The sequence below is a fragment of the Luteibacter flocculans genome, assembly GCF_023612255.1.
Classification (GTDB): Bacteria; Pseudomonadota; Gammaproteobacteria; order Xanthomonadales; family Rhodanobacteraceae; genus Luteibacter; species Luteibacter flocculans.
On sequence record NZ_CP063231.1, the window covers coordinates 1,365,075 to 1,826,447 of the forward strand.

A 461,373-nucleotide genomic window follows, 5' to 3' on the forward strand; every position below is an offset into this window, starting at 1 on the left:
CGCGACCTTCACATTACCGCGTGTCTTTCGTCACGGCTGATTGGGAAGGCTTGCGCCTCACCGGTCAGGAAAACCACACGGAGAAGGGTGGAAGATCACTATGCTGCAACTTAATCCGCCGCTGCCACTCAACACCCCGAAGGGTGAGGGCTTCGCACACTTTCTGATCGACTATGGTCCCGAGTCGGATCTGTACTGGACGGTCTTCATTACAGAGACGGGCGAGATTTGGACGTTCGCGAATCGAGAGGTGCGCGCGTCGAAGAACATTACGCTTGGCCGCACGTCACCGTCGCAACCGCGCCCTCCGGTCCGCCGCGTCGATACCGCGGAAAAGAGGGGAGAGCGCGCAGTAGTGCCCTTGGGTTCGAAAGACGCGTAAGCGTGCGCTCGATCGAGCCACCATTCGCAATATGAGAGTCGCCTGCCCTAGGCTACCTGGCGGATGCATATTAATCGTCCCCAGCAGGGCCTTATGGGATCGCTTACCAGCAGGCGTAGCGTGGATTGCACCACTCGTCTGCTAGTCCGATCCGCTGATGTGGCGGATACATCGTCGTCTATAAGCGCCCTCAGGGCTTACTCGAGTCCCGACTACTTCTTTGACGGTCTGACGACAGGCTCATCGAAGTCGTCGTGCCGTGTCACAGAGCAAGCGACTCAATCGTCTAGGCATTAGCGACCGACACGTTGTCGGTCATCGTCTGGACGACCAAAGGGCTCTCGACATGAATCGCGCTAACTGGTTTACCGCCTCACCCGACGGCGCCAAGGCATTGACCGGCTTGCACCACTTCGTAACGACAGGCACTGCGCTGTCGCCGAAGCTGATCCATCTGGTGTTCCTGCGTGTCTCGCAGATCAACGGGTGCGCTCACTGTATCGACATCCACACGCGGGATCTCATCAAGACCGGTATGTCAGTGGACACCGTCGTGCTCGTACCCGTCTGGCACGAGGTCACCTACCTGTTCACGGAACAGGAGCGAGCGGCCCTCGCGTGGGCCGAAGAGGTTACTGAAGTCGGTGAGACGCACGCTTCCGACGAGGCCTACGCGAAAGCGTCCGCGATATTCAGTGAGAAGGATCTGGTAGACCTCACGCTCACGATTGCCGCCATGAACGCCATCAATCGGATGGGCATCAGTTTTCGTTTGAAGCCTCGCGCCAGAGCAGATGTCTGAGGGTCCATCGTCTCCTAAGCGGAATCGGCTTTCAGAACCTGCACGCGTTTCACGGTAAATCTTGACCCGCGCTCCACGCATTTCGGTCCAGGCTGAACGTCCAACCGAGGAGAGGCTTATGAGCGACGACAAAAGCAAGCGCGGGCCTGCCGACGCGCAGCGCATCAACGTGCATGAGACTTATGAAGTCCGCTATTGGACCGAAGCACTCGGCGTGTCGGAGGCGAGACTACGTGAGGTGGTCGCGGAAGTTGGGGTGATGGCAGACGATGTTCGCCGTGCGCTCCGCAAGCACTGAACCAAAGGGTCCTGCTGTTCACACGCCGCCGCTCGACGTTGAATCGGGTCGGCCAGATGAGACGGTGAGCTCGGCCGGCGTGTCGATCCTGGCGCGCTTGGCCTGGGTCGCCGTGCTTGGCCTGATCGCGGCTGCGCTAGTGGCAGCGGCGATTGTGTGGCGATAGCAGCAGTAGAGCCTCGCGTTCGCGAGCGCCGCGTTACGTATGCCGCTGGTTTGCTCTACCGTCGGTGGAGTCTTGGTTACCGCGCGGTGCGCCCGTTTTTGCGGCGCACGCAGCACGAGTGAGCGCACGGTCGGCGTCAGTGTCGCCGCTGCGAGCTAGCCGGGTGAGGCAGGTCTCGTAGGTTTCCGGTTGCGGCCGCGTCGCGTAGTACGCCACACCTACCGCAACTGCCAAGGCGAGTGCTATCCAGGGAAGGCTATCGTAGAGAGTCTTGGGCATGATGATGTCGCGGTCGCAGCACGGTCATTATAGTCCGGCGGCCATGTGCAGACGATCTAGCTGAGGACTTCACGCCGTTCCGATGCGACAGCGAAGAGCCTTGGCGAATCGCGGAGTTTTGGGGAGGACGTTATGGCTACGACTTCATCGAGTTCACATACGAGCACCATAGGCGCGCTGGCAGCTGGGCAGCTTCTCGCCAAGGCGGCCGGTGGGCGATGGGGCCCGGCGATCCTGATACTCGCCGGCATCGTGTTGCTCCGGAAGGGCGCCGCCGCGAGGGCGGCGCGACGAGTCAGAGCGGGCTTGCCGCGATAAATCACTTCTTCTGGTGATTGTCCTCGCCGGTATCGTCCAGCGGATCGCCGGACGCATCGGTCGGTGGCTGTTCCGTCGGACCGCGGCGATCTTTCGGCGGATCGTTCTGACCTGGATGCTGCGGCGGGCGGTTTTTCTCATTGGCCATGCGATATCTCCTCTCAGTGGAGGATCTACGATGGCGGTCATCGACTGACGATGACGTCGTCGCGATGTGAGAAGAGCGTAGCCTCAGTGAGCCGTGTTCTTTCGACCGACGCCAGCAACAGACGGGGGCGGAAGGCCAATACGTACAGGCGTTTCCGCCTGAGTTGCCTGATCCGTCAACAGCGGTGTCACGATCGCCATCCATCCTTCAGCAAACGATCGAATGTCGCGAGGACGGCGTTCCGGCATATAGCTCGCCATGGCCTTCGAAAGCGCGGCCGCCAGGATGGCGGGTTCGGGATGCGTCGAAATGGCGGCCTCGAGTGCCGATTCGAGCGCCGCGAGCTTTCCGAGAAGATAGGTGCGGTCATCCATGATGTGTCCTTGCATGGTCCTTGACTGGGGTCGCCTGAACGGCGGCCGTGATTCCTGTGCGCGGCGGCGATGCATCGCGACGCGCGTTCGAACCGCTAGGACATCGCCTACGCGGGATTGCGGCCGACGATGACATGATCATCCGGCCTTGTCACCTCGCGCGCCACGGAAATACCGCTACATAACGAGGCGCCGGGCCACGATGATACCCGCACGCTGGTTGTCTCGCCTGCACATCTGGCATTGTATGCATTCGCAGGCGGCGCCGGTTTACCGTGCGCCTAGAACAGTCGGCCCAGGGAGGGCACTTGATGATTAATGTCGTATTGGTCGACGACCATGAACTGGTCAGGACCGGCTTTCGGATGATCCTGCAACAGCAGGCCGATATCCGGATCAGGGGAGAGGCGAGCTCAGCGGAGGAGGGCCTGCGCCTGATTCGCTCGCATTCACCGGACATCGCGCTCGTCGATGTCCACATGCCCGGAATGAGCGGCGTGGAGCTTACCGAGCGCATCATTCGTGCGAAATTGCGCACGAATATCGTCATTCTCACCGTTGTCGACGACGCGCGGTTTCCGAAGCGTCTGCTTGATGCCGGTGCGCTGGGATACCTCACGAAGGGGTGTTCGGCAGACGAATTGCTCAGTGCGGTGCGTCAGGTGGCATCGGGACGCCGTTATCTGGCGCCGACGGTGGCGCAGCAGTTGGCGCTCGCCACGCTCGATGGCTCGGATTCCCCGTTCGATACGTTGTCTACTCGCGAGATGGAAGTTTCGATGATGTTGGTCCGCGGCATGCCGCTGACTTCGATTGGCGAGCGGCTCAATCTCAGCCCGAAAACCGTCTCGACCTACAAGCAGCGGCTGATGGAGAAGCTTCACGTCGAGCACGTGGTGGGCCTTGCTCATCTCATGACGGTCCACGGCCTGCTGGACACGCATAACCATCAGGTCGGCAATTGACGGATCAATAACGCGAGAAGAAGAACAAAAAAACGCCGGGCTAGCCCGGCGTTTTTTTGTGACTCGTTTGTGTGCCGCGGCCTGCTGACTTGAGAAGAGCCTGAAACTCTTCTCAAATCGATGCCTCGGTCCGGCCTTACTGCTCGCCGTGCGGCTCTTGGCGAGGGCGGGTGAGCAAGTCGCCCTGGGCGGGGGTAGATGCTGGCTTGGCCGCCTCGACGTGCGAGACCGCCGAGACGTTGGACGCGTCCGGCGACTTCGGCGTGACCGGCGCCGATGCAGGCGTCGACTTGGGTGCGGACGTGGCAGATGCCGCCGTCTCGTCGGCATCCTCGCCCGTTGCCGTCGAAGTCTCGGCAGACGAGGACGCAGGGGCCGACGCCGGGAGGGCTTCGGACGCAGTGGTCTGCGCTACGGACGAGCTCACCGGTGAAGTCACCGTCGACGGGGTGACGACAGGCTCGGCCTGCTGACGCGCCGCCTTGGCACTATCGTCGCTGCTCGGGCTATCGGTGGCTTCCGGCAACAGACCGCGCGCGGGCGTGTCGAGCGAGGACACCACTTCCGTCGTGGCCTCCACAGGCGCCTGTTCAGCCTCGGCTGCCGCTGGCGCAACCGCCGACGTGGTCGCGGCGATCACGACGGGCTCGTGCTTCGCCTCGACGATCGGTTCGGCGGCGGATGCCTCGGGTGCCGTTACTTCCGCGTGGGCGACGCCGGTCGGCGTCGCGGCCGGCACGGGTGCCGAGCCACTGACCGGTGCGCTCTTCAACGGCGCATCGGATTCCGTCTGGCGGCGTTCCGTGGTGCGGCTATCGGCCGAATCCGCGGGCGTGGTTGCTTCCGCTGTCGCCGCATGCGACGTCGTGGAGGTGCTGGTACCGGGAATCGGCGGGAGCTTGGGCAAGGATGGCAGCGTCAGTGCCGAGGGTACGGCCTCGTCGTCGGCAGGCTCGCCGGGCTGGGTTGCCATGACGCCGACCGGCGCCTCGACCGCGAAGGCGTTCTCGGCAGCGGCGGCGGTGTCCAGCATCGGCGGGACGCTCGGGCTGTCGCGGCCGGTGTCGACGGATGCATCGTCGTCACCGTCTTCGTCGTCCAGATCGTCGGCAGCGTTGCTACCTTCCGCCATGGTGCCAGCTGCGGCACCGTCTTCCTGGCGACGGCGGCGGCGGCCGCCACGACGACCGCGGCGGCGACGCTGGCCGCCTTCCGTGTCCTTGTCCTTCGCGCCGTCCGTACCCGGGGCGGCGCTCGCGTCCGCAGCGATCATGGCCTCGGCATCGGCCAACGATGCCTCGGTGACTGCCAACGTGGCGTCCTCGGGCTTCACGGCGGGGGTGGCAGGCTTCTCGGACGGGGCGCGGGGTGCCGGTGCAACGATTGGCGCGGCGCCGGCTGCGACGGCGGCCGTATTCGCTACGGCCTTGTCGGCCTTCTCGCCCTGCGGCTGGCGCTCGCCACGTGGCTGCTGCTGGCGACGGTTCTCACCCTGCGCGGCCTGCTCCTGGCGCGGCTGGCGACCGCCCTGTGCCTGCGGATCCTTCTGCCGACCCTGCTGCTTTTCGTCGTTCTGGCGGCCCTGACCCTGCTCGCCGCGGCCCTGCTGCTTGTTGCCGCCCTTCGGCTGCTGGCCGCGGGCCTGCTGCTGCGTGCTGTCCTTGCGCTGGCCCTGCGGCGCGCGCTGCTCGCCGCCCTTGCCGCGGCCTTCGTTGCCACGACGCTCGTCGCGGCGACCATTGCGCTCGTTGCGGTCGTTACGACCACCCTGGCGGTTTTCATCACGGCGGGTCGGAGCGGCAGGCTGGGCGACCGGTGCGGCAGGCGTGCCGCCGCCAAACAGGCTGCCGAACAGGCGGGAGAAGAATCCACCGCTGGACGGAGCTGCTGCCGGAGCGGGAGCCGCCGTGCGAGCCGGTGCCGGGGCAACCACGGTTTCGTTGTCGTCGTCGCGCAGCGGCGCGGGCGTGGACGGAACCACGCCGGTCACCAACGGCTGCTCGCCGCTGCCCAGGGCCTGGCCCATCTTCGGCAGCACCGTGGCGATGGCCGGGGTGGTGCGCTCATAGCTGGGCTTGCTGTGCTCGCCCATGTCCGCTTCGCGGATACGGGTGATCTCCAGGTGCGGCGTTTCCAGTTTGTCGTCGGCCACGACCACGACGTGGACGCTGTGGCGAAGCTCGATCTCGACGATGCTGGCGCGCTTTTCGTTGAGCATGAAGTTGGCGACCGAAGGCGGCGCCTGCACCAGGACCTGCCCGGTGTTTTCCTTCATCGCGTGCTCTTCGATCAGGCGCAGGGTCGACAGCGCCAGCGATTCCACGCTGCGGATGTGGCCGTGACCTTCGCAACGCGGGCACACGATCTGCGTGGCCTCACCCAGGCTCGGGCGCAGGCGTTGACGCGACATTTCGAGCAGGCCGAAGCGGGAGATGCGGCCGATCTGGACGCGCGCACGGTCGGCCTTGAGCGCCTCCTTGAGGCGCTCTTCCACTTCGCGCTGGTGGCGCGGGCTGTCCATGTCGATGAAATCGATGACGATCAGGCCGCCGGCGTCGCGGATGCGCAGCTGGCGGGCGATTTCCGTCGCCGCTTCGAGGTTGGTGTTGAACGCCGTTTCCTCGATGTCGCTGCCCTTGGTGGCCTTCGACGAGTTGATGTCGATGGCGGTCAGCGCTTCGGTCTGGTCGATGACGATCGAGCCACCGGACGGCAGGCGGACGTTCCGCTCGAAGATGCTCTCGATCTGCGTTTCGATCTGGTAGCGCGAGAACAGCGGGGTGGGGTCCTGGTACAGCTTGAGCTTGCGCAGGTTGTTCGGCATCACCTGCTGCACGAAATCGCGGGCGTCGTTGAACAGCGACTCCTCGTCGATCAGGATTTCGCCGATGTCGTTGCGCAGGTAATCACGCAGGGCGCGGATGAACAGCTTCGACTCCTGATAGATCAGGAAGGGCGCCTTCTGCGAATTAGCGGCAGAGGAAATCGACTTCCACAGCTGCAGCAGGTAATCGAGATCCCACTGGAGTTCCTCGGCGTCGCGGCCCATGCCGGCAGTACGCACGATAAGGCCCATCTCGTCGGGCACCTGAAGGTGCTCCATCGCTTCCTTGAGCGCCTGCCGATCCTCGCCCTCGATGCGGCGCGAGACGCCGCCGGCACGGGGGTTGTTCGGCATCAGCACCATGTAGCGGCCGGCCAGGCTGATGAACGTGGTGAGGGCGGCGCCCTTGTTGCCGCGTTCTTCCTTCTCGACCTGGACGATGATTTCCTGGCCTTCCTTCAACAGCTCACGGATGTTGGATTTGCCTTCCGCGTTCGGGTTGAAGTACTCGCGGGCCACTTCCTTCAGGGGGAGGAAGCCGTGGCGTTCGGCGCCGTAGTCGACGAAACAGGCTTCGAGGGAGGGCTCGACGCGGGTGATGCGGCCCTTGTAGATGTTGGCTTTCTTCTGTTCCCGGGACGGGATTTCGATATCGAGGTCGTACAGGTTCTGGCCATCGACGATGGCCACACGCAACTCTTCGCGCTGAGTCGCGTTGATCAACATACGCTTCATTGTGGGTTCCTCGGCCTTGCCGCGCGGCCGCGCGCCGCGGTGGCGCCAAGTGGCGGCCTGCCGGGGATCGCGCCGCAGCGGTGAGGCTTCAAGCGGCATGGGATCCGGGACCGATACCTGGACCCGGCGTGATTCGTGAATAAGCGCCTTGCAACCGGTCCGCGTCCCTACGGATTAGCCGGACAACCGCAACCTGAACCGCTACGATGTGGGGTGTCTTCGCCTTTCGCCCCCTCGGACGAAATGGCGCGACACTCGCCTTACGTGGCGGCACCGGCACCCCGCGAGAGATGAGTCTTCAGCGGAGCCTGGCGCTCGGCGAGTATCCTATCAAATTCGAGTTTTATCAATGCAGACGGCAACTTCCCTCGACAGCGGCCAAGGTGTGCGGCTGGTCGACATCGGTCCCGAGAGGGATGGTCAGCGCGTGGACAACGCCCTCATGACCCTCTTGAAGGGGGTGCCGCGCAGCCTGGTCTACCGCCTGCTGAGAACGGGGCAGGTGCGCATCAACGGCAAGCGCGCCAAGCCGGAAACCCGGCTGGCGGATGGCGATATCTTGCGCATCCCGCCGGTCCGCGTCGCGGAGCGGGAAGAGGGTGTGGCGCCCTCGGGCATGGTCAAGGCCGTCGCCGACGCCGTGATCTTCGAGGACAAGCACTTCCTCGTGATCGACAAACCGGTTGGCATCGCGGCCCACGGCGGCAGCGGCGTCAGCCACGGCGCCATCGAGCTGCTTCGGGCGGCCCGTCCCAACGAGCACCTCGAGCTGGTCCATCGGCTGGATCGCGACACCAGTGGCGTCCTCGTCCTGGCGCGTTCGCGGCCGGGACTGACGGGGCTGCAGGCTCTCATCCGTGAGAACCAGGTCACCAAGCAGTACCTGTGCCTGATGACCGGCACCCCGCGCAAGGCGAAGTTCGACGTGAATGCGCCGCTGCTCAAGTCGGTGCTTCACGGTGGCGAACGCATCGTCCGAGTGGACGATGCCGGCAAGCCCTCGCTCACCTTCTTTCAGGAACTGGAGCAATACCCCGGAGCCCGCCTCATGCAGGCCACCCTGGGTACCGGTCGCACCCACCAGATCCGTGTGCATGCGCAATACATCGGGCATCCGCTCGCTGGCGATCCGAAATACGGCGACGAGGAAGCCAATAAGCGCCTCCGGGCCAAGGGCTTGAAGCGCATGTTCCTTCACGCGTCGAGGATGAGCTTCGACCTCGGTGGTCGGAATTATGATTTTTCGGTGCCGTTGCCCGACGATCTGAAGGTTTTTCTCGACAATCTGCGCGGTTGATCGTTCACGTCAGGAACCGGGCGCTGACTTCGAGCGATCGCAGTAGTCCTCCGGCCAGGCCAGCTTGCAGCACGACCGCGCTTGCGGCGTGCGCGACGGCGACGGGCAGCAGCGACCGATGGTGGAGATACCACCAGGCCCAGCCGAGTTCCGCGACGAAGCAAAGTTGCATGAGCAGTCCATTGGGCGTGTGCAGGAGCGCGAAGGCAAAGGCCGTCAGGAGCACGGCCCAGGGCCGTGATAGCGCCCGCGCCAGCAGGCCGCCCACCACCGCCAGCAGCAGCCATTGCTGGAACGTGGCCCAGGCGACGTACGCGGCCAGGTGTCCGAACGACGGCCAGCCTGGCTTGTGCCCGGCAAACAAGGCCAGCCCCAGCGCAACGGCCACGGCGGCGAACGGCCAGGCGCTTGCATTTCCGCGAGCGAGCCAGCCCCACGGCGGCAGTCGCCGGGAAAGCGCAAGAAAGATCGCGTAACCCACGCCACCCGCGAACAAGGCAACCCGTTCCGGTGCGACCCGCGCGCCGAAGTCGAGGCTGGCGATGAACCACACAGGCCCAGCCACGACGAGGCTGGCGTGCAGCACGTCCCTCAGTCGGGGGCCAAGACCGAAAAGACCCGTGGTCGGAACGGGCTTCGCCGCATCGGGGCGTCGGTTTCGTAGCGTGGCGAGAGCGACCACGACGAGCAGCAGCAGATAGGCCGCCGAGGGCAGCCAGGCTCGCCACGGCGGTTGCGTCGGCGAGGGGGACGCATTCCCGAAGGTCACGAGCGGGTCCGCGGCGCGGAGGTTGTCGCGCCAGGCGAGCAGACCTTCGGCGGACAGCCCAGCCGGCAAGGCGTCCGTGGGCGGTTCGATGGCCCCGGACGGTGGGCGAAGTTCGGCGTGGTCGAGCACCAGCGTGGCGCCAGCGGGAAGGGTGACGTCAATCCGCAGCATGGCCGCCCGCATGGGGGAGACGGCGGCGTGGCCGAGGGCATCGGTCCAGGCCAGCTCGCTCAGTCGCTCTGGCGCGGCGAGGCGGTCAGGCGTCAGCACGCCGAGGGGCGCCTTGATCAACGGGCCCTCCAGGGTTTCCCTGACACTCACGCCATAGGCGCCCACGGCGCTCGCACGGGCCCCCAGCACGAGCGTGTCGAGGCGACCGAGATCCGTGGGGCGGGTCAAAGGCAGGCCGATCTGGAACGGCGAGCCGTCCACGGCCCTGACCACCAGGCCGTCGTCACGGGATTCAAGAACACCTTGACCGAAAACCCGGCCAGCGACGATGTCGTCGGGTTCGCGAAACCGCCACGACCAAGGCGATCCGCCAGACGCATACGCGGCGCGCTCCGCCGCGCTGCGGGTCGCGATGCCGTCCCTAACGACCAGGGCCGCCCATCGGGGCAGGGCGAGCAGCATCGCAAGACCCACGAGGGTCGCCGCCAGGAACGTCCAGCGGGAACCCCGCGACGTCACCTCAGCGATCCAGCAAGGCCTCGACGCGTGCGGCGCAGATGAAATCGTTCAGCGAAAGTCCCCCCACGTCGTGAGTCGACCACAGCACCTGGCAATGGCCATATCCGGCTTCGAGGTCCGGGTGGTGGTCTTCCTGATTGGCCATGAAGCCCACGGCGTTGATGAAGCCGAGGGTGTGGTGAAAGTCGGGGAAGCGGAAGTCCTTCACGATGGCCTTGCCGTCGGCGCTCACCGTCCAGCCGGGCAGGTGGGCGAGATGGCCGTCGATGGCGGCGCGATCGAGCGCGTGATCCGAGCCCTTGCGCGGTTGGCAGTGCTGGGTGGCGAGCGGGGAGAGGGTCATCGTCGGGTGTCCGTCCGGATAAAGCGCGAAGCGTCGCCCGCCCGCGGTTGAATTGTCAAAAGGCGGCGCCCGCGTCGAAAGCGTACTAAAATGGTGCTGTTTCCGGCATTCCCCGGCCGGACCTGTTTCGGAGCCCACATGATCGATATCTCGGAGCGCGCACAGGCGCATTTCCTGCGTCTGCTGTCGCAGCAAGGCGACGACGACCTCGGCATCCGCCTGCGCGTCGTGGACGCGGGCACGCCTTCCGCTCAGTGCGAACTCGAGTTCTGCTCGCGCGCCGAACTTTCCGGCGACGAATGGACCGTGGAATGCGAGGGCTTCAACCTCTACGTCGATGGCGAGAGCATGCGCTGGCTCGATCCCGCGAACATCGACTACGAAACCACGCCCACCGGCAGCCAGCTCAATATCCGCGCACCGCGGATCAAGGGCGAGGCGCCCGGCGAAGGTGCGGGCCTGGTCGAGCGCGTGCAGTTCGTGCTCGCGTCGGAAATTGCACCGCAGATCGCTTCGCACGGCGGTCGCATTTCGTTGGTGGAAGTCACGTCCGATGGCGTGGTGGTGCTGCGTTTCGGCGGCGGGTGCCACGGGTGCGGCATGGTCGACGTCACCCTGAAGAACGGTGTCGAGAAGACCTTGCGCGAGCGCATTCCGGAAGTCACCGAGGTGCGCGATGCCACCGACCACGACACTGGCGACAAGCCGTACTTCGCCCGCGCGGCGGGTTAGTCGCCTGCGCGGTGGATTAGTCGTTCCTGTGGACCATGCCCCGTTGTAGGAGCCGCTACAGCGGCGAGGGCAGGTTGCGTTGCGGTTCGATGATCTCGGCGATGGGAACCTGATGGTGGGAGCCAGCCTGCTGGCGATGGATCTGCCTCACGGCTACACCGCTTTGTTGGCTTCTCGCCGCTATAGCGGCTCCCACACGCGCTTCGTTGGCTTTTCGCCGCCATGGCGGCTCCCATAGGCTCAGTCGCCCTGGATGTGATGCTCCAGGCCCTGCAGCTTCGTCGGCAGCGAACCGAAGTACGCCGAGATGTCGTCGATGTCCTGATCGGACAGCGTGGCGGCGAAGCCCTTCATGATGGCGTTGTCGCGGCGGCCGTCCTTGTATTCGTGCAGGGCCTGCGCGAGATAGTCGCTGTACTGGCCGGCCAGACGCGGGTACTGCGGGTCGACGGCGTTGCCGTCCTGCCCGTGGCACGCGACGCAGGTGGCGACCTTGGTCTTGCCGCGTGCGGGATCGCCGGCAGCGAAGGACGGGGTGGCGGTCAGCGCGAAGAGCGCGCCGATGGCAATCAGGGAAAACCCACGGGTCATCGTTCGTCCTCGGCGACTTACTTGGCGAGACTGGAAAGGTAGGCGGCGATATCCGCGATTTCCTGGTCGGACATGCTTTGCGCCTGGGCGCCCATCGTCGGGTGCTTGCGCTCGCCACTCTTGTAGGCCTTCAGCGCGTTGACGATGTACTGCTCGTTCTGACCCGCGATGTGCGGCACGTGGTAATCGGGGTACGCATTGGCGTAACCCGGCACGCCATGGCACCCATTGCAGGTATAGACCAGCGTCCGGCCCCTGGCTTTGTCCCCTTCGGCATGCGCGGCGGATGCGGCGCACAGAGCTACAGCGATCAGTCCAACCAGATGCAGACGCTTCATTAAGTGTTCCCTGGGTGCCGGGCGGGGCCGGGGTTGAATAGCCGTCGAAGTATAGAGGCGGGTCGCGACAGCGGACAACCGCAGTGGATCGGCGCCGGCCCGGGGGTCAGAAGAGGCTGCGGATGATGTGGACGCCCGCGATGTACTCGCCGGCAATGGTGCCCATGCTGACCAGGAAGAAGTTGAGCAGGGTGCGCGCGACGCGGTTCTTCCACCAGCCGGTCCAGTGGGTGATGTCGTCGCGCAGGCGCTCGAAGTCGAGCACGCGCGGGCGACGGACCCAGGCTTCGGCCATGGCACTCACGGCGCCGGAAGGAATGCCCGGCCGGAACGGCTTCAAGGGCCCAGCGACGAACGCGCCCGCAATCGACAGTGGGTGCGCACCGGCGATCAGTGCGCCGAGCGCGGAAAGCCCGCCGGTGAGCAAGATCCAGTTCTTCAGTGCGTCGATGCCGAGGCTGGGGCTGCGGTAGAAGGCGTAGCCGATAGCCGCGAAGATCGCCAGCACCACGGTGACCGCGAGCACCTTCGGCCACTTCGCGGGAGGTGGCGTCGTTGCGAGTTCGTCGGTGAGGGCGCGGGCATCGCCGTGCTGCTCGGCCAGCTCCGCGCTCATGCCTTTGAGGTGTCCCGCGCCAATCACGACGAGCACCTTGCGGCTCGGCGCCGCGGGGTCCATCGCGGCGCCGTGCTCGCGAAGCTTCGCCGCCATGAAGCTGTCGCGCTCGGCGATCAGCGCGTGATAAAGCGGGGCGGAACCGCTGGCGAATTCACTGAAAGCGCCTTCAAGCAGGTCGGACTGCTTCAGCTTTTCGATGTCTTCCTCGGCGATGTCCTCGCGCTCGAACACGCTACCGAGCATGCCGGCCATGAGGCCGAAGCGCTGGAAGAAGCCCACGCTGCGCCACGCGCGCTTGAGCGTCGTGCCCACCTCGCGATCCACCAGCCACACGGGAACGTCGCGCGCATCCGCGCCGTCCATGGCCGCTTTCATTTCTGCGCCGGGCTCGATGCCGTACTGCGCGGCGAGGCGTTTCTGGAACGAGCCCAGCACGAGGCTGGCGGCCACCATGCCTGCCTTGCCCTGGCGGATGACCTGGAAGAGGTCCATCTGCTTGAACGCTTCGGGATCGCGGATGCCGTGCGCGCGGCTGGGGCACAGCTCCACCGCCACGGCGTCGAAGTGTTCGCTCGCCAGCAAGGCATTCACGGCCTGGACGCTGGCGCGCGAGACATGCGCGGTGCCGAGGATGACGTACTGGACGCCATCGCGCTCCATGCGTTGGATCGGTTGGCCTTCCAGGGCCGTCACGTCGGGTGTGGTCATCTCGTCCGGGAGCATGCAGGGTTTCCAGCGCAGGGGAATGAAACAAGGCGTACGGGCGACAGGGCCTGCACGCCGCGATGCCGCGACGTGTCAGTCACGAAAGCGCTTGGTGAGGTCGCCATAGGCGTCAATGCGGCGATCGCGCAGGAACGGCCAGATGCGGCGGACGTGTTCGCTGCGCTCCATGTCCACCTCGCACAGCAGCAGTTCGCGGCCTTCGGTGCCGGCCTGCGCGAGAAATTCGCCCTGCGGCCCCGCGACGAAGCTCGAACCCCAGAACTGGATGCCGCCACCGACCTTCGACGGATCGGCCTCGTAGCCCGTGCGATTGCACGCGAGCAGGGGCAGGCCGTTGGCGACGGCGTGGCCGCGCTGCACGGTGATCCATGCCTCGCGCTGGCGCGCCTTTTCATCGTCGCTATCGCTCGGATCCCAACCGATCGCGGTGGGGTAGAACAGCAGGTCCGCGCCGGCCAATGCCATCAAGCGCGCAGCTTCCGGGTACCACTGGTCCCAGCACACGAGCACGCCGAGCTTGCCCACGGAGGTGCTGATGGGCTCGAAGCCGAGGTCGCCCGGTGTGAAGTAGAACTTCTCGTAGAAGCCCGGGTCGTCGGGGATGTGCATCTTCCGGTACTTGCCGGCGATGGCGCGCGAGCGATCGAAGACCACGGCGGTGTTGTGGTACAGGCCGGTGGCGCGCTTCTCGAAGATCGATGCGACGACCACCAGTTTCAGTTCCTCGGCGAGCGCGCCGATGCGATCGGTGCCCGGGCCGGGAATGGTCTCGGCCAACTCGAACACGTCCACGCTTTCGTGCTGGCAGAAATACGGGCCGTTGTGCAGTTCCTGCAACAGGACGAGTTCGGCACCGGCCTTGGCCGCCTCGCGCAGGCCGGCCTCGATCGCGTCGAGGTTGGCGTCGCGGCTGCCGCGGTCGGTTTCCTGGAGGAGGGCGACCTTGAGGGTCTTACGGGTCATGGACGTTCCTCGCGCGGCACCCGCCGCGCTTGCAAGTGAGTCAGGCGGCAACCGCCGCGGGCAACTGCATGGTGATGCAATGCAGGCTGCCGTTCTGCCAGATCAGTGGACGACACGGTATCTGGACCACCTCGCGGCCCGGATGGGCCAACCCGATGATCCGGGCGGCTTCCGCGTCCACGCGGTCGCCGTAGGCAGGCACCAGCACGGCGCCATTGACGATCAGGTAATTCGCGTAAGACGCCGCGAGCCGCCTGCCTTCGTCGAGGATCGGTTGCGCCCAAGGCAGCGGATGCAGCACGTAGCGCGCGCCTTCCGGCGTACGCAGTTCCGCCAGTTCCGAGGCCATCTGGGCCAGTTCCTCGAAATGCGGATCGCTGGCGTCGTCGCACGCCTGGTAAACGATGCCGCCGTCCTCGGAAAAGCGCGCCAGCGTATCGATGTGGGCGTCGGTGTCGTCGCCTTCAAGGTAGCCGTGCTCGAGCCACAGTACGCGGTCGGCATGCAGCGTGCTCGCCAGCGTGTCGGTCATCGTCTCGCGGGAAAGCTCCGGATGACGCTGGTGCAGGCACTTCCACGTGGTGAGGATCGTGCCGCGGCCGTCGCTCTCGATGCCGCCGCCTTCCAGCGCCCAGTCGATACGCTTGTGCGGCAGGCCGCTCAGCACGCCGCGCTGGAGCAGTCCGGTGATGATCGCGTCGTCCCGTTCCGCGCCGAACTTGCCGCCCCAGCCGGTGAAACGGTAGTCGTTGAGCAGCACGCCCGCAGGACCGGTGAGGGTGATCGGCCCGGAATCGCGCAGCCAGGTGTCGTCGTACGGCAGTTCGATGAAGTGCAGTCGTGACATGTCCGCGCCGGCCTGCTCGATCGCCAGTCGGGCGCGCTCGCGCAGCGCGCCATCGGCAACGATGACATGCAGCGGCTCGAAGCGCGTGACAGCCGCCGCCAGGGCCACATAGGTGGTCTCCACCTCATCGAGGCGGTCGGCCCAGTCGGTATCGGCATGGGGCCAGGCGATCAGCACGCCCGCCTGCGGTTCCCATTCGGCGGGCAGACGGTAAGAGGTCGGTTCGGTCATGGCGGCGGGGCGACAGAGGGGAAGCCCGCCATTCTAGCCGACTGCGGGGAACCGCTTCAGCGAAGAAAGCCCCACGGAGCGAAAGAACAATGTGGGAGCCCAAAGGAGCAAAGGTGCGAGGAGCAAAGGTGGGAGCCACCCTGGTGGCGATAAGCCAACGAAGCGGTGTAGCAGCAATGCAAGCCCCCATCGCCAGCAGGCTGGCTCCCACCGGCAAGATCCTGTCGCCTCCAGGGCGACTCCCACAGGGCAGGCAGTAACCCGGATGCCTACCTTGGATTCGCGGGGCTGGTGTTGTTACCGGCAGGAGTGTTCAGCACCGTGTGGATCACGTGGCTGCGTTCGAAATAGACGATGTAGCCCGGGTACATCCAGCGGTTGATCACCGGCTGGTTGCGGCTGCCGCCGCCGCGGGCATCGAGTTTCGCCGTGGGCTGGCCGAAGCGCCGCTCCACCTCGGCCATGCTCATGCCCTTGCGGGGCAGGTTCATGGACTGCTCCTGCTGCACGCGCTGCATGAGCAGCGTGTCTCCGGCAACGGCGGACGAGGCCACGGTGGCCGTCACGAGCGCCAGCGCGATCGCGGTAAGAACAGGCTTGAAGGTCTTCATGATGACTCCGTCGCGCTCCCCATGCGGCGCAGGACGCCGTTGTAACAGATCGCCCCAGGGCACGCCATGGGCGGCGCGCGACGGATCGCGCACCTGTGGCCTGCGTCGCGTTTCGCGGACGGCAGCGGCCGGGGCGGCTATCATGCGCAGTCGCCTCCCGCTGTTGTCGCCCAACTCATGATCTCGTTCCGCAATCTCGCCCTCCGTCGGGGCAGCCGCACCTTGCTGTCGCGGATGGACCTCACGATCCAGACCGGCTGGAGCCTGGGCGTCATCGGCCGTAACGGCTGCGGCAAGTCCACCTTGTTCGCTGCACTCAAGGGCGAACTGGAGCCCGAGGTGGGCGATCTGGACATGCCGTCGCGGATTCGTCTCGCGTCCGTGGCGCAGGAGACGCCGGCCTTGCCCGATCCCGCCATCGAGTACGTGCTCGGCGGCGACGTCGAGGTAGCGGCCGCGCTCAAGGCGGAAGCCGATGCCTTCGCCGCCGACGATCACGAAGCCGTCGCCGCCGCGCACATGCGCATCGAGGAAGTGGGCGGGTACGACGCGCGTGCTCGTGCCGGGCGGCTCATGCATGGCCTGGGCTTCGCGCCGGAAACGCACGAACGGCCGGTGTCATCGTTCTCGGGCGGTTGGCGCGTGCGCCTCAATCTCGCCCGCGCGCTGATGGCCCCGTCGGACCTGCTGCTGCTCGACGAGCCCACCAACCATCTGGATCTCGATGCGGTGCTGTGGCTCGAAGAATGGCTGCGCCGCTACCAGGGCACGTTGCTCATCATCTCGCACGATCGCGAATTCCTCGACGGCGTGATCTCGCACACGATGCACCTGCACGACGGCACGGCGAAGCTGTACACCGGTAACTACAGCGCGTTCGAACGGCAACGCGCCGAGCACCTGCGCCAGCAACAGATTGCGCACGAGCGCGAACAGGCGGAACGCGCGCACCTGCAGTCCTTCATCGACCGCTTCAAGGCCAAGGCCAGCAAGGCCAAGCAGGCGCAGTCGCGCATGAAGCGCCTGGAGAAGATGGCCGGCACCGAAGCCGTCCGCGCCGAGCGTTCTTTCAGCTTTTCGTTTCCCGAGCCCGATCGCTTGCCGACCTCGATGCTGCAGCTCGATCACATCGACGCCGGTTACGGCGATCATGTGGTGTTGCGCGACGTGGCCTTCGGCCTCGAATCGGGTGATCGCATCGGTTTGCTCGGCCCCAACGGCGCCGGTAAATCCACGATGGTGAAATCGCTGGTCGGCGAACTCGTGCCGCTGCGTGGCGAACGCGGCTTCCACAAGGACACGCGCATCGGCTACTTCGCGCAGCACACCGTGGAAAGCCTGCGAGAAGGCGCCAGCCCGTTCGATCATCTGCAGGAGAAGGCGCCGAACGCGGGCGCGCAGGTACTGCGCGATTACCTCGGTACGTGGAACTTCCCCGCCGACCGTGCCTTCGAGCCGGTGGATGCGTTCTCCGGCGGCGAACGCGCGCGTCTCGCGCTGGCGCTGATCGCCTGGGACAAACCGAATCTGCTGCTGCTCGACGAACCGACCAACCACCTCGATCTCGACATGCGCGAAGCGCTGGCGGATGCACTGGCGGCGTTCGATGGCGCGCTGGTGCTCGTCTCGCACGATCGCCACCTGCTGGGCATGGTCTGCGACGAATTCTGGCGCGTGGCGGACGGCACGGTCGAGCCGTTCGACGGCGACCTCGACGACTACGCCCGCTGGCTGCGCAGCCGCGCTACCACGCGCAAGACGGCTGCGGTCGCTTCGGCTCCGGCCGCTGCGCCGGTGCAGGCGTCGGCGAAGGAGCGGCGCAAGCTCACGGCAGAGGAGCGCGAAAAGGAAAAACCGCTGCGTGCTCGCGTGAAAAAAATCGAGTCGTTGATCGAAGGCATGGATCGCGAACTGGTCGCCATCGAAGCCAAGCTCGCCGATCCCGCCGTCTATGAAGGTTCCACGGCCGACCTCATGGCGCTCGGGCAGCGTCAGGCGGCATTGCGTGGCGAGAAGGAAACGCTCGAGCTGGAATGGCTCGGCATCCTCGAACAGATCGAGGCGTGACGGTGGCGCCCATGCTTCATGTGCTGCTGCCCGGGCGCGAGAAGCTTGCCTCGGTGCCGTCGTTCGCCGCCTGGGTCGCGCGTGGCACTGCCTTGCCCGCCGCTGTGCCCGGTTACCTCGGTGCGTTGGCCGAACATTTTCGCTGGCCCGAGGGACCCTTGCCGGTCGCTGCGCTGATTCGCCAGTCGGTGGCCGGCGATGCGGAAGGCGCGCTCTGGCTTTGCGCAGACCCCGCCTGGATACAGGCGGAACTGAATGGTGCGCGCCTCCTGGCCTGCGGCAATCTTGTGCTCGATGGCAACGATGCGAAGGCACTCGTCGATGCGCTGGCGGAGACGTTCGACGCCGAAGGCATGCAGCTGCACATCGGTGATGCGGCGCACTGGCAAGTTCGCTTGCCGAGCTATGCCGAAGTGCCCGCATTCCCCGAGCCCGAAGACGCCCTGGGTGCCGACTTCTTTACGCAGTTGCCGCAAGGCGACGCCGGCCGCCGATGGCGTGCCTTGCTCAACGAAGCGCAGGTCGTATTGCACAACCATCCGGTCAATCGTCATCGCACGCGGCAGGGTCTACCGCCGGTGAACAGCGTCTGGCTATGGGGTGCGGGCACGCTGCCCGCGTGGGTGGAGACGGGCCTCAACCGCGTCTACAGCGATGACCTCGTGGCCTGGGCGCTCGCCCATCGTGCCAACGTGGACGTGCAGGCGCGTTCGCAATTCGCGAGCCTCGATTCGGCCAACGCCGCCTGCGAACTGCTCGATCTTCAGGACATCCAGCCGGATGCTTTCGAACGTACGTGGTGGCCCGCCATCGAAGCGCGCCTGCTGGCCGGTGCGGATATCCGCCTGGCCTTCGCCGATGGGCAGCGCGTGAGCCTGCACCGCCGCCACCGTCTTCGCTTCTGGCGCAAGGCATGACGGCGAAGGTGTGGCGCCAGCGCATCGTGACAACGGCGCCGAGCGGCTGGCCTGCGCACGTGCATCCGGTCATCCAACGCATCTACGCCGCGCGTGGCGTCTGCACGCCTGAAGACGCGGAACACCGTCTCGCACGCCTGTTGCCGCCACACCTGCTCGGCGGCATGGAGCGGGCTGTCGCGCTGCTCATGCGCGCGATCGAAGCGGACCAGCGCATCGTCATCGCAGGCGACTACGACTGCGACGGTGCCACGGGCACGGCGGTGGCGGAGCGCGGTCTGCGTCTGCTCGGCGCACGCCATGTCAGCCACGTGGTGCCAAACCGTTTCGTGCACGGCTATGGGCTCAGCGAGGCATTAGTGGCGTCGCTGGAGCCCACGCCCGATCTCATCGTTACCGTCGATAACGGGGTGGCGAGCGTGGCCGGTGTCGCGGCGGCGCGTGCACGTGGCATCGCAGTGCTCGTCACGGACCATCATCTGCCGGGCGACACGCTGCCGGATGCCGACGCGATCGTGAATCCGAACCTTGCCGACGACGGCTTCCCGAGCAAGGCGCTGGCCGGTGTCGGCGTGATGTTCTATCTGTTGCTCGGCCTGCGCGCGGCATTGCGCAGCGCGGGGCGTTTTCCACAGGGCGAACCGGATCTCGGCGCGCTGCTGGATCTCGTCGCGCTCGGTACGGTCGCCGATCTGGTGCCGCTCGATTTCAACAACCGAGTGCTGGTGGAAGCGGGCCTGAAGCGCATGCGCGCAGGCAAGGCCTGCGCGGGCATCACCGCGCTCATCGAGGCGAGTGGTCGCTCGCTGGCGACCGTCGGTGCCACGGATCTCGCTTTTGCCGTCGGCCCGCGCCTCAACGCAGCGGGGCGTCTCGAAGACATGTCGCTCGGCGTGGCGTGCCTGCTTACCGACGACCAAGGCATCGCACGGCGTTATGCGGAGCAGTTGTCGGCGATCAACCAGGAACGCCGCGACATGCAGGCGGGCATGGTGGAGGAAGCCGAGACCATGGTGGCGCGTGCCGCGCATGTGGATGCCGTCGGCGTTGCCTTGTTCGATCCGGGCTGGCATGCGGGTGTCGTTGGCCTCGTCGCCTCCAAGCTCAAGGAAAAATTGCATCGGCCGGTCGTGGCGTTCGCGCCTGCGGGAGACGACAGCGACGAGCTGCGCGGCTCGGCGCGTTCGATCTCGGGCTTCCACATCCGCGATGCGTTCGCGGAGATCGACGCGAAGCATCCGGGCCTGATCCTGCGCTTCGGCGGTCATGCCATGGCAGCGGGGCTCAGCCTTCGTGCCAGTGACATCGAGCGTTTCGCGGCGGCGTTCGACGCGGTGGCGCGGCGACATCTCGATGAGGAACGCCTGCAGGCGCTCGTCCATACCGATGGCGAACTCGACTACCGCGACCACACGCTCGATCTCGCGCGACAGTTACGTCATGCGGGACCGTGGGGGCAGGCGTTTCCGCCTCCGCTGTTCGAGGCGCGGGTCGAGTGCGCCTCATGGAAGCCGATGGGCAGTCGTCATCTGCGCTTGCAACTGCGCCATACGCAAGGCGGTGCGCCGCTGGATGCCGTGATGTTCAACTGCTACGACGGTACGCCGCCGCCGACGCGCATGCGCGTGGCGTATGAACTCTCCGTCAACGACTGGCAAGGCCGGGAGAGCCTGCGACTGTTGCTCACGCACATGGAAGCGAGCGCGTGATCGCTCGTGCCGGCCGCGCGACGTCCCTCGGGGCGATCCTCATCGCGCTGCTTTCCGCGCTGTTCTTCACCCTGACCTACGTGCTCAATCGCGCCGTCGTGAGTGGCGGCGGTCATTGGCAGTGGGCAGTGATTCTGCGTTACCTCATCACCTTGCCCTTGCTGGCCGCGGTACTGCCATTTCAGGGCGGTACGGGCGCCTTGCCGCGGGAGTTGCGTGCATATCCGCGCACCTGGCTGCTGTGGAGCAGCGTGGGTTTCGTGCTGTTCGGCGTGCCGCTGACCTGGGCGGCGAGCAGCGGACCGTCATGGCTGGTCGCCGGCAGCTTCCAGATGACCGTGCTCGCGGGGCCGTTGATGGCGCCCTTCATCTACCGCGACGAGCGGGCACGCTGGCACGTGGCGCCGCTGGCTATCGGCACGCTGATCGTCATGGGCGTGATGATGTTGCAGTTCGGCCACGCACACGGCGCACTCGATGCGTCGGCCTGGCTGGCCGTGGGCGCCGTCGTGTTCGCCGCCTTCGCCTATCCGCTCGGCAACCGAAAGATTCTCCTGCATCTGGAGCGCACCGGCACCCAGCTCGGGGCCGTGCAACGGGTGTTCGGCATGACGCTGGCGAGTTGGCCGCTGTGGTGGATCCTCGCCGCCATCACGTGGTTCACGGTGGGCGCGCCGACCTTGACCGAGGTGCTGCTAGCTGGCGGCGTGGCTCTCTCATCCGGCGTGATCGCCACGGTGCTGTTCTTCCATGCGACGGAGCGGGTAGGGCGCCGGCCCACGGCGCTGGCCGCCGTGGAGGCGATGCAGGCAGCCGAACTGCTATTCGCCACCGTCATTGGCGCCGTGTTCCTGCACGAGGCGGTCCCCGGGCCCCTGGACTCCACAGGTGCCGTCGTCATTGTCATGGGCATCGTGCTGTTTGCCCGGGCCAGCGGGCGCGAAGCCGTGGTCGACGATGCGTCCGCCGATCGAGGTGCTTGACGCGCCGGGGCGCCGACTGGCGTAGGCTGGCCGAAGTCTCGCTGGAGGTGTCATGAAAACCCTCGTTCTCGCCCTGCTGTTCGGACTGCCCCTCGCCGCATCCGCGACACCGCCGCCCGGCACGCACCGGGAGCCCGCTCCCGCGCCCGATCCGATGCAGCACTTTTCGTGGCGCGACGACGCGGCCGGCTACACCTTCGTCGCTCCGCCGCGCTGGGCGGGCAAGGTGCGCGCCATACCGCTGGCATCGGCCGACCTGGCCGCGTCCGGCGCGCTCAGCGGTGTGCGCTTCGTCGCCGGCAATCGCACGCTGCTGGTGCTGCTCACCACCGACGAGACGCGGGCCAAGGCGTTGACCGCCACCGGCGCCACCGAGCTGTCGCGACACGATGGACATGTCGTGGCGTTCAAGGCGGCGTCGCAGACCGGCAGCCTCGCGCTCACCGCTGTCGAGCTGGCTGCAGCGGTGCAATGGGACGGTGGTGCGGCAGGCAGCGTTGCCAGGTAGCGGCACCGGGCCGCCACGTGGCGCAACACTCGGGCGTTAGCCCTCGCGGACGCGGATGAGCCCTTCCTGCGCCGTGGAGGCCACGAGGACGCCGTCGCGGGTGTAGATCATGCCGCGCGCCAGGCCGCGCGCGCCCTGCGAGGTGGGGCTGTCGAAGGAGTAGAGCAGCCACTCGTCGATACGGAACGGGCGATGGAACCACAGCGCATGGTCGAGGCTCGCCATCTGCATGTTGCGGGTCAGATAGGAAATGCCATGCGGCAGTGTGGCCGTGCCGATCAGGTGGAAGTCGGAGGCATACGCCAACAGCGCCTGATGCAACGACAGCGTGTCGGCGATCGGTGCGGTGAGGCGGAACCAGATGTGCTGGTACGGCGGTCGCTTTGCCGGGCGCAGTTCGTCGCGCGGCCACACGTGGCGGAATTCGAACGGGCCGTCGATGCCGAGCCAGCGCTGCGTCTTCTCCGGCAACCGACCGAGCTGTTCGGCTGACATCGCGGGCATGGGCTCCACGTCTTCCGGTGCCGGCACCTCGGGCATCGACATCTGGTGTTCGTAGCCCGCTTCGGGTTCCTGGAACGAGATGGAGCCGTTGAGGATCGGCTGCCCGTGCTGGATCGCGACCACGCGGCGAGACGAGAACGAACCACCGTCGCGCGTGCGCTCCACGCTGTAGACAATCGGTGCGTTGATGTCGCCGGCACGCAGGAAATACGCATGCAGCGAGTGCGCCTCGCGGCTCGGGTCGACGGTGCGCTGCGCAGCAGAAAGGGCCTGGCCGAGCACCTGGCCGCCGAAGACGAAACGGGTGCCGATATCGCGACTCTGGCCTCGGAACAGGTTGTCTTCGAGGCGTTCGAGTTCGAGCAGTTCGACGAGTTCGCCGACGTGGTTGTCCGACATGGGTGTCCCTGGCATGAGAGGTGCGCGAAGCTGCCAGTATAACGGGGCTAGGTGCCGAGCCTGCCGAGCCGAGACGGGTCGTAGGCGCGCGCCCAAGGGAATTGCGGACCCGGATCGCGCTTTCGCGGCACCTCGTTTTCCGGATCGTCGCTGGCCGGCACGGTGGCGGTGTCCAGGTCTTCGTGCCCGGCGATGTGGCGCAGCGACGGAAAGCGTTCGACGAGATGATCGAGCAGCGCTCGCAGCGCATCGATCTGTTTCTCGGGATAGGGCTCGGTCATCGTCTGCCGTGCCGAATGGAACCAGTCCGGGTAGCGGCCCGTATTCACCAGTTCGATGCCGATCGAGCGAGGGTTGTAGCCGCGGGTATGGTGGGCGACGCGCAGCGGGTCCACGTAGCAGAGGACCGAGCCGTCGCGATCGATGTAGTAATGGCCGCTGTTACCCGCACCGGAGTCGTAGAGCACGCGCTCGCCGTACTCGCGTGCCATGGCGAGGTCGGGCAGCTCGGTGCAGTGGATCACCACGAGGTCGATGTTGCCGGGCTGCCGTTCCGGCAGCAGGGTCTCGTACGGCAGGGGGGCATGAAGGATGTCGATCATGCCGCTTTGATAACATAGCCGGTCATTCCGCGTACGGAGACCGCCATGCGCGGCCACATCATCCTTTCCCATGGGTCCGATTCCGGCCCCGACGCCACCAAGGTGAGCGCGCTGGCGGCCGTGGCCGAATCGCTTGGCTGGCGCACCTCCCGTCCGGACTATCGCGAGGACGACGCGCACGGCCATGCCGGCTGCATCGATCCGCGGCTGGTGCGGCTGGCCGCCGAGATCGCCGCATCGCCGGCACCGCCGGTGCTGGTCGGGTCCAGCATGGGCGCGTTCGTGTCCGGGCTCGCATCGCTCGATGCGCCGGTCGCCGGTCTGTTCCTGTTGGCCTTGCCGGCGCGCATTCCCGGCTATCCCCGTGCCTTCGCCGCACGCCCCGGGGTGCCGTCGTTCCTCGTCCATGGCTATGCCGACGACGTGTGCCCCCTGGACGAGGCGCTGAACGTCGCTCGCCATCACGCGATGCCGGCCCTGCTGGTCGAGGACGACCACCGTCTGTCGGCCAGTCTTCCCGACATCGAAGCCGAGTTCCGTCGTTTCCTGGGCCGATTCGCATGACCGCTTTCTTCGCCACCTGTCCCAAAGGCCTGGAATACCTGCTCAAGGACGAACTGATCGCGATCGGCGCGGAAGACGTACGCGAGGCGCTGGCCGGCGTGTCGTTCGCGGGCACGATCGAAACCGCCTATCGCGCCTGCCTTTGGTCGCGCATGGCCAGCCGCGTGCTGCTGCCGCTCGCCGAGTTCGACGCCGCCGACCCGGAGGCTCTGTATGCGGGCGTGCAGGACATCGACTGGGCCGAGCATCTTGCGCCGCACGGCACGCTCGCAGTGGACGCCAACACCGCGCTGAGCAAGCTCACCCACAGCCAGTTCATCGCGCTCAAGACCAAGGACGCGATCGTGGACCAGTTCCGCGCGGCGAGCGGCGCGCGTCCCGATGTCGATCCCGAGGAGCCGGACGTTCGCGTGAACGTGCGCGTCCGGCGCGATCGCGCCACGCTGTCGATCGATCTGTCCGGTTCGCCGCTGCACCGCCGTGGCTGGCGCGAGCAGCAGGGCGAGGCGCCGCTCAAGGAAAACCTCGCGGCGGCCATGCTGGTGCGCGCGCAGTGGCCGCGTATCTACGCGGAGGGTGGGGCGCTGGTGGACCCGATGTGCGGCTCGGGCACGCTGTTGATCGAAGGCGCGCTCATGGCGGCCGACGTCGCGCCCGGCCTGCGCCGCGATTACTACGGGTTTCTCGGATGGTTGAAGCACGACTACGCGCTGTGGCGCAGCATCTACGACGAGGCGAAGGCACGGGCCGATGAAGGCTTGCGTGCGCTCCGCCCCGTGTTCTTCGGCAGCGACTCGGACCCGCACATGGTGCAGACGGCCAAGCGCAACGCGCAGAGCGCGGGCGTAGCCGGTTTCATGCATCTGGACCGCCGCGATGCGGTGCATGCGGAGCCGCCGCCGGAGACGCCGCTCGGCCTCGTCATCACCAACCCGCCGTACGGCGAACGTCTGGGCGACCGCGCCGAGTTGCCGCAGCTCTATCGCGATCTGGGCCAGGCGCTGAAGGATCGTTTCGCAGGATGGCGTGCCGCCGTGTTGGCGGGCGACGAGGAACTCGGGCGGGCGCTTCGCCTCAGCCCCGACAAGCGTTACGCGCTCTACAACGGCGCTCTGGAAACGCCGTTGCTGACCTTCGCCCTGCGCGCACGGGACGAGGCGCCACGCGAAGCCAAGCCGCTCTCCGCGGGCGCGCAGATGCTGAAGAACCGGCTGGAGAAAAACATCCGCCATCTGCGCAAGCGTCTGGTGCGCGAAGGGATCACCTGCTGGCGCGCCTACGACCAGGATCTGCCCGAGTACGCCGCGGCGATCGACGTCTACGAAGACTGGCTGCACGTGCAGGAATACAAGGCGCCGCAGGACGTACCGGTCGACGTGGCGCGGTCGCGCATGCGGGAGATCGTGCGCGTTGCGGGCGAGGTGCTGGGCGTGCCGCGCGAGCGCATCGCCGTCAAGACGCGCGAGCGCGGCAAGGGCGGCTCCAAGTACGGCCAGTTCGACCAGAAGGGGGAGTTCGTCGAGGTGCATGAGGGTGGCCTGACCTTCCTCATCAACCCCACCGATTACCTCGATACCGGTTTGTTCCTCGATCACCGGCTGGTACGCGCGCGCATTCGCGAGCTGGCCGCCGGCAAGCATTTCCTGAACCTGTTCGCTTACACCGGAACGGCCAGCGTCTATGCCGCCGCGGGTGACGCGCGGGATACGACCACCGTCGATCTGTCAGGTACCTATCTCGATTGGGCGTCGCGGAACCTGGCCCTGAACGGCTTTACGGGTAACCGCCATCGCCTGGTTCAGGAAGACGCCTTCACCTTCCTGCGCAGCCGATCGATGCAGTACGGGCTCATCTACGTCGATCCGCCGACTTTCTCGAACTCCAAGAAGGCGGACGACTTCGACGTCCAGCGCGATCACGCGGCGTTGCTGCTCCTGTGTGCCGAGCGTTTGCTACCGGACGGCGTGATCGTGTTCTCCAACAACTACCGCCGTTTCCAGCTTGATCGCGAGGCGCTGGAACCCCACTTTGCCATCGAAGACTGGAGCGCTGCGAGCATCCCGTTCGACTTCGCCAGGCGCCACGATATCCACGGCTGCTGGCTGCTTCGGAAGCCGTTCGTGAATCCGTGGAAAACGTGAAAGCGGGGTGCAGAAAACTTCAGTTCGGATTCAGTGCCGGAGCGCGAATCTGCGCTCAACACCCGGAGGTAACTGTCATGAAAGGTAAGTTCGTCAAGTCGTCTCTCGCCCTCGCTGCTGCGGGTCTGATGGCTTTCGCGCCGAGCGCCTTCGCCCACGGACCGGGATACTGGGGCGGCGGCTATCGCGGCGGTTACGGGTACCACGGCGGCTACTACGGCGGTTATCGCGGCGGTTACTACCACGGTGGCGGCCACTACGATCATGCAGGCCGTTGGATCGCTGGCGCGATCGTCGCTGGCGCGGTGGTCGGCCTCGTTGCCAATGCCACAGCGCCCCGCACGGTGGTGTACGACGACCGTCCGGTGTACTACAGCCGTCCGGCCACGGTGGTCTACGAAGACGCCCCGGTCGTCACGCGCCGCGTCACCACGACGACCACCTACGTGGACGATGGCTACGGCACGCGTTACGTCCGCGACGACGGTTATTGATCCATCCGTCGGCTCCCTGACAAAAAAGCCCGGCTCACGAGTCGGGCTTTTTTTCGTTGCGTACTACCGGGAAGATCGCGGTTTTTTCCGGTAACGGAGCGCAGCGCTGCGGTCTGAGCCTGTTCGGCTCTCCCGACACGCGACCTCAGTCATCGCGGGAGTCTTCGGTGTCTCCCCTCGAGGCGAGTTCCGCACAAGAGAGCGGCCGAAGGCCATTAGATGCACCGGCCGCGCCAGCGGCCTTCCTTGTCGAACGCGGAGGACCTGTCTGAAGCAGCGAGGGGGGACACCGAAGGCTCTGGCCTCACCGTCCAAATATGTCTGGCGTTTGTTCTTGTGAACCGATCCGGCAGGCGCGTCACGCCTGCCGTGGGTACGACGAAGATCAGTGCACCATGCCGTTGGGCTCGGCGCCCGATCCGCTGCGCTTGGCCTTCTTCTTGAGGTGGTCGAACGTTTTCTCGTCGATCTTTTCCACCGACTGGATCTGGCACGGCGGATCGTCTCGGCGAACGATCTGCTCGTTGATGCCGCCGCAAATGCGCATGCCTCCGACAGCCTTGTCGCTTTCCGAGGCGCGGAAGTGGACGCCGCCGCCCAGGTCCATGCGTGGGCAGGCGACCGTGGTCTTCACGAGGAAGCGGTTGGGTCCGTTGCGCACCGTAAGCGTCCGGTCGTCGATGACGTTCCATTCGTTGATCTGGTCCGTACGCAGGCAGTCGGCATACGGGAGTTCCTGGCGCGCCTGGGGGCGTGCGTCCTGCGCCTGCACGGCGCAGGTGACCAGCAGAGAGGCGGCAAGCAGGTAGCGGACGTTCATGGCGCGATCCTCCTAAAGGGGAGCTCAACGTTAAGCCCGAACGGGCCGGCAGGCGAGAGTGCATGCGGCCCGGGTGCACTGGCCGTTAAGGTGGCGGCAGGCTCCGCTCACGTCGGTTGAACGCTTTCTCGGGCATCGTTTCGCACTGACGGCGGCATCCGCCAGCCTCTTCGGAACTCGCGCATGACCGTCCGCCCGCTCGGCATTCCCGACCCATCGCCTGCCGGCGCCGGCCCCATCCAACGTTTCCTGCACGTACGCCACCGTACGGCCGAGCTGGCTTCGCGCCTGCGCCCGGAAGATGCCCTGGTGCAGTCGATGCCGGATGCGAGCCCCACCAAGTGGCATCTCGCGCACACGACATGGTTCTTCGAGCGTTTCGTGCTGATGCGCGACGAGGCCTATGTGCCCGCGAACCCGGAATGGCATTACCTGTTCAATTCGTATTACCAGTCGCTTGGCGAGATGCATGCCCGTCCGCGGCGCGGCATGCTCACGCGACCGAGTCTGGACGAGGTGCTGACCTACCGGCGCCGGGTCGACGACGCGGTGGCCGAACGTCTCGCACAGGGCGACGACGACGCCTTGCCGTCACTGGTCGAGCTGGGTATCCAGCACGAGCAGCAACACCAGGAACTCATTCTCACCGACATCAAGCACGCGTTTGCGCAGAACCCGCTGGAACCGGTCTATGCGGTCGATGCACCGCGCGCATTGTCGGTGGCAGCGCCACCGCTCGCGTACGTGCCGTTCGACGAAGGTGTGGTCGAGATCGGTCATGTCGGTGGCGAATTCGCATTCGACAACGAGGGGCCTCGTCATCGTACCTATCGACAGGCGGGTTCCCTCGCCAATCGTCCGGTGACGAATGCGGAATACATGGCGTTCGTTCGCGATGGCGGTTACCGCGATCCCATGCTGTGGCTTTCCGACGGATGGGCCACCGTGCAGGCCGAACGATGGCAACGGCCCTTGTATTGGGACGAAGCCCTCGAAACCGAATTCACCTTGCAAGGCCGCCGCGCGATCGATCCGCATGCGCCGGTCTGCCATATCAGCTATTTCGAAGCCGATGCGTTCGCGCGCTGGGCCGGTGCGCGTCTTCCCACCGAAACGGAATGGGAAAACGATGGCGGTCGACTTGCCCGTGCGCGGGAACCTTCAGGACGCGGGCATGTTCCAACCGCGTGCCACGTCGTTCGAGACGTTGTTCGGACAGATGTATGGCGACGTTTGGGAATGGACGATGAGTCCCTATGTCAGTTATCCGGGCTTTCGTCCGTTGGACGGAGCACTTGGCGAATACAACGGCAAATTCATGAACGGACAGTGGGTGCTTCGCGGCGGCTCTTGTGCCACGCCCGACGACCACATCCGTGCGACCTACCGCAACTTCTTTCCTCCCCATGCCCGCTGGCAGTTCACGGGGATACGACTGGGAAACGATCGATGAGCGCTCAACCGAAAGACATCCGTGTCGACGACCGTCATCCGGATATCGAAGACACCCTCGACACCGTGCGTCGCGGCCTCGCTGCCAAGCCGAAGAAGCTGCCCTCGCGGCTGTTCTACGACGAGCGCGGCTCGGCCCTGTTCGAAGCGATCTGCGAGCAGCCGGAGTATTACCTGACGCGTGTCGAGATCGCGCTCATGCAGGAGCATGCCGCGGATATGGCACGCACCCTCGGACCGGACGTGCGCTTGGTGGAATACGGCAGCGGCAGCGGCATCAAGACCGGCGTATTGCTGGAACATCTGGAAACGCCCGCAGCCTATGTGCCCGTCGAGATCTCGCGCACGGCGCTATTGGACAGCGTGGCCGAACTCGCCTCGCGTTTTCCAAACATTCCCATGCAGCCGGTGTGTGCGGACTTTACCCAGCCGCTGCGGCTGCCTGTCGCCATGCGTCCGCCGCGTCGCACGGTGATCTATTTCCCGGGTTCGACCATCGGCAACTTCGAGGCGAAGGAAGCGATCCGGATCCTTCGCCAGATGCGCACGGAAATGAGCGACGGCGGCGGCATTCTCGTGGGCGTGGATTTGAAGAAAGATTCCGCGATCATCGAGGCCGCTTACAACGATGCAGCGGGCGTCACCCGCGATTTTACGCTGAACATGTTGGTACGGCTCAACCGCGAACTGGGTGCGGACTTCGACCTCGACGCGTTCCAGCATCGTGCTCGTTACAACGCCATGGCGGGTCGCATCGAGACGGACCTGGTGAGTACCAAGCGGCAGGACGTGCACGTGGGCAGCGATACCTTCGCGTTCCGCGAAGGCGAAGCCATGCATGTCGAATACAGCTGCAAGTATTCGCTGGACGACTTCGCGCAGATGGCCGCCAAGGCGGGTCTGTCGGTCGCCAAGGTGTGGATGGACGACGAACGCCGCTTCAGCGTGCAGTATCTGGTGCGCTCGAGCCCGGTGGCCTGAGCGCCACCACGGGCGCGCCGTCAGCCGGGTCGTGGCGCGCCCAGAGCTACCAGTAGATCCTGCGCCGTGCGGATCCGTTCCGTGGCACCCGGCAGTTCCATGATCACGCGCAACTTGTCTTGGCCGTCCATCTTGAACACACGTGGCTGCTGCTGAATCAGCTTGATCAGCGCCATGGGATCGATGTCCGGCTTGTCGCGGAACGTGATGCGGCCACCGTTGGCACCGAAGTCCACCTTGCGAATGCCGAGCGGCGTGGCCATGAGCTTCAACTGGGCCACAGCGAACAGGCACTTGGTCTGGTCGGGAAGCAGGCCGAAACGGTCGATCATTTCCACCTGCAGTTCGCGCAGCCCATCGTCGTTGCGTGCGCTGGCGATGCGCTTGTACAGCGTCAGTCGCGTGTGGACGTCCGGCAGGTAATCCTCGGGGATCAGTGCCGGTACGTGCAGTTCGACCTCGGTCTCGTGTTCGGAGGTGAGGTCGAAATCCGGCACCTTGCCTGATTTCAATGCCCGCACCGCGCGGTCCAGCAGCTCGGTGTAGAGGCCGAAACCGATCTCCTGGATCTGGCCCGACTGCTCCTCGCCCAGCATCTCGCCCGCGCCACGGATTTCCAGGTCATGCGTGGCGAGCGTGAAGCCGGCACCGAGTTCTTCCAGTGAGGCGAGGGCTTCGAGGCGCTTCTCTGCATCAGCCGTCATCGCCTTGCGGTCAGGCACGATGAGGTAGGCGTAGGCGCGGTGATGCGAACGACCCACGCGTCCGCGCAGCTGGTGAAGCTGAGCGAGGCCGAAACGGTCTGCGCGATTCACGACGATGGTGTTGGCGGTGGGAATGTCGATGCCCGACTCGATGATGGTTGTCGATACGAGCACGTTGAAGCGTTGGCGATGGAAGTCGGCCATCACCTGTTCCAGCTCGCGTTCCGGCATCTGTCCATGCGCCACGCGGATGCGCGCTTCGGGTACCAACTCGCCCAGCTCGCGCGCGGTGCGCTCGATCGATTCGACTTCGTTGTGCAGGAAATACACCTGGCCGCCGCGCGCGAGCTCGCGCTGAATGGCCTCGCGGATCAGCGCCGGCTGGTAAGTGGAAATGAGCGTGCGGACGGCGCTGCGATGGGCCGGCGGCGTCGCGATGATCGAAAGATCGCGCAGTCCGCTCATCGCCATGTTTAGCGTACGCGGGATGGGCGTGGCGGTGAGGGTCAGCAGATCGACCTCGGCACGCAGGCGCTTCAACTGTTCCTTCTGGCGCACGCCGAAACGTTGTTCCTCGTCGACGATGACGAGGCCCAGGTTCTTGAAGCGAATGTCCGGCTGAAGCAGCTTGTGCGTGCCGACGATGACGTCGATCTGTCCGTCGGCCAGTCGTTCGAGCGCGGCGTCCACTTCCTTCTTCGACTTGAAGCGCGAAAGCACGTCGACGCGTACCGGCCAGTCCGCGAAGCGGTCGGCGAAGTTGCGGTAATGCTGTTGCGCGAGCAGGGTGGTGGGCACCAGCACAGCCACCTGCTTGCCCGCCGTGGCGGCGGCGAAGGCGGCACGCAGCGCCACCTCGGTCTTGCCGAAGCCCACGTCGCCGCAGACCACGCGATCCATCGCGCGCGGCGCGGCGAGATCGACGATGACGGCATCGATGGCGGCCTGTTGGTCCGCGGTTTCCTCGAACGGGAACGTCGCGGCGAATTCCTCGATCATCTGCCGATCCACCGGCAGCGATTCACCCTGGCGGGCTTCACGCTGGGCGTAGATCGCCAGCAGTTCGGCGGCCACGTCGCGCACCTTCTCGGCAGCCTTCTTGCGCGCGCGTTCCCATGCGTCGCCGCCCAGCGAATGCAGCGGCGCCAGCTCGGGCGCGGTGCCGGTGTAGCGGCTGACCAGTCCGAGCTGCGCCACCGGCACGTAGAGCTTGTCGCCCTTGGCGTATTCGATGGTGAGGAATTCGCCCGGCATGTCGCCGACGTCGAGCGACACCAGGCCCTGGTAACGACCCACACCGTGATCGATGTGCACGATCGGCGAGCCGATGGACAGCTCGGTGAGGTCCTTGATGATGCTTTCCGGATCGCGTGCCGCGCCGACGCGGCGCTTGCGGTCCGTGCGCACGCGTTCGCCGAACAGTTCGCGTTCGGTCAGTACCGTGAGCGCGGGCTCGGTCAGCGCAAAACCCTGTTCGAGCGACGCCGCGGTGATCGTGAGCGGTTCGCTGCGTGCCAGGAAATCCTTCCAGTCGTCGACGTTCACCGGCTTCAAGCCGGCCCCTGCCAGTTGCTCGATCAAGGCTTCGCGGCGGCCTGCGGAATCGGCCGCGATGAGCACGCGTCCGGGATAGCTGGCAAGGAAGTGACGCAGTGCCGTGCCGGGCTCTTCGCCCTTCCGATTGAGCGGAACATCCGGTGCCGGCTGCGTCCCCAGATCCACCGCGTGCTCGTGACCCTTCGCCACCACGTCCACGCGCGCCTGGCGGTTCAGCCGCTCGCGCAACTGCTCGGGCGGGAGGTAGATTTCCGCGGGCGGCAGGACGGGCCGCTCGATGTCGTGCGCGCGTTGCTCGTAGCGTTCGGCGGTCTGCGTCCAGAACTGTTCCGACGATTCCAGCGTGCCCTCGCCGAGTACGAACAGTGCATCGCCTGCCATGTAGTCGAACAGGGTTTCGGTGGCGGGGAAGAACATCGGCAGGTAGTACTCGATGCCGCCGGGCGTCACGCCTTCCTTCATGTCCTGGTAGAGCGGGCAGCGGCGAATGTCGATCGGAAAGCGTTCGCGCAGGTTGGTGCGGAAGGTCTTCGCGGCGTCTTCGGTCAGCGGGAATTCGCGCGCCGGCAGCAGGTCCACGGCGTCCACCTGGTGCTGCGAACGCTGGGTCTCGGTGTCGAAGGTACGGATCGACTCGACTTCGTCGTCGAACAGTTCCACGCGATAGGGCTCGCTGGCGCCCATGGCATAGATGTCGATGAGCGCGCCACGGACGGCGAAGTCACCGGGCTCGGTGACCTGCGGCACATTCCGGTAGCCAGCGGCTTCCAGGCGGCGCTGCTCGCCGAGCAGATCCAGCTTCTGCCCCTTGCGCAGCACGAGCCCTGAGCCGGTGATGTGCGTGCGCGGCGCGATGCGCTGCATCAGCGTCGCCACGGGCACCACGAGCACGCCGCGCCGCGTGGTCGGCAGGCGGTAAAGCGTCGCGATGCGTTGCGATACCACTTCCGGGTGCGGGCTGAAGACGTCGTAGGGCAGGGTTTCCCAGTCCGGGAAATGCAGCACCGGCAAATCGCCCGCAAACACCGCAAGTTCGCTTTCGAGGTTGTCCGCGCTGCGCGTGTCACGGACCACCACGACGAGCAGGCCGTCGTGGGCCCGGGCGGCCTCGGCGATTTCCAGGGCCCAGGACGAGCCGTGCGGCACGGTCCAGTAGCGACGGGTCTTGGCGTTGACGGGAAGCGGGGGGCGGGGAAGCGCGACAGGCATGGGTCGAGGGCAGACCTTTGCGGACAAGCCGTCGATTGTACTACCCGGGAGCCGCGAGGCCCCCGGCGAGGTCCCGGGCGGGGTCAATCGGCGTAGTCGGGCTCGAAGAAACTCCAGCGCACGTCACGGAATCGGGCCTTGAAGTCGGCCTCCACGATGTTGATCGCCTCGACCATGGCGCGCGCCGTGGGCGCGGGCGCCATCCGGGCTTTCACGGCCACCATCACGTCGGTGCCCATCTGCAGGGTCAGCACGTTGTAGACGACCTCGATTTCCTCGCGACCTTCGAGGAAGGCGACCATGGCAGCGCGCTGCTTCGGCTCCACGCCCTGGCCGATCAGAAGCGCCTTCACCTCGCGGGCTACCGCCACAGCGACCACGATCAGCAGCACGCCGATGGCGATGGTGCCGAGAGCGTCGAAGATCAGGTTGCCGGTGATCATCGTCAGCACTACGGCGATGAGGGCCAGGCAGAGACCGACCAGCGCAGCGAGATCCTCGCCGAAGATCACCAGCAGTTCGCTGGCGCGCGTTTCGCGGAACCACTGCCACAGGGTTCGACCGTCGCGAGCCTTGTTCACCTCCTGCAGGCAGCCATGCATGGAGATGCCTTCGGTCACGATCGAGAAGGCCAGCACGCCGATGGCCAGCCAAGCCCAGCGCAGCGGTTCCGGGTGGGTGAGCTTGTGGATGCCCTCGTAGACCGAGAACATGCCGCCCACGCTGAAGAGCAGGATGGCGACGAGGAACGACCAGAAATACAGGGCGCGCCCCCAGCCGAGCGGATAGTCGGCCGAAGGCGGCCGCTTGGCCTGGCGCATGCCGAGCAGGAGCAGGCCCTGGTTGCCGCAGTCCGCGAGCGAGTGCACCGCTTCGGCGAGCATGGCGCCCGAGCCCGTGAAGATGGCCGCGACGAGCTTGGCGACGAAGATGGCGAAGTTGGCTCCGAGCGCGAGGAAGATCGCGCGCTTCGAATCGGCGTGTCCCGACATGGTTTTCCCTGATGGAGGCCCGCGGCGCGAGCGGCCGCGGGGCAATCGCAGGATCTTACCGTATGACGCCGACGCCCACGCCAAAGCTGACGTTCGGATGGCCGCCCGACATCTCCTTGGCCGTCCAGACGTGCGACTGGTTCACGGACACCAGCGGGAACGTGTACTGCGCCTGCCCGACGTTGCCGGTGCGCGTGCCGTTGAGTCGGCCTGCGATCGTGACGAGGCCGCCAGACGGGTAGTCGAGGCTTTCGACGTAACCCGGCATGGCGGCGATGAAGCGGCCGTTGCCGGTGTCGTTGGCCTTGGGCCGCTGCGACCCGTCGAGGGGGTAGGCGAGGACTTCGATTTCGCTGTGGTCGGCGAAGTTGCGCACGTTGACGATGCGCCCGCCCCAGATCACGTCAGCGTTGCCGTAGCGCTCAGGCTCGCGCGCCACTTGGGCCGGCGGCACGGCAGCGTTGTTCGGCGTGGGCTTGTAGATCGGGGCGGGCGCGCAGCCACTGAGGGCGGCGGCAAGGACAACGGCAGGGACGGCGAGACGGACGATGGAAGTACGCATGGGTCGACTCCTGGCTGATGCCTGCGACTTTAGCGCCTTCGCACTGAACGCGGTGCCTGCGAAACGTGGGCGGGGGTTTCATCCCCGCCTTCCTCGACCAGCCAGGTCAGCCGGTATTCGGATTCGCCCGGGGTGCCCAGCAGTTTGGGCAGCAGACGCAGCGAATCGCGCAGTACCTCATCGAACTTCCACGGTGCGTTCACGATGGCGATGCCTGTGCCGTTGAGGCGCAGCGGCGAGTCGTCCGGACGCAGCAGCACTTCGGCAGCGAGCACGCGCTTCGCGCCGCTCTTGCTCAGCCAGCGATGGAACGGCTGCACATGGCTGCGCAGCTTGACCGGATACCAGATGGCATAGATGCCGCCCGGCCACTTTTCCATGGCAGCCTTCAGCGACTTCTCGATCAGCCGGAACTCGGCGTCCTGCGCCTCGAATGGAGGATCGATCAGCACCAGCCCGCGCTTTTCCTTCGGCGGCACCAGGGCTCGCATGGCTTCATAGCCATCGCGCTGGTGGACGTGTACGCGGCTGTCGTGGTGGAAGAGCTGGCGCAACGCCGCGGCTTCCTCGCCGTGCAGTTCGCACAGCTGCGCGGAGTCGCCCGGCCGCATGAGGTGCGCGGCGATCCAAGGCGACCCCGGGTAATGGCGCATCGACTCGTCGCCTTCGTTGCAGGCGCGAACGATCTCCAGCCATTTCCACAGCAGCGGCGGCAGGCCGGTGGCGGTACGAAGCACGCCGAAACCGGCATCGGCCTCGGCGGTCTTGCGCGCCTCGGAGCCTCGCAGGTCATAGCGACCGCGCCCGGCGTGCGTGTCGATGTAGCAGAACGGCGCCGCTTTCTTCTGCAGCGATTCGATCAGGGCCACGAGCACCATGTGCTTGAGGACATCGGCAAAATTGCCGGCGTGGTAGGCGTGGCGATAATTCATCCGCGCAGTATAGCGGTCGCTGCCCACGCACGCCGGAACGCCTCAATAGGCGAAGGTCACCCGCTTCTTCGGCGCATCGCCCCGTTCGATCCGGTCCAGCACGCCGATCGCGAAGTCCGCGATGGAGATCCGGCTGTGGCCCTCTGCGTCCACCAGCAGGCGGTCATCGCCGAGACGGTAGGCGCCGGTCCGCTCGCCCGGGGCGAGTTCGGCGGCGGGGCTGATGTAGGTCCAATCGACCTTCGCATCGCTGGCGCGGAATACGTCGAGCGCCGCGATCTGCGCGTTGGCCGAGGGCTTCCATGCGTCGGGGAAGTGCGGATCGTCGATCACGCGCACGCCAGGGCTCACCTCGAGGCTGCCTGCGCCGCCCACCCAGGCGAAGCGCGGGACGCCCGCTTCGGTCAGGGCACCGAGCAGCAGCCCTGCCTGTTTCGGCACGTTGGCCGGATCGGCGTGGTCGTTGAGGCTGGCAATGGCCGCATCGGCGCCGCGTAGCACCTGGGCGTACGACTCGGGGTGGCCCACGTCGCCCGTGACGACGGAGAGGCTGGCGTGGGTAGAGGCGACGCGGGTCGGGTCGCGGACCACGGCGGTCACCTGATGGCCGCGGGCGAGCGCTTCGTCGAGGATCACCTTGCCGATGTTTCCGGTGGCGCCGAACAACACGATTTTCATGAGCGAGTCCTTTGAGTGGCGGGATGGCTAGTGTGAACAGGTGCCAGCATGCGCCTTCGGTCGTTCACGAGAAACGCCACGTGGCGCAATTCATCGTAAAGTGCGGCTTTACGATCGGGAGCACTCATGGCCGAAGTCAATCTCAATCGTCTCGCCATTTTCGTCACCCTCGTGCGCGCGGGCTCGTTCACCGCAGCAGCCGAGCAACTGGGCACGACCAAGGCCATGGTGAGCCAGCATCTGGCTCGGCTGGAAGACGAACTCGGCGTGCAATTGCTTGTGCGCAGCACGCGGAGGATGTCGTTGACCGATGCGGGCGAGCGTTTCCACGAGGATTGCGTGCGCATCGTCGCCGATGCCGAAGCCGCCATCGCCCAGGTGGGCGAATGCCGGGACAGCCCGATGGGCGTGTTGCGGGTCGCCGCGGCCGAAGATCACGGCCCGTCGATTGTCGCGCCCGCCCTGGCCGAATTCGCCCGGCACTACCCGCGGGTGCGCGTGGACCTGGTGATCGGCGACCGCCTGGTCGATCTCATCGCGGAGCGCATCGATCTTTCGATCCGCATTGGCTGGTTGCGCGATTCGAGCCTGCGGGCGGCGAAGCTCGCCGGCTTCCGCCAGTGCCTGGTCGCCGCCCCGGATTACCTCGCGCGGCATGGGGCGCCTCGCGTGCCTGCCGATCTGGCAGAGCACGCCTGGATCGCCCTTACGGTGCTGTCCTCGCCCACGCGCTGGACCTTCACCGACGAGAGCGGGGCGGATCACTCGGTCCAGACGCGCCCGGTAGCCAGCGCGAATGGCACCCTTGCCGCGCATGCGTTCGTATTGGCCGGCCTGGGAGTCTCCGTGCTGCCGGATTACGTGGTGGAAGACGACCTCGCCAATGGCCGGCTCGTGGCCCTGTTGCCGGGCCACGAACTGCCTGATGGGGGCGTCTATGCGGTCTATCCGGGCAAGCACCCGCCGGTGAAGGTCCGCGCGTTCATCGACCTGCTCAAGCAGCGGCTGGGCAGGTCCTGACGCGGCGCGATCAGCCGACCTGGCTGCCCAGCCGCAGGTTGATGCCGAGCTGCGTGGCAATGAGTCGCATGGCCTCGTCGTCGTCCGAGCGCGTGATCCAGCCCGCGTAGACGTCATCGTCCTCGGCTTCGCGAGCCCACAAGGTATAGCCGTGTTCGCGAAGCCTGTCGAACGCGCGGGAAAAGATCTCGACGCCGTCGATATCTTCGTGGAACTCGTCGTCGGCGGGGTCGCCATCCCAATCGAGCACGAGATTCCAGCGCGCCACCAGTTCGTTGATGACCTCCACCAGCGCACGCGTGTCGTCCGCGTCCACCTCGAATCCCGAACGCCAGTCGGTCACCTGGGCCACCAGACGGACAGGATCTTCGTCGCCTTCCTCTTCGGTCAGCTCCTGGTAGGCCTTGAACTGCACCTCCGCACCGTCCTCGTCGCCCGGATTGATCAGCAGGAGCAACTGCCACACCTGGGTTTCGGTGGAGTCCTCGCCATCCTCGTCCTCATCGTAGTCGCGGTCCTCGTAATCGTCGTCGTAAGCCATGGATCGATATCGCTTCGGGGTAGGGGGCAACAGTATCGCCGATCCCGGCGAATGCGGGATTGGACGTCCAAATCGGCGTGCCAAGGCCTGCGCATGCCCAAATTTCTTATTGACGGCCCTCGGCAAACGCGGTGTCCTTCGATTTAGCCGTCCAATCGGCGCGGCCCCTCGTGGGCCGGTACCAAAGGGGGAAAGCCTATGAACAGCATCGCGTTCGTCCGGGCGACGGGTGTCGCCCTCATCCTGGCGCTGGTTGCCGGCGCCGCCGTGGCCCGTTCCGACGATCCACCGCCGGACACTCTGTGCACCGTGCTGGGCACGGCGCAGCGTTATGTCGGCACGACCGTGACGGTACGCGGCACGGCCAGCACGGAGGGCAAGACCACGTTGCTTTCCGACGCGCAGTGCAAGGCCGCCATCGGCCTCACCATGGACGACGCCTCGAGCCGCAAGCGCGACATTGCGTCCTTCCGTCGCACCGTGGCGGGCAAAGGCGTTCGTGCGGACGCGACCGTTTTCGGCCGCTTCAAGGCCACCGGGGACGCGCAGACGCCCTACGCCATCGACGTCTACAGCGTGCGCGACGTGAGCGAGCGGCCGGCCGAGGGCGGCTGAAGGCGCAGCACGGCGGCGGGTGCTGGCGCCCGCCGTGGCCGATCCGCTAGGCTTCCTCGCTTGATGGCCGCGCCGGCCGGCCGGCCGCCGCACCTCCTTCGACGGAAGCCCGATGCAGCAGTTGGACAAGGTAAAGATCGGAGTGATCGGGCTGGGCTATGTGGGATTGCCCCTGGCCGTCGAGTTCGGCAAGCGTTTCCCGACCCTCGGTTTCGATATCGACCTGTCGCGCGTGCGCGAGCTGCGCGAGGGCGACGACCGCACGCTCGAGGTGGATCGCGAGGCTCTGGGGCAGGCCACGCTCCTGGCCTACAGCAGCGAGCTCGACGACCTGCGCGAGTGCAACGTTTTCATCGTGACCGTGCCGACGCCCATCGACAGCGCCAAACGCCCGGATCTCACGCCGCTGACGCGTGCGAGCGAGGCGCTGGGCAAGGTGCTCAAGCGTGGCGACGTCGTGGTCTATGAGTCCACCGTGTACCCCGGATGCACCGAAGAAGTCTGCGTACCGATCCTGGAAAAGATGTCCGGCCTGGTGTTCAACCAGGACTTCTTCGCAGGCTATAGCCCCGAACGGATCAACCCGGGCGACAAGACGCACCGGGTCAACAACATTCGCAAGGTCACGTCCGGCTCCACGCCCGAGGCCGCGGATTTCGTCGACGCGCTGTACGCCAGCATCATCGATGCCGGCACTTACAAGGTCAGCCGGATCAAAGTGGCCGAGGCCGCCAAGGTCATCGAGAACACGCAGCGCGACCTCAACATCGCGCTGGTCAACGATCTGGCGATTCTCTTCAACAAGCTCGGCATCGATACGCTCGAAGTGCTCGAAGCCGCGGGCACCAAGTGGAATTTCCTTCCGTTCCGCCCGGGCCTTGTCGGCGGCCATTGCATCGGCGTCGATCCGTATTACCTGACTCATAAGGCACAGGAAGTTGGCCACCACCCGGACGTGATTCTGGCCGGCCGCCGCACCAACGACGGCATGGGCCCGTACATTGCCGGCGAGGTGATCCGCCTCATGGTCTGCAAAGGCCTCAATCCCGTCGGCGCGCGCGTGCTGATGCTGGGCCTGGCGTTCAAGGAAAACTGCCCCGACCTGCGCAACACGCGCGTCGTGGACATCATCGCTTCGCTGAAGACCTACAACGCCACGATCGACGTCTACGATCCGTGGGTCGATGCTGCCGAAGCCGAGCATATCTACGGCCTGCGTCCCGTGGCCCAGCCCGAGGCGGGTGCGTACGACGCCATCGTCGTCGCGGTGGCACATCATCAGTTCCACGAGCTTGGCGCCGTCGGCATTCGCGCATTCGGCAAGCCCGATGCGGTGATCTACGACGTGAAATACGTGCTGCCGCGCGACGCGGTGGACGGTCGTCTATGAGGCATCGGTCATGAAGATCCTGGTCACGGGTACGGCCGGTTTCATCGGTTCCCACGTTGCCATGCGACTCCTGGCGCGCGGCGACGAGGTGATCGGTCTCGACAACCTCAACGATTATTACGACGTGACGCTCAAGCAGGCGCGGCTGGAACGTTTCCGCCACGACCCGCGCTACGTCCACGTGCACGCTGACCTGGCAGATCGCGATGCGATAGCGGACGTCTTTGCGCGTCATCGCCCGCAGCGCGTCGTGCACCTGGCTGCGCAGGCCGGCGTGCGTTACGCGGCGGAGAACCCGCACGTCTACGTATCGAGCAACGTCACAGGTTTCCTGCACGTCATCGAAGGATGTCGCACGCATGCGGTCGAACACCTGGTCTTCGCGTCGACCAGCTCGGTCTATGGCGCGAATCGCGCCATGCCGTTCTCCGAACACCAGTCGGCCGAGCATCCGCTGACGCTGTACGCCGCCACGAAGAAGGCCAACGAACAGATGGCGCATAGCTACGCCCACCTGTATGGCACGCCATCCACCGGCCTCCGCTTCTTCACCGTATACGGTCCATGGGGCCGGCCGGACATGGCGCTGTTCCTGTTCACCCGGGCGATCCTCCAGGGCGAGCCGATCAAGGTGTTCAACCACGGTCGGCACCGGCGCAGCTTCACTTACATCGACGATATCGTCGAAGGGGTGATCCGCTGCCTGGACCGTCCGCCGACGATCGATTCGACGTGGGACGGCAAGGCACCCGATCCCTCGTCCAGCGGCGTCGCCCCGTTCCGGCTGTTCAACATCGGCAACGAACGGCCGGTCGAACTGCTCGCCTACATCCGTCGCCTTGAGCAATGTCTCGGTCGCGAGGCAATCATGGACATGCTGCCGCTGCAGCCGGGCGATGTACCCGACACCGAAGCCGACGTGAGCGAACTGCGTCATGCCGTTGGCTATGCACCGCAGGTGGGTGTGGAAGAGGGTGTCGAACGCTTCGTGCGCTGGTATCGCGACTACCACGGCGTCTGAGCCGGCACGATCGTCCTTGCTGCTGCGCAGCAAGATAGGAAACCTATCGTTTGAACATCCGCGCTTCGCTCGATTGGCGGGCGGGCGATGGCGCAGAATCCCGGGTCATCGTGGCGCCGACGTCGGCGGGGGATCCATGCGCAGCAAGTTGTTCGTGCCCGGCGGGCGCCCGGAACTGTTCGTCAAGGCGTTGGCCAGCGCGGCCGATGCCGTGTCGTTCGACCTTGAGGATGCCGTCCCGCCGGAGGCGAAGAGCTCGGCTCGCGATGCCGTGGCGGCGTTCGTCGGTTCGGCTGCCATGCGCGACGCCGCCAAGCTCTGCATCGTGCGGATCAACGCACCGGACAGCCCGTACTTCGAGGACGATCTGCGCGCCGTTGTGCAGCCCGGACTCAGCCTGCTCAACATCCCGAAGCTGGAATCCGCAGACGCCGTGCGTGCCGTCGTCGCTGCACTGGAACGCGCGGAAGCATTGCAGCGCATGGCGCAGCCGGTGGGCCTGTTGGTCAACGTGGAGACCCCGCGCGCGCTGGCGCAGGCCGCGGCCATGGCTTCCGCTCATACGCGCGTGGCCGGCCTGCAACTCGGCCTTGCCGATCTGTTCGAGCCGTATCACGTCGATCGCACCGATGGCGCGGCGGTCCACGCGGCCATGTTCGCGGTCAAGATGGCCGCCGCGTCGGCCGACGTGTTCGCGGTGGATGCGGCTTTCGCGGCCGTCGACGACGCCGATGGCTACCGCGCGGAGGCGATCATGGCACGCCGTCTCGGTTTCATCGGCAAGACCTGCATCCATCCGCGCCAGGTAGCGCTGGCAAATGCCGTGTTCGCGCCGTCACCCGAAGAACTGGCGGTCGCGCGACGCGTGGTCGCTGCGGCGGCAGATGCTGCGCGCGACGGGCGTGGTGCGTTTCTGCTCGACGGTCGCATGATCGATCTGCCGTTCGTCAAGCGCGCCCAAGCCTTGCTGGCGTCGCACGAATGAACGAAGCGCGCATGCTCGCCACCTTTCGCCGCGCCTGTTTCGTCGTGCTGTTGCTAACTCTGTCGCTGGTCGGCGTGGCGCATGGTGCCGCACTTACGCCGCTCAAGGCGACGGAGCTTCCGGCCATTCCTTCCCAAGGCGAGATGCACGGCCTCGCACAACTCGACGGACGCACCGTTGCCCTCATTGGGGATGGCGCATGGGCGCTGGATGCGGGGGCATCGGCATGGGTGCCGCTGGCGTGGTCCGGAGGGCATCCGCCCGCGGGGTTGGATCGCAGCTTTGGCGACGGTAAGCGCGCTTACGTGATGCTGCGCAATGGTGGGAAAGTGACCGCCGTCGCGCGTCTGATTGCCAGCACGGCCGGCCTGGAAGCACGTGTGCTTCCCGCTTTGCCACAACCGCTGGACGATGCGCAGGCGACCGTCTCGGGCAGTGACCTGTTTGTCGTGGGTCGTGACGGTGAGGGCTCGACGCTATGGCGCCTCGATGTCGATGCCCCGGGCGCCACGTGGACATCGCTCGGCGGATGGCCGAGCCATGCTGCACCGACGACCGTCGTGGCGCAGGGCATGGGCGTGTTCGTCACCACCGACGACGCCATCTGGCGCTGGACGGCGGAAGAAGGCTGGAGCCGTCGCTCGGATCTCCCCGCGATGGTGCTCCCCGGCATGGCTCGCGCGGTAGGTCAGGCGAACATCCTCTATCTCGTGGCCGACGGGGCAGGGCCGGCCCGTGCGATGACCTGGCAGATCGTCACGCGTTCATGGGCGACGCTTCCCGGCGCGACCTTCGCGCAGCCGCAGGCGATGACGCCGTGGGGCGATGGACTGCTCTGGGCGAGATCGGCGGACGAACGAACGCAGGTGGGTTCGGCCGAGATCCAGTCAGGCAAGTTGCTGCTGCGCTGGCTCGACTGGCTCGTGATCGTGGTCTACCTCGCCGGCATGATCGGCATCGGCCTGTACTTCTACCTGCGCGAGAAACGCAACTCGACGTCCAACTTTTTCGTGGGCGGACGCAGCATTCCCTTCTGGGCGGCAGGCATCAGCCTGTATGCCGCGAACACCAGCTCGATCAGCTTCATCGCCATTCCCGCCAAGGCGTTCGAGAGCAACTGGCAGTACATGACGAACAACCTCATCGCGGTATTCGGCCTGATGTTCGTGGCGGTATGGATTGTGCCACTGCTACGCCGGCTCGACCTGATGTCCGTGTTCTCGTACCTCGAAACCCGTTTCCATCCGACGATCCGCATGCTCGCCAGTGCCTTGTGCATCCTCACCCAGCTCGGCAGCCGCATGAGCGTGATCCTGTTCCTGCCGGCGCTCGCCATCGCCACCATCACGGGGATCAGCACCACCTGGAGCGTGATCCTCATGGGTGGGTTCACGATCGTCTACACCGCCATGGGCGGCATGAAAGCCGTGATCTGGACGGATGTCGTGCAGGTGATCGTCAAGATGGGCGGCGCGATCTTCGCCATCGGTTTCATCATCTGGCATCTGCATGGCGGTATGGGCGAGTTCGTCCATACCGCGATGGCCGACCACAAGCTGCGCCTGCTCGATTTCAGCTTCGACCTGACCAAGGCCACTGTGTGGGGTTTCATCTTTCTCGTGCTGTTCGACGTGGTGCTGACCTTTCCGAAAGATCAGGTCTTGATGCAGCGGACCTTGTCGACGCCTTCCGACAAAGAGGCCGGCCGATCGATCTGGGCGTTCGCGGCAATCATGATTCCAGGCGGCTTCGTGTTCTACATGATCGGCACCGCGCTGTTCGTGTACTACAAGGCGCATCCGGAGCGGATGAACCCCTTGCTGCCCATCGATGCCACGTTTCCGCTGTTCATCGCCGCGGAGCTGCCCATGGGGGTGACCGGCCTGATCGTGGCGGGCATCTTCGCCGCCGCGATGGCGACGCTCTCGGGCATCATGAACAGCGTCGCCACGCTGGTCTCCGTGGACTTCTACGAGCGGCTGGTGAAGAACCCCACGCCGAAGCACAGCGTGGTCTTCGCCGAGATCACCACCATCGTCGTCGGGCTGGTGGGCATAGGACTCGCACTGCTGCTGTCACGCTTCGACGTGCATTCCCTGTTCGACGTGTCGATCGAACTGGCGGGACTCCTCGGCGGTGGCTTCGCAGGGGCCTACACTCTGGGCATGTTCACCCGCCGCGCCAACGCGCCGGGCGTGGCCATCGGCATCGCCGCCAGCACCGTGCTCACGCTGGTGGCGTGGATGTTCAAGCTGGTGCATCCGTATTTCTACCTCGCGATCTCCATTTTCCTCTGCATCGTGATCGGCTACATAGCCAGCCTGTTCTTCCCGCCGCCGACCGGCTCGCTGAAAGGCCTGACGATCCATCGCGACAACGCACGGCGATGACCTACCATGGCCTACCTCTGACGAGCGCCGGCGAGCCAACGTGGAAACCCAGTTCCTGCATACCTTCATCACCGTGGCCGACCATGGCTCCATGGCGGCCGCGGCGCGCCTGCTGAACATCACGCCCGCGGCCGTGGCCCAGCAGATACGCACGCTGGAGCGCGAGATCGGCGCCACGCTCATCGCTCGCGTGGGGCGCACCGTCAGCGTCACGGAAGAAGGTTCGCGGATACTGCAGCGCTCGCGCGACCTCCTGCGCAACGTGGCCGACCTGCGCAGCGTCGCCAACGAGAGCGGCGTATCGGGCGAACTGCGCCTCGGCGCGTGCCCCACGGCCCTCGCAGGCATGCTTCCCGACGTGCTCGCGCGCATGGTGGAGACCTTTCCGCGCATCAACGTCTTCATCAAGCCCGGCTATTCAGTGGACCTCTACCGCGACGTCGAGACCGGCGATCTCGATGCAGCCGTCGTGCTCCAGGCACCGTTTCCGCTGCCGAAGACCCGCGAATGGCAATTGCTGCGCGAGGAGCCGCTGGTCGTGTTGGCGCCACGCAGCATGGCTGCACGCGATCCGCATGAGTTGCTCGCCAGCGAGCCGTTGATCCGCTACGACCGTAACCAGTGGGGCGGCCGACAGGCGGACGATTACCTTCGCGCGAATGGCATCGTGCCGCGCGAGCGCTTCGAACTGAACGCGCTCAATGCCATCGCGGTGATGGTCGATCGTGGCCTCGGCGTGTCGTTGGTGCCGGACTGGGCACAACCGTGGCCCGAAGGACTCGATCTCGTGCGCTTGCCGCTGCCCAAGCCTTCGGAGCCGCGTCGCATCGGCATCGTATGGTCGCGTTCGAGCGTGCGTGTCCGGCTCGTCACGGTGTTGTTGCAGGAGAGCCGCAAGGCCATGGAGCAGACGCGTGCGTCTGCACGTTGAACATGTCGATCATGTTGCGTCGCCGCATAGTTTTGCTTGGTTCGTAAGCAACAAAAACTAGTCTCTGAACATACCCGGCATCGGTTTCTCGGCACGCGCGAACCGCATAGATTCGCCGTCAACGAAAACACCAGCCGAAGGGCGCGCCGGGGAGGGCGCCGCCAATCGCGAAAGCCGAGCTTCATCCGTCAGGCGCGCCGCCCAGAGCGATCGCGCCGCCTTCGCCCACGCGGGCGATCCGCTCCAACGGCACCTACGGACCCGACATGATCAAACCACTTTCCGCCGCCATCGGCAGCATCCTGCTGGCATCCCTTTTCGTCACCGCGGCGCATGCGCAGGAGACGCCCGCATCGGCGGCGTCCGACACGCAGGACACGGCGAAGAAAAAGAACGACAAGAAGAGCGAGCCGACCGACCTCGACCAGGTGATCGTCACGGGCACGCGCATGCCGAAGGCGGTGGACGAAATCCCCGGTGCGATCACCATCGTCAACAAGGAAGAGATCGCACACACGCTGCTGGTGACGGAAGACGCGACGGCCGTGCTGGCGCGTTCCGTGCCCGGCTATGCGGAATCGTCGCAGGCGATGAGCAACACGGGCGAAACCTTGCGTGGTCGCATTCCGCTGCGCCTGTTCGACGGCGTGCCCCAGGGCTCGCCGCTGCGCGAGGGTTCGCGTAACGGCACCTTTACCGACATGGGCATCGTCGGTCGCGTCGAGGTGATCAACGGCCCGTCGGCATCCGAAGGCATCGGTGCGGCGGGCGGCATCATCAACTACATCTCGAAGACGCCGACGAAGGAAGGCAACGAGACCACCATCACCACGCGTTACCAGACCCAGGGCAAGTCCGATAGCGGCGGTTGGAAGACGGGCGTGACGTTCAGCCGCAAGGAGGGTAGCTACGACGTGCTGCTCTCGGGCTCGTACATCGACCGCGGCATCACCTACGACGGCAACGGTCGTCGCATCGGCCTCAATACGTCCGGCTCGCTCGCCGATTCGACGTCGAGGAACCTGTTCGCGAAGGTGGGCTACAACTTCGGCGAGAACGACGATCAGCGCATCCAGGCCTCCGTCAGCAGGTTCAAGATCCAGGGCAAGGGCGAGTACGTGCAGGTGCTGGGTTGCCGCGGCCCTACCGACAATCCGCCCTGCGCCGTACCGCGTACGAATACCTCGGAGAAGGGGCACATCTTCGGTTCCAAGGATGCGTTCAACGACTTCAAACAGTATTCGGTGGAATACAGCCACAAGAACGTGCTCGGCGGCTCGCTCGACATCAACGCTTACAAGGCCGACCAGGCCATGCGCTACCTGCCGGAAAACACCGAGGACAAGCAGGACCCGTTGATCGCGCCGCTCAACACACTCTTCGATCAGTCCGAGATCACCGCAAAGAAGCGCGGTATCCGTACCTCGTGGACGCGTCCCGATTTCCTCGTCACCGGGTTGGAACTGCACACCGGCGTGGACGTGGCGCGCGACGAGGCCCAGCAGCGGCTGGCCTTGACGGGTCGCTTGTGGGTGCCGCCGATGATCTACAACAGCGTGGCGCCGTATCTGCAGCTCTCCTACGACATCGGTCCGTTCACCATCAGCGGTGGCTATCGCCGTGAGAGTGATCGCCTCACGGTCAACAGCTACACCACCACGTATTACCGCAACCGGGTGTTCGTGCAGGGCGGCAAGCTCTCGTACAAGGAAAATCTGCGCAACATCGGCGGCATCTGGCGCGTCAACGACCAGTGGTCGATCTTTGCCTCGTACAGCGAAGGCTTCACGCTGCCCAACATCGGCATCCCGCTGCGCAACATCAGCACGCCGGGCCAGTCGGTCAGCCGGATCCGCGATCTCGAAGCCATCATCTACAAGAACAACGAGTTCGGCTTCAACTGGCGCGGTGACAACGGCGCGTTCGGTGCCACGCACTACATCTCCAAGTCGCCCTTTGGGTCGTCGCTCGCGGTCGATCCGCACACCACCGACTTCATTCTCTCGCGTGCACCGGTGCGCATCGAGGGCACCGAAGTCACCGGCGAGTGGCGCTTCAACGACCAGTGGAAAGTGAACGGGATTTACTCGCACATCAGCGGACGCACCTCGTTCTGGTCGAGCGATCCGGCGGGTCGCTACGGCAACGGCGGGCTGAACAAGCCGCTCGGCGTGCTCGACATCAACCCCGACAAGCTGGCGTACTCGGTTACCTGGACCTATTCGTCGCGCCTGGACGCCACGCTCGGTGCGACTTCGTTGTTTGGCCGGCATATCTCGGGCCACGACGTCCGGAGCTACGATGGCGCCACCTTCAGCTACGACGAGCGCACGCATGGCTACACGCTGTGGGATCTCGGCGTGAACTACGGGCTCGAACGCTACGGCAAGCTCTCGCTCGGTGTGGAGAACCTGCTCGACAAGCAGTACATCCTGAGCTGGTCGCAGTTGGCGGGCTACCAGAACTACTGGGCGGGTCGCGGGCGAGTCACGTCGCTCACCTACACGATCACCCTGTGATCGGACGGTTCCTCCGCCGTACCGGATTTCTGGGCGCGGTGCTCGTCGGCCTCGCGCTGGCCTGCGCTTCGGCGCAGGCCGCGCAACCATGGGCGCCCGCGCGGCTGGAAACTCTGCACACCTTTCTGCGCGGCGCCACGAACGATGAGGGCTACCTCGGTGCCGTGAGCCTCATCGTCCACGAGGGGCGCGTGGTCGACGTGGGCGTTTACGGTTACGAAGATCTCGCGCGTCGCCGACCCATGCGGCGCGACGCGATCTTTCGAATCTACTCGATGACCAAGACGGTCACCTCCGTCGCGCTGATGATGCTGGTGGAGGAGGGCAAGGTCACGCTCGACCAGCCGCTGGCGGATGTTCTGCCGGGCTTCGATGCGCCCCGCGTTCTCACCCAGGGGCCCGACGGTGCGTCCGTCAGCCGCGCCGCGTCGCGTCGCGTCACGCTGCGCGACCTGCTCACGCACACGGCGGGTTATCCGGCGGGATTGCCTGGCGACGAAGCCGCATTGGCTGCGATGGAGCGCGCCGATCCTCACGCCGCGAACGACCTCGCGGGTTTCACCGAGCGCATGCGCAACGTGCCGCTGGCGGCCGATCCCGGTACCCGGTTCGGCTACGACGGCGCCGCCATCGAACTGATCGCACGCGTGGTGGAAGTAGTCTCGAAGAAACCGTTTCCCGTGTTCCTGCACGAGCGCATCTTCGTTCCGCTCGATATGCGCGACACCGGCTTTTCCGTGCCTGCCAACGAGCGGCATCGCGTCGTGGACCTCACTCGTATGGGGAACGACGGTCGCCTCGTTCTCGACGGCAGCCCGAGCGCGAAGCATCCGGGCGATGCTTTGAACCGCTACGCCAGCGGTGCGGGCGGTCTCTACGCCACCGTCGACGACTATGCACACTTCGCGCAGATGCTCCTGGATGGCGGACGTTATCGCGACCACGTACTGCTCGGACGCAAGACGGTGGCGTTCATGCTCAGCAACCAGCTCGGCATGCTCGACCCGCCCGTGGACCAGTTCAGCGCGGGCGAGGGCTTCGGCATTGGCGGCTACGTGGTGCTCGATCCGGCGCTGCGCGGGCAACTCGGGTCCGTGGGCCAGTACGGTTGGTCCGGCGCGGCGTCCACCACGTACACCATCGACCCCAGCGAGCGACTGATCGCGATCCTCATGCTGCAACATCTTCCTCGCGACGATGGCGGCCATGACCTGCCACGGCTTGCGCGCCCCTTCTATGACCTCGTCTACCATGCCCTCCCATGACCTCCCTGTGTCCGCTGCCATGACCGATCCGAACGACGACCGCGACGATCCGCCGCGTGTGATCCACGAGTTCAAGTTCTCGCACGTCACCACCGGTCGCTACCTGCCCACGCCGGGCAAGGCGCCCGGGTGGCCGTTCGCCGAGATCGGGCACTGGACCATGGACGTCGATGGCAGCGTGGACGACTGGGTCCGCGAGCTCGCCGACTGGCGGCGCGAACATCTCGTGCGTATCGGCTATGACGACGCGAACTACCGCCGGCCCGAACTGCAATGGGCGCAGCGAAACTTCGTGCATGCGCAGATGATGGTCGAGGATCGCTATTTCTACGATCCCGTGGCGCGTCGTTATACGGTCGATCGGTATCTGGACGATCTCGAACGTCGCTTCGGCGGCATCGACAGCGTGCTCATCTGGTTCGTCTATCCCAACATCGGTATCGACGACCGCAACAAGACCGACCTCGCGCACGACCTGCCTGGCGGGCTCGAAGGCCTGCGCAGCGCCGTGGACGATTTTCACCGCCGCGGCGTGCGCGTGTTCCTGCCTACCATGCCCTGGGACCACGGGACGCGTCCGAGCGAGGCCAGCGACTGGCAGAGTATGGCGACGCTGGTCGAGTCGGTCGGTGCAGACGGCATCAATGGCGATACCTACAACGGCGTACCGCGTGCGTTCTTCGACGCCTGCGATGCCGTCGGGCGTCCCGTGGTGCTGCAACCGGAATCGACCATCAGTGCGGAAGAGCAACTGATCTGGAACGTGCAGAGCTGGGGCAAGAAGGCGCCGAACGAGCCCGTGCCGCCGGTCGCCAAGTTCAAGTGGCTCGAACCGCGGCACATGATCAATTACGAGAATCGTTGGGGCCGCGACCGCCAGCACGATCTCCAATACATCTTCTTCAACGGCATCGGCTACAACGCCTGGGAGAACGTCTGGGGCATCTGGAACGCCTTCACGCCGCGCGATGCGGAAACGCTTCGCCGCATCGCGTCGATCGAGCGGCAGTTCGCGCCGGCCTTGGTGAGCATGGCCTGGCGTCCGTACGAGCGCACGCGGCAGGCCGGCGTGTTCGCCAGCCGCTTTCCGCTGGAAGCCTATACGCTCTGGACCGTCATCAATCGCAACGAATACGTTGTCGACGGCGAGCAACTGGCGATTCCCCATGTCGAAGGCACCCGCTATGTGGATGTGTGGAACGGCGTGACGCTGACCCCGCGCCTGGACGACGAGCAGGCTGTCCTCAGCTTCGCGTTGGAAGGGAAGGGTTTCGGCGCTGTGCTGGCACTGCGCGAGGGTGCATCCATCGACGGGCTCGACGATTTCCTTGCCACGATGCGACGCCTGGCAGAGACGCCGCTCTCGTCGCTGTCCGCCACTTGGCACAGCCTGCCGCAGCGCCAGGTGCCTATCGCGCCCACCTTGCCGCAGGCGCAAGCGCCCGAGGGCATGGTCAGCATCCCTGCCGGTGAGTTCGACTTCGTGGTCGGTGGCGTCGAGATCGAGGGGCAGACCTGGGAAGGCAACGACGTGCAATACCCCTGGGAACCGAGTGCGCGGCGTCACCACCGCCAGCGCATGCAGGTGGCCGCGTTCCACATCGACCGCACACCGGTGACCAATGCGCAGTTTGCGGCCTTCCTGGCCGACAGCGGTTGGTGGCCGGCGGACGATCACCACTTCCTGCACCACTGGCAGGGCGGCGAGCCGCCAGCAGGATGGGAGAACAAGCCGGTGACGTGGGTGGCCCTGGAGGATGCGCGTGCCTACGCGGCCTGGGCCGGCAAGCGTCTCCCTCACGAATGGGAGTGGCAGTACGCGGCGCAGGGAACCGACGGTCGTCGGTATCCCTGGGGCGATGCATGGCGCGACGACCTCGTACCTTCGCCGAACCGCGGGCGCATCCTGCGTGCGCCTGCCGACGTCGAAGCCTTCCCCGAGGCAGCGAGCCCGTTCGGCGTGCTCGACCTGGTCGGCAACGTGTGGCAATGGACCGACGAATACGAAGACGAGCACACGCGCAGTGCCATTCTCCGCGGCGGCAGTGCCTATCAGCCGCAGACGTCACACTGGTATTTTCCGCAGGCTTATCGTCTGGACCACCATGGCAAGTATCTGCTGATGGCGCCTTGCAAGGACCGCTCCGGGTGTGTCGGCTTCCGCTGCGTGGTGGATGCCGCATGACGTCGCGCACGCGCTTCCACGGCTTGCTGGGCGACGCGCTCGCGGCCAATCTGCGCGGACGGCTTTCGCATTTCATTGAGGACGAGACGAGTCCGGCGATCGCGCTGTTCTCGCCGGAGCGGCGCGCGACGAACGAGGAAGGCGACTGGTACGGCGAGCACGCCGGCAAGTGGCTGGTCGCAGCCTCGCGCGCCGCAGCGCGCAGCGGCGACGCGGCATTGCGTGCGAACGTGCTTCGCGTGGCCGATTATCTGCTTTCGGTGCAGGAGCCCGACGGCTACCTCGGCACTTACGCGCCCGCACGCCGTTTCATGCATCCCCGGCCGCCGAAACCGGTGACCTGGGACGGTGCCCCCAGCGTGCGCACCTGGGACATCTGGACGCACGCCTATCTCGTCCTGGGTCTGATCGAGGTGCATCGTCAGCTCGGCGGCGATCGGTATCTCGACGCAGCGCGGCGCATCGGCGATCTGTGTCTACGGACCCTGAGCGATAGCGGCATCGACATCACCGACCTGGGCAATCATTTCGGCATGTCGGCCACGGTGTTGCTCGATCCCGCGGTGGAGCTGCACGTGGCGACGGGGGACGCCCGTTATCTCGACCTTGCGCGTCTCGTACTCGCGCAAGCCGACGCGAACCCGCACCTCGCCTTGTTACGCCAGACGCTGGCCGGAACGGATGCGGCATTCATCGGTACAGGCAAGGCGTATCAGCTCGCCTGGAACATGGTCGGTGTAGCGAAACTCCATCGGGTCACCGGCGATCCGGCGCTATTGAGCGCGGCGCGCAACGTATGGGCCAGCATCCGCGAACATCACCTCACGCTGGGCGGCGGTCCTTGGGGCGGCGTGGCGCACCGGTCGCGCGAGGTGTTCAACGCACCGGGCGCCTTCAGTCCCGAGGCATACGTCGAGACCTGCTCCACGCTGGCCTGGATCCAGCTCAATCGCGAATTGCTCGCTGCGACCGGCGAGGCATGTTTCGCGGAAGAGATCGAGCGTTCCGCCTATAACGACCTGCTCGCCGCACAGGCCCCGGACGGCGAAGACTGGTGCTACTACGTGTTCCCCAACGGGCGGCGCGTGCACACGACCTACTGGCGTTGCTGCAAATCCAGTGGTGCGATGGCGATCGAGGAATTGCCGGCGCTGGCGACGAGCGTGCGCGATGGCGCCACGCTCGACGTGAACCTCTATGGCCCGGGCGAGACCGTGGTCGTGCTAGAAGGCGTTGGTCTCGTCACGCTCCGCCAGGACACCGCATGGCCTTACCCCGACGACGTACGGCTGCACGTCGCGCTCGAGCGGGAAGGTCGGTTCGCCCTGCGTCTTCGCATCCCGTCCTGGGCCGATGGCGCGGTCCTTCTGGTGAATGGCGAGGCCGCAGGTGTCGCGATCACGCCAGGCGAATACGCATCCATCGAGCGGGTTTGGCGTGACGGCGATCAGGTGACGGCGGTGTTCCCCTTCGTCCCGGTGGCCCATCGTGCGTCGAACCGGAACGTGCAGGAATCGCGGGCACCCGATGGCAGCGAGGTACGCCAGGAAGTGCTGCGCTTCGACTACGTCGGCTTCACCTGCGGTCCGCTGGTGTATGCCACCGAGCGGATCGACGGCTTCAAGACCGCCGAGACGGTGAGGCTGCCCGAGGGCCCGGCGAAGCTGTGGCTGAAGCTCGACCTGGAGGAGGGCGGCGCACCCGCGTTGTCGTTCTACCCGGGCTATCGCCTGCCGCTGCGCTTCACGCCTTACTTCGCCGCGGGCGGTCGCCGCGACGGTGCCTGGCGCCTGACCTGGCTGCAGGTCGCAGCCGCGGATTGATTGCGCGTTCAAGCAATATTTTCTGCTGCCAGAACATATCCAAAGCGGGCTGATCGCGCACCGCGCCTGCTGCAAAGTGATCCGCGCAAACGGGACATGGAACCTGTGGATACCGAGACAAGCATGGAAAACCCGACATCGTCCCCACGCGTCGCGTCAGGGCCGCTCGCTGGCGTGAAGGTGCTCGACCTGAGCGCTTATATCGCCGGACCTTACGGCTGCACGCTGCTGGCCGACCAGGGCGCGGACGTGATCAAGATCGAGCCTCCGGGCGGCGACAACCTGCGCCAGTATCCGTCCACACTCGCCGCGGAGAGCCGCGCCTTTCTCGGCGTGAACCGCAGCAAGCGCGGCATCGTGCTCGATCTCAAGAATCCATCCGACCACGCGGCGCTGTTGCGCCTCGTGCGCGATACGGACGTGCTCGTGCACAACTTTCGTCCGGGCGTACCCGCGCGACTCGGCATCGACCACGACCGGCTCAACCCCATCAATCCACGGCTCATCTACTGTGCGGTTACCGGCTATGGCGAGACGGGGCCGATGAAAGACAAGGCCGGCTACGACCAGGTGCTGCAGACCATGACCGGCATGTGCACCCTGCAAGGCAAGCGCAACGGTCCGCCCGAGGTGATCTACGGCTCCGTGGTCGACTACTACGCTGCGGCCTTGCTCGCGGCGGGCGTGTCCTCGGCGCTCTACGAGCGCGAACGCAGCGGACTGGGCCAGTACGTGGGCGTTTCCCTGCTGCGCAGCGCATTGACGATGCAGTCGGCGCGGATGATCTGGGCAGAAGGCGAATCGCTGGATATCGGTCGCGACATGCGCTCAGGCGGCGTGACCGGCATCCACCCCGCGCGCGAAGGCTACATCTACATCTCGGCGAATACACCGCGCTTCTGGAAAGCGCTGTGCGAACGCACCGGCCTGATGGCGCTGCACGACGATGAGCGCTTCGATACCGTGCGCAAGCGCGCCGAGCACCACGCCGAGATCGTGCCGCGACTGCATGCTGCGCTCAGGGCGCATACGGCACTGGAGTGGGAAGCCATCTTCGGGGACGCCGTGCCGAGCGCCGCCGCACGCCGCATCGAGGACATGTTCGATCATCCGCAGGTAGCCGCCGAGGGGCTTGTCGCTACCTTCGAGCATCCTGTCGTGGGGCAGTATCGTGGCGTGAATCATCCGATCCACTTCGGCCGTACGCCCGCGCCGGAACCCTTCGCAGCGCCGTCGCTGAATCAGCACGAGGATCTGCTCGATCGCTGATCAGCGGATCGCGCCACGCAGATGGGCGGCCGCGCGCGTGGCGCTGGCCACGGGGCATCCGTCGTCGCTGCGGAAGCCCGTGTTGCGGGGTCCGTAGGGCGCGTAGCGCTCCGGGTCCGTCGCCCCGAAGATGCCGATGGTGATGGCGCTTGTGGCGGCGGCGAGATGCATCACGCCGCAGTCTGCGCTCACGTAGATGCCGGCGGCATCGATGAAGGCGGCCAGCTTGCGCGGGTCGCTCGTGAAATAGGTGGGGTACGCGTTGCCGATGCGCGATTGACCGTCCGCTGCTACCAGTTCCACGATGCGCAGCGGCCCCACGCGCGCGAGCAACTCGCTGACGAAGGTTTGCCACCATGTCGCATCGAGACACTTGCGGCCTGTGGCGTTGGGAAAGATCGCCAGCGTCGGTCCGCTCGGATCGGGAACGCGCAGCACGCGTGCCAAGGCTGCTGCGCCGGCAACGCGCTCGGCCGCACTGAGACGCAGATCGAGGTTAGGGACCGGCGTCGCATCCGCCACGCCGAGTGCACGCCGCAGTGCCCGCACCGGGCGCGCAGCGAAATGCGTGGGTACGTCCGAACCGAGCGCATCCACGCTCAACTGAAAGCGCGCGCGAGCCAGACTGGCCGCGATACGACCGGACGACGAACCCGCCGCCGCATCGACGACGAGGTCATAGCGCTTGGCGCGCAGCTTGCGCAGCGTGCCTATCGTGGCGAACGGCCGGCGGAGCGCGCGACGATCCAACAGGAACAGTTCGCCGAGGCAGTCGAACCCGGCGTACACGCTTCGCGTGGCGCCACCCGAGCCGAGCACGTCGACCTCCGCGCCGGGGAACCGGCTTTCGATCTCGCTCATCAGCGCCGTAAGCATCACCGTATTGCCTAGACGATGATTCGGGCGGCAGATGAGTACACGTTGGATACCAGCGACGGGAAGTTCGCCCTCGCGCACCAGGTTTCGCGCGGGTGGCATCACCCGGCGGAGCAACCAGGTGATCGTGCGCCGCCGCCATGCATGCATGCGCCCATGCAACGGTACGCGGGTCGGGTTGGCGCGCGTGGCCTCGTCGATCGAAACGGCCGTGGACATGAAAGCTCCGGAGCGGGGGCGTTCGATCTACGATGCCAAAGTCAGCTTAGAACAAGCTGTCGGTTTCATGACGATCTGCTTACAACGCCGCCCGGAGCGCTTGTTTGGCGGCAATCGAAAAATCTTGCGCCGCGTGCAATGGTGCGGCACATCGCGGAAGCCGCATCATGCGCCATGTCCAGGCGCACAACGGCATTGCATGTGTAACGAAACACCGCTCCTGTCGGTCGACGACCTGCTTGGCCCCGGTGTGGGGCCTGTCTCATTGACGCTGGCTATCGGGGAGCGCGTAGCCATCATGGGCGCGTCTGGCGCTGGGAAATCGCTGTTCCTTCGCCAACTCGCCGATCTCGATCCCGGCGAGGGGCACCTTAGCTTGCGCGGCGAACGACGCGAAGCGCTGGCGGGGCCAGCGTGGCGGCGACGCGTGATGCTGGTGCCTGCGCAATCCGGTTGGTGGGCCCCCACGGTCGACATGCATGTCGATCCTTCCGAAAAAGCGCATGCCGCCACCCTCGCGCATCGCCTGCGTCTTCCCGACGACATCCTCACGCGAGAGGTACGTGTGCTGTCGACGGGCGAGCGCCAGCGCCTCGCGCTGATTCGCGCACTGACCAGATCGCCGGATGTCCTGTTGCTCGACGAACCGACGAGCGGACTCGATCCCGATGCCATGGCAGCGGTGGAGAACCTGCTGATCGAGTACAGCCGTGAGGGCACCGGTATCGTCATGGTCACGCACGACGCCGGGCAGGCGCGGCGCGTGGCGAACCGTTCGTTCGTGATGGAGAAGGGGAGGCTTGCGCCGGCATGGGCGTGATCGCGCTGCATCCTTCGGACCTTGCGGTAGCGTCGCTGCTGATTCTCGGCGATGCGCTTATCTCGCTGGTTTTTCGTCTGCGTTTTCACCGCAGCCTGATCGTCGCTGCGGCGCGCATGGTCGTGCAGTTGGTGGCGATCGGTTTTGTGCTGCGTTTTGTCTTCGCCGTGGGGCAGACCTGGCTTACGCTCACATTGATCGTCGCGATGGTGCTGGTGGCGGCACGCGAGGCCGCGGCGCGACCGTCCCGACGCCTCCGTCGCGGCGGCTTTCTCATCAGCCTTGCCAGTGTGGCGACGCCTGCGCTGCTCACCTGCCTGTTCGCTCTTCTGACAGCGATCCGTCCCCATCCCTTGCTCTCGCCGCAGTATGCGATTCCGCTGGCTGGCATCATTCTCGGCAATGTGCTGAACGCGGCGAGCATCGCCTTCAGCGGGGTCTTCGACGGGTTAGGCGCCAACGCTGCGGCCATCGAGGCACGTCTCATGCTCGGCGACAGCTATCGGACCGCCATCGCAGACCTGTCACGCGACGCCATACGACGAAGCATGATTCCCATCGTGAACCAGATGAGCGCCGCGGGTGTCGTGACCCTGCCGGGCATCATGACCGGGCAGATTCTCGCTGGACTGGACCCTATGGAAGCGGTGAAGTATCAGATCCTGCTCATGTTCCTGCTCGCCGGTGGAAGCTGCCTTGCGTCGGTGGCCGCGGTGTCGCTTGCCACGGCGCGGCTCACCGATCCACGTGGTCGACTCCGGCTCGATCGACTCGCGGATCGCTGAGGGCGGCCGCGTAACGCCGTTCTGCGTCAGCGCGTCGCCGCGAGTTCGCGAGCGCACCGCCCGGCCGGTTGCCAGTCGCTGATCCGAGTCGTCGCTGGCTGGGTCGCATCGTGAAGGATGAGCGCGAATGCTCGTCGCGGCGTCTTGCCGATCGCCATCAACAGCATCGGTTCGCCGCCGGGCATGACTTGCGCGTTACCGGGGCCGAAGCCGGTCTGTGCGCCGTCCGGCATCTCCAGGCAGGTGTCTCCGTCCACGGCGTAGAACCCTTCGGGACCGGAATGCTTGTGTAGCGGTGCGCTCATGCCTGGCGCGAAATACGAGTGCACATAGTCCGCGCTGAAGGACTTTGCCTTGATGACGGGAAATGGGCCGATCGTCGCGACATGCATGCCGCCGCTTGCGTGCCAGTGCTTTCCCGCCACAGTGAACAACCAGACCTTGCCGAAGTCGACGACAACGGTGCTGGTCGGACTCTTCGCTGCGCGCGTGCCAGACTCATCGGGGAAGGTGTCGATGTGCCAGTACACCGGTTCGTCGGGAAGTGCACCGATGTCCTGATGAGCCAGCAGACAGGCGGGCCCGGGCGTAAGAGACGCCCCAGGTTGGCAAGGCTTGGACGTGACCACCGATCCAGGGTCTTGCGTCTGCGCTATGGACGGTAAGCACAACAGCGCCGCTACCGACGCAACACACAGACAGGACAACAACCTCGCGGAGCTGGATTGCTTTGCGTGCATGCACCTCTCCCATCGTCGAGTGAGCAATCTACGCGTCGTGTATCGCTGCTGCCATCGACCGTAAGAGGGATGCCATTTTTGCAGCGCAGCGTGACAGCTCGCGCCTTTAGCGCCTTAATGCATGCCCAGGGGATTTAGATCGATCCAAGTTGGAATCCATGACGAGCTCAGCGATGGGACGCGAAGCTATCTGGTTCGGCTTGGTTGGGGTGGGGAGGGCTTCCGCGGCGTGCGCCATCGTGCATCCCGTGTCGTAGGTGTAGCTGCTTTCCCCGGGGCCTGATGAGCGGTATGGGAAGCCATCGCATGAAACCAAGCATCGCCTGTCGTTTCACCACCACGCGTTCGCGCGTCGCATTCGAACGCTTACCCCCTGGCTCCCTGGCCAGCGGTGTCCCGCGACAACATCGCGCACCCTCTACTCGACATTAGCAATGCATCGGTTCGCCACCCTGGCGGTTCCCACAAGAGCGCCTGGCGTCTGTGGGAGCCGCTATAGCGGCGAGAAGCCAACAAAGCGCTGAAGCCGGAAGGCATCAGCGCCCAAGCCGGCTGTGCAAGGGCTGAGCCGCAGCCCTTCCGGAGACTATCGAAGCATCCATCGACGATGGGTCGAGGGGCCTTCTTTTGCCAAAAAATTTGGATCGATCCAACAGGAGGGTGCGTGTCGTCATAGATGCAGCAGTGATCGAACGGGGGATCACCGCGCCGGCTTCTTCGGGGCGCTTATCAACGAGGGGAAAGAAAAAGATGACTTGTTTGCCACGTATGTTTACGCACAAGCCGCTGTACGCCGCGCTCGTCTCGGCCAGCCTGTCGCTTGGCGCTATCGCCTTGCCGACCGCGGCCTTCGCGCAGGAGGCAACTCCAACCGCGTCGAGTCCCACACAGGACGACGCCACGACGACAAAAAACCCGCCGAAGCCGAAGGCCAAGGAAAAGAATGGTTCCAACGACACGACCGACCTGCAGACGGTCGTCGTGACGAGCTATCGCCAGTCCATCGATCAGAACGTGCTGGACAAGCGTGACGCCAACTCCATTGTCGAGGTCATCAACGCGCAGAACATCGCGCAGTTCCCCGCCAAGAACATTGCCGACGCGCTGGCGCATGTGCCTGGCGTCGTGATCAGCCGTGAGTCCGGCGAAGGCAAGACGGTCAGCATCCGCGGCCTCGCCCCCGAACTGACCTATACCGAATTGAACGGCAACTATGTCGCGTCGGCCGATACGTCGGCGGGTCTGACGCGCTCGTTCAACTACACACTGTTCCCGGCGAACATGTTCTCCGACATCAAGCTCTACAAGAGCCTCGAAGCGCGCCTGGACGAAGGCGGCATCGGCGGCAACGTCGACCTGCGCACGCGCCGCCCGCTCGAGATGGGCGTGAACGAGGGCTTCGTCACCGGCACCGCGGCCAGCTCCGATACAAGTTCGAAGACGGAGCCGCAGGGTGCTGCGCTGTGGTCTTGGAAGAACAAGGACGAAACGTTCGGCGTCCTCGTTGCCGGTGCGTACCAGAAGCGCCAGGCAACCACTTACTCGGCGGATGCGTCGAGTTGGCACTGGTGGTCGGACAACTGCACGGATCACGCGACGTGTACCCAGCCACCGGTGAACGTCCACGGCAATCCGTACAACTCGGCGGTCAACAACAACATCGACCTCTGGGGTAACGGCGTGGTCGATCAGGCAGGCAACGTCTCCAACGGGTTCTGGATGCCGCAGCAGTTCGCCACGAGTCAAAACGACCTGACCCTGAAGACCAAGGGCGCCCAGGCCACGATGCAGTTCAAGCCGAGCGACCATTTCCTGCTGACGGGCAACTATTTCCGCTTCGAGCGCGAGCAGACCCAGATCACCAACACGCTCGAAATTCCCGAGTGGGGTTTGCCGAACAACACCAACTTCGCTGACCAGAACGGTCGCCTGCTGGCACCGAACGGACTCACCTTCGACAAGTCCGGCACGATCGTCACCGGGGCCAACTATGTGCTGCCGCGCCCGGGTGTCGGCTGTAATTCCTCCGTGAATCCGGTCACCGGCGCGCCGCGCCAGGCAGTCGACGTTTGTTCCACGGAAATCCCGTGGCTCAACGGCAATTACTCCGTCGAGAAGGCCACGTCGCAAACGCTCAACCTGGAAGGCGAGTGGGACAACGGTGGTGCCCTCAGCGGCTCGTTCAACGTCGGTCGTACCTGGGCTAAGGGCGGTCCGTCGATCGAACTCGGCATGGCTGCCAAGCCGCGCAACTTCGTGAATGGCCAGTGGGTCGACGGCAGCACGGGCGCTGCATGGAACTTGAGCGGCAAGCCGGGCATCACCGCCGATCAGGCAGTGCTGCAGAACATGCAGGCGGGTGCCGGTCAGGTGGACCTGGGCTCGACGGGTTCGAACATGGTGAACACGCGTACCTCGCAAAACTTCGCGCAAGCGGATTTCACCTGGGCCTTCGACGGCTCATGGTTGCAGTCGTTGCAATTCGGCGCCAAGTACAGCGACGCCAATGCGGAGCAGCAGAGTAACGAAGTGCGCTGGTACTGCAAGGGCACGACATTGCAGTTCCAGACCTGCGATCCCAATGCGGGGCAGTTGCCCGCGGGTTTCCTGTTGCCGAATTATCTCGACGGCGTGAACCATGCCTACGGCGACAGCATCTTCCCCGCCATCAACTTCCCGGCCTACTACAACCATCTCAACGACACCTATGACCGGGTGATCTACAACAAGCCGCAGAACAAGTCGTCGATCGGCGAGAAGATCGCAGCGGCCTATGTGCAAGCCAATTTCGATACCGGCACGGTTCGCGGCAACGTCGGCTTGCGCTTCGTCACCACGAAGCAGGACCTCACGGTGGCCAATCAGGTCACCACCAACAACGCGGTGTACTACCACGACCCCGCGGGAAACATCCTGATCTGTCCGGCGTCGGGCGTGAACGCGGGGGGTGGTGCATGCGCCCCGGGCGACTTCCAGTACCTGCCGCGCGAAGTGGCGGTGGTCGAGAACTTCAACAATTCCACGACCAACAAGCGGTACAACAAGCTGCTGCCGAGCTTCAACATCGCGTGGACGATTGCCGACGACTTCGTTCTTCGTGCTGCCGGTTCGCAGGCCATGGCCCGTGCCAATTACACCGACCTTGCCCAGCTCGGTCAGCTCACCAACAACACGCAGGATTACTACAACGACCGCAAGCAGTTCGGCGCCCCGCTGCCGGGCTGGTACGGGTCCGGCGCCAATGCCGACCTTAAGCCGTTCACCGCCACTCAGTTCGACCTTGCCGGCGAGTGGTATTACGCGGAACACGGCGTCGTCGGTATCGATCTGTTCCAGAAGAAGGTGAAGAACTTCGTCGTTCCCGTGACCGTCAACAACATCGACGTGAACGTGGGTGGCACGCAGACCAATTTCCGGCAGTACAGCACCAACGCCAACGGTCGTTCCGGCACGTCGAAGGGTATCGAGGTGTACGCCCAGCACACCTGGGACACGGGTTTCGGCTACATCGCCAACTACACGCTCAATCACACCAGCGAGACCGCGGTGTCGCTGGGCGATACGCAGGTGGGCAAGGCCGAGCTGATCGGCAGTGCGAAGTACGCGGCCAACGTGTCGCTGTTCTATGAGAAGAACGGCCTGCTGCTGCGCGCCAGCGACAACTGGACCGGTCGCACGATGCAGGGGCTGGCAGCGGGCCTGCCAATCTACGCGCAGCCGTATCACCAGATCGATCTGAACGGCGATTACGAGTTCAACAAGCACTTCATGGTCACCGCCTCGATCATCAACTTCAACAAGGCGCGGCCGCATACCTACCTGGGCGGCGACACGCGTTCGCGCCTCGTCCAGTTGCTGTATCCGGGCCGGCAGTACTACGTCGGCGTGACCTACAAGTTCGGTGGTGACAGCAACAAGTAAACCCGCGACGGGGCCAGGTGAATGCCTGGTCCCGTCTTCGTTTCGAGCGAAGGAAGCCCCCATGATCATTCCTCTGGCGCGTTTTCCCCAACGTGCCTTCGCGTTCGCGCTTTCCCTGTTTGTCGTGACTTCCGCGACAGTGGTGCTGGCAAAGGACAACAAGCCGGCCACCTCCTCGGAGCCTGTCGACCTCGCCAATCCCCTTGTTGGCACGGCACCGCTCGACAAGCCGGCGCTGATTGGCAATGCACCGCCACCTGGCGAGCCGCTCTATACCGGCATGACCACGCCCGGCGCGAGCCTGCCGCAGAGCGCCACCGAGGCTGCGCCAGCCAACATCAATGCGGACCTCGGCTTCACGACGGGCGTGGCCGTGGCATACGACTATCGCCGCCCTGCGATGGTAGGTTTCACCGGCGGCGGTTCGACGTATGGCGCACGCGGCGAGCCGATGGTCATGCCGGTGGTCGGCGACTGGACCGTGCCGCCCGACTACATGACCTCGTACTACGACAAGGCCACCGAAAAGGCATCGCCGGGTTATTACGCCGTGGACCTCGCCACGTTCCGCAACAAGGTAGAGCTGACCGCGACCCAGTGGACAAGCCTCATGCGCTTCACTTTTCCCGAAAGCCCTCGCTCGAACGTGGTTGTGAACCTGCGTCGCGAGGGTGGCGACGTGGAGGTGGTCGGCGATCGCACGATCCGCGGTGTGGGCCACGCCAATCGGCCCGACAGGGATGCCGACGGTCCGTATTTCGTTGCCGAGTTCTCGCGACCATTCAAGGCATTCGGTACGTTTCGCGCCGAGATCACCCACAAGGGCGAAGGGCTTGGGCGTGAGGACGTGCAGGCCAGCCGTCGCCAGGTGTCCGGCGATTACGCTGGCGCCTATGTCACCTTCGACACGAAAGCAGGCGAGCAAGTGGTGCTGCGCATTGCCCACGGTCACAGTACCGCCGAAGCCGAGCAGCGACTCCACGCACAGGACAGCGACGCCGACTTCGATCGTGTGCATGCGAAGGCACGAGACCGGTGGGCAGACCTGTTCGAGAAGGTGCAGGTGACCGGCGGCACGCCGAAACAGCGCATGCTGTTCTATTCGACGCTGTATCACTCGTTCGCGAGCCCGCGCATGATCGCCCGGAAGGGCGAGCACTACACCGATGCGGACGGTCGCGATCACGTCGCCGACTACGATCACTATGGACCGGTACCGTTCTGGGACACGGGCCGGAACCAGATCGCGCTGCTCATGCTGCTCGAACCGACCGTCGTGCAGGACATCATGCGTTCCGAACTGGATCGCGCGCGCGAACGCGGCTACATGAATACGTCGTTTCATGGCGATCATGCCGTACTCCTCTACGACGGCGCCTGGCGACGCGGTATCGACTTCGACTATGCCGCGGTCTATGAGTACCTGCGCAAGAACGCGACCGATCCGAAGGGGCCGCGCGGCTATCTCGACGAGTACATGAAGCGCGGCTGGATTTCGGACATCGTTCCCGCCGGCAACCCGAGCCCGCCGTACGCTGGCGGAAAGGCGGGTGTCGCCACGACGCTGGAATACGCCTGGGACGACGACGCGCTTGCCGACGTCGCTCGCCGCCTTGGCAAGAACGACGACGCGGCCCTGTTCCAGCGTCGCGCTGGGAACTACCGCAATGTGTTCGATCCGAGTACCGGCTTCTTTCGGGGGCGTACCGAGGATGGCCAGTGGATCTCGCCGTTCGACCCGGGCGAGCCTTACTACAACTTCATGATGAAGGAGGGCTCGGGCTGGTCCACGCTATGGCTCGTGCCGCACGACGTGCAAGGTCTGATGAACCTGCTGGGCGGACGCGATCGTTTCAACGCCAAGCTGGACGCCTTCTTCTCCACGCCCTACGAGGCCAAGGGCGTGTGCCGCGATTGCACCGGCCTCATCGGGCAATACGTCCAGGGCAACCAGCCCGATCAGCAGGCCGCCTATCTCTATGCATGGAGCGGCCAGCCGTGGAAGACGCAGGCGTTGGTCCGCCGCATCCTCGCTGATCTCTACGGCAGCGATGCCACCGGCTACGGCTACCCGGGCATGGATGATCAAGGCTCGACGTCGTCGTGGTACGTGTTGAGCGCGATGGGCTTCTATCCGGTCGATCCCTCGATGCCCGATTACATCATCGGCAGTCCGATCTTCGATCGGGTGCGCATGCGCCTGGGCAACGGGAAGACCTTCGAAGTCGTGGCACGCAATAACTCTGCGCGGAACATGTACATCCAGTCCGCCACGCTCAACGGCAAGGCTTGGAACAAACCATGGTTCAGCCACGCAGACATCGCCGATGGCGCCACGCTCGTGCTCACGATGGGTCCCGAGCCCAGCACCACCTGGGGCACCGACCCGCAGGATGCACCGCCGTCCATGTCGGGCGCTCAACCGTAAGGAACAACGCATGAAGATCAGTCTCACGACGCGGCCTGCGTTCGTCTCGGCCGGCATGGCCCTGGCGATCGGCGTCGCGACGACAGCGACGGCGGCGCCGGACCAGGCAAAGGTCTGGAACGGCAAGGTCGCGCCGTTGGCAACGCCCTGGACGAGCAAGGTCACGCCACGCGATGTCTTGCCCGAGTATCCGAGGCCGCGCCTGGCGCGTCCGTCGTTGGACGCGCCGCGCTGGATGAGCCTCAACGGGCTCTGGCAGTACGCGGCCAGCGCGCAACAGATTGCGCCGCCATTCGGTCGCACGCTGAAGGACACCGTGCTCGTCCCGTTTCCCGTCGAGTCTGCATTGTCGGGGGTGGGCACGCATGCGGACTTCATGGTGTACCGGCGGCTCGTGGATATCCCTAAGGATTTCACGGCCGGTGGGCAGCATGTGCGCCTGAACTTCGGCGCGGTCGCCCAGGACGCCACGGTGTACGTCAACGGCACGCAGGTGGCGACGCATTCGGGTGGTTACACGTCATTCGGTGCGGACATCACGCCAGCACTACGAGCGCAGGGTCCACAGGAAATCGTGGTGACCGTGCATGCGCCCGTCGATGCCGAGAACGTCATGGTCGGCAAGCAGCGTCTCAAGCCGGAAGGCATCTTCTACACCGCGGCATCCGGTATCTGGCAATCGGTCTGGCTGGAACCCGTACCGGCGCTAAGTCTTGCGCAACTCGATTTCACGGCGGTCCCGAGCCTGGACGCGTTCACTGTCGCGGCCAAGGTCGACGGCCAGGGCGACGCCAATCTCCATGTCACCGCCTATTGGGATGGCAAACCGGTCGGTGAGGCGAGCGGCCCGGCGAGTCGGCCATTGCGCCTTGCGATCGCGCATCCGCGTCCGTGGACCCCGCGCGATCCGTTCCTCTATACGTTCAAGGCGACGCTCACGCGGGGCGATCAGCACGACGACGTCACCAGCTATGCGGGGCTGCGCACCATCGGCATCGCCAAGGCAGGGGGACACAACCGCATTGTGCTCAACGGCAAACCCACTTTCCTTCTGGCGACCCTGGACCAGGGCTACTGGCCCGACGGCATCTATACCGCGCCGACCGACGAAGCGCTCAAGTTCGACATCCAGAAGACCAGGGATCTCGGCTTCAACACCATCCGCAAGCACATCAAGGTCGAACCGGCGCGCTGGTACTACTGGGCCGACCGCATGGGCATCATGGTCTGGCAGGACATGCCCTCGCTGCCGAACGGACACAACGAAGCGCTCAGCGACGCCGACAAGGCCCGCTTCCGTGCCGATGTCTCGTCTATCGTGGAGCAACTGCGCGGCGAGACATCGGTCGTCGGCTGGATTCCCTTCAACGAGGGATGGGGTCAGTGGAGCATTCCCGCCGCTGCCGAACTGGCCGCGCAGATAAAACGGCTCGATCCGTCACGTCTGGTCGATGCGCGCAGTGGATTGAACTGCTGCGATACCAAGGGCGATCCACACGCGGGCGACGTCTACGACGTGCACGACTACCAGGGACCAGGCCTGCCGGAGCCCGACGCCACGCGCGCGACCATGGATGGCGAACATGGAGGACTGACCTTGAGCGTTGCAGGTCACGTCTGGCCGAACACGGCCATCAACCCTTACGGGGCGGTGAAGGACCGCGATGCGCTGATCGATGGCTATGTCGCCAATACCGCTGTATTGCGCGACAAGGGCACGGCCAAGGGCATGTCCGGCAGCGTCTATACCCAGATCACCGATGTGGAAGGCGAACACAACGGTTTGTTCACCTACGACCGTCAAGTGGAAAAGGTGGACGAGGCCAAAGTACGCGCGATCAACGAGGCGACGATCCGGGCGGGGGAGGGGCACTGACGCAGGCGACGGTGCCCGATATGGCCCTGCATGCCGGGCGACGCCGCGAGGTCCGCCGTCGCTGGACGACCTGCCGCTTATAGGGCAGCATGCGCGAGGGGACGAAGGCCGGCTGGCCTCGACGACATCGCTAAGGGGCGGGGGACGATGACAGGATTGTCTGGATGGCGTCGCGTCGCTGCCGCGCTGCGTGCCTTTACGGGTAGCTCGGGCGAACGCGTCGACGGAACGCAGGGCCCGCTCGGTGGTGCGGTACGCAAGCTTGCCTGGCCGATGGCCATGGAGATGGTTGCGGAGTCCATTTTCGCGATCGTGGATGTCTTCTGGGTCGCCCGGATCGGTATCGCCGCGGTGGCCGTCGTCGGTCTCGGCGAAGCGGCCATGAGCTTCGTCTACGCGTTTGCGCTCGGTCTCGCCATCGCGACCTCTGCGTTGGTCGCAAGGCAGGTCGGGCAGAGCGGCCGGCTCGACGCCGCTGCGCTGCCGACGGGGCAGGCGATGTCGCTGGCGATCCTGCTTTCCTTCCTCCTCGGGGTGCCTGCCTGCCTGTTGGCGGAGCACGTGCTTTCCGCGATGGGTGCCGACGCGGAGACAGCGATCGCTGGTGCGCCCTACGTGCGCGTGCTGTTTGCCGGCAATCTGTCCGTGACCCTCATGTTCATTTGCGGTGCGTCGCTTCGCGCCGCCGGTCACGCAGGCGTGCCCATGCGTGCGCTGTGGATGGCGAACGGGCTGAACATCGTGCTCGCACCGTTGTTCATCTTCGGCATCGGCTCCTGGCACGGTATGGGCGTTGCGGGAGCGGCCGCAGCTACGGTATGCAGCCGCGGCCTCGGCGTCGTCTATCAACTTCGCTATCTCGCTCGCGGTCGCGATGGGATCGGCCTGCGTTGGCATCACCTACGCCCCGTGCCAGCGATCCTCAAGCGGGTGATTCGCATCGCCTGGACCGGCGCCTTGCAGATGCTCGTCGCTTCCACCAGCGCGATCGGGCTGTACGCCATCGCGGCGCGCTCGGGCAACGTCGCGCTTGCCGGTTGCACGATCGCCCTGCGCGCGTCGCAATTCGTTCTCGTGCCTTCGCTGGGCGTGGCGCGTGCGGCTGCGGTGCTCGTCGGGCAGAACCTGGGCGCCGGACAACCGGACCGCGCAGCCAGCGCCGTGCGCTTCACTGTCGCCGTCAACGTGGGTGTCTTCGGGACCATGGGCGTGATCCTCTTCGTCGCCGCTCGTGCCGTCGCGAGCGCCTTGACCCACGATCCGCTCGTGATCGAAGAAGCGACCCGTGCGATGCGCGTGGTGGCCTGCGCGTTTCCTTTCTATGCGGCGGGCATGTGTCTGCAAGGTGCTTTCAACGGTGCGGGCGATACGAGCACGCCGGCATGGACCAATTTCACGTGTTTCTGGTTGTTGCAGGTGCCGCTGGCCTGGGTCCTCGCGGTGCCGGCCGGTCTTGGCACGTTCGGCCTGTACGTGGGCGTGACGATCGGCTTTGCGGTGCTGGCGTTCTGCAGTGGCGCGTTGTTCTTGCGCGGGCGCTGGAAAGTACACGCGATCTAAAGGAGTGCGCAGCATGGATTCAATGACGATGGCGCTTGACGTGAACGATGTCGTGCCGGAGGTCGCACGCCCCTTCCTGGCGCGGGCGGGCGGCATGCTCATTGGTTCGCGCTGGGTACGCGATACGTCCGCAGGCGAGCTTGCAGTTGAACATCCGGGCGACGGCAGCGTGCTGACGAGCGTGGCACTCGCGGGCCCAGCGGAGGTGGACCAGGCAGTCGAGGTGGCGCAACAGGCGTTCCGCCGCTGGTCGGGTGTGTCGCCCACACAGAGGGCTGCCGTGCTGTTCCGGTTGGCGGACCTCATGGAGCGGCATGCGCTGGAATTGGCGACGCTCGAATCGCTGGACGTCGGCAAGCCCATTCTCACCACGCGCATGATCGACGTGCCTTTTACGATCGACACATTGCGCTACAACGCCGGCTGGGCGACCAAGCTCACGGGTGAAGCCTATGAATTGGCTGGCCACGGTGGTCTGGTCAGTGCGCAGACCGTGCGCCAGCCCCTCGGCATCGTTGCTGCGATCGTGCCGTGGAACTTCCCGTTGCTCCAGGCGGTGATGAAGGTTTCGGCCGCGCTCGCCGCGGGGTGCGTGGTAATCCTGAAACCCTCGGAACTCACGCCGCTGACGGCATTGCGCCTTGGCGAACTTGGCATCGAGGCGGGGCTACCCCCGGGCGTGTTCCAGGTATTGCCAGGCCGCGGCGACGTGGCAGGGGAAGCGCTTGTCACGCATCCTGGCGTGCACAAGGTCTCGTTCACCGGGTCGGGCACCGTGGGACGACATGTGGCGCATCGTTGCGTGGAAACCTTCAAGCGCGTCACGCTCGAACTGGGCGGCAAGTCGCCCAACATCGTCTTCGCGGACGCGGACCTGCCGCGTGCCATCGCCGGTTCGGCGCAAGCCATCTTCTTCAACGCCGGGCAGGTCTGCTACGCGGGCTCGCGCCTGTACGTGGAGGACGCCGTCTACGACGAGGTGGTGGAAGGCATCGTCGCGATCGCCGGCCGAATGACTCCCGGCATGCCGTTGGAGGAGGGCACGGACATCGGCCCGCTGGTCTCCGCGCGCCAGCGCGAGCGCGTGCTCGCGTATGTGCAGACCGCGGCGGACGAAGGCGCGCGCGTGCTCTGCGGCGGTCATGCGCTCGACCGGCCGGGGTACCACGTTGCGCCCACGATCATCGCGGACGTGCGCGAGGACATGACCGTCATGCGCGAGGAGGTATTCGGCCCGGTGCTGTGCGTATCGCGCTTCGCGCGGCAGAACGACGTGATCGCCTCTGCCAACGCGTCCCGATACGGGCTGGCCGCAGGCGTCTGGACGCGCGACGGTCGCAAGGCCCAGACGGTCGCGCGCGCCCTGCGTGCCGGCACCGTGTGGATCAATCAGTACCACACGATCGATCCGCACATGCCCTTTGGTGGCTGGGGCGAATCCGGCTGGGGGCGGGAGTTCGGGCGAGCCGGCGTGGAGGCGTACACCGAAACCAAATCCATCGCGATGAGGCTATGAGCGAGCACACCCGCGACGCAGACGACGTGACGTTTGTCTTCGCCGGGCAGGGCAGCCAGCACGGCATGATGGCCCATGCCCTGTTCGCGGCGAATCCTGTCTTTCGCGACACGCTGCTCGCTCTGGACGAGGTGGCTGGCGACCTGGCCGGAGCATCGGTGCTTGCCGCCATGCACGATCCGGCGCGCACGCGCGATGCATCGTGGGACGACTTGTCGATGACGCACCCGGCGATCTTCATGGTCGAGTTCGCGCTGGCACGTGCGGTCATGGCCGAGGGCATCGTGCCGCGCCGTGTGCTCGGCACCAGTCTCGGTGCCTTTGCGGCGGCGGCCGTTGCGGGCGTGCTTACACCCGAAGCCGCGCTCGGCGCGACGATCCAGCAGGCGGCCGCCATCGAAGCCTGCTGTGAGCCCGGGGGGATGCTGGCCGTGCTCGCTTCGCACCAGACATGGCTGCCGCAGCTCGGTCGTTTCGGGGAGGTCGCTGCCATCAATTTCGACGGGCATTTCGTCATGGCGGCGCCGGACGATGGCCTTCGGCAGATGGAAGCCGTGTTGCGTGCCGCCAACGTGGGCTACCAACGCCTGCCGGTTCGCTATGCGTTTCACTCGCATTGGATCGATCCCGCGCAGGACGTGTTCCTCGCGCATTGCCGGTCTCTGCGCCTGGCGCCACCGCGCATTTCCATCGTGTGTTGTGAGCGCGGTTCGCCGTTGGAGGCGGTCGATGCCGAGCACTTCTGGCGTGTGGTGCGCCAGCCGATACGGCTCGCCGAGGCGGTGGCTCACATCAGTCCGCACTCCGCGTACCTCGACCTCGGACCCTCCGGCACGCTCGCCACCTTCCTCCGCTACATCCTCCCGCCGCCGCACCGCGTACAGGCCGTGCTGGCGCGGTTGGGGCGTGACGTCGTCGATCTGGGCAGTCTGCGGGCCGAGGCAGCGTGTTGACCGCGCAGCGCTGATATATTCGACGCCAGGGACCCGTAGCAAAGGCAAGTGAATGACCATCCTGATCGTGGACGACGACAGCAGCATCGTCGGCGCACTGCGACTCCTGCTGACGAGCGAAGGCCTCGCGAGCCACGCGTGCGCCTCGCCCCGCGAAGCCATCGAAGCGGTGGGCAGGGAGTCCTTCGACGTGGCCCTCGTCGATCTCAACTATCTCGACGACACGACATCCGGAAAGGAAGGCCTGGCGCTGGTTCGTGAACTGAAGGCGATCGCGCCGCACCTGCCGGTCATCGCGATGACGGGTTGGGGCACGATCGGTGTCGCCGTGGAAGCCATGCGCGAAGGCGCCGTGGATTTCCTCGAAAAGCCCTGGGACAACCATCGCCTGCTCAACGTGATTCGTACGCAGATGCGTCTGCAGGCCACGGATCGCCGAGCGCGCCGTCTCGAAGCCGAGAACGAGGCATTGCGCGAGGAGGGCGGTCAGGCGGGCATCGTCTGGCGCTCGCCGGCCATGGGCCAGTTGCTGGATATCGCCACCCGCGTGGCGCGCAGCGACATGCCCGTGCTCATCACGGGCGAGAACGGCACCGGAAAAAGCCTCCTCGCGCATTTCATCCACGAACGTTCTTCACGTGCGGAGGGACCGTTCGTCGCGGTCAATATGGGGGCGCTCGCCGAGACGACCTTCGAGAGCGAAATGTTCGGTCACACGAAGGGCGCATATACGGATGCGAAAGCCGACCGCGTCGGCCGGGTCGAGCTCGCCGAAGGCGGCACGCTGTTCCTCGACGAGATTGCCAATCTCGCCATGCCGCAGCAAGCGAAGATCCTGCGCCTGTTGGAAGAACGAGTTTACGAACGGCTGGGCAGTTCGAACGCACGACATGCCGACGTCCGCTTCATCTCCGCGACCAATGCGGATCTCGACGCGCTCATCGCCGAGAGGAGTTTTCGCCAGGATCTGCTCTATCGTTTGAATGGCGTGACGCTGCACATGCCTGCCTTGCGCGAACGGCGCGAGGATATTCCGCTTCTCGCGGACGCCTTCCTGAAGCGCGCGCGGACGCGCTATGCATCGCCCGCAACCCGCTTCTCCGCGGCCGCGGAACGTGCCCTGCTGGCCTATGCATGGCCCGGGAACATCCGTGAGATGCAACACGTGATCGAGCGCTCCGTGCTGCTCGCGCAGGGCGAGGCGATCGGCGATGGCGACTTGCAACTGGGCGGCTCCCTGTCCTCCGGCGCGCATGACGACATTGATGGGCTGACCCTGGAAGAAGTCGAAGACTGGTTCATCCGGCGAACACTGGCGCAGCACAGCGGCAACGCCAATCTGGCTGCGAAGGCGCTCGGCATCAGTCGTTCCGCGTTGTACCGCCGACTGGGACGGCAGGAACCCACATGATCCCCGGTCTGTCGTCGTCGGCGCCGCCACGACGTCGCGCGTGGTCGCGTCCGGTTTCGCTCGTCGCAGGCATGCTGTTGGCCGTGGCGCCGGGATGTCTGGTGTTGTTCACCGCCTCGTACCGTGCGGTGCCGCGGCAGGTCGAGATCGCCGTGGCGTCACTCTCGATCGTGTGGGCGGTGGCGATCGGCTGGAGCATGGTGCGTGCGATGGAGCGCCATCTGCGCACGCTGGCGAGCCTCGTCGAATCGGCGCGAAATCATGACTTTGGGGTTCGCTCCGTCCATGCGCGCGAAGCAGGCCCGTTGGGCGATCTGTACCGGCAGATCAATGCGCTCATCGACGATCTGGAAAACGAGCGGACCGCGAGCCAGGAACTGCTTGGCGTATTGCGCCGGGTGGTGGACCAGATCGATGTGGCCATCCTCGTCTTCGGGGCGTCGGGTCGGCTGCGTCTGGCGAACCCCGTCGCGGCGCGACTGCTAGGCATGCCTGCGGGTGACACGGTCGCCGACCTTGCCTACGACGACACGCCGTTTGCCGGCATGACCCTCGGCGGCGATCCGCGCATCGTCGATTATCGGTTCCCAGGTGGCGACGGCCGCTGGCGGATTACCGAGCAGACCTACCGGCAGCAGGGGCGGCCGGCGCGCATCGTTTTCGTCGCCGACGTGCAGCAGGTGCTGGCGACAGAAGAGATCCGCGTGTGGCAGCGCCTCATTCGCGTGATCGGGCACGAGGTCAACAACTCGCTTGCTCCCATCGCGTCGCTCTGCCAGACACTGGACAGCATCCTCTCTCGTTCTCCCGACATCGTGGAGAAGGGCATGCTGCACGATGGACTGTCGCTGATTGCCGAGCGTGCGCAGGGCCTGAAGTCGTTCATCTCCGTGTACGCCCAGGTGGCGCGCTTGCCCGAGCCGCGCAAGGTCATGTTCCCGGTACGGCGGCTCGTCGAGCGTACCGCGGGCATGTTCGCCGCCGACGGCGTGCGCATCGACGGCGAGGTGCCCGACCTGACGTTGTTCGGCGATCAGGTTCACCTCGAACAGGCCCTCATCAACCTGGTGCGAAACGCGGTGCAATCCCAGGCCGCCGCCGCAGCGACTGGCGCTGAACCCGTGCGTCTCGGCGTGTCCGTACAAGCGGGACGCTGCGTCTTCGAGATCGTCGACAGTGGCACGGGCATCGCCAACCCCGAAAATCTATTCGTACCCTTCTACACCACGCGCGCCGAAGGTGCAGGCATTGGTCTCGTGCTGTGCCGGAGTATCGTCGCGCAGCACGCCGGCACCGTGACGCTGCACAACCGGGACGATGCACGCGGTGCCGTCGCGCGCATGGTGTTGCCCCTGCCGCGTCCTTAGCCTGGCTTGTACCCGACGCCTCCGCAGGGCATGCTTCACCGGCGCATGCGCGGGGGACTAGGGATGGATGCGAGCAAACCATGGGTAACCGGGCTCGGTGTCATGTCGACACAGGGCACGGGTAAGGCAGCGTTTCTGCAAGGGCTGCTGGAAGGGCGAACATCGTTCGATGTGATGGCCCGTGAAGGACGCCAACACGATACGTCGCGCTTTCTGGGCGCCGAACTCGCCATGCCGGCCGCATCGGGTGCGGAGCGCACGCTTTCTCTTTCCGCGCGAGCCGCCCTTGCGGTCGTTGCCGAGGCTTGGGACGAAGCGGGCCTTGACCAGCTCGATCCCACCCGTGTCGGGCTAGTGATCGGCGGCAACAACGTACAACAGCGCGAACAGGTGTTGGTGCACGACGCCTTTCGCGAACGGCGTGCGTTCGTTCGGCCGACGTATGGTCTGGGTTTCATGGACACCGATCTCGCCGGTGCCTGTTCGGCGCGTTTCGGTATTCGCGGTGCCGCTTTCACCGCCGGTGGCGCCTCCGCCAGCGGACAGCTGGCCATCATCCAGGCGCGCCACATGGTGGCATCCGGCCAGCTCGACGCGTGCGTGGCGGTAGGCGCCTTGATGGACCTTTCTTACTGGGAATGCTCGGGCTTCCGGGCGCTCGGTGCGATGGGTTCGACGCAGTTTGCCGATGCGCCCATGCACGCATGCAGGCCATTCGATGTGCGGCACGACGGATTCATCTTCGGTGAGTGTTCCGCTGCCATCGTGCTCGAATCACCGGGGTCGGCGACGCGCCGCGGCCGACACGTCTACGCCAGCCTGGATGGATGGGGTCTCGCCATGGATGCGAATCGTCAACCCGATCCATCCGTCGAAGGCGAGACGCGCGCGATGACCGAAGCGCTGGCGCGCGCGGGCTGGCAACCGCACGAGGTGGGCTATGTGAACCCCCACGGCACTGGCTCGGTGATCGGCGACGAGACGGAGTTGGCCGCCTTGCGTGCGGCCGGTCTTTCCGGTGTCGCGCTCAACGCCACCAAGTCGCTGACGGGACACGGTCTGACGGCGGCGGGGGCGGTAGAGGTGGTGGCGACGCTGCTGCAGCTTCGCGCCGGCCGGCTTCACCCCACCGCCAACCTCGACGAGCCCATCGCGCAGGATTTTCAATGGGTAAGGGAAGGGGCCGTCGCGACCGACGCGCGTCGCGCCCTCAGCCTCAGTATGGGTTTTGGCGGCATCAACACCGCCTTGTGCTGGGAGATGCATGCATGACGTTGGAATCCACGACCGCTATCACGCCACGTCACGCCGTCGACGTGCGTATCGAAGGCGCGGTATGTCATCTCGTGTTCGATCGTCCCGACGCCAACAACGCCATCAATGCGCAACTGGTCGCCGAGTGCCACACGGCGTTGGATCGCTACGCGCAGGACGTGTCGATCGTCGTGCTCTCCGGTTCCGCGGAAACCTTCTGTTTCGGCGCCGATTTCGCTGAACTCTCGCAAGGCGTCGATCCTCAGTTTGCAGCACATGCGGGCCCGGGCCCGATGTTCGACCTTTGGCAGCGACTCGCGACGGGTCCGTTCGTGACCGTTTCCTACGTGCGCGGCAAGGTGAATGCCGGCGGCATGGGTTTTCTCGGCGCAAGCGACATCGTGCTCGCGGACACGACTGCGCGGTTCAGTCTCTCGGAGATGCTGTTCGGTCTGTATCCCGCATGCGTGCTGCCATTCCTCGTGCGCCGTATCGGCTTCCAGCGCACCCACTATCTCACCTTGTCCACGCAGCCGATCGACGCGGCCACGGCACAGGCGTGGGGTCTGGCGGATGCGGTGGACGAGCAGGGCGACATGCTTTTGCGACGTCACCTGCGTCAGTTGGGACGCCTGTCGAAGACGGCTATCGAGCGCTACAAGACCTACGCGCGGGGCGTTACACCCGATTGGGGCGCACATCGCGAGCGCGCCATCCAGGGCAACCTCGAAGTTTTCGAGGACCCGCACAATCGCGCCGCCATCGCCCGGTACGTCACTGAGGGTCTGTTCCCCTGGGAGTGACTTGCTAGAGATCCCTAGGCCCCCGCGAAGCGCAGTGGCAAGGTTTTCAGCCCGCCGACGAACACGGCCTTCGAGTGCTGTGGCGCACCGGCCAGCTCCAGTCCGGTGAGACGGGGCAGCAACTCTTCGAAGAACACGCGCATCTCCATGCGGGCCAGATGCTGCCCCAGGCACATGTGTCCGCCGAAGCCGAGCGCGACGTGCTTGTTCGGCGTGCGGTCCACGCGGAAAGCACGCGGATCGTCGAACACGGCCTCGTCCTGGTTGCCTGACATGTAGCAGAGCATCAACCAGTCGCCCTTGCGGATGAGCTGGTCGTTCAGTTCGTAGTCTTCCGTCGCGGTACGCATGAAATGACGCACCGGCGATGTCCAACGCATGGCTTCCTCGCCCAGGCCGGCAATCAGCGACGGGTCCGTGCGGAGTTTCTCGAACTCGGCCGGATGCGAAGCCAGGCCTAGCATGGCGCCCGCCGTCGACGCACTTACCGTGTCGTGGCCGGCCGTGGACACGAGCGAGTAATACGACATCGCTTCGAAGGCGCCGATCGGCTCGCCGTCGATCAAACCCTGCGCGATAACCGTGGCGAGATCGTCGCGCGGATTGGCGCGGCGGTCCTGCGTGATCGCGTCGAAGTAGCCGAAAAGTTCGTCCACAGCTGCCTGCAACCCCATCAGGCCCTGTTCCGCGGTGACCACCGTTTCGCCGGAGCGATTGAGATCCTCGTCGAGGTTGCCGAAAACCTGCTTGGTCAGACGCAGCATCATGGGTTCGTCCTCGATAGGGACGCCGAGGATCTGCATGATGACGTGCAGCGGATAGTGCACGGCGACCTCCGTTACGAAGTCGCATTCGTTGCCCTTTGCGAACATGCGGTCGACAAACCCGCGGGCGATGCCACGAATGGCGTCTTCGCGTCGCGACAGGTTCGACGCCGTGAACCAGTTGCTCGTCAGTGCACGGTACTTCCGATGATCCGGATCATCCATGTGCGCGAGCGTGCGCGCGAGGTGCGGGCTTCCGTCGCGCAGGTAACGAACGAGCAGATCGGTGTAACGGTCGGTCAGGATGGTGGCGCGATCGCCGTTGTGGAAGACCTTGTTGTTCTTGCTGACTTCGAGAATGTCCGCGTGACGCGTCACCACCCAGAACGGGTCGAAGTTGCGCGAGCGTGCGACACCGAGCGGCAGGTTCGCGCGAAGCCAGGCGTAAGTCGACGAGAGGCGTTCGATGTCCGCGTAGGTATGGGAATCGAGCAACGTCTGCGTGACGTCGGCCGGTAGTACAGGCGCTTCCACGGAACTATCCATTCCCCACCATCCCTGCGTTGAAGATCGCGCGAGTGTCGTGCGCGTTTGGGTTGCGCGCAATCAGACAAATTCCTAAGGGATCTGTCATGAGGCGTGCATATGCTTATTATTTCCTTTGTCTTCACAAGGCAATGCTGAGTTGCATATTGACGCAATTCTTGGCCTCGTGGTACATCGTTGGACTGGGGATTCAAGCGACTTTTCGTTTTTCGTCGGCTGACGTCACGTCAGTACGGGCGGAACTGTACGTTCGAGCGCTACACAGGGGATCAGGATGATAGTGGACAACCAACAGTTGCAGGCCTCGACCGAGGCATACCTCGAGTCCGTCGTACTCGAGGCGTTTGAAGAGGCCGATCCGCCGCTGGATCCCGCCGATCATCCGTTCGATGCGGATACGCCATTCCGCGACTTCGGCATCGATTCCTTCCTCGTGCTGAAGATCCTTATCCGCCTTGAGAGGGACTTTGGCACGTTGCCCAAGACCTTGATGTTCGAGCACACGAATATCCAGGAGCTTGCCGCCTACCTGGTGGGCAGCCATCCGGAAACGGCGGCGGCTGTGGCATTCGACGGACGGGTGTCGCCAGCAGTCTGACCCGGCGCATGAACAACGTAAGGACCGAGCTGTGAGCGAGATTCGCGCCGCATCCGGGGTTTCACGTTCCGCCACCACTTCAACGCAAGACAAGGGGACGAAAGCTCCCTTGCTGGTGCGCGCGTGCGACCTCGACAACGATCCCCGGTGGTCCGCCTGGGCTACTGCTTTGTTCGAGACCTACCGCAACGAAGGAGCGGCGTCGCGCGGTATTGCGCACATCGCTCCCAACCTGTTTATCGATGCCGCACGTTCCGGCTACTTCCGGTACGCGCGCCGCGGGCGCGTACTGCTTGTGTACGCATTCATCGGGCCGGACGCATCGTTCGGGACGGCGGCGCGCGAACTGCTCGCGCATTGCGATGCCAAGGGTTACCAGCTCAACTTCCTGTCGCCCCGGCCCATCGATGCGATCGGCGACCGCGTCTTCAGCGCGACGCCCTTCGGTGTCGTGCAGCGATTGGAAGACATCGATGCCTTCACGCTTGCGGGCGGTGCGATGCACCGGCTCCGCTACCAGGTCACCGGCTTTCAAAAGGCCGGGCGATGTACGGTCGAGGAATATGTCTGCGGCACGGACTCCGCCGTTGCCGCCGACATCGCACGAGTGATCGACGCCTGGTGTAGCAAGAAAACGAAGATCAATCCTCTCGTACACACGGCACGTGAAGAAATCCTTGCCGGCACGCTTCACCCACGCCACCGCCTCTTCCTGACCCGCCTCGACGGGGTACTGCAGAACGTGGTGCTGATCTCGCCGCTGTCCGATCGCGACAATGGCTATCTGATGGACCTCGAGTTCTACGGCGACGATATGCCGCGGGGCGGCCTCGAATTCGCCATCGTTCACATCATCAAGGTGCTTGCCGACGAAGGCCGCAAGGTCTTCAGCATGGGCGGCACCTACGGTTGCCGCATCGAGACCTCGCCGACGGCGGACCCCGCGGTCGATGCGCTCCTCGACGATCTGCACAAGCAGGGCATCTTCAACGACCAGGGCAATTTCCAGTTCAAGAACAAGTTCCGCCCGCTCAATAGAACCATCTACCTGTGCCGACCGATGGATGCGGGACGGGCAGACAGCGTCATCGACATCATCATGATGATTGCCGACCCCTCTCGTTCGCCGACGGTTGCCGACGACCACACGCCACTCGAGCCTTTCGACACCACTGACGCAACGGGCGTCGGCGAGACGACGGAGGCGATCCTCGCAGTGCATGACATGCCGGACTCGCCGCGGTTGCGCGCGCTCTCGGAGGCGGGCTTCAATCCGCTCGGCATAGCGGCCGCCGACGTGCCGTTCGACGTGAAGTCCGACTCGTGGGCACAGGTGCCGAGCGACACGAAGGCGTCGCGGATGGCGGTACTGCACGAAGCGTTGCAACAACCCGTCGACGTGGATGGCGTGTTGCGCAAGGTCTTTCCCTACGACGCCTTCGTGCTGACCGAATCCGGGCGCAGCGCCGAGGAAGCGTTCTATCGAGCGTTCCAGCGGCGCGGACGAGTGTTGCAGAACATCGTGTTCCCCACGAATCTCGCGCATCAGATCGCCGCGGGGTTCACCCCGAAAGAGCTGCCGGTCACGGGTTTCGCGGGTTTCCAGTGCGTGGCGAACGGGCGAGGCGATATCGATCTCGAACGTTTGCCAGCCATGCTGGCCTCGATGCCGCAGGACATCGCCATGGTGTTCGTCGAACTCGCGAACAATGCCGCTGGCGGCGTGTCCGTCTCGCTCGATCACCTGCGTGCCGTGCGCGACCTCGTGCGCCCTCATGGCATTCCACTGGTCATCGATGCAACGCGCATCTTGGAAAACGTGCGCCTCGCGCAGCGCCAGGATGGACGCGAAGACGCCGACGTCTGGGGCGACGTCAGGGCATGGATGGAATGTGCCGACGCAGCCATCGTAAGTCTTGCCAAGGATTTCTGCGTGGATCGCGGCGGCCTCGTGTGTCTGCGCGATCAGGCACAGGCACGCGCTGTACGTGACGAGGCGCAACGCCAGGGCACCGCGCTTCACGCGATGGATCGGAAGCTGGTGGCACTCGCGCTTCGCGAGCGCGGCGAGCTCGTTGCGCGCGTCGACGAACGCATGGCGACGGTACGTGCCTTGGCCGCGCTCTGCGCCGAGTTCGGCGTGCCCGTGGCAGACCCCGCGGGCGGTCATTGCGTGGTGATCGACGCGGGCCAGTGCGAGGCATTTCGTGGTGCGGACGATCCTGCGGCGGCGTTCTGCGCGTGGCTCTACCTCGCCAGCGGTATACGCGCCGGTCGCCACAGTACCGGCATGCAGCGAGGCGAAGGTGTTCGTTCCCTGGTACGTCTTGCCGTGCCGCTTGGCTGGTCGGCCGAGACGGCCGAGCGCTTTCTCGCCGCCGCGCGTGCCGCGTTCGCCCGCGTAGTGAACGTCCCCGTGCTGCGCGTGATCGACGGCAAGCAGGGTTTTGGCGACGCCATGGTCCGTTATGCGGCAGAAGGCTTCCGCCGCGTCGAACTCGCCGCTCTCCACAAGGGACAGGACACCGTGACCGCAGTGCAGGGACGTTCGGAACACGTTGCAGATGCGGCGGCGTCCGATGAACGCCGCGACGAGGATGGTCCGCGACCGGATGACATTGCCATCGTTGGCATGGCCGGGCGCTATCCCGGCGCGAAGCACGTGGGGCAGCTCTGGGAGAATCTGCGTGCAGGTGTGGACGGCATCACGCTGCTTCCCGAAGACCGCTGGGAGCGTCGCCTCCGTTATGGCGAGGCCGCCCGCTACCGGGGCGGATTCATCGACGAGGTGGATCGGTTCGATTCGCTGTTCTTCAACATTCCTCCGAAGGACGCGGAGCGCCTGGACCCCCAGGAGCGCCTTTTCGTGGAGGTGGCATGGGAAGCGTTGGAAGACGCCGGATACTACCCCGAGGCGATCGCTCGTTCCCCCGAAGGCAACCGCGTGGGCGTATTCGTCGGTGCGGTGTGGGCGATGTACCAGAGCGTCGGTGTCGAGGAGCGCCATGTCGGCCACTCGGCCGCTCCGAATTCTTTCCTCTGGAGCATTGCCAATCGCGTTTCGTACGCGATGAATTTTTCCGGGCCGAGCCTCACGGTGGACACGGCCTGCTCATCCAGCCTGACGGCGCTGTATCTTGCGTGTGAGGCCATTCGCCATGGCGAATGCACCTCGGCACTGGTCGGTGGCGTGAACCTCGACCTGCATCGCTCGAAGTGGGACATCAATTGGTCGGGCGGCGCGTTGTCGCCGGACGGCGTCTGCCGGAGCTTCGGTCAGGGCGCGAACGGTTACGTCGCTGGCGAGGGCGTGGGCGCCCTATACGTCAAGCCGCTTGCGCAGGCTCTCGCCGACGGCGATCAGGTGCATGGCGTCATTCGTGGCATCGCCGTCAACCACGGCGGACGCACGAGCGGTTTCATCGTGCCCAATCCGAAGGCACAAGCGCAGCTGGTGCAGGCGGCCATGGAGCGTGCAGGCGTGGCGCCGGGCACGATCGGATACATCGAGGCCCACGGTACAGGTACCGAGTTGGGCGACCCGCTGGAGATGTCTGCGCTGAACACGGCCTTTCGCGATGCCGGCATGCGCGAGGCCAGTTGCTCGGTCGGCTCACTGAAGTCGAACATCGGTCATCTCGAAGCCGCCGCTGGTGTGGCCGGTGTGACCAAGGTGTTGCTGCAGATGCGTCATCGCGAGTTGGTGCCGTCCCTGCATTCGAGCGTGCTCAACGAGCACATCGATTTCCGTGGGTCACCCTTCCGTATTCAACAACGGGCCGAGTCATGGGAGCCGATGGTGCCGGGTGCACCCCTGCGTGCCGGTATCAGTTCGTTCGGTGCCGGTGGCGCAAATGCGCACGTGATCCTCGAACGCTACGAGCCGGCATCCTCGGCACAGGAAGAGGGCGTGCCATCCGCGCTCGTCTTCCCGCTCTCGGCGCGCACCGAGGCACAGCTGTCGGACATGGCGGCGCGCCTGCAGGGCTTTCTCGACGCGGACGCCGGCAAGACGGCGCTGGTGGACATCGCCTTTACCCTGCAGGTCGGGCGCAAGCCGTTCGAACATCGACTGGCGATCGCCGCGTCGAGCGCGACCGAGCTGTCTACACGACTCGGCATGTTCCTGGCCGGGCGCAAACACGCTGCGGTGGCGGCAGGCAGCGGGAAGACTGCCGATCCGGTGCTGCGGCTGCTCTCGCGCAGTGAGCGGCAGGCCATGTCGGCGATGCTGGCTTCCGGCGCCGATGCGAACAAGCTTGCGCGGCTGTGGGCCGATGGCTTGCTTGCCGACTGGCAGCACGCAGCGATCGCGGCGAAAGGGCGGCGTGTCTCGCTGCCTACCTATCCCTTCGCGGACAAGCGGCATTGGGTGCCGGACGAACCGCCCGCGCATGGCACTGCGGGCGGGCTGCCTGCCTTGCATCCGCTGATCGACGGAAATGAATCGACCTTCGATCGACAGGTTTTCAGGAAATCGTTTCACGATCGCGACTTCTTCATCTACGACCACAAGGTCATGGATGTGCCCACGCTCCCTGGTGTCGCCTACCTGGAGCTGGCGCGCAAGGCGGGCGAGCTGGCCGCGGGGATGCCTGTTCGCCGCCTCAGGAACATTCTCTGGGTGAGCCCCATCGCGGTGCGCGGAAACGTGCACGAGGCGCGCGTCGAATTGTTGCCGGGTGCCGACGGTGTCGCCTTCGAGGTCTACAGCGAAGGCACGGGCGGCAACCGCATTCTGCATTCGCAGGGCAAGCTCGGCTACGCCGCGTCGGCAGGCGATGAGGCTTCGTCCGTCGATCTGGACGCCATTCGTGCGCGCTGCCGCAAGGTCGCCGAGAGCGACGCCGTCTATCCGCGCTTCCGTGACCTCGGCCTCGATCTCGGTCCTTCGTTCCAGTCGCTGCGCGAGGTCTACAAGGGCGACGGCGAAGCACTCGGGCTGCTGCGCCTCCCGGCGTCGCGCCGCGGCGATCTGGCGTCGCTGCTGCTGCATCCGTCGCTCATCGATGGCGCGCTGCAGGCAGGCGTGGCCGCCGAACTCGTAGCCGGCGACGCACGCATGCTCGTGCCATTCTCGATCGGCGAGGTCGAAATTCTCGGCGCGCCCGGCGAGACCTGCTGGACTTGGGTCACCGAAGTGCGTGACGAACGCGCGGCCACCTCGGCCGTGTCGCGCAAGAATGTGACGATTCTCGATCCGGATGGCCATGTTCTGGTGCGCATCCGCGAAGCCACCGGCGTTCCCATCGGTGAGGTGCACAAACCTTCGGCGGCGGCGAGCGACGACGTCTCGACGCACGTCTACCTGCCCACCTGGGACGAAAGCCCGGCAGTCGCGACGGCTACCCCGGACGGTGCGATTCTCGTACTGGACGATGCCGCCGAGACGAGCGAGGCCCTTGCTCGCCTGCATACCGGGATGGTGGCGCGGGTGAGTCTCGGCGAGCGCTTCGCGCAGACCGGCGATCGCCTGTTCCAGGTACGTCCGGGCAATGCCGACGACATGGATCGGGTCATGGAGGTGACGGGCGTTCCCGCTCTCGCGATCACGACCGGCGCGCATGACGACGAAGGCCTCATCGACCGCGTATTCGGGCTCTATCAGTCGCTGGCGCGTCGGCGTCTCGAACGCCCCGTGCGTGTGCTGCACGGCATCGCGGCAGTCGGTGCGGGGCGTCCGCGCCAGCAGGCGCTCGTCGGCCTGCTTCGCTCGCTGCGCCTGGAAAACCCGCGGATCGATGGATCGGTCGTGGAGTGGGATGGCGACCCCGCGGACGCGATGGGTCTGGCTCGCGTGCTGATGGCCGAGAGCCTATGGAGCGACAGTGCCTGGATCCGCCACGTCGGTGGCTCACGCCAGACACCGAAGCTGGCGCGTCGGGACGAGGTGACCGCGCCGACGGAGCAGGGTGCGGCGCTCGCGCGCGGCGGCACCTGGTTCATCACGGGCGGCGCAGGCGGCCTGGGCATGATCTTCGCCGATTGGCTGGCGTCCACGCTGGACGCGCGGGTCGTGCTGATGGGGCGATCCGAGCCATCCGCGGAGCTGACCGCACGTTTTGCCGCATGGCGCGACGCAGGCGCCGATGCCATCTACGTCCGTGGCGACGTGTCGTGTCGCGATGACGTGGCACGCTGCGTCGCCGAGGCACGCGCTCGTTTCGGGCCGCTGCACGGCATCATTCACTCTGCTGGCGTGTTGCGTGACGGCTATCTCCGACAGGCCACACGCGAAGACTTCGACGCGGTGCTCGCACCGAAGGTCGATGGCACACGGTTTCTGGACGAAGCCACGCAGGACGACCCCCTTGCCTGTTTCGTGCTCTGCTCGTCCATGGCGGCGCTGGGCGGCAATGCCGGACAGACGGCCTACGCCTATGCGAACCACTACATGGACGACTTTGCAGCCGCACGCGAGGTAGCGCGCAGCGCTGGGGAACGCCAGGGGCATACCCTGTCGGTGAACTGGTCCCTCTGGGCAGACGGCGGCATGCGTCTGGACGCTGCGACGCAACGCATGTTTCTCGACAGCCTGGGCGTTGCCCCCTTGCCGAAGGACCGCGCGCTGGCGTGCTTCGAATCCGTGCTCTCGGCTGGCCATTCTCAGGTCGCGATCGTGGAAGGCATGCGCGATCGCATCGAGCGCGCCTGGGGCATCCGGAAGGAGAAGCCACGTACGTCGCAGCCGGCGGCATCTGCGACGGCAGCCGCCACGACCGGCAACGACCTCGCGGTGGCGGTGCGCGGCAGACTGCGCCAGATCGCGATGGACATGTTGAAGCTCGACGCAGAAGACATCGCGACCGACAGCGTGCTTCTCGATCTCGGTTTCGACTCGATCGGGCTCACGACCTACGCCAACGCGATCAATCAGGCGTATGGCGTCGAGGTGACGCCGGTACTGTTCTTCGATTACCCGTGCATTGCCGACGTAGCCGGCTATCTGTGCAGCGACTGCGCGACACAGGTCGCTGCCGTGCATGCCGCTTCATCGACGGAAACATCGTCGAGCGCCGCAACGCCAGCGACGTTGATGCCAGCGATCGGCAGCGGCGAACCGGTATTCGGCCGCAAGGCGTCCGCGGTCGTGGCCGGCGAGGCACCGGTCATGGCTTCCCGCTCCAGTGGCAACCGGTTCCGCGACATGCCGATCGCCATCGTGGGCATGGCCGGTGTCATGCCCGGCTCCGACGACCTGGACGCGTTCTGGCAGCATCTGGACGCGGGCGACGATCTCATCAGTGTGATTCCGCGCGACCGCTGGAATTGGGAAGACTACTTCGGCGATCCGTTCAAGGAAGCCAATCGCTCCAATTCCAAGTGGGGCGGCTTCATGAACGAGGTCGACAAGTTCGACCCGCTGTTCTTCGGTATCTCGCGCCGGGAAGCGCAGATGATGGATCCGCAGCAGCGGATTTTCCTGGAAACGGTCTGGAAGGCGGTCGAGGACTCGGGCCATAAGGTCTCCGACCTCTCGGGCACGCGCACCGGCCTGTTCGTCGGCGTGGCGACCAATGACTACGTCGACGTGATGAACCGGCACGATATCGATCTGGACGGTTATTCCGCGTCCGGCAACTCGCATTCGGTGCTCGCCAACCGCATTTCGTTCCTGCTGAATCTGCGTGGGCCAAGCGCGCCGATCGACACGGCGTGTTCCAGTTCGCTGGTGGCATTGCATCGTGCCATCGAGTCGATCCACACCGGTAGCTGCGACATGGCGCTGGTCGGTGGCGTGCAGGTCATGCTGAGCCCCGGCGCGTACATTTCCTTCGGCATGGCCGGGATGCTGAGCAACGACGGTCGCTGCAAGACCTTCGACAAGCGTGCCGACGGTTACGTGCGGGGTGAAGGTTCCGGCGCCATCTTCATCAAGCCGCTGGATCGCGCCGAACGGGATGGCGATCACATCTACGCGGTGATCCGGGCGACCGCCGAAAACCACGGGGGCCGGGTGACCACGCTCACCGCCCCCAACTCGAATGCCCAGGCCGAGCTTCTTGTCGATGCCTATACCAAGGCCGAGGTGCCGATCTCCGACGTGGGCTACATCGAATGCCACGGTACCGGTACGAGCCTGGGCGATCCCATCGAGATCCAGGCCCTGAAAAAGGCGTTCGCCGAACTTCACGCGCGACAGGGCACGACGCCGGCGGAGGCGTACTGCGGCCTCAGCTCGGCCAAGACCAATATCGGTCATCTTGAAACCGCCGCGGGCATCGCAGGCATCCTGCGAGCGGTGCTCGCACTGCGCGCGCGGCGCATTCCGGCCAACGTGCATTTCGAGGAAGTGAATCCATACATCGATCTCAAGGCGTCACCGTTCTACATCGCCAGCGGCACGCGGGACTGGTCGGCGCCGTGCCGTGCAGGGGTCGATCGACCGCGCGTGGCCGGCATCAGCTCGTTCGGTTTCGGCGGTGCCAATGCGCACGTCGTGATCGAGGAATACGTGCCTGCACCGATGCCGGTATCGCCGCCACGCGAGCGCGTCTACCCGCTCTCGGCACGCGACGAAGTCAGGCTCAGGGAGTACGTGACGCGGATGCTGGATCACGTTGCGCGCGATCCAGACATCGATCTCGGACGCCTTGCCTGGACGTTGCAGGTGGGTCGCGATCCGATGCAGGCGCGTGTCGCCGTGGTGGCGACCGACAGGGCGTCGCTGCTGGATGCGTGGCGTGGCGTACTGGCGGGAGCGCCGAGCCGGGCCGCGTGGGCCGGTACGGTCAAGGGTGAAGTGGACATGGCGGAGCTGCCGTCCACCGTGGACGCATCGTCCCTCGCCGCCGCCTGGGTGGCCGGCGCGCGGATCGATTGGTCCGCGCGCTGGGACGGACCCACACCGCGTCGCCTCGCGCTACCGCCGTACCCGTTCGCTCGCGAGCGTTGCTGGCTACCTGGCGTGGAGGGCTTCCGAAGAGATGCGTCCGCGGCGAAGGCGGCCGACGTGACCGACGTCCCGCTCGCGGTGACGCCGGTCGACGCATCGGTCACGCTGCTTGCCGTACCGGCGTGGGTGCCCGTCCAACTCGCGGGCACGGCACGCGAGCGCCCTCGTCATGTATGGGTGCTCGGCCTCGACACGGCTGGGCTCGCGGCAGCGATGCCGACGGCGGACATCCATGCGTTACCCCTGGTCAGCACGGCGGAAGACGCGTTCGGTGCCTGGGTGCTCGCCTGTTTCGAGCGGCTGTCCGCACTGCGTGCGCCTGCGCTGTTGCAATGCGTCGTCGCGGGCGATGCAGCCGATCTCGCCATCGGCCTGGAAGGCATGTTGCGCACCGTAAGCCACGAACGTCCGGGGCTCGACACCCAATGGGTCGTCGTCCCTGCCGGATCGGACGACGCCAGCGTGGCCGCGTGGCTCGATCGAGCCGCCTGCGATCCGCCGAAGCCGGTGCTCAAGGTATCGGCCGATGGGACATGGATGGCATGGCAGCGCAGCGCTGTCGAAGTGGACGCTTCCCCCGCGCCGTGCGCGTATCGCGAACACGGAGTGTTCCTCATCACCGGAGGACTTGGCGGTTTGGGTACCCTGTTTGCGCGCGACATTCTCACGCGAACCCGGCACGCCAAGGTCGTGCTCAGCGGACGCGCGATGCCGGAAGGTGAGCGTCGTACGCGCATCGATGCGCTCAGGCGCGAAGGCGGCGATCGGGTAAGGTTCGCGGCGCTCGATCTCGACGACGCGGCCTCGGTGCGCAAGGCCATCGACGCGATCGTGCAGGCGGAAGGGCGGCTCGATGGCGTCATTCACGCCGCCGGCATGACAGATGACGGGCGCACGGAAAGCAAGAGCCGCGCGTCGATCCACGCGGTGCTCGCGCCCAAGTGGCGTGGCACGGTCCATCTCGATCACGCCACACGGCATCTGGGTATGGATTTCTTCGTGCTGTTTTCCTCGGTGGTGGGCACCTTGGGCAACCCGGGACAATTCGACTACGCCGCGGCAAACGGCTTCATGGACGCCTATGCGGCGCGTCGCTGCGCGGAGGGCGCCACCGGCTGGTCCTCGATCGGGTGGCCGCTGTGGGCGGACGGCGGCATGCATGTGGCGCAGGACGTCCAGGCGGCCGTCCGCGCGCATACGGGCATGGAGCCGCTGCCGACGTCCATCGGCATCCACGCCTTCCATCACTGCCTCGCGAGCCGGTACGCCCAGCCGCTGGTGATGTTCGGCAGGCCCGATGCGCTGCGCACCACGCTTGAAGGCAAGGCACGCGTCGCGGCGCCAGCGATGGTGGGTGCCCTGGACGAGGCGCATGTCGCAGCAGTGCGCGAACGCATCCTCGCCGTTGTGGTGGACACCCTGCTGGTGCCGGCCGGGGACATGGACCCGCAGGCGCCGCTGAGCGACTACGGCCTGGACTCGATCGGTATCGCGAACCTGTTCCGCGGCGTGAACCGTTCGCTCGGTATCGAACTGGCGCCGTCCACGCTGTTCGAGCACCCGTCACTGGATGCGCTGGCGCGTCACGTCGCCAGCCTGGTAGCGCCGGTGCCCGTCGCAACGGGCGCCACGCAGCACGCCGACGACGATGAGGTGGAAATCGTGTTCGACATCGACGATGCCGAGCCGATCACGGAGGGTGAGCCGGATGCGATGGCCTTGCTCGACGCGGTGCTGTGGCGTGAGGGGGATGAAGAGGAAGGCTACGAGCGCGTGACGTTCTGATGGAGCTCGGCGTACGACCGGGCGAGTAGTGGGTAGGGGTGGCGTTTTTGCATGGGCACGAAGCGTGTCCTGGTTGGGGGAAAAGGATGTTGGATCCAGCACGCTGTATCGTCGCGTTTCTCGCGGCGCCGCTCCGGGATGCCCTGCAGGCCGGACGAGCGCCGGATGGCGCCCGCCCCGTCCTCGACGGCCTGGGCCTGGGCGCGTGGATCGACGATGGGACGGCCCCGGTAACATCGTTTTACGGTGCGGACGCGACAACGCGTGCCGATCTCGTGGCGCGCTGGCATGCGATCACGTCGTCGGATGCTCCATGCACCCATGCCCTCGCCGTGCTGGCGGCGGCAACGTTGCACGAGACGGGTGCGAGCACGGTTGAGACGTCACTCGCCGCCTTGCCGCCGGACGTCGCGAATGCGCTTCGCCACGTCATGGCGGTGGTGGGTTGGGACGTCGCCGACGCGTCGTCGCTGATCTTCTCGTCGAGGATGACCGCAGCGGTGGCCTGCCGAGGGGGCCTGCTCGCCTGCGCTACGGGCGATGTCGCAACGGCAGCGGCAAGCCTCGATGCCTATGCACTGCGCTTGGCAGCGACGGGAATGGTGCCACCGGAAGCGACGGAAACCGCAGAGACGGACGCTCCGCCTGCCGCGCATGCACACGCTGCACCGGCGACACCACTGGGGGCGCTGGTGGCGATGCTCGATGCTGCGGCGGGACGGCAGCCATCCACTGCAGCCGAGGTGCTGGAATCGGCGGGTGCGCGCGGGTTCTACGACGAAGGCGACCGGTTGCCGTACGCCGAGGGAGCGCCGCTCTTCGGTGCCTATCGCTGGGCGCGGCATCCCTCACGTGTGCGCCGCGCGACGCTGGCGGATTTGCCCCGTCTTCTCGAGCTGGAACACCTCTGCTGGGATCACACACGCAGCGACGAGACGGTGCTGCGTCGTCGCATCGATACGTATCCTGCAGGCCAGTTCGTCATCGAGATCGATGGTGCCGTGGCGGGATGCGTGTACAGCCAACGCGTCGTCACGACGGACGCACTCACCACGGTCACTGCGTACGACGTACATACCTTGCACCGGGCCGATGGTGGCCTGGTGCAGCTGCTTGCGATCAACATCGATCCACGTTGGCAGGATCAGCGGCTCGGCGATCGCCTGCTCGAATTCCTGCTGCGCCTGGCAACGGTCACCGAAGGCGTGGAGGGCGTGGTCGGCGTCACCTTGTGCAAGCGCTTCGACGGCGCAAGCCAAGATGACTTCGATACGTATGTCCAGCGCGATGGCACGGGGCAGGACCCGGTGCTCGCTTTTCATCAGGCACACGGCGCGTCCATCGTGCGCGCAGTACCGGGGTATCGCCCCGACGATGCAGTCAATCGGACCAACGGCGTACTGGTCGCCTACGATCTCGTCGATCGCCTTGCACGCATCCGCGCCGCGTGTCCTTCGGGCAGCGCGCCGCTTGCGGGTGCATCGGAGCGCGATCTTGCGCGTTGGGTGGGGCAACGCGTGAAAGCCTTGCTCGGAAACGACAGCGCGGCTTACGCCGCGGAACGGCCGCTCATGGAAATGGGGGTGGATTCCGCAGGCCTTCTGGCCCTGCAGCGCGACCTGGAAGGCGCTCTGGGCCGCGCCTTGCCCGGTGCCTTCTTCTTCGAACACAACACCGTCGCGCGCATCGCCGCGGCACTCGGCATCCGCGACGTCGCGCCCGCGCCCGCGCCGATGGTCACCGCGCCGGCGCGCACGGCGGCGCCAATGGATGTGCGTGCCGGCGATATCGCCATCGTCGGCGTGGCCTGTCGGCTACCCGGAGGCGTCGCGTCGCCCGACGCCTTGTGGAAGGCGTTGGACGAGGGAACGAACCTGATCGGCAGCTATCCGGCGTCGCGTGGACGCTGGGCGTCGCCGTCCCGGTATCCGGGCATCGACCGGGGCGGTTTCGTCACGGATATCGAAGCGTTCGATGCGGCGTTTTTCCGCATCTCGCCGGCCGAGGCGCGCCTCATGGACCCCCAGCAGCGGCTCGTGCTGGAACTGGCATGGCAAAGCCTCGAGGATGCAGGCGTCGTACCGGCATCGCTCGCCGGCAGGGACGTCGGTGTATTCGTGGGTGCGAGCAACGCCGACTACAGCCGCCTGTTGCAGGAACAGGGCGAGGACGCCGAGGCGCATCTGGGCGTCGCCAGTTCGCTCGCTGTCATCGCCAATCGCGTGTCGTACTTCTTCGATCTCGGCGGCCCGAGCCTGCTGCTCGATACGGCGTGCTCGTCATCGCTCGTGGCGCTGCATACCGCGGTGCAATCGCTACGCCGTGGCGAATGCTCCAGCGCGCTCGTGGCGGGCGTGAACGTGATCTGCCACCCCGATCTGTCCGTGGCCTATCACAAGGCCGGCATGCTCTCGCCGGACGGGTTGTGCAAGGTGTTCGATGCACGGGCGGACGGCTACGTGCGCGCCGAGGGAGCCGTGGCGATGTACCTGAAGCCACTGGCCGATGCATTGGCCGATGGCGACCCGGTGCAGGGCGTGGTGCGTGGTACGGCCATCAACCACGGTGGTCTCGCCAGCGGGCTTACCGTACCCAATCCGCGCAAGCAGCGCGATCTTCTGCTCGCGGCTTGGCGGGACGCCGACATCGACGCGTCGGCCATCGGTTACCTCGAAGCCCACGGTACGGGGACATCGCTGGGCGATCCGATCGAAGTCGAGGCGATCCGCGGTGCGCGTGCCGCTGCCGGGCTGGCTGGAAGTACCGCGCCCTGCGGCATCGGTTCGTTGAAGAGCCAGCTCGGCCACTTGGAATCCGCCGCCGGCTTGGCCGGGGTGCTCAAGGTCGTGCTTACCCTTCGCCACGATCATGTGCCTGCGACGCTGCATTTCAATCATCTCAATCCGAAGATCCAGCTGACGGACGGGCTGCGGGTGCAGTCGCCTGCCGCACCCTGGCCCGACGGGCCACGTATCGCTGGCGTCAGCAGTTTCGGATCGGGCGGCGCGAACGCGCACGCAGTCGTTGCTGCGTATCCAGAGACGATGGCGGCCGAACCTTCCGAGGGGCCGCACCTGTTCGTGCTGTCCGCTCATGATCCGGAGCGCCTGCGGGTTGCGGTGGCACGTGCGGTGGACTGGCTGGAGGGTGACGGACGCCACGCGCCGTTTGCAGCAGCGATCCGTACGTGGCAATGCGGTCGCACCGCGTTGCCGCACCGTATCGCGTTGCGTGTCGAGCGCCGCGAGCAACTGGTGGAGCGCCTGCGCGCATGGCTTGCTGGCGCGACGCAGGTCGATGATCTTTGGTCGGGTGACACCTCCGGCGCAATCGACGGCCTGGACATGTGGCGCACGCCTGCTGCGCAGGCGTTGATTGCCCATGCCGCTCGCGAGGGCGATCTCACCCAACTGGCGACGCTGTGGGCGCGGGGTGTACCGGTGGACTGGTCGACGCTGCATGCATCACGGCAACGGATCGCCGGGCTTCCGTCGTATCCGTTCGCGCGCGACCGTCACTGGATCGATGCCGCTTCCGACGGGCTGGTATCCGCCGCGGGCCTCCACCCGATGTTGCACGTCAACGTTTCCGGTCTCTCGGGCGCGGCGTATACGTCGTCGTTCCGCGGAAGCGAACCGTTCCTTGCCGACCATCGTGTCCGGATCGGCGATCGCGTCGATCCGGTGCTGCCGGCTGTTGCGTACGTCGAAATGATGTGCGCCGCCTTCGAACGCGCCACGCCTGTGGCAGAGCGCGGCAGTGGCATCGCCTTGACCCATGTGGCCTGGATGGCGCCGCTCATCGTGCGCAGCCCGGCGCAGGTGCACGTTGTCCTCAGCGTCGACGACGCGGGTAGCGTGCGTTGCGATATCGCGAGTGGCGACGAGGCACGCGTACCGCACGGTGTAGGCCACCTTGCATGGGCGTCCGACGACACGCCGGAGGCGGTCGATCTCGCCTCGCTGCGAGCGCGCCTTGACGACGCGTCGGACGCAGGCTCGCTCTATGCACGGCTGGAAGAGCTGGGTTTGATCTACGGCCCGGCGCACCGCGCCTTGGCTCGGTTGCGCCAGGGCCGCGACGAAGTACTTGCTGAACTGGTGTTGCCGCCATCGTTGCTCGCGACGGCTGGCGCGTATCGCTTGCATCCGTCGCTGGCGGATGCCGCCTTGCAGGCCTGTCTCGGTCTTCAAGGCGGATCGGACGCCGAGCCTCGGCTGCCATTTTCGGTCGAGCATGCCTGGATACGCTGCGACGGCTCCCGCTTGCCGAGCGTCGCCTGGATACGTCGCGCGGGCGAAGGCGACGAGCGAATCGATATCGATCTATGCGCGGAGGACGGCACGGTCGTCGCCGCGTGGCGCGGTTTCAGCACGCGCCGCATCGTCGCGACTGCCGCACCGCGCGTGCAGATCGGTGCCTCGACGTGGCAGGCCATCGTTGACGAGGCACCCGCACTGCCATGGCAGCGCCGAGTGCGTCTCACTCTCGGGACTCGCGCCTGGCCTTCGGCGACGCGGCTTGCGGTCGAGCCCACGGACGTCGTGGCGGTGGTCACAGCGTGTCTTGCCCATATCCAGGCGTCGTTCGCGACGCGTGACGCCGAACCCTGCCTGTTTCAGATCGGCATCGACGAAGGCTCCGCCCTGGGTGACGGTCTTGCCGCGATGTTCCGCACGATCGCACGCGAGGAACCTCGTTGGCACGGGCAGGTGCTGGTCGCACCGGCCTCGGTCGATGGCGATGCGTTCTCTGCCTGGGCCGATGCGATGGCGGCACGGCCAGGGCTGAAGCTGGTGCGCTGGAAGACGCACGGTCTGGGAGAAACGCCGGCATGGAACTTCATGCCGGGCGTGCCCGATGGCGTGCCTTACCGAGAGCATGGCGTCTATCTCGTCACCGGCGGACTTGGGGGCATCGGGTCGCTGGTCGCCACAGACATTCTGTCCAGGGCCGCGCATGCACGTGTTGTCGTCGGTGGGCGCGGTGCTCTGGAGGGCGAACGTGCCGTGCGCTTCGAACGACTTCGTCGGCGCTTTGGCGAACGCATCGACTATCGTTCGATGGATCTCGCCGACGATACGAACGTCGCTGCCGCCATAGCGGGCATCGTCGCTTCGCATGGCGCACTTCACGGGGTATTTCATGCTGCGGGAACCACACGCGATGCGTTCGTCAGGGGCAAGGCGCTCGATGACGTAGCCGCGGTGCTGGCACCGAAGGTGGCCGGTACGCTGTCGCTGGACGCTGCGACCGTCCGGCTCGCATTGGACACGTTCGTCTGCTTCTCGTCGACGACGGCTGCGCTCGGTCAGGTCGGTCAGGCCGACTATGCGGCGGCGAACGGATTCATGGATGGCTTCGCGCGGCTGCGCAACATGCGCGTGGCTGCGGGAGAGCGACACGGGCGGACGCTCTCCATCGCATGGCCGCTGTGGAAGGACGGTGGCATGCGCATGGACGATGTCGCCCGGCGCGAGTGGCAAAAGGCGACCGGCATGCTGCCCCTTGGGACGGACGACGGTCTGCGCGCCCTGCGTGCAGTGCTGCTATCGGGTATCGAGCACGGCATCGTCATGTCGGGACGCGTCGACGCCTTGCAGCGCACGCTGGACGCGACCCGTAAGGCCGCCCCGGCGACGTTGCCGCGTGATGCACAAATGATCGCCGCGCCCGCGTCGGCAGGTGACGACCTTCGCGCCGCCGTGGAGACGTGGTTGCGCGGCGAGCTGGCACGGGTACTGAAGACACCGGCGGACCGCGTGCAGGCCAGTGCTGCGTTCGAGACCTTCGGCATGGACTCGATCCTGGCGATGGCGTTGACCGGTGCATTGGAGAAGACCACCGGCCCGTTGCCCAAGACGCTCCTGTTCGAGTATCGGAACCTGAGCGAACTTGCCGGCTATCTCATGACGTCGCACGCGGACTCGCTCACGGCACGCTTTGCGGTAACGCCTGCGCAGCGTGCGGTGGCATCGGTGGCGGCGCGTACGCTGCCCGCGCCCACGGCGAAACTTCCCGCGCTTGCCCGTCGCGGTCAAGCGCGAGGCGCCGAGCCGATCGCCATCGTCGGCATCAGCGGTCGCTATCCGGGGGCGCCTGATCTGGCGACGTTCTGGACGAACCTGCGCGACGGGGTGGACAGCATTGTCGAGGTGCCGGCGGATCGTTGGGACTGGCGGCAGTATTACAGTGACGATCGCACGGCGGCGGGCCGGCACTACAGCCGCTGGGGCGGTTTCATCGAAGGCGTGGACGAATTCGATCCGCAGTTCTTCTCGATTGCACCGCGTGAAGCGCGCTTCATCGATCCGCAGGAGCGCATGTTCCTGCAACACGCGTGGATGGCAGTCGAGGACGCCGGTTATACGCGCGCGACGCTGCGCGGAGGCGATGAAGAGGCTGGGCGCGTCGGCGTCTACGTCGGTGTGATGTACAGCGAATACCAGTTGTTCGGCGTGCGTGCGCAGCCGGAATCGTTGCGCATGGGCTTTGCCGGCAACGTGGCGAGCATCGCGAATCGCGTGTCCTACGTGCTGGACCTGCATGGTCCGAGCATGACGGTCGACACGATGTGCTCGTCATCGCTGACGGCGATTCACCTTGCCTGTCAGGATCTGCGTTCGGGCGCGACCCGGATGGCGATTGCCGGTGGCGTCAATCTGACCGTGCATCCGCACAAGTACCTCATGTTGTCCGCGGGCCAGTTCATCTCCAGCGACGGCCATTGCCAGAGCTTCGGCGAAGGCGGCGACGGATACATTCCGGGCGAAGGCGTCGGCGCGGTGGTGTTGAAGCGTCTGGCCGATGCCGAGCGCGACGGCGACGTGATTCACGGGGTGATCCGTGGCAGTGCGTTGAATCACGGTGGCCGGACCAACGGCTATACCGTGCCGAACCCGCAGGCGCAGGCAGCTGCGATCGAGCGCGCCTTGAGCGAAGCGGGTGTGGACGTGCGCCGGATCGGCTATGTCGAAGCCCACGGCACCGGTACGCGATTGGGCGATCCCATCGAAATCGCCGCCTTGTCGCGGGCGTTTGGTCCCGCGGCGGAGAAAGGTGGCTGCCTGATCGGTTCGGCCAAATCGAACATTGGCCATTGCGAAGCGGCGGCCGGCATCGCCGGGTTGACCAAGGTGCTGTTGCAGATGCGCCATGGTCAGGTGGTGCCCTCGCTGCACTCGGCACGGCTTAATCCGCATATCGACTTTGCATCGAGTCCGTTCACGGTGAACCAGACGCTGCGGGCGTGGGAGGCGCCGGTCGTCGAGGGGCGTCGGGCGCCGCGGATGGCGGGCCTGTCGTCGTTCGGCGCGGGCGGCTCGAATGCGCACATGGTGGTGGAGGCGTACGAAGCGACCGCGATGGCGTTGCCGGACGGTCCGGTGGTGCTGGTGTTGTCCGGCCGTACCGCGGAGGCCCTGCGCGGTCGCGTGGCCGATCTTCTGACCTATCTGGAAGACCGCCCCGCGCCGCTGGCTTCGGTGGCGTGGACGCTACAGATCGGCCGCGAGGCGATGAACGAGCGGCTGGCCTGCGTGGCCGCGGACGTGCCGGGTGCGATCGGGCAGTTGCGTGCGTACCTGGAAGGCGAAGAGAGCGAAGGCCTGTTCGCCGGTCAGGCGCAGCAGCATCGTGACGCGGTGGCGTGGTTTGCCGAAGACGCGGAGCTGCGTGAAGCGGTGGCGCGCTGGGCGAGTGCGGGACGGTTGGAACGTGTGGCGCAGGCCTGGGTACGCGGCGTGGAAATCCCCTGGTCCGCACTGCATGGCGGGCGGACGCTGCCGAAGACGAGCCTGCCGACGTATCCGTTTGCCCGCGAGCGCTATTGGCTGGATCTGCCAAAGGCCGATATCGCACCAGGCGCATCGCGGCTGCATCCGCTGCTGCACGAGAACGTGTCGGATCTGCGTGGGCAGCGTTTCCGCTCGCGCTTTGGCGAGGCGATCGGTGCGTGGGACGTGCTGGAAATGGCACGTGCCGCAGCCGTACGTGCGCTGGGTGTGGACGATGCCACGCCGTTGGGTCTGTACGACGTGGCGTGGTTCGATACGCCGCGTCACGACGACGTGCTCGACGTGCAGGTGTGGCAGGACGACGACGGCATGTTGGGTTTCGCCGTCACCCGCGACGATGCCGACGAGACTTTGCTGGCCGAGGGCGGCGTGGACATCGCCGCGACCATGCCATCCGCCGATGCGAGCCTGGAATCGCTGCGCCAACAGCTACCGCTATTTGAAGCGGACCATCACGAAGGCGCAGACGACTACCTGCTGCTCGCGAACGGCGAATGGTCAGGTATCGCTTCGGTGCTCGATCGCGTGGCATCGCCGACGTCGCTTGCGGCCATGCTGTGTGGATCGGCATGGCCGCAACAGGCATGGCTTCGCATACGCAGGCAGACCGGGAGCGTGCGCGTCGATATGTATGCTGGTGACGGTACGTATTGTGCGCGTCTCGATGACGTGCGCATCGATGCGCCGATGGCTCGCGTCGATGCTCAGGACGAGGCCGAGAAAGCAAAGACGATCGAGCAACCGTGGTGCGCCGGCCCCGCCTGGGTGCGGACCATCGGCGGCGCGCGCGCGGACGACGCGATCACGGCTCGCGAGGCTTCCGTGATTGCCAAGCCGCGTATTGCGCTGGACGCCTTGGACGCGTCGGGCAGCGGCTTCGGGGGATGGATCGCCTCCCGGCCACGCATTGCCTTGCCTGCCACCGTTCACGGCGACGACACGGTGGCGACGAGCGAAGTCCGCGTGGATGACGTGGCGAAAGGCGTGGCACGCCTTGGGATTTCAGCGGCAGGCGGCATGATCTCGGCCGCGGTGCACGACGCAGTGCTCGCTGCGCTCGCCCATGTCGCGACGCGTACGGATCTGCGCGTCCTGCTCGTTGCCTTGGATGCCGAGAGTGGAGCTTTCGAGACGATGGGCTTCGCGCGCGACGTCGCCGCCCAGCTTTCCGCGCTGCCATGCGCTGCGGTGGGGTTGTGTCGCGGCGACGCGATCGGCGCGTCGTGGTGGTTGGCGTTGTCGTGCGATGCATTGGTGGTGTCGTCGGGGGGCCATTACGGTCTGGATGAAGGTTCATGGAGTCTGGCGGGTGCGGTGCGTCGGCGGACGGGTGTGGTCGATGTCGCGGTGCGCCCCGGTGCCGCCTGGCAGGCGGCGGGTTGGAGCGGTCGCGTCGTGCCCGCGGCGCAGGTGGACGAGGAAGCGCTGTCGCTGGCTCGTGCGCTGGCCGAGAAGCCGGCCGACGCGCTGCGTCTGCTCAAGGCGCACCTGTGGCGTGGCGAGATGGACGCGCCTTTCGAGGTGTCCGCAGCCGTGGCCGATGCGCCGGCACTGGTCCGCGTGGATGCCCGCGAGGTGTCGGCGGTGCGCCGACAGCTAGACGAAGCGATCGCGCGTGGCGCGTCGTCGGTGGTGCTGTGGAGCGAGGTGGCGCCGTTCGAGGACGGCGTGGAAGCCAACGCCATCGCCTCGCTGTGCGCATGGCTGGCTGAGGCGCCGGTGCCCGTCGTGGCGGCATTGGGCGGCGATGCGCAGGGCGCGGCGTGGTTGGGCCTGCTTGCATGCGACGAGGTCGTGCACGCCGCCGAAGGCTGGTACGGCGCCCAAGGCGTGCTCGATGCCACGCCGTTGTCGGGGTGGGCGGGTGTGTGCCTGCCGTTGCATCTGGGGCATGAGGGCCGTCGGGCATTGCTGGACGGCGAGAGTCGCCAGGGTCGCGCGTGGCGTGGTGCGCAGGTGGCGAACGCGGGCGACGTATTGTCGCGAGCCCAAGCCCTCGCCCGTCGCTGGGCCGGTCAACCGGCCGCGGTACTTTCGGCCTGGCGCCAGGCACGTCGGGTTCCCTCGGTGGTCTGGGAATCGACGAGCGAAGCGCTGCCAGCGGCCGGTCCGATCACGTTGTCGAACGCGGTGGTGAAGGCCACGGCGCAGGCCGATGGCGTGCTGCTGATCGAGCTGTGCGATCGCGACGCTCGCAACATGTTCTCCGAGGCGCTGGTCCGTGGCGTGGAGGAAGCCTTCGCGCATGCGGCGAGCCAGCCGTACCGCGCGGTGGTGGTGACCGGTTACGACACGTATTTCGCTTCGGGCGGTACGCGCGAGAGCCTGCTGGCGATCCAGTCGGGGCAGGCCCGGTTTACCGACTTCACGATCTTCCGTCTGCCGATGAGCTGTCCGGTGCCGGTGATCGCGGCGATGCAAGGCCACGGCATCGGAGCAGGCTGGTCGCTGGGTCTGTTTGCGGACCTGGGGTTCTACGCGGAAGAAGCGCGTTACGTCAGCCCGTACATGGATTACGGCTTCACGCCAGGCGCGGGCGCGACCTTGATGGCGCCGGCACGACTGGGTCAGGCGCTGGGTCGGGAAAGCCTGCTGAGCGCCCGCGAATACACGGGTCGTGCGCTGGGCGAGCGTGGCGTGGGCGAGGCGGTGCTGCCGCGCGCCGAGGTGTTGCCGGCGGCACTGGCGTTGGCGTCGCGGATGGCGCGGCATCCACGCCATCGATTGGTCGGGCTCAAGGCGTTGTGGAACGTGGGGCTGGCCGAACGGGTGGACGAGACCTTCGCGCGCGAGCTGGACATGCACGACAAGACCTTCGTCGGCGACGCGGCAACGCTCGCGCGTATCGAGGGTCGATTTGGCTCAGGCAGCGCAACGACGCCCGTCGTCGCCCCCAAGTCGACGCCGTCGAGAGCGGCGGCCTCTGCGACGGGGCGCGAGACACCGGCCCTGGACGTCAAGACTACCTTGCGGCGCCTGCTTGCACAGGAACTGCAGATGCCCGAAGACGACATCGACGAACAGGCGCAGTTCGTGGATCTCGGCCTGGATTCGATCGTCGGCGTGACCTGGGTGCGCCGGATCAACGAGACCTACGGTCTCGCGATCGAAGCGACGCGGGTCTACAGCCATCCGACGCTGGCACTCATGGCTCGACACGTGGGTGAGCAGGTCAAGTCCATGGCACCGGTCGAAGCCGTTGATGTTGCCGCACCGGCCAACGCACCGACGACCTTTGCCGATGCGCCGCGGCGTCCGTCGATCCGGCGTCGCCGCCCACATGCCACCGCGGCGACGCGGCGCACGGCGGAGCCGGAAGCGATCGCGGTCATTGGCATGGCAGGGCGCTTCCCGCAAGCGAACGATCTCGATGCGTTCTGGCGCAACCTGGCGGAGGGGCGCGACTGCATCGACGAAGTGCCGGCCTCGCGCTGGTCGGTGGATCGTTACTACCGTGCCGGCGCGGCGGAGCCGGGTCATACCAACAGCCGCTGGATGGGCGCGCTGGACGGTCACGATCAGTTCGATCCGCTGTTCTTCAGCATCTCGCCGAAGGAAGCGGAGCACATGGACCCGCAGCAGCGTCTGTTCCTGCAGACCTGCTGGCATGCGTTCGAAGACGCGGCCTATGGTCCGCGCAGCCTCGCCGGTACGCGTTGCGGTGTATTCGTCGGCGTCACCAACACCGATTACCAGCAGCTTTCGGCCGAACAAAGGCGCACGGCGCAAGGTTTTACCGGCAATGCCACGTCGATTCTTGCCGGACGCGTGGCTTACCTGCTCGACCTGCAAGGCCCCTGTCTGTCGATCGACACGGCGTGTTCGTCCTCGCTGGTGGCGATGTCGCATGCGTGCGAGAGCCTGGTCAACGGTACGGCAGACATGGCGCTGGCTGGCGGTGTGTACGTGATGGTCGGGCCGGACATGCACATCAAGACGGCGCAGGCCGGCATGCTGTCCACCGACGGACGCTGCTTTGCCTTCGACGCCCGTGCCAACGGTTTCGTGCCGGGCGAGGGTGTCGGTGCCGTGGTGCTCAAGCGCCTGGCCGACGCCGAACGCGATGGCGATCGCATTCACGGCGTGATCCGCGGTTGGGGCGTGAACCAGGACGGGCGTACCAATGGCATCACCGCACCGAACCCGGTCGCGCAACAGCGCTTGCAACGGGGCGTGTACGAACGCTTTGCGATCGACCCGGCACAGATCCAGTTGATCGAAGCGCACGGCACGGGGACCAAGCTGGGCGATCCGATCGAGGTGCAGGCGCTCAAGGACAGCTTTGCCGCGTACACGCGGCGGGAAGGCTACTGCGCCTTGGGCTCGGTCAAGAGCAACATCGGGCACACGCTGACGGCGGCGGGTGTGGCCGGATTCCTGAAGCTGCTGCTGGCCCTGCGACATCGTCAGTTGCCCCCGACCGCCCAGTTCGAGCGCTTGAACGAGCACATTGCCCTGGAAGGCAGCCCGTTCTTCGTCAACGCGCAGCTGACGCCGTGGATGGTGGGGGAGGGCGAGCGTCGCCGTGCGGCGCTGAACTCGTTCGGCTTCAGCGGCACGAATGCGCATCTGGTGGTGGAGGAATACGACGCACCGGTGGTGGCCTCGCCCAAGGGCGAGGCCCTGTGTGTGCTCTCGGCACGCACGCCCGAGGCGCTGCGCACGTTGGCCACGGCGCTTGCCGAGCGGCTGGAGCGCGACGGTTCGGACTGGCTGGACCTTGCGTACACCTTGCAGGTTGGCCGTGAGGCCATGGAAGAACGGTTGGCGTTCGTGGCGGACGATGCGGCCACGGCCGCAGCACGACTGCGTGGCTGGTTGGCTGGTGAGCGCGGTGGCGTGCACGTGGGCCAGGCGGGTCGGCAGCGCGAAGCGGTGGCGATGTTCGCTGGCGACGAGGATCTGCGGCGCACGGCGGACGGCTGGTTGCGCGAGGGGCGTCTGGAGAAGCTGGGCGAATGGTGGGTGCGCGGTCTGGACCACGACTGGGCGCAACTGCATCGCGAGCGCACGCCTCGCCGTGTCGATGTGCCGTTGTACCCGTTCGCCAAGGAGCGCTATTGGCACGACGCGCCGGAAGAAGAGTCGGCGACGCTGCCGTCCACACAGGCGCATGCGCATCTGCATCCGCTGATCCATCGCAACGTCTCGCTCATTGGTATGCACGCCTATCGCTCGCGTTTCGATGGCGGCGAGTCTTTCCTGGCCGACCACCGCGTGCGTATCGGCGACAGCGGCGTGCAGCGCGTGCTGCCTGGCGTCGCTTCGCTCGAGATGGCGCGTGCTGCCATTTGCCTTGCCTCGGGAGCGGCGCTCGAACAGCCGGTGGCGCTGTCGCAGCTTGTCTGGCTCGCGCCCTTCGTAGTCGCTGCGCCGCGCGACGCCGTGGTGGATGTGACGATGGCCGAAGGCGGCATGCTCGATATCGCCATCGAGGATGAAGAGGGCGTGTCGCTCTGTCGCGTGAGCGGGCAGGTGGTGCAGGCCCTGCCTCCCGCACGGCTCGATCTTGCCCACGTCGCGGGCGGCATGGCGGAGCATGTCGATGCGTCGACGCTGTATGGCGCTTTGACCGCCATGGGTCTGCACTACGGTCCCGCGCATCGCGCCGTGACCGAGGTGCAGCGCGGTGATCGCCAAGCGCTGGCAACGCTGCATCTTCCCGCCGACCTGTCGCTCGACGAGCGCTGCCTGCTGCATCCCTCGCTGCTGGATGGCGCGGTACAGGTCGTGGCCGCCCTCATGCTTGCCGATGGTCCGCTACCGACACAGCCACCGGTACCTTCGGCGCTGGCAAGCGTGCGCGTGCACGCGGCATGCGGCGAGACAACCCATGTGTGGATGCGTGCAGCGCGGGGACACGCCCCCGAGCACGGGCAGTGGGTGGTGGATATCGACCTCTGCGACGACGACGGCCTGGTGAGCGTCGAGCTGCGCGGCTTCGTCTTGCGCCTGCTTGGTGCTGAACGCGCCGACGCATCGCGAGGCGTCGGCGAATCCGCCACGCCCGTTCCGGACGCCACGCCCGAAGCCGTGGACGACCTCATGTTCTACCGGCAATTGATCGACGCCGTCGCGAACCGCGACATGTCGGTCGACGAAGCGCTCGACCTTGGATAATCGCATGCAAGATCGCAATGGAAGTTTTCCTACGACGTCGCTGAGCCGCCAGGCACTGGCGCCGATCTATGCCGACCTCGCTGCCGGCCGGATCAGCCGCGCCGAGGCGCTGGATAGGATCGTGGCGCTAAGGCGTGCGCCCGCTGCCATCCGCGCACCGTTGGTGGTGGCCTCGCCAATGTGGAGCGCCAGCTCGCGCGGTGCGCTGGTAAGCCGGCGTTGGACCGAGCGTCGCGTCCTGCTGTTGGACATCGGTTCGGCGACAGCATTGACGACGCTTCTGCCGGCCGGTCAGGTCGAGACGCTGGAACTCCCATCGGCAGGCGATCCGCCCGCGCGCTATGCGGCGCTGGCCGCCGAATGCCTGCAGCGCGTGCAGGCGATGCTCGCCTCGCGTCCCTCCGGCGACGTGTTGTTCCAGGTCGTGGTGGCCGAAGGCGATACGGAAGCCCTGCAAGCTGGCGTGGCGGGTTTGCTGCGCACGGCGACACGGGAAAACCCGCGTTTCAAGGGGCAGGTCGTGTTCGTTCGCGGCGACGCCACCGCCGCGGCCATCGCACAGCAGCTTGAGCAGGCCCAGGCTCACGGTGACGAGGCGGTCATGCGTTTCGAGCGCGGAACGCAGCCGATGGGACTGCGTTGGCGCCCGGCCCCGGTCTCGATCTCCGTCGCACCCTTTCCCTATCGCGAGCATGGCAGCTACCTCATCACGGGTGGCCTCGGCGGACTGGGGCGTCTGTTCGCGCGGGACATTCTTTCAAACACGCAGCATGCGCGGGTCATCCTCACAGGTCGCCAGGCGAGTTCGGGCGACAGCGAGCCCCGCCTGGCAGCGCTGCAGGCCATCGGCGGCCAGCGCGTGAGCTACGTCTCGCTCGACCTCGACGATGCAGCGCAGGTGCAACGCCTGATCGACACGCAAACGCGTGACGGCCACCGGCTGCACGGCATCTTGCATGCGGCCGGCATGACGGCCGACAGCTTCATTCTCAAGAAGAGTGCGGACGAACTTGCCAATGTACTCGCGCCAAAGGTGCGCGGTACCTGGTTGCTGGACCGCGCCACCCGCGACCTCGATCTGGATTTCTTCGCGTTGTTTTCGTCCGTGGCGTCGGTCTTTGGGAATGTCGGTCAAGCCGACTACGCCGCCGCCAACGGATTTCTGGATGAATTCGCGACCTGGCGGCAGAAGCAGGTAGCGCTTGGCAATCGCCGTGGTCGTACGGTGTCGATCGCATGGCCATTGTGGGCCGAGGGCGGCATGCGTCTGCCGGAAGCGCACGATTCGGCCATCGCTGCACTCACCGGCGATCCGCTTTCGACGGAAGACGGCTTGCATGCGTTCCGCATCGCCCTCGCGTCGCCGTCACCACGCTGCATGGTGCTTGCAGGCGACGGCGCTGCTGCCGGATTGACCGATGGCACTGCGACCGCCGCTCGCAGCGCGGATGGCACGCGCCAGGATGCGGAAGGCGATCCCGCGCAATGGCTCGACAAGGCGCGGGACGTGCTGCGACGTGTATTCGCCTCCGTGCTGAAGATCGAGGCGACGCGCCTTGGCTGGGACACGCCGCTCGATCGGTTCGGCATCGATTCGATCGTTGCCATGCGCCTGACCGCCGAGATCGAGAAGGAGTTCGGGCCGCAGTCGAAGACGCTGCTCTTCGAATACCGGTCCATCGACGATCTTGCGCATTATCTCGTCGCATCGTATCCGGCGCGTTTGCAGGCGCTGGTTTCTGCAGGGCGACAGACGCGTTCGCGTGCCGCCGCACCGATCGTGCCGGCACGGCCGGTGCGGACGGCCGCTCCGGTTGCCGTGGGCGCTGCACCATCTCGCTTCGAGCCCATCGCCATCGTGGGTCTGAGTGGCCGCTACCCGGGTGCGCGCGATCTCGAAACCTTCTGGGCCAACCTGCGCGATGGCGTGGATTGCGTCGTCGAGGTGCCGGCGGATCGTTGGGACTGGCGGGACTACTACAGTGACGATCGCACGGCGGCAGGCCGGCACTACAGCCGCTGGGGCGGTTTCATCGAAGGTGTGGACGAATTCGACCCGCAGTTCTTCAACATCGCCCCGCGCGAGGCGCGTCAGATCGACCCACAGGAACGCCTGTTCCTGCAGCACGCCTGGATGGCGATCGAGGACGCGGGTTATACGCGCGCGGCGCTGTCTGCGGGCGGCGACGTCGGCGTGTACGTGGGCATGATGTACAGCGAGTACCAGCTGTTCGCGGCCGAAGCGAGCGTGCGCGGCCAACGCCTGGGCGTCGCCGGCAGCTTCGCCAGCACGGCCAACCGTGTGTCGTTCGCGCTGGACCTGCACGGTCCGAGCATGACGCTGGACACGATGTGCTCCTCGTCGCTGACCGCGATTCATCTCGCCTGCCAGGACCTGCGCCTGGGCCGCACGGCGATGGCGATCGCCGGTGGCGTCAACGTAACGATCCACCCGAACAAGTACCTGGCCTTGTCGGCCGGCCAGTTCATTTCCAGCGAGGGCCATTGCCAGAGCTTCGGCGAAGGTGGTGACGGGTATATTCCGGGCGAAGGCGTCGGCGCGGTGGTGCTGAAGCGCCTGGCCGATGCCGAGCGCGACGGCGACGTGATCCACGGGGTGATCCGTGGCAGTGCGTTGAACCATGGCGGTCGCACGAACGGCTACACCGTACCGAACCCCCAGGCGCAGGCGGCTGCGATCGAGCGCGCCTTGAGCGAAGCGGGTGTGGACGTGCGCCGGATCGGCTATGTCGAAGCCCACGGCACCGGTACGCGATTGGGCGATCCCATCGAAATCGCCGCCTTGTCGCGGGCGTTTGGTCCCGCGGCGGAGAAAGGTGGCTGCCTGATCGGTTCGGCCAAATCGAACATTGGCCATTGCGAAGCGGCGGCCGGCATCGCCGGGTTGACCAAGGTGCTGTTGCAGATGCGCCATGGTCAGGTGGTGCCCTCGCTGCACTCGGCACGGCTTAATCCGCATATCGACTTTGCATCGAGTCCGTTCACGGTGAACCAGACGCTGCGGGCGTGGGAGGCGCCGGTCGTCGAGGGGCGTCGGGCGCCGCGGATGGCGGGCCTGTCGTCGTTCGGCGCGGGTGGCTCGAATGCGCACATGGTGGTGGAGGCGTACGAAGCGACCGCGATGGCGTTGCCGGACGGTCCGGTGGTGCTGGTGTTGTCCGGCCGTACCGCGGAGGCCCTGCGTGGTCGGGTGAGCGACCTGCTGACCTACCTGGAAGACCGCCCGGCGGCCCTGGCCTCGGTGGCGTGGACGCTGCAGATCGGTCGTGAGGCGATGAACGAGCGGCTGGCCTGCGTGGCCGCAGACGTGCCGGGTGCGATCGCGCAGTTGCGCGCGTACCTGGAAGGCGAAGAGATCGAAGGCCTGTTCGCCGGTCAGGCGCAGCAGCATCGGGAATCGGTGGCATGGTTTGCCGAAGACGCGGAGCTGCGTGAAGCGGTGGCGCGCTGGGCGAGTGCGGGACGGTTGGAACGTGTGGCGCAGGCCTGGGTGCGTGGGGTGGAGATTCCCTGGTCAGCGCTGCATGGCGGCCGGACACTGCCGAAGACCAGCCTGCCGACATACCCGTTTGCCCGCGAGCGCTATTGGTTGGACCTGCCAAAGGCCGATATCGCACCGGGGGCATCGCGGCTGCATCCGTTGTTGCACGAGAACGTATCGGATCTGCGTGGGCAGCGTTTCCGCTCGCGCTTTGGCGAGGCGATCGGTGCGTGGGACGTGCTGGAAATGGCACGTGCCGCAGCCGTACGTGCGCTGGGTGTGGACGATGCCACACCGTTGGGTCTGTACGACGTGGCGTGGTTCGATACGCCGCGTCACGACGACGTGCTCGACGTGCAGGTGTGGCAGGACGACGACGGTGATGTCGTGCTTCAGGTGGTTCGCGCGGATGCCGATGCGTTGCTGATGCAGGGCGCGGTGCGCCTCGCGAACGACGACGTGGTGGCGAATGAGCCATCGCCAGACGACGTCCGCGTGTCCCTTGCACCTTTGCCAAACGCTGCTTCGTCCAATGCAGGCATCGTGCTGGGCGAGGCGCTGCTCGACGCCCTATTGGGTGCCGATGGCGAAACACATGCTGTGCTTACGCTCGACACGGTACACATTCGTGCAAATGTGTCCGCGGGCGGAGTGGTGCACATACACCGTCGCGTTGGCGAGGGTGGCCTGATTGAATTCGATGCCGACGTTCGCGATGCGCGAGGCCACGTCGCGATCGTGTTGCGCGGTTTGGTGGCAGAGCGCAAGCAGGATGGCGGCACCGCGTCCCGTGACTTGCCGACGATCGATGGCTGCATCTTCGATGAACCGACGTCCGGCGTGATCCGTATTGCATTGGCGTCGGCGCAGTCATGGGACGCCGCGCTGGCCGCACTGGACGGCGTCGAGGACGTGAAGGCGGTGGTGCTGACAACGACGGCCCACGACAGCGACACCTCGCTGCCCGCCGATGCGTTTGCTGCCACGACGACCCGTTTGCGCAACGCGGCGTATCCCGTTATCGCAGCATGCCTGGGCGACGCGATCGGCGCGTCATGGTGGCTGGCGTTGTCGTGCGATGCATTGGTGGTGTCGTCGGAGGGCCATTACGGTCTGGACGAGGCGTCGTGGAGTCTGGCGGGTGCGGTGCGTCGGCGGACGGGTGTGGTCGATGTCGCGGTGCGCCCCGGTGCCGCCTGGCAGGCGGCGGGTTGGAGCGGTCGCGTCGTGCCCGCGGCGCAGGTGGACGAGGAAGCGCTGTCGCTGGCTCGTGCGCTGGCCGAGAAGCCGGCCGACGCGCTGCGTCTGCTCAAGGCGCACCTGTGGCGTGGCGAGATGGACGCGCCTTTCGAGGTGTCCGCAGCCGTGGCCGATGCGCCGGCACTGGTCCGCGTGGATGCCCGCGAGGTGTCGGCGGTGCGCCGACAGCTAGACGAAGCGATCGCGCGTGGCGCGTCGTCGGTGGTGCTGTGGAGCGAGGTGGCGCCGTTCGAGGACGGCGTGGAAGCCAACGCCATCGCCTCGCTGTGCGCATGGCTGGCTGAGGCGCCGGTGCCCGTCGTGGCGGCATTGGGCGGCGATGCGCAGGGCGCGGCGTGGTTGGGCCTGCTTGCATGCGACGAGGTCGTGCACGCCGCCGAAGGCTGGTACGGCGCCCAAGGCGTGCTCGATGCCACGCCGTTGTCGGGGTGGGCGGGTGTGTGCCTGCCGTTGCATCTGGGGCATGAGGGCCGTCGGGCATTGCTGGACGGCGAGAGTCGCCAGGGTCGCGCGTGGCGTGGTGCGCAGGTGGCGAACGCGGGCGACGTATTGTCGCGAGCCCAAGCCCTCGCCCGTCGCTGGGCCGGTCAACCGGCCGCGGTACTTTCGGCCTGGCGCCAGGCACGTCGGGTTCCCTCGGTGGTCTGGGAATCGACGAGCGAAGCGCTGCCAGCGGCCGGTCCGATCACGTTGTCGAACGCGGTGGTGAAGGCCACGGCGCAGGCCGATGGCGTGCTGCTGATCGAGCTGTGCGATCGCGACGCTCGCAACATGTTCTCCGAGGCGCTGGTCCGTGGCGTGGAGGAAGCCTTCGCGCATGCGGCGAGCCAGCCGTACCGCGCGGTGGTGGTGACCGGTTACGACACGTATTTCGCTTCGGGCGGTACGCGCGAGAGCCTGCTGGCGATCCAGTCGGGGCAGGCCCGGTTTACCGACTTCACGATCTTCCGTCTGCCGATGAGCTGTCCGGTGCCGGTGATCGCGGCGATGCAAGGCCACGGCATCGGAGCAGGCTGGTCGCTGGGTCTGTTTGCGGACCTGGGGTTCTACGCGGAAGAAGCGCGTTACGTCAGCCCGTACATGGATTACGGCTTCACGCCGGGCGCGGGCGCGACCTTGATGGCGCCGGCACGACTGGGTCAGGCGCTGGGTCGGGAAAGCCTGCTGAGCGCGCGCGAATACACGGGTCGTGCGCTGGGCGAGCGTGGCGTGGGCGAGGCGGTGCTGCCGCGCGCCGAGGTGTTGCCGGCGGCACTGGCGTTGGCGTCGCGGATGGCGCGGCACCCGCGGCATCGACTGGTCGGGCTCAAGCAACTGTGGAACGTTGGCCTGGCAAACCGCGTCGACGACGTCATCGCGCGCGAACTGGAAATGCATGCGCGCACGTTTGTCGGCAATGCGGCGACCTCGCGGCGTATCGAAGGACGGTTTGGTCAGGCCGGAAGCGACAAGGTGCAGGCCACCGTCACGCCGACGCAGCGACCCTCGCCGCAGTCCGTCAAGGACACCCTGCGGCGCCTGCTTGCCACCGAGTTGCAGCTCGACGCCGATCGCATCGCTGACGATGCACCTTTCATCGATCTTGGCCTCGACTCCATCAGTGGCGTGAACTGGGTGCGCCGGATCAACGAGGCTTACGGGCTGGCTGTCGAAGCCACTCGCGTCTACAGCCATCCCACCATCGGTCAGCTGGCCGCTCACGTCAGCGCCAGTCTTCCCGAACCCGTGGCGTTGCAGGCACCGGTCACGCCCGATCCCGCGGAAACCACGCCCGCACCCGCCGTCACGACGCGCCGCTTGCCGGCGCCGCGCCGTCGTCCGCAAGGCGCGCCGGTCGTGCGTCGCACGGCGGAGCCGGAAGCAATCGCGGTCATCGGCATGGCGGGGCGCTTCCCGCAAGCGAACGATCTCGATGCGTTCTGGCGCAACCTGGCGGAAGGGCGCGACTGCATCGACGAAGTGCCGGCCTCGCGCTGGTCGGTGGATCGTTACTACCGTGCCGGCGCGGCGGAGCCGGGTCATACCAACAGCCGCTGGATGGGCGCGCTGGACGGTCACGATCAGTTCGATCCGCTGTTCTTCAGCATCTCGCCGAAGGAAGCGGAGCACATGGACCCGCAGCAGCGTCTGTTCCTGCAGACCTGCTGGCATGCGTTCGAAGACGCGGCCTATGGTCCGCGCAGTCTTGCGGGCACACGCTGCGGCGTGTTTGTCGGTTGTGCGGGTGGCGACTATCAACACCTGACGTCGGACCAGCGCCTGACGGCGACGGGCTTCACGGGTAACGCGAATTCGATTCTTGCCGGTCGCGTGGCCTACCTGCTCGACCTGCAAGGCCCCTGTCTATCGATCGACACGGCATGTTCGTCCTCGCTGGTGGCGATGTCGCATGCGTGCGAGAGCCTGGTCAACGGTACGGCGGACATGGCCCTGGCTGGCGGTGTGTACGTGATGGTCGGGCCGGACATGCACATCAAGACGGCGCAGGCCGGCATGCTGTCCACCGACGGGCGCTGCTTCGCCTTCGACGCCCGTGCCAACGGCTTCGTGCCGGGCGAGGGTGTCGGTGCCGTGGTGCTCAAGCGCCTGGCCGACGCCGAGCGCGATGGCGATCGCATCCACGGCGTGATCCGCGGTTGGGGCGTGAACCAGGACGGGCGTACCAATGGCATCACCGCACCGAACCCGGTCGCGCAGCAGCGCTTGCAACGGGGCGTGTACGAACGCTTTGCGATCGACCCGGCACAGATCCAGTTGATCGAAGCGCACGGCACGGGGACCAAGCTGGGCGATCCGATCGAGGTGCAGGCGCTCAAGGACAGCTTTGCCGCGTACACGCGGCGGGAAGGCTACTGCGCCTTGGGCTCGGTCAAGAGCAACATCGGGCACACGCTGACGGCGGCGGGTGTGGCCGGATTCCTGAAGCTGCTGCTGGCCCTGCGACATCGTCAGTTGCCCCCGACCGCCCAGTTCGAGCGCTTGAACGAGCACATTGCCCTGGAAGGCAGCCCGTTCTTCGTCAACGCGCAGCTGACGCCGTGGATGGTGGGGGAGGGCGAGCGTCGCCGTGCGGCGCTGAACTCGTTCGGCTTCAGCGGCACGAATGCGCATCTGGTGGTGGAGGAATACGACGCACCGGTGGTGGCCTCGCCCAAGGGCGAGGCCCTGTGTGTGCTCTCGGCACGCACGCCCGAGGCGCTGCGCACGTTGGCCACGGCGCTTGCCGAGCGGCTGGAGCGCGACGGTTCGGACTGGCTGGACCTTGCGTACACCTTGCAGGTTGGCCGTGAGGCCATGGAAGAACGGTTGGCGTTCGTGGCGGACGATGCGGCCACGGCCGCAGCACGACTGCGTGGCTGGTTGGCTGGTGAGCGCGGTGGCGTGCACGTGGGCCAGGCGGGTCGGCAGCGCGAAGCGGTGGCGATGTTCGCTGGCGACGAGGATCTGCGGCGCACGGCGGACGGCTGGTTGCGCGAGGGGCGTCTGGAGAAGCTGGGCGAATGGTGGGTGCGCGGTCTGGACCACGACTGGGCGCAACTGCATCGCGAGCGCACGCCTCGCCGTGTCGATGTGCCGTTGTATCCGTTCGCCAAGGAAACCTATTGGGTCGATGGTGCGAACAGCGCGGTTCCGGCGCATTTCGGCACGGCGCATCCGCTCGTGCACGAGAACGTCTCCAATCTGGATGTCGCCCGCTATCGCTGCCACGTGGCCGCGGTGAAGGGCGGCGTCGATGCCGCGACGGTGCTGGCATTCGTGCGTGCCGCCGTCGCCCGTGCACAGGAACGAGCGGACGAGGCATCGGTGGTGCTGGAAGACGTGGCCTGGGAACGCAACCCGGATGCCGCGGTTTCCTACACTGTCAGCCTGTGGCCGGACGAAGCCGGCGTCGCCTTTGAAGTGACGGCGGACGACGACGAGGCCATCATCGTGCATGGCCTTGCCGTTATGGATGAGAGCGCAGGCGAAGACCAGGCAAGCCGCGTCGTGTCGGAGATCGTGTCGAATGAGGCGCCCAGTACGCTGTGGAAGAGCGGCGTCGTATGGTCCCGCGACATCGGTGGGGCACGCGTGTCTCGTCTTGATACGCGCCAGAAGCCTCGTTTCGCGCTGGCGGCCGCGGCCGATATGGCGAGCGGTGAGAGTGCGTCGTTGGCACGCCCGCGCTTCACGCTCGGCGCACCGGATGCTTTCCAACCTGGCAGCGTCAACGCTGTCGCGGGCAGCTTGCGTATCACTGACATCGCACCTGCGGTGTGGACGCTGCACGTCACGATGGACGACGTGGGCTCGGTCGCGGCCTGGGCGTCTGCCGTGAGCGACGCGTGCGAGGTTATCGCCAAGGGCGACCTGCGCGCGCTGATCGTGATGGTCGACGGCGCGTCGGCAGCGGACGTCTCCGCGGCGTCCGTCTGGATGGCGTTCGTGAGGAACCTTCGTGACATGCCCGTGCCTGTGGTCGCTGCCGTGCGCGACGCGATCGGCGCGTCGTGGTGGCTGGCGTTGTCGTGCGATGCATTGGTGGTGTCGTCGGGGGGCCATTACGGTCTGGATGAAGGTTCATGGAGTCTGGCCGGTGCGGTGCGTCGGCGGACGGGTGTGGTCGATGTCGCGGTGCGCCCCGGTGCCGCCTGGCAGGCGGCGGGTTGGAGCGGTCGCGTCGTGCCCGCGGCGCAGGTGGACGAGGAAGCGCTGTCGCTGGCTCGTGCGCTGGCCGAGAAGCCGGCCGACGCGCTGCGTCTGCTCAAGGCGCACCTGTGGCGTGGCGAGATGGACGCGCCTTTCGAGGTGTCCGCAGCCGTGGCCGATGCGCCGGCACTGGTCCGCGTGGATGCCCGCGAGGTGTCGGCGGTGCGCCGACAGCTAGACGAAGCGATCGCGCGTGGCGCGTCGTCGGTGGTGCTGTGGAGCGAGGTGGCGCCGTTCGAGGACGGCGTGGAAGCCAACGCCATCGCCTCGCTGTGCGCATGGCTGGCTGAGGCGCCGGTGCCCGTCGTGGCGGCATTGGGCGGCGATGCGCAGGGCGCGGCGTGGTTGGGCCTGCTTGCATGCGACGAGGTCGTGCACGCCGCCGAAGGCTGGTACGGCGCCCAAGGCGTGCTCGATGCCACGCCGTTGTCGGGGTGGGCGGGTGTGTGCCTGCCGTTGCATCTGGGGCATGAGGGCCGTCGGGCATTGCTGGACGGCGAGAGTCGCCAGGGTCGCGCGTGGCGTGGTGCGCAGGTGGCGAACGCGGGCGACGTATTGTCGCGAGCCCAAGCCCTCGCCCGTCGCTGGGCCGGTCAACCGGCCGCGGTACTTTCGGCCTGGCGCCAGGCACGTCGGGTTCCCTCGGTGGTCTGGGAATCGACGAGCGAAGCGCTGCCAGCGGCCGGTCCGATCACGTTGTCGAACGCGGTGGTGAAGGCCACGGCGCAGGCCGATGGCGTGCTGCTGATCGAGCTGTGCGATCGCGACGCTCGCAACATGTTCTCCGAGGCGCTGGTCCGTGGCGTGGAGGAAGCCTTCGCGCATGCGGCGAGCCAGCCGTACCGCGCGGTGGTGGTGACCGGTTACGACACGTATTTCGCTTCGGGCGGTACGCGCGAGAGCCTGCTGGCGATCCAGTCGGGGCAGGCCCGGTTTACCGACTTCACGATCTTCCGTCTGCCGATGAGCTGTCCGGTGCCGGTGATCGCGGCGATGCAAGGCCACGGCATCGGAGCAGGCTGGTCGCTGGGTCTGTTTGCGGACCTGGGGTTCTACGCGGAAGAAGCGCGTTACGTCAGCCCGTACATGGATTACGGCTTCACGCCGGGCGCGGGCGCGACCTTGATGGCGCCGGCACGACTGGGTCAGGCGCTGGGTCGGGAAAGCCTGCTGAGCGCGCGCGAATACACGGGTCGTGCGCTGGGCGAGCGTGGCGTGGGCGAGGCGGTGCTGCCGCGCGCCGAGGTGTTGCCGGCGGCACTGGCGTTGGCGTCGCGGATGGCGCGGCACCCGCGGCATCGACTGGTCGGGCTCAAGGCGTTGTGGAACGTGGGGCTGGCCGAACGGGTGGACGAGACCTTCGCGTGCGAGCTGGACATGCACGACAAGACCTTCGTGGGTCGCGACGATACGTCCCGTTTCATCCAGGCGCGTTTCGAAGCCCTGGCGAAGACGCCAGCACCGAAACCTGCCGCGTCGAAACCCCTGCCCGCCGCCGCACCCATGGCCTCACCGACGAAGGTGGCGGTGCGTTCGCCCGATGCGGTCGCTGCAAAGCTTCGCCAGGGGCTCGATATCGAGCTGCATCTGCAAGGCCGGCCGATCGACGACGACATGGAGTTCATCCAGCTCGGCCTGGACTCGATCAGCGGTGTGACCTGGGTGCGGCGGATCAACGAGGACTTCGGCACCGCGATCGAAGCGACGGCGATCTACAGCTACCCGACGATCCGGCAACTCGCGGCCTATATCGCGTCGCTGTTGCCGTCCGAGTCGGTCATGGAGGAAACCGCACGGAGCGAGGCACCCGCCGCCACGCCCGCGCCATCGCGACCCGCGCTGCGCCGACGCGTGACGTCGCGTCAACGGCAGGCTTCGCCAGCGCAGGCGATGGACCGCATTGCCATCATTGGCATGTCAGGCCGCTATGCCGGTGCGGACGATCTCGACGCGTTCTGGCAACAGATCGTTGAAGGTCGCGATGCGATCCGTGAGATACCCGCGTCGCGCTGGGCTATCGACGATTTCTACGACCCGAACCCCGAGGCGCCCGATCGCATGATGTCGCGCTGGCTGGGCGCGATGGACGACGTCGATTGTTTCGACACGTTGTTCTTCCGCATCTCGCCCGACGAAGCGGAGCAGATGGACCCGCAGCACCGTCTGTTCCTGCAAGAGGCGTATCACGCCTTCGAAGACGCCGGCTATACGAGTCGTGCGTTGAGCCGTTCGCGCTGTGGCGTGTACCTTGGCATCTCGACGAACGACTACGCCTTGCTGCTCGCACGCAGTGGCGTGGTCTCCGCACCGGTCACGGCCAACAGCTACTCGATCGCCGCGGCCCGCATCGCCTACCACCTCAATCTCAACGGTCCGGCGATCTCGGTCGATACCGCCTGTTCGTCGTCATTGGTGTCATTGCATCTCGCCTGCCAGGCGCTGCGTACCGGGGAGGTGGACATGGCCCTTGCGGGCGGAGTGAGCCTCTGGCTGGCTCCGGAATCGTATCTCGCACTCAGCCAGGCGGGTATGTTGTCGCCGAGCGGTCGCTGCAAGGCGTTCGATGACAGCGCGGACGGCATCGTCATGGGCGACGGCGTCGGTGCGCTCGTGCTCAAGCGACTGGCGGATGCGGAGCGCGATGGCGACCGTATTCTTGGCGTCGTAGCGGGTTCCGGGATCAACCAGGACGGCCGAACGAACGGCATCACGGCGCCGAGCGCCGTGAGCCAGGCCGAACTGGAGCGCGACGTGCATCGCCGCTTCGGCATCGATGCGGATGGCATCGACTACGTGGAGACGCACGGCACGGGTACGCCGCTGGGCGATCCGATCGAACTGGAAGCGCTGGCGTCCGTGTTCCGTGAAAGCACGTCCCGGCGCAACTACTGCGCGCTGGGTTCAGTGAAGAGCAACATCGGCCACACCTCGTCTGCCGCTGGTGTCGCTAGCGTGCAGAAGGTGCTGCTCTCGCTGCGCCACGCCACGATCGCACCGACCCTGCACGTCACGCGCGAGAACCATCACTTCGATTTCGCTGGATCGCCGTTCTTTGTCAATCGCGAAGCCACGCCGTGGCCCACGCGTGAGGATCGCGTGCGCCGCGCGTGCGTCAACTCGTTTGGCTACAGCGGGACGAACGCCCACGTGGTGATCGAGGAATACCGCGCGTCACGACCTGCCGTTACATCGAGTCGTCCCGCGTCGCCGGGCGGTCAGGTGGTCACGCTCTCGGCGCGCGATGCAGAGGCGTTGGTCCGTCGCGTGACTGACTTCGCCGCGTGGCTGGAGGTGCATCCTCACGCCGACGTCGCAGCCATCGCTTTCACGACCCAATGCCGGCGCGACGCGATGGATGCCCGCGTGGCACTCGTCGCGACCGATGCGCGTGGACTGGCCCAGGCCGCCAGGACGTGGCTCGAACGTGGCGTGCGGAAACACGTACGACCTGACGACGCGGCCCTGGCTTTGTGGCTCGCCACGCGCGACATGACGCGTCTTGCCGAGGCGTGGGAAGCGGGGATGGACGTGCCGTGGGATACGTTGCATGAGGGAGCGCGGATGGTGACGTCGCTGCCGCTCTATCCGTTCGCCCGCGAGCGCTACTGGGTGGGTGGCGCGTCAGTCGCGGCACCGGCAGCAGCACCCGCGGTGGGCGATGCCGCGTGGATCGAGGAGGTACTCGGGCGCGTAGAGAACGACGAGCTCGATACGGCACAGGCGGTGGCACTGCTGGGCGCACTGCAATGAACGAACGAAAGGGAACGGGTATGGTGAGCTTCATCGAGTTCGTGGTCTCGGAATGGAAGGGGCGCCGTCTCTCGCGGGCCGATGCCGCGGAGCTCATCCGGCAATTTTCCAGCCGCAGGCAGGGCGAGCGCTCGCTGCATCCACTGCTGCATGAAAACGTCTCGGACCTTGCGCGACAGGCGTTTCGCTCGACCTGGCGAGGCAACGAGCCGTTCCTTCTCGACCACCAGGTTCTGCTTGGTGGTTCGCCCACGCCAGTGCTTCCCGCCGCAGCCTATCTCGAACTGGCGTATGCCGCTTTGCTCCGTGCGACCCCGGAAGACGCACGACGCCCGGTGATCGAGTTGCGGCATGCGGCGTGGATCGCGCCATTCGTTGCCAAGGGCGTGTCGTCGCTTCTGGTGACGGTATCGCCGGACGATCACGGCGCTTTCGACGTCGACATGCTGAGCGGCGAAGGCGATGCAGTACAGGTGCATGGCGAACTGAGCGCGGCATGGGTGGAACGCGAGCTACCCGAGGCGATCGATGTCGACGCCCTGTCCGCGACCATGCCTACGGCGATCGATGTGAGCCGGCTCTACGCGCGCTTTGCCGCTATGGGCCTGCTCTATGGGCCGAGCCACCGTACGATCGCGACGCTTTCGCGAGGCGATTCAGATGCGCTGGCCCGACTGATCCGTTGCGACGACATGGGCGGCGGCGGTGCGTTCGCCATGCCCCCGGGCATGCTGGATGGCGCTCTGCAGGCGTGTTTCGCACTCATCGATGACGTGAGTGAGCCGCATCTCCCCTTTGCGGTCGAGCAGGTCAGTGTGCTTGCGCCGTTGCCGCCCGAAGTGTGGGCCTGGGTGCGGCCGGGAAGGACCAGCAGCGATGCCGGTGTGCGTCACTTCGACGTCGATCTGCTGGACGACGAAGGTCGCAGCCTGGTACTGCTTCGCGGCCTGTCGGCACGTGCGCTGCATGGGGCCAGCAAGGGACGCCGGGCGCCACCACGGCTGGCCGTGGCCGATGCTGGCGGCACGTGGCGAGCACTGGACGAAGCGGCCAGGGCCGGCGAATGCCTGTGGCGCGAACATGCGTCCTACCTCGTGTTCGATGTGATCGAAGGGCCAGGTCGTGCCATCGCGGACGACATTTTGTCCCGCACGCGTCATGCACGCGTCATCGGGTTTGGGTCGGGCGAAGCGAACAGCGAACGCACCGCCGAATTCATCACAAGGGCGCAGGGACGCGCATCCTGGCATCAGGACATCCCGGATCGTGCTGCCATGTCGTCGCTCACGACGTCGCTCCATCCGTTGCGTGGCGTCGTGGCCTGCGATGGGAGTCTCGCGGAGAGCGTGCTCGCCGACATCGATGCCGCCACGGCAACGGCAGACCTCGACTTCTTCGTCGCAGGTGCTTCCGAAGATGCGGCGAACGGTTCGTTCACCGGCTTCGTGACGCAACGCCGTGCTCAGGTCGAAGGAGGCGATCGGCGTGGTGCGACGATCGCACTCTCCTGGACCGTCCTCGATCCGGCAGAGCTACCCGCCGCACTGGTCGCCGCGCTCGTCAGCGGTGCCGCACAGGTCAGGTTGCTCCCGCGCGTCGCCGCCGAACCGGCACCGGTCGTGACCGACGGCGCGGACGTACTCGCGCGTCTTCGCGACCATCTGCGCCGCGAGTTCGCCCAGACGTTGAAGCTGCGCGTGGAACGCATCGATCCGCGCGCGTCGCTCGAAGACTATGGCGTCGATTCGATCGTCGCGATGAAGCTGACGCGGCGCATCGAGGCGTCGTTCGGCCCGCAACCGAAAACGCTGCTTTTCGAATACCGTGACCTCGATGCCTTGGCGACGCATCTTGCCGCAGCCCATCCGGAGGCGCTGGCTCGACTGTTCGGGGGCGCCAAGGCCGCGACGCCCGTGATCACCCAGGTGGCAGCGGCAAGAGCACAACCGCGTGCCGCACGTGCACGCCAGCGCTTCGGCGCGCCGCGAACGACGGCGCGTGAGACGGCCGACGCGCAACCCATTGCCATTGTCGGCATCAGCGGCCGTTATCCGGGTGCGCGTGATTTGAACGCCTTCTGGGCCAACTTGCGCGATGGCATAGACAGCGTCGTGGAAGTACCGGCCGACCGTTGGGATTGGCGGGAGTACTACAGCGAGGACCGCACAGCTGCGGGACGGCACTTCAGTCGCTGGGGCGGTTTCATCGAAGGCGTCGACGAGTTCGATCCGCTCTTCTTCCGCATGTCGCCGACGGAGGCGCAACGCATCGACCCACAGGAACGCCTGTTCCTGCAGCACGCCTGGATGGCGATCGAGGACGCGGGTTATACGCGCGCGGCGCTGTCTGCGGGCGGCGACGTCGGCGTGTACGTGGGCATGATGTACAGCGAGTACCAGCTGTTCGCGGCCGAAGCGAGCGTGCGCGGCCAACGCCTGGGCGTCGCCGGCAGCTTCGCCAGCACGGCCAACCGTGTGTCGTTCGCGCTGGACCTGCACGGTCCGAGCATGACGCTGGACACGATGTGCTCCTCGTCGCTGACCGCGATTCATCTCGCCTGCCAGGACCTGCGCCTGGGCCGCACGGCGATGGCGATCGCCGGTGGCGTCAACGTAACGATCCACCCGAACAAGTACCTGGCCTTGTCGGCCGGCCAGTTCATTTCCAGCGAGGGCCATTGCCAGAGCTTCGGCGAAGGTGGTGACGGGTATATTCCGGGCGAAGGCGTCGGCGCGGTGGTGCTGAAGCGCCTGGCCGATGCCGAGCGCGACGGCGACGTGATCCACGGGGTGATCCGTGGCAGTGCGTTGAACCATGGCGGTCGCACGAACGGCTACACCGTACCGAACCCCCAGGCGCAGGCGGCTGCGATCGAGCGCGCCTTGAGCGAAGCGGGTGTGGACGTGCGCCGGATCGGCTATGTCGAAGCCCACGGCACCGGTACGCGATTGGGCGATCCCATCGAAATCGCCGCCTTGTCGCGGGCGTTTGGTCCCGCGGCGGAGAAAGGTGGCTGCCTGATCGGTTCGGCCAAATCGAACATCGGCCATTGCGAAGCCGCGGCGGGCATCGCCGGGCTGACCAAGGTGCTGTTGCAGATGCGCCATGGTCAGGTGGTGCCCTCGCTGCACTCGGCACGGCTTAATCCGCATATCGACTTTGCGTCGAGTCCGTTCACGGTGAACCAGACGCTGCGCGCGTGGGAGGCGCCGGTGGTCGAGGGACGTCGGGCGCCGCGGATGGCGGGCCTGTCGTCGTTCGGCGCGGGCGGCTCGAACGCGCACATGGTGGTGGAGGCGTACGAAGCGACCGCGATGGCGCTGCCGGAAGGCCCGGTGGTGCTGGTGTTGTCCGGTCGCACCGCGGAGGCCCTGCGTGGTCGGGTGACCGACCTGCTGACCTACCTGGAAGACCGCCCGGCGGCCCTGGCCTCGGTGGCGTGGACGCTGCAGATTGGCCGTGAGGCGATGAACGAGCGGCTGGCGTGCGTGGCCGCGGACGTGCCGGGTGCGATCGCACAGTTGCGTGCGTACCTGGAAGGCGAGGAGACCGAAGGCCTGTTCGCCGGTCAGGCGCAGCAGCATCGTGACGCGGTGGCGTGGTTTGCCGAAGACGCAGAGCTGCGTGACGCGGTGGCACGCTGGGCGAGTGCGGGACGGTTGGAGCGCGTGGCGCAGGCCTGGGTACGCGGCGTGGAAATCCCCTGGTCCGCACTGCATGGCGGACGGACGCTGCCGAAGACGAGCCTGCCGACGTATCCGTTTGCCCGCGAGCGCTATTGGCTGGATCTGCCAAAGGCCGATATCGCACCGGGGGCATCGCGGCTGCATCCGTTGTTGCACGAGAATGTGTCGGACCTTGGACGGCAGGCGTTCCGCTCGACGTTCCGTGGCGACGAATCGTTCCTGCGGGCGCATCGCTACAAGCGTGGGGGCGTTACGCGCCCGCTGATGCCCGCCGCGGCGTGGATCGGCATGGCGCATGCCGCCATCGAGCGCGCGATGCCGGCCGAGGCGCGCGTGGGTGCGCAACTCGTCGCACTCGAAGACATGGTGTGGGCTGAACCGCTGTTCGTCGATGGCGAGGTGGACGTCGATATCGGCCTGTCGCTGGGTGATGCTGGTGAGGTGGACGTTGCCATCGCAAGCGTCGACGGCGACGCGATACGCAGCCATGCGAGGTTGCGCGCCCGCTTGGCGAACGGTGCGCTCGATGGGCTGGATCTGCCGGCTCTCAAGGCGCGGATGACCGATAGCGACGCCGACGTCGAGACCTTGTACGCGCGTTTCGAAGCGATGGGCCTGATCTACGGGCCGGAACATCGCACGCTCCGCCACGTTGCGCGCGGTGCGGACGAGTTGCTTGTGCAACTCGATAGCGGGCATGGGCTGCCGGGCGAACATAGCCTGGCACCGGAACTCATCGACGGCGCGCTGCAATCGTGTATCGCGCTGCTGGACAGCGCAGAGGGCGCATGGCTGCCCTTTGCCGCCCGTCGTATCGTGGTGGCTGCGCCTTGTGCTGGCGAGATGGTCGCCTGGGTGCGTCGGCTCGCCGAGGACGACGCAACGCAACAGCGCTTCGACATCGACATCGTGGATCGCCACGGCCGTCCATGCGTTCGTATCGAGGGTCTTGCAGTACGGCGCGTACCCGACGACGCTTCGGTGGACAGCGTCGTTGCCTTCGTGCCCTCGTGGTCCGCTCCGCTCGCCGATACTTCCGAGGTCACGAACGGAAGAGAGCACTGGTGCGTTATCGCTCCGTCCGACCTTGCGGAAACCTTTGCGGAGTCGCTGGGTGCAACGAGCGTCGAACGACTGGACGTTCCTGCATCGGACGATGCCGAAGGTCTGCTCGCCCATATCCTCGTGACTGTCCAGCGGCTTGCCGCCATGGATTCGCCGCCGGCCTTGCGCGTCGCATGTCTGGCCGGCGTCGACGACGCGTGCGTCGCGGCGCTGGCGGGCTTGCTTGCCACCGCAGGGATGGAACATCCGGAGCTTTCCCCGTGCGTGATCGACGTTCGTACCGCAGGGCGTGTGTTCGCGGCGGCGGCAGTGGCCGCTCGCGCCGGGCATGTGCATGTGCGCATCGACGCCGACGGAAGCTGGCGGCATCGCACGTGGACCGAGCAGGCGGTTGAGACGAAGGCATCGGTGAACATCCGTCGCGGCGGCGTCTACCTCGTGACCGGTGGACTGGGCGGCATCGGTCGGCTGGTCGCGCGCGATCTCGCCAGCGCAGGTGCGCAGGTCGTTGTCACCGGGCGTGCTGCGCCCGATGCGGTGCACGCTGAGGCGACGGCGGCACTTTCCGTTGCGCCGGGGGACGTTCTCTACCGTCAGCTCGATCTCGAAAATGCGCACGACGTACGGCGTCTGGTGGCGTCCATCTTGGCGGAGCAGGGTCGGTTGGACGGTGTGCTGCATCTGGCCGGCGCTACGGATGACGGCCCGTTGGCAGGCAAGACCCGCGACGAATTCAAGGCGTTGCTCCGGCCCAAGGTGAGCGGCACGCGCCATCTCGACGACGCGACGCGCGACGTGGCGCTGGATATGTTCGTCCTCTTTTCTTCCGTTGCCGGTGCCTTCGGCAACGTGGGGCAGGCCGACTACGCCGCGGCCAATGGCTATATGGACGGGTTCGCCGCTGAGCGTGCACGTCGCGTCGTAGCGGGCGAGCGGCATGGACGCAGCGTATCGATCGGCTGGCCGCTGTGGGCCGAAGGCGGGATGCGTCCAGATGCGCACCGTCTCGACATGCTTGCACGGACCACGGGTATGCGTGCGCTGGATAGCGAACGCGCACTGGCCGTACTGCACGCCGTGATCGCGAGCGACGCGCCGCATGTCGCGGTACTGGGCGGCGACGTGGCACGGCTGCGCCGGACTGTGGCTGCGCTGACGCGCGAGGCAGCGCCAAAGGCGGCGCCGCTTCCTGCGTCGACCACTGCTTCCGAAATTTCGGCCACGGCACAGGGGCGCGCCGAGGATGTCCTGCGGGTCCGACTGGCTGCCACCCTGAAGATGCCGGCATCGTCGATCGATCCCGCCACGCCGTTCGAGGACTATGGCCTGGATTCCATCCTGGCGGTTCGTCTGGTTTCCGAACTGGAAAAGACCTTCGGCGAACTGTCGAAGACGCTTTTCTACGAGCACCGCACGTTGCGCAGCCTGGCGAGTTTCCTGCTTGCTGCGAAGCCTTCGGCATTTCCGTCTGCCGAAGCAGGTGCCGCACGACCCGTCGCTGCGCCGAGTCCCATGGTGGCTACGGCTCTCAGCGGGCGTCGCTTCGCAGGCATCGCGAGCCCCGCGGCGCCGCGCGAACGCGACGTTGCTATCGTCGGCCTTGCGGGGCGCTATCCCATGGCCCCCGACCTGGTGACGTTCTGGAACAACCTGCGCGAGGGCCGCGACTGCATCACCGACGTGCCCCCGGATCGCTGGGACGTCGCCCGTTACTTCGACGCCGAACCGGGCAAGCCCGGCACCACGTATACGCGCTGGGGTGGCTTCCTCGACGAGATCGACCGTTTCGATCCACTGTTCTTCGGTATATCGCCCAAGGAAGCCGCATTGTTGGATCCGCAGGAACGGCTGTTCCTCGAGACAGCGTGGCAGGCCGTGGAGGACGCCGGTTACGCGCGCTCCGCCATCGCGGGCAGCCGTACCGGCGTGTTCGTCGGCGTGATGTGGGGTCAGTACGAACTCTACGGCGCCGAGGCGCTCGCCGCGGGGCAGGGCGTGCCGAGTTCGTCGTATGCGTCGATTGCCAATCGTGTGTCCTGGCTGCTCGATCTGCGTGGGCCGAGCATGGCGGTGGACACCATGTGCTCGTCGTCGCTCACGGCGCTGCACCTCGCCTGCGAGGAGATCCGGCGCGGCAAGATCGATGCCGCCATTGCAGGTGGCGTCAATGCCAATGTGCATCCGCACAAGTACCTCACCCTGAGCCAGGGGCGGTTCGCGGCCACGGACGGTCGTTGCCGCAGCTTTGGTGCAGGGGGCGACGGTTATGTGCCCGGCGAGGGCGTGGGCGCCGTGTTCCTGAAACCACTGGATCACGCGCTGCGCGACGGCGATCACGTCTACGGCATCGTGCGCGCCAGTGCGCTCAACCACGGCGGCAAGAGCAGCGGCTACACCGTGCCGAACCCGGTGGCGCAGGCGGAGGTGATCGAAGCGGCCTTCACGAGCGCAGGCGTGGCAGCCGACACGGTGTCCTACATCGAGGCGCATGGTACCGGCACCGCACTGGGCGATCCGATCGAGATCACCGGTCTCGCACGCGCGTTTGCCGCGCGCGGCGGATCGTCGAAGGGCTGCGCCGTCGGCTCGGTGAAGTCGAACATAGGTCACCTCGAAGCGGCGGCGGGCATCGCAGCGGTCACGAAGGTGCTGTTGCAACTGCGCCATGGCGAACTCGTGCCGACGCTGCATGCCGATGTACTCAATCCCAACATCGCGTTCGCGAGCACGCCGTTCCAGGTTCAGCGGCGCGCCGAGGTGTGGCATGCCGATGCGCAGCAGCCTCGTCGGGCAGGCGTCAGCTCGTTCGGCGCGGGCGGCGGCAATGCGCACGTGGTGATCGAGGAATGGCGCGACACGGTATCGCCGGCTACAGCGGAGGGCCCCGTCGCCCTTGTGTTGTCCGCGCGGGACCCGGTGGCGTTGGCCCAGCAGGCGCGTCGCCTTGCCACGTTCCTCGATGACGCGGCCGATGGCGAGATGCACGATATCGCGTACACGCTGCAGGTAGGGCGCACGGCGATGGACGCGCGCCTGGGGCTCGTGGCCGCCGACCGCCGCGACGCCGCCATGCGTCTGCACGCATGGGCCGACGCGCGTTTTGCCACGCCGGACGCACCGCTTTCGAGCGGCGACGACGGGCTGATCGCAGGTCATGCGAGCCAGATCCCTCCTTATGCGCAGCGACTGGTGGAAGGCGAGGTCGGGCGACGTTTCGTCGGTGAACTCGTCGCGCGCCGCGATCTGGCTCGACTGGTTCATCTGTGGGTGCTTGGCATCGCGCTGGACTGGACGCCGCTGCACAGCGATCGGCGTCCACGGCGGCTTTCGCTTCCCACCTATCCGTTCCAGCGGCAGCGTTGCTGGATCGGACCTGAGAAGGCCGACGACGGCGCCGGCCTTCCGGCGGCCTCGGGGCGTCTGCTGCGGCATTGGGCCGAGACGTCGCGGCTTGCGTCCGCGTCGGTCTCCTCAGTATTGGTGGCCGACACGGACGCTGCCATCGCTGCGGTGGCGAACATGCAGCCCGCACCGGGCCGTATCGTGCGCCTGCAGGATCGACACGCGGATATCGATGCCATGCGCGTCTTCGTGCAGCGTCTCGCCACCAGTGGTGGCGTGCCGACCCACGTGCTCTGGCGGGCCACGGACGAACGAGACGACGCGCTGGCTCTGATGCTTCTCGTGCGCGCCATGCTGGAGGCAGGACAGGCCGCTACGCTGGTCGCGATCGTCGACGAAGGTGCACCGTTGCAGGAAGCGCTTGCCGGGTTGCTCCGTACGCTCGCGCTGGAGCAGCCCTCGTGGCGCACCGTCACGCTGACGATGGCCGCTGGCGTTTCCGCCACGGCCGACGAACGGACGCGTCTGGCCCTCGACGAGGCGGCCGCGGCGACGGCGCCGACGGCCGAAGTCCGCTATACGCGTCACGGCAGCGATGGTTCCTGGCAACGCGCGCTACGCGTTGCTCGCGTGGAACCCGGCGTTGGTGAGGCCTCGTTGCTCTCGCCTATCCGGCACGGCGGCACCTACCTGGTGACGGGCGGTCTCGGCGGGCTCGGGCGGATCGTCGCCAGCGATCTGATGCGCCGCTGCCAGGCACGCGTGATGCTGGTCGGGCGCTCGTCGCTCGGCCAAGAGGGCGAGCGTGAGCTGGCCCGTATGGCTGCCGAAGGGGGCGAGGTGGCGTACGCCAGCATCGACGTCAGCGATCCCGCCGCTGTCGAAGCGTTGCTCGATCAGGTGCGGCAGCGCTTCGGCGCCCTGCATGGCGTGATTCACGCTGCAGGAACGCGCCGCGACGGTGCGCTCCTGCAAAAGGACGCCGATGCGTTCCGCGACGTCACGCGCGCAAAGATCGACGGGACGCTCGCACTCGATGCCGCGACCCGTCATCTCGATCTGGATCTGTTCGTGCTGTTCTCGTCCATGGCCGGCGTCAACGGTAACCCTGGGCAGGCCGACTACGCTTATGCCAATCGGTTCCTCGATGCCTTTGCCGCGCAGCGCGAGGCGTGGCGCGACCAGGGGCTATGTAACGGTCGCACGATCAGCATCGCGTGGCCGTTGTGGGAACACGGTGGCATGCGGGTGGACGCGGCGCAGGCGCAGCGGCTGCTTCGTCGCAACGGCATTGCCGCGCTGTCGACCACCGAAGGCCTGCGCCATTTCCACGCGGCCTTGCGTGCGGGAGAGCACGTGGTCGTGCCTCTTCATGGCGATCTCGCTCGCCTGGCCCATGCGACTGCTACGCCTCACGCTCCTTCGGCTGCGGTGACGCCGCAGGCGCACGTGCCCCTGGCACCGGTAGCGTCGTTCGACATGCTTGCGCGCGTTCGCGAACTGGTCGCGGAGGAAACCGGCGTGCCGATGGCGGCGATCACCGAGAGCGATCGTTTCGATGCCCTGGGTCTCGACTCCGTGGCGATCGGCCGACTGACCGCTCGCCTGCGGGGCATTGCCGGCGACGTACCGCAGACACTGTTCTACGAACAGGAAACGGTGGGTGCCGCGGCAGCGTATCTTGTGCGCCACGCGCCACAGCACACCATGGCCACTGCAGTCGCCGCGCCATCACATGTCGTGATGCTGCCCGCGGCGCGCAACGACGACGCCCAGGAGAAGATTGCCATCGTGGGCATCCACGGGCGTTTCCCGGGCGGCGCGGACCTGGATGCGTTCTGGCAGACACTGGAGTCCGGTCGCGAGGCGATCGTTCCCGTTCCCGCATCGCGCTGGGACGCGGAGGCGTGGTACGACGCATCGCCCGACGCGGCGGCGCGCGGGCGCATCGGTTGTCGCCATGGCGGATTCATCCCCGACGTCGACCATTTCGACGCCGCGTTCTTCCGCATTCCCGCCGATGAGGCGGCGGTGATGGACCCGCAGGAACGCCTGTTCGTCGAGTCGGTATGGCATGCGTTGGAAGACGCCGGCTACACCCGTCAGGGACTTCGGCAGGCGTACCCGCGAGACAAGGGTGCGAACGTCGGCGTGTTCGTGGGCACCACGACGCAGTCGTATGCCTTGCTTGCGGAGAGTGCCCGACGCGACGGCGTCATGCAGACACCCACGTCCCTGCCTTGGTCGATTGCCAATCGGGTGTCCTATCTGTTCGACTTCCGTGGCCCGAGCATGCCGGTCGATACGGCGTGCTCGTCCGCGCTGGTCGGCTTGCATCTGGCTAGCGAAAGCCTGCGCCGCGGGGAGTGCGCGGTAGCGGTCGCCGGTGCAGTTAACCTGTATCTGCATCCGTTGAAATACCTCTCGCTGAGCCAGCGTGGCATGCTCGCCAGGCATGGCGCTACGCGTAGCTTCGGTGCGGGCGACGACGGATTCGTGCCTGGCGAGGGGGTGGCGACCGTAATCCTGAAGCGCCTCTCGGACGCGCTCGCCGATGGCGACCGGATCCATGGCGTGCTGGCGGCGACGGGCTTCGAACATGCGGGGCGGGGCAACGGCTATGCCGCACCGAACCCGAATGCCCAGGCGTCGCTCATCCGCCGTGTGCTGGCCGCAGGCCAGATCGATCCCGACTCGATCGACTGCGTCGAAGGTCACGGCACCGGCACACCGCTGGGTGACGAGATCGAGCTGCGCGCGCTGGAGCAGGTGCTGGGCGGGTCCGCCACGCGTACCGCTCCTGCGTCCCTCGGCTGCGTCAAGAGCAACATCGGTCACCTCGAAGCAGCAGCCGGCATGTCGTCCCTCGCGAAGGTGCTGTTGCAGATGCGTCATGGTCGCTTCGTGCCGACCTTGCACGCACGCACGGATGCCCCAGCGGCCGCGGTGGTCTTGCAGCATGCGGGCAGCCACTGGCCTGCACCGGCTCAACGTCCGCGTAGAGCACTGATCAATGCGTTCGGCGCGGGCGGCGTCAATGCCTGCATCGTGCTGGAAGACCCGCCACCGTCGCCTGCGTCTAAGGCCTTCGACGAGAGGCGGACGCACGCATTCCTGCTGTCGGCGGTGGACGAGGATCGTCTCCGCGCATACGCAGCAGCGTTTGCGCACTGGATGACGAATGCGTCGGAACCCCTGGGCGCGATCTGCGAAGCCGTGTCCCGACGCGAAGCCATGTCTGTTCGGCTCGCCGTCAGTGGAGTGGCCGCCGCCGACGTAGCGCGCGAACTCGCGGCGTGGGTGGAGGGCTCCCCATCGCGCGTACAGGTCGCATCCGTGAACGCACGCGCTGCCACCGCTGCGCCTGCGGAAGGTGCCGTGCCGGATCAGGCAGAGGCCGTGATCGCTGCTTGGCTTGCGGGCGCATGGGTGCCCCGCGTACGCGGACGGGCCGCGCTGCCCGTCGGTATGCCGGGGTATCCGTTTGCGCCGACATCGCATTGGATCGCGCGTTCCGCGCCGCTGCCCGATGTCGCCACGGTCCCGTCGGTCGAGGAGCGCTTGCATCCGTGGGTGTCTTACAACGCCTCGACGCTACGCCAGACCGCGTTCGATTCCTGGCTCAGGGCGGACGAGGTAGCGCCGTTGACGACGCTGCGCGACGACGTGCCCGTTCTGTCGATGCCTGCGCTGCTGGAAATCGCCGCCGCATGCGGCACCCTGGCCGGCGAACGCCGCGTCGCCACGCTGCGCGACGTCGCCTTCCCGGACATGCTGACGCTGGAGCGGGACCTGCATCTCGTGCGGACGGTGCTCGAGTACGAAGGCGACGGCATCCGCTTCCGCATTGGCGACGGTCCCGGCGATACGTCTCGCTGCTTTGCGTCCGGCATGCTGTTGCCGACCACGGTCGAGCCAGCCGATACCTTGCCGCGTTACGACCTGCGCTCGTTGCGCAGCCGTGCACATCCCCTGTCGCGTGCGGCCATGGATGCGAGTCTCGGATGCCACGGCATGGCACCTGCGCATGCAGGCATCGATGCGTTGTGGATGAGCGGCGCTTTCGCCCTGGCACGCATCGTCATGTCGGCCGACGACCGCGGGGCCGACGAACGTTTCGTTATGCAGCCGTCGTTGTTTGGCGCGATTGCGGACACGGTGACCGCGTGGGTGGATCGCGACGATCCTTCCGCCGACGTGGAGATCGCCGGCATCCGTGAACTTGGCCTCTATCGCGGCCTGCCGCGGCAGTGCCACGTGCTGGTCGAACGCGCCGAGGGTGAGCCGGCATCGATCCATGCGAGCGTGCTGGATGAGCAAGGCGGCGTCATCGCAACGCTACGCGGTATCACATTGAAACTCCGGTCGCGCACGCCGCCAAGCGGCAGTTCGCAATCCAACCAACGCCTGGCAAAGGAGACGCAGGATGTGCGGTATCGCGGGATGGCTTGATTTCAGCCAGGACATAAGAGACCGGCGGCACATCGTCGAGGCCATGACGGTGACGCTGGCCGCGCGTGGACCTGACGGGCAGGGCGTCTGGATGGATAAGCACGTCGGCCTGGGCCATCGTCGCCTGGCCGTGATCGATCTCGCTGGCGGCGTGCAGCCCATGGTGCACGATGGCGGCACGGACACCACCGTGGCGCTCAGCTACAACGGGGAGATCTACAATTTCGCCGCTCTGCGCGCGGAGCTGGAGGCCCTTGGCCATCGCTTCACGACGCGCTGCGATACGGAGGTCGTACTCCGCGGTTATCTCCAATGGGAGGAGGGCGTGGTCCGCCGACTGGAGGGCATGTTTGCCTTTGCAGTGTGGGACGCGCGACGCCAGCAGCTGCTGCTGGCGAGAGACTTTCTGGGCGTCAAGCCGCTCTATTACCAGCGCATCGGCAACGGGGTCGTGTTCGGCTCTGAACCGAAGGCGTTGTTGGCTCATCCGGACGTACGCGCGCGCACCAACGAGGATGGCCTGCGCGAGATTTTCGTGCTGGCTCGCACGCCGGGGCGGACGCCCTATGCGGATATCCACGAGGTAAAACCCGGGGAGATGCTGCGCTTCGACCGCGAAGGGATGCGGGCCGATCGCTTCTGGCGTTTCGAGGCACGGCCGCACGAAGACGACCTCCCCGCGACCATTGCACGGGTTGGGGAGCTGCTGGAGAGCGCGGTCCGCCAGCAGATAGTCAGCGACGTACCGTTGTGTACGCTTCTTTCGGGCGGCCTGGATTCGTCCGCCATCACAGCCATTGCGCATGCGGCGACGGCTGCACAAGGGCAGCCGATGCGAACGTTCTCGGTCGACTTCGTCGGTCAGTCCGACGACTTTGCGGACGATGGTCCGCACAAGTCGCATGATGCGCCTTTCGTGCGTGACTTCGTTCGTCATGTCGGCTGCGACCATACGGACATCGTGCTGGACAGCAGCGAGTTGGCCGAAGGCTCGCTGAATCGCACGGTGCTCCACGCAAGCGACTTGCCGCTGAATCTTTCGGGCGACATGTGCTCCTCGCTCTATCGGCTGTTCCGGGAGGTCAGGAAGGAATCGACGGTGGCCCTGTCCGGCGAGTCGGCCGACGAGATCTTCGGAGGCTATGCGTGGTTCCATCAGCCCGCCGTGCATCAAGCCCGCATGTTCCCGTGGCTCACCATGACCGGCAGCGTGTTTCACGGTGGCGACATCCTGGATCGCGGTCTGCGCGAGCGGCTGCGGCTGAAGGAGTTCCAGGCAGACAGCTACGCGACTGCGATGGCCGAGGTGCCACGGCTGGATGGGGAGCCGGCACACGATGCCCGCATGCGCGAGTTCTCCTATCTGCACATGTCGCGCTTCCTCCAGTTCATGCTCGATCGGAAGGATCGGATGAGCATGGCGGTAGGCCTCGAAGTGCGTGTGCCATTCTGCGACAGCGCCCTGGTCGATTACGTGTTCAACATTCCCTGGGATATGAAAGCGTTCGATGGAAGGGAAAAGAGCGTATTGCGTGCGGCGGTGGAGCAGCGCCTGCCACGATCGATCGTGGAGCGCACAAAGAGTCCTTACCCGTCGACACAAGACCCTGCGTACGAACGTGCGCTACGCGCCAGAGTGGCTGCGTTTCTCGATACGCCAAATCATCCGGCGCGTCCCTTGTTCGACGAGCGCACGGTGCGGCGGATGACCACTCGGCCGATGAACGGCGATCGTTCATTGCACTATCAGCGCGCGGACATGGAGCGGGTGCTCTCGGTCGCCGAGTGGATCGAGGCCTATGACGTCGAACTGGCATGTTGATGCCATGCAGCATGCGTCGGTATCGGCAAAAATTCGTATTGACGCCGCATCGCGAATTGATTCTACTTCGAAGGTCAACGGTTGCCGGTTCCATGAACCGGTGGTGCCCACAGTGGCTAGGGGGAATGCCGCTGCGAAGGAGTCTCGGTACGGCATGCGCCGTGGCGAAGGGGGGATGGATATGAGCGGAGACTCGCCCTGTGCGGTCGCGGCGCCTGTCGCGACCAGCCGGACGCGTGTCGTGGTGCTTCGTACCACGCGTGGCAGCATGACCAACTACAACTACGTCGTCGTCGATGTGGCGACCCGTCAGGCTGTGCTTGTCGATCCGTCCTGGCAGGCGGACGTGGTCGTCGGCGCGGTGGTCGACGCCGGAGCGCGCGTTGCCGGTATCCTGCTTACCCACTCGCATCCCGATCACATCGACCTCGCAGCGTCGCTGGGCGAACGCTTCGGCTGTCCGTTGTGGATGTCGAAGGAAGAGATCGCCTGGTCCGGCTACCATGCCCCCGGACTCGTCGCCATCGACGAGACGCCGTTTCATGTCGGTTCGATGACGATCCGCCCCATGCTTACGCCTGGGCACACACCCGGATGCATGTGCTACCGCGTGGACGATGATCTGTTCACCGGCGACGTATTGTTTGCGGAGGGCTGCGGCATCTGCCCCGATGTGGGTGCTGCGCTGCGCATGTACGACAGTCTGGGTCGCATCCGCCGGGAGATCGGCGAAACGACGCGCATCTATCCGGGTCACTCGTTTGGACTGGCCCCCGGCCAGTCGTTTGCGACCGTGCAGCGCGAAAACATCTATCTGCAATTCAGCAACAGGGACGACTTCGCCGCCTTCCGCACGCGGAAGGGGCAGAGTCGCGCGAAGCTCTTCACGTTTCACTAAAGCGCGTGCGTCAGGAGCCGGCCGCATGGCCGGTGGCGTCGCCGGTAAGGCAACGGGGGAATCATGCGAGCGGTTGGTATCGAAGCAATGAACGTCTACGCGGGCACCGCGTGCGTCGACGTGGAAGCGTTGGCGGGTCATCGGGGACTGGACATGACCCGGTTCGCCAATCTCCTGATGAAGGAGAAGACAGTGGCGCTGCCGTATGAAGACCCCATCACCTACGGCGTCAACGCCGCGCGTCCGCTCATCGATGCGATGACGCCGGAAGAGAAGGACCGGATCGAGGTGGTCATCACGTGTACCGAGTCGGCTTTCGATTTCGGCAAGTCGATGAGTACCTATTTTCACAAGCTGCTTGGCCTGAACCGCAACTGCCGGCTCTTCGAACTGAAGAACGCGTGCTATTCGGGCATCGCAGGCCTGCAGACGGCAGCGAACTTCGTGTTGTCCAGCGTTTCGCCCGGTGCGAAGGTGCTGCTTATCGCAACCGACATTTCCCGTTTCATGACGGAAGCGGGCGGTGAAGGGCTGACCGACGACTGGTCTTTCTTCGAGCCGAGCAGTGGCGCGGGTGCGGTAGCCGCCATCGTGAGCGACCAACCGCACGTGTTCCGCATCGACGTCGGCGCGAGCGGCTACTACGGCTATGAGGTCATGGACACCTGCCGCCCGGCACCGGACAAGGAAGCGGGGGACGCCGATCTTTCGCTGCTCTCGTACCTGGACTGCTGCGAGAAGGCTTTCATGGAATACCAGTCGCGCGTGGAAGGTGCGGACCTGGCGAAGACCTTCACCTACCTCGCTATGCACACGCCCTTTGGCGGCATGGTGAAGGGCGCTCATCGCAACATCATGCGCAAGGTTGCCAAGGCGAAGCCCGCGGACATCGAGGAAGATTTCCAGCGTCGCGTGTCACCCAGCCTGCACTTCAATCAGCGCGTCGGCAACACCATGGGAGCGAGCACGCTCATGGCGATCGCGAGCACCATCGAGCACGGCAACTTCGACGAGCCGCGCCGCATCGGCTGCTTCTCGTACGGTTCCGGGTGCTGTTCCGAGTTCTTCAGTGGCGTGGTGACCCGCGAAGGGCAGGAGCGGGTGCGTGCCCAGGGTATCGGCAGCCAGCTCGGTCGACGCCATACACTGAAAATGGACGAGTACGACGAATTGCTGGCCACCAGCCACCTGGTGAAGTTCGGCACGCGCAACGCATCGCTCGACCCCTCCTTCGTGGCCACGGCCCGCGGCGTTCATGGCCGCGAGACGCTGTTCCTGAAGGAGATCAAGGAATTTCACCGCGAATACGAATGGGTGTGACGCCCGCAGAGGATAGTGCCGTGAATCAAGAAGATATCTTGCAGCTCATCATCCAGCACGCCCGCGACGTGCTGCCCTCTCTGGAAGGTCGCGAACTGTCGCCAACCGACTCGTTGCGCGAGCTGGGCGCAAATTCCATGGATCGATCAGAGATCGTCATGATGACGCTCGAGGCCATAGATATGGACATGCCACTGGCGGAAACGATCAAGGCGAACAACATCGGTGAACTCGCCCAGTTGCTGGCCGACCGTAAAGCGGGCCTCACGGCCTGATCGGAACTCGCAGGGGAAATCCAATGAAGACATGCATGTTCCCGGGCCAGGGTTCCCAGGCCAAGGGCATGGGCGGCGCCGCGCTGTTCGACGCCTTTCCCGACGAGGTGGCGGCGGCTGACGGCATCCTCGGCTATTCGATCCGCGAGTTGTGCCTGGACGATCCGCGCGGCCAGCTCGACAGTACGCAATTCACGCAGCCAGCCTTGTTCGTGGTCGGGGCGTTGTCGTACATGGCACGGCAGAAGGCCTGCGAGCCCGAACCCGACTATTTCGCCGGTCACAGCCTCGGCGAGTTCAATGCCCTGCATGCGGCAGGCGCGTTCGACTTCGCTACGGGTGTAAGGCTGGTGCAGAAGCGCGGCGAGCTGATGAGCCGAGCCTCCGGTGGCGGCATGGCCGCCGTCATCAACGCGGATCCTGCGGCCATCGAGGCCACGCTGCGCGAGCACGGCCTCGATCGCGTCTACCTCGCGAACTTCAACACGCCTGTGCAGGTCGTCATCTCGGGTGACCGTGAACAGGTGGCGGCAGCACAACCGCATCTGCAGAAGGGCCGTGTTCTGGTCTTTCCGTTGAAGACGAGCGGTGCCTTCCACACACCGTTCATGGCGGAAGCGCAGAAGGAGTTCGCCGCGTTTCTTGCCACCGTAAAGCTGGACGATCCACGCGTCCCCGTCATTGCCAACACGACGGCACGCCCGTACGAGCAAGGTGCGGTCGCGGCGACCCTCGCCAGCCAGATCGCCAGCCCGGTGCGCTGGGCTGACGCCATGGCGTACCTCATGGGCTTGGATGGCGACATGGCTTTCGAGGAAGTCGGCCATGGCGACGTGCTGACGAAGATGCTTCGCGCCAACCGCGTCCCTGCCAAGCCTGCAGTGGCTTCGTCCTCGCCACCGGCGCCAGCATCGGCTCCGACGCCGACGCCGACGCCGACGCCGACGCCCGCACCAGTCGTCCACGGAGACGCCGCTCCGCGGACAGGCGACGCGAACGCGAAGGTGGAGGCGTGGAACCAACGCTATCCCGTCGGAACGCGCGTGGTTTCGGTCCAGACGTCGAAGGAGCCGTTGACGACGCGCACCCAGGCGCTGGTGCTGTTTGGCCATCGTGCCGCGGTGTACCTCGAAGGGTATGAGGGCTACTTCGACCTCGACGAGTTGAACGTCGCCTGACAATGCGACCGGAAACGAGACACGCGATCCCGAAAGCGGGACGGCCGAGGGCTCGCGTGACTGCGCAGAGCGCGCCATGGTGCGCTTTCGCGCATGGCACGGAGCTTGCTGTACGTCCTCGCCACCTGTGGGTGTTCGCATGGCCATCCGGCGCGGGTGCGCCGTCTCATACCGTTCGTGCAAAGGGAGCTTCACGGTGCTGAAAAACATCCGATTCGATCTGGCCCATGCCTGGCGATTGTTCGTCCGCACACCGGGCAACTCCTTGCTCTGCATCCTCGTGGTCGCGCTGAGCGTTGGGCTATCGCTCTTCGTTTACGTGATCGACTACAACATTGGCCTGAAGCCGTTGCCGTTCGAGGGTTCATCGCAGTGGTTGAGCATACAGATGGCGGACAATCCGTCGGCATCGCTGCGACCGCGTACCGACGTCTTCACCTATAACGAACTGCGCAAGCGCACCAGATCGGTCAATTATCTGGGCGCCTTCTCGCCGCGTTCGCCCATCATGAGCGAGGGCGAAGCGAGCATGCGCCTGCGTGGTGCCGCTATCGAACCGTCTTTGCTTGCGGCGCTCGGGCGCAAGCCGATGCTCGGCAGGCTGTTCGACGACCGCGATGGCGCGGCGGATGCCTCCACCTCGGTGATTCTGAGCTACGACACGTGGCGCAACTATTTCTCCGGCGATCCGCAGATCGTTGGCAAGAACATCCGTGTGGACGGCAAGATGGTCCCTGTGGCGGGTGTGATGCCCGCCGATTTCTTTGCCTTTCAGGATTTCGAAGTCTGGACCCCGCTGCAAAAAGCGGTACTTGCAGCGCCAGACGCGTCGCTGCCGAAGGTTACGATCCTGGCGGTGCCGGCCGCGGGTGCGTCGGTCGATGCCGTCAACGCGGACCTGTCGCAGGCCATCGCGTCCATCAATGCCGATTATCCTCAGGCATACGGCGCCAAGCGGCGGGTATCGGTATTTCCCGCGCACCGCATGTACACGCATGACAACATCCCGGTCATTGCCATGGCGACGTTCATCGCCGTGGCAGTGCTTCTGCTGGGTGGTCTGAACATCAGCATGATCTTCTTCGCCATGCTGATGGAGCGTAGCCGAGAACTTGCGTTGCGCACCGCGCTGGGGTCCACGCGTTGGCGCGTGCTCCGGCAGTGCCTGCTGCAATCGTTCTTTGTGATCGCCTTCGGGCTGGTAGTGGGTGCGGTGCTTGCCGTACTGGCAGTCAAATGGGCCCACGGGCTGCTCGATTTCACGTCGCGATTGCAGGCATCTGGCCGCGACCCGAACGAACTGCTGGTGCGGCCATTGGACTTCGTTGTGGCCATCGTGGCCGCAGCGGTGCTATGGCTGCTGAGTACGCTCATTCCCGCCTGGCGAATCTCGCGTCTCGACCCCGCGACTACGCTCGCCGGTACCGGCAAGGGTACGGCTGCCAAGGGCAGTCAGCGGACGACGTCGATTCTGGTTGGCGTGCAGGTTCTCGTGTCCTCGGTTCTGCTGGTGATCTGCGCCAACATCGCCACGGCGGTCAGCAGCGAATTGCGCCGACCGGTCGGCGTTGCCGAAGCGGATCGATTCCTTTCCACCTATGCCTCTACGCTGGGATCTCGCTACGCCACGCCTGACGATCGGCTGCGCTACTGGGATCAGCTGGACGCTTCGATCCGTCAGCGTGTCCCCGGTGCCGAAGTGGCGTACATGACGGCCAGCCCGACCGCTCCGTCCATGCAGCGCGCGGACATCGAAGACCGCGTCGGTGCGGCAGACAGCAAGAACAAGCTGGAGCTTCCGTTCACGACCGTCTCGAGCAACTATTTCGACGTGTTGGGTATTTCGATCCGCAGTGGACGAGGCTTCGACGCTACCGACGTAGCGACCAATCAGCAGGTCGCGATCGTGGACGAGCGCACGGCGGCTCAGTATTGGCCGAACCGCAGTCCGCTCGGTCAGCGTGTCCAGCTCGACCCCGAGAACAACGGTCCCTGGTTGACCATCGTCGGTATCGCGTCGGCGGTATCGGGGCCGTACAGCGACGTACCCGGGGTGATCTACCGCCCGCTGAAGCAGGCGACGCCCACCGCGTTCCAGTTGCTGGTGAAGGTGCCTGCACCGCGCAGCGATACGCGTGAGCAGCTGCGGACGGCGGCGTTCGAAGTCGACCCGGACGTGCCGCTGCACAACCTGCAGCGCCTCGACGAATATCTCGTCGCCATCAACTCGTACAAATCCATGGTGCCTGGTTTTACCGGCATTGCTCTGATCACCGTGATTCTGGCCGCAAGCGGTCTGTTTGGGCTCATCAGTCGATCCGTGGCGCAGCGCACGCAGGAGATCGGGATCATGCGCGCGCTGGGCAGCACCAGCGGCCGGATTATCCGTGGCTTCATGCGGCAGGCCATGTGGTATCTGATCGTGGGCCTGATCGGCGGCGTGCTTGGCATCGTGATGACCACCGGCATGACGAGCGTGGTACCGAATGCACTGGATGGCGTGGTGATGGTGACGTTAGCCGTTCTGATCGTGATGGTGGCGGTGATCTTTGGCTCGTCGTACCTGCCGGCGCGACGCGCCGTCGTGATGGAACCCGGGGATGCGCTTCGTTACGAGTGATCACGGGGGAGCACGACGCACATAGGGATTCGGAGCCCCGATGCATGGTCGGGGCTTCTCTTCAAGGGGAGTGACAATGCAGAAGCGTAGGAATCTTGCCCGGCGTATCGGGAAGGGACTGTTGATTCTCGTGGGCGTGCTGTTCGTGGGCGCGGCATGCGCCCACCTGGCGTGGAAATACTCGGGCGACGACACACCCAAGCTGGTCATCGACAAACAGGGTATCCAGGTTTACACCATCAAGACGCCCGGGCAGTCGTTGCTAAAGATCAAGGCGGTGCGTGTCGTCAAGAGCACCCTGGACCGCGCCGCCGCAGCGCACCTCGATGGGAGCCTCGAGAATTGCCACGACTGGATTCCCGATTGCTACGAATCGTTGGCAGTCAAGCACTGGGATCCGCAGGCAAGAAACTACGTTCAGTTGTGGAAAGAGAAATTTCCGGAGCCTTTCTCGCCGCGCGAGTTCCTGCTCAATACGCAGTTCACGCAGGCTGCTCCCGGTCAGCCGATCACGGTCGAGTTCACGGCTGCTCCCGATGCGGCGCCCAAGAGCGATTGCTGCTATCGGTTGACCCATATGCATGCGGTTTGGACGCTCGATCCGATCGACCAGGATGACGTCCGTGTCACCCTCATGCAGGACATCGACGTGGGGCTTCCGTACTTCCTGTTCAACGACGAAGCGCCTCGCGCGGTGTACGGCGCCTTCGAGGATCTTCCGCGGCTTTACGCGAAGACGAAGTACGACACCGTGTCCCTGCAGACGATTTATGGCGGCCAGCCGATCGTCGCCGAGTAACCGGTCTTACGACGCCAAGGGAAGTGGGCAATGGACGACATCAAGGCACTGCTGGCCGATCTTGCTGCCAAGGGCATCGAGATCCGGCTCGACGGGGAGAAACTCGCGGTTCGCGGACCGCGAGAGGCCATGACCGAGGAGGTGCGCGGCGCGGTGGCACGGCACAAGCGAGCGCTGCTGAGCCTGCTCGATGCACGTGCTCGGCCGGATGGATCCGCTGTGGAAGAACGGGACGTTTTTCCACTATCCGCGGGGCAGCGCGCGCACTACCTGATGCATACGCTGCATGCGTCGCGTAGCAACGCCATCACGGCCTGCACGCGCCTACGGGGCGATCTGGATCCTGCACTGCTGTCCGCAGCATGGGAGCAAGTGCTTCACCGGTATCCGATTCTGATGGCGCGGATCGAGGAGCGCGAGGGGGAGCCGATCCATCGCGTCGAACGTGCCGCACTGCCCGCTTTGACGATCGTGCCTGATCCCGTCGCCGAGCCGGTGCTGGTGGAGCGCCTTCGGGCGATCGCCCATCGGCGCTTCGAGATCGATCGCGAGCCGCTGGTTCGTGCCAGTCTGCATCGGCTGGAAGGGGGCGACTTCTGCCTGTTCGTCGCCGTGCACCATATCGTTTTCGATGGGCAGTCCGTCGGTATCCTGCTCCGCGGGTTGTTCGAAGCAGTTGACGCGTTGGCGTCAGGCAGCAAGGCACCTATCGGCGGCGACGTCGCACAGGGCCGCTTTGCAGCGTGGGAACAGACGATGCTCGCTTCGAACGAGGGCGCGCGAAGTCGCGAGTTCTGGCGCGAGCGTCTCGCCGTCGAACGTCCGATTTTCAGGCTGCTTCCCGAACACGCCGAGGCGTTCGATGGCGATCGCCCATCGACGATCCATGCGCGTACCCTCGACGCCGGGCTAGCCGGCCGCCTCAAAGCCGTCTGTGGGACGTTGGGCGTGCAGCCGACCGCGTGGTTCCACGCGGTATACCTCGCGTTGCTGCACAAGCACAGCATGCAGGACGACATCACGTGCCTGATGCCCGTGATGGTCAGGCCGGATGCGAGCTATCGGGACGAAATCGGTTTCTATTTCAACGTCGTGCCGATCAGGGCGACCGTGGATGGAGCAGAGTCGACCGCCGCGCTGAGCAGGCGGCTGCAGATGGTCATCATGGACGCCGTCTACCATTCTGCCTTCCCGTTCCCCTTGATGGTGGACCGTACGCGCCCCGATGCCAGCGTGCCGTTTGGCCTCTATTTCGGCTACCACGAGTTCAGCAGTCTTTCCGATCCCACCTTTGCGGATTATCGGCAGCGCTTCGGCATGGCACCGTTCGATGCGTTCGGCCAGCAGGGCGAGGGTGATTACGAGTGGGCGCTGGAAGTGTTTCGCGAGGACGACACCTGGCGCGTCACCTTACAGGCCGACCCCACGCTTCATCCCGATGCGGTGGTCTCTCGCGTGCTGGATCGTTTCATGGGCCTGCTGCAGCAGGCGTGCGTCGATCCGGATCGGACGGTTGCACAACTGGCGCTCGCCACACCAATCGAGCGCGAGCTCGTGGTGCGTGCATGGAACGACACAGACGCGCCGTTCGACGACGGGCGCTGCATTCACGATTTCTTCGTTCAGCAGACGCGGGAACGACCGTCGGCACCCGCGGTTCGCCATGGCGGCGAGATAATGGATTACGCGACGCTCGGCGCGCGTACCGAGACGCTGGCGATCTGGTTGCAGCAGCACGGCGTAGGGCGCGACAGCATCGTGGCCCTGTGTATGGATCGGTCCATCGATATGGAAGTGGCGATTCTTGCGGTGCTGCGTGCCGGTGGTGCTTACATGCCCATGGACCCGGAATATCCAACCGACCGTCTCGGCTACATGCTGGAGGACTCGGCGAGTGTCGTGGTGCTGACCCAGGCCGACAAGCGCGAGCGCATGGCGAACCTCCCTCAGGCATCCGGCGCGAAGGTCGTGGCGCTCGACACCGAATGGGCCGACATCGAGGCGAAGGTGACGGGGTGGCGTTCGGAAGGCATGCAACTTCAAGATATCGCGACGGCGGGCGACGTGGCCTACGTGATCTTTACGTCGGGTTCGACCGGACGGCCCAAGGGTGTGCTGGTCGAGCACCGCGCGCTGGTGAATCGCCTGCAATGGATGCAGAAGCAGTATCCCATCGGTCCCGGGGACGTCGTGGCGCAGAAGACGCCCTACTGTTTCGATGTATCCGTATGGGAGCTGCTGTGGACCCCCATGATGGGCGCGCAACTGGCCTTTGTGCAGCCGGGCGGACACATGGATGCGCATTACATGCGTCGTTTCGTCGTGTCTCAGAGCGTGACGGTTCTGCACTTCGTGCCGTCCATGTTGCACACATTCCTGGATCACGCCGGTGGGGCCTGCCCGAGCGTGCGCTACGTGTTCTGCAGCGGCGAAGCGCTGGACGCCGAGTCGGCCAGGCGCTATCGCGATACGTTCCCTGCCGCTGCCCTGCATAACCTTTACGGCCCGACCGAGGCGGCCATCGACGTCACCGCTTACGACTGTACGAACCTGGAATACAGCTTCGTGCCGATCGGTCGTCCGATCGACAATACGCAGATCCTGATTCTTGACGCGCATGGTCAGCCGCAACCGCCCGGTGTACCCGGAGAGCTGCACATCGGCGGGGTCAACCTGGCACGCGGTTATCTCAAGCGTCCCGACCTCACCGCCGAACGGTTCATCCGTCATCCGTTCGAACCGTCGGCGCGGCTGTATCGGACGGGTGATCTGGCGCGCTGGCTCGACGACGGCAACATCCAGTATCTCGGTCGCATCGATCACCAAGTGAAGGTCGGCGGCGTACGTATCGAACTGGGAGAAATCGAAGCGCGCCTCAATACGTATCCGGGCATGGCAGCGAGTGCCGTCATACCCCGTGGCCAGACAGGCGAAACGCAGCTCATCGCCTTCTATCGCATGCGCGAATCCATGCCTGGCGACCTCGTCACCGTCGATTCCATGGATCTGCGGAAACACCTGCTCGAGGTGTTGCCCGAGTACATGGTGCCTGCGGCGTTCGTGAGCCTCGCTGCCATCCCGGTGACATCCAACGGGAAGGTGGATCGGCGCGCATTGCAGGCGGTAGAGGTCGGCATCGATACACGGCAGGCCTACGAGCCGCCAGCGACCGAGACCGAGCGGGGCCTCATCGCACTGTGGGACACGGTATTCAAGGAGCGCGGATTCGTCGCGAGTGCGGCCACGATCGGTGCGCACGACAATTTCTTCGACCTGGGCGGCAATTCGCTGCTGGCGACCCGACTTATCTACACCGTGCGCGATCGATTCGGCGTGGACCTGCCGGTCAAGGCCCTCTTCGAGCAGGCGACGATCCGAAATCTGGCGAGCCAGATCGATGCGTTGAGCGCTTCCCGGTAGTGGGACGCGGCGGTCCCGGGCACGCGACCGTCGCAGGGGCGAGGCGCCGTAACACAAGGCGAAACCTCGGTTATTTCATTGGCATGATCGTTGCGTAGCAGGGCCCATGGACCATATCAGAACCCAGCCCAAGCGAACCTTTAACAAGCGCACCGTGATCGTGGTAGCGGCCGTCGCCATGGTGGTCGCGTGCGGTGTTGGATTGGCGAGCGTCGATTTCAGCACGCAGCGTGTCGACCGCGACAAGGTTTCCGTTGACACCGTGCGGCGCGGGCTCATGGAAGTGAAGGTGCACGCGAACGGACAACTGGTGCCGCGGAGCGTGGAATACCTCGCCTCGCAGGTGAACGCGCGTGTGCTGAAGAAGTACGTGCGACCGGGCGCCACGGTGAAGGCAGGCGATCTGCTGGCGGAGTTGAGCAATCCGCAGTTGACCGCGAGTGCCGCGGAAGCGGAGTCGGCCTGGAAGGGTTCGGTCAATACCCTGAACGCATCGCGCGCGGATCTCCGCGCCATGATGATCAATCAGGAGGCGGCACTCATGCAGGCGAAGTTCGCGCTGGAGCGCGCGCAGCGCCGCCTTGATGCCGAGCAGAGCCTCATGCCCGGCGTGATTCCGCGCGTGGAGCACGATGCCACGGTGCTGACGGCAGCGCAGGGCCGCGAGCAGGTGGACATGGAAACGCGGCGCACCGCCGCGGTGCGCATCAACGTGCAGGAAAAGCTCAATGCCGACCAGGCGCGTTCGGACGAACTGAAGAAGGCGATGGAGCGTGCCAACGACCAGGTGGCCAACCTGCGCATCGTGGCCGGCATCGACGGCGTGGTGCAGGAGATGAACATCGACGTCGGACAGCAGTTGCAGCCCGGGTCGCCGGTGGGACGCATCGCGCGTCCCGACGACCTTTATGCCGAGTTGCGCGTGTCGGCACGCGAAGCCAACGACGTTCTTGCTGGCCAGAAGGTTTCGGTGGACACGCGAAACGGTGTGGTCGGTGGCACGGTGACGCGCGTCGATCCGTCGGTCATCAATGGCACCGTGGTCGTGGACGTCACGCTCGACGGCAAGCTGCCCGCCGGTGCGCGTCCGCAGCTTCCGGTGGAAGGCACCATCTTCCTGACTCGCATACCCGAGGCTACCTTCGTGGGCAGGCCTTCCTATGTGAAGCCCGACGCCACCGTGTCCGTCTACAAGCTCGACACGAGCGGTCACTACGCCACGCGCGTTCCCATCGCGGTCGGCAAGGTCTCGATGGATCTGATGCAGGTAAAGGGCGGTCTTGCCGAGGGAGACCGGATCATCACCTCGGAAACAGGCGAATGGCAGGGGCAGGACAAGATCCTGCTCAAGTAACTAACGGGCCGCCTGCCGGCGGTCTCACATGGAACGACCGGACCACTCAGCGCATCCGGTGACGAGGAGAGAGACATGAGCAAGCAGCACCTGATCGAGTTGCAGGCGGTCAAGAAAATCTTCTACACCGAAGACCTGGAGACCTGGGCGCTCAACAACATCCACCTCACCATCGACCAGGGCGAATACGTATCGATCACCGGACCGTCGGGCTGTGGCAAGTCCACGTTGCTCTCGGTGCTCGGACTGCTCAACTCGTTCACCGAAGGGTCGTATCGTCTCAACGGTACGGAAGTGTCGCAGCTTCCCGAGTCCAAGCGGGCCGAAGTTCGCAATCAGGAGATCGGTTTCATCTTCCAGGCCTTCAACCTCATCGGCGAGATGAACGTGTTCCAGAACGTCGAGCTTCCCCTGACGTTTCGTGACGACCTCACGAAGAAGCAACGTCATGCGATGGTGACCGAGGCGCTGGAACAGGTGGAAATGGGCCATCGTCACAAACACCACCCGGCGGCCCTGTCCGGTGGTCAGCAGCAGCGCGTAGCCATTGCGCGTGCGCTGGTCGGTCAACCCAAGATGCTGCTGGCGGACGAACCGACCGGCAATCTCGATTCGAAGAACGCGCAGATGGTCATGGACCTGCTCGACACGCTGCATCGCCGCGGCAGCACGATCGTCATGGTGACGCACGATCCACGCTCGGCCGCACAGGCTGGTCGGCAGATATCGCTCTTCGACGGCAAGCTCGTGGATGACTGTGCCGTGGCGCAGCCGGCGCTGGCCGTGATCTGACGTGATGGTCCCGCCGTCATAGGCGGGCAGGGGGTGGCGGTTCTATCGGAATCAGGGGCGGCAGGAAGCGCATGACGACGGTGCACGCGTTATTGAAGAACCTCGCCGATCGCGGCGTGCGAGTGCGGCTGGATGGTGAGCGCCTTGTCTGCCTGGCGTTGCCGGGTTCGTTCACGACGGATATCGGGTCCGCCGTAAACACCCATCGCGACGAAATTGTGGCGATCATGAAGCGCGTGAGGGCGCGCGGCGGGCGCATTCCGCGCGCCGATCGGCACGGCGTGATTCCCCTGAGCCATGCGCAGGAGCGACTCTGGTTCATCGATCAGCTCGATCCGGATTCGGCCGGCTATAGCATCGCCGGTGCCGTACGGATCGCCGCATCGCTCGATGCGGAAGTCTTCGCTGTGGCGCTCGCCAAGCTGGTTCAGCGCCACGAGATCCTGCGTACGGTATTCGCGAGCGACGAGGGCACGCCACGGCAGTGCATCATGCCGCGCATGGACGTGCCATTGGCTGTGCACGACCTGACCGACGTGCCCCCCTCGTCACGCGTGGAGGCGTGCCGCCGTCTCTGCGCCGCCGAAGCCGGCGTGCCGTTCGATCTCACCTGCGGACCGTTGTTCCGCGCCACGATTTTCCGGCTCGGTGAGAGCGATCACGTCGTTCTGCTGAACATGCATCACATTGTGGGCGATGGGTGGTCGATCCCGATTCTCGTCGACGAACTTGCGGCTCTCATGACACGTGGGGACGACGCGCTTTCGCCGTTGCCCATCCAGTACGCCGACTATGCAGCGTGGCAGCGCAACCAGCATGGGGGCGGCACGCATTTCAATCCTAATCTGGACTACTGGCGCGACACACTACGCGGTGTTCCAGAGACCCTCGCGCTGCCAACGGACGGCACCGTGCCCACGACCGCAACGGCACCCGGCGGCACCCATCGCTTCCGGCTCGATGCGCTGGTCACCGCGGGTTTGAGCCGCCTGGCGCGCGACGCCGACGCGACGCCTTTCATGGCCTGGATCGCCACAGTGGCGGTGTTGCTGCATCGTTACGCGGGACAGCACGATTTCTGTATTGGCACGCCCGTCGCCAACCGCGGCCATGCAGACACGGCCGGGCTGATCGGTTTGTTCGTCAACACGCTGCCATTACGCATGCGCTTGCAGAGCGGCGTCACGTTCCACGACCTCCTGCGTCAGGTGCGCGAGACCTGTCTCGAGGCTTATGCGCGACAGGACACGCCATTCGAGCAGATCGTCGCCGCCGTCGCGACGCAGCGAAATCTCGCGGCTACACCGCTGTTCCGGGTGATGGTGGCGATGCAGGAGGAAACGCCGTCGCTTGCGGCATGGGGCTCCGAGCCGTTGACTTTCGAGACGGGCATTGCCAAGTTCGACCTGAGCTTCGACTTGACCACGGTCAACGGCGGCACGGATGTCGTCGTGGAATTCAATGCGGCCATGTTCGCGCGGTCGCGTATCGAGCGCATGGCGAAGCATCTTGCCGCGCTGGTCGCGGCGCTGGTAGCACGGCCGGACGTTCCTGTTGCCGAGCAGGATTACCTGGGCCGAGAGCGGCATCGGCTGCTGACGGAATTCAATGAGACGGACGCGCCGATCGACCCGGCCGAGCGCGCACACGACGCCATTGTGGCGCAGGCCGTACGCACGCCTGCGGTCGTGGCGTTGCGCAGCGCGTTCGGCGACCTGACCTACGACGGGCTACTGCGCGCAGCGGCAATCACGGCGCGCCAGATCCGCGAGGGCGGCGCCCTGCCGGGGCAGATCGTCGGGCTGTGCGTAGATCGCACGCCCGCCATGGTCTCCGGTCTGCTGGGTATCTTGCTTGCCGGATGCGCTTTCCTGCCACTCGATCCGCGGCACCCACCCGGGCGTCTGGCACAGACGCTGACCGATGCGGGCGCGTCGCTTGTGGTCGCCGACCCGCACGGCCTGGCTTGGCTCGAAGGCGAAGCGCTGCCGCCAGTGATCGCTCTGGGCGCCTGGGAAGACATGGTCGAACAAGTGGCCGTAGCCGATGGTCTCGACGCGCTGCTCGCCGCACTCGGTGCCGGCCCGGCGCCGGACGATCTGGCCTATGTGATCTTCACGTCGGGGTCGACAGGCCGGCCCAAGGGCGTGGCCGTCGAACACCGCTCGCTGGTCAACCACAATCGCTTTGCCTGCCGTTACTACGGCTTTGCGAACGACGACGTGCAGCTCATGGTCTCCAGCATGGGTTTCGACCTGTACCTGGAAGAAGTGCTCGTCGTTCTCCGCGCCGGCGGTACGCTCGTGCTCACCGATCGCGAGCAGGTCCTTACTCCTGGCGGCATCGGCGTCCTCGCGCAGCAGCACGGCCTTACGGCACTGAATCTACCGACCGCGCTGTTCCACGAACTGGTGTCGAGCGGCAGCCCCTTGCCGACGTTGCGCCGCGTGATCGTCGGTGGCGAACGGCTCGATCCGGCCAAGGTGGATGCGTTCTTCAAGGCCATGCCTTCGGCGACGCTGTTCAATACCTATGGTCCGACCGAGACGACCATCATCAGTACCGCGGCGCGTCTCACCGCCGAAGCCTGGAACGTGGAAGCCGGTGCACCCATCGGTCGACCGATCGATAACACGCATGCCTACGTCCTTGATGCGGGGCAGCGACTTGTGCCCATCGGCGTGGCCGGCGAACTGTATATCGGTGGCCACGGCGTAGCGCGTGGCTACCTCGGCCAGGACGAGCTTACGCGCGAGCGCTTCGTGTCGGACCCGTTCGGTAGCGGAGGACGGTTGTATCGCACCGGCGACCTTGTGCGCTGGCGTGAGGACGGCCAGATCGACTATCTCGGGCGCGTGGATCACCAGGTCAAGGTGCGCGGCTTCCGGGTGGAGCCCGGAGAAATCGAAGCGTGTATCGCGTCCCATCCCGACGTCAGTGACGCCATGGTGATCGCGCAAACCCAGGTGGGTGGCGGACGCCTGCTTGCCTTCTTCAGGCGCGTCGGTACGGCCACGGCCACGGCCGCGGATGTTGCGACGGATCTCAAGGCCTATCTTCGTCAGCGTCTGCCCGACTACATGCTGCCTGCAGCGTGCGTCGAAGTCACCGCATGGCCGCTGACACCCAACGGCAAGGTCGACGCGCAGGCTTTGTTTGCGGTGGTAGATCGCGTGGATGCGGCGCGCGACGATGCCTCGCCGATGACCGACACCGAGCGAGCGATAGCAGAAGTCTGGGCGGAACTCCTCGGGCTGCCCGTCACGTCCCTGAGCCGCGAATCGCACTTCTTCGAGGTTGGCGGCCACTCGCTGCTCGCCACGCGCTTGCTGGCCCGTATTCGTCAGCAGTTCGACGCAGACATCGGCGTAAGGGCTGTGTTCTCGCACTCGTTGCTTAGGGAGATGGCATGGCTTGTCGACCAGGCGTCGCGCACGATGCCGGTGGAGTCGATCCCGCCCATGCCGCGCGAGGGCAGTTTGCCACTCGGACCGGCGCAGGAGCGCCTGTGGTTTCTGCAGCAACTGGAACAGGACAGCGCCGCCTATAACGTAGCCGGTGCAGCGCGCCTCCGCGCGCCACTTGACGCGCAGCGGTTGCATGCTGCGTTGCTCAGCATTGCGCAGCGTCACGAAGCATTGCGGACGGTGTTCGTCTCGGTCGATGGCGAGCCGCGGCAGGTCATACGTCCTGAGGCGAGGGTGCCGCTGGATGTCGTGGACCTCTCGGTCATCCCCGCCGCCGAGCGCATCGGTGAGGCGCAGCGGTTGTGTCTCGCGGAAGCATCGACCCCGTTCGATCTGGTGGACGGTCCGCTGCTCCGCTGTGTTTTGATTCGGCTCGCCAGCGACGATCACGTCTTGATGCTCAACATGCATCACATCGTCAGCGATGGCTGGTCAACAGGCATTTTGTTATCCGAACTGGGCGCGCTGCTGGCCGATCCGGACGCGTCGCTGCCGGCTTTGCCCATCCAGTACGCCGACTATGCGATCTGGCAGCGGCGCTGGCTGGAAGAGGGCGGCGGGCTGTCTCGCCAGCTCGACTACTGGACCAGACAACTGGCCGGGATGCCCGAATCGCTGGCCCTGCCGACGGACTATCCACGCCCCGCCGAACGCGGCAGCGACGCGGCATCGGTCGCCTTCACGCTCGATGCGGCCCTGGTGCGCGGCTTGCGTACCCAGGCGGACGCCCAGGGCGCCACGCTGTACATGGCCTTGCTCGCGCTGGTGCAGGCGCTGCTGTATCGCTACACCGGGCAGGACGACATCTGCATCGGCACGCCGATCGCCAATCGCCGCCACGCGGAGACGGAAGGCCTGATCGGCATGTTCGTCAACACGCTGCCGCTGCGTACCCGAGTCGATGGCGCGGCGGGCTTCGAGGCGCTGCTGACCGAGACCATGCGCACCTGCCTGGACGCCTACGAGCATCAGGACACGCCGTTCGAGCGGATCGTGGAGGCGGTCAGTCCGCAGCGTAACCGGGCGATCAGCCCGCTGTTCCAGGTGATGGTGATCCTGCAGAACACCGCGGCGGTGGCGATGCCCGAAGGGGTGACGCCGTTCGAACTGGCACACGACGTCGCGAAGTTCGACTTGAGTCTGGAGTTCGTGGAAGAGGGAGACGGCATAAGCGCCACGATCACCTATGCCACCGACCTGTTCCAGCGGGCGCGAATCGAGCGCATGGTGGGGCATCTGTCGTGCCTGGGCGAAGCGGCACTGGCGGCACCGACGCAGGCGATCGGCAGGCTGGATTATCTGCCGGCGGTCGAACGCGCGCAGGTGCTGGGCGTTTTCAATGCCACGCAGCGGGCCTACCCGCGCGAGGCGCGCATCCACGATTTCGTGGTGGCGCAGATGGCGCGCACGCCGGAGCGGATCGCGGTGGTGGCCGAGGAAGGCTCGCTGACCTACGCCGAGCTGGATGTGCGCAGTCAGGTGCTGGCGCGCAGTCTGCAGGCGCGCGGCGTCGGTCCGGACCGCATCGTGGGCCTGTGTGCGGAACGGTCGCTGGCGATGGTGGTGGCGATCGTGGGCATCGTGCGTGCCGGTGCGGCGTATCTGCCCCTGGACCCGGACTACCCGAGCGAGCGGCTGGCGTACATGCTGGCCGATAGCGAAGCGCCGGTGGTGTTGACGCAGGCGCATCTGCGCGAGCGGATCGCGCCGTTGCTGGAAGGCCGCGACGTGCATCTGCGCTGTCTGGACAGCGAGTGGGCCGCCATCGAAGCGGACGCCAAAGACGTGGCACTGGCCGATCCGGCCGCAGCGACCGATCTTTGCTATGTGCTCTATACGTCGGGCTCGACCGGCCTGCCGAAGGGCGTACTGACTGAGCACCGCGCCCTGGTGAACCAGATGCACTGGCGCCTGCATCGGTATGGGCTATCGCCGGACGATGTCGTTCTGCAGAAGACCCCGTACAGCTTCGACGTGTCGGTATGGGAGTTCTTCTGGCCGTTGATGGTCGGCGCGCATCTGGTGCTTGCGGTCCCGGGTGGTCACCGCGACGTGGCGTACCTGGATGCGCTCATCGATCGCCATGGCATCACGACGCTGCACTTCGTCCCATCCATGGTCAGCATGTTCCTGGAACATGCGCGCGGTGAGCATCCTTCGGTCAAGCATCTGTTCTGCGGCGGCGAGGCCATGCCCGCAGCGGTCGCTCGCGGCTACAAGGCCGTGTTCCCGCATGCACATTTGTACAACCTGTACGGGCCGACCGAAGCCGCCATCGACGTAACAGCCTACGAATGCGATGGCGACGTACCGGTGGTTGTGCCGATCGGACGTCCGCTGGATAACACCCGCATCTATATTCTCGATCGGCATGACCAGCCGCAGCCGCTCGGTGTGGCGGGAGAGCTTTTCATCGCGGGCGACCAGCTGGCGCGAGGCTATCTCAATCGACCGGACCTGACGGCCGAGCGTTTCGTCGCCGACCCGTTCGTGGCCGGCGAGCGCATGTATCGCTCGGGCGATCTGGCCCGCTGGAACGACGACGGCACCATCGACTATCTCGGCCGTATCGATACGCAGGTAAAACTTCGCGGTCAGCGGATCGAATTGGGCGAGATCGAGGCGTGCCTGGAAACGCACGAAAGCGTCGAAAAAGCCGCGGTCATCGTGCAAGGGCAGGGTACTGGCCAACGCCTCGTCGCGTTTTACCGCTTGGCTGCGGGTGCCGAGTCCGCCGACGAGGCGCTGCGCGAACATGCCATGCGGGCGCTGCCGGCGTACATGGTCCCTTCGCTGTTCATGGCGCTTGCGACATGGCCGGCGACGACGAGCGGCAAGACCGATCGGCGTGCTCTCGCCGCCATCGAGGTCGCGGTGGCGTCGCGCGCCTTGCGTGTCGCACCCACCACCGACGACGAACAGCACATGGTGGAGGTGTGGGCAGCGGTTCTCGGAGTGGCGTCCGACCAGATCGGCATCGAAGACGACTTCTTCGACCTCGGCGGCCATTCGTTGCTCGCGACACGACTGGTGGCGCGCATTCGACACGTGTTTGGCGTCGAGCTTCCCCTGCGCGATATCTTCACCTATCCCTTGCTCAAGGATCTGACCGCGTGTGTGCAAAAGGCCACGCCATCCGATCTGCTGCCACTGAGAGCAGAGCGGGGCGTGGGCGACGTGGTACTCGGTTACGCGCAGGAACGCCTGTGGTTCCTGCAACAGCTCGAACCGGCCAGCACGGCTTACAACATGCCGTTGGCGGCGCGCCTATTGCGTCGCGTGGATGCTGCTTCGGTAGCAGATGCGATACATCGTCTGACCGTGCGCCACGAGTCGCTGCGTACCGTGTTCCCGTTGGTGAATGGCGAGCCGAAGCAGCGCGTTCTGCCGGATGTCGCGATACCGTTCGTCGCGGTCGATCTCTCTGCCCGTGCGCCGGGGGACGCCTTGGCTGAAGCGCAACGGCTATGCCTTACGGAAGCATCGACGCCGTTCGATCTCGCTGCGGGCCCGCTGCTGCGCGGTTTGCTGGTGACGGTGTCCGAAGGCGACCACGTGCTCATGCTCACCATGCATCACATCGTGGGCGACGGTTGGTCAACAGGCATTTTGTTATCCGAACTGGGCGCGCTGCTGGCCGATCCGGACGCGTCGCTGCCGGCTTTGCCCATCCAGTACGCCGACTATGCGATCTGGCAGCGGCGCTGGCTGGAAGAGGGCGGCGGGCTGTCTCGCCAGCTCGACTACTGGACCAGACAACTGGCCGGGATGCCCGAATCGCTGGCCCTGCCGACGGACTATCCACGCCCCGCCGAACGCGGCAGCGACGCGGCATCGGTCGCCTTCACGCTCGATGCGGCCCTGGTGCGCGGCTTGCGTACCCAGGCGGACGCCCAGGGCGCCACGCTGTACATGGCCTTGCTCGCGCTGGTGCAGGCGCTGCTGTATCGCTACACCGGGCAGGACGACATCTGCATCGGCACGCCGATCGCCAATCGCCGCCACGCGGAGACGGAAGGCCTGATCGGCATGTTCGTCAACACGCTGCCGCTGCGTACCCGAGTCGATGGCGCGGCGGGCTTCGAGGCGCTGCTGACCGAGACCATGCGCACCTGCCTGGACGCCTACGAGCATCAGGACACGCCGTTCGAGCGGATCGTGGAGGCGGTCAGTCCGCAGCGTAACCGGGCGATCAGCCCGCTGTTCCAGGTGATGGTGATCCTGCAGAACACCGCGGCGGTGGCGATGCCCGAAGGGGTGACGCCGTTCGAACTGGCACACGACGTCGCGAAGTTCGACTTGAGTCTGGAGTTCGTGGAAGAGGGAGACGGCATAAGCGCCACGATCACCTATGCCACCGACCTGTTCCAGCGGGCGCGAATCGAGCGCATGGTGGGGCATCTGTCGTGCCTGGGCGAAGCGGCACTGGCGGCACCGACGCAGGCGATCGGCAGGCTGGATTATCTGCCGGCGGTCGAACGCGCGCAGGTGCTGGGCGTTTTCAATGCCACGCAGCGGGCCTACCCGCGCGAGGCGCGCATCCACGATTTCGTGGTGGCGCAGATGGCGCGCACGCCGGAGCGGATCGCGGTGGTGGCCGAGGAAGGCTCGCTGACCTACGCCGAGCTGGATGTGCGCAGTCAGGTGCTGGCGCGCAGTCTGCAGGCGCGCGGCGTCGGTCCGGACCGCATCGTGGGCCTGTGTGCGGAACGGTCGCTGGCGATGGTGGTGGCGATCGTGGGCATCGTGCGTGCCGGTGCGGCGTATCTGCCCCTGGACCCGGACTACCCGAGCGAGCGGCTGGCGTACATGCTGGCCGATAGCGAAGCGCCGGTGGTGTTGACGCAGGCGCATCTGCGCGAGCGGATCGCGCCGTTGCTGGAAGGCCGCGACGTGCATCTGCGCTGTCTGGACAGCGAGTGGGCCGCCATCGAAGCGGACGCCAAAGACGTGGCACTGGCCGATCCGGCCGCAGCGACCGATCTTTGCTATGTGCTCTATACGTCGGGCTCGACGGGTCGTCCCAAGGGTGTGCTCAACGAACACCGCGGGCTGGTCAATCGCCTCGTCTGGATGCAGCGGGCCTATGCGCTGACCGACGCGGATGTGGTGTTGCAGAAGACGCCCTACAGCTTCGACGTGTCGGTCTGGGAATTCTTCTGGCCGCTGATGACAGGCGCCTGCATCGCCGTCGCCGAGCCTGGCGGTCATCGCGACGTGGCGTATCTACGCCGGGCGATCGACCACTTCGGCGTGACGACCTTGCATTTCGTGCCGTCCATGCTCACGGTCTTCCTGGAAAACGGGCACTCGGTTCACGACCGCGTGACGCGGCTCATCTGCAGCGGCGAGGCACTCGGACGCCGTGCGGTGATGACCTACCGCGAACGCTTTCCGCAGGCCGGCCTGTACAACCTGTATGGTCCGACCGAGGCGGCCATTGACGTCACCGCGCACGATTGCGCCGCGGTACCGACCACGCACGTTCCCATCGGCGCGCCGATCGACAATCTGCGTATCTACATCCTTGACGCTTTGAACCAGCCCCAACCTGTCGGCGTTGCCGGTGAGCTATACATCGCGGGCGACGGTCTCGCGCGTGGCTACCTCAAACGTCCGGAACTGACGGCCGAGCGTTTCGTCGCCGACCCGTTCGTATCGGGCGAGCGGATGTATCGCTCGGGTGACCTCGCCCGCTGGAACGACGACGGCACGATCGACTACCTCGGCCGTATCGATACACAAGTGAAGCTGCGTGGTCAACGCATCGAGCTGGGCGAGATCGAGGCCTGCCTTGAGGCGTACGAAGGCGTGGAGAACGCAGCGGTCGTGGTGCAAGGGGAGGGCGGCGCACAGCGATTGATTGCCGCGTACCATCCGGCGACCGATGCGGTGGTGGACGAGGACGCCTTGCGCGCGCATGTCGCTGGCATGTTGCCGGCGTACATGCTGCCGTCGGCGTTCGTTCCCGTTGCCGACTGGCCCACCACGACCAGCGGCAAGACCGATCGTCGTGCCTTGGCGGACATCGACGTGACGATTGCGGCACGCACGGATCGCATGCCTCCGGCCACCGACGACGAGCGACATATGGCTGCGCTGTGGGCCGAGGTACTCGACCTGCCGGTAGATGCCATCGCCAGAGATGACGACTTCTTCGAGTTGGGCGGTCATTCGTTGCTCGCGGTCCGTTTGATGGCGCGCATCGAGCAGTCGTGGGCGCGCGCATTGCCGATCGCCACCTTGTTCCATGCGCCAACCCTCGCCGAACTGGTGCAGCGACTGCATGCGGCGCCAGCCCAGGGTGTGTTGGTACCCATCAAGCCGGCCTCGGGACGGCTCCCCTTGTTCGTCATGCCCGGTGTGGGCGGCAACGTGCTGTCGTTTCGGGCGCTGGCGCAGAGCCTGGGCACGGAGCAAGCGGTCTTCGGCCTTCAGGCTGCCGGACTGGATGCCATCTCGGCACCGGCTACGGCGGTCCAGCAGGCAGCAGCCATCAACGCCGAAGCGATACGTTCCGTGCAGCCGCATGGCCCTTACCGACTGCTCGGTCATTCGTTCGGAGGTGTGGTGGCTTTCGAAACGGCACGGCTGCTGCTCGCGCAGGGCGAGCAGGTGGAAAGCCTGGCCTTGCTGGACGCGTTTCCCACGGTGCAGACCGCCGACATGCCGCGTGGCGAGGCAGAAGCGTTTCGTGCGCTGTGCCAGCAGATCGGCAGTCTCATGGGCAGGGACGTCGATGTGCCCGCCGATGAACTCGCCGCGATGCCGACGAGCGAATGGCCGTCAGTACTTCGAGCGAGAGGCATCGAGGTTGGCACGCAGCAGCTCGACACGCTGCGTGCCGTGCACGATGCCAACCGTCAGGCCTACGAGCGATACGTGCCTTCGCCCATGGGTGCGGCGATACCCGTCACGCTCTATCGCGCCACAAACGAGGTCCGCCCTGACATGCCGGCCGACCATGGCTGGAAAGCCTGGCTGCCTGGCCCGTTGCGCATCGTTGAGGTGGCCGCAGGACATTTCTCGATGTTGGACGAGCCCGCTGCCACCGCGATCGCCATGGACTGGCGACAGACCACGAACCCTTCTTCCTACGACCAGGACTGAACCATGCGACTGAAATGGCACCAGACGATCGCCCGTTACCTGCTTGGTATCCTCTACGTCTTTGGCGCCGTCGATGGCGTGCTGGAGATGGGCTTCCACATCTACCTCACGGGCGAATCCGAACTGGCATCGTTCCACGGCATGCTGCAACACACCGCGTATTTCTGGGTGTTCCTGAAAGGCGTGGAGGCGATCGGCGGCCTGAGCCTCGTGCTCAATCTCAAGCCGGCGTTCGGCACGGCCATCCTGGCGCCGATCACGGCCGTGCTGTGTCTGTTCTACGCGTTCGATCTGCACTGGTACTACGCACTGATCGTCGTGGGTGCGCTGCATGCAATCCTGCTGCATGCGTATTGGCCGAGCTACCGGATGATGTTCGCGGACTACCCGATGCGCCGTGGCACGGCGTCGGTACCGATGGCGGATCCCCTGCCCGAGGCGCGATGAGCCAGACGCGGCGCGTGGTGGCGGTTCGACGCGACGGTCACCACGCGCAGGCGGTCATTACCATGCGCTCGTCCAGCCAGGTCACGCTGGCATGGAACCGCATGCCGCGCGACAAGCCGCTGACGAGATCCTCGTTGACCACGAGGTCCAGCAGGCCGGCGTCGCCCATACCCAGCACGCGCACGGCGCTGAAATCGAACACTCGGCCCACCGTTTTCGCCGTGGCCTTGTAGAAGCTCTCCTTGGCAGAGAACACCGTGGTCAGGGCCGCGGCTATCCCCATCTCGCCGGCCAGCACGTCCATGGTCCGACGTTCGTCGTCGACAAGGACAAGTTCGCGCAGCGCATCGAGCCCGGAGGCGGCCGGTATCCGCTCGATGTCGATGCCGACCCCGCGCAAATCGGAGTCTCCCGTGACCACTGCCGCGGCGACGCCGTCGCTATGCGTAATGCTGCCCAGGAAACCCTGTGGCCAGACAGGCGCCCGATCCGCGCCGACGGCGATGTCTGAGACGGAACACCCTTGTTCGCGTAGCGCCGCGATGGCGCAGCGTCGCCCGGCCAGAAATTCCGCCTGACGCTTCGGCACGGCGCGCGCAAGGGACGCCGCCATGACGAAGCCGTGTCGCGCGAAGTCCGAATCCGACGGATCGCGCGGATCGAAATATCGCGCGAATGCGGCGGGCAGGCCACGGTCCAGCGCGTCGAGCGAAAGGCGAAAGAAGTCGGGCATGCGGTGGCAGTGGCGAGGAGAGGGCAGCGATTCCAACAAAGAGCGGGATGCTGATGACTCTAGCCGATCGGGTGACGGCGAGGGCGGCGGTGGGACGGTCTTTTGGCTCCAGCTTGATCCAACGGTGGTTTCGTAACAACCGTTGCAGGTTCGTGACACCGATCGATGGACTTCTTGCCGTTGGCGCGGCTTCGCCTGCACGCGACCGGCATAAAATCTCAGTTGCCCCTAAGCGGGGCCAACTAGGCTGCCGCGCATGACTCCTTCCCGCGCGACGTTCGAGTGGTGGCGTGACCGTCCGTGGCTGGTCGCGCTCCTCTGGCTATTGCCCGCTGCGGTGCTCCCGGTCGTCCCCATCGACGAAACGCGTTATCTCTCGATCGCCTGGGAAATGCACCGAACGGGCGACCTGTTTGCACTGACCTTGAATGGTCAGCCCTATATGGACAAGTCACCTCTGCTGTTCTGGCTCGTCAATGTCGCCTGGAGCCTGCTGGGTGTCTCGACCCTCACTGCTCGCCTGCCAGTCATCGTCTGCGCCGTCGGCAGTGTGGCGACGGTCGTGGCGATCGCGCGGCAAATGCATCACCGCGATCCCGTTGCCGCCGGCTGGATCATGTTGCCCTTCGTCGTGTTCGGGGCGTTCACGCCCATTGCCATGTTCGATGTGCCGCTGGTGTGTTTCGTTGCGTTGGGACTGCTCGGTATCGTGATTTCGGCGCAAGGGTCGCGTTGGCGCGGCTGCGCGGTGATTCTGGTCGCTGCATCGCTTGGGCTGCTCATGAAGGGACCGGTGTATCTTTTGCATCTGGCCGGCCCGCTGGCGCTGGTCCGCTGGTGGCACGCTGGTCCGCTTGAGCGACCGGTATCCATGGCATTTGGTATCGCCGCGTGCATTGTCATAGCCTGCGTGCCATTGGGAGCATGGGCGGTGACGAGCGCATTGCGCCTTAATGGGGTACCGGTCATCACTACACTTGCCCACCAGTCGGTAGGGCGTGTGACGGAGAGCTTCGCGCACAGGCGAAGTGCCCTGTGGTATCTGCCGTGGGTCATCCCGTTTCTGTTGCCGTGGACATTCTTGTGGCGTTGGCGCCGTCTATGGGCCAACCGCAGGCGTGTGATCGAGACTCGCATCGGCCGGCTGGGTATCGCCGCATCGTTGCCGGCGTTCGTGGCGTTCTCGCTCATCAGCGGCAAGCAGATTCACTACCTGCTGCCACTGTTGCCGGGCATGGCGCTCCTGCTCGCTGAGTTCTACGCCGCTGACGAGGCATTCCTGTCGCATCGGCGAGTCTGGATCGTTCTCGTCGTTACCGCGGTGGCATGGGCGTGGCCGGTCGCCAACGCCGTCATTGGCATGCGCGGCAATGCGACATGGTACGTTGCTGCACTTATGTCGGCGGTGCTGCTTACCCTTGGCGCATGGGCCGTACGTCACCTGCGAACCGCCAAGGACTCCGAGAAGCTCCCGGCGTCGTCGTTGGCGAGCCTGCTCGCAGTCATCTCCGCGGTGCTGCTGATCGGCACGCACGTCAAAGCGCACATGGATCCCCAGGAACTGGCCGACGCCGTCAGCGATCTGCAACGTCGTGACATCGTCGTCGTCGCGGTGAGTGACGAGCCCGGCATGGTCACCTATCTTGCCCGCTTGCCGAAGCCGCTGCCCATCGTTGCGAACACCAAGGCATGGGCAGCAAGTCATCCGCAAGGGCTGGCTCTGGTACATGCAAGTCGTGGCGAACCCCCGGATTTTGTGCAGACACCCATCACGTTGGCGGACGGATGGGAGGGCATCGTTCCCGCTTCCCGTCTTCGGGAGGTGCATCCATGATGGTGGCTGATGCACAGGGTGATCCGGGTAGGTAGCCACTCCGATGCACGCGTAACACGCCCAGGTGACAAGGTAAAAGGAGCTCGACAAAGCCAGCCTGGCGTATATGCTTGACTCTAGACCTAGATCAAGGGTCTAGACTTGCCCCATGACCACTCAACCAGCCCTCACCATCGGACGCGTCGCGCAGAGCGCGGGCGTGGCTATCGACACCATTCGCTTCTATGAGCGGGAAGGGCTGTTGCCCGAGCCGCGGCGGCGGCCCTCGGGGTACCGGGAGTACGACCAGGGCGCCGTGGCGCGGCTTCGCTTTATTCGGCGCGCCAAGGATCTTGGCTTCACGCTGGAGGAAATCCGCGACCTGCTGGCGCTTTCGGCTGACCGGCACGGCGGGGTTGAAGGCGTGCGCGAGCGCGCCGCGGCGCGCTTGCGGGCCATCGACGCGCGCATCGCGGAGTTGCAGCGCGTGCGCGATGGGCTCTCCGAGCTGGTGGAGGCCTGCCCGGGGCATGGGGCGCCGGAAGACTGCCCGATTCTGAAGGCCCTGGCGGAGCCGGAAGCATGAGCCACAGCTGTTGCTCGCACGGCGCGGCCGATATCGCCGCGACCGTGCTCGATCCCGTTTGCGGCATGCACGTCGATCCGGCGAAGACGCCGCACCACTTTACGCATGAGGGCCACGATTACGCCTTCTGTGGCGCTCGGTGTCGCGAGCGTTTCATGCAGGATCCGGCCAAGTATCTTGAGCCGAAGAAGCCTGAGGCACCCGTGCCGGCAGGCACCATCTACACCTGTCCGATGCACCCCGAGGTGCGTCAGGAAGGTCCCGGCTCGTGCCCGAAATGCGGCATGGCATTGGAGCCGGCCATGCCGTCTCTGGATGACGACGATGGCGAGGTCCGCGCGCTCGGCCGTCGTCTCGGCCTGCTGGCCGCGTTGACCTTGCCGGTGCTGCTCGTCGCCATGGGGCCGCATCTGTTCGGCTGGATGTGGCCGGCACCGTGGGATGCGATCGCTGGCTGGACCGAAGCGCTGCTGGCGACGGTGGTGGTCCTGTGGGGCGGCGCGCCGTTCTTTGCCCGCGGCTGGCGCTCGCTGATGCCGTGGTCGCCGAACATGTACACCTTGATTGCGCTGGGTACCGGCGTGGCGTGGGTGTACAGCGCCGTGGCGTTCGCGTTGCCGGCGCTGTTTCCGCTCGGCATGCGTGACATGCATGGTCATGTGGCCGTGTATTTCGAATCGGCGGCGGTCATCGTCACGCTGGTGACGTTGGGCGATTTCCTCGAACTGCGTGCGCGGCGACGTACGGGCGACGCACTGCGCGGCTTGCTCGGTCTGGTGCCGACCACCGCGCGGCGCATCGGTGACGATGGCAAGGAAGACGACGTGCCGCTGGATGCGCTTCGCGCAGGCGATCGCGTGCGCGTGCGGCCCGGCGAAAAAGTGCCGGTCGACGGCAGCGTGCTCGAAGGCGAGAGTCACGTCGACGAATCGATGCTGACCGGCGAGGCGATGCCGGTTGCCAAGAAGCCGCACGATGCATTGACCGGCGGTACCCAGAACCAGCACGGCGCACTGATCATGCGCGTGGATCGCGTGGGCGCCGACACGGTGCTGTCTCGCATCGTCGCCATGGTGGCGGAGGCACAACGCTCGCGCGCGCCGTTGCAACGGCTGGCCGATAAAGTAGCGGCCTGGTTCGTGCCCGTCGTCGTCGCCGTGGCTTTACTCGCGTTTGCCGTCTGGTGGTGGGTAGGGCCCGAGCCGGCGCTCGCGCACGCGCTGGTCGCGGCAGTATCCGTACTCATCGTCGCCTGTCCCTGCGCACTCGGTCTCGCCACTCCGATGTCGATCATGGTGGCGAGTGGTCGCGGTGCGAAGGCGGGTGTGCTGTTTCGCGATGCCGCGGCGATCGAGCGCCTGCGTGAGGTCACCACGTTGGTGTTCGACAAGACGGGCACCCTCACCGAGGGGCGGCCGGCGCTCGTGGATGTTCGCTGCTTCGGACATGAGCGCGTCGAAGTCCTGGCCTTCGCAGCGGCCGTCGAGCGACCGAGCGAGCACCCGTTGGCCGCGGCCATCGTTACAGGCGCGGAGAACGAAGGCATCGCCATCCCGGCGGTAACGGGATTCCAGATGCTCGTGGGCCGAGGCGTCACCGGGCGCGTGGACGGCCACGACGTGTCGCTGGGTAACGCCAAGCTTATGCAGGACGAACGCGTGGATATCGCCGCGGCGGAGGCATTTGCCTCGCAGGCGCGGTCCAAGGGCGCGACCGCGATGCATCTCGCGATCGACGGCCGGCTCGCCGCATGCGTCTCGTTGGCGGACGCGGTGAAGGCCTCGACGAAACCTGCCCTCGATGCCCTGCACGCGGCAGGGGTGCGCTTGATCATGGCGACCGGTGACAACGAAGCGACCGCGAAGGCCGTCGCACGTGACCTGCCGATCGACGACGTCCACGCAGGCGTTTCCCCGGAAGACAAGGCTCGCCTTGTCGGCACATTGAAAGCCGAGGGTGCGGTCGTCGCGATGGCCGGCGACGGTGTCAACGACGCGCCCGCGCTTGCGGCGGCGGACATCGGCATCGGTATGGGCAACGGCAGCGACATCGCCATCCAGAGTGCGTCCGTGACCTTGCTGCGTGGCGATCTCGCGGGCATCGCTCGCGCACGTGCGCTGTCCGAGGCGACGGTGGCGAACATCCGGCAGAACCTGTTCTTTGCCTTCGTCTACAACGCGGTGGGCGTGCCTGTGGCGGCGGGCGTGCTGTATCCGCTGTTCGGTATCACGCTCTCCCCGATGCTGGCGGCGCTGGCCATGAGCTTGAGCTCCGTCTCCGTCGTGGCTAACGCACTGCGGTTGCGCCGCGGCGATACCGCCGCGGTGTGACAGTCACGCCATAAGGATCAACGACGGACGTCGAACGAAGGCGGCGCATCCGCTGCCTTCGTTGCCCAGGCCTTATTGGGTGTGTTCGACAGGTCGAACGTCAGCGTGCCGCCTTTCAGCGCGAACGATTCCGGCAACCAGGCGCGTGAGGTGGGTTTGCCGTCGACCTTCAAGGCGGTGACGTACGGCTTGCCCGGACCGGCGTTCGGCGCCTCGATCGTCACGTCGCCGCCCTCGCGATGTACCACGGCGCGGGTGAAGATCGGGCTGCCCACCACCATTTCCGCGCGGCCGGGAATGGATGGGTAGATGCCGAGGGCAGCGAACACGTACCACGACGACATTTCGCCGAGATCGTCGTTGCCCGGGATGCCGTTGGGGGCGTTGAGCCAGATCGTATCGAGCACGCGGCGCACGAGTTCCTGGGTCTTCCACGGTTGGCCGGCGAAGTTGTACAGCCACGGCGTGCCAATCGACGGTTCATTGTCGAGTTCCGCATGCAGCGGTCCGGACTTCGTGACGGCAAAGCTGCCGTCGGGCTGGTAGAAGAAGGCGTCCAATCGCTGGCGCGCCTTGTCGCGGCCGCCCATCGCATCGAACAGGCCGCCGACGTTGAACGGCACCATCCACACGTATTGCGCTGCGCTGCCTTCGACGAAGCCGTCTTCGGTCGATGGCGTGAACGCGTGCGGCGGCACCTTGTCGTCGTCCTGCACGAGCGCCCAGGTGCCGTCGGCGTTTCGATTACGGATGTAGCCGCCTTCGGGCGTGGCCTTCGGATCGAACAGGTTGCGCCAGTACTGCGCGCGTTCGAGGAAGCGTGTCGACGTGGCCGTGTCGCCAAGCCGCGCCGCCAGGGCGCTGATGCCGAACTCGGCGGCCACGGTTTCCAGCGTGTCGGCAGCGGGGCCCCAGGCTGGAGCGCCGACTGGGATGTAATGCAGCTTCAACCAGGTATCCAAGCCAGGGCGCTGCCCGACGCATTCCACTTCGCAGCCATCGTGCGAGGTGTCGAGTGCGGTGGGGTGGTCCGCCGCGTGTGCGAGCGATGCGAGTGCGCCGTGCATGTCGAAATCGCGTGCGCCGAACGCGACGATGCCCGCGAGCGCGGCGGCAGCGGGATCGCCATTCATCACGTGCGTGCCGCCGTTATTGTGTGTCCAGCGATCCCATACGCCGTGGTTCTGCTGCGCCTGGTTGTAGAGGCTTTGTGCAATGTCGCTGGCGGTCTTCGGCTCCAACCATGCCACCAGCGGCAATTGCGAGCGATAGACGTCCCAGCCGGAGAAGTTGGCGTATTGCGCCTTTTGCTTGCCGGCGACGCGATGAATTTCACCATCGAACCCGCGGTATTCGCCATTGACGTCACTGAAGACATTCGGGTGCATGAGTGCGTGATAGAGCGCGGTGTAGAACACCGAGCGCTGGTCCGGTGTACCGCCTTCGATGTCGATATGCGAAAGACGTGCGTTCCACGCGGCGACGGCGCGATCGCGCACCGTATCGAACGTCGTGCCGCGCGGCGTTTCCGCATCGAGATTCGCCTGCGCGTTGGCGGCGCTGACGTAAGAGATACCCACCCGCACGTTTACCGCGCCGACGCCCTTGGCGAAGCCCACCCACGCACCTGAGCCCTTGCCCGTTTCGGGGAAGCCCTTGGGGCCGTATCCGGTACCGCCTTCGGCATGTGTGTCGCCCGCGGTGACGGTGGTGTCGTGCCACGCGCCCGCCGATGCAAACGGCTGGTCGAACTCCGCAACGAAATACAGCGTGTAGTAGCTGCGCCGGTCGGCCTCGTTGATATAGCCGCAGAAGTTGCCGCTGGTAACTTCGCCGGTGACGCGCTGATGGGATTTATCCACCGACACGGATGCATGCTCCGAACCGGCTTCGGAATCGGAGACGCGAACGAGCACGTTCGCGGGCTTGCCGGCGGGAAAGGCGAAGCGCGCTGCGCCCGAGTGCAGCGCAGCGGCGAGATCGACGCCCACGCCGTTATCCAGGGCGACGCGATAGTGCCCGGCCTTCGCTACTTCGTTGGTATGCGAGAACGTGGCTGCATAGGTATGACGAAAGTCGGTGGACGGCGAGGCGGTCACATCTTCCGTGATCGGCATGATCGGCACGTCGCCCGAGCCGCCCGCACATCCCCAGCCTTCGACGTTGGTGAGGCTGAAACCGCGGATGGCGGTGGCGCGGTACTCGTACCCGCCCGGCGCGGCGATCGGCGCCTTCTTGCCTGGCAGCGGCGACGCTTCCGGGCTGAACTGGAGCATCCCGAACGGCACCACCGCGCCCGGGAAGACGTTGCCGCCGTTGCTCGTGCCGATCAGCGGATTGACGAGATCGGCGGGGCCAGTGGCAGCCGTCGCCAGGGCTGGGAGGAGGGCGGCGACGAGAACGAGCGGGCGTGCGACGCGCAAGGGCAGATCTCCGGGATCGGGATTTGTATCGATTGAAATCGCTTACGGAGTAGAAGTCCCGTGCCAGGGGTCACGGTGCCCGCCGAAGCGGGCGGTACGTCACCAAAGGATGCCGTCGACCGGCTTGACCGGCTCCAGCCCGTGATGCTCGCCGAGCATGTCGCGCAGATCGATCTCGATGCTTCGGGTGAGCGTGGTGAGCGGTACGTCGTCTTCCTTGTTCTCGAACGGGTTCTGCATGTCGTTACCGATCTGCAGCAGGGCAAGAAACAGGAAGCCCGCGACCGTGGATCCCAGCGGCGTGTACAGACCCAGGCTTTCCACCAGGCCCAGCGGCAAGAGCAGGCAGAAACCGTGGGTGAAGATGGCAGGATAGGTCGCGTACTGCTGCGGCAGCGGCGTGTTCTTGATCCGCTCCATGCCGCCTTGTGCGTTGCTGATGTCCGACATCGTGCGCGCTAGCGTGGCGAGCAGGATCGGATCGGGTCGGCTTTCAGGCAGCAGGACGGCCGTGTCCGCATGGATGGCATTGGGCACGTTGGCCACGCTGCGCAGGCGCTTCAACTCGTCGGTGCCGAGGTGGGCTTCCAGTTCTTCCCACGGGGCCTGCCGACGCAGATGCATGCGCAGGGCATGCACATAGGCGATCTGCCGATGGGCGACCGTGACGGCCAGGCTGCGATCCGGCAGCAAGGTGAGCGCATCGCGCGCGAGGGTGCGCGATGCGTTGACCATCGCACCCCACAGCGTGCGAGCCTCCCACCAGCGTGCATAGGCGGTGGTGTTGCGGAAGCTCAAGTACACCGCCACGGCCGAGCCGAGCAGGGTGAGCGGCAGCGCGGGAAACTCCACCCAGCCAGGCCCGACGAAGTACCAGACCGCCGTGACGGCGACGTCCCATGCCAGCAGCCAGACCAGCGGACGGCCGACGTAACGGAGAATGTGACCGACGTGCGCCCGTCCGGGCAGGATCATTGGCCGTTCTCGCGCTTGATCGCCTCCGCCAGAGGCACGAAGTGGTCGCTGGTTTCGTCCAGCACGGAGACCTTGCCGTCGCCGATGTTGTAGACCCAACCCTGCAGGTTGAGCTCCCCATTGGCGCGCGCGGCGGCCACGGCCGGATGCGTCCGTAGGTGGGCAAGTTGCAGGCGCACGTTTTCCTCGATCACTGTGCCCAGCATGTCGGGCCCGTCCACCTTGCGAGCGAAGACCGCGCTTCGTGCGGCCTGCGCGTTGCGCAGCCAGGCTTCCACGGTGGGCAGGTCCTTGGTGGAATCCGGATTGAGCAGGCCCTTCATGGCGCCGCAATCGGTGTGTCCGCACACCACCACGTGGCGCACGCGCAGCACGGCCACCGCAAACTCCACGACCGCGGACACGCCACCCAGCATTTCGCCATAGGCGGGCACGATGTTGCCGATGTTGCGGCAGACGAACAGCTCGCCCGGCTGGGTCTGCGTGATCATCTCGGGAACCACGCGGGAATCGGCGCAGGTGATGAATAACGTGTGCGGGCTCTGGCCTTCGGCCAGTTCGCTGAAAAGCTTCTGGCTCTCGGGGAAGACCTTGTGGCTGAAGTCTTCGACGCCCTTGAGCAGGCCCAGCAGGCTGTCGTCGCGGGGGGTGTCCTGGGTCATTCGCTACCTCGTAGTACGGACCGCGCGGGGCGGGGCGCGCGAAGTTTATGCCAAAGCGGGCCGCTGCGGATGCGCGGGAGTATGGGGCGGCATTCCTCAGCGATTCGTGACGATTGCCCGGTCTACGCACAAAAAAAGGTTCGTTGCGGAATTCCGGGGTGCAGTCTGGATACGTCGGCTCGTTCGCCGCGGCGTGACGGCATGGTCCAGCGGCTGGAGCTACCGCTAGCTTGTGCGGCGAGGCCAGAGCCTTCGGTGTCCCCCCTCGCTGCTTCAGACAGGTCCTCCGCGTTCGAAAAGGACGGCCGCTGGCGCGGCCCGTGTACCTAGTGGCCTTCGGCCGCTCTCTTGTGCGGAACTCGCCTCGAGGGGAGACACCGAAGACTCCCGCGATGATTGAGGTTGCGTGTTGGGAGAGCCACAACCGCTAGAAAACCTTCCCGGTAATGCGCAATGAACCCAAAAAAAAGCCGCCCTGCTTGCACAGGGCGGCCTGGGTTCACCTGAGGCTTACGCTTCCGCGTCTTCCTTGTACGCGTCGATCGGAATGCAGGCGCACATGACGTTCTTGTCGCCGTAGACGTTGTCCACGCGCGACACCGGCGGCCAGTACTTCGACAGCTTCAGCGAGGGCAGCGGGAAGGCCGCAAGTTCTCGCGGATAGGCGTGAGTCCACTCGCTGCCCGTGACCATGGTGGCCGTGTGGGGAGCGTTGCGCAGCGGGTTGTCCTCGCGATCCAGGCGACCGTCTTCCACCGCGCGGATCTCGTCGCGGATCTGGATCATGGCGTCGATGAAACGGTCCAGTTCGTGCTGCGATTCGCTCTCGGTCGGCTCGACCATCAGCGTGCCCGCCACGGGGAAAGACAGCGTCGGCGCGTGGAAGCCGAAGTCGATGAGGCGCTTGGCGACGTCTTCAGCGCCCACGCCCGTGGCGTCCTTCAGCGGGCGCAGGTCGAGGATGCACTCGTGGGCCACCAGGCCGTTACGGCCGGTGTAGAGCGTCTTGAAGTGCGGCGCGAGACGCTTGGCGATGTAGTTGGCGTTGAGCAGCGCGACCTGGGTCGCCTTACGCAGGCCTTCGGTGCCCATCAGCGTGATGTACATCCAGGAGATCGGCAGGATCGACGCGGAACCGAACGTTGCCGCGCTGACCATACCCACGTCGCCCTCACCGCCGAACGCGCGCGGAAGGAACGGCGCGAGATGCGACTTGACCGCGCACGGGCCCACGCCCGGGCCACCGCCGCCGTGCGGAATGCAGAAGGTCTTGTGCAGGTTGAGGTGCGAGACGTCCGAACCCCACTTGCCCGGCTTGGCGACGCCGACCAGCGCGTTCATGTTCGCGCCGTCCGTGTATACCTGACCGCCGTGCTTGTGCACGGCTTCGCAGATGGCGACCACGTCTTCCTCGAACACGCCGTGCGTGGACGGGTAGGTGATCATGATCGCGGCGAGGCGGTCCGAGTACTTCTCGGCCTTCTCGCGGATGTCGTCGACGTCGACGTTGCCGTTGGCATCGCAGCGGGTGACCACCACGGTCATGCCGCACATCTGCGCCGATGCCGGGTTGGTGCCGTGCGCCGATTCGGGAATGAGGCAGATGTCGCGATGACCTTCGCCGCGCGAGCGGTGATAGGCGCGGATCGCCAGCAGGCCGGCGTATTCACCCTGCGCGCCGGAATTCGGCTGCAGGCTCACGGCGTCGTAACCCGTGCATTCCACCAGCATCGCTTCCAGCTCGTCGATCAGCTGCTTGTAGCCCTGGGCCTGGTCGGCCGGGGCGAGCGGATGGATGTTGGCGAACTCCGGCCACGTCACCGGAATCATCTCGGCGGTGGCGTTGAGCTTCATGGTGCACGAGCCCAGCGGGATCATCGTGCGGTCGAGCGCGAGATCCTTATCGGCGAGGCCGCGCAGGTAGCGCAGCAGTTCGTGCTCGCTGTGATGCGTGTTGAACACCGGATGCTGCAGGAAGTCGACGTCGCGCAGCAGGGCCTTCGGCAGCGCGTCCGGCGTGGCGGCGTCGAGCGCGTCGATGTCGTCGATCGAGGCGCCGAAGACGCCCGCGAGCGCCAGGACGTCCGCGCGCGTGGTGGTTTCGTCGAGACTGATACCGACGCTGCTGCCGTCGATGGCACGCAGGTTGATGCCGGCTGCTGCAGCCTTGGCATGGATCGCCTTGGCATCCACGCCGGTGACGTGCAGCGTGTCGAAGAAGTCGGCGCCGGTGGCGACGCCGGCCTTGCCCAGTGACGCGGCGAGGATGGCGGTGAGCCGATGCGTGCGACGGGCGATGCGCACGAGCCCCTCCGGACCGTGGTACACGGCGTACATGCTGGCCATGACGGCGAGCAGTACCTGCGCGGTACAGATGTTGGACGTGGCCTTCTCGCGGCGGATGTGCTGCTCGCGCGTCTGCAAGGTGAGCCGATAAGCCGGCTTGCCTTCCGTGTCGACGGACACGCCGATCAGGCGGCCCGGCATCGAGCGCTTGTACGCATCGCGGCAGGCGAGATAGGCGGCGTGCGGGCCGCCGAAGCCGTAGGGCACGCCGAAGCGCTGCGTGTTGCCCACGACGATGTCCGCGCCCCAGGTACCCGGTGCGGCGATCAGTGTGAGCGCGAGCAGGTCGGTGGCGACGCACACGACACCGCCGCGTGCATGCGTGGCATCGGCGAGCGCCTTGTAATCGTTGATGCGGCCGAAGGTGTTCGGATACTGCAGCAGCACGCCAAAGCTCTCGACGCTGGCGCCTTCGCTGTCGTCGCCCACGTGCAGTTCGATGCCGATGCCGTCGGCGCGTGTGCGCAGCACTTCAAGCGTCTGCGGATGGACGTCCTTGGAGACGAAGAACACTTTCGACTTGGACTTGGCCGAGCGCTTGGCAAGCGCCATGGCTTCGGCTGCCGCGGTGCCCTCGTCGAGCAGCGACGCGTTGGAGATGTCCATGCCGGTGAGGTCGGCGACCATCGTCTGGAAGTTGATCAGGGCTTCCATGCGGCCCTGCGAGATTTCTGCCTGGTACGGCGTATATGCCGTGTACCACGCCGGATTTTCCAGCACGTTGCGCAGAATGACGTTCGGGGTGAGCGTGCCGTAGTAGCCCTGGCCGATGAAGCTCCGGAACACGGTGTTGCGGTCCGCGATGGCGCGGATCTTCGCCAGCGCTTCCTCTTCCGTCACGGCGCGGGGCAGGGCGAGCGGGGCAGGCGACTTGATCGAGCCGGGGACGATGGCGTCGGTCAGCGCGTCGAGCGAATCGTGGCCGACCACGCGCAGCATCTCGCCGATTTCGGCATCGTTCGGGCCGATGTGACGCTCGATGAAGGCGCCGTGGTTCTCAAGATCGCGCAGCGAGGGAGAGGTTTTCTGGCTCATGGGCTTGGAGGCATCCGCAGTAACGCGCCGTGCCGGCACGTGGGGCGCCCCTCTGTCCTTTTGCCTGAGAGTTTGGAGGCGGAAAGCCTCTTGCACCTTCGGCGCCGGATCGAACCGGTCTCTCCAGAGTGATGACTGCGCGGTGGTATGGGAGCCTGAGCGATTACGGGCGTTGCGCCTTCGGCAGCGGGTCCGTCCGCTTCTCCCACCGAGCCTTGCGGGGGGAATTATACAGGGCTGCGGGCGGGGATGTCGGCGGGGCTTGGGTGGGCGTCGGAGGCCGGGAGCATCGGCGCCGCCCGGTGCTTCGCTAGGACCGATCGGCCCGCGCCAACACATAGGCCCGGCACATGGCGGGCAGTTCGCTCCGCAGGACGGCAATCGCCTCCGGGGAGGCTTCGTGTTCGAGCACGGCCTGCACGGTGCCCGTCATCAACGTGCGCAACGCGTAACCGGTGCGCGATACGTCGTCGAAGCGGACGTCCGGCGCACCGGCCAGCAGACGCGCGACGATGTCGTCGGCGCGCTGCCGTATATCCTCGACGAGCGACGCCGTTTCCAGTTCGGTGGCGACCACGTAGAGCACCCGGGTACCGGGCATGCCGCGCAGCTTGGCATCGAGGTAGGCATGCGCAAGCCCCTCCGCCATCTCGGCGAGCGGCGCGTGTTGCAGCCGCTCGCTGGCGTCCTCGAGCGCCGCGATCACCTCTTCGAGGTAATCCTCCAACACCGCATACATCAGCGCCTGTTTGTGCGGGAAGTACTGGTACATCGTGCCGACCGAGACGCCGGCGCGAGCTGCGACACGCGTCGTGGTCAGGCCGTGGTAGCCGTCCATCAGCAAAACCTGAATGGTGGCCTCGAAAATGGCCGCCACTGTGGCTGCCGAGCGCGCCTGGCGCGGCGTTTTCCGCGGTTTTAGAGCGTCGGAAGGGGCGACGGGCATATGCGAATGTAAATCCTGAAAAGTGATGCCAAGTCTACGTTGGGGACGACCCGCCACCTATCCAACGAGGAACCCGCATGACCCAGCAAGAACGCATCACCCTCATCACCGGTGCCAACAAGGGCATCGGCCTGGAAGTCGCTCGGCAGCTTGGCAAGGCAGGCCATCGCGTGTTGCTCGGCGCTCGCGACGCGGGCCGCGCGCAGGCCGCGGCCGATCGGCTGCGCGGCGAAGGTGTGGACGCGCGCATCGTCGCCATCGACCTCGACGACCCGGCATCGGTTGCGGCCGCCGTCGCCGACGTCGAGCGGCACGAAGGCCGCCTCGACGTCCTGGTGAACAACGCCGCCGTCGTCGACCCTGCCGACGGCCCAGCCGGCACCGCCGACCCCGCCGCTGTCCGGCGCATCTTCGACACCAACTTCTTCGGCAGCATCGCGGTCACCCAGGGCTTTCTTCCGCTGCTCCGCAAGTCGGCCGCCGGCCGCATCATCAACGTGTCCAGCGGCCTGGGCTCGATCGCCCTGAACGCCGATCCGAAGTGGGAGTACGCGGCGGTGAAACTGCTCGGCTACAACGGCTCCAAGGCGGCGTTGAACCTTTTCACCGTCCTTCTCGCGGCCGAGTTGGAAGGTGAAGGCATCCGGGTGCACGCGGTCAATCCGGGCTACACCGCTACCGATCTGAACGGCAACAGCGGCCATCAGACCGTCGCGGAAGGTGCGCAAGAGATCGTCCGTCTGGCACGCCTGGACGGTGGCCCCACCGGCACCTTCACGAACAAGGACGGCCCGGATCCCTGGTAAGCGTTCAAGTGAGCCAGCGTCTCGATCTCGCGGACGCGTGGCTCTTCGTTCTTGTGGGAGCCGCCATGGCGGCGAGGGGAAGCTTGCCAGTGGGAGCCACGCGCCGGTGGGAGCCAGCCTGCTGGCGATGGGAGCTTGCCTCACGCTAAACCGCTTCGTTGGCTTTTCGCCACCAGGGTGGCTCCTACCTTTGCTTCGTAGGTATCGCGCCGCTATATGGCGGCTCCCGCCTTTGCTTCGTTGGTTTCCCCCCGCTGTGGCGACTCCTGCACATTGTCCTCGGCGCTTCGTTGGGGGCCGGAACTTGCCCCGGCGATCCTGGTCTCTCAACCAGCGACCGCTAGGGGACAGGTACGGTGCCGCCAGGGAAGAACACCACGATCACTCGGTTGCCATGGCGGCGCATTGTCGGGAACGGCGTGCTTTTCGGCGTTATCGCTTCGCTGCACCTGTTCCTTTTCGTCGTCCTCATAGCGATGCGTCCGCGCTTCTTGCCTGGCGACATGCCTTGGCACCGTGGCAACGACGTCGCGCTTGAGGTGCGATGGGTCGCGGTGCCTTCCGTTGCGCGTGCCTCGTCGCCCGCCAGGTCGGTGATGCCTCGCGGCCCGAGCCGACCCACGCATCGACCATCGATAAACCGCGGGACGAGCCTGTCGTCGGCCGCCTCCACGCCTCATCCTGCGGCAGCGTCCGTACCCATGGGAGACACGTCCGTTCCTGGCGATTTGCCTCAGGCGGCAGCGGCGAACGACTTCGGAGACCCGTCGATTCGCCGTGCGCTCAATGATGATGCGTCCGGAGCCGCTCCCGCATTGCCCGGCGGAAGCGATGCGTCTCTGTCGCGGGCGTTTCGTGTAGCACAACCGCCGAGCCTCAAAGATCGAGTGAAGTCCGTCGGCAATTACATGAATTGCAGCATCGTCGAAATGGCTCGCAATCGCCCGGGCCAATTGAACGTGGTGCGGATAGGCGAGGCATACAGCGCGCTTGGCTGCAAGAAATAACGAGCGGCGCAGCGTTTCAAGTGGGAATAGAATGGGCGAGCAACACCGGAGGCGGATATGGCGAAGCAGCGAAGCTACTGGTTCGGACGCAAGCGCGTTGGCTGGGGTATCGGCCCGACTAGCTGGCAAGGTTGGGCAATCATGGCCGCCTACACCGCGCTCATGATCGCTTCAACGAAAGTCGGATTTCTCGTCGCGCACCCCATGTGGGAGGGCGTGCTGGCGGTGTCGCTTACCTTCGCCTTGTTCGCGGTGATGTTCGTCACCTACGACCGGTCCGAACGCATGTGACGCATTGTGTTTGAGCGCTCAGGCTTGCGTATGGCCCGTGTCGCGCTCGATCCACGTGAGCACGAATGCTTCCAGCGACGTGCGTGGCGGAAGTTTCAGGCCGGCAGCATGGACGAAGGCAGCGGATGCCTGGAGAAATGCCTGCTTCGCTTGCGCAGAGTCCCGTCGCGCTGACGCCTGTCGCTGGCGCATCTGCACAACATGCGTCGACGGCTGTCCAGGCCGGGCGAACTTCGCATACCGGCGCAATTCGTCAGCAGCCGTGGTGGTGTCACGCGCCGCACGATCCATGGCGGCTCGACATTCGCGCGCATGAGCGAGGTGAGCCGAGGCTTCGGCGCTGAGGCTGGCGGACGGGGGGAGAGGAATGCCGCTCATGAATACTTAGCCCCTAAAACAACGAAGCCCCGCATCGCTGCGGGGCTTGGTCTATAATTGGTGCCCAAGAGAGGACTCGAACCTCCACGGTTTTACCCGCTAGTACCTGAAACTAGTGCGTCTACCAATTCCGCCACCTGGGCAGGTGTCTCGAAGCAGCGTCGCCGCCCCGTGAGCCGCGTAGATTAGGTAGGTCCGGGAAACTTGTCAACGATTTTGCACTCCGGATGTGAAACTATTCGCATCCCCCTTCAAAGGTTTCTACGTGACGAAGAAAAAGAAAGGTTCGGGCGCCGAACACGGCCCCCGTAAACCCAAGGCCAGCCGCCCCGGCAAGGCACTGGCCAAGTACGCCGACCGCATGCCGGCCGCGGTCGATCCGCATGCCGAACGCGAGGCGCAGCGCTACGACCAGCCCATCCCCAGCCGCGAGGCCATCCTGGCCCTGCTGGAGGAGCGCGGCGAGTTGCTCATGGCGGAAGACATTGCCCGGGCGCTCCGCCTGTTCACCGATTACGAGATCAACGCCCTGGGCAAGCGCCTCGGGGCGATGATTCGCGATGGCCAGCTGCTGCGGAACCGCCGCGGTGGCTACGCGCCCGCGCAGAAGCTCAGCCTCATTCCGGGCCGGGTGATCGCCAACGCGGAGGGCTACGGCTTCCTGCGGCCAGACGAAGGCGGCGACGATCTTTATCTCTCGCCGTCGCAGATGCGCAGCGTGCTGCACGGGGACCGTGTGCTTGCCAGCGTGGTCGGTATCGACCGTCGCGGCCGCCGTCAGGGCGCTATCGTGGAAGTGCTGGAGCGGCGTTCGCCGCGCCTCGTGGGCCGCGTGGTCGTCGAGAACGGCGTGACCCTGGTCGAGCCGGACGACCGCCGCCTGCACCAGAACATCATGATTCCCGCCGGCCGTGACGCTGGCGCGCGTTCGGGCGAGATCGTGGTCGCCGAGATCACCGATCCGCCGACGCCGCATCGCGGCCCGCTGGGCACCATTCGCGCGGTATTGGGCGAGCGCCTGGAACCGTCGCTGGTGGTCGAGATGGCGATTGCCAGCCACGACCTTCCGCACGAGTGGCCGGTGCCGGTCGTTCGCCAGGCCGAAGAAGTGGAGCCGAAGGTCACGTCCGACGAGCGCAAGGGCAGGGTGGATATCCGCAAGCTGCCGCTGGTGACGATCGACGGCGAGGACGCGCGCGACTTCGACGACGCGGTCTACGCCGAGGCGCTGAAAGGCGGCGGTTTCCGCTTGATCGTCGCGATTGCCGACGTGTCGCACTACGTGCCCGTGGGTACGCCGCTGGACGTGGAAGCCTACGACCGCAGCACCTCCACGTATTTCCCGGGCTTCGTCGTGCCGATGCTGCCCGAGACGCTGTCGAACGGCATCTGCTCGCTCAATCCCAAGGTCGATCGCCTGTGCATGGTCTGCGACATGGAGATCGACGAGGAAGGCGAGGTCCAGCGCGCCAAGTTCTACGACGCGGTGATGTACTCGCATGCACGACTCACCTACAACAAGGTCTGGCAGGCGGTGGGTGAGCGCAACGCGGACGTGCGCCACGAAATCGCCGACGTGCTGCCGCAGGTGGAAACGCTGCATCGGCTGTACAAGGTGATGGCGAAGGCGCGCAAGCGTCGCGGCGCCATCGATTTCGAAACGCCCGAGGTGAAGTTCCGCCTCGCACCGTCGGGCGACGTGGTGTCCATGGGCGCCTCGGATCGCAACGACGCACACAAGCTGATCGAGGAATGCATGATCGCCGCGAACGTGCAGGCGGCCAAGTTCCTTTCCAAGCGCAAGGTTCCTGCGCTGTATCGCGTGCATGCGCCGCCGCCGGCCGAGAAGTACGAGGACCTCCTGCAGTTCCTGCGCGAGTTCAAGCTCAAGATGCCGCCGGCCGACGAAGTCACCCCAGCCGACTTCTCCGCGCTTTTGAAGAAAGTGCACGATCGTCCGGAAGCAGAACTGATCCAGTCGGTGTTGCTGCGCGCACAGAGCATGGCCGTGTATCACCCCGAGAATCAGGGGCACTTCGGCCTGGCGTTGGATGCGTACGCGCACTTCACGTCGCCCATTCGCCGTTACCCGGATCTGCTCGTTCACCGCGCCATTCGCTACGCCATTACCAAGGGCAAGCCTGCCGACTACACCTACAGCGAAAGCCAGATGGCTTCGATGGCCGTGCATTGCTCGCAGCGCGAACGTCGTGCCGAGGAAGCCGAGCGCGATGTCGACGAGCGCTTCAAGTGCGCGTGGATGGAGAAGCACGTCGGCGAAGAATTCGCCGGCACCATCACGGGCGTGACCTCGTTCGGCCTGTTCGTCGAACTGGCGGCGTCGCGTGTGTCGGGTCTCGTGCACGTGTCGCAGTTGCCCAACGATTACTACAAGTTCGATCCCACGCGTCACCTGCTCTCGGGCGAGCGCACTGGCGAAAGCTATCGCCTGGGCGACTACGTGAGCGTGCAGGTACTGCGCGCCAGCCTGGAAGATCGCAAGATCGACTTCCGTCTCGTGGCCCGTCTTGCCGCCTTGCCGAAGCCGCCTCCGCCGGTATCCACCTTGCCCCCGCGCGCGCCGCGTTCGGGTATGGCGGAAGCGGGCATGGCGATCGGTCGTGCGGCGAAGAAGGCCGTGGGTCGCATTTTCGGAAGTCGCACGAAGAAGGTGGCCGAGCCGGTCGAGGCACCGGTGCGGGTTACGCGTCCGGTTGCCGAGTCCGAGACCGCTGCTCCGTCGCAGCGGCGCGGTTCCGGCCGGCACGGTGGCCAGGCGGGCGGCTACGAGCAGCCGCGCGGCAAGGGCGGCGGAAAGGCTGCGGCCGAACCGTCGAGGCGCGGACGCGCCTCGAACGAAGATGCGCCGTCGCGAGGCCGTGGCCCCGCGAAGACCGCCCCGCGAAAGAACACCGTGACCGAGACGCCGGCCAAGACGGCACCGGCCAAACGCACCGCCACCAAGTCGGCGACGAAGGGTGCGCCGCGTAAACCCAGGAGCAAGCCGCAGGCATGAGCGAGACGTGGATTGTCGGCATCAATCCGGTCGAGGGTGCACTCGCCAACGATCCGGATCGTGTCCGTGAAGTATTGATAGAGCAGAACTCCAAGAACGCGCGCGTGAACGAGATCGCCGCGCAGGCCCGCAAGCTGGGCTTGCCGGTGAAACCGGTGGGCAAGGAGCAACTGGAGAAGCTCGGTGGCGAAGCACGCCACCAAGGCGTGATCGCACGCTATGAAACACCGCCGCTGCGCAGTGAGAACGATCTTCCCGCGCTGCTCGATGCGGCGGGCAGTGACGCACTCGTGTTGGTGCTCGATGGTGTGACCGATCCGCACAACCTCGGTGCCTGCCTGCGCAGCGCTGCGGCAGCTAAGGTCACGGCGGTCGTCGTGCCGAAGGATCGCGCCGTGGGCATCACGCCTACCGTACGTCGTGCCTCGGCGGGCGGCGCCGATCTCGTTCCGGTGATTGCGGCGACGAATCTCGCTCGTGCGCTGCGTCTGCTCAAGGACGCTGGCGTGTGGATCACCGGATTGGATGGCGATACCCAGCAGTCCATCTACGACATCGACCTCAAGGGGCCCATCGCGTTGGTGATGGGCAGCGAGGGCGATGGCATGCGCCGCTTGACCCGCGACACATGCGATTTCGTGGCGAAGATCCCGATGCCCGGCAACATGGAAAGCCTCAACGTGTCCGTGGCGACTGGTGTCGTTCTGTTCGAGGCGTTGCGTCAGCGAGGAGGAGCACGATGAACCTGTTCTGGCACGACTGGGCCGGTCTGATCGGCGTAACCCTGGTCTTGATCGCGTTCTTCCTTTTGCAGGCGCATAAGCTTTCAGGGCAGGGGTATCCCTATCAGGTGATGAACCTGCTGGGCGCGTTTGGCATTCTTCTGTCGCTGATCTTCGGCACGTTCAACCTGTCGGCATTCCTGCAGGAAATGGCTTGGTTTCTCATCAGCGTGTACGGCATCGTCCGTGGCGTACGGTTGCGCCGCGCGGCGACCGTCATCCCGCCCTGAACGGCGCGCCACCGATACGCCATCGATAAACTGACACGCGGGCCGGCGCCATGCCGGCCCGCTCGGAAGGACGACCTTCCGTATGCCTTCTCTCCGCGGGGACGACCCCGCCCTGGCGGAGCCATGTCATGTACTGGATGATTCTTTTTCTAGCCGGTCTTTTCGAGATCGGCTGGGCCGTCGGCCTGAAATACACCGAGGGATTCACCCGCTGGTGGCCGAGCGTACTCACGGTGCTGGCTATGATCGTCAGCATCGTTCTGCTGGCTGTTGCCACCAAGAAGCTGCCGCTGGGCACTGCTTATGCGGTGTGGACCGGCATCGGTGCGGTGGGCGCGGTGACGCTCGGTATCGTGCTGTTCGGCGAATCGGCCCAGCCGTTGCGGCTGCTTTGCGTCGGGTTGATCGTGGCGGGCATCGTGGGCCTGAAGCTCACCGCCTGATTCAGCGGCGTCGAGCGAGTGGTGCGGCGAGCGCACGGTTGCGGGCATGTCGCCCACTTGCCTCGCCGCCATGGAGGCTCCTACAACGTTAGCGCGTGAGCCGCCATTTCATTGTGGGAGCCGCCATGGCGACGAGGCAATCTCGCGCAGGCAGTGATCCTCCGCCGCTGGAACGGTTCTACGACGGACTACTTGCCGAAATCCGGGTTTGCAGTGGTGTCGCGCTTGGCGCGCGGCGCCACCAGCGGCTCACCGTGCACGACGAACCACACGTTCTCCGCGATGTTCGTGGCGTGGTCGCCGATGCGCTCGATGTTCTTCGCCATGAACAGCAGGTGCGTGCACGGCGTGATATTGCGCGGATCTTCCATCATGTAGGTGAGGAGAGCGCGGAATACAACCGTATAGGCCTCGTCGAGGTCCGCATCGGACTTCCATACTTCGTACGCTGCCTCGGCATCCTGGTCGTTATAGGCCTTGAGCACGTTGCGAAGCTGGTCCGCCGCGAGTTCGGCGAGGTTGGCGAGACCACCGGCGGCGGTGATCGGCGCCACGCGGCTGAGCGGGATGGACCGCTTGGCGACGTTGGCGGCGTAGTCGCCGATGCGTTCGATGTCGGCGGCGATGCGCAACGCGGCGAACACGTTGCGCAGGTCGCCCGCGATCGGAGCGCGCAGGGCCAGCAGACGAACCACGTCCTGGCTGATTTCCTGCTCCAGGGCGTCGATGGCGTCGTCGTTGTCGACCACGCGCTGGGCGGCGCGTTCGTCGCGGCGCTCCACGACGTCGATGGCGGCTTCGAGCTGCGCGACGGCGAGTTCGCCCATCCGGACGATCTCGCCGGTGAGGCGCTTCAGTTCGTCGTCGTAGCTCTTGATGATGTGCTGGTGCGTGTTGTTCATCGCTTGCCTCGGAATCGGGGGCTTAGCCGAAACGGCCGGTGATGTAGTCTTCCGTCTGCTTCTTGTCCGGCTTGGTGAAGATCTTTTCGGTCCGGTCGAACTCGATCAGCTCGCCCATGTACATGAAGGCGGTCATGTCCGAGCAGCGTGCGGCCTGCTGCATGTTGTGGGTCACGATCACGATCGTGAAGTCCCGCTTCAGTTCTTCCACCAGTTGCTCGATGCGGCTGGTGGCGATGGGATCGAGCGCGGAGGTCGGTTCGTCGAGCAGCAGGACCTCAGGCCGCAGCGCAATGCCGCGGGCGATGCACAAGCGCTGCTGCTGGCCGCCGGACAGGCCTAGCGCGCTTTGCTTCAGCTTGTCCTTCACCTCGTCCCACAGGGCCGCGCTGCGCAGCGCTTGCTCGACGCGACTTTCCATGTCGGCGCGCGAGAGCTTCTCGTGATGGCGGATGCCGTAGGCCACGTTCTCGAAGATCGTCATCGGGAAGGGCACGGGCTTCTGGAACACCATGCCGACCTTGCTGCGCAGACGGTTCAGCGAGTACTTCGGATCGAGGATGTTCTCGCCGTCGAGCATGATCTCGCCGCTGGCGCGCAGGCCCGGGTAGATCGCATAGATGCGGTTGAAGATGCGCAGCAGGGTGGACTTGCCGCAACCGGACGGACCGATGATCGCCGTGACCTGCTTCTCCGGAACGTCGAGCGAAATGTGCTTCAACGCATGGAAGTCGCCGTAGTGGAAGTTGACGTCGCGCGCGGTCATCTTCGCCGGCACCTGGCCAAGGTCCACGCCCGAGGCGTGGGGCGACGTGCCGAAGCCCGGCTTGGCGGCCACTTCGTTCATGTTAGTCATGGGACACCTTGGAACGCGAGAAGATAAGGCGGGCGATAAGGCTGAGCGCCAGCACGAACATGGTAAGCACGAAGGCGCCGGCCCAGGCGAGCGTGTTGATGTCGGGACTCGGATCCTTCGTGTACTCGTAGATCACCTGCGGCAGGCTCGGCATCTTGTCCAGCGGGTTGAAAGTCATGAAGTTGTTGCCGAACGCCGTGAATAGCAGCGGAGCGGTCTCGCCACTGATGCGCGCGAGGGCCAGCAGCACGCCGGTGACGATGCCCGAGCGTGCGGCACGGATCAGGATCTGCGTGGTGAGCTTCCACTGCGGGACGCCGAGGGAGAGCGCGGCTTCGCGCAGGGTGCCGGGCACCAGGCGCAGCATCTCGTCGGTGGTACGCACGATAACGGGCAGGGCGATCAGGGCGAGCGCCACGCCGCCAGCGAGACCCGAGAAGGTGACTTCGCCGTGAGTGAGGTACTGCGACGGCAGCACCACGATCGTGTAGACGAACAAACCGAGCACGATGGACGGAGCGGACAGCAGGATGTCGTTGAGGAAGCGGATCGTCGGGCCGAGGCGAGAACGGCGGGAATACTCCGCCAGCCATGTGCCGGCCGCGACGCCGATCGGCGTGGCGATGAGGATGCCCAGCACATTGAGGATCAGGCTGCCCACCATGGCGTTGGCCAGGCCTCCCTCCTCACGGTAGGCGGTGATCTTGGTGAAGAGCTGCGGCCTTAGCGCGGCGATACCCTGGCTCAAGGTCTCCCAGAGAATCCAGGCAAGGAAGAGCAGGCCAACGCCCGTGGCCGCGATGCTCAGCGTCATGGCCAGAATGTTCTTGATCCGGCGCTTGGTGTAGAGCGAAGCAGACATCAGCGGCCCTCCTTGGTGGCGAGGCGGCGGAGCATGAGTCGCGCGATGAGGAGCACGATGAACGTCACTACGAAGAGCAGGAAGGCCAGCGCCATCAGCGAGGAGCGCTGCAGCCCCTGCGCTTCGCCGAACTGGTTGGCGATGGTAGAAGCGATGGAGCTGCCGGTCTCGAGGAAGGAGAGCGAGAACTTGAAGGTGTTGCCGAGCACGAAGGCGACGGCCATCGTTTCGCCGAGCGCTCGGCCGAGACCGAGAAACACGCCGCCGATGACGGCAGTACGTGTGTAAGGCACCACGATGTCCCAGACCACTTCCCACGTGCTGGAGCCGAGCGCATAGGCCGACTCCTTGAGACGCGTCGGCACCGTCTGGAACACCTCGCGCATCACGGAGGAGATGAAGGGGATGATCATCACGGCGAGCACGAGGCCCGCTGTGAGCACGCCGGCACCGAAGAAAGGGTATTCGCTGGAGAAGAACTTGGCGATCCCCGGCACGTGCTGGACCAGCCACGACACCTTGCCGTCGGGTGGATCGGCGCTGAAGTTGTTCATCAGCCACGGCTTGATGTGCTCCGCGACGAAGGGCGCGAAGATGAAGAGACCCCACATGCCGTAGATGATCGAGGGAATGCCGGCCAGCAGTTCGATGGCCGAGGCGACGGGACCGCGCAGCCATTGCGGTGCGATCTCAGTCAGAAAGAGGGCGATGCCGAAGCTGATCGGCACGGCGACCACGAGGGCGATCAACGCGGTACCGACGGTCCCCATGATGGGTACCAGCGCACCGTACTGGTCGTTGCTCGGGTCCCAGGCGGCGCTGGTCAGGAAGCCCCAGCCGAATGTGCGGAACGCGTCCTGGCCGAGCCAGAGCGTCGAGCCCGCCGCACCGACGAGAGACAGAAGCACGAGAAGGGCGCAGACCTTCAGTACCGCACCGAAGACGCGATCGTTGCGCGAGTCCCGGGCATTGCGGGCCGCCTCGACGGATCGATCGGGGGCCGTCATGGCATTGCTGGCGGTGGCATGCATGGTGGATGCGGTTTCCGAGGCCTGGGCAAACTGTGGGTCGCCGCTCCCTGCGGAACGGCGACCCCCTTTTACGACAGTCTGGACCGGAAGTATTTCACCGGCCGGACAGATCGGCGATTACTTGAAATCGGAAGCCCAGTAAGCCTGGATCTTCTGCGTCAGGGCCGGCGGCAGCGCGACGTAGTCGAGCGAGGCGGCGTCGCCCTGACCCTTGTCGAACGCGTACTTGAAGAAGTCGAAAGCGACCTTCGTGTGCGACGCGTTCTTGGACTTCTTGTACATGATGATCCAGGTGGTGGCGGTGATCGGCCACGCCTGGTCGCCCGAAGCGTTCGTCATGATGAGGTTGAAGTCCTTGGCCGAGGCCCAGTCAGCCGTGGCGGCTGCGGCAGCGAAGGTCTCTGCGGTCGGCTCCACCCACTTGCCGGCGGCGTTCTGCATCTGCGCGTAGGAGATGCTGTTCTTCTTGGCGTAGGCGTACTCGACGTAGCCGATCGAGCCCGGGATCTGGCGGACGTACTGCGAGACGCCCTCGTTGCCCTTGCCACCCACGCCGGTCGGCCAGTCGACGGCCGTGCCGAACTTCACCTTCGACGCCCATTCCGGGCTGACCTTCGACAGGTAGTTGGTGAAGTTGAACGAGGTGCCCGAGCCATCCGAACGATGCACGACGGTGACCTTGACGTCCGGGAGCTTGAGGCCCGGATTCGCGGCGGCGATGGCCGGGTCGCTCCAGCGGGCGATCTTGCCCATGAAGATATCGGCAAGCAGCGGACCCGTGAGCTTGAGCTCGCCGGCCTTGACGCCCTGGAGGTTCACGACCGGCACGATGCCGCCCACGACGCTCGGGAACTGACCGAGACCGAACTTGGTGAGGTCTTCGCTGCTCATCGGCGCGTCGGAGGCGCCGAAGTCGATGGTGCCCTCCTTGATCTGCGCGATACCCGCGCCCGAGCCCACGGACTGGTAGTTGATCTTGTTACCCGTCGTCTCGGCGTACTTCGCCGACCACTTGGACAGGACGGGATAGACGAAGCTCGAACCGGCACCGGTGATGTCGGTGGCCTGCGCGGCAGAGATGCCGAACAGCGAGGCAGCGACCAGCGCGGCAATGCGGAGTTTGCGTGTGAACACGGAGAAATCCTCGATGGATAGAGTGTCGGGCGAAGCCCGCCCGGGGCCGTATTCCAGCCCTGCCGTGTTGCAATGAGACGTACCGAATGTTGCAGCGATATGACACCCGCCTTTTTGGTGTCATATTCAGGAACTTACGAAAATGCTCAGGCGATCAGCGGTGCCGTCGTTTCACGCTCGGCAAGCTCCAGCCGACGCCAGCGGTTCACGATCTCGCAGAACAGCTGGGCGGTGCGCTCCGCGTCATAGATGGCCGAGTGGGCCTCGCGGGTGTCGAATTCCAGGCCCGCGGCAAGCACCGCCTTGCTGAGCACCGTCTGCCCATAGGCGAGGCCGCCGAGCGTGGCGGTATCGAAGCAACTGAACGGGTGGAACGGGTTGCGCTTGTGCCCCACGCGGCGCACCGCGGCATTAAGGAAAGCGAGGTCGAAGGCCGCATTGTGTCCGACCAGCACGGCGCGCTGGCAGCCGGCGACGCGCACCGCTTCGCGGATGGCGTTGAAGACGTGATCCAGCGCCTGCCGCTCGGGCAGGGCGCCACGGAACGGGTGGTCGGGGTCGATGCCGGTCACTTCGAGCGAGCGCGGGTCGATGTTCGCCCCTGGAAAGGGCTCGACATTGGCGGCCACCACCGGCTGGGGCACCAGGAGCCCCGAGGGTTCCATGGCGATGGGAACCACGGCGATCTCCAGCAGGGCGTCGCGTTCGGCGTCGAATCCGCCTGTCTCGACATCCACGATGACCGGCAGAAATCCCCTGAACCGCCCGGCCATGGTCGATGCGGTGCTATTGCTCGTCGTATCCATCCGCGAAGGATATCAGCCCGAACGGGCGGGGCGCGCCGGCTGGATGTCGTCTGTGTCGCCGATTTGTCACAAGCGGCGCATTGAACGGTGGTGGTCGACCGATTCTGGGCACCGCGGGCTCCTGGGAGGGCGACGCCGTGGATTGGGTCGCTTGCCGCACGCCACGTCGGGGCGGGTGGTCCGAGAGCCTGCCGACGCTCCAGGGCGTCGTGCAAGCCGGGGAGGGCCAAGCCATCGGCGATGAGCGAATCACGGGCGCCTCCATGTTCGTCTTTCGCAGTGTCGTTACGCGCATCTTGCGAATCGTCTCATGCGTTCATGGGCAAACGGACGTCCAAAAAATGAACGCATTGCATCGAACTCGCGAGGCCAGCGTGTCAAAAACCCGCGCCAGATCGCGATTTTTCCTATGAAGTGCGCCGAATGCTGAATTTGTTGCGACGCCGTACTTGCGTCCGTCACATGCGCTGCGTAGGTTCGGGTCCATGCGACATCACCCGACCACTTTCATTCGACGCATCGCGGGCACGTTCCTCGTGTTCCTCGCGCTCGTCGTTGCGTGGTCCGGCGTCTCGGCAATGCCCAGCGATGCTTCGGCGGGATCGGTCGTCAGTTACAACGTTGCCCATGTCTCCGACGACGACCGCCGTGCCAATGGCGGCGGTGCCGTGAATCTCGACGAACAGGGCGCCGTTCCCAGCCTTGAAGACAATCAAGGCCTGGACGACACCTTCGATCTTCCGCCCGAGCACGCGGTCCGCGTGCCGCGGCTTTCGTCGGCCCGTCCGGCTGACATCCCTGTGTCGCGGCACGCACACGTGCCCGCCTTCGATCTGCGCCCTCCCATCGCCTGATCGCTCCGACACGCGTTCCGCGTGTCCATTTCGCACTTATCCGTTTCTTGAAGCAGGCATCGCCGCCTGCCGCAGCGCCCCCGCGCTCGCTATCCCATGTCCCCCAACGAGGAATTCACTATGGAACGTCTCATCCAGGGCTTCGACCGTTTTCGCCGCCACATGACCAATGAGCAGCGCGACCTGTTCGCACGCCTGGCGTCGGGCCAGACGCCGCACACGATGTTCATCACCTGCGCCGATTCGCGCGTGATGCCGGAAATGATCTTCGAGGCCCAGCCAGGCGACCTGTTCGTCTATCGCAACGTCGGCAACATCGTGCCGCCGTACGCGCAGCATGTCAGTGGCGTCGTCGCAGCGATCGAGTACGCGGTCACGGCACTCAAGGTGCAGCACATCGTGATCTGCGGTCACTCCGATTGCGGTGCCATGAAGGCGCTGCAGAATCCGGCGGCGCTCAAGGGCAAGCCTTCCGTCGAGCAGTGGCTCAAGCATGCCGATGTGGCGCGCTACGTGGTCGCTGAGAACCGTCCCACCATCCATGGTGAGGAAGGCCTCCGCTACCTGACCGAAGAGAACGTCGTCGGCCAGTTGGAGCACATGCGTACCTTGCCCGCGGTCGCGGCTGCCATGGCCAACGGTAGCCTGCGCATCCATGGCTGGATCTACGACATCGCCAAGACCGAGATCACGGCCTTCGATCCGAACGAGGGCCGGTTCCGTCCGCTGCTCGCGGGCGACACGAACCTGCCCGACGCCACCCCGCACGCGCGGTTCTCGACGCCGACGCCGACGCCAGTCGCGTCCGCCGCCTGATAAGGAACCGCTCCATGCGCGCTTATTTCTCCCAGGGCCTCTTTGGCCGCGACCTCCTCGGATCGGTGGTCGTTTTTCTTGTCGCACTTCCGCTGTGCATGGGCATTGCGATCGCCTCGGGCATGCCGCCCAGCGCGGGTCTGATCACGGGCATCATTGGTGGCATCGTCGTCGGCGCCATCGCCGGTTCACCGTTGCAGGTGAGCGGCCCGGCGGCGGGTCTCGCCGTGCTCGTGTTCGAACTGGTACGTGAGCACGGCGTCGCGGCCCTCGGGCCGGTCGTCTTGCTCGCGGGCCTGATCCAGGTCGTGGCAGGCCTGTGCAAGGTAGGTGTCTGGTTTCGCATGACATCGCCTGCGGTGGTTGCGGGCATGTTGTCCGGTATCGGCATCCTCATCGTGGCGTCGCAGTCGCACGTGCTGCTCGACGCCATTCCCAAGGCCCGCGGGCTGGAAAACTTCGCGGCTCTCCCCGCGGCGTTGTGGGAATCGGTGACGGGTGCGGCCGAAGGCCAGGCGCCTGCCGCGCTGATGATCGGCATCGGCACCATCGCGATCATGCTGGGCTGGGAGAAACTGCGTCCGGCGAAGTTGCGCTTCGTTCCCGGTGCATTGCTCGCCGTCGTCGCCATGACGGCGGTGGCGCAGTTGGCCGCGCTGGACGTGAAGCGGGTGGACGTGCCGTCCAACCTGTTCTCGGCCGTAAGTCTGCCGACGATGGGTAGCCTGTTCGGTCTGTTCGACGCCACCCTGCTGATCGCTGCCGCCACGTTCGCCTTCATTGCGAGTGCGGAAACCCTGCTTTCGGCGGCTGCCGTGGATCGCATGCACGATGGTGTGCGTACCAACTACGACCGCGAGCTGACTGCGCAAGGCGTTGGCAACCTCATCTGTGGCTTCCTCGGCGCACTGCCGATGACCGGCGTCATCGTTCGCAGCGCTGCGAATGTGCAGGCCGGTTCGGCGACGCGGATGGCCGCGATCATGCACGGCGGCTGGTTGCTCGGATTTGTCATGCTGCTGCCGTGGCTGATGCGCATGACGCCGGTCTCGTGCCTGGCCGGCATCCTCGTCTTTACCGGCGTGAAGATGGTCAATCCGAAGCAGATCAAGGATCTGGCGGCATACGGCAAGGGCACCGCGGCGGTGTACGTCGCGACCACGGTTGCCATCGTCGCTACGGACCTGCTGACCGGTGTGATCGTCGGCTTCGCTCTGTCGCTGCTGCGTCTGGCTCTGCTCTCGTCGAAGCTGAAGATGGACGTGACGCATCACGACGAGCCCGGTACGGCCACGTTGCACCTCGAAGGTTCCGCGACCTTCCTCAAGGTGCCGACGATGGCGCGTACGCTGGAGCGCATTCCGCCGAACACGCGGCTGTCGGTCATGATGGATCGCCTGCATCACGTCGATCAGGCGTCGCTGGAGTTGTTGCGCGAGTGGGGCAGGAACGCCTCGAAGCGCGGCTGCGAATTGATCGTGGACTGGCACGAACTCGGTCGGCGCGTGGAAGGCGCGCGGCGCCCCGCCTAGTGCAAGACGGCGCTACGAGGGCGGCAACAGTGCGTTGCTCTTGCCGCTCTCGTGGTGACCGGGATGTTATCGCTGCCGTGTTTCGTTTGGCTTCGTCTTGTGCTTGTACGCACACAGATCGACGATCGGGCAGATGGGGCAATCCGGCTTCCGTGCCTTGCAGATGTAACGTCCGTGCAGGATCAGCCAGTGATGCGCGTCCTGCACGAATTCTTTTGGAATGACCTTTTCCAGCTTGTCCTCGACCTTGCGCACATCGGCGCCCGGCGCCAGTCCCGTGCGATTGGCGACACGAAAGATGTGCGTATCGACGGCGATGGTCGGCTGGCCAAAGGCGGTGTTCAGCACCACGTTGGCGGTCTTGCGTCCGACACCCGGCAGTTCTTCCAGTGCCTCGCGCGTCGTCGGTACCTCACCGGCATAGCGCTCGACGAGGATCTGGCTCATGGCGATGAGGTTCTTCGCCTTGTTGTTGTAAAGGCCGATGGTGCTGATGTAGCTCTTGAGCTTATCCAGCCCAAGATCGAGGATCTTCTGCGGCGTATTCGCCACGGGGAAGAGCTTGCGAGTGGCCTTGTTCACACCGACATCGGTGGCCTGTGCGGACAGCGCCACGGCGGTCAGCAATTCGAACGGCGTGGTGTATTCCAGTTCCGTCTTCGGATGCGGATTCAGCTCGCGCAGACGGCTGAACATCTCGACCACGTTGGCCTTTTTCACGGGGTGTCCTTCTTTCGGGCCTTTGCGCGCGCCAGCGCGTCGAGCACGGCGTTGCGTGCCGTGGGCGCGGCGACGTCCGCCTTGCGCGCCGCGAGCTGTTGCTCGCGCGTCTCCCGCTCCACGACCAGTCGCCGCTCACGGCGTTGGAAGCGCCAGCGCGCGGCGTCGGCGTGTGCGCGATCGTCCGCTTGCGCCAGTGGCATCGGGTCGAGCGTGATGCAGTCCACCGGGCAGGCGGGTACGCAGAGTTCGCATCCCGTGCAGAGATCGGCGACCACCGTATGCATGAGTTTCGAAGCGCCGACGATGGCATCCACCGGGCATACCTGGATGCACTTCGTGCAGCCGATGCAGTCGGCTTCCACGATGCGTGCGAGCGCGCGCGGCTTCTCGACGCCTCGGGTCGTATCCAGCGGCACGACGGGGCGGTCCAGCAGCGCGGCCAGACGAGCGATACCGGCAGTACCGCCCGGCGGACAACGGTCGATCGACGCCTCGCCCGCGGCGATGGCTTCGGCGTAAGGCCGACAGCCATGGAACCCGCATTGTTCGCACTGGGTTTGCGGCAGCAGGTCGTCGATACGGTCGGCGAGCGTCGGCGTCATGGCTGTCGGGCAGCGCGCTCTCAGCGAACGGTGGCGCCCGGTGCTGCGCCCTGGTCGGCGTCCAGCAGGAACAGATCGGCGCCGCCGTCACCCGCGGAGAGAATCATGCCTTCCGACACGCCGAAGCGCATTTTGCGCGGCGCGAGATTGGCGATGAACACCACGTTGCGACCGACCAGCTTCTCCGGCTCGCCGTACGCAGCGCGAATGCCCGAGAAGATCTGGCGCGTGCCGAGCGGACCGGCATCCAGTTCGAAACGCAGCAGCTTGTCCGAGCCGTCGACGAACTCGCAGGCCACGACCTTGCCGACGCGGAGGTCGAGCTTCGCAAAGTCGTCGATGGAAATGGTGGCGGTTTCGGTGGCGGCAGCGTCGGTCATGGGCTTGGGTGCTTCTTTGGCTTTCTTGGAGGGTTTGGCATCCGCAGCGGCGGCCTTGGCCTGCTCTGCGGGTGTGAGGGATTCCTTCGAGGCATCGATCATCGCTTCGATACGCTTCGGGTCGAGGCGGCCGAACAGCGGAGAGAATGCGTTGACGGTATGCCCGAAAAGCTCGCGACGAGCGTCCGCGAAATCGACGATCGGGCCGCCCAGAAAATCCTCGGCCGCCGCAACCGCCTTCGGCAGGATCGGCTTCAGCAGGCCGCAGAGCAGGCGAAATGCCTGGATCGCGAACGAGCACACCTGTTGCAGTTCGTCGCGACGCGTTTCGTCCTTTGCGATCACCCACGGTGCCTTGGCGGCGATGTAACCGTTGACGGTGTCGGCCATGGCGACGAATCGGCGCGACACGTCCGCGAATTCGTCGGCTTCGTAGAGTGCTTCCACACCGTCGTACTGGCGCAGCAGTTCTGCCCACAGCGCCGCACCTTCATCGTCGAAACGATCGGCAAGCCTGCCTCCGAAGTGCGTATGCAGGAAGCCCGCGGTGCGGCTCGCGATGTTGGCCCACTTGCCGACGAGGTGCGAATTCACCCGCTCCTCGAACGACTTGAGATCGAGATCGACGTCTACCGGCTGCGGGCCGAGCATCGTGGCGAAGTAGTAGCGCAGCGCTTCGGGATCGAGGCCCGTATCCAGATAGGTGCGGGCCTGGATGAAGGTGCCGCGCGACTTCGACATCTTCGCGCCGTTCACGGTGAGATAGCCGTTCACGTGCAGTGCCGTGGGCGTGCGCATCTGCGCGCCGTGCAGCATGGCCGGCCAGAACAGCCCGTGGAAGTTGATGATGTCCTTGCCGAGGAAGTGGTGCATCTCGGCCGTGCTGTCCGCGCCCAGGAAGTCGTCGAAGCGCACGCCGTTGCGATCGCACAGCGCCTTGAACGAGGCGAGATAGCCGACGGGTGCGTCCAGCCACACGTAGAAGAACTTGCCCGGCGCGTCCGGGATGGGGAAGCCGAAATAGGGCGCGTCGCGTGAGATGTCCCAGTCGCGCAGGCCGTCGTCCAGCCACTCGGTGAGCTTCGCAGCCACACCGCTGTCCATGACCGGCTTGCCGCCGGTGAACTTGCCGCCGAACCAGTCGCGCAGCAGCGACTCGAACTTACCCAGCTCGAAGAAGTAGTGCTCCGAATCGCGCAGTACCGGCGTGGCGCCCGACATCACCGAATACGGTGCGATCAGGTCCGTGGGCGCATAGGTGGCGCCGCAGTTCTCGCAGTTGTCCCCGTATTGGTCGGGCGTGCCACAGTTGGGGCAGGTGCCCTTGATGTAGCGATCCGGGAGGAACATGTCCCGCTCGGGATCGAACAACTGCTGGATGTCGCGCCGGGCGATGTAACCACCGTCGCGCAGACGCTGGTAGATCGCCGTCGCCAGCTCGCGGTTCTCCGGCGAATGGGTGGTGTGGTACTGGTCGTAGCTGAAATGGAAGTCGGTGAAGTCGGCTTCGTGGCTCGCGCGGATCTGCGCGATGTAGTCCTCGGGGGATTTACCGACCTTTTCCGCCGCCAACATGATCGGCGTGCCGTGTGCGTCTTCGCCGGCCACGTACCAGACCTCGTTGCCCTGCATGCGCTGCGCCCGCGCCCAGATGTCGGCCTGGATGTAGCCGAGCATGTGGCCCAGGTGCAGCGGGCCGTTGGCATAGGGGAGGGCGTTGGTGACGAGGATGCGGCGGGCCATGATTCGCGCGGTCGGCTGTAGGACCGGGGATTATGGCATGCGGGTGTAAGGGCGGGTCGGGCGAGAGGCCCCGCCGGTAGAGCGGCGGGCCAAAGACCCATTGTGGGAGCCGCCATGGCGGCGAGGGAATCTGCCTCACGGCTACACCGCTTCATTGGCTTCTCGCCGCCATGGCGGCTCCCACATTGTTGACGCTTCTCGCCGCTATAGCGGCTCCCACAGTGTCGGAGCGATTACTCGACGCGTTGCCATTCCTGGCTGCGGCCGAGCAGGGAGAAGCCGATGTAGCCGTGGACGTCCAGCGTCTTGCCGCTGTCATCGAGCTTGAGCGTGACCTTGTAGATCTTGCCCTTGGCCGGGTCGAGGATCTGGCCGCCGGACCACTCGTCGCCGTCCTTCTTCAGGCCCCACATGATGGTCATGCCCTCGATGGGCTTGTTCTTGCGCTCGCCATCGCATTCCGAGCACACCGGATGCGGGCCGTGGTCGGATTTCAGGACCTGGAGCACCTTGCCTTCCAGCAGGCCGCCGTGTTCGGTGATCTCGACGATGGACTTCACCTCGTGGGTCTTGTCGTCGATCGTCTTCCACTTGCCCACCGGACTGTCGGTGGCGGCAAAGGCGGGGAGGCTGCCCACGGCAAGGGCGAGGGCGAGAACAGTGCGGATCGGCGATTTCATGGACGTGCGGACTCCCCATACGGTCAGGTACGGCCGGAGCCTGACGAGCGGAGCGGCGCCCGTCAAGCTGCATCGCGCCAGATCGGTCGCTTTGCCTTCAGCCAGCGGGCATCGGGCGGCGCTGGCATAATGGGCGATCTTCGATTTTCCTCACCTCCCCATGTCCCAGGCCAGCGAAACCCTCGTGCGCGGCATTCTCGACCGCGTGCCCGATCCTCATTCCGGCCAGTCGCTCGGCGCGTCCGTCCGCGCCGTCGGCGTCGATAGCGACCGCGTGTCGGTGGATATCCAGCTTGGCTATCCCGCCATTGGCTACGTGGAGCGGGCTGCGGCCGAGGCGAAGGCGGCACTCGAAGCCGATCCGGCGATCACCGCTGCGGCCGTGTCCGTCAGCTGGCGCGTGCACGCCCACAAGGTGCAGGGCCAGCTTGCGCCGCTGCCGGGCGTGAAGAACATCATCGCCGTCGCCTCGGGCAAGGGCGGCGTCGGCAAGTCGACCGTCTCGGTGAACCTGGCCCTGGCCCTGGCCGCCGAGGGCGCCCGCGTGGGCATCCTCGACGCCGACATCTACGGCCCCAGCCAGCCGCGCATGCTCGGCCTGAGCGGCAAGCCGGTCTCGCCCGACGGCAAGAGCATCGAACCCATGCGTGCCCATGGCATCCAGGCCATGTCCATCGGGGTGCTGATCGAAGAAGACACGCCGATGATCTGGCGCGGCCCGATGGTCACCCAGGCGCTGATGCAACTGCTGACCGATACGCGCTGGGATGAGCTGGATTACCTCGTCATCGACCTGCCGCCCGGTACCGGCGACATCCAGCTCACGCTCTCCCAGAAGGTGCCGGTGTCGGGCGCGATCATCGTCACCACGCCGCAGGACATTGCGCTGCTGGATGCGCGCAAGGCGCTGGGCATGTTCCGCAAGGTGGAGGTGCCGGTCCTCGGCGTCGTGGAAAACATGGCCACCCACATCTGCTCCCACTGCGGCCACGAAGAACACGTGTTCGGGCAGGGCGGCGGAGCGCGCATGGCGGAGGAGGCCGGCATCGGCTACCTGGGCGACCTGCCGCTGGATATCCGTATCCGCGAGCAGTCCGACCTTGGCGCGCCCGTGGTCGCGGCGATGCCCGAATCCGACCTGGCCGGCCGGTATCGCGACATCGCGCGCCGCACGGCGGCAGCGTTGTCGCTGCAGGCCCGCAACAAGGCCATTTCGTTCCCGAAAATCGTTATCCAGAACACCTGAGTCGCCGCCGGTAGCGCGGCGAACGGCCTTCCTATACCTTTCCGGCTCCAGCGAGGGAGACAGTCAGTGAGCATCAAGTCCGACAAGTGGATCCGCCGCATGGCAGAGCAGCACGGCATGATCGAGCCGTTTGCGCCCGGCCAGGTCAAGGAGCGCGACGGTCACCGGTTGGTGTCGTACGGCACGTCCAGCTACGGCTACGACGTTCGCTGCGCCGACGAGTTCAAGGTGTTCACCAACATCAACTCGACCATCGTCGATCCGAAGGCGTTCGACGAGCGCAGCTTCGTCGACGTCAAGTCCGACGTGTGCATCATTCCGCCGAATTCGTTCGCGCTGGCGCGCACCGTGGAGTATTTCCGCATCCCGCGTCAGGTGCTCACCATCTGCCTCGGCAAGAGCACGTACGCCCGCTGCGGCATCATCGTCAACGTGACGCCGCTCGAGCCCGAGTGGGAAGGTCACGTGACGCTGGAGTTCTCGAACACCACGCCGCTGCCGGCCAAGATCTACGCCAACGAAGGCGTGGCGCAGATGCTCTTTCTCGAATCCGACGAGGAATGCGAGGTCTCGTACGCCGACCGCGGTGGCAAGTACCAGGGCCAGCGCGGCGTCACCCTGCCGAGCACCTGAACGACCGCCGTGTCGCAGCCGCGCGCGACATTGCTGCGCGGTAGACTCGCCCATTCCACGCCTTACCGATCCACGGAGACACCGCATGATCCGACTTTCCACCCTGACGGGCCGCGCCGCTGCCGCGATCCTTCTCGCCAGCATGCTGGTGCTGTCCGGCTGCCATTTCGGCGGCACCAAGAAAGATGCTGTGGCGACCGAGCAGGGCCAGTTCGACTACACCATCAAGGCGTACAAGAGCGGCCAGTTCCTCGTCGATGGCGCCGTGCTTTCGGCCGCCGATACCGGTAGCCACTTCGCCTACCTGAAGGACCAGGGCAAGCTGCCCAAGACGGTTCTCGTGCTGCCCAGCGACGAATCCAAGATCCGCGACAACCATCTCGGCTTCCTCGCCCGCATGCAGCTCGATTACGGTTTCGCCGTCTATTACGACAAGAAGGGCGAGCTGGTCCGCCTGAACGCGGTCGAAGAGAAGGCCCGCCAGTTGGAAGACACGCCGCACAAGGCAGCACTTCCGGACCGCATGCAGGGCAAGGAAGCGTCCAGCGGCGCTTACGATCCGCAGACGCAGCAGTAAGCCGCAGGGTCTTGCGAGGCTACGTGGCGCGCAACCGCGCCACGTAGCCGAGATATCGATCAGGGCCGCACGCCCAGTGCGGCCTGCAGCGCCGCCACCCGGCGCTCCGCTTCACCCTCGGCATACGGCTCCGCCACACCGTGGCCCCATACCGGGCCCGGCCACGCCGCATCTCCCTCGACCCGAGCCACCACGTGCACGTGCAACTGCCGCACGATGTTGCCCAGTGCACCCAGGTTGAGCTTGTCGCAGGGCGCCACCGCTCGCAGGGCCGCGGCGGCGGTATCTACTTCGCGCCACAACGCGGCACGGTCTTCGTCGGGCAGGTCGGCCACTTCGACCAGGCCGTCGCGCCTCGGCACGAGCACCAGCCACGCGTAGCGACGGTCCCGCATCAGCAGGACGCGGCATAGCGGCAGGTCGCCGACCGGAAGCGTGTCGGCGGTAAGGCGCGCATCCAATGCAAACGTATCGGTCACGTCGCGGCGGAACCCAGCTCACGGGCGAAGAACGCCAGGGTGCGTTCCCATGCCAGATCCGCACTCGGTTGGTCATACGAGGCGCGCGCGTCGCAGTTGAAGCCGTGGTCGGCAGGGTAGACCCAGGTGTCCATTTCCGGCTTCAGTTCGCGGTGCTTTTCCACCATTTCCGGCGGGATCGAATGATCGCGCTCGCCGAAGTGAAAGATCACGTTGGCCTTCGCCGGCTCGGTCAGGAACGGCACGTTGCGCGCGCCGTAATAGCTGGACGAAGGCAGCCCTTCGCGCAGCGCGGCCAACAGCGCCACCGTACCGCCCCAGCAGTACCCGACCGTACCGACCTTGACCCCGTACTGATCGGCGATCAACCGCGCAGCAATGGCGACGTCCTGAGTGGGACGGAGCAGGCCAAGCTCGCCGATCAGCTTCACGCCTTTCTGCATGCCGTCCTGGTCGTAGCCGAGTTCCACCCGCTTTTCGACCGGGTCGAACAGGGAGGGAGCGATGGCGACGTAACCCTCCTCGGCGAAACGATCCGCCACGCTGCGGATGTGCGCGTTCACGCCGAAGATCTCCTGAATCACCACGATGCCGCCCTTGGGCGTACCCGACGGTTCGGCGAGATAGGCGTCGACGCTTTCGGGAGGACGGGAGGTATCGAGGATCAGGGTACGACCCATGGCGCGGATCTCCGTAGGTGAGGGAAGGCGTAAGCGTAACCCGGTTGCCGTCGCCGAAACGTGCTTGGCGGCTCGCGTGGCCATTCGCACTAACGGTTGTAAGGTTGGGCGTCGACTCAGGGGCTCGTAAATGGGGTGGCCAGAAGGAACGATTCGTCAGCCCATTTCAGACATGCCAAAGCCGCGACCGGGAAGTCCACTATGAGGTGCTTATGCGATCCAGCTATCTATTCGCCTTGCACGTCGCCTGTCTGTGCTGTGCAGGCACGACCGCTGCTCAGCAGGCGCCCGTGGTTTCCCTCTCTGCACCTGTGGATATGGCGCTGGCCGAACGGGGCGTCATTTGCTTCTCGCTGTCGAATCCGTCGGACGAGCGCATCGCGGTCGTTTCCTTTGAAACACCCTTCGCCATCGCCGACGATCACTTGGCGAATGTGCAGTTCGAGGTGATCGACGCGAAAGGTCAGGAGCTCCGCTATCAAGGACGCCAAGTGAAATTCGTATCGCCGGACGCGTCTTCATTCGTGGTGATCGACCCGCATCAATCGATCACCACGCATGTCGATATCGCCGACGAATACGCGATCAAGGACGGAGGTCCTTATAAGGTGACCTACGATAAGACGCTTCGGATTTTGCGTGCTTCCGGCCTGGAGAGAATGAAGGATCTCGGGCCAGAAGATGAGATTCCACTGGAGCCAGTGCGTAGCAATACATTGACGGTTTGGATCAACAGCGCCCTCATCAAGGCTGCGTCCACATCGCAGCTCGGTCGCCCACGCGAATATGCGCCCGTCAATCATGAAACGGCGCCTATGGCATGCTCACGCCCTGACTATCGGAGGGGCACATGAAGACATGGTTTGTCATCGCAACTGTCTGTCTTGCGGTCGCAGGGCAGGGACGCGCCAGCGAGTTGCACGAGGCGCTGGACGCACATCTCAAGGCCAACGCCGTAGGCCATGGCATTCCGGCTCAGGCGGTACGCGTCACCCACAACGACCAGCTTGTCTACGAGGGCACGACGGGCACGACGCTGCTGGGTGGCGGAAAGCCCATCACTAGAGAAACGCCGTTTCCCATTTACTCGGTGAGCAAGCTGTTCACCAACACGCTGGTGTTGCAGCTCGCGGAAGAGGGCAAGATCGACCTGTCCGCACCCGCCTCGCGTTACGTTCCGGATCTGCCTGACGCATGGCGTGCCCTGCGTGTCGAGCAGTTCCTGAATCATGTGACCGGATTGCCGGACTTCTTCGATTCGCAGCATATGGATCGGCCGTTCCCGCCCACGCTGCACGAGGCGCTTGTCGCGGTCAGCAAGATGCCCGTCACCTCGGCGCCGGATCAACAGACGCGCTATTCGGGCACGAACTATCTCGTGCTTGAGGCGATATTGCAGAACGTCACCAATAAGCCGTATCGCACGCTCGTCGAGGAACGGATCATTCGACCACTCGGCCTGCGTCATACGTCGCTGGAGCCATCGCATCCGCCCACTGGCATGGTCGCGAGTTATCGCGAGGCGAGCGGTCGCGCCGTCATCGATCCGCCGGTCAACTGGCCCGATTACGCCATCGCCCAGGGTTGCATCGTGTCGACGTTGGACGATCTGGCGACATTCATGTCCGCTGTCGCAAGCGGAAAGCTGGTCTCAAAAGCGGCGCTGATGAAGTACTGGCATCCGTATCGCTTTCCGAACGGCAACCAGGGTGGCTTCGCTTCCGGTTGGGAGTACGTCCAGAACGGTCGCTGGCACGAGCTGGGCCACGACGGCGGTACCAAGGTTCGCGTGCGGATTCTCTACGACGCCAACCTGGACGATCACTACGTCATCGTCTACCTGACCAACGGCAATCGTGACGACGTCTGGTCGCGGACGCTCGTTAACTCGGTGCAGGAGATTGCCGTGCCGCGTTGACCGTGCGGAGACAAGGCTGATCGGTGGGAGCCGCTAGCAGCGAGTGAGGGGCTTTCTGGTGGGAGCCAGCCTGCTGGCGATGGGAGCTTGCCTCGCCGCCACACCGCTTCGTCGGCTTTTCGCCAGCAGGCTGGCTCCCACCGGTGCTTTGGCTTCTCGCCGCCATGGCGGCTCCCACAGGGGCTATAATGCCCGGTTTCCCACCCCCGGTACCCACGGCATATGTCCCAGGCCGCTCAGACCCAGAAGATCGGTTTCGTCAGCCTCGGCTGTCCGAAAGCCCTGGTCGATTCCGAACGCATCCTCACCCAGCTCAAGGTCGAGGGTTACGAGATCGTGCCGAGCTACGGCGCGGCGGATGCCGTGGTGGTCAACACCTGTGGCTTCATCGATTCCGCCGTGCAGGAGTCGCTGGATGCGATCGGCGAAGCGCTCCACGAGAACGGCAAGGTGATCGTCACCGGCTGTCTCGGCAAGCGTCAGGAGCTGATCCGCGAGAGCTATCCGGACGTGCTCGCCATCACCGGTCCGCAGGATTACGCCTCGGTGATGAGCGCTGTGCATCAGGCACTGCCGCCGACGCGTAACAAGTTCCTCGATCTTGTGCCCGACACCGGTGTGAAGCTCACGCCGAAGCATTACGCGTATCTCAAGATTTCCGAAGGCTGCAATCACCGTTGCAGCTTCTGCATCATCCCGTCGATGCGTGGCGATCTCGTCAGCCGTCCGGTGGACCAGGTGCTGCTCGAAGCCGAGCGACTGGTGAAGGGCGGCGTGAAGGAACTGCTGGTGATCTCGCAGGACACCAGCGCTTACGGCGTGGACGTCCGCTACGCGGAACACGAGTGGCGCGGCAAGGCCTATCGCACGCGCATGACCGAACTCTGCCAAGGCCTGTCCGAGCTTGGCGTGTGGACGCGTCTGCACTACGTCTATCCGTATCCGCACGTGGACGAGGTCATGCCGTTGATGGCGGAGGGCAAGATCCTTCCGTATCTCGACATCCCGTTCCAGCACGCGAGCCCACGCATCCTCAAGCTGATGAAGCGCCCGGGCAATGTCGACAAGACGCTCGAGCGCATCCAGAACTGGCGTCGCCAGGTGCCCGATCTCACCATCCGCAGCACCTTCATCGTCGGTTTCCCCGGCGAGACCCACGCCGAATTCCAGGAATTGCTCGACTTCCTTCGCGAGGCCGAGCTCGACCGCGTGGGCGCGTTTGCCTATTCGCCGGTCGATGGCGCGAAAGCCAACGAGCTGCCCGGCCAGATCGACGAAGAGTTGAAGGAAGACCGCCTCGAACAGTTCATGGCGGTGCAGGCGGAGATTTCCGCGGCCAAGCTGCAGCGGAAGGTTGGCAAGACCATCAAGGTGCTCGTCGACGAAATCGATGCCGAGGGCGCTTGGGGTCGGTCCAGCGCCGACGCACCGGAAATCGACGGCGCGGTGCGTATCGACGACGGCCAGCTCCTGAAGCCCGGCCAGTTCGTGGACGTGCTGGTGGAAGAGGCCGACGCACACGACCTTTACGGCCGCCTGGCCTGACCCCATGCGTTATGTGGCACCGACGCGGGATGCGCTGGACAGGCGCGTTTTGGCGGTGCCACCGCTCTCGGACTGGTCCGCGTTCGCGGCCCTCATGGAAGGGCCAGATTGGCCTGACATCGACGCTTTGAACGCGCTCTGGCCCTCGCCGGGGGCGCAGCGTTTCGTCATGCAGGACAAGGCGCTGCTCGCCGATGGCCTGCATTACGAGGAGCGCATCGCACGATGCGGCGCCATCGCCACGCGTCCCGCCAATTGGCATGACCTGTTCAACGCCTTCGTGTGGCTGCGTCATGGCGCGATCAAGCGGGCGCTCAATGCGCGACAGATGGCGGAGATCGCCGTCATGGGGCCGCGCGAGCGATCCCGCGCGCAATATGCCCTGACGCACTTCGACGAAGCCGGACTGATCGTGACCTTGCGCGATCCGGCCATGCTCGATGCATGGAATGCGCACGACTGGCCACGCCTGTTCTGGTCGCACCGCGAGGCATGGCTGCGTGGCGACGCACGCGTGGACGTGTTCGGTCACGCCTTGCTCGAACATGCACTGACGCCCGGCAAGCTGCTTGTCGGCAAGGCGCTGGTAGTGATGCGTGATGGCGATGCCGCAGCGATCTGCGCGGACGCGATTGCCTCGGGTGCCGTGCTCAACGACCCGCTGGAACTGCGTCCGTTACCCGTCTCAGGCGTGCCTGGCTGGCACGCCGATGCCGTGCACGAGTCGTTCTACACGAGTGCGCCGTGCTTCCAGCCGTTGCGTACGGGGCGTGTCTATCCCGCAGCGCTCTAGCCGCACCATCTCGCCACTACACCCTGGTGGAAAAAAGCCAAAGCACCGGTGGGAGCCAGCCTGCTGGCGATAAGCCAACGAAGCGGTGTAGCGGTGAGGCAAGTCCCCATCGCCACTTAGGTGGCTCCTCCCACCAGCAAGCTCCGCTCGCCGCTATAGCGGCTCCTGCAATCTCGCCGACGTTCGGATGCCTGCGCTAGACCAGCCCGTGATCGCGGGCGAAATCGCCGAGCAGGCTGTCGTGGTCCACGCCGAGCTTGCGCATTGCATCGCGCTTCTGCCGGCTGATGGTCTTCACCGATTTGCCTTCGCGGTCTGCGATCTGCTGCAGCGACATGCCGTTGACGAACAGTCGGATGACCTCCGTCTCGCGCGGCGACAGCGGTGCACCGGGCATCGCTTCGGAGACCTCGTCCGCCTCGTTGAGGATGTCCAGCAGCGTCTCGCTGAGGTAGGTCTCACCGTCCGCCACGGCGCGCGCTGCGGTTGCCAGCTCGTCCATGGGGGCGCGTTTGTCGACAATGCCGCGCACCCCGCGATTCAACATGGACTGCAGGGCGGCGGGGCGATTGATCATCGTAAGGATGACCAGGGCGATCTTCGGATACTCCTTCGCGATGGTCTCGACGAGGGCGAAACCATCGTCCTGCCGATCGCTCGGCATGAGAAAATCCGTAATGACGACGTCGCAGGGACGCTCGGCGAGCATGGACAGCAACTCGTCCGCCGCCTTTGCCTCACCTACCACGTCGATGTGCGCATGGCGCAGCGCCAGCGCGCCGCCGACGAGAACCAGGGGGTGGTCGTCTGCCAGAATGACCTTGAGTGGCATGCCTCTTGTTCTCCTTACTGCATTGCGGCACAGCGAACTTCGAACCGATTATGCCCACGAAGGTTCCCCTGACGAAGCCCACGACGTGATCCGACACACATTATTGGTCATCCTGCTCCTGCTGGTCGCCCTGGCGCCACCGGCATGGGCGGCGTCGGAGACGTCCCTGTCGGCGGACGACGCGGCCTGGTTGCGCCACCACCCGGTCGTGGTCGTCGGCGCCTACCGCGAGGGCTACCCGCCGTTCGAGGAGTGGCGCGACGGCGAACTGGAAGGCCTGGGCCCCGACTACCTGCGCCGGATCGCCCCGGAGCTGGGCATCACCCTGCAGACGCGGCTCTTTGCCACGTGGCCGGAATTGCTCGCGGCGCTGGCGCGTGGCGAGATCGACGTGGCGACGTCGGTCACGCCGTTGGAGAAGGGCATGCCTGGCATCCGGGTGGGTGCCACCTACTTCGAGTCGCTGCCGTCGCTGGTGGAGCGGGGCGATGCGCCCATGGTGCACCGGCCGGGCGACCTGCACGGCAAGCGCCTGGCGGTTCACACGGGCTACTTCGACATCGACGCGCTGCGCCGCGAACTGCCTGACACCACCCTCGTGGAGACGGCCTCCACGGCCGACGCACTGGCCCGCGTGCGTACGGGCGACGTCACGGCCTACATCGACAATCCCTATTCGGCGCGCGAGTTCGTTTCGCGCCTGGGGCTGGAGCGAGAACTGCGCGTGGGCGACCCGTTGGCGCTCCCGATCAGCGCCCTGGCGTTTGCCGTGCCCGCGGACCGGGCGCCGCTCGGTCGTGCGCTGGATCACGCCCTGGGCGAACTCACCGCGGCGGACCACGGCAAGCTGCGCGCGCGCTGGGTGGGGCGGGATATCGCGCCACGCCCGCGGCAATCGGCGATTCCCCTGAGCGAGAAGGAAAAGGCCTGGCTTCAATCGCTGCCGACCCTGCGCCTGGGCGTGGACCCTAGCTATGCGCCCTTTAGCCTGCTGTCCGGGAAGGGGGAGGCGGAAGGTCTCGCCCTGGACTATGTGCGCGAGATCGCTGCCGAGTTGGGCTTGCGCCTGAGCCAGGTGCCCAGCGACGACTGGACGGGCACCGTGGAGAAGGTCCATCGCGGCGAGGTGGATCTCGTCGCCGCGATCAATCCGCAGAGCGCCACGTCGCCTCAGTTGGAGCCGAGCGTCCCGTACCTCGAGTTCCCGATCATGATCGTGACGCGCGAGGGCTCGCCCACCGTGGCCGGTCGCGACGATCTTGCCGGCAAGCGCGTGTTCGCCAACGTTACCCGCGAACCGATCCGTCGCTTGCTCGAAAGCATTCCCGGCGTGCAGACGATTCCCGTGGGCACGGAAGTCGAAGGCATGCGACGGCTGGCTGCCGGGGAGGGCGATGCCTTCGTCGCCAACCTCGCCACGGCCGATTACTACATTCGCGATACGTTCCTGGGCCAGTTGAAGGTGGCGGCGCCCACCGGAGACAGCGAGGCGATCGCCGTCGGCGTAAGTCGCGATCTCGCGCCACTGCTGCCGTTGGTGAATCGTGTGCTGGTCAATCTTTCCACGCATCGGCAGCAGGAGATCCGCAACACCTGGTTTGCCTCGCATTACGTGGTCGGTCCGACCTGGCGCGAGATCGCGCATCGCGTGCTGCCGTTCGTCGCCGTGCTGCTCGTGTCGCTCGTCGCCATCAGCTACGCCTACCTCAACCTGCGCCGCGAGACGCGTCGGCGCGAACGGACGGAGCGACGTCTGGCCGAAGTCACCGCTCACGTCCCGGCCGTGGTGTACGAAGCCGTGCGCGACAGCGAAGGCGTATACGCCATGACCTACGTCGGCGGGGATCCGCAGACGATTCTCGGCTTGGAGCCGGGCGACCTGCTGTCGGGGGACGCGACCCTGCTGGCTGCCGTGGCGGATGAGGATCGCGGGAAGCTGCGCGCCGCCTTCGAACGTTCCGCGCGCGAGTTGGCGCCGCTGCACGTAACCGTGCGGGCACAGGTCGACGGCCGCGCACGCTATCTCAGTTCCGATGCCGTGCCGTTGGCGGCAGCCGATGGCAGCGTGCGCTGGAACGGTTACTGGGTGGACGTGACGGCGCAGGAACTCGCCGCGCGAGGCCTCGCTCGCGCGCGCGACGATGCGGAAGCCGCCACGCGCGCCAAGAGCGACTTCCTCGCCACGATCAGCCACGAGATCCGCACGCCGATGAACGGCGTGATCGGCCTGCTCGACGTCCTCGAACGCACGCCGCTCGACGACGGGCAGCGGCGGATGGTGTCCACCATCGAGCATTCTGCCGAGGCGCTGCTGCACATTCTGGACGACGTGCTCGATTTCTCGAAGATCGAGGCGGGGCATCTTGCGCTCGATCCCCAACCGGCCGATCTCCGCGCCATCATCGAAGGCGCGGTGGCGGTGCTGCGCGCGCAGGCCGAGGCAAAGGGGCTGTCGCTGCACACGGAGATCGATGCCGCACTCGCGCCGGCCGTGGTCGTCGACGACGGTCGCCTGCGGCAGGTGGTGCTCAACCTGCTCGGCAACGCCATCAAGTTCACAGCCACGGGCGGCGTTCGCGTCGCGGTGCGCGTCGACGAACAACACGGCACCCGGCAACGCTTGCGCATCGTGGTCGCCGATACCGGCATCGGCATCCATGCCGCCAAACTGCGCCACGTCTTCGCGCCTTTCAGCCAGGCCGAGTCGTCCACGACGCGGCGTTTCGGTGGCACCGGGCTCGGCCTGACCATCTCGCGGCGTCTGGTCGAACGTATGGGTGGCCACATCGCCGTCGAAAGCGAGCCGGGCAAGGGCACCACGGTCAGTGTCACGCTTGAACTGCCCGTTGCCGCGGCATTGCCGCAGGTCGAGGCCGCTGCCGCCGTGGTGGAGACCGGGATGGCGGCACCCATGCGCGACGCACGCATCCTGCTGGCTGAAGATCATCCAGTGAACCAGGAACTGGTGCGCGTGCAGCTTGCGTTGCGTGGTTACGGCTGCGACGTCGTCGAAGACGGCGAGGCCGCGTTGGTGGCGCTCGCAAGGACGCACTACGACCTGTTGCTGGTGGACTGCCACATGCCGCGCATGGACGGCTACGAGGTTGCGCGTGAGGTGCGCAGGCGCGAGGTTGGCACGGGTCGGCATCTGCCGATCGTGGCGATGACGGCGGATGCGCGCCCCGATCAGCGCGAAGTCTGCCTGGCTGCCGGCATGGACGATCTGCTGCGCAAGCCGATCCGGTTGGAGGCCTTCCACGCGACCGTCGCGCGCTGGCTCTCACCGGACACGTCTACCGAACCGCTGCTCGACATGGAGCGCCTGCGTCGCGCCTTCGGTAGCGACGAGGCCGTGGCTGCCGTCATTCGCGCCGGTGCCGACACCACGCGCGGCGCGCTGGCCCGCTTGCCGGACGTCTTGCAGCGCGCGAGTGCGGGTGACGTCGCCGATTGGATCCACCACGTGCTCGGCGGCGTGAACGTCTTCGGGTATTCGGCCGTGGGTGACCAGGGCGAGCGCATCGAGCAGGCCCTGCGCGACGGCGCGGAGGTGGATCGCGTGGCGCTGGACGCCTTTGCCGCCGAGCTTGCGCGCTTCACGGATCGACTCGAACATGCGGCGCGGCGCTTGTCCGAGCCGAGCCGTTCGTAGGTCAGCCGTAGTCGACGCCGATCACGGCGAATCGCGTGCGGCCGCCCGGCAGCTCTGCCTCGAACTCGTCGTCGATGCGTTTCTTCAGTACAGCGCGGGCAAGCGGCGAATCGATGCTGATCCAGCCGAGTCGTGCATCCGTTTCGTCCGGGCCCACGATGCGATAACGCACGGTCTCGCCGGAGTCCACGTTTTCCAGTTCGATCGTGGCGCCGAAGAACACGGCATCGCGTTGCGACGGTGCCGCCTCCACCACTTTCAGGACCGGAATGCGCTTGCTGAGGTAACGCGCGCGGCGGTCGATCTCGCCGAGCTGCTTCTTTCGATAGGTGTACTCCGCATTCTCCGAGCGATCGCCTTCCGCGGCGGCAGCCGCGAGGGCCTTTACTACCTCGGGACGCACGGTGTGCCACAGATGATCGAGCTCCGCCTTGAGCCGCTCGAAACCCTCGCGGGTGATGATGGCGGTGGACGAAGGCGAGGGTGGGCGCCAGCGGCTCATGGGCTCACCTTCTGCGTCGCAGTCAATGTCGCGAGCAGCGCTTCGATCTCGCCGGTCAGCGGATGTCCCGGGTAATCGATGAGCAGCTGACGCGCCAGCGCGGCGGCCTGCGTGGTCTCGCCCAGTCGCTCATGCATGCGCACGGCGAGCAAACCGTAGTGTGGCGCGCCGATGTCTTGCGGCCATGTCTGCAGATAACCCGCGGCGAGATGCAGCGCGAGCCGCGTCATGCCGCCGTGTGCAGCGGTGTCGGCCAGAGGGCCGCAGGTCTGCGTGGCATCGGGAAGAAATGTCGGATCGACGTCGAGGCAATCCTGCACCACGCCAAGCGCGCGGCGCGTTTCGCGCCCCGTCACCAGTGCTGCTATCCAGATCTGTCCGTGCACCAGCAGCTCCGGCACACGACCCTGTGCGCGCAGCAGTTCGCGGTAGCGTGTGTGCATCGCGGCGGGTGCGAGGCCTTCGCGCAGTCGTTCGGTGAGGATGTCGGTTGCGCCAGGCATGTCATCGCGCGCCACGAGGTTCACATGCGCCAGCAGTGCCGAGTCGTCGTCGGGATCGGTTGCCTCGGCGAGCGTCATCGCTTCCGGCCGATAGCCCAGCGCTTCGTGGCGATGGTGGATGAGCGCGCCCATCAGGTGAAAGTTGTACACGGTCAGATAATTCGCGATCAGGTAATAGGCCACGGTACCGAAAAAGGTCGGGCCGCGATCCTGCATGGCGTACTGCGCGCCGGCTTGAAGCAGTCCGCTGGCAAGCATCATGACGAACAGCAGCAGATAGGCGTTGCCGAAGCGGCCGATGGCCGCGATCCACGTCGTCGGGTTCAACGCGGCGCCGACACCATCGAAGGTCAGCGACATCGTTATCACGGGAAGCACGAAAGCGAAGAGCAGCGACACCAGCAGGCCGGGAAAGCCGAAGAAGATCGGCGCGAGCACGCTCATCGCGTTGCCGACGAGTTGGATCATGATCAACGCGACGCTCGTCCGGTCCTCGCTATGCACGGCGAGTTCGGGCGGCTCCGCGTAACCATCGGCCGTGTGCCGCAGGCATTCGAACGAGTAGGTGTAGATCGCCACCCAGCCCAGACCGATCACGAGCAGCTTCAAACCCGTGATCGGCAGGAAGGCGATGCATTCGAACAGCGTGACCGCACCGATGGTGATCAGTGCGGCGCCATGCAGCGGATAGCGCCAGCCGGTGCGTACACGCTCGGCAAACGGTGTATCCGGATCGGCGAGGGCACGGTCCGTCATCTCAGCGCTTACCGCCGAAGATGCCGCCAAGGATGCCGCGTACGATCTGCTGACCCATCCGCGATCCCGCGGTACGCACCATCGACTTCGCCATCGTTTCCAGCATGCCCTGACGACGACCGGTGCCGAACACGGCATCGCGCACGGTGGCGCTCCAATCGGAGCCCTCCGCGCTCTTGTTACCCGCCTTTGCAGGCGGAGCATCGGCGGGAAGTTTCTCGCTGGCGCGTGCGGCCAGGCGTTCCGCAGCAGACTCGCGATTGATCGCGGTGTCGTACTTGCCGCCTACGGGTGAACGTGAGCGGACGTTCGCACGCTCTTCGGGCGTGATCGAACCGATGCGGCACTCTGGCGTGGATACCAGCACCTTCTGCACGGGCGACGGCACGCCACCGTCGCCAAGCGTGGACGCCAGTGCCTCGCCGGTACCCAGGCTGCCGATCGTCTCCACGACGTCGAGCTTCGGATTGCGCGCGAAGGTCTCTGCCGCCGCCTTGACCGCTTTCTGGTCGCGCGGTGTGAACGCGCGAAGCGCGTGCTGCACGCGATTGCCCAACTGACCCAGAATCTCGCCCGGCACGTCGTCTGGATTTTGCGAGCAGAAATACACGCCCACGCCCTTGGAGCGGATGAGTCGGACCACCTGCTCGACGCGCTGGCGCAACGCAGGCGGTGCATCGTCGAACAGCAGATGCGCTTCGTCGAAGAAGAACACCATCTTTGGCACCTCGAGATCGCCCACCTCGGGCAATTGCTCGAACAGCTCGGACAGCAGCCAGAGCAGGAAGGTGGAGTACAGGCGTGGCTTCAGGATCAGCGTATCGGCGGCCAGCACGCTGATGACGCCCCGGCCGTTCATGTCCTGGCGCATGAGGTCGGCCAGTTCCAGCGCGGGCTCGCCGAAGAAAGCATCGGCGCCGTCCTGTTCCAGTTTCAGCAGGGCACGCTGGATCGCGGCCACGCTCTGCGCGCTGATCAAGCCGTAACGCGCGGAGATGTCCTTGGCGTGCTCGGCGGCGAAACTGAGCATCGCGCGCAGGTCGTCGAGGTCCAGCAACAACAGGCCCTCGTCGTCCGCCACGCGGAAGATCACTTCCATCACGCCTTCCTGGGTGTCGTTGAGTTCCAGGATGCGCGAGAGCAGGGTGGGGCCCATTTCCGACACGGTCGCCCGGACCGGATGACCCGCCTTGCCGTAGATGTCCCAGAAGACCACCGGATTGGCTTGCGGCTTCCAGCCGGACAGGCCCAGGGTCTTGAGGCGCGCTGCCAGCTTCTCCGACGGCACTCCGGCCGCCTGGGACAGACCCGCGAGGTCCCCCTTGGCATCGGCCAGGAAGCAGGGCACGCCGAGCCGGGAGAATCCCTCCGCCAGCAGCATCAGGCTCACCGACTTTCCGGTGCCGGTGGCGCCCGCGATCATCCCGTGGCGGTTGCCGTAGCGGCTGTCCAGTTCGACGGTCGCGTCGTCGTTCCGACCGATGAGGATCGTGGGCATGGCGGCTTCCTTAAGAATGTCCTGAACAAGTCTACGCAAAGCAGCGTCGTCAGAGAGAATTTGTCGGCGAACAGCTTGAGTCCGCCCGGCCCGGGCGTTAACGTGGCCGGCATCGTCCGTCCCTCCGAGCAGTACATGTCCGTCCGCGTCCCGCGTTCCTTTCTGGTTGTTTCCCTTGCCATGTTGGCAGGCTGCGCTTCGAGCGGCGGCCCCCGTCCCGGCAAGGCGCCGCCCCAGGTCAACGCCTTGTACGACCGGATGAACCAGGCGAGTAAGGGCTACGAAGCATCGATCGAACAAGCCCGACGCGGCGACACCGCCGCTGCGGAGCAGAGCCGCAAGCAGTCCCTCGATCAATTGAAGGATGCCTCCGCCCGCTGTGCTCTGACCCCGGGCTGCGACCAGCAGCGGTTCGCCGCGGTATTCGACCGGCTGCTGCGCCTGAAGGACGGCAGCTTCATCGAGGGTGAGGATGCCGACGATACGGAGCAGGGCGCCGAAGTGGGCGCGCAGCCCGGCGATGCCGCCGGGTCCATCGTCGTCAATGCGCTGCCGCAGGCGCAGCGCAGCGTCACGATGCTCAAGGGCCAGCAGTTCTCGGACCTCATGGTGATGAACGGTCCGGTGAAGGCGGCGCTCGAAATGTGGCTGACCCAGCTGCGCCCGAACCTCATGGACGCCTACGTCAATTACCAGATGATGCGCTACAAGATGTGGCCGGCCTACAAGAAGGCCGACCTGCCGGAGGCGTTGCTGTTCGGGATCATGGCCAAGGAATCCGGCGGCAAGGTACACGCGGTGTCCCGCTCGGGTGCTTCCGGGCCGCTGCAGTTCATGTACGCGACCGGGCTGCGGTTCGGGCTGTCGAACGCCGATGGTTTCGACCAGCGCTTCGACCCCACCATGGCCGCGCAGGCCAATGCGGAATACATCGACGAGCAACTGGGCGCGTTCAACAACAATCTCGAACTCACGCTGGCGGCGTACAACGGCGGCGAAGGCCGCATGCGCCGCATTGCGGCTGCGAATCCCGGCGCGAGCTTCTACGACCCGCAGATCTACGGCCAGATGTCGGCGGAAACGCGCGACTACGTGCCGATGGTGCTCGCCGCTGCGTGGCTTTTCCTGCATCCGGACAGCTATCACCTCACCTGGCCCAAGGTGGACGGCCAGCCTGGGCAGATCGTCCTGACGCGTTCGGCATCGCTCGCCGAACTGACCGTTTGCCTCGGTTCCGCGCGCGACATGCCGGATGGCTGGTTCCGCACCCTGCGCAACCTCAATCCCCGGCTCGATCCCCAGGTCACGTTGCCGGCGGGTACGCGCCTCGAGGTGCCCAAGCCGTTGGAGAAGGTCTACATGGCGGCATGCACGACCGGCCCGTGGCCGATCCTCGCCAGTGACCTGCACAACGCGGTGAAGATCGTGGCCCCGCCGCCGCCGGCCGCGACATCGGCGGCTCTGGTCAACACGTCACCGGCGGCATCGAAGCCGAGTCCCACTGCGTCGAAGAGCTACACCGTGCGCCGCGGCGACACGCTCAGCAGCATCGCACGCCGCAGCTCTTGTGCCGACGTGGAAGACATTGCCCGCATGAACGGGCTGAAGGGTCACCATCTGACGGTGGGGCAGGCCATTCGCCTGCCGGTGTGTCGCTGATCTCAGGCCGTAAACGGATCCTGGATCAGGCGGCCGCGTGCGGCCGGTTCGCCCAGGACGCGGTGGCGCCGCCGGTACGCTCGGACGCCGACAACTCCTTGATCTGACGCATCAGTCGCAGGATCTGCCGATGCAGGTCTTCCATGCCGGGCCGGCGCGAGTCGAGCGTCTCGTGGTAGACCGCTGCGATCCACAGCGCCACGCCGCGCGTGGCGATGAGGGGATTCTCGGAGCGCGCCTTACCTAGCCCGATGTCGGGGCCGTGACCGTAGGTGCTGTAGCGTTCTTCGGGCGGGGTGCCGTAGAGATGCGGGAAATCGCATGCCGCTGCCTGTTCCATCTCGCGCCGGACCAGTTGCTGAAGGTCCGCGTGTGCCCGCACCGGAAGGGCGAGAACGACACGCTCGATGTCCGCGAGCTGCCTTCTCAGGCGGATTTCGCGATTGACGGCAATGAGATGGCTGACCAGACGCATGGACGACTTCCCCTAGTACGGATGCTTCTCGCGGTCCCGACGCCCCTCCCCTTAAAGGGGGACCGGTCGGCGAAGAATACCCTGGGCATGGGTCGAATGTAAGACGTTTTGGTCACATAGTGACGTCAGTCGTCACGTTTGTCGTCACGCACTCGGGGTGGTGCCCGTCCACGCGCCGAGCCGCTGGCCCACAACGACCTGCTGCAAAGGCTGTAGTGGGTCGAGCGTGTAGCCCTCTGGCAGCAGCAGGATCACCGTGGAGCCCATGTTGAAGCGGGCCATTTCCGCGAAGCGCTCGAGGCGGATGCCGCGGCCGCGGCAATCCTGCCGGCGGATGGACGACGCGTAGGGCGGGATGGCGAGGCCGTCCCAGACCGTCGCCACGCTGGAGACCAGGATCGCCCCCACCATCACCGACACGAACGGACCATGCTCGCCTTCGAACCGGCAGACGAGCCGCTCGTTGCGCGCGAACAGGCGCGGAATGGCCTCCACGGCGAATGGCGCCACGCTGAAGATCCGGCCGGGCACGTGGGTGGTGTCGGTGAGTTCGCCCTGCAGGGGCATGTGCACGCGGTGGTAGTCGCGCGGCGACAGGTAGATGGTGACGAAGCTGCCGTTGCGGAACGGTGCCGCCGCCGCATCGTCGCCGAGCAATTCCGCCGCGGTGTATTCCTGGCCCTTGGCCTGGAAGATCCGGCCATCGCGGATACGGCCGGACTGGCTGATCCGGCCGTCCGCTGGGCAAAGCACAGCCTGCGGATCGGGGTCGGCCCGGCGCGCGTCAGGCTTCAGCTTGCGGGTGAAGAACGCATTGAAGTGCTGGTAGGCAAACGGGTCCGGCTGCGCCGCCTGGCTCATGTCCACGTCGTAGCGCTGCACGATCTCCCGGATCAGGAAGTTCTTCCACGGCGCCCATTCCCAGCGGGTGGCCTGGTAGACGATGCGCGACAGGAAGCGATGCGGGAGGATGTATTGCAGCAGGACGTTGGCTTTCATGCGCCGGAGTATAGGCGACCGCGCCGAATCCACCACCTCCTAGGCTGGCGGAGTGTGGGAGCCGCTATAGCGGCGAGAAGCCAACGAATCGGTGTGGCCGTGTGAGGAGTTTCCCTCGCCGCTATAGCAGCTCCCACAAGGCGCCAAGCGCAGGGCGTGCTGCGGATCGGCAACCCGGTCGTCCCTATGAGCGTGTACTGGCGGAAGACTGATCGCGCTCTGCAAACAAGCACTTGCGAACGACTTGGCAGCATTCGCGTGACGTATGCCGGGAATGCGCCATGGCAACGCTGGTGCCGTCGCCTGCGTCGGTCGGACAGTAGTTCCAGGTCCATCGGAATGGACCATCGTTCCATCTTCGCATCCATGGAAGGGATTAGGTATGCATCGGCTACTCATCTTGCTGTTCGCAGGGCTGATTGCGGCATGTGGGCCAACACGCAACGAAGTGCCGTCTGAGATGGGGCCGATCCGCTCGTCGAGTGCGTCGCATGTATCCGGCGCGGCTTCGGCTGGCACGAAGGAACTGGAAGGCGAGAAGGCCGTCGCGGACTTGCGTCGGTGGTATCAGGACACGCGCTCGGATTGCGGCGGTTCCACCGCGCCGGCGTTCCTGTGCACGGGTTTGATGCTGCGCTCCACCACCAGCGGCAATTTCCTGCCCTGGAACCCCAATCCGTCTTCGACGGGTGTCTCGTTTTCCTGGTTGCGCGCCGATACCAACTTCGCGGACCTCGTGTTCAATTATACAAATGGGTTCATTTTCTATCCCAAGAACGAAGGCGTTGCAGGCACCGGGATCATTAACGTGCTCTGTGTGTTTCCCATGGATTCCGACACATCGTCGCGGGCAGACAACGGTTGCGGGGCGCATCCCGCAACAGGCGCATCGAGTCGGCCTTGCGAGGAGCAAGGGATCAACGATGGCGCGACCTGGTTCAGCCACTTCAACGCCTTGTCCGCAAGCAACAAGTACACCGGCCAGTGCGGTTGGAGCGTTCGCGCGGGGCAGCCGAATACCGCCAACCGCTTCACTGCGTTCGTGCAGGGCCGCAGCCGGATGCCATTGCCATGGTGGGCCATCCAGAACGAACTGCGCATAGCCTCCTGGGCGCAGAACAGCCAGGTGCCGATCCGCGCCTTTTTTTACGAGAGCGGCAGCGCAACAGGGCTTGCCAATGCGCGAAGCGACCAGCTTCGTTATCAAAACACCTTTGGTTCGTTTGCTCCGATCGTTCGTCTGACCTTGCCGTCGAGTCAGGGCGGTCAAGCCGCCTTTACCTACGCGACGGCAGATCAGGCGGTACAGGATCCGGGCGGCGGTCCAGGGCCCGGGCCCGACCCGGGTCCCGGGCCAGTTCCCGGCCCGGACGAATATCTCATCACTTTCGAGCCCGCACCGATAGGCGCGCCGATCAATGGCGACCGCCCTTTCAGCGAAGTGACCAATGCAGGCGCCGTCACTGTCATCCTCAGCCGTTTGGGCATCAGCAGTCAGTCCGTTTCAGGGATGTACGGTCGCCATGTTGTCGTCAGCGCCTCGATGGTGGGATCGATTTACATATCAGGCCCGCTAGTAGGTGGAGTTCGCCAGCCTCCTCGCGAACTGAGCTTTACGGTCAGAGTGCCTGCGGGTGGCAAGCTCGGCATCTACTACATTTGCGCAGATCCCTCTTCTGACCATGAACTCTCCGTAGGCGGCGGCGAAGCGACCATTGCGTGCCCTGACGGAGCACGCATCGACAGGTTCTACCTTGAGTCGCCTCAAGGTACTTCCACCATCGACAACATCCGCGTGAAATATGAAGGCGCTCCCTATCCACCGCAGTGAGTGGGGGGCGCAAGGTGTGGGACATGGATGCGTACACTGCGTAGCGGGGATTTCCAATCCAGCGGAGGACGGCTGGCTCATCCTCTTCCGCTGGATGCCAGGCGATGACGGAGTATTAGTTCGATAGGTCATCCCTATCGAGGCGGTCGTAAATATGAATTTCCCATATGACGCGCCATTGCTTACCGTTCTCGTCACGTCCTCCGCGTTCGCGCTCCTTCACTCCTTCAAGGGTAAGACCCATGAGCAAGCTCACCACCGTTTTCGGCGCCCCCGTCGTCGACGACAACAACACGATGACCGCAGGGCCGCGCGGCCCTGCCTTGCTTCAGGACGTCTGGTTCCTGGAGAAGCTGGCTCACTTCGACCGCGAGGTGATTCCCGAGCGGCGCATGCACGCCAAGGGTGCTGGCGCGTTCGGCACCTTCACCGTGACCAACGACATCACCCAGTACACCCGCGCGAAGATCTTCTCCGCCGTGGGCAAGAAGACAGAAATGGTGGCGCGCTTCTCCACGGTGGCTGGCGAGCGTGGCGCGGCAGATGCGGAGCGTGACATCCGCGGCTTTGCCTTGAAGTTCTATACCGAGGAAGGTAACTGGGATCTGGTGGGCAACAACACCCCGGTGTTCTTCATTCGCGATCCGCTGAAGTTCCCCGACCTCAACCACGCCATCAAGCGCGATCCGCGCACGGGCCTGCGCAGTGCGAATAACAACTGGGACTACTGGACGCTGCTGCCCGAGGCGCTGCATCAGGTCACCATCGTGATGAGCGAACGCGGTGTGCCGCGTTCCTATCGGCACATGCATGGCTTCGGCAGCCATACCTATAGCTTCATCAACGCCAACAACGAGCGCTTTTGGGTGAAGTTCACCTTCAAGACCCAGCAGGGCGTTCAGAACCTGACCGATGACGAAGCGGCAGCGGTGGTCGCGCACGATCGCGAAAGCAATCATCGCGATCTCTACGAGGCCATCGAGCGCGGTGAGTTCCCGCGTTGGACGTTGTACGTGCAGATCATGCCCGAGGCCGATGCGGCCAAGACCCCATACAACCCGTTCGATCTGACCAAAGTGTGGCCGCATGGCGACTACCCGTTGATCGAGGTCGGCGTGATGGAACTCAACCGCAACCCGGAGAACTTCTTCCAGGACATCGAGCAGGCCGCGTTCGCCCCGGCGGTGATCGTGCCGGGCATCGGTTTCTCGCCGGACAAGATGCTGCAGGGCCGCCTGTTCTCGTACGGTGACACGCAGCGCTACCGCCTCGGCGTGAACTACGCGCAGATCCCTGTCAACGCGCCGCGCTGCCCGGTGCACAGCTATCACCGCGATGGCGCCATGCGCGTGGACGGCAACGGTGGCGGCTCCACGCCGTACGAACCGAACAGCTACGGCGCGCTGCAGGCCCAGCCGGACTACTCCGAACCGCCGCTGGATCTGGGCGATGCCGTCGCCAAGCGGTGGAACCATCGCGAAGACACCGACTACTTCTCTCAGCCGCGCAAACTGTTCGAGATGATGAATCCGGCACAGCGCGAGGCGTTGTTCGGCAATACGGCGCGCGCCATCAAGGGCGCATCGGAGCAGGTCGTTCAGCGGCACATCGCCAATTGCACCGCCTGCCATCCCGACTATGGAAAGGGTGTGGCCGAGGCGATCGCGAAGCTCGGTTGATCCACCGAGGCCCTCCCTGCGGGGAGGGCCTCGTCATAGGTCGATCAGGGCGCCGGCACCACCGGTAGTTCGATATAGGTGCCGTTCTCGCCGTCCCTGATGATGGTCTGCGTGGCCTTGCGGTAATCGCCGGGCTTCGCATTGAAGATGTTGGGCACGAAGGTCTGCGGATTGCGGTCGTAGAGCGGGAACCAGCTCGACTGGATCTGCACCATCACCCGATGGCCCGGCTGGAACACGTGGTTCACCGTGGGCAGCGGAAAACGATAAGCCAGAGGCTTGTTCGCTACCAGCGCCGTCGGTTTGTCGTAGCCCTCGCGATAACGACCGCGGAAGATCTCCATCGCGATGGGCAACTGATAACCGCCCATCGACGGCTTTTCTTCGACTTCGTCGGGATAGACATCGATCAGTTTCACGACCCAGTCGCTGTCCGTGCCGCTGGTGGAGGCGAGCAGGTGTACCAGCGGTTCGCCCGACACGCCCATGGGTTTGTCGAGCACGGGCGAGACGTAGGTCAGCACATCGGTCCGCGTGGCGAACTGGCGCTGGTCGTCCACGAGCCATTCCGGCCAGGAATCCTCACGATCGGCGACGCCATGCGACCACGACTGGATCGGCCGCACGCGGTACGGCACCGGCTTCGCGGGATCGGATACGTAGTCGTCTTCGCCCTTCGCAGGCGCCGTCGTGCCGAACGCGCCATCGGCCTCCACGAACCAGCGTTGCATGGTAGGCGTGCAGCCTTTGCGGCAGCCCGATGGCCAGGTGTCGAGCTGGCGCCAGGTGTTCTCGCCGGTGACGAACGCATTGACCGGGGCGATGCTCGCCTTCGGCGCATCGTCTTTCAGGTACTGAGCCAGGAACGGACGGAGGATCGTCTGTCGGAACGTGGTCCCCGTATCGCTACCGAGGTCGATCGCACCGATCGTGTCGCCTTTTTCCCAGGTCTTGGCGTGGCGCCACGGGCCGAGTACCAGCCACAACTTCGTGTGCCCGGGATCGCGCGGTGCGAGCGCGCGGTACACGGCCATGTCGCCGTAGTTGTCTTCCTGGTCCCACAGGCTGTGCACGAGCATGGTCGGCACGGTCATCGGCTCTTTCGCTGCGACCTTGTCGATTGCCTTGTCGGACCAGAAGCTGTCGTAGGCGGGATGGGCCAGCAGCTTCTGCCAGAAACCCAGCGCTTCCATGCCGTAGGCGCGACCGATGTCGCCGGCCGAGCCGCCGTGCAGGTAAAGGTCGTAATCGTCGCGGTAACCCGTGGTCCAGCCAACATCGCTCCCACGCGAGTTCACCATGCCGTAGATGTAGGGAATCATCTGCTGGCGAAAAGCGCCGCGATGAAACCAGTCGTCACCCATCCAGCCGTCGATCATCGGATTGATGGGCACGGCCACCTTGAGCGCGGGATGGGGGCGGATCGTGGCGATCATCGCCTCGAAGCCGTCATAGGAGATGCCGATGATGCCGACCTTGCCGTTGGATTCCGGCACGTGCTTCACCAGCCAGTCCACCGTGTCGTAGATATCGGTCGACTCGTCGATAGGCGTCGGGTTGCCCGGCCCGATCGGTGGACGATTCATGACGAAGTCGCCTTCGGAACCGTGTTTGCCGCGAATGTCCTGGATCACGCGGATGTAGCCATCCTTCACGATGATGTCCGCGGGATTGTCGTAGCCGCGCAGCATGGTGCCGAGATGCGGGCTGTCGTTGCGATGCCCCATGCCATCGGCGCCGTAAGGCGTGCGCGTGAGCAGGATGCCCGCATGCGTCACCCCTTTGGGCAGCACGATCACGGTGTGCAGCTTCACGCCGTCACGCATGGGTATCTCGACCGTGCGACGTTCGTAGTCGAAGCCCGCGTTCGTCGGCGTGAACTGGGCCGGGATTTCCGTCGGCAGGTCTTTGTAGTTGGTCTCGCCGCCGAGCGCCGGGGTCGCGAGGACCCCGGCTGCAAGCGCGACGATACCCAGTCGCAGTAGTGGATGCATGGGTTCCCCGTTAGAAGTCGTACGTGACACCGAAGCGGGCGTAACGCGGCTGCGTATAGCTGATGACCTGCTGGTAGCCATCGTTAACCGAGTTCTTGCTGCCCGACACGGGATTCGTCCGCTGCGACCGCTGCTGGTTGAGCAGGTTGAATACCGATGCAGTGAAAGCCAGCTTGCGATCGGCCCACAACGGACGGTACTCGAGGTTCACGTCCACGAGTTCTTCCCACGGCTCGCGTCCCTTGGCGCCATACGCAGACGGCTGGCCGAAGCAGAAGTGATAGTAGCTGCCGTAGCCGGACGGATCGCTTTCTGCTTCGCCATAACGGCCCAGGCAGGACTTCGGCAGGCCGGACTGGATGAGCAGGTTGGCGGAGACCAGCCACTCGGGCGCGATCTGGTACGAGCCGTAGAGCTTCAGCTGATGCTTGCGGTCATTGGCGAGATAACCGTTGGCATAGTTCATCAGCGTGGCGTAGTCCCAGTCACGCGACGCCGCGACGGAACCCTGGCCCACGTCCGAACGCACCTGGCCTTCCGTGTTGCCGTAGCTACGCGAGTACAGGTAATCGACCTTGCCCGACCATGTGCCGTCGAACGGGTGCGAGAGGTACAGATCCAGCCCGTAGTAGTTGCGCTTCAGATGGCTGAAACCGAAGTCCGCATTCGTCACTGTCACGTTGGTGTAGCCGCCGTTGGCGTTGGCGAGCTGGTAGACGTTCGCGCGACCCGGGTTGGACAGGTAGCAACTGCCGACGGTCACGGCGTCGATGTCGGCGCCCTGGGCGACGGCGGCGCGGGTGATCGCGCCGTTGTCGCAGACGTCGTCCAGCGCGTTGCGCAGTTTGCGCACCGTGGCCTTCGCACCGGCTACCCAGTCGGCATCGATCTGCTTGTCCAGGCCCAGGATGAACTCGTCCTGGTATTCCGACTTGATGTTCTTGGCGCTGACCGTCTTGGGATCGGGCGGCTGGCCGTATTCGCCGTTGGGAGACACGGCGCCACCGGTGGCCGACTTAATAAAGGTCACGCCGGTCGGCAGGCCGGAAGCATCGATGCCGGTATAGGTGAAGTACTGGTTGGTCGCGAGCGAGCCGGCTGACGTGCGCAGGGCAACGGAAGCCGGCATGGCGAGGAAGTAGCGTCCCGCGTTGCCGTAGACCTTCATGCTGGAATCGCCGTTCACGTCCCAGCTGAAACCGAGGCGCGGCGCCCACTGTGGTTTGGTCAGCTTCAGATACGGCTGGCCTGCCGGGTTGTAGTTGGTGAACTGGTCGTTGCGCAGACCAAGGGAAAGCAGCAGTCGATCGGTGACCTGCCAGTCGTCCATGATGTATTGCGCACGCTGCTTCACGCGCACGGAGGCGAGCGTGTTGTAGTGACGGTAATAGCCGTAGTAGCCGGTTTCACCGCCGGGATAGTTGGCCGGCTTGTCCACGAACGGGCTGTCGCTGATGTTGAGGTTCTTGTCGCCCTTGGCATACCACAGCTCGTAGCCGTCGCCGCCGATCGTCGTGCCATCGTCGATGTCGTGCGAGTCCTGGTTATCGATGCCCGCGGTGATCGAGTGGCTGCCGATCTTGTAGTTGAGGTCGACGCGAAGGTTGCGGTTGGTGGACTCGTGATCGGGGTTGTCGATCGTGTCCAGCGTCTGCCCGTTGGTGATCGGCGTGCCGCCGTTGAGCGCGGGGTTCTGCTGGCTGACGTTGCCGATGAACGGCCCGGTGACGCCCGTGGCCGGCGGCTCGTTGTAGTAGGTGAGCTTCGACTTGCCGTAGAGCGCGGTCAGGGTCAGATCGTCGGTGATGTAGCTGGTGAACTTGGCGACATAGACCATGGCCTTGGTCTTGTACGTCGAATCGGTGCTGGCGAAATCGCCGACCGTGTTCGTGTCGTAGTCGTAGGTGTACTTGTTGCCATTGGACCGGTGGGTCTGGTTGACGCCCGTCAGCTCAAGGATGTTGCTGTCGTTGATGTTCCAGTCGAGCTTGCCGTACCACTTCGGATCCTTGTACGTGTACTTGGTGTCGTACGCATGGTTTACGTCGCCGATGCTGTTGCCCTTGCTGCGCTCCATTTCCACAGCGGCGAACGCGTAGAGCTTGTCCTTGATCAACGGGCCGCCGGCATAGGCGCTGACCGTCGTGCTCCATTCGTGGTTGCGGTCGTTGCGCTGGTTGATCGAGCCCGGCGGTGCCGGATTGTCGTGACCATAAGTGATATTGCGGGCGCTGGCGCGCGCGAAGTCGGGTTCCCACAGTACCTGCGCACCGAAATGCCACTCGTTGGTGCCGCGCTTGCCGACCTGGCTGATGACGCCGCCGTCCGAGCGGCCGTACATCGCGGAGTAACCGCCGCTCAGCACTTCCTGCTGATCTACGGCGCCGTAGGGCAGGGTTACGCCACCGAAGCCGCTGAGCGGATCGGTCGTGTTCATGCCGTTGATGTAGTACGCGTTCTCCGAGACGGCCGAACCGGCAAAGCTCACCAGGCTGCCGCCGAAGGCATTCTTGAATCCGGTATAGCCCGGCGAGGCGCCCGGTGCGAGCAGGGCCACGGCCTCGGCCGAGCGCTGCAACGGCAGACGCGCCATGTCGGCCGCCGTGATGACCGTGCTGGACGCCACGGTAGCGACGTCGATCTTCGGCACCTGGGTGGCCGACACGGTCACGCCTTCGAGCTGCTGGGCATTGCCGGCCCCCGTGTCGAACGACACGTCGGTGGCGGCACCCACGCGCAGGGTGATGTTGTCGCGTGTATCGACGACGTTGCCGCTGGACTTCAGCGAGACCTTGTACGTTGCCAGCGGCAGCGAATCGGCGACGTAGTGGCCGCGTGCGTCCACAGGTACTTCGCGAACGATGCCGTTGCTGCCTTCGATCAGCACGGTTTCATTGGCGGCAATTGGCGCCTGGCCGGCGATACGGCCTGTGGTGGCCTGGCCGAAGGCAACGCCGGACAGTGACGCCGCGACCGCGGCGCATAAGACGGTATGTCGGAGGGTGGGGCGGGGTTTCATGGGATGCTCCGGGGAAAGGCGCTTGCGTGACAGAAGGTTTTGAATCGATCCAAATCAAATGCGTAATGCGGCCTTCCTGGCGCGGTGTTGTTTCAGGCGTAGGCGATGTCGCCGACGGCCTTACGAATGGCGGCGATGGCGCGGGATTTCTCCGCGCGGCGGTCGGTGACGAGCACGTCGATACGGTCGGCAGGGCACCAGGCGACGCGACTGCGAACGCCGATCTTCGAATGGTCGGCCGCGATCACGATGCGGCGCGCATTGGCACACATCGCTCTTGCGACTTCGGCTTCCTCCATCTCGAAGCTGCTCGCGCCAGCCTTGGCGTCGATGCCGACCGGCGAAAGGATCGCGAGGTGCGGTTGGTAACGCGCAATCTCGGCGACCGTGGCGGCGCCCTGCGTGCAGCCCGTCTGCGCATTGAAGCGACCGCCGAGCAGATGCACGTCGTTGCCGCTTCGCGCGGCGAAGCGGGTGGCTACGTCCACGGCATTGGTAACGATGGTGAGGCCATTGCGTGTGGCGAGCGCTTCGGCGACGAGGTTCATGGTGCTGCCGGCGTCCATGAAAACGGTCTGCCCGCTTTCGACGAGGCTGGCGACCTTCTTCGCGATCGCGCGCTTCTCGCGCACCCGCGTGGCATGGCGCACGTCGATCGGCGGCTCGTCGCCCGTAAGCACCGCTCCGCCATGCACGCGACGGATTTCACCGCGTTCGGCCAGTTCGACGAGGTCGCGGCGAATCGTTTCGCGCGATACGCCCAGCTCCGTGACAATGCGTTCCACGGACACCTGGCCGCTGGTGCGCAGCAGGTCGCGGATACGGGAATGCCTTTCTTCATGCCACATGGCGTCGGTCCTTGAGTACGTGGAGGAGGAGGCGCATGGCGCCGAGCGCGAGTGCGCTGGCAAGCACGACGCACATCGCATACGCGGCCGCTTGCGCGAGAAAGCCGTTCTCGTCCAGGCGCATCACCGTGACCGAGGCGAGGCCGAGTTCCGGGGTGACGAGAAAGATCACCCCCGACAGCGTCACCATGGCGCGCATGAACAGATAGAAGAAGGTAGAGATCGCGGCCGGTGCGGCGAACGGCCAGACCGCATCACGCAGCACATGCAAGGCCGTGCCGCCGGATGTCGCCACCGCGTCGTCCAGTGCCTGCGGTACCTGGCGCATGCCGGTCTGCATCGTGAGGAAGGCCTGCGCGTGATAGTGGTACAGGCTGCATGCCGCTACGATCGCAACGCTGCCGTAGAGCCACCCGGATAGCGGCCCATGATTGAAGGCCAGCACGTAGCCCAGGCCGAGCACGAGGCCCGGCACGGCGGAAGGCAGCGACGCGATGAACTGCACGGGTTTTGCGACGAACGATGGTGTGCGACGCAGCCCTGCAGACAGGGCAAACACCAGCAACACGCCAGCACAGGCGGCCATCGTCGCCATGCCGATCGACGTGGCTACCGGGCCATAGCCATCGGGCATGCCGCCCATGTAATTGGCAAGGGTCAGTGTGCGGTCGTATGGCCACAGCTTGACGACACTGACATACGCCACCGTGGCGACGACGCCCACCATGGGCAGGAGCGTCGCCAATGCGATGCCACCCAGCGTCATGTCGCGCCAGGGATGCGCCGCGGGCACGAAGCTTCGCCCTGGGTTCGCATCGCCGGTGTCCTGTCGCCGTTTTGCCAGCCGTGCCAGCCACACCGAGAGCAGCGCGGGTGCCAGCAGTACCACACCGAGCGTCGCTCCCATGGCGAAATCCTGCTGGCCGACCACTTCGCCGTAGATCTCCACGGCCAGCACGCGGTAGTTGCCGCCGATGACGACCGCGCTGCCGAAGTCGGTGAGCGTTTCTGTGAAGACGAGGAAAGCCGCCGCAAGCAGGGCGAAACGCACGCGGGGGATGGTCACATCAATGAACTGCCGCCACGGCGAGGCGCCCATGGAGGCGGCGGCGTCGTAATGGCGCGCCGGCGTGCGCACGAGCGCGGCGGATACGATGATGACGACCTGCGGTAGTCCATACAGCGTGTTCGCGATGAGCAGACCCCAGAAGCCATAGATGTCGGTAGGCAGGCCGGTCAACCGATGCACCAGTCCGTTGCGTCCGAGCAGGCAGACGAGGCCGAGTGCCAACACGAGCGAGGGTGCCAGCATCGGCAGGAGGAGGGCGCCGCGGATGAGCGCTTTTCCGGGGAGGCGCGAGCGATGCAGGGCCATCGCCAGACAAAGCCCCAACGACACCGTGCAGAGCGTGGTCGCGAGTCCGATGACGAGGCTGTGCCATGCCGCCCGCGGCAAGCCGGGATCGTCGAACAGGCGAAAGTAATTCATCACCGTGAACGCGCCCTGCGCATCCGTGACGCTGCGCAGGAGCACGGTCGCCAGCGGATGCAGAAAGAACACGAGCAGGCACAGCAGTGGCACCGCCAGCAGGAGAATGCCTACGGCGTTGACGCGTTTCACGCGCACACCCATACGCCGCGCAGGGCATCGACCGCGACGGATTCGCCGCGGTTCAAGACGCTGCGGCCGGATTGTTCCACCAGCAGCTTGCGGCCGCGCCAGGCGATCGTGATGCGCGCGAGATTGCCGAGAAACACGCTGTCCTCCACCACGGCCTCGCCGCGCGGATCGCTCTCGATCGCGACATCCTCGGGGCGCAGGCAGAGTTCGTACGTGCTCTCGCTGCCGGGTGGGCGACGTTCCAGAAAGCCGGGCAACGCGTCGCGCACGAAGGCCGTCGGCAGGAGGTTGGCGCGCCCCACGAACTCAGCCACGAAGCGGGACCGTGGACGTTCGTACAGATCGCGCGGGCTGCCCGTCTGTTCGATCCTGCCGTGATTCATGCAGACGATGGTGTCCGCCATCGCCAGCGCTTCCTCCTGGTCGTGCGTCACCATGATCGTCGGAATGCCGAGCGCGCGCTGAAGCTGGCGTATCTCGGTGCGCAACTGTCCGCGAATAGCGGGGTCGAGTGCGGAGAGCGGCTCGTCGAGGAGCAGCATCGCCGGTTCGGTGGCGAGTGCGCGGGCCAGCGCTACACGCTGCTGCTGGCCGCCGGAGAGTTCGTCCGGAAAGCGTGCGCCGAGACCGCCGAGCCCGACCCGTTCGAGCAGTTCGCTGCAACGTGCCGCGATCCGCGCGGGTGGATCGCGGCGCAGACGCATTGGGTAGCCGACGTTGGCGGCGGCGGTCATGTCGGGAAACAACGAATACGCCTGAAAGACCAGGCCCATGCGGCGCTCGCGAGCGGGCAGCGCGGTGATGTCGCGATCGCCGAGGATCACGCGCCCCGCGTCCGCCGCGGTCAGCCCGGCGACGATGCGCAGCAAGGTGGTCTTGCCGCAGCCGCTGGGGCCGAGCAGACAGACGAATTCGTTCTCGCGGGCATGGAATGACACGCCGTCGAGCACGGTATGTCCGCTCCACGCCTTGGCGATGTCGTCGATCCGCAGGTGCATGTCCCCAAACTCCCCCAAGGCCGCGCGCTAGCGCGTCAGCCGTTTGTATCTGGCAATGAGCGCCGCACGTTCGCGCGCCGCGGTGGCGAAATCGCGCGCGGGCAGCGTCGCGACGAGATCGGCAGGCAGGCCCTGCCGTTGTTGTTCTGCGCTCGGCGTGCTGCCGGGTGCGGCAACGATCTCCTTGAAGCCGCGGTACAACGCAGCGGCCTCGGGCGATGCCGTCCAATCGAGAAAGCGTCGGGCATCGTCTGCATGCGCTGCGCCCTTCATTAGCGCGGACGCTTCCAGTTCGTAACCCTTGCGTCCTTCCGGAATCACCATCGTCACCGGATAGCCCTGGCGGATGGATTGCATCGCCGAGAACGCGAACGAGATGCCGATCGGAAACTCACCGATGCGCGCGAGCTTGCACGGCGCCGATCCGGACAAGGTGACCTGGCCGACGTTGCGCGTGATGTCGCTTAGCAAGTCCATACCGCCGGCATTGCGGCCGGCGTCCGACAGCGACGAAATCAACATGTATCCCGTACCCGACGATGCCGGGTCCGGCATGGCTATCTGACCTTTGTACTGCGGCGAGGCGAGATCGCGCCAACTGCGCGGCATGGGCAGGTGGCGCTCGTCCAATGCCTCACGGTTCACACACAGTGCGGCGAGATAGCCGGTGGGCGCGAACCAGAGATCGTCGGTGGCGCGGAACGCGGCCGGCATGCGATCGATGTTCGGGCCGCGCACCGGCGCAAGCAGCGCCGCAATATGCGGTTCGAGCATGTCGGTCACGGCCATGCCCCAGATCGCATCGTTGCGCGGTTCCGCCGACTCGGCGAGCAAGCGTGCGGCGAGGTCGCCGCTCGACAGGCGCAGCACGCGGATGTCCAGATCGGGCAGGGCTTTCTTTGCCGCGTCGAGATAGATGGCGATCTCGTCGCTTTCCAGCGCGGAATAGACGGTGACGGTACCGGCATGCGCCACGCCACAGGCGGCAAGCAGCGCGATGACGCTTCCGATGTGGCGGTATGGATGCATGGCCGGGTTCACCCTGTGACGCGGTCGTCGAAGGCGCTACGCGGAAGGATCATGTGTCACCCACCCGTGTGGCGTTTTGGGTATATTTGCAAACCTGTGGCGTATACGTCCACCAGAGAATTTTCGTTTTTGTCATGCTTTCGACACGTGCCGACGCTAGTCGCGCGTGCTTTCCCCGCCCAGGAGTGTCGTTGATGGAACCGTTGTCCGCCGCCGAGCGGAAGGAATTCGAGGACTTCGCCGTGGCTATTGCCAACAATGCGCGTGCATTGTCGTTACCGCGGTTCCGTCGTCCTGTGGACGTGACGCTCAAGGGTGACATGAGCCCCGTGACAGCCGTGGACCGGGGTGTGGAATCGATGCTGCGCGAGCGCATCGAACTGGCCTGGCCCACCCACGGCCTGCTTGGCGAGGAGTACGGCGCAACGCGTATGGATGCGGAGTACGTCTGGTCGATCGACCCGATCGATGGCACGCGCAGCTTCATTTCGGGCTGGCCACTGTGGGGCACGCTGCTGGCGTTGCTGCGGCATGGCAAGCCCGTGCTGGGCGTGCTGGACATGCCCGTGCTCGACGAACGCTGGATCGGGCACGCCGGCCGCAGCACGACGATGAACGGCGTTCCCTGCCGTACCCGTGCGTGCGAGACGCTGGCGACGGCCACGCTCTACACCACCACGCCGGACATGTTCACGCCCGACGAGTGGGCGCGTTTCGACCGCACGAGCCGTGCCGCCTATACACGCCGTTTCGGTGGCGATTGCTACGGTTACGGCATGCTGGCCGCCGGGCACATCGACGCCGTGATCGAGGCCAACCTCATGCCTTACGATTACCTGGCCATCGCACCGGTCGTGGAAGCGGCAGGTGGTGTGATGACCGACTGGGAAGGTCGTGCGCTCGGTCTGGAGAGTGGCGGTCGCGTCGTCGCCGCTGCAACACCTGCGCTGCACGCCGCCATCATCGAATCGCTCGCCAGGGACTGATCTGCATGTTTTCCCGCGACCGTCGCCGATTTCTCCACGCTGCAGGCGCGACCGTCGCTGCCTCGCTGATTGCGCAAGGTTTCCCGGCGGCGATAGCACGCGCGCTCGCCACCGGGCCCGACCGGCGCACGGGCACCATCGCAGATGTCGGTCACGTGGTGATCCTCATGCAGGAGAACCGTTCGTTCGATCACTATTTCGGCACGCTGCGCGGCGTGCGTGGTTTTGCCGATCCGCGCGTGCTGGAACTCGGCAACGGCGATTCGGTGTGGAAGCAACCGGTGACGGCGGTGCGCAGCAAGGTCTGGAAGGCCCGCGGCATCGGCGACGACGTGGGCTGGGTGTATCCGTTCCATCTCGATACGCACGCCTGCGGCGATCACCACGAAGGCACCGACCACGGCTGGAGCAGCGGCCATGGCGCGTGGAACCTCGGTCGCAACGATCGCTGGATCGAACAGAAGCAGGACGTGCTTACCATGGCGTACCTGCGCCGCGAGGACGCCGCATTCCATTACGCGCTGGCCGATGCCTTCACCATCTGCGATGCGTATCACGCCTCCGCACTGGCCGACACCGCCATCAACCGCATTTACCTCTGGAGCGGCACAGCCGATCCTTCCGGGCGGCTAGGTTCCAAGGCCAACGGTCCTGGGACCGAGGAGCGCCCCGACGCCAATGGCTACACCTGGACCACGTATCCGGAACGCTTGGAAAAAGCCGGCGTCACGTGGCGCGTCTATCAGGGCGGCACGGGCGATCCCGGTTCGCCGACCGACAACTACACCGACAATTCGCTCGAATTCTTCGCGAAGTATCAGGTCAAGGAAGGCGCCGATCCACACGGACCGCTCGTGCGTAACGGCGTGTCGAACCACACGCTACGTGAGCTGCGCGACGACGTGCTGCATGATCGTCTTCCGCAGGTGACCTGGATCGTCGCACCGTACAAGTACAGCGAGCATCCCACCTCGTCGCCGGCCGATGGTGCGTTCTACATCCGCCGCGTGATCGAGGCTTTGACGGCGAATCCGAAGGTCTGGAGTCGCACGGTTCTGTTCCTGAACTACGACGAGAACGACGGTTTCTTCGATCACGTTGTGCCGCCAGCACCGCCGCTCGAAAGCGGGGAAGACGCGGAAGGCATGGTGTCCGATGACCTCCTGGCCGGGCTGGGCGACGAGATCATGGACCTCGACGCGCATCCAAGGATTTCATCGCCGCTCGTGCCGGGCAGCGATCCGCTTGGCGAACAGCCGGTCGGCCTCGGCAATCGTGTGCCGATGATCGTGGTTTCCCCGTGGACGCGTGGCGGCTGGGTCTGCTCGGAAACCTTCGACCACACGTCGGTGCTGCGCTTTCTTGAAAAGCGCTTCGGCGTCGAGGAACCGAATATCAGCACGTGGCGTCGCTCGATCTGCGGCGACCTCACGAGCGCGTTCGATTTTGCCGGCACGGCAGACTCGCGCATGCCGACGCTTAGGGTGCCGGCCGGATCGACGCGCAAGGCGGCGATCATGGTGCCGCAGCCGCAGACCATGCCTGTGCAAGAGAAGGGCACGCGCTCATCGCGAGCGCTCGCTTATGCGTGGACGCTGGAGCATCGGCTGGATGCCGACAGCAGCCGCATTGCCTTCGTCAATCACGGCCAGCTCGGCGCAGCGTTCTTCGTCTATGACGGACTCCATCGCGACGCACCGCCGCGCCGCTACGCCGTGAGCGCCGGCAAGCGCATCGAAGACCGCTGGCCGTTGGCGAAAGCGGGCGATGGCTACGATCGTCGTATCCACGGGCCGAACGGTTACTACGCCCACCTGCGCGGGTTTGCAGATGACGGACTGGAAGCGATCGTGGTGGGGCAGTCCCGCAAGCGCGGCGTTGAAGTGCGTCTCAGCAATCGAAGCGCGATACGTGTGACGGCGCGAATCATGGATGCGTACGGCAACATGGCGGCTCGCGACGTCGATCTCTCCGCAGGACAAACACTGACAGTGCCGCTCGACCTGTCCCGCAGTGCGGGCTGGTACGACATCGCCATCACCACGTCCAGTGCGCCACGTTACCTGCGCCGCTTTGCCGGCCACCATGAGGACGGCAAAGCGGCAACAAGCGACCCCGGCTTATCGGCCTAGTCGTTGTAAGGAGTGGTGTCCATCATGAAGAACTCTACGTTGTCTGCATTTCGCACGGCCTTCCAGCGATCGTCTCTCGCCAGGTCTTCGGCGTTTAGCTTGCCGTAGACGTAGTCGCTACGACCGTCGCTGTCTCGATCGTAAAAGTGGCTCACCTCATGGATGATTACGCTAGTCCTGCTAACCCAGGGATCGTTGACGGGAAGGCGAAAAAAACCTGGACAGAAGTGAATCAGATAAGGGCTGTGGTCTTCAGCATGTGCCATGACCTCGGACGGAAATCCATCGCAGCCACATCGAGGAGTTATCTTGCTTCCCCCTGTCAGGGTTAGCCGAGACATCGTGGCGCCCAGGGCTGATTTCAGATTGCCGCTATCGCTCTCGTACCAACCCGATTGATCGGGAAGAGGCGCATCCTCGGGCGGTCTGCCGAACCAACGTTCAAAGCGCGGCTTAGCGTTGTAACGATATGAGAAATTTCCCTCGGGGTCTTTGATGACCTGATAGACGGATAATATGAAGCCATACCCGGATTGCGACGCGTTTGCAGCACTCGGTAGGGTTTCATTGATCTTTTCCATATCTTCAGTCGAGCATATGTCTGACACGGATGGGGAAGGACCCATGTAAGCAGACGGGGTGTTGACACGTACCTCGATCTCATTGCTTTGCACGAAGGTCTGGCTGGTTCGAACGAATGCCCGACGCTCTTCTTCCGGCGCTGCCCGTGCATCTGGCTCCCGATCCAGCGAAGCGAAAAACCGTATCTTGAAGCGGCCACCCTTGCTGAAATCGTATTCGCGACCCAGGTTGACTTCCTTATGCACCGATTCGCCGGGTGGTACGACAACAAAGTGACTGAGACGGACGGGACCCCAATAGCCCGGGCCGGACCCTTTGTAAGGAAGCACATCGCCCGTTTCGTTAGTGATGACAAACTCATTGCCCGGAAGGCCGTCATCCGTTCTGCCGAAGGGTGTCGACGGCTTATGGAGAAAGACTGGCGCATCGCCCCGGTTGATGAAGGTGACATCGACGCGTACAGGTTCACTACCGATGGCTCGGGTCGTTTCGCGGATAACGGCCTCGATGCGGCCTTCTGCATGTGCCTGTGTCCAGGCGAGGCTGGCGAAGAGCGCACATAGTGCGGCTCTCTTTTTGCGTTTCGTTCGATAAAGCATGCGTTCCTTCCGTTGATTGGATCCATGTCCGCCGCTGAAGCGAGAGGACACGTGGGAAGGTAGCGACCGGACGGCGTTGAAGGAATCTACGGGAGTTGAAGATGTGGTGCGATAAGCAGTTCCGGACTTTGGGCGGAATTCTCATGACACCGGTTTTGCACTGCGCTACGTGCGCGCACGCGAACGTCGTAGACCTCGGCGTTAACGCATCGCCTCCGCCGCCTTCTCGCCGCGCAATGCACCCGCACGACCCGGTGCCTGCACGAGTGACTGCTTGAATGCGGCCAGTGCAGGTCCGGGTTGCTTCTGTGCAAGAAGCAGTTCGCCCAGTTGTTCGCGCGCCGGGACGATCGGGCCTGGCGTCACGGGACGTTTTTCGACGCGATCTTCGCGTTCGGCGGCATCGGTCATCAGTGCGACGGCGCTCGATGCGTTGCCGTCTGCCTGTGCGGACCAAGCTTTCACTTCGGACGCGAGAACGCCCGTCTGCGCGGACCAGTAGTCGTCGCCGGAGGCCTTGAGTTCGGCTTCGATCTGATCGAGGCGCTTTGCTTGTGCACGTGCTTCGTCAGGATGACCACTGCGCGCGAGGCCGAGACCCTTGGCCCATACCGCGATGGCGACCACCGAGGGTGGCGCGCCGGTTGGCGGCGCGATCGAGGCGGCATCGGTCCAATGCCCTTGTTCGACGATTTCGCGTATTGGCATCGCGGTGGCGGCGTATGCCACGGCGAAATCATCCATGTCCAGGTTGCGCATGCGCTTCAGGTCGGCGATGACGGCCTTGGCGTCGGCGTCGCGGCCGGTCTGCATGTACGCATAGACGAGATAGTCCATGGCGTGCAGTTGCCCCATGGTGTCGCCGTGATCGCGGGCGGCTTTTTCGGAGGCGAGGTTGGAGCGGATCGAATCGTCCCAGAGTCCCAGTCGCGTGAAAATGTGCGAGGGCATGTGCAGGGCATGCGGTGCTGACGGTGCGATGTCCGCATATTTGCGCGCGGCGGGAAGGCCCAGCTGAGCCAGCTCGGCGCTGTCGCAGGCGTGAATGAGGTAATGGGCGATACCCGGATGGTCGGGGTGGGCGCGGAACAGAGGATCGAGAATCGCGATCGCCTGTTTCTGCTTCGCGTGCGTCTTGTCGGCCATCGAGGCGTCCGACAGCAGCGCGACCGCGTAGAACACCTGTGCCTCGACATCGTTCGGATTGTCGCGAGCCACGGCCGCCATGGCCGTTTCGTAGGCGAGCGTGCGCTGGCCGGGTTTCACATTACCGTCCTGGTAGAGCTGGCCCAGGGCATGGATGTATGCCTGCTCCCGAGGAGACGACGTCGGCAGTCGGGCGGCCGTGCGGGCCTCCGCCTGGCCGCGGGCGAAGGTGTCGGGCGGCAGCGAAGGCGCCCACACCGGATGGAAGAAGACCATCGCCAGGCCCCAATGGGCCATGGCGCACGACGGATCCTTCGCCACGATGTCCTCGAACGCCTTCTGGGCGGGGCCATAAGCAAAGGAGTGGATGAGGGCGACGCCGCGGTCGAACGGCTTCTGCACGGAGGGGCTGCACGAGATCGGGAAGGAGACGTCGCCCAGCTTTTCGGGGATGCCGTGGTCGTGCATCTCCTGGGCATGGGCGGCGGATGCCATCAGCAGCGAGATGGCGAGAGCGCGCAGGAAACCTGTCATGCCTGACTCCGTGGTGTGGGCGACGCAGGCCCGCGGAAAGGTCGGAATGTACGCCTGACAGGCGCGGGTGCCCATCGGCAGGACGGCCGATGCCCCTTGCCCGATCCGCGAGCGGTACATCGGACGACAGCGCCCCGCGGCGCGGGCCATGCCGAAGGTGGGTGCCCGGACGGCTATACTCAGGGGCCAGCCTCATCGACATACCTCTCCGTGACCAGCGAACTGTCCTCCATCATCGATTTCATCCGCTACGGCGCCAGCCGCTTCTCGGCCGCCGGCCTGACCTTCGGGCACAGCCACGACAATCCGATCGACGAGGCCACGCACCTGGTCCTGGCGGCCCTGCATCTGCCGCCGGACCTGCCGCCTGCCTACGGCGCTGGCAAGCTCGTGGCCGAAGAGCGCGAGGCCATCCTTGCCCTGATCGAAAAGCGGATCGAGGAGCGCGTGCCGGTGGCGTACCTGGTCGGCGAGACCTGGTTCGCGGGCCTGAAGTTCAAGAGCGATCGCCGCGCCCTGGTGCCGCGCTCGCCCATCGCGGAACTGATCGAGAGCGGCTTTACGCCCTGGCTGGACGACCGCCACGTGGAACGCGCGCTGGACCTTTGCACGGGCTCGGGTTGCATCGGTATCGCCATGGCCGAGTACAACCCGGACTGGCAGGTCGATCTGGTCGACGTCAGTGACGACGCGCTGTCGCTCGCTAACGAGAACATCGTCTTCCAACATGTGGAAGATCGCGTGCGGGCGGTCAAGTCCGATCTCTTTGCCGGCGTGCAGGGCGAGGTCTACGACCTCATCGTCTCGAACCCGCCTTATGTGACGCATGCCGAATATGCCGCCATGCCGGCCGAATACAGCCATGAACCGGTCCTCGGTCTGACCTCCGGAGATGATGGACTGGACATCACCTTGCGCATCCTCGACGAGGCCGCCGATCACCTCAGTGAGGATGGCCTGCTGATCGTGGAAGTGGGCGACAGCGAGCGTGCGCTGGTGGAACTGCTGCCCCGCGTGCCCTTCGTGTGGCTCGAGTTCAAGGTGGGCCCGATGGGCATTTTCGCGCTGGAGCGGCGCGACCTCGTCGAACACGCCGCGGACATCGCCGCCCTTCGCGCCGCACGAAACTGACCCATCGGAAGCACCGTGTCCTCCAATACGTTCGGCAAGCTCCTCTCCGTCACTACCTTCGGCGAAAGCCACGGCCCGGCGATCGGGTGCGTGGTGGACGGTTGCCCGCCCGGGCTGGCGCTCGACGCGGCAGAATTCCGCGCCGACCTGGAACGCCGTGCTACCGGTCGCTCGCGGCACACCTCCCAGCGCAGGGAGGCCGACGAGATCGAGATCCTCTCCGGCGTGTACGAGGGCGTGACCACGGGTACGCCCATTGCCTTGCTGATCCGTAACACGGACGCGCGCTCCAAGGACTACGGCAACATTCTCGACACCTTCCGCCCCGGCCACGCCGATTACACGTACGCGCAGAAGTACGGTATTCGCGATCCACGCGGCGGCGGACGTTCCTCGGCGCGCGAAACCACAATGCGCGTGGCGGCCGGTGTCATCGCCAAGAAATGGCTCGCGCAGCGCCATGGCGTGTCCGTGCGCGGCCACGTGGCCCAGATCGGCGAACTCGTGCCGCGCGGCTTCGACGCCCATGCCATCGAGGACAATCCGTTCTTCTGGCCGGACGCGGCGCAGGTGCCGGAGCTGGAGTCGTACATGGATGCCTTGCGCAAGTCGGGCGATTCGGTCGGCGCGAAGGTCACCGTGATCGCCGACGGCGTGCCGGCCGGGTGGGGCGAGCCGATCTACGGCAAGCTCGACGGCGAACTCGCCGCGGCCATGATGTCCATCAACGCGGTGAAGGGCGTCGAGATCGGTGACGGATTTGCCGCGGTGGCGCAGCGTGGTACGCAGCACCGCGACGAGATGACCGCCGACGGATTTCTCTCCAACCACGCAGGCGGCATTCTCGGTGGCATCGCCTCCGGCCAGCCCATCGTGGTGTCGATGGCGTTCAAGCCCACTTCCAGCATCCTCGTGCCCGGACGCAGCGTCGATCGGGCCGGCCAGCCCACCGAGGTGGTGACCAAGGGGCGCCACGATCCCTGCGTCGGTATTCGTGCGGTGCCGATCGCCGAGGCCATGCTCGCGCTCGTGCTGATGGACCAGGCCCTGCGCCACCGCGCGCAGTGCGGCGACGTCGGCACCGTGCCCCCGCATATTCCCGGCGCGGTCCGGAGCGAGTCATGAGCAAGCCCCGCGTCTGGGTATCCCGGCCTTTCTTTCCGGACATCGTCGATCGCTTGCGGCCCTTCTTCGAGGTGGACGCAGAGAGCGAAGAACAGCGCTTCTCGTCGGCCGACCTCGCGACACGGCTGGCCGATGCCGACGCCGCCATCGTGGGGCTCGCCGAGCGCATCGACGTCGCGGCGATCCGCCAGGCCAAGCGGCTGCGCTTCGTGGCGAACCTCGGCGTGGGCTACAACAACCTGGACATCGAGGCGCTCTCCGCGGCCGGGATCGGCGCGTCGAATACGCCCGATGTCCTCAACGAAACCGTGGCCGACTACGCCTGGGCGTTGATGCTCGCGGCAGCGCGCCGCGTGGGCGAGGCTGAGCGCTGGCTACGGGCGGGGCAGTGGCATGGCTCCCGTTTCGAAGGCTGGCTGGGTACCGACGTGCACGGCAAGACCATCGGCATCCTGGGCATGGGCCGTATCGGCCAGGCCATCGCGCGGCGCGCGGCGGGTTTTCGCGCCAGGGTGATCTATCACAATCGCTCGCGCCTTCCCGCGGCGGTCGAGCAGGCCTGCGCCGCCACCTATGTGGACAAGGCGCAGCTCCTGACGGAGGCGGATCACCTCATCCTGGTCGTTCCGTATACGCCGGAGAGCCACCACGCGATCGGCGAGGCCGAACTGCAGGCGATGAAGCGCTCCGCGACGCTGGTGAACGTGGCCCGTGGCGGCGTCGTCGACGATGTTGCCTTGGCCCGGGCGCTGGCGCGAGGGACGATTGCCGCGGCGGCGCTCGACGTGTTCGAAGGCGAGCCCGCGCTGCATCCCAGCCTGCTCGCTTTGGACAATATCGTGCTCAGTCCGCACATCGCGAGCGCGAGCCGCGACACACGTCGCGATATGGCGGCGCTGGCTGTGGACAATGTGCTGGCGGCGTTCGGGCATGGTCCCCACGCCGGCCGGCCGCCCACGATCCTCAATCCGGGTGTGCTGGCCGACGCCAGCTGACCTGTTTTCCCACGCCTGACAAAAGCGAAGCATGAGCAAGAAGACGAGTTACAAGGTAGCCATGGTGGGTGCGACCGGCGCGGTCGGTGAAACCCTCCTGTCGATCCTCGCCGAGCGGGACTTCCCCGTGAGCGAGCTGGTGCCCCTGGCGAGCGAGCGCTCGGCGGGCGGTACGATCGATTTCAACGGAAAACCGGTCGTCGTCCAGGATCTTGCCAAATACGACTTCGACGGCGTGGACATCGCCTTCTTTTCCGCAGGCGGCTCGGTCAGCCGGGAGCACGCGCCGCGTGCGGCCGCTGCGGGTGCCGTGGTGATCGACAACACCTCGGAGTTTCGCTACCAGGACGACATTCCGCTGGTGGTGTCCGAGGTCAACCCGCACGCCATTGCCGACTACACCGTGCGCGGCATCATCGCCAATCCGAACTGCTCCACGATGCAGATGCTGGTCGCGCTGGCGCCGATCCATCGTGAAGCGGGTATCGAGCGCATCAACGTTGCCACCTATCAGTCCGTGTCCGGCGCGGGGCGCAGCGGCATGGAGGAACTGGGCAAGCAGACCGCCCAGATGCTCAATTTCCAGGAAGTGGAAACGGTCAAGTTCCCGAAGCAGATCGCGTTCAACGTGATCCCGCACATCGACGAATTCCAGGCCAACGGCTACACCAAGGAAGAAATGAAGATGGTCTGGGAGACCCGGAAGATCCTCGAAGACCCATCCATCCAGGTGAACCCGACGGCCGTTCGCGTCCCCGTGTTCTACGGGCATGCCGAAGCCGTGCACATCGAGACGCGCGACAAGATCAGTGCCGAGCGCGCGCGCGAACTGCTCGAGCAGGCGCCGGGCATCGTCGTGCAGGACGAGCGCAAGGCGGGCGGGTATCCCACGCCGGTCGGCGACGCGGCAGGCAAGGACCCGGTCTTCGTCGGTCGCATCCGTGACGACATCTCGCACGAACGTGGCCTCGATCTGTGGATCGTTGCGGACAACATCCGCAAGGGTGCGGCGCTGAATGCCGTGCAGATCGCCGAGATCCTGATCGAGGACTACCTGTAATGACCGCACGCGTCGTGCTTGCCGGTCTGCTCGCGTTGTCGGCGCCCCTGGCGTCGGCGGCGACACCGCCGCCGCAAGCCGCCGCGGCACCCGCGGACCCGGCCGCCACGCAGGCCCAGTTGCAGGCGTTGCGCGGCCAAGTGAAGCGGCAGGACACCGAGGTCACCCAACTTAAGTCGAAGGTTGAGACGCTGGAGACCGCGTCGCAGGCCGCCCAGCGCGAGCTGGAAGAACGCGATCGGAAGATCGCCGAGCTGCGTCGACAGTTGGAGGCAGGGCAGGGCCACTAGGGGTGGACCGACATGTAAGGGGGGCGTGTACGGGCCTCGCGAACGACTTAACGTTGTCGCGTAACTATCCGTAGTCGCTATTGTTAGTTGTTGCTGGGGTGCACTACAGTGGCGCCTTCGCGGCCGACCGCCCGATAGAGGCGCGCCGCCGGCATGGATTTAGTTCGGGGGAAAGCAGTAATGAACCGTACGTTGAAGCTTTCGATCATGCTGGCGCTGGCGACATGGGGCAGCCAGGCCCTGGCCCAGAATCTGGGTCCGGTCCAGATGCGCTCGACCATGGACCAACCGCTGATGGCGGACATTCCGCTGACCGGCGTGTCGGGCAATCTCGACAACGTCCATGTGGCGCTGGCCTCGGAAGAAGCCTTCGCCCGCGCGGGCCTGAACCGTTCCGCCCTTCCGGTGCCGCTGAGCTTTGCGGTAGCCAAGAATGCGGCAGGCCAGCCGGTGGTCCGCGTGACCTCCGCCGCGCCGGTGCGCGATACCTATCTCGATTTCCTGGTGGAAGTCTCCTCCGGCAGCAACAAGGTCGTGCGCGAAGTGACCATGCTGCTCGACCCGCCGGGCACCCCGGTGGGCGCCGCGGCGGCATCTACACCGGCAGCGCCCGCCGCACGTCCATCGCGCACCTCCGAGGTGCCTGCGCGCGTGCCGACCGCTGAAGCGTCGAAGCCGGCACGTGCCGAGCCTGCATCGCGTGCCGAAGCGGTCCCGCACGCGGAGCCGGCACCGCATGCCACGGCAACACAGGGCGGTACCTATGGCCCCGTGCAGCGCGGCCAGACCCTGTCCACCATCGCCCGCCAGCACGCCGGCGGCGCGGACATGAACCAGATGCTCGTCGCGCTGCAGAAGGCCAACCCCGATGCCTTCTACCGCGGCAACATGAATGCCTTGAAGACGGGTGCCATCCTGCGCATCCCGTCGTCCGACGAGATCCAGGCGCAAAGCGGCGCCGCCGCACTGGCCGAAGTGCGCCGGCAGAACGAGAGCTGGCGTGCGGGCACGGCGCGTGCGCCTTCGGTCGTCGCCGACGGCGCATCCACCGGAGCCGCGCAGAACGATGCGAAGGGCCCCGCGCCCAAGAGCGACCGCCTCGCCATCGTGCCGGCCAAGGAGGGCGGTGACGCTGCGTCCACGCGCGCCGGCACCAAGGGCGGCACGGGCGACACGCAGATCGCCGGTCTGCGCCAGGAACTGGCCACGTCGAAGGAAAGCGTCGCGTCCCTCAAGCAGGAAGGTGCAGAGCTGAAGTCGCGTATCGGCGAGCTTGAAGACCTGAATGCGAAGAACCAGCGTCTGCTGAGCCTCAAGGATTCCGAAATCGCCGAGCTTCAGCGCAAGCTGGCCGACGCGCAGAAGCAGGGCAGCAAACCCGCTGCCGCACCAGCCGCTGCTGCTACGGTGGCTTCCGCGACGCAGCCAGCCGCCGCGGCACCCGCACCGGTCGCGACGCCTGCACCCGCTGCCGCCGGCACGGCCGGACAGACTTCTGCTGCAACGACCGCTCCCGCACCGGGCGCTACGGTTGCCATCTCGCCACTCAAGGAACCGGCCGCAACGCCGCCGTCCGCCGCGACCCCGCCGGCTCCCGCTGCCGCGGCTCCAAAGCCCGTGGCGCCGACCCCGTCGCCCGCGCCGGTCGAGGAAGACCCGTGGTACATGCAGCCGTGGGCCTGGGGTGGCGGTGCGATTGTCATCCTGCTGTTGCTTGTCGCCGCCGTGTTCGGTCGGCGGAAGCCGAAGGCCGCGCCGGCTGTCGCGAGCAGCTCGCTGGCGGACCGCTTCGGTCAGGAACCGACGTTCGGCGAATTTGGCCACGCCGAGACGATGGATCAGGACCAGCGCGAGATCCTCGACGCGCTGGCCGAACATCCGGACGACGTGGGCCTGCACCTGGAACTGGTGAGCCTTTACTACGGCCGTCGCGACGTCGAGCATTTCGAAGCTGCGGCGGAAGCGATGTTCGCTCACATCGCCGATCCCGAGCAGCCGGAATGGCGCGAGGTGGTGATGATGGGCGAGGATCTCGCGCCCAGCCACCCGCTGTTCGGTGGCGTACCGGTGGACGAGATCGACGAGCCGTACGAGGAAGAAGGCTATACCGCGGCCCGCTCGCACGATCCGGACGAGGTGGCAGCGCTTGAGGAGTTCGACCTCGGCAACTACGTCACCGAGCCCGAAGACGCGCGTCCTGCCGCACCGGTGCCGCAGAAGCACAGCGAATATCACTTCAACTTCGACCTGACGCCGGTTCAGCGCACCGAGGCGGAACACCGCCCGAATGCCCCGGACGTGTTCGACGTGGACGCTCCCGAGTCGCCGTATGCCGAGCCGCACGCCACGCCGGCCTTCGGCGAGATCCTGGCGGAAGAGAAGGCGGAAGAACGCCCCACCTGGTCGTTCGACGAAGAGCACGAAAGCGCGCCGCCGCAGCCGCCGCTGGACGCCGTGGCGTCGGTGCCGCGCTTCGACGAACCGACCTTCCCCGACGAGGAGCCGCTAACGGATCACGGTCCGGAGAGTTTCAGCGACGATCCCGTGGATACGAAGCTCGACCTTGCACGCGCCTATCTCGACATGGGCGACGAAGAAGGCGCGCGCCTGATGCTGGACGAAGTGCTGGCCGAAGGCTCGCAGATGCAGAAGGACACGGCGAAGCGCATTCTCGACGGCATCGCCTGATCCAACGCAGCTCCTAAGGTAGCGGCTCGCAAAACAGACCCGGCGTGGGACCGATGTCCTCGCCGGGTTTTTCGTTTCTGCAGCGTGTTCAATGCGGCGACGCAAAGCGCAGCGTTACTTGGCGGGCTCCCGCCAGCTGTTGGAGGCTGTTGTTATCCCCAATCGCCAACAGGCTGGCTCCCACCGCACCCCCGCGGGAGCCAGCCTGCTGTCGATAAGGGACGGATGAGCCCCAACTTGGTGAGAGCCAGCCTGCTGTCGATAAGGGACGGATGAGTCCCCGCTTGGTGGGAGCCAGCCTGCTGGCGATAAGGGACGGATGAGCCCCGGCATGGTGGGAGCCAGCCTGCTGGCGATAAGGGACAGGCGAGCCCCAGCTTGGTGGGAGCCAGCCTGCTGGCGATAAGGGACAGACGAGCCCCAACTTGGTGAGAGCCAGCCTGCTGGCGATAAGGGACGGATGAGCCCCAACGTGGTGGGAGCCAGCCTGCTGGCGATAAGGGACGGATGAGCCCCAACGTGGTGGGAGCCAGCCTGCTGGCGATAAGGGACAGACGAGCCCCAACTTGGTGAGAGCCAGCCTGCTGGCGATAAGGGACGGATGAGCCCCAACGTGGTGAGAGCCAGCCTGCTGGCGATAAGGGACGGATGAGCCCCAACGTGGTGAGAGCCAGCCTGCTGGCGATAAGGGACGGATGAGCCCCCGCTTGGTGGGAGCCAGCCTGCTGGCGATTAAGCATAGGTAGTCCTTCGCCTTACATATAACGCGGCAGCGCCGCGCTGGGTCGCAACGCCGTCACGCACCTAACCCGACCTGCCAGCACGACGCTACCGGTCCGGGTGCATCCAAAAGGCCCGTGCTGACGTACGGGTGGTACCCTTTCCGGTTTCCGCACCATCCTGAACCTTCATGCGCATCGCCCTAGGCGTCGAATACGACGGCACCGATTTCCTCGGCTGGCAGCGGCTGAGCCACGCGACCACCGTGCAGGGCGCGCTCGAAAAAGCGCTCAGCTTTGTCGCGCACGGCCCGGTGGAAGTCACGGCCTCCGGGCGTACGGATGCCGGGGTTCACGGACGCTGCCAAGTGGTGCATTTCGACACCGACGTGGTGCGCGACATGCGCGGTTGGATTCTCGGTGCGTGCTCCAATCTGCCACACAGTGTGGCGGTGACCTGGGCGCAACCGGTGGCCGACGACTTTCACGCACGCTTTTCCGCGCGTGCGAGGCGGTATCGCTATCGCATCCTCCCGCGTTTCGTGCGCCCCGCGCTCGATGCCCGCTTCGTCGCATGGGAACGTCGCGCGCTCGACGTCGATGCCATGCACGAGGCAGCGCAGGCGATCGTCGGCGAACACGATTTCTCGGCCTTCCGTGCCATTTCCTGCCAGGCCGCACACGCGCGACGCAACGTGCGTTCGATTCGCGTGTTCCGTGACGACATCCATGTCGTCGTCGAGATCGAAGCCAACGCCTTCCTCCACCATATGGTGCGCAACATCGTCGGATCGCTGCTGCCCATCGGCCGCGGCGAACAGCCGGTCGGCTGGATGGCCGAATTGCTGGCGGGGCGCGACCGCGAGGTCGCTGGCGCCACTGCGCCGGCCGAAGGGTTGACCTTCATCGGCCCGCTTTACGAAGCGCACTGGGGTCTGCCGAAGGAAGTGACGCTATGACCCGGATCAAGTGCTGTGGGCTCACGCGCGTGGACGACGTGCAGCTTGCTGCGCGACTCGGTGCCGACGCAGTGGGCTTTGTCCTGACCCGCAAGAGCAAGCGCTTCGTCGATCCCGAAGCCGCCGCCCGCCTGCGCGATGCCGTGCCGCCCTTCGTGAGCGTGGTGGCGCTGGTGATGGACGATGAGCCCGCCTACGTGGCGGAAGTTGTTCGTGTGCTGCGCCCGGACATGCTGCAGTTCCATGGCATGGAAACCGCGGCCCAATGCGCGGCATACGGCGTGCGCTGGTTGAAGGCGATTGCCATGGGCGAGGGTGAGCGCGCCCTTGCCAGGCTTCGCGACTACCCCGGTGCGGCCGGGCTCCTGCTCGACGGGCACGGGCTGGGCGAGCAGGGCGGCAGCGGCCAGCGCTTCGACTGGTCGCTGATGCCGCAGGATCTTGCGCAACCGCTGGTGCTCGCAGGCGGGCTTACGCCTGCCAACGTCGCCGAGGCCATCCGGGTCGCCCGGCCCTGGGCGGTGGACGTCTCCAGCGGTATCGAGTCGTCGCCGGGCATCAAGGATCGGGATAAGATGGAACGCTTCATTTCCGCCGTACGCGCCGTCCCCAGCGTGTAACGCAGCTTTCAGCAGGTACGAGACACACATGACCGAGATCGCGGATTTTCACGCCTGGCCCGACGCCCATGGGCGCTTCGGTGACTTCGGCGGCATCTATGTGGCCGAAACGCTCATGGAGCCCCTCGCGGAACTGACCGCGGCCTATGAGTCGCTGCGCAAGGATCCGGCGTTCATCGCCGAGCTCGATCGCGACCTCAAGTACTACGTCGGTCGGCCCAGCCCGGTCTACCACGCCGAGCGCCTGTCGAAGCACGTCGGCGGCGCGCGTATCGTGCTGAAGCGCGAAGACCTGAACCATACCGGCGCGCACAAGATCAACAACACCGTGGGGCAGGCGCTCGTCGCGCGGCACATGGGCAAGACCCGGATCATCGCCGAGACCGGTGCGGGCCAGCACGGCGTGGCCAGTGCCACCGTCGCGGCACGGCTCGGGCTGAAATGCGTGGTCTACATGGGCGCGGTAGACATCGAGCGGCAGAAGATCAACGTCTATCGCATGCGCCTGCTGGGCGCCGAGGTCGTGCCAGTCACCTCCGGGTCGAAGACCTTGAAGGATGCGCTCAACGAGGCCATGCGCGACTGGGTCACCAACGTCGCCGACACGTTCTACATCATCGGCACCGTGGCCGGCCCGCATCCGTATCCGCAGATGGTGCGCGACTTCAACGCCATCGTCGGTCGCGAGGCGCGTGCGCAGACGCTCGAGCAGTTCGGCCGCCTTCCCGACGTCATCACGGCGTGCGTCGGCGGCGGTTCGAACGCCATCGGCCTGTTCCATGCGTTCCTCAACGATCGCGAGGTCCGCATCGTCGGTGCCGAGGCCGCGGGCGATGGCATCGAGACCGGCCGTCACGCCGCGTCCCTCGCCGCCGGCAAGCCGGGCGTGCTCCATGGCAATCGCACCTATGTGCTGTCGGATGCCAACGGGCAGATCGTGGAAACGCATTCCGTCTCGGCCGGCCTGGACTATCCCGGCGTCGGACCGGAGCATGCATTCCTGAAGGACGCCGGCCGCGCCGAATACGTCGGTATCACCGACGACGAAGCCCTGGAAGCCTTCCATCTCCTGGCGCGCACCGAGGGTATCCTCGCCGCGCTGGAATCGAGCCACGCCATCGCCCAGGCGATCAAGCTGGCCCGTGAACTGCCGAAGGACGGCCTGGTTCTTGTCAATCTCTCCGGACGTGGCGACAAGGACGTGCATACCATCGCTGCGCGTGAAGGAATCGAACTCTGATGAGCCGCATCGAACGCCGCTTCGCGACGCTGAAGGCCGCCGGGCGCACCGGCTTGATCCCCTTCGTGACAGCCGGCGATCCGTCGCCCGACCACGTGGTGCCGCTGCTGCACGGCCTCGTTGCTGCCGGCGCCGATCTGATCGAGCTGGGCGTGCCGTTTTCTGATCCGATGGCCGACGGCCCGGTGATCCAGCACGCGAGCGAGCGCGCTCTTGCCCACGGTGTGGGCCTGTCCAACGTGCTGGCCTGGGTCGCTGCCTTCCGTGAGACCGACGCTGAGACCCCCATCGTCCTGATGGGTTATCTCAATCCGGTGGAAATGTACGGTTACGCGGCATTCGCCGAAGATGCCGTCGAAGCCGGGGTCGATGGCATCCTGATGGTGGATTGCCCGCTCGAGGAGTCGCACGTGCTGGACGCACTCCGCACGGCGGGGCTCGACCAGATTCTGCTCGCCTCGCCGACCACGGCCGAGAGCCGCCTGGCGCGGCTTTGCGAGGCCGCTTCGGGCTTCCTGTACTATGTCTCGTTCGCCGGCATCACGGGGGCGGCGCAGTTGAGTACCGCGAACATCGCCGAGCGCGTCGCGGATATTCGTTCCCGTGCCAAGGCGCCGGTAGCGGTGGGCTTTGGGGTTCGCGACGCGGCAAGCGCCCGTGCCATTGGCGAGTTCGCCGATGCCGTGGTGATTGGCAGTGCGTTGGTCGATCGCCTTGCCGGTGCCGGCTCCGCCGAAGAGGCCGTCGGCAGGGCCCGCGAATTCCTCGCGCCGATCCGCGCTGCGCTCGACGCGCGCTGAGCGGACCTCGCGGTCGTACAGATACTCGGAGAGACACGATGAACTGGCTGCAGAAAATCATGACGCCGAAGACCCGCGCTCCTGCCGCGGCCGGCGGCAAGGGCAAGGTGCCCGAGGGCGTGTGGGAGAAGTGTGCCGGTTGCGGCACGGTCCTCTACAAGCCGGAGCTCGAGAAGTCGCTGATGGTCTGCCCCAAGTGCGGCCATCACCACGCCATTTCGGCTCGTGCGCGCTTGGCGGCTTTCTTCGACGAAGGGAGTACTACCGAGCTGTGGCCGAAGATGGAAGCGGTCGATGCGCTGAAGTTCAAGGATCAGAAGAAGTACAAGGACCGCGTCGCCGCCGCGCAGAAGAACACCGGCGAGAAGGACGCGCTGATCGCAATGTCCGGTCGCCTGCTCGATCGCCCGTTGGTTTCGGTCGCCTTCGAGTTCTCTTTCATGGGCGGTTCGATGGGTTCGGTGGTCGGCGAGAAGTTTGCCCGTGCCGCCGAAAAAGCCCTGGCCGAGAAGAGCGCGCTCGTGTGCTTCTCCGCTACCGGCGGTGCACGCATGCAGGAAGGTCTGTTCTCGCTGATGCAGATGGCGAAGACCTCGGCTGCGCTTGCGCGCATGCGCGATGCGGGCGTGCCGTACATCTCGGTGCTCACGCATCCCACGACCGGCGGTGTGTCGGCAAGTCTGGGCATGCTGGGCGATCTCAACGTGGCCGAACCGAAGGCGCTGATCGGCTTCGCCGGCCCGCGCGTCATCGAACAGACCGTGCGCGAAACGCTGCCGGAAGGCTTCCAGCGTTCGGAGTTCCTCGTGGACCACGGCGCGGTGGACGTGATCGTCGATCGTCGCGAGATGCGCGAGAAGCTGGGCTCCGTGCTCGGCATTCTGCAGAAAGCGCCGCGCGCCGCGGCGTAAACCCTGCAAACGGTGCCGGCATCGCCGGCACCGTCGAATCAGAGCAGGATGCGCTCCGCCCAGAGCGAGAGCGCACCCAGGCCGCCCCCAATGGCCGTGGCGGCAAGCACGTCACTCGGATAGTGCAGCCCCAGCACCACGCGCGATGCGCCGACCAGGGCGGCAAAACCCACGAGAAACGGTGCCAGCACGGGGTAGTGCGCCACGGCCACGACCGTGAACGACACGGCCTGAAGCGTGTGTCCGGACGGAAAACTGAATTCGTCGAGCGGCGGCACGTGGGCAATCACACCTGGGCACGTGCGGAACGGGCGAGGGCGTCGCGTCCAGCGCTTGAGCACGCGGTACAGCGTGAGGGCGGTGAGCCCGGTGATCGCCATCTGCACGGCCACAGCCACGCCGTGCCAGCCACCGACCAGCGCGATGACGCTCATCAACGCGTACCAGAACACCCCGTCGCCAAGGCGGCTGATGATGCCGAAGAAGACGCCGATGGCGCGACGCGCGCCCCACCGGTTGGCGGCGACGCACACGCGTCGATCGAGGTTCGCCCTACGCGGCGACGGCGGTGCTGCGCTCATGGACGTGCTCCTCGCTGAGCGATTGCATGATCGATTCGAAGGCGGCGATGACGGAGTCCGGCGAAAGACCGGCGACCGAAGCGCGGGCTGCAGCGCCCATGGTGGCGCGAACGATCGCGTCGGCGCCCAAGGCCGCGGCCCGTTCGACCAGCCCGCCTTCGTTACCCGGCGCGACACGGATGCCGTTCTGTCCGTTGTGAATGAACTCGCGTGCGGCCGCTTCCGCATAGGCCACGACCGGCAGCCCCGAGGCCATGGCTTCGAGCACCACGTTGCCGAAGGTCTCGGTGAGGCTGGGGAAGACGAACATATCGGCGCTGGCGTAGTAGGCGGCCAGCTCGTCGCCGCGGCGGGTGCCGGCGAAGATGACGTCGGGATGCGCGGCTTCCAGTGCCGCGCGACCCGGGCCGTCGCCCACGATCACGCAACGTGCCTCGGGCACGCGGCGGGCGAGGGCGCGGTAGGCGTCGATCACCACGTGCAGGTTTTTCTCCGGCGCCACGCGTCCCACGCTCAGCACCACCGGTGTATCGGCCGACACACCCCACGATGCGCGCAGACTTTCGTCCCGACGCTGCGGGTGGAAGCGCATCGTGTCCACCGCGCGGCGCAGCACGCGCACGTCTTGCACGCCCAGTTCGTTGAGTTCGCCCGCGAGCTGTCCGGTCGGGACCAGGGTGGTCTGCGCACGGCGATGGAAACGCGTGAGGTAGTGGCGCACCAGCGGGGTCAAGGCGCCGAAGCCGTAATGCCCCACGTAGAAATCGAAACGGGTGTGGAAGCCGGTGGCGACGGGGATGCCGAGGCGGCGCGCGGCGCTGACCGCGCTCCAGCCGAGCGGGCCCTCGGTGGCGACATAGATGGCATCCGGTCGGTCCGAGCGCCAGCGGCGCTCGATGCGGAAGCGCGACGGCATGCCGAAACGCAGGCCGCTGTAGCGTGGCACCGCCGCGCCTTCGACGGCGAGCACGTCCATGCCTGCATCGGCCGCGTGCGGCGTATCGGGGTGGATCGGGCGGATGAGATCGACGGAGTGGCCGCGGCGGAGCATGCCGCGCGCAAGGGACTGGACGGTGAGCGCGACGCCGTTGACGTCGGGTGCGTAGGTCTCGGTAACGATGCCCACTCGCATGGTGGTGCCCCTATGGCCGGGTTGGCTCATCGTCGATGGTGGGCATGTCGCCGCCGTGATCGGCGCATGACAGGGGTATGACGGAGCCGGTGCGAGCCGGATCGGTTAAAATCGGCCGCTTGTCCCAGCGATGACCCCCACGATGACCGTCCGTACCCGTTTCGCCCCCAGCCCTACCGGCTACCTCCACATCGGCGGCGCGCGCACCGCGCTGTATTGCTGGCTGGAAGCTCGCCGTCGCGGCGGCGAATTCGTGCTGCGCATCGAGGACACCGATCGGGAGCGTTCCACCCAGGAAGCCGTGCAGGCGATCCTCGATGGCATGGCGTGGCTCGGGCTGGTGCACGACGAGGGTCCGTATTACCAGACGCTGCGCATGGATCGTTACCGCGAAGTGGCCGACCAGTTGCTGCGCGAAGGCAAGGCCTACTACGCCTACGAGACCAAGGAAGAGATAGAGGCCATGCGCAACGCGGCCATGGCCGCTGGGGTCAAGCCGCGTTACAACGGCTATTACCGCGACCGCAACGAGCCGTACCGCGACGATCCGAACCGCGTGATCCGCTTCAAGAACCCGATGACTGGCAGCGTGGTCTTCGAGGACAAGGTCAAGGGACGCATCGAGTGGTCGAACGAGGAACTCGACGACCTCGTCATCTTCCGCTCCGATGGTTTCCCGACCTACAACTTCGCCGTCGTGGTTGACGATATCGACATGGGTATCACCGAGGTCATCCGCGGCGACGACCATGTGAACAACACGCCCCGCCAGATCAACATCTACAAGGCGCTGGGCGCCGCGGTGCCTGAATTCGCGCACCTGCCGATGATCCTGGGTCCGGACGGCCAGAAGCTGTCGAAGCGGCATGGCGCGGTCAGTGTCATGCAGTATCGCGACGACGGTTTCCTGCCGCACGCGCTGCTCAATTACCTGGTGCGCCTGGGCTGGTCCCATGGCGACCAGGAGATCTTCTCGGTGGAGGAGATGACGAACCTGTTCGACGTGGCGGACGTCAACAAGGCAGCCTCGCGCTTCGACGTGAACAAGCTGTCCTGGCTCAACCAGCATTACCTGAAGACCGACGACCCCGCTGCATTGGGTGAGGAACTCGCGTGGCATCTGCAGCGCATGGGCGTCGATCCGGCCAAGGGTCCGGCACCTGCCGACGTGGTCGTCGCACTGCGCGATCGCGTGCAGACGTTCAAGGAAATGGCCGAGCGCGCCATGATCTGGTACGGCCCGATCGTGTCGTGGGACGACAAGGCCATCGAAAAGCATCTGCGCAACGAGACCGCGCCGAAGGCACTCGATGCGGCGAAGACGGAACTGGCCGCGCTGCCGGAATGGACGCCCGAGGCGGTGCACGGCGCGGTGGAACGTGTTGCCGCGTCACTCGAACTTGGCATGGGCAAGGTCGCCGCGCCGCTGCGCGTGGCAATGACCGGCACGCAGGTCTCGCCGTCCATCGAGCACACCATTTACTTGGCGGGTCGTGAGGGTGCGCTGGCGCGCATCGACGATGCGTTGGCCCGTGCCGGTGGCTGATCGCCGTATCGGTATCGTGATGTCGACCGCTGTCGCGGTCGGCGCGGCCTGAGAGTAGACGCCCGTGGACGAACTGCTTGCCAAGGCCATGCAAGGCGTCGACCCCGAGGAGCCCGGCGCCTTTCTTCACATGCTCACGAACCTCATGGCGCTGGTGCCGTGGGGTTCGCTCATCGTGTGGCAGATCGTCTTCATTGTCGTGGGGGCTTTGCTTGGCTGGTGGAAAGGCCGCCTGAAAGCCGGTGTCATCGCCTCACTGGTGCTGGGGCCGCTGGGCTGGATCGTGCCGTTTCTGCCGCGGCGCGAGCCGCCGCCCCTGCCGCCACGCGCGAGCTCGCTCGATACCACGCCTCCGCCCCTGCCGGCCTCGAAAAAACGCTGAGCGGGCCTCATGTTAGGATGACGCGCCCCCAGGACATCCACCGTGACCAGTCACTCCGCCCACCGACATGCGCACGAGCACCACGACGACGCCCGTAGCTTCGTCGCGGCGGTGGAGCACGCGTCCCACGAGCGCGGCCTGCGCCTCACGCCGCTGCGTCGCGAAGTGCTGGAACTCGTGGCTGGCGCCGGCAAGCCGGTGAAAGCGTACGACCTGCTGGATCGCCTGCGCGAGAAGCATGGCAATGCCGCACCGCCGACGGTCTATCGCGCGCTCGATTTCCTGCTGGAAAACGGATTCATCCACAAGTTGGAATCCATCAACGCGTACGTGTCCTGTCACCACCCGGCGGAAGCGCACCAAGTGCCGTTCCTCATCTGCGACAAATGCCAGTGCGCGCAGGAAGTCTGCGACGAACGCGTGGCAGAGCTGATCGAGGCACAAGCCAAGGCGTTTGGTTTTCGCCCGCAGGCGCAGACCCTGGAAGTGCACGGCATCTGCAAGAACTGCCGTTGAGCGTCTGACACACATGCCTGCCTGAAAAAATGGGGCGCCCCTCGGGGCGCCCCATTCCGTTCCAGCCACCCCGGGGAGGGAGGAGGGGCAAGGCGGCCGGGAACTCAGAAGTAAGCGCGCACGCCTACGGAAATGTTGCGACCAGGCATCGGCGCGACGTCCTTGAACAGCGACGTGGCGGGGCGTGCGGTCTGGTTGGTGAGGTTGTTGCCGTCGACGAAGGCTTCCCACTGGCTGCGTTCGTCGTTGACGAAGGTCCAGGCGAGATGCGCGTTGACCAATGTGTAGCCTGCCGTGTCGGTTTCGAATGCGGCGATCTTGTCCTGCTTCATGTAGCGCACCGCACCGACGTTGGCGCGCAGGCTGTCCGCCGTCCAACTGAGCGTAGCACCGAGACGGCCGGCCGGAATGCGCGGCACGTTGCCGCCGCCGTCCGACAAGGTGGCGCGCACGGTGTCACCGAAGACGCGCAGATCCCAGTTGCCCGACGTGCCCTTGGCGAGGTGGAAGGTGGCTTCCGCTTCTGCACCGCGGAACGTTGCGTCGTTCTGCGACCAGACGCGGACGGGAAGATCGTCTTCGACCTCGCCCGTATCGGCGAGGTAGATGAAGTTCTTGTACTTGTTGTAGTAGACCGCGACCTTGCCTTCGACGACGTCACCGTGGAAATGCAGGCCCAGTTCCGCCTGATTCGATTTTTCCTTTTGCAGGTCGCTTCCGATCTCGAACGTGTTGGAGGCTTCGTGCGGGCCGTTGGCGAAGAGCTCTTCCTCGGAGGGTGCGCGCTCGGCGTGATCGAGATTCAACGAAACATGCCACTGCTCCGCGAAGCGCCATGCGATGCCGGAGGAAAAACTGTTCGGGTTGAAGTCGCGCTTCGGGCCGTTGTCCGGATCGACGCTCTGCACGTCGTGGCGCGCACCGAGTTCCAGCTTCACCGGGCCGAATTCGCGCTGCTCCGTGAGGAACACACCGACGCCGCGAGTGACCGTGGCGGGCACGAAGGTTTCCTCGCCGACCGCAGCAAACTGGCGGTGCTGGGTTTGCACGCCGAACGCGCCTTCCCATCCTGCGAGCGGTTCGTGACTGACGACGAGGCGACCCTGGTTGCTCCGAGTGGAGAAAGTGGTGCCCGGCACGTCGCCTTCGTATTCCACGTGCTGATAGTTGCCATGACCAAGGCTGAACTCGATCTTGTCGATGCCTTCGAATGGCTTCACCAGCCCGCCCTTCATGGTGTAGTTGGTCTGCGCCATCTTGATGTGGACCGGGTCTTCGCCTTCGGCCGCGTCGCCGGGCTCCGCGGGGCTGCCGTAGAGATCCATGAAGCGCGACACCGAGAGACCCAGGTAACCCCACGAGCCGAGCAACGACGCGCCGACCGAGCCGGAGGTCGTCTTCACCGCGCTGTTCGCGAGGGTGCCGCCGGGGATGTCGTAGTCCTCGTTGTCGCGGTGCATGCCGTCGACGTGGATGGCAAAGCGGTCGTCGCCGGCGTCGAGACGGAGCAGGCCGGTCTGGCCGTCGGATACCGAGTCGTGACGCAACTCGGCACGTCCTGCGAAACCGTTGTCCGGCGCCTTTTCCGGCACGCGACCGTCCACCACGTTCACGACACCGCCGATGGCGCCAGAGCCGTAGAGTAGGGTGGCCGGACCCTTCAAAACCTCGATCTGGTCGGCAAGGAACGGTTCGAGCGTGACCGCGTGGTCCTGGCTCACGTTCGACACGTCCTGCGACGACAAGCCGTTTTCGAGGACCGCCACGCGTGGGCCGTCGAGACCACGGATCACCGGGCGACCTACGGCCGTGCCCAGTGCCGTGCTCTGTACGCCCGGGATCGATGAGACCGTCTCACCCAGCGACACACCCTTGGCATCGTCGAGCGCGGAGCCGGCCAACACAGCGACCGGTGCCACGATCTGGTCGGCGCTCTGGCCCAGCGGCACCGCGTTCACGACGATGGCATCGAGCTTGGCGGCCTGCTTGCGGCCCTTGCCCTCGCTGTCCTTGGTCCCCACGGTAGGGGGCGTCGTGTCCTGGTCGGCGTCGTCGGCCAGGGCCGGCAAGGAGCCGCCGACCGTCGCGGCGAGGGCCAGGGCGATGAGGGATCTACGCATCGGGTAACGCTCCGTCTTGGGTTTCGCAATGTTATAAAGTATCATCAGTTGCCTCGACCCGTGTAAATAGTCACGCTATGGCCTACATGACCGATTCGTCCGCCGATTCCGAGACGCCTCGCCGCTGGTGGCATGCCGCCGACAGGCTGGGGGCCACTGCGTCGTTTCTTTGCGCCATCCACTGCGCTGCCTTGCCGTTCGTGATCGCGCTGCTGCCGGTGATCGGGCTGGGCTTCCTCGCCGACCATCGGTTCGAAGAAGTCTTCGTGGCCTTCGCCTGCATGCTCGCCACGGCAGCTCTGGTGTCGGGCTTTCGCCGCCATCGTCGGCGGTTGCCGCTGGTATTGGCGTTGCCAGGGCTCGTGCTGCTGGTGCTGGGCGTGACCTTCCTGCACAACGGCTCGCTGCTCACCCACAGCATCCTTGTGACTTGCGGTGGCTTGCTCGTTGCGTCCGCGCATTTCGTCAACCTGCGGGTCGATCGCAGCGGGCATGCGGGGCATATCCATGGCCCGTCCTGCGCACACCCGTGATTGTGTAACCGCCGCATCCTTCCCTAGCCTGCGCGACATGGCACACGATCACACCTCCTCCCACGGACACACCCATTCGCACGATCACGCGCACGACCACGCCCACGTAGCGGGAGGCAGCGCGCGCAAACTGTTGTTTGCGTTCGTCCTCACCACACTGATGATGGTCGCGGAGGCAGCGGGCGGCCTGGTTTCCGGCTCGCTTGCGCTGCTGGCCGACGCGGGCCATATGCTGGTGGACGCGCTGGCCCTGCTGCTGGCGTTCATCGGCGCATCCGTCGCGGCGCGTCCCGCAGACGCACGGCGCACCTATGGTTATGGGCGCATCGAAGTGCTCGCGGGCTTCGTGAATGCGCTTACTCAGTTCGTCCTGGTTGCCTTCATCGTCTACGAGGCGGTGCAGCGCCTGCTCGAACCGAAACCCATTCTTTCGGGCGTCATGCTGATCGTCGCGGCGTTCGGTCTGGTCATCAACGTCGTCGTGCTGCGCACGCTGCACGGGCACGACCCGGACGACGTCAACGTGGCGGGTGCGAGCCTGCACGTGCTCGGCGACCTGCTGGGTTCCGTCGCGGCCGTGCTGGCGGCGTTGGCCGTGCGCTGGCTGGAATGGAACTGGGCCGATCCGGTGCTATCCATCCTCGTGTCGCTGCTCATTCTGCGCAGCGCGTGGTCGCTGGTGCGTCGCTCGGGGCACATTCTTCTGGAGGGCACCCCGGAAGGCGTTCACCTTGCCGACGTGGAACGCGAGCTGCACGGGGCGGACGAGGGCATCGTCAGCATCCACCATGTCCACATCTGGCAGGTCACGGCGGGCTCGCGCATGGCGACCCTGCATGCCGAGTTGGCTGCCGGCGCCGAACGCGCCGATCAGGCGCGCGTACTCGACGCGATCAAGCGGATGCTCAGCGAACGCTGGGGCGTGAACCATGCCACCGTGCAATTCGATCCTGGCCCGTGCCCTGATGAAATCGGGCGGTGTGGCAAGGGCGGCTCCCACGCCCACTGACCGGCCACCCTTGCGCTTTGCGCCACCGCTGCTACGATGGCCGGCCGTTCCCTTCAATCATTACGAATCAAGGAGTTTCCCATGGGCAAGGGCGACCGCCGCACCCGTCGCGGCAAGATCTACCGTTCCAGCTATGGCAATGCCCGTCCGCACATCGACGTCGTGACCGGCGCTGCCGTTGCGAAGCCGGCCGCCGCCAAGCCGGCTGCCAAGAAGGCTGCGCCGCGCAAGAAGGCCTGAGTCTTAGGACGCGTGAGACAACGCGCCGCCTCGATGGCTTGCGTCGAGCAAGCCGCGGCGGCCTGAAAGCGCCCCTCCTCGGAGGGGCGCTTTTTTTGCCGCATGTGGAGACGCCTACGGAGCAAGGGTAGGAGCCACCCTGGTGGCGATAAGCCAACGAAGCGGTGTAGCAGTGAGGCAAGCTCCCATCGCCAGCAGGCTGGCTCCCACCGGTGAGCCCTCCCACCGGCGAGCCCCGAAGCGATTGTGTGGGAGCCGCTATAGCGGCGAGAAGCCAACGAAGCGGTGTAGCTGTGAGGCAAATTCCCATCGCCAGCAGGCTGGCTCCCACCGGCAAGCCCCTCCCACACCAACAAGCCCCTCCCACCAACAAGCCCCCTCCCACCCGCAAGCCCCCTCGCCGCCATGGCGGCTCCACAAAATTCGTCAATCAGAGTTCCAGGCGTTCGGGGAACTCGAAACGGCTGTCCACGGGCGCGGCGATCACGTTCTGCTGGACCATGCCGGGAAAGATATTCGCATCCACACCCGCGTGGTTGTCGCTGTTGAAGAGATAGGGCACGTGCGACCACGCGCGATAGCCGAGGGCCTTGATGGCGTCCACTTCTGCCTGGGCGTCTTCCATGCCGGAGAGGCGCGCATAGATGAGCGGTCGGTGCGCGCGGAGCGTATCGCCCGCGCCCGCGAGTACGTCCACCAGCGCATGCGGCTGGTTCACCTTGAGCAGATGCAGGGCAGGCAGGCGAAGGCTGTCGACCGTGGCGATACGGACCTTCTCGTCCTGCCCGCGGCTACCCGGAAGCAGCGTGCCGAGCGACGAAGCGCCTTTGCCACGGCCCAGCCACACCGGATGGGTGAAGACGTTGTCGAGCCGGTTGATCGCCACGTTGGCGCAGGCTTGCTGAAAGCGAATGCGCCGCGGCTCCGCGACGTGCACCTCGCCATGCCTGCCTACGGCCTGGGCCATCCAGAGCGCATGCGCCGCGAAGTCGCTGCCGAATTCCAGGACCGTCTGCCCTTCCTCCAGCAGACCGCTGAGCAGGATGGTTTCGTGTTCCGCCCATTCGCCATAAAGCTGCAGGGATCGTGCGACAGCATCTTCGGTAGCGACGGCGGCGGCGATGCCGTAACGGGTGGGCCAGAAAGGAGCGACGGAAGCGTTGGATGAGGCGTTCATGCGTGGGGATGCTCGGGTGGGGATCAAAGAGTGGAGCGGGCGATGGCGAGGTGGCGCAGCGATGCGGATAGGGCCTGTGCATCGTGAGCGTCGAGCGTGGCCCAACATGCGCAGGCCTCGCGCCACAGATCGAGGGCAAGGCGATCGGCTTCACCGTCGCGCCAGAGGGCTTCGCATGCCGCCGCCGCACCTTCGGCGTCGCGCGTGAGCAGGCGTGCACGGGCGACGGCCAGGCGGGCTCCCGGCGAAAGCAGGCCGGCCGCGGCGAGGCTGCGACCGAGCGAAGCGCTGATGTCGTGGTTGGCTGCGTGCTGAGGTAATGCTTCGTACGTCATCTGCGTCTGCAAACGACACGCGAGCGCTTCGACCCGGCACTCGGCGTGTTGTTCGGCGAGAAAGGCATGCACCAGCGCATGCGAGCATGCCTCGGCAGCTTCGTGCGGCGGTAACAGGCCGGCACGTCGCTGCGCCGTCTGCGCAACGAGCAAGGCGGTCTCCGGTTCCGGTCGACGCGTATGCGCCTCGTCGAGGCAGCGCTGCGCCTCCTGCAACTCGGAGAGAGATTCGGAAGACTTGCGCAACGTCGCGCGGCGCAGCCATACCTCGCCGCGACGATGAAGACCGCGAGCGATCGCATTGTCGTTGCCGATCATGAGTTGGTCGCACAGTCGATCGGCTTCATCCAGTCGTGCCGAGGCTACGGTGCCGCGCACCCACGACGCCCATGCCAGTTGCACGTCGATCAGGCTATCGATGACCGGGGGGGCGTCGCGATTCGGGTCGTTATCGTGCTCCGTCGCGAGATCACGTACGGCGAACAGCCGGGTGGCGCCGGACAACTGTTCGATTCGCGCCAGTCGTATCCGAATGAGTTGTGCGAGGCTGCGCGCGCGTTCGTCGCCGTTTTGCATGCCTAGCGCGCCTCGTGTCTCGCGCTCCATGTCGTCGAACAAGGGCTCGGCGTCGCGACGGGGTAACGCGCGAAGATGGTCGAACGACGAAGGCGATGGCGCGGCATGCGTTTCGTCGGGTACCGCGGCCGCCGTGGTGTTCTTTCGTGCCGGGGGCAACGACAGATCAACGGGATCGTTCACGATCTGCCACGGTGGCGCCTCGAAAGGCGACGTGCGGTAGACCCAGGTGGGCGAGGCATTGCGCTCGATGGGAGGCGGCGCTTCACGCGGGGCGAAACATGCGACGATCGACGGCGGTTCGGCGGACGTGGACGGCTTCTTCCTGTGCCGCCGCCACAGCACCGTCGTGAACAGGGCAAGCGCCGACAATACGCCCGCGGCAACGGCGCCCCAGCTTGCGTACGACGACCGTGTCGATCGCCGTTGGGAGCGGGCGTCTGGCAAGGACGCTGCGCTACTGCGCGCGTTGGGATAAGCGGATGCGACATGCGGCGCCTGCGCCGATGCGTCGCTCGACTGGCTGGCCTCCATGGCATCGAGCATGCGCGCGACGTCGCGCATCTGGCGCGCCCGACGTTCGCGTTCGTCCTGTTCGTCACGCCCCGCGCAGGCAGTGAGTGCGCAGGCCAGTGCCAACCAGGCGGCGAGGCGTGCGACGGTGGCCTCCCCCCATCGGGGGAGCAACGAAGAAACCTTCAACGATTATCCCTTGCGTGTCGGGCGAAGCCTGACTAGACGCTTCGTGTTCACTGACGCCGCACAGGCGAAAGTGCCGACGATGGTAAGTCGCGTCGGCGGATAGATCGATGGAAGTTTTCGGAAAAAGCGGACGAAGTGGCGGCTCAGCCGCGGTCGACGATGACGCGTTCGCCCGCGACCCAGCTCTCGCGTAGCAGGTGTCCGCCGATCCAGTAGCACAGCTCAGACGGATGACCCACGTTCCACATCGCGAGATCGGCGCGCCGCCCCACGGCGAGTACGCCGCGGTCGTCGAGACCGAGGGCGCGTGCTGCATGCACGGTCGCGCCGCGAAGGGCTTCTTCCGGGGTGAGGCGGAAAAGGGTGCACGCCATGCCCATGGCCATGCGCAACGAAAGCAGGGGGGAGGTGCCGGGATTTAGATCGGTGGCGACCGCCATCGCCACACCGTGCTCGCGGAACGCGGCGATCGGCGGCGGGCGCGTGTCGCGCAGCGCGTAGTAGGCGCCGGGCAGAAGTACGGCCACCGTGCCTGCCTTCGCCATGGCCCGGACGCCCTCGTCGCTGGTCCATTCCAGATGATCCGCGGATAGACCGCCGTAACGCGCGACCAGCGCGGCGCCGCCGAGATCCGACAATTGCTCTGCATGCAGCTTCACCGGCAGGCCGAGCGTCGTGGCCTTGTCGAACAGGCGCTGCGTCTCGGCGGGGGTGAAGCCGATACCCTCGCAGAACGCATCCACCGCATCGACGAGCCCTTCGTCGGCGAGCGAGGGCAGCATCGTGTCGCAGACCAGCGCCACGTAGTCGTCGCGTCGGCCGGTGTATTCGGGGGGAAGGGCGTGCAGGCCGAGGAAGGTCGTGCGTACGTCGATCCCGAGCGCTTCGCCGATGCGCCGCGCCACGCGCAGCATGCGTCGCTCGGCATCCGGCTCGAGTCCGTAACCCGACTTGATCTCCAACGTGGTCACGCCATCTGCGAGCAAGGCTCGGGCCCGTGGCAAGGACTGATGCAGCAGGTCGTCTTCGCCGGCGGCACGTGTGGCACGTACGCTGGACACGATGCCACCGCCGGCACGGGCGATCTCCTCGTAACTGGCGCCCTCCAGGCGTTGCTCGAACTCGCGCGCACGGTCGCCACCGAAGACGAGATGCGTATGGCAATCGACGAGGCCGGGCGTGATCCACGTACCGGGCAGCGACATGACATGCCGCGCCAGTGCATGTGGCTCGCCAGGCAGCGCGGACTGGGCACCGGCAAACACGATGCGACCATCGCGCCAACCGATGGCACCTCGTTCGATGGCGCCGTATGGCACACCGTTGTCGAGCAGTGTGGCGAGCCCGACGTCGAGGATGAGATGGTCCCAGCGCGGATCGTCGATCATGCCTGCGGTGCTCCGGCCGGCGCCTCGCGGCGCGCGCGTTCGTCGTCGTATTGGGTCACGAGCTGATCGGCGAGCGCCTTGTACACGGGCACACGGCAGACCAGCGCGGAAACGGCGCGCGCGAGCAGGCAGGCGGCCATGATCGGCAGAGCCATCTGATGGTTCGCGGTGAGTTCGAGCGAAATGACCGCGGCGGTGAGCGGTGCCTGGGTCACGCCCGCGAGGTACGAGGCCATGCCCAGCAGCACCACCGCCGACACGTCCGCGCCGGGCAGCAGATGCGCGATGTTGTCGCCTAGTCCGGCACCTACCGCGAGCGCAGGGGAGAAGATGCCGCCGGGAATGCCTGCCCACGACGACGCGATGTTGCCGAGAAACTTCAGCACGCCGAACAGGGGGCCGGTGTCGCCGTGGCCCTGGAGGATGTCACGCGCTTGCGCGTAGCCGGTGCCGTAGAGACCGTTGGCGCTCAACAGGCTGAGCAGAACCAGCGCCAGGCCGCAGATCGCGGCGAACGGCACCGGGCCGCGGGCGCGTAGACGACCGACGAAGCCACGGAAGCCCTTGGCCGACGGCAGGATCAATCGCGCGAACAGCCCGCCCGCGAGGCCGCCCACGATGCCGGTCAGCAACACCGCGAGCCACGCCTTGCCCAGCGGCAGCGTGGCGCTGACGTCACCGAAATACGCGTAGTTGCCGACGATGCCGAGCGACACCACGCCGGCCACGATCACGGCAGTGAGCAGTGTGCCGCTCATGCGGTGCTCGAAGGTGCCGGACATTTCCTCGATGGCGAACACCACACCGGCCAGCGGTGTGTTGAAGGCGGCGGCGAGGCCGGCAGCAGAGCCGGCGAGGATGAATCGGCCCGCGGCCGTGGGGTCGTCGAAACCGAAGCGACGTCCCAGCGAATAGAGCAACCCGGCGCCGACGTGGACCGTGGGGCCTTCGCGACCGACCGAGGCGCCGCCTAGCAGCGCGGCGAGGGTGAGCGCCATCTTGCCCACGGCGATCTTCAGCGAGAGCAGTCGGTTGCGGAAATCCTCGTCTTCCACTTTCAGCGCCGCGATGGCCTGCGGGATGCCCGAGCCCCGCGTGGCCTTCATCGCGCCCTGGGTCAGCCAGCAGAGCAGGGCGAACGTGGTGGGCGTGACGATGAGCGGCACCCACCAGCCGTGCGCCGCCATACCGCGGAACAGTTCGAAGGCGAAATCCGCCGCCTTCGCGAAGAACACCGCGGAAAGACCGACGAGGATGGCACCCGTCCAGAACAGAATGCGCCGCCGCCACTGCGTGGGTGAGAGCCATTCGTGGCGGCGCAGGCGTTCCAGCCGCGATGTCTGGGTCGACGCGGTGTCCACGTCCGGCGCGCCGCTCATTTGCCCTCCGTGCTGCGCGCCCAGCGCACCTGATAGAGATCGAAACGACGGTCCTTGAGGTTCTGCACGGCGCCGGAGTTACGCGCACGAGCGAGGTTCTCCAAGCGGAGGTCGGCAAACAGCACCGTCTCGATGTTTGGTGTGGAGTCTGCCGCGATGCCATCGCGGGCGAAGGGGAAGTCGCTGGGAGTCAAGATGCAGCTCTGGCCGTACTGAATGTCGAAGTTGTTCACGCCCGGAAGATTGCCCACGTTGCCGGAAAGCACGACATAGCACTGGTTCTCGATGGCGCGCGCCTGCGAGCAGTAACGAACGCGCAGATAACCTTCGCGCACGTCGGTGCAGAACGGTACGAAAAGAATCAACGCGCCCTGGTCGGTGAGATGACGGGCGACTTCCGGGAATTCCGAGTCGTAGCAGATCATCACGCCGATCGGGCCGCAGTCGGTCTGGATCGTTGCGGCGGAATCGCCACCGGTGATGTTCCAGACGTTGCGTTCGCTCGGCGTCGGATGCAGTTTCTCGCGCTCGTGGATGGAGCCGTCGCGGAGGCAGACGTAGCAGACGTTGTGAATATCGCCGTTGGGCTGCCGCGTGGGATGCGAGCCGCCAATGATGTTGATGTTGTAGTGCACGGCCAGGCGATGAAACAGCGCCTTGACCTCGTCGGTGTACTCGGAGAGACGGCGGATCGAATCCACCGGCGACAGCTCCGCATTCTCGATGGAGAGCAATTGCAGCGTCAGCAGCTCAGGGAATGCGACGAAGTCGGCGTCGTAGTCCGCGGCGATGTCCACGAAATACTCGACCTGCGTGGCGAACTCGGCGAAGGAGCCGATGCGTCGTTGCTGATACTGCACCGACGCCACACGCACGGAGTCCGGCAGGCGATGGCTCTGCGATACCCGCGGCACGTCAGGCTGGTCGTGGCGCTGCGGATTGCGCCATACCAACAGCGCGGCGTAGCCAAGCGATTCGTGGTCCGATGGCACGTACTCGCGCAGCAACCCGATCACCTCGAACCCATTGCGCAACTGGAAGCTCAGGGTGGGATCGCGCCGACTGCCATCGACCACCGCCTGGACATAAGCCTCCGCGCTGCCGTACCGGCTGATGGCTCGCGCGAGCCCGGGCATGCGCCCGCCAAACACGATGCCGCGCAGCTTCAGATCGGTACACAACCGCTTGCGCGCCATGTAGAGACGCTGGCCGATCCGCATGCCGCGGTAATCGGGATGCACCACCACTTCCATGCCGTAGAGCCAATCGCCGTTGGGATCGTGCCGCGACGCGAAACCGCCGCCGGTGATCTGCATCCAGGTATGGGGAGCGAGCGCGACGGCCTCGTTGATGCGGAACGTGGCGCAAAATCCCACGATCCGGCCTTCGTACTCGACCACGAACTGGCCTTCGGGAAAGTGGGTCTGCTGGCCTTGCAGCATTTCCGCGGAATGCCCCCACTCGGGCGTGTAGATGCGGGCGGTAAGGGCTACCAGTTCGGGGACGTCGCTGGGACGCGCCAGGCGAAGCAGCAGCTTCGGGGGATGAGCGGCGTGGGTCTCGGTCATCGCCCTATTATGCGCGTCGAGGCCGTCGGCCTCACGTCGTCGCGAAAGGCGGGCCCGGTTACCATGGCGTACCCCACTCACAGGACGCCGCCATGTCTTCCCTTTCCGTCAGCGCCGACTACCTCTGGCAGGCGGGAGCGTGGGGTGCCGGCGAGGCCCTGGGCATCTCGAGCCGACGCTTTGGCGCCTCGACGGGCGCGGCAGAACGGGTCGGGCGCTTCGTGCTGCCGGGCATGCCCAACCTGCATTCGCATGCCTTCCAGCGGGCCATGGCCGGCCTGGCCGAGCGGCGCGGTCCGGGCGAGGACAGCTTCTGGACCTGGCGCGAAACCATGTATGCGTTTGCCGAAGCGATCGATCCGGACGATATGAAGGCCATCGCCACGCAGCTCTACGTGGAGATGCTGAAAGCCGGTTACACGCAGGTCTGCGAGTTCCACTATCTGCACCACGGCCCGCGCGGCGTGCCTTATGCCGATCCCGCGGCGATGTCGCTGGCGCTCATCGAGGCGGCGAAGGAAGCGGGCATCGGTCTCACGCTGTTGCCGGTGCTGTACATGACCGGCGGCTTCGACGGGCGGCCTCTCACCGAACGTCAGCAACGCTTTCGCCACGACGTCGGCAGCTTTGTCAGTCTGCTCGAACGACTGGCACCGTTGCAGGACGACATGTTCACCCTCGGTATCGCGCTGCATTCGTTGCGCGCGGTGCCCGAAGACGCGATGCGTTCGCTGCTGGCGACCGGCATCGCGCGTTCGCTACCCATCCACATCCACATCGCGGAGCAGCTCGGCGAGGTGCAGGATTGCCTCGCGGTGCGTGGCGCGCGTCCGGTGGAGTGGCTGCTGGATCACGCAGACGTCGATCCGCGCTGGACCCTGATCCACGCGACCCACCTCACGGCACAGGAGACGCATCGCCTCGCCACCAGTGGCGCCGTGGCGGGACTGTGCCCCACCACGGAAGCCAACCTGGGCGACGGCCTGTTCCCGCTCGCGGCGTTCATCGACGCGGGAGGCACCTTCGGCATCGGCTCGGACTCGCATATCTCCGTGTCGCCGGTGGAGGAACTGCGTTGGCTGGAATACGGCCAACGCCTCGTGACCCGGCATCGCAACGTCGCCGCGCGGTCGGCCGAGGAAAGCGTGGGCACGGCGCTGTGGCAGCGTGCGTTGCACGGTGGCGCAAGGGCTGCGGGCGCAGACGTGGGCCAACTGGCAAAGGGTTCCCGCGCGGACCTGCTCGTACTCGATGACACCTCGCCGCTGCTCGCGGCACGTGGCGAAGCGGAAGTGATCGACAGTTTTCTTTTCGCAGGGAACACACCGCTGGTGCGCGACGTGATGGTCGGCGGTCAATGGCGCGTGCGCGACTTCACACACGCAGCGGAAGACGCCGTTGCGAAAGCCTACCGCGGCGTCGTGGAGAGATTGGCCGCCGCCTGACCGACCGGCCCCGACGGACACTTCGACTTGCCGTAGAGACCTTCGGCCGCGGGTTCCTGACGCGTGGCCGCCTCGGGCGAGGCATAGACCGAAACACCGAGATCGCATCCGTTCTCGCGCAAGGTGAAGCGAACGGTATCCATGCGCGTGGCAGGGGCATCGTCGAGCGAACAGGTGCTGCCTTTGGCCAGCCGCAGTGTGACCGTGTTCGCACCGGCATCGATCACCTCGAAGTGCGCATCCGTGCAACCTTTCCAGGTCAGCGTCTCCTTGCCTATGCTGAGGATGCGCAATCCCATGAAGGCGTTGCTATAGGGTTCCCAATCGCCGGCAAGCCAGGCCGGTGCGGGTTGAGCGGAAGAGATCAGGGCGAAGGCGATCAAGGCGTGCATGTGCCGATGGTAGCGCTATGAACGGAGGGGCGTTACGGCATGGTCATGGGTCGTGAAGTTCGACGGTCAACGCGAAGCCGATCGCTTCCTTTGTGGTGGGAGCCAGCCTGCTGGCGATAGGTGTTCGCGAGCGTGCAGCTACCGCCGGATCGCCAGCAGGCTGGCTCCCACCGGGTCTGCGAGGGCGTGATCGCATGGTTGACGTGAGCGGCCTCGAAGGGCTGCGTTCGGGTCCGTACGGACCGGCTCGATCGCAGACTCGCCGTATTCGCAGTGACTCACGTCGCTTTGAAACGGACACTTGCCTCGCCCCCCGGATCGTGTTCTAGTCGGCCCATGCTTCGCATCGCCGCCAATAACGCCAATACCAATAATGCCCGGAACCTCGGGAGGGTCGGCGTGTAGGCGGTTGCAAGTGAAACCACCGGAATACACGAAAGGCCCGCCCTCACCAGGCGGGCCTTTTTCTTTGTGCAGTGTCTAAGCAGGAGAGCAAGACCATGTGTTCAATCTTCGGGATGTTCGGGCTCGCGGCCGGCGACGATCTTGTCGCGTTGCGGGCGCAGGCCATGGCGCTTTCGCAGCGGCAGCGTCATCGCGGGCCGGACTGGAGCGGCGTGTACGTGGACGATGGCGCCATCCTCGTGCACGAGCGGCTGGCGATCGTCGATCCGGCCAGTGGCGCACAGCCGCTGCGTTCGCCGGAGGGCGACCTCGCATTGGCCGTGAACGGCGAGATCTACAACCATCGCGAACTGCGCGCCGCGAGCGACTACGCCTTCACCACCGGCTCCGATTGCGAAGTGATCAACGCGTTGTATCGCGAGCACGGTGTCGATTTCCTGGGCAAGCTCAACGGTATCTTCGCCTTTGCGTTGTGGGACGCAGGGCGCCGTCGGGTGTTGATCGCCCGCGATCCGATGGGCGTCTGCCCGCTCTATTGGGGACACGATAAGGAAGGGCGCCTGTGCGTGGCCTCGGAGATGAAGTCGCTGGTGGGTGTGTGCGCCGATGTGGCGCCGTTCCCGCCGGGGCATGTCTACGACAGCGAGCGAGGTGAGGCGCAGCCGTATTGGACTCCGGCGTGGCGCGACTACGACGCCACCCGTGGCAAGACGATCGAACCCGCGGCCTTGCGCGCAGCGTTCGAAGCCGCGGTACATCGGCAGATGATGACCGACGTGCCGTACGGCGTGCTTCTTTCGGGCGGCCTCGATTCGTCGCTGGTCGCTGCCGTGGCCGCAGGCTTTGCCCGCCGCCGTATCGAAGAGGACGACCGCGGCGAGGCGTGGTGGCCGCGCCTGCATTCCTTCGCGATCGGCCTCGAAGGATCGCCGGACCTGGCGGCGGCCGAGGTCGCGGCGGAGGCCCTGGGCACGGTGCATCACGGTTTCCGCTACACGTTCGAAGAAGGGCTCGACGCACTACCCGAAGTCATCCGTCATATCGAGACCTATGACGTCACCACCATTCGCGCGTCTACGCCGATGTTCCTGCTGGCGCGGCGGATCAAGGCCATGGGCGTGAAGATGGTGCTCTCCGGCGAAGGCTCGGACGAAGTGTTCGGCGGCTATCTGTACTTCCACAAGGCGCCCTCGGCGCGCGCGTTCCATGAGGAAACGGTCCGCAAGTTGGACGCGCTGCATTACTACGACTGCCTGCGTGCGAACAAATCGATGTCTGCCTGGGGCGTGGAAGCGCGAGTGCCGTTCCTCGACACCGAGTTCCTGCAGACCGCGATGGCCTTCGATGCCGAGGCCAAGATGGTGGCCCGCAAGGGGATCGAGAAGGGCATTCTCCGCGAAGCCTTCGAGGGCGCCTTGCCGCCGTCGATCCTATGGCGGCAGAAGGAGCAGTTCAGCGATGGCGTCGGCTACGGCTGGATCGACGGCCTGAAGGCGCACGCCGAAGCGATGGTCACGGACCGCGAATTCGCCGCCGCCGCGGCGCGCTTTCCGTTCAACACCCCGGCGACCAAGGAGGCCTATTTTTATCGCAGCCTCTTTGAAACGCATTTTCCTGGGGAGGCCTGCGCGGCGACGGTGCCGGGCGGCAAGTCGATTGCCTGCTCGTCGCCGGCCGCCCTCGCCTGGGACCCGTCCTTCGCTGCGGCCGCCGACCCGTCGGGCCGGGCCGTGCGTGGCGTGCATCGGGAGGCGCTGCCTGGCTGAGCGGTGGCTGCTGCGCTGCGGCGACGGCGTGAATTTGCTAGGATTGGCCGCTTTAGCCGGGCCCTCCCACGCCCGCATACCAGGCCAGCCACACCATGATCGAGATCAATCCGATCCTTGCGCAGATTGCGGACCTCAAGGGCCGCGTCGAGTCGCTTAGGGGGTATCTTTGACTACGCCGTCAAGAAAGAACGGCTAGAAGAAGTCAATCGCGAACTGGAGAGCCCCAACGTCTGGGACGATCCGAAGCGCGCGCAGGAGCTGGGCCGCGAGCGCGCCCAGCTCGATACCATCGTCACCGGCATCGATGAGATGACCGCTTCGCTGGACGACGCGAAGGAACTGCTCGACATGGCCGCCGCCGATGGCGACGAGGCCACGGTGCAGTCCATCGTCGATGACCTGAACAAGGTCGACGCGCGCGTGAGCAAGCTCGAATTCCAGCGCATGTTCTCCGGCAAGCTCGACGCCGCCCCGGCGTTCGTCGACATCCAGGCGGGCGCCGGTGGCACCGAGGCGCAGGACTGGGCGGAAATGCTCCTGCGCATGTACCTGCGCTGGGCGGAGTCGCGCGGCTGGAAGGCCGAGCTTATGGAAGTCTCCGGAGGCGAAGTCGCGGGCATCAAGTCCGCCACGTTCCGTGTGGAAGGCGACTACGCCTATGGCTGGCTCAAGACCGAGATCGGCGTGCATCGCCTTGTGCGCAAGAGCCCGTTCGACTCGGACAATCGTCGCCACACCAGCTTTACCTCCGTGTTCGTTTCGCCGGAAGTCGACGACGACATCGAGATCGACATCAATCCGGCCGACCTGAGGACCGACGTCTACCGTTCGTCCGGTGCAGGCGGTCAGCACGTGAACAAGACGGAATCGGCGGTGCGTATCACGCACGTCCCGACGAACACTGTCGTAGCCTGCCAGACCGAGCGCAGCCAGCACGCCAACCGCGACCGCGCCATGAAGATGCTCAAGGCCAAGTTGTACGAGTTGGAAGTGCAGAAGCGCAACGCGGAGAAGGATGCGCTGGAAGCCACCAAGTCCGACATCGGCTGGGGCAGCCAGATCCGCAACTACGTGCTCGACCAGTCGCGCATCAAGGACCTCCGCACCGGCATCGAACGCTCCGACACGCAGAAGGTGCTCGATGGCGACCTGGACGAATTCGTCGAAGCCAGCCTCAAGGCCGGTCTCGAAGCCGGTTCCAAGCGCGTCGATGCCTGATCCACGCGGGGCGCCTCCGCGCCCCGCTTCCCACCCCGAGAAGTTGCCAACCAAGCCATGACCGAAAACGCCAACGCCGAAGCCTCCGCCATCGCTGCCGACGAGAACCGCCTCATCGCCGAGCGCCGCGAGAAACTGAAAGCGCTGCGCGCGCAGGGCATTGCCTATCCGAACGACTTCAAGGTAGACAGCTTTGCCGGCGACCTTCAAGCCGAGTTCGCCGACAAGGACACCTGGACCGCTGAGGCGATCGAAGCTTCGCCGCGTCGCGTGGCGGTGGCCGGTCGCATCATCCTCATGCGCGGGCAGGGCAAGGTCAGCTTCGTGCAGATGCAGGACGGCACCGGCCGCATCCAGCTTTTCGTCCATCAGGGCACGCTCGGCGAAGAAGCCTACGACGCGTTCAAGCGCTGGGACCTGGGCGATATCGTTGGCGCTACCGGTACCGTGATGCGCACCAAGACGGGCGAGCTGTCGATCAAGGTCGATGCGATCCGCCTGCTGACCAAGTCGCTGCGCGGCCTGCCGGATAAGCACCACGGTCTGGCCGACGTGGAGCAGCGGTACCGCCAGCGCTACGTGGACCTCATCGTCACCGAGGAATCCCGGCGCACCTTTGCGCTTCGCTCGAAGATCATCAGCCACGTGCGCCGCTGGCTCGAAGCGGAGCCGCGTCGCTTCATGGAAGTGGAAACGCCGATGATGCATGTGATCCCCGGCGGGGCCACGGCACGGCCGTTCACCACCCATCACAACGCGCTCGATATCCCCTTGTTCCTACGCGTGGCGCCGGAGCTTTACCTCAAGCGTCTGGTGGTCGGCGGTTTCGATCGCGTTTACGAGATCAACCGCAATTTCCGCAACGAGGGCGTGTCCACGCGGCACAACCCCGAGTTCACGATGCTCGAGCTGTACCAGGCCTATGCCACGTACCACGAGGTGATGGACCTGACCGAGGGCATGATCCGCTCGGCCGCCGTCGAGGTGGTGGGTCACACCGCCATCGAATGGGACGGCGCCACCGTGGACCTCGGTCCCGCGTTCCGTCGCTGGCGCATGGAAGACGCGGTGCTGGAACTCAACCCGGAGATCAGGCCCGGCGAGTTGCGCGATCGCGAGGCCATGGCGGCGCATGCGACGCGCCTCGGTATCCACGTGAAGCCGACATACGGCTGGGGCAAGCTGTTGCTGGAAATCTTCGAGACGACGGTGGAGCACACGCTGATCCAGCCCACCTTCATCACCGATCACCCGGTGGAGGTCTCGCCGCTGGCGCGCGAGAGCGACACCGACAAGGGCATCACCGATCGCTTCGAGCTGTTCATCAACGGCAAGGAGATCGCCAACGGCTTCTCGGAACTCAACGATTCCGAAGACCAGGCGGCGCGTTTCCAGGCCCAGGTCGATGCCAAGGATGCCGGCGACGACGAAGCCATGCATTTCGATGCCGACTACATCCGCGCGCTCGAAGTCGGCCTGCCGCCCACCGGCGGCCTCGGCGTCGGTATCGACCGCCTCGTCATGCTGCTCACCGGTTCGTCGTCCATCCGCGACGTGCTGCTGTTCCCGACCATGCGTCCCGAGGCCTGAGCCTCGCACCCGGAGCTATCCCCATGCTGTATGCCATCGTCGCTCTCGATCACCCGAACTCGCTGGAAAACCGACTGGCTGCGCGGCCGGCGCATCTGGCGCGCCTGAATGCGCTCAAGGACGAGGGGCGGCTGAAGCTGGCCGGTCCGTTCCCCGCGGTCGACTCGGAAGACCCGGGTGCGGCGGGTTTCAGCGGCAGCATGATCGTGGCGGAGTTCGTCGATCTGCCCACCGCCAAGGCCTGGGCCGACGCCGATCCCTACGTGGCGGCCGGCGTCTATCGTGAGGTGACCGTCCGTCCGTTCAAGGCCGTGCTGCCGTGAGCGTCGAAAAGGTCGAACGCATCCGTCAGTTGCTGACCGAGGCCCTGGCCCCGGTCGAGCTGGATGTGATCGACGAAGGCCACAAGCACGTAGGCCATTCGGGGCAGGGCAAGGGGCATTTCTTCGCTCGCATCGTCAGCCCGGCTTTCGCGGGCAAGAACCCGATCCAGCGTCACCGCATGGTCTACGAGGCGCTGGGGGACATGATGCCGGACGGCATCCACGCGTTATCCATCGAGGCTCGCGCGCCCGGGGAATGATCGCCTGGCGCGTAGGAGCCGCCATGGCGGCGAGGAAAACCTGGCCGCGCTCTCGCAAGATTTCCCTCGCCGCTGTAGCGGCTCCTACGGGCGAGCGGGTGCCTGACGCCAAATAGAACAACAGGTTGCCAACGTTTCTTCGGGTAATCTCGCGTATTGCGCGCCCCGTCCCCCTTTGGCAAAGTGGTCGACCAGCCAGGGGGAGGCTCCCGAACGGAGTCCACGGCCGCGTCCCAACGGAAACCATAATGCGTCTGACCACGATCAAGCTGGCGGGATTCAAGTCCTTCGTCGACCCCACCACGCTGCACCTGCCCACCAATATGACCGGCGTCGTCGGCCCCAATGGCTGCGGCAAGTCGAACATCATCGACGCCATCCGCTGGGTCATGGGCGAGTCGGCCGCCAGCCGCTTGCGTGGCGATTCGCTCACCGACGTCATCTTCTCCGGTTCCAGCGCACGCAAGCCCGTCGGCCAGGCGGCGGTGGAACTCATCTTCGACAACAGCGACGCCACCATCCAGGGCGAATACGCCAGCTTTGCCGAGATCTCGGTCAAGCGCGTGGTGAGTCGCGACGGTCAATCCGCCTATTTCCTCAATGGCGGGCGCTGCCGTCGCCGTGACATCACCGATCTGTTCCTGGGCACCGGCCTGGGACCGCGTTCCTACTCGATCATCGAGCAGGGCATGATCAGCCAGATCATCGAAGCCGCGCCGGAAGAACTCCGCACCCACCTCGAGGAAGCCGCCGGCATCTCGAAGTACAAGGAGCGGCGCAAGGAAACCGAGAGCCGCATCAAGTCCACCCGCGAGAACCTCGATCGCGTACGCGACGTGCGCGACGAGGTGGAAAAACAGCTCGACCACCTCAATCGCCAGGCTCGCGCGGCCGAACGCTGGAAGGCCTTCAAGGAAGAACATACCCGCCGCGAGGCCGAGCTTCGCGCACTGGAATACCGCACGCTGCATCGCCAGCACGAGGGTGAGGGCTCCGGCCTGCGCGAGGCGGAACTCGAAATCGAGAAGCATCTCGCCGGGCAGCGCCAGGTCGAGGCGCAGCTGGAAAGCGTGCGCGAGCGCCATCAGGGCGCCAGCGAGCATCTTAATCAGGTGCAGGCAGAGGTGTACAAGGTCGGTGCCGAGATCGCCCGCGTGGAGCAGCAGGTCCGGCACAACCGCGACCTCAACGAGCGGTTGACCCGTTCACGTGCCGACGCCGAGCGCGAATACGAAGAACTCCGCGGTCACATCGAGACCGATCGCGAGCAGGTAGAAACCCTGCGCATGGCGCTGGCCGAAGGCGAACCGAAGCTGGAGGCGCTGCAGCAGATCCAGGACGAAACCGGCGAGGTCCAGCGCGCCACGGAAGCCCGGCTGGCCGACTGGCAGCAACGCTGGGACGCGCACACACGCGGCGCCTCCGAATCCAGCCGCGCGGCGGAAGTGGAGCGCACGAAGCTGGCCTATCTCGACCGTCAGGCGGTCGATCTATCCAAGCGCCGCGAAGCGCTCGAAGCCGAGCAGCGCGCCACCGACGTTGCCGCGCTCGATGCCGCGGCGGAACAACTGGAAACGGAACACGACACGCAGCGCGAGCGAGTGGAACAGCTCGGCGGCGTGCTCGATCAGCACAAGGTCTCCTACGAGCGGGTGCTGGACGAAGAACGCCAGGTGCAGTCGGCGCTCAACGATGCCCGCCAGCAGTTGCAGACGGCGCGCGGCCGGCAGGCGTCGCTCGAAGCATTGCAGAGCGCGGCACTGGGCCAGGAAGAATCCGCCGCCAGCGGCTGGCTGGCAAAGCTCGGTCTGGATCGTTCGCGGCGTCTCGGCGAATCCCTGCAGGTCGATGCGGGCTATGAATCCGCCGTGGAAACCGTGCTTGCCGGCGTGCTCGACGGCGTGCTCGTCGATGCCCCGGAAGCCCTGACCTCCGAGTTCTCGGCCCTGGGTCAGGCCGATGTGGCTCTGTTCGCAAAGGCTGCCGGCGGTCCCGGCACGGCCGGCACGCTCGCGGCGCACGTGCGTGGTCCGTTGGCCGCAGTGAACCTGCTGAGCCAGGTGTGGGTCGCCGATTCCGTGGAAGATGCGGCGGCGCGCGTGCCGACGCTGGCCGCGCATCAATCGGTGATCACCCGTGACGGCGCCTGGATGGGGCCGGGCTGGGCGCGTGTGCTGCGTGCGCAGGGCAATCAGGTGGGTGTGCTCGCGCGCGAACGCGACATCCGTCAGCTCGCCGAGCAGATCGAAACGCTTGAGGCCTCCATCGAGGAGCGCACCGAACAACTCGAAGACCTGCGCGCGCGCAAGGTCGAAACCGAGCGTCAGCGCGACGACGCGCAACGCGACCTGTATGCCGCCCATCGCCGTCTTTCGGAGCTGGCGGGACAGTTGCAGAGCCAGCGCGGCAAGATGGAAACGGCACGCGCGCGCGCTGAAAAGGTCGGTGGCGAGATTTCCGCCATCGTCGATCAGCTCGACGAACTGGAAGGCCAGACCCGCGAAGCCCGTGCACGTCTCGATGAGGCCGTCGGCCACATGGGCGACCGCGAAGACGAACGCCGCGGCCTGGAAAACGAGCGACGCGAACTGCTCGAAGCGCGCGAAGAGGCGCGCATCAATGCACGCGAAGCCGCCGACCAGGCGCATCAGCTTGCTTTGAGCATGGAATCCAAGCGCGCCGCACTTGCCTCGCTCGAACAGGCGCTGGGTCGCCTGGATGCGCAGATGCGCCAGGTCGTGGCGCGCCGCGACGAGATCGACCAGCAGCTTGCCGCGGGCTCCGATCCCATTGCGGAACTGGAAGCCGAACGACAGACCTATCTCGATCAACGCCTGCTGGTGGATCGCCAGCTGGTGGACGCCCGCCGTGCGCTGGAAGACTGCGACGCAGAATTCCGTCGTCTGGAGCAGGAACGTCAGCGCATCGAGCACGTGCTCAACCAGGTTCGCGAGAGCGTCTCGGAGAAGCGACTCGCAGCCCAGGCCTTGCAGCTTCGTGCCGAACAACTGGCCCAGGCCATCGTTGCGTCCGGCCTGGAACTCGATGCGTTGCTCACGGAACTGGCCGAAGACGCCGAGCCGGAGCACTGGCAGCGGCAGCTTGCCGACCTCTCGCAGAAGATCGCGCGCCTCGAGCCGGTGAACCTGGCGGCCATTCAGGAGCACGCCGAGCAGTCGCAGCGCAAGGAATACCTCGACGCGCAGTTGGCCGACCTTGGCAGCGCCCTCGAAACCCTCGAAGGCGCGATCAAGAAGATCGACCGTGAGACGCGGCAGCGCTTCAAAGAGACCTTCGACCGCGTGAATGCTGGCGTGCAGGAACTGTTCCCGCGCCTGTTCGGTGGTGGCCATGCGTACCTGGAACTCACCGGCGAGGACCTCCTCGACACTGGCGTTGCCATCATGGCGCGCCCGCCGGGCAAGCGGGTCTCCAACATCACGCTGTTGTCCGGTGGTGAGAAAGCGCTCACGGCCGTGTCGCTCGTGTTCGCGATCTTCGGCCTGAACCCGGCGCCGTTCTGCCTGCTCGACGAGGTGGATGCGCCGCTCGACGAAGCCAACGTCGGGCGCTTCTCCGCCATGGTTCGCGAGATGAGCGAGAAGGTGCAATTCATCTTCGTGAGCCACAACAAGGCCACGATGGAGGCCGCGCATCAGCTCTGCGGCGTTACCATGCGCGAACCGGGCGTGTCGCGTCTCGTCCAGGTCGATCTGGCCGAGGCGTCCAAGCTGGCCGGCGTCGCCTAAGCATCAGAGCGTTTTTCTGCAAGGAATCGAATTCATGAATCCCGCCATCGGCCTCGCCTGGAACCCTGCCGTCGGCATTCCGATGCTCTTCGTTGGCATCGTCGTGCTCGTTCTGCTCTGGCTGTTCGGGCAGCCGCGCAAGGAGCAGGGCCGGCGCAAGCCGGTGGAACAGCCGGAGCGCGCACGCGAGCGGCGCGAACCGGTGTTCGGCGACGAAGCCGACGAGGATGTGGCGGTCGAGGCTCCCTTTGCCGCCCGCGACGACGCCGACGACCCCTTGTTCACCCCGCGGCCCGCGCAGGGCGAACTCGACGTGGACCTGCGCGCCGAACTGGAGCGCCTGGGTGCGTCGCTGGCTGGCGAACGTACCGCGTCGGCCGCCCCGGTCCTGCCCGACGAGGCCGCGCCGCGCCCGCCTCGCGTGGACCCTCGCCTGGATCTGCCGTTCGATATCGACGAGCCGGTGAGCCCTGTCGCCGCTCCGGTGCCGACTCCGGCCCCCGCTCCCGTTCCGCCCCCCGCGCCGCCGAAGGCGCCGCCGCGCTCCGATCTCGGCCGCCGCCCGCCGCACGCGCCGGTGGAACGCATCGTCAGCCTTTACGTCGTGGCGCGCGAAGGCATCAAGTTCCAGGGCGCCGACCTGGTCGTCGCCGCCGAGAAGGCCGGTCTCGAATTCGGAGACATGGGTATCTACCACCGCCTGGTGGACGGTCATCCGGAACAGGGGCCGATCTTCAGCGTGGCGAACCTCGTCAAGCCCGGCAATTTCGACATGGCGCGCATCGCCACGCTGCAGACGCCGGGCCTGTCCTTCTTCATGGCCTTGCCGGGCCCGGTGCCTGCGCTCGATGCGTGGGATGCGATGCTGCCCACCGCGCAGCGTCTGGCCGAACTGCTCGACGGCCTGGTGCTCGATGAGGAGCGCAATGCCCTCGGACGCCAGCGCATCGCACACATTCGCGACGAACTGCGCGGATGGGACCGCGGCCACGAGGCCGAGGAAATCAAGTTCGGCCAATAAGCGCGCGCCCGCGCTGCCTGCGTAAGAAAACACGCGTTGCGGCATTCACATTGCCGCAACGCCCGGATGCGTCACTGTCATGACCTTCGCGTGCCCGGGTCATTGGCGCGATGCACACATCCGGCCCGGCATGCTTGTGTCCTTCTGCCAGGAACGCGAGTCACATGCCGGCCAGCCCGAGTGCGCCTTTCCGAATCTATTACCTGCATCCGCTGCTTGCGGGGCCATTGACGGCCTGGACCGCGTGGATCGAACACGCTGCAAGCCTGGGCTTCCGCCAACTGCTGGTGGCGCCTCCCTTCGACACGTCGCCCTGTGGCGACGTTTTCGTCACCCGCGACTTCGATCGCATGAATCCGGCCATCGCCGGCGATGGCGACGCCACGACGCGGCTGGCCCAGATTGCCAAGGCGTGCCGCGCGCACGATCTGGAACTCTGGCTGGACCTTCCGCTCGACGAACTGGCCGCCGATGCGCCGGTTCGCCATGAGCATCCGGCGTGGTTCCGTGCAGTCGCCGATCAGCAACATGGCACGCCCGATCCGCGCTGGACGCCGAGCGAGAGCGACAGTGCGCGGTGGCGACTCAACGATCCCGACGTGGTCGACGAGGCCACGGACTGGTGGATCGATCGGTTGCGTGCCTGGACGAAGGCGGGGGTCTCGGGCTACCGCGTGATCCATCCGCAGCGGCTGCGCGCGTCGGTATGGAACACCTTGATCGACGCCGTCCGCGAGGACGCCTCGGTGGCGTTCCTCGCCTGGACGCCCGGCACCACACCCGACGAACTGGTCGCGCTGCGCGGCGCACGGTTCGACGCTGTGGTCTCGTCGGCCAACTGGTGGGACTTCCGGGCTCCCTGGTACGCCGAGGAAGTCGAGCGGCTGGCGGCGATCGCCCCCTCGCTGGCCTGTACCGAAGAACCCTTCGGGGCCAGGCTGGGCGATGCACTTGGGGAAGAGAATCAGCGCGATCACGCCTACCGTCGCGCGATCGCTTTCAGTGCTACCGCGCCGGCGGGGTGGATGATGCCGGTGGGGTTCGAATATGCGCTTCACGACCCGATCGACCCGCGCCGCGGTCATCCGCTTTCCCCCGCGGAACTGGGCAAGGGTGCGCTGCTGGACCTCACCGAGGCGGTGAAAAAGGCAAACGCCGCGGTGCCGAATCGCGTGCTGGCGCCCCCGCATCTGTCGATCCAGCAGGGCGTGGCAGCGTTTCTCACCGTGGAAGGTAACGATCCGCGCACCGCGCCGCTGGCGAGGTTGACGCTGGTGAACGCTTCATTGGATCGCGATGCGCCGTTCGCCGCCGCGCACGCCTTGATGGGCGCGGCAGGGCACTTCTCGCCGTGGACGACGCCGGACGGCAGAAAGGTATTCGACCAGGGCGAGGGTATCTGCCTGGCACCCGGCGAGGTACTCACACTGACCGGCACGCCGTCTGTGCCGGTCAAGCGCAAGCAGGGCGCGTCGGTGCAGAAAGAAATGTTGCAGGCGGCCTCGCGTGCGCCGCGGGTGGTGATCGAAGCGGTGCAGCCGATCGTCGACGGCGGCCAGTTTCCCGCCAAGCGCGTCGTCGGCGAGGCCATCGTCGTCACCGCCGACATCTTCATGGACGGCCACGACGTGCTTGCCGCACGCCTGCGTTATCGCGCCGTGGACGAGAAGGCTTGGCGCGAAACACCGATGGAGCTGGTGAACAACGACATCCACACCGCCAGTTTCACGCCTACCCGTATCGGGCGGTACGAATTCCAGGTGGAAGCGTGGCGCGACCCTTTCGCCACCTACCGGCACGAACTCGAACTGAAGCACGAGGCGAACGTGCCGATCGCGCTGGAGCTGGAGGAGGGGCGTCTTTTGGTGGAGAACCGCGCCGCCGCGGCAGCCGGCCCCCGCGCAAAGGCCTTGCGCCAACTCGCCGCCGCCGTGGGCAAGGTCGATGGCGATGAGCGCGTGGAGATACTGCTCGACGACGCCACGCTCGCCCTCATGACCGCGACCGATCCGCGCGACCGCGCGACCACGACCGACGCCTACCTCGTCGAAGTGGATCGTCGCGAGGCGGTCTTCGCCAGCTGGTACGAGTTGTTCCCGCGCTCCATGACGGACGACAAGCTCCATCACGGCACGTTCCGCAACACGATCGCGCGTTTGCCGGCGATTCGGGACATGGGCTTCGACGTGCTGTACTTCCCGCCGATCCACCCGATCGGCAAGGCGTTCCGCAAAGGCCCGAACAATACGCTGACGCCGGGCCCCGACGATCCGGGTAGCCCGTATGCGATCGGCTCACCCGATGGCGGACACACGGCCATCCACCCGCAGTTGGGCACGCTCGACGACTTCCGTGCGCTGCGCGACGCGGCGCATGAGCATGGTCTGGAGCTGGCACTCGACTTTGCCATCCAGTGCTCGCCGGATCATCCCTGGCTCAAGGAACACCCGGAGTGGTTCGACTGGCGCCCCGACGGCAGCATCAAGTACGCGGAAAACCCGCCCAAGAAATACCAGGACATCGTCAACGTCGACTTCTACGCCGATGGCGCGATTCCGTCGCTGTGGCAGGCCTTGTGCGACGTGGTGCTGTTCTGGGCGGCGGAGGGCGTTCGTACGTTCCGCGTCGATAACCCGCACACGAAGCCGTTCCCTTTCTGGGAATGGATGATTGCGAGGGTGCGCGCGAAGTATCCCGATGCGCTGTTCCTGTCCGAGGCCTTCACTCGGCCCAAGCCGATGTATCGCCTCGCCAAGGCGGGCTTCAGCCAGTCGTATACCTACTTCACCTGGCGCAATACGAAGCGCGAGTTCATCGACTACCTCACCGAACTGACGACGACGCCACCGAAGGACTTCTTCCGTCCGAACTTCTTCGTCAACACGCCCGATATCAATCCGTACTTCTTGCAGACCTCGGGGCGCCCCGGCTTTCTCATCCGCGCGGCGCTGGCAACGACGCTGTCCGGGTTATGGGGCATGTATTCGGGATTCGAGGTGTGCGAAGCGGCGCCGGTGCCGGGGAAAGAGGAATACCTCGATTCGGAGAAGTACGAGATCCGTATCCGCGATTTCACGGCGCCCGGAAACATCGTGGCGGAGATCACACGCCTGAATCGCATTCGCCGCGCGCATCCTGCCTTGCAGACGCATCTCGGTGTGCGCTTCCTGCCGGCGAACAACGATCAGGTGCTGTTCTTCGAGAAGCGCGCAGGCGACGATCTCGTGCTGGTGGCGATCAGCATGGACCCCCACAACGCGCAAGCGGCGGACCTGACGTTGCCGCTGAGCGACTGGGACCTCGCCGCCGACGCGACGCTCGATGTCACCGACCTTCTGCACGACCAATCCCTCACCTGGCGCGGAACGACACAGCATGTATGGCTAGGCCTCGGCCAGCCTTATGCGGTGTGGCACGTGCGGCTTTCCGGAGTCTGATTCATGGCAACACGCGTTAAAGGAAAAAAGCAGGCGGCCGCGCGCGACTTCTCGAGCGATCCGCTTTGGTACAAGGACGCGATCATCTACCAGGTGCATCTCAAGTCCTTCTTCGACGCCAACGACGATGGCGTCGGTGACTTCCAGGGTCTGATCGACAAGCTGGACTACATCGCCGAACTGGGCGTCAATACGCTTTGGCTGCTGCCGTTCTACCCCAGTCCGCGGCGTGACGACGGTTACGACATCGCCGAGTACAAGGCGGTGCATCCCGATTACGGCAAGCTCGCAGACGCAAAGCGGTTCATCGCGGAAGCGCATGCGCGCGGCCTGCGCGTCATTACCGAGCTGGTCATCAACCATACGTCCGACCAGCACCCGTGGTTCCAGCGCGCACGGCATGCGAAGAAGGGCTCGGCCGCACGCGACTTCTACGTCTGGTCGGATACCGATCAGGCCTACGACGGCACGCGCATCATCTTCCTGGATACCGAGAAGTCGAACTGGACCTGGGATCCGGTCGCGGGCCAGTACTTCTGGCATCGCTTCTTCTCGCACCAGCCCGACCTCAACTTCGACAATCCCGCCGTGCTGAAGGCCGTGCTGGACGTCATGCGGTTCTGGCTCGACCTGGGCGTGGATGGCCTGCGCCTCGACGCGGTGCCCTACCTCATCGAGCGCGAGGGCACCAACAACGAGAACCTGCCGGAGACGCACCAGATCCTCAAGCTGATGCGCGCGGAGATCGACCAGCATTATCCCGACCGGATGCTGCTGGCCGAGGCGAATCAGTGGCCCGAGGACACGCAGGATTACTTCGGTCAGGGCGACGAATGCCACATGGCGTTCCACTTCCCGTTGATGCCGCGCATGTACATGGCGATCGCGCGCGAGGACCGGTTTCCGATCACGGACATCATGCGGCAGACGCCGGCCATTCCCGACAATTGCCAGTGGGCGATCTTCCTGCGCAACCATGACGAGCTGACCCTCGAAATGGTCACCGACAGCGAGCGCGACTATCTGTGGCAAACCTACGCCGCCGACCGCCGCGCGCGCATCAATCTCGGCATTCGCCGTCGCCTTGCGCCGCTGTTGGAACGCGACCGCCGCCGCATCGAGTTGATGAACGCTCTGCTGCTCTCGATGCCCGGCACGCCGGTGCTTTATTACGGCGACGAAATCGGCATGGGCGACAACATTCATCTCGGTGATCGCGATGGCGTGCGCACGCCCATGCAGTGGTCGGTGGACCGCAACGGCGGTTTCTCGCGCGCCGATCCGGCGAGCCTGGTGCTTCCGCCGATCATGGATCCGCTTTACGGCTTCCAGGCGATCAATGTGGAAGCGCAGTCCCGCGATCCCCACTCGCTGCTCAACTGGACCCGGCGCATGCTTGCTGTGCGCAAGCGGTACAAGGCGTTCGGGCGCGGCACGCTGAAATTCCTCTATCCGGGCAACCGCAAGGTCCTGGCATACCTGCGCGAGTTCGAGGGCGAGCAGGTGCTCTGCGTGGCGAACATGTCGCGTTCGCTGCAGGCCGTGGAACTGGACCTTGGTGGCTTCGACGGACAGGTGCCCATCGAGATCATGGGCGGTTCGTCGTTCCCGCCGATTGGCCAGCTGCCGTACCTGCTCACCTTGCCGCCTTACGGGTTCTACGCGTTCCAGATTTGCCCGAATGCGCAGATGCCTTCGTGGCACGAAGTCCCCGCAGAACCCATGCCCGACTACGAGACGCTCGTCCTGCGCGGTGCGCTGGTGGAGGGGCCGGTCATGGCGCACCACCGTGGCGTGATCGAAAAGCAGGTGCTGCCGAACTATCTCTCGGTGCGTCGCTGGTTTGCGGCCAAGGACCGCGGCATCGAGGGTGTGCGGATTCTTTATGCCGTACCGTGGCCGGATCGCGGAGACGACCTCATCTTTACCGAGGTGGAGGCCACGCTGTCTGACGGAGGCACGGAACGCTACAGCTTGCCCGCGGGCATCGTGTGGGAAGACGAGAATCCGACGTCCCGCGCCCAGCAACTCGCCTTGGCGCGCGTGCGCCGTGGGCGGCGCATCGGTTTGCTGACCGATGGCTTCGCGCTCGAAGCTTTTGCCAGCGGTCTGCTGATCGGCCTGCGTCAGAACGCCGAGCTTCCGATTCATAGCGGCGGTGCCGTGCGTTTCGAGACCACGGCGGCGTTCGCTACGGTGACGTTCGATCTCGCGATCGAGAACCGCTGGCTCTCGGCCGAACAATCGAACAGCTCGATGATCCTGCACGACGCGGGCGTGGTGAAGCTGTTCCGCCGCACGTCCGCGGGTATCAATCCCGAAGTGGAAATGAGCCGGTATCTCACCGAGAACGGCTACGCCAACACCGCACCGCTGCTCGGTGAAGTGGTCCGTGTGGACGAGCACGGCGAACGCACCACGCTGGCGGTGTTGCAGGGTTTCCTGCGCAATCAGGGCGATGCCTGGGGCTGGACGCTCGACTACCTGCGTCGCAGCTATGACGAGTACAGCCATTCCGACGACGAGGAGCGGCGCGCCGAAATCGAAGGCGGCTACGACGCATTTGCGGCGGCGGTCGGCACGCGGCTTGGCGAGCTGCACGCGCTGCTGGCTCGGCCGAGCGAGCTGCCGGCGTTCGCGCCGGAAACCGCAGGTAACGACACCATGGCCGCTTGGCGCGAGGACGTCCGCACCCAACTCGGGCGCGCGATGCATTCCGTGGAGTCGGCCAAGGATTTGCCGGAAGCGCTGGCAAGCGAAGCGAAGGCGCTGCGTGAACAGGCCGAATCGCTGGAACGTCGACTCGACGATCTCGCTGCTGCGGGGCAGGGCGCGCTCGCAACGCGTACCCATGGCGACTTCCACCTCGGCCAGGTCCTTGTGGTGCAGGACGACGCATACATCATCGACTTCGAAGGCGAGCCGGCACGCTCGCTGGAGGAGCGTCGCGGCAAACGTTCGCCGTTGCGGGACGTCGCGGGCTTTCTCCGCTCGCTCGACTACGCGGCGGCCATGGCACGCCGTGGCGAGGACGGCTTGGCGCCGATGGACGATGCCGGGTTCGGTCCCTACCTCGAACGCTTCCACGCCCGTTCGGCCAAGGTGTTCCTCGACGCCTACCGAGCGGTGCTCGCTGCCGCCCCGGTGCGCTGGGTGGATGCCGAAGCCTTCGACGCCTTGCTCGAATTGTTCGTGATCGAGAAGGCCGCTTACGAAATCGTCTACGAGGCCAATAATCGGCCGGCCTGGCTGGACGTGCCGCTGCGCGGGCTCCTGGCCCTTGCGCAGGGTGGGTCAGGCCATGCACGGGAGAAGAACGTATGACCGATCCGCGCACCTACGGTCTGACGGATGCCGCGGCTGTCGACGCGTTGGTGGACGGCCGGCACGGTGATCCGTTCGCACTGCTCGGTCCGCATGACGTGGAAGGGCGCCGCGTCGTGCGTACGCTGCAACCGGGCGCGACGAACGTCGAGTTGGTCGACGCGGAGGGACGGACGCTCGGTGCCTTGAACCGTGTGCATCCCACAGGGCTGTTCGCGGGCTTCCTCGACGCCGGGGGCGAGTATCGGCTTCGCGTGCAATGGCCGGCAGCGACGCATGACACGCACGATCCTTATGCATTTGGCACCTTGCTTGACGACGAGGATCTGCGTCTGCTCTCCGACGGGCAGCACATCGAGTTGTTCCGCTGCCTTGGTGCTCATCCCACGGTGGTCGATGGCGTCCATGGTGTGCGCTTCGCCGTCTGGGCACCGAATGCGAAACGCGTCAGCGTCGTTGGCGATTTCAACAGTTGGGACGGTCGCCGCCACCCGATGCGCAAGCGCGTACCGGCTGGCGTCTGGGAGTTGTTCGTGCCGGGCCTGCTGCCGGGCGCGCGCTACAAGTACGAGATCTGGGGCGCCGATGGCTCGCTGACCCAGCGCGCCGATCCAGTCGCGCTGGCCGCGGAGCTCCCTCCAGCGACGGCATCGATCGTGGCCGACCCCGCGGCCTTCCGCTGGACCGACGAGGCCTGGATGCGTCGTCGCGGCGCCTTGCATCATGCCGGTTCGCCGCTGTCGATCTACGAATTGCACGCGGGCTCCTGGCTACGCGACAAGGACGGGCGCGAACTGCACTGGGACGAATTGGGCGAACGCCTGATTCCCTACGTGGCAGGCATGGGCTTCAGCCACATCGAGCTGCTGCCGATTTCCGAGCATCCGTTCGGCGGCTCGTGGGGCTACCAGCCGCTGGGCCAGTTCGCACCTACGTCGCGCTTTGGCACCCCGGAAGCCTTCGCACGCTTCGTCGACCGCTGCCACGAAGCCGGCGTCGGCGTGATCGTCGATTGGGTGCCGGCGCATTTCCCGACCGATATTCACGGATTGGCGCACTTCGACGGCACGCCGCTCTACGAACATGCCGACCCGCGCGAGGGTTACCACCAGGACTGGAACACGCTGATCTTCAACCTCGGTCGTAACGAGGTGTCCGCGTTTCTCGTGGCGAGCGCGCTTGCGTGGCTGGAGCGTTTCCACATCGATGGCCTGCGCGTCGATGCCGTGGCATCCATGCTCTACCGCGACTATTCGCGCAAGCACGGCGAATGGGTGCCGAACATCCACGGTGGTCGCGAGAACCTCGAATCCATCGCGTTCCTGCGTCGGGTCAACCAACTCGTGGCCGAGCGCCATCCGGACTGCATGACCATCGCGGAAGAATCCACCGCCTGGCCCGGTGTGACGCAGCCTGTGGAGCAGGGTGGCCTGGGTTTCACCTTCAAGTGGAACATGGGCTGGATGCACGATTCGCTGGAGTACATGTCGCGCGATCCTATCCATCGGCGCTGGCACCACGGCGAGATGACCTTCAGTATGGTCTACGCCTATTCGGAGAAATTCGTGCTGCCGCTGTCGCACGACGAAGTCGTGCACGGTAAGCGTTCGTTGCTGGGCCGCATGCCGGGCGATGAATGGCAACGCTTCGCCAACCTGCGTGCCTATTACGGGTTCATGTGGGGTCATCCAGGCAAGAAGCTCCTGTTCACTGGCGGGGAAATTGCCCAGCCGCACGAATGGAACCACGATGCCCAGATCGCCTGGGACCTGCTCGACCATCCGTTGCATCGTGGCGTGCAGGCGCTTGTGCGCGATTTGAACCGTCTTTATGCAGCCACCCCGGCATTGCATGCCTGGGACACCGACCCGCGCGGTTTTCGTTGGGTCATCGGTGACGGCGCCGAACAGAGCATCTTTGCCTGGCTGCGTTTCGCCGAGGGCGCACGACCTGCATTGGTCATCAGCAACATGACCCCCGCTCCCCATCACAGCTTCCGCATTGGCGTCCCCGAAGGCGGCCGCTGGCGTGAAGCGATCAACTCGGATGCGAAGGACTATGGCGGTTCCGGCGTCGGCAACGACGGCGAGCGGCATGCGCAGGACGTTCCGGCGCATGGGTTCGACCGTTCGTTGGTGCTCAGCCTTCCGCCGCTGTCCACGCTCATCCTGGTTGCCGACTAACAAGGAACATCGATGCCCGTACTTCCCGAACGCATGCAATCCGGCATGCCTTATCCGCTCGGCGCAACATGCGATGGCATGGGCACGAACTTCGCCGTGTTCTCGGCTCACGCCGAGCGCATTGAGCTTTGTCTCTTCGATCCGTCCGGTAAGCGCGAGATCGCGCGTTACGACCTTCCCGAATGCACCGATGAGGTCTGGCACGGCTACCTGCCACGCGTACGCGGCGGCACCTTGTACGGGTTCCGTGCGCATGGCCCTTACGCGCCGGAAGAAGGCCACCGCTTCAATCCCAACAAGCTGCTGCTCGATCCCTATGCACGGTTGCTGCACGGGCAGGTGCGCTGGTCGGATGCGCTGCACGGTTATCGCGTGTCCAGTCCCCGCGCGGACCTGTCGTTCGATCGCCGCGACAGCGCTGCCGCCATGCCGAAGGCCGTGGTGGTGGATGAGCCGATGCATTGGACCCACGGCAACCGTCCACATACGCCGTGGAACGAGACGGTGATCTACGAAACCCATCTCAAGGGTTTCACTCGTTCGTTGAAGCGCATCCGGCAACACGAGCGCGGCACCTTCATCGCGCTGGCCGATCCCTATGTGATCGACTACCTGGTGAAGCTCGGCGTCACCGCCGTGGAGCTGTTGCCGGTCCATGCGTACTTGCAGGATCGCCGCCTCACGGAAATGAAACTGCGCAACTACTGGGGCTACAACACCCTGGCGTTCTTCGCGCCGGAGCCGGCGTATCTGGCCGAGGGCGCGCTCAACGAGATCCGCGCGGCAGTGCAGGCGCTGCATGCCGCCGGTATCGAGGTCATCCTCGACGTGGTCTACAACCATACCTGCGAGGGAAGCGAGCTGGGCACGACCATGTCGTTCCGCGGCCTCGACAACAAGAGCTATTACCGGTTGATGCCGGACAATCCGCGCTACTGCATCAACGACACCGGCACCGGCAATACCGTGAACACGGCGCATCCCCGCGTGTTGCAGCTGGTCATGGATTCGCTCCGGTACTGGGTGCAGACCTTCCACGTGGACGGGTTCCGCTTCGATCTCGGCGTGAGCCTGGGGCGCGAGGAGCATGGTTTCGATCCGAACTGCGGTCTATTCGACGCCATGCGCCAGGACCCCGTGCTGGCCAACGTCAAACTGATTTCCGAGCCATGGGACATCGGTCCGGGCGGTTACCAGCTTGGCAACCATCCCCCCGGCTTCGCCGAGTGGAACGGCAAGTATCGCGATGACATCCGCCGCTTCTGGAAGGGCGATGCCAACATGCGCGGCGCGCTCGCCGGTCGACTGCAGGCATCGGGCGAGCTGTTCGATCACCAGCGCCGCAAGCCGTGGGCATCGGTCAACTTCATTACGGCGCACGACGGCTTCACGCTGGAAGACCTGGTCAGCTACAACGACAAGCACAATGAAGCCAACGGCGAAGACAACCGCGACGGGGGAAACGACAACGAGAGCTACAACTACGGCGCCGAGGGCCCTACGGACGACCAGGGGATCCGCACGGCGCGCGACCGGGTCAAGCGCTCCATGCTCGCCACGATGTTCTTTTCCCACGGCACGCCGATGCTGCTCGGCGGCGACGAATTCGGGCGCACCCAGCACGGCAATAACAACGCGTATTGCCAGGACAACGAGCTTTCCTGGTACGACTGGAAACAGGCCACCTCGGAGCAGGGCAGGGAACTCGCGGACTTCACCGCGCGGCTGATCCGGCTCCGCGAGCAGCACCCGACCTTGCGTGCCGCGCACTTTCTTCGCGGAGACAAGGACGTGGTGCCGGGCATGCGCGAGGTCGCCTGGTTCGACGAACGTGGTACCGAGATGGACCAGGAAGCCTGGGGCTACACGGAAGGCCGTCTGCTGGCCTTGCGTCGCGTCCAGGCACAGGGCGAAAAGCGTGCGGACGTGACCCTGGTGCTGTTCAATGCCACGCCCGAGATGCATGTCTTCACGCTTCCGCAGCCTGCGGCGAACTGGCGGCTGTGCTGCAACAGCGCTTCGCCCACCGCGCCGGAGGTGGCGTGGAACGAGCCGACGATCGAAGTGGAGGGGCGCTGTGTCGTCATGCTTGCTGCCACCGTGCGGACCGAACCCGCATGAGTGAGCGCCATTTCCACGCCATGCCGTACGGATTCAAGCCGCTCGGCGACGGACGCACGCGGTTCCGCCTCTGGGCGCCGGACAAGGAGTCGGCGTCCATCGAATGCGATGACGGCCATGTGTCGCGCATGCGTGCGCTCGACGACGGCTGGTTCGAATGCGTGTGCCCAGCGGAACCGGGGGTGGGTTACCGCTTCCGCTTCGACGACGGCACGGCAGTACCGGACCCGGCATCGCGACGCCAGCGAGATGGCGACGTCCACGGCTACAGCGTGGTCACCGATCCAACGGCCTACGAATGGCGTCATACGGAATGGAGAGGCCGTCCGTGGCACGAGACGGTGATCTATGAACTTCATCCCGGCGTGCTCGGTGGTTTCCATGGCGTGGAAATGATGCTGCCGCATCTGGCCTCACTTGGCATTACCGCCATCGAACTGATGCCGATCGCGCAGTTCCCCGGCGAACGCAACTGGGGCTACGACGGGGTGCTGCCGTACGCGCCGGCTGCGGCATACGGTTCGCCCGACGACCTGAAGTCGCTCGTGGATACAGCCCACGGTCTCGGACTTATGGTGTTTCTCGACGTGGTCTACAACCACTTCGGTCCCGATGGCAATTATCTCGGCGCCTATGCGTCTCCCTTCTTCGACGAAGCGGCGCATACGCCGTGGGGCGCGGCGATCGGCGTGGCGACGCCGCAGGTAGGCGATTACTTCGTCCACAACGCTCTGTACTGGATCGAGGAGTTCCGCTTCGACGGACTGCGTTTCGATGCCGTGCATGCGATCGGCAACCCGGGCTGGCTCGCGTCCCTGGCGGCGCGCGTGCGTGCGGCAACCAGTCCTGAGCGCCACGTGCACCTCGTGCTCGAAAACGAAGCGAACCAGGCACACTTGCTGGCGCCGGAACGATTCGACGCCCAGTGGAACGACGACTTCCACAACGCCTTGCACGTGCTTCTTACAGATGAGCACGAGGGCTATTACGCGCACTATCGACCGCCGATGGAGAAGCTGCTGCGCAGCCTCCGCGAAGGCTTTGCCTTCCAGGGCGAAGCGATGGGAGGTCGCCGCCGCGGCGAGCCCTGCGCGCATCTACCGCCGGCACGCTTCGTCAATTTCCTGCAGAACCACGACCAGGTCGGCAACCGTGCCTTCGGCGATCGGCTGGAGACCCTCGTTGCGCCAGAGACTGTCGAAGCGGCGCTCGCGCTGCTGCTGCTCGCGCCGTTCGTGCCGATGCTGTTCATGGGTGAGGAATGGGCGAGCCGTACGCCGTTCCTGTTCTTCACCGATTTCCCGGACGAAGACCTGCGCCGTGCGGTGCGCGACGGCCGACGGAAGGAGTTCGAGGCGTTCTCGGGCTTCTCGGGAGAGACCATTCCCGATCCGAACGAGTACGAGACGTTCACCGCCTCCATTCCTGTACGCGACGAAACAAAGGGCGAGGCGCGACGTACGTTGGTTCGTACCTTGATCGCGCTGCGCCAGAAGCACGTGGCGCCCTACATCGACACGGCGCGCAGCCTCGGTGCTTCCGCACTGGGCGAACGTGCCTTCGTAGTGGCATGGTCGCTTGGCGCGGCCACACTGACTTTGTATGTCAACTTCGGCGAGAGCGAGATCGGGCTCGACACGACGCCTTCGCCGTCCGCGGCATGGCTTCATGGCAGTGCTGCCGATGTCGCATCCGCTTCACGCGGCCTGCTCCCTGCTCGCCGCACCCTTGCCTGCCTGGAGTCCTGACCCCGTGAACGCATCCCTCGACGATCGCCTCGCTCTGCTGGCCGAAAAGGCAGGCATCGACGTGCACTGGCGTGACGCGTTGGACCGCCCGCAGACGACGTCGCCGGACACGCTGCGCGCCGTGCTTCGTGCGCTGGGCCTGCCGGCGGAAAACGCGAGCGATGTCGACGCCAGCCTGCAGCGTCTCGATGAGGAAGGTAGCGGTCGTCGCTTGCCGCGGCTCATCACGGCCGATGCGGGGTCTCGCGTCGAGCTACCGCCATCGCCGCGTGGCCGCGCGTGGAAGATCGCTTCGCAGGACGGCGCCGTGGTGAGCGAAGGCGAGTTGCCTTCCAGTGAGCGCGAGGTCAATGCGCCGGCTTTGCCTGGCTACTACACGCTATCGCTGGGCGACGACGAGGTCACGTTGGCCGTGGCGCCGTCCCGGACGTTCGGCGTCGGCGACATTGCAGGTGCGCGAAATCCCTGGGGCGTCGCGGTACAGATGTCCAGCCTGCGCCGTCCGGGCGATGGCGGTATCGGCGATTTTACGGCCCTGGAACTGGCGGCGAGGGCGGCGGCGGAGAAGGGCGCCGACGCGATGGCGATCAGTCCGCTGCATGCGTTGTTCGCGGCGGCACCCGAGCGCTACAGCCCCTACGCGCCGTCCAGCCGTCTGTTTCTCAACGGCCTTTACATCGACCCCGCGCGTACCAGCGGCGAGCAGACGGTGCGCGCCGTGATCGACACGCACAATCTTCGGCAGGAGCTGGCCGAGCTGGAATGGCTCGAGCTGATCGACTGGCCGCGCGCGGCACGGGCGCGCATGACCATTCTTCGCTCGGTATACGAGTGGGCATCGGTGGATCTCGCGCATTCCGACCGCTTCATGGCGTTCCGCAAGGAGCAGGGCGAGCCGCTTGAGCGGCATGCGCGCTTCGAGGCGCTGCATGCCGACTTCACCGCCCACGGACGACCCGGAGGGTGGCAAGGTTGGCCTGAGGCCTTCCACGATCCGGCGAGTAGTGCGGTGGCAGCGTTTGCCCGCGAGCACTCGCGCGAGGTGGGGTTCCACGCCTGGCTCCAATGGCTGGCAGCGCAAGGCCTGGAAGGCGCGCAGAAGGCTGCGCGCGATGCGGGCATGAAGATCGGCCTGATCGCCGATCTCGCCGTTGGTGCCGATGCGGGCGGAAGCCACGCCTGGGCTCACCAGGGCGAGGTATTGAGCGGTCTCTCCGTGGGCGCGCCGCCGGATGCGCTCAACCGGCTGGGCCAGGATTGGGGTCTGACGACCTTCTCGCCGCGCGGGCTTCGCGAATCCGGCTTCCGGGGTTTCATCGGCATGTTGCGCGCGGCGCTGGCGCATGCGGGCGGCGTACGCATCGATCACGTGTTGGGCCTGAAGCGCCTGTGGCTGTTGCCGCATGGCGTAGGCGCCACCGAGGGCGCCTACGTGCGCTACCCGATGAACGATCTGTTGCGCCTCATCGCGCTCGAATCGCATCTGCACCGCGCGATCGTGATCGGCGAAGACCTCGGCACGGTGCCCTCCGACTTTCGCGATGCGATCGGCGAACGCAATCTGCTCGGCATCCGCGTGCTCTGGTTCGAGCGCGCTGCCGACGGCGGCTTCGTTGCGCCGTCCGAGTGGTCGAACAAGGCGATGGCGACGACGAGCACACACGACGTGCCGACCGTTGCCGGATGGTGGAGCGGTCGCGACGTGGCGTGGCGCAAGCGTACGGGCCTCGACGATCCGACCGTGGACGAAGCCGCCGTGCGCGTAGGCGAACGCGTGAAGCTGTGGCGCGCACTCTGCGCATCCGGCTCGGCATGGAATGAGGACGCACCGCCTGCCCCCGACGACATCTCGCCGGTGGTCGTCGCGGCTGCGCGGCACGTGTCGCAGGCGCCGGCACCCCTGGCGATCTTCCCGGTCGAGGACGTCCTCGGCCTGCACGAGCAACCCAATCTACCCGGACCCACCGACGCGGTGCATCCGAACTGGCGCCGGCGCATGCCGGACTCGTCGTCGCGGTTGTTCGACGGGCCCATTGCCCACGCCGTGTGCGCCACTATCGATCAGACCCGGAACCGTTCCCGATGAGTCCACCACGCGCACTTGCGCGCCTTCAGTTCCATGCCGGTTTCACCCTCGACGATGCGGTGGAGGTCGTCGACTACTACGCGCGTCTTGGCATCAGTCACCTGTATGCCTCGCCGATCCTGCGCGCGCGCTCGGGTTCGACGCATGGCTACGACGTGGTCGATTGCCATGAGGTGAATCCCGAACTCGGCGGAGAAGACGCCTTGCGTCGCCTCGTGGCGCGCCTGCGTTCACGCGGCATGGGCCTCGTGCTGGACATCGTGCCGAACCACATGGGCGTCGGCGTGCAGAACGCATGGTGGATGGACGTGCTTCGCCACGGTCGCACCAGTCGCTACGCGGGTTATTTCGACATCGACTGGCAAGCCTCCGATCCATTGCTGCGTGGACGCCTGTTGCTGCCGATCCTTGGCGCAGGCTATGACGCGACGCTGCGCGAAGGACACCTGCGGCTGGCGCGTCGGCGCGGCGAATGGATGCTGCGCGTCTACGACGATCACCTGCCGCTCTCGCCGGAATCGCTGGCCGGCCTGACCGACGATGCCGAGGCGAAGCACGATCCGGCGTCAGACGAGGGCAGGGCAGCGCTGCATGCCTTGATCGAACGGCAGCATTACCGCCTCGCGTTCTGGAAGCTCGCCAGCGATATGGTGAACTACCGTCGCTTCTTCGACATCAACGAGCTCGCCGGTCTGCGCATCGAGCGTACAGCCGTGTTCGAAGACACGCACAAGACGATCTTCCGCCTCTACGCCGAAGGACTGATCGACGGCGTGCGCTGCGATCACGTGGACGGGCTGGCGGATCCGCGGCGTTACTGCCGCCAACTGCGTCATCGACTCGATCGTCTGCGTACGCAGCCTCCACCGGAGGCGCCGCGCGGTGGTGCCTATATCGTGGTGGAGAAGATCCTCGCCGAGGATGAGTCGCTCCGGCTCGACTGGCGCACGGATGGCACCACCGGCTACGAGTTCATGGATCAGGTCTCGGCGGTGCTGCACGATGACACAGGCGAAGCGCCGCTGACCGAGCTGTGGCGCAATCTCACCGGCGAAGGCGCCGACTTCGCGACGCAAGCCGTTCGCGCGCGTCGCCAGATCCTGGTGGACAGCTTCGAGGCCGAGTTGGATCGCACGGCGCGCGCACTTTTTGCCGCTGCCCGAGCGGACGTCGCCACGCGCGACGTCTCGCTTGCTGCCATTCGCCGCGTATTGGCAGAGCTGCTGGTGCATTTTCCGGTCTATCGCACCTACGCCGGCGGCGCTGGACGCGACGCGTTCGACGCTGCCGTGTTCGAGCGTGCAGTGGAAGGTGCGTTGCGGACGATCCGGGGTGAAGACACGGACCTGCTGTATCTCGTGGCGGGTTGGCTTGGCGGCGAGGCACCGCGCTCGCTCCCCCCGGGGCCGGTGCGCCGCGCACGCGAACGCGCGATCGCGGTGTTCCAGCAGGCGACCTCGCCCGTCGCGGCGAAAGCGGTTGAAGACACGGCAGGCTATCGCTACGGCCGCTTGCTCTCGCGCAACGAAGTCGGTGTGGACGCGGCACGGCTGGCGATTTCGATGGACGAATTCCATCGTCGCTGCGTCGAACGCGGCGCCACGCTGCCGCACAATCTGCTCGCGACGGCGACCCATGACCACAAGCGCGGCGAGGATGTGCGCGCGCGCCTGGCGGTGCTGTCGGAAGTGGCCGGGCGCTGGGTAGTGACCGTGGAGCACTGGCGCGCTCGTCACGCGTCGCTTCGGCAGCGCGCGGAAGGGCGCATGGCACCGTCGGCGGCCGATGAACTGATGCTCTACCAGATGCTGGTGGGTGCCTGGCCGCTGGGGCTGGAGCCCGGTGACGACGAAGGCCTCGAGCGCTTCGCCTCGCGCATCGCCGCGTGGCAGCGCAAGGCGCTGCGCGAAGCCAAACGCTGGACCCGCTGGACGTCGCCGAACGAGCCCTACGAGGACGCGTGCGAGGATTTCCTGCGCAGCCTGCTCTCCGGCGATGGCGCCGCCGAACTGGCGGCCTTTGCCCAATACATCGCCGCGCCCGGCGCCGCCAATGGCCTGGCGCAGACGGTGCTGCGGCTGACGGCGCCGGGTGTGCCGGATCTCTATCAGGGCACCGAGTACTGGGACTTCAGCCTGGTGGATCCGGACAACCGACGACCGGTGGACTTCGCGGCACGCAGTGCGTCGCTCGAGCGCGAGCGTGCGCCGGAGGAGGCGCTTGGCACGTGGCGCGACGGGGCAGTGAAGCAGGCAACCATTCTGCGGCTACTGAGTCTGCGTCGGGCTCACCCGGAACTGTTCGCCCAGGGCAGCTACCGACCGTTGTCGGCGTCCGGCACAGCGGCCGATCACATTCTCGCGTTCGTGCGCGAGCATCGCGGGCAGCGCCTGCTGGTGGCCGTGGCGCGGCATACGGCCGAATGGCTTGCGGGCGCCGAGACCCCGGCGATTCCGGCAGCGTGCTGGGAGGGCACGACCTTGCCGTTGCCAGAAGGGCAATGGCGGAACGTCCTCGGCGACGGAGCACGGCCTGGCGGCGTGACCGAGGCCGTAGGCGTTTTCGGCAATTTGCCGGTGGCTGCGTGGGTCAGTGGTGCCTGAATCGACCGGTTGTCGCAGCGGGTGACGCTCGCCGCGACAATCAGCCGCTCAGCGATCTCACCAGCGCGATGTAGTCGCGCATCGCCGCCTCACGCGGGGTGCCCTTGAGTGTGGCCCAGGCCTCGTACTTGGCGGTGCCGACGAAATCGAAGAAGCCGGGCTTGTCGCCGTGGATGTCGCCTTCGGAGCCCTGCTTGTAGAGCGCATAGATGCGCAACAGCGTGTCGTTATCGGGCCGGTGCCCGAGGCGACCGAGGTCCAGGTAAGCCTGCTCGAACTGGCTCCGAAGGTCGTCGGACATGAAGGGCGGGAACCCTGGGCGCGGTAGGTTGACGGGCTTGTAGCACGGCCCTACTGGGCTGTCCATGGCCGGATTCCGACCGGCGACGCGATATCATGCCGGTTTCGCGAATGAGGTTTATGCCATGGGCCATCCGGCAGCCGTCCCCGTCCTGACCATCGACGGCCCTTCCGGCTCCGGCAAGGGAACGATCAGCCGCCTCGTGGCCGAGCGGCTCGGCTGGCGCCTGCTCGACTCGGGGGCGCTCTATCGCGCGGTGGGCTATGCGGCGGGCGAGGAGGGCATCGATCTCTCGGACGCCGAAGCGGTCACCCGTTGCGCCCAGACCGTGAAGATCCGCTTCCAGGCCAGCCCGGATGGTGGCGAGACACGGGTGCTGGTCAACGGCCACGACGCCACCGACGAACTGCGCACCGAAACCGCCGGCGCGGCGGCCTCCGCCATCGCCGTGATTCCCTCCGTGCGGCAGGCCCTGGTGGACCTCCAGCACGGCTTCCGCAAGGCGCCGGGCCTGGTTGCGGACGGGCGGGACATGGGCACGGTGATTTTCCCCGACGCCGCCCACAAGTTCTTCCTTACCGCCAGCGCCGCCGAACGCGCGAAAAGGCGCTATAAGCAGTTGAAGGATAAGGGCCTGAGCGTTACACTTGCGACTCTTCAAAGAGAGATCGAGGCGCGCGACGAGCGGGACGCGTCGCGGCCGGTCGCCCCATTGAAGCCAGCCGAAGGCGCCGTGGTGATCGATACCACCGGCATGCCGATCGACGAAGTAGTGGCGAAAGTATTCGCCGTGGTGCGCCCGTAGGGCGCATCCGGCATTGGCGTCCGCGCGGTTGCGCGGGCTCTTGCAACGGTGCAGGGCAGGCCTATCCAGGCATGTTCGCGCACCCCTGACCGGTGGGTCCCCCGTTTGCCTGCGATCACGAAGGTACGCAGCGCCGGGTACGACCTTTCATAACCCTGGAATCAACATGACTGAAAGTTTTGCCGAACTGTTTGAACAGAGCCAGCAGGCCATCTCCAAGCTGAAGCCCGGCTCCATCGTCACCGGTATCGTTGTGGAAATCCGCAACGACGTGGTGGTGATCAACGCCGGCCTGAAGAGCGAAGGCATCGTCCCCATCGAGCAGTTCAAGGACGAGTCCGGCGCGCTGGAAGTGGAAGTGGGCGACGAGGTCAAGGTCGCGCTCGACGCGCTCGAAGACGGCTTCGGCGAGACCAAGCTCTCCCGTGAGAAGGCCAAGCGTTCGATGGTGTGGGACGACCTCGAGCAGGCGTTCGACAAGGAAGAGACCATCACCGGCAAGATCTCCGGCAAGGTCAAGGGCGGCTTCACCGTCGACATCAAGGACGTCCGCGCATTCCTGCCGGGTTCCCTGGTCGACGTGCGTCCGGTCCGTGATCCGGTCTACCTCGAGGGCAAGGACCTCGAGTTCAAGATCATCAAGCTCGACCGCAAGCGCAACAACGTCGTCGTCAGCCGCCGCGCGGTCGTCGAGACGGAGTTCTCGGAAGAGCGCGAGAAGCTGCTCGAGCGCCTGACCGAAGGCGCAGTGGTCAAGGGTGTGGTGAAGAACCTCACCGACTACGGCGCGTTCGTGGACCTCGGCGGCATCGACGGCCTGCTGCACATCACCGACATGGCGTGGAAGCGCGTGCGTCACCCGTCCGAAGTCGTCAACGTCGGCGACGAGCTGGACGTCCGCGTGCTGAAGTACGACCGCGAGCGCAACCGCGTGTCGCTCGGCCTCAAGCAGCTCGGCGACGACCCGTGGGTCGCCATCGCCCGCCGTTATCCGGTCGGCAGCCGCCTGTTCGGCAAGGTCTCCAACGTGACCGATTACGGTTGCTTCGTTGAGATCGAGCCGGGCGTGGAAGGCCTGGTGCACGTGTCCGAAATGGACTGGACCAATAAGAACGTCAATCCGGCCAAGGTCGTGCAGGTCGGCGACGAGACGGAAGTCATGGTCCTGGACGTGGACGAAGAGCGTCGCCGCATCTCGCTGGGTATCAAGCAGACCCGCTCGAACCCGTGGGAAGCCTTCGCCGCCATGCACAAGAAGGGCGACAAGGTCTCCGGTCAGATCAAGTCGATCACCGACTTCGGCATCTTCATCGGCCTGGAAGGCGGTATCGATGGTCTCGTCCACCTGTCCGACATCTCGTGGCAGGCCTCGGGTGAAGACCTCGTCCGCAACTTCAAGAAGGGCGACGAAGTCGAAGCCGTGGTCCTGGCTGTCGATCCGGAACGCGAGCGCATCTCCCTCGGCATCAAGCAGATGGAGCAGGATCCGTTCGGCCAGTTCATGGCCACGAATCCGCGCGGCACGGTCCTGACCGGCACGGTCAAGGAAGTCGACGCCAAGGGTGCGGTCGTGGATCTCGGCGAAGGCGTCGAGGGCTACATCCGTGCGAACGACATCGCCAAGGAGCGCGTGGACGACGCCACGCAGTACCTGAAGGTCGGCGATGCGGTCGAAGCGAAGTTCACCGGCATGGATCGCAAGGGCCGTCAGCTGCAGCTGTCGATCCGCGCGAAGGACGAGGAAGATCTGGCCGATACGATGGCCGACTACCAGTCCGCTGCAGGTGGCACGACCAAGCTCGGCGCGCTGCTCAAAGAGCAGATGAACAAGGCCGACTGACCGTCGGGCGAGGGGCGGTCATCCGCCCCTCGCCATTGTTTGGACAGACCTTTGCGTCAGCTTGAGAATTACCAGGGGACCCATGACAAAGTCGGAACTGATCGAGGCGCTGGCTCGGCGCCAGACCCATCTTGCCTTCAGCGACGTGGAACTTGCGGTCAAGAGCGTGCTGGAGCAGATGAGTCATGCGCTCTCCACGGGTGAACGCATCGAGATACGCGGCTTCGGCAGCTTTGCGCTTCATTTCCGTCCGCCGCGCATGGGACGCAACCCCAAGACCGGCGAGGCGGTCGCCTTGCCCGGCAAGCACGTACCACACTTCAAACCCGGTAAGGAATTACGCGAACGCGTAAATCTTATCGAGGAGACCAACGCCGCGCAGTGACGCGGCGTTTTTTTTGCACAACCAACACCCGCTTTGCCGGCACCCATGGTCAGGGACGTGCCGCCGAAGCTGTATGAAAAGCCAACCGCAACGCACCATCGCGTTCATGATTCGGGTACATTCGCCAGATGCGTCTGCTTGCCATCATCTTCCTGCTGTTGTTCGTCGCCGCCGGCATCGTCTTCGGCGCGTTGAATGCCGATCTGGTGCCGTTCGATTTCGGCTTCGCCCGACTGTCGTTGCCAAAGGGCGGCGCCATGCTCGCGGCCGTGCTGGTGGGCTGGATCCTCGGTGGGATCACCGCCTGGCTGGGCACGTCCCTGGCGCTTCGGCGGCGGCATCGGCGTGCGCGCGACGAGCGCAAGGTAGCCAACGCGACCGCCGCATGAACCCGATCTGGCTGTTGGCGCTCGTTCCTCCGCTGGCCTTCGCCTGTGGCTGGTGGCTCGCCCGGCGCAGCCACGTGCGCGGGTCCGGCCAACGCGTCAACGAGCTTTCGTCGGACTATTTCCGCGGCTTGAACTATCTCCTCAACGAGGAGCAGGACAAGGCGCTGGAAGTCTTCCTGCGCCTTGCCGAATACAACCGCGACACCGTAGAAACGCACCTGGCCCTCGGTAACCTGTTCCGCAAGCGAGGCGAGGTGGATCGTGCCATCCGTCTGCACCAGCACCTGGTGTCGCGGCAGGGCCTTTCGGATGAAATGAAGACCGTGGCGCTCCTCGAACTCGGCGAGGACTACATGCGCGCCGGCCTGCTCGATCGCGCCGAAACGTTGTTTTCCGATCTGGTCGCGATGGACGCGCTTGCGCCGTCCGCGCTGCGCCATCTCATCGCGATCTACCAGCACGAGCGCGAGTGGCACAAGGCGATCGACCATGCGCGCCGGCTCGAAACGATGACCGGCGAAGACGAGTCGGCCATGATCGCGCAGTTCTACTGCGAGCTGGCCGAACAGTCACGTCAGCATGGGGCGCGTACCGAGGCCCGCGATTATGTGCGCGAGGCCTTTGCCTGCCAGCAGGATTGCGTGCGCGCGCACATGATTGCCGGCCGGTTGTCCGCGGAAGACGAAGAGCTGGACCAGGCCATCGCCTCGTACGAGGCGGCCATCGCGGCCGACATCGCATTCGTACCGGAGATTCTCCCCCCATTGCTCAACTGCTACGCCCGTTCGCAGCAGATGGACCGTGCCGAAACGTTCCTGCGCGAGATCATGGAGCGTTATCACGGTATCTCTCCCGTACTGGCGCTTACCCGGCTCTATGAGGGACGCGACGGCGAACGCATGGCCATCGACTTCCTCACCGGCCAATTGCGCAAGCGCCCCTCGGTACGCGGGCTGATGGCATTGATCGATGCCACCATGGACAAGGTCTCCGGCGAAGCGCGCGAGAACTACCTGATCCTGCGCGACCTGACCCGCAAGCTGCTCGAAGGGCAGGCGATGTATCGCTGCAGCCGCTGCGGTTTCGGCGCGAAAGCGCATCACTGGCAGTGCCCGAGCTGCAAGAGCTGGGGCACCGTGCGCCCCATTCATGGCGTGGCCAACGAATGATGCCTCCCGTCGCGAGCGCCGGATTCCTGCTGACCGGCTGCGCCCTGGTTGCCCTCGTCGTTTCGTTTGCCAGTGTGCGGATCGCGATTTCCTACGCGCACCGCCGCGGCATGCTGGATGCACCCGGGCACCGCCGCTCGCATACCCTGCCGACGCCCCGCGGTGGCGGCATCGGCATTGTGCTCGGTGCCCTGGTCGGCATGCCTGCGGCGCTGCTGCTCCTGCCGGTCTCACCGGGCGCCGCGACGACCGCCGCGTTCACGGTTGCGACGATCGCGGTGGCCGCGATCGGCTGGCTCGACGATCACGGCTCGCTGCCGATCCGGCCGCGGCTGCTGATCCAACTCGCCGCCACGTTATTGTTCTGCGTGGCTGTAGCCTCGCTGACCGCGAGCCTGCTCTGGACGGTACCGCTTCTTCTTGCGGGCGTGTGGTGCATCAACCTGCACAATTTCATGGACGGTATCGACGGGCTGGCCTCGCAGCAGGCCATGTTCTTCGGTGCAGCGTCCGCGGCGCTGGCCTGGGCCGCCGGTAGCCCAGCCATCGCAGGGGCTGCACTGGCAATGGCCACGGCCTCGCTGGGTTTTTGGTGGTTCAACCGGTCTCCTGCCCGCATCTTCATGGGCGACGTCGGCAGCGGGACGCTGGGTTTCATGGTCTTCGCGCTGACGGCCACGCTCTGGGCCTTCCAGACCGACCTGCTGTGGCCTGCGCTGATCTTCTCGTCGGCGTTCGTCATCGACGCAACGTTGACGTTGCTCGTGCGAATGCTGCGCGGTGCGCGCTGGTACACTCCGCACCGCGAGCATCTCTATCAGTGGCTCGTGAGGCGGGGCGCATCGCATCGGAAGGTAGCCGCAGGCTACTTCGCGTGGAATGTCCTCGTCTGCGTTCCCCTCGCATGGATTGCGTTCCGCTCGCCAGCGGCGGCGCCCTTCTGCATGGGGGCGGTGTACGTGTTGGGAGCAGCGGTTTGGCGTACTGGCAAGCGACTCGGCTTGCGTCGAAGGGAGCGACATGTTTCTGCGTAAGTTCATCGGCATCATCCACCCTCGCACGGCCGTGGTCGCACACGACCTCGCCATGGCTGCGTTCGCCTGGTGGATCGCCAAGTCGCTGCGTTATGCGTTGATGCCCGATCTCGCCCCGGTCACCTATCTGCCGATGGAATTTCCCATCGTGCTGCTGGTGCAGGGAGCCGTGTTCAATTGGACCGGTCTCTACAAAGGCGTGTGGCGCTTTGCGAGCCTGCCGGACCTGTGGAACATCATCCGCGCGACGGTCATCGGCGCGCTGATCATCGGCCTTGCCATGGTCATGTATGCGCGCCTCGACGGCGTGCCGCGTTCGGTGCTGCTGGTGTATCCCGTCGTGCTGGTCGTGCTGCTCGGCCTGCCGCGACTCAGCTACCGGTTCTGGAAGGACAGCCGCATCGACCTGTTCCAGTCGATGCCGACCAAGCGTGTGCTGATCGTGGGGGCGGATCGCGCCGGCGAAGCGCTCTCGCGCGATCTGCGCCGCGACAGCCGCTACAGCGTCATCGGTTTCGTGGACGACAACCTCGCCTTGCGTGGCGCGCAGATCGGTGGCATCCCCGTGCTGGGCACGGTGGACCAGCTCGCCGAGCTGTCCAAGGCGGTGGCGGTACAGATGCTGCTCATCGCCGTACCGGGCGCGACCACGGCGCAGATGCGCCGCATCGTCGCCTTCTGCGAGAGCACCGGGCTGCCGTTCCGTACGGTGCCGCGCCTCGAGGACGTCGTGGCCGGCCGCGCGCAGTTCAACGAGATCAAGGAAGTCGCCATCGAGGATCTTCTCGGCCGCGATGCCGTCGAACTGGATTGGACGGCCATCCGCGAGAACATCAGTGGTCGTCGCGTGCTGGTGACCGGTGGCGGTGGCTCGATCGGTTCGGAACTGTGTCGCCAGGTCGCCCGCCTGGGCGCCAGTTCCCTCACGGTGGTAGAGCTTTCCGAATACAACCTCTACCGGATCGGGCAGGAACTGACCTCGGCCTATCCCGAACTCATTTTCAACGGCGTGCTGACCGACGCACGCGACGCCACTGCGGTCAACCGGCTGTTCGAGGAAACCCAGCCGCAGATCGTCTTCCACGCTGCGGCCTACAAGCACGTGCCGATGCTGCAAGGGCAATTGCGCGAGGCCTTCCGCAATAACGTCATCGGCACCCGCGTGGTAGCCGATGCGGCGGTACGCTGCGGCGTGGAATCGTTTGTGCTCATCTCCACCGACAAGGCAGTGAATCCCACGTCGGTGATGGGCGCCTGCAAGCGCATGGCGGAGATCTGGTGTCAGAACCTCGCGGCGCACACCTCTACACGTTTCATTACGGTGCGTTTCGGTAACGTGCTCGACTCCGCCGGATCGGTGGTCCCGCTGTTTCGCCGGCAGATCCGCCAGGGCGGCCCGGTGACGATCACTCACCCGGAGATCTCGCGCTATTTCATGACCATTCCCGAGGCCTGTCAGCTCATTCTGCAGGCCGCGAGTCTCGGCAAGGGCGGCGAGATCTTCGCGCTCGACATGGGCGATCCGGTGAAGATCCGCGATCTCGCCGAGCAGATGATCCGCCTGGCGGGCAAGCGCCCGGGCTCGGACATCCAGATCGTCTACACGGGACTTCGTTCCGGCGAGAAGCTGTTCGAGGAACTGTTCCATCCGCTGGAGAACTACACGAGCACGACGCACGCGAAGATCTTCCAGGCCCAGCACCGCCAGGTGTCGTGGGAACTGCTGCAGACCCAGTTGGCGCGCGCCGAAGAAGCCGTGGCCGCGTTCGATGAAGAAACCCTGCGCCGGTGCGTGTCGCAGCTGCTGCCTTCCTTCCGTTGGAGCGAGCCGCAGACGGACAACGTGCTGCCGCTACGCCGAAACGAAAGTGGAGACATTGCATGACCCAACCCCTGCGCAAGGTCGTATTTCCCGTTGCCGGCCTCGGTACGCGCTTCCTTCCCGCGACCAAGGTGGTAGCCAAGGAAATGCTCCCCGTGCTCGACCGTCCGCTGATCCAGTACGCGGTGGATGAGGCTGTCGACGCGGGCGCCGATACGCTGGTGTTCGTCACCAACCGTTACAAGCACGCGATCGCCGACTATTTCGACAAAGCCTACGAGCTTGAAGAAAAGCTGGCGGAGAAGAACAAGGAAGAGCTGCTGTCGATTCTGCGGGGCATCCTGCCGCGTCATGTCCGCTGTGTGTTCGTGACCCAGCCGGAGGCTCTCGGCCTCGGCGACGCCGTGCTGCGCGCCGCGCCGGTCGTGGGCAACGAGCGCTTCGGCGTGATGCTTCCCGATGACCTGATCTGGAACAAGGGCAAGGGCGCATTGCGCCAGATGGCGGAAGTGGCCGACGCCAACGATGCCGGCGTGATCGCCGTTGAGGAAGTGCCGCAGAGCGACACGGACAAGTACGGCATCGTCGACGCCACCGAGGCCGTCAGCGATCGCGCCACGGTTATCCGCCACATGGTGGAAAAGCCGAAGCCCGCGGACGCGCCGTCGAATCTTGCCGTGGTCGGCCGCTACGTGCTGCCCTGCGAGATCTTCGAGTACCTGAGGAACACTCGCGAGGGCGCGGGCGGCGAGATCCAGCTAACCGACGCGATCGAGAACCTGCTCAAGGACAACGGCAAGGTGCTGGCCTACCGCTTCGAAGGCACGCGTTTCGATTGCGGCAACAAGGCGGGTCTTGTTCGCGCCACCATGGCGATGGCGCTGGAAGATCCGAAGCTCGCGCCGATCGTTCGCGAGTTCGCGGCCAAGGCGTAAACGGAGAAGGAGCGCGCCTCGGCGCGCTCCTTCTCGTGCGTCACGACTCGGGCGGCGGCGTTGCGACGAAGGTAGGCCTGCGGAACGCGTTTGCCCCTTGCTCGATGGCATGGCCGATCGTCAGCAGCTTAGCCTCGCTCCATTTAGTGCCGTAGAGCATGACCCCTTTGGGCAAGTCCCCTTCGAAATGGGTCGGTACCGTCAGGATGGGATAGCCCGCAAGCGCTGCCACGGCGTTCAGCGAGAAGGGGCCGATCAGCGCGTCGAGCTTATGCGTCGCCAGTGTGGCATCGATGCCTTCCGGGCCAGCCACGCGTCGGGCTCGCAGCCTTCGTTCGACGTACTCCGGATCGTCGATGCCTGGCGCCAGAAGGGCCTCCTCAAACAACTCCTGACCGAAGTGGATCAGTTCACGGTCGGCTTCAGCTTCGTTGAAAGCGATCACCTGCTCCAGTGTGCGCAAGGGCTGCTCCGTCCGTCGCGCGAGGTACGACGCGATGTCGTGCTTGAATTCGGTCAGCACAAGGCTCAATTGGTCGGCTACCGCCACCTCCGTCCCCGGTAACTCCACGTTATCGACGACGATCGCTCCCTTGCTTTCCAGAATTTCCACCGCACGATCCATGGCCGAGCCCCATCGGTTATCGTTGAAAGCGTGACGACGCACCACGCCGATGCGCATGCCTCGGACGGCGTCGGCGGCAAGCGCAAGGGTGTAGTCGGAGAGATGCCGGTCGGCCTCGACGGTAAGAGGGTCGGTGGGATCGCTCCCGGCTATCGTTTTGAGCACGGCGGCAGCATCCGCCACGCTCCGCGTCATCGGGCCGGCGCTGTCCTGCATGTGCGACACGGGGACGATGCCCGTGCGACTCACCAGGCCAATGGTGGGCTTCATGCCCACCAGGCCCATTGCCATGGCGGGTCCAATGATCGAGCCCTGTGTTTCCGTGCCCAGCGCAGCCGTCGCCAGGCCTGCGGCGACTGCTGCGCCGGAACCTGAGCTGGAGCCAAACGGTGTTGCGTAGAGCGCGAAGGGATTGAGCGTCGTGCCGCCACGCGCCGACCACCCATGCATCGACATCATGCTGCGGAAGTTGGCCCACTCGCTGAGATTCGCCTTGCCGAGGATGATGGCGCCGGCTTCGCGCAGCTTGGCCGTGACCGTGGCGTCCTGCCGGGCTGGCAAGGGAAAGAGCAGAGAGCCCGCGGTGGTGCGCATGCGGTCGCCTGTTTCGATGTTGTCCTTCAGCAGGATCGGGATACCAGTCAATGATGTTGCGGTGCCGTTGCGATAAGCCTGCGTCGCGGCATGGGCCGCGACGGCCGCATCCGGATTGGTCTCGATCACGGAACGTAACGTGGGCCCTGCGCGGTCGATCGCGTTGATGCGATCGAGGAACGACAGCGTCATGTCGAGCGGTGTCAGTTCACCACGGGCATACGCCTGGCGCAGCCCTGCAATGGACAGATAGGCATCGTCGACCGTGGCAGTTCGGCGAGCCGGAATGTCTTGGGCATGCGCGGGCGCCGCGGCGAGTGCGAGTGTCAACGCGGTGGCGAGGCATGGCGCAAGACGGGAGGGGAGGGGTGTCATGGGTTTTTCCTGTGTAAAGCGCAGGGGATTCCGCTGCGCTACACACAGTGCCGACGCCCGCCCGGGACGGGCATAGGCGCTACCGGATCGGTAGCGTGGGCAGGTACGTCGGCCGGCGGAACGCCTTGACCTTCTGCTCCACGCCATAGGCGATGGCAATGAGCGTGGGTTCGCTCCACTTGGTGCCGAAGAACACCACGCCGACGGGCAGATCGTGCGCGAATTCGATGGGCAAGGTGATGGACGGATAGCCGGCTATCGCAGCGGGTGCCGACACGCCGCCGACGGTGGGATCGCCACTCACCACGTGGTCGCCAAGCACCAGATCGTTGACGAACGCCGGCCCCCAACTCGGGGCGAGCAGGGCATCCAGCTTGTCTTTCGCCAATGCCGCGTCGATGCCTTCCGGGCCGGCCAGCTGCTTGTTGCGATCGCGCATGCCGATGTACTTGGGGTCGTCGAGCCCGGCCTTGGCCTGCGCCGCAAGGAACAGTTCCTGGCCGAACCATGGCATTTCCTTCGCCGCCTCTCGTTCGTTGAATGCGATGAGATCGGCGAGCGTGCGCATCGGCTGATCCGGACGCGTGGCGAGATAGGCGGCGATGTCGTGCTTGAACTCGTAGAGCAACACGTCGATCTCGTGCTCGCTGAGTTCCTTCAGGTGCGGGATCTCCACGTTGTCGACGACCGTGGCGCCTTGCGCCTTCAACAACGCGATGGTGTGCTCGAGTGCGCGATCGGCATTAGGCTCGATGCCGGCGAGCTGGCGTACCACGCCGATGCGCTTGCCGCGAAGCGCGTTCGGATCGAGAAAGCGTGTGTAATCGGTGGCGTGCTTGTCCGCGTCGACCGTGGCGGGGTCGCGCGCGTCGGAACCGGCGATGGCACTCAGCACCGCGGCGGCGTCGGCCACGTTGCGCGCCATGGGGCCAGCGGTGTCCTGACTGTGCGAAATGGGGATGATGCCCGACCGGCTGACCAGGCCCACGGTGGGCTTGATGCCCACCAGGCCGGTCATCGACGCCGGGCAGATGATCGAGCCGTCCGTTTCGCTGCCGATGGCCGCCGTGGCAAGACCCGCGGCGACCGCAGCTCCTGAGCCGGCGCTCGAACCGCACGCATTGCGATCCAGCACGTACGGATTGACGGTAAGACCACCGCGCCCCGTCCAACCGCTGGTGGCGTGGTTGGAGCGCATGTTCGCCCACTCACTGAGGTTGGTCTTGCCAAGGATCACTGCGCCAGCCTTGCGCAGGCGGGCGGCAACTTCCGAATCGCGTGGTGCCGGCTTGATCGTGAGGGCCAGCGAACCGGCGCTGGTCATCATGCGGTCGCCCGTGTCGATGTTGTCCTTGAGCAGGATGGGGATGCCGCCGAGCGCGCCCTTGGGATGCTTGCGAGCGATGGCCAGGGCATCCGGATTGGTTTCCAGCACCGCGTTGATCGTCGGGCCAGCCTTGTCGATTCGCGCAATCCGATCCAGGAAGAGCTGAGTCAGCCCTTCGGGAGTCAAGGCGCCGGACGCATAGGCCTGACGCACACTGACGATGGAGGCGAAGGCATCGTCCTCGGTGGCCTCGCGGGCATGCGCGGCGGCGCCTTGGGTCGACCATGCCACGATGGTGGCGAGTGCGAGCATGCGGGTGGTGCGACGTGACATCGGGTTCCCCTGAGCGCGGACGAAGAGTCGCAGCTATCTTAACCTCGCCGATCGCGGCATATACTGGCCGGACGCCATGCGCGGCCAGTCCGGCGCGCTCGCCATCGTTACGCCAAGGGAGTAACTCATGCGACGTCTCCTCCGCCGGCTCGCTGCCGCGGCCGCCGTGCTCTGCGCCGGTTCCCTCTGGGGGGCGGAAGCGCCGCCGGTACCGGACACGCTGGTTCAGCGCATTGCCGCCTGCACGAGCTGCCATGGCGAACATGGCGAGGGTGGCAACAACGGCTTCAATCCGCGCCTTGCGGGAAAGCCGGCGGGTTACCTCCATCGACAGATGCAGGATTTCCAGCGGGGGCTGCGTCACTACGAGATCATGGAATACACGGTGGCACCGCTGACCGATGCCTACATGCGCGAGATCGCGGAGTACTTCGCCGCGCAGGACGTGCCCTATACGCGTCATCCCATCCCGGCCACGACACCGGCCGCCATGGCACGCGGCGAACAGCTCGTGACGCAAGGCGATGCCGCACGAGGCGTTCCCGCCTGCATGGCGTGCCATGGTCCGAACCTGACCGGCGTGCAGCCCGATATTCCCGGTCTGGTGGGACTGCCATACGACTACATCAGTGCCCAGTTGGGATCGTGGCGGACCGATACGCGCAGCACCGTCGCGCCCGATTGCATGGCGACCGTCGTCAGCCGCCTGAGTGACGCCGACATCAGCGCCGTGTCCGCGTGGCTCGCGCAGCGTCCGGTGCCCGCCGATGCGCACGCCGAGCCGCCCGGCAGCGTGAAACCGCCACTGCGCTGCGGCGTGCTGGGAGGTTGACATGACACGCGCATTCCGTTGGATGACCTGGCTTGCCCTCAGCGCTGCTGCCACGCTCGCACACGCCGATGATGTGGAGCGCGGCAAATACCTCGCCACGGCGGGCGACTGCGCCGCCTGTCACACCGCGCGGCGTGGCGAGCCGTATGCCGGTGGCCGCATCGTGCCGACCCCTTTCGGGGCCATACCTGCACCCAACCTCACGCCCGACACGGAAACCGGCATCGGGGCATGGAGTGCCGATGATTTCTATCGCGCCATGCACTCGGGTGAAGGGCACGATGGTCGATCGCTGTATCCGGCGTTTCCGTTCACCTCGTATACCAAGGTCACGCGCGCGGATACGGATGCGATCTTCGCCTACCTCAAGGGCCTGCCGGCCGTGCGTCGCGCTGCGATACCCGACAGCCTGCGCTGGCCTTATCGCATGCGCTCGCTGATGACGGCGTGGCGCACGCTGTACTTCGACGAAGGCGAATACAAGACCGATCCCGCGCGCTCCGCGGCGTGGAATCGCGGTGCGTACCTCGTGCAGGGCCTGGGCCATTGCAACGAATGCCATGCACGGCGGAACAGTTTCGGCGCGATGGTCACCGATCCGTTCCTGGCCGGCGGCATCGTGCCTGTGCAGAACTGGTACGCGCCCGATCTATCGATGGGCACGCACGGCGGCCTCGCCGGGTGGACCGAAACGGACGTTGTAGCTCTGCTGAAGACCGGTCGCTCGTCGAAGGGCGTGGCGGTGGGGCAGATGGCCGAGGTAGTGCTGCGAAGCACACAGCATTTGACCGATGCCGACCTCGCCGCCATGGCTACGTATCTCAAGTCGTTGCCGGATCGCGATCCGCCTCCCCAGCGCGAATCGGCCGCCAACGCGCGCGAACTTGCGATGAATGGACAGAAGGTCTACACCGATCGCTGCGCCGGCTGCCACGCGGCGGACGGCCGCGGCAAGGGCGACGCCTATCCCGCGCTGGATGGCAACGGTTCGGTCACCGAGCCCACGGGCATCAATGCGATCCGCATGGTGCTTTCCGGTGGTTTTTCGCCCGCCACTGCAGGCAACCCACGCCCGTACTCGATGCCGCCGTTCTCGCAGACGCTCAGCGACGACGATGCTGCGGCCGTGGTGACCTACATCCGTCAGGCGTGGTCGAACAAGGCGCCCTCGGTGTCGCCCAACGACGTGCGCGCCTACCGTTCCACGCCGGGCGGCTGAGCCTGGAGACGTTCACGGTAGCCCACTACCACGCCTCATAGTGCAAACGTTGTATGGAGCTGCTCGAAAGCACGGTCTAACGTGACCGTGCGTTTGCCAACACGGATGTGGGACGGCTTTCATCCGAGAGGCCGGGTCAAGGATGCAAAATCGGAATAAGGAGAGCGTCATGAGCAAGGAAGCGAAGAGCGGTGAGCTCGAGAAGGAGTTCAGCCCGCCGTTCCACAGAGGCGTAGGAAGCATGCTTCCTTTGACCGATGGCGGTATGTATTTGACAACATCGCTGGACGCCTCAGACCCCGACGAGGGGGTGGCCCTGCTGGTCGCCCGTGTCGATGCGGAAGGCAATGCAGACGTCGGTTTCGGTGTCAGTGGCATCGCATCTGCCCAGATATACATGGACTCGACGCTATCGGTCCCTATGGGCGTCATGCAGGGGAGCGACGGGAAGATCACGGCGGCGGTGGTGATGAACCGCACCATCGGCTTGGCTCGCTTCACGCCAAAAGGCGATATCGATTCCACGTTCGGTAACTCGGGCACCATTACCCACGTCCTCGATCGCCTGCCACCGAGGCCTTCCGGGGTTCCTCCTCGCGAAGTCTTCGATGCGTGTGGCGGGGCGCGATCAGACGCCATTTCCGACGGAGAGCCCCGCGCAGTCGGAGCCATGCATGGCGGGATCGTTCCGGCGCCGGGTGGCGGCATGTATTTCGTGCGTGACAACGGTTTCGGCGGTCCCGGGTGGAGCTACCTGGTTCGCTTCAACGCCTTGGGCTTACTGGACAGAAGCTTTGATGACGACGGCGTCGTCTACGTCCAGCACCCCGATGGCTCTCAAACGGTTGCGCTCGCTGTCAGTAGTGTCGTGAATATCGAGGAAGGCAGCAAAGTTGTCGTCGCTGGCTGGGTCGGCGGTATCAATGACCATAAGGCCTTCGTCGCCCGCTTCGATAAAAACGGTCAACTGGACACTGCTTTTGGGGAGGGCGGGTTTGCGGTGGTGAAGCCGTCGCGAGATACATCGTCCATGCTGTTCGGCGCGGTGCACGTGACGCGTGACGGGCGTATCTTCGCGAGTGGGCAAACCGAAGAAGGCGTACGACGCGTGGGGATATTGGTTGGCCTGGATACCACAGGCAAGCCGCTGCTTTCGTTCAACCAAGGTGAGCCTGTTCTGTTCGATCTGTTAGACACGGATATGAAAAACGATTTCCGGACAAATGTCGCGGTCCAGGCTGACGGCAAGATTGTCGTTGTGGGGCAGGTAGTCAATTCAGAAGCGCGTACGGGCAGTGCCCTCGTGGCGCGCTACCTGCCGGACGGTTCCCTCGATAGCAGCTTCGCGACTCCCCAAGGCTGGATCACGATCAATCCGTTCGGAAGGACGGATAACTGGGTATTCACTTCGGAGCTCGCACCCGATGGAAAGATCGTCCTCGCAGGCGGATCCTTCGATTCCACGGCCGGCTGGGTCGTACGTTTGTCGAGCTGATGATGTAACCGCTATCGAACGGTGAATCCAGGCGCCCGCTCAAAACCTCAGCGTCGGACGCCTGCGGTTCGAGCCTTTACGAAATCCGCCATCGCCTGCCAGGCGCGTAGATCCCACGACCTGCGCGCCTGGCCCGAGGGTGAGGGAAGTACGAAAACGTGCGCGCCACCGAACTGGGCCTCCTGCAACCCATAGCTCACGCCCTTGCCGAGCGCTGCAATGCCGCCGTGCTTGCTGGTGAAGGCGAGGGCGGTCGGGCGGAAGCGTTCGATCTTGTCGCGCAGCGCGGCCACGTCGAACGCATCGACCGGCAACTCGGCGTCGTTGCCGAAGTGAAACTTCGATAGGTCGGTGAGGCCCAGCCCAAAGGTGGGCAGCAGGGGATACTCCGCAGGCAGGAGCAGGCGCGGCGTTAACCCTGTCGCGAACAACGTCCGCCAGAACATGTTGCCCGGATGCGCGTAATACGCGCCTTCGCGCGCGGAGCGCGCGCCTGCGGCCGTGCCACAGAAGATCAGGCGGAGGCCGGGTCGCAGCACATCGGGAAGAATGAAGCGTTCGTTCGCACTGGGGAGGGGCATGAGCGCGATTCTATCCGTCGGGTGCCTCGCCCGCCGCTGCTGGTACTCCACACCCACGATGTTGCATCACAACAGAACGTGGACATATGGGGCGTTAGGCTAAGTCACCATGAACCTGACCGACTGGATGCCAGATATCGCGCATCCGTGGACGCGTTTTGCGTTGGCCGTTGTGGTCGCGCTCGTGGTCGCGGGAATCCTCCGCCGTGTGGTGCATGCGTTGCTGCGCCGTCTTGCCATACGGCATCCCATGGGGGCGAGCATCGTCGCGCGAGCGAATGCGCCCATGGAAACCATCGTGCCGTTGGCGATGCTGCTGCTCTCGTGTCGCCTCGCCCCAGACGAGCCCGCCCGGCTCGTCGGCGCGCTGGAGCATGCTCTGGCGCTCGCCTTGATCGTGGCTTGCACGTGGTTCGTCGTGCGTTGCCTCGGCGCGGTGGAAGCGGCGGTGTCGCGCTTCAACCCCATCGATCTCGACGACAATCTGCGTGCGCGTCGTGTGCAGACGCAGGTTCGTGTGCTCAGCCGCACGGCCATGGTGGTTACCGTGGTCCTGGGTATCGGCATCGCCTTGATGACGTTTCCGGCGGTGCGCCAATTTGGGGCCAGCCTTCTCGCATCGGCGGGTATTGCCGGTCTGGCGGTCGGCCTGGCTGCCAAGCCCATGCTGGGAAATCTCATTGCAGGCATGCAGCTCGCCCTGACGCAGCCGATCCGGATCGACGACGTAGTAGTGATCGAGAACGAGTGGGGCAAGATCGAGGAAATCACCAGTACCTATGTCGTTGTGCGGATATGGGACGAGCGTCGATTGGTCGTGCCGTTGCAGTATTTCATCGAGCGCCCGTTCCAGAACTGGACCCGCACGAACTCGCAGATCCTCGGCTCGGTCATGCTCTGGTTCGACTATGGGTTGCCGCTCGAGCCGTTGCGCGCCGAACTGCAGCGGCTATGCAAGTCGGCGGCCGAATGGGACGGACGCGTATGCGTGCTGCAGGTGGTGGACGCCAGCGAGAAGGCGATGCAGTTGCGCGCGCTGGTCAGTTCGTCAAATTCCAGCGCATCGTGGGACTTGCGCTGCAAGGTGCGCGAGGGCTTGATCGACTACGTTCGCCGCGAGTGTCCCGGGTATCTCCCGCGCTTTCGCGGCGAGGTGGAGAGTGCTGTACGCGCCGCCGATGCGGCGACCCCGCCGTTCGCAAGCCGCATGGCTTCGTCGCGCTCCTGAGGCTCACATCGTCTACGTGGGGGCGTCGCGGCAAGCGGCGGCAAGGCCGTGAAAGGTACGGCATGCTAGCGTTCGCGCCAGGCACGTCGCCCCACCCCTTGCGAGGAGAGCATCATGGGATCCACCGAGCACACCCCCGAGCGCGCCGCACGTCGCTGGTTTGCCAAAAGCTTCGACGAACTGACCCAAGCGGAGCGGCGCATCGTGGAGCGCATGGCTCAGCACAAGCTGGTGTCGGAGGACGTCGATGCCGTCTACCGCTCGGATCTCACGTTCGGCCAGCGGCTGGCCGACAATGTGTCGCGATTCGGCGGTTCGTGGACTTTCATCCTCGTGTTCGCGGGCGTGCTGGTGCTCTGGACGTGTTTGAATTCCTACGTGCTGCACAAGCCGTTCGATCCTTATCCGTACATCTTCCTCAACCTCTTGCTGTCGATGCTCGCCGCGGTACAGGCGCCCGTCATCATGATGAGCCAGAACCGTCAGGCAGCGATGGACCGGCTCGATGCCGCCAACGACTACAAGGTCAACCTCAAGGCTGAGCTCGAGATCATGGGTCTGCACGACAAGCTCGATCAGATCCGCACCGATCAACTTACCGCACTGCTCGCGAAGCAGCAGGAACAGATCGATCTTTTGCTGGCGTTGATGCGTCAGGCCGAAAAGCGCGGTCCCGTCGCTGGCGAAGGCTGAGGCACGCGACTCCTAACCGGTACACGACGCAAAAAAAAGACCCGGCGTGAGCCGGGTCTTTCGTTATCGCGTCAGCTAGGGAATCAACCCTGGCCGCGAGAAGCCTTCTTGCGGTCGTTTTCCGTCAGGTGCTTCTTGCGCATGCGGATTTCCTTCGGCGTGACTTCGACCAGCTCGTCGTCGTCGATGAAGTCCAGCGCCTGCTCCAGCGTGAACTTGGTCGCAGGGGTAAGCTGGATCGCATCGTCCTTACCGGAAGCGCGCATGTTGGTGAGCGGCTTCGGCTTGATGGCGTTGACGGTGAGGTCGTTGTCCTTGGCGTGAATGCCGATCAACTGGCCTTCGTACACCGAGTCGCCTTCGGCGGCGAACAGCTTGCCGCGCTCCTGCAGGGGGCCGAGCGAGTAGGCCGGGGTGGTGCCGGCGGCGTTGGCGATCATCACGCCGTTCTGGCGCTTGGCGATCGGTGCCGGCGTGTACGGGCCGTAGTGCTTGAACACGTGGAACAGCAGGCCCGAACCCTGGGTCAGGGTCTTGAACTGGTTCTGGAAGCCGATCAGGCCGCGTGCCGGGATTTCATACTCGAGGCGCACGCGACCATTGCCGTCGGACACCATGTTCTTGAGTTCGCCCTTGCGGATACCGAGGCGCTCCATGACGCCGCCCTGGTGGATTTCCTCGACGTCGATCACGAGTTCTTCGATCGGCTCCATCTTCTGGCCGTCGATTTCCTTGATGATGACTTCCGGACGCGACACGGCCAGCTCGTAACCTTCGCGACGCATGTTCTCGATCAGCACCGAGAGATGCAGTTCGCCACGGCCCGAGACCAGGAACTTGTCGGCGTCGGAACCGTCTTCGACGCGCAGCGCCACGTTGTGGACCTTCTCGCGATCGAGGCGCTCACGCAGCTGACGGCTGGTGAGGAACTTGCCGCCCGAGAGATCCTTGTGGCCGACGAACGGCGAGTTGTTGACCTGGAAGGTCATGCTGATCATCGGCTCGTCGACGCTCAGCGGCGGCAGCGCTTCCGGCACGTCCAGCGCGGTGACGGTGTCGGAAATGGTCAGCTCCGGGATACCGGAAATGGCGACGATGTCGCCCGCTTCGGCGGAATCCTGCTCGATGCGCTCGAGGCCGAGGAAGCCGAGCACCTGCACGACCTTGCCCTGGCGCTTCTTGCCTTCACGATCGATCACGGCGACCGGCATGCCCTTCTTCAGGGTGCCGCGCTGGATGCGGCCGATGCCGATGACGCCGACGAAGTTGTTGTAGTCGAGCTGGCTGATGCGCATCTGGAACGGGCCGTCCGGATCGACGTCGGGCTTCGGCGCGTGCTGCATGATCGCTTCGTAGAGCGGGGTCATGTCGCCTTCGCGAGCGTTCTCGTCGAGCGAAGCGTAGCCGTTCAGCGCCGAGGCGTAGACGATCGGGAAGTCCATCTGCTCGTCGGTGGCGCCGAGCTTGGCGAAGAGGTCCCACACCTGCTCGACGACCCACTCCGGACGCGCGCCCGGGCGATCGACCTTGTTGACCACGACGATCGGCTTGAAGCCCATCGCGAAGGCCTTCTGCGTGACGAAACGCGTCTGCGGCATCGGGCCGTCCATCGCGTCGACCAGGATCAGCACGGTGTCGACCATCGACAGCACGCGCTCGACCTCACCGCCGAAGTCAGCATGTCCCGGGGTGTCGACGATGTTGATGCGGTTCTTGACGCCCTTTTTCTTGTCTTCCCAGGTAATGGCCGTGTTCTTGGCAAGGATCGTGATGCCACGTTCCTTTTCCTGGTCGTTCGAGTCCATCACGCGCTCTGCCAGCACGGTGCGCTCGTTGAGCGTGCCGGACTGCTTGAGAAGCTGGTCGACGAGGGTGGTCTTGCCGTGGTCGACGTGAGCCACGATGGCGATATTGCGCAGGTTTTCGATCGACATGCGTCATGCGCCGGCCTTCAGCCGGTGCACCTCTTTGGTATGGGAAGCCGCCGATTATAAAGGAAAATGGCGACGTTCGCATGACGGCCGGGAGGCCGCTTTCACGGCCTCCCGGCGGCCCCTCAGGGGACCAGGGGCTCGTCGCGGCACGTGGCCGGCAGGTACTTGGGCTCTACGCCCTCGCCCGAGCAGCTCCAGGCCACGCCGTTGCCCTCGACCCGGGGCGTCAGCACGAGCGTAGCGCCGTCCAGCTTGGCGTCGGTCTTGTGCGGCGGCGTGGCGTCCATGGTGACCACGATCTCGCCGCCGGGGCCCACCTCGACGGCGCCGGCATAGTCGTTGCCCAGCGTCTCAGGGGCACCCAGGCCGGCGGCACGGTTGGTCGCCGGGAATTTGCCGCTGGTCTGGCGGCGCTCGGCCACGGCGGCCTTCGCCGCATCGGCGGCGCCCAAAGCGTTGCTGACCTGACTGCGCAGCGTGTATTCCTGGTACTGCGGTACCGCGATGGCGGCCACGATCGCCACGCCCGCCACGGCGCCCACGCCCCCGACCTCGCCCACCAGTTCCACCGGGCTCTGCTCATAGGTGAACGCGACGCCGAAGGTGTCGTTGTCGACTTCCACCGCGGCACCCATCACGCCCTTCTCGGGCAGGTTCAAGGTGTGCGCCGAGGGCAGGGTGGTGATGTCGAGGTCGGCACCGACGGCGGTGCCCAGGATCTGCAGGATCTGGATATACGAGTAGTAGGCCTCGCGCTGCGCGCCGTGCGACGTGGCCGTATAGCCGATCAGCGTGCGTCCGCCCGGATAGGCGCGGGCCTTGAACCAGTCGTCCAGGGACGTATCCGGCTTGGCGGCGACGCGGTCGGAAAGCGCCTGGGGCACCTTCGCCATCACGACCCAGTCGCCGTCCTCGATCCAGTACGAGCGCCCGCCGAGGCGGGAAAGAAAGCTCATGAAGGGCCTGAGCGAGGGATCCACGTGCGCGACGTCCTCGTCGTCCATGCCGGGGCCGGGCATCGACAGCCAATGCACCTTCGTGCCGTCCACGGTCGACTCGCCCGTCTTCCAGCCCTTGGCCGACATCGCCTCGATGCGCGCGTACCAATCCTTCCGGTCCGGCGTGCGCATCGCGTAGAACAAGCCGGCGTCGTCGGAGAAGACGATCATCTCGGGGCCGAACCAGCGGAACCAGTCCGAGGGCGTCGCACCGTAGCGGGTGCGCATTTTTTCGACGCCCTCGTGGTACTTCTTCGCCGCGTCCGCGCCGAAGTCGAGGTTGAGATTGTCTTCGAAGGTCTTGTATGCCTGGGCCGTCGGCAGCGAGAGCGTCATCGCCCAGTGGGGTTCACCCGCCGACTTCAACGTCGGGGCAAAACTATGCGGCGCGAGGTAGGAGAGGGCTCGTGCCTGCGGTGCATGCACGATCACGCGGAACTGTGCGCGGCCATCGACGGTGCCGCCGCCGAACGCGACTGCGTCGGCCTTGGAGGCGAAGTCGGCGGGCAGCTTGCCGAACGGCGAGTCGCCGGCTTGCGCCGCGGCCACGCCGCCCACGCCTCGGACCGTTACCCAGCCGAACAGGCCTTCGCCCGACGTGTCGATGCGCGGCTCCAGCGCAGACAGCGTGGCAGGTGCCGTTGCCGCGGTGGATTTGGCGAAGGTGGCGGCAAGCTCGTCGAGCGTCGCCTTGTCGCTTGGTGCCTGCGCGGACTGCGTGACCCAGAGGCGGTGCTCGGCGGCGACGTAACGGACGGCGCCGCCGCTGGTGAGCTGGCCGTAACCCTGGGCATCCAGTGGCGCGGCGAGTACCGGCGTACTAAGTGCCGCCATGCGCGCGTTGAACGCGTCCACACTCGGGTAATCCAGCAGCGCGGTCAGCACCAGGCGCGAGGTCGGCGCGGGAATGCCCAGCGGGTCGACGAGCGCCACTTCCACCGGCGAGCGCAGGTCGCTCAGCAGCAGATTGACCATCGGCGCGATTTTCATATCGGCCAGCACCTTGTCCTTGGCCATGCCGTCGCGGATGCGCTGGACCGCGTCGAGGTGCGCCTTGCTCGACAACGCCGCGTCGAGCGGACGACCGTTCGGCACACCGCCAATCATTGCCCACGGCGACGGTATACGCAGGTAGGCCACGGTCTGCGCCGGTAGGTGCTGGCGCATCCACGCCGGTGCGGCAATGGCTGCTTGTGCGGCGGCAACGGCCTTCGGATCGGCGGTGGGCGCCTCGTCTTTCTTGTGGCACGCGGCAAGACCGAGTGCCGTGACGATGGCGGCGGACAACAGGACGGTACGACGGGCAATCATTGCTCTTCCCCTTGGATTCATCCGGCTCCTGCCGGGCGGGGGAAGGATAGCAGCGCATGGCGTCCGTTCCGGCAGTGCGGAGCGAACGCGATGCGTCCTTTGCGAGCTAGAGAAGATTCACCTGCTGCGTCGCGGTGTACCAGAGCAGGCCGTAGTGCCCATAGGGGAAGGTGTAGCTCGCCGTTTCGCCCTGGATCTGTGAGGTATGCACCCCATAGACCAGGCAGACACCGCCGTAGCAGTTGATCTCGTCGGCATAGGACTTGAACGAATACATCTTCGTGCCGAAGCGATGTCCCTGCATGCCGTTGAGCAAGGGACTGTTCACCGAAAGCCCCCACGCGCCGCAGGTGCTGGTGGCGACGTTGAACGGATAGGTGCCGCAGCTCCACAGGCCGTGGAAGGCGCCGGCGATGCCGATGAACGTATTCACCGAGCCCGCCGCGCCCATCACGTCGATCTCGTGCGCGGCCAGCGTGGCGCCCATCGAATGCCCGATGACGTCGATCTTGCCGGTACACGACGAGGCCAGCGCATCGAGGATGGCCTCGCGGACCGGGGTCTCCTCACTGCCGTTGTGGTCGTTGCATGCGGCGCAGAGACCGTTGCCCCAGCTCGGCGCGATGATCTGCGACTCGCTGTAACCGCGCTGCCGCAGCAGATCATGGGTGGCCTGGAAATCGGACGGACTGCCGGTGTTGCCGTGTACGAGTACGACCGTATCGACACAGGCGGCGTGGGTGGAACCGCAGACGAGCAACAGCAGGGCGAACAGCAGCATCGTGGAACGCATGGCTTGCCTCCGTAGTGTGTGCGCGCCGGTCAGACCACCCCAAGCGCGTAGTAGGCGACGATCGCCACGAAGACCGCGAGGGTCTTGATGACGGTGATCGCGAAGATGTCCCGGTACGACTGCCGATGGGTCAGTCCGGTCACCGCCAGCAGCGTGATGACGGCGCCGTTGTGCGGCAGCGTGTCCATGCCGCCCGAGGCCATCGCAGCAATGCGGTGCAGCACTTCCATGGGGATACCCGTGGCCTGCGCGTTCTGCACGAAGCTTTGGGCCATGGCGCCGAGCGCGATGCTCAGGCCGCCCGACGCCGATCCGGTGATACCCGCCAGCGCGGTGACCGACACGGCTTCGTTCACCAGCGGATTCGGAATGGCGTGGAGTGCGTCGGCCACGGTGCGGAAGCCGGGCAGGGCGGCGATCACGGCGCCGAAGCCGTACTCGGACGCGGTGTTCATGGACGCGAGCAGTGCGCCGCTGACGGCAAGTTTGCTGCCTTCGGCGAAGCGCCGCGAGACCGGGCGCCAGGCGAAGGCGAGCACGCACAGGATGCCCAGCAGCAAGGCGCCCTCCACGGCCCAGATCGCGGCGACCTTCGCGATGTCCTGCACGACAGGCGGCGCATCGCCGACCACGGTGGGGACGAAGGACTGCGTGCTGCCATAGAGGCGCGGGATAGCGAGCGTCAGCAGCTTGTTCGCGATGCCGACCACCAGCAACGGCAACAGCGCCACGAGCGGATGGGCAAGCCGCGCGTCCACGAATGCCGCCGGTTCGTTGGCAAGGTCGTCGCCATAGCCCTCGCCCGCACGCGCGGCCGCACGCCGCCGTCGCTCCAGATAGAACAGGCCGACACCGAGGATGAAGATCGAGCCCAGGCTGCCGAGCCACGGCGCCGCCCAGGTGTCGGTGCCGAAGAACGCGGTGGGAATGATGTTCTGGATCTGCGGCGTGCCCGGCAGCGAGTCCATGGTGAAGGTGAAGGCGCCCAGGGCGATCGTGCCGGGGATCAGGCGCTTGGGAATACCGGCCTGGCGAAACAGTTCCGCCGCGAACGGATACACCGCGAACACCACGACGAACAGCGAGACGCCGCCGTAGGTGAGCAGCGCGCAGACCAGCACGATCGACAGGATGGCGCGCTTCTCGCCGAGCAGACCGATGGTACCGGCAACGATCGCACGCGAGAAGCCGGACAGCTCGATCAGCTTGCCAAACACGGCGCCCAGCATGAACACAGGAAAGTACAGCTTGAGGAAGCCAACCATCTTGTCCATGAACAGGCCGGTGAACATCGGTGCCACCAGACCGGGATCGGTGAGCAGCACCGCGCCCAGCGCGGCGACCGGCGCAAACAGGATGACGCTGTAGCCGCGGTAGGCCACCAGCATCAGGAAGGCCAGCGCGGCCAGCACGATCAGCAATGCCATCGAAACGTTCGTCCCCTGTATCGGCGCATGCGTCCGTCGGACGGCGAGTATCCGCAGGCATAGGGCGGCGTGGCACTGTACCAAGGTACAAGTGTGCCTCTGACGGCCGATTCCTATGCTTCGGTCATTCGGCGCCGAGGGGGCGCCGCGCATCGGTTATCCGGGGGATGTCCATGAAGCACGCACCGCTGACGCTGGCGATCGGCCTAGTTATCGGCCTCGCCGCCACGCTGCCGGCCAAGGCGCAGGACGCCGGCCAGGCGAACGCGCCGACGACGGAAGCGAAGAAGAAGCAGCAGGAAGCCACGCAACTGACCGAGGTAACGGTGAGCGCGCGCCGCCGCGAGGAGTCGCTGGAGAAGGTGCCGGTGGCGGTGAGTGCGTTCTCGGAAGAGGACATGCGCGATCTGCAGGCCACCAGCATCGATGCGCTGCAGGGCGCGGTGCCGAACATGAACATCGTGCAGGGACGCGGTTCGTCGTCGTCGGTCAACATCTTCATCCGCGGCATCGGCCAGCCCGATGCACTGCAGACGTTCGATCCCGGCGTGGGCATGTACGTGGACGACGTGTACTACTCGCGCATCCAGGGTGCGCTCATCAGCCTGTTCGACGTCGATCACGTCGAAGTGCTGCGCGGCCCGCAAGGCACGCTGTACGGCAAGAACTCCACCGGCGGCGCGGTCAAGGTCGTGACCAAGAATCCGGGCACCACGCCGGAAGGGTCGATCGAGGCCACCTTCGGCAACTACGGCCGGCGTGAGGGCCGCTTCTACGGATCGACGCCGCTGAGCAAGGACGGCGCCTGGTCCGCGTCGCTGGCCGGTGCGGTGACCCGTAACGACGGCTACGTTCACAACTACAGCGGCCGCGATTTCAATAACGACAATACGAAATCGGTCCGCGGCAAGCTGCGCTTCCACCCGTCCGACACGTTCGACGGGGTGCTGACGCTCGACTATACGAAGATGGATACGGCGTTGACGCTGGGCCAGCCGGTGTCGCCACTGAAGCGTACCGATCTGGTGTTCGGTTCGGTCACGCTCCTGCAGCCGAACCTCGACGAGAAGTACAACTTCCACACGCAGACCTCGTTCCCTCCGGGTGACGGCCAGAAGCTCACGCACAAGGGCGTGGCGCTCAACATGAACTGGAAGCTCTCGGACCAGTGGAGTCTCAAGAGCATCTCGGCGTACCGCAAGCTCGACAGCGATTCCTACATCGACATCGACGCGTCGCAATACGAACTGGGCGATGTCTTCGTCGGTTTCCGTCAGAAGCAGGCCAGTCAGGAACTCCAGCTTGCATTCGACAACGGCAGCAACCTGCAGTCGGTGTTCGGCGCCTATTACCTGCGCGAGAACGTGCCGTCGACCCAGTACGCGTTTGCGGACGACCTGTTCGCCGTGGCCGGCCGCACGGTGCCGTTCCTGCGCACGATCGGCGACGATCTGACGACGAAGAGCTGGGCCGGCTTCGCGCACGTCAACTGGGAGTTCGTACCGACCTGGACGCTGGCGGCTGGTATTCGCTACAGCAAGGAAAGCAAGGACTACGACCGCACCACGAGTACGTTCTGGGGCGCGCCGCTGACCGCATTGAACGAGACCGTGCCGCTGTCGCGGAGCAAGGACTGGAACGCCTGGACGCCCACGGTGAGTCTGCAGAAGCAGTTCGATCCGCAGACGATGTGGTACGTGTCCGCCAGCCGCGGCTTCAAGTCGGGCGGCTTCAACGGCCGCGCCAACTCGGCGGCCGAGGCGAAGACGGCGGAGTTCGATCCCGAATACGTGTGGACCTTCGAGACGGGCCTCAAGATGCGTAGTGCGGACAACCGCCTGCAGGCCAATCTCGCCGCGTTCCACAGCAACTACAAGGATTTCCAGGCCCGCGTGTCGGAGATCCAGAACCCGGGTTCACTTACCCCGACCTTTGCCTTTCCGGTGATCAACGCGGCGAAGCTGAAGATGGACGGTTTCGAAGCGGAAGGCGTGGCACTGCTGGGCGAGGGCACCCGCCTGAGCACGCAGATCGGCTACCTCAAGGCGAAGTACGACCGCTTCGACGATGCCCGCCTCGATCCGTCCAATCCGCAGTACAACCCGACCATTCACGACCACGTGCCGTTCTCGCCGAAGTGGACGGCGCGCGTGGCGGCGACGCAGACCTTCAACCTCGCCGGGGGCGCGTTGACGCTGGGCGCCGATGCGTCGTATCGCACGGAAACCTGGCTCAGCGTGGACAACTACGCCGCGCTCAGCCAGAAGGCATACACGCTGGTCGGGGCGTTCGGCATCTTCGATTCCGGCGACGGTCACTGGCAGTTCCGTGCCGGCGTGCGCAACGCCACCAACAAGGTCTACAAGACCGATGGGCAGGAGTTCTCCAGCGTGGGTAACATCCGCACGGCGTACTACGGCATGCCGCGCAATTACTACGCGTCGGTTCGCTACAACTTCTGATGCGGGGGATTCCAATGAAACGTCTGTTGCTGGTGGCCATGCTTGTTGCAGGAGGTGCGTCGGCCGCCGACGCTCCGGCGAAGCTGCCGTCGCTCAAGATCGATCCGGCGCGCGTCACCGTGGCCGGCCTGTCGTCAGGCGCGTATATGGCGACACAGGCGCAGGTCGCGTATCCGGACGTGTTCCACGGGGCCGCGCTCGTGGCCGGTGGTCCCTATGGCTGCGCGGGCGGCAAGCTGGAGACAGCGCTCGGTAGTTGCATGAAGGGCACGCCGGCACCCGACGTCACTGCACTGGCGACGCAGGCGCGCACGCGTGCGGCCAAGGGCGAGATCGGACCGCTGTCCAAGCTCGCCACTGCGCGCATCTACGCCTTGCATGGCGCTCAGGACGCGCTCGTTGCACCCGTGGTGGGTCATGCGTCCGCGGGCTTCTACGAGGCGCTGAAGAAAGCCGATCCGGCGTTGGCCGGCATGACCGTGACCGACGACGGCGATCGTGCCTTTGCGCACAATCTGCCCATTAGCGCTGCGGGGGACGATTGCGGCAAGTCGGTCTCGCCGTTCCTCGGTCATTGCGGTTTCGACGCGGCCGGCGAGATCTTCGCCAAGCTCTACGGCAAACCGGCGCATGCCGCGGGCACGGCCAAGGGCGAGCTGCGCGCCTTCGATCAAGACGCCTATCGCAGCGATGGCAAGGACGCCTTCTTGGCCGCCGGCGGTTTCGTCTATCTGCCGCCCGATTGCCTTGCCGGCAAGCCGTGCGGCGTGATGGTCGCCTTGCACGGCTGCAAGCAGAATGCCGATCTGGTCGGCAAGGCCTTCGTCGAGGACGCCGGTTTCAATCGCTGGGCGGACGTGTACGACGTGGCCGTGCTGTATCCTCAGACGCGCGCAGTGTTCGCGCCATTGAATCCGCAAGCATGCTGGGACTGGTGGGGATATTCGGGAGAAAACTACGACACCCGCGCGGGCGTGCAATTGCGCTGGCTGGTCGATGCATTGCATGGCCTGGGCCTGCCCGCCGTGAAATGACCATGCGCCTCGGGCGCCGCGTTGTCAGCGCCCGTCACGGGCCTGAACACGGAGCCCTCTCGTGAGCCCCTGGCTCGTCACGACCGCCGCCGGACTGTGGTTGTGCATGCTGTTTGCAGTGGCGCTGTTCGGCGAGCGGCGCCCCGCGTTCCTCGAACGCCGATGGGCGATCGTCTATGCGCTCTCGCTGGCGATCCACTGCACGTCGTGGACGTTCTACGGCACGGTGACCCAGGCATCGCGCTCCGGCTGGTGGCTGCCGCCGACCTTCATCGGCGCCATCCTCATGTACGCCCTGGCGGTCGGGGTGCTCCGACGCCTGGTCGTCATGGCGCGCGATTACAACGCCGGCTCGGTCGCCGATCTCGTTTCCGCACGGCTAGGCCGCCATCGGGGGCTGGCGGCGCTCGTCACCGTGGTGATGCTGATCGGCATCGTTCCCTATCTTGCATTGCAGTTGAAGGCCGTGGCGATGAGCTATGGCCTGCTTGCACGCGGCCGAGATGCAGAGGCACCCGCATGGCAGGACAGCGCACTCTACGTCGCCTTGTTGATGGCCGCGTTCGCCATGCTGTTCGGTACGCGTCGAGCCTCGGCCATGGCGCACAACCGCGGGCTGGTGCTGGCGATGGCCTTCGAGTCGTTGTTCAAGCTCGGTGCCATGCTTGCGCTGGGGAGCCTGCTGCTTGGCCCGGGCCCTGACCCCGAGGCCATGGCGCGCGTCGCAGCGATGCCGCGCGACGCGAGTGGCTTCCCGGCATTGATCCTGCTCGGTGCGCTGGCGATGTTCACGTTGCCGCACCAGTTCCATGCCGGCATGGTCGAGTGTCGCGATGTCCGCCATGTGGCGACGGCGCGCTGGTTGTTCCCGCTCTACATGCTGCTCATATCGCTGCCCATTCTGCCGCTGGCGCGGCTGGGCGATGCGACGCTGGCGCCGCTCGGCGTGCCTTCGGATCTCTACGTGCTGGCGCTGCCGTTGTCGCGCGAGCAGGGAGGGCTTGCCTTGCTTGCCTTCCTCGGCGGTCTTTCCGCCGCGACGAGCATGGTGGTGGTCGCGACGCTCGCATTGAGCCTCATGGTCGTCAACCATTTCATCGCGCCGGTGCGCGTGCTCGGTGGCTGGGGCCGCGACGAGCGTGGCGATCTACGCGGCCAGGTCATCAATCAGCGTCGCCTCGCCATCGTGGGCGTGATCCTGCTCGCCTGGGCGTATAGCCGCATGCTGGCGGGCAACGATGCGCTGGCCGATATCGGTGGTATCTCGTTCTCCGCACTCGCCGGTCTAGCGCCTGCACTGCTGTTGGCCGTGTACCGGCCACGAACCGGAGCGCGCGCCGTGGGTGCCGGACTCGCCGTCGGCACGCTGGTCTGGATGTACGTGGTGTTGCCAGCGCTGGTGACGCCGGCCCCGAGCTGGGTGGCCGAAGGCCCCTTCGGCATCGGCTGGCTCGCCCCCGACCGGCTCCTCGGTCTCGACGACTGGAGTCGCATCGGCCGCGCGGTCGTGCTCGGCATCGGCGCGAATCTCGCGACCGTCGCGCTCGTAGCGTCGTCGCGCTACGGCCGAGCCACGCAGCCTTCGGCGGAACTCGGTGGCGTAGATGCGGGCGATCTGCGTGCACTCGCCGCACGTTTCCTGCCGGTCGATCGCGTGGACGCGCTCTTTGCGGATGCCGCGCCGCGCGGCGCAGCAGGCAGCGCACTCGCAGCACTGGTGGAGCACGAGCTGGCGGCGGTGATAGGTGCAGGCTCGGCGCGTCTGTTGCTGCAAGTCGTGCATCGCCAGCGCCAGGACGAACTCGATACCGTGGCCGCCATCGTGGGTGAAGCCACGGAAGATCTGCGCTTCAACCAGCGCGTCCTCGAAGCCGCGCTGGAGACGATGAGTCAGGGCATCTGCGTCGTGGACGCCGAATTGCGCCTGGTGGCATGGAATCGGCCGTATGCCGATCTGTTCGGTTATCCGGCCGACATGCTTCGTGTGGGACGCCCCGCGGCGGACCTCGTTCGCCACAACATAGCGGGCGGCCTCATCGGTCCCGGTGACGTCGATGCGCGGGTGGCGCGACGCATGGCCTGGATGCGCTCCGGTTCACCGCATCTCGCGGAGCGACGTTTTCCTGATGGCACCGTCGTGGAAATCCGCGGCAATCCCATGCCGGGCGGCGGCTACGTCGCCACCTTCACTGACGTGACCTCGTTCCGCGAAACGGAGGAGGAACTGATTCGCGCGAACGAAACGCTGGAACTGCGCGTGGCCGAACGCACCGTCGAACTGCAGCGAGCCACCGCCGAAGCGCGTCAGGCGAACGAGGCGAAGAGCCACTTCCTCACCGCGGTGAGCCACGATCTGCTGCAACCGCTGCATGCGGCGCAGCTCTTTGCGCACGCCTTGCGTACCGGCCATGGCGACGCAGACACGGCGCGGCATCTCGATGGCGCGTTGACCGCCACGGAGGACTTGCTGGCAGGCCTGCTCGATATCGCGCGGCTCGAAGGCGGGCGGTTGTCACCGCGAATCGCGGACGTGGCGCTTACGGAGGTGCTGGGGCCGCTGGCCGCGGAAGGGCGCGCGCTCGCGGCGGAGCGCGGTATACGCTTTCACTGCGTACCGACCCGGATCTGGGTGCGCACAGACCCGCAGCTTCTGCGCCGCGTCGTGCAGAACTTCCTCGCCAATGCCTTGCGCTACGCCGAGGGCGGGCGCGTGCTGCTCGGTTGCCGGCGTGTCGATGGCAACGTGCGGATCGAGGTGTGGGATACGGGGCCGGGCATTGCGGCATCCGAGCACGACGTGATCTTCGAAGCGTTTCGACGTGGTGAGTCGGCAGCCGGGCAGGGGCTTGGCCTCGGTCTTGCCATCGCCGAGCGCACGGCCGCGTTGCTTGCCCATCCGCTGGGGCTTCGCTCGTGGCCGGGGCGCGGCTCGGTATTCGAGGTCAGTGTGCCGGTGGCTCCGAGGGGTCGTGCCACACCGACTGCGCTGCCAGCGCCGCTGGCGGTGCCTACCGGTCATGCGATCGTGATCGACAACGATCCCGTCGCCCTGGCGGCGACCGCGAGTCTTCTGCGTAGTCTCGGTTGGACCGTGGATGCACTGCGCTCGCCGCAGGGGGACGCACAGACTCCCGACCTTATGATGCTCGATTACCACCTTGACGGCGGGCGAACGGGGCTCGATGCGCTCGCGGTGCTGCGTGAGCGCTACGGGGACGTGCCGTCCATCTTCGTCACCGCCGACCGCGACGCGGACCTGCGTGCGCGCTTGCAGGAAGCGGGAGGAAGCGTGCTGTACAAGCCGCTGAAGCCGCTGGCACTGCGCCAGGCGATGCAGCGGCTGGTCGCACGCCGCGAACCTTCCTAACCCGCGCGCGGACCGTCAGGGTTCGTTGCTGCCGAGGTCCAGTGAGCGCAGCAGCACACCCGCCTGCGTGCGATTGCGCACTTCCAGCTTTTCGAAGATCGCGGTCACGTGCGCTTTTACCGTGCGTTCCTGCACGCCGAGGCGATCGGCGATCTGCTTGTTGAGCAGACCTTCCGCGAGCATGGAAAGCACGCGGAACTGCTGCTCCGTCAGCCGTGAGAGTTTCGCGGCGAGTTGCGCGTCGCCGGCATCGGCGGGCAGGGCAGCCACCGCTTCCGCCCAACCCGTCGGCAGCCAGTGACCCTCTTCCAGCACGCTGCGCACGGCCTCGGCGATGGCCGACGGATCGGCGCTCTTGGGCAGGAAGCCGGCGGCACCATGGGCGAGCACACGGCGCACCACCGAGGGTTCGTCGTGCGCGGACACCACCAGCACGGCCACGCCAGGAAACTGGCCGCGCAAGGCGGCGAGGCCGGAGAGGCCGCGACTGCCTGGCATGCGCAGGTCGAGCAGCACGAGATCGGTATCGGGCGCGGCGGCGAGTGCGCCGAGCAGGCTGTCGAGGTCCGCAACGTCGCCGACCTCGGCATCGGGCACAGCGGCAGCCGCCGCCTGGCGCAAGGCCGCGCGGAAGAGAGGATGGTCGTCGGCAACGAGGATGCGATTCATCGCCCGCGACGGTAGCCGTGTATCGCCGCCGCGTCGAGTGCGCGCGGATCGTGCTGCCCTTTCGTACGATGGCGGGCGGCGGTGCGCTTGCTATCGTGCACCGATGTCACGCATCTTCCCCCTGGCCGTCGTCGCCGCCTTTTCGTTCGGTGTGCTGTCCTGCGCGACGGCGCCCGCCACGAGGAAAGGCTCCATGTCTGCACCTGACCATTTCGGCGATGTCCGCGTTACCGAGCATCGCCATGGCGACGACCTGCTGAGCGCCGGTCTGGGCCTGCGCGGTCTCGCCGGCATGCCCAGCGCCTTCGCCAACCCGTCGGCGCCCACGCCCGCGGAACTGCGTCGTCGCGCGATTCAGAGCAGTTGGAAGGGCATCGCCGATCTCGGTCCGCTGGGCGGCTTCGGTACCGTGTATGGCGCAGTGCCGGCAGTGCCGGGGCGCGAGTTCACCGCGTTCGCGACGCTCCCGGGCGCGCATGCGCCTCACCGTGTACTGGTCCAGGTGCCCGACGACTTCGATCGCACCCGGCGCTGCCTGGTGGTCACGGCGTCGTCCGGTTCCCGCGGCATCTACGGCGCCATCGCGCTGGCTGGCGGCTGGGGTCTTCCGCGCGGTTGCGCGGTCGCCTATACGGACAAGGGCACCGGCGCAGGTTATTTCGATACCGCCGAAGGCACGGGCGTCCGGCTGGACGGTACGCGCGCCAAAGCCGGCGAGGCGCCCCTGGAATTCGAGCCTGTTGGTGTTGCAGCCGACGCTGGCATCGCGGTGAAGCACGCGCACTCGGGCGACAACCCGGAGGCCGATTGGGGCCGCCACGTGTTGCAGGCAGCGCGCTTCGGGCTCGCCATGCTCGACCGCGCCTTTCCGAACGAAGCGCCGTTCACGCCCGCGAACACGCGCATCATCGCTACCGGTCTTTCCAACGGCGGCGGCGCGGTGCTGCGTGCCGCAGGCGACGACAGCGAAGGCATCCTCGCCGCCGTGGTCGCCCTGGAACCGAACATCCACGTGGCCGGTCGCGGCCGGCCGTTCTATGACTACGCCACCGAGGCGGCGCTGCTGTTGCCGTGCGCCCTCGCAGCGCCTGAGTTCGATGGCGTGCCGTTCGCCCGTGTGGCTCATGTGGCGCCGCCGGCATGGGCGATCCGCTGTGCGTCGTTGCGCGCACACGGTCGCCTGTCCGCCGTGATGCCCGGCGCGCAGGCCGCGGAGGCTCTGGCCATGCTGCGTGCGTCCGGCTGGCAGGACGACGCGCTGGCCGTCGCCGCCTCGTCCACGTCGCTGGATCTGTGGCGCGCCGTCACCGCGGCGTATGCATCCGCGTATCTGAAGCGACCGGCGGGCGCCATGCCTTGCGGGTTCTCTTATCGTGCGCAGATCGCGGGAATCGCCACGGGCGTCGATGCTGCCATTCGCGCCGCATGGTGGTCTGATGGCTCGGGCGTGCCGCCCGGGGCCGGCGTGGTGCTTGCTGGTGGGACCGACTTTTCACCCGACCCGGCCTTGCCCGGCAACCTCTGCCTGCGCGAGCTGTGGACGGGCCAGGGCGACGACGCGCGCCGGCTCCGCGATGCCGTGGACGCTACGGCGGCGGCCTTGCCGCGCGTGGACCTGCCCATCCTCGTGGTCCACGGGGCGCAGGACGGCTTGATCCCCGTCGCTTTCAGCTCCGATCCGTACGTGAAGTGGCTGCGCGCCTCGGGCCGCTCTCCCGTGTTCTGGAAGGTGCCGTACGCCCAGCATTTCGACGCCTTCCTGGCCTTTCCCGACTTCGGCGACCGCCATGCGCCGCTGCTGCCGTTCGGCTACGTAGCGCTCGACCGCGCATGGGCGCACCTGGCCGACGGCAGGCCATTGCCGGAAGACGCCGCCGTGCGCGATACGCGCCCCCGCGGCGCGGGAGCCCTGGACGCCGCCATGCTCGCCTTGCCGGAACGTTGAGTCCTTCGTCACACGCAACCGCTTGAACTCCTGGGACTCGGGCGCCATCTTCGGTAGCCTTTGCAGTCCCCCGGGGCGGTCCAGCGCTGCGACCGTGCCGCATTTCAACGAGTTACAGGAATCGCGATGACCATCAACGTCACCATGAAGACGAACAAGGGCGACATTCACCTGCGCCTGCACGACGACAAGACCCCGGTTACGGTGGCTAACTTCGTCAATCTGGCCAAGCGCGGCTATTACGACGGCCTGTCGTTTCATCGCGTCATCGCCGACTTCATGGTCCAGGGCGGTTGCCCGGAGGGCTCGGGCCGCGGCGGTCCGGGTTACAAGTTCGGCGACGAGTTCAGCCCGAGCCTGAAGCACGACAAGCCGGGCGTCCTCTCCATGGCCAATGCTGGCCCGGGCACCAACGGTTCGCAGTTCTTCGTCACGCACGGCCCGACGCCCTGGCTCGACGGCAAGCACAGCGTGTTCGGCGAAGTGCTCGGTGCCGACGACCAGAAGGTGGTCGACGCGATCCGCCAGGGCGACACGATCGAGAAGGTGATCGTCGAAGGCGACGTCGATGCGCTGCTGGAAAAGCAGGTCGACAACGTCAAGAAGTGGAACGAGGTATTGGATGCGCGCCAAGGCGCGTCGTCCGTCTCGTGAGGAGCCGACCGTGCGGGAGCCGCCAACGCGGCTCCCGCCGGTGACCATTCCGGCGCCGGGGCCGTGTTAAAATAGCGGCCTTTGTCCCGCTCCCTCCCGAGGAAACGATGCCGCAGCTCGCCAAGCGTATCGGCCGCGCCAAGCCCAGCGCGATCATGGTCATTGCCGAGAAGGCCAAGCGCCTCAAGGCCGAAGGACGGGACATCGTCAGTTTTTCGATCGGCGTACCGAACTTCCTCCCCGGCGAGCACGTGTATGCCGCGGCCCGCGAGGCCCTGGCGAAGGATTCCGGCCAGTACGGCAGCAACCGCGGCCCCGACGCACTGATCGACGCCTTCCTCGCGCACATCGCGGCGCTTGGTCTCACCGGCTACACCCGCGCCAACGTCACCACCGGCGTCGGCGCCAAGCAGGTGCTCTACAACCTGGCCGAAGCGCTGCTCGACGAGGGCGATGAAATCGCTTTCCCCGCGCCGTACTGGACCAGCTATCTCGATATCGCGGAAATCGTCGGCGCTCGGATCAATATCCTGCCGTGCCCGCCCGAGCAGCACTACAAGCTCACCCCGGCTCAGCTCGACGCCGCACTGGCACGCAAGCCGCGCGTGTTCCTGTTCAACAACCCGTCCAACCCGACCGGCATGGTCTATACGCGCGATGAAATCGCCGCGCTGGCCGACGTGATCGCAAAGTACCCGGACACCTGGGTCATCACCGACGACATCTACAACACGATGGTGTTCGACGGCGTGGGTTACCACAACTTCGTGCACGTGCGCCCGGAGTTGAAGGACCGCGTGATCTTCGTCGACTCGCTGTCGAAGACCTACGGCATGCCGGGCTGGCGCGTGGGCTTCATCGCCGCGCCGGAAGCGGTGGCGCTTGCCGTCACCACGCTCAATTCCAATCACATCACCAGCCTGCCGGAAGTCGTCAGTGCGGCGGCCGTCGCAGCGCTCGCCGGTCCGCAGGACATCCCCGCCGCCAAGTGCGCGGAATTCGCGGCGAAGCGCGATCGCGTCTACAACGCGTTGGTCTCCATTCCCGGCGTGGTCTGCCCGCGTCCGCAGGGCGCGTTCTATGCGTTCCCCGATATCTCGGTCGCCTTCGGCAAGCAGCACAACGGCGTGGCGATCACGTCCGACGTCGATTTCTGCGCCGCACTGCTCGAAGCCAAGGGCGTCGCCTGCGTGCCGGGCTCCGCGTTCGGCGAGCCGCGCGCGCTGCGCATTTCCTATTCCTGCCCGGACGAGGCGCTCGACAAGGGCATGGCCCGCATCGTCGAGTTCTTCGCCGAGCTCACCTGATCGTCAGTCCAAGCGATATTCCAAGGAGTCGAAAGATGAAAGCACCCGTTCGCGTTGCCGTCACCGGCGCAGCCGGCCAGATCGGTTATGCCCTCCTGTTCCGTATCGCCGCCGGCGACATGCTGGGTCCGGACCAGCCGGTGATCCTGCACCTGCTCGAAATCACCCCGGCGCTGCCTGCGCTACAGGGCGTGGTGATGGAACTCAACGATTGCGCGTTCCCGACGCTCGCTGGCGTGGTCGCCACCGATGACGTCAACGTCGCCTTCAAGGACGTGGACTATGCGCTGCTCGTCGGCGCGCGTCCGCGTGGTCCGGGCATGGAGCGCAAGGATCTGCTCGAAGCCAACGGCGCCATCTTCGGCCCGCAGGGTAAGGCACTGAACGATCACGCCAAGCGCAATGTGCGCGTGCTGGTCGTCGGCAACCCGGCCAACACCAATGCGCTGATCGCGCAGCAGAATGCACCGGACCTCGATCCGAAGTGCTTCACCGCCATGGTCCGCCTCGACCACAACCGCGCGCTGTCGCAGCTCGCCGAGAAGACCGGTGCGCATACCACGGACATCCGCAAGGTCACCATCTGGGGCAACCACAGCTCCACGCAGTACCCGGACCTGCACGAGACCACCGTGAACGGCAAGCCGGCGCTGGAGCAGGTCGACCAGACCTGGTACGCCGACACCTTCATCCCGACCGTGCAGCAGCGCGGCGCGGCGATCATCAAGGCGCGTGGCGCCTCGTCGGCCGCTTCGGCTGCTTCCGCGGCCATCGACCACATGCGCGACTGGGCGCTCGGCACCGCCGAGGGCGACTGGGTCTCCATGGGCATTCCGTCCGATGGTTCGTACGGCATCGAGCCGGGCGTGATCTTCGGTTACCCGGTAACGGTGAAGGATGGCAAGTACGCCATCGTGCAGGGCCTGAACATCAATGCGTTCTCGCAGGCTCGCATCGATGCGACGAACAAGGAACTGCGCGAAGAGCGCGCCGGCGTGGAACACCTGTTCGCGAAGTAATTCGCGTCAGGATTCTGCAAACGAGAAGGCCGCGCTGCAAAGCGCGGCCTTTTTGCTTTTGACGACACAGCGCGACTGTTACCTTTGGGACCAATCAAGGAATACACCATGGCCCACAGCCCACGTCTCGTTGTCTATGCCGCGCTGGCCGCCAATGTCGGTATTGCCGTGGCGAAGTTCATCGCCGCCGCCATAAGCGGCAGTTCCGCCATGCTGTCCGAAGGCGTGCATTCCCTCGTGGACAGCATCAACGAGGTGTTGCTGCTGCACGGCCTGCGCCGCTCGCAACGCCCGCCGGATCGCGACAACCCCTTGGGCTTCGGGCGTGAACTGTATTTCTGGAGCTTCATTGTCGCGCTGCTGGTGCTCGCGCTGGGTGCAGGCTTTTCGCTGTACGAGGGCGTAAATCACATTCTTTCGCCCGAACCGCTGCGCGATCCGACGCTGAACTACATCGTGCTGGCGGTGGGTGCGGTATTCGAAGGTGCGTCGTGGTGGCTCTCGCTGAAAAGCGTGCAGCGTCGCAAAGGCAAGCTGAGCTACTTCGAGGCGTTTCGCACGACCAAGGATCCCACGACGTTCTCCGTGTTGTTCGAGGACAGCGCGGCACTGCTCGGTCTCGCCATCGCCGCGCTCGGTGTGTACCTGTCGCATGCGCTAGGCGACCCGCGCATCGATGGCTGGGCCTCGATCGGCATCGCCGTGGTGCTCGCACTGGCGTCGATCATGCTGGCGCGCGAAAGCAAGGCCTTGCTCATTGGCGAACCGGCGCAACCCAAATTGCTGGCGCAGGTCTGCAGTATTGCGGGCAAGGTAAAGGGCGTGGAAGCAGTGAACGGCATGCTCACCGTGCAGATGGGACCGGACCAGGTGCTGGTCGCGGTGTCGGCGGCGTTCGACGATCGTCTGACCACGGTGGAAATCGAGGAGTGCGTGCGGACGATCGAAGCGCGGACGAAGGAAGCCAGGCTGCCGATCGTGGCGCTGTTCGTAAAGCCGCAGACACCCGAACGCTGGCGCGAGCGCCTGCGCGAGCTGGATGGAACGGGCGAGCCATAAAAAAGATTCTTCACGGCTCCCACCGTTGCTCGTCTGGCTTCTCGCTGCTATAGCGGCTCCCACATGTGCTGTCCGCGACATGTGGGAGGAACAAAAAAGGAGCCGCCCTTGGGCGGCTCCTTTCGGTCACGATATAAAGTGACGCTTCCTGTCGATCAGGAGTGCTCGCCTTCCGTCGGCGGCTTGCCGCGGCCTTCGATATGACCACCGAAGCCCATGCGCATCGCGGACAGCAGGCGCTCGGCATAGGTGTGGTCCTGGCGCGAGCGGAAACGTGCGAAGAGGGCGGAGGTGAGCACTTCGGCAGGCACGGCCTGTTCGATGGCAGCGTTCACCGTCCAGCGGCCTTCGCCGGAGTCGTCGACGTAACCCGAGTAATTGTCGAGTTCGGGGCCCTTCGCCAGCGCGCTGGCGGTCAGGTCGAGCAGCCAGGACGACACGACGCTGCCGCGACGCCAGACTTCCGCGATGTCGGCCATATCGAGCTCGTAGCGCTCGCGTTCCGGCAGGTGAGCTGCGTTGCGGTTCTTCAGGATGTCGAAGCCTTCCGCGAACGACTGCATCATGCCGTACTCGATGCCGTTGTGGATCATCTTGACGAAATGGCCTGCGCCCGCCGGACCGGCGTGCATGTAGCCATTTTCCACGCGCGGATCGCGACCTTCGCGGCCTTCGGTGCGCGGAATGTCGCCTGCGCCAGGGGCCAGCGTCTTGAAGATCGGGTCGAGGTGATCGACCGTGGCCTTGTCGCCGCCGATCATCATGCAGTAGCCGCGCTCCAGGCCCCACACGCCGCCGGACGTGCCGACGTCCACATAGTGCATACCCTTGGCAGCGAGTTCCTCGGCACGGCGCGCGTCGTCCTTGTAGAACGTATTGCCACCATCGATGACGATGTCGTCCTTGCTCAACAGGCCCGACAGCGTCTGAATCGTTTTCTCGGTGATCTCACCGGCCGGCAGCATGACCCAGATCGCGCGCGGCGAGGGCAGCGCCTTGACCATGGCTTCCAGCGAATCGACCGCTTCGCCGCCGTCCTTCGCCAGCGCGGCGCGGGCGTCGGGATTGTTGTCGTAGACCACGGTCTGGTGGCCGTCCCTCATCAGGCGGCGGGCGATATTGCCGCCCATGCGGCCCAGTCCGATCAAACCGATTTTCATGCGTGTGGTCCTCGATGTGTGCAACGTGGGGAATATGCGGATACCCACGCCGGATGCAAGGTATACGTACGGATGACGGGACGGGGCCCCGATGCCATCCGCCATGCTCCGGCTCCGGGTGACCCCTGCAATAGTGCCATGTGAGCATGATGTCTGCCCGTGAATGCACGGGATTGACGGCATGTTGAGCGGTGGCATGGGACCGTCTGGCTCTATTTCAAACGCCGGAGATCACTCATGAGCGATACCCGCCAGGACGAGAAAGAGAAGATCTGGTCGCTGATCAAGGACGCCCGCGTGGCCATGCTGACCAGCGAGCGCGACGGCCGGCTCTACAGCCGCCCCATGGTTGCGTCGCAGAAGGGCTTTGACGGCAGCCTCTGGTTCTTCACCCGAAAGAGCTCGCCCAAGGTGGCTGAAGTCGAAGGACACCGACAGGTCAACGTGGCCTATGCCAGCGCCAGCGACAACAGTTACGTTTCGCTTTCCGGTGTGGCAAACCTCGTGGAGGATCGCGCGGCGATCGAGGCGCATTGGAACGAGTGGATCAAGACCTGGTTCCCGGATGGCAAGGACGATCCCGATCTGGCCCTGCTTCGCGTCGACGTGGACACCGCGGAGTACTGGGATGCGCCGTCGTCGAAAATGGTGCTTGCCTTCGATTATCTGAAAGCTCGCATCACGGGCCAGACGCCTCACGTGGGCGAGAACCGAAAGGTCGACATCCGCTGACCTGACTTACGGCAGGCTGGAGTCCAGCCACCTCGGGCGGTTACGCTCTTGGGTCGCCCCAAGAGTGTGCCCGATGAAAAACGTCGCTCGACTGTGCCTCGCCGCTATCGCCCTCGCAGGCACGCTGGGCGCCACCGCAGCAAACTACGATCCGCGCGAGACCTTCGCCCCGTTTACGTATCCCCAGCCGGTGAACGCCTACCGCTCGGGCAGCGGCATGCCGGGGCCGATGTTCTGGCAGAACAGAGCGGACTACGACCTCGCGGCCACGCTCGATCCGGTCAAGAACACGCTGAGTGGCAAGGCCACCATCCACTACACCAACAACAGCCCCGACGCGCTGGACGTGCTCTGGCTGCAACTGGACGAGAACCGATTCACGGCCGACGCGCGCGGCAACTTCACCGCCGGCAAGACCGAAAAGCGTCACACCGACGGTTATCGCATCGCCTCGGTCACGGTCGGGCAGGGCGATAAGCGAGCCGAGTACGTGGTCAGCGACACGCGCATGCAGGTTCGCCTGCCCGAACCGCTGGCCGCACACGGCGGCAAGGTCACCCTCACGATCGTATATTCCTACGATCTGCCGGGCGACTTCGGCGGCCGCACCGGATTCGCACCGTCGAAGAACGGCAACATCTATGAGATGGCGCAGTGGTACCCGCGCATGTGCGTGTACGACGACCTACGTGGCTGGGACACGGCGCCGTATCTCAACAGCGAGTTCTATCTGGAATATGGCGACTTCGACTACGCCATCACGGTGCCCTCGAACATGATCGTGGCCGGCTCGGGCGAGCTGGTGAACCCCGATGACGTATTGACGGCGACGCAGCGCGAGCGCCTCGCGAAGGCCCGCGAGAGCGATAGCACGGTGATGATCCGCACGCCTGCCGAGGTCACCGATCCCGCGAGCCGTCCCAAGACCGGCGGTACGTTGACCTGGAAGTTCCGCATGAAGAACACGCGCGACGTGGCCTTCGGCGCATCGACGGCGTACGTGTGGGATGCCGCGCGGATCAACCTGCCGGAGGGCCGCAAGGCGCTGGCGATGTCCGTGTACCCGGTGGAAAGTGTGGGTGAGAAAAGCTGGGGCCGCTCGACCGAATATCTCAAGGCATCGGTGGAGCACTTCTCCTCGAAGTGGTACCCGTATCCGTACCCCGTGGCGATCAACGAGGCGGGCTCCGCGGCCAGCGGCATGGAATATCCCGGCATCGTCTTCGATCCGATGAAGGCGCCGGCGAAGGCCTTGCACATGGTGACCGCGCACGAGATCGGCCACACCTGGTTCCCGATGATCGTGGGCAGCGACGAGCGCCGCAATGCGTGGATGGACGAGGGCTTCAATACCTTCATCGACGTGTACGAAGCCGACGCCTTCCATCATGGCGAGTTCGCGCCGAAGCGCGACGGCGAGTACGCGCCCAAGGGCGGCAATCCGGTCGACGAGATTCTGCCCTTGCTCGCCGATCCGAACGCGCCGCCGTTGCTCATGGGTGCCGACATGGTCAAGGAGACCTATCGCCATCCCGCGACCTATTTCAAGGCAGCGCTGGGCCTCGTGCTGCTGCGCGAGCAGATCATCGGCCCCGAGCGTTTCGATCCCGCCTTCCGCAAGTACATCGCTACTTGGGCGTACAAGCATCCGACACCGTCGGATTTCTTCCGCCTGATGGAGAGCGAGGCCGGCGAGGATCTTTCGTGGTTCTGGCGCGGCTGGTATGCCAACAACTGGCAACTGGACATGGCAGTGACGAAGATCGACGGGTCGTCGGTGACTGTGGAGAACCGCGACCAGCTGGTGATGCCTGCGACCTTGCGCGTCACCTTCGACGACAAGTCGACCAAGGACATTCGCGTCCCGGTAGAGACCTGGCAGCAGCATCGGAGTTTCGACGTAAGCGTGCCGGGCGATCGGCGCATCGTGCGTGCCGAGATCGATCCCGATCACGTCATTCCCGACCGCGACCGCTCGAACAATGCCTGGCCCCGCTGAGGTGCGCTCGATGCCGCCACGCGCCGCTGTGTCCAACCTGTTCGCCGTCGTGGTTGCCGCGGTGGCATGGCCGACCCTCTTGCTGCAGTACTGGCTGACCGTATGGTCCGGTCCGCTGGGCGAGGTGACGGTACGCTACTTCAGCTTCTTCACGATTCTCTCCAACCTGCTCGTGGCCCTGGTCGCCGCGGCTGCAGCGACCGGCGGCAACTGGGCACCGTTGCGGTTCCTGCGGGGACCGCGCGTGCGCGGGCTGGCGGCGCTTTCCATCACGGTGACCTGCGCGATCTACGCCACGTTGCTGCAATCGCTGTGGCATCCGTTGGGCCCGCAACTCGTGGCCGACCGTTCATTGCATTACGTGGTGCCGGCGCTGTACGTGTTCTGGTGGGCGGTGCTGCTGCCGCACGGCACGCTGGTCTGGCGCGACGCCCTGCGCTGGCTGGGCTTTCCGTTGCTGTTCGCGGTCTGGACGTTCCTGCGCGGTGCCATCGTGCATGAATATCCGTACCCCTTCATGGACGTGAATCGCCTCGGCTATCCCACGGTGCTGCTCAATGCGGCACTGGTGGGGCTGCTGTTCCTGGTCCTCGGGTTGGGCTTCGTGACCTTGGACAGGGCGCTGGGCCGGCGCACGGCGGCCGTTCGCTAGGGCTTCGTCGCAGCGGGGTCACGACGGTTGGCCTACAATGCCGCCATGATCTTCCGCTGGTTCGAATCCCTCATCGACATCTTCCGCGAGGCGCCTGACCGTGCGCCGCCGAAGGGCGTCGTGCGCTTCTACGCGTACTACCTCGGCCAGGTATGGAAGATCTTCGCCGCGGCCCTGCTGGTGGGCCTTGCGGTAGCGCTGGTCGAAGTCGCGTTGTTCGACTTCCTCGGGCGCGCAGTGGATATGGCGCAGAAGACGCCAGCCGCCATCTTCTTCCAGACCCATTGGCAGACGCTGACCTGGATGGCCTTCGTGGTCGTGGTGCTGCGGCCGTTGTTCATCGGCTTGCACGACCTGCTGGTGAACCAGACGCTCAACCCCGGCATGACCAACATGGTGCGCTGGCAGCATCATCGCTACGTGCTGAAGCAGAGCCTGTCGTTCTTCCAGAACGATTTTGCCGGCCGCATCGCCAATCGCATCATGCAGACGGCGCCCTCGCTGCGCCAATCCGCCGTGCAGGTAGTGGATGCCCTGTGGTACGTGACCGTGTATGCAGGCACGTCCGTCTATCTGTTCGCCAAGGCCGATTTTCGCCTGGCCGTGCCGCTGCTGCTGTGGATCGCCGGTTACGTCGGCATGCTGGTGTACTTCGTGCCGCGGGTGAAAGAGCGTTCGTGGAAGGCGTCCGAAGCACGCTCCAAGCTCATGGGGCGCATCGTCGACGGCTACAGCAACGTGATGACGTTGAAGCTCTTCGCGCATACGCACCGCGAGGAAGCCTATGCCCAGGAAGCCATGCGCGAGCAGACCGACAAGCTCCGTTCGTCGAGCCGCATGGTCACCGGCATGGATGTGTCGATCACCACGCTCAACGGCCTCCTTATCGCAGGCACGAGTGCGCTCGCCCTGTGGCTATGGACACGCGGCAACGTCTCCACCGGGCAAGTGGCACTCGCGGTGGGCCTGGTGATTCGCATCAACAACATGTCCGGTTGGATCATGTGGGTGGTGAACGGCATCTTCGAAGACGTGGGCACGGTGCAGGACGGCATCACCACGCTGGCGCAGGAGCGTACGGTGGTCGATCGCGACGACGCGGTGCCGCTACACGTGACCCGCGGCGAGATCCGCTTCGACGACATCCATTTCCACTACGGCAAGGCCGGCGGCGTCATCGCTGGGCTAGACCTCATCGTACGGCCTGGCGAAAAGATCGGGCTCGTCGGCCCGTCCGGCGCCGGCAAGTCCACGCTGGTCAACGTCCTGCTGCGGCTGTACGACCTGGAAGAAGGCCACATCTTCATCGATGGCCAGGACATCGCGCGGGTCACGCAGGAATCGCTGCGCTCGAACATCGGTGTGGTCACCCAGGACACGTCGCTGCTGCATCGGTCGATTCGCGACAACCTTCTCTACGGCCGCCCCGATGCCACGGAAGAGCAGTTGCTGGCAGCCGTGCGCCAGGCGCGCGCCGATGAATTCATTCCGGGCCTGTCCGACGGGGAAGGGCGCACCGGGTTCGACGCCCATGCGGGCGAGCGCGGCGTCAAGCTGTCCGGCGGCCAGCGCCAACGCATCGCCATCGCGCGTGTGCTGTTGAAAGACGCGCCGATCCTCGTACTCGACGAGGCCACCTCAGCCCTCGATTCCGAAGCCGAGGCAGCCATCCAGGAAAGCCTGGAAACACTCATGCAAGGCAAGACGGTGATCGCCATCGCCCACCGCCTGTCCACCATCGCAAAGATGGATCGCCTGGTGGTGATGGAGCACGGCGCCATCGTGGAAACCGGTACGCATTCCGAGCTGATCGCCCGCGGTGGCCTGTACGCACGCTTGTGGGCGCATCAGACCGGTGGGTTTGTTGGCGTGGAGTGAGTCGGTCCAAGCTTGTCATGTTGTGGGAGCCGCCGTGGCGGTGATTACCCAACGAAGCAAACGGTGGGAGCCACCCTGGTGGCGAAAAGCCAACGAAGCGGTGTAGCTGCAAGGCAAGTTCCCATCGCCAGCAGGCTGGCTCCCACCTGCAAGCTCCCGTCGCCGCCATGGCGGCTCCCACAGGCGGGCCATCGCGTTAGGCCATGGCATCGGGCTGGACGGGGAAACGTCGACGGGCGACGTGCCTGCAAACAAGTCCCGTGACGAGCATGGATGGCACATTGAACCATCCTGCGAAAGCGAGCGCGCAGTCAGATTCATGCGTGCTTACCGAGAAATCAGAACTAGATACATGTCGGCGTTTTGTTCCTACGTCGGATCGCTATCCCGGCGCCAAGGCAAAACGCAACGGATGAAATCGCGCCAAAGACTGCACCGGGTAGAATTCCGCTGATCGCCGAGTTCCACGCAATCTGCTTGGCAAATGACTGATCTTTCATCTGCGGCCAGTAGTTCATCTCAAAGTTGAAGGCAGCCATAACGACGGCTCCGACAAGCACGCCAGCAAGGCAAAGTCGGATCGCGGTTAGCTGTCCCTTGGATCGCAGCCAAAGAGCAAGAGGCAGCCCGACGATCGTCGATGCAGCCAGGGAGATGGGCAATGCGACCAAAACGACTAGCAACGGTGGGACCATGATCCTGTCGGGTGACGATTCAAGGAGGGTCGCCAAGAGGGTAGGCGACACAGCGCCTGCGATCACGCCTATAAACAAGGGGCGAGCGTGCTGTGCGTGCTCCATCACTTCGTCTCCGTCATTGGCTTGTCGGTGGTAGTTGGCGCTGGATCGGTTATGGCCCATGCCATGCCTAGCCAGCCAAGAAATTTCTGACTCGTCGGCTCAGGAAGAAATAAGCGCTCAGGGCTGCGAGCTGTGCAGTCGCAAAGAAGAGATCAAGGAAGTGATGGCGACTTGCGTAGCTGACGCCGTTTATCCCTTCGATCGCATAAGCAGCGATGTAGAACCCCGCGAAGCCGGATAGATAGGCTAGCCGACCGAGGCGCCGAGCTCGAAGCAACAAGATTCCCGCGCTGAAAAAAAGGCCAACCGCCGCAACGAGTACGAGTCCGCTCCCGTTAACCCACCAGTCCCTAAGTTCGATCTTGCTGTGACCGACAACGGCGCCGCCTGGGATGATCGTCGCAGCTACCAGCAGCACCGACATCAGCGAGAGCAACGTCAGAACCTTTAGAGGTCCAGGCATCCGCACAAAGTTGGCGGTGATGTCGTTCATGTCCAATCCCTTGCCGCCTCAATGCCGATAGATCATCGAACCCTGGTCCAAATCGTTTCGCTGATGCGCGGCCGTACGTCGGTTGATGGATACAAGCATGCTGTTGCGATGCTCGTTTGATGACAACTTGCCTAGGATCTCATCAATCTGTCCACACAGGTCTTCTGGCTCTCGATCGCTGGCCGTTAGCCTCCACATGCCAGTTCTGGCGATGCTCACTCGCCCGGTTGAGTTGCCGAGTTCATCGCCCATGTGCTGAGAATGCGTAGGGCCGCTCCCAAGCATTGAGCTGATCTTGTCGGGCACGAGTAAGTCGCCAGCGATACGCAAGGTGGCTCTAGAGCGTTCAAAATACGGCATGTTTCACCTGCCTATCGTCAGAGTCCATGGTTCTCCTGGGTGAGCCACCGTTAACGTCGTCGACGAAAGGTCACCACATCTAAGTCAGCCACGTCTCGCCGGAAGTTGATGATCTGGATAGTTCGAACTGCGCTACGCGCAGAGTCTGGCTGTCTACGAAAAGCTGGGCGATCCAGCTGTCCCTGGCTGACGAGCTAATCAAGCTCAGGCGAGCTTTGGCCAGACCACGCCGATGACACTCACCAAGATGAGACATGCGATCCAAATTGCCCCTATGAATCTCCACATGGATCTTCGAAGCGCCAGCCCTTCGTTGGTCAGCAAGCGGTCGATGAATAAAGCATTCAGAGGATTCCCCATGGTCAGTCGCTCGTATTCAGTGCTTCCCTTGGGGGCGTATTTGACACCACCAACAAGGAATCGAACCACGAAGAAAGACAGGCAAAGCAGTGTGGCCGCAATCGTCCCGAAAAGTAGGTAGCTGGTCAACGTTTCTATCCCGAAAGCGGTTTCGTTAATCGTATTACCTTTCATCGATTCATTGATGCTGCGCCGAACCCGCACCCGCCGACGCTGCCCGGTCGGGGAGCGGTCGCTTCACCAGGTAACGGAAATGCTTCCCTCTTTGCTTCGTCGAGCCTCCTGATTTCCTCTTTGGCCTCCAGGGTGCTTTCCGAAAGGATCTTCTCGGGTGCACTGGTACGAAGACACACTCGCATCGAAGGAAGATGTTAACTAGGCGGGTTATAGACTGGTGATGCCTTCTTCGCTTCCAAAAAGCTTTTCGTGCCATGGGGCCTCAGGCCGCTGGAAATAGCCAAGGTCCTCAGGAGCGATATGGTCTCGAATTGGGAGAAGTGGATAGCTGTAGCGTGTGAGGAGAGCAATGAGGTCAAATGCCCCGGTCCGCGTCAGGTATGGACTGCTGAGGTCAATGCGAAGATTGCCGGCCTATATTCCGTTTACTTTTGCGATTCCTTCGATGGATTCAAGCCACGCATAAAAATACTTCTCGTCGTAATACGACAAGTAGCGCTGTTCCTTGAAGACGATGAAGCTATCGTTGGGCATCAATGTAGATTCACTTTGAGTCATCGATATGTTTTCCTGGACGAGCGTTGATATTGCCATTGACCTGCGCACGAAAAATGTAGCCAGCACATGGTAAGTTCGATGTTATTGGGAGCGATCTAGTGGCGCTGAGTCGATGCTGTAGATCGGTACTACTAGTCCGCGGAGAGCAAATGATCAATGTCGATAACTGCGCCGATTGTTCCCGCAAAAAGTGACATCGAAGGCGGAATCATGATGGACGGGATTCGCCCATCCATGCCTTGAATTGCTATCGTAAGCACGGCAGATCCTTCGGCGGCAAAGTGGCGAAATATGTCGGTGCGTGGCAAGAGTTTATGTTCGAGCTCCTGCCAGCATGCTTCCAAAGATCCTTGGGGACTCTTCATCGACTCGATCGACCAGAGGTTCGATCTCGGAAGAACGCGAACTGGGTCGCGTTCGCCCTTAAGCAATGCGGTCGATGGCTCTATACCTGTAGCCGCCGAAATCTCGCGCGGGGGTGTCGTGGTATTTCCGAGAGAGAGCGAGATATACATATAGTCAGGCATCACTTTCACCCATCAGAGTTCGGTCAAGTTATTACGGCCGCTATCGTCTAGAGTGCCCACACTTATGCCGTTTCCTTTTCGCTTACACCACACAGTGATCCGGTCAATGCAGGGCCGGCATGGGGATATCGGGGAGATAAGTTCCGATCGACGTCGGCGACCGTGCCACTAATGCAAAGCCGTCCCCATCAAAAATTGGAACTATGGCTCGGCTAGGCGACCGTGCGCTGCATCGGGTGATACTTGGTTACAGCTTCACTTGGTAGGGCTCAGTGGGGGCCCAATACCAAACGCCTGACGGTTCCTTTCGACCACTTCCTCCAACAAAGCAACCGCCGCATCTGGATCTTCCCTCAGGCGCCCAAGAAGAATTCGGCCTAGCTCTTCGTCGCGCTTTCCCAGGCGAGCCAACATCTCGTTGAACATCGCTTCGAGCATTTCTTTAGCCAGAGTAAATTGCTTGGCAAGGACCCATCCTGAAGCAAGCACGAGGTGGGCGTGCGGATTCAGCATGGCCTCTGAGCCCTCTAAGTAGTGCAAGAAGCTATGCAAACTCATCGGCGATCCGGGCCGCAGTACCTCGGCAAACTCTGGCCGAGCCAACACTCGCTCAACAACTTGCTCGTCAGCAAGTTCATCCTTGGCAATAAACCCATCATTCTCCAAGCGACTGCTGTAGAGAAGATTCTCACCAAACGCATCGAAAAGTGGAAAACGAAATCGCCACAAATATATGCCTTGAGGCCGGTACTCCAGGAGAAAACCTTGCAAGACAAGGTCGCAATCCTTGCGAAAAAAGTAGCCCCCCGAATGCGCTAAGCCATCGACACGTTGACATAGGAGACGAGCAATCGAACGCTTATTCATCTATCTAATGACCTACCGGGTAAATGGGTGCGATGACGTCCCTGCTGGGAGATTAGCACCGTAGGCATTCGCCTGAGATCTGCTGATGTAGCTCCAGCCGGTTTTGAGGTCGTAGACGGCGGCGAGCCCGGCTTGAAGAGATTCAAGTCGGTAAGCCCGGACGCGTCGAACGACGTCAACGGGTTGCCACTGGCGTAAATGTATGTGCTGATGCCACCGGTCAAGCCTAGCGGATCGCTCTGAACATAGCGTCCGCTTACGGCCTCGTAATCGCGATTGACGTTGTAGCTTAGCCCGCTCTCCGCGTCAAAATACTGCCCAGGTAACCACACCCTTGACGCACCCCTGCGCCGACACCGGTGGCTGGCCTTAACACGGCGCGGTGTTGTACTGAGCGGTTCGCAGCGTGCAGCGAAACCGCAACTTAGTTCGCTCCCCCCTAGGGATGTGCCTTACTGGGGGTGTCCGCCGTGTAAACGTCTAGCGAGAGATCCAACCCGAGGTTCGACAACGCCGCTAACAAATTGCTTGGTAGGGCGTCGCCGCTGTCCTTGTCGAGGAACCACCCAACAAAAAGCTCGGTCTTCGCACCGCTTTGCCTCAGCTTGCCCAACGCAGAAGCGAGGTGATTCAACTGACGCACGCAAGATGACAATGCATCTGCTAACCCGATGCGCTGCCTATCCATAAGTCGAAACGTCACGTAGGTGTTCTCCCACACGCCATCAAGCACACGACCACTAGGCGCTGTTCTGATTTCGCCCTTGGTCCATTGTCTCGCTGGTGTGAGGCTAAGCGAAGCCACGATGTCAGCAGCAGTGAGGTCTTGGCTGAAGATTCTCAGGCTGACAGAAATTGTCATGAATAAATCACTCACTGCGTGTAGTCCCCGTAGTTTCCGTGATTCACAGCGTTTCCCTCATGGTCACCCGTGATGACATCACCATTGGGCGCAATTCCCGTCCAATCTTGGGGGCCAGCGCCAACGCCGTGTTTGATGTCATGAACATCGTCCTTGCTGAGACCGGTCTGGTCAATCGGTTTTGTCCCCCCTGGGCAGTTCTTCGGTTTCGAACCGGGTTTCGGGGTTGAATGATGCGACATCCAGTCTGCGTAATCGGAGAGGCCAGCGGGGACATTTGTGGGAACGCAATAGGGTCCAATGCAAGCCCAGACCGGAGTTGCTGGACCCCAGTTAGGGAGAGACGAGGCAGCTGGCGTTCCATCGTAAGGCAGTGGCGGGGCCACGACTGGGCGAGGCACGGGGATTACTACCTGAGTACCAAGAGGATCAGCGTACGCCAGCGGCGACCCGGTCACGTAAGAGTAGGTGGCTGCTCCTGCTCTCAAGCCGATGGGATCGCTCTGGATATAGCGTCCCGTTGCCGCTTCGTAGTCGCGGTTGACGTTGTAATTCAACCCGCTCTCGGCATCGAAGTACTGGCCGGGGAAGCGCAGGTTCAGCACGAACCCGCTCGCCGACGTCGGCAACACCTCGCCGAACGGATGTCCCTGGAATGCCCATGTCCAAATGATCGCGCCTTTGCTGTCACTCACTGCCCTGGGAGATCCGAGCGCATCGGCGTGTACGTACCCCACCGTCAACGTGCTCCCGCTGCCATCGACGATGGCGACGGGCAGGTCTTCCAGCCAGACATAGTCTCTTGCCGTAGCGCCATACTCGCCCAGCAAGCGGCTATTTTCGTCGTAGATGAATCGCGTGGTCGCCGCGGCTGGCGTCGTCACCGTCTTCGACAGACGCTCGCCCAGCGCGTTATAGACGTAGGTGCCCACAACCGATCCGTTTCTCTGGACCGAGCTCATGCGGTTGCGATCGTTGTAGGTATAACCGAGTGTCTCGCCTGCAGCCGTGCTGCCCGTGGTGTTTCCGTTGGCGTCATGCGTGCGGGTAGCCGTTCCGATACTGGTGAGCCAGTGAGTGCCAGCCTGGTAGCCATATACACCTGTAGCCAACCCGGGTGCGGTCTTGCTTAGCCGGTCGCCCGTCTGGTTATACGTATACGTCTCGATCGCCGTGTTGTTCGCGTCGTTTACGGAGGTCAGGCGGTAGAGCGGATCGTAACCGTACGATTCCGTGGCAGGCGATGCTCCCGGGGGCGACCCCAGCGAGACGAGGTTCCCCATGACATCGCGGGCGAAATGCAGGTTGAGTACCGGGCTGGTAACGTCGGTTACCGCGAAGTTCGCGTCGTAAGTCCGCTTGATGTTCTGTCCGTTGCCCAACGTGTAGCTTGTTATCGGTCCAAACGGTAAGTACGTGACGTTTCCGACCACGGATTGGGAGAAGCCGGGCGAGCTGAAAGTGATCGACGCAACACGCCCACGGTTGTCTCGGTAGTAGGTGAGTTTGCTGCCATTGGGATAGGTGAGCGTATCCAGGCGATCGGCGCGAGTGTAGGTATACACGGTCGTATCTGTTTGCGAGCCGAGTGCCTGGGATTTCTGGGTCAGGTTGCCCCGTTTGTCGTAGCAATAGGTGGTTGTGACGGCCGATTCCACGATCCGAGTCAGTCGCCCGACCGGAGAGGAGCCGGGGCATCCGGTTACGCTGTCCGGTTCATCGTAATGCCAGGACACATTGGCTTCGGCGTGCGGATACGTAGCCGAGATGCGCCGGTCGAGCGCGTCATACGTGTAGCTGACCGCGACGCCGCGCGCATCGGTAGCGGTCGTCACATTGCCGGCATCGTCGAACGTTGCCGCCGATTGGCCGGTATCCGGGCTGACGTGATCGACAACGTCGCCGAAGGCGTTGCGTGTGTAAGTCGTCGCTAAACCTTCGGGATCGCTCACGCCCACCAGGCGATCGAGCGGGTCGTATTGCACGATGGTTTCGGTATGGTGCGTGGCCGCAGACTTGCCACCGGCGTCGCCTATCGTCGCAATGAGCCGATTGAGACCGTCATAGGACGTCTTTGTCTGCACGCCCAGGCCGTCCACGGACTCCAGCAGATTGCCGTTACCGTCATAGGCCGAAGGCGCACTCGAGTCCGCGACAACACGATTCAATCCGTCGAGCATGCCGGTCAGTCGTCCAAGGGCGCTATACGTTCTTGTGACACCTTTGATCACCGTTCCCGAGGAATTGATGACCTGTTCCTGCACGCGGTTACCGGCTGCGTCCAGGACATAGTGAATGCGATTGCCGGCCGGGTCCTTGATGTCCGTGAGTCGGCGCGCACTGTCATAAGCAAAGTTCGTCACGATGCCGGTGGGATCGGTGATGCTCTCTACATTGCCGTACGAGGTATAGGAGATCGTGGTGACGGCATCGCTCGAAGAACTCGATCCATCCGCATTGGCTCGCACCGTCTTTGTCTGAAGCCAACCCCGCGCCATGTATGTGAAGTCGGTGATGACGCCATTGGCATCGATGACTCGTGTGGGGCGACCCGCCCCGTCGTACCTGGCGATCGTCGTAACGTGGCCCATGGCATCCGTTATCGACTTCAAGTCGCCATGGTGCCACTGCGTGCTGTCGTCCATGTAGTACTGGTAGGTGGTCGTCTGTACCGTGTCCTTTCGCGGTCCGGTACGGGTCAGCAGCAGCCCGGCCACGGGGCATTGCGTCGCGTCGACCACCGTGCAATAGGTGTACGTCCAGCGCCTGACGCCGGATGGGACCGCCCCGGAGGGCGAGCAGGTGTAGTTGGCGGCGGTAGTCACGGCCAAATCGGCCTCGCATTGCGCGAGCAGCAGGCCGGTCGGTCCGTAGACGCGGCTTGTGGCCGTGATCGCGGTGCCGCTTCCGTCGAGCACGCGTGTTATCAGTGGAAGGCGAAGATTCGTGTCCCACGTGGTTTCGATGCGCCGCTCTTCCGGCTTGCCGACGGCCTCCCGCTTTGCTTCAAGCAACCCCAGCGCATCGTAGGTCGTCTGCGTCGTGACGCCATTGAAGTCGACCATGCTGGCGGGGAAGCCGCGCGTATCATAAGTGCGCGACTGCCATAGCTGACCGCAATCCGGCGCGCAAGGGCCACTGAGCGAGCTGACTCGCATCAATCCATCAATGGACACGGGCGTCAGCCGCACGGTGTTGCCCAGCGGGTAGGTGATGGCCGACGACCCATCGGCCTGATAGGCAATCTTTGTGGTGCCGACGTTCCCATTGAAGGACGACGATGTGGCTCGACCGAGATCATCGTAGGTAATGCTCTCGTAGCGCACGCCGTTCTCGTTGGTGATCCCTGTCAGCGCATTGGGCAGGGGCGTTGCCCCGATAAATTCGCTCTCGTTATAGAGATATCTACGTACCTCGTCATTGGCATATACGACCTGGCTCAGGTTGGATGACGAAGAACCGTAGTTGTAGGCAAGGCGCTTGCCGTCCGGCAAGCTGACAAGCTTGAGCCGCGACGAGCTGTCATAGCTGAAGACGAGCTGGCGACCTTTCGAATCCGTGACCGTGGAAAGCAGCCCGATGGCCGGAGAAGCGGTGGTCGTATAGCTAAGGGTAATCCCTTGCCCATCCTGGCCGATCACCGAAATCAGACGGCCCGTCAGGTCGTAGGTTTCGGTCTGGCGCGTGCCGCCAACGAACAGGCTGTAGCCGATGGTTTGGCCTTGTTGATCCTGTTTGTCCGTGAGAACGTCCGTGGGCATGTCCGTGGTCCACGGACTTGCGCTGTCGCTTCGCGTATAGGTGGCCTGCTTCCCGTCGGGACGCAGAACAACGATGGAGGTGGCGGGAGCGCCCGTTATGCTCAGGGACCGATCGAAAACGTGCCGCCAGCGAAAGCCCATGGTTGCGGGCGCGGTCGCACCATTGCTGTTGTAGAAGCGCCTGAAGGTGAGCCAGGGGCCGCCGTCGAAGTCGTCTTCTTGGAGGTGGAAGTTGCCCGTCGATGCATCGATGGGATCGCCGACCACGCTTGCGCCCATGGCTTCCGCGCAAGACGAGCCATTGGCGTTGCCGCTTGCCGTGCCGCCGCTGCCGGTGCCGGACCTCGCGGAACCTAGTCCGCCGTCGCATCGCGCGCCGCTACCCAGGTTCTTGGTCGCCTGACCGCCATAGCGCGTGATGTCGACCGTGCCGCTGCTGCATCCGGATTGGGTGGAACTCCATGTGCCCTGCAACCGCGTGCCGTCCCGTGTTTCGGACAATGTGAGCGAGATCGACGTCTTGCACCCCGTCGCGCTTCCGCCTTGGCCGATGAGCGTGTCGTCGGCGGTGGTCAGAAGGCTTCCGGAGACGTTGCCCGTCAGCGACCACAGGTACCATCCGTTTGCGTTGTCCAACGGCGTCGTGAGGCGGGTGCCCGTGACATGACCCGTGGCGTCCTGCGTGAGCTTGAATTCCTCAGCCCAGTCGGCGGCCGTCGAGTCCCCCGATGCGTGCAGGTTGCCATGCCACGTGCCGGTGACGTCGACAGCCGGTTCGGCCGATGCATCGCTGGTGGTGACTTGCGTTGGGGCAGCCGATCTTACGGCGCGTGTCTGAACGGGTGAGCGCGAGGCTTCCTGGCTCTTCGCGACGGGCGTCGCCGCCATCGACCCGATGAAGATCACAAGAATCACGAGTTGTGAGGTGAAGCCCACAAGACCCTTTGCGCGGGCGAGCCGATGTGCCCCCCCGTCCTTGAGTTACCCGAATGCACATCGTTCGTTCCTGATCGGCTTTGTATGGCGCGCGGGAGGCCATGCGCGCAGCGGGAGAGGATAGGTGCTCAAGAATTTGCCATCTGTAGGCGAACGCCTACATGGGCGGCGTAGCAGTGCACATTTCCGGCAAGCTCCTGCCGGGCGTGATCGGAGGCACGAAATCCGCTCGCCGACGAATTTCTGACTCATGGCAGTGCGGCGGCGTTAGCTTCTCGCCACCAGGGTGGCTCCCACCGAAGCGGTGTAGCAGCGAGGCAACTTCCCATCGCCAGCAGGCTGGCTCCCACCTGCAAGCTCCCGTCGCCGCCATGGCGGCTCCCACAGGCGCCAGTTGTGAATCCCGCGAAAGGCTGCATTGCAGAAGATGCGCTTGTGCGTGGCGCCGGGGCGGCGACAATGGGCGTTCTCGCTGAGTGAGGTTCGCATGTCTGCCGCCGATACCCCTGTGCAAATGATCGCTCCCCCGGTGGAGCGCGACTGGCGTACGCCGGTCGAATTGGTGTCGCTGGGCGCGATCTGGGGCGGATCGTTCCTCTTCATGCGTGTGGCGGCGAAGGATTTCGGCCCGTTCCCGATGGTTGCGACGCGGCTACTGTTCGGCTCGGTGATCCTGTTGCCGCTGCTGTGGCGGGCCCGCGCGAGCATCCGCCTCTCGCATCTGTGGAAGATGCTAGCGCTGGGCGCCTTGAGCGCGGCGATACCTTTCACGCTGTTTGCCTGGGGTGCGGAGCGTGCGCCGGCAGGCATCGGCGCCATCGCCAACAGCATGACGGTACTGTTCGCCGCGCTGGTGGCCTTCATTGGGTTCGGCGAGAAGATCGGCACGCGCAAGGCCATCGCGCTGGTCGCGGGCTTTGTCGGCGTGGTGGTGCTCGCCAGTGGTCGTACCGCGGGCGACAACGTGGCGCCTGCCGCGCTCGCGGGTGCCGCGGCGTCGTTCTGTTATGGGCTGGCCGCCAACCTCATCAAGCGATACCTCGCGGACATCGCACCGACCGCTGTCGCGGCGGGCTGCCTGCTCGGTGCCACGCTGCTGATGGCGCCGCTGGGCTGGCTTACCTGGCCGACGGCGCCGATCCCCGGGAAGTCGTGGCTCGCGGTACTGGCCCTTGGCGTGGTCTGTACCGGGCTCGCGTATGCCTTCTATTTCCGTCTGATCCAGCGCATCGGCGCGCCGCGCGCAGCGACCTCCACCTACCTCGTGCCCCTGTTCGGCGTGGGCTGGGCGTGGATGTTCCTCGGCGAGGCCTTGACCCCGACCATGGCCGTGGCGGGCGCGATCATTCTGGGCAGCGTGATCTTCAGCCAGAAAAGCAAGGGCTGATCGGTCCCTTTCCCGCGGGGGCGTGGCGTGGAATAGTCACGGCTCTTCTTTGCCGTCGGGGTCCTTCATGTCGCGTCTTCGCCACCTTCTCGCCTTTGGCGTCGCCAGCTTCGCCTTTGCACTTGCCGCGCAGGCCCAGGACGCGCCTGCCGCATCGCCGGCTGCATCCGTCGATGCAAAGCCGGCCGCGCTGGCCGACTTCGATGCCTATGTCGATGCCGTGCGCAAGCAGTTCGACGTGCCCGGCATCGCCGTGGCGATCGTGAAGGACGGTCGGATCGTGATGGAATTCGGCTCGGGCGTGCGCAAGCTCGGCGAGCCGGCGAAGGTGGACGCGCATACGCAGTTCGCCATCGCCTCCAACACCAAGGCCTTCACCGCTGCCTCGCTGGCGATCCTCGCCGACGAGAAGAAGCTCGACATGAACGACCGCGTGATCGATCGCTTGCCGTGGTTCCAGATGTCCGACCCGTACGTGACCCGCGAGATGCGCGTGCGCGACCTGCTCGCGCATCGCAGCGGCCTCAGCCTCGGTGCGGGCGATCTGCTTTACTGGCCTGCTACGACGTACACCACCCAGGAAGTGGTGCAGCGCTTGCGCTATGTGCCGCTGACCAACAGCTTCCGCGCCGAGTACGCGTACGACAACATCCTGTTCGCCGTGGCCGGGCTCGTGATCGAGCAGGTCTCCGGCAAGCCGTGGGCCGACTTCGTGCGCGAGCGCATCTTCACGCCGCTGGGCATGACCGAATCGCAGACGCATGCGCCGACCAGCATCGGTGCGAACGACGACATCGCTACCGGCCACGCCAAGTTCGACTTCAAGGATTTGAAGCCGGTGGCGCCGATGTCGTGGAACAACAACCAGGCGGCGGGCGGCATCTATTCGAGCGTGCACGACCTGTCGAAGTGGATGACGATGCAGCTCGACGGCGGGCGCTATACCGATAGCGCCGGTAAGCAGCAACAGTTGTTCAGTGAGAAGCGTCAGGCGGAGATGTGGTCGCTCATCACGCCGATTCACATCAACGAACCCAGCGTGCCGGAATTGAAGGCCGCCAAGCCGAACTTCTCCGGCTACGGCGAAGGCTGGTTCGTGTCCGATTATCGCGGGCACAAGCTCGTCTGGCACACCGGCGGCTGGCCGGGCATGGTCTCGCGCGTCACGCTGGTACCGGACCTCAAGCTGGGCGTGGTGGTGCTGACCAATCAGGAGTCGGGTGCCGCATTCCAGGCGGTGACGATGCGTGCCCTGGACGCCTTCATGGAAGCGCCGAAGACCGACTGGATTGCCGCCTACGCGGCCAGCGTCAAGAAGGCGGAATCGGGTGCGGACGACAGCATGAAGCAGCACGAGGCAGCGCGCATGAAGGGTGCGAAGCCGTCGCTGCCGCTCGACGGTTACGCCGGCACGTATCGCGATCCTTGGTACGGCGACGTCAAGGTGACGAAGGAGGGCGGCAAGCTGGTGATGCGCTTCACGAAGACCGCGCAGCTCACCGGCACGTTGGAACCATGGCAGCACGACACCTTCATCGCACACTGGAACGATCGCTCGCTCAACGGCGACGCCTTCGTCAACTTCGCGCTCGATCCGGATGGCAAGGTGCGCGAAGTGCGCATGGAGCCGGTGTCGCCGCTGACCGACTTCAGCTTCGACTTCCAGGATCTGCGCCTGACGCCGGTCAAGGATTGACGGCGGCGGCGCTTGCGGCGACCCACGCTCGTCACGGCCACCGATCAGTTCGACGTATCGGGATCGGTGGCCGACTTCGGTGCACCGGCGGCGGTGGGTCCCGTAAGTTCGGGCGCGCCGCCGCCCGTGCGCAGTACCAGGTCCTGTGGCCGCAGTAGGGGAATTTCCGCACCACGCAGACGCGCCAGGATGTCGAAGAGCAGGTCGCTCTTCACACCGCCGGCGTCGCGCGGGCTTCCCACGTAGCAGATGGCCATGAAGGTCATGGCGGTGCGATCGACGTTGTCGAGCATCACCAGCGGCGCGGGATTTTCCTGCACCGACGCATGCGCCCGCATCGCTTCCAGCATGTGTTCGCGAACGTCCACGGGATCGCTGTCCAGCGGCATCGGCAGCTTGAAAAGCACGCGCCCCTGCGGGTTCGCCATGGTCATGTTGCGCACCGGCTTCGTGATGAACGACGAGTTCGGCACGATGATCGTGGAGCGGTCGGCGACCTGGATCTCCGTGGCGCGCACATTGATGCGGCGCACGTCACCCTCGGCATCGTCGAGCACCACCCAGTCGCCCACCTTCACCGGACGCTCGGCGAGCAGGATCAGGCCCGACACGAAATTCTGCACGATCGCCTGCAGGCCGAAACCGATACCCACGGAAAGCGCCGACGCGACCCAGGCCACGTTCTGCACCGAGAGGCCCATCGCCAGCAAGGCGATCGCCACGACCACCACCACACCCACGTAGCCCAGCAGGGTGGTGAGCGAGCTGCGCATGCCGGGATCGAGACTGGTGCGCGGCAGGTACTGCTCGGCCATCCAGGACTTGATGACCCGCACAGCCACCAGGCCCAGGAAGAACAGGGCAATCGAACTGAGGATCTGGCTCGGCTTCAGCTCGACGTCGTAGATCTTGAACGACTGCAGCTTGCTGCCGATCACCATGATGTCGGCGGCTCCCGCACCGAAACCCGAAAGCACGGCGGTGAGACCAAACAGGAACAGCCCGAGGCGAACCACGCCGGAGAGCAGCACGCCGGCCTGATCGAGCAGCTTCGGATGCGTGCCGAAGATCGCCTGCGCGCGGGCACTCATGGGGCCCTTTTCCGACAGCAATGTTTCGAAGAGGTCGTCGACCAGGCGCATCGCCAGGTATGTGGCCGCGACAACGATGGTGGTCCACACCACCTGGCCGGCGACGAACGAGGCGAAGGCAATGAAGCCCGTCAGCAACCCGATCCACGCCGCGACGATGGCGATCCATGCCGCTGCGATGAACAGGCTCGCCCAGATCGGACGCGGCGGGGGAGGGGTGCCATCCTCGTCGTGGTGATGCGTACGGCCGAGTCGCTGCAGTGCGAGCGCCGTGAGTACGGTGAGCACGATCGCCTGCAGACTGCTGGTAAGGACGGTAGCGGCAAGGCTGGTGCCGATCGTGTGGTTGAGGATCTTCAGGAAATAGAAGAGCACCACCGCGAGCGAGATCAGCATCGGAAACCGACGCAGCGCCATGGCGGTTTCGTCGGGAATGGCGGGCAGGCGCCACGAAGGCCGCTTGGCCGAGATGAGTGCGCGACCCAGGCCCGCGACGAACGCGCCAAAGAAGACGAGATGCACGATCGCCAGCGCGACGCCGTCGGTCTCCTCGCTGAAGGTGTCGTTCCAGTTGAGACCGAGGTAGAACAACTGCGTGCCGAGGCCGGTGGTGAGCGTCGACGTGAGCGCGATACCGAGAATCAACGCGGAACGGCGCAGGCGGCCCGGCGGCATGCGATTGGCGGTGAGATGGCGGACGCGGTGCTCGATATAGAAGCGCACGCCGGTCATCAGGAGCAGGCCCATCACCACACAGGCAATGAGTGCGGTGCGATTGCCGTTCGTCCAGCTGTTCGCGACGTCGGACTGGACCGTCTGGGCGAATTCGCGCAGGTTGGCCGAGTCGCGCGGGAACGCCGCGGCAGGTTCGGACCAGAACGGCCGCGACAGCGGCGAGTTGGTACGCCGGGAAATGGTTTCCTGGAAACGAATGCGGCGCAGGTCGGCCAGTTGGTTGGCGGTCTGTTGCGCCTCTAGCGCCAGGCCGTCCACCTGTTTGATCTGCGCGTCGACCGCATCGAAGGCCTTCTTGGCGTCCTTGCGCGTCGCTGCCAGTTCAGGCGCTTCCTTTGTGCCCGTGGCGGGCGGCGGGCCCAGTTGATCGAGCCGCGCCTTCGCGGCGTCGCGTGTCGGCTGCAGCGTCGTGGAGACTTTCTGCGCCTGGGAGGCGACGTCGGAGGACTTGCTGCGCAGGTCGTCCAGCGCGGCATCGGTGATCTTGTCGTCCTTCATGGCCTTCTCGATCTGGTCGAGCTGGCCGCGCAAGTCGTCGATCTGCTGGGCGGGGCTGGGGCTGGCGTCGTCCGCCTGCGCGAAAGTGGCCCCGGAACCGGCGAGGAGGAGGGCGACGAAGAATATTCTCAGGATACGCATGGGTGGATCATCGAAGGCAGGGACTACCAAGGTCAAACGCGCCATATGCGTTAACCTCAGTGAACGGCGCGTGCGCAGGCGTCCCATTGCCGCATTGCAGCTTTGCCGCCCACCACGACGCGGCTATTCTGCCGCCCCTTTCTCCACGCCTGGAAGCTCCCATGCGCAAGATGATCGTCGCCGGTAACTGGAAGATGCATGGCTCCCGCGCCATGGCCGACGCGCTCGTCCGCGAGGTGGTCGAAGGCATGCCCGATGGCGTGGACGTGCTGGTCTTTCCCCCCGACGTCTATATCGGCGAGCTGGTGCACAAGTACCGCGACCGCGGCCTGCGCTTCGGCGCGCAGGACCTTTCCGAGCACCATGTGCCCGGTGCGTATACCGGCGAGGTCTCCGGCGACATGCTGCGCGACGTGGGGGCCACGTGGGTGCTGGTCGGCCATTCGGAACGTCGCCAGTACCAGCACGAGGGCGACGAGTTGCTGGCAAAGAAGTTCGAGTCGGCCTGCCGGGCGGGCCTGACGCCCATCCTCTGCGTGGGTGAGACCTTGGAAGAACACGAGGCCGGCATGGCCGAAGAAGTGGTCGGCCGGCAGTTGGCCGCGGTGATCGATCGCAATGGCATCGCCTGTTTCCGCGACGCTGTGGTGGCTTACGAGCCGGTCTGGGCCATCGGTACGGGCCTCACCGCGACCCCGGCGAAGGCACAGAAAATTCATGCGTTCATCCGTAGCCAACTGGCAAAAAAGGATGCTAATATCTCGCTCCTGACCCGGGTGCTTTACGGCGGAAGCGTCAAGCCGGCCAATGCGGCCGAATTGTTCGCCCAGCCTGATGTGGACGGGGGACTGATCGGCGGCGCCGCTCTGGTGGCTTCCGATTTCCTGGATATATGCGCCGCGGCGCGTCGATAACTCGCGACACGGCAAAAACAAGAAGACATGTTCATTCTCTTCAGCGTTTTCTATATCCTGATCGCCGCGGCGATGATCGTGCTGATTCTGATGCAGCGCGGCGCCGGTGCGGAGGCAGGTTCCGGATTCGGTGGCGGTGCTTCCGCTACGGTGTTCGGCGCGCGTGGCTCTTCGAGCTTCATGACCCGCGCCACGGCAGTACTCGCCGCTCTGTTTTTCTTGCTCAGCCTCGGCATGGGCATTTACCTCGGTCGTTCGGGTAACCCCCAGCCGGCCGCGGATCTTGGTGTGATGTCTGGCGCTACCACGCCGGCCGCTCCCGCCAACAACGCTCCGGTGACACCGGCCGCGTCGGACGTGCCCCGCGCCCCCGCCGCCAACGGTGACACCCCGGCCGCAACGGCTCCGGCAGCGAACAGCGATGTTCCCGCCGCGAAGCAGGAAGCCACCAAGGCTCCCGCCGAACCGGCCAAGAAGTAATACGCAACATGCAGTAAAAGTTATGCCCAGGTGGCGGAATTGGTAGACGCACTACCTTGAGGTGGTAGCGGCTTAGGTCGTGGGGGTTCGAGTCCCCCCTTGGGCACCAAACGAAAGATCCGGAGTCCTCAACCGGATTGCAAAGAAACCCGCGAAAGCGGGTTTTTTTGTGTCCGTAAGGTTTCGACGAGCCTCTTGGTGTCGCATGGAAGCTGGCGGTATATGTCGCCATTTCTCGCTGCATGTGACTACGCCACGTGAGTGTTCGGGGTGGACATCTCCCCTTACGTCGGATCAGCGCTCAGGCAGTTGCGGGAACGCGCTGAGATAAGCCCAAGAAGAGCTAGCCTTCCGGACAGGGCTGGATCCTACGTAAGTCAGTGGGATCGAGCGGGGTCGCCGCAATCCATCTCTTAAGTCCATGCAACGACTTGCAGACCAGTTGGGCATGTCGCAACATGACGCGTTTGCTGTAGCTCGCCAATTGGCTGAGTATGCTGGCAATGCTTAGGACGATCTGCGCGGTTGCGACTGGCCTACTAGCTGAGGCTGCTCGCCCTCTAGACCTGCCGAAGCCACGGATGGCATCCTCGTACTGACTATTTCCGGGCGGTCAGCACTCTGCTCGAAGCGCGCAGGACGGCGACCGAGTCCAAAGCCGCATCATCATGGGGTGCGGATTGTTACGGCGCCGAACGACAGATTAGGGGGCCGCAGGGGAAGCAATGGCAAAGGAGAACGCGCATTCCGCCCATGCGTCGGCGGTCGGCTATTTATATCAGGCTCGGCTGGCGCTATTGAAGGGTATCCAGGCGATATCAGAATCGCCGGCCCTCGAATTGAGCATCGAGACTTTCGATGATGTCAGCTTTGAAGTGGATGGCGAACCCGTCGAACTTATCCAGACTAAGCATCACCTGGGCACCGGCGGCAACCTTGCAGACGCTTCCGTTGATCTTTGGAAGACGTTACGAATTTGGATTAAGCGCGTTTCGGAGGCTGTTGAAGCACCGCCTCGTTTTATCCTGATGACGACTGGCTCGGCAACCGCCGGCTCGGCGGCCTCGTTCCTGCGGGCGGATGACCGCGACGAACAAAAAGCGGATGCAATCCTGCTGGAAGTTTGCGATTCCTCAACCAATGAGGTGAACATTGCGGCCTATGCCGCGTACAAGGCGCTCCTCCCATCTCAGCGTTTGCGACTGCTGCGAGCTATAAGGATCTTCGACAGTGCCCCGAATATTCTCGATGTGCACGACGATATTTGCCACGAAGTTCGGCATGCGGCACCCCGTGCGCATATTGAAGTTTTCGTAGAGCGGCTTGAGGGCTGGTGGTTCGGGGTAGTGATTAATGCACTTGCTACTGGGGGCAAGTCGATCAAGGTTCTCGCGATAGACGATCGAATTGATGCGTTACGCGAGGATTTTCATCGAAATTCTCTCCCCGTCGATCATGCATCGGCGACTCCGACGCAAGAGATTGTTGCGGACCTTGATAAGCGACCATTCGTTGAGCAGTTGAGAAAGATCAACATTGGCACACAGCGGATCGAGTATGCCATGCGCGACTATTACCGGGCCTCCGAGCAGCGGGCTCGATGGGTTCGTGAACAGTTGTTGGTAGATGGCGAGCTGAACCACTATGAGAGAGAGCTCAAGGAAGCATGGGAGCCAAGGTTCGCCACAATGATCGATGAGCTTCCACCCGACTGTGACGCAAAAGCGAAGGCGCTAGCCGGTGCCAGTGTGTACAAGTGGGTCGAACATGAAGCAGCCCTCCCATTCCGCTCGGTGTCACAGTCATTCTTGACGAGGGGTAGCTACCACATACTCGCGAACCAATACATCGTTGGCTGGCATCCCGAATACTTGATAGATAGCTCTGATAAGGATGGGGAGGAAAAGTGAGCATGGAAGCCTGGAACGAGCGCGTGGTTGAAGAGGCGAACCTCTTCAACCCAGCCTTTTGCGCAATGCTGATCGCGAAGGCGTGCAAGGACTATTCGAAGAAAGGGCAGGATACACTTTCCTTCCCACTCGCTTTCCTCATCCTTCCCTTAATTGTTCACCCCGGCACTCGTGCCGCGCTGCCTTATTCCACCGCGACGTCACTCATCTCATGGACACAAGAGCGCAGGGGAGACCTCGTGGAATTTGGCGCGCATACTCGCCGTCTTTTGCCCTACACACGTGAAGCCATCATGTTTGGGTTGGCCCACACCATGCTGACCCTTGATGAATCGGGCGGCATTAATACAGGGAAGTCTTACGTGGCACCCACAGAGAAGAAGACCGAGCTCTTTACTTCTGAAGTTCGCGACTGCCTGGATCGAGCCGGCTTCGTTGGTCGCTGGTTCGCCGCGGCGGGCACCGCTTCGACAATCTACTCAGTACTTGGAGTCACGCCATGAGCCTACAGATTGCAAAGATCATTCTGTATAGCCGTAAGGGCGAAGTCCGAGAGCTTCCGTTTAAACAGGGGTCTCTGAATGTGCTTACCGGCGCTTCGAAGAGCGGCAAATCAGCCATCATCGATATAGTCGATTACTGCACGGGCCGTAGCACTTGCAACGTGGCTGATGGCGTTATTAGGAAGTATGTCGGCTGGTACGCCGTCCTGTTTCAACTTGGTGACAGTCAGATTTTCGTTTCCCGAAGAAATCCCGAAGTTGGCGAAAAGACCAGTCCCGATATTTACGTAGAGCGTGGCAGTATCATCGATACACCAGCATTTGAGGCGTTGCGAAAAAATTCCACGGCTGACTCCCTTGAAACTTTTTTGGGGACTGTTGTCGGGATTAACGAGAACGAGCATCGTCCTCCTGCACCCACTCGGAATGCACTGCAAGCGACGTTTAGGCACGCTCTGCTCTTTTGCTTTCAAGACCAAAACGACGTTGATAGTAAGCAGCGTCTATTTCACCGGCAGGGCGAAGACTTCATGAACCAAGCCATCAAGGACACGCTGCCCTACTTCCTCGGAGCTATTGATGAAGATGCGCTTCTTAAGCAGTCTCTATTAGAGCAGGCTCGTAGGCAGCTGCGCCAGCTTGAGCGGAGGGCCAAGGATGGTCGCGCGAGTGAGGTGGAGGAATTTCCGCGTGGAAGAAGGCTCCTTGAAGAAGCACAACAAGTTGGACTTATTTCTGACCGTACGCATGTGTTAGATGAAGAGCTAATAGAAACACTAAGGACGGCTATTTCAGAGAATCGGGTGCCGACCGACTTCATCGGTATTGATGGGGAAGACCTCCTAATAGCTTTACGCGCCGAGCGGCAGGCAATGAGGAATAAGCTCGCTCAGATCAGCGAGGAAGCTCGTGCCACAAGGAGCTTCGCATTTGACACTAACGGCTATCTCCGGGAAGCGGCAGAGCAGCGTGCCCGACTGAGTGCTGTCGGTTTGGTGAAAAGCCACGATCTCGACTGCCACCATTGCCCAGTATGTCAAAGCGTTTTGGATGTGCCAGTACCCACTGCGGCTCAATTGGAGAGGTCGCTGGAAAGTCTAAGCGCGCAGCTCGAGGCAGTGGAGGCAGAAAACCCAAGGCTTCAGGTGCGACTTGCACGAATCCTTGAGCAGAAGATGCGGATCGAAGACGAACTTCGTGAGAATCATCAGCGCATATCCGAACGAATCAGAGAGAACGAATCGCTGCGCGCTCAGCAAGAAATCTTTGTACAGCAGGCGCGTGTAGGCGGAAAGATCATTCAGTATCTGGACGCGCACCGGACTGCAACAGGAATGGATGCGATGCGGGACGCATATCGCGAGTTACGCACACGAATCGAGATGCTAGAGGCAGATCTCGACGAGGAGACTACGCGTGAAAGGATCGGAACTTTTCTAAACATCATCGGTCGCTACATGACGGAATATTCTGATAAGTTGGATTTGGAACACGTCGGAAGTCAGCTTCGGTTGGATATTCGTAATCTGACAGTTATCGCCGATACGATGGACGGCCCCGTGCCGCTCTACAGTATGGGCAGCGGAGAAAATTGGGTTGGTTACCATGTTCTTGTACATCTGGCACTTCACAAGTGGTTCCGCCTAAAGGGTAGGCCAGTTCCAGGTTTCCTTATTTTGGATCAGCCCTCGCAGGCACACTATCCTCCCGAACGTGATGCGAACGGCGCGCTGGAAGGGCTCCGCGACGAGGATCAGCAAGCGGTCCTTAAGCTCTTTCAATTGATTGCCACCGCAGCAGAGGAACTGGCACCTGAACTTCAAATCATTGTGCTAGACCACGCCGACTTGAAGCGAGACTGGTTTGACCGGACCGTCATTGAACGTTGGCGCGGCGGGAAGAAGCTAATTCCCGATAGTTGGCTGAACTGAACATCGGGGCGCCCCATGATCTGGTAGAGAGAGGGCCTAGACCTCAGGTAGCTGCAAGAAAGTTGCGGGATTTAAAGGAGCGAACTGCTCGAAGTTTGTTTTCAAGTCATCGAGGCCATCGAAGTAACTGATGCGCCAGCGCACATTTTGCGGCACACATGCGGCGATCTTAGCGAAGTAAGGCTGATCCACTTTACCTAAAGAATGGCCAAGGACTCGAATTTCGCTAACGTCAGCCAGGGCAGCAAAACGCCTAGTGTTGCTGGCAATGATGCTCGCAGTGTCCTTGAAACTGGTCTGGAAATACTCGTCAAGGATGCGTGCCCCGTCGATCACGCGGGTGTCGGTATCCTCTGAGTCAACTCGTGCAGACCATGTCTCGTTTAGCCAAGGCTTCCAAGCATGGCCCAGCACCAGCGGCTCCGATGATGTAGCCGATCCGTGGATGTGCCATACCTGCGACTCTGGCACACCGTATAGAAGCTGAAGAGTTGATGTGTAGTTGAAGTTTATGAACCGTGCACTCGGGTCAATGCGCGCTCGCGGCACCATCAGGCTGCTCATTGGTGGGATAACAATCGTGCGGACCCACTGAGTGAAAGCTGTCAGCAAGCCCTCCGAGATTGCTTCAACCACTTTCTCCAGTTCATAGGCATAGTCATGATGATAGGAGTCGCTCCAATCTTTCGCGCCATAGGAAACGACAAGGTGCTCTGAGTTTTCGACCAACGTCTCCGCATTGAAGTCAGCTAGTCTTTCTTCGAAATGCGACCAGAAATCGTCCTCGAAAGCGGGGAAATACTCCTCCACCAACCGATAGATATCACGGTGATGACGTTTCAGGTATTCACGGAAATGGTCATAGCTGCTTGACATCCGATGGTGCAAGTCAAAGCCATTACCGATCACATAGAGCAACGTCATTAATTATGTCTCGCTTGAAGTTGGTTGAAGACGGGTTGCCACCGCATGGGTCGGCCCCTGCCAAGGCGCGAACAATTTGATTCTCACTAACTACTGAGCAAATCGAACCATCAAAGCCGGAGAGCAGTGATGTTCATCAGGTGGAGGGCTTGACTCCCCGGCTCATCGAGGCAGTTGGCATCAAGGGCTCCGATCCATTCCTGGCACGCGTGCTCTTGCCGAGTACCACCGACACAACCGGACTTTGGTCGAGCGGGAACCAGCCCTCTCTGCCACGTGGTAGGTATGGGCAATCTTCCCTAACATACGGACAAAGGCCCACACGTCCACTGGCGTTTCAAAACGAACACCCATCGCCGACTGCCGACGCAGTATTTCGGCGGGGTTTCCGATGTGCAGCGTAGCGGCTCCCGTGTACTCAAGCCCATCTAGATTACCGTTCCTCGCGTGCCCACCCGACGTCCCCCCGATTTTGAGTAGCACGGTGATTTGGAGTCCAATCCCCCAACTGACGGAGATTGGACGTGAAAAAGCGCTTTTCCGAAGAGCAGATCATTGGCTTCCTGCGTGAGGCCGAAGCCGGCATGGCAGTGAAGGACCTGTGCCGCAAGCACGGTTTCAGCGAAGCCTCGTACTACCTGTGGCGTAGCAAGTTCGGCGGCATGACGGTGTCCGAAGCCAAGCGACTTAAGGAACTGGAGGCGGAGAACGCCCGGCTGAAGAAGCTCCTGGCGGAGTCGATGCTGGAGAACGAGATCACTCGTGAGGCACTGCGAAAGAAGTGGTGACGGCACCGGCGCGACGGTTGCTGGTGCGGGAGATGACGAGCCAAGGACTCAGCGAACGTCGTGCTTTGATGGTGCTTCGTATGAGCGCCAGTGCATTGCGTTACGCGCCGCGCGCGGACCGCAATGGCGAACTTCGACAGCGGATCGTGGCCTTGGCGCAGCGGCACAAGCGCTATGGCGTCGGCATGATCTATCTGAAGCTTAGGCAAGAAGGGATGCTCGTGAACTACAAGCGTGTAGAGCGGCTGTATCAAGCCGCCAAGCTGCAGGTGCGTCGCCGCAAGCGCAAAAAGGTGCCAGCAGGCGAACGGCAACCCTTGTTCCGACCCATGGCACCCAACGAGGTCTGGTCGATGGACTTCGTGTTTGATCGCACGGCCGAGGGCCGCGTCATCAAGTGTCTGACGGTCGTTGATGACGCCACGCACGAGGCTGTCGTTATCGAAGTCGAACGCGCGATCTCCGGCATGGGCGTGACGCGCGTGATGGATCGGCTGGCGCTGACCCGCGGCCTTCCGAAGGTAATTCGTAGCGACAACGGCAAAGAGTTCTGTGGCAAGGCGATGGTCACCTGGGCCCACGAGCGTGGCGTGCAGCTGCGCCTGATCGAACCGGGCAAGCCGAACCAGAACGCCTACATCGAATCGTTCAACGGCCGCTTGCGCGACGAGTGCCTCAATGAACACTGGTTCCCGAGCCTGCTTCACGCACGCACCGAGATCGAAAACTGGCGCAGGGAATATAACGAGGAACGGCCGAAGAAGGCGTTGGGCGGGCTGACTCCCGCCGCCTACGCCGAGCAGCTAAAGTAACCCCCGGACTCTAATTCGCTCCGCTACTGAAAGCGGGGGGACGTCGTTTCCACAATTGATTCATCGGCTTGAATTAGGGTCGCCGGGAGTGATGCAGGCCGTTTGCGTTTCTTGTGTCGTGATGCCAAACCCAATGCTAGCCGTCCTCGCTCAAGAAAACCCCTCAGCACACGCCGTTCCACCTCCGATGTGATTTTCTCGCAGGCCTCACAGCTCACCTCGGGTAAGACGAGGTTTCCGTTGAGCCCAAACGGAAGGATGTGTTCCTTGGTGAGCTGGCCATTGGATACGCCGCAGTAGACACACCGGCCGACTGCCTGGTAGTTGAAGGTGGGGGCAAGAGGGAGCTTGGTAGGCATGATGGTTACAGCTTAAGCCGGCATGTTTTCCGGCGTAGTCCGGCCGCTGCTAGGATCGCACCGCCTGTCGCCTTGTCACGCCCCCTTAGCTTACGATGCACCATCGACCGCCCCAGCTTTCCGCACAGGTGGTCTCGCCATGGCATTGGGGATAAACGCATGGAACAGACGCAGGATCCGGTGAATCGCTTGTTTGCCTTCGTGACCGAGTTCGCGCAGGCAATGTTGGCGAAGAGTGGCGAGTTCTATCCGTTTGGGGGTTCGATCTCGGAGAGCGGCAAAATTGCCGGAGCGTCCGGGGCGACGGAGGATGGTTCGGAGCATCCGAGCGCGCAGGAGGTGTATCGGTTGTTGACCGCCGGGCTTGCTTCGACCGCGTCCGGTAACGACGTGGCTGCGGTGGCGCTGGTTGCGAACGTGACCATTCCCGCCGAACTCGAGGCTGTGTCGGACAACGGCATCCGTGTGCATGTGGAGGCTCCCGGGTTTGCGCGCATGGTCTATGTGCCGTATGAGGTGCTGCCAGGCGAGGAGCCGTCGATCCGTCTGCACGACCCCATCGCGGTGGAAGTGGCCCCCGAGTTCTTCGTCTCGACGCGGTCCTAACCGGCACCACGCACGACGCGCCGGGCTCAGCCGCCCCTGCCGGCCCTGATCAGCACGCGCTGCCAGTTCGGCGGCACGCGGCCTTCCGGCCCCGGGGTGGGCTGGCTGATGGGATGACTATGGGCGGTGCCAGTTCGGGACCGTCCAGCATGGCCTCGGTGCGGTAGTCGTAGAACCAATCCTCGCCGGGCTCGAAGCTCTGGATGATCGGGTGACCGGTCTCGTCGGCGTGTTTCGATGCATGCTGGTTGAGCGAGTCGTCGCAGCATCCGATGTGGCCGCACTGCGCGCAGCGACGCAGGTGGAACCACCAACTGCCGGTCTGTTCGCACTCGACGCAGCCGGTTCCGCTGGGCGGCACGCTGGGATCGATGCCGTTGCTTAGGTTGCTCATGGGCGCTCCTGGTGGGGGTCAGGCCAGGCGACCGGCGCGGCGCAGCGCTGCGGCGCGCATCCGGTCGACCGACGTTGCCAGCGAGCGTAAGGCAATACGGAGTTCCATGGAATTCGGTGGGCCGCCAGCGAGCAGGGACTCGATCTTCTCGGCGGCATCGGCCACGTGGAGATGCTCGTGCTGGAGCGCATGGCGGGCCACGTGGTTCGCCCGGAACTGCGCCTCGCCGTAATCGTGGTGCAGCAGCGCCTGCAGAAGCCCGAGGGCTTCCACGGAGATGTCATGGGCGGCAAGGACTTCGCGCATCCATGAATTAGGTACGATGACGCGCGGACTCTCAATCGTCCATCCGTGCTATCCCTAGGAATAGCACGTGCCGCCGATGTGTCACGGCTGGAACGATTAGCGGCTATCCTGCGCCCCAGCCTTGCCCCGGGAGTTCGTATGACCATCGTCGCCACCGTGCTCACCCTCGTGGTGATCCTGATTCACCTGTACATCGTGCTGCTGGAAATGGTGCTGTGGCGCTCGCGCGGTCCTAAGGTGTTCGGTATCACGCCCGAGTTCGCGCGCGAGACGACCACGCTTGCGTCGAATCAGGGCCTTTACAACGCCTTCCTGGTCGCGGCCCTGGTGCTCGGGCTTCTGCTGTCGGAGCCGTTTGCCTCGGCTTTCGTGTTCTACGGGTTGGGTTGCGTCGTGGTGGCGGGGCTGTGGGGCGGATTCACCGCGAGCCGGCGCATCCTCTACGTGCAGGCCTTGCCGGCGGCGCTGGCCCTGGCTGCGCAGTGGCTCGCACGCTGATCGGTCCCGTTCGCGAAAACGTGGACGGGCTTCAAGTCTCGGGGATGTCTGCGCGGCCATAATGCGCTCATCTGTCGATGGGAGCGGGCATGCCTGATACCGACCTGCCGCTGGCGCATCCTGAAATTACGCCGCCGCCGCGCGCGTACACGTTCGAGCTGGGCCTTGCGCTGGCGGGTGCCGTCAGCGGCGGTGCCTATGCGGCAGGGGTGCTCGATTTTTTCTACGAAGCCCTGGAACATTGGTACGCGGCGAAAGAGCGCGGGCTGCCGGTGCCGACGCACGACGTGCTTCTGCGCGACATCTCCGGCGCATCGGCTGGCAGCATCAATGGCGTGATATCGGCCGTGGTGCTGCCTTATGCGTTTCCGCATGTGCATGCCGCGCAGACGGAAGAGGAAGCGGCAGCCAATCCGTTCTACGACGTGTGGGTCAAGCGCGTCGACATCGAGGGGTTTCTCGATACGGACGATCTGGCGGACAAGAACGTGCCGATCGCGTCTCTGCTCAATACGCGCCGCCTCGACGAGATTGGCGATCGCGTGCTGCATTACGAAGCGGCGCCTCGCGCCCGTCCTTATATCGCCAATCCGCTCAAGCTCGTGTTCACCGTCACGAATCTGCGTGGCGTGCCGTACGCGGTGCCGTTTGCGGGCGACGAGGTGGAAGCGGGTCACAGCATGATCGCGCACGAGGATTACCTGCGCTTTGCGGTGGACATGGGGCAGGGGGCTTACGATCGCGTCTGGCAATATCCCGACGATCTCTACGTAGCGCACCCCAAGCGGCTCCCCGACGGTGGATGGACTGCGATCATGAATGCCGCGCTGGCGTCTTCGGCATTTCCTGGCGGCCTGCGCTATCGCGAGGTGGAGCGGCGCTGGAGCGATTACATGCAGCGCAGCGTGGTTGTGCCGGACGAACTCGGCGTGTCGCGCGTCGTACCGATCGCGCCGCAGCGCGATGCATCGGACGGCCACGGCGCCACCTATCGCTTCGTCGGAGTCGACGGGGGTGCCATGGACAACGAGCCGTTCGAACTCGCCCGCACGGAGCTGGCAGGCACCTTGGGTCGCAACCCGCGTCGCGGCGATCAGGTGAATCGCATCGTGCTCATGGTCGATCCGTTCCCCGAACCGGACGATCTGGGGCCGGAGTTCGCCGCATCGATCAACGTCGTGGAAGCGCTATCGGCCTTGTTTGCGTCATGGAAGCAGCAGGCCCGTTTCAAACCACGGGAAATTGCGCTGGCGATGGACGATGCGGTCTACAGCCGCTTCCTCATTGCACCGACGCGGCCTTGCGTCGATGGCAGCGAACGCTGGCTCGGTGGGCGTGCCCTGGCGGCGGGGGCGCTGGGTGGGTTTTCCGGTTTCTTCGCGGAAGCCTACCGACGCCACGATTTTCTCCTCGGTCGGCGCAACGCGCAGCGCTTTCTCGCCGAGCATTTTCTGGTGCCTGCCAACAATCCCATCGTCGCGGAGTGGGCGGCCGATCCGGCCATGGCCCATTACCTTCGCGTGCGCGACGGCGTGCTGCATGCGCCCGTCATTCCGCTGGTGGCGGATTGCCATCCCGCGCAGCGGGAAGACACGCTGCCGTTGTGGCCGAAGGGTGCCTTCGATCCAGCCAGCCTTTTGCCGCCGGTCAAGAAGCGGCTGGATGCGCTTTACCGCGTTGCGACGGACAAGTGGAACGACAAACTGCTCACCTGGTTGGCCTGGCATACCTATGCGCGCCGCAAGCTTCTGACGTTTGCGTCGCGCCGGCTCGTGGAGGCCTTGCGCAAGCACGATCTGTGGTGAATTCGCCGGAAACGAACCTGGCAGGGTTGTCATGGCGGCGAGATGCTTTATGACGGGAAGATTCGTCCTATATAACGTGGAGTTATCGACTTCACTATGGCCGCGGCATGCAAAGGGTAGTAGGTTGTCCACTCTGTCACGTTGATCGCGGGGCTCCTTCATGGGTATGACAGCCTCACCCAGAGCAATCGTGTTCGAAGACCATTCGGGTCTTGCGTCGGCCCTCGCCGATTTGCTGGTCGAACGACTCGGTTACCGCGTCACCGCATGCGTCGATTCCGTGGAGGACGCGATTCGTGCCGCGCATGCGGAGCCCTGCGACGTGGCGGTCGTCGATCTCGAGTTGCAAGGCGTCATGGCGTATCCGGCGCTCGACGAGCTTAAGCGCCGGGGCATTCCCTATGTACTGGCGACGGGTTCCATGCTCGTCGATATTCCTCCGCACTATCGCGCGCCGCTGGTCCTGAAACCGTATAGCGCCACACAACTGGAAACGGCGATTCGCGAAGCGCGCCAGTCCACGCACAGCGCTTGAACGCGCTTTCGTAGGAGCCACGGCGGCCATAGGTGCCGCCGAACTCGTCGCCCGGGTAACGCGTGTCGTCGATGCGCATGGCGGACGCAGCCCGGCAGGGGATGGGCGATCAGTGTTGACCTGCGGGCATGCAATCGCTGTTGTCCAAACGTCAAAAGGATGTCGAAACGTTTGCGTTCCGGCCGGCCACAGGCGACGCTTCGCAGCATGCCTTCCTATCCCTTTCCTTCGCCCCTGGGCGTTCACGTATGAAGCGGCGTCGCATGTGGGTGCGCGGCGCTGCCGGCATGCTCGCCGCGATCCTGCTTTTCGTCTCGGGCGCCTGGGGCGCCCTCGCGTTGGCGTTCCGCTTTCCCGGCCCTCGGCCGCTCCGTTTCATGGTCGCCGGGGCATGGTCGCTGGGTTGCCTCGTCGCATGGATCGCGTGGCTAGGCTGGCGGTCCTCGTGGGCGCCGCTCGCGTTCGTCGCGGCCCACGTCGTTTTGCTTGGCTGGTGGGCGTCGCTCAGGCCGCGCAACGACCGTGCATGGGCCGATGACGTAGCGCGCTTGCCCTCGGCCGAGGTGACCGGCTCCCGCGTGCTGATGCACGACGTGCGCCATTTCCAGTGGCGCACCGACGACGATTACGACGCGCATTGGGAGACCCGCGAATACGATCTCGATCGACTCGTCGGCGCGGACGCGATTCTTTCCTACTGGTCGGGCGAAGCCATCGCCCATGCCATGCTTTCGTTCGGTTTCGACGATGGAGAACATCTCGTCTTCTCGGTGGAGATCCGCCGCAAGCGCGGTGAGGCCTTCTCGGAAATCGGCGGCTTCTTCCGCCAGTTCGAACTGGTGCTGGTGGCGGCGGACGAGCGCGACATCGTCCGCGTGCGGACCAACGTGCGTGGCGAGGATGCTTACATCTTCCCGTTGCGGATCACTCCAGAGGCGACGCGTTCGTTGTTTCTGTCCTATGTTGATGCCGCGAACGGCCTCGCTCGCTCGCCGCGGTTCTACAACACGGTCACGTCGAACTGCACCACCATCGTCTATCGGATGGCGAAGCGTATCGATGGCGGCCTGCCTTTCGATCTTCGCCTGCTACTGACGGGGTACCTGCCGGAGTATCTTGCCGACAACGGCGCGCTGGACCCGCGCCACAGCGTGGACGAGTGGCGTCGCGTGGGGCGGATCACCGATCGAGCGAAGGCGACCGGGCCAGCGGACGACTTTTCCGCAGAGATACGCCGTGGCATGGCGTGACGTCTTTGTGAAGACAAGGCCTGTACCGCTTCGCATTGGCAGCGCAGCGCCGAGCAGATAATCTCACCGTCCCACGATGCGGCGAGAGACCCTTCCCGGGTCGGCGGCCCCTATGCCTGCGAGGTTATCCACCGTCTTCCATGGCCATGGTGATCTACGACATCTCCTTTCATCCGGACGTAGCCGGCCTTTGGCATGTGCAGGTGAACGGCGTCCCCACGGAAAATTTCGAGACGCGCATCGCTGCCATCGCTTATGCGGTGCAGCAATCGAAGCTGTTAGGCACGCAGCCAGGCGTGCAGGTACTGGTGTCGGTCGAGGGCGCCGACGGCATCTGGCGCGAATTCGAATCCAACGCCAAGCGGCCGGTCAGCGGGTTGCTGTAGAACATCCCTGGCGCTGCACATGGTCTTGATGCGCGATGCATACCATGGGGAGGAACACGGAGGACCATCCCACCTATGACGCATCGAAAGATCGGTTACTTCGACGTAGAAGGTTCCTGCTACGTCGCCAAGCCAGGACGCTGGCGCGGTAAATACGTGATCAGCGAAGACGGCGAAGAAGTGCAGGAAAAGCTCTGCACCACGTTGCACGAGAACGAAGAGGACGCCTGCGCGGAAGGCATGCAGCTTGGCGTCGAAGCCGCGCGCCGGCTGATGAAGGAGCGTGAGGGCTTCGACCCCGGGGAAGTGTAGGGCGAGCTCACGGAGCGCGCCGCGCTAGGTCCGGCGCGTCACGGTACGAAGCATAGCTCGTGCCACCTACCGTGCATTTTCCTGCCCCGTAAGATATTCCGAATGGCCGATGGTGCGCCTGCTTAAGCCGGCGTACGTTTTCATTGCGGCCCTGTGAACGAAACGTTTTCGTTTGCGGACGACCGCGAAGTCCCAGCCCCACTCCCCTAAGGCTTCGGAGACTCACAATGAAGACGTCACCCCTCATGGCGCTGAGGCGCCACGGCCTCGCTTTGCCCATCGCCGCTGCCCTGGCCAGCGGTGTGTCCGCGCAGGATGCGCCCGTTGCCCCAGCGCCCCAGGAAAAGACCACCGACCTGCAGACCATCACGGTGACGGGCTCGGCCCTTCCACGCATCGATGTGGAGACGCCATCACCCGTCACGACGATATCGGCCGAACAGATCCAGAAGAGCGGCCTCACCACCGTCTCCGACGTGGTGCGTGCGGTATCGGCAGACAACAGCGGTTCGATCCCTTCGTCGTTCACCGCCGGCTTCGCCACAGGCTCGTCCGGCGTGGCCCTGCGCGGCCTGACCGTGAACTCGACCCTGGTGCTGATCGACGGACGGCGCGCGGCCAACTATCCACTGGCTGACGACGGGCAACGCTCCTTCGTCGATCTCAACACGATCCCGTCAAACGCTATCGAGCGTATCGAGGTGCTGAAGGATGGCGCTTCGTCGCTGTACGGTGCCGATGCCATTGCCGGTGTGGTCAACATCATTCTGCGGCCCGATTTTCGCGGCACCGAGTTCACGGCGGATGTCGGTACGTCGCAGCACGGCGGTGGCACCACCCGGCGCGCGACCGTGCTGTTCGGTGGCGGCGACCTCAAGAAGGATGGGTGGAACGCTTACGTCAGCGCCGAATACCAGCGTGACGACGACATCCTCAACCGCCAGCGCGGCTATCCGTACAACACGGCGGACACGCGACGTAGCGGAGGCAACAACCTCATCGGCGGGCAGCCGTCGCAGAACTCGGGATCGATCTACGGCACGGTGACGCCGGGTACGTTGTCGCGGCCGGGTGACGTCACCTCGGGCGTCGCCGATCCCGGTGCGCTATCTCAGCCGCTGGTGCCCTGCGGCGCCCAGGGCACGTTGGTGAGCGACGATCCCGCGAACCCCGGCAGTTATTGCGCGCAGAACTTCGCGCGCTACACCGCGATCCAGCCCACTACCGACCGCCGTGGACTGTATGGGCGCTTCACCCTCCAGCTTTCCGATCGCAGCAAGGCATATCTCGCAGCGAGCTACTACGAGGTAAAGACCACCTTCCCGGGTCCACCGGCACAGATCCAGGCGGGCACGCCGCGCAATACCAACTCGATCGCTTTGCCGGCAACGCTGCCTGATGGCTCTCTCAATCCCAACAACCCGTTTGCCGCCGAGGGCAAGGCGGCGCTCATCAACTACGCGTTTCCCAGCGCGCTTGCCAACGGCGAGAACGACAACCACAACCTGCGCATCGTCGGTGGGATGACCGGGTATTGGGGCGAGTGGGGTTACGACACGGCCCTGGTGTTCAATCACTCGTCGCTCGACACGCGTCTGTCGGGCTTCCTCAACTACGATCGTCTCATCGATGCGGTGACGAACGGCACGTACAACTTCCTCGACCCGCGAGCGAACTCTCGCGCCCTGCTTGCGGCGCTCTCACCGCCCCTGAAGAAGACGTCCACGAGCGACCTGCAATCGTTCGACTTTCGCGTGACGCGGCCGCTGCTCGACCTGGCGGGCGGCTCGCTTGGCCTGGCCGCCGGCATCGACGTGCGCCACGAGGAGCAGGACGACCCGGACCTCAACCCGAACCTCGCGGCACAAGGCCTCGGCATTGCCCACGTGAAAGGAGACCGCACGGTGTCCGGCGTCTACGCGGAACTGGACGCGCCGTTCCTGGAGTCGCTGGAAGTGGACGTGTCCGGCCGCTTCGATCACTACTCCGACTTCGGCAACAACTTCTCGCCGAAGCTCGGCATCAAATGGAAGCCCATCGACACGCTGGCCTTCCGCGGTACGTTCTCAAAGGGTTTTCGTGCGCCGAGTTTCGCGGAGAACGGATCGAGCGAGGCCGAGGGCTTTGCGACGTATACGCCGCCCGCAGATTTTCAGGCGGCGCATGGCAACAGCGGTTACGTGCAGCCTTATGGGCTGGGTTTCCTCACCCGGGCGAATCCGAACATCAAACCTGAGCGTTCCAAGAGTTGGACCTTCGGCGTGCTTTATCAGCCGACGCCCGACTTGAGCGCGTCGCTCGACTATTACCGGATCAAGAAGACCGGTGTGATCGCGCAGCAGAGTGCCAGCGCCGTGCTGGACGCCTATTACGCCGGGCAGCCGCTGCCGACCGGATCGGCGATCGTGCAGGACGTTCCCGATCCGGCGGCGCCGGACGCGCTGCCGCGACCGCTGGTGGTGGCAGCCCCCTACGTCAACCAGAACGCGCTGGAGACCAAGGGTGTGGACCTCAACCTCAAGGCCGGCCATGACTTCAGCGAGAGCATGCGTTTCACGAGCGAACTCAATCTCACCAAGATCATCGGCTGGCAGCTGACGCTGGAGGACGGCACGCGGCTGCAGTTTGTGGGCACGCACGGCCCGTATGGGTTGTCGTCGGGGGCGGGCACACCGCGCTATCGCGGTTCCTGGGCGAACAGCATCCAGTTCGGCAGGACGACGATCACCGGCACGCTGTACTACACCAGCGGACTCAAGCTCACGGCGCCCGATGTCACCACGGGATGTTTCTCGACCAATACGGACACGGGGGCGAATGTGCCGGCCAGTTGTCGCATGGGCTCGTTTACCGACTTCGATCTGACGGGGCGCTACGACCTCAATGACAGGGTGGCGATCACGGGCTCGATCATGAACGTGTTCGACAAGAAGGCGCCGTTCGATCCGCTGAACTATGCCGCACTCAACTACAACCCGACCTATGCGCAGAACGGTGTGGTCGGACGGTTCTTCACGGTCGGTGTGAGGGTGAAGCTCTAGCGGGGGCATTGACGTGGCCGGTTTTTTGCTTTAGTTACGGCTTCTTGGGGGAACACCACAGGGGGCCTTCACGGCCATGGCACGTCGATTCACGCTTCGTCTTCGCATGTTCTTCGTTCGCTCCGCCCGTTTCGGTGGGGGCATTGCATGACCGACCCGATGAAGGAACCGGTAGTAGCCCCGTGGCCCGGTGGCCTCATGCCGGGCACGGTGGCGCCCTTCGTGATGCGTTATGGCACGGATTTCCTCGTCGCCATGCAGCGCGCCGCGGCGGTCCATGACGCCGCCCATCCGGTACCGGAGAGCGAGCCAGCCTAGCGCGAGGCCGGCTGCGCCGAAGGCGCGCGCTCGCCATCGTCGGGTACGTCGCCTGCGGGGCCGCCGCGATGGATGGCGCCGACGACGAAGATCGCCACCAGCGCGACGATCAAGGCAACCAGAGCGTAATAGCGCGAACGGTTCATGGGCGATTCCCTATGCATGGCCGGAGTTTTCGCGCCGGATGGTCAAGGGAATGCGTGCGGGCCGTTATGCCGACGTGCGAATCCGATCGTGGCGTCGCTGTCACGTACGGTCTACGGAGCAGATCCCACCCTCGATCATGCATCCACCGAGGAGGGATTTCGCATGAACGAAGAAAACACACCGCAACCGGGCAACAAGCAGCGAGGCGGCATCGGTTACGTGCTGCTCTGGATTCTGGGCGTGCCCATTCCCGTCCTGATCCTGATCGCCCTGGTGCGCGGCTGCACCTGAGCGTCGCGCCCCGATCGCCAGCAGGCTGGCTCCCACCAAAGCAGGCTAGGTCCCGCCGCCAACGGCGCGGGACTAAGCTTGGTGGGAGCGAGCCTGCTGGCGATGGGAATAACCGCAATCCCACATCAAGTAGCAGAGACCTTGTGGGAGCCGCTACAGCGGCGAGAAGCCAACAAAGCGGTATAGCCGCGAGGCGACAGACCCGCAGGCCGCATCGCTGGAGCCGCTGAAATCCCGATATGCTTCCGGGGCCTCAAGGAAGCCCCGCCATGTCCGATCCGACTTTCCCGCGTAGCCCCGGCATCGATCTGCTGCGCGGGCTGAGTATTCTGCTTGTCGTCGTCCATCATCTTGGCCTGCGCTTGCCGCTGCACAAGACCGACGCGGCGGACATCTTGCCGATACCCTTGTTGAAGGGGCTGATCTACAACGGCTACGAAGCGGTCTTCGTTTTCTTCGTGATCTCGGGATTTCTGATTACACGCCACACCCTCGAACGCGATGGCGCGCTACGCGCCATCGATTGGCGGGGGTTCTATGCGCGTCGTGCGGCGCGCATCCTGCCTTGCCTGCTGGCGCTTCTGACGCTGCTGCTGACGTGCCACGCGTTTGCGGTACCGAACTACGTCATCGACAGCACGCGGCAATCGCCGATGGGTGCAACGGTCTCCGCGCTTACCTTTACGATCAACGTCTACGAAGGTCGCACCGGTTGGCTTCCAGGTGGGTGGGACGTGCTCTGGTCGTTGTCGGTGGAAGAGGTGTTCTATCTGGCCTTTCCGCTGCTGTGCCTCACGCTCGGGCGCACACGCTGGTTCGTGCCGCTTCTGGCCTTGCTGGTGCTGTCCTTGCCGTTCACACGTGCTGCCATCGTCGACAACGAGATCTGGCAGGAGAAGGCGTACCTGCCTGGCATGAGCGCTATTGCCGCCGGGGTGCTCGCGGCGATGGCGCGTGCACGATGGGGCGAGGGATCATTGGCAAAACGCGTCTTATTGGCCGTGATCGGCACCGTCGCACTGGCGGCGGTGATGTTCTCGGGCGGTTGGTTATGGCGGATGCTGCACGACGGCTACATGCTCGTGCTCGTGGGCGCCGCAGTGTGCCTCGTGCTTGCTTCGGCGGAGCAGGGAAGCACGTGGCGTGGTTTCGGCTGGCTGCAACGCATGGGCAAGGCCAGTTACGAAATCTATCTGACGCACATGTTCGTGGTGTTCACGCTGGTGGGCATCGCGCGCGCGACCGATACGGACGGGACTCAGGCATGGGTCTGGTATCCGCCTGCGGTGCTGTTGTCGTGGATCGTGGGGACGTGGGTTGCGCGTGGCTTTTCGGAACCGACGAATCGTCGATTGCGCGCCTGGTTTCTCGCCCGGCGAGAGTCGCTGGCAACGGCAACCCCCTGACGGTAGACAGAAAGTGACGAGCCTCCGATCCTGAGGATCGGAGGCTCGTAAACACTCAGTGCTTGCGATTCTCGTCGCGGGCCTGGTCAGCGGCCTTGCCTACTTCGTTCTGGATCTTACCGGCGTTCTTCTCGATCTTGCCGGCGGCTTCCTTCGTGTGGTTGCCCGTTACCTTGCCCACGGCTTCCTTCACGGCGCCCTTGACCTCGTGCTTCATACCTTCGGTGCGGTTCTTGTCCATGATGGTTTCCTCGCTGGTGGCTGCGTCATCGCAGTGGCACCTGTTTACGCCTTGCGGGGCTCATGCATGCGTGAAGCAGACGTCCGTGGTGTTTCACGACATCTCACTCAAGCTGAACTGCAATGCGTACGGCACATGCTCGTCCGTGGCCGATGACGTAGGGAAGACGCGCGTATCACAGATGGCCGCGCAGTCTCATCGACCACCGACATCAGGTTTCTCGCTGACCATGCAGAGCCCCCACGTACCCGAGTCGCCCGGCCATTCGCCGGTCATCCCCGAAGAGCAACCCGCACGTCCGACGCCCGAGATGCCCGACACGGAGCCCTCGAAGGAACAGCCGCAGGCCCCGCCGTCGCATCCCGATCAGCCAGACGGTGAGGGCGAGCCACCAAGGGAGACGCCGGAAGCCTTGGCGATTCGTGTCCCCTGATCCACTGCGCAGAGGAGCCCGCTCATGCCTGAGAAGAAAACCGTCGCTAGAGCGAAGAAAGACAAGCGCGAAGGAAAGTCGGCCTCGACCCAGGCCGGTGAATTCGTGCATGAAGAGATCGAACACGTACGCGAGGGCAAGCACGGCGCGCGCTCCGCAAAGCAGGCTATCGCCATCGGGTTATCGAAGGCACGACGCGCGGGCGTGAAGGCCAAACCCTCGAAGACAGCAAGCAAGGCAACGAAGAAGAAGGCGGCGCAGGACAGCCGCGCGGCGTCGAAGAAGCGTTCGTCCGGCACGGCGGCGAAGAAATCCGCCACTCGCAAGCGAGCAGGCGGGGCGACGGCCCGAAAATCGTCGGCAAAAAAAACGACGGCGAAGAAGGCCACCGTGAAGCGGACGGCTGCGCGGAAGTCGAGTACGAAGCGCACGACTTCCAAGCGAGCCACGACCAAGCGAGCCACGCCGAAAAAGGCCAGCGCGAGAAAGACATCTGCAGCGAAGTCGTCGACGAGGTCCCGGGCAACCACGAAGGCGCTGAAGCGCGAAGGGCGCTCGGCAGCGTCCACGCGGGCTTTGTCAGCTCAAGGCAGAAAGGCCGCGTCGAAACGCACGGCGTCGAGCCGATCGAGCGCCGCCAAGAAGGCTGCTCGCACAAAAGGGGCGTCAGGAAGAAAGGCCGCGGCGAAGAAAGCGGCAAGGACGAGGACACGCAAGGCGTCCTGACGAACGAAGGCCCGCCGTGAAGGCGGGCCTTTCATGTGGAGCAGGGCTTAGACGGCGTCGCCGCTCAGTCGGCTGGCCACTTCGCCCAGCCAGTCGTAGCCATCCATCTCGCCGCCAAACAGGTCGAACCCGCCATTGGCTTCCGCGAGGCGGTAGCCAGCGGAGTATTCGAAGGTCGAGATGCCGTATTCGTTACGAAGTTCGTTCATTTGTTATGTCTCCCAGTCCGTATCGACCGGATGTATCAATCTCTGGCGCCGACGCCGCCGGTCTCTGGCGTGGCGAGGACCTTACGCTCCCGATACCTTCCGAAGAAGTCGCGCCGGGCGATTGGTCCGTTTCGTTTGGTGAACAATGGGTTCGTTAGTCTTTCGTCACGCCCCCCAAGGGCCTAATTTCTGAACTAACGAGTTTCCTACGCCCCTTTCTTATGGGCTGCCCGCAGCATTACAAGGGCTTCCAAGCAACAAAAGGTTCGACAGCGTTTGTAAGCAAAAGGTTCAAGGGAATTCGCAATCGCTGCCATCGACAGCCTCTATCGGACCCTTACAGTCGCCTTTCGTTCGCCGTACGGCACGTATCCGTTAACCCTAGTTTAACTCAAACAGGCTGCATCCGCCAGCGTATGGTCCTGAACGGACCGGCGAGGGGGCGTCCACGGCCGTCAGGCGGGCTAGAATCCAGGGTCCGCCCGGCGCATCCGTCGCCGGAAGCCACGCCAAGAGGAACCCTCGAATCATGAAGTCTCGCGCCGCCGTCGCCTGGGAAGCAGGCAAGCCGTTGTCCATCGAAGAGATCGACGTCCAGGGTCCGAAGGCGGGAGAAGTGCTCGTTCGCATCGTGGCCACGGGCGTGTGCCATACCGACGCCTACACCTTGTCCGGCGATGACCCGGAAGGTGCGTTCCCCGTGATTCTCGGTCACGAGGGTGGGGGCATCGTCGAGGAAGTGGGCGAAGGTGTCACCTCGCTCAAGCCCGGCGACCACGTGATCCCGCTCTATACGCCCGAATGCGGCGAGTGCAAGTTCTGCCGCTCGGGGAAGACCAACCTTTGCCAGAAGATTCGCGTCACCCAGGGCCAGGGCCTGATGCCGGACGGCACCTCGCGCTTCTCGCTGGGCGGCAAGCCCATCCTGCATTACATGGGCACCAGCACCTTCAGCGAATACACCGTGCTGCCGGAGATCTCCCTGGCAAAGATCAACAAGGACGCTCCGCTCGAGAAGGTTTGCCTGCTCGGCTGTGGCATCACCACCGGCATCGGTGCGGTGCTCAACACGGCAAAGGTGGAGCCGGGCGCGACCGTGGCCGTGTTCGGCATGGGCGGCATCGGCCTGTCCGTGGTGCAGGGCGCCGTGATGGCGAAGGCCGGGCGCATCGTGGTCGTCGACACCAACCCGTCCAAGTTCGAGATGGCGCGGATGCTGGGTGCCACCGATTGCGTGAACCCTCGCGACTACCCTGACACCCCGATCCAGCAGGTCATCGTCGACCTCACCGACGGTGGTGTGGATTACTCGTTCGAATGCATCGGCAACGTGGATGTGATGCGCGCGGCGCTCGAGTGCTGCCACAAGGGCTGGGGCGAGTCGGTCATCATCGGCGTGGCGGGCGCAGGGCAGGAGATCCGCACGCGGCCGTTCCAGCTCGTGACCGGTCGCGTCTGGCGCGGCTCGGCCTTTGGCGGTGTGAAGGGACGCAGCCAGTTGCCGGGCTACGTGGATCGCTACATGGGTGGCGAGATCAAGATCGACCCGATGATCACGTATACGATGGGCCTCGAAGACATCAACCGTGCCTTCGACCTTATGCACGAGGGCAAGGCCATCCGTTCCGTCATCATCTACTGAGCGACCCGATGAACGACACAATCGACCTGATCCGCCGCTATTGCGACGCTTTCAACCGCGGCGACTGGAACGGCATGCTGGCGCTTCTCGACGAGAAGGTCGTGCATGACATCAACCAGGAGGGGCGGCAGGTCGGTCGCGACCGCTTTGCCGCCTACCTCGAACGCACGTCCGCCAGCTATGCCGAAGAGCTCCGGAACGTGGTGGTGATGGCCAACGAGGCGGGCACTCGCGCCGCCGCCGAGTACATGGTGCATGGCGTGTACAAGGCCACCGACGAAGGTCGCCCACTGGCCCAGGGGCAGACCTACGTGTTGCCCGGCGGTGCGTTCTTCGAGGTATCCGACGGACGCATCACGCGGATCACCCGTTACTACAACCTCGAGGACTGGCTGGCGCAGGTCCGACGGGTCGACGTCGACTGATGCCTTGAACCGCGGGCTGGCGGGCCGCAGGTCTTCCTGCGTCCCGTCACCCAAGGTTACGCATGGTCTGGAAGAATCCGCATTACGACGCCGCGAAGGCGCACCACACGCCGGAAGGCTTCCGCAACCTCGAGCCCGATACCCGCGAACCCGGTGGCTTGCAGCGCTGGCGCAAGGAGCGCAAGGAACAGGGCCTGCCTCGTCCGCCCACCGAGGGTTACGACGCCTTCGCACAGCGCTGGTGGCAGACGGCGACCTTTGACGGTGAAGACGATGCCGCGTGGTGGCTCGGCCATGCCAGCGTGCTGGTCCGACACGGTGGGCTTACCGTATTGACCGATCCCGTGATGGGGCACCGAGCCTCGCCGTTGTCGTTTGTCGGGCCGGCGCGCCGCACACGCGTGCCCGTGGACGTGGACGGACTGCCACCGATCGATGTGGTGCTGCTTTCGCACAACCACTACGACCATCTGGACGAACGCACGGTGCGCGCCATTGCGCGGCGCTTTCCGCAGGTGGTGTTTCTCGTGCCGCTGGGGCTCAAACGGTGGTTCGAGCGGCGGAAGATCGCCCATGTCCATGAACTGGATTGGTGGGCGACCACCGAGGTGCGCGGGGCCGAATTCACCTTCGTGCCGGCACGACACTGGAGCGCGCGGTCGCTGTGGGATCGCAACCGTTCGCTTTGGGGCGGCTGGGTCATGGCGCGCGAGGGATTTCGTTTCTGGTTCGCGGGCGACACCGGCTATTCCGACGCTCTGGCAGAGATCGGGCGCCGTGCGGGGCCGATCGACCTGGCGGCTATTCCCATTGGAGCTTATGCGCCGCGCTGGTTCATGCGCGGGCAGCACGTAGACCCTGCCGAGGCGGTGCGCCTGCATCAGGAGGTCGCTTGCCGCCAGTCGATAGCGATCCATTGGGGCGTCTTCGAGCTTGCCGACGACCAGCTCGACGAACCGCCGCGCCTGCTCACGGGAGCGCTGGCGAATGCAGGGTTGCCGGACGAGGCGTTCCTGCTGCTCAACATCGGCAGCCGAATTGCGCTCTAATGGCGACCCCGTCGTCCTAGGTCATTGCCATGTCGTTCCATGAATTCCGCCTGCAGGGCGACTACGTCGAACTCAATCTCCTGCTGAAGTTGGTCGGTATCGCGTCCAGCGGCGGCGAGGGTAAGCACATGGTGGCGGACGGTCGCGTCGCAGTGGATGGCGTGACCGAACTGCGCAAGACCTACAAGGTGCGCGCAGGGCAGGTCGTGACGATCGACGACGAAGAAATCAGTGTGCTGCCGGAAGTCGACTGACGCGTCCCGGGCATGCGGGAAGAACCAAAGAAAAACCCGGCGCCGTGAGGCGCCGGGTTTTCGTTGTGACGCGTGTGCGGTTACATGCCGCCAGCGGTGGACGACTTGGCCGGCTCGCTGGTGCTGCTCTTCTTGTGCTTCTTGTGGGTGGACTTCATCGAGTCGCCTGACTTCATCGAGTCATGGCTCATGGAGCCGCTCTTGTTCATCGACTCATGAGCGCTCTGGGTCGGCGTGGCAGCGGTGGAGGCCGGCGTCGGCGCGGCGGAATTCGCCGCGTCCTGGGCGAGAGCGGCACCGCTCAGGGTCATACAGCCGGCGAGCATGGCGACGAGCAGTTTCGTGTTGCGCATGTCGAAATCTCCTGGAATTTATTGCGCCTTGGGGAACGAGCGATGCCCGGCGCAATGGCATCGCTTACCGGTAACACCGGATGTGGAAAGCGTGTGCAGACGCTATCCCTTTTTTGCGGCCTATGGGTCTTGCATCGCAGCAATCGGCGAGGCACCGTTCAGGAAAAAATATCCTGTCGTTAAGCCATCGCAAGTTTCTGCGATCAGTGAAAGTCGCGTGACACTGAATCCAGCGTCGGCAGCAGGTCGCTGTAATCATGCAGACGAGCTGCCACAAGGTGATGCACGCCGTCGATCGCCTGCCATTGGCCGTCCACGGCCAGCAGTACCGCATCGAGCAGGGCGCGGCGACATGCTTCGGCGACCCGCGGACGCACGACCACGTTGACCTGTCCGGTTTCGTCTTCCAGGGTGACGAAGGTGATGCCGCTGGCTGTCTGTGGTCGCTGGCGCACGGTGACCAGGCCGGCATGGCGCACCCAGGTGCCGTGACGTTGGTCTCCGAGATCGCTGGCCCGCCGGGCGCGCCTTGCCAGCAAGGCCTTTCGGATGAGCTGCAGAGGGTGGGCAGCAAGCGACAGGCCGTGGGTGGCGTAATCGGCGAATACGTTTTCCGCAAGCGAGGGTGGGCGTAGGGCCGGGCGTTCCTCGGCCACGGCATGGATCAATGGCAGGCCGCGCTCGATACCCGAGCTTTCCCAGCGCGCGCGATGGCGATGCCCGCTGAGCACTCGCAATGCACCTGCATCGGCCAGGCGTTCACGCTCGAATCGGTTGAGACTCGCGCGTTGGCAGAGATCGGCCAGATCGCGGAAAGGCGACTGTGCCCGAGCGGTGGCAATGCGTTCGCCGAGACCGACGGATAACCCGGCGATCATGCGCAGGCCAAGACGCAGGGCATGCGTGTGCGGATTGCTCGCGACAGGTTCCAGCGTGCAGTCCCAATAGCTGGCGGTGACGTCGGGCGGACGCACCTCCACGCCATGCTTGCGTGCGTCAGCCACCAGTTGCGCCGGCGCATAGAAACCCATGGGCTGACTGTTGAGCAGGGCGCAGGTAAAGACCTCGGGATGGTGGCATTTCAGGTACGACGAGGCATAGGCGATAAGAGCGAAGCCCGCCGCATGCGATTCGGGAAAACCGTAACTGCCGAATCCCTTGATCTGGTCGATGATCTGCTGAGTGAACTCGGGCGAGTAACCATTTTTCGCCATGTTCTCCCGGATCTTCGGTTCGAACTTTTCCAATCCGCCGCGGCGTTTCCATGCGGCCATGGAACGCCGCAGATCATCGGATTCGTCCGCGCTGAACTCCGCCACCACCTGCAGGAGCTTCATCACCTGCTCCTGAAAGATGGGCACACCCAGTGTGCGTTCGAGCACGGGCTTCACGCCTTTCTCGTAGACGACGGGTTCCTGCATCTTTCGCCGCTGCAGATAGGGATGGACCATGCCGCCCTGGATGGGACCGGGTCGGACGATCGCCACCTGAATCACCAGGTCGTAGTACGCCTTCGGCTTGAGGCGCGGCAGCATGGACATCTGCGCGCGCGATTCGATCTGGAACACGCCGACCGTATCCGCCTTCTGGATCATCGCGTAGGTGGCATCGTCGTTTTCGGGAATGTCGGCAAGGCGTCGATAGTCGGGCCCTCCTTGCGCGCGAAGCAGGTCGATCGCCTTGCGCATGCAGGTGAGCATGCCCAGGGCGAGGCAGTCGACCTTGAGCAGCTTCATGGTTTCGAGATCGTCCTTGTCCCATTGAATGACCGTGCGCTCGTCCATGGCCGCGTTTTCCACGGGCACCAGATGATGCAGCGGCGTATCGGAAATGACGAAGCCGCCCACGTGCTGCGACAGATGCCGCGGCATGCCGACCAGTTCGTCCACCAGGTAGATGAGATGGCGGATGACCCGGCTGCTGGTATCGAATCCGCGTTCGCGCAGGCGCTCCGGGATGGGTACGTCGCCATGCGCATGCGAGTAGGCGCGGCTGAGCTGGTCGAGCTGATCTTCGGAAAGACCCAACGCGCGGCCCACGTCGCGTGCCGCGCTCTTGGACCGATAACTGATGACGGTGGCCGCGAGCGCGGCACGCTCGCGGCCGTATTTGTTGAACACGTACTGGAGCACTTCCTCGCGGCGCTCGTGCTCGAAGTCGACGTCGATGTCCGGTGGCTCGTCGCGTTCGAGGGAGATGAAGCGCTCGAACAAGGTGGAGATCTGCGCGGGATTCACCTCGGTGATGCCGAGGCAGAAGCACACCGCGGAATTGGCGGCTGACCCACGGCCCTGACAGAGAATGTTTTTCGAGCGCGCGAAATGGACGATATCCGCGACGGTAAGAAAAAACGCTTCGTATTGCTTTTGAGCGATGAGATCGAGTTCTTTCTCGATGCGTTCGACGATGTCCGGACTCACGCCTTCCGGCCAGCGAGTGGCGGCACCCGCGAAGGTCAGCCGACGCAGGTGGGCGGCCTGATCCATGCCTTCGGGTACCAGCTCGCGCGGATAGACGTAATGGATGCCGCGAATGTCGAAACCCGTACACCGCGCTGCAATGACGAGGGTTTCTTCAACGATGTCGCGCGGGTAGATGCGAGCGATCGCCTCGCGTTGGCGCAGGTGACGTTCGCCATTGGGGAACAAGGCGTGTCCCGCTTCGGCCAACGGCGTGTTGAGGCGGATGGCCGTCATCACGTCCTGCAGGGCGCGACGGCTGCGCACATGCATGTGGACGTCGCCAGCGGCGACGCAAGGCAGGCCGTGGCGGGCGCCGAGTTCGCGCCATGCCGTCAGTGCCGCCTCGTCGTGCTGGCCGCGATGCAGTTCCACGGCAAGCCAGGCGCGCCCGCCAAAGTGCGCGGCGACCCATACGGCGCGCGCTTCATGGGTCGCCGGGTCGGTGACGGCGTACGGTCCAGGGCACCAGAGTAGGCAGAGGCCTTGCCCGAGCGCTTCGAGATCGGTGCGATGAAGCTCGTAGTTGCCCTTGGTGGCACGTCGGCGGCCGAGCGTGATCAATCGACACAGTTCCGCATAGCCCGCCTGGTTCTCGACCAGAAGCACCACGACGGTACCGTCGGAAAGCCGTAGCTCGCTGCCCACGATCAGGGGCACGCCCGTATCCAGCGATGCCTCGAGCCCCCGCACGATGCCGGAAAGCGAACACTCGTCGGTAATGGCCAGTGCCGTGTAACCGATGGACTTGGCCCGTTCGAACAACTCCCTCGCACTGGACGCGCCGCGCTGGAAGCTGAAATCGCTGAGCGCATGCAATTCCGCGTACGCGGGAGCTTCGGCCGCTTCGTCATTGGCCGGCAGCAGGTGGGTCGTGTCGATCGACATCATGGCGCGTCGATCGTCAGGCAAACCAGCCGTGCAGCATCCAGCCGTCGAGCGTGCCCACGGGAAGGTAGGCCCACGCTTGCTGGCCTTCGACGGTGCGCACGATGTAGTAGTCGCGGCGGGTGTCCCCGCCGTCCCACCAGCCGCTCTCGATGCGCTCGGGGCCGGCAAGCACGGCAGTCGGGTTCGGGCGCAACGGCAACGGTCGCGGAAGCAGCCAGAGCGGTCGCCGCGCACGCGGTGGCGATACCGCCCCCGTGGGCGTGCCGTGACGCCATGCACGTTCGGGGCGGTGATCGGCTACCAGCGCGATCTGGCGCAGGGCGGCATCGCCCAGGCGCGCACGTAGACGCTCGTCGAGCGTGGGCCAATCCAGGCCATCGCCGCGAACGGGCTCGAACAGGTCGCGCAGCGGCGGCCGGAATATCGGCAGTTCCTCGGCATCCAGTTCGATCGCGCGCGCGGGTGCCGGCAAGGAAGTCCGTTCCAATCGCGTGCGCGCCAACTCGAACAGACGCTCGGCATCGCGTTGCGGGGTCGCCATGGCGACCACCACGCGTGTCGCTTCGTCGCGCGCGTGTTCGAGCGTCAGCGTGAAACGTTGCACGCCGCCATCGCGCGCGGCGAGCAGGTTGGCCAGCGAGCGAGTAAGACGACGCAAGGGAAACAACAATGGCTGGCTGCCATCCAGTTCGCCATCGAATTCGATCTTCTGTTGGAAGTTCGCTGGAGGATGCCAGGCGGGCAGGGCATCTGCGGCTTGTCCGCGGATGCGGTCGAGCCAGTTCACGCCCTCGCGGCCAATGCGCCGGGTGAGTTCGGGGCGCGGCAGACGGAAGACGTCTTCCAGCCGACGAAAACCCATCGCCTGCAGTGAACTCACCGTGGCCGTGGGCAGGCCACTCTGTTTCAGCGGCAGGGCTTCCAACATGCGACGCACGCCTTCGCGTTCGGGCAGCACCATGCCGTCGGCACTGGCAGCGAACACCCACGAGGCCGCGGCGAACGGCGTCACCGCCAGCGTGTGGGCATGGCCTTGTTCGAGCAGGCCCTGGCGCAGGCGCTCGGCCAGCACGGGCCACCCGTCGAACAAGCGGAGGCTTGCACCGACTTCCATCAGGATCGCGTGCGGCGGCACCAGACTCACGTGGCCGCTGAACTGGTAGCACCAGGCCGCCAGTTCACCAAGCAGGCGCGCTTCCGCATCCGTGTCGCGCGGTTTGACCTCAAGCGCGGGACATAGGGCACGGGCGGCGGCAAGGCTTTGCCCACGACGAATGCCTAAGCCCACGGCCTCGTCATTCGCCATGGCGATCAGGCGTTGGCGAGCCTTGTGGTCGAGCAGGGCAGAAGGGCCTGCCTCCGGTGTCGCGGCGAAGGCGGCGGAGAACGCCAGGCCGGGAAAACGGAGACAGGCCCAAAGCATGGCTGCGTAGGAGTGGCGACGACGGAGCGTCCGTCATGACGGCGTGGACGACGCAACGTCATGAGGACTTCCATCAGGCCCGCATGCGCAGCAGCGGAGCGGTGGTGGTCAGCAGACCACGCGACTTGAGCACGTCCACATAGGTGGCCTCGTCGCTGTTGCTGACCTTCAGGCGGAGCGCCGCGGGACTGTTCTGCGCGGCATGGGTCGCCGAGCGGAAGATCATCGCGCAGGCATCGCCGGTTTCGGCGGCCAACTGCAGGCGACGCAGGCTGCGGTAGTCGATGTCCTGGAACCAGCCGACCACGGCGCCGCAGCAACCGGAGCGCAGGCATTGCTCCATGCTCCAGGCGGCCTCGGTGCTACCGGCCTTGATCTCGTGCAGGAAGCGCAGGTCTACCCCTGCGGCCGCGAGCGCGGGTGCGTAGGGCACGTAAGGCGGCGCGACGAAGATCACCCGTCGATGTTCCTGCGTGAGCGCCGCCAGCGCGGGCATCACCAGGTCCAGTTCGCCCAGGCCGTCGTGCTCGAACAGGATCTCGCTCAGCGCGCCCTGCGGCCAGCCGCCGCCGGGGAGCTTTGCGTCCAGCGAGGTCCAGCCCGTGGACAGCGCGCGAACGCGCGGCTGACGGTCGGCGGACCGACGCCAGATACCGGGATGGTCGAGCACCTGGGCAAGATTCGGGGAGACGATGGCGTTCATGGTCAGGTCCTGCGGATGATGCCGACGTAGCGCCCTTCGATGGCGAACGCATGGCGACGTGGATCGACTTCGATCGGTGCGAAGTCGGGATTCTCGGGAAGCAACAGCAGACGGTCGCGCTCGTGCTTCAACCGCTTTACGGTGACTTCGTCATCGAGGCGGGCGACGACGATCTGGCCGTCGTTCGCGGTGGCCGTCTTGTGGACGGCGAGCAGATCGCCGTCGAGGATGCCGGCATCGCGCATGCTCATGCCCACCACGCGAAGAAGATAGTCGGCACGCGGATGGAACAGGGCAGGGTCGACCTCGAGCTGCGACTCGATGTTTTCCTCGGCGAGGATCGGCGAGCCCGCAGCGACCCGGCCGACCAGCGGCAGGTCGTTGGCGGCGAGGGCGCGACGGAGGTCGCTGCCCGCCGGCAGGCGCAGGCCACGGTGCTGGGGGGAACGCTCGAGCACGCCCTTGCGGACCAGCGACTCGACGCATGCCTGCGCCGAGCTGTGGCTGGAGAAGCCCAGGGCGTCGGCAATTTCCCGCAGCGTAGGCGGCATGCCCTGGGCCTGCAGGTATTCACGCAGGAACGCGAGGGTGTTTTGCTGACGCTCGGTGAGGGTAGGTGTCGACATGTGTACATTTGTACAGTGGACGGCGAGGGCGCGCAAGCGATCTTTTTCTATTGCACGTTTATGCACGATTGCATACATTTATGCCTGTTCTAATGACGAGGCCCTCCATGCATCCCGCCAGAGCGACCCGGCTCATCTTTCTTCTTTCCGGCATCGGCATGGCCAGTTGGGCGCCGATGGTGCCGTACGCGAAAGCCCGGCTCGGCCTGGACGACGCCATGCTGGGCCTCGTGTTGTTGTGTATGGGTTGCGGTGCCGTGGCGGCGATGCCGCTGGCGGGTTTTCTCAGCAACCGCTACGGCAATCGTGACGTCATCTGCATCAGCGCGTTGCTGGTCTGCGTGGCCTTGCCGCTGCTGACCGTCGTGCCCAATGTCTATGCGCTGGGTGCCGCGCTGCTGTTCTTCGGCGCGTCGTTGGGCGTGGTGGACGTGGCCATGAACGCGCATGCGGTGGACGTGGAGAAGCATGCGGGCAGACCCATGATGTCCGGCTTCCACGGTCTTTTCAGCGTGGGTGGTCTGGTCGGTTCCGCGGGCATGGCGGGCTTGCTGAAGGTCGGTGCGCCGCTCACCGGCAGTGCGCTCGCGGTGTCTGCCGCTCTGCTGGTCATCGTGCTGACCCAGTGGCGGCATTTCCTCGTGCGCCTCGACGACGACGGTCAGACGCATTCGATCTTCCGGTTGCCGTCGGCGTCGGTGTTCCTGCTGGGCTTCCTCTGTCTCGTGGTGTTTCTTGCGGAAGGCGCGATGCTCGACTGGAGCGCCGTGTTCCTGCGCTTCTCGCGCGGCTTCGATCCTTCGCTGGCGGGGCTCGGCTATGCCGCCTTCTCCGTGGCGATGGCCAGCGGTCGCCTGCTTGGCGATCGCATCACCGCTTCGCTCGGACCCGTGTCGATCGTCCGCTTCGGTGCCTTCGTCGCTGCACTGGGCTTCTTCCTCGCCACCCTCCTGCCGTGGGGGCCGACGGCGCTGCTGGGCTTCGTACTGGTTGGCCTGGGCGCATCCAACATCGTGCCGGTGCTGTTCAGCGCCGCGGGGCGACAGCCCAACACCTCGCCCGGCATCGCCATCGCCGCGGTGACCTCACTCGGCTACGCGGGCATGCTCGCCGGCCCGGCGGTCATTGGTTTCGTCGCTCATCTCAGCAGCCTGTCCATCGCCCTGTGTGGCGTGGCGGTGCTGCTCATCGTCGTCTCGTGCTGCGCGTCCATCGCGCGGCGTTGACCTCTTTCAAGGAACAGCCATGCACAGCAAGCGCGATGTGGTCATCTTCGATTTCGGCGGCGTGCTGATCGATTGGAATCCGCGTTATCTCTATCGGAAGTTGTTCGGCGACGATGAGGAAGCAATGGAAACCTTTCTCGCGGAGGTGACCACGCCGGAATGGAACCTGCAGCAGGATGCCGGGCGTTCGTGGGACGAAGCGGTCCGCCTGCTCACCGAGCAACACCCGACCAAGGCGGAACTCATCGCCGCGTACCAGCATCGCTGGGAGGAGACGCTCGGCGGTTCGATCGACGACAGCCTGCGCATCCTGCGCGAACTGAAAGAGGCGGGGCACCCTCTGTACGGACTCACCAACTGGTCGCACGAAACATTCCCGTTTGCACGCGAGCGGTTCGATTTCCTCACCTTGTTCGACGGCATCGTCGTGTCGGGTGAGGAGGGCATGATCAAACCCGATCCGAAACTCTATCGAACCCTGCTCGATCGCTACGACATCGATCCCACGCGTGCCGTATTCATCGATGACAACAAGACGAACGTAGAGGCCGCCGACGCTCTGGGCATCCATGGCATCCACTTCCATACGCCGGAGCAGTTGCGCGCTGACCTGGTGGAACTCGGTTTCCTGGCGCAGTGAACGTTCCGCTCGACACGACACTGCCGCGCGAGCGGCAGCAACGGATTCTCGATCGGCTCAACCGCGAGGGGCGCGTCGTCGCGGCCGACCTGGCTCAGGAATTTCGGGTTTCGGAAGATTCCATTCGCCGTGACCTGCGCGATCTCGCATCTCAGGGGCTGTGTCGCCGCGTCTATGGCGGCGCACTGCTTGTTCAGCACGTGGCGCCGCTGGGCGAGCGCCATCAGGAGCGGGCAGAATTGAAGCGGGCCTTGGCCCATGTCGCCGCTGAGCTGGTCGGGGAGGGGCAGATCCTCTTCATCGATGCGGGTTCGACCAATACCGCACTGGCAAAGGCGTTGCCGGACCATCGCGATCTCACCGTCGTGACGAATGCACCTGATGTCGCGACGGCGGTGCTGGGGCGGCCGGGTTTCGAAGTGATTCTTCTCGGCGGGCGACTGGACCCACGTATCGGCGGCGCCATCGGTTCGCGCACGGTGCGCCAGGCACAGGACATCCGCGCCGACCTGTGTTTTCCCGGCGTCTGCGCCATCGATCCGCAACGCGGACTATGGACGATCGACGAGGAGGAAACGGTGTTCAAGCAGGCGATCATCGAAGCCAGCGGCGAAACCGTGGCGATCGCCACGCCCGACAAGCTGGTGGCCTCGGCCACCCATCACACGGCGCCGATTACCGGTATCGCCCATCTGGTAGTGGCGCCCGATACCGATCTCGCGATGGTAGCTCGCTATCGCGACGCTGGTGTGGCCGTGCATATGTAATCGCCGACGGGGTCGGCTCCCGCCGATGGATCGGTGGGAGCCGTAAGTTCCTGTCGCATTGGGGGCATTGCTCTGTGTGCCGTCATATCGGGCGTTCTCGACGCAAGATGGGCAGGTCCACTTCGCGATACTCAGCACGGGAAATAAAGCCGTTTTGGTCAGACCTGATGAGGGCCTCGATCGAGCCGCCTAGCCACGAGGCATTGCGTGAATTGGCAGGGGTGCTCAGGTTGATCACCGTATTCGGTGGCGCAAGCGCCTTGATCCCTTCCTTCAGCGAGGCGGCTATTTTTTCGTCGATCTCGCCCGCCAGCACGATGTTCCCGAGCAACGCGGAACGGACTTCGTCATCAGTTTTCTTGATGACATTGTAGGTCAGCGTAGCGAGCTGCTGCCCGCCGGCATAGTTTTCGCGCAAGACAGCATGAAGCACCACTTCATTGTGCTTTACGGCAGCCGCCTCCATCTCGCCTGCGCCTACATGAACGACGACACCCGTGGACGCGCCTTGCAACGTCAGTACCGCTGCTGCCCTGCTTTGTGCGAAAAAACCAGGGACGTTGAATGTCTCAAAAGCGATCTGCGTTATCTTTTCCAAATCGGCTTTCAGCATAAGCGGGCGCCAGACTGTGAAAAGAGGTCTCTCGTCCGGCAACACGTCCATTTTGGAAAACGCCTGCGCTACAAGGTGTTCGTAAGCGTCCCAATTCACGGCTTCTTTTCGTGAAGAGGAACCACCTGGCATGCGATCTAACGTGGTGGCGCTCCATCGGGGCGTCTCCTCTCCCGCAAATCCAGCACGTATCGACGCCACGTCGATATCTATCACCACTGGCTTCCCGTCCATGTCTTACCTCCTTGTTGACGCGATGCAATCAAGCGTTAAAGCCACCCCTGTGTGTCGAAAGCTAGACCGCGAGCAGTGAAAGCCGGGTTAACGTTTGCGCCCGCACGCGACAGCATTTGCTTGGTCAAAAAAACGGCGGGCCTGAGCCCGCCGTTTTAGCTTTTTCAACCCGCCTTTTTCTTCGCCAGCCGCAACCAGGTATCGACCACGGTATCGGGATTCAGCGACATCGATTCGATGCCTTGCTCCATCAACCACTCGGCAAGATCCGGATGGTCGGATGGGCCCTGGCCGCAGATGCCCACGTATTTGCCCTTTTCGCGTGCGGTGCTGATCGCCATCGCAAGCAGCTTCTTGACCGACGGATCGCGCTCGTCGAACAGGTGGGCGACGATGCTGGAATCGCGATCGAGGCCGAGAGTGAGCTGGGTGAGATCGTTCGAGCCGATGGAGAAGCCGTCGAAGATGTCGAGGAACTCATCCGCCAGCAGGGCGTTGGACGGCACCTCGCACATCATGATGACCTTGAGATCGTGCTCGCCCTGCACCAGGCCGTTCCCGCGCAGCACTTCGATCACCTTGCGGCCTTCGTCGAGCGTACGCACGAACGGGATCATTACCCAGACGTTGGTGAGGCCCATCGTCTCGCGCACGTACTTCACCGCCTTGCATTCGAGACCGAACGACTCGGCAAAGCCCTGATCGACATAGCGGCTGGCGCCGCGGTAGCCGATCATCGGGTTTTCCTCGTGCGGCTCGTAACGCGAGCCACCGAGCAGGCCGGCGTATTCGTTCGACTTGAAGTCGGACAGGCGCACGATTACCGGCTTCGGATACACCGAGGCGGCGATGGTGGCGATGCCTTCGGCAAGACGATCCACGTAGAACGACACGGGATCTTTGTAGCCGGCGATCCGTGCATCGATGCGTGCCTTCGTTTCCGCATCCTGCTTCGCGTATTCCAGCAGTGCCTTCGGATGCACGCCGATGTGGCTGGCGATGATCATTTCGAGGCGGGCCAGGCCGATGCCGGCGTTCGGCAGCATGCCGAAGTCGAACGCGCGCTCCGGGTTGGCCACGTTCATCATGATCTTCAGCGGCGCTTCGGGCATGGCGCCCAGGTCGGCCGTGATGCGCTCGAATTTCAGCACGCCCTCGTAGATCGTGCCGGTGTCGCCTTCGGCGCAGGACACGGTGACGTCGGCGCCATCGGGAATCGTATCCAACGCATTGCCGCAGCCCACCACCGCCGGCACACCCAGCTCACGGGCGATGATCGCCGCGTGGCAGGTGCGACCGCCGCGATTGGTGACGATGGCGGCGGCACGCTTCATCACCGGCTCCCAATCGGGGTCGGTCATGTCGGCGACCAGCACGTCGCCGGGCTGCACCTTGTTCATGTCGGCGAGCGAACGGATCACGCGCGCCTTGCCAGCGCCGATCTTCTGGCCGATGGCACGGCCTTCGGTGAGCACCTTGCCCTTTTCGCCCAGTTGGAAGCGTTCCAGCGTGGTGGCATGGGAGCGCGACTTCACCGTTTCCGGACGAGCCTGCACGATGTAAAGCTTGCCGGTGTTGCCGTCCTTCGCCCACTCGATGTCCATCGGGCGGCCGTAGTGCTTCTCGATGATGAGCGCCTGGCGCGACAGTTCCTCGACGTCCGCGTCGGTGACGCAGAAACGGTGGCGATCGGCGACCGGCGTTTCTTCGATGCGCACGCGCTCGCCCGGCTGATCGGAATAGACCATGCGCTGCTGCTTCGCGCCGAGGCTGCGGCGCAGCACGGCCGGCTTGCCTTCGCGCAGGGTCGGTTTGAAGACGTAGAACTCGTCCGGGTTCACGGCACCCTGCACGACCATTTCGCCAAGGCCGTACGAACCGGTGACGAAGACGACGTCGCGGAAGCCCGACTCGGTGTCGAGGGTGAACAGCACGCCCGACGCGCCGACGTCGGAGCGGACCATGAGCTGCACGCCCGCGGAGAGGAACACGTCCTCGTGCTTGAACCCCTGGTGTACGCGGTAGGCAATGGCACGGTCGTTGTAGAGCGAGGCGAAGACTTCCTTCACCTTGTGCAGCACGTCGTCGATGCCGACGACGTTGAGGAAGGTTTCCTGCTGCCCGGCGAACGAGGCGTCCGGCAGGTCCTCGGCTGTGGCGGAGGAACGAACGGCCACCGCGATGTCGGTGGCGCCGGCGTCTTTGCAGAGCTTGACGTAGGCGTCGCGAATGGCCTGTTCGAGATCGGCGGGCAGGGCGGTGTCGACGATCCAGCCGCGGATCTCCTTGCCACCGCGGACGAGTTCGTCCACGTCGTCCACGTCTAGGGTGGCGAGGCGTTCGGCGATGCGCTTGGCCAGCCCGCTCTTCTCAAGATAGGTCTGGAAGGCATCGGCCGTGGTGGCGAATCCGCCCGGCACCGAAACCCCCAGTTTCGCCAGGTTGCCGATCATCTCGCCAAGGGAGGCGTTCTTGCCGCCCACCTTGCCCAGGTCGGTCATGCGTAGCGCGTCGAGCCAAAGTACCAGGTCGCTCAAAGGAAAGTCCTCACATCGGTTCGTCGGTTTTGCGGCGGGCCGCGCTAGAAAATCCGCGCATTGTCGAGTGCCGGTCGCAGCCGATACAAGGCGCGATGCACAAACGTTCAGGGATCATGCGGGGTGGATTGTCATCCCGGCGTCTTGCGCTAAGGTGGTTCCCATGAGCCAAACGCAGGGAAAACGCCCGATGCGCCGCACCGTGTTCTTCATCTCCGATTCGACCGGCATCACGGCCGAGACCATCGGCAACAGCATGCTCGCTCAGTTCGAGGGGGTCCAGTTCGACACCCACCGGTTGCCCTTTATCGACAACCCGGCGAAGGCCGAGGCGGCGTCGCTGCGCATCAAGACCAAGTACGCCCAGGACGGTCAGCGGCCCATTGTGGTCAATACGATGACGTCGCGAAGCCTCTGCGACATCGTGGCCGGCAGCGGTGCGTTGATGCTCGACGTGTTCGCCCCCTTCATCGAGCCTCTGGAGGCCGAACTGGGCGCGAAGCAATCCGGCGCTGTGAACCGGTCCCACGGCCTGGTGGATTTTGAACGTTACGAGGCCCGCATCGAGGCCACGAACTACGCCCTGGCGCACGACGACGGCCTGGACGTGGATTACAACCAGGCCGACGTGGTGCTGGTCGGGGTGTCCCGTTCGGGCAAGACCCCCACCTGCCTCTACATGGCCTTGCATTACGGGGTGTGTGCCGCCAACTATCCGCTCACGGACGACGACCTCGACAAGCTGGAACTGCCGACCCGCCTCCGCCCTTACCGCAGCCGGCTGTTCGGCCTGACCATCGATCCGGTCCGCCTGGCACAGATCCGCGAGCAGCGCCGCCCCGGCAGCCGCTACGCCACATTGAAGCAATGCCGCTGGGAACTGGAACAGGCCGATCGCCTGATGCGCCGGGAGAACATCCCCGTCCTCAACACCACGCACACCTCGATCGAGGAAATCTCCAGCAAGATCTTCGAGTACCTCGGTATCGAGCGCCACATGTATTAGACGAGAGCCGCCACGGAGCAACGCCTTACCCATGACCGCCGTCATCGACCGCCCAACTGCGCTGATCCCGGGACGTTTCGAGTTCCTGATGGGTCTGTACGCGGAAAACTACCACCGGCTGGCACGGCTGTTCGCGCCGCAGCGGCTGGCGCCGGGCCGCTACGTCTCGGATGTGGACGATGGCCTCAAGGTGATGCTCGACGTGCAGGAAAAACACCCGTACACGCTCGAACTCGAACTCACCTACGACTTCCTCGACGAGGCCACCGGGCAACCATCACCCTCGGCGCAGCTACGCATGTATACGGATGCACACGTCGCCGAGGCCATGCATTGCCATCCCGGCCGCAAGCTCTGGCAGGTGCTGGGGCCGTTCCCGCCTGCGGACACGGTGCTGCAGCATCGCCTGCGCATGAACGGGTTTCTGAGCCGTTGGCTCGAATATCTGGCGGAGCAGGGGCATTCGATCGGGACGCTGGAGCGGGTAGATGGGTAAATGCCAAAAGCACAGGTAGGGGCCACCCTGGTGGCGATGGAAGCTGCCGGTGGGAGCCAGCCTGCTGGCGATCGGAATTTACCTCACTGACACACCGCTTCGTTGGCTTATCGCCAGCAGGCTGGCTCCCACCGGCAAGCTTCCACGGAGCGTGGTTTACGGAATTTCAGGCAAAAAAAATCCGCCCAATGGCGGATTCTTTCTTTGGAAGTAATGGCGGAGCGGACGGGACTCGAACCCGCGACCTCCGGCGTGACAGGCCAGCATTCTAACCGACTGAACTACCGCTCCACACTACGTTTCCAACTTCCAACAACTACCAACTTCCTTAGTCCTTTACACTCTCCGGCGGACCGGAAAGTGGCGTCCCCACGGGGATTCGAACCCCGGTCGCCACCGTGAAAGGGTGATGTCCTAGGCCTCTAGACGATGGGGACGTACTAGAAGTTGGTGGAGCCAGCCGGGATCGAACCGGCGACCTCCTGCATGCCATGCAGGCGCTCTCCCAGCTGAGCTATGGCCCCCTGCTGGAAGCCGCAAAGATTACGTCCGCACCGTGATTCCGTCAAGCGTTCATTACACTTTTTGTAAATTTTTTTTCGACATTTCGAGAATGCCGAGGCGTGGCACGCACTTGTACGAGTCGGCACGCGTCGTGGTTTGCATGTCGAACGCGTGCGCATGGCGACGCACGGGTTAACCTGTCCGTCCATATCCACAGGGGCAGGCATGCACGGCATCGTTTTCATCCAGGACCTGGCCACCGTGATGCTGGTGGCCGGACTCACCACGGTGCTTTTCCAGCGCCTCAGGCAGCCGGTCGTGCTCGGCTACATCATTGCCGGCGTGTTGATCGGCCCGCACACGCTGCCGGTGATCTTCATCCACGACGAGGAGACGATTCGCACGCTCTCCGAACTGGGCATGATCCTGCTGCTGTTTGCGCTGGGTCTCGAATTCAGTCTGAAGAAGCTGCGCGCGGTCGGCGGTGCTGCGCTGGTGGCCGCATTCGCGGAAATCGTGCTGATGGTGTGGATCGGCTACGAGATTGGCCGCTTCTTTGGCTGGTCCGCCATGGACTCGCTGTTCCTGGGCGCGATGCTTTCCATTTCGTCCACCACGATCATCATGAAGGCGCTCGAGGATCTTGGCCTCAAGCGGGAGCGCTTCGCGCAGCTCATGTTCGGCATCCTCGTCGTGGAGGATCTGCTGGCGATCGTGTTGATGGCGCTGCTGACCGGTATCGCGGGTACGGGCGGTGTGGAAGCGAGCCAGGCTCTTGCGACGATCGGGCGTCTCGGTCTGTTCATGGCGGTATCGCTGGTCGTGGGTCTGCTGCTGGTGCCGCGCGTGGTCGACTACATCGCCCGGGTCAGCCGCAACGACGTGTTGCTGGTAGCGGTACTCGGCATCTGCTTCGGTTTCTGCCTGCTCGTGACCGAGATGGGCTACAGCGTGGCGCTGGGTGCTTTCATGATCGGCGCGATCGTCGCGGAGGCTGAAAGCGTGGCGCGCATCGAGCGCATCATCATGCCGGTGCGCGACATGTTCAGCGCCGTGTTCTTCGTCGCCATCGGCATGCTCATCGATCCGCAGCTGCTGCTCGAATACGCGTGGCCGATCACCGTGGTAACGATCGCGGTGGTGGTCGGTAAGGTCATTACCTGCAGTTTCGGCAGTTTCGTCGCCGGCAACGACGGACGGACGTCGTTGCGCGTGGGTATGGGCCTGGCGCAGATCGGCGAATTCTCGTTCGTCATTGCGTCGCTCGGACTCACGCTCAAAGTGACCAGTGGATTCCTCTATCCGGTGGCTGTGGCGGTGTCGGCGATCACCACCTTCCTCACACCGTATCTGATCCGTTCCTCCGATCCGCTGGCCCGATTGCTCGGCCGCGTCTTGCCCAACCGCTTCATCAGCGTGTTCGGTGCCTACACCGAATGGATGGGCAACCTCGGGCTGCAAGGGCAGGGCGCCATCGTCATGAAGATGATCCGCCGGCTCGTCTGGCACGTAGTCATCAACATGGCGCTGGTGGTCGCGGTCTTCATCATCGTGGCCTTCGCCTACCGGCGCGGATTCCTGCATCTGGATCTTTTCACCGACCAGCCGACCGTGCGTCGCAGCCTCGCCTGGTCGCTCGCGGCGTTGCTGTCGCTGCCGATGGTCGTGGCGGCCTATCGCAAGGCCGGGGCACTGGGCATGCTGCTGGCCGAACTGTCGATTCCGGACCGGTTCGGCGCCCGTACCTTTCGTATCCGCTCGGTCCTGGGGCGGCTGATTCCGTTGGCGGCCATGCTCATCCTGGGCCTGCTTGTGGCGGCGCTCGCCTCGACCATCCTGCCGCCCCGGGAGGTGGCCCTGGTGCTCGTGCTGATCGGCATCGGGCTGGTCTGGCTACTCTGGCGAGTGCTGGTCCAGGTCCATGCCCGGCTCCAGGCCGCCATCCGCGATACCCTCGAAAAGCCGGGGCACGATGCCGGGGAGTGACCGATTCATCATTTCTCGGAAAGGTTTCTGAACTTTTCGTGTGAAACCCTGTCTCTCGCCCCGTCATTGCAAGCAGGACGCGAACCACCGCACAATGGCGTTTCCGCCTCCACAAGGAGGTGTACCGGCGGCGTCGCCGAATCTTTCCTATAGAGGGAGTATCGAATGAAGCACTTTTTGCGTCCCACGATGACGGCCGTCGCCCTGGCGGTTGCGCTGGGTACGGCCGCGGGCGCATCCGCCCAGGCCGCCAAGCCGGCTGCCTCCGCGGCACCGGTCGATAAGCAGAAGGCCAGCTATGTCGTGGGTTGGGATCTCGCAAGCTCGCTTCCGCCGCTCGTCGCGAAGGAAGTGGATGCCGCTACGGTCGCCAAGGCGCTGCAGGCTGCGCTCTCGGGCCAGAAGCCGACCATGACGGAAGCCGAGGCCAAGTCGGTTCGCGAAGCGTTTGTTGCCCAGCTCAAGGTCAAGGCCGAGGCTGAGTACAACAAGGTCGCCGCGCAGAACAAGCAGGAAGGCGATGCGTTCCTGGCCAAGAACAAGTCCGCTCCGGGCGTGAAGGTCACCTCGTCGGGCCTGCAGTACCAGGTCGTCCAGGCCGGTACCGGCCAGCGTCCGGGTCCGAACGACACGGTCACCATCAACTACACCGGCACCTTCGTGAACGGCGAGAAGTTCGACTCCTCGGCCGATCACCAGCCGGCCGGCCCGGCCCAGATCCCGCTCGCTGCGGTGATCCCGGGTTTCCGTGAGGGCCTGCAGCTGATGCAGACGGGCGGCAAGTACAAGCTGTTCATTCCGTCGAACATCGCTTACGGCGCCAAGCCGGAAAACGGCTTCCCGCCGAACGCGACGATCATCTTCGACGTCGAACTGCTGAAGACCGGTCCGACGCCGGCGGGCCAGGGCCCGGGCGCACCGCAGGGCGGCGGCAAGTAAGCCACCCTCGCAAGCAATACCGAAAGGGCGCGGAGCGATCCGCGCCCTTTTTGTTTTCCTTTCGGCTTTGTGGGAGCCGCCCTGGCGGCGATCCCGCGGCAACGGCCATGTCTGCGCGAGTACCCATCGCCAGCAGGCTGGCTCCCACCGCTGGTGGGATGTTGGGCCGTGTCAGCGTCCCGTCGAATCGACGCGGCGTGTTTGCTCCCCAGGCCCGCCGGTCTACAATCGCGTGTTACGCGCATCCGCCGAGCGCTTCGGGAGCTGCATGAAAGTCACGATCTTTGGAACCGGCTACGTGGGGCTCGTTACGGGTACCTGCCTGGCCGAGATGGGCAACCACGTGGTTTGCGTCGACGTGGATGCGGGCAAGGTCGAGCGGTTGAAGAAGGGCGACGTACCCATCTACGAACCGGGGCTCGAACCGATGGTCATCCGCAACCACGCGGAAGGGCGTCTCGATTTCACCACGGACGCCGCGCCCGCGATCGCCCATGGCGATGTCGTGTTCATCGCGGTGGGTACGCCTCCCGACGAAGACGGCAGCGCCGACCTGCAATACGTGCTGGCCGTGGCGAACACCATCGGCGATCACATCGACCGCTACACGATCGTCGTGAACAAGTCGACGGTACCCGTGGGTACGGCTGATCGCGTGCGTGCCGCCGTGGCGGAGCGCCTGAAACAGCGTGGCGTGGACGTGCCGTTCGACGTCGTATCGAATCCCGAATTCCTGAAGGAGGGCGATGCGGTCGAGGACTGCATGCGTCCGGACCGCATCGTGGTCGGCTCGTCCAGCGAGCGCGCCATCGAGCGCCTGCGCAAGCTCTATGCACCGTTCAATCGCAATCACGACCGCATGGTCGTGATGGACGAGCGTTCGGCGGAGCTGACCAAGTACGCAGCCAACGCCATGCTCGCGACCAAGATCAGCTTCATGAACGAGATCGCGAACATCGCCGAACACGTCGGTGCCGACGTGGAACTCGTGCGCCGGGGCATCGGTGCCGATCCGCGCATCGGCTATCACTTCATTTATCCCGGTGCGGGCTATGGTGGCTCGTGTTTCCCGAAGGACGTGCAGGCGCTGGCGCGCACGGCACATTCGGTGGGCTACGACGCACGTTTGCTCGGTGCGGTGGAAGCGGTCAACGATGGGCAGAAGTCGCGCTTGTTCGCGCTACTTTCCAAGCACTTCGACGGCAACCTGAAGGGGCGCACCGTGGCCGTCTGGGGGTTGGCGTTCAAGCCCAATACCGACGACATGCGCGAAGCCTCCAGCCGCCGGCTCATGGAACAGTTGTGGGATGCCGGTGCCCAGGTCCGTGCGTTCGATCCCGAGGCCTCCGATGAGGCACGACGCATCTACGGCGAGCGCGACGATCTCGTCCTCGTCGCGCATCCCTATGACGCTCTCGAAGGTGCGGACGCGCTGGCCATCGTCACGGAGTGGAAGGCTTTCCGCAGCCCAGATTTCCAGCGCGTGAAGTCCTTGCTGCGCACGCCAGTGATCGTAGACGGACGCAACCTCTACGATCCCGCCATCGTGGAGGAAGCAGGGCTTGCGTACTACGGCATCGGCCGCGGTCGCAGCCTAGCGGGTCGCGAGCATGGCTGAGTTAGACGATCGCATCACGGAGCTGGAGGTGCGCCTCGCCTTCATCGACGATACGGTCAACGGGCTCTCGTCCGCCGACGTGGAAATCGCACGCCGGTTGGATCTGCTTGAGCGAGCCGTGCGCGACTTGCGCTCGGACCTCGTGAACATGCGTGCGGGTCTCGGCAGCGATGCCGCGAACGAGCCGCCACCGCCGCACTATTGAAGTAAACGAACGAGCCTTACCGATCATGGCAGAGTCCCTGCGCGACCAGTTGTTGAAGAGTGGCCTCGTGAAGGAAATTCACGAGGAGAAACGGAAGTCCACGCCACCCCAGCGTCAGGGCGGCAACGCCTCGACGAGTGGGCAGCCCTATGCCGGCAACCGCCCCAAGCAGGGCGGCCGCCCGCAGCAAGGCGGCAGGCCGGGCCAGAGGCCGCCCCAGGGCGGCAAGCCATCAAATGGTACGCCGCGCCCGCCGCGCAAGGACGGCGAGATCGATCTCGCCAAGGCCTATGCGATTCGTGCCCAGAAGGAAGCCAACGAGCGGCGCGAAGCCGAGGCCGCAGCCGCAGAGCAGGCGCGCCTGCGCAAGGAAAAGAAGCGCAAGGTCGAGGAACTGCTGAAAGGCAAGGCGCTGAATCTTCCGGACGCCGATCAGGTTCGGCATTTCCCGTACGGGGAGAAGATTCGCCGGGTGTACGTCGACGCGAAGCAGCTTGTGGCATTGAACGCCGGTGAGCTCGGCGTCGTGCAGCAGGGCGGTCGCTATCTGGTGGTGGAGAAGGCGGTCATCGATGAACTGCGTGACTTGGCGCCCGAATTCATCGCACTGATGGTCGATCCGAACGCCGTGAACGAATCCGACGATGGCGTTCCCGACGACCTGATGTGGTGAGGCGTTACCGCTCGCCGCTATAGCGGCTCCCACAACGAAGCGAATCTCCTGTAGGAGCCGCCAAGGCGGCGAGGGGAAGTTACGGTTGGGGGGCTACTTGCCGGTTGGGACCACTTGCCGACTGGGACCACTTGCCGGTGAGGACCACTTGCCGGTGGGAGCCAGCCTGCTGGCGATGGGAGCTTGCCTCGCCGCTACACCGCTTCGTTGGCTTTTCGCCACCAGGCTGGCTCCCACCTTTGCCTCGTTGGCTACTCGCCGCCATAGCGGCGAGTAAGGTCAGGCAGCCGGCGCTGCAAGTTCCGGATTGTCCCAGCCTTCCTTCTTCGCAAAGCGCACACCGTGCGCTTTTTCGAGCTTCGCCAGGCGCTCGCGGACCGCGGCCACGCCCTCGCTGCGCACGTACTGGATCGGACCACCGCGGAACGGAGCGAAGCCCGTGCCGAAGATCACGCCTGCATCAAGCAGGTCGGCGTCGTCCACCACATGTTCGGCGAGGCAGGCGACCGCTTCGTTGACCATCGGCAGGATCATGCGGTCCTGGATGTCGGCCGGCGGCACGTAGTCGGGATCGACTTCCGGCTTGTCCGGTTTGCCGTCCTTCCACACGTACAGGCCTTCACCGTCCTTCTTGCCGCGCTTGTTCGCGGCGAGCTTTTCTTCGAGCCCTTGCGGAACTTCGAGCCCAAGGAACGGTGCCAGTTCCTTGCCTACCGAGGCGCAGACGTCGAGACCGACGGTGTCCGCCAGTTCGATCGGGCCCATGGGCATGCCGAACTTCTTCGCTTCGCGATCGAGTACCGGTCCCGGCACGCCCTCGTTGTAGAGGCGCATCGCTTCCATGAGGTAAGGCATGAGAATGCGGTTGACCAGGAAGCCGGGCGTGCCCTTCACCGGCACCGGCAGTTTACCGATGGCCTTGCAGAAGGCGAGGGCGCGCTTCTCGATCGCAGGATCGAGAGCATCGTGACGGACCACTTCCACGAGCGGCATCTGCGCCACGGGATTGAAGAAGTGCAGACCGAGGAAGCGCTGCGGCGCCTTGAGACCCTGGCGCAACTCGTCCAGTGGAATGGAAGACGTATTGCTGGCGAGGATTTCGTCGGCCTGGAACTGCGGCTCGATAGCGGCGTAGAGCGCATGCTTGGCTTCGGGGTTCTCGAAGATGGCCTCGATAGCGAGATCGGCGTCCGCGACGCCCTTGCCTTCGACGTCCGCACGCAGCCGTGCCACGGCGGCCTCGACCTTGGCGGGTGCCTTCAATTTCTTCTCGAACAGCGTGCGCGCGCGCTTGATCGCCGGCTCCACGAAACGGGCCTCACGATCCTGCAGCGTGACCTGGAATCCCTTGAGTGCGGACCACGCGGCGATGTCGCCGCCCATCGTGCCGGCGCCCACCACGTGCACGTGCGAGATGCCGTGATCCGTGCCGCCGCCGAGACCCTTCAGACGTTCCTGCAGGAAGAAGATCCGAATGAGGTTGCGGGCGGTCGGCGTCGTGGCGAGCTTCGCCACCGACTTCGCCTCCACCTTGAGCCGCTGCTGGATGCTGCCGCCACCGCGCGACCAGGTGTCGATCAGGGCGAATGGCGCGGGGTAGTGTTCCTTGCGAACCTTGGCCGCCGTCTGCTTGCGCACCATCGGCGCGAGAATCGCGCGAGCAAGCAGGGTGTTCGTGGCCCAGCCCTTGGCGCGCTGCGCGAAGGGGCGGGCGGCCGGACGGCGAGCCAGTTCGCGTGCCTCGGCCAGCAGCTCGTCGGGTCGGGCGAGGCGGTCGACCAAACCGACGGCCTTGGCGCGGCGTGCGTTGAACGGCTTGCCGGTCAACATGGCAGACAGCGCATCCGGCGCGCCGATCAGGCGCGGCAACCGGGCACTGCCACCCCAGCCGGGATGAATGCCGAGCATGACTTCCGGCAAGCCGATCTTCGTCGTGTCGTCGTCCGCCGCAATGCGCAGACGGCAGGCCAGCGCGAGTTCGGCGCCGCCGCCCAGGCAGGCACCATGGATCGCAGCGACGGTCGGGCAGGGCAGGCGGGCGAGGTTCTCGAATACGCGTTGGCCGTTCTCGATGTTCTCGAGCACGCTGCCGGTCTGCGCGTATTCCACGAATTCGCGGATATCCGCGCCCACGGCGAAGCCCATGGGCTTGCCCGAATGGATGACGACGCCGCGGGGATTCTCGATGGCGAGACGCTCCACGAGCGTGTCCAGTTCGTCGAGCACCTCGCGCGACAGCGCGTTGGCGCTCGCCCCCTCACGGTCGAGGGTCAGGACGACGATGCCGTCGTCGCCCTCGCTGGTCTTCCAGTGCTTGAATCGGAGTCCTTCGAACATGGCGGTCGTACGGTGGCGAATGAGCGCACCACCATACCTTTCCCCTTGGCCGAATGCGAGATACCCGACCGTATGGCGTGTTGCCACGCTCCCCCGTACACGGCTGGCGCGGCACCCGTCTTCGGCGGATACTTCGCGCCACTCAAGCCGTACGACCCCTCATGGATGCCAACGCAGGAACCGATGTCTTCGACCGCATCCTTTCGGCCTCGGGGCCGCTGGTTGCGCTGAAGGCTGGCGACACGACGCTGCTGCTCGAACAGTTTCGTCTGGTGGCCCGGCGCACAGGCCAGGCGGTGTACCTGTGGCGCCATGCGGAAGGGCTGGTGAGCCTGCGTGATGCGCAGATGCGGGTACCCGGATGCCTCCGACTTGGCGACGCCCTGCGTTACATCCTGCAGAGCCTGCACTTCGGCGTGTACCTCCTGGACATGCCGCCCGGTGCGCCCAGTGCGACCGACGGTGCACTTTTACGGCAACTTTCGCGCGCACAGACCGGTCACGTCCGGCGTGTCGTGCTCATCGGCGCCAGCCCCAGCCTCCTCGCCACGTTCGAAAATGACGTGGTCCTCGTCGACGCCGACTGGCAGGCGCGCTCCGCGGCGCCGCGTCTGCGTGACGGTCGCTGGGTCGTGTGAGTACGTACCGCATGACCGAACCCCTTGGTGTACTGATCTTCACGCCGCGCCGCGATGTGCGTCGTGCCGTGTTCGATGCCCTCGACCTCGATGGCGGCTTCGTGTTGCTGAGCGCCCGCGATTCAGCACAGCTTGAAACGCTGCTGGCGGATGCGCCGCCGTTGCACGTGGTCGTGGTCGGCGCCGACGGCAATCCCGAGGTGACCCGCGGGCTACGGATTCTGCGCGGTTTTCCTGCCTACGCGTCGCTGCCGCTCGTCCATATCGTGGACGACGCGCCGGGCGTGGCGCCCGAGGGTGCCATTGATTGGCTTCGCGAGAGCGCGATTCCCACCGAACTGGCCCAGCGCGTGCGTGCGGCGCTCGACGCCCCGGCGCCGCCGTCGGTCAGCGGCCCGGCGCAACCGGACTGGCGCTTCGCCTTCGATGCCGGAGCGGCCTGGGTCGTGGCATCCACGCCCGACGGCTGCATCGTCGAAAGCGGTGCGGCGATGGAGCGGCTGTGTGCCGGCGAAGGGCCGGTGCAGGGCCGGCTACTTCAGGAGCTGATCGTGCTTGCCGACGGGGCGACCTGGCCGGTGCCCGACGGTGACGGCCTGGCCTGTATGCTGCGCCGCCGCGACGGAGGGGAGATCGTCGGCGAGGCGGACGTCCGCCACGTCGTCGACCGCGGCCAGCACCGCATCGCGGTCGCTTTCCGCGATTTGCGCTCGGCAGACTCGGCACAGCGGGCGCTCGCGTTGCTCGCCTCGCTGGAGGGCTGCCAGAGCGACGACGAAGGCATCGGCGAAGCGGCGGCCATGATCGCCGACGTGCTGGATCTCGACGTGGTCGCCGTCTGGTCCGCACTGCCGGAGAGCGAACTGGGCCCTGAGGTGGTGGCACGCATCTGGAATGCACCCGGCCAGGTCGAATGGCCGGACGCCAGCGACCTGCCGCTGCTGAAGATATGCCTCGGTGGCGAATCGCTGTTGTCCCTCGATGCCACGTCCGACCTGCCCATGGGCGACCCGTTGATCGAGGCGCTCGGACTGCGCTCGTACGTACTGCTGCCGCTGCTGGACGAACGCCGTAACGTGCTCGGCGCGCTGCTGGCCGGCCGCAGGCGGCATGGCAGCGACGCGCGTATGCTCGGCCTGGCGCTGCGAGCGGCCACTGCGCGTTTCGCCAGCGCACTGGAACTGCGCCGTGCGCGCGAGCAAGGGCGGGTGCGCGGCCTGATCGACACGCTGACGGGCTTGCCCAATCGGCTGCTCTTCAACGATCGGCTCGATACCACTATCCGCGAGGCCGAGCGCACCGGCGAATGCTTCGCCACGCTGCTGGTGGATCTCGATCGATTCAAGAGCATCAACGAGACCCTCGGCCACGCGGTAGGCGACAAGGTACTGGTCTCGGTGGCGAAGCGGTTGCGTGCCAGCGTGCGCGCCTCCGACACCATCGCGCGCTACGCGGGCGACGAATTCACCATGATCCTGCGCCACATCATCCAGCGCGACGACGTGCTGCGCATCGCCGAAAAGGTCGTGCAGGCGATGGAGGTGCCGCTCTCGCTGGATGATGGCTCCGAACTGCAGGCCACGGTCTCCGTAGGCATCTCGTACTTCCCCGATGATGCCGTGGAAGGCGAGCTGCTTCTGCGCCACGCCGACGAAGCGATGTACGGAGCCAAGAGTCTCGGTCGCAACAACTATCAGGTCTACGCGAATAACGTGGACGCCACCCAGCAACAGCAGACCGAACTGAAGGCACGCCTGCGTCACGCGGTGCGCAACGACGAACTGCGTGTCTTCTACCAGCCGCAGGTCGAAGCATCCAGCGAGGACATCGTCGGCATGGAGGCGCTGGTTCGCTGGGAGCATCCCGAGCTCGGCATGATCAGCCCGGCCTTCTTCATTCCATTGGCCGAAGCGAGCGGCTTGATCGTGCCCATCGGCGAGTGGGTGCTGCGGACGGCCTGCGCTCAGGCCAAGGCATGGGAATCACGCTACGGCCTGGGGCTGCGGCTGGGTGTCAATCTTTCCGCCGTCCAGTTGATGCAGTCCAATCTCGCCTCGGTGGTAGCCACCGTCCTGCGGGACACGGGTCTCGATCCGCACCAGTTGGAGCTGGAGGTCACCGAAAGCATCAGCGTGAAGACGGTGCCGCACCTGGTGGAAACCCTCGATGCGCTGCATGCCATGGGCTGCCGGATTGCGATCGACGATTTCGGTACGGGCGCGGCGTCGCTGGATTACCTGCGCCGCCTGCCGGCCGACCGAATCAAGATCGACCAGAGTTTCGTGCGCAACATCGGTGTGGACCCCGATGACGAAGCCATCGTTCGCGCCACCATCGAGATGGCTCATCACCTGAAGCGCGGGGTGGTGGCCGAGGGCGTGGAAATCGAGCAGCACCTCCAGTTCCTTCGCCTGAACGGCTGCGACGAGCTGCAGGGCTACCTGTTCTGCCGCCCATTGCCGACCCCCGCCTTCGACAAGCTGCTCGCCGAGCGCGAGCGCCTGGTCAACGAGGGCAGGGCCGTGCCGGCCTGATCCGTCGGCACTGCCCGGCCGGGCCTGCTTGAGTTCGCCGGCCCGCCCCGCATATTTTCACCGAGGTGAAATCGGCATGGCGCCAATGAACTTGCGCCACGTCGGCTTGTCTCATCTGCGCCCGCGACTGGCCCCGAACGCTTTAAGGAGACGGCCCGGATGGGCGAAAACGAACTGGATCAAGCACTTGTTGAACGTGTGCAGCAAGGAGACCGACGCGCGTTCGACCTGCTTGTCCGCAAGTACCAGCACAAGGTCATTGCTCTTATCTCACGCTACGTACATGACTGGACCGAGTGCGAGGACATCGCTCAGGAGGCCTTCGTGCGCGCCTGGCGCGCGCTGGGCTCGTTCCGCGGCGAGAGCGCTTTCTATACCTGGCTGTACAAGATTGCGGTCAATACCGCGAAGAATCATCTGGTTGCCATGGGGCGTCGCCCGCCCACCGGCGACATCGATATCGAAGATGCCGTGTACGTCCCCGGCGCCACGCGCATGCACGAAAGCGCCACCCCGGAGCGCGAAATGATGCGCGAACAGGTGGAACAAACGGTCTTTTCCACTGTCCAAGCCCTGCCCGAGGAACTTCGGGTAGCCATTACCCTGCGCGAGGTGGAGGGCAAAAGCTACGAGGACATCGCTTCCATCATGGACTGTCCTATTGGCACTGTCCGTTCACGTATCTTCAGGGCTCGCGAAGCCATCGATCAGAAACTGCGGCCGCTGTTGTCCGACCGCGAGGACCACACCTCATGAGTGAAGCCAATCGCGAAATTCTCTCCGCCGGCATGGACGGTGAGCTGTCACGGGAGGAGGTCCGCTTCCTGCTGCGACGGCTTGAGGCCGATCCGGTTCTTGCCGACACGTGGGCGCGTTTTCACGTGGGGCGCGACGGCTTGCGCCGTCAGGCTACGCCCTTGGCCTCGGGTGACTTCGCCAGCCGTGTGATGGCCGCCATTGACGCTGATTCGGCCGAGTTCGCTCAGCCCGCGGGAGTCGCGCAGCCCCGTCGTCGCTGGTTGCAGTGGTCCGCCGGTGGCGCCATCGCCGCCAGTGTCGCGGTAGCCGCGCTCATGTTGACGCAGCCCGCGGGGAACCGTGTCTCGGCGCCGGATGTTGCTCGCAGCGCACCGTTGAGCGGGGACGCGGAGGTCGCCGACGCCTCGCCTGCGCCGGTTGCCGCTCCTGCTGTGCCGCAGTGGCTCAGCGGCAACATGGCGTCGCAGTTCACCCAGAAGGCAGCGTTCGACAGCTCGAGTGATGAAGGCGCTGCCGCCGCTTATCTGCCGCGCTCTACGCCGTACCAGCTTCACCATGCCCGGGCCGCTTCGGCTTCGGAGGGCAATGGCTACATGCTGCTGATCCGTCCTGACGGAAGCCGTTATGTCCAGCCGGTCGCTGCGCCGCAGGCTCGCTGAGCCGCGGCGTATGCCGCGCGCCGAGATTCCCGGCGCGCCCCTTTCCCATTCGTAACAACCCGCGCGGTCACTCCGCACGGGCAGCCATGGTCAGGTTAAAGGAGGAAATCGATGGCTTTGTGGCATGCACGCGCGCTCCTCGGCGGAGCGCTGGTTCTGGCAGGTGCTGGCGCCAAGGCGCAATCGCTGCCTGATTTCACGGGCGTCGTAGAAAAGAACGCGCCCGCCGTCGTCCACGTGGAGGCGAAGACGACGGGTGTCGCGCGCAAGGCGCGGGGCGGCCCGGGCGGCATGCCCGACGACCAGCAGGAAGAGCTGCTGCGCCGTTTCTTCGGTATGCCGGGCATGCCGATGCAACCACGCGAGCAGACCTCGCTCGGTTCGGGCTTCATCATTTCCAGTGATGGCTACATCCTGACCAACGATCACGTGGTCGACGACGCCGACGAGGTAAAGGTCCGCCTGCAGGACCGTCGCACGTTCACTGCGAAGGTCGTCGGTAAGGATCCCCAGTACGACATCGCCTTGCTCAAGGTCGATGGCTCCTCGCTGCCCACGGTCTCCATCGGCGATTCGCGCTCGGTCAAGCGCGGCCAATGGGCTCTGGCCATCGGCTCGCCGTTCGGTCTGGATGCCACGGTCACGCACGGCATCATCAGCGCCGTCGGCCGCAACCTCGGTAGTGGCGACCAGCCCTATACCTCGTTCATCCAGACCGACGTGCCGATCAATCGCGGCAACTCCGGCGGTCCGCTGTTCAACCTGCAAGGGCAGGTGATCGGCGTGAACTCGCAGATCTACTCCACCTCGGGTGGCTACCAGGGCCTGTCGTTCTCGATTCCGATCGATGTCGCGATGAACGTCGTGCAGCAGATCAAGGAAAAGGGTTACGTTTCCCGCGGCATGCTCGGCGTGACCGTCCAGCCGGTGGATCAGTTCGTCAAGAACCTCGATCTGCCCGACGCCAACGGCGCCCTCGTCGCCCAGGTCACCCCGGGCAGCGGTGCCGACAAGGCCGGCATCAAGCAGGGCGACGTCATCCTGTCGTTCAACGGCACACCGATCACGCAGTCGCCCGACCTGCCGCCCCTGGTCGGTCTGACCAAGCCCGGTTCCATGGCCAAGGTCGAGATCCTCCGCGATCACAAGAAGCAGGTCGTCGACGTCAAGGTCGGCGAACTGCCGCGCGACAAGGACGCCCTGGCCTCGGCCAGCGGAGACAGCGATGGTGCCGGCGGTGGGTCTGCGGCCGCCCTCGGCATGTCGGTGCAGGACATCGACGCGTCCGCGCGTACTGAGCTTGGCCTCAAGCCGGGCGAAGGCGTGGTCGTCAGCCGGATCACCGGCCGCGCTGCCGCCAGCGCCGGCCTGCAATCGGGCGACGTGATCCTCATGGTCAACCAGAAGCGGATCGGCAACGCCGCTGCCTTCCGCGATGCCGTGAAGGGGATCAAGCCCGGCGATACCGCGATGCTGCTGGTCCGCCGCGACGATTCCACCCGCTTCGTTGGGGTCACCGTACCCAGTGAGCGCTGAGCGCAAAACCGGCCGTCGTTCGGCGGCGGCCGGCCTTCCATGCGATACTACGGGATTCGCGCCGGCCCCCAGGTCGGCGCGCGTCGTTCGCGCCGCGAGCGATGGTGAACGTGACCACGGCGCTCCATGGAACTCATCCGCAACTTCTCCATCATTGCCCACATCGACCACGGTAAGTCGACCCTGGCCGATCGCATCATCCAATTGTGTGGCGGCCTGACCGAGCGCGAAATGGAAGCGCAGGTCCTCGACAACAACCCGATCGAGCGCGAGCGCGGCATCACCATCAAGGCTCAGTCCGTGTCGCTGCCGTACAAGGCGCGCGACGGCAAGACCTACCAGTTGAATTTCATCGATACGCCCGGCCATGTCGACTTCTCCTATGAGGTCAGCCGTTCGCTATCGGCGTGCGAGGGTGCGCTGCTGGTCGTGGATGCGGCGCAGGGTGTGGAAGCGCAGTCGGTCGCCAACTGCTATACCGCGATCGAGCAGGGGCTCGAGGTCATTCCCGTCCTCAACAAGATCGACCTGCCGACGGCGGACATCGAAAAGGCCAAGGCCGAAATCGAGGCTGTGATTGGCCTCGACGCCAGCGACGCCATTCCCGTCAGCGCGAAGACCGGTCAGAACGTGATCGAGGTGCTGGAAGCGATCATTCATCGCATCCCGCCACCGAAGCCGGGTAACACCGACAAGCTTCAGGCGCTCATCATCGATTCCTGGTTCGACAACTACCTCGGCGTGGTCTCGCTGGTGCGCGTCATGCAGGGCGAGATCCGCCCGGGCGACAAGATCCTGGTGATGTCCACCGGCCGTACGCATCTGGTGGACGACGTGGGCGTGTTCACGCCCAAACGCAAGAAGCTCGATCGTCTCGCGGCGGGCGAGGTCGGCTGGATCAACGCCTCGATCAAGGACGTGCACGGCGCGCCGGTCGGCGATACGCTCACCCATGCCGGCAAGCCCGCAGAAGAGCCGTTGCCCGGCTTCCAGACGATGCAGCCGCGCGTGTTCGCGGGTCTCTTTCCCGTGTCCGCCGACGATTACCCGGCGCTGCGCGAGGCCCTGGACAAGTTGCGTCTCAACGATGCGGCCATGTTCTTCGAGCCGGAGAGTTCCGAGGCCATGGGCTTCGGCTTCCGCTGCGGCTTCCTCGGCATGCTGCACATGGAAATCGTCCAGGAGCGTCTCGAGCGCGAATACGATCTCGACCTCATCACCACGGCGCCGACGGTCGTCTACGAGGTCGCGAAGACCGACGGTAGCGTGCTGCAGATGGACAACCCGGCGAAGCTGCCTCCGCCGCAGCAGATTGCCGAGATCCGCGAGCCGATCATCGTCGCCAACATTCTCACGCCCGCCGACTACGTCGGCAACGTGATCAAGCTGTGCGAAGAGAAGCGTGGCGTGCAGCGTTCCATCCAGTACCTCGCCACCCAGGTGCAGGTCACCTACGAACTGCCGCTGGCCGAGGTCGTGCTCGACTTCTTCGACCGGCTGAAGTCCGTGTCGCGCGGTTACGCGTCGATGGATTACCACCTCGACCGTTTCGACGCGGGTCCGTTCGTGCGCGTGGACATTCTCATCAACGGCGATCGCGTCGACGCACTGAGCCTGATCGTGCATCGCTCGCACGCCGATCGCCGCGGACGCGAGCTGGTGGAGCGCATGAAGGATCTGATCCCGCGCCAGCAGTTCGATGTGGCGATCCAGGCGGCGATCGGCGCCGCGGTCATCGCGCGTTCCACCGTGAAAGCGCTGCGCAAGAACGTTCTGGCGAAGTGCTACGGCGGTGACGTGTCGCGCAAGAAGAAGCTTCTGGAGAAACAGAAGGAAGGCAAGAAGCGCATGAAGCAGGTGGGTAGCGTGGAAATCCCGCAGGAAGCCTTCCTTGCAGTGCTGAAGGTCGACAAATAAGCCCTTTCGGGCAGCATGACGTTTCACCTATGGATAACCGGCGCGGGATGCGCCGGAATGGGCCTCGCGGCCCCTCGACACGACTGACGGAGTTGGCATGGCGGCATTCGATTTTTCGGCGATTCTTCTTGGCCTGACGGTTCTCTTCGGAGTGATCTGGCTGTTCGATCGCCTGTTTCTCGCGAAGGCACGCCGGGCGCGTGCGGAGGCCACTGGCGAGGAGCAGCCCGAATCCTGGCCGGTCGACTGGTCGCGGTCGCTGTTCCCTGTGATTCTGGTGGTGCTGATCCTGCGCTCGTTCGTCGCCGAGCCGTTCCGTATTCCCTCCGGTTCGATGATGCCCACGCTGGACGTCGGCGACTTCATCCTGGTCAACAAGTTTGCCTATGGCCTGCGCATGCCGGCCTTCAACAACAAGCTGGTCGCCAATGGCGAGCCGCGGCGTGGCGACGTGGTGGTCTTTCGTTTTCCGGGGTTCCTCTGCCGCGATGAAAACGGCCAGACCGTCCGCAGCGGCGATATCACCTGCCAGGATCCGCACGCCGCTGTGCCCAGCGAGAACTGGATCAAGCGCGTGATCGGCTTGCCCGGCGATCGCATCGAAACGCGCGGTAGCGAACTCTTCATCAACGGCGAGCGCGTCGGCGCCGATGAAATCGGGCCGTTCAAGGGCAGCATGACCCGCCCCGAAGATCGCCTGCTGATGACCTACGGCTCCAAGCTCTATACCGAGCACCTGGGCAGCATCAACCACACGATCGCGCTTACCCCCGCGTACAACATGCCGATGGATATTCCCAACGCGGTGGTGCCGTCCGAGGTGCCCAAGGGCTGCTACATCGTCATGGGCGACAACCGCATGAACAGCACCGACAGCCGCTGGTGGGGCTGCATGCCCGAGCAGAATCTCGTCGGCAAGGCCTTCTTCGTCTGGCTGGCCTGGCGCGGCCCCAGCAATGGCTGGCTCGATTTCTCCAAGATGGGCAAGGTCATCCATTGAGCGAACGGAGGCGTCCGTCACGCCGCGGGGCGTTGCGGATACCGCCGGACAAGGTAATCTCCGCTGCGGGGCGCATATCGCGCCCCGCGCGCATTCCACGTCTTGAACAGGGGAGCCGCCACGGCGGCGGGACACAAGCATGAAATCCAGGCAATCGGGCATTACCCTCATCGGCTTTCTCATCGTGCTGCTGGTGCTCGGCTTCTTCGCCTTCATGGGCATGAAGCTGGTGCCCGCGTACATCGAGTTCTTCGGCGTGAAAAAGGCCATGAGCCAGATCGCGACGAGCGGCAGCAACCAGGACCTCGACGGCATCCGCCGCGACCTGATGTTCAAGATGGGCTTCCAGTATGTGGACGACGCCACGATCCAGCCCAAGGACATCACGCTGGATCGCGCCAACAATGGTGCAAGGCTCAACGTCAGCTACGAAAAGCAGATCCATTTCCTCTACAACATCGACTTCCTCCTGCATTTCGACAATTCGGTGCAGTTGAGGAATGCGCCCATGTAACGAGCGATCGTGCAGTTCCCTCATTCCTTCCGTAATCCCGATCTGGCCACCCTGGCGCTGACCCACCGCAGCGTCGGCAAGCCGAACAACGAACGCCTGGAATTCCTCGGCGACGCCCTTCTGGGTGCCACCGTGGCGGAACTGCTGTTCGAGGCCCATCCCAACGCCAGCGAGGGCGAGCTGTCGCGTCTGCGCGCGCAGCTCGTCAACGGGCAGGCGCTGGCCGTCATCGCCCGCGAACTGGAGCTGGGCGACAAACTGCGCCTGGGGCCGGGTGAACTGAAGAGCGGCGGTTTCCGCCGTGACTCCATCCTGGCCGACGCCTTCGAGGCGTTGGTCGCCGCGGTCTACCTGGACGACGGCTACGATGCCTGCCGCCAGCTCGTGCGCCGGCTGTTCGCCCCGCGGGTGGCCGAGATCAAGCGTTCCAGCAAGGACGCCAAGACCCGCCTGCAGGAATGGCTGCAGGGCAGGGGCTTGCCGTTGCCCACCTACGAACTTATCGACAGCTACGGCGAAGACCACGCCAAGACCTTCGACGTAAGCTGTTCCATCGACGAGCCTGAGCCGATCCGTGTCGAGGGGCGCGGCGGCAGCCGGCGCGCCGCCGAACAGGATGCTGCCGAAGCCGTGCTTCGCCGCCTTACCGGCGTACAGTAAAAGACACCTATGAACGACTTTGACATCCCCGAGAACGACACCGTCGTCGACGACGACTTCCGCTGCGGCTACGTGGCCCTGGTCGGCCGCCCCAACGTGGGCAAGTCCACCTTGCTCAACGCCCTTATCGGCGTGCGCCTCAGCATCGTCAGCCACCGCCCGCAGACCACGCGCCACCGCATCCTCGGCATCTCGACCAAGCCGCAGGGGCAGATCCTCTACGTCGACACGCCCGGCCTGCACCGTGGCGGCAAGCGCGCGATGAACCGCAGCCTGAATCGCGCCGCGCGTGCGGCGATCACCGAGGTCGACCTCGCTGTGCAGGTGATCGAGGCGGGGCGCTGGACGGACGAAGACATGGCCATGTACGCCGCGCTGGCGGAGCAGAAGGACATGCCGAAATTGCTGGCGATCAACAAGGTCGACCTGCAAAAGGACAAGACGGCCATGCTGCCCTTCGTCGCCGATCTCATGCAGAAGCATCCGTTCGACGACGTCTACTACGTGAGCGCGCTGAAAGCGAAGGGCCTGGACGGTATCGAGAAGGGCATTCTCAGGCGCTTGCCCGAGCAGCCGGCGATCTACGCCGAGGACGAAATCACCGACCGCAGCGACCGTTTTCTGGCCGCCGAAATGGTTCGCGAGCAGTTGATGCTGCGCCTGGACCAGGAGCTGCCGTACGCCACCACCGTCGAGATCGAACGGTTCGAGGATCGTCCGGACGGCGTGGCGGAAGTGCATGCGGTGATCTGGGTCGAGCGCGACGGGCAGAAGGCCATCGTCATCGGCAATGCCGGCGCGCAGTTGAAGGCCATCGGTACGTCCGCACGCAAGCAGATGGAAAACCTGTTCGAGCGCAAGGTGTTCCTCAAGCTCTGGGTGAAAGTCCGCGAGGGTTGGGCGGACGACGAGAACCTGCTCAAGCGCTTCGGTTACGAATAACCGGGGCCTACGCCGTGCGCGTCGAGCAGCAGCCTGCGTTCGTCCTGCACGCGAGACCCTACCGGGAAACCTCGCTGCTGATGGAATGCCTCACCCGCGACCACGGCCGCATCGGCGTGGTCGCGCGCGGGGTACGCAAGGAGCGCGCACGACTGCAGCGCGCGCAGCTCGAGCCCTTCCAGCGCCTCGAGCTCGATCTTCTGCTCAAGGGTGAACTGGCGACGCTGCGGAGTGCGGAGCCTTCCGGCGCGGCGATGCGGCTGGTGGGTGACGCCGGCTTGGCGGGGCTCTATCTCAATGAACTCGTGGTACGCCTCACGGGCCGCCAGGACCCCAACGCCGACCTCTTCGAACGCTACGAACTCACGCTGCGGCGGATGGCCGCGAGAGAGCCGCTGGCGTGGACGTTACGCCGGTTCGAGCGCGACATGCTCGACTCGCTGGGCTATGCGTTGCAGTTGGATGTGGATGCTTCCGATGGCGAGCCGCTCGACCCCGATGCGGCGTATTTCTACGATCCCGAGGCGGGGGCCGTGCCCGGACGCGCGGGCGACGCGCGGTCCGTGCGTGGCCGCGATCTGCTGGCGCTGGCCGAGGATCGCTCACCCGATAGCGCCGGGCTCGCGTCGTTGCGGCGCATGATGCGCCAGGTGATCGCGTTTCACCTGGGTGGCGGTGAATTGCGTGCCTGGCGCGTGCTGAAGTAGCCCGCCTTAGACGGTCGGCAAGGCGGCCAGTGCCGCCTCCAGCTCCGCCCTGAAACGGGCGAGGGCATCTGGCACCACCGCGCGCGTCTCGCGCACGTGCGCCTGCAGCACCTTGGCCTGGGTGCCGAGCCGCGTCGCACCGCAGAAGCCACAGGCGGACCGCAGTCGGTGCAGCCGTTCCACCAAAGCCGCCGGGTCGTCCGCGAGGCGGGCCAGCGATCCGAGCAGTTCGATGAGTTCCATGCGCAGCAGGCCGCGCAGCGCGTGCATGGTGCCGGCGTCGCCCGCGGCGCGTAGCCCCGCGTCATCGTCCAGCACGCGTACCCCCTCGCTGAGACCCAGGGTTGCGGCCAGCGTGTCGGTCAGCGAGGCGATCCGGCACGGCTTCTCGATCACGCCCGCGAAGCCTTCGTCGAGCAGCGTGGCGCGCAGACTTGCCGGTACTTCGGCACTGGTCGCCAGCGCCGTGGCGTCTCGCGAGGCGGCGTTGTCGTCGCGGCGCAGGGAGGACAGCACCTCGATCGCGCCGCCCCGCGGCATGCGGCAATCCAGCAGCAACGCGTCGAAGCGCTCGGCGCACCCCAGCGCCAGCGCTTCGGCGCCGTCGCATGCCGGCACGACCTCATAGCCATGAGCGCGCAACGCGCTGGCGAGAAACTGCCGTGTCGAAGGGTCGTCGTCGGCGACGAGAAGGCGGCGCACCGCCGCACCGGAAAGAGGGTGAAGAGCGTCTTGCGACATGTAACGTTCCGTGTCGTTCATCTGGTTTTGGCAGAATGGCCGAGCATGCTTCCTGTATCAACCCGCACGCTCGTCCTCATGCTCGCCGGCTGGATCGCCATGGCCTGGGCAGGTGCTGCCTGCGCGGGGCTTTCGGTGGAGGCGGACACACTGTCGGTGCCAGGGCTGGAAATGGGTGGCATGCAGGCCGACATCGACACGGCCCCCGACGCTAAAGGGCTCAGCGTCAAGCTCTCGGCCGAACGCGCCGATGTGCCAGCGCTGGGTTGGCGCAAGGTAGGCGTGGGCCTCGATGGTGCGCTCGGGCGCGACGAACTGGGGCGCTGGGTCTTCGACGGTGTCGTGCGCCTGCGCGGCGCGCCGGGCGGTGCACTCGGTCGTGCCGACGTGCACATCGTGGCCGACGCCGCGGCCAATACCCTTGAGGTATCGCTCAAGCAGGACAAGGCGGTGGCGCAGGTCGCGTTGCCGATGGACCAGACGACGCACGCGCAGATCACCTTGAAGGGCTTGCCCGCAGGTTGGTTGCAAGGGCTGCTGTCCACCGTGTGGTCGGGCCGCACCACCGCCGGTAAGGTGGACGCCGACCTCGCCCTGGACGTGCTGGACGGTGGCGTGCAGGCAGCCGGCCAGTTCGCGCTCGACGGCGTCGGTTTCGACAGCCCCGGAAACACGTTGGCGGGGCAGGGCGTGTCCGGCGGGGGGCGCATCGGTTTCGACAATCAGGGCGAGACCAGCGTCATCGATCTCGATGCCACGTTGCGCGGCGGTGACCTTACGCTCGCCGCGCTTCGCGCGCGATTGCCGACACATCCCGTACAGCTCTCTCTGAGTGCGCGCTCGACCAAGGCCGGCATGACGGTCCGTCGCCTGCGTCTGACCGATCCGGATGCGCTGCAGCTGGAAGGGGAACTGGACTTCGCTCCAGGCGGAAGCCTTTCCCATCTGCGACTCGATCGTTTCAATGCCCGTTTCCCTGCCGCCTACGAGCGCTACGGCACCGGTTTGGTGAGCGGAGGAGCGGGCGATCTGCGTGCACGCGGGGAGATCGCCGGCCAGCTCGCCTGGGACGCAGGTGCGCTGAAGGCTTTTGCCTTCCAGACCGGCGGTCTCGACCTGGCACTGGGCGACGGTAGCCTCGGTGTGAACGGCCTGCACGGCGCGCTGGATTGGAGTGCCACCGAAAACCGGCCGTCCACGCGGCTTGGCTGGCGCGCCTTGCAGGTTTACCGCATTCCCAACGGTGCCGCCGAAGGCGCCTGGCGCAGCACCGGCGGCACACTGACGCTGGAGAAGCCGCTTGCCATTCCCGTGCTCGACGGCCAGTTTCGCGTGCTCGGGTTGTCGCTGCGCCCGGGCGCCGCCAGTGGCGAGCGTTTGCAGACGTCGCTGGCGCTGACCCAGATCGACATGGCGGCGTTCTGCCGGGCGCTCGGCTGGCCCGAGTTCCACGGCAAGCTCGGTGGTGCCGTGCCGTCGCTGCGCTATGTCGACGATCGCGTCGAACTCGCCGGCGGCCTCTCGATCAACGCCTTCGACGGCTTTATCGATATCACCGGGCTGAGCCTGGCGCAGCCGTTCGGCGACGCCCCCGTTCTGACCGGCAACATCGCCCTGCGCAAACTCGATCTAGGGTTGCTGACCTCGGTCTTCGACTTCGGCAACATCACCGGGCGTATGGACGGCAGCATCGACGACCTGCGCCTCGTCGGCTGGGCACCCGCGGCTTTCAAGGCGAACCTGGTGGCCGGGGAGGGCGGACGTATCAGCCAGAAGGCCGTGAACAACCTGACGTCGGTCGGCGGAGGTGGCATTGCCGGTGGCCTGCAGGGCACGGTGCTCAAGTTGTTCAAGACCTTCGGCTACCGGCGGATCGGTCTGTCATGCGCACTCAAGGGCGACGTCTGCTCCATGGGCGGACTGGGTCCGACAAAAGATGGCTACACCATCGTCGAAGGCAGCGGCCTGCCCCGCCTGACCGTGGTCGGGCACCAGCGCGAGGTCGATTGGCCGACACTGGTTCGCCGTCTCAAGGCGGCCACCGAGGGCGATGGACCCGTCGTACGATGACTGCTCAACATGGAGTGAAATATCATGCGTAAACTATTGATCTGCATAGCCATCGCAACGCTGACGGCGCTCGTCGGCTGCGTCACCATCAACGTCTATTTTCCGGAAGCCGCCGCGCAGAAGGCGGCCGACCAGTTCATCGGCAACGTCCTCGACGACAGCGGCGCCGCACCGGCCTCGGGCAAGGAAGCGAAGCCGCAACCCGCGCCGGGTCACCAGCCGTCGGCGTCGCTGTTGGATCTCGTCATTCCTGCCGCGCATGCGGCCGACGCCCCCGACCTGCAGATCCGTACGCCGGAAACCGACGCCATCCGGGCGCGCATGAAGACCCGTTTCGGCGGACAGTTGAAGGCGTTGTTCGATGCGGGCTCGGCCGGCTTCACCACCGACGGCCTCGTGGCCTTGCGTGACGCCGGCAGTCTGGCCGCGGGCCAGCGCGCGCAGGCCGACGCGCTCGTGCGCGAGGAGAACAACGACCGCGACGCCCTCTATCGCGCTATCGCGGTGGCCAATGGCCATCCGGAGTGGGAGCCGCGTATCCGCGAGACGTTTGCGCAGGGCTGGGTCCAGCGTGCGCTGCCGGGCTGGTATTATCAGGACGCCTCCGGCGCCTGGAAGCGCAAGTAGGCACTCGCCAGGAACGCACGCCGCCTTGACTCCACGCGGCGCGTCCTCCCAGCCAGCCCGGGCCGTCGGCGGTCCGGGCTTTACGTTTTAGAGCGCATGACCGAATTCGAAGCCACCATCACCGACCTCAGCCATGACGGCCGGGGCGTCGCCCGCATCGACAATAAGGCCACGTTCGTTTCCGGCGCGCTGCCGGGCGAGCGCGTCTTGCTGAAATATCGCAAGCGGCATCGGAACTACGACGACGCCGAAGTCGTCAGCGTGCTGGAGCCGTCGCCCGATCGCGTCGTGCCGCCTTGCCCGCACTTCGGCCAGTGCAGCGGCTGCGCGCTCCAGCACATGGCGCCCGCCGCACAGATCGCTGCCAAGCAACGCGTGCTGGCGGAAAACTTCGAACGCATTGGCAAGGTAAGCCCCGAGCGCTGGCTGGCTCCCCTCGTGGACGAGCCCTGGGGCTACCGGCGCAAGGGTCGTTTCTCGGTCCGTTACGTGGCGAAGAAAGAGCGCGTGCTGGTGGGTTTCCGCGAGGAATCCAATCCGCGCTTCGTCGCGGACATCGACAGCTGCCTCGTCATCCACCCCAAGCTTGGCGACAAGGTCGGATTGCTTGCCGCGCTGGTCGGCGGGATGGACGCTGCGCGCGACATCCCGCAGATCGAATTCGCTGCGGGCGACGACACGGTCGCGCTCGTGTTCCGCCATCTTGTGCCGTTGTCGGAGCGCGATCGCGCCGCGCTGGTCGCCTTTGGTCAAGCGCACGACATCGCGATCTATCTGCAGCCGGGCAACCAGAGCAGCGTCCATCCGCTCTGGCCGGAAGCACCTCGCCTGGCCTTCGCCATACCCGCGGACAACGTGGAGCTGGAATTCCTTCCCCTGGACTTCGTCCAGGTAAATGCGGGCATGAACCAGCGCATGCTGGCGCGCACGCTGGAACTGCTCGACCTGCAACCCGGCGACAAGGTGCTCGACCTGTTCTGTGGCCTGGGCAACTTCACGCTGCCGATGGCACGCCATGCGGCGGAGGTCGTCGGTGTGGAAGGCGAGCATGGCCTCGTGGAGCGCGCGGCGGCCAATGCGGCACGCAACGGCCTGTCCAACGCGTCGTTCCGCGTCGCCAACCTCTTCGACGATCAGCGCAACGAGCCCTGGGCGCAGCAGCCGTGGGACAAGATCCTGCTCGACCCGCCGCGCGCCGGTGCCGACAAGGTGCTCGAGTATCTGCCGCGCAAGGGCACCCAGCGGGTCGTGTATGTCTCGTGCCATCCGGGCTCGCTTGCCCGCGACGCCGGTATCCTCGTGGAGCGGCACGGCTTCCGGCTGGTGTCGGCCGGCGTGATGGATATGTTTCCGCATACCGCGCACGTCGAATCCATCGCGCTGTTCGAGCGCGGCTGAGGGGCGGAACACATGGGCGTCGAAATCGAACGGAAATTCCTTCTTGCCGGTGACGGCTGGCGCGCGCTCGTGGAACGCAGCGATCGCATCGCGCAGGGCTATCTCATCGGCGCGGCGGCGGTCGCCGCCGGCCATGCGAAATCGTCCGTTCGCGTGCGGATCTCCGGCGAGCAGGCCTCGCTCAACATCAAGTCCGCCGTGCTCGGCATCCAGCGTGACGAATTCGAATATCCGATTCCGCTGGCCGACGCGGAGCATCTGCTCCATGCGCTTTCCGATGGCGTGCTGGAGAAGGTGCGTCACCACGTGCATTACCAGGGCGCGCATTTCGAGATCGACGAATTCGCCGGCGACAACGCCGGCCTGATCGTGGCCGAGCTTGAACTGGACGCTGCGGACGCTGCGTATCCACGGCCCGACTGGCTCGGCGTGGAAGTGAGCGCGCCGCGCTACTACAACGTCAACCTTATCGATCGACCGTTCGCTCGTTGGACGGCCGAAGAAAAGGCAGGCAGGGAGGACACCGCATGCTGATGGTCGGTCTTGCCGGCACCGAGCTGGCCGCGCACGAGCACGAATGGCTGACGGCCCGTGGCGTCGTGGGCACCATTCTCTTCTCGCGCAATTTCCAGTCGCGCGAGCAGGTCACCACGCTCATCGCATCGATCCGCGATGTGGCGGGCGAGGATTTCCTCGTCTGCGTCGATCAGGAAGGCGGACGCGTGCAGCGTTTCCGTGAGGGCTTTACGCGCTTGCCGCCGTTGGCGGCCATCGGCCGTTTCTACGAAAGCGACCCGGTCGACGCCGTGAACCGCGCGGAAGAACACGCCTGGATCATGGCAAGCGAGATGCGTGCCATCGGCGTCGATTTCAGTTTTGCACCCGTGGCCGATCTGGATCGCGGGAGCCGGGCCATAGGCACCCGCGCGTTCCACGCCGATCCGGCCGTTGCGGCGGAGCTGGTGCAGGCCTACGTGCGCGGCATGCACCTGGGCGGCATGGCCGCGGTGCTCAAGCATTTTCCGGGGCACGGTTCCGTGGCCGAAGACACTCATGAGTCGGTCGCCATCGACCCTCGGAGCAAGGAAGAGATCTTTGCCAACGACCTTCTGCCATTCCTTGCAGGCATGGACGCGCACGCGGAAGCCGTGATGGCGGCACACGTCATCTATCCTGCGATTGATGACCGCCCTGCGGGTTATTCGCGTACCTGGATCGAAGACATCCTGCGTGGCGAACTCGGTTTCCACGGCTGCGTGTTCGGTGACGACATCAGCATGGCCGCCGCGGGAAGCGCAGGCGGTATTGCCGCGCGTGCCGCGGCCAACCTCGACGCCGGCTGCGACATCGTGCTTGCGTGTTTTCCCGAGGCCGTTCCCGAGGCGATTGCGGCGGTTCAAGGCCGCCGTCCGTCGCCGGTCGAACGCATCGCGCCGTTGCGCGGTGCGATCGGTTCGACCTGGGAAGGCCTTGTCGACAATCCCCAGCGCGAGCGATTCATCGCACGCGTGACCGCACTGGAGCCTTGACCGAACCATGACTGCCGCCTCGCTCGCTGACGCGCTGACGCGCTCTGACATCCTGTTCACCCGCGACCAGCTCGATATCGAGATCGCTCGCATGGGGCGCGAAATCGACGACGCGCTCGCCGGTGAGCGTCCCGTCTTCCTCACCGTGATGCACGGGGCACTGGTCTTCGCCGGACACCTCGCGCTGGCGATCCGCACCGATCTCGAATTCGACTACGTCCACGCCACGCGCTATCGCGGCGAGACCAGTGGCAGCGACCTGCATTGGCTGCGCCGACCGGAAGTGCCGTTGCAGGGGCGCACGGTGCTGCTGGTGGACGACATCCTCGACGAGGGCCATACGTTGAAGGCCGTGCGCGATGCATGTCTCGAGATGGGTGCGGCGCGCGTGCTTCTCGTCGTGCTCTGCACCAAGTTGCATGGCCGCCGTGCGCACGGTATCGAGGCCGACTTCAACGGCGTCGACCTGCCGGACCGTTACGTGTTCGGCTACGGCATGGACTACCACGAGCAAGCCCGCAATCTGCCTGCCATCTACGCGTTGAAGGACTGAGTGCGATGACCATCGATCTCGCCGTCATCGGCGGTAGCGGCCTCTACGCCTTCGAGGGCCTGGAGAACACGGAGCGGCAGCAGGTAGACACGCCCTTCGGCGCACCGTCCGGTGATGTCGTGACGGGCAGCTTCCGCGGCAAGCGGCTTGCATTCCTCGCACGCCATGGCGAAAGCCATACGGTACCGCCGCACCGCGTGAACTACCGGGCGAACCTTTGGGCGCTGCACGCCCTCGGCGCGCAGCGGGTGGTGGCGGTCAACGCCGTGGGCGGCATTCGCGACGACATGGGCCCGCGCGCCCTCGTGGTGCCGGACCAGATCATCGATTACACCCACGGGCGCTACACCAGCTTCAATGACGTCGAGGGGGCAGAGGTTCGCCACATCGATTTCAGCGAGCCGTACACGGAAAGCCTTCGTCAGGCGATCGTGGCCGCGGCCCGGGCCGAAGGGCTCGCGATCATCGATGGCGGCGTCCACGGGGTGACCCAGGGACCGCGTCTGGAAACGCGCGCGGAGATCGCCCGGATGAATCGCGACGGCTGCGACCTGGTGGGCATGACCGGCATGCCCGAGGCGGCACTGGCCCGCGAACTCGGCCTGGATTTCGCCTGCCTTGCCCTGGTGGCGAACTTTGCTGCGGGTGCGGGAGACGCCGTGGAAATCAGTATCGAAGAGATCTTCGAGCACCTGGCCGCCGCCACGGCGAACGTGCCGCCGATCCTGGGACGCCTGCTGGACACCCTCTGATATCGGAAAGAATCCCAGTTGCGCTTTGGTCTGAAACATGACGATACTTCCGCTGCGCGTGGGGGCGGGCAAAGGGGATCCATGGGGAACGCCTCGCCAACTCAGGCGCTTCCAGTCCATGTCCAGAGGTTTCCGCAATGCGTTTCGGTACGGTCAAGTGGTTCAACGATGCCAAGGGTTTCGGTTTCATCGCGCCCGAGGACGGTGGGGAGGACGTGTTCGTCCACTTTTCTGCGATCAATTCGAAGGGGTTTCGTAGTCTCCAGGAAGGCCAGCGAGTGAAGTTCGAAGTGACCCAGGGCCCGAAGGGTGCCCAGGCGTCGGGTGTCGAAATCGCCGCCTGATCGCTTCCGCTTCGTAACAGGAAACCCCGCGCTTCGGCGCGGGGTTTTTTTTTGGTTCATCGCGGAATTCCGGGGTGCAGTCGGGATACGTCGATTCCTTGGCCGCGTGACGGCATGTGTCCAGCGGCTGGAGCTACCGCTAGCTCGCGCGGTGAGGCCAGAGCCTTCGGTGTCCCCCCTCGCTGCTTCAGACAGGTCCTCCGCGTTCGAAAAGGATGGCCGCTGGCGCGGCCCGTGTACGTAGTGGCCTTCGGCCGCTCTCTTGTGCGGAACTCGCCTCGAGGGGAGACACCGAAGACTCACGCGATGACTGAGGTCGCGTGTCGGGAGAGCCGCAGCCCCCGGTAATGCGCGATGAACCTTTTTTTGAGCGATCGAAAGCCGTCCAGACGGCCGATGGCAAGCCGGCGACGGCATCCGCTTTTTCGGCATGGATCGTCGGGTTCGCGGTCTTCCGCGACACCGTCAGGCCGGCGCGGACCACCTCGGCCGTTCCGCGCTGCGCACGTTCGTCCGTGGGCCGTCCCGATGGTAGCCACGCCATGCCCGAGTCGAGCATGGCGGGATGCGATCCGCCAGCGGCTCATCCCTCATCGAATGCCTGGTTGCCATGGCCGTCTTTGCCATCGGCGCAGCGTGCAACGCGACCTGGACCATGCAGTCGATGGCGGCGCATGCGCGTGCGTCACGGTTGAACGCGGCGACGACGATTGCCGCCAGCCTGGTTGCGCATATCCGTGCCAATCCCGAGGGAGCGGTGGCTTATGACGAAGAAAGTGCGGACGACACAGGCATGCCCCGCACATCGAGCGCCGGGTCACAAAGCGATGCCCGGCACCACACAACGGACGACGGCTGCGATGCGTCGTGTCTGGCACGTCGGCTGGCGCAGGACAACGTCCGCGGGTTCCATGCCGAGCTGGCGCGACGCGTCGGTCCTGCCGCTGCCGGTCGCGTGGCCTGCGATGCGGCGCGCTGCACGATCACGGTGACCTGGGCGGACCGGCCCGTGCTTGCATGGGCATTTCGACCATGATCTCGCGCGGCATGAGTCTGATCGAACTGCTGGTCGGGCTGGCGGTAGCCAGTCTTATTGCGGCGGGCGCCGCGACGGCGCTATCGATCGCGGGCATGGCCGCCGCGCGGCACAGTGTGGCGCGGCGGCAGAACGATGCCGCATGGCTTGCATTGGCGGCCATCGCACGCGACCTGCGAGTTGCCGAGGTATGGACGGGCTGCCAGGGAAACAGCGATTGCGCGGCGCGCCCTGCGCACCCAGCGGCGTCTGCGCTGGTGGTGAGTAGAGAGGGGTTCGCTAACGGGGAGAGTGCATGGCGCGTCGAATGGATGGCCGATGGCGACCTCTGGCGCTGCGAGAAAGAGCAGTGCGACAAATATCTGCCGGGTGTCGCCACGGCATGGTTCTACGCCGACGTGCTCGATATCGACTGCACCATGCACCGCAAGACGCTGACCGATCGCATCCGGGGCGACCCCCTCGCGATCGAGATCGTTCTTTGGATGCGCGACCGCCGCCGCTACATGCGCACCGTGGCGCGGCCGGCTGCGGTGATGCAACGTCTGCGGGAGCGCTGCCTCCATGCGCCGTGAGCGCGGCGCCATCCTCGTGCTGGTCCTGGCGGTACTCGCGATGATGGCGATCCTTGCCGGCGCGTTGGCGCGCTCCGCACACTTGCGAGTGCTGGAGGCGCGGGAGTTCGAACATCTGGAAGCGTGCCGCGCGCTCGTCGATGGTGGCGAGGGCGCGGGCCAGCGTGCGACCATCGACGATGACGCGAAAGGCGCGTCGTCGAACGAGGGAACCCATGGACCGCAGACGATTCCTCCAGGGGGCGACTGTCGCCTCGGGTATGGCGCTGGCCGCCAAGGGCATCGCGAAGACCGCGCCCGCCGCTAGCGCGTCGTCGGGCGTGGTGCCTCGCGTGTGCTCGACCTGGGACTTCGGCGTCGCGGCCAACCAAGCGGCATGGAAGGTGTTGTCCTCGGGCGGTCGCGCGCTGGATGCCGTGGAACAGGGCGCCCGCGTGCCGGAAGCCGATCTACGCAATCACAGCGTGGGTCGCGCGGGTTATCCCGATCGCGACGGCAAGGTGACGCTGGATGCCAGCATCATGGACGAGCACGGCAACTGCGGTGCCGTCGCAGCGTTGGAACATATCGCGCACCCCATTTCTGTCGCGCGTCGCGTCATGGAGCGCACACCGCACGTGCTTCTCGTCGGCGACGGCGCGCTGCAATTTGCCATGGAGCAAGGGTTTCCCCGCGAGGAACTGTTGACGCCCGAGTCCGAAAAGGCCTGGCACGAGTGGTTGAAGACGGCGAAGTACAAGCCGGTCGCCAACAGCGAGGTCGGTACGTATAACGCCGGCCCGGGCGGCACGCCTGGCGATGCCAGCAACCACGACACGATCGGCATGCTTGCCATCGATGCGCAGGGCAATCTCTCCGGCGCATGCACCACGAGCGGCATGGCCTGGAAGCTGCACGGCCGGGTGGGCGATAGCCCCATCATCGGTGCGGGCCTGTACGTCGACAACGAGGTCGGCGGCGCGACTTCCACCGGCGTGGGCGAGGAAGTGATCCGCAACGTCGGCAGTTTCCTCGTGGTGGAGCTGATGCGCCAGGGTCGTTCGCCGGAGGACGCCTGCCGCGAGGCCGTGGAGCGCATCCTTCGTCGCAAGCCCAACGCCAAGGATCTGCAGGTGGGCTTTCTCGCCATGGACAAGAAGGGCAACGTCGGTGCGTGGGCCATCCAGAAGGGCTTCTCGTACGCGGTCTGTGACGCGAAGAAGCAGGACACCCTGATCCCCGGCAAGAGCAGCTACTGAGCATGGCGCTGTTGGAAATCGCGGCGAATTCGGTTGCCTCGGCGTTTGCCGCCCAGGAAGGCGGGGCAGCGCGGGTGGAGCTTTGCGCCAGTCTCGAAGAAGGCGGTATCACGCCGTCGCACGGCACGATCGCGCTCGCGCGAGAAGGCTTGCGCATACCGCTGTACATACTCGTGCGACCGCGGGCGGGCGACTTTCTCTACGAGAACGCCGAGATCGAGGTCATGCTCGACGACATCGCGCATTGTCGTGAACTCGGCTGCGACGGTGTGGTGATCGGCGCGCTCACGGCCGAGGGCGAGGTGGACGTGGAAGCCTGTACGCTGTTTCTTCGCGCCGCAGGCGACATGGGCGTGACCTTCCATCGTGCGTTCGATCTCGTGCCGGACCGGCAGGCAGCATTGGAAACGCTGATCGAACTCGGCTTCGAGCGGGTGCTCACCTCCGGCGGCATGCCGAGCGCTGTCGCCGGTGCGTCAACGCTTGCACGACTGGTCGCCCAGGCCGGCGGTCGCATCGTCGTGATGCCCGGGGCCGGCATCGAACCGGGCAACGTGGCGTCGTTGCGTCAGGCGACGCGTGCGCGCGAATTCCATGCGTCGGCAAAACGGCGTCTGCCATCTGCCATGCGGCGTACGCCCGGCGATGCGCTCGGCATGGGTGCAGGCGAAATGCGTACCGACGTCGACACGGTACGCGCGCTGGTCGCTGCGTTGGGTTGATCCGCGTCTCGCGCCTCGCGCTATCGCTCCGTCACGGGCAGTAATCCGGCCGGGGTGACCGCCACGATGCGCCGGCCGCTGGCGCGTTCCACGTCGTGCAGCCCCGTCAGCGTACCGAAGGCCGGCAACATGCCGACGTCGCGATCGAAGACGAAGGCCGGAAGCCGATGGCGACGCCACCCATCGCGCACCGTCACGCCCGGATGCACGTGCCCCGACAGCGTATAGCCCTCTGTGTGCTTCTCCGGGTGATGCGCGAAGACGAACGGCGGTGCGGATACCTTGCCGGGGCGAACCAGGATGCCCAGCGAAGCGACGTCGAAGTGCCGGTCGTGGTTGCCTGCGATCAGTTCGATCGCCACGTCGGCATGGCGTTGCCGCCATGCGCGCACGCGCTCGACCCAGGCGCTGCGTTCCGTCGCCGCGCCATGCACGAGGTCGCCCAACACCGTAAGACGCTCAGGTGCGAACTCGGCGATCAAGGCGTCGAGTCGCGCGAGATCGCCTTCGGTGTCGCCACTGGGCACGGCGATGCCGGCGCGCCGGAACACCGCGCCCTTGCCAAGGTGAAGATCGGAAACCAGCAATGTCCGCGTCGCGGCCCAGTGGATCGCCCGTTGTGCGTGCAAGGTCAGGCGCTCGCCGGCCACTTCGATGTCGCGCGTCATCATGCGTCGGCTCCCGCTTCCAGTGTGGCTAGCATCCGCTCCACGCGGGTTTTCCAGTCGTCGCCGGCAATCCCGCCACGCAGCCGTTCGACCCAGAGCGGAAACGCCAGCGGACTCAGTCGCTTCGTTTCGCGCCAGAGCAACTGCGAGCGCGAGACGCGCAGCAGGCAGGCACGCAGTCGCGAATAATCCAGTTGCTGGTCGAGCACTTCGCGTTCGGCCTGCCACAGCAGCGGGTGCGCAGGATCGTGCCGGCGCAGTACGTCGAACAGCAAGCCGCTGGACGCCTGCAACTGGCGCAGCGTTTTACCGTGAGCTGGATAGCCGTTGAAGACGAGGCCCGCCACACGGGCGATCTCGCGGAACTGCCGCCGCGCCAGTTCGGACAGATTGACGCTGGCGCGGATGTCCGTGCGCAGACCCCAAGGATGCAGCAGCTGACGCATGACCTCGGCATCCAACGGCGGCATGCGCGCGGCCGTCAACGTCAGCCCATAGTCGTTCACCGCATAGCCGTAGTCGCCCGGCTGGATACGGGCCAGGCGATACGCAAGCACGGCGGCGAGACCTTCATGGGCCAGTCTCCCCCCAAACGGAAACACGAAAAGGTAATCGCCCTCGCGCGTCCGCGTGCGCTCGCAGAGTGTCTGATCGAGGCCCGGAATGGACGATTGCCTTCGTTGTACGTCGAGCAGCCCGGCCAGTGCACGCATTTCCACGGAGTCATCCTCACCGGCCAAGGTGCGGCGCAATTCATCGGACAGCTCGCCGGACAGCGGCAGACGGCCGCCCATCCAGCGCGGAACGCCGCCACGCCGGTTCGGCGCCGCGCGCACATACGCCGTCATGTCGCGCACGCGGACCAGTTCCAGATGGCGACCGGCAAACAGGAAGCGATCGCCAGGGCGCAACCGAGAGAGAAAACTTTCCTCGACCGAGCCGAGCCGCGCGCCCTTCATGTAGCGTACTTGCAGACTGCCGTCGGAAGTGATGGTTCCGATCGACAACCGGTGCATGCGTGCGATGCGCCCACTTTCGACCTGATAACGACCCTCGGTCTCCACCAGCTTTTGATACTCCGGATAGCTCGCGAGCGCCGATCCGCCGGTGCGCAGGTAAGCCAGCACGGCGTCGAAACGATCCCGCGGCAGTTGCGCGTACGCGAGTGACGACGTGATCTCGGCGTATGCTTCGTCGGCGGTGAATCCGCCGCCGAGGGCCATCGTGAGCAGGTGCTGGGCGAGTACGTCGAGACAGCCGCGCATGGGGTGGCGAGGCTCCAGATGCCCTTCGGCGAGTGCGCGCCGCGCCGCGGAGACCTCTGCCAATTCGAGCAAGTGCGTCGGGACGCAGAGAATGCGCGACGGCATGCCGGGCTGATGACCGCTACGCCCCGCGCGTTGTAGCAGGCGCGCCACGCTCTTGGGGCTACCGATCTGGATGACGCGTTCCACGCTGGCAAAATCGACGCCGAGATCGAGACTCGATGTCGCAACGACGCAGCGCAGCGTCCCGAGGCGCAGGCCTTCCTCGGTGGCGAAGCGCAGCTTGGGATCGATCGAGCCGTGATGCAGTGCGAGCGTCTCGGGCGCTTCCGGCCATACCGACGACAGCGCTTCGTGCCACAGCTCGGCCTGCGAGCGCGTGTTCGCAAAGACAAGGCTGCTGCGTGCGCTTAGCACCGCGTCGAGCACGCGTGGCAGTTGTGACAGACCAAGATGTCCCGCCCAAGGAAACCGTTCGCCGCTGGCGGGTACGGCCGTCTCGACGATCGTCCGCTTCTTCGTGCGCGAGCCGATCAACACACCGTCGCCGGCCAGTGCGTGCAACGCTTCGTCGAGGTTGCCCAGTGTGGCCGAAAGGCCCCAGGTGCGTAGCTCGGGAAGCCAGTGGCGTAGACGGGTAAGGCCAAGCTGGAGCAAGGTACCGCGCTTGTTGCCGACCAGTTCGTGCCATTCGTCGACGACGATGCCGCGCAGCCCGGCGAAACGCGTATTCGCGTCCGGGTAGCTGAGCAGCAGGGCCAGGCTTTCTGGCGTGGTGACCAGCAGTTCGCACGCCCCACGGCGCAAGCGCGCACGCTCTGCACTGCCGCTGTCCCCGGTCCGGCGCAGCACGCGCCAGGGCAGGTCCATCGCCTGCACCGCAGCGTTGAGATGCTGCGCGGTGTCGGTCGCCAGCGAACGCAACGGGGTAATCCAGAGCAACTGCAAGCCGCTGCGTGGATGCAGCGCGGCGTCGATGAGCGGGCCGCCAGCGGCTGCAAGCGTCTTGCCGGTGCCCGTGGGCGCGTGGACGAGGCCGTTCCGGCCTTCGTGCCACGCACGCCACGCTGCGCGCTGGAACGCCGCAGGGCGGCGTCCCTGTGAGGCGAACCACGCCAGCAGGCGCGCTTCAGCCCGACGCCAGGCGGCGGAGGTCGTCGAGCTTGTCGGCATCGCGGATCGACAGATCGGTACGCCAGCGGATGATGCGCGGAAAGCGCACCGCAACGCCGGCCTTGTGGCGCCCCGAAGCCTGGATGGCCTCGAAGGCGAGTTCGAATACATGCGTGGGTTCTACCGATCGCACTGGCCCGAAGCGTTCGATCGTGTGGGCGCGGATCCACCGGTCGAGCCGACCGATCTCGCTGTCGTCGAGGCCCGAGTACGCCTTCGCGACCGGCACCAGTGCTTCACCGTCCCACACGCCGAAGGTGTAGTCGGTGAAGAGTCCCGAGCGGCGACCGTGGCCCGGTTGCGCATAGAGCAGCACGGCATCGACCGTGTACGGATCGACTTTCCACTTCCACCAGTCGCCGCGCTTGCGTCCCACGCGGTACGGGGAATCCAGCTTTTTCAGCATCAAGCCTTCGGTGCGTCGCTCGCGCGATTCGCCGCGCACCGCGGCGAGTGCGTCCCAGGTAGTGGTTTCCACCGAGGGCGAGAGCATCAAGGTCGGTCCCCGTCCTTCGATCAGCGCAGCCAGTCGTGCGCGACGCTCGACGAGCGGACGCTCGCGCAGATCCTGGCCTTCCCATTCGAGCAGGTCGTAGGTCATCAGTCGCACGGGCGTGTCGGCCAGCAACTTGGCACCGGGTTTGAGTTTGCCGATGCGCTTCTGCAAAGCGGCGAAAGGCAGCGGATGATCTTCATCGAGCATCCAGGCAAGGATTTCGCCATCCACCACGCAACCCTCGGGCAGATCGATGGCTGCCAGCTCGATTTCCGGAAAGCGTCCGTCGAGCCTTTCCTCACCGCGTGACCACAGCACGGCGCCGCCAGCACGACGCATCAACTGTGCGCGGATCCCGTCCCATTTCCATTCGGCCAGCCATTCATTGACCGCACCCAGTGCCGTCACCTCCTGTTCGAGCGGCGACGCGAGAAAGAACGGGTAAGGGCGTTCGCCCGCGTGCTCGTCGGCACGCTCCGGTTCTGCCAACGCGAGAAACGCTGTGGCCGACGGCTTCCAGGTGCCGCTGAGGCGATGCGCCATGAGATCGGAAGGCAACGCCGCCCATTGCGCCAGGGCCTGTACGACGAGCCGATGCGAGACGCCGACGCGCAACGATCCGGTCAGCAGCTTGTTGACCAGGAAGACCTGTTCGCGCGGCAGCGATCGCCACCATTCGCGCAACATCTCCACGCGCTCCGATGTCTCCAGACGTGACAACGACGGCAGACGCGCCTCCATCCAGACATGCAACGGTGTGTCGCCTTCGGCCGCCTCCGACGCGGGCAGCATCAAGGCAACCGTTTCCGCGAGGTCGCCGACGTGCTGGTAGCTCTCGTCGATCAACCAGTCCGCGTAGCCGGTTTCCGCGGCGAGCGCGAGGCGCAGTTCGGTGGCGGTCGCCGTGCGCTTGAGCTTGCCACCGCCAAGCACGTAGACCGCCCAGGCGGCATCCTCGGGGCGTGCCTCCGCGAAATAGCTCGCCATCGCGTCGCGCTTGGCGGCGGTGGATGCCGTGCGATCGAGCGCTTCGAACAACTCAGCGAAGCGGCGCATCAATCACCTTCCTCGCTGCTGCGAAGGTCAGGCATCTGGCCTCCCAGCGAACGCAGGGGGAACGCTTCGTGACCGTTCTCGCGCAGGTGGCGGATCAGTGCCTCACCGTCGCCATGGGTGACATAGATGCGTTTGGCGCCGCAGTCCGCCACGCTGCGCAAAAGACCCGGCCAGTCGGCGTGATCGGAAACGACGAAGCCGCGGTCGTAGCCACGCCGACGTCGGGCGCCGCGCACCTGCATCCACCCCGACGCGAAGCCCGTGGAGGCCTTGCCGAAGCGGCGCATCCACGGCGAACCCGCCGCCGACGGTGGCGCCATCACCAGTTCGCCGGCAAAGTCCTTGCCGCGCGCGGACTCGCTCACCGGCACCGTCGGCAACATGGGTACACCGGCCTCGCGATACAGCGCGACGAGCCGCAGCATCGCGCCATGCAGATGGACCGTGCGCTCGCTGCGGGTCGCAAGTTCGGCCAGCAGACGCTGCGCCTTACCGAGCGCGTAGCAGAACAGCACGGCAGCGACTCCGCGCGCGGCGCATTCGTCGACCCAGCCAAGAATTTCGTCGACCACCTGGCGCATCGACGGCCAGCGGTAGATGGGCAGGCCGAAGGTGGACTCGGTGACGAAGACATCGCACGGCACGGGTTCGAACGGCGTGCAGGTCGGGTCCGGATCGCGCTTGTAGTCGCCGGATACCACGGCCACCTTGCCGCAGCCTTCGATGCGGATCTGCGCCGCGCCGAGAATATGCCCCGACGGATGGAACGACACGCGCGTATCACCCAGAGCGAACGCTTCGCGCCAGGCATGGGCGTGCACGACGGATGCCGCGCCCAACCGTTCGCGCATCAAGCCTTCCCCGGCGGCCGCCACGTGATAGAGCCCGCTACCCGAACGCGCATGGTCGCCATGCGCGTGCGTCACCACCGCGCGCGCCACAGGCTGCATGGGATCGATGAAGAAGTCGCCAGCGGGGCAGTACAGGCCTTCCGGGCGCGGCAGCAGCAGGTCGCTATCCATGCCGCGAAACTAGGTGGCGAGCCGTCAAGGGTGCGAGAACGCGGTAGGTCGCGTTGTCACACTTGGCATCACGCCACGAACTGGAGGCGGGCCAGTTCCGCGTAGAGGCCGCCTTCCGCCAGCAGGCTCTCGTGGGTGCCCTGGGCAACGATGCGTCCGCCGTCCATCACCACGATGCGGTCGGCGCGCTGCACCGTTGCGAGACGATGCGCGATGACCAGGGTGGTGCGACCCTTCTCCAGGCGTTCGAGCGCCTGCTGGATGGCCGCTTCGGACTGCGCGTCGAGCGCCGACGTCGCCTCGTCGAGCAGCAGCAGCGGGGCGTCGCGCAGGATCGCGCGCGCGATGGCGATGCGTTGCTTCTGTCCGCCTGACAGACGGACGCCGCGCTCGCCGAGCGCAGCGCCGTAGCCTTCGGGCAGCGCGGAAATAAAGCCGTCCGCTTCCGCCAGGCGTGACGCCTCGCGGACCTCCTCGTCGCTGGCATCGGCGCGGCCGAAGCGAATGTTGTCGGCGGCGCTGCCACCGAAGATCACGGTTTCCTGCGGCACCAGGGCGATGGCGCCGCGCAGCTCGGGCAGGGCAAGCGCGCGCAGGTCCACGCCATCGAAGCGGATGGCGCCCGACAGCGGATCATGGAAACGCAGCAGCAGGCTGAAGACGGTGCTCTTGCCCGCGCCCGACGGACCGACCAGCGCCACGGTTTCTCCCGCGGCAATGTCGAGGTCGAAGTCGGACAGCGCGGCGACGTCCGGCCGCGACGGATAGCGGAACTCCACGTGCTCGAAGCGCAGCGAGCCCGTCACCGGGCGCGGCAGCACCTCGGGGGCATCCGGCGTGCGAATGACGGCGCGCTCCGCGAAGAGTTCGCCGATGCGTTCCATGGCGCCCGCGGCGCGTAGCACGTCGCCCCAGACTTCCGAGAGGCCGGCGACCGAACCGGCCGCGAAAATGGCGTAGAGCACGAACTGGCTGAGTACGCCGGGGGCGAGGTCGCCCGCGATGACGTCACGCGCACCCGCCCAGAGCACCAGCGTGATCGCACCGAAGATCAACACGATGACGGCGGCTGTCAGCAACGAACGCATGCCGATGCGGCGACGCGCCGTGGCAAGGGCGAGGGCGATCGCGCTCGCATAACGGCGGCTTTCGATCGGCTCGCGCGCATACGCTTTCACGGCCTGCGCGGCGTTCAACGTTTCATTCGCGACGGCGGCGGCATCGGCGATGCGGTCCTGGCTGTGTCGCGAGAGCTTCTGCACGCGCCGGCCGAAGATGAGGATCGGCAGCATCACGGCGGGAATCACGAGCGCGGTGAGGCCGGCGAGGCGAGGGCTGGTCCAGGCCATCGCGGCGGCGGCGCCCAGCAGCATCACAGCGCTGCGCAAGGCCACGGAGATACCCGATCCTACGAGCGTCTGGACCACCTCGGTATCTGTGCCGAGACGCGAGGTCAGTTCGCCGACGCGCGTGCTTTCGTAGAAGCCGACGTCCAGTTGAATCACGTGCTCGTAGAGCGACGTGCGCAGCGACGCCAGGGACCGTTCGCCGAGCAGGGCGATGCAGTAGTAGCGAGCCGCCGTGGCGAGGGCGAGCACCACCGCGACGCCGAACAGGCCAAGGAACGTGCCGTTGATCGTGGCGACGTTGGAGGCCAGGAAACCGTTGTCGATGATGTGCCGTACTGCCACGGGCAGGAGCAGCGACGCGCTGGACGAGATGCCGAGGAACACCAGCCAACCGATAGCCAGACGCTTGTGCGGCTTCAGGAAAGGCCAGAGGTTGCGCAGCGCGCCGATGCGGCGCGACTTCTCCCTGCGTTCTTCGCTCATGCGTTCGTCGGTTTCTTCAGGCAATTCGCCAACGAATGGGGCCGGCGAGTTCGGTATTCAACATGGGCCAACGGGCTTCTAGGGCCGCCGTGGTCGTATTTTCCCACGGGACAGATCGATCACCCGCGCCGCGATGGCGTCCAGGTCGTCCAGCGGGGCGCTCACGTCGAGTTCCGCGCCGTCGGCCGTGAAGATCTCCCGTTCCACGGTGGCGCCCATGTCGCGCAGCCGGGCGGTCACGATCGCCAGATCGGCGAACTCGCAGTGCATGACGAGGTGTCCGGTGGCGACGATGGGCAAGCGGGGCGCCAGGCGCAGGCATTCTGCCGCGGCACCGCCGTAGGCGCGCACCAGACCGCCAGCGCCGAGCTTGATGCCGCCGTACCAGCGCGTGACGACCACCGCGACCCGGTCGTAGCCCTGACCGTCGATGGCCTGCAGGATGGGACGCCCTGCCGTGCCGCCGGGTTCGCCGTCGTCGTTGAACCGGTACGCGTCGCCGATCCGGTAGGCCCAGCAGTTGTGCGTGGCGGACACGTCACTGACGGCGCTGAACCAGGCCAGCGCCTCGTCCGGCGAGCCGATCGGCGCCGCTTGGGCGAGGAAACGACTCTTCTTGATGTCTTCCTCGTGCCGCCACGGCGCAGCGAGGGTGTCCAGGCGCGCGGTCAAGACTCAAGGGTTCCCGAGGTCGCGCAGGTCCTGCGGCAGTTCGTAGTGCGGGTAGCGTCGACGCAGATCGCGGAGGCGCCGCAGGGCTTCTTCGCGCTGTCCGTCACCCAGCAGTTGGCGAATCTGGCCCACCCGATCGTCGGGGCCGAGTTGTGCCTCCGCTGATTTTTCGACAGGCGCGGGGGCCGTCTCGGCGAGCGTGCCCGACAGCGCTTCCGGCGCCGGTGCGGCCATGACTGCGGGAGGGGCGGGAGGCGCTGGTGGAGCCGGCGGCGCAGGAGCTGGCGCAGGGGCCGCGGAAATGATCGGCGCAGACATCGGTGCCGGTGCGGGCGCCAAAGCCGACGTCGACACGTCGTTCGACGTGTTCGCCCTGGCGACACGACTCGCCATGCGACTGGCTTGATGTCGAGGCACCGGCGACGGTTTCGCTGGTGCCTCGAAGGCCGGGGCGGGCGCGATAGCGGGTGCCGGCGCCAAGGGTGGGGGTGCTGCGGTCGTCACTTCGTCCGTCGACGCGGGTGCTTGCGCGGGCTCGGGAGCCGCGTCATTGGCCGCAGGGGTGGCGGGCAGCACGGCGGGCGGCGGAGGCACGTCGCGCAGTCGCCAACCGATGCCGACGGCCAGGACCAGCGCGGCGGCCGACGCCAGCGACACGAGCCACGGAGCGCGACGGCGTGCCGGCACCCGTGGTGTCGCGCCGATAGCCTGGGCGCGCACGGCGGTATCCAGTGCCGCATCGGGCTCTGCCTTGGGCAGGCGCGCGTACAACGCTGCGAGTTCGCGCTCCTCGGGCAGATCGTCGTCGCTTGGCGGGGGCGTGTTCGGATTCATGTCATTCGGCAACGAGTTCTTTGACGCGGGCCATGGCGTAGCGCAGACGCGACTTCGCCGTTTCCTTGCCCACGCCGGTCACGATGGCGATGTCCTCCAGGGAAAGTTCGTTTTCCATGCGCAGCACGAACACGGTGCGCTGTTCGTCGGGAAGGCGGTCGATGGCGCGCTGCATGCGGCGACGCAGCTCGAAATCGGAGAGCGCGTGATCCGGCTGCTCGCGCTCCGGCGCGGCCTGTGCGGCGAACACCGCCTCGGTTTCCTCGACGCCGGCCTGCGGTCGACGTCGTCGAAAGCTGTCCACGGCCAGGTTGTGCGCAATCTGCAGCAGCCAGGTGCGGAACGTTGCCTCGGGCCGGTAGCGCGCGCGAGCACCGATGACGCGACTCCAGGTTTCCTGGAACAGTTCGTCGGCGATCGCGCGGTCCTTCACCGTCTTCAGCAGGAAGCGATACAGCGGCCCCTTGTGCCGGGCATAGAGCTGATCGAAGGCAGCCGTGTCCCCACCCGCCCATGCGAGCATCAATCCGCCATCGTCGGCCACGGGTGCATCCATGGCCGGGGAGGTTACGGCATCGGCGCCACACATGGGAGAGTGGGTCACCTTTTAGCGTTCGGTGTTCGCGACCGGTGTCGTGGAGAGCCCGCCGGCCATGTCCACCAACCGGACGAAGCCGGCGCGATAGCCGCCGTCGTCCTTGCCGATGGCGCCACGGGCCAGCGACGCGACCTTGTCGTAACCGAACCCGTCGACGTACTTGCCACCGCGAAGGTTTTCCGCGAAGGCCGCCACCGCCGCGGCGAAGCGCAACCGCTCGCTCTCCTGCGTCGCCGGCTCCGCGCCGAGCGGCCGCTCGATCAATTTGCTCGGACCTCCGGCGGGCAACTTGTAACGCAGGCGAAGGAGGGCGAGTTCGCCTGAGCGACCTGTCGACGGCGCGTCGCCGTAACGCAGGGCATCGATGCGCGGTGCCTTGCTTCCCTTCAGCGTGACTTCGTAGAGTGCGGTGACGTTGGCACCTGCGCCAACCTCGCCGGCATCGACGGCGTCGTTGTTGAAATCTTCGCGTGCGAGCAGACGCTTTTCGTAGCCGATCAGGCGGTACTCGGTCACCACCGAGGGGTTGAACTCGACCTGGATCTTCACGTCCTTGGCGATCGTCAGCAGCGTCGCCGACATCTCGTCGACCAGCACGCGCCGGCCTTCGTCGAGGCTGTCGATGTAGTGATGGCTGCCATTGCCCACGTCGGCCAGCGTCACGGCCATCTCGTCGTTGTAGTTGCCTTCGCCGAAACCGAGCGTCGTGAGCGCGACGCCGCTCTTGCGCTTGTCCGCGATGCGATCCTTCAACGCCTGCACACCCACCGTGCCCACGTTGAAATCGCCGTCGGTGGCGAGGATCACGCGGTTCACGCCGCCTTTGATAAAGCCCTTCGCCGCCTGTGCGTAGGCAAGGTCGATACCGGCCGCGCCGTTGGTGGAACCGCCGGCACCCAGGGCGTCGATGGCGGCCACGATCGTGGCGTGCTGGTCGCCCGGTGTGGACGGCAAGGCCACGCAGGTCGCACCTGCGTAAGTCACCAGCGAGATGCGATCCTGCGCGCGCAAACGGGGCACGATCTGCTTGAGCGAAGCCTTCAGCAGCGGCAGCTTGTCGGGTTCGTCCATGGAGCCGGACACGTCGACGAGAAAGACGAGGTTGGCCGCGGGAATCTCACTCGGCGGCACGCTGTACCCGCGAATGCCCACCAGCAACAACTGCCGTTCCGGATTCCACGGCGACGCCGCCAGTTCGGTCGACACGCTGAACGGCACGTCGCGCGTACGCGGCGGTTCATAGCCGTAGTTGAAGTAGTTGATGAATTCTTCCGTGCGCACCGCGTCTGCGGGAGGCAAGCGGCCGGCGTTCAACATGTGCCGCACGTTCGTGTAGGAGCCGGTGTCGACGTCGATGCTGAAGGTGGACACAGGATCGGTCGCGGCGAGATGGACCGGATTCGCCTCGCGATGCGCATAGTTCTCCGTGTTGGCGTCGAACGCGGCGACCATCTGGCCGACCGGTGCAGCCGATGCGACGAGCCCCGCGCGGGCCATCATCTTGGCGGGCGGCGCAGCGGGAGCGGGCGAGGGCGCCAGCTCGATGACTGCCGGAGGTGCAGGCGGTGCCGGGGCGGCAGCCGGCGCGGGCATGGGCGCACTTTGCATAGCGCCGTACGGAGCGGGGCCTGGCAGGCAATCGGTGCCTGCTTCGGTACGGGCATGCGCCGTGTGCGCGGGCATGCCACCGGAGGCCGTCGCCCCTGCGGCTACCACGAGGCCGGCAAAGAGAAGGGGCAGGGTGACGCGTAGCGTGTTCATCGTGCATGGCCTTGTTGGGGGGACATGACGGTGAAACGCGGCAGGGGGCCAAAACGGGTTAAACCAATTGGCGCGAATTTTTCGGTCGGGCGGCATCCAGGGGCGGCCCTTCGGGCGCGCCGACGCGGTTGCGTCCGGCCTGCTTGGCGCGATACAGCGCCCTGTCCGCTGCGTTGAGCAGATCGAGTGGGCCACCGTCGGCACTCGGTCGCGCAATGGCGACACCGATGCTGATCGTGACAATGCCGAAGGGGCTCGAAGGATGCGCGATCGCCATGCGCTCGATGTGGCTGCGCAGGTCTTCGGCCAGGGCCTTTGCGTCGCCGAGGTGGGTGCCGGGCGCGATCACTGCGAATTCCTCGCCACCGAAGCGTGCAAGAAAATCGCTGGCGCGCAGTCCACTGCCGAGCAGACCGGTGGCGATGGAACGCAGGCAGTCGTCGCCTGCGAGGTGGCCGTAGCGGTCGTTGTAGCCCTTGAACAGATCGACGTCGATCATCAGCAGCGCGATGGGATCGCGCTGTCCCGGGCGATGCCATTCGCGGAGCAGGCGCTCGTCGAGCGCGCGACGGTTCGCCAGGCCGGTCAGGCTATCCACGAAGACCAGGCCCTGCAGTTCGTCGCGTCTGCGCTCCAGACGATATTCCTCTTCCACGAGGCTGACCTGCACGAGCGACCCGCGCAGTCCGATACCGACCACGGCGGCCACGGCGGCAACGATGCCCAGCGTGGGATAGCCCGGAATCACCATCAACCCGAAACCGAGCACGCTCATGGCGAGAAACGTGGGGCTCGCACTCTGCACGAAGCGAATGACGTACACCGGAGGATGCCAATGCCGCCGCGGCTGCCGTGTGACCGCGGACGCGAAGAGCGCCAGGAACGGCAGGTCGAGCAGCGCATCCCAGCTCGATGTACCGAATTCCGGATGCCCGTTGAGTGCCACGAAATGGTTGTAGAAGAAGCCGGAGAACGCATAAGTGACGAAGAACGCCGTTACGCCGCGGAAGAAGAAATGATCGTCGGCGCGGTCGGTGGCGATATAGCGCAACAAGGCAGCGATCGCGAGGCACACGTTCTCGAAATCGAGCATGTAGGCGACTTCGAGCGCCTGTTTCGTGCCCATGGCGCCTTCGAGCGACACGATGGAGAAGGTGCGCACGTAGAACAGCACCCCGAGCAGCGACGCGAGCACCAGATCGATCACCGTCGCCCAGTGCTTCCGCGCTGCTACCGGCGCCGACGACACTGTGACCAGCACCGGCAGTACGTACAGGATGTAGAAGAACATGCTGTCGCCGGGCGCCGGATTGGAATTTTCCAGCACGTAGTTCTGGCGAGCGGACAGGGACATACCCACGGTCCAGAGCGCCAGGCTGGCGAAGAGCAGCCACCAGCGGCGATCCCGCGGCGTTCCCGAGCGCTGCCAGGCGAATACGACGCTCGCCATCGCCAACGCAGCCGAGGAAAAGAAAAACACGTACGACGCCGCCATGCCGTAGGACGGCATGATCGTCAGGGCGAGCGCGTGGGCCGCGACGACCGCCGCTGCGGCGAGAAGCACTTTCATGGGTGACCCTCCCGCCACCTGCAATACGTTGGTCATATCGGCATGAAAGGCGAGAAGTTTAGTTGCCGGATCCCCATGGGGTCATGGTAAGGCGCCAGACCGCTCGCATGTAAAGCCGCGTGGGCAGACGGGTTTTTCTGCGTGAAGACGCCCCGGTCGCGTGGTTCGGCTCGACTCGTGGGGAAAGTCCAAGAACCGATCTTTGCGAATCGGTAACTTCACCTGTTCCAGCGCGTCGGCTTGGATTCGTCCGTGCCGGCTCGCAGGATGTTCGATCTCCCCCTCAGAAGGAGCGCCTCATGTCTTCACGTCCCCATAAGATTCCCGGCCCCGATCATCCGATCACGGTGGAGCCTGCCAAGGGCAGGGTCGTGGTGCGCGACGGCGATCGTGTGGTCGTCGATACCCGGCGCGCGCTGGTGCTCACGGAAGCCAGCTATCCGCCCGTGTTCTACGTGCCGCGCGAGGATGCCGACATGGCCTCGCTGCGCCGCAGCGACCACCACACCTATTGCCCGTACAAGGGCGAAGCCTCGTATTACAGCCTGCCCGGCAACGAGGAGCGGGCGATCACGGCGATATGGACTTACGAAGAGCCCTACGAGGCCGTGACCGCCATCCGGGGTCATCTCGCCTTCTATCCCGACCGCGTGCGCATCGAGCACACCCCCGACTGATGCAGCGCAAGGAGCCGCTCATGCACGACCTCATCGACAGCCCCACGGACGCCGTCACCTCGGCGCGCCAGGCCACGGCGCTTTCCCTGGCCGACCGCTACGAGACCGTGCGTGCACGCACGGAGCGACGGGTCGCGGCGCTGGAGCCGGAGGACATGGTCGTGCAGTCCATGCCGGATGCCAGCCCGGCGAAATGGCATCTGGCGCACACCACCTGGTTCTTCGAGACCTTCCTGCTCGGGCCGAATGTCCCGGGCTACGAGGTATTCGATCCCGAGTTCGGTTACCTCTTCAATTCGTACTACGAGGCGATCGGCCCGCGGCATCCGCGACCGATGCGTGGCCTGCTGACCCGTCCTTCCATCCACCAGGTGATGGCCTATCGCCAACACGTGGACCGGCATATGCGCGCCTGGCTGGCGGGTGACGTATCCGCCGAGTTGGAAGCGCTCGTGTTGTTGGGCTTCGCGCACGAGGAACAGCATCAGGAATTGCTGGTGATGGACGTGCAGCATCTGTTCGCGCAGTCGCCGTTGAAGCCGGCGTTCGATCCGGAATGGCCTGCGCCTGCGCCCGGAGCCACCGGGCGGTTTCGTTCCGTGAGCGGCGGCCTCGTGCGCATCGGCGCGGAAGATGAGCCTTTCGCGTTCGACAACGAGGGGCCCGCCCACCGCGTTTGGCTGGAACCGTTCGAGATCGCCGATCGCCTCGCCACCAACGGGCAGTGGCTGGCCTTCATGGCGCTGGGTGGCTACCGCCGCGCCGATCTTTGGCTGTCCGATGGCTGGGCACAATGCCAGGAGGAAGGATGGGACGCGCCGCTCTACTGGCGACATGACGGCGAAGCCTGGTCGCACATGACGCCGGGTGGCTGGCGCCCTGTCAATCCGGATGCGCCGGTCACGCACATCAGCTACTACGAGGCAGACGCGTTCGCGCGCTGGGCCGGTGCGCGCCTGCCCACCGAGGCCGAGTGGGAACACGCGGTGCGTACGCGGCCCGATCTTCAGCAAGTGGACGACGTCGCCTGGCAGTGGACCGCCAGCGCCTATTCGCCCTATCCGGGGTTCCAGGCGGCAGACGATGCCGTCGGCGAATACAACGGCAAGTTCATGATCGGCCAGATGGTGCTGCGTGGCGGTGCCAGCGTGACGCCGCCCGGACACTCGCGGCCCACGTATCGCAACTTCTACCGCCCCGGCCAGCGCTGGATGTTCAGCGGCGTGCGTCTGGCGCGTTACGCGGGATCGGGTTCGAGCGGCGAACGGCTGGCCTTCCTGCGCGACACGTTGGCTGGCCTCTCGGCATCGCCGAAGGCTTTCCTGCCGAAGTACTTCTACGATGGTGCAGGCTCCGCGCTGTTCGAGGCGATCTGTGTCACGCCCGAGTATTACCCGACGCGTACCGAAGCCGCGTTGCTCGCCGATATCGCACCGACGCTCGCGGCAAGCATCCCCGACGGGGCCGTGCTGCTCGAACTGGGCAGCGGTGCCAGCGAAAAGACGCGCATGCTGCTCGACGCCGCACCGTGGATTTCCGCCTACGTGCCCGTGGACATCAGCGCCGATGCGCTGGACGGTGCCGTGCGCCGTCTGCGTGAGGCGTATCCCTCGCTTGCCGTACATCCCGTCGTCGCGGACTTCACCCAGGCCATCGACGTGCCCAAGGCGTTGGCAGGTCGGCCGGTCGTGGCGTTCTTCCCCGGTTCCACCATCGGCAACTTCACCCACGACGAAGCGGCGGCACTGCTGCGCTTCGTTCGCGAAAGGCTCGGCCCGTCGGCGCATTTCATCGTGGGCGCGGACCAGGTGAAGGACGTGAACGTGCTGCTGGCGGCCTACGACGATGCGGGCGGCGTCACGGCAGCGTTCAACCGCAACGTGCTCGTTCGCATCGATCGCGAGCTGGGCGCGGACTTCGTGCCTGAAGCCTTCGAGCACCGCGCCATCTGGAACGCAGAACGTGAGCGCATCGAGATGCATCTGGTGAGCAGGGAAGCGCAGGAGGTGACGCTCGCCGGACAACGTTTCGCGTTCGCCGCTGGCGAAAGCATCCACACGGAGAACTCGCACAAGTTCACGCCGGAGTTGTTTGCTCGGCTCGCGGAAGCAGGCGGCTGGCGGATCGAGCGGGAATGGATTTCCCCGGCGCCCGCCTTTGGCGTGTTCATGCTGCGGGCCATCTGAGCCCGCGGTAGCTCAACCGGATACCGAAGCCTGCAACGCAGCGGCCAGACCCGCGTCGCCGCTGAGGATGTCTTTCCATGCGAGCGCAATACCGTTGCGCTTGCCCTTCGCCACGAGCTTCATGCCATCGGGATCGATGGTCAGCGTATACGCCTGGCCGTCGACGACGAGTTCGCGTTTAAGGGGTTTGTCGAGGGGTGTCATGACGTTCTCCGTGGCGTTCCTCGCACGATGCGCGCGCCAGCGTCACAGGTTCGTGCAAGTTCGCATGGGCGGCGATATGAGCATCATCTATTTGATTTTTCTTTGATTCTCATCTTTGACGCTGGGGCTTGTCGCTTGCTAGCGTGAGCGCCTCATCGACAGGAGGTCGGCATCATGAAATTCCTCAGACGCGGAAGGAGCGCGAGGAGCGGCGAGCTCGATCCGAGCTTCGGAACGGACGGCGTCGTCGAAGTACGGTCACCGGGAAATTTCCCCAACAACCTGACGTCGGTTGCCTTTGACGAAGCATCCCGCCTGATCATCTTCGGGAGCTATCAACGGGTCGAACCGGTGTTCGATCAGATGGGCGCTGCAAGGCTGCTGTCGGACGGCACCATCGACGAGGGTTTCGGGGATACCGGTGACGGCTTTCTTACGGCGCCTGCCGTGATCCCCGCCAACACGATAAGCGGCCTCGCCTTGCATCGCGAAGGGTTCGTGGTTACCGGTCCGGCAGGTGATCTCTTGCCTGTGCTGGCTTTCGATGCGGACGGACGATACCTCGCAGACACGAGTTTCATCGACGAGCAGCAGGTGTCGTTGCCGCGCGTGGCGATGCTGCGAGGTGGAAGCATCCTGCTCGCAAGCTCGGGTCGGCGAGGCGGCTGGCTTTATCGAAGGCGCGCCGATGGTTCCCAGGATGACGATTTCGGCGAAGGGGGAAGGCTCACGTTCCTCCCCGACGCGTTCGTGATGATCTCTTCCACGACGCTAGCCGATTCGGGTTTCTACATCGGCGGTGGCTACGGCGACGATGGTTTCGTCGGGCGCTGCGATCGCGACGGGCTGCCGGACGCGACATTTGGCGAAGCGGGTTTTCGCACGCTGAGATTCCAGGGCTTCAGGTATTCGGACTGCCGCCGGTTGAGTGTCACCCGCGAGCGGAAGCTGCTTGTCGTATTGCTCGGCGTAAGCACGTCAGGGCAGGTCGAGTGCGCCATCGTGCGGTTGAACGACGATGGGTCGACGGACCTGAGTTTCAATCGGGGCCAGCCCGTGAGCTTGCCTGGTCAGCTCGCCGAGGGGCTGACACAGGATTCCGCGGGCAGGATCGTCGTGGGTCTGGTCGACCTGGAGCAGGGCAATGTGCTCGTACGGCTGCATCCAAACGGCATGAGGGATACGAGCTTCGGCGCAGAGGGAAATGGAGAAGTCCGCGTGCCGTTTGCGCTGTTCCGCCTAAGGGATACGGGTATCCAGCCCGATGGACGCATCGTCGCGAGCGGCGAAAGGGGCTCCATGACGACGCTCATCAGGCTGCTGCCGTAGGTAAACGCAAGAACCCCGAAGAGCATGCCCTTCGGGGTTCTCGGTCTGGCATAAGTGGTGGAGCGGAGGAGGATCGAACTCCCGACCTTCGCATTGCGAACGCGACGCTCTCCCAGCTGAGCTACCGCCCCACGAAGCGCAAACTATATCAGCCGAAATGGGCGCTGCCAACGGGTCCACGCACGCGCGCGTCCCACGGTCGGCTCAGCCCGGCAGCAGCGCCGCCAGCCGTTCGAACAGCACCTCACGGCGCCAACCCTCCAGCGCCTCCGGCCAGTGGCCGGTCATCACGAACTCTTCCATCGAGCGGCGCGCGCAGAGCAGGCCGGGGGGGAGATCGAGATGGGTGGCGAGGGTGTCTATTGCGCTGCGCATTTCGTTGATCGCGCGCTTCGCCTCGCCGACGGGGTGGCCGACGATGGGCGCGGTGCCTTCGATGTCCTCGGCGTCCAACGGACGGTGCAGCAGGTCGAACAGCTCCTGGCGCTGCGGCGAGCGCAGGGCCCGCGTACCACGGGTGCGTTCGTCGAGGCTCGCGGCCGTGGCGGGCAGGTTGCCGACGAGGTCCAGGGCCTGCACGTCTTCGAGCAGCCAGGAGCGTGGCTTATCCAGCGCGCGGGCCGTGGCCTCGCGCCAACGCAGCACGCGACGGAGCAGGGCCTGCTTCTCTGGCGACCATTCGCTCGCCGCCTTGAAGCCGCGCTGCGGTTGCGGGTCGCCTTCGCGATGGCTGGCGCGGCGTTTCATGCGCGCGCAATCCTCGGCATGCCATGCGGTGCGGCCGCGCTCGGCGAGCCGTTCGGAGAGGATGCGATGGACGGGGTGCAGATGGACGACGTCCAGCGTGGCGTAGAGCTTCTGCGATTCCGTGAGGGGGCGCTGCAACCAGTCGCTGCGCGTCTCGCCCTTGTCGAGTTCCGCGCCCACCAGCTCGGCGACCAGTGCGCGATAGCTGATGCCCAAGCCCATGCCGACGAAGGCCGCGGCGACCTGCGTATCGAACAAGGTGTGCGGGCCGTTGGGCAGGAACGGCGACATCGCTTCGAGATCCTCGCCCGCGCTGTGCATCACGGTGACCACGGGTTGTGCGGCGAATACCGGTTGCAGCGCTTCGCCCAGCGGCACCGCCAGCGGGTCGATCAGCGCGTAGCGTTCGTCGTGGGCGAGCTGGAGCAGGGCGAGTTGCGGGTAAAAGGTGTTGCGGCGCATGAACTCGGTGTCGAGCCCGACGACGGCCTCTGCGCCGATCGGCGCGAGCCATGCGTCCAGCGCCTCGCGGCGGTCGATCCAGGGGGCGGTGGGAGCGAGTTCGCTCGTGGTCATGCAGGCGTCCTTGTGAGTCAGGGACGCGCCGACATTCCGTGTTGCCCTGTCGCGCGCGATTCCCTAAGGTGGCAGCGCACGATAGCAGGCCTGTACGGAACCGCCCACCATGCCGAATACCGAGACCGTCCGCCGACAGCGCGCCATTGGCGGCGCGTTGGGCGTTGCCGTGCTCGCGTTCGCGCTGTTCTATCACTTCTTTCCGCAGGCGCTTCACGTCCATCCGACGCAGAACACGGCGCGCACGCCACTGCGCGGCCAGCCGAGCGTCATGGGCTTCGACCAGCGCCCGCAGGCCGCGCCCCAGGCCGTTGCATCGGAGATCGACGCCGGGCCGCCGATCATGCTCGCGCCGGCCTCCGTGATCGCGGCGCGCCACCGCGAGAAGAGCGCGGATATCGTCCTGCCGGCGCAGAAGACCCCTGACTCGCCCGAGCTGGCCGCTCTGCTGGACCGCGGCGACAAGGCCCTGGCGGCCGATCGTCTGGTCGGCGGTCGGGACAGCGCGTCCGCGCTCTATGCCGCGGCTTTGAAGCAGAAGGCCGATAGCCAGCGCGCCCTGGCCGGCATGGACGAGGTCCGCGGGCGGCTCGCCGCGGGCATCGAGCAGGACATCGCACTGGGCGATGCAGAAGCCGCGAGGGAAGGCCTTGGCGCGCTGAAGAGCCTGCCGTCGTCGAGCGCCATGGCTGCGCCGCTCCAGCAAAAGCTGGCGGTGCTCGACAAGGTGCGCCCGCTGCTGGGCAAGGCCGCCGCGCAGTTGCAGGATGGGAAGGCGAGCCAGCCCCGCGGCGACAGCGCGCTGGATACCTACCGCGAGGTGCTCACGCTCGATCCGGAAAACGCCGTGGCCGAGCAAGGCATCATCACCGTGCAGCGCAACGTGCTCGACAAGGCGCTGGCCGCCGTCGCGCAGAACGATTTTCCGGGAGCGGACGCGGCCCTGGCCGAGGCGGCGACCATCGCCCCCGAGTCGCAGGCTTTACAGGACACCCGCGGCCGCATCGAAGGCATGCGTCGGCAGAGTGCGACAGCGATGTTGGCCCAAGCACGGTCTGCGCTCGATGCCGGCGACCTCACGCTCGCCGAGCAACTCGCCACGAAGGCGCAGCAGGTCAGCCCCGATCTCGCTGGCATCGACGACTTCAACGAGCGGCTCACCAACGCGCGCCTGTACGCGAGCTACAAGCCGGGCCAGGTGTTCGCCGACCGCTTCCTCGACACCAACGGGCAGGCACCCGCGATGGTCGTCGTGCCGACGGGCAAGTTCACCATGGGGTCGCCGGATGGCGAAGCCGGGCACGATGCCAACGAATCGCCTGCGCACGAGGTGCAGATCGCCAAGGGATTCGCCATGGCACGCAGCACCGTCACGATCGGTCAGTTCCGCGACTTCGTGCGTGCGTCCGGGTACGTGCCGCAGTCCCAGTCGCTCGGCGGCGGCAGCGTCTATGACGAACAAAGCGGCGGCCTGCGTGACGATGCGTCGGTGACCTGGCAGGACGACTACGCCGGCAAGCCCGGCCAGGACCGACTGCCGGTCATCAACGTGTCCTGGAACGACGCACGCGCCTATGCCGAGTGGCTGTCGCAGCGCACCGGCAAGAAGTACCGCCTGCCCAGCGAGGCCGAGTTCGAGTACGCCCTCCGTGCAGGCAGCACGTCGCGCTTCTGGTGGGGCGACGGCACGCCGTCGTCACGTGTAGAGAACCTCACCGGCGGTAACGACCGCTCCGGTTCCGGGCGTCGTTGGAGCAACGCGTTCAACGGATATCGCGATGGCTACTGGGGCCCCGCGCCCGTCATGAGCTTCACCCCCAATCCGTTCGGCCTCTACGACATGGGCGGCAATGTGTCGGAATGGGTGGCGGACTGCTGGCACGACAACTACATCCGCGCGCCGCGCACCGGCGAAGCCTGGGTCAACCCCGGCTGCGGTCGCCGTGTCATTCGCGGCGGGTCGTGGGGCAGCGCACCCGACATGGTTCGCTCGGCTTATCGCCAGGGTGCGACCGCCGATCTGCGCAATGCGCGTGTCGGGTTTCGTGTGGTGCGGGAGTTGTAACGGCGGCGAGCCAGCCGCGTGGAATCGCAAGATCCGGATAGGATCGGCTGTCGGCCGCCGTAGATCATTAGGCACGCATCTTCGAGGCGATCCTTATGACGTTCCGTATTCTTGGTCTTGACTCAGCGATTTTTGTGCCACTTTTCGGACTGACGGAAAGCGAACTGGCAAGTCGCGGCGTGAAGCGTATGTGGGTCGACTCATGGCCTGGCTTCCCCGACAGAATCGAGGTGGCCGATGTGCCGGTAGGCGAGTCGGTACTCCTGCTCAACTACACACATCAACCGGCGGATACGCCGTACCGTAGCAGTCACGCGATCTTTGTCCGCGAATTTGCAAACGAGCCACTCGATGTGGTCGACGTCATACCAAAAGCGATGGAACGTCGGACGATTTCGCTGCGCAGCTTTAATAGCTCTCACGAAATGGTAGACGCGACTCTGGTTGAGGGACGAAACCTGAAAGAGGCCATTGAAAGCCTGTTGAGTGATGCGGAAGTGGAGTACCTGCACGCTCATTACGCGGTGCGTGGCTGCTATGCCGCTCGTATTGAGCGCGTGTGACGCTGCATGATTGAAGAGGTGGCGATGCGAGGGTCGCCCCGCGCCTGTAGTTCACCGTGTCGCCGCACTTGCTTGCCAAAGCGTCGGCCGATCATTCCCAAGCCATGACACTTTTAGCGCTGGGCCAGCCCCGCGATTCACTGCCACAGTACCGCGTCGCGGTCTGGCTCAGGTGGCAAGCGTTCATACCAACGAGGCCTGACGCGCGCCGCTCGCTCAGCCCTTTGTCGACAGTGCCAATGTATGACGACGTTATGCGCCTATTCGGCCAGTGATTCAGAAGCTGCGGGGTGGCGGAGCCATCGCTGGCTCATGGACATCCCGTTTGCGACTGCGATCCGGTTAGGAAGCTTTCGAAGCGTCACTCTTGTGTCATGCAGGAAGGCGTTTTCCTACAGAGCATGTAGGAATTCCCCGACACGCCCAGGATGAGAATTTTCGTAGCATCGAGCCTTCTCGCTTGCCATCGAAAGGATCTCAGGGGATGCCAACGTCAAAAGGCAATGCCAGCGGGGTTACCCGCTTTCGGGTCCGTATGGGGTGGGGCGCCATTCTGCTGTGCGCGCTGGTGTCTGCGGCGTCAGCAAGTACTTCTTGGGTGGGACCATTTACATTCGTCGCACTCGACAATGACACCAACTCAACGACGAATTTCTCACTGCCCACGGCGGAAGAGGCCGTTCAAGCAGCTACACAGTTCTTAGAGGAGCACGACAAGCCTCGTGCCACGGGATCGTCGACATTAAACGGCACGCAAACGTGCCACGTGGTGGTCTACAGCACGCCGCAATCGGGGATTTACCGGGTTATCAATCAGTGGGACAAGGCCAAGCGGTATAACGATTACTGTAACAACGACTCCTTTACAGACGACATCTTCGTCAGAGGTGTTCAAGCTACCTTCGATGTAGGCAAGAACGCCGGCGATTGCGACTGCACATCAGGTAACGGTGGGGATGGCGTGCGGCCACCGGGGTCAGCCGTTAAGGGCGATCCGGTCAACGTGGTCAGCGGCAACAAGTTCGAGCAGGAAACGGACTACGCCGCTCCTGACGGCCTTTTGACGTTTCGGCGCTTCTACAACAGCGTCGTTTCAGCAAGCGTCCTTCCCCATCCGCTCGGCCACCCCTGGCGGCACTCCTTCCAGCGTGATCTGGAATTTGACCAAAACGGCACGGCGGCTCCGACCTTCGTCCAAGCCAACCGCCCAGACGGACATGCCATCCAGTTCCACTGGAATGCCACGAATCGCTATTGGTATGCCGACAGCGATGTCCAGGACACGATGAGCGGCACCAACGACAGTAGCGGTAACTGGACGTCGTTCACGATAACCTTGGCTGCGATCCAGCAGGTCGAGACGTATTTCGCTGACGGTCGACTCAACCAAGTGAGGGACCTGAAGTCGGGAGAGGTGATCTATTCGACCACCTACAGTGATGTCACCACGCTGCCGGCGGTCGCCCCGAAACCCAATTTGTTGATCGGTGTTACCGACGCCAATGGCCGGTCGATCCACTTTACCTACGACGCCAAATCCCGCCTTCAGTCGATGGTCGCCCCGGACGGGAGCGTCACGACCTATGGCTACGACAGCGATAGCAGTCCGTTGTCATCGGTCACGTATGCGGATGGGACGGTCCGCCGATACCTTTACAACGAAGCCGACAAGAACGGAGGCGTGGATCAGGTCAATTCGCTGACGGGGACCGTGGATGAGCGCAGCGTCCGCTTTGAATCCACGTCATATGATGCGAAGGGACGGGTCACGCTGACGTCCAAACCGGGCGGGGCGGATGCTCTTAGCCTCGGCTTCGGGTGGTTCCAGCACCGTCACCATGACAGGCCCCCTCGGGGCCGCAACGGTCGTTCAGTATGTAACGTGGTCTGGTCATGCCCTGATCTCCCAGAGCAGTCAGCCGTGTGGTCCGTGGTGCGAGCAGCCATGGGTCTCGGCAAGCTTCGATAACAACGGGAATCGAAAGAGCGTTACGGACTTCAACGGCAATACGACGAAAACGACCTATGACACGCACAACCTGCTAACCCAGCAGGTGGATGCGTCTGGCTCTTCGCAGCAGCGGACCATCGACACGACGTGGGACTCGGTTGCCCGGGTGCCCCTGACCCGAACGACCAAGGACAAATCGGGCACCATCGTTCAATCCCAGTCCTGGACCTATAACGACCGGCATCAGGTCATCGCGGCATGTGATGTCGATCCGTCGGTATCGGCCGCCTACGTGTGCGGCTCGCAGGCCAACGCGCCGGCCGGCATCAGCCAAACGCGATACACCTACTGCGACGCGGTGGACTCGACGCAGTGTCCGCACGTTGGCTTGGTGTTATCGGTCGATGGTCCACGGACCGACGTCGCAGACGTTGTCACCAATCGCTATTACTTGACGACTGATGAAAGCGGGTGCGGCACCTTTGCGGGTCCGTGCCAGCACGCAGGCGATCTCTATACGGTCACCGATGCGCTGGGGCACAGCTCCGCGATCGTGGCCTACGACAAGGCCGGTCGGGCGGTGCGTCGTCGCGACGTGCGTGGCGTTATCAAGGACATCGTTTATAACAACCGGGGTTGGATCACGCAGTTCATCGTTCGAGCAAACGGCGATGGGACTTCTTCCGCGGACGATGCGACGACCACACTGGATTACGACGCAACCGGGTTGCTCCACAAGGTCACGGACCCGGATGGGGTCGCGCTCACCTACGCCTACGACGACGCTCACCGATTGGTTGACATCGAGGACGGAGCAGGGAATCACCTCCATTACACGCTCGACGCGGCCGGTGACCATGTCCAAGAGGAAATCCGAGACGCCAGCGGCACCGTGACGTGGTCGTTGAGCAAAACCTACAACGCCCTCGGGCAACTCGTTCGGGTGGTCGATGGGCGAGGCCAAGTCGTCTTTGATGCCTCCGCGACGGGCGACTACGACCCCGCGGGTAACCTGGTTCACTCCAAGGACGCCAACGGCGTCCAGCAATCCGACACCTTCGATGCGCTGAATCGGCTGGCGTCGAGCGTGGCTGACTACAAGGGCACGAACGCCAGCACGGCCAACACCACCAATACATTCACGCTGGATGCGCTGGATCGCCTGACGGCCGTGAAGGACCCGGGTGGTTTGATCACAACGTATGGCTTTGACGGTCTGGGGCATCCCACATCATTGACCAGCCCAGACACTGGGCACAGCAGTGGCACCGTGGACATCGCCGGCAACACGCTGTCGCGAACCGATGCGAAGGGCAACGCGGCGACATATGCCTATGACGCGTTGAGCCGTCGAACGGCGACCACCTACGCAGATCCGATCCTCAATGTGGCTTACCACTACGACGAGGCCAACACTGTTACCGGATGCGCCAGCTCCTATCCGGTCGGCCGATTGACTCGCATCGTCGAAGCGGCGGTGACCACCACCTACTGCTACGACAACCAAGGTCGCGTGACTGAAAAACGTCAGGCTCAGGGCGACCTGATCGACACGATCGATTACGCGTATACAAAGGCGGGGCGGTTGTCCCTTGTCCACATGCCGAGTGGGACGCTCGTCGTCTATGCGCGAAACGCATTGGGTGAGATTTCAGGGATTACGGCCACACCGCAGAATGGAACGGCGACCTCCATGGTCAGCGGGGCTAGCTACCTGCCGTTCGGTCCCGTCCTCTCGTATACGCTGGGCAATGGCCACGTGGTCACCCGCGCCTACGACGCGAACTATCAGCCTACCGATATCAGCAGCGCCACGTTCAATGCGCACTACGATCGGGACGCCGCCAACCAGATCGTCGGGTTCGGCGACAGCGCCACGGCCGGCGCCTCGGAAACCTACGCCTATGATGCGCTTCGCCGACTCACGGCTGTCCAATCTGCGACCTTCAACGAGTCGTATACCTACAACAAGACCGGGGATCGCCTCAGCAAGACGTCCGCAGGCGTACATGCCCAAGCGACGGGGGCCTACACCTATCAGTCGGGGACGCACTGGCTGAGCACCGTGGGCGGTGGTCAGCCCACGGTGCTGGATGCCAACGGTTCGGTGACGCAGAGTCAGAGTGGCTCGACCGCCTACACCTTCCTTTATGACGGACGGGGCCGCCTGACGGAGGTCCAGTCTCAGGGAAGTCCCATTGCCGACTTCACCTATAACGCCCTCGATCAGCGGGTTTACAAGTCCGGTTATCTGGGTCTGAAGTCGCGCTTTGTGTATGACGAAGCTGGCCAACTCGTGGGTGACTACGGGTCATTGCACCGCGATTACATTTGGATGGACAACTTGCCCGTGGGGTCGTTGGACGACACGGTTGCGGTGTTCGTGGTGGCCGACGGTATGGGCACGCCACGACGGGCCGATGTGGGTGACGGAGCGGGGAGCTATTGGGAGTGGCTACCCACCAAGAATCCGTTCGGTGAAGGGGCTTCTAATAGTGGGGGTTATCTATTTAACCTCCGGTTCCCCGGCCAATACGCCGATACGGAAAGCCCGCTGATCTATAACGGCCATCGTTACTACGACGCCGCGACCGGCCGTTTCATCCAGAGCGATCCCATCGGCTTGTCGGGCGGGACCTCGACGTATGCCTACGTGGGAAGCCATCCGCTCAGCTCGGTGGATCCGACCGGGTTGGAGGAGGAAGAGCGCGACGAGATGAGTGAGTGGGAGAGGGAGCGTCTGCGCGCCATCTTTAATCCCACTCAGGGTCCCAACCTAGCAGGGGGTTCAGCCCTACAGGCGAACTACGAGGCAGAGATTGCCAACGGTCAGTGCCCCAGCGTCCCTGAGTTTGGCCCTCTTCGCCCAGGGGAAAGTGAAGCCCAACGACGACTTGAGTTTCAGGACGGCTATCTGTCAGGAAGTGGTGGGCGATGGGGCAACTCGTCCACACGCGCTCAGAACGTTGAGTTGCGTCAACAGTTCGAGGAGATGGGATTCGACCCCGTTTACGGGGGTGGCTTCAAGTCAGAGGAGCGAATCGCGGGATCTGGGCCCAACGGCCAGGGAACGCGGTATGTGGACATCACAATGGAATACACCAGTGCTGAAGATCCCCTCTCCGCACCAATTCGCTTGCGAATCCAAACCGTGAGCACCCATTCCGATGGAGTGACGGCGACGCCTGGAGAGGTTTCAGCGGCCAAAGATATTCAGGCAAAATATCCAAATGACATTCTAATGATGGTTCCCAAAGGAGCAAAATAGTGGCTCAGTTGTCGTTCTTCGCGACTCGCGATGACTTGCTCTCCATATGTGATGATGTGGAGAGTAATGAGCACCTCGTATACACCGAAATGGGTCATCGGATGAAATTGGATTTTCGTTCGTATCTCTCGGCGTCGTCGATCTCTACGTTGGGAAAAGCAAGTGCCGACAGCTCGGTAAGCACAACGAGTTATTTGTTGCTCGACAAAGAGGAAAAAGTCAACTACGAGTCTAGGCGCATCGGTGAGCGGGACAAGTTCGCAGTGTATGAGGGCATCAACCCCGAAGGTATTGAATTGACTCCGGGCGGGATCTATCAAGATGGCATCCTTCTTTCGGGGAGGTTGGCGACCATGGGACTTACGAAACGGTCGAACCAGTTATATCGGCTGTTTGCTTCTCGCATCAAAAAGCAGTTTGTTCGATTGGGCGCCTATTACGTCGGCGCCGCCGCCTATGCACATCTGGAGCAAGGGTGGCGGTTGACAGATGCTGTCCAATCTCCCGCTAGGTTTGATCTTCGGATACCAACCTCAAATCCATCCATGGAAGGAGTGTTGAACGGAGAGGATGAGGATGACGGCATGACTCGAAAGTCGTATGAAGCATCGTGCCGTCAGCTACAACCGGGGTTCGTCAAGCCGGGCGCCGTGCCGGCCATGTTGAGCCGGATGCCTCGCTTTGACGATGAGGAGCCGTTTGGTGTCCATCTGTTTCGGATGATCATTGACGGCGATCTCGATGCTCGGAACTTGACCCTGCCGCGCACGTTCATTGCCCGAAGTGAGTTGTCCGATGTGGCGTTTACCGGAACGGATTTAAGCGAGTCCAGTCTGTGTTGGAACGACTTCATCGACGTGAACTTCGACCATGTCGTCCTCGAACGGTGCGACATGCGGGCGTCCGTTTTTCAGAATGTGAGTTTTAGAAACGCGGACCTGCGTCAGGCAGACTTGCGCCACAGCCGCTTCGTGGACTGCGATTTTCATCAGGCTAAGATGGAAGGGGCAGTTCTTGATCCGTCCCAGTTACACGACATGAGGCTTTCGGACGTTCAGTGTCGTCAGGTAGCACTTGTTCCAGCAGGGGACGAACCCCCGGGTGGATGATTCGGGCTCGGTGCGTTGACCCGCGCCGCCGGCAACACTAGTGATTGCTCACAAGTCTAGGGATTTGTATAGCAAAAAACCCGCCATGGGAGGCGGGTTCTTGTGACCGCCTGGAAGGGGCGACCCGTTCTGATTTTGCTATTTGGTGCCGAAAGTGGGACTCGAACCCACACTGTATTTCTACAAACAGATTTTGAGTCTGCCGCGTCTACCGGTTCCGCCATTTCGGCATGGGGGTCGCCATTATGCGGGATTCAGTGGACCCGGTCGAGGCCTAGTTGGCGTTCGGTGCGCTGGTACCAGTCGTCGCCTTCCGGCTTGAACACGGCGCACTGGGTCATGCGGCCGGAATAGATGTGCAGGCTCACCGCGACCGCGTCCTCGCTGGGGTTGCGGATGGTGTGGTACTCGTGCGGCGGGATCAGGCTGCCGGCGGAGCCGGGGCCGGCCTGGATGGAGCCGACGGGACGGAAGTGGTAGCGCTGGGCCTCGTGGCCGAGCAGTTCGTACTGCACGATTTCGAGCGCGCCGTTCCAGACGCCTTCGACGCACCACATGCCGCTGTGGTCGTGGATCAGGGTGCCCTGGCCCGGGCCCCAGGTCATCGCGACGACGCTGTAGCCGTGCTCTTCGCTGCGATACAGCTCGCGGCGGGCGTAATGGTCGGCGGCGGCTTCGAACACACACTCCGGCAGCTTCACTTCCTGGGACCGGATCAGTCGGCACAGCGCGTTGCGCAGCGTATCGGTGATGGCCGGCGTGCTCGGCTGGGTGACCGAGGCATCGATGGCCTCGATGAGCTTGCGGCTGCCCGGGAAGTCGACCGTGATCATGGGTGGAACCTCTGGATGCGCTGGCGCGGGGAACGCCGGAAGGCCCGATCATACCAAACCGGGGCCGGGGGCCTTGGGCCCGCCACCGGGTCAGATCGTCGCAAGGAAGCCGCCGATCGCCCGGCTATAGTTCTCTATATCGACCAGGAACGCGTCGTGGCCCTGGGGCGAATCCAGCGCCACGAAGTCCACCTGGGCGCCTGCGGCCTCCAGTCCCTTGGCGATCGTTTCCTGCTGTTCCAGGGGAAAGAGGATGTCGGTACTCACGCCGATGACCAGGGCGCGTTCGATGTGGATGCTGGCAAGACCGCGCATCACGTCGCCTTGGCCGTACTCGGCCACGTCGAACCAGTCGCTGGCGCGGGAGAGGTACAGGTAGCTGTTGGGATCGAACTGGCGATTGAAGCGCCGGGCATGCCCTTCGAGGTACGACTCCACCTGGAATTCGAAGCCGAAGGGTTCGTTGTCGTCGCGTTGTTCGGGGTCCAGGCGGATGCGTGCGAAGCGGCCGTTCCATTCCATCGCCGAGCGATAGGTAATAACGCCGAGCTTGCGCGCGATGCTCATGCCGTGTTCGGGCCACTGGTCGTCGCTGTACCTGCCCTCGTTCCAGTGCGGATCGAGGCGGATCGCTTCGCGTTGCAGGGAACGGATCGCGATGGCGAATGGCTGGGCCTGCGGTGCCGTGTCCACGCTGATGTGGGTGCGTGCTGCACCAGGGTGCAGCAGCATGTACGCCAGCGCGCTCATGCCGCCCATGGAGCAGCCGACGAGGCACGCCAGTTGTTCGATGCCCATGCCTCGCACGGCTTCGTGCGCCGCGTTGGCGACATCTTCCAGCGAGAGCGCGGGGAAGGTGAGTCGGTACGGCTCGCCGGTAGCCGGATCGATCGATGCGGCGCAGGTGGAACCCTTGTCGCTGCCGAGCGAGTTCACGCAGATGACGTGGAAGCGATCGGTATCGAACGCCTTGCCGGAACCGATCATCTCGTTCCACCAACCGGGCGTCGGGTCTTGCTCGTTCGCGGCAGCATGCGCGCTCGGCGAGAGGCCGGTGAGGATCAGGATGGCGTTGTCCCGGTTCGGCGACAGTGTGCCCCAGGTCTCGTAGGCCACGCGTGCGCCATGCAGTTCGCCGCCGCGTTTCATGCGAAACGGCGAGGACAGCAGGTGGTATTGGCGTGCATCGCCCATGTCGTGCTCCTCAGCGACCGCCGTCGATGGTGCCACGGGCCGGCTCGTCCGTGCCGCCGTTCGCGCGCTTTTCGGCGAGGGCGATCTGCTGCGCCACGGCGCGTGCCACGTTGGAATCCGGATCGAGCAGCGGTTGCAGCGTGCGCCAGGTTGCGGCAGCGTCGGCATAACGTTCCTGCTGGAACTGCGCGATGCCGAGCAGCCACAGTGCACGCTGGCTCTGCGGTTCGATGGCGATCGCCTGGTTGAGCAGATCGAAGGCGCGACCTTGGATGCGGTGATCCTCGCGCACCAGGGAGTCCGCCTCGGCCCAGCCGACCATGGCGGCCACGTTCTTCGGATCGGCCTTGAGCGCGCTGTCGTAGGCTGCCCGTGCATCGGCGGATTGCTTGAGCATCGCGTAGGTCTGGCCGAGCAGCACCCAGCCTTGGGCATCGTCCGGGTGTTCCTTCAACCGCGCGCGCAGCGTGTCGATGGCTTCGCCGACGGTCATGTCCTTGGCCGGCTCGACGCCGCCGAGCGTGGACGGCGTGCCGACCAGTACGTAGAGCCCCGCGCTACTCAGCGGGACAAGCACGGCGATGCAGACCACAAGCACGAAGACGCCCCGAGGACGTCCAGCGCGGCGCCCTTGGCGCACGAGGGGAACGAGCAGCAGGGCGAGCGCGAGGACGAGCATCGCCCCCGCGACGAGATAGAACGCGACAGTCACCAGTCGTCCTCGGTGTCGTTGGCCGGCGTAGCGGCAGGGGCCTGGCGAGCGCGGCGGCGCACTTGCACGGCGACGACCAGCGCGCCCGCGGCGAGCAGTACAGCGGGGCCGAACCAGAGCAGCCAGGTCGACGGTTCCACCGGCGGCTTGTAGAGCACGAACTGCGAATAGCGATCCACGAGATACGCCTTGATCTCGTCGTCGCTCTTGCCCGACTGGATCATCTCGAACACCTGCCGGCGCAGGTCGTGCGCGATCGGTGCGTTGGAGTCGGCCAAGGTCTCGTTCTGGCACATCGGGCAGCGTAACTCGGCGCTGAGCTTCTGGAAGCGCACTTCCTCCGCGCGGTCGCGGAACGGCAACGGTTGGATAGCCTGGGCGGCCGCAAGCGCTGGCAACAGGCACAGCGCCAGCCAGAGCAGGACGCGGCGCGTCATGGCGTTTCCTTCGCCAGCGCGGCGAGGGCAGGGCGGATCTCGTTCTGCACCACCTCAGGCGTGATGGGGCCGATGCGCTTGTAGCGAATGACACCCTTCGCATCGATCAGGAACGTTTCCGGCGCGGCGTACACACCGAAGTCGATGCCGGCACGGCCGTCGCGATCGGCCACGATCACGTCGAACGGATTCCCGTGCTCGGCGAGCCATGCGGTCGCTGCCTGCGGCTCGTCCTTGTAATTGAAGCCCACGAGCGGAAGGCCGAGCTGCTTCACCTCGGTCATCAGGATCGGGTGCTCATGCACGCACTCGATGCACCAGCTGGCGAACACGTTGAGGAGATACGGCTTGCCCAGCAGCGACGCCTTGTCGACCGTGCGCGACGGTTCGCCCAACACAGGCAACGAGAACGCAGGCGCTGGCTTATTGATCAACGGCGAGACGATCTCGTGCTGATCGTGCCGCGTGTTCCACCAGATGCCGAAGCCGAATAGACCGACCAGTGCGAGGAACGCAACGAGGGGCAGGATGCGGCTCATGCCAGCGATTCCTTCGGCGTTGCCTCGACAATAGCCGGGCGTGCGTCCGCAGCGGTCTTCTTTGCGCGGAACCGGCGCTCGCAAGCGGAGAGGAAACCACCGGCCATCATGAACAGGCCGCCAAGCCAGATCCAGCGCACGAACGGCTTGTGATACAGCCGCAGCGCCCAGGCGCCGCGCACATCGTTCGCGTCCATCGGTTCGCCGAGCGCCACGTAGATATCGCGGAACAGGCCGGCATCGATAGCGGATTCCGTCTGCACCTGCCCGCGCGAATAGGTGCGCTTCTGCGGATGCATGGTGCCGATCGTGTTGCCGTCGCGCAGGATGGTGACGATGCCTTCGTCTGCATGCCAGTTGGGGCCTTCGGTTTCCTCGACGCCATCGAAGCGGAACGCGTAGCCGCCGATGGTCTCGGTCTGTCCCGGGGCCATGCGGACGTCGCGTTCGACGCTCAACGATTCCGACAGCATCACGCCGATGAGGAAGATCGCCACGCCCGCATGCGCGAGCAGCATGCCGGCCATTTCCGCCGGATAACGGCGACCGCGCGGCATTTCGCGCCAGCGCTTCACCACGTAGGCGAGCGTGCCCGCGCCGACCCAGACCGCACCGGCCACGCCGGCAATCGCGCGCAGATGCCCCTGGGCGAAGAACGCGGCGGCAATCGCGCAGACGACGGCGGCCACGCTCGCGCGCAGCGCCATCGCCGTGAGCTGGCGACCCTCGGCACGTCCCCAGCGAAGGTACGGACCGAACGGCAGCAACAGCACGGCCGGCGCCATCAGCAGCACGAAGAGGAAACCGAAGTAGGGCGGGCCGACAGATACGCGACCCAGATTCAACGCATCGCCGATCAGCGGGAACAGCGTGCCCAGCAGCACCATTGCGGCGGCCGTGGTGAACAGCAGATTGGCGATCATGATGCCGGTCTCGCGCGACAGCGCGGCGAACGGCTTGCCCGTGGCGACCTTGGGTGCGCGGATGGCGTAGAGCAGCAACGAGCCGCCGATGACCACGACCAGGAAGCCGAGGATGTACAGGCCGCGACGTGGATCGGAGGCAAACGCATGCACCGAGGTCAGCACGCCCGAGCGCACGAGGAAGGTGCCGAGCAGGGAAAGCGAGAAAGCGAACAACGACAGCAGCACGGTCCACGCCGGAAGCGATCCACGTTTCTCGGTGACCGCTTGCGCGTGGATCAGCGCCACGCCCACCAGCCACGGCATGAACGACGCGTTCTCCACCGGATCCCAGAACCACCAGCCGCCCCAGCCGAGTTCTGCATAGGCCCACCAGCTGCCGGCGACGATGCCGAGGGTGAGGAACGCCCACGCCACGTTCGTCCACGGGCGCGCCCAGCGCACCCAGGCCTGCTCCATGCCACCGCCCAGCAGCGCGGCGATCGAGAACGCAAAGGCGACCGAGAAGCCCACGTAGCCCATGTACAGCACAGGCGGGTGGAAGGTCATGCCCGGATCCTGCAGCACCGGATTCAGATCGCCGCCGTCGGCCGGCATCGGCAGCTCGCGCACGAAAGGATTGGACGTGAACAGGATGAAGGCGAGAAAGCCGACACCGATGAGGCCCAACACGCCGAGCACGCGCGCCACGAAGGCATCGGGCAGGTGACGGCTGAAGGCGGCCAACGCCAGCGACCAGACGTTGAGAATGAACACCCACAACAGCATCGATCCCTCGTGCGCGCCCCATACCGCCGTGATGCGGTAATACCAGGGCAGTGCCAGGTTCGAGTTGTCGGCTACATACGCGACCGAGAAGTCGTAGCTCAGGAAGGCGTAGATGAGCACCGCCATCGCGGCGAACACGAACACGCCCTGACCCGCCGCAGCCGGCCGCGCCACCGCCATCAGCGCGCTGTTGCCCCGCCATGCGCCGACGATCGGCAGCACGCCCTGCGCCAGGGCAAGCAACAGCGCGAGGACTAGCGCGAACTGGCCGAGCTCGGGGATCATGGCGTGCGGTCCTTCATGGCCTTGTCGTCCATAGCCTTGTCGTCGATCTTGCGGTTCTCGTGTGCCTTGGCCATGGCGTCCTTGAGTTCCTTCGGCATGTAGTTCTCGTCGTGCTTGGCGAGCACCTCGCTGGCGATGAAACGCCCGCTGTCCATGCGGCCGGTAGCGATCACCGACTGGTTGTCGCGGAACAGGTCCGGAAGGATGCCGGTGTATTCCACGGGCATGGCGCCCGCATCGTCCACGACGATGAAGCTCACCTTGAGCGAGTCGCCGGCACGCTGGATCGAGCCTGCCTTGACCATGCCGCCGAGCCGGAACGTCGGATACTGCGTGGCCTGGCCTGCCTGCACCTGGCTGGGGGTGAAGAGGTAATTCATGTTCCTCTGCAGCGCGAACACGACGAGGCCCACCGCCACGACAGCGGCGGCGAGCACGGAGATCACGATGGCGAGGCGGCGTTTACGCGTCGGATTCATTTTGGGGCGGGGTTCCCGGCCGGCGACGGTTTTCCTGGCGCGCGATGCGTGCGCGCAAGGCGCGCAGATTACGGCGGCGCCGGGCCAACGGGGCCAGCGTGTCGATCAAGAGGACGATGAAAAAAACGGCGACGGCGGACCAGACATAGAACCCGTACGCACCCATCGAGAGTGACTGGCTCATGGCGTGCCGCGCTCCGGAAGGCCGAGCAGTTCGCGTACCCAGGCCTTGCCGCCTTCGGCGGCGACCAGCTCGGCGCGCACGCGCGCGAACAGGCTGGCGATGTAATACAGCTTGGTGGCGGCCATCATGGTGAGCAACGGCCAGAGCATGCTCGCCTCGATGTGTGAAGGGCCGAGCAGGCGCACCGTGGAGCCCTGGTGCAGGGTGTTCCACCAGTTGACCGAGAAATGCACGATCGGCACGTTCACCGCGCCGACCAGCACAAGGAACGACGCTGCGCGCGCGCCTTGGCGGCGGTCTTCGAACGAGTGATGCAGACCGATCACGCCGAGGTAGATGAACAGCAGCACCAGTTCGGAAGTGAGGCGTGCGTCCCAGGTCCACCAGGTGCCCCACATCGGTTTGCCCCACAGCGAACCGGTAACAAGGGTGATGAAGGTGAATGCGGCACCGATCGGCGCCGATTCCATGGCGACGACTTCGGCGATCTTGATGCGCCAGACCAGTGCCACGAAAGCCGCGACGCTCATCGCGGCATACACGAACAGGCTCATCCATGCGCTGGGCACGTGGATGAAGATGATCCGGTACGCATCGCCCTGCTGATAATCCGCGGGAGCGACGAACAGGCCTCCGTAGAGCGCGACCATGCCGAGTACGAGGGCAAAACCAAGCGCCCAGGGCTGCACGGCCCCGGCGAAACGGTAGAACACCGGCGGCGAGCCGAGGCGGTGAAGCCAGAGCGGAACCCAGTTAGCCATCGATCCTCGTCGCGATTCGTTCAAGCACCGTGAGTCCCCTGCTTGGGGCGCGCGGTTGCGTGTTCATGAGTCCATGGCGATGCGTAGCGCAGCCGCGCAAGCCAGCGGCGCGAGAACCAGAGCCATGACGAGCCCGGCTCCGAGCCAGGCGATCGGCGCGGCCCATGGCAGCCCTTCCTGCGCAGCGGCCACGGCCCCGGCGGCGAAGATCACGACCGGTACGCACAACGGCAGCAACATGAGCGCCAGAAGCATACCAGAGCGCCTCGATCCCGCCGTCAGCGCGACCAGTACCGCGCCGAGCAGGCTGAGCAGCGGCGTGGCGATAAGCAGGGCCAGGATCAGCACGGGCATCGCCGTGCCGGGCAGTTTCAGCATGCCTGCGAGCAGCGGAGCCACCACGATCAGCGGCAGCGCGGAGGTGATCCAGTGCGCGAGCACCTTCATGCCTACCAGCAGCGCCAGCGGCTGCGGTGCGAGCATCAACTGCTCCATCGAGCCGTCTTCGATGTCCCCACGGAACAGATGATCCAGCGACAGCAGCACGGCGAGCAGCACGGTCACGAACACCACGCCGCCAGCGATGCGCGCCAGCAGGGCCGGTTCCGGCCCGAGCGCGAAAGGGAACAGCGTGGCGACGATGAGCGCGTACAGCACCGGCATGGCGATGTCGCCGCGGCGGCGCCAGGCGAGGACGAGGTCACGTCGCAGCAGTGCGGCGCAAGCGGTGGGCGTGCTTCCGTGCGTCATGCGTGCAGCCGTATCCGCCGCGGCTCGCCACCGGCAAAGCGCACCGCGCCGTGGCTGGTGACCAGGGCGGCGCCGCCCCGTTGGGCATGCCCTTCCAGCAGGCGGTTCACCAGTGCGATGCCTTCGCGGTCGAGGTTGGCGTACGGCTCGTCGAGCAACCATACGCGCGCGGGCACGATGAGCAGCCGCGCCAGTGCGGCGCGCTTCTTCTGCCCTGCCGAAAGCCGCCGGACCGGTTCGTCCTCGAAGCCGGAAAGGCCGACCTCGGCCAGCGCGAGGTCGGCATCCGCGCCTTCGCGCTGGCCATAGAGGCCGCTGCTGACCCGCAGGTTCTCGCGTGGGGAGAGGTCGAGTTTCAGGCCCAACTGGTGGCCGAGAAAAACGACGGCACCGGCCATCGTGTCCAGTGAAAAGGTAGCGCCGTCCAGCCGCACCTCGCCTTCGCCCGGGCGAAGCATGCCGGTGAGCACGCGCATGAGAGTGGTCTTGCCGCTGCCGTTATCGCCCTCGACGAGGGCGATCTCACCCGCGCGCAAGGCAAAGTCGAGCGGGCCGAACACCGGCTCGTCCTCGCGCAGGAAGCACAGGCCGCGGGCTTCGAGGATGATGGCGGAGGGGTCGGCGGAAGGCATCCGGCGATTGTTGCGGGCGAAGACGCCATTGTCCACGCATGCCTAACGGTACGAGCCGCTATATCGGCGAGAAGCCAACGATGTGGCATGGGGATGTGGCATGGGAACGAGGCAAGCTCCCATCGCCAGCAGGCTGGCTCCCACCTGCGAGCCTGCGTGACTGTCGATCCGAAGCGAAGGTGGGAGATCCTATGTTGAGGCGCAAGCGGCAGCGAAGCGTTCGGGGTCGAAGGGCTGACCTTTAGTGAGGATGGCGTGGGCGAGTCGGATGATCTTCCGAGCCAGGATCACGAAGACGGCGGTGGCACTGAGTCCGCGCGCGCGGTAGCGCGCGTAGAGTGCTTGGCCGACCGTATGCCGAGCGAAGGTGGCCGCCGCCATGTAAGTCAGTCGTCGAAATTCCGCCTCGCCCCGCTTGGAGAGCTTACGCGTGCCGCGGTAGCTGCCGGACTCCCGGGGCCGAGGGTCCAAGCCGATATAGGCAATCAGCGCCTCGGCGCCAATGCCTGGCAGGCGCCAGAAAAGGCTCAGCAAGGCCGCACTGCTAAGCGCCCCCACGCCGGGAATGGTGCGCAGCAGTTCGCGTTGTTGTTGGCGCGCCCGATCGGCGGCGACCTGCTCATCGATGAGTCGGTCGATCTGGGCCAGGGCGGCTTTGTACTGCGCCAACAAGGCATCGATAGCGGGCAGCGGCGCGTCCTGGAAACCTAACCGCAGGCTGCCTTGCTGCCTCACCAGCAAGGCCCGTCGCCGCAGCAGCCATTCCAGGCTGGCCGCATGCTCTTCCGGCGCGGTATAGCGTCGTAAATGGTCCTGCTCGCGCTCCAGATAACGGGCAATGACTTGGGCGTCGACCCGATCGGTCTTGGCCCGTCGCCGCAGGCTCTCCGCGTAATGGCGCACGTCCCGCGGATTGAGCAGGTAAATGGCCACCCCCTTGGCCACCGCACGCTGCAACAACGTCTGATGGCAGGCGCCGCTGGCTTCCACGGCCAGCACGCTGCGCGGCGGCAACTCATCCAGCCACGCATCAATGGCCGGCGGGTCGTTGCCGATCCGCCGCGTCTGACCCGGCACTTGGTGGCAAGCCACCGTCAGAGCCGCCTTGTCGATATCGATCCCGAAATGACGTACTGGCTTCATGGTCCCACTCCTCGTAGTCTCAAGGACGGCTGGGGTGAAGCCCATCGACGCGTTAGCTTGTTCATCGGCGATCGGATCGCCAGATCCTTCATCGACGCTCACGATGGGTCGGGATGTCTCTCACTGTCGGTCTCGTTGGTCGAGCCGATACCACTAGCGTCCCTCACCCCAGCCCCTTATCCCTCGCCTTGCCGGCGAGAGAAAGGGGCGGACACAACATACAAGCCACTCTAGTAGCGATAAGCCAACGAAGCAGTGTAGCGATGAGGCAAGCACCCATCGCCAGCAGGCTGGCTCCCACCGGCAGGTTCGGATTGCCACCTGGGCGCAAAAGTTCTGGTGGGAGCCACTCTAGTGGCGATAAGCCAACGAAGCGGTGTAGCGGTGAGGCAAGTCTCCATCGCCACGGGGCTCCCACCTTGCTTCGGTTCCTCTCGCCGTTACAGCGGCTTTGGCAAGGGCGGCAGGGTCGCTTCGAGCGTGCGTACGGCGGCGTCGAGGTCCACGCTGGCGACCGAGGTGTGCCCCTTCAACAGCTGTTCCACCAGCATGTCCTGCGCTCTGCCGCGTTCCAGCGCGTATGCGTAGGGGAGGTGGGTGAAGGTGACCATGCGGTAGCGGGGCAGGTAATGCGTGGGCGAGCGCTCTGCCAGCAGCGCACCCAGCTCGCGCTTGCGCAGGTAATGCGGATCGGCCACCGAGTCGCGCATTTCCACGTAGTTTTCCAGCGCCATCTGCGCGATGGCGTCGGCGTTGGGCTTCCGTCGCGCCTCGAATTCGGCGAACACGGCGGCGCTGTCGTCGGGCTGCGCCGCGAACAGCTCGGCAAGCTCCGCGGCATCTTCGAAACCGCAGTTCATGCCTTGTCCATGGAAAGGCACCATTGCATGCGCGGCGTCGCCGATCAGCAGGGCACGGCCATCGATATGCCAGCGATCGAGATAGAGCGTGCCGAGCGTTCCGACCGGATGGGCCGCCCAATCGGCGGCGAAATCCGGCATCAGCGCCAGGGCGTCCGGGAATTCCGTCCGGAAGAACGCTTCGGCTGCGCCGGCCCCGGCAATACTGCGGAAGCTCGGATGCTCGCCATCGTTCGGCAGGAACAGCGTGACGGTGAAGCTGCCCTCGCGATTGGGCAGCGCGATGCACATGTAGTGACCGCGCGGCCAGATGTGCAGGGCATGGCGTTCGATGGCGAACGGCGCGGATGGATCGGACCCCGGCGGGATCTCGAGTTCCTTGTAGCCGTGGCCAAGTTCCTCCACGCGCTCGCCCAGTGGCGAATACAGATGCATCGCCGCGCGCAGGGCGGAACCCGCGCCGTCGGCGCCGATGACCACGGGCGCTTCCACGCGACGTTCCTCGCCATGGACATCGCGCAGCGTCAACGTGCCCTTGTCGAAGTCGGCGCCGATGAGGCTTTGATCGAAATGGACCGTGGCGCCCGCTGCTTCGGCGGCGTCCAGCATCAGCGCATTGAGGCCGCCGCGCGACACCGACCAGATCACCTCGGAGTCGTCCACGCCGTAGCGCTGCAGACCGCTGTGGCCGGCCGGGTCGTGCACCATCCGCCCGCGCATCATCACGGCCTGTTCGAGCACGCGGTCGGCGAGACCCGTGGCGCGCAAGGCGTGCAGGCCGCGTTCGGCGAGGGCGAGGTTGATCGAGCGGCCGCCGTGGAATCCCGCTTGCCGCGGATCGGGGCGCTTTTCATAGACGGTGACGCGGAAACCGCGCTGGATGAGCAAGGTGGCAATCAGGGCGCCGACCAGTCCGGCGCCGACCACGGCGATGTCGTTGCGAGGCATCGGATCACTCATCCGGAAGGCAGGATATTGCGGGGCAGCGCATCGTGCGCCGCAGCGCCGCCGGGGGCAAGCCCCGGGCGGCTATACCTCAGCCGGCCTTCTTGCCCGTGCGCGGGGCAGGCCGGACCGGTTCGGCCGGCTTGGCCGTGGCGGCATCGAGAAAACCGCGCTGCATCGACTTCCACACGTCGAGGTTGCGCTCGGTCATCTCGTTGAGCATGGACCAGGGGGTCTGACCCATCAGGCTGTTCAACTGGTTGCGGAATTGCTGCTGCTGGTCGAGGAAGACCTGCAGGCTGCGTTCCAGATACGGGCCCATGAAGCCCTGCAACGAATCGCCGTAGAAGCGAATGATGTGGGACAGCAGCTGGGGCGAGAGCATCGGCTGGCCGTGTTCCTCGTGCTCCGCAATGATCTGCAGCAGCACGGAACGGGTCAGGTCCTCGCCGGACTTGGCGTCGCGAACCTCGAAAGTTTCCCCGTCGAGGACCAGCTGGCGGACTTCCTCCAGCGTGATGTAGCTCGAAATCTCCGTGTCATACAGACGACGGTTCGGATACTTCTTAATGATGCGTAGGGTTTGTGCCATGCGGCGAAAGCTACCACGAGGTATTGCGCCGCACCAGTTGCCGTCCATGGCTGTAATCGTTTTCCATTTCACATATCGGCTTTGGATCGATTTAGGTCAGCCCCGGATTTAATGCGCCGCCGCACCGCCCGCGTTCCCGAAGGGAGGCTTCGCCAGCCAGAGGATCGGAATCAGTGCCAGGAACAGCAGCGCACAGCCCCAGAAGACGTCGTTCACCGCCAGAGTCGCCGCTTCGCGCGTGACCAGCTGATCCACCACGGCGAGGCCAGGCTTGCCGGGGATGCCCATCGAGGTGAGTTTCTGTGTGAAGGCCGTGGTCGACGGCGACGCCTGCGTCACGTATTCCGTGAGCGAGGCGTGGTGCGAATCGGTACGGTGCTGCCACAGGGTGACGGTAATGGCCGTGGAAACGCTCGACGCCAGGGTGCGGCAGAAGTTGGCGAGGCCCGAGGCACCGGCGATCTGGTCGGGATTGAGCCCCGACAGGAAGATCTGGTTGAGCGGGATGAAGAAGCAGGCGATGGCGATGCCCATGATGAAACGCGGCAACACCAGCGTCGCGTACGACGCACCGCTGTTGAATCCGGCGAACCAGAACGACGTGAACGCGAAGACCATGAAGGCGAACGTCACCACCGCGCGCAATTCGAGCCGCTGGATGTTCGCGCCGATGAAGGGTGACACCACGAAGGCGAGGATGCCGACCGGCGCGGTCGCGAGGCCCGCCCACGTCGCCGTGTAGCCCAGTGTGGTCTGCAGCCACAGGGGGAAGACCACGTTGATGCCGAAGAAGGCCAGCATGCCCAGCGACAACGCCGTGACACCGACGGCGAAATTGCGCCGTCCGAACAGCGACAGATCCACCACCGGATGTTTCGCGGTGAGTTCCCAGATCACCAGGAACACGAGTGCGACCAGGGCGATGAGGCCGAGGGTGAGAATCATCGGCGAGGCGAACCAGTCGTGGTCGTTGCCGTTGTCGAGCATGAACTGCAGGCTGCCGACGCCAAGCACCAGCAACACGAGACCTACGCTGTCGATCGGCGCACGGGAGATCTTCGTCTCGCGGCGACGCAGGATGGCCCAGGTCACGATACCGGCGGCCGCACCCACCGGCACGTTGATGTAGAAGATCCACGGCCACGAGAAATTGTCCGTGAGATAGCCGCCGAGGATGGGACCGAAGATCGGCGCGACCACGACCGTCATCGCCCACATCGCCAATGCAATGCCTTGCTTGGTCTTGGGATAGCTCGCCAAAAGCAGTGAGAGCGACAACGCCACCATCGGTCCCGAGCCGGCGCCTTGCATCAGGCGGAAGATCACCAGCATGGGCATGTTGGTGGCGAGTCCGCACAGCATCGAGAACGCGACGAACAGGCCGACCGACACGCAGAAGGTGCGGACCTCGCCGAAACGCTTCGCCAGCCACCCCGTGAGCGGCTGCATGATCGCGCTCGCCAGCGCGTAAGAGCTGATCGCCCAGGTGCCTTCGCTCGAGCTCACGCCCAGGCTGCCGGCGATGTGCGGTACCGCGACGTTGACGATGGTCATGTCGAGGATCTCCATGAAGGTGGAGAACGCGACGGCGATCGTCAGCAGGACCAGGGGCCCGCCGCTCAGCGGCTTGGGGCCGTTCTCGGCAGGGGCGTCGGAAAGGGCGGCGTCGTCGCTCAAGGCACGCCGGCTCCGAGGTTGGCGCGCACAATGACGTCGGCCGCGGCATCGGCCTTGGCGGCCACGTCGTCATAGACGCGGGTCTGCGCCACGGGCACGGTGGACGGCTGGCGGGCGAGCACATCGCCCTTGTCGTCGGTGATGTCGACGGTCACGGCGGTGGACAGGCCGATGCGCAGGGGATGCTTGTCGAGGTCGTTGGGATCGAGCGCGATACGCACCGGCACGCGCTGGACCACCTTGATCCAGTTGCCGGTCGCGTTCTGCGCAGGCAGCAGCGAAAACGCGCTGCCGGTGCCTGCGCCGAGACCCATCACCTTGCCGTGGTATTCGACGCCGCCGCCGTAGATGTCCGCCTCGATCTTCGCGGGTTGCCCGATGCGCACATGGCGAAGCTGGCTTTCCTTGAAGTTGGCATCGACCCAGAGGTCATGCAGTGGTACCACGGTCATGAGTTGTTGGCCGGGTTGCACGCTGTTGCCGACCTGCACGCCGCGCTGCGCGACGTAGCCGTCGATGGGCGCGACGATCGCATTGCGCTGCGAGGCGACCCATGCCTGACGGAAGTTCGCGCGCGCCTGTTCCACAGCGGGATTCGTTTCGACATCGCTTCCATCGACCAGCGCACGAGCTGCGTCGGCCTGTCGTTGCGCTGCATCCAACGCGGACTGCGCGCTGGTGACCGCATCGCGCGCATGCTGCACTTCCTCGGGCGCCACAGCTTTCTCGGCGAGCAGCGGCAGGCGGCGCTTCAAGTCGTCCTGGGCTCGCTTGAGATCCTGGCGACGCGCGATGAGCTCCGCATCCGCACTGGCGGCAGACTGGGTCTGCTGGCGGACCTGGCGCACTGCCTGGGCAAGCGCGCTACTGGCCTTGCGCAGGGCGACGTCGGCATCGGTGGGATCGAGCCGCACGAGCACCTGGCCGGCGGTCACACGCTGCGTGTCGTCTGCATAGACGCCGACAACGATGCCGGGTACCTGCGCGGAAATGCCCACCTGGTTGCCACCGACATACGCGTCGTCCGTGGTTTCCCGCGTGGAGAAAACGAACAGCCAGAGCAGGAACCACGCGGCCGCGGCGACCACGAAGACCAGCAGCGCGATCAGCAGGGCGCGCTTGCGCTTGCGTGGATCCTTGGGCGCATTGCCGCTGTCGTCCTGGGCGCGCGGCGTGTCGTTGGGGGTGGCGCTCATGGGCTCGTGGCTCCGTTCGTGCGAGGCGTGGATGAGGATGCGACGGGCTCGGCGCGGTAACCGCCGCCGAGCGCCTTGATGAGGGAAACGTCGGTGGACAGGGCCTGGCCATGCAGCTCGGCGTCCATGTCCTGTTGCTGGATGAGTGCGGCTTCGGTGGCCAGCGACTCGCGATCATCGCGGACGCCGCGGGCGGCACGGGCGCGGGCCGCGGCGAGCATGGTCTGCACGGAATCGACCTGCACGGTCTGCTGCGCGCGACGATCGGCGAGCTGTTTGGCGCCGAGCGCCTGCGTGGCGACGTCGCGCGCGGCGGATGCCACGGTGGCGTTGTACTGGGCTACCGCGGCGGAAAGCTGTGCGCGGCTCACGCCATGGTTCGCTTCCAGCGCGCCACCTTCGAAGATCGGCAGATGGATCGCGGGTGCCAGTGAGAACACGCGGCTGTCGGTGGAGAACACCTTGTCCATGTCGATGCTGGAGAGTCCGGCCATGGCGCTGAGGCTCACGTCGGGGAAGAACTGCGCGCGCGCCGCATCGGTCTGCCGCAAGGCGGCTTCGACCTGCCAGCGGCTGGCGGCGATGTCGGGGCGGCGTGCCATCAGGTCGGTGCCCGCGTCGGTCGGCAGTCCCGGCGTGACGTCGGGCAATGGCCGCGGCGTGAGCGTCGGCAGTTCGGCAGGCGAGACGCCCACGAGCGTGGCGAGCGATGCGCGGCGGATCTCAGCGGAGCCGCGCAGCGCGACCTGCTGCTGACGCGCGCCCGCGAGATCGGCACGCGCCTGCTGCACGGTATCCGGCAGATCCACGCCCTGCTTGACGCGCAACTCGGCGATGCGCAGGGCGCGTTCACGCGCTGCGATGAGGCGATCGGCAAGTTGCGCACGCGCCTGGTCGGCAAGCCAGCCGAAGTAGGTGTCGGCGACCATGGCCTGGATGTTGAGCGAGGCGGCCGAACGCTCCGCCTCCGCAGCGCGGGCGCTGTCGATGGCCGACTCGATGGTGTAGCGCTTCTTGCCCCACCAGTCGAAGTCGTAGCGCACCTGGATGCCGAGATCGGCCTGGTTGTACCAGGTGAAGCCGAGGAACTGCGACGGGATGAGCCCGTGTTCGCTCATGCGCTGACGCTCGACCTGCGCGCTGCCGTCGACCCGCAGGCCGGCCTGTGCGGCAGCGACGCGGATGTTCTGCTCGGCGGACTCCACTCGCGTACGCGCCTGGGCGAGATCAGGCGCACCGCGCAGCGCCAGCGCCATGAGGGAGTCGAGCTGCGGGTCGCCGTAGGCGCGCCACCATTCCGCGGCGGGCCAGCCGGCGCGGGAGCCGGCGTCGATACCGGCGAGGGGCGCGTCGTCGCGCAGCGCAGGGCGGTCGATCTTCGCAGGCACGTGGCAGGCTGCGAGGCTGATGGCCATCGCGCATGCCAGAAGCGCTGGGCGGAGCGGGGTAGGGGTCATGGAGAGGCGTCCGTGTCGACCGCGGGGTCGATGTGCAGGGCGAGCTTCTTCAGCAGGCGCTCGAAGGTCTTTCGCTCGGCGGTGCTGAAGCAGGCAAAGGAATCCACCAGCGGCGGAAACATGGGGGGCAGCAGCTTGGTGACGAAGCGGCGGCCCTCCGGCGTAATCGTCATCAGCACCTGACGGCGATCGTGCGTGGCGTGCGAGCGTGAAATGAGGCCGCGTTTGGCGAGCACGTTCGCGATGCGCGTCATGTTCGTGGGCTTCTGCTCGGCAAGCACGCACAGTTCGCCCGGCGTGGCACTGCCGTCCTCGCTGCTGTAGAGCATCATCAGCGTGCGGAAGTCGCTGTCGTTCAGGCCATGCGGCTTGAGCTTGCTCTCGAAGGCACGCAGCAGCGCCCCGGCCGTCAGCATCAGCAGGCGCACGAGGCACACCTCCGACTTCGGCATGGCAGGGATGCGCTTGGTTACCCGCCCGATGCCTTCGTAAAGGGCATCGACGCATGGTTTGAGAGAGGACATTTCGCTGGCTAATAGTTCGCTGGTGAACTATTAGGCTAGCAAGGGTTCCCTGACGCGTGCAACCGGTTTACCTAGGCGGTGGGGTGGCCGAGACCGAAGAGGGCGACGGCATTCGCTGTCGTTGCGGCCGCCACGTCGCCGATGGACATGCCGCGCAGCGAGGCCACGGTGTCCAGCACATCGCGCATGAACGCGGGTTCGTTGCGTTGGCCGCGGTGCTGTGCACAGGGTTGGTCCGGGGCGTCCGTTTCCAGCAGCAGCCACTCCAATGGCATGGTCGATATCACGCGATGGATGCGATGTGCGCGGTCATAGGTCACCGGGCCGCCAATGCCGATATGGAAACCCAGATCGAACAATTGCCGGGCCTGTTCCTCGCTGCCGGAGAAACTGTGGACTACGCCGCGCAGGCCACCGACGCGGCGCAGCGTATGGATGGTTTCCTCGAAGGCGCGCCGCGCATGCACGATCACGGGGAGCTGGTGATCGCGGGCGATATGCAACTGGCGCACGAAGAGTTCTCGCTGGCGCTCGGGGTCGAGATCGGGAACGTAGAAATCCAGGCCGATCTCGCCCACGGCGACCGCGCCATGATCCTGGAGCCAGTCCGGTAGCTCGTCGAGGTGCGTATCCGCATGCTGTGCCAGGAAGAGCGGATGCAGGCCGTACGCGGGATGGACCCCAGCACGGGTCTTGCTCAGGCGTTCGACCTTGGACCAGTTGTCCCGCGCGATGGCCGGCACGATCCAGCGCCTGATCCCCGCCTCGGTCGCGCGGGAAAACATCGCCTCCCGGTCGTCGTCAAAGGCGCGATCGTCCAAGTGCGCGTGGCTGTCTACAAGGTCCAACATGTCGGTGTGATGCCCGGATGAATGTAAGCGACAGTCTAAGGCGTGGTTCAGTTTAACGACTGTCAAATGTGCTCGCGGCGACTACCGGGTGATGGGGCCCTGGCGCCATCGGGTCGCTGAATTACATCTGGAGATTAGGGTATGAGCAGGTTGAAGATTACTGTCCTGAACGCTGGTTTGGGCATGGCGCTGGTGCTTGGCCTTTCCGCCTGCAACCGTGATGCGAACGCCGACGCGAGCGCCAATGGCCCCGGAGCGGCCGCCCAGGCCTCGGAACCCGCGGGTCCGATCTATGCGCGCGTCGTGAGCGTGGAGCCGGTCCGCGAGGCCGCCAGCGCGCCGCGCCAGGAATGCCATGACGAAGTCGTCACGCGCCGGGCGCCGGTCAAGGACGAGCACCAGATCGCGGGTACCGCCATCGGCGCGGTGGCCGGCGGTCTGCTCGGTAACCAGATCGGCGGTGGCAAGGGTCGTACGCTAGCCACGGTGGCGGGTGCAGTCGGTGGCGGTTACGCCGGCCACGAGATCCAGGAGCGGCGCCAGGAAACGAATACCGTGAGCAGCACCGTGCGTAAGTGCACCACCGTGCAGGGTGGCGGTGGCGACAAGATCGTCGCCTACGACGTGCGCTACGAATACAAGGGTGTGACCCGTTCGATCCGCATGGACCACGACCCGGGTGACCGCGTCGAGGTGCAGGAAGGCGTATCGGTCGTATCCGACGCTCGTTGATCCCCACCATTGGAGAGGGCGCAAGCCATGCATAGCATCGTCCGTAAATCGGGGCTCGTCGCCGCCGCCGTCGCCACGCTGTCGTTGACCGCGTGCTACGAACAGCCGCGCCGCGTGTATCGCGAGGATCGCGTCGTCTATTCCGGCGCACCACGTGGGTGTGAGCAGTGCGGCGTCGTCGACGACGTCGAGCAGATCTACACGGAAAGGGATTCCTCGCCCCTCGGCGCCGTGATCGGTGCGGTAGCAGGCGGCGTGCTCGGCAATACGATCGGCAAGGGCGACGGTCGCTCGGCGGCCACCGTTGGCGGTGCCGTGGTGGGTGGCCTCGTCGGCAACCAGGTGGGCAAGCGCAACGGTTCCGAAGACGTAGCGTTCCGCGTCCGCATCCGTCTCGATGACGGGCGCTGGGCGACCGTTACCCAGCGCGACGACCCGCAGCTTCGTCGCGGCGACTATGTCGAGGTGCGCGGAGATCACGTCTACCGCCGTTGATCGTTTAGACGTCTGGACGTCCAAAACAAAACCCGCCGTGAGGCGGGTTTTGTTTTTAGGTGCCCGGTCATGCGGGAATTTCAGGCAAAAAAAGACCCTCGTCTGAGGGCCCCTTTTCCCGGAGATCCCAAGCTGCCCGCTCGGATCTCTTTTCCCCGCAAGTTGTAGCGCGCATCAGTTGACGGCGTAGAACGCGTGGTCGCCAATCTTGCGAACGACGCGGCTGCTGGACCAGCTCGGCGCGACGGCAACAGTGGCGAAATGATCTGCCTGCGGCACGTAAACCAGGCGTTCGCTCTTCGGCAGGCTCCAGTTGTTGATGGAGTCGCCGGCGATCTTCCACGCCTTCGTCCATGCAACTAGATCGTTGACCTCAAAATCCTTCGGGGTAGTGGTGATCGCAAACTGTCGCGGCGCCTTGACGACTTCGCAGACGTTGTTGCCGCCCATGCCGCGATCGCGACGTCGGAGGGCAACCTCCGCCACGGCGTACTGGCCTATGGTGGGTTCGCTACGTGCTTCGAGGTAAACCGTCGTCGCCAGGCACGTCTGGTCGGCGAGGTGGCTCGGGAGGACGGACGCCATCCAGAGCAAAGCGGAAAGTTTCATGTGTATCTGCCTCCAACGAGCTTTTCCGTCACTTGCGGCCTTGGAAGAGCCATGGGGGACGTATGAGCGGTAGACGGGCGGGCAGGCCGTTACTACCTGGACCAACCGACGACATCCGATAGACAAAAGGACACGGATGAAGCGGGCGTCACACACTGTGACTTACTGAGCGACTGTCCGGAGTCGCCCGGTATCGGGTATACCGAAGAAGAGCGGCATCGTTGCGGCTCCATCGGTTTGCGACGCGCAGGTTCGGGGATGCGCGTTACGTTGATCTCCGGCGGGGGCCGGGTCGCGCCAGAACCGTCATCGTCGACGGATCGTCGCGGGTGTAACCATGCAGACACAGCACGGCCACCAAATTCGATCGGCGGAGCCTAGTGGCGCGTCACGAAATTCGCAAGTGCGCGGGCCTCTTGGTTCAGCTTTGACTCACACACATGCGAGAACATTTTCTTGCGGCAAATGCACAATCGTTTCGCTGCGAACGCACAATCACTCGGCGAATGTCGAAAGAACATGAAGCCGCTTTCCGTGTGAATCAAGAGTCTCCGCCTGAACGAAAGCATCGTCGAGTACGACAAGCGTTGTAGGCGTATCAGGCGATGGTTCGTGCATCAATATGATGCCGATATCTCTGCCGTCGATGCGTATGGTTTCACCTTCTCTCCACGCATCGTCGCTGCGCGCGATACGAAGGTGACGCTTGTGCCCACCGAGAAAATGCAGGCGCGCGGCAATCTCTTGTCCGGGGAAACATCCTTTCGCAAAGGCCACAGCGCCGAGTCGTTCCATCGACAGTGCGGGCGGAAGCAAGGCATTCAGCGCAGCGTCGGGCAACCACGGAAAGCCTCTCGCGATGTGTCGCGCGATCCATGCATCGTCGCCCGCATGAGCGCCGATGCGAAGCGACGCATCACCTTCGCCCAACGTCAGCACACCGTGCGCTTCGCTGGCTTCGCCGTCGGTTACACCATCGCCGTCGGCAACATGAAGCGTGTCGGATACGCTCACTTCGACTTTCGCGCGGAACACGAAGCGCTTGAGGTCGGCGGCTATGGCTTCGGCATCGCCGCCGCGTGGCACGAGCACGAGCCTGTCATCAGCCAGGCGGGCGACTTGCAGGAACACGCGTACCCGACCCTTGGGATCGAGCCAGGCGCTCCACTGCCAGTGCCCGGTCGCGAGGGCGAGCACGTCGCTGCTGAGCTGGGCGTGGGTAAAGGCGATGGCGTCGGCGCCGGAAAGGGTGATGGTGCGAGTGGTTTTGCTCGGCATGTGGGGAGCGCAGGGCGGGGCGGAAGCGTAAGATATACGGCCGGGCCAAGGCCAAACCAAGGCTGGCGGCTTTCGTCAAGGTTGTGCTGCCGTGGCACAGGTATTACGCTTTTAGGGCTTTATAACCATGTCCGACAATCCCTCCGAACCCCAGGACACGAACGATTCCGCTCCGGCGAAACCGCTCGTCCCGCCAATCGTCCCCACGAATGGCGAGCCAGGGGTCGAGAAAGCGCCATTGGACCCCACGCGTTACGGCGATTGGGAAAAGAACGGACGCTGCATCGACTTCTGAACACCGGAAGGCGAGGGGAGACTGTCGGGCACCAGCGATTCCAATCCAGGATAGCCGCCATGGCACAAACGGGACGACCGCTCTCTCCGCATATCCAGGTCTACAAGTGGCAAGTGCAGATGGTGACCTCCATCCTGCACCGTGCCACCGGCATCATTCTCGCCGTCGGTAGCCTTCTTCTCGTCTGGGGTCTCGCCGCCCTCGCCGCCGGTCCGGAGGCCTTCGCGACCTTCACCGATTGTGCCGGCAGTCCCTTGGGCATGATCGTCCTGGTGGGCTGGACCCTCGCCTTCTTCTATCACCTCGCCAACGGCATTCGCCACCTGGTGCAGGACACGGGCAAGGGCTACGCGATCCAATCCTTCGTGCGTTCGAGCTGGGCATCGATCATCGTCGCGATCGTGCTCACCGTCGCCGTCTGGGCCTACGTGCTCGCTGGAGGTCACGCATGAGCAAGGATCTGC

The 461,373-nt window shown here is 65.1% G+C and carries 343 protein-coding genes, 7 tRNA genes, 2 pseudogenes and 1 riboswitch (1 of these 353 cut by a window edge); of the genes and pseudogenes, 213 read left to right on the forward strand and 139 right to left on the reverse strand.

Annotation, left to right across the window (positions count from 1 at the left end; translation table 11 throughout):
* The first annotated feature begins 100 nt into the window (after positions 1-100).
* The 3 genes from IM816_RS05995 to IM816_RS06005 all read left to right on the forward strand — a co-directional run bounded on the left by IM816_RS05995 (position 101) and on the right by IM816_RS06005 (position 1,482).
* Positions 101-382 (forward strand): hypothetical protein, encoded by a 282-nt coding sequence (locus tag IM816_RS05995; RefSeq protein ID WP_072323080.1) that lies wholly within the window; start codon positions 101-103, stop codon positions 380-382.
* Positions 383-728: 346 nt separating this feature from the next.
* Positions 729-1,184, forward strand: a complete 456-nt coding sequence (locus IM816_RS06000; RefSeq protein ID WP_250340172.1) for a carboxymuconolactone decarboxylase family protein — start codon at positions 729-731, stop codon at positions 1,182-1,184.
* A 118-nt stretch (positions 1,185-1,302) separates the two neighbouring features.
* On the forward strand, positions 1,303-1,482 hold the full coding sequence (locus tag IM816_RS06005) for a DUF3606 domain-containing protein (RefSeq protein ID WP_250340173.1): 180 nt from the start codon (positions 1,303-1,305) through the stop codon (positions 1,480-1,482).
* A gap of 199 nt (positions 1,483-1,681) precedes the next feature.
* On the opposite strand, the gene IM816_RS06010 is transcribed toward IM816_RS06005, so the two are convergent.
* From IM816_RS06010 to IM816_RS06020, 3 genes are all read right to left on the reverse strand, one after another.
* Positions 1,682-1,927 carry a hypothetical protein gene (locus tag IM816_RS06010; protein ID WP_250340174.1) on the reverse strand — a complete coding sequence of 82 codons (246 nt, stop codon included), beginning with the start codon at positions 1,925-1,927 and terminating at the stop codon, positions 1,682-1,684.
* Between the two features lie 319 nt (positions 1,928-2,246).
* Positions 2,247-2,393 (reverse strand): hypothetical protein, encoded by a 147-nt coding sequence (locus IM816_RS06015; RefSeq protein WP_177257417.1) that lies wholly within the window; start codon positions 2,391-2,393, stop codon positions 2,247-2,249.
* An 83-nt stretch (positions 2,394-2,476) separates the two neighbouring features.
* Entirely contained in the window at positions 2,477-2,767 is a 291-nt protein-coding gene (locus IM816_RS06020; protein WP_072323083.1) for a hypothetical protein, read from the reverse strand.
* Between the two features lie 311 nt (positions 2,768-3,078).
* Between IM816_RS06020 and IM816_RS06025 the strand changes: the two genes are divergently transcribed.
* Positions 3,079-3,732, forward strand: a complete 654-nt coding sequence (locus IM816_RS06025; protein ID WP_072323084.1) for a response regulator — start codon at positions 3,079-3,081, stop codon at positions 3,730-3,732.
* Between the two features lie 136 nt (positions 3,733-3,868).
* Here IM816_RS06025 and rne read toward each other — a convergent pair whose 3' ends face one another.
* The gene (gene rne / locus IM816_RS06030) at positions 3,869-7,291 is read right to left on the reverse strand and encodes a ribonuclease E (RefSeq protein WP_250340175.1); all 3,423 of its coding nucleotides are present in this window, start codon (positions 7,289-7,291) and stop codon (positions 3,869-3,871) included.
* A gap of 349 nt (positions 7,292-7,640) precedes the next feature.
* Here rne and IM816_RS06035 point away from each other — a divergent pair, with 349 nt between their 5' ends.
* Positions 7,641-8,588: an RluA family pseudouridine synthase gene (locus IM816_RS06035; protein WP_250340176.1), complete on the forward strand. Its 948-nt coding sequence runs from the start codon at positions 7,641-7,643 to the stop codon at positions 8,586-8,588.
* Between the two features lie 4 nt (positions 8,589-8,592).
* Here IM816_RS06035 and IM816_RS06040 read toward each other — a convergent pair whose 3' ends face one another.
* Positions 8,593-10,047, reverse strand: coding sequence for a CPBP family intramembrane glutamic endopeptidase (locus tag IM816_RS06040; RefSeq protein WP_250340177.1), 1,455 nt, complete (start codon positions 10,045-10,047; stop codon positions 8,593-8,595).
* A gap of 1 nt (position 10,048) precedes the next feature.
* Positions 10,049-10,390 (reverse strand): 4a-hydroxytetrahydrobiopterin dehydratase, encoded by a 342-nt coding sequence (locus tag IM816_RS06045; protein ID WP_250340178.1) that lies wholly within the window; start codon positions 10,388-10,390, stop codon positions 10,049-10,051.
* 138 nt (positions 10,391-10,528) lie between these two features.
* Between IM816_RS06045 and IM816_RS06050 the strand changes: the two genes are divergently transcribed.
* Positions 10,529-11,122: an NfuA family Fe-S biogenesis protein gene (locus IM816_RS06050; RefSeq protein ID WP_072323089.1), complete on the forward strand. Its 594-nt coding sequence runs from the start codon at positions 10,529-10,531 to the stop codon at positions 11,120-11,122.
* 240 nt (positions 11,123-11,362) lie between these two features.
* On the opposite strand, the gene IM816_RS06055 is transcribed toward IM816_RS06050, so the two are convergent.
* The 6 genes from IM816_RS06055 to IM816_RS06080 form a co-directional block, all read right to left on the reverse strand.
* Positions 11,363-11,713, reverse strand: a complete 351-nt coding sequence (locus IM816_RS06055; RefSeq protein ID WP_250340179.1) for a c-type cytochrome — start codon at positions 11,711-11,713, stop codon at positions 11,363-11,365.
* Positions 11,714-11,730: 17 nt separating this feature from the next.
* A complete protein-coding gene (locus tag IM816_RS06060) occupies positions 11,731-12,051 on the reverse strand; it encodes a c-type cytochrome (protein ID WP_072323091.1) in 321 nt (106 codons plus the stop codon).
* 106 nt (positions 12,052-12,157) lie between these two features.
* A complete protein-coding gene (locus tag IM816_RS06065; protein ID WP_250340180.1) occupies positions 12,158-13,393 on the reverse strand; it encodes a TraB/GumN family protein in 1,236 nt (411 codons plus the stop codon).
* 75 nt (positions 13,394-13,468) lie between these two features.
* A complete protein-coding gene (locus IM816_RS06070; protein WP_250340181.1) occupies positions 13,469-14,359 on the reverse strand; it encodes a carbon-nitrogen hydrolase in 891 nt (296 codons plus the stop codon).
* Positions 14,360-14,399: 40 nt separating this feature from the next.
* Positions 14,400-15,437, reverse strand: a complete 1,038-nt coding sequence (locus IM816_RS06075) for an agmatine deiminase family protein (RefSeq protein WP_250340182.1) — start codon at positions 15,435-15,437, stop codon at positions 14,400-14,402.
* A 269-nt stretch (positions 15,438-15,706) separates the two neighbouring features.
* A complete protein-coding gene (locus tag IM816_RS06080; protein WP_345779962.1) occupies positions 15,707-16,192 on the reverse strand; it encodes a hypothetical protein in 486 nt (161 codons plus the stop codon).
* A gap of 33 nt (positions 16,193-16,225) precedes the next feature.
* Here IM816_RS06080 and IM816_RS06085 point away from each other — a divergent pair, with 33 nt between their 5' ends.
* Genes IM816_RS06085 through IM816_RS06105 form a run of 5 tightly spaced genes read left to right on the forward strand, consistent with a single transcriptional unit; the run spans position 16,226 to position 22,232 of the window.
* Entirely contained in the window at positions 16,226-18,115 is a 1,890-nt protein-coding gene (locus IM816_RS06085) for an ATP-binding cassette domain-containing protein (protein ID WP_250340183.1), read from the forward strand.
* A gap of 11 nt (positions 18,116-18,126) precedes the next feature.
* Entirely contained in the window at positions 18,127-19,032 is a 906-nt protein-coding gene (locus IM816_RS06090) for a phosphoglycerate mutase (RefSeq protein ID WP_250340184.1), read from the forward strand.
* Entirely contained in the window at positions 19,029-20,741 is a 1,713-nt protein-coding gene (recJ, locus tag IM816_RS06095; protein WP_250340185.1) for a single-stranded-DNA-specific exonuclease RecJ, read from the forward strand. Before IM816_RS06090 ends, recJ begins: the two co-directional genes overlap by 4 nt.
* The gene (locus IM816_RS06100) at positions 20,738-21,724 is read left to right on the forward strand and encodes a multidrug resistance efflux transporter family protein (RefSeq protein ID WP_250340186.1); all 987 of its coding nucleotides are present in this window, start codon (positions 20,738-20,740) and stop codon (positions 21,722-21,724) included. Before recJ ends, IM816_RS06100 begins: the two co-directional genes overlap by 4 nt.
* A gap of 52 nt (positions 21,725-21,776) precedes the next feature.
* Positions 21,777-22,232 (forward strand): hypothetical protein, encoded by a 456-nt coding sequence (locus IM816_RS06105; RefSeq protein ID WP_250340187.1) that lies wholly within the window; start codon positions 21,777-21,779, stop codon positions 22,230-22,232.
* Between the two features lie 36 nt (positions 22,233-22,268).
* On the opposite strand, the gene IM816_RS06110 is transcribed toward IM816_RS06105, so the two are convergent.
* Together IM816_RS06110 and IM816_RS06115 are read right to left on the reverse strand one after the other, a co-directional pair.
* Complete coding sequence (locus IM816_RS06110) at positions 22,269-23,135, reverse strand: acyl-CoA thioesterase (RefSeq protein WP_250340188.1); 867 nt, start codon at positions 23,133-23,135, stop codon at positions 22,269-22,271.
* 47 nt (positions 23,136-23,182) lie between these two features.
* The gene (locus IM816_RS06115; RefSeq protein WP_072323098.1) at positions 23,183-23,737 is read right to left on the reverse strand and encodes an N-acetylmuramoyl-L-alanine amidase; all 555 of its coding nucleotides are present in this window, start codon (positions 23,735-23,737) and stop codon (positions 23,183-23,185) included.
* Between the two features lie 45 nt (positions 23,738-23,782).
* Between IM816_RS06115 and IM816_RS06120 the strand changes: the two genes are divergently transcribed.
* The 3 genes from IM816_RS06120 (at position 23,783) to IM816_RS06130 (ending at position 26,936) form a co-directional block, all read left to right on the forward strand.
* The gene (locus IM816_RS06120) at positions 23,783-24,301 is read left to right on the forward strand and encodes an alpha/beta hydrolase (RefSeq protein ID WP_250340189.1); all 519 of its coding nucleotides are present in this window, start codon (positions 23,783-23,785) and stop codon (positions 24,299-24,301) included.
* On the forward strand, positions 24,298-26,442 hold the full coding sequence (gene rlmKL, locus IM816_RS06125) for a bifunctional 23S rRNA (guanine(2069)-N(7))-methyltransferase RlmK/23S rRNA (guanine(2445)-N(2))-methyltransferase RlmL (protein ID WP_250340190.1): 2,145 nt from the start codon (positions 24,298-24,300) through the stop codon (positions 26,440-26,442). The genes IM816_RS06120 and rlmKL overlap by 4 nt, the downstream gene beginning before the upstream one ends.
* 77 nt (positions 26,443-26,519) lie before the next feature.
* Entirely contained in the window at positions 26,520-26,936 is a 417-nt protein-coding gene (locus IM816_RS06130) for a hypothetical protein (protein ID WP_072323101.1), read from the forward strand.
* Positions 26,937-27,321: 385 nt separating this feature from the next.
* Here IM816_RS06130 and IM816_RS06135 read toward each other — a convergent pair whose 3' ends face one another.
* Complete coding sequence (locus IM816_RS06135; RefSeq protein WP_250340191.1) at positions 27,322-27,756, reverse strand: DUF6491 family protein; 435 nt, start codon at positions 27,754-27,756, stop codon at positions 27,322-27,324.
* A gap of 183 nt (positions 27,757-27,939) precedes the next feature.
* On the opposite strand from IM816_RS06135, the pseudogene IM816_RS06140 reads away from it, so the two are divergent.
* From IM816_RS06140 to egtD, 3 genes and pseudogenes are all read left to right on the forward strand, one after another.
* A pseudogene (locus IM816_RS06140) lies at positions 27,940-28,827 on the forward strand (DinB family protein); the annotation flags it as partial.
* A 175-nt stretch (positions 28,828-29,002) separates the two neighbouring features.
* The gene (locus IM816_RS18845; RefSeq protein WP_425602632.1) at positions 29,003-29,209 is read left to right on the forward strand and encodes a hypothetical protein; all 207 of its coding nucleotides are present in this window, start codon (positions 29,003-29,005) and stop codon (positions 29,207-29,209) included.
* A 71-nt stretch (positions 29,210-29,280) separates the two neighbouring features.
* Positions 29,281-30,189 (forward strand): annotated as a pseudogene (egtD, locus tag IM816_RS06145) (L-histidine N(alpha)-methyltransferase); the annotation flags it as partial.
* Positions 30,190-30,209: 20 nt separating this feature from the next.
* On the opposite strand, the gene mfd reads toward egtD, so the two are convergent.
* The 5 genes from mfd to IM816_RS06170 all read right to left on the reverse strand — a co-directional run bounded on the left by mfd (position 30,210) and on the right by IM816_RS06170 (position 36,823).
* Complete coding sequence (mfd, locus tag IM816_RS06150) at positions 30,210-33,659, reverse strand: transcription-repair coupling factor (RefSeq protein WP_250340193.1); 3,450 nt, start codon at positions 33,657-33,659, stop codon at positions 30,210-30,212.
* 83 nt (positions 33,660-33,742) lie between these two features.
* On the reverse strand, positions 33,743-34,651 hold the full coding sequence (locus IM816_RS06155) for a cation diffusion facilitator family transporter (protein WP_072323105.1): 909 nt from the start codon (positions 34,649-34,651) through the stop codon (positions 33,743-33,745).
* A 55-nt stretch (positions 34,652-34,706) separates the two neighbouring features.
* Positions 34,707-35,213 carry a Slp family lipoprotein gene (locus IM816_RS06160; RefSeq protein WP_072323106.1) on the reverse strand — a complete coding sequence of 169 codons (507 nt, stop codon included), beginning with the start codon at positions 35,211-35,213 and terminating at the stop codon, positions 34,707-34,709.
* Between the two features lie 29 nt (positions 35,214-35,242).
* Positions 35,243-36,145 (reverse strand): 23S rRNA (adenine(2030)-N(6))-methyltransferase RlmJ, encoded by a 903-nt coding sequence (locus IM816_RS06165; protein ID WP_250340194.1) that lies wholly within the window; start codon positions 36,143-36,145, stop codon positions 35,243-35,245.
* A gap of 42 nt (positions 36,146-36,187) precedes the next feature.
* Positions 36,188-36,823, reverse strand: a complete 636-nt coding sequence (locus tag IM816_RS06170) for an NAD(P)-dependent oxidoreductase (RefSeq protein WP_250340195.1) — start codon at positions 36,821-36,823, stop codon at positions 36,188-36,190.
* A 126-nt stretch (positions 36,824-36,949) separates the two neighbouring features.
* Here IM816_RS06170 and IM816_RS06175 point away from each other — a divergent pair, with 126 nt between their 5' ends.
* Positions 36,950-37,843, forward strand: a complete 894-nt coding sequence (locus IM816_RS06175; protein WP_250340196.1) for a LysR family transcriptional regulator — start codon at positions 36,950-36,952, stop codon at positions 37,841-37,843.
* 10 nt (positions 37,844-37,853) lie between these two features.
* Here IM816_RS06175 and IM816_RS06180 read toward each other — a convergent pair whose 3' ends face one another.
* Positions 37,854-38,384, reverse strand: coding sequence for a DUF6630 family protein (locus IM816_RS06180; RefSeq protein WP_250340197.1), 531 nt, complete (start codon positions 38,382-38,384; stop codon positions 37,854-37,856).
* A gap of 198 nt (positions 38,385-38,582) precedes the next feature.
* Between IM816_RS06180 and IM816_RS06185 the strand changes: the two genes are divergently transcribed.
* From IM816_RS06185 to IM816_RS06235, 11 genes are all read left to right on the forward strand, one after another.
* Positions 38,583-38,999, forward strand: coding sequence for a hypothetical protein (locus IM816_RS06185; RefSeq protein ID WP_250340198.1), 417 nt, complete (start codon positions 38,583-38,585; stop codon positions 38,997-38,999).
* 112 nt (positions 39,000-39,111) lie between these two features.
* The gene (gene tviB / locus IM816_RS06190) at positions 39,112-40,389 is read left to right on the forward strand and encodes a Vi polysaccharide biosynthesis UDP-N-acetylglucosamine C-6 dehydrogenase TviB (RefSeq protein WP_250340199.1); all 1,278 of its coding nucleotides are present in this window, start codon (positions 39,112-39,114) and stop codon (positions 40,387-40,389) included.
* Between the two features lie 10 nt (positions 40,390-40,399).
* Positions 40,400-41,410, forward strand: coding sequence for an NAD-dependent epimerase (locus IM816_RS06195; RefSeq protein ID WP_250340200.1), 1,011 nt, complete (start codon positions 40,400-40,402; stop codon positions 41,408-41,410).
* Positions 41,411-41,546: 136 nt separating this feature from the next.
* Positions 41,547-42,395: an HpcH/HpaI aldolase/citrate lyase family protein gene (locus tag IM816_RS06200; RefSeq protein WP_250340201.1), complete on the forward strand. Its 849-nt coding sequence runs from the start codon at positions 41,547-41,549 to the stop codon at positions 42,393-42,395.
* Positions 42,396-42,406: 11 nt separating this feature from the next.
* A complete protein-coding gene (locus tag IM816_RS06205) occupies positions 42,407-44,785 on the forward strand; it encodes a sodium:solute symporter family transporter (RefSeq protein WP_250340202.1) in 2,379 nt (792 codons plus the stop codon).
* 40 nt (positions 44,786-44,825) lie between these two features.
* Complete coding sequence (locus IM816_RS06210) at positions 44,826-45,716, forward strand: LysR family transcriptional regulator (RefSeq protein WP_250340203.1); 891 nt, start codon at positions 44,826-44,828, stop codon at positions 45,714-45,716.
* Between the two features lie 266 nt (positions 45,717-45,982).
* Positions 45,983-48,235 carry a TonB-dependent receptor gene (locus tag IM816_RS06215; RefSeq protein ID WP_250340204.1) on the forward strand — a complete coding sequence of 751 codons (2,253 nt, stop codon included), beginning with the start codon at positions 45,983-45,985 and terminating at the stop codon, positions 48,233-48,235.
* Entirely contained in the window at positions 48,232-49,500 is a 1,269-nt protein-coding gene (locus IM816_RS06220; RefSeq protein WP_250340205.1) for a serine hydrolase domain-containing protein, read from the forward strand. The genes IM816_RS06215 and IM816_RS06220 overlap by 4 nt, the downstream gene beginning before the upstream one ends.
* A gap of 19 nt (positions 49,501-49,519) precedes the next feature.
* Positions 49,520-51,685, forward strand: coding sequence for a formylglycine-generating enzyme family protein (locus IM816_RS06225; protein WP_250340206.1), 2,166 nt, complete (start codon positions 49,520-49,522; stop codon positions 51,683-51,685).
* Positions 51,682-53,508, forward strand: a complete 1,827-nt coding sequence (locus IM816_RS06230) for a glycoside hydrolase family 127 protein (protein ID WP_250340207.1) — start codon at positions 51,682-51,684, stop codon at positions 53,506-53,508. The genes IM816_RS06225 and IM816_RS06230 overlap by 4 nt, the downstream gene beginning before the upstream one ends.
* Positions 53,509-53,631: 123 nt before the next feature.
* A complete protein-coding gene (locus IM816_RS06235; RefSeq protein WP_250340208.1) occupies positions 53,632-54,777 on the forward strand; it encodes a CaiB/BaiF CoA transferase family protein in 1,146 nt (381 codons plus the stop codon).
* On the opposite strand, the gene IM816_RS06240 is transcribed toward IM816_RS06235, so the two are convergent.
* Positions 54,778-55,872, reverse strand: a complete 1,095-nt coding sequence (locus IM816_RS06240; RefSeq protein ID WP_250340209.1) for a glycosyltransferase family 9 protein — start codon at positions 55,870-55,872, stop codon at positions 54,778-54,780. It lies immediately after the preceding gene.
* On the opposite strand from IM816_RS06240, the gene IM816_RS06245 reads away from it, so the two are divergent.
* Entirely contained in the window at positions 55,841-56,692 is an 852-nt protein-coding gene (locus tag IM816_RS06245) for an ABC transporter ATP-binding protein (RefSeq protein ID WP_250340210.1), read from the forward strand. The two genes, IM816_RS06240 and IM816_RS06245, sit on opposite strands and share 32 nt — an antisense overlap.
* On the forward strand, positions 56,683-57,477 hold the full coding sequence (locus IM816_RS06250) for an ABC transporter permease (RefSeq protein ID WP_250340211.1): 795 nt from the start codon (positions 56,683-56,685) through the stop codon (positions 57,475-57,477). Before IM816_RS06245 ends, IM816_RS06250 begins: the two co-directional genes overlap by 10 nt.
* A 26-nt stretch (positions 57,478-57,503) precedes the next feature.
* On the opposite strand, the gene IM816_RS06255 is transcribed toward IM816_RS06250, so the two are convergent.
* Positions 57,504-58,106 (reverse strand): cupin domain-containing protein, encoded by a 603-nt coding sequence (locus IM816_RS06255; RefSeq protein ID WP_250340212.1) that lies wholly within the window; start codon positions 58,104-58,106, stop codon positions 57,504-57,506.
* An 879-nt stretch (positions 58,107-58,985) separates the two neighbouring features.
* Here IM816_RS06255 and IM816_RS06260 point away from each other — a divergent pair.
* From IM816_RS06260 to IM816_RS06305, 10 genes are all read left to right on the forward strand, one after another.
* On the forward strand, positions 58,986-62,138 hold the full coding sequence (locus IM816_RS06260) for a TonB-dependent receptor (RefSeq protein ID WP_250340705.1): 3,153 nt from the start codon (positions 58,986-58,988) through the stop codon (positions 62,136-62,138).
* 61 nt (positions 62,139-62,199) lie between these two features.
* Positions 62,200-64,566, forward strand: coding sequence for a GH92 family glycosyl hydrolase (locus IM816_RS06265; protein WP_250340213.1), 2,367 nt, complete (start codon positions 62,200-62,202; stop codon positions 64,564-64,566).
* Positions 64,567-64,576: 10 nt separating this feature from the next.
* A complete protein-coding gene (locus IM816_RS06270) occupies positions 64,577-66,442 on the forward strand; it encodes a glycoside hydrolase family 2 protein (protein WP_250340214.1) in 1,866 nt (621 codons plus the stop codon).
* Between the two features lie 147 nt (positions 66,443-66,589).
* Positions 66,590-68,002: an MATE family efflux transporter gene (locus tag IM816_RS06275; RefSeq protein WP_250340215.1), complete on the forward strand. Its 1,413-nt coding sequence runs from the start codon at positions 66,590-66,592 to the stop codon at positions 68,000-68,002.
* 13 nt (positions 68,003-68,015) lie between these two features.
* Positions 68,016-69,518, forward strand: coding sequence for an aldehyde dehydrogenase family protein (locus IM816_RS06280; protein WP_250340216.1), 1,503 nt, complete (start codon positions 68,016-68,018; stop codon positions 69,516-69,518).
* Complete coding sequence (locus tag IM816_RS06285) at positions 69,515-70,471, forward strand: acyltransferase domain-containing protein (RefSeq protein WP_250340217.1); 957 nt, start codon at positions 69,515-69,517, stop codon at positions 70,469-70,471. Before IM816_RS06280 ends, IM816_RS06285 begins: the two co-directional genes overlap by 4 nt.
* Before the next feature lie 52 nt (positions 70,472-70,523).
* A complete protein-coding gene (locus IM816_RS06290) occupies positions 70,524-71,882 on the forward strand; it encodes a sigma-54-dependent transcriptional regulator (protein WP_250340218.1) in 1,359 nt (452 codons plus the stop codon).
* Positions 71,879-73,249 carry a sensor histidine kinase gene (locus tag IM816_RS06295; protein WP_250340219.1) on the forward strand — a complete coding sequence of 457 codons (1,371 nt, stop codon included), beginning with the start codon at positions 71,879-71,881 and terminating at the stop codon, positions 73,247-73,249. Before IM816_RS06290 ends, IM816_RS06295 begins: the two co-directional genes overlap by 4 nt.
* Positions 73,250-73,312: 63 nt before the next feature.
* Positions 73,313-74,521, forward strand: coding sequence for a beta-ketoacyl synthase N-terminal-like domain-containing protein (locus IM816_RS06300; RefSeq protein WP_256470261.1), 1,209 nt, complete (start codon positions 73,313-73,315; stop codon positions 74,519-74,521).
* The gene (locus IM816_RS06305) at positions 74,518-75,306 is read left to right on the forward strand and encodes an enoyl-CoA hydratase/isomerase (protein WP_250340221.1); all 789 of its coding nucleotides are present in this window, start codon (positions 74,518-74,520) and stop codon (positions 75,304-75,306) included. Before IM816_RS06300 ends, IM816_RS06305 begins: the two co-directional genes overlap by 4 nt.
* Before the next feature lie 14 nt (positions 75,307-75,320).
* Here IM816_RS06305 and IM816_RS06310 read toward each other — a convergent pair whose 3' ends face one another.
* Positions 75,321-76,616: a cytochrome P450 gene (locus IM816_RS06310; protein ID WP_250340222.1), complete on the reverse strand. Its 1,296-nt coding sequence runs from the start codon at positions 76,614-76,616 to the stop codon at positions 75,321-75,323.
* A gap of 274 nt (positions 76,617-76,890) precedes the next feature.
* On the opposite strand from IM816_RS06310, the gene IM816_RS06315 reads away from it, so the two are divergent.
* The 17 genes from IM816_RS06315 to IM816_RS06395 all read left to right on the forward strand — a co-directional run bounded on the left by IM816_RS06315 (position 76,891) and on the right by IM816_RS06395 (position 153,059).
* Entirely contained in the window at positions 76,891-77,214 is a 324-nt protein-coding gene (locus tag IM816_RS06315) for an acyl carrier protein (protein ID WP_083527459.1), read from the forward strand.
* Positions 77,215-77,329: 115 nt separating this feature from the next.
* A complete protein-coding gene (locus IM816_RS06320) occupies positions 77,330-87,895 on the forward strand; it encodes an SDR family NAD(P)-dependent oxidoreductase (RefSeq protein ID WP_250340706.1) in 10,566 nt (3,521 codons plus the stop codon).
* Positions 87,896-87,981: 86 nt separating this feature from the next.
* On the forward strand, positions 87,982-101,811 hold the full coding sequence (locus IM816_RS06325) for an SDR family NAD(P)-dependent oxidoreductase (protein WP_250340223.1): 13,830 nt from the start codon (positions 87,982-87,984) through the stop codon (positions 101,809-101,811).
* Between the two features lie 4 nt (positions 101,812-101,815).
* A complete protein-coding gene (locus IM816_RS06330; RefSeq protein ID WP_250340224.1) occupies positions 101,816-115,012 on the forward strand; it encodes an SDR family NAD(P)-dependent oxidoreductase in 13,197 nt (4,398 codons plus the stop codon).
* Complete coding sequence (locus IM816_RS06335) at positions 115,009-127,557, forward strand: SDR family NAD(P)-dependent oxidoreductase (protein WP_250340225.1); 12,549 nt, start codon at positions 115,009-115,011, stop codon at positions 127,555-127,557. Before IM816_RS06330 ends, IM816_RS06335 begins: the two co-directional genes overlap by 4 nt.
* Entirely contained in the window at positions 127,532-129,379 is a 1,848-nt protein-coding gene (gene asnB / locus IM816_RS06340) for an asparagine synthase (glutamine-hydrolyzing) (RefSeq protein WP_250340226.1), read from the forward strand. Before IM816_RS06335 ends, asnB (IM816_RS06340) begins: the two co-directional genes overlap by 26 nt.
* A gap of 241 nt (positions 129,380-129,620) precedes the next feature.
* Entirely contained in the window at positions 129,621-130,277 is a 657-nt protein-coding gene (locus IM816_RS06345; RefSeq protein WP_218184781.1) for an MBL fold metallo-hydrolase, read from the forward strand.
* Between the two features lie 63 nt (positions 130,278-130,340).
* Positions 130,341-131,597, forward strand: coding sequence for a hydroxymethylglutaryl-CoA synthase family protein (locus IM816_RS06350; protein ID WP_072324073.1), 1,257 nt, complete (start codon positions 130,341-130,343; stop codon positions 131,595-131,597).
* Between the two features lie 20 nt (positions 131,598-131,617).
* Positions 131,618-131,872 carry an acyl carrier protein gene (locus IM816_RS06355; protein ID WP_250340227.1) on the forward strand — a complete coding sequence of 85 codons (255 nt, stop codon included), beginning with the start codon at positions 131,618-131,620 and terminating at the stop codon, positions 131,870-131,872.
* Between the two features lie 35 nt (positions 131,873-131,907).
* Positions 131,908-133,050, forward strand: coding sequence for an ACP S-malonyltransferase (gene fabD, locus IM816_RS06360; protein ID WP_250340228.1), 1,143 nt, complete (start codon positions 131,908-131,910; stop codon positions 133,048-133,050).
* 196 nt (positions 133,051-133,246) lie between these two features.
* Positions 133,247-135,670 carry an ABC transporter permease gene (locus tag IM816_RS06365; protein ID WP_250340229.1) on the forward strand — a complete coding sequence of 808 codons (2,424 nt, stop codon included), beginning with the start codon at positions 133,247-133,249 and terminating at the stop codon, positions 135,668-135,670.
* Positions 135,671-135,746: 76 nt separating this feature from the next.
* A complete protein-coding gene (locus IM816_RS06370) occupies positions 135,747-136,469 on the forward strand; it encodes an SRPBCC family protein (protein ID WP_250340230.1) in 723 nt (240 codons plus the stop codon).
* 30 nt (positions 136,470-136,499) lie between these two features.
* Entirely contained in the window at positions 136,500-139,889 is a 3,390-nt protein-coding gene (locus IM816_RS06375; protein ID WP_250340231.1) for a non-ribosomal peptide synthetase, read from the forward strand.
* Positions 139,890-139,995: 106 nt separating this feature from the next.
* The gene (locus IM816_RS06380) at positions 139,996-141,243 is read left to right on the forward strand and encodes an efflux RND transporter periplasmic adaptor subunit (protein WP_250340232.1); all 1,248 of its coding nucleotides are present in this window, start codon (positions 139,996-139,998) and stop codon (positions 141,241-141,243) included.
* Between the two features lie 75 nt (positions 141,244-141,318).
* Entirely contained in the window at positions 141,319-142,035 is a 717-nt protein-coding gene (locus tag IM816_RS06385; protein ID WP_072324064.1) for an ABC transporter ATP-binding protein, read from the forward strand.
* 71 nt (positions 142,036-142,106) lie between these two features.
* The gene (locus IM816_RS06390; RefSeq protein WP_250340233.1) at positions 142,107-152,612 is read left to right on the forward strand and encodes a non-ribosomal peptide synthetase; all 10,506 of its coding nucleotides are present in this window, start codon (positions 142,107-142,109) and stop codon (positions 152,610-152,612) included.
* Between the two features lie 3 nt (positions 152,613-152,615).
* A complete protein-coding gene (locus tag IM816_RS06395) occupies positions 152,616-153,059 on the forward strand; it encodes a hypothetical protein (protein ID WP_072320529.1) in 444 nt (147 codons plus the stop codon).
* A gap of 37 nt (positions 153,060-153,096) precedes the next feature.
* Here IM816_RS06395 and IM816_RS06400 read toward each other — a convergent pair whose 3' ends face one another.
* Entirely contained in the window at positions 153,097-153,792 is a 696-nt protein-coding gene (locus IM816_RS06400; RefSeq protein ID WP_250340234.1) for a 4'-phosphopantetheinyl transferase family protein, read from the reverse strand.
* Positions 153,793-154,048: 256 nt separating this feature from the next.
* Here IM816_RS06400 and IM816_RS06405 point away from each other — a divergent pair, with 256 nt between their 5' ends.
* The 3 genes from IM816_RS06405 to IM816_RS06415 all read left to right on the forward strand — a co-directional run bounded on the left by IM816_RS06405 (position 154,049) and on the right by IM816_RS06415 (position 158,521).
* Positions 154,049-155,626 carry an ArnT family glycosyltransferase gene (locus IM816_RS06405; protein ID WP_250340235.1) on the forward strand — a complete coding sequence of 526 codons (1,578 nt, stop codon included), beginning with the start codon at positions 154,049-154,051 and terminating at the stop codon, positions 155,624-155,626.
* Positions 155,627-155,774: 148 nt separating this feature from the next.
* Positions 155,775-156,191 (forward strand): heavy metal-responsive transcriptional regulator, encoded by a 417-nt coding sequence (locus IM816_RS06410; protein WP_072320532.1) that lies wholly within the window; start codon positions 155,775-155,777, stop codon positions 156,189-156,191.
* The gene (locus IM816_RS06415; protein WP_250340236.1) at positions 156,188-158,521 is read left to right on the forward strand and encodes a heavy metal translocating P-type ATPase; all 2,334 of its coding nucleotides are present in this window, start codon (positions 156,188-156,190) and stop codon (positions 158,519-158,521) included. Before IM816_RS06410 ends, IM816_RS06415 begins: the two co-directional genes overlap by 4 nt.
* A gap of 17 nt (positions 158,522-158,538) precedes the next feature.
* Here IM816_RS06415 and IM816_RS06420 read toward each other — a convergent pair whose 3' ends face one another.
* The 5 genes from IM816_RS06420 to IM816_RS06440 form a co-directional block, all read right to left on the reverse strand.
* Positions 158,539-160,944, reverse strand: coding sequence for a GH92 family glycosyl hydrolase (locus IM816_RS06420; protein ID WP_250340237.1), 2,406 nt, complete (start codon positions 160,942-160,944; stop codon positions 158,539-158,541).
* A gap of 99 nt (positions 160,945-161,043) precedes the next feature.
* Positions 161,044-161,919, reverse strand: a complete 876-nt coding sequence (locus IM816_RS06425; protein WP_250340238.1) for a bestrophin family protein — start codon at positions 161,917-161,919, stop codon at positions 161,044-161,046.
* Positions 161,916-162,581 (reverse strand): carbonic anhydrase, encoded by a 666-nt coding sequence (locus tag IM816_RS06430; protein ID WP_250340239.1) that lies wholly within the window; start codon positions 162,579-162,581, stop codon positions 161,916-161,918. Before IM816_RS06430 ends, IM816_RS06425 begins: the two co-directional genes overlap by 4 nt.
* Before the next feature lie 510 nt (positions 162,582-163,091).
* Positions 163,092-165,962 (reverse strand): aminomethyl-transferring glycine dehydrogenase, encoded by a 2,871-nt coding sequence (gene gcvP / locus IM816_RS06435; protein WP_250340240.1) that lies wholly within the window; start codon positions 165,960-165,962, stop codon positions 163,092-163,094.
* Between the two features lie 42 nt (positions 165,963-166,004).
* Positions 166,005-166,099, reverse strand: a riboswitch (glycine riboswitch).
* Between the two features lie 173 nt (positions 166,100-166,272).
* Entirely contained in the window at positions 166,273-166,908 is a 636-nt protein-coding gene (locus tag IM816_RS06440) for a TetR/AcrR family transcriptional regulator (RefSeq protein ID WP_256470281.1), read from the reverse strand.
* Positions 166,909-166,985: 77 nt separating this feature from the next.
* Here IM816_RS06440 and IM816_RS06445 point away from each other — a divergent pair, with 77 nt between their 5' ends.
* Both IM816_RS06445 and IM816_RS06450 read left to right on the forward strand, forming a co-directional pair.
* On the forward strand, positions 166,986-167,714 hold the full coding sequence (locus IM816_RS06445) for an SDR family oxidoreductase (RefSeq protein WP_250340242.1): 729 nt from the start codon (positions 166,986-166,988) through the stop codon (positions 167,712-167,714).
* Between the two features lie 1,148 nt (positions 167,715-168,862).
* Positions 168,863-169,012 carry a hypothetical protein gene (locus IM816_RS06450; RefSeq protein ID WP_250340243.1) on the forward strand — a complete coding sequence of 50 codons (150 nt, stop codon included), beginning with the start codon at positions 168,863-168,865 and terminating at the stop codon, positions 169,010-169,012.
* An 18-nt stretch (positions 169,013-169,030) separates the two neighbouring features.
* On the opposite strand, the gene IM816_RS06455 is transcribed toward IM816_RS06450, so the two are convergent.
* Positions 169,031-169,390: a hypothetical protein gene (locus IM816_RS06455; protein ID WP_250340244.1), complete on the reverse strand. Its 360-nt coding sequence runs from the start codon at positions 169,388-169,390 to the stop codon at positions 169,031-169,033.
* Positions 169,391-169,448: 58 nt separating this feature from the next.
* Positions 169,449-169,533: transfer RNA gene (locus IM816_RS06460), tRNA-Leu, on the reverse strand.
* 122 nt (positions 169,534-169,655) lie between these two features.
* Between IM816_RS06460 and rnr the strand changes: the two genes are divergently transcribed.
* The 4 genes from rnr (at position 169,656) to sugE (ending at position 173,861) form a co-directional block, all read left to right on the forward strand.
* Positions 169,656-172,406: a ribonuclease R gene (rnr, locus tag IM816_RS06465; protein ID WP_425602618.1), complete on the forward strand. Its 2,751-nt coding sequence runs from the start codon at positions 169,656-169,658 to the stop codon at positions 172,404-172,406.
* The gene (rlmB, locus tag IM816_RS06470) at positions 172,403-173,149 is read left to right on the forward strand and encodes a 23S rRNA (guanosine(2251)-2'-O)-methyltransferase RlmB (protein ID WP_250340245.1); all 747 of its coding nucleotides are present in this window, start codon (positions 172,403-172,405) and stop codon (positions 173,147-173,149) included. The genes rnr and rlmB overlap by 4 nt, the downstream gene beginning before the upstream one ends.
* On the forward strand, positions 173,146-173,418 hold the full coding sequence (locus IM816_RS06475; RefSeq protein ID WP_250340246.1) for a CBU_0592 family membrane protein: 273 nt from the start codon (positions 173,146-173,148) through the stop codon (positions 173,416-173,418). The genes rlmB and IM816_RS06475 overlap by 4 nt, the downstream gene beginning before the upstream one ends.
* 128 nt (positions 173,419-173,546) lie before the next feature.
* A complete protein-coding gene (gene sugE / locus IM816_RS06480; protein WP_250340247.1) occupies positions 173,547-173,861 on the forward strand; it encodes a quaternary ammonium compound efflux SMR transporter SugE in 315 nt (104 codons plus the stop codon).
* A gap of 188 nt (positions 173,862-174,049) precedes the next feature.
* Here sugE and phoU read toward each other — a convergent pair whose 3' ends face one another.
* From phoU to rnt, 6 genes are all read right to left on the reverse strand, one after another.
* Complete coding sequence (phoU, locus tag IM816_RS06485) at positions 174,050-174,763, reverse strand: phosphate signaling complex protein PhoU (RefSeq protein ID WP_072320544.1); 714 nt, start codon at positions 174,761-174,763, stop codon at positions 174,050-174,052.
* A 22-nt stretch (positions 174,764-174,785) separates the two neighbouring features.
* A complete protein-coding gene (pstB, locus tag IM816_RS06490; protein ID WP_250340708.1) occupies positions 174,786-175,610 on the reverse strand; it encodes a phosphate ABC transporter ATP-binding protein PstB in 825 nt (274 codons plus the stop codon).
* A 1-nt stretch (position 175,611) separates the two neighbouring features.
* Positions 175,612-176,481: a phosphate ABC transporter permease PstA gene (gene pstA, locus IM816_RS06495; RefSeq protein WP_250340248.1), complete on the reverse strand. Its 870-nt coding sequence runs from the start codon at positions 176,479-176,481 to the stop codon at positions 175,612-175,614.
* Complete coding sequence (gene pstC / locus IM816_RS06500) at positions 176,481-177,512, reverse strand: phosphate ABC transporter permease subunit PstC (protein ID WP_250340249.1); 1,032 nt, start codon at positions 177,510-177,512, stop codon at positions 176,481-176,483. Before pstC ends, pstA begins: the two co-directional genes overlap by 1 nt.
* Before the next feature lie 117 nt (positions 177,513-177,629).
* Complete coding sequence (pstS, locus tag IM816_RS06505; protein WP_250340250.1) at positions 177,630-178,646, reverse strand: phosphate ABC transporter substrate-binding protein PstS; 1,017 nt, start codon at positions 178,644-178,646, stop codon at positions 177,630-177,632.
* A gap of 146 nt (positions 178,647-178,792) precedes the next feature.
* On the reverse strand, positions 178,793-179,452 hold the full coding sequence (rnt, locus tag IM816_RS06510) for a ribonuclease T (RefSeq protein ID WP_250340251.1): 660 nt from the start codon (positions 179,450-179,452) through the stop codon (positions 178,793-178,795).
* Positions 179,453-179,937: 485 nt separating this feature from the next.
* Here rnt and IM816_RS06515 point away from each other — a divergent pair, with 485 nt between their 5' ends.
* The 3 genes from IM816_RS06515 (at position 179,938) to IM816_RS06525 (ending at position 182,654) form a co-directional block, all read left to right on the forward strand.
* Positions 179,938-180,306 (forward strand): hypothetical protein, encoded by a 369-nt coding sequence (locus IM816_RS06515; RefSeq protein ID WP_250340252.1) that lies wholly within the window; start codon positions 179,938-179,940, stop codon positions 180,304-180,306.
* A gap of 120 nt (positions 180,307-180,426) precedes the next feature.
* Positions 180,427-181,122 (forward strand): carbonic anhydrase, encoded by a 696-nt coding sequence (locus IM816_RS06520; RefSeq protein WP_250340253.1) that lies wholly within the window; start codon positions 180,427-180,429, stop codon positions 181,120-181,122.
* Between the two features lie 14 nt (positions 181,123-181,136).
* Positions 181,137-182,654, forward strand: a complete 1,518-nt coding sequence (locus IM816_RS06525; RefSeq protein WP_250340254.1) for a SulP family inorganic anion transporter — start codon at positions 181,137-181,139, stop codon at positions 182,652-182,654.
* Positions 182,655-182,720: 66 nt separating this feature from the next.
* On the opposite strand, the gene nth is transcribed toward IM816_RS06525, so the two are convergent.
* From nth to IM816_RS06545, 4 genes are all read right to left on the reverse strand, one after another.
* Positions 182,721-183,350 (reverse strand): endonuclease III, encoded by a 630-nt coding sequence (gene nth, locus IM816_RS06530; protein WP_250340709.1) that lies wholly within the window; start codon positions 183,348-183,350, stop codon positions 182,721-182,723.
* A gap of 20 nt (positions 183,351-183,370) precedes the next feature.
* A complete protein-coding gene (locus tag IM816_RS06535; RefSeq protein ID WP_250340255.1) occupies positions 183,371-183,979 on the reverse strand; it encodes an RnfABCDGE type electron transport complex subunit B in 609 nt (202 codons plus the stop codon).
* A gap of 20 nt (positions 183,980-183,999) precedes the next feature.
* Positions 184,000-186,102, reverse strand: coding sequence for a methionine--tRNA ligase (metG, locus tag IM816_RS06540; RefSeq protein WP_250340256.1), 2,103 nt, complete (start codon positions 186,100-186,102; stop codon positions 184,000-184,002).
* Between the two features lie 233 nt (positions 186,103-186,335).
* Positions 186,336-186,782: a DUF2147 domain-containing protein gene (locus IM816_RS06545; RefSeq protein WP_250340257.1), complete on the reverse strand. Its 447-nt coding sequence runs from the start codon at positions 186,780-186,782 to the stop codon at positions 186,336-186,338.
* Between the two features lie 160 nt (positions 186,783-186,942).
* Between IM816_RS06545 and apbC the strand changes: the two genes are divergently transcribed.
* The 3 genes from apbC to IM816_RS06560 all read left to right on the forward strand — a co-directional run bounded on the left by apbC (position 186,943) and on the right by IM816_RS06560 (position 189,238).
* Positions 186,943-188,028 carry an iron-sulfur cluster carrier protein ApbC gene (apbC, locus tag IM816_RS06550; RefSeq protein ID WP_250340258.1) on the forward strand — a complete coding sequence of 362 codons (1,086 nt, stop codon included), beginning with the start codon at positions 186,943-186,945 and terminating at the stop codon, positions 188,026-188,028.
* Positions 188,029-188,094: 66 nt separating this feature from the next.
* Entirely contained in the window at positions 188,095-188,661 is a 567-nt protein-coding gene (gene dcd / locus IM816_RS06555; protein ID WP_036114141.1) for a dCTP deaminase, read from the forward strand.
* Between the two features lie 85 nt (positions 188,662-188,746).
* Positions 188,747-189,238 carry a hypothetical protein gene (locus IM816_RS06560; RefSeq protein ID WP_072320558.1) on the forward strand — a complete coding sequence of 164 codons (492 nt, stop codon included), beginning with the start codon at positions 188,747-188,749 and terminating at the stop codon, positions 189,236-189,238.
* Positions 189,239-189,297: 59 nt separating this feature from the next.
* Here the strand turns inward: IM816_RS06560 and IM816_RS06565 are convergent, their stop codons facing one another.
* Both IM816_RS06565 and IM816_RS06570 read right to left on the reverse strand, forming a co-directional pair.
* Complete coding sequence (locus IM816_RS06565) at positions 189,298-189,717, reverse strand: HIT domain-containing protein (protein ID WP_250340259.1); 420 nt, start codon at positions 189,715-189,717, stop codon at positions 189,298-189,300.
* On the reverse strand, positions 189,714-190,397 hold the full coding sequence (locus IM816_RS06570; protein WP_250340260.1) for a dienelactone hydrolase family protein: 684 nt from the start codon (positions 190,395-190,397) through the stop codon (positions 189,714-189,716). The genes IM816_RS06565 and IM816_RS06570 overlap by 4 nt, the downstream gene beginning before the upstream one ends.
* Positions 190,398-190,609: 212 nt before the next feature.
* Here IM816_RS06570 and IM816_RS06575 point away from each other — a divergent pair, with 212 nt between their 5' ends.
* The 4 genes from IM816_RS06575 (at position 190,610) to IM816_RS06590 (ending at position 194,653) form a co-directional block, all read left to right on the forward strand.
* On the forward strand, positions 190,610-191,251 hold the full coding sequence (locus IM816_RS06575; protein WP_250340261.1) for a hypothetical protein: 642 nt from the start codon (positions 190,610-190,612) through the stop codon (positions 191,249-191,251).
* Positions 191,248-192,315, forward strand: a complete 1,068-nt coding sequence (locus IM816_RS06580) for a serine hydrolase domain-containing protein (protein ID WP_250340262.1) — start codon at positions 191,248-191,250, stop codon at positions 192,313-192,315. Before IM816_RS06575 ends, IM816_RS06580 begins: the two co-directional genes overlap by 4 nt.
* A 222-nt stretch (positions 192,316-192,537) precedes the next feature.
* Positions 192,538-193,860, forward strand: a complete 1,323-nt coding sequence (rimO, locus tag IM816_RS06585; protein WP_072320561.1) for a 30S ribosomal protein S12 methylthiotransferase RimO — start codon at positions 192,538-192,540, stop codon at positions 193,858-193,860.
* 4 nt (positions 193,861-193,864) lie between these two features.
* Complete coding sequence (locus IM816_RS06590) at positions 193,865-194,653, forward strand: DUF3025 domain-containing protein (protein WP_250340263.1); 789 nt, start codon at positions 193,865-193,867, stop codon at positions 194,651-194,653.
* Positions 194,654-194,849: 196 nt separating this feature from the next.
* Here IM816_RS06590 and IM816_RS06595 read toward each other — a convergent pair whose 3' ends face one another.
* Complete coding sequence (locus IM816_RS06595) at positions 194,850-195,485, reverse strand: response regulator (RefSeq protein WP_072320563.1); 636 nt, start codon at positions 195,483-195,485, stop codon at positions 194,850-194,852.
* Between the two features lie 85 nt (positions 195,486-195,570).
* On the opposite strand from IM816_RS06595, the gene IM816_RS06600 reads away from it, so the two are divergent.
* Positions 195,571-199,137 (forward strand): ATP-binding protein, encoded by a 3,567-nt coding sequence (locus tag IM816_RS06600; RefSeq protein ID WP_250340264.1) that lies wholly within the window; start codon positions 195,571-195,573, stop codon positions 199,135-199,137.
* Between the two features lies 1 nt (position 199,138).
* Here the strand turns inward: IM816_RS06600 and greB are convergent, their stop codons facing one another.
* From greB to IM816_RS06615, 3 genes are read right to left on the reverse strand one after another with little or no spacing between them, the layout of a single operon-like run.
* A complete protein-coding gene (gene greB, locus IM816_RS06605) occupies positions 199,139-199,639 on the reverse strand; it encodes a transcription elongation factor GreB (protein ID WP_072322153.1) in 501 nt (166 codons plus the stop codon).
* Positions 199,636-200,898, reverse strand: a complete 1,263-nt coding sequence (locus IM816_RS06610; RefSeq protein WP_250340265.1) for a tetratricopeptide repeat protein — start codon at positions 200,896-200,898, stop codon at positions 199,636-199,638. The genes greB and IM816_RS06610 overlap by 4 nt, the downstream gene beginning before the upstream one ends.
* 1 nt (position 200,899) lies before the next feature.
* The gene (locus IM816_RS06615) at positions 200,900-202,396 is read right to left on the reverse strand and encodes a helicase HerA-like domain-containing protein (RefSeq protein WP_250340266.1); all 1,497 of its coding nucleotides are present in this window, start codon (positions 202,394-202,396) and stop codon (positions 200,900-200,902) included.
* A 135-nt stretch (positions 202,397-202,531) separates the two neighbouring features.
* On the opposite strand from IM816_RS06615, the gene IM816_RS06620 reads away from it, so the two are divergent.
* Complete coding sequence (locus IM816_RS06620; protein WP_072322154.1) at positions 202,532-204,055, forward strand: transglycosylase SLT domain-containing protein; 1,524 nt, start codon at positions 202,532-202,534, stop codon at positions 204,053-204,055.
* A gap of 25 nt (positions 204,056-204,080) precedes the next feature.
* On the opposite strand, the gene IM816_RS06625 is transcribed toward IM816_RS06620, so the two are convergent.
* Complete coding sequence (locus IM816_RS06625; RefSeq protein ID WP_072320567.1) at positions 204,081-204,530, reverse strand: hypothetical protein; 450 nt, start codon at positions 204,528-204,530, stop codon at positions 204,081-204,083.
* 144 nt (positions 204,531-204,674) lie between these two features.
* On the reverse strand, positions 204,675-205,529 hold the full coding sequence (gene asd / locus IM816_RS06630; protein ID WP_250340267.1) for an archaetidylserine decarboxylase: 855 nt from the start codon (positions 205,527-205,529) through the stop codon (positions 204,675-204,677).
* 382 nt (positions 205,530-205,911) lie between these two features.
* Here asd and IM816_RS06635 point away from each other — a divergent pair, with 382 nt between their 5' ends.
* Together IM816_RS06635 and IM816_RS06640 are read left to right on the forward strand one after the other, a co-directional pair.
* A complete protein-coding gene (locus tag IM816_RS06635; RefSeq protein WP_250340268.1) occupies positions 205,912-207,360 on the forward strand; it encodes a hypothetical protein in 1,449 nt (482 codons plus the stop codon).
* Between the two features lie 242 nt (positions 207,361-207,602).
* The gene (locus tag IM816_RS06640; RefSeq protein WP_072320571.1) at positions 207,603-209,039 is read left to right on the forward strand and encodes a catalase; all 1,437 of its coding nucleotides are present in this window, start codon (positions 207,603-207,605) and stop codon (positions 209,037-209,039) included.
* 44 nt (positions 209,040-209,083) lie between these two features.
* Here the strand turns inward: IM816_RS06640 and IM816_RS06645 are convergent, their stop codons facing one another.
* The 6 genes from IM816_RS06645 to IM816_RS06670 form a co-directional block, all read right to left on the reverse strand.
* Positions 209,084-211,033 carry a CocE/NonD family hydrolase gene (locus IM816_RS06645; RefSeq protein ID WP_250340269.1) on the reverse strand — a complete coding sequence of 650 codons (1,950 nt, stop codon included), beginning with the start codon at positions 211,031-211,033 and terminating at the stop codon, positions 209,084-209,086.
* 10 nt (positions 211,034-211,043) lie between these two features.
* Positions 211,044-214,052 (reverse strand): TonB-dependent receptor, encoded by a 3,009-nt coding sequence (locus IM816_RS06650; RefSeq protein WP_250340270.1) that lies wholly within the window; start codon positions 214,050-214,052, stop codon positions 211,044-211,046.
* Positions 214,053-214,144: 92 nt separating this feature from the next.
* A complete protein-coding gene (locus IM816_RS06655; protein WP_072320574.1) occupies positions 214,145-214,900 on the reverse strand; it encodes a DeoR/GlpR family DNA-binding transcription regulator in 756 nt (251 codons plus the stop codon).
* The gene (locus IM816_RS06660; protein WP_250340271.1) at positions 214,890-216,521 is read right to left on the reverse strand and encodes an ABC transporter permease subunit; all 1,632 of its coding nucleotides are present in this window, start codon (positions 216,519-216,521) and stop codon (positions 214,890-214,892) included. The genes IM816_RS06655 and IM816_RS06660 overlap by 11 nt, the downstream gene beginning before the upstream one ends.
* Positions 216,518-217,519, reverse strand: a complete 1,002-nt coding sequence (locus IM816_RS06665) for an ABC transporter ATP-binding protein (RefSeq protein ID WP_250340272.1) — start codon at positions 217,517-217,519, stop codon at positions 216,518-216,520. Before IM816_RS06665 ends, IM816_RS06660 begins: the two co-directional genes overlap by 4 nt.
* A gap of 27 nt (positions 217,520-217,546) precedes the next feature.
* Positions 217,547-218,548 (reverse strand): ABC transporter substrate-binding protein, encoded by a 1,002-nt coding sequence (locus IM816_RS06670; RefSeq protein ID WP_250340273.1) that lies wholly within the window; start codon positions 218,546-218,548, stop codon positions 217,547-217,549.
* A gap of 194 nt (positions 218,549-218,742) precedes the next feature.
* Between IM816_RS06670 and hisN the strand changes: the two genes are divergently transcribed.
* Together hisN and IM816_RS06680 are read left to right on the forward strand one after the other, a co-directional pair.
* Positions 218,743-219,534 carry a histidinol-phosphatase gene (gene hisN, locus IM816_RS06675; RefSeq protein WP_250340274.1) on the forward strand — a complete coding sequence of 264 codons (792 nt, stop codon included), beginning with the start codon at positions 218,743-218,745 and terminating at the stop codon, positions 219,532-219,534.
* Positions 219,535-219,539: 5 nt separating this feature from the next.
* Entirely contained in the window at positions 219,540-221,666 is a 2,127-nt protein-coding gene (locus tag IM816_RS06680) for a phosphocholine-specific phospholipase C (protein ID WP_250340275.1), read from the forward strand.
* On the opposite strand, the gene IM816_RS06685 is transcribed toward IM816_RS06680, so the two are convergent.
* Both IM816_RS06685 and IM816_RS06690 read right to left on the reverse strand, forming a co-directional pair.
* Positions 221,663-222,847 carry a M35 family metallo-endopeptidase gene (locus IM816_RS06685; protein ID WP_250340276.1) on the reverse strand — a complete coding sequence of 395 codons (1,185 nt, stop codon included), beginning with the start codon at positions 222,845-222,847 and terminating at the stop codon, positions 221,663-221,665. The two genes, IM816_RS06680 and IM816_RS06685, sit on opposite strands and share 4 nt — an antisense overlap.
* Positions 222,848-223,048: 201 nt before the next feature.
* Complete coding sequence (locus IM816_RS06690) at positions 223,049-224,527, reverse strand: tetratricopeptide repeat protein (protein ID WP_250340277.1); 1,479 nt, start codon at positions 224,525-224,527, stop codon at positions 223,049-223,051.
* A gap of 210 nt (positions 224,528-224,737) precedes the next feature.
* On the opposite strand from IM816_RS06690, the gene prmB reads away from it, so the two are divergent.
* The 11 genes from prmB (at position 224,738) to accD (ending at position 237,065) form a co-directional block, all read left to right on the forward strand.
* On the forward strand, positions 224,738-225,658 hold the full coding sequence (prmB, locus tag IM816_RS06695; RefSeq protein WP_250340278.1) for a 50S ribosomal protein L3 N(5)-glutamine methyltransferase: 921 nt from the start codon (positions 224,738-224,740) through the stop codon (positions 225,656-225,658).
* A 15-nt stretch (positions 225,659-225,673) separates the two neighbouring features.
* A complete protein-coding gene (gene aroC, locus IM816_RS06700; protein WP_250340279.1) occupies positions 225,674-226,783 on the forward strand; it encodes a chorismate synthase in 1,110 nt (369 codons plus the stop codon).
* Positions 226,780-227,778 (forward strand): 2-hydroxyacid dehydrogenase, encoded by a 999-nt coding sequence (locus IM816_RS06705; protein ID WP_250340280.1) that lies wholly within the window; start codon positions 226,780-226,782, stop codon positions 227,776-227,778. Before aroC ends, IM816_RS06705 begins: the two co-directional genes overlap by 4 nt.
* Before the next feature lie 31 nt (positions 227,779-227,809).
* The gene (locus IM816_RS06710; RefSeq protein ID WP_072320584.1) at positions 227,810-228,838 is read left to right on the forward strand and encodes an aspartate-semialdehyde dehydrogenase; all 1,029 of its coding nucleotides are present in this window, start codon (positions 227,810-227,812) and stop codon (positions 228,836-228,838) included.
* Positions 228,838-229,128 carry a hypothetical protein gene (locus IM816_RS06715; RefSeq protein WP_250340281.1) on the forward strand — a complete coding sequence of 97 codons (291 nt, stop codon included), beginning with the start codon at positions 228,838-228,840 and terminating at the stop codon, positions 229,126-229,128. The genes IM816_RS06710 and IM816_RS06715 overlap by 1 nt, the downstream gene beginning before the upstream one ends.
* A gap of 180 nt (positions 229,129-229,308) precedes the next feature.
* Complete coding sequence (locus IM816_RS18735; protein ID WP_305884076.1) at positions 229,309-231,816, forward strand: motility hub landmark protein FimV; 2,508 nt, start codon at positions 229,309-229,311, stop codon at positions 231,814-231,816.
* A 910-nt stretch (positions 231,817-232,726) separates the two neighbouring features.
* Positions 232,727-233,494, forward strand: a complete 768-nt coding sequence (gene truA, locus IM816_RS06730) for a tRNA pseudouridine(38-40) synthase TruA (protein ID WP_250340282.1) — start codon at positions 232,727-232,729, stop codon at positions 233,492-233,494.
* Entirely contained in the window at positions 233,491-234,114 is a 624-nt protein-coding gene (locus IM816_RS06735; RefSeq protein WP_250340283.1) for a phosphoribosylanthranilate isomerase, read from the forward strand. Before truA ends, IM816_RS06735 begins: the two co-directional genes overlap by 4 nt.
* 28 nt (positions 234,115-234,142) lie before the next feature.
* Positions 234,143-235,354, forward strand: coding sequence for a tryptophan synthase subunit beta (gene trpB, locus IM816_RS06740; protein WP_072320589.1), 1,212 nt, complete (start codon positions 234,143-234,145; stop codon positions 235,352-235,354).
* Positions 235,354-236,154, forward strand: coding sequence for a tryptophan synthase subunit alpha (trpA, locus tag IM816_RS06745; RefSeq protein WP_250340284.1), 801 nt, complete (start codon positions 235,354-235,356; stop codon positions 236,152-236,154). The genes trpB and trpA overlap by 1 nt, the downstream gene beginning before the upstream one ends.
* A gap of 38 nt (positions 236,155-236,192) precedes the next feature.
* The gene (accD, locus tag IM816_RS06750) at positions 236,193-237,065 is read left to right on the forward strand and encodes an acetyl-CoA carboxylase, carboxyltransferase subunit beta (protein WP_072320591.1); all 873 of its coding nucleotides are present in this window, start codon (positions 236,193-236,195) and stop codon (positions 237,063-237,065) included.
* 38 nt (positions 237,066-237,103) lie between these two features.
* On the opposite strand, the gene IM816_RS06755 is transcribed toward accD, so the two are convergent.
* A complete protein-coding gene (locus tag IM816_RS06755) occupies positions 237,104-237,646 on the reverse strand; it encodes a phosphatase PAP2 family protein (protein ID WP_250340285.1) in 543 nt (180 codons plus the stop codon).
* On the reverse strand, positions 237,618-238,778 hold the full coding sequence (locus IM816_RS06760; RefSeq protein ID WP_250340286.1) for a glycosyltransferase family 4 protein: 1,161 nt from the start codon (positions 238,776-238,778) through the stop codon (positions 237,618-237,620). Before IM816_RS06760 ends, IM816_RS06755 begins: the two co-directional genes overlap by 29 nt.
* A gap of 142 nt (positions 238,779-238,920) precedes the next feature.
* Here IM816_RS06760 and gltX point away from each other — a divergent pair, with 142 nt between their 5' ends.
* From gltX to IM816_RS06775, 3 genes are all read left to right on the forward strand, one after another.
* A complete protein-coding gene (gltX, locus tag IM816_RS06765) occupies positions 238,921-240,324 on the forward strand; it encodes a glutamate--tRNA ligase (RefSeq protein ID WP_250340287.1) in 1,404 nt (467 codons plus the stop codon).
* Between the two features lie 64 nt (positions 240,325-240,388).
* A complete protein-coding gene (locus IM816_RS06770; RefSeq protein WP_250340288.1) occupies positions 240,389-240,706 on the forward strand; it encodes a hypothetical protein in 318 nt (105 codons plus the stop codon).
* A 42-nt stretch (positions 240,707-240,748) separates the two neighbouring features.
* Positions 240,749-241,222, forward strand: coding sequence for a transcriptional repressor (locus IM816_RS06775; protein ID WP_250340289.1), 474 nt, complete (start codon positions 240,749-240,751; stop codon positions 241,220-241,222).
* A 104-nt stretch (positions 241,223-241,326) separates the two neighbouring features.
* Here IM816_RS06775 and IM816_RS06780 read toward each other — a convergent pair whose 3' ends face one another.
* Positions 241,327-243,342, reverse strand: coding sequence for a TonB-dependent receptor domain-containing protein (locus IM816_RS06780; protein WP_250340290.1), 2,016 nt, complete (start codon positions 243,340-243,342; stop codon positions 241,327-241,329).
* 86 nt (positions 243,343-243,428) lie between these two features.
* Between IM816_RS06780 and IM816_RS06785 the strand changes: the two genes are divergently transcribed.
* The 3 genes from IM816_RS06785 to IM816_RS06795 all read left to right on the forward strand — a co-directional run bounded on the left by IM816_RS06785 (position 243,429) and on the right by IM816_RS06795 (position 245,124).
* Positions 243,429-243,875: a MerC domain-containing protein gene (locus tag IM816_RS06785; RefSeq protein ID WP_250340291.1), complete on the forward strand. Its 447-nt coding sequence runs from the start codon at positions 243,429-243,431 to the stop codon at positions 243,873-243,875.
* A 37-nt stretch (positions 243,876-243,912) separates the two neighbouring features.
* On the forward strand, positions 243,913-244,884 hold the full coding sequence (locus tag IM816_RS06790) for a cation diffusion facilitator family transporter (protein WP_250340292.1): 972 nt from the start codon (positions 243,913-243,915) through the stop codon (positions 244,882-244,884).
* An 81-nt stretch (positions 244,885-244,965) separates the two neighbouring features.
* Complete coding sequence (locus IM816_RS06795) at positions 244,966-245,124, forward strand: 30S ribosomal protein THX (RefSeq protein WP_072320598.1); 159 nt, start codon at positions 244,966-244,968, stop codon at positions 245,122-245,124.
* Between the two features lie 430 nt (positions 245,125-245,554).
* On the opposite strand, the gene IM816_RS06800 is transcribed toward IM816_RS06795, so the two are convergent.
* The 5 genes from IM816_RS06800 to IM816_RS06820 form a co-directional block, all read right to left on the reverse strand.
* Complete coding sequence (locus IM816_RS06800; RefSeq protein WP_250340293.1) at positions 245,555-246,301, reverse strand: class I SAM-dependent methyltransferase; 747 nt, start codon at positions 246,299-246,301, stop codon at positions 245,555-245,557.
* 23 nt (positions 246,302-246,324) lie between these two features.
* A complete protein-coding gene (locus IM816_RS06805) occupies positions 246,325-247,899 on the reverse strand; it encodes a hypothetical protein (protein WP_250340294.1) in 1,575 nt (524 codons plus the stop codon).
* Between the two features lie 158 nt (positions 247,900-248,057).
* Positions 248,058-249,302 carry an imidazolonepropionase gene (gene hutI, locus IM816_RS06810; RefSeq protein ID WP_250340295.1) on the reverse strand — a complete coding sequence of 415 codons (1,245 nt, stop codon included), beginning with the start codon at positions 249,300-249,302 and terminating at the stop codon, positions 248,058-248,060.
* Complete coding sequence (locus IM816_RS06815) at positions 249,299-250,681, reverse strand: chloride channel protein (protein WP_250340296.1); 1,383 nt, start codon at positions 250,679-250,681, stop codon at positions 249,299-249,301. The genes hutI and IM816_RS06815 overlap by 4 nt, the downstream gene beginning before the upstream one ends.
* The gene (locus IM816_RS06820) at positions 250,678-252,249 is read right to left on the reverse strand and encodes a GNAT family N-acetyltransferase (RefSeq protein WP_250340297.1); all 1,572 of its coding nucleotides are present in this window, start codon (positions 252,247-252,249) and stop codon (positions 250,678-250,680) included. The genes IM816_RS06815 and IM816_RS06820 overlap by 4 nt, the downstream gene beginning before the upstream one ends.
* Positions 252,250-252,341: 92 nt before the next feature.
* On the opposite strand from IM816_RS06820, the gene IM816_RS06825 reads away from it, so the two are divergent.
* A complete protein-coding gene (locus IM816_RS06825; protein ID WP_250340298.1) occupies positions 252,342-253,694 on the forward strand; it encodes a formimidoylglutamate deiminase in 1,353 nt (450 codons plus the stop codon).
* Here the strand turns inward: IM816_RS06825 and IM816_RS06830 are convergent.
* The gene (locus IM816_RS06830; RefSeq protein ID WP_250340299.1) at positions 253,658-254,086 is read right to left on the reverse strand and encodes a hypothetical protein; all 429 of its coding nucleotides are present in this window, start codon (positions 254,084-254,086) and stop codon (positions 253,658-253,660) included. The two genes, IM816_RS06825 and IM816_RS06830, sit on opposite strands and share 37 nt — an antisense overlap.
* A 500-nt stretch (positions 254,087-254,586) precedes the next feature.
* Between IM816_RS06830 and asnB (IM816_RS06835) the strand changes: the two genes are divergently transcribed.
* The 14 genes from asnB (IM816_RS06835) to treY all read left to right on the forward strand — a co-directional run bounded on the left by asnB (IM816_RS06835) (position 254,587) and on the right by treY (position 281,923).
* Positions 254,587-256,257, forward strand: coding sequence for an asparagine synthase B (asnB, locus tag IM816_RS06835; protein WP_250340300.1), 1,671 nt, complete (start codon positions 254,587-254,589; stop codon positions 256,255-256,257).
* A gap of 95 nt (positions 256,258-256,352) precedes the next feature.
* Positions 256,353-257,478, forward strand: a protein-coding gene (gene prfB, locus IM816_RS06840; RefSeq protein WP_143144421.1) for a peptide chain release factor 2 whose coding sequence is annotated in 2 segments (ribosomal slippage) — positions 256,353-256,427 and positions 256,429-257,478 — 1,125 coding nt in all. Because the reading frame shifts where the segments join, the coding sequence is not laid out codon by codon here.
* 57 nt (positions 257,479-257,535) lie between these two features.
* A complete protein-coding gene (lysS, locus tag IM816_RS06845; protein ID WP_250340301.1) occupies positions 257,536-259,068 on the forward strand; it encodes a lysine--tRNA ligase in 1,533 nt (510 codons plus the stop codon).
* 23 nt (positions 259,069-259,091) lie between these two features.
* The gene (locus IM816_RS06850) at positions 259,092-259,391 is read left to right on the forward strand and encodes a YciI family protein (protein WP_250340302.1); all 300 of its coding nucleotides are present in this window, start codon (positions 259,092-259,094) and stop codon (positions 259,389-259,391) included.
* Entirely contained in the window at positions 259,388-259,651 is a 264-nt protein-coding gene (locus IM816_RS06855) for a BolA family protein (RefSeq protein WP_250340303.1), read from the forward strand. Before IM816_RS06850 ends, IM816_RS06855 begins: the two co-directional genes overlap by 4 nt.
* 248 nt (positions 259,652-259,899) lie before the next feature.
* On the forward strand, positions 259,900-263,400 hold the full coding sequence (smc, locus tag IM816_RS06860; protein ID WP_250340304.1) for a chromosome segregation protein SMC: 3,501 nt from the start codon (positions 259,900-259,902) through the stop codon (positions 263,398-263,400).
* A gap of 34 nt (positions 263,401-263,434) precedes the next feature.
* Entirely contained in the window at positions 263,435-264,421 is a 987-nt protein-coding gene (zipA, locus tag IM816_RS06865) for a cell division protein ZipA (RefSeq protein ID WP_250340305.1), read from the forward strand.
* A 164-nt stretch (positions 264,422-264,585) separates the two neighbouring features.
* Positions 264,586-267,858, forward strand: coding sequence for a maltotransferase domain-containing protein (locus IM816_RS06870; RefSeq protein WP_250340306.1), 3,273 nt, complete (start codon positions 264,586-264,588; stop codon positions 267,856-267,858).
* A 3-nt stretch (positions 267,859-267,861) separates the two neighbouring features.
* A complete protein-coding gene (treS, locus tag IM816_RS06875) occupies positions 267,862-271,182 on the forward strand; it encodes a maltose alpha-D-glucosyltransferase (protein ID WP_250340307.1) in 3,321 nt (1,106 codons plus the stop codon).
* The gene (gene glgB / locus IM816_RS06880; protein ID WP_250340308.1) at positions 271,179-273,365 is read left to right on the forward strand and encodes a 1,4-alpha-glucan branching protein GlgB; all 2,187 of its coding nucleotides are present in this window, start codon (positions 271,179-271,181) and stop codon (positions 273,363-273,365) included. The genes treS and glgB overlap by 4 nt, the downstream gene beginning before the upstream one ends.
* Positions 273,366-273,377: 12 nt before the next feature.
* Entirely contained in the window at positions 273,378-275,486 is a 2,109-nt protein-coding gene (gene glgX / locus IM816_RS06885; RefSeq protein ID WP_250340309.1) for a glycogen debranching protein GlgX, read from the forward strand.
* A complete protein-coding gene (gene treZ, locus IM816_RS06890) occupies positions 275,483-277,234 on the forward strand; it encodes a malto-oligosyltrehalose trehalohydrolase (protein WP_250340310.1) in 1,752 nt (583 codons plus the stop codon). The genes glgX and treZ overlap by 4 nt, the downstream gene beginning before the upstream one ends.
* A gap of 4 nt (positions 277,235-277,238) precedes the next feature.
* On the forward strand, positions 277,239-279,320 hold the full coding sequence (gene malQ / locus IM816_RS06895; protein WP_250340311.1) for a 4-alpha-glucanotransferase: 2,082 nt from the start codon (positions 277,239-277,241) through the stop codon (positions 279,318-279,320).
* The gene (treY, locus tag IM816_RS06900; protein ID WP_250340312.1) at positions 279,317-281,923 is read left to right on the forward strand and encodes a malto-oligosyltrehalose synthase; all 2,607 of its coding nucleotides are present in this window, start codon (positions 279,317-279,319) and stop codon (positions 281,921-281,923) included. Before malQ ends, treY begins: the two co-directional genes overlap by 4 nt.
* A gap of 40 nt (positions 281,924-281,963) precedes the next feature.
* Here treY and IM816_RS06905 read toward each other — a convergent pair whose 3' ends face one another.
* Entirely contained in the window at positions 281,964-282,224 is a 261-nt protein-coding gene (locus IM816_RS06905) for an acyl-CoA-binding protein (RefSeq protein ID WP_072320619.1), read from the reverse strand.
* A gap of 124 nt (positions 282,225-282,348) precedes the next feature.
* On the opposite strand from IM816_RS06905, the gene cmk reads away from it, so the two are divergent.
* The 8 genes from cmk (at position 282,349) to galU (ending at position 290,603) form a co-directional block, all read left to right on the forward strand.
* Positions 282,349-283,029: a (d)CMP kinase gene (gene cmk, locus IM816_RS06910; RefSeq protein ID WP_083527211.1), complete on the forward strand. Its 681-nt coding sequence runs from the start codon at positions 282,349-282,351 to the stop codon at positions 283,027-283,029.
* A 166-nt stretch (positions 283,030-283,195) separates the two neighbouring features.
* The gene (gene rpsA / locus IM816_RS06915) at positions 283,196-284,869 is read left to right on the forward strand and encodes a 30S ribosomal protein S1 (RefSeq protein WP_072320620.1); all 1,674 of its coding nucleotides are present in this window, start codon (positions 283,196-283,198) and stop codon (positions 284,867-284,869) included.
* A gap of 82 nt (positions 284,870-284,951) precedes the next feature.
* Positions 284,952-285,254: an integration host factor subunit beta gene (locus IM816_RS06920; protein WP_072320621.1), complete on the forward strand. Its 303-nt coding sequence runs from the start codon at positions 284,952-284,954 to the stop codon at positions 285,252-285,254.
* Between the two features lie 128 nt (positions 285,255-285,382).
* On the forward strand, positions 285,383-285,643 hold the full coding sequence (locus tag IM816_RS06925; RefSeq protein ID WP_250340313.1) for a lipopolysaccharide assembly protein LapA domain-containing protein: 261 nt from the start codon (positions 285,383-285,385) through the stop codon (positions 285,641-285,643).
* Positions 285,640-286,812 carry a lipopolysaccharide assembly protein LapB gene (lapB, locus tag IM816_RS06930; protein WP_250340314.1) on the forward strand — a complete coding sequence of 391 codons (1,173 nt, stop codon included), beginning with the start codon at positions 285,640-285,642 and terminating at the stop codon, positions 286,810-286,812. The genes IM816_RS06925 and lapB overlap by 4 nt, the downstream gene beginning before the upstream one ends.
* Entirely contained in the window at positions 286,809-287,846 is a 1,038-nt protein-coding gene (locus IM816_RS06935) for an MraY family glycosyltransferase (protein ID WP_250340315.1), read from the forward strand. The genes lapB and IM816_RS06935 overlap by 4 nt, the downstream gene beginning before the upstream one ends.
* Positions 287,833-289,731, forward strand: a complete 1,899-nt coding sequence (locus IM816_RS06940) for a polysaccharide biosynthesis protein (protein WP_072320625.1) — start codon at positions 287,833-287,835, stop codon at positions 289,729-289,731. The genes IM816_RS06935 and IM816_RS06940 overlap by 14 nt, the downstream gene beginning before the upstream one ends.
* Positions 289,728-290,603 carry a UTP--glucose-1-phosphate uridylyltransferase GalU gene (gene galU / locus IM816_RS06945; protein ID WP_072320626.1) on the forward strand — a complete coding sequence of 292 codons (876 nt, stop codon included), beginning with the start codon at positions 289,728-289,730 and terminating at the stop codon, positions 290,601-290,603. Before IM816_RS06940 ends, galU begins: the two co-directional genes overlap by 4 nt.
* Before the next feature lie 40 nt (positions 290,604-290,643).
* Here the strand turns inward: galU and IM816_RS06950 are convergent, their stop codons facing one another.
* A complete protein-coding gene (locus IM816_RS06950; RefSeq protein ID WP_250340316.1) occupies positions 290,644-292,197 on the reverse strand; it encodes an amidase in 1,554 nt (517 codons plus the stop codon).
* A 79-nt stretch (positions 292,198-292,276) separates the two neighbouring features.
* Positions 292,277-293,857: an amidase gene (locus IM816_RS06955; protein WP_250340317.1), complete on the reverse strand. Its 1,581-nt coding sequence runs from the start codon at positions 293,855-293,857 to the stop codon at positions 292,277-292,279.
* A 127-nt stretch (positions 293,858-293,984) separates the two neighbouring features.
* Between IM816_RS06955 and IM816_RS06960 the strand changes: the two genes are divergently transcribed.
* The 3 genes from IM816_RS06960 (at position 293,985) to IM816_RS06970 (ending at position 297,403) form a co-directional block, all read left to right on the forward strand.
* A complete protein-coding gene (locus tag IM816_RS06960) occupies positions 293,985-294,689 on the forward strand; it encodes a c-type cytochrome (RefSeq protein ID WP_250340318.1) in 705 nt (234 codons plus the stop codon).
* 1 nt (position 294,690) lies between these two features.
* Positions 294,691-295,908, forward strand: coding sequence for a cytochrome c (locus tag IM816_RS06965; RefSeq protein ID WP_250340319.1), 1,218 nt, complete (start codon positions 294,691-294,693; stop codon positions 295,906-295,908).
* A 169-nt stretch (positions 295,909-296,077) separates the two neighbouring features.
* On the forward strand, positions 296,078-297,403 hold the full coding sequence (locus IM816_RS06970; RefSeq protein WP_250340320.1) for an NHL repeat-containing protein: 1,326 nt from the start codon (positions 296,078-296,080) through the stop codon (positions 297,401-297,403).
* 47 nt (positions 297,404-297,450) lie between these two features.
* On the opposite strand, the gene IM816_RS06975 is transcribed toward IM816_RS06970, so the two are convergent.
* A complete protein-coding gene (locus tag IM816_RS06975; RefSeq protein ID WP_250340321.1) occupies positions 297,451-297,984 on the reverse strand; it encodes a mismatch-specific DNA-glycosylase in 534 nt (177 codons plus the stop codon).
* A gap of 109 nt (positions 297,985-298,093) precedes the next feature.
* Between IM816_RS06975 and IM816_RS06980 the strand changes: the two genes are divergently transcribed.
* Together IM816_RS06980 and IM816_RS06985 are read left to right on the forward strand one after the other, a co-directional pair.
* The gene (locus IM816_RS06980; RefSeq protein ID WP_250340322.1) at positions 298,094-299,212 is read left to right on the forward strand and encodes a mechanosensitive ion channel family protein; all 1,119 of its coding nucleotides are present in this window, start codon (positions 298,094-298,096) and stop codon (positions 299,210-299,212) included.
* A gap of 114 nt (positions 299,213-299,326) precedes the next feature.
* Entirely contained in the window at positions 299,327-299,905 is a 579-nt protein-coding gene (locus IM816_RS06985) for a DUF1003 domain-containing protein (protein ID WP_250340323.1), read from the forward strand.
* Between the two features lie 83 nt (positions 299,906-299,988).
* On the opposite strand, the gene typA is transcribed toward IM816_RS06985, so the two are convergent.
* The 4 genes from typA to IM816_RS07005 form a co-directional block, all read right to left on the reverse strand.
* Positions 299,989-301,839 carry a translational GTPase TypA gene (gene typA, locus IM816_RS06990; protein ID WP_250340324.1) on the reverse strand — a complete coding sequence of 617 codons (1,851 nt, stop codon included), beginning with the start codon at positions 301,837-301,839 and terminating at the stop codon, positions 299,989-299,991.
* A 122-nt stretch (positions 301,840-301,961) separates the two neighbouring features.
* Positions 301,962-304,148 carry a pilin gene (locus tag IM816_RS06995; RefSeq protein WP_250340325.1) on the reverse strand — a complete coding sequence of 729 codons (2,187 nt, stop codon included), beginning with the start codon at positions 304,146-304,148 and terminating at the stop codon, positions 301,962-301,964.
* Between the two features lie 106 nt (positions 304,149-304,254).
* The gene (locus IM816_RS07000; protein WP_250340326.1) at positions 304,255-304,941 is read right to left on the reverse strand and encodes an alpha/beta fold hydrolase; all 687 of its coding nucleotides are present in this window, start codon (positions 304,939-304,941) and stop codon (positions 304,255-304,257) included.
* Between the two features lie 29 nt (positions 304,942-304,970).
* On the reverse strand, positions 304,971-306,368 hold the full coding sequence (locus tag IM816_RS07005; RefSeq protein WP_250340327.1) for a GntP family permease: 1,398 nt from the start codon (positions 306,366-306,368) through the stop codon (positions 304,971-304,973).
* Between the two features lie 173 nt (positions 306,369-306,541).
* On the opposite strand from IM816_RS07005, the gene IM816_RS07010 reads away from it, so the two are divergent.
* The 3 genes from IM816_RS07010 (at position 306,542) to IM816_RS07020 (ending at position 313,231) form a co-directional block, all read left to right on the forward strand.
* Positions 306,542-308,830, forward strand: coding sequence for a TonB-dependent receptor (locus tag IM816_RS07010; protein ID WP_250340328.1), 2,289 nt, complete (start codon positions 306,542-306,544; stop codon positions 308,828-308,830).
* A gap of 14 nt (positions 308,831-308,844) precedes the next feature.
* The gene (locus IM816_RS07015; protein ID WP_250340329.1) at positions 308,845-309,864 is read left to right on the forward strand and encodes an extracellular catalytic domain type 2 short-chain-length polyhydroxyalkanoate depolymerase; all 1,020 of its coding nucleotides are present in this window, start codon (positions 308,845-308,847) and stop codon (positions 309,862-309,864) included.
* 106 nt (positions 309,865-309,970) lie between these two features.
* The gene (locus IM816_RS07020) at positions 309,971-313,231 is read left to right on the forward strand and encodes a hybrid sensor histidine kinase/response regulator (protein WP_250340710.1); all 3,261 of its coding nucleotides are present in this window, start codon (positions 309,971-309,973) and stop codon (positions 313,229-313,231) included.
* A gap of 15 nt (positions 313,232-313,246) precedes the next feature.
* Here IM816_RS07020 and IM816_RS07025 read toward each other — a convergent pair whose 3' ends face one another.
* Positions 313,247-313,900 (reverse strand): response regulator transcription factor, encoded by a 654-nt coding sequence (locus IM816_RS07025; protein WP_250340330.1) that lies wholly within the window; start codon positions 313,898-313,900, stop codon positions 313,247-313,249.
* A 193-nt stretch (positions 313,901-314,093) separates the two neighbouring features.
* Between IM816_RS07025 and IM816_RS07030 the strand changes: the two genes are divergently transcribed.
* From IM816_RS07030 to IM816_RS07050, 5 genes are all read left to right on the forward strand, one after another.
* On the forward strand, positions 314,094-315,845 hold the full coding sequence (locus IM816_RS07030) for a D-(-)-3-hydroxybutyrate oligomer hydrolase (RefSeq protein WP_250340331.1): 1,752 nt from the start codon (positions 314,094-314,096) through the stop codon (positions 315,843-315,845).
* A 126-nt stretch (positions 315,846-315,971) separates the two neighbouring features.
* Positions 315,972-316,499, forward strand: a complete 528-nt coding sequence (locus IM816_RS07035; protein ID WP_072320641.1) for a peptidylprolyl isomerase — start codon at positions 315,972-315,974, stop codon at positions 316,497-316,499.
* Positions 316,500-316,606: 107 nt separating this feature from the next.
* Positions 316,607-317,806 carry an aminotransferase class I/II-fold pyridoxal phosphate-dependent enzyme gene (locus IM816_RS07040; protein WP_072320642.1) on the forward strand — a complete coding sequence of 400 codons (1,200 nt, stop codon included), beginning with the start codon at positions 316,607-316,609 and terminating at the stop codon, positions 317,804-317,806.
* 35 nt (positions 317,807-317,841) lie between these two features.
* Positions 317,842-318,825 carry a malate dehydrogenase gene (locus tag IM816_RS07045; RefSeq protein WP_072320643.1) on the forward strand — a complete coding sequence of 328 codons (984 nt, stop codon included), beginning with the start codon at positions 317,842-317,844 and terminating at the stop codon, positions 318,823-318,825.
* 108 nt (positions 318,826-318,933) lie between these two features.
* On the forward strand, positions 318,934-319,884 hold the full coding sequence (locus IM816_RS07050; protein ID WP_250340332.1) for a cation diffusion facilitator family transporter: 951 nt from the start codon (positions 318,934-318,936) through the stop codon (positions 319,882-319,884).
* A 155-nt stretch (positions 319,885-320,039) separates the two neighbouring features.
* Here the strand turns inward: IM816_RS07050 and gnd are convergent, their stop codons facing one another.
* Positions 320,040-321,044: a phosphogluconate dehydrogenase (NAD(+)-dependent, decarboxylating) gene (gene gnd, locus IM816_RS07055; RefSeq protein WP_250340333.1), complete on the reverse strand. Its 1,005-nt coding sequence runs from the start codon at positions 321,042-321,044 to the stop codon at positions 320,040-320,042.
* A 237-nt stretch (positions 321,045-321,281) separates the two neighbouring features.
* On the opposite strand from gnd, the gene IM816_RS07060 reads away from it, so the two are divergent.
* The 4 genes from IM816_RS07060 (at position 321,282) to IM816_RS07075 (ending at position 326,305) form a co-directional block, all read left to right on the forward strand.
* The gene (locus IM816_RS07060) at positions 321,282-321,776 is read left to right on the forward strand and encodes a pyridoxamine 5'-phosphate oxidase family protein (protein WP_250340334.1); all 495 of its coding nucleotides are present in this window, start codon (positions 321,282-321,284) and stop codon (positions 321,774-321,776) included.
* Positions 321,777-321,849: 73 nt separating this feature from the next.
* Entirely contained in the window at positions 321,850-323,775 is a 1,926-nt protein-coding gene (locus tag IM816_RS07065) for a M1 family metallopeptidase (RefSeq protein WP_250340335.1), read from the forward strand.
* Between the two features lie 10 nt (positions 323,776-323,785).
* Entirely contained in the window at positions 323,786-324,427 is a 642-nt protein-coding gene (locus IM816_RS07070) for a Pr6Pr family membrane protein (protein WP_250340336.1), read from the forward strand.
* A gap of 45 nt (positions 324,428-324,472) precedes the next feature.
* A complete protein-coding gene (locus IM816_RS07075) occupies positions 324,473-326,305 on the forward strand; it encodes an ABC transporter ATP-binding protein (RefSeq protein ID WP_305884077.1) in 1,833 nt (610 codons plus the stop codon).
* 867 nt (positions 326,306-327,172) lie between these two features.
* On the opposite strand, the gene IM816_RS07080 is transcribed toward IM816_RS07075, so the two are convergent.
* The 8 genes from IM816_RS07080 to IM816_RS07110 form a co-directional block, all read right to left on the reverse strand.
* On the reverse strand, positions 327,173-327,598 hold the full coding sequence (locus tag IM816_RS07080; RefSeq protein WP_250340337.1) for a hypothetical protein: 426 nt from the start codon (positions 327,596-327,598) through the stop codon (positions 327,173-327,175).
* An 18-nt stretch (positions 327,599-327,616) separates the two neighbouring features.
* On the reverse strand, positions 327,617-327,958 hold the full coding sequence (locus tag IM816_RS18850) for a DUF4279 domain-containing protein (protein WP_425602619.1): 342 nt from the start codon (positions 327,956-327,958) through the stop codon (positions 327,617-327,619).
* Between the two features lie 204 nt (positions 327,959-328,162).
* Positions 328,163-328,492, reverse strand: coding sequence for a hypothetical protein (locus IM816_RS07085; protein ID WP_250340338.1), 330 nt, complete (start codon positions 328,490-328,492; stop codon positions 328,163-328,165).
* 692 nt (positions 328,493-329,184) lie between these two features.
* The gene (locus IM816_RS07090; protein WP_250340339.1) at positions 329,185-329,580 is read right to left on the reverse strand and encodes a DUF4279 domain-containing protein; all 396 of its coding nucleotides are present in this window, start codon (positions 329,578-329,580) and stop codon (positions 329,185-329,187) included.
* Positions 329,581-329,835: 255 nt separating this feature from the next.
* Positions 329,836-330,447, reverse strand: a complete 612-nt coding sequence (locus IM816_RS07095) for a hypothetical protein (protein WP_250340340.1) — start codon at positions 330,445-330,447, stop codon at positions 329,836-329,838.
* Complete coding sequence (locus IM816_RS07100; protein ID WP_250340341.1) at positions 330,444-330,779, reverse strand: RHS repeat-associated core domain-containing protein; 336 nt, start codon at positions 330,777-330,779, stop codon at positions 330,444-330,446. Before IM816_RS07100 ends, IM816_RS07095 begins: the two co-directional genes overlap by 4 nt.
* A gap of 107 nt (positions 330,780-330,886) precedes the next feature.
* Positions 330,887-331,309, reverse strand: a complete 423-nt coding sequence (locus tag IM816_RS07105) for a DUF4279 domain-containing protein (RefSeq protein WP_250340342.1) — start codon at positions 331,307-331,309, stop codon at positions 330,887-330,889.
* Between the two features lie 11 nt (positions 331,310-331,320).
* Positions 331,321-335,706, reverse strand: a complete 4,386-nt coding sequence (locus IM816_RS07110; protein ID WP_250340343.1) for an RHS repeat-associated core domain-containing protein — start codon at positions 335,704-335,706, stop codon at positions 331,321-331,323.
* 787 nt (positions 335,707-336,493) lie between these two features.
* On the opposite strand from IM816_RS07110, the gene IM816_RS07115 reads away from it, so the two are divergent.
* A complete protein-coding gene (locus IM816_RS07115; protein WP_072322165.1) occupies positions 336,494-337,393 on the forward strand; it encodes a DMT family transporter in 900 nt (299 codons plus the stop codon).
* A gap of 67 nt (positions 337,394-337,460) precedes the next feature.
* Entirely contained in the window at positions 337,461-339,089 is a 1,629-nt protein-coding gene (locus IM816_RS07120; RefSeq protein ID WP_250340344.1) for a serine hydrolase, read from the forward strand.
* A gap of 44 nt (positions 339,090-339,133) precedes the next feature.
* Here the strand turns inward: IM816_RS07120 and IM816_RS07125 are convergent, their stop codons facing one another.
* On the reverse strand, positions 339,134-341,554 hold the full coding sequence (locus IM816_RS07125; protein ID WP_250340345.1) for a DUF3772 domain-containing protein: 2,421 nt from the start codon (positions 341,552-341,554) through the stop codon (positions 339,134-339,136).
* Positions 341,555-341,715: 161 nt separating this feature from the next.
* On the opposite strand from IM816_RS07125, the gene tpiA reads away from it, so the two are divergent.
* The 7 genes from tpiA to IM816_RS07155 all read left to right on the forward strand — a co-directional run bounded on the left by tpiA (position 341,716) and on the right by IM816_RS07155 (position 347,292).
* On the forward strand, positions 341,716-342,468 hold the full coding sequence (gene tpiA / locus IM816_RS07130; RefSeq protein ID WP_250340346.1) for a triose-phosphate isomerase: 753 nt from the start codon (positions 341,716-341,718) through the stop codon (positions 342,466-342,468).
* A gap of 27 nt (positions 342,469-342,495) precedes the next feature.
* On the forward strand, positions 342,496-342,948 hold the full coding sequence (gene secG / locus IM816_RS07135; RefSeq protein ID WP_072320652.1) for a preprotein translocase subunit SecG: 453 nt from the start codon (positions 342,496-342,498) through the stop codon (positions 342,946-342,948).
* Positions 342,949-342,972: 24 nt separating this feature from the next.
* Positions 342,973-343,057, forward strand: a tRNA-Leu gene (locus tag IM816_RS07140).
* A 276-nt stretch (positions 343,058-343,333) separates the two neighbouring features.
* The gene (locus IM816_RS18855; protein ID WP_425602633.1) at positions 343,334-343,459 is read left to right on the forward strand and encodes a hypothetical protein; all 126 of its coding nucleotides are present in this window, start codon (positions 343,334-343,336) and stop codon (positions 343,457-343,459) included.
* A gap of 214 nt (positions 343,460-343,673) precedes the next feature.
* On the forward strand, positions 343,674-344,858 hold the full coding sequence (locus tag IM816_RS07145; protein ID WP_250340347.1) for an ABC-three component system protein: 1,185 nt from the start codon (positions 343,674-343,676) through the stop codon (positions 344,856-344,858).
* A 2-nt stretch (positions 344,859-344,860) separates the two neighbouring features.
* The gene (locus IM816_RS07150; RefSeq protein WP_250340348.1) at positions 344,861-345,361 is read left to right on the forward strand and encodes a three component ABC system middle component; all 501 of its coding nucleotides are present in this window, start codon (positions 344,861-344,863) and stop codon (positions 345,359-345,361) included.
* The gene (locus IM816_RS07155; RefSeq protein ID WP_250340349.1) at positions 345,358-347,292 is read left to right on the forward strand and encodes a DUF3732 domain-containing protein; all 1,935 of its coding nucleotides are present in this window, start codon (positions 345,358-345,360) and stop codon (positions 347,290-347,292) included. Before IM816_RS07150 ends, IM816_RS07155 begins: the two co-directional genes overlap by 4 nt.
* Positions 347,293-347,328: 36 nt before the next feature.
* Here the strand turns inward: IM816_RS07155 and IM816_RS07160 are convergent, their stop codons facing one another.
* The gene (locus tag IM816_RS07160; RefSeq protein WP_250340350.1) at positions 347,329-348,216 is read right to left on the reverse strand and encodes a bacteriophage abortive infection AbiH family protein; all 888 of its coding nucleotides are present in this window, start codon (positions 348,214-348,216) and stop codon (positions 347,329-347,331) included.
* A gap of 524 nt (positions 348,217-348,740) precedes the next feature.
* Here IM816_RS07160 and IM816_RS07165 point away from each other — a divergent pair.
* Positions 348,741-349,816 (forward strand): IS3 family transposase gene (locus IM816_RS07165; RefSeq protein ID WP_425602620.1). Its coding sequence is split into 2 segments (ribosomal slippage): positions 348,741-348,999 and positions 348,999-349,816, totalling 1,077 coding nucleotides; the frame shifts between segments, so codons are not numbered across the junction.
* 518 nt (positions 349,817-350,334) lie between these two features.
* A complete protein-coding gene (locus IM816_RS07170; RefSeq protein WP_250340351.1) occupies positions 350,335-350,781 on the forward strand; it encodes a hypothetical protein in 447 nt (148 codons plus the stop codon).
* Positions 350,782-350,830: 49 nt separating this feature from the next.
* Here the strand turns inward: IM816_RS07170 and IM816_RS07175 are convergent, their stop codons facing one another.
* Together IM816_RS07175 and IM816_RS07180 are read right to left on the reverse strand one after the other, a co-directional pair.
* Complete coding sequence (locus tag IM816_RS07175; RefSeq protein WP_250340352.1) at positions 350,831-351,175, reverse strand: UBP-type zinc finger domain-containing protein; 345 nt, start codon at positions 351,173-351,175, stop codon at positions 350,831-350,833.
* A gap of 18 nt (positions 351,176-351,193) precedes the next feature.
* Positions 351,194-351,481: a hypothetical protein gene (locus IM816_RS07180; RefSeq protein ID WP_072320655.1), complete on the reverse strand. Its 288-nt coding sequence runs from the start codon at positions 351,479-351,481 to the stop codon at positions 351,194-351,196.
* Positions 351,482-351,619: 138 nt separating this feature from the next.
* On the opposite strand from IM816_RS07180, the gene IM816_RS07185 reads away from it, so the two are divergent.
* The 8 genes from IM816_RS07185 (at position 351,620) to IM816_RS07220 (ending at position 359,626) form a co-directional block, all read left to right on the forward strand.
* Positions 351,620-351,979 carry a DUF1304 domain-containing protein gene (locus IM816_RS07185; RefSeq protein WP_250340353.1) on the forward strand — a complete coding sequence of 120 codons (360 nt, stop codon included), beginning with the start codon at positions 351,620-351,622 and terminating at the stop codon, positions 351,977-351,979.
* Positions 351,980-352,068: 89 nt separating this feature from the next.
* On the forward strand, positions 352,069-353,784 hold the full coding sequence (locus IM816_RS07190; RefSeq protein WP_250340354.1) for a patatin-like phospholipase family protein: 1,716 nt from the start codon (positions 352,069-352,071) through the stop codon (positions 353,782-353,784).
* Positions 353,785-353,974: 190 nt separating this feature from the next.
* Positions 353,975-354,319: a response regulator gene (locus IM816_RS07195; RefSeq protein WP_177257334.1), complete on the forward strand. Its 345-nt coding sequence runs from the start codon at positions 353,975-353,977 to the stop codon at positions 354,317-354,319.
* 248 nt (positions 354,320-354,567) lie between these two features.
* Positions 354,568-355,569 carry an Lnb N-terminal periplasmic domain-containing protein gene (locus IM816_RS07200; protein WP_250340355.1) on the forward strand — a complete coding sequence of 334 codons (1,002 nt, stop codon included), beginning with the start codon at positions 354,568-354,570 and terminating at the stop codon, positions 355,567-355,569.
* Between the two features lie 140 nt (positions 355,570-355,709).
* A complete protein-coding gene (locus tag IM816_RS07205; RefSeq protein ID WP_250340356.1) occupies positions 355,710-355,955 on the forward strand; it encodes a DUF2188 domain-containing protein in 246 nt (81 codons plus the stop codon).
* Positions 355,956-356,030: 75 nt separating this feature from the next.
* The gene (locus IM816_RS07210; RefSeq protein ID WP_250340357.1) at positions 356,031-356,267 is read left to right on the forward strand and encodes a hypothetical protein; all 237 of its coding nucleotides are present in this window, start codon (positions 356,031-356,033) and stop codon (positions 356,265-356,267) included.
* Between the two features lie 227 nt (positions 356,268-356,494).
* Positions 356,495-359,308, forward strand: a complete 2,814-nt coding sequence (locus IM816_RS07215; RefSeq protein ID WP_250340358.1) for a TonB-dependent receptor plug domain-containing protein — start codon at positions 356,495-356,497, stop codon at positions 359,306-359,308.
* Between the two features lie 147 nt (positions 359,309-359,455).
* Complete coding sequence (locus tag IM816_RS07220; protein WP_250340359.1) at positions 359,456-359,626, forward strand: hypothetical protein; 171 nt, start codon at positions 359,456-359,458, stop codon at positions 359,624-359,626.
* On the opposite strand, the gene IM816_RS07225 is transcribed toward IM816_RS07220, so the two are convergent.
* The gene (locus IM816_RS07225; protein ID WP_177257336.1) at positions 359,623-359,772 is read right to left on the reverse strand and encodes a hypothetical protein; all 150 of its coding nucleotides are present in this window, start codon (positions 359,770-359,772) and stop codon (positions 359,623-359,625) included. The two genes, IM816_RS07220 and IM816_RS07225, sit on opposite strands and share 4 nt — an antisense overlap.
* A 163-nt stretch (positions 359,773-359,935) precedes the next feature.
* Here IM816_RS07225 and IM816_RS18705 point away from each other — a divergent pair, with 163 nt between their 5' ends.
* Both IM816_RS18705 and IM816_RS07230 read left to right on the forward strand, forming a co-directional pair.
* Entirely contained in the window at positions 359,936-360,064 is a 129-nt protein-coding gene (locus IM816_RS18705) for a hypothetical protein (protein ID WP_255369334.1), read from the forward strand.
* Positions 360,065-360,333: 269 nt separating this feature from the next.
* Positions 360,334-361,470 (forward strand): acyltransferase family protein, encoded by a 1,137-nt coding sequence (locus IM816_RS07230; RefSeq protein ID WP_250340360.1) that lies wholly within the window; start codon positions 360,334-360,336, stop codon positions 361,468-361,470.
* A gap of 55 nt (positions 361,471-361,525) precedes the next feature.
* Here IM816_RS07230 and IM816_RS07235 read toward each other — a convergent pair whose 3' ends face one another.
* Positions 361,526-361,711, reverse strand: a complete 186-nt coding sequence (locus IM816_RS07235; RefSeq protein WP_250340361.1) for a CsbD family protein — start codon at positions 361,709-361,711, stop codon at positions 361,526-361,528.
* 457 nt (positions 361,712-362,168) lie between these two features.
* Here IM816_RS07235 and IM816_RS18795 point away from each other — a divergent pair, with 457 nt between their 5' ends.
* Positions 362,169-362,870 carry a DNA-binding protein gene (locus tag IM816_RS18795; RefSeq protein ID WP_425602621.1) on the forward strand — a complete coding sequence of 234 codons (702 nt, stop codon included), beginning with the start codon at positions 362,169-362,171 and terminating at the stop codon, positions 362,868-362,870.
* Between the two features lie 47 nt (positions 362,871-362,917).
* Here IM816_RS18795 and IM816_RS07245 read toward each other — a convergent pair whose 3' ends face one another.
* A complete protein-coding gene (locus tag IM816_RS07245; RefSeq protein WP_177257338.1) occupies positions 362,918-363,079 on the reverse strand; it encodes a hypothetical protein in 162 nt (53 codons plus the stop codon).
* Between the two features lie 529 nt (positions 363,080-363,608).
* Here IM816_RS07245 and IM816_RS07250 point away from each other — a divergent pair.
* The 4 genes from IM816_RS07250 (at position 363,609) to IM816_RS07265 (ending at position 366,449) form a co-directional block, all read left to right on the forward strand.
* Entirely contained in the window at positions 363,609-364,721 is a 1,113-nt protein-coding gene (locus IM816_RS07250) for an S-(hydroxymethyl)glutathione dehydrogenase/class III alcohol dehydrogenase (protein ID WP_072320666.1), read from the forward strand.
* An 8-nt stretch (positions 364,722-364,729) separates the two neighbouring features.
* Complete coding sequence (locus tag IM816_RS07255) at positions 364,730-365,146, forward strand: ketosteroid isomerase-related protein (protein WP_250340363.1); 417 nt, start codon at positions 364,730-364,732, stop codon at positions 365,144-365,146.
* Between the two features lie 62 nt (positions 365,147-365,208).
* Positions 365,209-366,195, forward strand: coding sequence for an MBL fold metallo-hydrolase (locus IM816_RS07260; protein WP_250340364.1), 987 nt, complete (start codon positions 365,209-365,211; stop codon positions 366,193-366,195).
* A gap of 29 nt (positions 366,196-366,224) precedes the next feature.
* On the forward strand, positions 366,225-366,449 hold the full coding sequence (locus IM816_RS07265) for an RNA-binding S4 domain-containing protein (protein ID WP_072320669.1): 225 nt from the start codon (positions 366,225-366,227) through the stop codon (positions 366,447-366,449).
* An 80-nt stretch (positions 366,450-366,529) separates the two neighbouring features.
* On the opposite strand, the gene IM816_RS07270 is transcribed toward IM816_RS07265, so the two are convergent.
* The 5 genes from IM816_RS07270 to lexA all read right to left on the reverse strand — a co-directional run bounded on the left by IM816_RS07270 (position 366,530) and on the right by lexA (position 372,904).
* Positions 366,530-366,802, reverse strand: coding sequence for a hypothetical protein (locus IM816_RS07270; protein WP_250340365.1), 273 nt, complete (start codon positions 366,800-366,802; stop codon positions 366,530-366,532).
* A gap of 203 nt (positions 366,803-367,005) precedes the next feature.
* Entirely contained in the window at positions 367,006-370,149 is a 3,144-nt protein-coding gene (locus IM816_RS07275; RefSeq protein ID WP_250340712.1) for an error-prone DNA polymerase, read from the reverse strand.
* A gap of 16 nt (positions 370,150-370,165) precedes the next feature.
* The gene (locus IM816_RS07280; protein WP_250340366.1) at positions 370,166-371,575 is read right to left on the reverse strand and encodes a Y-family DNA polymerase; all 1,410 of its coding nucleotides are present in this window, start codon (positions 371,573-371,575) and stop codon (positions 370,166-370,168) included.
* A gap of 73 nt (positions 371,576-371,648) precedes the next feature.
* On the reverse strand, positions 371,649-372,278 hold the full coding sequence (gene imuA / locus IM816_RS07285) for a translesion DNA synthesis-associated protein ImuA (RefSeq protein ID WP_072320672.1): 630 nt from the start codon (positions 372,276-372,278) through the stop codon (positions 371,649-371,651).
* A gap of 2 nt (positions 372,279-372,280) precedes the next feature.
* Positions 372,281-372,904 carry a transcriptional repressor LexA gene (lexA, locus tag IM816_RS07290; protein ID WP_250340367.1) on the reverse strand — a complete coding sequence of 208 codons (624 nt, stop codon included), beginning with the start codon at positions 372,902-372,904 and terminating at the stop codon, positions 372,281-372,283.
* Between the two features lie 107 nt (positions 372,905-373,011).
* Here lexA and IM816_RS07295 point away from each other — a divergent pair, with 107 nt between their 5' ends.
* The 3 genes from IM816_RS07295 to IM816_RS07305 are packed head-to-tail and all read left to right on the forward strand — an operon-like array spanning position 373,012 to position 375,537.
* Positions 373,012-374,130: an MFS transporter gene (locus tag IM816_RS07295; protein ID WP_250340368.1), complete on the forward strand. Its 1,119-nt coding sequence runs from the start codon at positions 373,012-373,014 to the stop codon at positions 374,128-374,130.
* A gap of 19 nt (positions 374,131-374,149) precedes the next feature.
* Positions 374,150-374,770: an HAD family hydrolase gene (locus tag IM816_RS07300; RefSeq protein WP_250340369.1), complete on the forward strand. Its 621-nt coding sequence runs from the start codon at positions 374,150-374,152 to the stop codon at positions 374,768-374,770.
* Entirely contained in the window at positions 374,767-375,537 is a 771-nt protein-coding gene (locus tag IM816_RS07305) for a DeoR/GlpR family DNA-binding transcription regulator (protein WP_250340370.1), read from the forward strand. The genes IM816_RS07300 and IM816_RS07305 overlap by 4 nt, the downstream gene beginning before the upstream one ends.
* 82 nt (positions 375,538-375,619) lie before the next feature.
* On the opposite strand, the gene IM816_RS07310 is transcribed toward IM816_RS07305, so the two are convergent.
* Complete coding sequence (locus IM816_RS07310) at positions 375,620-376,384, reverse strand: acetate and sugar kinases/Hsc70/actin family protein (RefSeq protein ID WP_250340371.1); 765 nt, start codon at positions 376,382-376,384, stop codon at positions 375,620-375,622.
* Between the two features lie 164 nt (positions 376,385-376,548).
* Positions 376,549-378,921, reverse strand: a complete 2,373-nt coding sequence (gene ppsA, locus IM816_RS07315; RefSeq protein WP_250340372.1) for a phosphoenolpyruvate synthase — start codon at positions 378,919-378,921, stop codon at positions 376,549-376,551.
* Positions 378,922-379,111: 190 nt separating this feature from the next.
* Between ppsA and ppsR the strand changes: the two genes are divergently transcribed.
* A complete protein-coding gene (ppsR, locus tag IM816_RS07320; protein WP_072320677.1) occupies positions 379,112-379,927 on the forward strand; it encodes a posphoenolpyruvate synthetase regulatory kinase/phosphorylase PpsR in 816 nt (271 codons plus the stop codon).
* A gap of 31 nt (positions 379,928-379,958) precedes the next feature.
* Entirely contained in the window at positions 379,959-380,423 is a 465-nt protein-coding gene (locus IM816_RS07325; RefSeq protein ID WP_072320678.1) for a DUF1249 domain-containing protein, read from the forward strand.
* Between the two features lie 214 nt (positions 380,424-380,637).
* Here IM816_RS07325 and IM816_RS07330 read toward each other — a convergent pair.
* The 3 genes from IM816_RS07330 to IM816_RS07340 all read right to left on the reverse strand — a co-directional run bounded on the left by IM816_RS07330 (position 380,638) and on the right by IM816_RS07340 (position 380,947).
* A tRNA-Asp gene (locus IM816_RS07330) sits at positions 380,638-380,714 on the reverse strand.
* A 70-nt stretch (positions 380,715-380,784) separates the two neighbouring features.
* A tRNA-Glu gene (locus tag IM816_RS07335) sits at positions 380,785-380,860 on the reverse strand.
* Positions 380,861-380,871: 11 nt separating this feature from the next.
* Positions 380,872-380,947, reverse strand: a tRNA-Ala gene (locus tag IM816_RS07340).
* Positions 380,948-381,152: 205 nt separating this feature from the next.
* Here IM816_RS07340 and IM816_RS07345 point away from each other — a divergent pair.
* From IM816_RS07345 to IM816_RS07365, 5 genes are all read left to right on the forward strand, one after another.
* Positions 381,153-382,913 (forward strand): cation:proton antiporter, encoded by a 1,761-nt coding sequence (locus IM816_RS07345; protein ID WP_250340373.1) that lies wholly within the window; start codon positions 381,153-381,155, stop codon positions 382,911-382,913.
* A 165-nt stretch (positions 382,914-383,078) separates the two neighbouring features.
* Complete coding sequence (locus IM816_RS07350; protein ID WP_072320680.1) at positions 383,079-383,852, forward strand: FKBP-type peptidyl-prolyl cis-trans isomerase; 774 nt, start codon at positions 383,079-383,081, stop codon at positions 383,850-383,852.
* A gap of 268 nt (positions 383,853-384,120) precedes the next feature.
* Complete coding sequence (locus IM816_RS07355) at positions 384,121-385,470, forward strand: UDP-glucose dehydrogenase family protein (RefSeq protein WP_250340374.1); 1,350 nt, start codon at positions 384,121-384,123, stop codon at positions 385,468-385,470.
* A complete protein-coding gene (locus tag IM816_RS07360) occupies positions 385,463-385,675 on the forward strand; it encodes a SlyX family protein (RefSeq protein ID WP_250340375.1) in 213 nt (70 codons plus the stop codon). The genes IM816_RS07355 and IM816_RS07360 overlap by 8 nt, the downstream gene beginning before the upstream one ends.
* Before the next feature lie 25 nt (positions 385,676-385,700).
* Positions 385,701-386,348: a DUF2058 family protein gene (locus tag IM816_RS07365; RefSeq protein WP_250340376.1), complete on the forward strand. Its 648-nt coding sequence runs from the start codon at positions 385,701-385,703 to the stop codon at positions 386,346-386,348.
* 279 nt (positions 386,349-386,627) lie between these two features.
* Here IM816_RS07365 and IM816_RS07370 read toward each other — a convergent pair whose 3' ends face one another.
* Complete coding sequence (locus IM816_RS07370) at positions 386,628-388,685, reverse strand: 3-hydroxyacyl-CoA dehydrogenase NAD-binding domain-containing protein (protein WP_250340377.1); 2,058 nt, start codon at positions 388,683-388,685, stop codon at positions 386,628-386,630.
* Between the two features lie 161 nt (positions 388,686-388,846).
* Between IM816_RS07370 and IM816_RS07375 the strand changes: the two genes are divergently transcribed.
* From IM816_RS07375 to recO, 11 genes are all read left to right on the forward strand, one after another.
* Entirely contained in the window at positions 388,847-389,323 is a 477-nt protein-coding gene (locus tag IM816_RS07375) for a hypothetical protein (RefSeq protein ID WP_072320685.1), read from the forward strand.
* An 11-nt stretch (positions 389,324-389,334) separates the two neighbouring features.
* Positions 389,335-391,857 carry a putative bifunctional diguanylate cyclase/phosphodiesterase gene (locus IM816_RS07380; protein ID WP_250340378.1) on the forward strand — a complete coding sequence of 841 codons (2,523 nt, stop codon included), beginning with the start codon at positions 389,335-389,337 and terminating at the stop codon, positions 391,855-391,857.
* 159 nt (positions 391,858-392,016) lie between these two features.
* Complete coding sequence (gene rpoE / locus IM816_RS07385; protein ID WP_072320687.1) at positions 392,017-392,613, forward strand: RNA polymerase sigma factor RpoE; 597 nt, start codon at positions 392,017-392,019, stop codon at positions 392,611-392,613.
* A complete protein-coding gene (locus IM816_RS07390; RefSeq protein WP_250340379.1) occupies positions 392,610-393,275 on the forward strand; it encodes a sigma-E factor negative regulatory protein in 666 nt (221 codons plus the stop codon). The genes rpoE and IM816_RS07390 overlap by 4 nt, the downstream gene beginning before the upstream one ends.
* Before the next feature lie 111 nt (positions 393,276-393,386).
* Entirely contained in the window at positions 393,387-394,811 is a 1,425-nt protein-coding gene (locus tag IM816_RS07395; protein ID WP_345779964.1) for a DegQ family serine endoprotease, read from the forward strand.
* A gap of 126 nt (positions 394,812-394,937) precedes the next feature.
* A complete protein-coding gene (lepA, locus tag IM816_RS07400; RefSeq protein WP_250340380.1) occupies positions 394,938-396,728 on the forward strand; it encodes a translation elongation factor 4 in 1,791 nt (596 codons plus the stop codon).
* Between the two features lie 97 nt (positions 396,729-396,825).
* Positions 396,826-397,728 (forward strand): signal peptidase I, encoded by a 903-nt coding sequence (lepB, locus tag IM816_RS07405; protein ID WP_072320690.1) that lies wholly within the window; start codon positions 396,826-396,828, stop codon positions 397,726-397,728.
* A 139-nt stretch (positions 397,729-397,867) separates the two neighbouring features.
* Entirely contained in the window at positions 397,868-398,242 is a 375-nt protein-coding gene (locus IM816_RS07410; protein ID WP_072320691.1) for a DUF4845 domain-containing protein, read from the forward strand.
* Positions 398,243-398,248: 6 nt separating this feature from the next.
* Positions 398,249-398,902: a ribonuclease III gene (rnc, locus tag IM816_RS07415; RefSeq protein ID WP_425602634.1), complete on the forward strand. Its 654-nt coding sequence runs from the start codon at positions 398,249-398,251 to the stop codon at positions 398,900-398,902.
* A gap of 9 nt (positions 398,903-398,911) precedes the next feature.
* Complete coding sequence (gene era, locus IM816_RS07420; RefSeq protein WP_250340381.1) at positions 398,912-399,844, forward strand: GTPase Era; 933 nt, start codon at positions 398,912-398,914, stop codon at positions 399,842-399,844.
* Between the two features lie 14 nt (positions 399,845-399,858).
* A complete protein-coding gene (gene recO / locus IM816_RS07425; RefSeq protein ID WP_250340382.1) occupies positions 399,859-400,551 on the forward strand; it encodes a DNA repair protein RecO in 693 nt (230 codons plus the stop codon).
* A gap of 6 nt (positions 400,552-400,557) precedes the next feature.
* Here the strand turns inward: recO and IM816_RS07430 are convergent, their stop codons facing one another.
* Positions 400,558-401,292, reverse strand: coding sequence for a response regulator (locus tag IM816_RS07430; protein ID WP_250340383.1), 735 nt, complete (start codon positions 401,290-401,292; stop codon positions 400,558-400,560).
* 45 nt (positions 401,293-401,337) lie between these two features.
* Between IM816_RS07430 and IM816_RS07435 the strand changes: the two genes are divergently transcribed.
* The 13 genes from IM816_RS07435 to IM816_RS07495 all read left to right on the forward strand — a co-directional run bounded on the left by IM816_RS07435 (position 401,338) and on the right by IM816_RS07495 (position 412,136).
* Positions 401,338-403,362, forward strand: coding sequence for a translocation/assembly module TamB domain-containing protein (locus IM816_RS07435; RefSeq protein WP_250340384.1), 2,025 nt, complete (start codon positions 401,338-401,340; stop codon positions 403,360-403,362).
* 24 nt (positions 403,363-403,386) lie between these two features.
* Positions 403,387-403,989: a YdbL family probable chaperone protein gene (locus IM816_RS07440; protein WP_250340385.1), complete on the forward strand. Its 603-nt coding sequence runs from the start codon at positions 403,387-403,389 to the stop codon at positions 403,987-403,989.
* 96 nt (positions 403,990-404,085) lie between these two features.
* The gene (gene rlmD, locus IM816_RS07445) at positions 404,086-405,387 is read left to right on the forward strand and encodes a 23S rRNA (uracil(1939)-C(5))-methyltransferase RlmD (protein ID WP_250340386.1); all 1,302 of its coding nucleotides are present in this window, start codon (positions 404,086-404,088) and stop codon (positions 405,385-405,387) included.
* Positions 405,388-405,399: 12 nt separating this feature from the next.
* Complete coding sequence (locus IM816_RS07450) at positions 405,400-405,921, forward strand: CYTH domain-containing protein (RefSeq protein WP_250340387.1); 522 nt, start codon at positions 405,400-405,402, stop codon at positions 405,919-405,921.
* The gene (gene nagZ / locus IM816_RS07455) at positions 405,915-406,916 is read left to right on the forward strand and encodes a beta-N-acetylhexosaminidase (protein ID WP_250340388.1); all 1,002 of its coding nucleotides are present in this window, start codon (positions 405,915-405,917) and stop codon (positions 406,914-406,916) included. The genes IM816_RS07450 and nagZ overlap by 7 nt, the downstream gene beginning before the upstream one ends.
* Before the next feature lie 7 nt (positions 406,917-406,923).
* A complete protein-coding gene (locus tag IM816_RS07460; RefSeq protein ID WP_250340389.1) occupies positions 406,924-407,469 on the forward strand; it encodes a hypoxanthine-guanine phosphoribosyltransferase in 546 nt (181 codons plus the stop codon).
* A gap of 5 nt (positions 407,470-407,474) precedes the next feature.
* A complete protein-coding gene (locus tag IM816_RS07465) occupies positions 407,475-408,221 on the forward strand; it encodes an S-methyl-5'-thioinosine phosphorylase (RefSeq protein WP_250340390.1) in 747 nt (248 codons plus the stop codon).
* A 137-nt stretch (positions 408,222-408,358) separates the two neighbouring features.
* Positions 408,359-408,565, forward strand: a complete 207-nt coding sequence (locus tag IM816_RS07470; RefSeq protein WP_072320702.1) for a cold-shock protein — start codon at positions 408,359-408,361, stop codon at positions 408,563-408,565.
* Positions 408,566-409,130: 565 nt separating this feature from the next.
* Positions 409,131-409,601 carry a type IV pilus modification PilV family protein gene (locus IM816_RS07475; protein ID WP_250340391.1) on the forward strand — a complete coding sequence of 157 codons (471 nt, stop codon included), beginning with the start codon at positions 409,131-409,133 and terminating at the stop codon, positions 409,599-409,601.
* The gene (locus IM816_RS07480; RefSeq protein WP_250340392.1) at positions 409,598-410,176 is read left to right on the forward strand and encodes a PilW family protein; all 579 of its coding nucleotides are present in this window, start codon (positions 409,598-409,600) and stop codon (positions 410,174-410,176) included. Before IM816_RS07475 ends, IM816_RS07480 begins: the two co-directional genes overlap by 4 nt.
* Complete coding sequence (locus IM816_RS07485) at positions 410,166-410,483, forward strand: hypothetical protein (protein ID WP_250340393.1); 318 nt, start codon at positions 410,166-410,168, stop codon at positions 410,481-410,483. The genes IM816_RS07480 and IM816_RS07485 overlap by 11 nt, the downstream gene beginning before the upstream one ends.
* Positions 410,392-411,414 (forward strand): glycosylasparaginase, encoded by a 1,023-nt coding sequence (locus IM816_RS07490; protein ID WP_250340394.1) that lies wholly within the window; start codon positions 410,392-410,394, stop codon positions 411,412-411,414. The genes IM816_RS07485 and IM816_RS07490 overlap by 92 nt, the downstream gene beginning before the upstream one ends.
* A 2-nt stretch (positions 411,415-411,416) precedes the next feature.
* Positions 411,417-412,136 (forward strand): copper homeostasis protein CutC, encoded by a 720-nt coding sequence (locus IM816_RS07495; protein ID WP_250340395.1) that lies wholly within the window; start codon positions 411,417-411,419, stop codon positions 412,134-412,136.
* A 20-nt stretch (positions 412,137-412,156) separates the two neighbouring features.
* Here IM816_RS07495 and pdeM read toward each other — a convergent pair whose 3' ends face one another.
* From pdeM to IM816_RS07545, 10 genes are all read right to left on the reverse strand, one after another.
* The gene (gene pdeM / locus IM816_RS07500; RefSeq protein WP_250340396.1) at positions 412,157-412,807 is read right to left on the reverse strand and encodes a ligase-associated DNA damage response endonuclease PdeM; all 651 of its coding nucleotides are present in this window, start codon (positions 412,805-412,807) and stop codon (positions 412,157-412,159) included.
* Complete coding sequence (locus IM816_RS07505) at positions 412,804-415,242, reverse strand: ligase-associated DNA damage response DEXH box helicase (RefSeq protein WP_250340397.1); 2,439 nt, start codon at positions 415,240-415,242, stop codon at positions 412,804-412,806. Before IM816_RS07505 ends, pdeM begins: the two co-directional genes overlap by 4 nt.
* Positions 415,199-416,794, reverse strand: a complete 1,596-nt coding sequence (locus IM816_RS07510) for an ATP-dependent DNA ligase (RefSeq protein ID WP_250340398.1) — start codon at positions 416,792-416,794, stop codon at positions 415,199-415,201. Before IM816_RS07510 ends, IM816_RS07505 begins: the two co-directional genes overlap by 44 nt.
* Entirely contained in the window at positions 416,794-417,816 is a 1,023-nt protein-coding gene (locus tag IM816_RS07515) for a ligase-associated DNA damage response exonuclease (protein WP_250340399.1), read from the reverse strand. Before IM816_RS07515 ends, IM816_RS07510 begins: the two co-directional genes overlap by 1 nt.
* A 68-nt stretch (positions 417,817-417,884) precedes the next feature.
* Entirely contained in the window at positions 417,885-419,648 is a 1,764-nt protein-coding gene (locus tag IM816_RS07520) for an ABC transporter transmembrane domain-containing protein (protein WP_250340400.1), read from the reverse strand.
* A 78-nt stretch (positions 419,649-419,726) separates the two neighbouring features.
* Positions 419,727-420,320, reverse strand: a complete 594-nt coding sequence (locus IM816_RS07525; RefSeq protein ID WP_250340401.1) for an IMPACT family protein — start codon at positions 420,318-420,320, stop codon at positions 419,727-419,729.
* Between the two features lie 3 nt (positions 420,321-420,323).
* Positions 420,324-421,154 carry a hypothetical protein gene (locus IM816_RS07530; protein WP_250340402.1) on the reverse strand — a complete coding sequence of 277 codons (831 nt, stop codon included), beginning with the start codon at positions 421,152-421,154 and terminating at the stop codon, positions 420,324-420,326.
* A gap of 1 nt (position 421,155) precedes the next feature.
* The gene (locus IM816_RS07535; RefSeq protein ID WP_250340714.1) at positions 421,156-421,710 is read right to left on the reverse strand and encodes an RNA polymerase sigma factor; all 555 of its coding nucleotides are present in this window, start codon (positions 421,708-421,710) and stop codon (positions 421,156-421,158) included.
* Between the two features lie 51 nt (positions 421,711-421,761).
* Complete coding sequence (locus tag IM816_RS07540) at positions 421,762-423,513, reverse strand: vWA domain-containing protein (RefSeq protein WP_250340403.1); 1,752 nt, start codon at positions 423,511-423,513, stop codon at positions 421,762-421,764.
* Positions 423,514-423,571: 58 nt separating this feature from the next.
* Positions 423,572-425,083, reverse strand: a complete 1,512-nt coding sequence (locus IM816_RS07545) for a GGDEF domain-containing protein (RefSeq protein WP_250340404.1) — start codon at positions 425,081-425,083, stop codon at positions 423,572-423,574.
* Positions 425,084-425,382: 299 nt separating this feature from the next.
* Here IM816_RS07545 and IM816_RS07550 point away from each other — a divergent pair, with 299 nt between their 5' ends.
* Entirely contained in the window at positions 425,383-425,760 is a 378-nt protein-coding gene (locus tag IM816_RS07550) for a DUF427 domain-containing protein (protein ID WP_250340405.1), read from the forward strand.
* Between the two features lie 20 nt (positions 425,761-425,780).
* Positions 425,781-427,946 carry an ergothioneine biosynthesis protein EgtB gene (gene egtB, locus IM816_RS07555; protein WP_250340406.1) on the forward strand — a complete coding sequence of 722 codons (2,166 nt, stop codon included), beginning with the start codon at positions 425,781-425,783 and terminating at the stop codon, positions 427,944-427,946.
* Positions 427,947-427,958: 12 nt separating this feature from the next.
* On the opposite strand, the gene IM816_RS07560 is transcribed toward egtB, so the two are convergent.
* A complete protein-coding gene (locus tag IM816_RS07560) occupies positions 427,959-428,150 on the reverse strand; it encodes a hypothetical protein (protein ID WP_250340407.1) in 192 nt (63 codons plus the stop codon).
* 174 nt (positions 428,151-428,324) lie between these two features.
* Between IM816_RS07560 and IM816_RS07565 the strand changes: the two genes are divergently transcribed.
* Positions 428,325-429,479: a hypothetical protein gene (locus IM816_RS07565; RefSeq protein ID WP_250340408.1), complete on the forward strand. Its 1,155-nt coding sequence runs from the start codon at positions 428,325-428,327 to the stop codon at positions 429,477-429,479.
* 55 nt (positions 429,480-429,534) lie between these two features.
* On the opposite strand, the gene IM816_RS07570 is transcribed toward IM816_RS07565, so the two are convergent.
* Both IM816_RS07570 and IM816_RS07575 read right to left on the reverse strand, forming a co-directional pair.
* Positions 429,535-429,610: transfer RNA gene (locus tag IM816_RS07570), tRNA-Ala, on the reverse strand.
* 73 nt (positions 429,611-429,683) lie between these two features.
* Positions 429,684-430,802, reverse strand: coding sequence for a ribonuclease D (locus tag IM816_RS07575; protein WP_250340409.1), 1,119 nt, complete (start codon positions 430,800-430,802; stop codon positions 429,684-429,686).
* A 109-nt stretch (positions 430,803-430,911) separates the two neighbouring features.
* On the opposite strand from IM816_RS07575, the gene IM816_RS07580 reads away from it, so the two are divergent.
* The 5 genes from IM816_RS07580 to IM816_RS07600 all read left to right on the forward strand — a co-directional run bounded on the left by IM816_RS07580 (position 430,912) and on the right by IM816_RS07600 (position 439,758).
* Complete coding sequence (locus tag IM816_RS07580) at positions 430,912-432,867, forward strand: formylglycine-generating enzyme family protein (protein ID WP_250340410.1); 1,956 nt, start codon at positions 430,912-430,914, stop codon at positions 432,865-432,867.
* 95 nt (positions 432,868-432,962) lie between these two features.
* Entirely contained in the window at positions 432,963-433,430 is a 468-nt protein-coding gene (locus IM816_RS07585; RefSeq protein ID WP_250340411.1) for a DUF1203 domain-containing protein, read from the forward strand.
* A gap of 484 nt (positions 433,431-433,914) precedes the next feature.
* On the forward strand, positions 433,915-435,399 hold the full coding sequence (locus tag IM816_RS07590; protein ID WP_250340412.1) for a DUF6531 domain-containing protein: 1,485 nt from the start codon (positions 433,915-433,917) through the stop codon (positions 435,397-435,399).
* A 1,675-nt stretch (positions 435,400-437,074) separates the two neighbouring features.
* Entirely contained in the window at positions 437,075-438,649 is a 1,575-nt protein-coding gene (locus IM816_RS18895) for an RHS repeat-associated core domain-containing protein (protein WP_486624464.1), read from the forward strand.
* Complete coding sequence (locus IM816_RS07600) at positions 438,649-439,758, forward strand: pentapeptide repeat-containing protein (protein WP_250340413.1); 1,110 nt, start codon at positions 438,649-438,651, stop codon at positions 439,756-439,758. Before IM816_RS18895 ends, IM816_RS07600 begins: the two co-directional genes overlap by 1 nt.
* Before the next feature lie 143 nt (positions 439,759-439,901).
* Here IM816_RS07600 and IM816_RS07605 read toward each other — a convergent pair.
* From IM816_RS07605 to IM816_RS07700, 20 genes are all read right to left on the reverse strand, one after another.
* Positions 439,902-439,988 (reverse strand) — tRNA-Leu (locus tag IM816_RS07605).
* A 24-nt stretch (positions 439,989-440,012) separates the two neighbouring features.
* A complete protein-coding gene (locus tag IM816_RS07610; protein ID WP_250340414.1) occupies positions 440,013-440,591 on the reverse strand; it encodes a cysteine dioxygenase family protein in 579 nt (192 codons plus the stop codon).
* A 90-nt stretch (positions 440,592-440,681) separates the two neighbouring features.
* Positions 440,682-441,785 carry a homoserine O-acetyltransferase MetX gene (metX, locus tag IM816_RS07615; protein ID WP_250340716.1) on the reverse strand — a complete coding sequence of 368 codons (1,104 nt, stop codon included), beginning with the start codon at positions 441,783-441,785 and terminating at the stop codon, positions 440,682-440,684.
* 10 nt (positions 441,786-441,795) lie between these two features.
* The gene (locus IM816_RS07620; RefSeq protein ID WP_250340415.1) at positions 441,796-442,497 is read right to left on the reverse strand and encodes a tetratricopeptide repeat protein; all 702 of its coding nucleotides are present in this window, start codon (positions 442,495-442,497) and stop codon (positions 441,796-441,798) included.
* On the reverse strand, positions 442,494-442,934 hold the full coding sequence (locus tag IM816_RS07625) for a cytochrome c-type biogenesis protein (RefSeq protein WP_250340416.1): 441 nt from the start codon (positions 442,932-442,934) through the stop codon (positions 442,494-442,496). The genes IM816_RS07620 and IM816_RS07625 overlap by 4 nt, the downstream gene beginning before the upstream one ends.
* Positions 442,931-443,473 (reverse strand): DsbE family thiol:disulfide interchange protein, encoded by a 543-nt coding sequence (locus IM816_RS07630; RefSeq protein WP_250340417.1) that lies wholly within the window; start codon positions 443,471-443,473, stop codon positions 442,931-442,933. The genes IM816_RS07625 and IM816_RS07630 overlap by 4 nt, the downstream gene beginning before the upstream one ends.
* Positions 443,470-445,449 carry a heme lyase CcmF/NrfE family subunit gene (locus IM816_RS07635; RefSeq protein WP_250340418.1) on the reverse strand — a complete coding sequence of 660 codons (1,980 nt, stop codon included), beginning with the start codon at positions 445,447-445,449 and terminating at the stop codon, positions 443,470-443,472. Before IM816_RS07635 ends, IM816_RS07630 begins: the two co-directional genes overlap by 4 nt.
* Positions 445,446-445,928, reverse strand: coding sequence for a cytochrome c maturation protein CcmE (gene ccmE / locus IM816_RS07640; RefSeq protein ID WP_250340419.1), 483 nt, complete (start codon positions 445,926-445,928; stop codon positions 445,446-445,448). The genes IM816_RS07635 and ccmE overlap by 4 nt, the downstream gene beginning before the upstream one ends.
* Entirely contained in the window at positions 445,912-446,112 is a 201-nt protein-coding gene (gene ccmD, locus IM816_RS07645) for a heme exporter protein CcmD (RefSeq protein WP_072320731.1), read from the reverse strand. Before ccmD ends, ccmE begins: the two co-directional genes overlap by 17 nt.
* Positions 446,109-446,873 (reverse strand): heme ABC transporter permease, encoded by a 765-nt coding sequence (locus tag IM816_RS07650; RefSeq protein WP_250340420.1) that lies wholly within the window; start codon positions 446,871-446,873, stop codon positions 446,109-446,111. The genes ccmD and IM816_RS07650 overlap by 4 nt, the downstream gene beginning before the upstream one ends.
* A 63-nt stretch (positions 446,874-446,936) precedes the next feature.
* Complete coding sequence (gene ccmB / locus IM816_RS07655; RefSeq protein WP_250340421.1) at positions 446,937-447,623, reverse strand: heme exporter protein CcmB; 687 nt, start codon at positions 447,621-447,623, stop codon at positions 446,937-446,939.
* Positions 447,620-448,255 (reverse strand): cytochrome c biogenesis heme-transporting ATPase CcmA, encoded by a 636-nt coding sequence (gene ccmA / locus IM816_RS07660; RefSeq protein WP_250340422.1) that lies wholly within the window; start codon positions 448,253-448,255, stop codon positions 447,620-447,622. The genes ccmB and ccmA overlap by 4 nt, the downstream gene beginning before the upstream one ends.
* A gap of 189 nt (positions 448,256-448,444) precedes the next feature.
* The gene (locus tag IM816_RS07665) at positions 448,445-449,398 is read right to left on the reverse strand and encodes an IS110 family transposase (protein ID WP_250338290.1); all 954 of its coding nucleotides are present in this window, start codon (positions 449,396-449,398) and stop codon (positions 448,445-448,447) included.
* A 440-nt stretch (positions 449,399-449,838) separates the two neighbouring features.
* Positions 449,839-451,206 (reverse strand): FAD-dependent oxidoreductase, encoded by a 1,368-nt coding sequence (locus IM816_RS07670; protein ID WP_250340423.1) that lies wholly within the window; start codon positions 451,204-451,206, stop codon positions 449,839-449,841.
* 88 nt (positions 451,207-451,294) lie between these two features.
* Complete coding sequence (gene phaR, locus IM816_RS07675; protein ID WP_072322177.1) at positions 451,295-451,795, reverse strand: polyhydroxyalkanoate synthesis repressor PhaR; 501 nt, start codon at positions 451,793-451,795, stop codon at positions 451,295-451,297.
* A 108-nt stretch (positions 451,796-451,903) separates the two neighbouring features.
* On the reverse strand, positions 451,904-453,472 hold the full coding sequence (locus tag IM816_RS07680) for a DHA2 family efflux MFS transporter permease subunit (protein WP_250340424.1): 1,569 nt from the start codon (positions 453,470-453,472) through the stop codon (positions 451,904-451,906).
* Positions 453,469-454,668: an HlyD/EmrA/EmrK family protein gene (locus IM816_RS07685; protein WP_250340425.1), complete on the reverse strand. Its 1,200-nt coding sequence runs from the start codon at positions 454,666-454,668 to the stop codon at positions 453,469-453,471. Before IM816_RS07685 ends, IM816_RS07680 begins: the two co-directional genes overlap by 4 nt.
* A complete protein-coding gene (locus tag IM816_RS07690; protein ID WP_250340426.1) occupies positions 454,665-456,083 on the reverse strand; it encodes an efflux transporter outer membrane subunit in 1,419 nt (472 codons plus the stop codon). The genes IM816_RS07685 and IM816_RS07690 overlap by 4 nt, the downstream gene beginning before the upstream one ends.
* Before the next feature lie 38 nt (positions 456,084-456,121).
* Positions 456,122-456,649 (reverse strand): MarR family winged helix-turn-helix transcriptional regulator, encoded by a 528-nt coding sequence (locus IM816_RS07695; RefSeq protein WP_250340427.1) that lies wholly within the window; start codon positions 456,647-456,649, stop codon positions 456,122-456,124.
* A gap of 71 nt (positions 456,650-456,720) precedes the next feature.
* Positions 456,721-457,500 (reverse strand): TatD family hydrolase, encoded by a 780-nt coding sequence (locus IM816_RS07700; protein WP_250340428.1) that lies wholly within the window; start codon positions 457,498-457,500, stop codon positions 456,721-456,723.
* Between the two features lie 141 nt (positions 457,501-457,641).
* Between IM816_RS07700 and IM816_RS07705 the strand changes: the two genes are divergently transcribed.
* Positions 457,642-458,232, forward strand: a complete 591-nt coding sequence (locus tag IM816_RS07705; RefSeq protein ID WP_250340429.1) for a glycine zipper 2TM domain-containing protein — start codon at positions 457,642-457,644, stop codon at positions 458,230-458,232.
* 27 nt (positions 458,233-458,259) lie between these two features.
* A complete protein-coding gene (locus IM816_RS18740; protein ID WP_305884078.1) occupies positions 458,260-458,727 on the forward strand; it encodes an outer membrane lipoprotein in 468 nt (155 codons plus the stop codon).
* Between the two features lie 174 nt (positions 458,728-458,901).
* On the opposite strand, the gene IM816_RS07715 is transcribed toward IM816_RS18740, so the two are convergent.
* Together IM816_RS07715 and ygfZ are read right to left on the reverse strand one after the other, a co-directional pair.
* A complete protein-coding gene (locus IM816_RS07715; RefSeq protein ID WP_072320742.1) occupies positions 458,902-459,336 on the reverse strand; it encodes a cell wall hydrolase in 435 nt (144 codons plus the stop codon).
* A gap of 495 nt (positions 459,337-459,831) precedes the next feature.
* Entirely contained in the window at positions 459,832-460,533 is a 702-nt protein-coding gene (gene ygfZ, locus IM816_RS07720) for a CAF17-like 4Fe-4S cluster assembly/insertion protein YgfZ (protein WP_250340430.1), read from the reverse strand.
* 208 nt (positions 460,534-460,741) lie between these two features.
* Between ygfZ and IM816_RS07725 the strand changes: the two genes are divergently transcribed.
* The 3 genes in view from IM816_RS07725 to sdhD are tightly spaced (at most 59 nt apart) and all read left to right on the forward strand, a layout consistent with a single transcriptional unit that may run on beyond the window.
* Positions 460,742-460,909 (forward strand): DUF1674 domain-containing protein, encoded by a 168-nt coding sequence (locus IM816_RS07725; protein WP_072320744.1) that lies wholly within the window; start codon positions 460,742-460,744, stop codon positions 460,907-460,909.
* Positions 460,910-460,968: 59 nt separating this feature from the next.
* The gene (gene sdhC / locus IM816_RS07730) at positions 460,969-461,361 is read left to right on the forward strand and encodes a succinate dehydrogenase, cytochrome b556 subunit (RefSeq protein ID WP_072320745.1); all 393 of its coding nucleotides are present in this window, start codon (positions 460,969-460,971) and stop codon (positions 461,359-461,361) included.
* Positions 461,358-461,373, forward strand: partial view of a succinate dehydrogenase, hydrophobic membrane anchor protein gene (sdhD, locus tag IM816_RS07735; RefSeq protein WP_250340431.1) — the beginning only. It continues 371 nt past the right edge of the window; the window shows 16 of its 387 coding nt (coding positions 1-16); the start codon lies at positions 461,358-461,360; its stop codon lies beyond the right edge, outside the window. The genes sdhC and sdhD overlap by 4 nt, the downstream gene beginning before the upstream one ends.

What these genes read in the sequence shown, in the direction of transcription:
- IM816_RS05995 (WP_072323080.1), top strand. Translation starts at nt 101, where the DNA reads ATGCTGCAACTTAATCCGCCGCTGCCACTCAACACCCCGAAGGGTGAG.
- IM816_RS06000 (WP_250340172.1), top strand. Translation starts at nt 729, where the DNA reads ATGAATCGCGCTAACTGGTTTACCGCCTCACCCGACGGCGCCAAGGCA.
- IM816_RS06005 (WP_250340173.1), top strand. Translation starts at nt 1,303, where the DNA reads ATGAGCGACGACAAAAGCAAGCGCGGGCCTGCCGACGCGCAGCGCATC.
- IM816_RS06010 (WP_250340174.1), bottom strand. Translation starts at nt 1,927, where the DNA reads ATGCCCAAGACTCTCTACGATAGCCTTCCCTGGATAGCACTCGCCTTG.
- IM816_RS06015 (WP_177257417.1), bottom strand. Translation starts at nt 2,393, where the DNA reads ATGGCCAATGAGAAAAACCGCCCGCCGCAGCATCCAGGTCAGAACGAT.
- IM816_RS06020 (WP_072323083.1), bottom strand. Translation starts at nt 2,767, where the DNA reads ATGGATGACCGCACCTATCTTCTCGGAAAGCTCGCGGCGCTCGAATCG.
- IM816_RS06025 (WP_072323084.1), top strand. Translation starts at nt 3,079, where the DNA reads ATGATTAATGTCGTATTGGTCGACGACCATGAACTGGTCAGGACCGGC.
- rne (WP_250340175.1), bottom strand. Translation starts at nt 7,291, where the DNA reads ATGAAGCGTATGTTGATCAACGCGACTCAGCGCGAAGAGTTGCGTGTG.
- IM816_RS06035 (WP_250340176.1), top strand. Translation starts at nt 7,641, where the DNA reads ATGCAGACGGCAACTTCCCTCGACAGCGGCCAAGGTGTGCGGCTGGTC.
- IM816_RS06045 (WP_250340178.1), bottom strand. Translation starts at nt 10,390, where the DNA reads ATGACCCTCTCCCCGCTCGCCACCCAGCACTGCCAACCGCGCAAGGGC.
- IM816_RS06050 (WP_072323089.1), top strand. Translation starts at nt 10,529, where the DNA reads ATGATCGATATCTCGGAGCGCGCACAGGCGCATTTCCTGCGTCTGCTG.
- IM816_RS06055 (WP_250340179.1), bottom strand. Translation starts at nt 11,713, where the DNA reads ATGACCCGTGGGTTTTCCCTGATTGCCATCGGCGCGCTCTTCGCGCTG.
- IM816_RS06060 (WP_072323091.1), bottom strand. Translation starts at nt 12,051, where the DNA reads ATGAAGCGTCTGCATCTGGTTGGACTGATCGCTGTAGCTCTGTGCGCC.
- IM816_RS06065 (WP_250340180.1), bottom strand. Translation starts at nt 13,393, where the DNA reads ATGCTCCCGGACGAGATGACCACACCCGACGTGACGGCCCTGGAAGGC.
- IM816_RS06070 (WP_250340181.1), bottom strand. Translation starts at nt 14,359, where the DNA reads ATGACCCGTAAGACCCTCAAGGTCGCCCTCCTCCAGGAAACCGACCGC.
- IM816_RS06075 (WP_250340182.1), bottom strand. Translation starts at nt 15,437, where the DNA reads ATGACCGAACCGACCTCTTACCGTCTGCCCGCCGAATGGGAACCGCAG.
- IM816_RS06080 (WP_345779962.1), bottom strand. Translation starts at nt 16,192, where the DNA reads ATGATAGCCGCCCCGGCCGCTGCCGTCCGCGAAACGCGACGCAGGCCA.
- IM816_RS06085 (WP_250340183.1), top strand. Translation starts at nt 16,226, where the DNA reads ATGATCTCGTTCCGCAATCTCGCCCTCCGTCGGGGCAGCCGCACCTTG.
- IM816_RS06090 (WP_250340184.1), top strand. Translation starts at nt 18,127, where the DNA reads ATGCTTCATGTGCTGCTGCCCGGGCGCGAGAAGCTTGCCTCGGTGCCG.
- recJ (WP_250340185.1), top strand. Translation starts at nt 19,029, where the DNA reads ATGACGGCGAAGGTGTGGCGCCAGCGCATCGTGACAACGGCGCCGAGC.
- IM816_RS06105 (WP_250340187.1), top strand. Translation starts at nt 21,777, where the DNA reads ATGAAAACCCTCGTTCTCGCCCTGCTGTTCGGACTGCCCCTCGCCGCA.
- IM816_RS06110 (WP_250340188.1), bottom strand. Translation starts at nt 23,135, where the DNA reads ATGTCGGACAACCACGTCGGCGAACTCGTCGAACTGCTCGAACTCGAA.
- IM816_RS06115 (WP_072323098.1), bottom strand. Translation starts at nt 23,737, where the DNA reads ATGATCGACATCCTTCATGCCCCCCTGCCGTACGAGACCCTGCTGCCG.
- IM816_RS06120 (WP_250340189.1), top strand. Translation starts at nt 23,783, where the DNA reads ATGCGCGGCCACATCATCCTTTCCCATGGGTCCGATTCCGGCCCCGAC.
- rlmKL (WP_250340190.1), top strand. Translation starts at nt 24,298, where the DNA reads ATGACCGCTTTCTTCGCCACCTGTCCCAAAGGCCTGGAATACCTGCTC.
- IM816_RS06130 (WP_072323101.1), top strand. Translation starts at nt 26,520, where the DNA reads ATGAAAGGTAAGTTCGTCAAGTCGTCTCTCGCCCTCGCTGCTGCGGGT.
- IM816_RS06135 (WP_250340191.1), bottom strand. Translation starts at nt 27,756, where the DNA reads ATGAACGTCCGCTACCTGCTTGCCGCCTCTCTGCTGGTCACCTGCGCC.
- IM816_RS18845 (WP_425602632.1), top strand. Translation starts at nt 29,003, where the DNA reads ATGAGTCCCTATGTCAGTTATCCGGGCTTTCGTCCGTTGGACGGAGCA.
- mfd (WP_250340193.1), bottom strand. Translation starts at nt 33,659, where the DNA reads ATGCCTGTCGCGCTTCCCCGCCCCCCGCTTCCCGTCAACGCCAAGACC.
- IM816_RS06155 (WP_072323105.1), bottom strand. Translation starts at nt 34,651, where the DNA reads ATGTCGGGACACGCCGATTCGAAGCGCGCGATCTTCCTCGCGCTCGGA.
- IM816_RS06160 (WP_072323106.1), bottom strand. Translation starts at nt 35,213, where the DNA reads ATGCGTACTTCCATCGTCCGTCTCGCCGTCCCTGCCGTTGTCCTTGCC.
- IM816_RS06165 (WP_250340194.1), bottom strand. Translation starts at nt 36,145, where the DNA reads ATGAATTATCGCCACGCCTACCACGCCGGCAATTTTGCCGATGTCCTC.
- IM816_RS06170 (WP_250340195.1), bottom strand. Translation starts at nt 36,823, where the DNA reads ATGAAAATCGTGTTGTTCGGCGCCACCGGAAACATCGGCAAGGTGATC.
- IM816_RS06175 (WP_250340196.1), top strand. Translation starts at nt 36,950, where the DNA reads ATGGCCGAAGTCAATCTCAATCGTCTCGCCATTTTCGTCACCCTCGTG.
- IM816_RS06180 (WP_250340197.1), bottom strand. Translation starts at nt 38,384, where the DNA reads ATGGCTTACGACGACGATTACGAGGACCGCGACTACGATGAGGACGAG.
- IM816_RS06185 (WP_250340198.1), top strand. Translation starts at nt 38,583, where the DNA reads ATGAACAGCATCGCGTTCGTCCGGGCGACGGGTGTCGCCCTCATCCTG.
- tviB (WP_250340199.1), top strand. Translation starts at nt 39,112, where the DNA reads ATGCAGCAGTTGGACAAGGTAAAGATCGGAGTGATCGGGCTGGGCTAT.
- IM816_RS06195 (WP_250340200.1), top strand. Translation starts at nt 40,400, where the DNA reads ATGAAGATCCTGGTCACGGGTACGGCCGGTTTCATCGGTTCCCACGTT.
- IM816_RS06200 (WP_250340201.1), top strand. Translation starts at nt 41,547, where the DNA reads ATGCGCAGCAAGTTGTTCGTGCCCGGCGGGCGCCCGGAACTGTTCGTC.
- IM816_RS06205 (WP_250340202.1), top strand. Translation starts at nt 42,407, where the DNA reads ATGCTCGCCACCTTTCGCCGCGCCTGTTTCGTCGTGCTGTTGCTAACT.
- IM816_RS06215 (WP_250340204.1), top strand. Translation starts at nt 45,983, where the DNA reads ATGATCAAACCACTTTCCGCCGCCATCGGCAGCATCCTGCTGGCATCC.
- IM816_RS06225 (WP_250340206.1), top strand. Translation starts at nt 49,520, where the DNA reads ATGACCGATCCGAACGACGACCGCGACGATCCGCCGCGTGTGATCCAC.
- IM816_RS06230 (WP_250340207.1), top strand. Translation starts at nt 51,682, where the DNA reads ATGACGTCGCGCACGCGCTTCCACGGCTTGCTGGGCGACGCGCTCGCG.
- IM816_RS06235 (WP_250340208.1), top strand. Translation starts at nt 53,632, where the DNA reads ATGGAAAACCCGACATCGTCCCCACGCGTCGCGTCAGGGCCGCTCGCT.
- IM816_RS06240 (WP_250340209.1), bottom strand. Translation starts at nt 55,872, where the DNA reads ATGTCCACGGCCGTTTCGATCGACGAGGCCACGCGCGCCAACCCGACC.
- IM816_RS06250 (WP_250340211.1), top strand. Translation starts at nt 56,683, where the DNA reads ATGGGCGTGATCGCGCTGCATCCTTCGGACCTTGCGGTAGCGTCGCTG.
- IM816_RS06260 (WP_250340705.1), top strand. Translation starts at nt 58,986, where the DNA reads ATGTTTACGCACAAGCCGCTGTACGCCGCGCTCGTCTCGGCCAGCCTG.
- IM816_RS06265 (WP_250340213.1), top strand. Translation starts at nt 62,200, where the DNA reads ATGATCATTCCTCTGGCGCGTTTTCCCCAACGTGCCTTCGCGTTCGCG.
- IM816_RS06270 (WP_250340214.1), top strand. Translation starts at nt 64,577, where the DNA reads ATGAAGATCAGTCTCACGACGCGGCCTGCGTTCGTCTCGGCCGGCATG.
- IM816_RS06275 (WP_250340215.1), top strand. Translation starts at nt 66,590, where the DNA reads ATGACAGGATTGTCTGGATGGCGTCGCGTCGCTGCCGCGCTGCGTGCC.
- IM816_RS06280 (WP_250340216.1), top strand. Translation starts at nt 68,016, where the DNA reads ATGGATTCAATGACGATGGCGCTTGACGTGAACGATGTCGTGCCGGAG.
- IM816_RS06285 (WP_250340217.1), top strand. Translation starts at nt 69,515, where the DNA reads ATGAGCGAGCACACCCGCGACGCAGACGACGTGACGTTTGTCTTCGCC.
- IM816_RS06290 (WP_250340218.1), top strand. Translation starts at nt 70,524, where the DNA reads ATGACCATCCTGATCGTGGACGACGACAGCAGCATCGTCGGCGCACTG.
- IM816_RS06295 (WP_250340219.1), top strand. Translation starts at nt 71,879, where the DNA reads ATGATCCCCGGTCTGTCGTCGTCGGCGCCGCCACGACGTCGCGCGTGG.
- IM816_RS06300 (WP_256470261.1), top strand. Translation starts at nt 73,313, where the DNA reads ATGGATGCGAGCAAACCATGGGTAACCGGGCTCGGTGTCATGTCGACA.
- IM816_RS06305 (WP_250340221.1), top strand. Translation starts at nt 74,518, where the DNA reads ATGACGTTGGAATCCACGACCGCTATCACGCCACGTCACGCCGTCGAC.
- IM816_RS06310 (WP_250340222.1), bottom strand. Translation starts at nt 76,616, where the DNA reads ATGGATAGTTCCGTGGAAGCGCCTGTACTACCGGCCGACGTCACGCAG.
- IM816_RS06315 (WP_083527459.1), top strand. Translation starts at nt 76,891, where the DNA reads ATGATAGTGGACAACCAACAGTTGCAGGCCTCGACCGAGGCATACCTC.
- IM816_RS06325 (WP_250340223.1), top strand. Translation starts at nt 87,982, where the DNA reads ATGTTGGATCCAGCACGCTGTATCGTCGCGTTTCTCGCGGCGCCGCTC.
- IM816_RS06330 (WP_250340224.1), top strand. Translation starts at nt 101,816, where the DNA reads ATGCAAGATCGCAATGGAAGTTTTCCTACGACGTCGCTGAGCCGCCAG.
- IM816_RS06335 (WP_250340225.1), top strand. Translation starts at nt 115,009, where the DNA reads ATGAACGAACGAAAGGGAACGGGTATGGTGAGCTTCATCGAGTTCGTG.
- asnB (WP_250340226.1), top strand. Translation starts at nt 127,532, where the DNA reads ATGTGCGGTATCGCGGGATGGCTTGATTTCAGCCAGGACATAAGAGAC.
- IM816_RS06350 (WP_072324073.1), top strand. Translation starts at nt 130,341, where the DNA reads ATGCGAGCGGTTGGTATCGAAGCAATGAACGTCTACGCGGGCACCGCG.
- fabD (WP_250340228.1), top strand. Translation starts at nt 131,908, where the DNA reads ATGTTCCCGGGCCAGGGTTCCCAGGCCAAGGGCATGGGCGGCGCCGCG.
- IM816_RS06370 (WP_250340230.1), top strand. Translation starts at nt 135,747, where the DNA reads ATGCAGAAGCGTAGGAATCTTGCCCGGCGTATCGGGAAGGGACTGTTG.
- IM816_RS06375 (WP_250340231.1), top strand. Translation starts at nt 136,500, where the DNA reads ATGGACGACATCAAGGCACTGCTGGCCGATCTTGCTGCCAAGGGCATC.
- IM816_RS06380 (WP_250340232.1), top strand. Translation starts at nt 139,996, where the DNA reads ATGGACCATATCAGAACCCAGCCCAAGCGAACCTTTAACAAGCGCACC.
- IM816_RS06385 (WP_072324064.1), top strand. Translation starts at nt 141,319, where the DNA reads ATGAGCAAGCAGCACCTGATCGAGTTGCAGGCGGTCAAGAAAATCTTC.
- IM816_RS06390 (WP_250340233.1), top strand. Translation starts at nt 142,107, where the DNA reads ATGACGACGGTGCACGCGTTATTGAAGAACCTCGCCGATCGCGGCGTG.
- IM816_RS06395 (WP_072320529.1), top strand. Translation starts at nt 152,616, where the DNA reads ATGCGACTGAAATGGCACCAGACGATCGCCCGTTACCTGCTTGGTATC.
- IM816_RS06400 (WP_250340234.1), bottom strand. Translation starts at nt 153,792, where the DNA reads ATGCCCGACTTCTTTCGCCTTTCGCTCGACGCGCTGGACCGTGGCCTG.
- IM816_RS06405 (WP_250340235.1), top strand. Translation starts at nt 154,049, where the DNA reads ATGACTCCTTCCCGCGCGACGTTCGAGTGGTGGCGTGACCGTCCGTGG.
- IM816_RS06410 (WP_072320532.1), top strand. Translation starts at nt 155,775, where the DNA reads ATGACCACTCAACCAGCCCTCACCATCGGACGCGTCGCGCAGAGCGCG.
- IM816_RS06415 (WP_250340236.1), top strand. Translation starts at nt 156,188, where the DNA reads ATGAGCCACAGCTGTTGCTCGCACGGCGCGGCCGATATCGCCGCGACC.
- IM816_RS06425 (WP_250340238.1), bottom strand. Translation starts at nt 161,919, where the DNA reads ATGATCCTGCCCGGACGGGCGCACGTCGGTCACATTCTCCGTTACGTC.
- IM816_RS06430 (WP_250340239.1), bottom strand. Translation starts at nt 162,581, where the DNA reads ATGACCCAGGACACCCCCCGCGACGACAGCCTGCTGGGCCTGCTCAAG.
- gcvP (WP_250340240.1), bottom strand. Translation starts at nt 165,962, where the DNA reads ATGAGCCAGAAAACCTCTCCCTCGCTGCGCGATCTTGAGAACCACGGC.
- IM816_RS06440 (WP_256470281.1), bottom strand. Translation starts at nt 166,908, where the DNA reads ATGCCCGTCGCCCCTTCCGACGCTCTAAAACCGCGGAAAACGCCGCGC.
- IM816_RS06445 (WP_250340242.1), top strand. Translation starts at nt 166,986, where the DNA reads ATGACCCAGCAAGAACGCATCACCCTCATCACCGGTGCCAACAAGGGC.
- IM816_RS06450 (WP_250340243.1), top strand. Translation starts at nt 168,863, where the DNA reads ATGGCCGCCTACACCGCGCTCATGATCGCTTCAACGAAAGTCGGATTT.
- IM816_RS06455 (WP_250340244.1), bottom strand. Translation starts at nt 169,390, where the DNA reads ATGAGCGGCATTCCTCTCCCCCCGTCCGCCAGCCTCAGCGCCGAAGCC.
- rlmB (WP_250340245.1), top strand. Translation starts at nt 172,403, where the DNA reads ATGAGCGAGACGTGGATTGTCGGCATCAATCCGGTCGAGGGTGCACTC.
- IM816_RS06475 (WP_250340246.1), top strand. Translation starts at nt 173,146, where the DNA reads ATGAACCTGTTCTGGCACGACTGGGCCGGTCTGATCGGCGTAACCCTG.
- sugE (WP_250340247.1), top strand. Translation starts at nt 173,547, where the DNA reads ATGTACTGGATGATTCTTTTTCTAGCCGGTCTTTTCGAGATCGGCTGG.
- phoU (WP_072320544.1), bottom strand. Translation starts at nt 174,763, where the DNA reads ATGAACAACACGCACCAGCACATCATCAAGAGCTACGACGACGAACTG.
- pstB (WP_250340708.1), bottom strand. Translation starts at nt 175,610, where the DNA reads ATGAACGAAGTGGCCGCCAAGCCGGGCTTCGGCACGTCGCCCCACGCC.
- pstA (WP_250340248.1), bottom strand. Translation starts at nt 176,481, where the DNA reads ATGTCTGCTTCGCTCTACACCAAGCGCCGGATCAAGAACATTCTGGCC.
- pstC (WP_250340249.1), bottom strand. Translation starts at nt 177,512, where the DNA reads ATGCATGCCACCGCCAGCAATGCCATGACGGCCCCCGATCGATCCGTC.
- rnt (WP_250340251.1), bottom strand. Translation starts at nt 179,452, where the DNA reads ATGGATACGACGAGCAATAGCACCGCATCGACCATGGCCGGGCGGTTC.
- IM816_RS06515 (WP_250340252.1), top strand. Translation starts at nt 179,938, where the DNA reads ATGCGACATCACCCGACCACTTTCATTCGACGCATCGCGGGCACGTTC.
- IM816_RS06520 (WP_250340253.1), top strand. Translation starts at nt 180,427, where the DNA reads ATGGAACGTCTCATCCAGGGCTTCGACCGTTTTCGCCGCCACATGACC.
- IM816_RS06525 (WP_250340254.1), top strand. Translation starts at nt 181,137, where the DNA reads ATGCGCGCTTATTTCTCCCAGGGCCTCTTTGGCCGCGACCTCCTCGGA.
- nth (WP_250340709.1), bottom strand. Translation starts at nt 183,350, where the DNA reads ATGTTCAGCCGTCTGCGCGAGCTGAATCCGCATCCGAAGACGGAACTG.
- IM816_RS06535 (WP_250340255.1), bottom strand. Translation starts at nt 183,979, where the DNA reads ATGACGCCGACGCTCGCCGACCGTATCGACGACCTGCTGCCGCAAACC.
- metG (WP_250340256.1), bottom strand. Translation starts at nt 186,102, where the DNA reads ATGGCCCGCCGCATCCTCGTCACCAACGCCCTCCCCTATGCCAACGGC.
- IM816_RS06545 (WP_250340257.1), bottom strand. Translation starts at nt 186,782, where the DNA reads ATGAAATCGCCGATCCGCACTGTTCTCGCCCTCGCCCTTGCCGTGGGC.
- apbC (WP_250340258.1), top strand. Translation starts at nt 186,943, where the DNA reads ATGTCCCAGGCCAGCGAAACCCTCGTGCGCGGCATTCTCGACCGCGTG.
- IM816_RS06560 (WP_072320558.1), top strand. Translation starts at nt 188,747, where the DNA reads ATGATCCGACTTTCCACCCTGACGGGCCGCGCCGCTGCCGCGATCCTT.
- IM816_RS06570 (WP_250340260.1), bottom strand. Translation starts at nt 190,397, where the DNA reads ATGGGTCGTACCCTGATCCTCGATACCTCCCGTCCTCCCGAAAGCGTC.
- IM816_RS06575 (WP_250340261.1), top strand. Translation starts at nt 190,610, where the DNA reads ATGCGATCCAGCTATCTATTCGCCTTGCACGTCGCCTGTCTGTGCTGT.
- IM816_RS06580 (WP_250340262.1), top strand. Translation starts at nt 191,248, where the DNA reads ATGAAGACATGGTTTGTCATCGCAACTGTCTGTCTTGCGGTCGCAGGG.
- rimO (WP_072320561.1), top strand. Translation starts at nt 192,538, where the DNA reads ATGTCCCAGGCCGCTCAGACCCAGAAGATCGGTTTCGTCAGCCTCGGC.
- IM816_RS06590 (WP_250340263.1), top strand. Translation starts at nt 193,865, where the DNA reads ATGCGTTATGTGGCACCGACGCGGGATGCGCTGGACAGGCGCGTTTTG.
- IM816_RS06595 (WP_072320563.1), bottom strand. Translation starts at nt 195,485, where the DNA reads ATGCCACTCAAGGTCATTCTGGCAGACGACCACCCCCTGGTTCTCGTC.
- greB (WP_072322153.1), bottom strand. Translation starts at nt 199,639, where the DNA reads ATGAGCCGCTGGCGCCCACCCTCGCCTTCGTCCACCGCCATCATCACC.
- IM816_RS06610 (WP_250340265.1), bottom strand. Translation starts at nt 200,898, where the DNA reads ATGACGGACCGTGCCCTCGCCGATCCGGATACACCGTTTGCCGAGCGT.
- IM816_RS06615 (WP_250340266.1), bottom strand. Translation starts at nt 202,396, where the DNA reads ATGCCCACGATCCTCATCGGTCGGAACGACGACGCGACCGTCGAACTG.
- IM816_RS06620 (WP_072322154.1), top strand. Translation starts at nt 202,532, where the DNA reads ATGTCCGTCCGCGTCCCGCGTTCCTTTCTGGTTGTTTCCCTTGCCATG.
- IM816_RS06625 (WP_072320567.1), bottom strand. Translation starts at nt 204,530, where the DNA reads ATGCGTCTGGTCAGCCATCTCATTGCCGTCAATCGCGAAATCCGCCTG.
- asd (WP_250340267.1), bottom strand. Translation starts at nt 205,529, where the DNA reads ATGAAAGCCAACGTCCTGCTGCAATACATCCTCCCGCATCGCTTCCTG.
- IM816_RS06635 (WP_250340268.1), top strand. Translation starts at nt 205,912, where the DNA reads ATGCATCGGCTACTCATCTTGCTGTTCGCAGGGCTGATTGCGGCATGT.
- IM816_RS06640 (WP_072320571.1), top strand. Translation starts at nt 207,603, where the DNA reads ATGAGCAAGCTCACCACCGTTTTCGGCGCCCCCGTCGTCGACGACAAC.
- IM816_RS06645 (WP_250340269.1), bottom strand. Translation starts at nt 211,033, where the DNA reads ATGCATCCACTACTGCGACTGGGTATCGTCGCGCTTGCAGCCGGGGTC.
- IM816_RS06650 (WP_250340270.1), bottom strand. Translation starts at nt 214,052, where the DNA reads ATGAAACCCCGCCCCACCCTCCGACATACCGTCTTATGCGCCGCGGTC.
- IM816_RS06655 (WP_072320574.1), bottom strand. Translation starts at nt 214,900, where the DNA reads ATGTGGCATGAAGAAAGGCATTCCCGTATCCGCGACCTGCTGCGCACC.
- IM816_RS06665 (WP_250340272.1), bottom strand. Translation starts at nt 217,519, where the DNA reads ATGCACCTGCGGATCGACGACATCGCCAAGGCGTGGAGCGGACATACC.
- IM816_RS06670 (WP_250340273.1), bottom strand. Translation starts at nt 218,548, where the DNA reads ATGCATCCATACCGCCACATCGGAAGCGTCATCGCGCTGCTTGCCGCC.
- hisN (WP_250340274.1), top strand. Translation starts at nt 218,743, where the DNA reads ATGGAACCGTTGTCCGCCGCCGAGCGGAAGGAATTCGAGGACTTCGCC.
- IM816_RS06680 (WP_250340275.1), top strand. Translation starts at nt 219,540, where the DNA reads ATGTTTTCCCGCGACCGTCGCCGATTTCTCCACGCTGCAGGCGCGACC.
- IM816_RS06685 (WP_250340276.1), bottom strand. Translation starts at nt 222,847, where the DNA reads ATGCTTTATCGAACGAAACGCAAAAAGAGAGCCGCACTATGTGCGCTC.
- IM816_RS06690 (WP_250340277.1), bottom strand. Translation starts at nt 224,527, where the DNA reads ATGACAGGTTTCCTGCGCGCTCTCGCCATCTCGCTGCTGATGGCATCC.
- IM816_RS06705 (WP_250340280.1), top strand. Translation starts at nt 226,780, where the DNA reads ATGAGCAAGCCCCGCGTCTGGGTATCCCGGCCTTTCTTTCCGGACATC.
- IM816_RS06710 (WP_072320584.1), top strand. Translation starts at nt 227,810, where the DNA reads ATGAGCAAGAAGACGAGTTACAAGGTAGCCATGGTGGGTGCGACCGGC.
- IM816_RS06715 (WP_250340281.1), top strand. Translation starts at nt 228,838, where the DNA reads ATGACCGCACGCGTCGTGCTTGCCGGTCTGCTCGCGTTGTCGGCGCCC.
- IM816_RS18735 (WP_305884076.1), top strand. Translation starts at nt 229,309, where the DNA reads ATGAACCGTACGTTGAAGCTTTCGATCATGCTGGCGCTGGCGACATGG.
- truA (WP_250340282.1), top strand. Translation starts at nt 232,727, where the DNA reads ATGCGCATCGCCCTAGGCGTCGAATACGACGGCACCGATTTCCTCGGC.
- IM816_RS06735 (WP_250340283.1), top strand. Translation starts at nt 233,491, where the DNA reads ATGACCCGGATCAAGTGCTGTGGGCTCACGCGCGTGGACGACGTGCAG.
- trpB (WP_072320589.1), top strand. Translation starts at nt 234,143, where the DNA reads ATGACCGAGATCGCGGATTTTCACGCCTGGCCCGACGCCCATGGGCGC.
- trpA (WP_250340284.1), top strand. Translation starts at nt 235,354, where the DNA reads ATGAGCCGCATCGAACGCCGCTTCGCGACGCTGAAGGCCGCCGGGCGC.
- accD (WP_072320591.1), top strand. Translation starts at nt 236,193, where the DNA reads ATGAACTGGCTGCAGAAAATCATGACGCCGAAGACCCGCGCTCCTGCC.
- IM816_RS06755 (WP_250340285.1), bottom strand. Translation starts at nt 237,646, where the DNA reads ATGAGCGCAGCACCGCCGTCGCCGCGTAGGGCGAACCTCGATCGACGC.
- IM816_RS06760 (WP_250340286.1), bottom strand. Translation starts at nt 238,778, where the DNA reads ATGCGAGTGGGCATCGTTACCGAGACCTACGCACCCGACGTCAACGGC.
- gltX (WP_250340287.1), top strand. Translation starts at nt 238,921, where the DNA reads ATGACCGTCCGTACCCGTTTCGCCCCCAGCCCTACCGGCTACCTCCAC.
- IM816_RS06780 (WP_250340290.1), bottom strand. Translation starts at nt 243,342, where the DNA reads ATGCGTAGATCCCTCATCGCCCTGGCCCTCGCCGCGACGGTCGGCGGC.
- IM816_RS06785 (WP_250340291.1), top strand. Translation starts at nt 243,429, where the DNA reads ATGACCGATTCGTCCGCCGATTCCGAGACGCCTCGCCGCTGGTGGCAT.
- IM816_RS06790 (WP_250340292.1), top strand. Translation starts at nt 243,913, where the DNA reads ATGGCACACGATCACACCTCCTCCCACGGACACACCCATTCGCACGAT.
- IM816_RS06795 (WP_072320598.1), top strand. Translation starts at nt 244,966, where the DNA reads ATGGGCAAGGGCGACCGCCGCACCCGTCGCGGCAAGATCTACCGTTCC.
- IM816_RS06800 (WP_250340293.1), bottom strand. Translation starts at nt 246,301, where the DNA reads ATGAACGCCTCATCCAACGCTTCCGTCGCTCCTTTCTGGCCCACCCGT.
- hutI (WP_250340295.1), bottom strand. Translation starts at nt 249,302, where the DNA reads ATGATCGACGATCCGCGCTGGGACCATCTCATCCTCGACGTCGGGCTC.
- IM816_RS06815 (WP_250340296.1), bottom strand. Translation starts at nt 250,681, where the DNA reads ATGAGCGGCGCGCCGGACGTGGACACCGCGTCGACCCAGACATCGCGG.
- IM816_RS06820 (WP_250340297.1), bottom strand. Translation starts at nt 252,249, where the DNA reads ATGACCGAGACCCACGCCGCTCATCCCCCGAAGCTGCTGCTTCGCCTG.
- IM816_RS06825 (WP_250340298.1), top strand. Translation starts at nt 252,342, where the DNA reads ATGTCTTCCCTTTCCGTCAGCGCCGACTACCTCTGGCAGGCGGGAGCG.
- IM816_RS06830 (WP_250340299.1), bottom strand. Translation starts at nt 254,086, where the DNA reads ATGCACGCCTTGATCGCCTTCGCCCTGATCTCTTCCGCTCAACCCGCA.
- asnB (WP_250340300.1), top strand. Translation starts at nt 254,587, where the DNA reads ATGTGTTCAATCTTCGGGATGTTCGGGCTCGCGGCCGGCGACGATCTT.
- lysS (WP_250340301.1), top strand. Translation starts at nt 257,536, where the DNA reads ATGACCGAAAACGCCAACGCCGAAGCCTCCGCCATCGCTGCCGACGAG.
- IM816_RS06850 (WP_250340302.1), top strand. Translation starts at nt 259,092, where the DNA reads ATGCTGTATGCCATCGTCGCTCTCGATCACCCGAACTCGCTGGAAAAC.
- smc (WP_250340304.1), top strand. Translation starts at nt 259,900, where the DNA reads ATGCGTCTGACCACGATCAAGCTGGCGGGATTCAAGTCCTTCGTCGAC.
- zipA (WP_250340305.1), top strand. Translation starts at nt 263,435, where the DNA reads ATGAATCCCGCCATCGGCCTCGCCTGGAACCCTGCCGTCGGCATTCCG.
- IM816_RS06870 (WP_250340306.1), top strand. Translation starts at nt 264,586, where the DNA reads ATGCCGGCCAGCCCGAGTGCGCCTTTCCGAATCTATTACCTGCATCCG.
- treS (WP_250340307.1), top strand. Translation starts at nt 267,862, where the DNA reads ATGGCAACACGCGTTAAAGGAAAAAAGCAGGCGGCCGCGCGCGACTTC.
- glgB (WP_250340308.1), top strand. Translation starts at nt 271,179, where the DNA reads ATGACCGATCCGCGCACCTACGGTCTGACGGATGCCGCGGCTGTCGAC.
- glgX (WP_250340309.1), top strand. Translation starts at nt 273,378, where the DNA reads ATGCCCGTACTTCCCGAACGCATGCAATCCGGCATGCCTTATCCGCTC.
- treZ (WP_250340310.1), top strand. Translation starts at nt 275,483, where the DNA reads ATGAGTGAGCGCCATTTCCACGCCATGCCGTACGGATTCAAGCCGCTC.
- treY (WP_250340312.1), top strand. Translation starts at nt 279,317, where the DNA reads ATGAGTCCACCACGCGCACTTGCGCGCCTTCAGTTCCATGCCGGTTTC.
- IM816_RS06905 (WP_072320619.1), bottom strand. Translation starts at nt 282,224, where the DNA reads ATGTCCGACGACCTTCGGAGCCAGTTCGAGCAGGCTTACCTGGACCTC.
- cmk (WP_083527211.1), top strand. Translation starts at nt 282,349, where the DNA reads ATGGGCCATCCGGCAGCCGTCCCCGTCCTGACCATCGACGGCCCTTCC.
- rpsA (WP_072320620.1), top strand. Translation starts at nt 283,196, where the DNA reads ATGACTGAAAGTTTTGCCGAACTGTTTGAACAGAGCCAGCAGGCCATC.
- IM816_RS06920 (WP_072320621.1), top strand. Translation starts at nt 284,952, where the DNA reads ATGACAAAGTCGGAACTGATCGAGGCGCTGGCTCGGCGCCAGACCCAT.
- IM816_RS06925 (WP_250340313.1), top strand. Translation starts at nt 285,383, where the DNA reads ATGCGTCTGCTTGCCATCATCTTCCTGCTGTTGTTCGTCGCCGCCGGC.
- lapB (WP_250340314.1), top strand. Translation starts at nt 285,640, where the DNA reads ATGAACCCGATCTGGCTGTTGGCGCTCGTTCCTCCGCTGGCCTTCGCC.
- IM816_RS06935 (WP_250340315.1), top strand. Translation starts at nt 286,809, where the DNA reads ATGATGCCTCCCGTCGCGAGCGCCGGATTCCTGCTGACCGGCTGCGCC.
- IM816_RS06940 (WP_072320625.1), top strand. Translation starts at nt 287,833, where the DNA reads ATGTTTCTGCGTAAGTTCATCGGCATCATCCACCCTCGCACGGCCGTG.
- galU (WP_072320626.1), top strand. Translation starts at nt 289,728, where the DNA reads ATGACCCAACCCCTGCGCAAGGTCGTATTTCCCGTTGCCGGCCTCGGT.
- IM816_RS06950 (WP_250340316.1), bottom strand. Translation starts at nt 292,197, where the DNA reads ATGACACCCCTCCCCTCCCGTCTTGCGCCATGCCTCGCCACCGCGTTG.
- IM816_RS06955 (WP_250340317.1), bottom strand. Translation starts at nt 293,857, where the DNA reads ATGTCACGTCGCACCACCCGCATGCTCGCACTCGCCACCATCGTGGCA.
- IM816_RS06960 (WP_250340318.1), top strand. Translation starts at nt 293,985, where the DNA reads ATGCGACGTCTCCTCCGCCGGCTCGCTGCCGCGGCCGCCGTGCTCTGC.
- IM816_RS06965 (WP_250340319.1), top strand. Translation starts at nt 294,691, where the DNA reads ATGACACGCGCATTCCGTTGGATGACCTGGCTTGCCCTCAGCGCTGCT.
- IM816_RS06970 (WP_250340320.1), top strand. Translation starts at nt 296,078, where the DNA reads ATGAGCAAGGAAGCGAAGAGCGGTGAGCTCGAGAAGGAGTTCAGCCCG.
- IM816_RS06975 (WP_250340321.1), bottom strand. Translation starts at nt 297,984, where the DNA reads ATGCCCCTCCCCAGTGCGAACGAACGCTTCATTCTTCCCGATGTGCTG.
- IM816_RS06980 (WP_250340322.1), top strand. Translation starts at nt 298,094, where the DNA reads ATGAACCTGACCGACTGGATGCCAGATATCGCGCATCCGTGGACGCGT.
- IM816_RS06985 (WP_250340323.1), top strand. Translation starts at nt 299,327, where the DNA reads ATGGGATCCACCGAGCACACCCCCGAGCGCGCCGCACGTCGCTGGTTT.
- typA (WP_250340324.1), bottom strand. Translation starts at nt 301,839, where the DNA reads ATGTCGATCGAAAACCTGCGCAATATCGCCATCGTGGCTCACGTCGAC.
- IM816_RS06995 (WP_250340325.1), bottom strand. Translation starts at nt 304,148, where the DNA reads ATGATTGCCCGTCGTACCGTCCTGTTGTCCGCCGCCATCGTCACGGCA.
- IM816_RS07000 (WP_250340326.1), bottom strand. Translation starts at nt 304,941, where the DNA reads ATGCGTTCCACGATGCTGCTGTTCGCCCTGCTGTTGCTCGTCTGCGGT.
- IM816_RS07005 (WP_250340327.1), bottom strand. Translation starts at nt 306,368, where the DNA reads ATGGCATTGCTGATCGTGCTGGCCGCGCTGGCCTTCCTGATGCTGGTG.
- IM816_RS07010 (WP_250340328.1), top strand. Translation starts at nt 306,542, where the DNA reads ATGAAGCACGCACCGCTGACGCTGGCGATCGGCCTAGTTATCGGCCTC.
- IM816_RS07015 (WP_250340329.1), top strand. Translation starts at nt 308,845, where the DNA reads ATGAAACGTCTGTTGCTGGTGGCCATGCTTGTTGCAGGAGGTGCGTCG.
- IM816_RS07020 (WP_250340710.1), top strand. Translation starts at nt 309,971, where the DNA reads ATGCTGTTTGCAGTGGCGCTGTTCGGCGAGCGGCGCCCCGCGTTCCTC.
- IM816_RS07025 (WP_250340330.1), bottom strand. Translation starts at nt 313,900, where the DNA reads ATGAATCGCATCCTCGTTGCCGACGACCATCCTCTCTTCCGCGCGGCC.
- IM816_RS07030 (WP_250340331.1), top strand. Translation starts at nt 314,094, where the DNA reads ATGTCTGCACCTGACCATTTCGGCGATGTCCGCGTTACCGAGCATCGC.
- IM816_RS07035 (WP_072320641.1), top strand. Translation starts at nt 315,972, where the DNA reads ATGACCATCAACGTCACCATGAAGACGAACAAGGGCGACATTCACCTG.
- IM816_RS07040 (WP_072320642.1), top strand. Translation starts at nt 316,607, where the DNA reads ATGCCGCAGCTCGCCAAGCGTATCGGCCGCGCCAAGCCCAGCGCGATC.
- IM816_RS07045 (WP_072320643.1), top strand. Translation starts at nt 317,842, where the DNA reads ATGAAAGCACCCGTTCGCGTTGCCGTCACCGGCGCAGCCGGCCAGATC.
- IM816_RS07050 (WP_250340332.1), top strand. Translation starts at nt 318,934, where the DNA reads ATGGCCCACAGCCCACGTCTCGTTGTCTATGCCGCGCTGGCCGCCAAT.
- gnd (WP_250340333.1), bottom strand. Translation starts at nt 321,044, where the DNA reads ATGAAAATCGGTTTGATCGGACTGGGCCGCATGGGCGGCAATATCGCC.
- IM816_RS07060 (WP_250340334.1), top strand. Translation starts at nt 321,282, where the DNA reads ATGAGCGATACCCGCCAGGACGAGAAAGAGAAGATCTGGTCGCTGATC.
- IM816_RS07065 (WP_250340335.1), top strand. Translation starts at nt 321,850, where the DNA reads ATGAAAAACGTCGCTCGACTGTGCCTCGCCGCTATCGCCCTCGCAGGC.
- IM816_RS07070 (WP_250340336.1), top strand. Translation starts at nt 323,786, where the DNA reads ATGCCGCCACGCGCCGCTGTGTCCAACCTGTTCGCCGTCGTGGTTGCC.
- IM816_RS07075 (WP_305884077.1), top strand. Translation starts at nt 324,473, where the DNA reads ATGATCTTCCGCTGGTTCGAATCCCTCATCGACATCTTCCGCGAGGCG.
- IM816_RS07080 (WP_250340337.1), bottom strand. Translation starts at nt 327,598, where the DNA reads ATGAACGACATCACCGCCAACTTTGTGCGGATGCCTGGACCTCTAAAG.
- IM816_RS18850 (WP_425602619.1), bottom strand. Translation starts at nt 327,958, where the DNA reads ATGCCGTATTTTGAACGCTCTAGAGCCACCTTGCGTATCGCTGGCGAC.
- IM816_RS07085 (WP_250340338.1), bottom strand. Translation starts at nt 328,492, where the DNA reads ATGAAAGGTAATACGATTAACGAAACCGCTTTCGGGATAGAAACGTTG.
- IM816_RS07090 (WP_250340339.1), bottom strand. Translation starts at nt 329,580, where the DNA reads ATGCCTGACTATATGTATATCTCGCTCTCTCTCGGAAATACCACGACA.
- IM816_RS07095 (WP_250340340.1), bottom strand. Translation starts at nt 330,447, where the DNA reads ATGAATAAGCGTTCGATTGCTCGTCTCCTATGTCAACGTGTCGATGGC.
- IM816_RS07105 (WP_250340342.1), bottom strand. Translation starts at nt 331,309, where the DNA reads ATGACAATTTCTGTCAGCCTGAGAATCTTCAGCCAAGACCTCACTGCT.
- IM816_RS07115 (WP_072322165.1), top strand. Translation starts at nt 336,494, where the DNA reads ATGTCTGCCGCCGATACCCCTGTGCAAATGATCGCTCCCCCGGTGGAG.
- IM816_RS07120 (WP_250340344.1), top strand. Translation starts at nt 337,461, where the DNA reads ATGTCGCGTCTTCGCCACCTTCTCGCCTTTGGCGTCGCCAGCTTCGCC.
- IM816_RS07125 (WP_250340345.1), bottom strand. Translation starts at nt 341,554, where the DNA reads ATGCGTATCCTGAGAATATTCTTCGTCGCCCTCCTCCTCGCCGGTTCC.
- tpiA (WP_250340346.1), top strand. Translation starts at nt 341,716, where the DNA reads ATGCGCAAGATGATCGTCGCCGGTAACTGGAAGATGCATGGCTCCCGC.
- secG (WP_072320652.1), top strand. Translation starts at nt 342,496, where the DNA reads ATGTTCATTCTCTTCAGCGTTTTCTATATCCTGATCGCCGCGGCGATG.
- IM816_RS07145 (WP_250340347.1), top strand. Translation starts at nt 343,674, where the DNA reads ATGGCAAAGGAGAACGCGCATTCCGCCCATGCGTCGGCGGTCGGCTAT.
- IM816_RS07150 (WP_250340348.1), top strand. Translation starts at nt 344,861, where the DNA reads ATGGAAGCCTGGAACGAGCGCGTGGTTGAAGAGGCGAACCTCTTCAAC.
- IM816_RS07155 (WP_250340349.1), top strand. Translation starts at nt 345,358, where the DNA reads ATGAGCCTACAGATTGCAAAGATCATTCTGTATAGCCGTAAGGGCGAA.
- IM816_RS07160 (WP_250340350.1), bottom strand. Translation starts at nt 348,216, where the DNA reads ATGACGTTGCTCTATGTGATCGGTAATGGCTTTGACTTGCACCATCGG.
- IM816_RS07170 (WP_250340351.1), top strand. Translation starts at nt 350,335, where the DNA reads ATGGAACAGACGCAGGATCCGGTGAATCGCTTGTTTGCCTTCGTGACC.
- IM816_RS07175 (WP_250340352.1), bottom strand. Translation starts at nt 351,175, where the DNA reads ATGAGCAACCTAAGCAACGGCATCGATCCCAGCGTGCCGCCCAGCGGA.
- IM816_RS07180 (WP_072320655.1), bottom strand. Translation starts at nt 351,481, where the DNA reads ATGCGCGAAGTCCTTGCCGCCCATGACATCTCCGTGGAAGCCCTCGGG.
- IM816_RS07185 (WP_250340353.1), top strand. Translation starts at nt 351,620, where the DNA reads ATGACCATCGTCGCCACCGTGCTCACCCTCGTGGTGATCCTGATTCAC.
- IM816_RS07190 (WP_250340354.1), top strand. Translation starts at nt 352,069, where the DNA reads ATGCCTGATACCGACCTGCCGCTGGCGCATCCTGAAATTACGCCGCCG.
- IM816_RS07200 (WP_250340355.1), top strand. Translation starts at nt 354,568, where the DNA reads ATGAAGCGGCGTCGCATGTGGGTGCGCGGCGCTGCCGGCATGCTCGCC.
- IM816_RS07205 (WP_250340356.1), top strand. Translation starts at nt 355,710, where the DNA reads ATGGCCATGGTGATCTACGACATCTCCTTTCATCCGGACGTAGCCGGC.
- IM816_RS07210 (WP_250340357.1), top strand. Translation starts at nt 356,031, where the DNA reads ATGACGCATCGAAAGATCGGTTACTTCGACGTAGAAGGTTCCTGCTAC.
- IM816_RS07215 (WP_250340358.1), top strand. Translation starts at nt 356,495, where the DNA reads ATGAAGACGTCACCCCTCATGGCGCTGAGGCGCCACGGCCTCGCTTTG.
- IM816_RS07220 (WP_250340359.1), top strand. Translation starts at nt 359,456, where the DNA reads ATGACCGACCCGATGAAGGAACCGGTAGTAGCCCCGTGGCCCGGTGGC.
- IM816_RS07225 (WP_177257336.1), bottom strand. Translation starts at nt 359,772, where the DNA reads ATGAACCGTTCGCGCTATTACGCTCTGGTTGCCTTGATCGTCGCGCTG.
- IM816_RS18705 (WP_255369334.1), top strand. Translation starts at nt 359,936, where the DNA reads ATGAACGAAGAAAACACACCGCAACCGGGCAACAAGCAGCGAGGCGGC.
- IM816_RS07230 (WP_250340360.1), top strand. Translation starts at nt 360,334, where the DNA reads ATGTCCGATCCGACTTTCCCGCGTAGCCCCGGCATCGATCTGCTGCGC.
- IM816_RS07235 (WP_250340361.1), bottom strand. Translation starts at nt 361,711, where the DNA reads ATGGACAAGAACCGCACCGAAGGTATGAAGCACGAGGTCAAGGGCGCC.
- IM816_RS18795 (WP_425602621.1), top strand. Translation starts at nt 362,169, where the DNA reads ATGCCTGAGAAGAAAACCGTCGCTAGAGCGAAGAAAGACAAGCGCGAA.
- IM816_RS07245 (WP_177257338.1), bottom strand. Translation starts at nt 363,079, where the DNA reads ATGAACGAACTTCGTAACGAATACGGCATCTCGACCTTCGAATACTCC.
- IM816_RS07250 (WP_072320666.1), top strand. Translation starts at nt 363,609, where the DNA reads ATGAAGTCTCGCGCCGCCGTCGCCTGGGAAGCAGGCAAGCCGTTGTCC.
- IM816_RS07255 (WP_250340363.1), top strand. Translation starts at nt 364,730, where the DNA reads ATGAACGACACAATCGACCTGATCCGCCGCTATTGCGACGCTTTCAAC.
- IM816_RS07260 (WP_250340364.1), top strand. Translation starts at nt 365,209, where the DNA reads ATGGTCTGGAAGAATCCGCATTACGACGCCGCGAAGGCGCACCACACG.
- IM816_RS07265 (WP_072320669.1), top strand. Translation starts at nt 366,225, where the DNA reads ATGTCGTTCCATGAATTCCGCCTGCAGGGCGACTACGTCGAACTCAAT.
- IM816_RS07270 (WP_250340365.1), bottom strand. Translation starts at nt 366,802, where the DNA reads ATGCGCAACACGAAACTGCTCGTCGCCATGCTCGCCGGCTGTATGACC.
- IM816_RS07275 (WP_250340712.1), bottom strand. Translation starts at nt 370,149, where the DNA reads ATGTCGATCGACACGACCCACCTGCTGCCGGCCAATGACGAAGCGGCC.
- IM816_RS07280 (WP_250340366.1), bottom strand. Translation starts at nt 371,575, where the DNA reads ATGCTTTGGGCCTGTCTCCGTTTTCCCGGCCTGGCGTTCTCCGCCGCC.
- imuA (WP_072320672.1), bottom strand. Translation starts at nt 372,278, where the DNA reads ATGAACGCCATCGTCTCCCCGAATCTTGCCCAGGTGCTCGACCATCCC.
- lexA (WP_250340367.1), bottom strand. Translation starts at nt 372,904, where the DNA reads ATGTCGACACCTACCCTCACCGAGCGTCAGCAAAACACCCTCGCGTTC.
- IM816_RS07295 (WP_250340368.1), top strand. Translation starts at nt 373,012, where the DNA reads ATGCATCCCGCCAGAGCGACCCGGCTCATCTTTCTTCTTTCCGGCATC.
- IM816_RS07300 (WP_250340369.1), top strand. Translation starts at nt 374,150, where the DNA reads ATGCACAGCAAGCGCGATGTGGTCATCTTCGATTTCGGCGGCGTGCTG.
- IM816_RS07310 (WP_250340371.1), bottom strand. Translation starts at nt 376,384, where the DNA reads ATGGACGGGAAGCCAGTGGTGATAGATATCGACGTGGCGTCGATACGT.
- ppsR (WP_072320677.1), top strand. Translation starts at nt 379,112, where the DNA reads ATGCGCCGCACCGTGTTCTTCATCTCCGATTCGACCGGCATCACGGCC.
- IM816_RS07325 (WP_072320678.1), top strand. Translation starts at nt 379,959, where the DNA reads ATGACCGCCGTCATCGACCGCCCAACTGCGCTGATCCCGGGACGTTTC.
- IM816_RS07345 (WP_250340373.1), top strand. Translation starts at nt 381,153, where the DNA reads ATGCACGGCATCGTTTTCATCCAGGACCTGGCCACCGTGATGCTGGTG.
- IM816_RS07350 (WP_072320680.1), top strand. Translation starts at nt 383,079, where the DNA reads ATGAAGCACTTTTTGCGTCCCACGATGACGGCCGTCGCCCTGGCGGTT.
- IM816_RS07355 (WP_250340374.1), top strand. Translation starts at nt 384,121, where the DNA reads ATGAAAGTCACGATCTTTGGAACCGGCTACGTGGGGCTCGTTACGGGT.
- IM816_RS07360 (WP_250340375.1), top strand. Translation starts at nt 385,463, where the DNA reads ATGGCTGAGTTAGACGATCGCATCACGGAGCTGGAGGTGCGCCTCGCC.
- IM816_RS07365 (WP_250340376.1), top strand. Translation starts at nt 385,701, where the DNA reads ATGGCAGAGTCCCTGCGCGACCAGTTGTTGAAGAGTGGCCTCGTGAAG.
- IM816_RS07370 (WP_250340377.1), bottom strand. Translation starts at nt 388,685, where the DNA reads ATGTTCGAAGGACTCCGATTCAAGCACTGGAAGACCAGCGAGGGCGAC.
- IM816_RS07375 (WP_072320685.1), top strand. Translation starts at nt 388,847, where the DNA reads ATGGATGCCAACGCAGGAACCGATGTCTTCGACCGCATCCTTTCGGCC.
- IM816_RS07380 (WP_250340378.1), top strand. Translation starts at nt 389,335, where the DNA reads ATGACCGAACCCCTTGGTGTACTGATCTTCACGCCGCGCCGCGATGTG.
- rpoE (WP_072320687.1), top strand. Translation starts at nt 392,017, where the DNA reads ATGGGCGAAAACGAACTGGATCAAGCACTTGTTGAACGTGTGCAGCAA.
- IM816_RS07390 (WP_250340379.1), top strand. Translation starts at nt 392,610, where the DNA reads ATGAGTGAAGCCAATCGCGAAATTCTCTCCGCCGGCATGGACGGTGAG.
- IM816_RS07395 (WP_345779964.1), top strand. Translation starts at nt 393,387, where the DNA reads ATGGCTTTGTGGCATGCACGCGCGCTCCTCGGCGGAGCGCTGGTTCTG.
- lepA (WP_250340380.1), top strand. Translation starts at nt 394,938, where the DNA reads ATGGAACTCATCCGCAACTTCTCCATCATTGCCCACATCGACCACGGT.
- lepB (WP_072320690.1), top strand. Translation starts at nt 396,826, where the DNA reads ATGGCGGCATTCGATTTTTCGGCGATTCTTCTTGGCCTGACGGTTCTC.
- IM816_RS07410 (WP_072320691.1), top strand. Translation starts at nt 397,868, where the DNA reads ATGAAATCCAGGCAATCGGGCATTACCCTCATCGGCTTTCTCATCGTG.
- era (WP_250340381.1), top strand. Translation starts at nt 398,912, where the DNA reads ATGAACGACTTTGACATCCCCGAGAACGACACCGTCGTCGACGACGAC.
- IM816_RS07430 (WP_250340383.1), bottom strand. Translation starts at nt 401,292, where the DNA reads ATGTCGCAAGACGCTCTTCACCCTCTTTCCGGTGCGGCGGTGCGCCGC.
- IM816_RS07435 (WP_250340384.1), top strand. Translation starts at nt 401,338, where the DNA reads ATGCTTCCTGTATCAACCCGCACGCTCGTCCTCATGCTCGCCGGCTGG.
- IM816_RS07440 (WP_250340385.1), top strand. Translation starts at nt 403,387, where the DNA reads ATGCGTAAACTATTGATCTGCATAGCCATCGCAACGCTGACGGCGCTC.
- rlmD (WP_250340386.1), top strand. Translation starts at nt 404,086, where the DNA reads ATGACCGAATTCGAAGCCACCATCACCGACCTCAGCCATGACGGCCGG.
- IM816_RS07450 (WP_250340387.1), top strand. Translation starts at nt 405,400, where the DNA reads ATGGGCGTCGAAATCGAACGGAAATTCCTTCTTGCCGGTGACGGCTGG.
- nagZ (WP_250340388.1), top strand. Translation starts at nt 405,915, where the DNA reads ATGCTGATGGTCGGTCTTGCCGGCACCGAGCTGGCCGCGCACGAGCAC.
- IM816_RS07460 (WP_250340389.1), top strand. Translation starts at nt 406,924, where the DNA reads ATGACTGCCGCCTCGCTCGCTGACGCGCTGACGCGCTCTGACATCCTG.
- IM816_RS07465 (WP_250340390.1), top strand. Translation starts at nt 407,475, where the DNA reads ATGACCATCGATCTCGCCGTCATCGGCGGTAGCGGCCTCTACGCCTTC.
- IM816_RS07470 (WP_072320702.1), top strand. Translation starts at nt 408,359, where the DNA reads ATGCGTTTCGGTACGGTCAAGTGGTTCAACGATGCCAAGGGTTTCGGT.
- IM816_RS07475 (WP_250340391.1), top strand. Translation starts at nt 409,131, where the DNA reads ATGCGATCCGCCAGCGGCTCATCCCTCATCGAATGCCTGGTTGCCATG.
- IM816_RS07480 (WP_250340392.1), top strand. Translation starts at nt 409,598, where the DNA reads ATGATCTCGCGCGGCATGAGTCTGATCGAACTGCTGGTCGGGCTGGCG.
- IM816_RS07485 (WP_250340393.1), top strand. Translation starts at nt 410,166, where the DNA reads ATGCGCCGTGAGCGCGGCGCCATCCTCGTGCTGGTCCTGGCGGTACTC.
- IM816_RS07490 (WP_250340394.1), top strand. Translation starts at nt 410,392, where the DNA reads ATGGACCGCAGACGATTCCTCCAGGGGGCGACTGTCGCCTCGGGTATG.
- IM816_RS07495 (WP_250340395.1), top strand. Translation starts at nt 411,417, where the DNA reads ATGGCGCTGTTGGAAATCGCGGCGAATTCGGTTGCCTCGGCGTTTGCC.
- pdeM (WP_250340396.1), bottom strand. Translation starts at nt 412,807, where the DNA reads ATGATGACGCGCGACATCGAAGTGGCCGGCGAGCGCCTGACCTTGCAC.
- IM816_RS07505 (WP_250340397.1), bottom strand. Translation starts at nt 415,242, where the DNA reads ATGCCGACAAGCTCGACGACCTCCGCCGCCTGGCGTCGGGCTGAAGCG.
- IM816_RS07510 (WP_250340398.1), bottom strand. Translation starts at nt 416,794, where the DNA reads ATGCGCCGCTTCGCTGAGTTGTTCGAAGCGCTCGATCGCACGGCATCC.
- IM816_RS07515 (WP_250340399.1), bottom strand. Translation starts at nt 417,816, where the DNA reads ATGGATAGCGACCTGCTGCTGCCGCGCCCGGAAGGCCTGTACTGCCCC.
- IM816_RS07520 (WP_250340400.1), bottom strand. Translation starts at nt 419,648, where the DNA reads ATGAGCGAAGAACGCAGGGAGAAGTCGCGCCGCATCGGCGCGCTGCGC.
- IM816_RS07530 (WP_250340402.1), bottom strand. Translation starts at nt 421,154, where the DNA reads ATGAATCCGAACACGCCCCCGCCAAGCGACGACGATCTGCCCGAGGAG.
- IM816_RS07535 (WP_250340714.1), bottom strand. Translation starts at nt 421,710, where the DNA reads ATGGATGCACCCGTGGCCGACGATGGCGGATTGATGCTCGCATGGGCG.
- IM816_RS07540 (WP_250340403.1), bottom strand. Translation starts at nt 423,513, where the DNA reads ATGAACACGCTACGCGTCACCCTGCCCCTTCTCTTTGCCGGCCTCGTG.
- IM816_RS07545 (WP_250340404.1), bottom strand. Translation starts at nt 425,083, where the DNA reads ATGAAAGTGCTTCTCGCCGCAGCGGCGGTCGTCGCGGCCCACGCGCTC.
- IM816_RS07550 (WP_250340405.1), top strand. Translation starts at nt 425,383, where the DNA reads ATGTCTTCACGTCCCCATAAGATTCCCGGCCCCGATCATCCGATCACG.
- egtB (WP_250340406.1), top strand. Translation starts at nt 425,781, where the DNA reads ATGCACGACCTCATCGACAGCCCCACGGACGCCGTCACCTCGGCGCGC.
- IM816_RS07560 (WP_250340407.1), bottom strand. Translation starts at nt 428,150, where the DNA reads ATGACACCCCTCGACAAACCCCTTAAACGCGAACTCGTCGTCGACGGC.
- IM816_RS07565 (WP_250340408.1), top strand. Translation starts at nt 428,325, where the DNA reads ATGAAATTCCTCAGACGCGGAAGGAGCGCGAGGAGCGGCGAGCTCGAT.
- IM816_RS07575 (WP_250340409.1), bottom strand. Translation starts at nt 430,802, where the DNA reads ATGACCACGAGCGAACTCGCTCCCACCGCCCCCTGGATCGACCGCCGC.
- IM816_RS07580 (WP_250340410.1), top strand. Translation starts at nt 430,912, where the DNA reads ATGCCGAATACCGAGACCGTCCGCCGACAGCGCGCCATTGGCGGCGCG.
- IM816_RS07585 (WP_250340411.1), top strand. Translation starts at nt 432,963, where the DNA reads ATGACGTTCCGTATTCTTGGTCTTGACTCAGCGATTTTTGTGCCACTT.
- IM816_RS07590 (WP_250340412.1), top strand. Translation starts at nt 433,915, where the DNA reads ATGCCAACGTCAAAAGGCAATGCCAGCGGGGTTACCCGCTTTCGGGTC.
- IM816_RS18895 (WP_486624464.1), top strand. Translation starts at nt 437,075, where the DNA reads ATGGTCAGCGGGGCTAGCTACCTGCCGTTCGGTCCCGTCCTCTCGTAT.
- IM816_RS07610 (WP_250340414.1), bottom strand. Translation starts at nt 440,591, where the DNA reads ATGATCACGGTCGACTTCCCGGGCAGCCGCAAGCTCATCGAGGCCATC.
- metX (WP_250340716.1), bottom strand. Translation starts at nt 441,785, where the DNA reads ATGGGCGATGCACGCCAATACCACCTGCTGTCCTCGCCGTTTCGCATG.
- IM816_RS07625 (WP_250340416.1), bottom strand. Translation starts at nt 442,934, where the DNA reads ATGACGCGCCGCGTCCTGCTCTGGCTGGCGCTGTGCCTGTTGCCAGCG.
- IM816_RS07630 (WP_250340417.1), bottom strand. Translation starts at nt 443,473, where the DNA reads ATGAGCCGCATCCTGCCCCTCGTTGCGTTCCTCGCACTGGTCGGTCTA.
- IM816_RS07635 (WP_250340418.1), bottom strand. Translation starts at nt 445,449, where the DNA reads ATGATCCCCGAGCTCGGCCAGTTCGCGCTAGTCCTCGCGCTGTTGCTT.
- ccmE (WP_250340419.1), bottom strand. Translation starts at nt 445,928, where the DNA reads ATGAATCCGACGCGTAAACGCCGCCTCGCCATCGTGATCTCCGTGCTC.
- ccmD (WP_072320731.1), bottom strand. Translation starts at nt 446,112, where the DNA reads ATGAGCCAGTCACTCTCGATGGGTGCGTACGGGTTCTATGTCTGGTCC.
- IM816_RS07650 (WP_250340420.1), bottom strand. Translation starts at nt 446,873, where the DNA reads ATGGCTAACTGGGTTCCGCTCTGGCTTCACCGCCTCGGCTCGCCGCCG.
- ccmB (WP_250340421.1), bottom strand. Translation starts at nt 447,623, where the DNA reads ATGACGCACGGAAGCACGCCCACCGCTTGCGCCGCACTGCTGCGACGT.
- ccmA (WP_250340422.1), bottom strand. Translation starts at nt 448,255, where the DNA reads ATGCCTTCCGCCGACCCCTCCGCCATCATCCTCGAAGCCCGCGGCCTG.
- IM816_RS07665 (WP_250338290.1), bottom strand. Translation starts at nt 449,398, where the DNA reads ATGAAGCCAGTACGTCATTTCGGGATCGATATCGACAAGGCGGCTCTG.
- IM816_RS07670 (WP_250340423.1), bottom strand. Translation starts at nt 451,206, where the DNA reads ATGCCTCGCAACGACATCGCCGTGGTCGGCGCCGGACTGGTCGGCGCC.
- phaR (WP_072322177.1), bottom strand. Translation starts at nt 451,795, where the DNA reads ATGGCACAAACCCTACGCATCATTAAGAAGTATCCGAACCGTCGTCTG.
- IM816_RS07685 (WP_250340425.1), bottom strand. Translation starts at nt 454,668, where the DNA reads ATGAGCGCCACCCCCAACGACACGCCGCGCGCCCAGGACGACAGCGGC.
- IM816_RS07690 (WP_250340426.1), bottom strand. Translation starts at nt 456,083, where the DNA reads ATGGCCATCAGCCTCGCAGCCTGCCACGTGCCTGCGAAGATCGACCGC.
- IM816_RS07695 (WP_250340427.1), bottom strand. Translation starts at nt 456,649, where the DNA reads ATGTCCTCTCTCAAACCATGCGTCGATGCCCTTTACGAAGGCATCGGG.
- IM816_RS07700 (WP_250340428.1), bottom strand. Translation starts at nt 457,500, where the DNA reads ATGTTGGACCTTGTAGACAGCCACGCGCACTTGGACGATCGCGCCTTT.
- IM816_RS07705 (WP_250340429.1), top strand. Translation starts at nt 457,642, where the DNA reads ATGAGCAGGTTGAAGATTACTGTCCTGAACGCTGGTTTGGGCATGGCG.
- IM816_RS18740 (WP_305884078.1), top strand. Translation starts at nt 458,260, where the DNA reads ATGCATAGCATCGTCCGTAAATCGGGGCTCGTCGCCGCCGCCGTCGCC.
- IM816_RS07715 (WP_072320742.1), bottom strand. Translation starts at nt 459,336, where the DNA reads ATGAAACTTTCCGCTTTGCTCTGGATGGCGTCCGTCCTCCCGAGCCAC.
- IM816_RS07725 (WP_072320744.1), top strand. Translation starts at nt 460,742, where the DNA reads ATGTCCGACAATCCCTCCGAACCCCAGGACACGAACGATTCCGCTCCG.
- sdhC (WP_072320745.1), top strand. Translation starts at nt 460,969, where the DNA reads ATGGCACAAACGGGACGACCGCTCTCTCCGCATATCCAGGTCTACAAG.